This window comes from Massilia sp. 9096 (assembly GCF_000745265.1).
Classification (GTDB): Bacteria; Pseudomonadota; Gammaproteobacteria; order Burkholderiales; family Burkholderiaceae_D; genus Telluria.
In genome coordinates, this window is record NZ_JQNN01000001.1 from 1485289 (window position 1) to 1946661 (window position 461373).

The 461373-nt window shown below is 67.1% G+C and carries 359 protein-coding genes, 3 rRNA genes and 8 pseudogenes (2 of these 370 cut by a window edge); 171 read left to right on the plus strand and 199 right to left on the minus strand.

Annotation, left to right across the window (positions count from 1 at the left end; translation table 11 throughout):
* From FA90_RS06470 to FA90_RS06510, 9 genes are all read left to right on the plus strand, one after another.
* Positions 1-1302, plus strand: the 3' portion of a protein-coding gene (locus tag FA90_RS06470) for a hypothetical protein (RefSeq protein ID WP_156116611.1). It extends 492 nt beyond the left edge of the window; the window shows 1302 of its 1794 coding nt (coding positions 493-1794); its start codon lies off the left edge, out of view; its stop codon occupies positions 1300-1302.
* A gap of 663 nt (positions 1303-1965) precedes the next feature.
* Positions 1966-4428 carry a YecA family protein gene (locus FA90_RS26235; protein ID WP_036167105.1) on the plus strand — a complete coding sequence of 821 codons (2463 nt, stop codon included), beginning with the start codon at positions 1966-1968 and terminating at the stop codon, positions 4426-4428.
* Between the two features lie 84 nt (positions 4429-4512).
* Entirely contained in the window at positions 4513-5778 is a 1266-nt protein-coding gene (locus FA90_RS06480; RefSeq protein ID WP_036167107.1) for a hypothetical protein, read from the plus strand.
* A gap of 50 nt (positions 5779-5828) precedes the next feature.
* The gene (locus tag FA90_RS06485) at positions 5829-7184 is read left to right on the plus strand and encodes a hypothetical protein (protein WP_036167109.1); all 1356 of its coding nucleotides are present in this window, start codon (positions 5829-5831) and stop codon (positions 7182-7184) included.
* A gap of 231 nt (positions 7185-7415) precedes the next feature.
* Positions 7416-8594 carry a hypothetical protein gene (locus FA90_RS06490; protein WP_036167113.1) on the plus strand — a complete coding sequence of 393 codons (1179 nt, stop codon included), beginning with the start codon at positions 7416-7418 and terminating at the stop codon, positions 8592-8594.
* Between the two features lie 388 nt (positions 8595-8982).
* Positions 8983-9645 carry a hypothetical protein gene (locus FA90_RS06495; RefSeq protein WP_156116612.1) on the plus strand — a complete coding sequence of 221 codons (663 nt, stop codon included), beginning with the start codon at positions 8983-8985 and terminating at the stop codon, positions 9643-9645.
* Positions 9646-9649: 4 nt separating this feature from the next.
* Complete coding sequence (locus FA90_RS06500) at positions 9650-11623, plus strand: hypothetical protein (RefSeq protein WP_156116613.1); 1974 nt, start codon at positions 9650-9652, stop codon at positions 11621-11623.
* A gap of 2 nt (positions 11624-11625) precedes the next feature.
* Positions 11626-12612, plus strand: a complete 987-nt coding sequence (locus FA90_RS06505) for an ATP-binding protein (RefSeq protein WP_239700563.1) — start codon at positions 11626-11628, stop codon at positions 12610-12612.
* A gap of 18 nt (positions 12613-12630) precedes the next feature.
* The gene (locus FA90_RS06510) at positions 12631-14088 is read left to right on the plus strand and encodes a hypothetical protein (protein WP_036167120.1); all 1458 of its coding nucleotides are present in this window, start codon (positions 12631-12633) and stop codon (positions 14086-14088) included.
* On the opposite strand, the gene FA90_RS25525 is transcribed toward FA90_RS06510, so the two are convergent.
* Positions 14069-15019: a site-specific integrase gene (locus tag FA90_RS25525; protein ID WP_081933692.1), complete on the minus strand. Its 951-nt coding sequence runs from the start codon at positions 15017-15019 to the stop codon at positions 14069-14071. The genes FA90_RS06510 and FA90_RS25525 overlap by 20 nt on opposite strands.
* 198 nt (positions 15020-15217) lie before the next feature.
* Here FA90_RS25525 and FA90_RS06520 point away from each other — a divergent pair, with 198 nt between their 5' ends.
* A complete protein-coding gene (locus FA90_RS06520) occupies positions 15218-16255 on the plus strand; it encodes a DNA-binding protein (RefSeq protein ID WP_197065253.1) in 1038 nt (345 codons plus the stop codon).
* A gap of 351 nt (positions 16256-16606) precedes the next feature.
* On the opposite strand, the gene FA90_RS06525 is transcribed toward FA90_RS06520, so the two are convergent.
* Positions 16607-17779, minus strand: a complete 1173-nt coding sequence (locus tag FA90_RS06525) for a tyrosine-type recombinase/integrase (RefSeq protein WP_036167124.1) — start codon at positions 17777-17779, stop codon at positions 16607-16609.
* A 562-nt stretch (positions 17780-18341) separates the two neighbouring features.
* Between FA90_RS06525 and FA90_RS06530 the strand changes: the two genes are divergently transcribed.
* Both FA90_RS06530 and FA90_RS06535 read left to right on the plus strand, forming a co-directional pair.
* Positions 18342-18620, plus strand: a complete 279-nt coding sequence (locus tag FA90_RS06530; protein ID WP_036167125.1) for a hypothetical protein — start codon at positions 18342-18344, stop codon at positions 18618-18620.
* 155 nt (positions 18621-18775) lie between these two features.
* On the plus strand, positions 18776-19150 hold the full coding sequence (locus FA90_RS06535; protein ID WP_051971510.1) for a hypothetical protein: 375 nt from the start codon (positions 18776-18778) through the stop codon (positions 19148-19150).
* Between the two features lie 112 nt (positions 19151-19262).
* Here the strand turns inward: FA90_RS06535 and FA90_RS06540 are convergent, their stop codons facing one another.
* The 4 genes from FA90_RS06540 to FA90_RS06555 all read right to left on the minus strand — a co-directional run bounded on the left by FA90_RS06540 (position 19263) and on the right by FA90_RS06555 (position 22306).
* Positions 19263-19598 (minus strand): four-helix bundle copper-binding protein, encoded by a 336-nt coding sequence (locus FA90_RS06540; RefSeq protein ID WP_036174468.1) that lies wholly within the window; start codon positions 19596-19598, stop codon positions 19263-19265.
* Positions 19599-19707: 109 nt separating this feature from the next.
* A complete protein-coding gene (locus tag FA90_RS06545; protein WP_036167129.1) occupies positions 19708-21021 on the minus strand; it encodes an amidohydrolase family protein in 1314 nt (437 codons plus the stop codon).
* Positions 21018-21671, minus strand: coding sequence for a nicotinamide riboside transporter PnuC (gene pnuC, locus FA90_RS06550; RefSeq protein WP_051971511.1), 654 nt, complete (start codon positions 21669-21671; stop codon positions 21018-21020). The genes FA90_RS06545 and pnuC overlap by 4 nt, the downstream gene beginning before the upstream one ends.
* 137 nt (positions 21672-21808) lie before the next feature.
* Positions 21809-22306, minus strand: coding sequence for a pyridoxamine 5'-phosphate oxidase family protein (locus FA90_RS06555; RefSeq protein WP_036167131.1), 498 nt, complete (start codon positions 22304-22306; stop codon positions 21809-21811).
* A gap of 409 nt (positions 22307-22715) precedes the next feature.
* Between FA90_RS06555 and FA90_RS06560 the strand changes: the two genes are divergently transcribed.
* From FA90_RS06560 to FA90_RS06585, 6 genes are all read left to right on the plus strand, one after another.
* Positions 22716-23942, plus strand: a complete 1227-nt coding sequence (locus tag FA90_RS06560; RefSeq protein ID WP_051972120.1) for a glycosyltransferase — start codon at positions 22716-22718, stop codon at positions 23940-23942.
* A gap of 31 nt (positions 23943-23973) precedes the next feature.
* Entirely contained in the window at positions 23974-25185 is a 1212-nt protein-coding gene (locus FA90_RS06565) for a glycosyltransferase family 4 protein (RefSeq protein ID WP_036167133.1), read from the plus strand.
* Positions 25186-25282: 97 nt separating this feature from the next.
* Positions 25283-26914, plus strand: coding sequence for an L-aspartate oxidase (nadB, locus tag FA90_RS06570; RefSeq protein ID WP_036167135.1), 1632 nt, complete (start codon positions 25283-25285; stop codon positions 26912-26914).
* A gap of 24 nt (positions 26915-26938) precedes the next feature.
* On the plus strand, positions 26939-27847 hold the full coding sequence (locus FA90_RS06575) for a DMT family transporter (RefSeq protein WP_036167138.1): 909 nt from the start codon (positions 26939-26941) through the stop codon (positions 27845-27847).
* A 96-nt stretch (positions 27848-27943) separates the two neighbouring features.
* Positions 27944-28864, plus strand: a complete 921-nt coding sequence (locus FA90_RS06580; protein ID WP_036167141.1) for an NAD-dependent protein deacetylase — start codon at positions 27944-27946, stop codon at positions 28862-28864.
* Positions 28861-29892, plus strand: a complete 1032-nt coding sequence (locus FA90_RS06585; protein WP_036167144.1) for an alpha/beta fold hydrolase — start codon at positions 28861-28863, stop codon at positions 29890-29892. Before FA90_RS06580 ends, FA90_RS06585 begins: the two co-directional genes overlap by 4 nt.
* A 120-nt stretch (positions 29893-30012) precedes the next feature.
* Here FA90_RS06585 and nadC read toward each other — a convergent pair whose 3' ends face one another.
* The 8 genes from nadC to queE form a co-directional block, all read right to left on the minus strand.
* Positions 30013-30888, minus strand: coding sequence for a carboxylating nicotinate-nucleotide diphosphorylase (gene nadC / locus FA90_RS06590; RefSeq protein WP_036167147.1), 876 nt, complete (start codon positions 30886-30888; stop codon positions 30013-30015).
* A complete protein-coding gene (gene nadA, locus FA90_RS06595; protein WP_036167150.1) occupies positions 30885-32021 on the minus strand; it encodes a quinolinate synthase NadA in 1137 nt (378 codons plus the stop codon). Before nadA ends, nadC begins: the two co-directional genes overlap by 4 nt.
* A gap of 88 nt (positions 32022-32109) precedes the next feature.
* Entirely contained in the window at positions 32110-33711 is a 1602-nt protein-coding gene (locus tag FA90_RS06600; RefSeq protein WP_081933694.1) for an ABC-F family ATPase, read from the minus strand.
* A gap of 115 nt (positions 33712-33826) precedes the next feature.
* Entirely contained in the window at positions 33827-34756 is a 930-nt protein-coding gene (locus tag FA90_RS06605; RefSeq protein ID WP_239700564.1) for an LD-carboxypeptidase, read from the minus strand.
* Positions 34753-35679, minus strand: coding sequence for an alpha/beta fold hydrolase (locus FA90_RS06610; RefSeq protein WP_036167156.1), 927 nt, complete (start codon positions 35677-35679; stop codon positions 34753-34755). Before FA90_RS06610 ends, FA90_RS06605 begins: the two co-directional genes overlap by 4 nt.
* 67 nt (positions 35680-35746) lie before the next feature.
* A complete protein-coding gene (gene tadA / locus FA90_RS06615) occupies positions 35747-36316 on the minus strand; it encodes a tRNA adenosine(34) deaminase TadA (RefSeq protein ID WP_081933695.1) in 570 nt (189 codons plus the stop codon).
* Positions 36309-36755, minus strand: a complete 447-nt coding sequence (gene queD / locus FA90_RS06620) for a 6-carboxytetrahydropterin synthase QueD (RefSeq protein WP_036167159.1) — start codon at positions 36753-36755, stop codon at positions 36309-36311. The genes tadA and queD overlap by 8 nt, the downstream gene beginning before the upstream one ends.
* A 4-nt stretch (positions 36756-36759) precedes the next feature.
* Positions 36760-37395, minus strand: coding sequence for a 7-carboxy-7-deazaguanine synthase (queE, locus tag FA90_RS06625; protein ID WP_036167162.1), 636 nt, complete (start codon positions 37393-37395; stop codon positions 36760-36762).
* Between the two features lie 208 nt (positions 37396-37603).
* Here queE and FA90_RS06630 point away from each other — a divergent pair, with 208 nt between their 5' ends.
* Together FA90_RS06630 and FA90_RS06635 are read left to right on the plus strand one after the other, a co-directional pair.
* Positions 37604-38104, plus strand: a complete 501-nt coding sequence (locus FA90_RS06630; RefSeq protein ID WP_156116614.1) for a hypothetical protein — start codon at positions 37604-37606, stop codon at positions 38102-38104.
* Between the two features lie 140 nt (positions 38105-38244).
* A complete protein-coding gene (locus FA90_RS06635; protein WP_373994594.1) occupies positions 38245-39228 on the plus strand; it encodes a diguanylate cyclase in 984 nt (327 codons plus the stop codon).
* Between the two features lie 36 nt (positions 39229-39264).
* On the opposite strand, the gene FA90_RS06640 is transcribed toward FA90_RS06635, so the two are convergent.
* The 5 genes from FA90_RS06640 to FA90_RS06665 all read right to left on the minus strand — a co-directional run bounded on the left by FA90_RS06640 (position 39265) and on the right by FA90_RS06665 (position 43971).
* Positions 39265-40245 carry an IS1595 family transposase gene (locus FA90_RS06640; RefSeq protein ID WP_081933696.1) on the minus strand — a complete coding sequence of 327 codons (981 nt, stop codon included), beginning with the start codon at positions 40243-40245 and terminating at the stop codon, positions 39265-39267.
* A 147-nt stretch (positions 40246-40392) separates the two neighbouring features.
* Positions 40393-42135: a DUF2382 domain-containing protein gene (locus tag FA90_RS27175; protein WP_239700565.1), complete on the minus strand. Its 1743-nt coding sequence runs from the start codon at positions 42133-42135 to the stop codon at positions 40393-40395.
* A 2-nt stretch (positions 42136-42137) separates the two neighbouring features.
* Positions 42138-42575, minus strand: coding sequence for a DUF2382 domain-containing protein (locus tag FA90_RS06655; RefSeq protein WP_036167173.1), 438 nt, complete (start codon positions 42573-42575; stop codon positions 42138-42140).
* Positions 42576-42813: 238 nt separating this feature from the next.
* Entirely contained in the window at positions 42814-43086 is a 273-nt protein-coding gene (locus FA90_RS06660) for a hypothetical protein (protein ID WP_036167177.1), read from the minus strand.
* 12 nt (positions 43087-43098) lie between these two features.
* Entirely contained in the window at positions 43099-43971 is an 873-nt protein-coding gene (locus tag FA90_RS06665) for a DNA/RNA non-specific endonuclease (RefSeq protein WP_239700566.1), read from the minus strand.
* A gap of 179 nt (positions 43972-44150) precedes the next feature.
* Here FA90_RS06665 and FA90_RS06670 point away from each other — a divergent pair, with 179 nt between their 5' ends.
* The 4 genes from FA90_RS06670 to FA90_RS06685 all read left to right on the plus strand — a co-directional run bounded on the left by FA90_RS06670 (position 44151) and on the right by FA90_RS06685 (position 45511).
* On the plus strand, positions 44151-44543 hold the full coding sequence (locus FA90_RS06670) for a hypothetical protein (RefSeq protein WP_036167180.1): 393 nt from the start codon (positions 44151-44153) through the stop codon (positions 44541-44543).
* Positions 44543-44806 (plus strand): DUF5985 family protein, encoded by a 264-nt coding sequence (locus tag FA90_RS06675; protein ID WP_156116615.1) that lies wholly within the window; start codon positions 44543-44545, stop codon positions 44804-44806. The genes FA90_RS06670 and FA90_RS06675 overlap by 1 nt, the downstream gene beginning before the upstream one ends.
* Positions 44807-44817: 11 nt before the next feature.
* Complete coding sequence (locus tag FA90_RS06680) at positions 44818-45069, plus strand: DUF5985 family protein (RefSeq protein WP_036174505.1); 252 nt, start codon at positions 44818-44820, stop codon at positions 45067-45069.
* Between the two features lie 103 nt (positions 45070-45172).
* Positions 45173-45511, plus strand: coding sequence for a hypothetical protein (locus tag FA90_RS06685; protein WP_036167185.1), 339 nt, complete (start codon positions 45173-45175; stop codon positions 45509-45511).
* Between the two features lie 16 nt (positions 45512-45527).
* Here FA90_RS06685 and FA90_RS06690 read toward each other — a convergent pair whose 3' ends face one another.
* The 3 genes from FA90_RS06690 to FA90_RS24865 form a co-directional block, all read right to left on the minus strand.
* Positions 45528-46382: a phytanoyl-CoA dioxygenase family protein gene (locus FA90_RS06690; RefSeq protein WP_036167188.1), complete on the minus strand. Its 855-nt coding sequence runs from the start codon at positions 46380-46382 to the stop codon at positions 45528-45530.
* Positions 46383-46498: 116 nt separating this feature from the next.
* Positions 46499-46924: an NUDIX hydrolase gene (locus FA90_RS06695; RefSeq protein WP_051971514.1), complete on the minus strand. Its 426-nt coding sequence runs from the start codon at positions 46922-46924 to the stop codon at positions 46499-46501.
* Positions 46925-46942: 18 nt separating this feature from the next.
* Positions 46943-51055, minus strand: coding sequence for a PAS domain S-box protein (locus FA90_RS24865; RefSeq protein ID WP_156116616.1), 4113 nt, complete (start codon positions 51053-51055; stop codon positions 46943-46945).
* A gap of 148 nt (positions 51056-51203) precedes the next feature.
* Between FA90_RS24865 and FA90_RS06705 the strand changes: the two genes are divergently transcribed.
* From FA90_RS06705 to glf, 3 genes and pseudogenes are all read left to right on the plus strand, one after another.
* On the plus strand, positions 51204-52352 hold the full coding sequence (locus tag FA90_RS06705) for a mechanosensitive ion channel family protein (RefSeq protein ID WP_081933697.1): 1149 nt from the start codon (positions 51204-51206) through the stop codon (positions 52350-52352).
* Positions 52353-52540: 188 nt separating this feature from the next.
* Positions 52541-52927 (plus strand): annotated as a pseudogene (locus FA90_RS06710) (KGG domain-containing protein); the annotation flags it as partial.
* Between the two features lie 581 nt (positions 52928-53508).
* Complete coding sequence (gene glf, locus FA90_RS06715) at positions 53509-54663, plus strand: UDP-galactopyranose mutase (protein ID WP_036167191.1); 1155 nt, start codon at positions 53509-53511, stop codon at positions 54661-54663.
* A gap of 54 nt (positions 54664-54717) precedes the next feature.
* Here the strand turns inward: glf and FA90_RS06720 are convergent, their stop codons facing one another.
* Positions 54718-55452, minus strand: coding sequence for an SDR family oxidoreductase (locus tag FA90_RS06720; protein WP_036167195.1), 735 nt, complete (start codon positions 55450-55452; stop codon positions 54718-54720).
* On the opposite strand from FA90_RS06720, the gene FA90_RS06725 reads away from it, so the two are divergent.
* On the plus strand, positions 55451-56077 hold the full coding sequence (locus tag FA90_RS06725) for a TetR/AcrR family transcriptional regulator (protein ID WP_036167198.1): 627 nt from the start codon (positions 55451-55453) through the stop codon (positions 56075-56077). The two genes, FA90_RS06720 and FA90_RS06725, sit on opposite strands and share 2 nt — an antisense overlap.
* A 112-nt stretch (positions 56078-56189) precedes the next feature.
* On the opposite strand, the gene FA90_RS06730 is transcribed toward FA90_RS06725, so the two are convergent.
* The 11 genes from FA90_RS06730 to uxaC all read right to left on the minus strand — a co-directional run bounded on the left by FA90_RS06730 (position 56190) and on the right by uxaC (position 72007).
* Positions 56190-57443, minus strand: coding sequence for a glycosyltransferase (locus FA90_RS06730; protein WP_036167201.1), 1254 nt, complete (start codon positions 57441-57443; stop codon positions 56190-56192).
* A 316-nt stretch (positions 57444-57759) separates the two neighbouring features.
* On the minus strand, positions 57760-58968 hold the full coding sequence (locus tag FA90_RS06735) for a DUF2863 family protein (protein WP_036167204.1): 1209 nt from the start codon (positions 58966-58968) through the stop codon (positions 57760-57762).
* Between the two features lie 144 nt (positions 58969-59112).
* Positions 59113-60717: a methyl-accepting chemotaxis protein gene (locus FA90_RS06740; RefSeq protein WP_081933698.1), complete on the minus strand. Its 1605-nt coding sequence runs from the start codon at positions 60715-60717 to the stop codon at positions 59113-59115.
* Positions 60718-60858: 141 nt separating this feature from the next.
* The gene (locus FA90_RS06745) at positions 60859-61566 is read right to left on the minus strand and encodes a GntR family transcriptional regulator (protein ID WP_239700568.1); all 708 of its coding nucleotides are present in this window, start codon (positions 61564-61566) and stop codon (positions 60859-60861) included.
* 34 nt (positions 61567-61600) lie between these two features.
* Positions 61601-62566, minus strand: a complete 966-nt coding sequence (locus tag FA90_RS06750; protein WP_036167206.1) for a sugar kinase — start codon at positions 62564-62566, stop codon at positions 61601-61603.
* An 87-nt stretch (positions 62567-62653) separates the two neighbouring features.
* Positions 62654-64741 carry a glycoside hydrolase family 28 protein gene (locus tag FA90_RS06755; protein ID WP_373994632.1) on the minus strand — a complete coding sequence of 696 codons (2088 nt, stop codon included), beginning with the start codon at positions 64739-64741 and terminating at the stop codon, positions 62654-62656.
* A gap of 93 nt (positions 64742-64834) precedes the next feature.
* Positions 64835-66121, minus strand: a complete 1287-nt coding sequence (locus FA90_RS06760) for a porin (protein ID WP_051971517.1) — start codon at positions 66119-66121, stop codon at positions 64835-64837.
* A 43-nt stretch (positions 66122-66164) separates the two neighbouring features.
* Positions 66165-67463: an MFS transporter gene (locus tag FA90_RS06765; protein WP_036167211.1), complete on the minus strand. Its 1299-nt coding sequence runs from the start codon at positions 67461-67463 to the stop codon at positions 66165-66167.
* Between the two features lie 103 nt (positions 67464-67566).
* Complete coding sequence (locus tag FA90_RS06770) at positions 67567-69012, minus strand: tagaturonate reductase (RefSeq protein ID WP_239700569.1); 1446 nt, start codon at positions 69010-69012, stop codon at positions 67567-67569.
* Positions 69012-70610, minus strand: coding sequence for a UxaA family hydrolase (locus FA90_RS06775; protein ID WP_036167214.1), 1599 nt, complete (start codon positions 70608-70610; stop codon positions 69012-69014). The genes FA90_RS06770 and FA90_RS06775 overlap by 1 nt, the downstream gene beginning before the upstream one ends.
* A 2-nt stretch (positions 70611-70612) precedes the next feature.
* Positions 70613-72007 carry a glucuronate isomerase gene (gene uxaC, locus FA90_RS06780; RefSeq protein ID WP_036167216.1) on the minus strand — a complete coding sequence of 465 codons (1395 nt, stop codon included), beginning with the start codon at positions 72005-72007 and terminating at the stop codon, positions 70613-70615.
* Between the two features lie 342 nt (positions 72008-72349).
* Here uxaC and FA90_RS06785 point away from each other — a divergent pair, with 342 nt between their 5' ends.
* Positions 72350-73642: an NCS2 family permease gene (locus tag FA90_RS06785; protein ID WP_036167219.1), complete on the plus strand. Its 1293-nt coding sequence runs from the start codon at positions 72350-72352 to the stop codon at positions 73640-73642.
* A gap of 13 nt (positions 73643-73655) precedes the next feature.
* Here FA90_RS06785 and FA90_RS24870 read toward each other — a convergent pair whose 3' ends face one another.
* Both FA90_RS24870 and FA90_RS06795 read right to left on the minus strand, forming a co-directional pair.
* Positions 73656-76328 (minus strand): EAL domain-containing protein, encoded by a 2673-nt coding sequence (locus FA90_RS24870; RefSeq protein ID WP_051971518.1) that lies wholly within the window; start codon positions 76326-76328, stop codon positions 73656-73658.
* A gap of 400 nt (positions 76329-76728) precedes the next feature.
* Positions 76729-77361, minus strand: a complete 633-nt coding sequence (locus tag FA90_RS06795) for a response regulator transcription factor (RefSeq protein WP_036167222.1) — start codon at positions 77359-77361, stop codon at positions 76729-76731.
* A 292-nt stretch (positions 77362-77653) separates the two neighbouring features.
* On the opposite strand from FA90_RS06795, the gene FA90_RS06800 reads away from it, so the two are divergent.
* Positions 77654-78466: a YdiY family protein gene (locus tag FA90_RS06800; RefSeq protein ID WP_307170836.1), complete on the plus strand. Its 813-nt coding sequence runs from the start codon at positions 77654-77656 to the stop codon at positions 78464-78466.
* A gap of 57 nt (positions 78467-78523) precedes the next feature.
* Here FA90_RS06800 and FA90_RS06805 read toward each other — a convergent pair whose 3' ends face one another.
* The 4 genes from FA90_RS06805 to FA90_RS06820 form a co-directional block, all read right to left on the minus strand.
* Positions 78524-79027: a hypothetical protein gene (locus FA90_RS06805; RefSeq protein ID WP_156116617.1), complete on the minus strand. Its 504-nt coding sequence runs from the start codon at positions 79025-79027 to the stop codon at positions 78524-78526.
* Positions 79028-79107: 80 nt separating this feature from the next.
* The gene (locus FA90_RS06810) at positions 79108-79542 is read right to left on the minus strand and encodes a GFA family protein (protein WP_051971520.1); all 435 of its coding nucleotides are present in this window, start codon (positions 79540-79542) and stop codon (positions 79108-79110) included.
* Between the two features lie 11 nt (positions 79543-79553).
* Positions 79554-80858, minus strand: coding sequence for an MFS transporter (locus tag FA90_RS06815; RefSeq protein WP_036167225.1), 1305 nt, complete (start codon positions 80856-80858; stop codon positions 79554-79556).
* Positions 80855-81178, minus strand: coding sequence for a thioredoxin family protein (locus FA90_RS06820; protein ID WP_036167228.1), 324 nt, complete (start codon positions 81176-81178; stop codon positions 80855-80857). Before FA90_RS06820 ends, FA90_RS06815 begins: the two co-directional genes overlap by 4 nt.
* Before the next feature lie 317 nt (positions 81179-81495).
* Here FA90_RS06820 and FA90_RS06825 point away from each other — a divergent pair, with 317 nt between their 5' ends.
* From FA90_RS06825 to FA90_RS06835, 3 genes are all read left to right on the plus strand, one after another.
* Positions 81496-81681 (plus strand): DUF3606 domain-containing protein, encoded by a 186-nt coding sequence (locus FA90_RS06825; protein WP_036167230.1) that lies wholly within the window; start codon positions 81496-81498, stop codon positions 81679-81681.
* Positions 81682-81882: 201 nt separating this feature from the next.
* Positions 81883-83046: a mechanosensitive ion channel family protein gene (locus tag FA90_RS06830; protein ID WP_051971521.1), complete on the plus strand. Its 1164-nt coding sequence runs from the start codon at positions 81883-81885 to the stop codon at positions 83044-83046.
* A gap of 122 nt (positions 83047-83168) precedes the next feature.
* Positions 83169-84035 (plus strand): SDR family oxidoreductase, encoded by an 867-nt coding sequence (locus tag FA90_RS06835; RefSeq protein ID WP_036174547.1) that lies wholly within the window; start codon positions 83169-83171, stop codon positions 84033-84035.
* A gap of 85 nt (positions 84036-84120) precedes the next feature.
* Here the strand turns inward: FA90_RS06835 and FA90_RS06840 are convergent, their stop codons facing one another.
* From FA90_RS06840 to FA90_RS06850, 3 genes are all read right to left on the minus strand, one after another.
* On the minus strand, positions 84121-86541 hold the full coding sequence (locus FA90_RS06840; RefSeq protein ID WP_051971522.1) for a penicillin-binding protein 1A: 2421 nt from the start codon (positions 86539-86541) through the stop codon (positions 84121-84123).
* Between the two features lie 76 nt (positions 86542-86617).
* Positions 86618-89407, minus strand: a complete 2790-nt coding sequence (locus tag FA90_RS06845) for an EAL domain-containing protein (RefSeq protein ID WP_036167232.1) — start codon at positions 89405-89407, stop codon at positions 86618-86620.
* A 59-nt stretch (positions 89408-89466) separates the two neighbouring features.
* Positions 89467-90816, minus strand: coding sequence for a chloride channel protein (locus tag FA90_RS06850; protein ID WP_036167234.1), 1350 nt, complete (start codon positions 90814-90816; stop codon positions 89467-89469).
* 83 nt (positions 90817-90899) lie between these two features.
* On the opposite strand from FA90_RS06850, the gene FA90_RS06855 reads away from it, so the two are divergent.
* Positions 90900-91409: a MarR family winged helix-turn-helix transcriptional regulator gene (locus FA90_RS06855; RefSeq protein WP_036167236.1), complete on the plus strand. Its 510-nt coding sequence runs from the start codon at positions 90900-90902 to the stop codon at positions 91407-91409.
* Between the two features lie 177 nt (positions 91410-91586).
* On the opposite strand, the gene FA90_RS06860 is transcribed toward FA90_RS06855, so the two are convergent.
* Complete coding sequence (locus FA90_RS06860) at positions 91587-93056, minus strand: metallophosphoesterase (RefSeq protein WP_081933702.1); 1470 nt, start codon at positions 93054-93056, stop codon at positions 91587-91589.
* Positions 93057-93244: 188 nt separating this feature from the next.
* On the opposite strand from FA90_RS06860, the gene FA90_RS06865 reads away from it, so the two are divergent.
* A complete protein-coding gene (locus FA90_RS06865) occupies positions 93245-95644 on the plus strand; it encodes a TonB-dependent siderophore receptor (RefSeq protein ID WP_036167239.1) in 2400 nt (799 codons plus the stop codon).
* A 143-nt stretch (positions 95645-95787) separates the two neighbouring features.
* Here FA90_RS06865 and FA90_RS25535 read toward each other — a convergent pair.
* The 3 genes and pseudogenes from FA90_RS25535 to FA90_RS06880 form a co-directional block, all read right to left on the minus strand.
* Positions 95788-95973: pseudogene (locus FA90_RS25535) on the minus strand (catalase); the annotation flags it as partial.
* 52 nt (positions 95974-96025) lie between these two features.
* Complete coding sequence (locus FA90_RS06875) at positions 96026-96499, minus strand: hypothetical protein (protein ID WP_036167246.1); 474 nt, start codon at positions 96497-96499, stop codon at positions 96026-96028.
* Between the two features lie 46 nt (positions 96500-96545).
* Positions 96546-97124, minus strand: a complete 579-nt coding sequence (locus tag FA90_RS06880; RefSeq protein ID WP_051971523.1) for a response regulator transcription factor — start codon at positions 97122-97124, stop codon at positions 96546-96548.
* 144 nt (positions 97125-97268) lie between these two features.
* Between FA90_RS06880 and FA90_RS06885 the strand changes: the two genes are divergently transcribed.
* Positions 97269-98228 carry a hypothetical protein gene (locus FA90_RS06885; RefSeq protein WP_051971524.1) on the plus strand — a complete coding sequence of 320 codons (960 nt, stop codon included), beginning with the start codon at positions 97269-97271 and terminating at the stop codon, positions 98226-98228.
* A 75-nt stretch (positions 98229-98303) separates the two neighbouring features.
* Here FA90_RS06885 and FA90_RS06890 read toward each other — a convergent pair whose 3' ends face one another.
* The 6 genes from FA90_RS06890 to cyoA are packed head-to-tail and all read right to left on the minus strand — an operon-like array spanning position 98304 to position 104525.
* Entirely contained in the window at positions 98304-99653 is a 1350-nt protein-coding gene (locus FA90_RS06890; protein WP_036167248.1) for an ATP-binding protein, read from the minus strand.
* On the minus strand, positions 99625-100443 hold the full coding sequence (locus FA90_RS06895) for an SURF1 family protein (protein WP_036167251.1): 819 nt from the start codon (positions 100441-100443) through the stop codon (positions 99625-99627). Before FA90_RS06895 ends, FA90_RS06890 begins: the two co-directional genes overlap by 29 nt.
* 12 nt (positions 100444-100455) lie before the next feature.
* The gene (gene cyoD, locus FA90_RS06900; protein ID WP_036167255.1) at positions 100456-100872 is read right to left on the minus strand and encodes a cytochrome o ubiquinol oxidase subunit IV; all 417 of its coding nucleotides are present in this window, start codon (positions 100870-100872) and stop codon (positions 100456-100458) included.
* Positions 100869-101510, minus strand: coding sequence for a cytochrome o ubiquinol oxidase subunit III (cyoC, locus tag FA90_RS06905; protein ID WP_036167258.1), 642 nt, complete (start codon positions 101508-101510; stop codon positions 100869-100871). The genes cyoD and cyoC overlap by 4 nt, the downstream gene beginning before the upstream one ends.
* The gene (gene cyoB / locus FA90_RS06910) at positions 101503-103506 is read right to left on the minus strand and encodes a cytochrome o ubiquinol oxidase subunit I (protein ID WP_036167262.1); all 2004 of its coding nucleotides are present in this window, start codon (positions 103504-103506) and stop codon (positions 101503-101505) included. The genes cyoC and cyoB overlap by 8 nt, the downstream gene beginning before the upstream one ends.
* A gap of 2 nt (positions 103507-103508) precedes the next feature.
* On the minus strand, positions 103509-104525 hold the full coding sequence (gene cyoA, locus FA90_RS06915; RefSeq protein WP_036167278.1) for a ubiquinol oxidase subunit II: 1017 nt from the start codon (positions 104523-104525) through the stop codon (positions 103509-103511).
* 166 nt (positions 104526-104691) lie between these two features.
* Here cyoA and FA90_RS06920 point away from each other — a divergent pair, with 166 nt between their 5' ends.
* Entirely contained in the window at positions 104692-106038 is a 1347-nt protein-coding gene (locus tag FA90_RS06920) for an MFS transporter (RefSeq protein ID WP_036167280.1), read from the plus strand.
* Between the two features lie 105 nt (positions 106039-106143).
* Here the strand turns inward: FA90_RS06920 and FA90_RS06925 are convergent, their stop codons facing one another.
* The gene (locus FA90_RS06925) at positions 106144-108699 is read right to left on the minus strand and encodes an ATP-binding protein (RefSeq protein ID WP_051971525.1); all 2556 of its coding nucleotides are present in this window, start codon (positions 108697-108699) and stop codon (positions 106144-106146) included.
* Positions 108700-108882: 183 nt separating this feature from the next.
* Between FA90_RS06925 and FA90_RS06930 the strand changes: the two genes are divergently transcribed.
* Positions 108883-109308, plus strand: coding sequence for a response regulator (locus tag FA90_RS06930; protein ID WP_197065254.1), 426 nt, complete (start codon positions 108883-108885; stop codon positions 109306-109308).
* 660 nt (positions 109309-109968) lie between these two features.
* Here FA90_RS06930 and FA90_RS06935 read toward each other — a convergent pair.
* Positions 109969-110916, minus strand: coding sequence for a manganese catalase family protein (locus FA90_RS06935; protein ID WP_081933704.1), 948 nt, complete (start codon positions 110914-110916; stop codon positions 109969-109971).
* A 414-nt stretch (positions 110917-111330) separates the two neighbouring features.
* Between FA90_RS06935 and FA90_RS06940 the strand changes: the two genes are divergently transcribed.
* Entirely contained in the window at positions 111331-111912 is a 582-nt protein-coding gene (locus FA90_RS06940; protein WP_036167286.1) for a hemerythrin domain-containing protein, read from the plus strand.
* Positions 111913-111927: 15 nt separating this feature from the next.
* On the opposite strand, the gene FA90_RS06945 is transcribed toward FA90_RS06940, so the two are convergent.
* The 5 genes from FA90_RS06945 to FA90_RS06965 form a co-directional block, all read right to left on the minus strand.
* Positions 111928-112683 carry an LrgB family protein gene (locus FA90_RS06945; protein WP_036167289.1) on the minus strand — a complete coding sequence of 252 codons (756 nt, stop codon included), beginning with the start codon at positions 112681-112683 and terminating at the stop codon, positions 111928-111930.
* The gene (locus tag FA90_RS06950) at positions 112676-113041 is read right to left on the minus strand and encodes a CidA/LrgA family protein (protein WP_036167292.1); all 366 of its coding nucleotides are present in this window, start codon (positions 113039-113041) and stop codon (positions 112676-112678) included. The genes FA90_RS06945 and FA90_RS06950 overlap by 8 nt, the downstream gene beginning before the upstream one ends.
* A gap of 72 nt (positions 113042-113113) precedes the next feature.
* On the minus strand, positions 113114-113941 hold the full coding sequence (locus FA90_RS24875) for a TorF family putative porin (protein WP_051971526.1): 828 nt from the start codon (positions 113939-113941) through the stop codon (positions 113114-113116).
* Positions 113942-114225: 284 nt separating this feature from the next.
* Positions 114226-115317 (minus strand): 4-hydroxyphenylpyruvate dioxygenase, encoded by a 1092-nt coding sequence (gene hppD / locus FA90_RS06960; RefSeq protein WP_036167295.1) that lies wholly within the window; start codon positions 115315-115317, stop codon positions 114226-114228.
* Between the two features lie 54 nt (positions 115318-115371).
* Positions 115372-116280: a LysR family transcriptional regulator gene (locus FA90_RS06965; protein ID WP_036167298.1), complete on the minus strand. Its 909-nt coding sequence runs from the start codon at positions 116278-116280 to the stop codon at positions 115372-115374.
* 139 nt (positions 116281-116419) lie between these two features.
* On the opposite strand from FA90_RS06965, the gene hmgA reads away from it, so the two are divergent.
* The 3 genes from hmgA to FA90_RS06980 all read left to right on the plus strand — a co-directional run bounded on the left by hmgA (position 116420) and on the right by FA90_RS06980 (position 119924).
* A complete protein-coding gene (hmgA, locus tag FA90_RS06970) occupies positions 116420-117700 on the plus strand; it encodes a homogentisate 1,2-dioxygenase (RefSeq protein WP_051971527.1) in 1281 nt (426 codons plus the stop codon).
* A 74-nt stretch (positions 117701-117774) separates the two neighbouring features.
* The gene (locus tag FA90_RS06975) at positions 117775-119109 is read left to right on the plus strand and encodes a hemolysin family protein (RefSeq protein WP_036167304.1); all 1335 of its coding nucleotides are present in this window, start codon (positions 117775-117777) and stop codon (positions 119107-119109) included.
* 20 nt (positions 119110-119129) lie between these two features.
* On the plus strand, positions 119130-119924 hold the full coding sequence (locus tag FA90_RS06980; RefSeq protein WP_051971528.1) for an OBAP family protein: 795 nt from the start codon (positions 119130-119132) through the stop codon (positions 119922-119924).
* 52 nt (positions 119925-119976) lie between these two features.
* Here the strand turns inward: FA90_RS06980 and FA90_RS06985 are convergent, their stop codons facing one another.
* A complete protein-coding gene (locus tag FA90_RS06985) occupies positions 119977-122430 on the minus strand; it encodes an outer membrane beta-barrel family protein (protein WP_036167307.1) in 2454 nt (817 codons plus the stop codon).
* A gap of 186 nt (positions 122431-122616) precedes the next feature.
* Between FA90_RS06985 and FA90_RS06990 the strand changes: the two genes are divergently transcribed.
* Positions 122617-123966 (plus strand): amino acid permease, encoded by a 1350-nt coding sequence (locus tag FA90_RS06990; protein ID WP_036174577.1) that lies wholly within the window; start codon positions 122617-122619, stop codon positions 123964-123966.
* Positions 123967-123986: 20 nt separating this feature from the next.
* Here FA90_RS06990 and FA90_RS06995 read toward each other — a convergent pair whose 3' ends face one another.
* A complete protein-coding gene (locus FA90_RS06995; protein ID WP_036167309.1) occupies positions 123987-124556 on the minus strand; it encodes a flavin reductase family protein in 570 nt (189 codons plus the stop codon).
* A 139-nt stretch (positions 124557-124695) separates the two neighbouring features.
* Between FA90_RS06995 and FA90_RS07000 the strand changes: the two genes are divergently transcribed.
* Both FA90_RS07000 and FA90_RS07005 read left to right on the plus strand, forming a co-directional pair.
* Positions 124696-124962, plus strand: a complete 267-nt coding sequence (locus FA90_RS07000) for a cupin domain-containing protein (RefSeq protein ID WP_036167312.1) — start codon at positions 124696-124698, stop codon at positions 124960-124962.
* 95 nt (positions 124963-125057) lie between these two features.
* Complete coding sequence (locus tag FA90_RS07005) at positions 125058-125447, plus strand: cupin domain-containing protein (RefSeq protein WP_036167315.1); 390 nt, start codon at positions 125058-125060, stop codon at positions 125445-125447.
* 64 nt (positions 125448-125511) lie between these two features.
* Here the strand turns inward: FA90_RS07005 and FA90_RS07010 are convergent, their stop codons facing one another.
* Positions 125512-126957 (minus strand): hypothetical protein, encoded by a 1446-nt coding sequence (locus FA90_RS07010; protein WP_036167318.1) that lies wholly within the window; start codon positions 126955-126957, stop codon positions 125512-125514.
* A gap of 186 nt (positions 126958-127143) precedes the next feature.
* Here FA90_RS07010 and xth point away from each other — a divergent pair, with 186 nt between their 5' ends.
* Positions 127144-127935 carry an exodeoxyribonuclease III gene (xth, locus tag FA90_RS07015; RefSeq protein WP_036167321.1) on the plus strand — a complete coding sequence of 264 codons (792 nt, stop codon included), beginning with the start codon at positions 127144-127146 and terminating at the stop codon, positions 127933-127935.
* A gap of 28 nt (positions 127936-127963) precedes the next feature.
* On the opposite strand, the gene FA90_RS07020 is transcribed toward xth, so the two are convergent.
* Together FA90_RS07020 and FA90_RS07025 are read right to left on the minus strand one after the other, a co-directional pair.
* On the minus strand, positions 127964-128485 hold the full coding sequence (locus FA90_RS07020) for a PEP-CTERM sorting domain-containing protein (protein WP_036167324.1): 522 nt from the start codon (positions 128483-128485) through the stop codon (positions 127964-127966).
* Positions 128486-128627: 142 nt separating this feature from the next.
* Entirely contained in the window at positions 128628-129248 is a 621-nt protein-coding gene (locus FA90_RS07025) for a TetR/AcrR family transcriptional regulator (protein WP_036167327.1), read from the minus strand.
* 79 nt (positions 129249-129327) lie between these two features.
* On the opposite strand from FA90_RS07025, the gene FA90_RS07030 reads away from it, so the two are divergent.
* Genes FA90_RS07030 through FA90_RS07045 form a run of 4 tightly spaced genes read left to right on the plus strand, consistent with a single transcriptional unit; the run spans position 129328 to position 133020 of the window.
* Positions 129328-130800: an NAD(P)/FAD-dependent oxidoreductase gene (locus tag FA90_RS07030; protein WP_036167330.1), complete on the plus strand. Its 1473-nt coding sequence runs from the start codon at positions 129328-129330 to the stop codon at positions 130798-130800.
* Positions 130797-131606: an SDR family oxidoreductase gene (locus FA90_RS07035; protein ID WP_036167333.1), complete on the plus strand. Its 810-nt coding sequence runs from the start codon at positions 130797-130799 to the stop codon at positions 131604-131606. Before FA90_RS07030 ends, FA90_RS07035 begins: the two co-directional genes overlap by 4 nt.
* A complete protein-coding gene (locus FA90_RS07040) occupies positions 131603-132598 on the plus strand; it encodes an alpha/beta fold hydrolase (RefSeq protein ID WP_051971529.1) in 996 nt (331 codons plus the stop codon). The genes FA90_RS07035 and FA90_RS07040 overlap by 4 nt, the downstream gene beginning before the upstream one ends.
* Positions 132599-132612: 14 nt before the next feature.
* Positions 132613-133020, plus strand: a complete 408-nt coding sequence (locus FA90_RS07045; RefSeq protein ID WP_081933708.1) for a DUF423 domain-containing protein — start codon at positions 132613-132615, stop codon at positions 133018-133020.
* A 75-nt stretch (positions 133021-133095) separates the two neighbouring features.
* Here the strand turns inward: FA90_RS07045 and FA90_RS07050 are convergent, their stop codons facing one another.
* A complete protein-coding gene (locus FA90_RS07050; protein ID WP_036167336.1) occupies positions 133096-136350 on the minus strand; it encodes a PAS domain S-box protein in 3255 nt (1084 codons plus the stop codon).
* A 410-nt stretch (positions 136351-136760) separates the two neighbouring features.
* Here FA90_RS07050 and FA90_RS07055 point away from each other — a divergent pair, with 410 nt between their 5' ends.
* From FA90_RS07055 to lpdA, 4 genes are all read left to right on the plus strand, one after another.
* The gene (locus FA90_RS07055) at positions 136761-137993 is read left to right on the plus strand and encodes a 3-methyl-2-oxobutanoate dehydrogenase (2-methylpropanoyl-transferring) subunit alpha (protein ID WP_036167339.1); all 1233 of its coding nucleotides are present in this window, start codon (positions 136761-136763) and stop codon (positions 137991-137993) included.
* 79 nt (positions 137994-138072) lie between these two features.
* Positions 138073-139077, plus strand: coding sequence for an alpha-ketoacid dehydrogenase subunit beta (locus FA90_RS07060; RefSeq protein ID WP_036167342.1), 1005 nt, complete (start codon positions 138073-138075; stop codon positions 139075-139077).
* 3 nt (positions 139078-139080) lie between these two features.
* The gene (locus tag FA90_RS07065) at positions 139081-140493 is read left to right on the plus strand and encodes a dihydrolipoamide acetyltransferase family protein (protein WP_036167345.1); all 1413 of its coding nucleotides are present in this window, start codon (positions 139081-139083) and stop codon (positions 140491-140493) included.
* Between the two features lie 10 nt (positions 140494-140503).
* A complete protein-coding gene (gene lpdA / locus FA90_RS07070) occupies positions 140504-141910 on the plus strand; it encodes a dihydrolipoyl dehydrogenase (protein WP_036167348.1) in 1407 nt (468 codons plus the stop codon).
* Positions 141911-142043: 133 nt separating this feature from the next.
* Here the strand turns inward: lpdA and FA90_RS07075 are convergent, their stop codons facing one another.
* Together FA90_RS07075 and FA90_RS07080 are read right to left on the minus strand one after the other, a co-directional pair.
* Positions 142044-142490, minus strand: a complete 447-nt coding sequence (locus FA90_RS07075; protein ID WP_036167351.1) for a hypothetical protein — start codon at positions 142488-142490, stop codon at positions 142044-142046.
* 105 nt (positions 142491-142595) lie between these two features.
* Positions 142596-143000, minus strand: a complete 405-nt coding sequence (locus FA90_RS07080) for a hypothetical protein (RefSeq protein ID WP_036167353.1) — start codon at positions 142998-143000, stop codon at positions 142596-142598.
* A gap of 208 nt (positions 143001-143208) precedes the next feature.
* Here FA90_RS07080 and FA90_RS07085 point away from each other — a divergent pair, with 208 nt between their 5' ends.
* The 3 genes from FA90_RS07085 (at position 143209) to FA90_RS07095 (ending at position 147636) form a co-directional block, all read left to right on the plus strand.
* Entirely contained in the window at positions 143209-143850 is a 642-nt protein-coding gene (locus tag FA90_RS07085) for an NAD(P)H-dependent oxidoreductase (RefSeq protein WP_036167357.1), read from the plus strand.
* A complete protein-coding gene (gene kefC / locus FA90_RS07090; RefSeq protein ID WP_036174587.1) occupies positions 143840-145645 on the plus strand; it encodes a glutathione-regulated potassium-efflux system protein KefC in 1806 nt (601 codons plus the stop codon). The genes FA90_RS07085 and kefC overlap by 11 nt, the downstream gene beginning before the upstream one ends.
* A 176-nt stretch (positions 145646-145821) precedes the next feature.
* Complete coding sequence (locus tag FA90_RS07095) at positions 145822-147636, plus strand: M61 family metallopeptidase (RefSeq protein ID WP_036167360.1); 1815 nt, start codon at positions 145822-145824, stop codon at positions 147634-147636.
* Between the two features lie 35 nt (positions 147637-147671).
* Here FA90_RS07095 and FA90_RS07100 read toward each other — a convergent pair whose 3' ends face one another.
* From FA90_RS07100 to FA90_RS07110, 3 genes are all read right to left on the minus strand, one after another.
* A complete protein-coding gene (locus FA90_RS07100) occupies positions 147672-148649 on the minus strand; it encodes a glycoside hydrolase family 43 protein (protein WP_036167363.1) in 978 nt (325 codons plus the stop codon).
* Between the two features lie 89 nt (positions 148650-148738).
* Positions 148739-151582, minus strand: coding sequence for a TonB-dependent receptor (locus tag FA90_RS07105; protein ID WP_036167366.1), 2844 nt, complete (start codon positions 151580-151582; stop codon positions 148739-148741).
* Positions 151583-151712: 130 nt separating this feature from the next.
* A complete protein-coding gene (locus FA90_RS07110) occupies positions 151713-152846 on the minus strand; it encodes a LacI family DNA-binding transcriptional regulator (protein WP_239700571.1) in 1134 nt (377 codons plus the stop codon).
* Between the two features lie 86 nt (positions 152847-152932).
* Here FA90_RS07110 and FA90_RS07115 point away from each other — a divergent pair, with 86 nt between their 5' ends.
* Complete coding sequence (locus tag FA90_RS07115; RefSeq protein ID WP_036167369.1) at positions 152933-153634, plus strand: YjjG family noncanonical pyrimidine nucleotidase; 702 nt, start codon at positions 152933-152935, stop codon at positions 153632-153634.
* Here the strand turns inward: FA90_RS07115 and FA90_RS07120 are convergent, their stop codons facing one another.
* From FA90_RS07120 to FA90_RS07145, 6 genes are read right to left on the minus strand one after another with little or no spacing between them, the layout of a single operon-like run.
* The gene (locus FA90_RS07120; RefSeq protein ID WP_036167372.1) at positions 153635-154840 is read right to left on the minus strand and encodes an ABC transporter ATP-binding protein; all 1206 of its coding nucleotides are present in this window, start codon (positions 154838-154840) and stop codon (positions 153635-153637) included.
* Positions 154841-154862: 22 nt separating this feature from the next.
* Complete coding sequence (locus FA90_RS07125) at positions 154863-155708, minus strand: carbohydrate ABC transporter permease (RefSeq protein WP_051971530.1); 846 nt, start codon at positions 155706-155708, stop codon at positions 154863-154865.
* Positions 155705-156625, minus strand: coding sequence for a carbohydrate ABC transporter permease (locus tag FA90_RS07130; RefSeq protein ID WP_239700573.1), 921 nt, complete (start codon positions 156623-156625; stop codon positions 155705-155707). The genes FA90_RS07125 and FA90_RS07130 overlap by 4 nt, the downstream gene beginning before the upstream one ends.
* A 15-nt stretch (positions 156626-156640) precedes the next feature.
* Positions 156641-157942, minus strand: coding sequence for an extracellular solute-binding protein (locus FA90_RS07135; protein WP_036167376.1), 1302 nt, complete (start codon positions 157940-157942; stop codon positions 156641-156643).
* A gap of 51 nt (positions 157943-157993) precedes the next feature.
* Entirely contained in the window at positions 157994-159964 is a 1971-nt protein-coding gene (locus FA90_RS07140) for a glycoside hydrolase family 2 protein (protein ID WP_239700575.1), read from the minus strand.
* A gap of 31 nt (positions 159965-159995) precedes the next feature.
* Positions 159996-161855, minus strand: a complete 1860-nt coding sequence (locus FA90_RS07145) for a family 43 glycosylhydrolase (protein ID WP_081933709.1) — start codon at positions 161853-161855, stop codon at positions 159996-159998.
* 173 nt (positions 161856-162028) lie between these two features.
* Between FA90_RS07145 and FA90_RS07150 the strand changes: the two genes are divergently transcribed.
* From FA90_RS07150 to merP, 4 genes are all read left to right on the plus strand, one after another.
* Positions 162029-162580: a TlpA disulfide reductase family protein gene (locus tag FA90_RS07150; RefSeq protein ID WP_081933710.1), complete on the plus strand. Its 552-nt coding sequence runs from the start codon at positions 162029-162031 to the stop codon at positions 162578-162580.
* A 75-nt stretch (positions 162581-162655) separates the two neighbouring features.
* Positions 162656-163789, plus strand: coding sequence for a transglutaminase family protein (locus FA90_RS07155; RefSeq protein WP_036167379.1), 1134 nt, complete (start codon positions 162656-162658; stop codon positions 163787-163789).
* Between the two features lie 13 nt (positions 163790-163802).
* Positions 163803-164213: a mercuric transporter MerT family protein gene (locus FA90_RS07160; RefSeq protein ID WP_051971534.1), complete on the plus strand. Its 411-nt coding sequence runs from the start codon at positions 163803-163805 to the stop codon at positions 164211-164213.
* Positions 164214-164250: 37 nt separating this feature from the next.
* Positions 164251-164541 (plus strand): mercury resistance system periplasmic binding protein MerP, encoded by a 291-nt coding sequence (gene merP, locus FA90_RS07165; RefSeq protein ID WP_036167382.1) that lies wholly within the window; start codon positions 164251-164253, stop codon positions 164539-164541.
* A 27-nt stretch (positions 164542-164568) separates the two neighbouring features.
* Here the strand turns inward: merP and FA90_RS07170 are convergent, their stop codons facing one another.
* A complete protein-coding gene (locus FA90_RS07170; protein ID WP_239700577.1) occupies positions 164569-165750 on the minus strand; it encodes a serine hydrolase in 1182 nt (393 codons plus the stop codon).
* 106 nt (positions 165751-165856) lie between these two features.
* The gene (locus tag FA90_RS07175) at positions 165857-166681 is read right to left on the minus strand and encodes a family 16 glycosylhydrolase (protein WP_036167385.1); all 825 of its coding nucleotides are present in this window, start codon (positions 166679-166681) and stop codon (positions 165857-165859) included.
* A gap of 390 nt (positions 166682-167071) precedes the next feature.
* Here FA90_RS07175 and FA90_RS07180 point away from each other — a divergent pair, with 390 nt between their 5' ends.
* From FA90_RS07180 to FA90_RS07195, 4 genes are all read left to right on the plus strand, one after another.
* On the plus strand, positions 167072-170047 hold the full coding sequence (locus FA90_RS07180) for a TonB-dependent receptor (protein WP_036167388.1): 2976 nt from the start codon (positions 167072-167074) through the stop codon (positions 170045-170047).
* 274 nt (positions 170048-170321) lie between these two features.
* Positions 170322-171080: a SapC family protein gene (locus FA90_RS07185; protein WP_051971535.1), complete on the plus strand. Its 759-nt coding sequence runs from the start codon at positions 170322-170324 to the stop codon at positions 171078-171080.
* The gene (locus FA90_RS07190) at positions 171077-172105 is read left to right on the plus strand and encodes a cupin-like domain-containing protein (protein ID WP_081933711.1); all 1029 of its coding nucleotides are present in this window, start codon (positions 171077-171079) and stop codon (positions 172103-172105) included. The genes FA90_RS07185 and FA90_RS07190 overlap by 4 nt, the downstream gene beginning before the upstream one ends.
* A gap of 11 nt (positions 172106-172116) precedes the next feature.
* The gene (locus FA90_RS07195; protein WP_036167391.1) at positions 172117-173607 is read left to right on the plus strand and encodes a tryptophan halogenase family protein; all 1491 of its coding nucleotides are present in this window, start codon (positions 172117-172119) and stop codon (positions 173605-173607) included.
* A gap of 13 nt (positions 173608-173620) precedes the next feature.
* Here FA90_RS07195 and FA90_RS07200 read toward each other — a convergent pair whose 3' ends face one another.
* The 9 genes from FA90_RS07200 to FA90_RS07240 form a co-directional block, all read right to left on the minus strand.
* On the minus strand, positions 173621-174034 hold the full coding sequence (locus tag FA90_RS07200; protein ID WP_036167394.1) for a secondary thiamine-phosphate synthase enzyme YjbQ: 414 nt from the start codon (positions 174032-174034) through the stop codon (positions 173621-173623).
* A gap of 4 nt (positions 174035-174038) precedes the next feature.
* Positions 174039-174605 carry a manganese efflux pump MntP gene (mntP, locus tag FA90_RS07205; RefSeq protein WP_036167397.1) on the minus strand — a complete coding sequence of 189 codons (567 nt, stop codon included), beginning with the start codon at positions 174603-174605 and terminating at the stop codon, positions 174039-174041.
* A gap of 268 nt (positions 174606-174873) precedes the next feature.
* On the minus strand, positions 174874-177435 hold the full coding sequence (locus FA90_RS07210) for a glycoside hydrolase family 3 N-terminal domain-containing protein (RefSeq protein ID WP_036167400.1): 2562 nt from the start codon (positions 177433-177435) through the stop codon (positions 174874-174876).
* Between the two features lie 178 nt (positions 177436-177613).
* A complete protein-coding gene (locus FA90_RS07215) occupies positions 177614-179035 on the minus strand; it encodes a GH1 family beta-glucosidase (protein ID WP_081934062.1) in 1422 nt (473 codons plus the stop codon).
* 111 nt (positions 179036-179146) lie between these two features.
* Entirely contained in the window at positions 179147-180175 is a 1029-nt protein-coding gene (locus tag FA90_RS07220) for a LacI family DNA-binding transcriptional regulator (RefSeq protein WP_036167403.1), read from the minus strand.
* A 147-nt stretch (positions 180176-180322) separates the two neighbouring features.
* Positions 180323-181420 carry an ABC transporter ATP-binding protein gene (locus FA90_RS07225; RefSeq protein WP_051971536.1) on the minus strand — a complete coding sequence of 366 codons (1098 nt, stop codon included), beginning with the start codon at positions 181418-181420 and terminating at the stop codon, positions 180323-180325.
* Positions 181421-181430: 10 nt separating this feature from the next.
* Entirely contained in the window at positions 181431-182423 is a 993-nt protein-coding gene (locus tag FA90_RS07230; protein WP_081933712.1) for a carbohydrate ABC transporter permease, read from the minus strand.
* Positions 182420-183253: a carbohydrate ABC transporter permease gene (locus tag FA90_RS07235; protein ID WP_051972129.1), complete on the minus strand. Its 834-nt coding sequence runs from the start codon at positions 183251-183253 to the stop codon at positions 182420-182422. Before FA90_RS07235 ends, FA90_RS07230 begins: the two co-directional genes overlap by 4 nt.
* Positions 183254-183347: 94 nt before the next feature.
* Positions 183348-184589, minus strand: a complete 1242-nt coding sequence (locus FA90_RS07240; RefSeq protein WP_036167405.1) for an ABC transporter substrate-binding protein — start codon at positions 184587-184589, stop codon at positions 183348-183350.
* 204 nt (positions 184590-184793) lie between these two features.
* Between FA90_RS07240 and FA90_RS07245 the strand changes: the two genes are divergently transcribed.
* Positions 184794-185999: a cation:proton antiporter gene (locus FA90_RS07245; RefSeq protein WP_036167408.1), complete on the plus strand. Its 1206-nt coding sequence runs from the start codon at positions 184794-184796 to the stop codon at positions 185997-185999.
* On the opposite strand, the gene kdpE is transcribed toward FA90_RS07245, so the two are convergent.
* On the minus strand, positions 185996-186691 hold the full coding sequence (gene kdpE / locus FA90_RS07250) for a two-component system response regulator KdpE (RefSeq protein WP_036167411.1): 696 nt from the start codon (positions 186689-186691) through the stop codon (positions 185996-185998). The two genes, FA90_RS07245 and kdpE, sit on opposite strands and share 4 nt — an antisense overlap.
* Positions 186688-188736 (minus strand): ATP-binding protein, encoded by a 2049-nt coding sequence (locus tag FA90_RS07255; protein WP_156116620.1) that lies wholly within the window; start codon positions 188734-188736, stop codon positions 186688-186690. Before FA90_RS07255 ends, kdpE begins: the two co-directional genes overlap by 4 nt.
* A 178-nt stretch (positions 188737-188914) precedes the next feature.
* On the opposite strand from FA90_RS07255, the gene FA90_RS07260 reads away from it, so the two are divergent.
* Positions 188915-190867 carry an APC family permease gene (locus FA90_RS07260; RefSeq protein WP_036167414.1) on the plus strand — a complete coding sequence of 651 codons (1953 nt, stop codon included), beginning with the start codon at positions 188915-188917 and terminating at the stop codon, positions 190865-190867.
* Positions 190868-191022: 155 nt separating this feature from the next.
* Entirely contained in the window at positions 191023-192834 is a 1812-nt protein-coding gene (locus FA90_RS07265) for an ATP-binding protein (RefSeq protein ID WP_051971538.1), read from the plus strand.
* A gap of 16 nt (positions 192835-192850) precedes the next feature.
* Here the strand turns inward: FA90_RS07265 and FA90_RS07270 are convergent, their stop codons facing one another.
* The gene (locus tag FA90_RS07270) at positions 192851-193879 is read right to left on the minus strand and encodes a LacI family DNA-binding transcriptional regulator (protein ID WP_036167417.1); all 1029 of its coding nucleotides are present in this window, start codon (positions 193877-193879) and stop codon (positions 192851-192853) included.
* Between the two features lie 200 nt (positions 193880-194079).
* On the opposite strand from FA90_RS07270, the gene FA90_RS07275 reads away from it, so the two are divergent.
* The 3 genes from FA90_RS07275 to FA90_RS07285 all read left to right on the plus strand — a co-directional run bounded on the left by FA90_RS07275 (position 194080) and on the right by FA90_RS07285 (position 196167).
* Complete coding sequence (locus tag FA90_RS07275; protein WP_036167420.1) at positions 194080-194520, plus strand: hypothetical protein; 441 nt, start codon at positions 194080-194082, stop codon at positions 194518-194520.
* Positions 194521-194655: 135 nt separating this feature from the next.
* Positions 194656-195414, plus strand: a complete 759-nt coding sequence (locus FA90_RS07280; protein WP_036167423.1) for an EAL domain-containing protein — start codon at positions 194656-194658, stop codon at positions 195412-195414.
* A 123-nt stretch (positions 195415-195537) separates the two neighbouring features.
* Complete coding sequence (locus FA90_RS07285; RefSeq protein WP_051971539.1) at positions 195538-196167, plus strand: TetR/AcrR family transcriptional regulator; 630 nt, start codon at positions 195538-195540, stop codon at positions 196165-196167.
* A gap of 121 nt (positions 196168-196288) precedes the next feature.
* Here FA90_RS07285 and FA90_RS07290 read toward each other — a convergent pair whose 3' ends face one another.
* A complete protein-coding gene (locus tag FA90_RS07290; protein WP_036167425.1) occupies positions 196289-197428 on the minus strand; it encodes a branched-chain amino acid ABC transporter substrate-binding protein in 1140 nt (379 codons plus the stop codon).
* A 252-nt stretch (positions 197429-197680) separates the two neighbouring features.
* Between FA90_RS07290 and FA90_RS07295 the strand changes: the two genes are divergently transcribed.
* Both FA90_RS07295 and FA90_RS07300 read left to right on the plus strand, forming a co-directional pair.
* Positions 197681-198118: a universal stress protein gene (locus FA90_RS07295; protein ID WP_036167428.1), complete on the plus strand. Its 438-nt coding sequence runs from the start codon at positions 197681-197683 to the stop codon at positions 198116-198118.
* A gap of 27 nt (positions 198119-198145) precedes the next feature.
* The gene (locus FA90_RS07300; RefSeq protein ID WP_036167431.1) at positions 198146-198583 is read left to right on the plus strand and encodes a universal stress protein; all 438 of its coding nucleotides are present in this window, start codon (positions 198146-198148) and stop codon (positions 198581-198583) included.
* Positions 198584-198621: 38 nt separating this feature from the next.
* Here FA90_RS07300 and FA90_RS07305 read toward each other — a convergent pair whose 3' ends face one another.
* From FA90_RS07305 to FA90_RS07310, 3 genes are read right to left on the minus strand one after another with little or no spacing between them, the layout of a single operon-like run.
* Positions 198622-198927, minus strand: a complete 306-nt coding sequence (locus FA90_RS07305; protein WP_036167433.1) for a putative quinol monooxygenase — start codon at positions 198925-198927, stop codon at positions 198622-198624.
* A gap of 52 nt (positions 198928-198979) precedes the next feature.
* Positions 198980-199117, minus strand: coding sequence for a hypothetical protein (locus FA90_RS27185; protein ID WP_239700579.1), 138 nt, complete (start codon positions 199115-199117; stop codon positions 198980-198982).
* A 23-nt stretch (positions 199118-199140) separates the two neighbouring features.
* Entirely contained in the window at positions 199141-199569 is a 429-nt protein-coding gene (locus FA90_RS07310) for an NAD(P)H-dependent oxidoreductase (protein WP_239700581.1), read from the minus strand.
* Between the two features lie 363 nt (positions 199570-199932).
* On the opposite strand from FA90_RS07310, the gene FA90_RS07320 reads away from it, so the two are divergent.
* Together FA90_RS07320 and FA90_RS07325 are read left to right on the plus strand one after the other, a co-directional pair.
* Entirely contained in the window at positions 199933-200217 is a 285-nt protein-coding gene (locus tag FA90_RS07320) for a hypothetical protein (protein WP_156116622.1), read from the plus strand.
* Positions 200218-200639: 422 nt separating this feature from the next.
* Positions 200640-201344 carry a DUF3108 domain-containing protein gene (locus FA90_RS07325; protein ID WP_036167438.1) on the plus strand — a complete coding sequence of 235 codons (705 nt, stop codon included), beginning with the start codon at positions 200640-200642 and terminating at the stop codon, positions 201342-201344.
* A gap of 65 nt (positions 201345-201409) precedes the next feature.
* On the opposite strand, the gene FA90_RS07330 is transcribed toward FA90_RS07325, so the two are convergent.
* From FA90_RS07330 to FA90_RS07355, 6 genes are read right to left on the minus strand one after another with little or no spacing between them, the layout of a single operon-like run.
* Complete coding sequence (locus FA90_RS07330; protein WP_036167441.1) at positions 201410-206152, minus strand: pilus assembly protein; 4743 nt, start codon at positions 206150-206152, stop codon at positions 201410-201412.
* 13 nt (positions 206153-206165) lie between these two features.
* The gene (locus FA90_RS07335; RefSeq protein WP_051972130.1) at positions 206166-206768 is read right to left on the minus strand and encodes a pilus assembly PilX N-terminal domain-containing protein; all 603 of its coding nucleotides are present in this window, start codon (positions 206766-206768) and stop codon (positions 206166-206168) included.
* On the minus strand, positions 206768-207931 hold the full coding sequence (locus tag FA90_RS07340; protein ID WP_036167446.1) for a PilW family protein: 1164 nt from the start codon (positions 207929-207931) through the stop codon (positions 206768-206770). Before FA90_RS07340 ends, FA90_RS07335 begins: the two co-directional genes overlap by 1 nt.
* Positions 207928-208353: a prepilin-type N-terminal cleavage/methylation domain-containing protein gene (locus FA90_RS07345; RefSeq protein ID WP_036167449.1), complete on the minus strand. Its 426-nt coding sequence runs from the start codon at positions 208351-208353 to the stop codon at positions 207928-207930. Before FA90_RS07345 ends, FA90_RS07340 begins: the two co-directional genes overlap by 4 nt.
* Positions 208350-208976: a prepilin-type N-terminal cleavage/methylation domain-containing protein gene (locus tag FA90_RS07350; protein WP_156116623.1), complete on the minus strand. Its 627-nt coding sequence runs from the start codon at positions 208974-208976 to the stop codon at positions 208350-208352. The genes FA90_RS07345 and FA90_RS07350 overlap by 4 nt, the downstream gene beginning before the upstream one ends.
* Complete coding sequence (locus FA90_RS07355; RefSeq protein ID WP_036167455.1) at positions 208964-209410, minus strand: type IV pilin protein; 447 nt, start codon at positions 209408-209410, stop codon at positions 208964-208966. Before FA90_RS07355 ends, FA90_RS07350 begins: the two co-directional genes overlap by 13 nt.
* 298 nt (positions 209411-209708) lie before the next feature.
* On the opposite strand from FA90_RS07355, the gene FA90_RS07360 reads away from it, so the two are divergent.
* A complete protein-coding gene (locus tag FA90_RS07360; protein WP_036167458.1) occupies positions 209709-212048 on the plus strand; it encodes a GH92 family glycosyl hydrolase in 2340 nt (779 codons plus the stop codon).
* Positions 212048-214393 (plus strand): GH92 family glycosyl hydrolase, encoded by a 2346-nt coding sequence (locus tag FA90_RS07365; RefSeq protein ID WP_051971540.1) that lies wholly within the window; start codon positions 212048-212050, stop codon positions 214391-214393. The genes FA90_RS07360 and FA90_RS07365 overlap by 1 nt, the downstream gene beginning before the upstream one ends.
* Before the next feature lie 51 nt (positions 214394-214444).
* Here FA90_RS07365 and FA90_RS07370 read toward each other — a convergent pair whose 3' ends face one another.
* Entirely contained in the window at positions 214445-214807 is a 363-nt protein-coding gene (locus tag FA90_RS07370; protein WP_156116624.1) for a hypothetical protein, read from the minus strand.
* A 133-nt stretch (positions 214808-214940) separates the two neighbouring features.
* Between FA90_RS07370 and FA90_RS07375 the strand changes: the two genes are divergently transcribed.
* Complete coding sequence (locus FA90_RS07375) at positions 214941-215573, plus strand: ATP-binding cassette domain-containing protein (RefSeq protein ID WP_197065255.1); 633 nt, start codon at positions 214941-214943, stop codon at positions 215571-215573.
* Positions 215570-216385, plus strand: coding sequence for an iron export ABC transporter permease subunit FetB (fetB, locus tag FA90_RS07380; protein WP_036167480.1), 816 nt, complete (start codon positions 215570-215572; stop codon positions 216383-216385). The genes FA90_RS07375 and fetB overlap by 4 nt, the downstream gene beginning before the upstream one ends.
* 55 nt (positions 216386-216440) lie before the next feature.
* On the opposite strand, the gene FA90_RS07385 is transcribed toward fetB, so the two are convergent.
* Positions 216441-217436 carry an aldo/keto reductase gene (locus tag FA90_RS07385; protein WP_373994595.1) on the minus strand — a complete coding sequence of 332 codons (996 nt, stop codon included), beginning with the start codon at positions 217434-217436 and terminating at the stop codon, positions 216441-216443.
* A gap of 94 nt (positions 217437-217530) precedes the next feature.
* On the opposite strand from FA90_RS07385, the gene FA90_RS27650 reads away from it, so the two are divergent.
* Positions 217531-217857, plus strand: coding sequence for a DUF817 family protein (locus FA90_RS27650; RefSeq protein WP_373994633.1), 327 nt, complete (start codon positions 217531-217533; stop codon positions 217855-217857).
* Here the strand turns inward: FA90_RS27650 and FA90_RS26245 are convergent.
* Entirely contained in the window at positions 217829-217987 is a 159-nt protein-coding gene (locus tag FA90_RS26245; RefSeq protein WP_156116626.1) for a hypothetical protein, read from the minus strand. The two genes, FA90_RS27650 and FA90_RS26245, sit on opposite strands and share 29 nt — an antisense overlap.
* A 247-nt stretch (positions 217988-218234) precedes the next feature.
* The gene (locus FA90_RS27190) at positions 218235-219530 is read right to left on the minus strand and encodes a nuclear transport factor 2 family protein (protein ID WP_239700582.1); all 1296 of its coding nucleotides are present in this window, start codon (positions 219528-219530) and stop codon (positions 218235-218237) included.
* Positions 219531-219844: 314 nt separating this feature from the next.
* On the opposite strand from FA90_RS27190, the gene FA90_RS07400 reads away from it, so the two are divergent.
* The gene (locus FA90_RS07400; protein ID WP_036167486.1) at positions 219845-220405 is read left to right on the plus strand and encodes a hypothetical protein; all 561 of its coding nucleotides are present in this window, start codon (positions 219845-219847) and stop codon (positions 220403-220405) included.
* A 19-nt stretch (positions 220406-220424) separates the two neighbouring features.
* Here FA90_RS07400 and FA90_RS07405 read toward each other — a convergent pair whose 3' ends face one another.
* A complete protein-coding gene (locus FA90_RS07405) occupies positions 220425-220817 on the minus strand; it encodes a helix-turn-helix domain-containing protein (protein WP_036167489.1) in 393 nt (130 codons plus the stop codon).
* Positions 220818-220927: 110 nt separating this feature from the next.
* Here FA90_RS07405 and FA90_RS07410 point away from each other — a divergent pair, with 110 nt between their 5' ends.
* Positions 220928-221653 carry an SDR family NAD(P)-dependent oxidoreductase gene (locus FA90_RS07410; protein WP_036167492.1) on the plus strand — a complete coding sequence of 242 codons (726 nt, stop codon included), beginning with the start codon at positions 220928-220930 and terminating at the stop codon, positions 221651-221653.
* 15 nt (positions 221654-221668) lie between these two features.
* Here the strand turns inward: FA90_RS07410 and FA90_RS07415 are convergent.
* Positions 221669-221866, minus strand: a pseudogene (locus tag FA90_RS07415) (LysR family transcriptional regulator); the annotation flags it as partial.
* Between the two features lie 138 nt (positions 221867-222004).
* Between FA90_RS07415 and FA90_RS07420 the strand changes: the two are divergent.
* Positions 222005-222439 carry a hypothetical protein gene (locus FA90_RS07420; protein ID WP_239700584.1) on the plus strand — a complete coding sequence of 145 codons (435 nt, stop codon included), beginning with the start codon at positions 222005-222007 and terminating at the stop codon, positions 222437-222439.
* A gap of 216 nt (positions 222440-222655) precedes the next feature.
* Here FA90_RS07420 and FA90_RS07425 read toward each other — a convergent pair whose 3' ends face one another.
* The 4 genes from FA90_RS07425 to paoA all read right to left on the minus strand — a co-directional run bounded on the left by FA90_RS07425 (position 222656) and on the right by paoA (position 229761).
* The gene (locus FA90_RS07425) at positions 222656-225757 is read right to left on the minus strand and encodes a PAS domain-containing protein (RefSeq protein WP_051971542.1); all 3102 of its coding nucleotides are present in this window, start codon (positions 225755-225757) and stop codon (positions 222656-222658) included.
* A 127-nt stretch (positions 225758-225884) separates the two neighbouring features.
* Positions 225885-228089 carry an aldehyde oxidoreductase molybdenum-binding subunit PaoC gene (gene paoC, locus FA90_RS07430; protein WP_036167497.1) on the minus strand — a complete coding sequence of 735 codons (2205 nt, stop codon included), beginning with the start codon at positions 228087-228089 and terminating at the stop codon, positions 225885-225887.
* Between the two features lie 11 nt (positions 228090-228100).
* Positions 228101-229081, minus strand: a complete 981-nt coding sequence (locus FA90_RS07435) for a xanthine dehydrogenase family protein subunit M (RefSeq protein WP_036167500.1) — start codon at positions 229079-229081, stop codon at positions 228101-228103.
* Positions 229078-229761, minus strand: coding sequence for an aldehyde dehydrogenase iron-sulfur subunit PaoA (gene paoA, locus FA90_RS07440; protein WP_036167502.1), 684 nt, complete (start codon positions 229759-229761; stop codon positions 229078-229080). Before paoA ends, FA90_RS07435 begins: the two co-directional genes overlap by 4 nt.
* A gap of 212 nt (positions 229762-229973) precedes the next feature.
* Between paoA and FA90_RS24880 the strand changes: the two genes are divergently transcribed.
* The 6 genes from FA90_RS24880 to FA90_RS07470 all read left to right on the plus strand — a co-directional run bounded on the left by FA90_RS24880 (position 229974) and on the right by FA90_RS07470 (position 236615).
* A complete protein-coding gene (locus FA90_RS24880) occupies positions 229974-230408 on the plus strand; it encodes a hypothetical protein (RefSeq protein ID WP_156116627.1) in 435 nt (144 codons plus the stop codon).
* Positions 230409-230465: 57 nt separating this feature from the next.
* Positions 230466-231239 carry a DUF2145 domain-containing protein gene (locus FA90_RS07450; RefSeq protein WP_051971544.1) on the plus strand — a complete coding sequence of 258 codons (774 nt, stop codon included), beginning with the start codon at positions 230466-230468 and terminating at the stop codon, positions 231237-231239.
* A 142-nt stretch (positions 231240-231381) separates the two neighbouring features.
* On the plus strand, positions 231382-232104 hold the full coding sequence (locus FA90_RS07455) for a TetR/AcrR family transcriptional regulator (protein WP_051971545.1): 723 nt from the start codon (positions 231382-231384) through the stop codon (positions 232102-232104).
* A 2-nt stretch (positions 232105-232106) separates the two neighbouring features.
* Positions 232107-233474 (plus strand): HlyD family secretion protein, encoded by a 1368-nt coding sequence (locus tag FA90_RS07460; protein WP_081933716.1) that lies wholly within the window; start codon positions 232107-232109, stop codon positions 233472-233474.
* The gene (locus FA90_RS07465) at positions 233474-235033 is read left to right on the plus strand and encodes an MDR family MFS transporter (RefSeq protein WP_036167506.1); all 1560 of its coding nucleotides are present in this window, start codon (positions 233474-233476) and stop codon (positions 235031-235033) included. Before FA90_RS07460 ends, FA90_RS07465 begins: the two co-directional genes overlap by 1 nt.
* Before the next feature lie 10 nt (positions 235034-235043).
* Entirely contained in the window at positions 235044-236615 is a 1572-nt protein-coding gene (locus FA90_RS07470; RefSeq protein ID WP_051971546.1) for an efflux transporter outer membrane subunit, read from the plus strand.
* Positions 236616-236642: 27 nt separating this feature from the next.
* Here the strand turns inward: FA90_RS07470 and FA90_RS07475 are convergent, their stop codons facing one another.
* Positions 236643-237995 carry a hypothetical protein gene (locus tag FA90_RS07475; RefSeq protein ID WP_036167509.1) on the minus strand — a complete coding sequence of 451 codons (1353 nt, stop codon included), beginning with the start codon at positions 237993-237995 and terminating at the stop codon, positions 236643-236645.
* Complete coding sequence (locus tag FA90_RS07480) at positions 237992-238243, minus strand: hypothetical protein (protein ID WP_036167512.1); 252 nt, start codon at positions 238241-238243, stop codon at positions 237992-237994. Before FA90_RS07480 ends, FA90_RS07475 begins: the two co-directional genes overlap by 4 nt.
* 226 nt (positions 238244-238469) lie before the next feature.
* Between FA90_RS07480 and FA90_RS07485 the strand changes: the two genes are divergently transcribed.
* Positions 238470-239438 carry a hypothetical protein gene (locus FA90_RS07485; RefSeq protein ID WP_156116628.1) on the plus strand — a complete coding sequence of 323 codons (969 nt, stop codon included), beginning with the start codon at positions 238470-238472 and terminating at the stop codon, positions 239436-239438.
* Here FA90_RS07485 and FA90_RS07490 read toward each other — a convergent pair.
* The 3 genes from FA90_RS07490 to FA90_RS07500 are packed head-to-tail and all read right to left on the minus strand — an operon-like array spanning position 239435 to position 243551.
* Positions 239435-241732 carry a molybdopterin cofactor-binding domain-containing protein gene (locus tag FA90_RS07490; RefSeq protein ID WP_036167518.1) on the minus strand — a complete coding sequence of 766 codons (2298 nt, stop codon included), beginning with the start codon at positions 241730-241732 and terminating at the stop codon, positions 239435-239437. The two genes, FA90_RS07485 and FA90_RS07490, sit on opposite strands and share 4 nt — an antisense overlap.
* Entirely contained in the window at positions 241729-242214 is a 486-nt protein-coding gene (locus FA90_RS07495; protein ID WP_036167521.1) for a (2Fe-2S)-binding protein, read from the minus strand. The genes FA90_RS07490 and FA90_RS07495 overlap by 4 nt, the downstream gene beginning before the upstream one ends.
* Positions 242211-243551 (minus strand): cytochrome c, encoded by a 1341-nt coding sequence (locus tag FA90_RS07500; protein WP_051971547.1) that lies wholly within the window; start codon positions 243549-243551, stop codon positions 242211-242213. The genes FA90_RS07495 and FA90_RS07500 overlap by 4 nt, the downstream gene beginning before the upstream one ends.
* A gap of 171 nt (positions 243552-243722) precedes the next feature.
* On the opposite strand from FA90_RS07500, the gene FA90_RS07505 reads away from it, so the two are divergent.
* The 4 genes from FA90_RS07505 (at position 243723) to FA90_RS07520 (ending at position 249916) form a co-directional block, all read left to right on the plus strand.
* Positions 243723-245708 (plus strand): CocE/NonD family hydrolase, encoded by a 1986-nt coding sequence (locus FA90_RS07505; protein ID WP_036167524.1) that lies wholly within the window; start codon positions 243723-243725, stop codon positions 245706-245708.
* 25 nt (positions 245709-245733) lie between these two features.
* Positions 245734-246648 carry a S9 family peptidase gene (locus FA90_RS07510; RefSeq protein WP_036167527.1) on the plus strand — a complete coding sequence of 305 codons (915 nt, stop codon included), beginning with the start codon at positions 245734-245736 and terminating at the stop codon, positions 246646-246648.
* Positions 246649-246827: 179 nt separating this feature from the next.
* Positions 246828-248483 carry a diguanylate cyclase gene (locus FA90_RS07515; protein WP_036167528.1) on the plus strand — a complete coding sequence of 552 codons (1656 nt, stop codon included), beginning with the start codon at positions 246828-246830 and terminating at the stop codon, positions 248481-248483.
* A 71-nt stretch (positions 248484-248554) separates the two neighbouring features.
* Positions 248555-249916, plus strand: coding sequence for an amidohydrolase (locus tag FA90_RS07520; protein WP_036167533.1), 1362 nt, complete (start codon positions 248555-248557; stop codon positions 249914-249916).
* Between the two features lie 33 nt (positions 249917-249949).
* Here the strand turns inward: FA90_RS07520 and FA90_RS07525 are convergent, their stop codons facing one another.
* From FA90_RS07525 to FA90_RS07545, 5 genes are all read right to left on the minus strand, one after another.
* Positions 249950-250309, minus strand: coding sequence for a DUF5710 domain-containing protein (locus FA90_RS07525; RefSeq protein ID WP_036167535.1), 360 nt, complete (start codon positions 250307-250309; stop codon positions 249950-249952).
* On the minus strand, positions 250306-252873 hold the full coding sequence (locus FA90_RS07530; RefSeq protein ID WP_051971548.1) for a response regulator: 2568 nt from the start codon (positions 252871-252873) through the stop codon (positions 250306-250308). Before FA90_RS07530 ends, FA90_RS07525 begins: the two co-directional genes overlap by 4 nt.
* A gap of 105 nt (positions 252874-252978) precedes the next feature.
* A complete protein-coding gene (locus FA90_RS27655; protein WP_036167537.1) occupies positions 252979-253158 on the minus strand; it encodes a hypothetical protein in 180 nt (59 codons plus the stop codon).
* A gap of 23 nt (positions 253159-253181) precedes the next feature.
* Positions 253182-254093 carry a TauD/TfdA family dioxygenase gene (locus tag FA90_RS07540; protein WP_051971549.1) on the minus strand — a complete coding sequence of 304 codons (912 nt, stop codon included), beginning with the start codon at positions 254091-254093 and terminating at the stop codon, positions 253182-253184.
* A gap of 141 nt (positions 254094-254234) precedes the next feature.
* Complete coding sequence (locus tag FA90_RS07545) at positions 254235-255248, minus strand: polysaccharide deacetylase family protein (protein WP_197065256.1); 1014 nt, start codon at positions 255246-255248, stop codon at positions 254235-254237.
* A 235-nt stretch (positions 255249-255483) separates the two neighbouring features.
* On the opposite strand from FA90_RS07545, the gene FA90_RS07550 reads away from it, so the two are divergent.
* The 3 genes from FA90_RS07550 (at position 255484) to FA90_RS07560 (ending at position 260590) form a co-directional block, all read left to right on the plus strand.
* Positions 255484-257310, plus strand: coding sequence for a glycoside hydrolase family 9 protein (locus FA90_RS07550; protein ID WP_081933717.1), 1827 nt, complete (start codon positions 255484-255486; stop codon positions 257308-257310).
* 98 nt (positions 257311-257408) lie between these two features.
* A complete protein-coding gene (locus FA90_RS07555; RefSeq protein ID WP_036167544.1) occupies positions 257409-258881 on the plus strand; it encodes a carboxylesterase/lipase family protein in 1473 nt (490 codons plus the stop codon).
* Between the two features lie 182 nt (positions 258882-259063).
* Positions 259064-260590 (plus strand): tryptophan halogenase family protein, encoded by a 1527-nt coding sequence (locus tag FA90_RS07560; RefSeq protein ID WP_036167546.1) that lies wholly within the window; start codon positions 259064-259066, stop codon positions 260588-260590.
* A gap of 22 nt (positions 260591-260612) precedes the next feature.
* Here FA90_RS07560 and FA90_RS07565 read toward each other — a convergent pair whose 3' ends face one another.
* The 7 genes from FA90_RS07565 to FA90_RS07595 are packed head-to-tail and all read right to left on the minus strand — an operon-like array spanning position 260613 to position 273801.
* Positions 260613-261566: an alpha/beta hydrolase gene (locus FA90_RS07565; RefSeq protein WP_156116629.1), complete on the minus strand. Its 954-nt coding sequence runs from the start codon at positions 261564-261566 to the stop codon at positions 260613-260615.
* Between the two features lie 37 nt (positions 261567-261603).
* Positions 261604-263844 (minus strand): TonB-dependent siderophore receptor, encoded by a 2241-nt coding sequence (locus FA90_RS07570; RefSeq protein WP_051971551.1) that lies wholly within the window; start codon positions 263842-263844, stop codon positions 261604-261606.
* 4 nt (positions 263845-263848) lie between these two features.
* Positions 263849-264946: an SGNH/GDSL hydrolase family protein gene (locus tag FA90_RS07575; RefSeq protein ID WP_081933719.1), complete on the minus strand. Its 1098-nt coding sequence runs from the start codon at positions 264944-264946 to the stop codon at positions 263849-263851.
* Positions 264943-266103 carry a glycosyl hydrolase gene (locus tag FA90_RS07580; protein ID WP_051971552.1) on the minus strand — a complete coding sequence of 387 codons (1161 nt, stop codon included), beginning with the start codon at positions 266101-266103 and terminating at the stop codon, positions 264943-264945. The genes FA90_RS07575 and FA90_RS07580 overlap by 4 nt, the downstream gene beginning before the upstream one ends.
* Positions 266104-266115: 12 nt before the next feature.
* Entirely contained in the window at positions 266116-269163 is a 3048-nt protein-coding gene (locus FA90_RS07585) for a TonB-dependent receptor (protein ID WP_036167549.1), read from the minus strand.
* A gap of 52 nt (positions 269164-269215) precedes the next feature.
* Positions 269216-271597, minus strand: a complete 2382-nt coding sequence (locus FA90_RS07590; RefSeq protein ID WP_051971553.1) for a glycoside hydrolase N-terminal domain-containing protein — start codon at positions 271595-271597, stop codon at positions 269216-269218.
* Positions 271594-273801 (minus strand): xyloglucanase, encoded by a 2208-nt coding sequence (locus FA90_RS07595; RefSeq protein ID WP_051971554.1) that lies wholly within the window; start codon positions 273799-273801, stop codon positions 271594-271596. The genes FA90_RS07590 and FA90_RS07595 overlap by 4 nt, the downstream gene beginning before the upstream one ends.
* 584 nt (positions 273802-274385) lie before the next feature.
* Between FA90_RS07595 and FA90_RS07600 the strand changes: the two genes are divergently transcribed.
* On the plus strand, positions 274386-277424 hold the full coding sequence (locus FA90_RS07600) for a TonB-dependent receptor (RefSeq protein WP_036167563.1): 3039 nt from the start codon (positions 274386-274388) through the stop codon (positions 277422-277424).
* Between the two features lie 95 nt (positions 277425-277519).
* Complete coding sequence (locus FA90_RS07605; protein WP_036167572.1) at positions 277520-279100, plus strand: aldehyde dehydrogenase (NADP(+)); 1581 nt, start codon at positions 277520-277522, stop codon at positions 279098-279100.
* A 102-nt stretch (positions 279101-279202) separates the two neighbouring features.
* Here the strand turns inward: FA90_RS07605 and FA90_RS07610 are convergent, their stop codons facing one another.
* From FA90_RS07610 to FA90_RS07635, 6 genes are all read right to left on the minus strand, one after another.
* Positions 279203-280984: an IlvD/Edd family dehydratase gene (locus FA90_RS07610; RefSeq protein ID WP_036167575.1), complete on the minus strand. Its 1782-nt coding sequence runs from the start codon at positions 280982-280984 to the stop codon at positions 279203-279205.
* Positions 280985-280993: 9 nt separating this feature from the next.
* Positions 280994-281881: an SMP-30/gluconolactonase/LRE family protein gene (locus FA90_RS07615; RefSeq protein WP_036174698.1), complete on the minus strand. Its 888-nt coding sequence runs from the start codon at positions 281879-281881 to the stop codon at positions 280994-280996.
* 11 nt (positions 281882-281892) lie between these two features.
* Positions 281893-282687 (minus strand): SDR family NAD(P)-dependent oxidoreductase, encoded by a 795-nt coding sequence (locus tag FA90_RS27200; protein WP_036167576.1) that lies wholly within the window; start codon positions 282685-282687, stop codon positions 281893-281895.
* An 18-nt stretch (positions 282688-282705) separates the two neighbouring features.
* Positions 282706-283881, minus strand: a complete 1176-nt coding sequence (locus FA90_RS27205; protein WP_036167578.1) for a fumarylacetoacetate hydrolase family protein — start codon at positions 283879-283881, stop codon at positions 282706-282708.
* A 20-nt stretch (positions 283882-283901) separates the two neighbouring features.
* Positions 283902-286316 carry a glycoside hydrolase family 3 N-terminal domain-containing protein gene (locus tag FA90_RS07630; protein WP_036167580.1) on the minus strand — a complete coding sequence of 805 codons (2415 nt, stop codon included), beginning with the start codon at positions 286314-286316 and terminating at the stop codon, positions 283902-283904.
* A gap of 478 nt (positions 286317-286794) precedes the next feature.
* The gene (locus FA90_RS07635) at positions 286795-287904 is read right to left on the minus strand and encodes a LacI family DNA-binding transcriptional regulator (RefSeq protein ID WP_051971555.1); all 1110 of its coding nucleotides are present in this window, start codon (positions 287902-287904) and stop codon (positions 286795-286797) included.
* Positions 287905-288120: 216 nt separating this feature from the next.
* Here FA90_RS07635 and FA90_RS07640 point away from each other — a divergent pair, with 216 nt between their 5' ends.
* Together FA90_RS07640 and FA90_RS07645 are read left to right on the plus strand one after the other, a co-directional pair.
* Entirely contained in the window at positions 288121-290412 is a 2292-nt protein-coding gene (locus tag FA90_RS07640) for an alpha-glucuronidase family glycosyl hydrolase (RefSeq protein ID WP_239700586.1), read from the plus strand.
* A 69-nt stretch (positions 290413-290481) separates the two neighbouring features.
* Positions 290482-291621 (plus strand): endo-1,4-beta-xylanase, encoded by a 1140-nt coding sequence (locus FA90_RS07645; RefSeq protein ID WP_036167581.1) that lies wholly within the window; start codon positions 290482-290484, stop codon positions 291619-291621.
* 75 nt (positions 291622-291696) lie between these two features.
* Here FA90_RS07645 and FA90_RS07650 read toward each other — a convergent pair whose 3' ends face one another.
* Together FA90_RS07650 and FA90_RS07655 are read right to left on the minus strand one after the other, a co-directional pair.
* A complete protein-coding gene (locus FA90_RS07650) occupies positions 291697-294642 on the minus strand; it encodes a glycosyl hydrolase 115 family protein (protein WP_239700588.1) in 2946 nt (981 codons plus the stop codon).
* A gap of 15 nt (positions 294643-294657) precedes the next feature.
* The gene (locus FA90_RS07655; RefSeq protein ID WP_051971556.1) at positions 294658-295950 is read right to left on the minus strand and encodes an SGNH/GDSL hydrolase family protein; all 1293 of its coding nucleotides are present in this window, start codon (positions 295948-295950) and stop codon (positions 294658-294660) included.
* 144 nt (positions 295951-296094) lie between these two features.
* Here FA90_RS07655 and FA90_RS07660 point away from each other — a divergent pair, with 144 nt between their 5' ends.
* Positions 296095-297462, plus strand: a complete 1368-nt coding sequence (locus tag FA90_RS07660; protein WP_036167585.1) for an enolase C-terminal domain-like protein — start codon at positions 296095-296097, stop codon at positions 297460-297462.
* A 57-nt stretch (positions 297463-297519) separates the two neighbouring features.
* Here the strand turns inward: FA90_RS07660 and FA90_RS07665 are convergent, their stop codons facing one another.
* Positions 297520-298479: a chemotaxis protein gene (locus FA90_RS07665; RefSeq protein WP_036167588.1), complete on the minus strand. Its 960-nt coding sequence runs from the start codon at positions 298477-298479 to the stop codon at positions 297520-297522.
* Between the two features lie 251 nt (positions 298480-298730).
* Between FA90_RS07665 and FA90_RS07670 the strand changes: the two genes are divergently transcribed.
* Positions 298731-300125, plus strand: a complete 1395-nt coding sequence (locus tag FA90_RS07670) for a cyanophycinase (protein WP_239700589.1) — start codon at positions 298731-298733, stop codon at positions 300123-300125.
* Here FA90_RS07670 and FA90_RS07675 read toward each other — a convergent pair.
* Entirely contained in the window at positions 300091-300576 is a 486-nt protein-coding gene (locus FA90_RS07675; protein WP_036167591.1) for an Lrp/AsnC ligand binding domain-containing protein, read from the minus strand. The two genes, FA90_RS07670 and FA90_RS07675, sit on opposite strands and share 35 nt — an antisense overlap.
* A 114-nt stretch (positions 300577-300690) precedes the next feature.
* Here FA90_RS07675 and FA90_RS07680 point away from each other — a divergent pair, with 114 nt between their 5' ends.
* The 4 genes from FA90_RS07680 to FA90_RS07695 all read left to right on the plus strand — a co-directional run bounded on the left by FA90_RS07680 (position 300691) and on the right by FA90_RS07695 (position 304845).
* On the plus strand, positions 300691-301983 hold the full coding sequence (locus FA90_RS07680) for a D-amino acid dehydrogenase (RefSeq protein ID WP_036174716.1): 1293 nt from the start codon (positions 300691-300693) through the stop codon (positions 301981-301983).
* Positions 301980-303107 (plus strand): alanine racemase, encoded by a 1128-nt coding sequence (gene alr / locus FA90_RS07685; protein ID WP_239700590.1) that lies wholly within the window; start codon positions 301980-301982, stop codon positions 303105-303107. The genes FA90_RS07680 and alr overlap by 4 nt, the downstream gene beginning before the upstream one ends.
* Before the next feature lie 293 nt (positions 303108-303400).
* Positions 303401-304492 carry a sensor domain-containing diguanylate cyclase gene (locus FA90_RS07690; protein WP_051971557.1) on the plus strand — a complete coding sequence of 364 codons (1092 nt, stop codon included), beginning with the start codon at positions 303401-303403 and terminating at the stop codon, positions 304490-304492.
* The gene (locus tag FA90_RS07695; protein ID WP_036167598.1) at positions 304489-304845 is read left to right on the plus strand and encodes a translation initiation factor Sui1; all 357 of its coding nucleotides are present in this window, start codon (positions 304489-304491) and stop codon (positions 304843-304845) included. Before FA90_RS07690 ends, FA90_RS07695 begins: the two co-directional genes overlap by 4 nt.
* Before the next feature lie 113 nt (positions 304846-304958).
* On the opposite strand, the gene FA90_RS07700 is transcribed toward FA90_RS07695, so the two are convergent.
* The 4 genes from FA90_RS07700 to FA90_RS07715 all read right to left on the minus strand — a co-directional run bounded on the left by FA90_RS07700 (position 304959) and on the right by FA90_RS07715 (position 312931).
* The gene (locus FA90_RS07700; RefSeq protein WP_036167601.1) at positions 304959-306128 is read right to left on the minus strand and encodes an efflux RND transporter periplasmic adaptor subunit; all 1170 of its coding nucleotides are present in this window, start codon (positions 306126-306128) and stop codon (positions 304959-304961) included.
* On the minus strand, positions 306118-309315 hold the full coding sequence (locus FA90_RS07705; protein WP_197065363.1) for an efflux RND transporter permease subunit: 3198 nt from the start codon (positions 309313-309315) through the stop codon (positions 306118-306120). Before FA90_RS07705 ends, FA90_RS07700 begins: the two co-directional genes overlap by 11 nt.
* A 316-nt stretch (positions 309316-309631) precedes the next feature.
* Positions 309632-312088 carry a DNA polymerase II gene (locus FA90_RS07710; RefSeq protein WP_051971558.1) on the minus strand — a complete coding sequence of 819 codons (2457 nt, stop codon included), beginning with the start codon at positions 312086-312088 and terminating at the stop codon, positions 309632-309634.
* Between the two features lie 15 nt (positions 312089-312103).
* Positions 312104-312931, minus strand: coding sequence for a ferritin-like domain-containing protein (locus FA90_RS07715; RefSeq protein WP_036167607.1), 828 nt, complete (start codon positions 312929-312931; stop codon positions 312104-312106).
* 139 nt (positions 312932-313070) lie between these two features.
* Here FA90_RS07715 and FA90_RS07720 point away from each other — a divergent pair, with 139 nt between their 5' ends.
* Entirely contained in the window at positions 313071-313691 is a 621-nt protein-coding gene (locus tag FA90_RS07720; protein ID WP_036167610.1) for a flavin reductase family protein, read from the plus strand.
* A gap of 83 nt (positions 313692-313774) precedes the next feature.
* Here the strand turns inward: FA90_RS07720 and FA90_RS24885 are convergent, their stop codons facing one another.
* Positions 313775-314722: a hypothetical protein gene (locus FA90_RS24885; RefSeq protein WP_156116630.1), complete on the minus strand. Its 948-nt coding sequence runs from the start codon at positions 314720-314722 to the stop codon at positions 313775-313777.
* A 356-nt stretch (positions 314723-315078) separates the two neighbouring features.
* Here FA90_RS24885 and FA90_RS07730 point away from each other — a divergent pair, with 356 nt between their 5' ends.
* The 4 genes from FA90_RS07730 (at position 315079) to FA90_RS07745 (ending at position 323287) form a co-directional block, all read left to right on the plus strand.
* On the plus strand, positions 315079-316791 hold the full coding sequence (locus FA90_RS07730; protein WP_036167613.1) for a sodium/solute symporter: 1713 nt from the start codon (positions 315079-315081) through the stop codon (positions 316789-316791).
* A gap of 177 nt (positions 316792-316968) precedes the next feature.
* Positions 316969-319371: a glycoside hydrolase family 31 protein gene (locus tag FA90_RS07735; RefSeq protein WP_081933721.1), complete on the plus strand. Its 2403-nt coding sequence runs from the start codon at positions 316969-316971 to the stop codon at positions 319369-319371.
* Positions 319371-321032 (plus strand): DUF5597 domain-containing protein, encoded by a 1662-nt coding sequence (locus FA90_RS07740; RefSeq protein ID WP_051971560.1) that lies wholly within the window; start codon positions 319371-319373, stop codon positions 321030-321032. Before FA90_RS07735 ends, FA90_RS07740 begins: the two co-directional genes overlap by 1 nt.
* Positions 321033-321076: 44 nt before the next feature.
* The gene (locus tag FA90_RS07745) at positions 321077-323287 is read left to right on the plus strand and encodes a beta-glucosidase (RefSeq protein ID WP_036167616.1); all 2211 of its coding nucleotides are present in this window, start codon (positions 321077-321079) and stop codon (positions 323285-323287) included.
* A 116-nt stretch (positions 323288-323403) separates the two neighbouring features.
* On the opposite strand, the gene FA90_RS26900 is transcribed toward FA90_RS07745, so the two are convergent.
* From FA90_RS26900 to FA90_RS26255, 4 genes are all read right to left on the minus strand, one after another.
* Positions 323404-324507, minus strand: a complete 1104-nt coding sequence (locus FA90_RS26900; protein WP_051971561.1) for a sigma-70 family RNA polymerase sigma factor — start codon at positions 324505-324507, stop codon at positions 323404-323406.
* A gap of 35 nt (positions 324508-324542) precedes the next feature.
* A complete protein-coding gene (locus FA90_RS07755; protein ID WP_036167619.1) occupies positions 324543-325283 on the minus strand; it encodes a sulfite exporter TauE/SafE family protein in 741 nt (246 codons plus the stop codon).
* A gap of 196 nt (positions 325284-325479) precedes the next feature.
* On the minus strand, positions 325480-327894 hold the full coding sequence (locus tag FA90_RS07760; protein ID WP_036167622.1) for a DUF6600 domain-containing protein: 2415 nt from the start codon (positions 327892-327894) through the stop codon (positions 325480-325482).
* A 104-nt stretch (positions 327895-327998) separates the two neighbouring features.
* On the minus strand, positions 327999-328163 hold the full coding sequence (locus FA90_RS26255; protein WP_156116631.1) for a hypothetical protein: 165 nt from the start codon (positions 328161-328163) through the stop codon (positions 327999-328001).
* Between the two features lie 213 nt (positions 328164-328376).
* Between FA90_RS26255 and zwf the strand changes: the two genes are divergently transcribed.
* Positions 328377-329852: a glucose-6-phosphate dehydrogenase gene (zwf, locus tag FA90_RS07765; protein WP_036174737.1), complete on the plus strand. Its 1476-nt coding sequence runs from the start codon at positions 328377-328379 to the stop codon at positions 329850-329852.
* Between the two features lie 83 nt (positions 329853-329935).
* On the opposite strand, the pseudogene FA90_RS27500 reads toward zwf, so the two are convergent.
* The 5 genes and pseudogenes from FA90_RS27500 to FA90_RS07780 all read right to left on the minus strand — a co-directional run.
* Positions 329936-330217, minus strand: a pseudogene (locus FA90_RS27500) (aspartyl/asparaginyl beta-hydroxylase domain-containing protein); the annotation flags it as partial.
* A gap of 46 nt (positions 330218-330263) precedes the next feature.
* Positions 330264-331832 (minus strand): vanadium-dependent haloperoxidase, encoded by a 1569-nt coding sequence (locus tag FA90_RS07770; protein ID WP_051971562.1) that lies wholly within the window; start codon positions 331830-331832, stop codon positions 330264-330266.
* Positions 331833-332018: 186 nt separating this feature from the next.
* On the minus strand, positions 332019-332393 hold the full coding sequence (locus FA90_RS26905; protein ID WP_239700993.1) for an HdeD family acid-resistance protein: 375 nt from the start codon (positions 332391-332393) through the stop codon (positions 332019-332021).
* Positions 332393-332614: a DUF308 domain-containing protein gene (locus FA90_RS26910; protein WP_051971564.1), complete on the minus strand. Its 222-nt coding sequence runs from the start codon at positions 332612-332614 to the stop codon at positions 332393-332395. The genes FA90_RS26905 and FA90_RS26910 overlap by 1 nt, the downstream gene beginning before the upstream one ends.
* Positions 332615-332678: 64 nt before the next feature.
* The gene (locus FA90_RS07780; protein ID WP_036167623.1) at positions 332679-333080 is read right to left on the minus strand and encodes a DUF2784 domain-containing protein; all 402 of its coding nucleotides are present in this window, start codon (positions 333078-333080) and stop codon (positions 332679-332681) included.
* A gap of 364 nt (positions 333081-333444) precedes the next feature.
* Here FA90_RS07780 and FA90_RS07785 point away from each other — a divergent pair, with 364 nt between their 5' ends.
* From FA90_RS07785 to FA90_RS07830, 10 genes are all read left to right on the plus strand, one after another.
* Complete coding sequence (locus FA90_RS07785; RefSeq protein WP_051971565.1) at positions 333445-334605, plus strand: alpha/beta hydrolase; 1161 nt, start codon at positions 333445-333447, stop codon at positions 334603-334605.
* A gap of 95 nt (positions 334606-334700) precedes the next feature.
* On the plus strand, positions 334701-335504 hold the full coding sequence (locus tag FA90_RS07790) for an alpha/beta fold hydrolase (RefSeq protein WP_036167627.1): 804 nt from the start codon (positions 334701-334703) through the stop codon (positions 335502-335504).
* A 194-nt stretch (positions 335505-335698) separates the two neighbouring features.
* Positions 335699-337078 carry an MFS transporter gene (locus FA90_RS07795; protein ID WP_051971566.1) on the plus strand — a complete coding sequence of 460 codons (1380 nt, stop codon included), beginning with the start codon at positions 335699-335701 and terminating at the stop codon, positions 337076-337078.
* Between the two features lie 219 nt (positions 337079-337297).
* Complete coding sequence (locus tag FA90_RS07800) at positions 337298-340444, plus strand: molybdopterin cofactor-binding domain-containing protein (protein ID WP_275041309.1); 3147 nt, start codon at positions 337298-337300, stop codon at positions 340442-340444.
* Positions 340441-341271, plus strand: coding sequence for a xanthine dehydrogenase family protein subunit M (locus FA90_RS07805; protein ID WP_036167634.1), 831 nt, complete (start codon positions 340441-340443; stop codon positions 341269-341271). The genes FA90_RS07800 and FA90_RS07805 overlap by 4 nt, the downstream gene beginning before the upstream one ends.
* Complete coding sequence (locus tag FA90_RS07810) at positions 341268-341846, plus strand: (2Fe-2S)-binding protein (RefSeq protein WP_036167638.1); 579 nt, start codon at positions 341268-341270, stop codon at positions 341844-341846. Before FA90_RS07805 ends, FA90_RS07810 begins: the two co-directional genes overlap by 4 nt.
* 165 nt (positions 341847-342011) lie before the next feature.
* On the plus strand, positions 342012-343535 hold the full coding sequence (locus FA90_RS07815) for an AMP-binding protein (RefSeq protein ID WP_036167641.1): 1524 nt from the start codon (positions 342012-342014) through the stop codon (positions 343533-343535).
* A 17-nt stretch (positions 343536-343552) separates the two neighbouring features.
* Complete coding sequence (locus FA90_RS07820; RefSeq protein ID WP_373994596.1) at positions 343553-345001, plus strand: UbiD family decarboxylase; 1449 nt, start codon at positions 343553-343555, stop codon at positions 344999-345001.
* A complete protein-coding gene (locus tag FA90_RS07825) occupies positions 344998-345639 on the plus strand; it encodes a UbiX family flavin prenyltransferase (RefSeq protein WP_036167648.1) in 642 nt (213 codons plus the stop codon). Before FA90_RS07820 ends, FA90_RS07825 begins: the two co-directional genes overlap by 4 nt.
* A 36-nt stretch (positions 345640-345675) precedes the next feature.
* Positions 345676-346482, plus strand: a complete 807-nt coding sequence (locus tag FA90_RS07830; RefSeq protein WP_036174748.1) for an enoyl-CoA hydratase/isomerase family protein — start codon at positions 345676-345678, stop codon at positions 346480-346482.
* Positions 346483-346489: 7 nt separating this feature from the next.
* On the opposite strand, the gene FA90_RS07835 is transcribed toward FA90_RS07830, so the two are convergent.
* The 3 genes from FA90_RS07835 to FA90_RS27505 are packed head-to-tail and all read right to left on the minus strand — an operon-like array spanning position 346490 to position 350100.
* Positions 346490-347458: a LysR family transcriptional regulator gene (locus FA90_RS07835; protein ID WP_036167650.1), complete on the minus strand. Its 969-nt coding sequence runs from the start codon at positions 347456-347458 to the stop codon at positions 346490-346492.
* Between the two features lie 40 nt (positions 347459-347498).
* Positions 347499-348407, minus strand: a complete 909-nt coding sequence (locus tag FA90_RS07840; RefSeq protein ID WP_036167651.1) for a CPBP family intramembrane glutamic endopeptidase — start codon at positions 348405-348407, stop codon at positions 347499-347501.
* A 28-nt stretch (positions 348408-348435) separates the two neighbouring features.
* On the minus strand, positions 348436-350100 hold the full coding sequence (locus tag FA90_RS27505) for a methyl-accepting chemotaxis protein (protein WP_036167653.1): 1665 nt from the start codon (positions 350098-350100) through the stop codon (positions 348436-348438).
* A 287-nt stretch (positions 350101-350387) separates the two neighbouring features.
* Here FA90_RS27505 and FA90_RS07850 point away from each other — a divergent pair, with 287 nt between their 5' ends.
* Positions 350388-352595, plus strand: a complete 2208-nt coding sequence (locus FA90_RS07850; protein WP_036167655.1) for an NADP-dependent malic enzyme — start codon at positions 350388-350390, stop codon at positions 352593-352595.
* Between the two features lie 142 nt (positions 352596-352737).
* Here FA90_RS07850 and FA90_RS07855 read toward each other — a convergent pair whose 3' ends face one another.
* Positions 352738-353757 (minus strand): YeiH family protein, encoded by a 1020-nt coding sequence (locus FA90_RS07855; protein ID WP_036167657.1) that lies wholly within the window; start codon positions 353755-353757, stop codon positions 352738-352740.
* 114 nt (positions 353758-353871) lie between these two features.
* Between FA90_RS07855 and FA90_RS07860 the strand changes: the two genes are divergently transcribed.
* The gene (locus tag FA90_RS07860; RefSeq protein WP_036167659.1) at positions 353872-354774 is read left to right on the plus strand and encodes a LysR family transcriptional regulator; all 903 of its coding nucleotides are present in this window, start codon (positions 353872-353874) and stop codon (positions 354772-354774) included.
* Between the two features lie 67 nt (positions 354775-354841).
* Here FA90_RS07860 and ilvD read toward each other — a convergent pair whose 3' ends face one another.
* On the minus strand, positions 354842-356716 hold the full coding sequence (ilvD, locus tag FA90_RS07865; protein WP_036167661.1) for a dihydroxy-acid dehydratase: 1875 nt from the start codon (positions 356714-356716) through the stop codon (positions 354842-354844).
* A 219-nt stretch (positions 356717-356935) separates the two neighbouring features.
* Here ilvD and FA90_RS07870 point away from each other — a divergent pair, with 219 nt between their 5' ends.
* Positions 356936-358303: a nucleobase:cation symporter-2 family protein gene (locus tag FA90_RS07870; RefSeq protein WP_156116855.1), complete on the plus strand. Its 1368-nt coding sequence runs from the start codon at positions 356936-356938 to the stop codon at positions 358301-358303.
* 22 nt (positions 358304-358325) lie between these two features.
* Here FA90_RS07870 and FA90_RS07875 read toward each other — a convergent pair whose 3' ends face one another.
* Complete coding sequence (locus tag FA90_RS07875) at positions 358326-358907, minus strand: LptA/OstA family protein (RefSeq protein ID WP_036167663.1); 582 nt, start codon at positions 358905-358907, stop codon at positions 358326-358328.
* Positions 358908-359284: 377 nt separating this feature from the next.
* Between FA90_RS07875 and FA90_RS07880 the strand changes: the two genes are divergently transcribed.
* The 5 genes from FA90_RS07880 to FA90_RS07900 all read left to right on the plus strand — a co-directional run bounded on the left by FA90_RS07880 (position 359285) and on the right by FA90_RS07900 (position 365419).
* A complete protein-coding gene (locus FA90_RS07880; RefSeq protein WP_156116632.1) occupies positions 359285-360388 on the plus strand; it encodes a hypothetical protein in 1104 nt (367 codons plus the stop codon).
* Complete coding sequence (locus FA90_RS07885; protein WP_081933725.1) at positions 360381-361613, plus strand: cation:proton antiporter; 1233 nt, start codon at positions 360381-360383, stop codon at positions 361611-361613. The genes FA90_RS07880 and FA90_RS07885 overlap by 8 nt, the downstream gene beginning before the upstream one ends.
* Entirely contained in the window at positions 361610-362815 is a 1206-nt protein-coding gene (locus tag FA90_RS07890; RefSeq protein ID WP_051971567.1) for a YbdK family carboxylate-amine ligase, read from the plus strand. Before FA90_RS07885 ends, FA90_RS07890 begins: the two co-directional genes overlap by 4 nt.
* A 72-nt stretch (positions 362816-362887) precedes the next feature.
* Complete coding sequence (locus FA90_RS07895; protein ID WP_051971568.1) at positions 362888-363610, plus strand: trimeric intracellular cation channel family protein; 723 nt, start codon at positions 362888-362890, stop codon at positions 363608-363610.
* Between the two features lie 225 nt (positions 363611-363835).
* Positions 363836-365419, plus strand: a complete 1584-nt coding sequence (locus FA90_RS07900; protein WP_036167669.1) for a carboxylesterase/lipase family protein — start codon at positions 363836-363838, stop codon at positions 365417-365419.
* A gap of 397 nt (positions 365420-365816) precedes the next feature.
* On the opposite strand, the gene FA90_RS07905 is transcribed toward FA90_RS07900, so the two are convergent.
* The 3 genes and pseudogenes from FA90_RS07905 to FA90_RS07915 form a co-directional block, all read right to left on the minus strand.
* Complete coding sequence (locus FA90_RS07905) at positions 365817-366866, minus strand: NAD(P)-dependent alcohol dehydrogenase (RefSeq protein ID WP_036167671.1); 1050 nt, start codon at positions 366864-366866, stop codon at positions 365817-365819.
* A gap of 101 nt (positions 366867-366967) precedes the next feature.
* Positions 366968-367381, minus strand: a complete 414-nt coding sequence (locus FA90_RS07910; protein ID WP_036167673.1) for a cupin domain-containing protein — start codon at positions 367379-367381, stop codon at positions 366968-366970.
* A gap of 202 nt (positions 367382-367583) precedes the next feature.
* Positions 367584-367991, minus strand: a pseudogene (locus tag FA90_RS07915) (LysR family transcriptional regulator); the annotation flags it as partial.
* Positions 367992-368202: 211 nt separating this feature from the next.
* Here FA90_RS07915 and FA90_RS07920 point away from each other — a divergent pair.
* Entirely contained in the window at positions 368203-369240 is a 1038-nt protein-coding gene (locus FA90_RS07920) for a hypothetical protein (protein ID WP_036167675.1), read from the plus strand.
* Positions 369241-369266: 26 nt separating this feature from the next.
* Here FA90_RS07920 and hpnA read toward each other — a convergent pair whose 3' ends face one another.
* Entirely contained in the window at positions 369267-370277 is a 1011-nt protein-coding gene (gene hpnA / locus FA90_RS07925; RefSeq protein ID WP_036167678.1) for a hopanoid-associated sugar epimerase, read from the minus strand.
* A gap of 116 nt (positions 370278-370393) precedes the next feature.
* Between hpnA and ispH the strand changes: the two genes are divergently transcribed.
* From ispH to FA90_RS07955, 6 genes are read left to right on the plus strand one after another with little or no spacing between them, the layout of a single operon-like run.
* Positions 370394-371326, plus strand: coding sequence for a 4-hydroxy-3-methylbut-2-enyl diphosphate reductase (gene ispH / locus FA90_RS07930; protein WP_036167686.1), 933 nt, complete (start codon positions 370394-370396; stop codon positions 371324-371326).
* A 26-nt stretch (positions 371327-371352) separates the two neighbouring features.
* Complete coding sequence (hpnH, locus tag FA90_RS07935) at positions 371353-372516, plus strand: adenosyl-hopene transferase HpnH (protein WP_036167689.1); 1164 nt, start codon at positions 371353-371355, stop codon at positions 372514-372516.
* A gap of 30 nt (positions 372517-372546) precedes the next feature.
* Entirely contained in the window at positions 372547-373722 is a 1176-nt protein-coding gene (gene hpnI / locus FA90_RS07940; protein ID WP_051971570.1) for a bacteriohopanetetrol glucosamine biosynthesis glycosyltransferase HpnI, read from the plus strand.
* 18 nt (positions 373723-373740) lie between these two features.
* Positions 373741-375174, plus strand: coding sequence for a hopanoid biosynthesis associated radical SAM protein HpnJ (gene hpnJ / locus FA90_RS07945; RefSeq protein WP_036167691.1), 1434 nt, complete (start codon positions 373741-373743; stop codon positions 375172-375174).
* Complete coding sequence (hpnK, locus tag FA90_RS07950; RefSeq protein ID WP_036167694.1) at positions 375171-376001, plus strand: hopanoid biosynthesis-associated protein HpnK; 831 nt, start codon at positions 375171-375173, stop codon at positions 375999-376001. The genes hpnJ and hpnK overlap by 4 nt, the downstream gene beginning before the upstream one ends.
* A gap of 38 nt (positions 376002-376039) precedes the next feature.
* Positions 376040-377083 (plus strand): lysylphosphatidylglycerol synthase domain-containing protein, encoded by a 1044-nt coding sequence (locus FA90_RS07955; protein ID WP_036167697.1) that lies wholly within the window; start codon positions 376040-376042, stop codon positions 377081-377083.
* A 24-nt stretch (positions 377084-377107) separates the two neighbouring features.
* Here the strand turns inward: FA90_RS07955 and FA90_RS07960 are convergent, their stop codons facing one another.
* Positions 377108-377761 (minus strand): phospholipid-binding protein MlaC, encoded by a 654-nt coding sequence (locus FA90_RS07960; RefSeq protein ID WP_239700591.1) that lies wholly within the window; start codon positions 377759-377761, stop codon positions 377108-377110.
* 203 nt (positions 377762-377964) lie between these two features.
* On the opposite strand from FA90_RS07960, the gene FA90_RS07965 reads away from it, so the two are divergent.
* Positions 377965-380604 carry an MMPL family transporter gene (locus tag FA90_RS07965; RefSeq protein WP_036167709.1) on the plus strand — a complete coding sequence of 880 codons (2640 nt, stop codon included), beginning with the start codon at positions 377965-377967 and terminating at the stop codon, positions 380602-380604.
* Positions 380605-380629: 25 nt separating this feature from the next.
* Entirely contained in the window at positions 380630-381469 is an 840-nt protein-coding gene (locus FA90_RS07970) for a VacJ family lipoprotein (RefSeq protein ID WP_051971571.1), read from the plus strand.
* 65 nt (positions 381470-381534) lie between these two features.
* On the opposite strand, the gene FA90_RS07975 is transcribed toward FA90_RS07970, so the two are convergent.
* From FA90_RS07975 to hpnD, 3 genes are read right to left on the minus strand one after another with little or no spacing between them, the layout of a single operon-like run.
* On the minus strand, positions 381535-382254 hold the full coding sequence (locus FA90_RS07975) for a phosphorylase (RefSeq protein WP_051971572.1): 720 nt from the start codon (positions 382252-382254) through the stop codon (positions 381535-381537).
* A complete protein-coding gene (shc, locus tag FA90_RS07980) occupies positions 382251-384239 on the minus strand; it encodes a squalene--hopene cyclase (protein ID WP_373994597.1) in 1989 nt (662 codons plus the stop codon). Before shc ends, FA90_RS07975 begins: the two co-directional genes overlap by 4 nt.
* 60 nt (positions 384240-384299) lie before the next feature.
* Positions 384300-385172 carry a presqualene diphosphate synthase HpnD gene (gene hpnD, locus FA90_RS07985; protein ID WP_051972138.1) on the minus strand — a complete coding sequence of 291 codons (873 nt, stop codon included), beginning with the start codon at positions 385170-385172 and terminating at the stop codon, positions 384300-384302.
* A 350-nt stretch (positions 385173-385522) separates the two neighbouring features.
* Here hpnD and FA90_RS07990 point away from each other — a divergent pair, with 350 nt between their 5' ends.
* The gene (locus tag FA90_RS07990) at positions 385523-386158 is read left to right on the plus strand and encodes an SAM-dependent methyltransferase (protein WP_036167713.1); all 636 of its coding nucleotides are present in this window, start codon (positions 385523-385525) and stop codon (positions 386156-386158) included.
* A 42-nt stretch (positions 386159-386200) separates the two neighbouring features.
* Here the strand turns inward: FA90_RS07990 and FA90_RS07995 are convergent, their stop codons facing one another.
* The gene (locus FA90_RS07995) at positions 386201-387928 is read right to left on the minus strand and encodes a carboxylesterase/lipase family protein (protein WP_197065259.1); all 1728 of its coding nucleotides are present in this window, start codon (positions 387926-387928) and stop codon (positions 386201-386203) included.
* Between the two features lie 755 nt (positions 387929-388683).
* On the opposite strand from FA90_RS07995, the gene FA90_RS08000 reads away from it, so the two are divergent.
* Positions 388684-389514, plus strand: coding sequence for an alpha/beta fold hydrolase (locus FA90_RS08000; protein ID WP_036174778.1), 831 nt, complete (start codon positions 388684-388686; stop codon positions 389512-389514).
* Here the strand turns inward: FA90_RS08000 and FA90_RS08005 are convergent.
* Positions 389504-390895, minus strand: coding sequence for a sugar MFS transporter (locus FA90_RS08005; protein WP_081933729.1), 1392 nt, complete (start codon positions 390893-390895; stop codon positions 389504-389506). The genes FA90_RS08000 and FA90_RS08005 overlap by 11 nt on opposite strands.
* Before the next feature lie 182 nt (positions 390896-391077).
* Here FA90_RS08005 and FA90_RS25550 point away from each other — a divergent pair, with 182 nt between their 5' ends.
* Positions 391078-392226 (plus strand): IS5 family transposase, encoded by a 1149-nt coding sequence (locus tag FA90_RS25550; RefSeq protein WP_081934066.1) that lies wholly within the window; start codon positions 391078-391080, stop codon positions 392224-392226.
* A gap of 121 nt (positions 392227-392347) precedes the next feature.
* Here the strand turns inward: FA90_RS25550 and FA90_RS27660 are convergent.
* Positions 392348-392461, minus strand: a pseudogene (locus FA90_RS27660) (LysR family transcriptional regulator); the annotation flags it as partial.
* A gap of 7 nt (positions 392462-392468) precedes the next feature.
* On the opposite strand from FA90_RS27660, the pseudogene FA90_RS27665 reads away from it, so the two are divergent.
* The 4 genes and pseudogenes from FA90_RS27665 to FA90_RS08030 all read left to right on the plus strand — a co-directional run.
* Positions 392469-392618, plus strand: a pseudogene (locus FA90_RS27665) (malonate transporter subunit MadM); the annotation flags it as partial.
* Positions 392619-392665: 47 nt separating this feature from the next.
* Complete coding sequence (locus tag FA90_RS08020) at positions 392666-393355, plus strand: malonate decarboxylase holo-ACP synthase (RefSeq protein ID WP_036167720.1); 690 nt, start codon at positions 392666-392668, stop codon at positions 393353-393355.
* Positions 393352-394287, plus strand: a complete 936-nt coding sequence (gene mdcH, locus FA90_RS08025) for a malonate decarboxylase subunit epsilon (RefSeq protein ID WP_036167726.1) — start codon at positions 393352-393354, stop codon at positions 394285-394287. The genes FA90_RS08020 and mdcH overlap by 4 nt, the downstream gene beginning before the upstream one ends.
* Positions 394288-394323: 36 nt before the next feature.
* Complete coding sequence (locus FA90_RS08030) at positions 394324-395001, plus strand: alpha/beta hydrolase (protein ID WP_036167735.1); 678 nt, start codon at positions 394324-394326, stop codon at positions 394999-395001.
* Positions 395002-395008: 7 nt separating this feature from the next.
* Here the strand turns inward: FA90_RS08030 and FA90_RS08035 are convergent, their stop codons facing one another.
* Together FA90_RS08035 and FA90_RS08040 are read right to left on the minus strand one after the other, a co-directional pair.
* Positions 395009-397588 (minus strand): prolyl oligopeptidase family serine peptidase, encoded by a 2580-nt coding sequence (locus FA90_RS08035; RefSeq protein ID WP_036174784.1) that lies wholly within the window; start codon positions 397586-397588, stop codon positions 395009-395011.
* Between the two features lie 226 nt (positions 397589-397814).
* Positions 397815-398741 carry a carbon-nitrogen hydrolase family protein gene (locus FA90_RS08040; protein ID WP_036167738.1) on the minus strand — a complete coding sequence of 309 codons (927 nt, stop codon included), beginning with the start codon at positions 398739-398741 and terminating at the stop codon, positions 397815-397817.
* A gap of 274 nt (positions 398742-399015) precedes the next feature.
* Between FA90_RS08040 and FA90_RS08045 the strand changes: the two genes are divergently transcribed.
* From FA90_RS08045 to FA90_RS08060, 5 genes are all read left to right on the plus strand, one after another.
* The gene (locus tag FA90_RS08045) at positions 399016-401694 is read left to right on the plus strand and encodes a type VI secretion system Vgr family protein (RefSeq protein WP_051971574.1); all 2679 of its coding nucleotides are present in this window, start codon (positions 399016-399018) and stop codon (positions 401692-401694) included.
* Positions 401691-402515 carry a DUF4123 domain-containing protein gene (locus FA90_RS08050; protein WP_081933730.1) on the plus strand — a complete coding sequence of 275 codons (825 nt, stop codon included), beginning with the start codon at positions 401691-401693 and terminating at the stop codon, positions 402513-402515. The genes FA90_RS08045 and FA90_RS08050 overlap by 4 nt, the downstream gene beginning before the upstream one ends.
* Positions 402516-402621: 106 nt before the next feature.
* On the plus strand, positions 402622-403212 hold the full coding sequence (locus FA90_RS25555; protein ID WP_081933731.1) for a DUF3304 domain-containing protein: 591 nt from the start codon (positions 402622-402624) through the stop codon (positions 403210-403212).
* Between the two features lie 206 nt (positions 403213-403418).
* Positions 403419-404888: a DUF2235 domain-containing protein gene (locus FA90_RS25560; protein ID WP_373994598.1), complete on the plus strand. Its 1470-nt coding sequence runs from the start codon at positions 403419-403421 to the stop codon at positions 404886-404888.
* A gap of 18 nt (positions 404889-404906) precedes the next feature.
* The gene (locus FA90_RS08060) at positions 404907-405164 is read left to right on the plus strand and encodes a PAAR domain-containing protein (protein ID WP_036167747.1); all 258 of its coding nucleotides are present in this window, start codon (positions 404907-404909) and stop codon (positions 405162-405164) included.
* Between the two features lie 145 nt (positions 405165-405309).
* Here the strand turns inward: FA90_RS08060 and FA90_RS08065 are convergent, their stop codons facing one another.
* The 8 genes from FA90_RS08065 to FA90_RS08105 all read right to left on the minus strand — a co-directional run bounded on the left by FA90_RS08065 (position 405310) and on the right by FA90_RS08105 (position 415747).
* Positions 405310-405735, minus strand: a complete 426-nt coding sequence (locus FA90_RS08065) for a response regulator (protein WP_051971575.1) — start codon at positions 405733-405735, stop codon at positions 405310-405312.
* A 529-nt stretch (positions 405736-406264) separates the two neighbouring features.
* The gene (locus tag FA90_RS08075) at positions 406265-407332 is read right to left on the minus strand and encodes a porin (protein WP_036167753.1); all 1068 of its coding nucleotides are present in this window, start codon (positions 407330-407332) and stop codon (positions 406265-406267) included.
* 384 nt (positions 407333-407716) lie between these two features.
* Positions 407717-407829 (minus strand): 5S ribosomal RNA (gene rrf, locus FA90_RS08080).
* Positions 407830-407945: 116 nt separating this feature from the next.
* A 23S ribosomal RNA gene (locus FA90_RS08085) occupies positions 407946-410819 on the minus strand.
* A 270-nt stretch (positions 410820-411089) separates the two neighbouring features.
* Positions 411090-412618 (minus strand): 16S ribosomal RNA (locus FA90_RS08090).
* Together the 16S, 23S and 5S rRNA genes form the textbook arrangement of a ribosomal RNA operon.
* Before the next feature lie 593 nt (positions 412619-413211).
* Positions 413212-414414 carry a 3-oxoadipyl-CoA thiolase gene (gene pcaF / locus FA90_RS08095; RefSeq protein WP_036174793.1) on the minus strand — a complete coding sequence of 401 codons (1203 nt, stop codon included), beginning with the start codon at positions 414412-414414 and terminating at the stop codon, positions 413212-413214.
* An 11-nt stretch (positions 414415-414425) separates the two neighbouring features.
* Entirely contained in the window at positions 414426-415082 is a 657-nt protein-coding gene (locus FA90_RS08100; RefSeq protein ID WP_036167756.1) for a CoA transferase subunit B, read from the minus strand.
* Entirely contained in the window at positions 415079-415747 is a 669-nt protein-coding gene (locus FA90_RS08105; protein ID WP_036167759.1) for a 3-oxoacid CoA-transferase subunit A, read from the minus strand. The genes FA90_RS08100 and FA90_RS08105 overlap by 4 nt, the downstream gene beginning before the upstream one ends.
* Positions 415748-415867: 120 nt before the next feature.
* Between FA90_RS08105 and FA90_RS08110 the strand changes: the two genes are divergently transcribed.
* On the plus strand, positions 415868-416680 hold the full coding sequence (locus tag FA90_RS08110; RefSeq protein ID WP_036167762.1) for an IclR family transcriptional regulator C-terminal domain-containing protein: 813 nt from the start codon (positions 415868-415870) through the stop codon (positions 416678-416680).
* A gap of 63 nt (positions 416681-416743) precedes the next feature.
* On the opposite strand, the gene FA90_RS08115 is transcribed toward FA90_RS08110, so the two are convergent.
* Positions 416744-417043 carry an antibiotic biosynthesis monooxygenase gene (locus FA90_RS08115; RefSeq protein ID WP_036167765.1) on the minus strand — a complete coding sequence of 100 codons (300 nt, stop codon included), beginning with the start codon at positions 417041-417043 and terminating at the stop codon, positions 416744-416746.
* Between the two features lie 198 nt (positions 417044-417241).
* Between FA90_RS08115 and FA90_RS08120 the strand changes: the two genes are divergently transcribed.
* A complete protein-coding gene (locus FA90_RS08120; RefSeq protein ID WP_036167767.1) occupies positions 417242-417745 on the plus strand; it encodes a MarR family winged helix-turn-helix transcriptional regulator in 504 nt (167 codons plus the stop codon).
* A gap of 12 nt (positions 417746-417757) precedes the next feature.
* Here the strand turns inward: FA90_RS08120 and lldD are convergent, their stop codons facing one another.
* From lldD to FA90_RS08145, 5 genes are read right to left on the minus strand one after another with little or no spacing between them, the layout of a single operon-like run.
* Positions 417758-418891: an FMN-dependent L-lactate dehydrogenase LldD gene (gene lldD, locus FA90_RS08125; RefSeq protein ID WP_036167769.1), complete on the minus strand. Its 1134-nt coding sequence runs from the start codon at positions 418889-418891 to the stop codon at positions 417758-417760.
* Positions 418888-420114 carry a glycolate oxidase subunit GlcF gene (gene glcF, locus FA90_RS08130; RefSeq protein WP_036167771.1) on the minus strand — a complete coding sequence of 409 codons (1227 nt, stop codon included), beginning with the start codon at positions 420112-420114 and terminating at the stop codon, positions 418888-418890. Before glcF ends, lldD begins: the two co-directional genes overlap by 4 nt.
* A gap of 2 nt (positions 420115-420116) precedes the next feature.
* Complete coding sequence (gene glcE / locus FA90_RS08135) at positions 420117-421187, minus strand: glycolate oxidase subunit GlcE (RefSeq protein WP_036167773.1); 1071 nt, start codon at positions 421185-421187, stop codon at positions 420117-420119.
* A gap of 1 nt (position 421188) precedes the next feature.
* Positions 421189-422688, minus strand: coding sequence for an FAD-linked oxidase C-terminal domain-containing protein (locus tag FA90_RS08140; protein WP_036167775.1), 1500 nt, complete (start codon positions 422686-422688; stop codon positions 421189-421191).
* A 22-nt stretch (positions 422689-422710) separates the two neighbouring features.
* Entirely contained in the window at positions 422711-424372 is a 1662-nt protein-coding gene (locus tag FA90_RS08145; protein ID WP_036167776.1) for an L-lactate permease, read from the minus strand.
* A gap of 205 nt (positions 424373-424577) precedes the next feature.
* On the opposite strand from FA90_RS08145, the gene FA90_RS08150 reads away from it, so the two are divergent.
* Complete coding sequence (locus FA90_RS08150) at positions 424578-425300, plus strand: FadR/GntR family transcriptional regulator (RefSeq protein WP_036167778.1); 723 nt, start codon at positions 424578-424580, stop codon at positions 425298-425300.
* A gap of 582 nt (positions 425301-425882) precedes the next feature.
* Complete coding sequence (gene ftsZ / locus FA90_RS08155; protein WP_081933734.1) at positions 425883-426953, plus strand: cell division protein FtsZ; 1071 nt, start codon at positions 425883-425885, stop codon at positions 426951-426953.
* Between the two features lie 73 nt (positions 426954-427026).
* Here ftsZ and FA90_RS08160 read toward each other — a convergent pair whose 3' ends face one another.
* A complete protein-coding gene (locus FA90_RS08160) occupies positions 427027-429225 on the minus strand; it encodes an OsmC domain/YcaO domain-containing protein (protein ID WP_036167781.1) in 2199 nt (732 codons plus the stop codon).
* Positions 429226-429404: 179 nt separating this feature from the next.
* Here FA90_RS08160 and FA90_RS08165 point away from each other — a divergent pair, with 179 nt between their 5' ends.
* The 3 genes from FA90_RS08165 to FA90_RS08175 all read left to right on the plus strand — a co-directional run bounded on the left by FA90_RS08165 (position 429405) and on the right by FA90_RS08175 (position 432824).
* Positions 429405-430796: an ethanolamine ammonia-lyase subunit EutB gene (locus tag FA90_RS08165; protein ID WP_036167783.1), complete on the plus strand. Its 1392-nt coding sequence runs from the start codon at positions 429405-429407 to the stop codon at positions 430794-430796.
* Between the two features lie 24 nt (positions 430797-430820).
* Entirely contained in the window at positions 430821-431642 is an 822-nt protein-coding gene (gene eutC, locus FA90_RS08170; protein WP_036167785.1) for an ethanolamine ammonia-lyase subunit EutC, read from the plus strand.
* Positions 431643-431747: 105 nt separating this feature from the next.
* Positions 431748-432824: a putative zinc-binding metallopeptidase gene (locus tag FA90_RS08175; protein WP_036167788.1), complete on the plus strand. Its 1077-nt coding sequence runs from the start codon at positions 431748-431750 to the stop codon at positions 432822-432824.
* A gap of 108 nt (positions 432825-432932) precedes the next feature.
* On the opposite strand, the gene FA90_RS08180 is transcribed toward FA90_RS08175, so the two are convergent.
* Both FA90_RS08180 and FA90_RS08185 read right to left on the minus strand, forming a co-directional pair.
* Entirely contained in the window at positions 432933-433970 is a 1038-nt protein-coding gene (locus tag FA90_RS08180; protein WP_036167790.1) for an alpha-E domain-containing protein, read from the minus strand.
* 1 nt (position 433971) lies between these two features.
* The gene (locus tag FA90_RS08185; protein ID WP_036167792.1) at positions 433972-435384 is read right to left on the minus strand and encodes a circularly permuted type 2 ATP-grasp protein; all 1413 of its coding nucleotides are present in this window, start codon (positions 435382-435384) and stop codon (positions 433972-433974) included.
* Between the two features lie 185 nt (positions 435385-435569).
* Here FA90_RS08185 and FA90_RS08190 point away from each other — a divergent pair, with 185 nt between their 5' ends.
* The 3 genes from FA90_RS08190 to FA90_RS08200 are packed head-to-tail and all read left to right on the plus strand — an operon-like array spanning position 435570 to position 442478.
* Entirely contained in the window at positions 435570-438908 is a 3339-nt protein-coding gene (locus FA90_RS08190) for a DUF2126 domain-containing protein (RefSeq protein ID WP_036167795.1), read from the plus strand.
* A gap of 34 nt (positions 438909-438942) precedes the next feature.
* Positions 438943-441543 carry a circularly permuted type 2 ATP-grasp protein gene (locus FA90_RS08195; RefSeq protein WP_036167798.1) on the plus strand — a complete coding sequence of 867 codons (2601 nt, stop codon included), beginning with the start codon at positions 438943-438945 and terminating at the stop codon, positions 441541-441543.
* A complete protein-coding gene (locus tag FA90_RS08200) occupies positions 441540-442478 on the plus strand; it encodes a transglutaminase family protein (RefSeq protein WP_051971577.1) in 939 nt (312 codons plus the stop codon). The genes FA90_RS08195 and FA90_RS08200 overlap by 4 nt, the downstream gene beginning before the upstream one ends.
* A gap of 3 nt (positions 442479-442481) precedes the next feature.
* Here FA90_RS08200 and FA90_RS08205 read toward each other — a convergent pair whose 3' ends face one another.
* The 3 genes from FA90_RS08205 to FA90_RS08215 all read right to left on the minus strand — a co-directional run bounded on the left by FA90_RS08205 (position 442482) and on the right by FA90_RS08215 (position 445326).
* Positions 442482-443327 carry an SHOCT domain-containing protein gene (locus FA90_RS08205; protein WP_036167800.1) on the minus strand — a complete coding sequence of 282 codons (846 nt, stop codon included), beginning with the start codon at positions 443325-443327 and terminating at the stop codon, positions 442482-442484.
* Positions 443328-443363: 36 nt separating this feature from the next.
* Positions 443364-444080, minus strand: a complete 717-nt coding sequence (locus tag FA90_RS08210; protein ID WP_036167805.1) for a dienelactone hydrolase family protein — start codon at positions 444078-444080, stop codon at positions 443364-443366.
* A gap of 373 nt (positions 444081-444453) precedes the next feature.
* Complete coding sequence (locus FA90_RS08215; RefSeq protein WP_036167807.1) at positions 444454-445326, minus strand: hypothetical protein; 873 nt, start codon at positions 445324-445326, stop codon at positions 444454-444456.
* A gap of 189 nt (positions 445327-445515) precedes the next feature.
* Here FA90_RS08215 and FA90_RS26260 point away from each other — a divergent pair, with 189 nt between their 5' ends.
* The gene (locus tag FA90_RS26260; protein WP_156116633.1) at positions 445516-445938 is read left to right on the plus strand and encodes a hypothetical protein; all 423 of its coding nucleotides are present in this window, start codon (positions 445516-445518) and stop codon (positions 445936-445938) included.
* A 280-nt stretch (positions 445939-446218) separates the two neighbouring features.
* Here FA90_RS26260 and FA90_RS08225 read toward each other — a convergent pair whose 3' ends face one another.
* Entirely contained in the window at positions 446219-446587 is a 369-nt protein-coding gene (locus tag FA90_RS08225; RefSeq protein WP_036167812.1) for a hypothetical protein, read from the minus strand.
* Between the two features lie 299 nt (positions 446588-446886).
* On the opposite strand from FA90_RS08225, the gene FA90_RS08230 reads away from it, so the two are divergent.
* From FA90_RS08230 to FA90_RS08250, 5 genes are all read left to right on the plus strand, one after another.
* On the plus strand, positions 446887-447597 hold the full coding sequence (locus FA90_RS08230; protein WP_036167815.1) for an ABC transporter ATP-binding protein: 711 nt from the start codon (positions 446887-446889) through the stop codon (positions 447595-447597).
* Positions 447598-447650: 53 nt separating this feature from the next.
* On the plus strand, positions 447651-449054 hold the full coding sequence (locus tag FA90_RS08235; RefSeq protein ID WP_036174802.1) for an FtsX-like permease family protein: 1404 nt from the start codon (positions 447651-447653) through the stop codon (positions 449052-449054).
* An 87-nt stretch (positions 449055-449141) separates the two neighbouring features.
* Positions 449142-449924, plus strand: coding sequence for an outer membrane lipoprotein-sorting protein (locus FA90_RS08240; protein WP_036167818.1), 783 nt, complete (start codon positions 449142-449144; stop codon positions 449922-449924).
* Complete coding sequence (locus FA90_RS08245) at positions 449921-451192, plus strand: hypothetical protein (RefSeq protein ID WP_036167820.1); 1272 nt, start codon at positions 449921-449923, stop codon at positions 451190-451192. The genes FA90_RS08240 and FA90_RS08245 overlap by 4 nt, the downstream gene beginning before the upstream one ends.
* A 515-nt stretch (positions 451193-451707) precedes the next feature.
* On the plus strand, positions 451708-452688 hold the full coding sequence (locus FA90_RS08250; RefSeq protein WP_036174805.1) for an SMP-30/gluconolactonase/LRE family protein: 981 nt from the start codon (positions 451708-451710) through the stop codon (positions 452686-452688).
* Here FA90_RS08250 and FA90_RS08255 read toward each other — a convergent pair.
* The 5 genes from FA90_RS08255 to FA90_RS08275 form a co-directional block, all read right to left on the minus strand.
* Positions 452645-453490: a VOC family protein gene (locus FA90_RS08255; RefSeq protein WP_051971578.1), complete on the minus strand. Its 846-nt coding sequence runs from the start codon at positions 453488-453490 to the stop codon at positions 452645-452647. The two genes, FA90_RS08250 and FA90_RS08255, sit on opposite strands and share 44 nt — an antisense overlap.
* Positions 453475-453933, minus strand: a complete 459-nt coding sequence (locus FA90_RS08260) for a cupin domain-containing protein (RefSeq protein WP_036167823.1) — start codon at positions 453931-453933, stop codon at positions 453475-453477. Before FA90_RS08260 ends, FA90_RS08255 begins: the two co-directional genes overlap by 16 nt.
* On the minus strand, positions 453930-454394 hold the full coding sequence (locus tag FA90_RS08265) for a DoxX family protein (protein WP_036167826.1): 465 nt from the start codon (positions 454392-454394) through the stop codon (positions 453930-453932). Before FA90_RS08265 ends, FA90_RS08260 begins: the two co-directional genes overlap by 4 nt.
* Positions 454391-455953: a GMC oxidoreductase gene (locus tag FA90_RS08270; protein WP_036167829.1), complete on the minus strand. Its 1563-nt coding sequence runs from the start codon at positions 455951-455953 to the stop codon at positions 454391-454393. Before FA90_RS08270 ends, FA90_RS08265 begins: the two co-directional genes overlap by 4 nt.
* Positions 455954-456420: 467 nt before the next feature.
* Positions 456421-457728 carry a family 1 glycosylhydrolase gene (locus tag FA90_RS08275; RefSeq protein ID WP_081933735.1) on the minus strand — a complete coding sequence of 436 codons (1308 nt, stop codon included), beginning with the start codon at positions 457726-457728 and terminating at the stop codon, positions 456421-456423.
* A 359-nt stretch (positions 457729-458087) separates the two neighbouring features.
* Between FA90_RS08275 and FA90_RS26265 the strand changes: the two genes are divergently transcribed.
* Positions 458088-458384: a hypothetical protein gene (locus tag FA90_RS26265; RefSeq protein ID WP_156116634.1), complete on the plus strand. Its 297-nt coding sequence runs from the start codon at positions 458088-458090 to the stop codon at positions 458382-458384.
* 164 nt (positions 458385-458548) lie between these two features.
* On the opposite strand, the pseudogene FA90_RS08280 reads toward FA90_RS26265, so the two are convergent.
* A pseudogene (locus tag FA90_RS08280) lies at positions 458549-458922 on the minus strand (response regulator).
* 449 nt (positions 458923-459371) lie between these two features.
* On the opposite strand from FA90_RS08280, the gene FA90_RS08285 reads away from it, so the two are divergent.
* Positions 459372-460496, plus strand: coding sequence for a sensor histidine kinase KdpD (locus tag FA90_RS08285; RefSeq protein ID WP_036167835.1), 1125 nt, complete (start codon positions 459372-459374; stop codon positions 460494-460496).
* 668 nt (positions 460497-461164) lie between these two features.
* On the opposite strand, the gene guaA is transcribed toward FA90_RS08285, so the two are convergent.
* Positions 461165-461373 carry the end of a glutamine-hydrolyzing GMP synthase gene (guaA, locus tag FA90_RS08290; protein WP_036167838.1) on the minus strand. Its footprint extends 1402 nt past the window's final position, so only the last 209 of its 1611 coding nucleotides appear in the window; its start codon lies off the right edge, out of view — the gene reads right to left on this strand; its stop codon occupies positions 461165-461167.

The window sequence follows — 461373 nt, forward strand, 5'->3', positions numbered from 1 at the left end:
ATTCGTCTGTATTGGTTCGGGCATCATTGGAGCTTTCACAGCAATATTGCCGACATCATGCTACGGGCGACGGTGCACTCGGCCTTATGCGCGAATGGCGCATCGTTAGAGCAGGGCGTTCGCGCGCGTCACCCAGCGTTCGTCGATTTTGTCGAGAATACACTCGACAAAACCATTTCATTTCATGGCGATTTCGTGAATATGATTTACTCCGTCGACAAGGCCCTCTACACTCGGCTGGCGCGACGGACGGAACTGATCTGCTATCTGTATCTCATGAGTTATGCCGAATTCCAGAATCTAAAGGTTCCGGATGTCATCGCCGGCAACCACGCCGCCTTACCGCAGGAATATCCTGTCACATCCGTCTACGCGGCCGGCTTCCTGCACAGCGAACTGGACGAACTCTTCGACGAGTCCGAGAGGGCTCGCGAGGGCGAAGCGCTCATCGTTCGATCCGGCCCAGGCACACTTCGCATGGGCATGCTGGGCCTGAAGTATGGCTTGATTTCGTCCTTGAATCCCATGCTCGCCAAGATGACAAAACGCGGCGACTGGTTCGACAAAAAATACATACCAGCATACCTAAACAAGCGGGTGGGTACGGCGCGCTATCGGTATGGGCAGGAGGTCACAGCGAAATCGGAGAAGGAAGGAAAGTATGACATCGACTTAATCGTTACCGATGAAACCCTTGACCGGCTCTACTTTTGTCAGATCAAGCACCGGGTTGCAAGTTTACTGCCATACTTCCGTGATGAGCTCGACGAATATGCAAAAAACAAGCAGCTCAATAAGGCCGTAGATCAGCTACTCGGTAGCAGGGCGCAGTTCGGTGATCCAGTTTTCTTAGAAAAGATACGCGCATCCCTGAAAAAGTCTGGAGTTTCATCTACGTTCTTAGCAAAGGTCGACCAGCGGTTTCTTGAGGAAAACACAGGATTTATCGTTATTCATACGATTGAAAACCTCGATTTTGCGTTGAAAAATGGGGTGGCATTCTATGAATGGAATACCTTCCGCAATCTGTTGCGTGGCAAGCTCACCCGTTATTCGAAGGAGAAGATTGAAATCATGAATCTCGATCTTGACGGTCTGGCTCTTGATGATCCGAATCGGCTGTCAAGCGTACTGATGGAACTGGTCGGGAAACAGGACAATGATAATCCGATGCATCCGGGGCGCCAACTGCTATTTGCAATGAATAGCTATCTAACCGTGAAGGAGAAATGGAGCATGACCGTTGGTGAGCGCCGGATCTTCGACGTCAATGGAGCGGAGCTGACGTTTCCAATCCTGTAGGTGGAGATGAGGCTACCTAGCGCTCGGACGTGAAGGTTTGTGTTGATAGCGATCCACAAGTATTTGCGGCGATCGAGGCCGAGGAGGATGGTCAGAAAGCAAGCGTGAGCGACGCCGTCCTGGCCTTGGTAACCCAGCTTGCGGGTCAGCTTCGGCGTGAAGCCTCCACCGAGGTCGAGGTGGTGCCCGAGCGAATGGCTGGAAGGAGCAAAAGCTGCGCTCACCTCGGAGGAACGCTTGGGGAAGCTGAACAAGGCAATGTTCGGCGGCGAGAGACCTGGGAAACCAGACGCCAAAGTTGCCGAAGTGGATTAACCGGCAGCTGCGAAATAAAGATCATCGCGTGATTGCTCTCGGAAGTGAAGTTGTTAGTGACGTGTACCTCCATCTTATAGGAGAGGCGCCGATTTAGCGGGTTTCATAGAACAGATTTACTTCTGGAATCCGCAAGTAAAACTGTAACATGAACGTCAGTGGAACCAAATTTGTTGCTTCGACTCGCTGCACGTTCTAGATCACGTGGCTAAAGGCAAAAAGCAAACGTACGTCTGGTTCAAGTCGAGCAATAATGTACTTGGTAGTTTCCGCCAGAAGTTGACAATTTGGCGTAATATCCCATCATTAATTCCGCCGAGCTGGCGGCAACGAGCCATTGGGCGGGATATGAAGAAACCGAAACGCCTTAGGAACACTCGCAAGAAGAAAGTAGCTCCGGACGAGTTCTTCGAACACGGCCCCATTTCGATGGCACGGTTTGGTAACCTGACCGTGGGCCAGTCGCACTGGAAGCCGGACGAGTTCAAGGAGTACCACAAGCGCTTGGCAGAGGCTTATCCCAAGATAGTTAGCGAGATCGAAGAACTTATCGAGGAGGCAACGGTTCTCGTTTCTGCTACGAAACCCCTCTCGTTGCTGCACCGAGCGTGGTGGCAGCGTGCGGCGGCCTACGTTGAGATAAATAGCGAAGTCGAAGTGGAGGCCGAGCACGCACACACGCAGCGGATGATCGACTATGTGCAGAGCCTCATTGCCGCAACACCTCCTGCGGAGAATCAGGAGGATGCGGACGAAGAAACTTGGCAAAGACTGAGCAGGGTAGTATCGACAATATTCGAAAAGCTTAACCCGTGGTTTTTCATTAGCGAAAGCGCTCACCGTAAGGCTACTCTCCCCGAAATCAACGAGGCGATTGAGGAATTCCGCTTTCGCGCACAGATCATCTGGTGCAATGTCTCCGGTGCCGAATACCAAGTTCATAGCATCCCGGCGCTCCGGGAGCTCCTTGTTCCCCAAGGCGAAAACATAAAGAAGGCGTACGGTTTAGACGGAAATCAATTGTGCGACGAGCTCGCGAAGATCTGGCACTCGCTCACGATGGGAATAGGTGAAGCGTTTGAAGCGATGGAGGAGTTCCGGCGCGAATCACTTAATGCCCTCGAGGCTGATATTCAGGCCGGTATCGACAGTGAGGGAGCGTTTACTGAGCGGCTGGGCAGGACCGTTGTTCGACATGGCCTCGCCGAGAAACGTGATGCCGCTTTTGGAAAATTCCTCGGCCTAGATCTCTTCGACCTGAAAAAAATAACCAATCTCCCCATCGAACTGCTCAATGACTTTGCTTGGTCGCCTGGACAGGAAACGGATTTCCTCAGCCCTGGAGACTTCAAGGGTTGGCCGCTGCGGATATGGCCCACGTTTAAGCGGCCTTTCCTGAAAGTCGCAAAAAGGTACTACTGCTTTGACCAGACCGTTCTGTTCGATCACTTCTTCCGGCAGCTCGAGAAACGCGTCTACAAAGTTGACGAAGCAACAAAGGCATGGATTGCGACGCGGAAGGACGTTACCGAACGTCTGCCCTTTGAACACTTGGCTAGGATTCTCCCAAAGGCAACGCAGTTCCAGGAGATCTACTACCCACTTCCAGAAGACGGCAAGAAGACCAAAACGTATGAAACCGATGGAATCATCATTTACGATGACCATCTCTTCGTCATCGAAGTCAAATCCGGAGCGTTCACCTATACGGACCCGACCACGGATTTCAAGGCGCACCTGAAGTCGCTCGAAGCACTACTAGCAGACCCCGCAAAACAGGGAAGCAGGTTTCTGAAGTATCTGCGCGGATCTGAAGAGGTGCCCATTTTTGACAAGCACGGGAAAGAAGTCGTTCGAATCCGCAACGAGGACTATCGCCAGGTTACGTTGTGCGCTATTACGCTCGATCAATTCACTGAAATTGCGGCTCAGACCCAGCGGGTTAGCGAAATCGGAGTAGCGCTCGGAACTGAACCGCTATGGGCACTGTCTCTCGGGGACTTACGTGTATATGCCGACATATTCTCCAACCCGTTGGAGTTCCTGCATTTTATCGAACAGCGAAAGGAAGCTTTTGCATCCTCAAAAGTGCAACTGGACGACGAGATCGATCACCTCGGGCTATACCTGAAGCACAACCACTACGTTACGCATCTCGAGGACGCCATGCGCGCCCCGAAAGCGCGCATCCACGCTCTTGGGTACCGGCAGAAGATCGACGAATTCTACAGCGAGCGGTTACGCGACCCGTCTGCCCTATCGCCCCTTCGGCAGGAAATGCCACCGCTCATGGCAAAGGTCTTGGACCTCTTGGCACTATCTGGAAAGCCAGGTAGGTCCGCGATCGCTGCCTATATCCTAGACCTTGGAGGATACTGGCGCACGGATATCTTTAATCACGTCCAGCGGGAAGTTGAGCGGGCGTCCGATTCCCGGCCGGGTCCGTGTTCCTCTCATGGGGACGTACGACTGACGGTAGCCCCTTGGAGTGATCGCTGGGGCGCTCCTCTGTCCAAGGAGATGCTGGAGCACGTGAAGGCAGTGATGCTCCTTCATGGCGAAATCGACAGGCACCTCTTGGAGTTGACGTTCGATGCGGAAGGGGAACTTTATGCCGTAGAGTGGAGGTTAGTGAGGCAGTCCGATATATCTCTACTTGAACGTCCAAGGCTCGCCCAAATGGCCGAATTGCTGCGTGAGAGGCGGCTCAGCCGGCGAACGGCATCCGGGGCACGTGTTGGAAGGAACGAGCAATGCCCTTGCGGAAGCGGGAAGAAATTTAAGAAGTGCTGTATCGAACGAGCAGCGTAATCAGCGATGACCATACCCGTCGTTCATGCATCAAATGTGCCGCTATTGAAAGCGCACCGAAACATATCTCCTGAGCTCCCATCTATGAAATTTGAACAAATTTATGCGAAAGTCGATGACCAATACTTCAACTCCGGAGATTTTAACGGACTTCCGGTCAGGGCGCTTGCGGAGCACTTCGACATAGACTCTCCCGAGTTCCGCGACCATGTGAGAGAGGCAATCGAATCGGACGTCATCACTGCCCGCGTTGGGGGAAATCCGCATATCCTAGCTTTCTCATCGATGCTGAAGGACGATGTGCTTAAAGCGTTCGATAACGTGACGAGTATCGCTGGAGTTTGTCTCTATCCACATGCGAATCGGCTAAAGTTCTCACCGAGGCTCACGTCGTACAGCGACCGCCCATATGATTTGGAATTGGCTCGCGGCAATGGGCAACTCGATTTTCGCACCTTCGACCTGGCAGTACTGGAACAGTACCGCAACGACCCACGCTACTCTTACGAGACCGACTTTATCCATGGTCAGATCTGCATCGAGGACGATTATTACGAGTCCTCCGGGGTTCCCGAACACGACCAGATCCTCCTGCAGACCTTCGGGTTCGCGTACGATGACGACCTGAACAGATACGTCGCAGTGTACCTGCGCTACCTTTCCGACTTGAGTCCGGAACATCAAAGGATCTGGGCCGCGAAAGAGGTAAAAGGCGACATAAGACTGCATCCTGACTATTTTGAAAGCACCATTAATGGGTCTTGGGGAACTCGTCTCTCTATCTTCGAAGCATTCGTAATGGAGCTCGAAGTCGTAAATGGGATGAGCAGGCTCATGGGAAAACCGGAACTATTCAGAAACACTTTCAGAGAAAGCCGTCCAGCAAAGTTCGGATTCCTGCTCCGGCCGACTGCCGCCGAGTTCAACGACTTCGTTCTGCTTCTAGATAAGATGATGTCGGAGAATTTGAACAAGGATTTTTTCAAGGGAGACCTTGATCTCGAGACAGAAACCCCACGCGACGACGGGAAAATTATCGTGCAGCCGAAGGGTACCGTGACATTACTCTCCGAATGGTTCGCGAAGAAATTCTGCGCAGCGGACAACACTCCCGTGCTAACGATGGTGGCGGCGTTTAAGGAAGTTCGTAAGCTGCGCCAGCGACCCGCCCATGTCCACAAAATGGATGGGTTTGACCAGGCGTACTTTAAGACACAACGGGAACTAATCATCAAGTCGTACGACGCAGTTCGGACTATCAGACAGGCGTTTGCTAACCATCCCGGCGTGAAAAGAAGTCCACCGAAATTCAGCGAGCAGCTATTCAACGGCGAAATCTGGGACATCTAGCCTCAAAAGCGTCCCTATAATCTCACGGACCTCCTAAGCTAAATACGCTCATGCTACCGACACTGACAATCCGTCCGATTAGTGAATTCGACATTGATGAAATAATCCAGACCGCTGGTGGAATCCGAGCACATGAGGACGCGCATCGGAGAGCAAGAAAAGGGGCTGACTACCGGCTTAAAGAAGCCGTCATCGAACTAAAGATACTTGAAGAGGACGGCCTTTCGAAGCCAGAGCGCCAGGCAAAACTAGCGGCTCTATTCCATACGGTTGCGCCTGATCGTCCAGTCATCGTCCTAGATAAAAACAAGCTTCCAGAATCACTCCATCGCGACTACAACCGTATCTTAGAAGGTCCAATAAAGACAGCGGTATCGAAAGCGCGCGTCCAGCTCGCCCAATCGAGGGAGGAGCTCGATGGAACGAATGCTTCCATATTGATGATCATCAACAACGGTTACACCGCACTTCGCCACGAAGAGCTAATGGCCATGGCCGCGAATAGGATTCGGAACGACACAGCCGAAATTGACGGGCTCGTAGTGGGAGGATGCTATTACTATAGCGACGGATTTGATTCGTTCTACATATGGCCTCTCGAATATGTACCAATTAACGTATCGAAACCTTTTGATTTCGAAGCGCTTCGCGCTGCGTGGTACTCGTTTTCAGAGCGGTTCATGACCCAACTAATGCAGTCGCCAGCCGGAAGAGCTGCGACTAGAGGGCCAGTGATCGACCAGCAGTTCGACGTCGGGGGCACCACCTTCGTCATGCCAACGCCACGAATGGGTGAGCAGTCGAGCCTTTATTACCGAGGACGTCCTCGGCAAAACTCGTCTGGAATCGAAACGTGCCCTGAAGTGGCAAGAGTTCAAGCCGAGATAGACCAGAACGATTGGTTGAAATTTCAGAATGTCCTAAATAACCTTGCCGGGCAGACGTACCAACAATGGCGGCTGAGCCTTGCAGACAAATCTAAGGTCGGGAGCAACCTGCAGCCCGTCATCACAATGCCGGTAAGGTTCGAAGATTGGAGGGTTTGGTTAGAAAGGAAGAAGGTCGCCGCTTCGACGCAATCAATCCATGTTTTCGCTACCGACCTTTTCGAGCAAGCAGTAAGGGATACGATGGAACGTTCGATCGAATGGCACGAAAAACGGATACTTCCTGCTCGCTACGTCCTCTTGATAACGGAGGAAATTGGTCAGGATAAGGCTAATGACGTATCGCGAATTGGGATTGCATGGTCGAGCGTAAATGATGAGCAGCCGCAGATTTTTCCACTGCTGGAGGACGCTCGCATTTTCTTTGAACATGCGCTTGCGCTCGCTTCAGCATACGCTATCCGCGAACGCATCGACTACGTGGTTTGGCACAAAAACTTGGAGTACGGCTGGTATTGACCTTGATGACCGAACGTATGAACGCGGCATGCGTTTCGGCACCCTGCTCAGCCGCTAATGTTCGGAAGTAGTCCATCGCGAAGTCTCAGCAGTCAGATGGCTTCTGTATTGTTGGCTGCGCTGCTGCGCTGCTTCGCTTTCGTAGCGCTCGTACGGTTATTGGACTGGCAGCTCATGGGGGTTACGTAGCGAAGCATAGAATGAAGAACAGCGGAAGCAAGAGTGAAAAACATGGCGAAGACCCTAGAGCAAAAAGTACTTTCTTGCGCAGTAGATCAATGGAACAAGTCCCACGCTGGTATCACTAGCATTAATATAGCGAGGCGAATCCGATCATCTAACGTCAAGGTTATGGCGGCCATGATTGCCTTGGAGGCTGCAGGAAAATGCAGTCTGAACAAGAATGTAGAGTTTTTTACTGTGAGCGTTGGAAAGCGTGGAATGAAGTTCGCCAAGAAGGCGACGATTGCCCACGTAATCTTTCCCAACAAGGAAATACTGACCGACTATTTCTACAGCTCTGGCTTGGCACGCCAAGGCTTATCGGTATATGTTGAACGACTTCACAAGGGCGCACATCAATATGCACTGGTGTACTTCTCTGAAGAAGTGCTTGCGAAGTACCTTGATCGGCCAGAGTTTTACGATGTTGAAGATTCCCTCTCAGGCGGATCGATCCGCTCCAACACTGATGATGATACCAAACAAATCTACGTAAGGCATGGACGGCGCCAGCTCGCAAATGGAAGAAGTGCGGTCGTGGCCCCATACAAGGACCTCGCTAACTTGGACGCCGCGCAACAGCGCTATTGGCATGGCTTTGAAATTGTTGAACCTGATATTGTCGCCCCTGACCAAAATTATTCCAACTACATACAGAGGACTTTTGACGGTGCTTTCGTAGACTACGAAAATCCGCTGGGGAACTTCATGGAAGCGGTGAAGTATGTCAATAGTCACCTGGGTGGCCTAGCCCTGTTTAGGAATACCAGCAACCCCCACTTAAGAATTCCCGTGGAGAACACTGAGAAGACGTTTTACGATGCATGTAGCGAGCTCTTCAAAATAATCGGTCCTGATAGCCTTATCGTCTCTACCATCAAGAAGATACTGGTCGACGACTTTGGAACTGCAGAAGCTGAGTTCATCCATAAAAAATCTGGTAGAGCCCTAAGCCCATTCCAGCAGCTACAACTACTTGAGACAAAAGCTGGGATAGAGCCAAAGGCGACAACGTCCATTGACGAAGTGAAGCACCTCCGCGTGAGAGCCGACCATGCGATTGTGGAACCAATGTCCTCGGATACCAATTTTGTCGAGGAGTTCTACGCCTTGTGCAATAACGTCGGCTATGCGCTGATGTTCTTAGCTATAAGACTGGAAGCGGCAAGAGCGAAGGTAAAATCCTGAGCAGTGTCATCATGCGTTTCGACGGCGGACCCGACAGTGCTATCTACAAAGCGGTACTTAACGATGTCTCGAATCACAACTACGTGTTTTTAAGATGGTTCTTTGATGGAGTCCTTAGCTCTGGAAACAGACGTCAAGCACCCGTTTAAGATTTGTTTGTGCTGTTGACACGGACGTCAAGCATGAGCGCGGATACAGAGCCTTGAGCGTTTTTAGGCGTGGGAATGGACCGCGATCGCGCGAACTCGAGAGTCGTTACATCCTGCACGTGTCTCGTGCACTCACACGTCCGCCACCTGCCGTTTTTTCGGAAGTAAAACTGGTACTCCGCTCCGGCATGGACTAATTTGATGTCTTTGGTGTCGAACTTGTCTCGTGGGAGAGGACCATGCCGAGAACCCCGACCTTGCCTTCGCGACAGCGCGCCCGCGTGCTCGATACGTATCGCAGTCGCGGTCACCGGAACAGCAATCTGTGGCTCGTGTACAGCGTCAAGCAGGATCAGGACATCCTCCTCCATTCGGACCGAAGTCTGGTGCACTGGCTTGCTTTCCTCGAGACCGATCCGTCGGTGCGTGGGTTCCGCCCCATTACCGATGAGCTGGTTGCCCAACTGGGGGCCGGTCCCACAGGGGCGACGATCCTGGAGCGACGAGACCGGCAGCTCGAAGTGCATCTTGTCGCAGGTAGGCGCCGCGAGGTGACGACTGTTGAGACTGGTGTTGGCCCTGCAAAGGTCCGCGTCATTACGGCTGACGAACTTCAGGCGCATTCGCGGGTCGCACTCCGTTGGCTAAAGGCCATCGGTTACGCCGGCCTATCACGCTTCAGTGATCTAACACCGGTACTTAACCAGCTCATCCCATCCTTGGAGCGGCGCCGGAGCGGCAAGGTCAACGACTTGTTCGAGGACCTGCAGGGCTTTGATCGAGCGGCAGTGTATGCGGCCTTGGTAAAAGCGGCCATTCACGGAAGCGTCGAACTCGACCTGACGTCGCATGGGTTATGCGGTGCCAGCGGCTGGAAAAGAAAAGTACTGCAGGCGCGGTGACAACATGGGTACGCGCCAGGAAGTCATCAAGGATTCTTTACCCATCGATCTATGGCCTTCCGTCCTGGATGCCGAGTTTGATGATGAGCGACGTGAGCAATTCAGAGCGCAGTCTGAAGCCATGCGCCTGTATTTCTCCTTTGTGCCCGTAGGCGAAATCGAACAACGTACCGGGGTAAGCCAGACCTCCCTGCCGAGGCTTGCCAAGCGATGCCTCAAGTTGGCAGACGACGGACGAATCCACGGATTTCGAGCGTGCATTCCGTACCTTCGAACGGGGCAGTATTCCCGAACAACCGAATTGCCCCATGCTCCGCCTGGTGAGCGCGCGGGCATGGCAGGCGCATTAGGCCTCGTTTTGAAGCGATTCCCGGATATCGAGCAGCTGCTCGGCAAATACACGAAAAATGAGGCAAAGCGCCTAGCCGTGCCAGAACACAAACTGCGGCCATGCGACCTACACCGGGTTTTCCTACGCTGCCTGGCGGACAAAGGTGTTGGTCCGACCGAATGGCCTTTCACGACGAAGTACCGAGGCCTGCGCTCCATTCAACAATTCATGAAAGAGACCCTCGACCGTAATTTCGCACGGACTACGATTGCACGGGAAGATAGTGTGGCCCGTGCCCACCTTAGTGTCGGAACCGGCATTTTTTCCCTGTTGAACTTCGAAGAGCCCTACGACGCCGTCGAAATCGACGCCTACAAAATGGAGGCGCACGTGACGGTGGCGTTTCGTACACCGGAAGGGCTCGAAACCGATTTGCGGCTGGACCGCCTAAATCTCATCGCCGTCGTCGACAGGTTCAGCAGTGCTGTGTTGGCCTATACCGTCGTGTACCGTCCCGAGGTCAACGCGGATGACATCCTGAAAGTGATCCGCGATGCGGCCAACGGAACCTGGGCGCCGATGGACCTGACCATACCGGACCTGCGCTACCCGAAGGGCGGCGGCTTGCCCAGCGGCGTGATCGAGGGGGCGCAGGGCGCGTTCTGGAGCGCGACTCTATTCGACGGGGCACTGGCGCATTTATCGTCCGCCGTACATGCGCGTGCGCGCGCCGCACTGGGTTTCGCCATCAATTGGGGGCCTGTGGCCCATTTTGAACGCAGACCGAACGTAGAGCGAACCTTCAATCAGATTGCCCGAACACTCTTCAAGCGCTTACCGTCGACGACCGGGGCAAGCCCCCAGAGCGGCCGGGCTGACGAAGCCGAGCGCAAAGCCGTCGAACACCGCGTCCGAGCGGCCGAGGTGGAGCAGCTGCTCGATGTCGCGTTTGCCCAGCATAATGCGACCCCGTCGGAAGGCCTGTCGCAACTGACGCCACTGGAAGCAATCAGGTATTTTGTCGATCGGCCCGAACGCTTCGAGTTTCGTAAGCGGCCTGCAGGTACCCCTGCGGAAGCGGGGTTCAAGCAATATGAATCGGCGGTGGTACGCGGTGACCGTAAGGCCGGGCGGCGGCCCTATATCCAGGTCGACCGTGTTCATTACACTAATCCCGTGCTGGCGACATCCGGGCATCTGATCGGTACGCGCCTGTTGCTGGAAGTCGATGAAGACGATATGCGGCAGGTGAGGGCGTATCTGGCGAACGGTGCCGAACTGGGTTTCCTCAAAGCGCACGGGAAATGGGGTGTGACCAAGCACAGCCGGCGCACGCGCAAGGCAATCAACAGCCTCATCACGAAGCGGCTAATCACGGTCACCACTTTCGACGATCCCATGCAGGTCTACATGCGCCATCTCGCGACGCAGAAGGGAAAGCGCAGCTCGTCCGGGCCGCGGCCGAAGCAGGCGACCGAAATTGTCCGGCTCAAGAAGGAAGTGGGTGTCAATGCGCAGTCCATTCAGGCACCGCCGCCTGTGCCCGAACCTGTTAGTCCGCCGCGTCGTGTCATCGATGAAATGCGTGGCCGTCTGCTATCGGAGGCGCCGTCCGAGTTCTTCACGAAAGTCAAGAACAGGAGATAGCCATGCCTAGCCGGACCGGCCCAGCAAGCAAACCGTTATTCAGCGCGGATATGCGCGAAAAAACGCTGGGAAGCCATCCCGTCAGGGGTGGCGACTACACATTGCCGACCCCCATGATGCAACGGACCTACGCCCTGGTGCGCGAACAGGTCTGGGCACGCAGGACCGGGACCGTTTTCTATGCATCGCCGCGTATGGGCAAGACACGTTGCGCGATCGCGATTCGCGACTTGCTACGCCAAGAGTTTCCAAATGTCTATGTGACCTTGCTCAGCACTCGCCCGAGCCCGCGCCCGTCGACTTCGCACATGCTCCGGCTCATTTTGGAAGCCGAGTCGCATGTGCTGTCGCGGCGCCCGGATGCGGACTTATTGTTCGGAAATGCAGTGGCCGATATCCGGGTCAAGGCGGCGCGCATCGGCGCCAAGCAGTATGTGCTGTTGATCGATGAAATGCATCTGCTCAACGATGTCGATCTCCAGCAACTGGTGTGCTTCCACAACCAGCTCGAGCTGCAGGATCTCCGGATGACAGCCATTTCCTTCGCCCAGCCGGAAATCCTGCACCGGCGCACCAGCCTTTTGGCCAATAATGCGCGCCAGATCATCGCGCGCTTCCTTAGCGACACCCTCCAGTTTGACGGCTGTGCCAGCGAGGGCGACTTCGGTAGCTTGTTGCGATCGTACGACCTTGCCTCGGAATACCCGGAGGGATCGGGTATCACGTACACGCAATTCTTCTTTCCGATCGCGTACTTGGCCGGTTTTCGTCTAGAGAACTATCGGGCATCCATGTGGGAAGCGCTGCATCGCGCGGCAGGGAGCATCGCCGCGCAGGGCGTACCGATGGAACATATCTGCCTGACGATCGAGGAGCTGCTGCTCTCGCTGAGGCGCCAGGACAGCCCGGACTTCGTCCTGAGTAATGAAGAAATCGATGCAGCCGTCGCGGCATCGAAGTTGAGATCGTTCAGCGACGTGCTGAGTTGAGTTCGACACGAGGATCGTATGGCCAGACGACCGGGCGCTCAGCGGCTGACATGGAATCCCGATCTGCAGTTTCCCTTCGAGTCAGGCTGGTCGCTGTTCCAGAAAGTCAAGGTGCTCAACAACCTACGGGACCACGAGCTGGTCGAACTCATTGCGCGCGAGCCGGTGCCGTTAAGGAAAGGTCGCCTTCGTGACTGCGCGGACAGCAGCTGGATCGATTTCAACCGCTTCAGCGAATTGCTTGAGGTACCGGCGTTGGAGCTTAAGAACGGCTTCTGGGACCAACTCGGCATTGCAGTCGCACGGCCGCGAGAATACGAGCTGCGGCACTGCAAAATGTGCTGGGAGATGCATCGCTATCACTGTGTATTATTCGACCTAGCCTGGCTGAAGCGCTGTCCCTGGCACGACTTCACTATCGGTGGTCCTGGCGGGATGTCTCCCGCGACCTCGGGCACCCGGGCAGCACGAGGGGAGCAGCTTGCTGTACCCTTTAATGAGCTACTATCGACCGCACCAATGGCGATGCTAAATCGAAACCGGCTAATCGGGTATGTGCTGGAGTACCTGGAATGGTGGTGGGCGGTGCAGGCAGCCGTGCCAGAGGCGGACGCACTGCTGTCAAGCCTTGTCAGCACAGTGCTCATTTCGGAACGATGGCCTGAGACTTTACGGTGGCAGGCTGGGTTCGCAAATGCGCTCGCACCAACCCGCTACAACTCGTGGATACTAAAAGATGTTGTCCCGGCTTGGTGCCGCTACGCGCGGGTAACGGACGCGGGCCGCAGGAACGGAGCGCTCAACGACAAATACAACATTCGCGATGGAACCGGCTGCTGTTACCGCGCGATCCGCAGGCATATCTTTCGACGCTATATGCGCCAGCATCGGGTTTGCCTCAAAAGACTCGCCAAGCTCAGCCGTGAGGATTGTCTTTCGCTTTCCGCGGATGGTATCTGCGCAACTTGCCTTGCCTATACCGTCTGGCGGATGTCGATTGAGCAGGTTATTGCGGTCGAGGGTGTATTCCTCCCTCGGCGAACAAACTACGAAATCCGGCTAACCGAACCGTGGGCCTCTAACCCGTCCGACGACCGCGCCAGGCTGAGCTTCACCTACATGCAGTTCTTTGGCATTTGGTCCGCCATCGCCGACCGGACTCCTGGCGACTCTTTCACTGTCGGGTTGCAGGAGACCATCTCGTCTCCGCAGATCCTGTTCACCCGGGACGCAAATCAGCCGGCTAACGCGCCACTGCGCAAGATTCACTGCATTTATCCGGCGGGTGAAGCGATGGCGGTAAAAGCCGGGCGGCCATGCAAGGCACCGTGGACCCTGCGCCCGACAGAGCACGCGTGCCTCTTGCGAAGCCAGGCATGGCTTAGTTCCGTCAAACCGCTACCAAAAACAATGTTCGAACTGTATGCGGAAAGCGGCCCGGAGGCCGTCGAAACCATCAGACGCCTGTGGCTATAGCCGGGGTTTGCGCGGCACGCATTTGCGCGAACGGATCGGCGACGTCCAGATATCGCATGGCAGAGTGGGCATCTTGCCAGCCGACGTATTCCATCAGCGTTTTCAAGTCCCAGCCACTCGACGTCGCCCAGTTCGCAAAGCCTCGACGTAACGAATGCCCGCTGTACTGGTGCGCGAACGCGATGCCTGCACTATGAAACAGGGTTCTCAGAACCGGAACCAAACTGTTGATATGCAACCCCGCTTCGCTGACGTTTCCCCATCGATCTACCGCACGGAAGACTGGGCCATCGGTAATCCCTGCCAGTGCAATCCAGGCTAAATAGGCCTCGACCGGGCAAAGGGTGCGCAGCGCGGGGGCCTTGAACGTCTTGCCGCGGGATTCCCGATCGCTTTTTGATTGGGAAAGGAAGCAGGTCATCCCTTGCCCAGAGACTGCGTTGACATGCTCAACCCGCAGGCGTGCGAGCTCGTCACCGCGAAAACCACGCCAGAAACCGAGCAGCAGGAGGGCGCGGTCGCGCGTATAGCGCAGCCGTTCCGGTTTGCGGCCAACAAGCGCGGCGGCCGCAATCGCTTCGTCGAGCCAATGCGCGATCTGGGCGATTTGTTCCAGTTGGATTGGCCGTGCTTGCTTCTGCTGTGCAGGATGCAAAGCGCGGATCCCCTTCAAAACCTTGCGGACTATCTGAGCTTTAGTAGGATCTGAAAACCCGTGAGCATGATGCCAGTCAGCGAGCGCCGACAGCCGTTGCTGCAGCGTGCTGACCGACAGCGTTTCGGCGTGCTCGGCGAGATAGCGTGCAACGGTATCCGGGCTCGCTGGCAATAGGCCGCCCCATTCGGTCTCGAAGTGCTGCAAGGCAGATCGGTAGCTGCGCCGTGTGTTTTCACGTATAGCGGCGCGGGCGTAGGTATCGACAGTGCCCATGAACCAAAGTCCTCAAGATTTGCCGGCAGGAGGAAAGTGTACCGGTCACCTGCCATTTTAGGCCTGAAAGACATGCTCACACGAGATAATTCTTAATTATCCCATGTCGTCTTTTGGGCCTAAATGAGCACAAAGGCAACCGAGGTTAGTATGTACTACGTTAGTATGTAATTTAGTATGTTATTTCGGAGGTACGTGATGGCTCGCTCAGGTGTGTATTTTTCAGATGTCAAACGCGCACGTGACGAGGTGATCGCTCAGGGCCGACACCCATCAATCGACGCGGTCCGGGCTGCGTTGGGCAATACAGGGTCCAAGACGACGATCCACAAATACCTGCGCGAAATCGAGGTCGAGGAGGGCGGCGCGACACAGGCTGTCAGTGATGCCATCATCGCCCTGGCGACGCAGCTGGCAGAACAGCTGAAACGGGAGGCTACGGCTGAGCTCGACGAGGTGCGGGCGCGGATGGACGATCAGCGCGCCGCTGACGAACGTGCCCGGGCTGAACTGGAAGCACAGCTCGGCGAGGCGCGACGGGCTGTCAACGATGTCTCGCGGCGCCTTGAAGCGCGCGAGCAGGACCTTGCGACCGTCCAAAACCAGCTCGGCGCCGAGAAGATCGCGCGGCATACCGCGGAGCAGCGCGTGCTTGATCTGAATGGTAGGCTGGCCGACGCCGAACGGCACCAAGCGTCGCTGGAAGAAAAGCACAAACATGCGCGGGACGCCTTGGAACATTATCGTACGGCGGCCAAGGAACAACGCGAACAGGAGCAACGCCGGCATGAGCACCAAGTCCATGGGCTACAAACGGAACTGAAGCAGGCGCAGCTTGCGTTTTCGCTCAAGCAGGAAGAGTTGACGCGATTGAACAAGGAGGCGGCCGCGCTCGCGACCGAACTCGGTTCGGTCAAGCAGGCTCTGCATCTTGAACGTGAAGCCAGCCGCAACCAAGCGAAGAAGGTCGAGCAGCTGCAGGCCGTCGAGGCGCGGGCTGCCGTGCTCGAGGCACAACTGGTCGACAGCAGGACGCGGTTGGCTGAGGCTGGGGAAACGGCCGCGCGCGCGGACATCGCGTTCGACGAATTGCGGCGGCAAATCTCCGCGCTCGAAGTGGAACTGTCTGCGGCGAAAAGTGCAATCGCGTTGGAAGAACGCTTGGCGAAGCTGGACAAAGCAGTGTTTGGTGGTGAGCCGACCAGCAGGCTGAACGCGCAGTCGGGAAGCGAGTGACGATGGCAGTGCGGTTGGCGATCGGCGCGCCGTCCAGGTTCGGATTGCTGGACGGGGCTGACGGCCGCTGGCGCAGTTGAAGATCGACACCAGATCATCTAAGCTGAACGACGCGTCGCCCGACGCATTTCCCGGAAGCGGTTAGAAGCAAATTTGTGAGACAGATGCGGACAGCGGCATCTAACAGTTTTACTTCCAAAGATCTAACAGCTTTGCTTCCGAGAGCTAAGGCAGAAAAAATGCACGCACGCGGCCGGAACACCCTCGCGCTCACACTTCGCATAATCTATATTATGTCAAATGCGATATTCGTAACGCACCCTCGCAGGGGCGTAAGCGTTCAAAGAACCGTCAAAGAATGCTCTTCCCGTTCGCCGACCGGATGATCTCGTCGTGCCGCTCGTTGTCGGTTTTATGCAGGTACGCCGCCGTGGTCGCGATGTTCGCGTGCCCTGCGGTGTCCTGCAAAGTTTTCAGCTGCACCCCGTTGTTCGCATGGTTGGTCAACATGCTGTGGCGCAGCCAGTGGGCCGACGCGTGACGCAGGCTGGCGGCGGTATCCTGGTCGCCTCTGGCGTCGGCGACGCGCGCGGCGTCGGCGAACACCGCCTTGATCGCTTCCGATGCCGCTTCGTCGGTGATGCGCGCCAGTTCGTGCGAACGGCTCGACAGCACCAGCGGCGTGCGGTCGGTGCGGCTGGTCTGCGGCAGCAGCTCGAAAGCCTGACGGTAGGCCTGGTATGCGGCGAGCATGTCGGGCGGGACCGGGAGGCGGCGCGGCTTGTTGCCTTTGCCGAGCACGTCCAGCCACCAGCGTCCATTGCCTTCGGTGTAGATCGAACCCATCGATGCGCTGACGATCTCGTTCAGGCGCGCGCCGGTATGGGCGAAAGCGACCAGCAGGAAGCGGTCGCGCGCGCGGCGCCGCAACGCCGCCGGCGTGTCGGCCGGGCGCGCACTGACGGTGTCCAGCGCGAGCGCGATCGCGCCTTGCGTCAGGTAGCGCGTGATGCGGCTGCTCGAGGCTGCCCGCACGTTGCGCACCAGCGCGCCAGGGTTGCGGCGCAAGTAGCCGGTCTGTTCGGCGAAGCCCATCAGCCCCTTGACGGCGATCATCGCCTGGCGCCGACTGGCGTCCGACAACGGCCCGGTGAATGGCCGGTAGCGCGCGTCGCTGCGCGGCCATTTGGTCGTCGAGACCCACTCAGGCGGTGGATTCTTGAGGAATTCCTTGTAGGCGTTGAGGTCCGCGACGTTCAGCTGCGCCAGCGTCTTCCTGGCTTCTTCGCGGCACCAGGTCAGGAAGCGGTACAGCTCCTTTTGCGAATTCTGGATCGATTTCGCGCTCAGCTCCCCGTGGGCGATGAATTCGCGCGCCAGGTCGATATCGGTGGTGGCTTCGGTGATCGCATCGTCGGCGACGCGGTACATCTTGACGTGCAGGCGGCTGCTCTCGCCGCGCGGGTGACCGGCGAACTCTTCTGCCGATGACGGACCGAGGTCGAGTGGAATAAACTGTGGCATGGACGGGTGAAAGGGCTGTATCTATGTACAGTATAGCATTTCACGCGTTCGGTTACTGTACTCGACAATATATTTGGTAATGTCGAGTTAAAGTTTTGGTGGCGGTCGTGTGGGTGCGGCTTCGAGCACATTGCATTCGTCTTTCAGCTGTCGTCTCTTTCCACCGGATTTCCGCGATCCGGCCATCGCCGCAATCTTCTCCAGCACGGCGCCACGCCAAAGGGCCGCGTCGCCCTTGGACGATAATTCCGGGGCAACGCCGCTGTTCTCGCCTCCCGGCAGCAAGACCACGCGCCGCCCCACATCCCTGTCGGTTGCCGATGCCGCCCTTACAGCCAGCCGTCCGGATTCCTTGGACAATGCGCGCCGCGTCGCCGCAACGTCCTCAGCTGCCTTGCCCCTGCTGCGCGAACCGACCGATAGCTGCGCCGGCAACCCTCCGTCACGGGCTGCGCCTTGCCGCAGACGAGCGCCCTGCCCGCGCGCACGCTTGAACCGTGTTTGCACCCTTCGCTGACGTACGGGACAATGAACCCGACGGCATCGAACGAGAGGAGCATCCATGAACATGACGGTGAACAACACGACGTCCGACACGACCCGCGTGATGCTGGTCGGCGAAATGCAGGACGGTACTTTCAAGGCCAAGGTGATGGCCGAGACCGACGTCCCCTACACGCCTTACTGGGAGCATCTGGTTGAGCAGCGCATGATCTACCTGCAGCCCGATCCCGACCAGCTCCAGGCGATCGTGAAGGCGCTCAACGAGCGTCGCTTGACGCTCGACCAGCTGCAGGACTTCGGCGGCGCGGGCGGCGGCCAGTCCGAACTGCCGGTCTGAGCGCGCCCTAGGGCGCTGCGTGAATGGGGCGGGAGCGGCGGCCGGCTGGGCCGCCCTCCTACACTGGCGTGCTGCGTGCGCCGATTGCCGCGCGCCCGCACCACGCGCATCATCGGGTCTCAAGCACGCTATCTATGCAAATCGGAGAACAGCACATGAGCACACAACAAGGCAGCCAGGACCAGGCCTCGACCACGCTCGGCGTCGGCGGCGCCACCAGCGGCGAAGCCGGGTCCACTTTGACCCACGAGACGATGGCGGAAACCGGCGGCAGCGGCGGCGCACAGCAGACCTTGCCCAAGGACCTCGAGGTGGCGCCGCGCGCGCCGGCCCCGGCCCCGTCGGCGGGCGATGCGATTGCCGGCAGCACGGCCGCCGCGCCCGAGGGCGCGGGTCTCGACGCCACCGCGATCGGGCGCGGCTACCAGGACACGCGCAGCGCGCAGGCCGGCCCGCAGCCGACCGGCCTGGGCACCCCTGAAACCGGCGCGAACCAGGACGAAAGCGACCTGGCGCCGCCGCGACCTTAAGCGTCGCTCAAGGGCTGCACACGGCGGCTGCACACGGCGGCTGCGCTCTGCAGGCGCCGAGTTTTCACGCGTGCGCGTGACGTGTCCGCCCACGCCGCTCGCGTGGCGCCGCTCAGGCAGCCTGCGCCATCTGACGGCACGCCTCGGCGCAGCGCCGGCAGGCTTGCGCGCATTCCTGGCAATGGTCCATCTGGTGCTGGCCGCACTCCGCGGCGCAGGCATCGCAGACGGTTGCGCACAGGCGGCAGAGTTCGGCGGCGAAATCGCTGCCGCGCGCCATGAAGGCGGCGGCGTCACGGCAGATCGCCGCGCAATCCATGTCGAGCGCAATACAGCGCACCATCATGTTGACGTCGTCTTCCTGCAGGCAGGCAGTCGAGCAGTTGTCGCAGGCGGTTGCGCAGGCCTGGCAGGCCTCGATACATGCTTCGTAGTCGTCGCGGGGCATCCTGTCCTCCATCGTGATTTGTTCAAGATGAAGCAGGTTAGCACACAAGCATTTGTGCAAATGGACGATACGGCCAGGCAAGCAGGCCTGGCCTCGTCCAAGTCGGCGCTCAGCGGGCGGCCGGCTGCCCCTTGATCACCGCCCCACCCTTCATCACGAACTTCACGTGGGTCAGTTCGCCCGGATCGGCGAGCGGGTCGCCGTTCACGGCGATGATGTCGGCATATTTGCCCGGCTGGAGCGAACCGACGCGGTCCTGCCAGCCGAGCAGGTCGGCGCCGCCGACGGTGGCGGCCTGGATCGCCTGCATCGGCGTCATGCCGAACTTGACCATATAATAGAACTGCTTCGCGTTATCGCCGTGCGGGTAGACGCCGGCGTCGGTGCCGAAGGCCATCTTCACCCCGGCGCGCCAGGCTTTCTGGAAGTTTTCGCGCTGGACGCGGCCGATATGGCGCTCCTTCTCGAGCGACTCGGGCAGCATGCCGGCCTTGGCGCCTTCCTGCAGGATGAAGTCGTCGTTGTAGATGTCCATCACCAGGTAGGTGCCGTGCTGCTTGGCCAGCTTGATGCCTTCGTCGTCGATCAGGCTGGCGTGCTCGACCGAGTCGACCCCGGCGATGATGGCGTCGCGGATGCTGGTCGCGCCGTGCGCGTGCGCGGCCACGCGGCGGCCCAGCTTGTGCGCTTCGTCGACGATCGCCTTCATTTCTTCCAGCGTCAGCTGCTCGGCGCCCGGCTCGTCGCCTTTCGAGAGCACGCCGCCGGAGGCGCAGATCTTGATCACGTCGGCGCCGAACTTGACCATCTCGCGCGCCTTGGTGCGGCCCTGCCACGGGCCGTCGGCGACGCCGCCTTCTTGATAGTGAAAGTCGTGCGGCAGCAGGTTGTTGTCGCAGTGGCCGCCCTGGATCCCGATCGGGTAGCCGGACACGCGCATGCGCGGGCCTTCGACTTCGCCGTCGTTGATCGCGTCCCGTAGCGCCACGTCGCCGAAGCCGCTGGCGCCGACATTGCGCACGGTGGTAAAGCCCGCTTCCAGCGTGCGCCGCGCCGACTGCACGCCGAACATGGCGGCGCGGATGTCGGACACGCCGAGCGAACGGTAGCCGCTCATGTACGGGTCGTCGGTCAGGTGGGTATGGGCGTCGATCAGGCCGGGCAGCACGGTCGAGCGCGACAGGTCGATCGTCTCGGCCCCGGCCGGCACGTTGACGGCGCCGCTCGCGCCGACAGCGACGATGCGTTCGCCCTCGATCAGGATGGTCTGGTCGGTCAGCACCTTGCCGGCCACGACATCGACCAGGCGGCCGGCGTGGACGGCGACGACGTGCCTGGGCGTCGGCTCGGGCGTGGTCTGGGCGCCGGCGTGGGCCGCGATGGACAGGGCGGCAACCAGGGCCGCGATCGGTTTCTTGTTCATGCGTGAGAGCTTTCGGTGTGCTTGGGGGAAGACGGTGATGCGAGGTTCAGTGCCGCGAGGCGGCGCCAGTTGCGCCAGGCATGGATAGCGTTGATCCAGAAGCCGGCGTACAGCAGCGAAGTCAGGTGCAGGCCGCGGCTGTAATACAGCGGCACGCAGATGGTGTTCACCAGCAGCCAGAACGCCCAGTTCTCGACGCGGCGCTGCATCATCAGGATCTGGCCGATGATACTGAACACGAGCACGGTCGAATCGAAGAACGGCGCGTAGGCCTGGGTATGAAAATGCAGCATCGCCCCGTAGGCCGCGGTGGCGACGATACCGGCCGGGACGGTCCAGGCCAGCTGGGCGGGGGTGACGTGGCGGATCGGCAGCGGTTTGCCATGGTCGCCGCGCAGCCACTTCCACCAGCCGTAGACGCCGCTGGCGACGAAAAACAGCTGCAGCACGACGTCGGCGTACAGGTGGCTGCCGGCGAACACGACCGCGAACAGGGCGGTGCCGACGATGCCGGTCCACCAGGTGTGGATGTTGTTGCGGCCGGCCAGCACGATGTTAATCGCGGTGAAGGCGTTGGCCGCGAGTTCCAGCGGCGACGTATGGACCAGCTCGGACAGGACCGCGGCCGCCCACGCCTGCAGGCCGCTCATCGCGCCCGGCCCTGCCCTTCGACACCCATCGCCGCTCCTCTTGAAAGAAGCGTGTACTCTACCGAGCCGATGCGGTTATTGCAAGAGAGAAAAGTCCCCTGCGATCGGCTGCGGTCCGCTGCGGCCGGGTTGCCGCCTTACAGCTTGAGCGTGCCGTGCTCGTTGTTCACGTCGGGCGTGGTGCCGGTCATCGCGGCCTTGGCCATCGCGAACATGCGCACCATCTTGTTGTCGTTCGAATCCCAGTACTCGGCCGAGTGCGGATCGACGCGGATCAGCACGGCATGCTCGTCTTCCGGGCCGGCGGGGAACCAGGCCTGGGCGCCGGTATTCCACATCTTGCGGATCAGTTCGCGGTCGACGACGCGCTCGGCCGTGCCGGCCACCGAGACGTAATGCTGGTCTTCCGGCTTGGCGAAGGCCAGGTTGACCTGCGGGCGGTGTGCGATGCAATCCCACAGCGAGGTCTGGGTCGAGGTGAAGAACCAGATGCCGCCATCGTCGTCGATGTGCTCCTGGGTCATCGGTTGGCTCAGCAGGTGGCCGTGGGCATCCTGCCAGGTAAACATCGGGAAGCGGGTTCCCTTGATCTTTGCGCTCAGTTCGGCGATATCGTTCGGATTACGGTTTGGCATGGCGTGTCCTCATTCGATTGGAGTCGCAATCGTAGCGCCGCGCGCGCCGTCCGGTCGGTGCGGCGGCGAACGCACGGGCGGCCTCGGGTGCGTGGACATGGATATTGGACAGCTGGTTCGTCGCAGCAGGATGCGTCCAAAGGTTTTTTGAGACCCATCAACGGTCCAGCAAGCGCGAAAAAGCCGTCGATGCGTGCGACCTATAATCGTGCTCGTGCGCCAGATTGGGGCGCTGGAGTATCGACGCCGGCGCCAACTTCGGCGCCAACCAGCATGGAGCAGCCTGCATGGAGCAGCCCGTCATGATCCGCCTCGAAACCCGTGCCCTGCACCTTCGTGCGTGCTGCCCTGCGTCCCGCTTTGCGCATCGTCGCGCCTCCTGTCCGCGGTGTTGCGCGGATGCCTGGACATGAGCGCACCCTCACCCGCCGGCGCCCCGGTGCAGGATGGCGAGCGCCCCCTGCTCGTCGTCCACCTCGTCGAAAAACTGGCCTCGGCCGAGACCGAAAACGGCTTGCTCAGCCTGATCCGTCACCTGCCTGCCGAGCGCTACCGCCATGCTATCGTCTGCCTGCACGACGCCGGCGACTACCAGGCCGGGCTGCGCGAGCATGGCGTCGAGGTCATCAACATCCACAAGCGTCCGGACTCCTGCGATCCACTGCACCACGTCCGCCTGTACCGCGTGCTGCGGCGCTTGCAGCCGGACCTGATCCACACCCGTAACCGCTCCGGCCTGCTGGCCCAGGTGGTGGCGACGCTCGCCGGCGTGCACCGGCGCGTGCATGCCGAACACGGCCGTGAACTGTCGGGCCATGGCGCGCGCGGCCTGCGCGGGCGCCTCCTGTGCCGCCTGCTGTGTCCCCTGATCGACCACTTCATCGCCGTCAGCAGCGACCTCGAGCATTGGCTGGTCGAATCGATCGGCGCCGAGCCGGCGCGCGTATCGCAAATCGCGAACGGCGTCGACAGCGTGCAGTTCCACCCGCGCCTTGGTCCTGCCGCCGCGATCGGGCCGCCCGGCTTCATGCAGGACAATGTCTTCGTGCTGGGCAGCGTCGGCCACATGGACGGTGACGGCAGCCAGATCACGCTGGTCGAAGCCTTCCTGCGCCTGATCGCCTCGCCGCACCCCGCCCATGCGCGCCTGCGCTTGCTGATCGTCGGCGACGGTCCCGAGCGCGCCGAATGCCTGGCGATGCTGCAGCGTGGCGGCGCCGCGGAGCGGGCGTGGCTGCCGGGCGCGCGCGCCGACGTGCCGCAGCTGATGCGGGCGATGGACTTGTTCGTCCAGCCCGCGCGCGTCGACAACCGCTCCAACGCGATCCTGGAGGCGATGGCGAGCGGCTTGCCGGTGGTGGCCACCGCCGTCGGCGGCCACACCGAGCTGGTGCATCCGGGCTTTACCGGCATCCTGGTGCCGCCGGACTCGGCCGACCTGCTGGCCGCGGCCATCGCCGACTATTGCCGCATTCCCGCCATCGCCGCGCGCCATGGCGCCCGCGCGCGCGGCCAGGTGATCGCGCGCCACAGCATGCCGGCGATGGCGCGCGACTATCTCGCCGTGTATGACGCGGTGACGCGCAGCGAGGACGCCGACGCCGTGCTTGGCGGGCACGGGCACTCGACCGGGTAGCGGCCGGCGTCGCCGCCTCGCTCATCGCCCTATGCGCGTTCTCCACCTGTTCGACCATGCGGCACGGCGCCGCAACGATTACCGCCGGCGCTCGCTCGCCCTGCTCGGCCAATTGCGTACCCAGGGCGTGCAGACCGTGCAGCTGACGGCGGCGCCGGCCGACAGGCAGGCCGAGGTCGAGCCGGGCGTGGCGCATTGGCCGCAGGAGCATGACGGCCACGTCTGGCACTTCTACCGGACCGGGCCGCCGTTGCACACTTGTCGCCGGATCGGTGCGCTGGCGAATTCGCTGATTCCAGCCCTGAGTCCGGCGTTGGCGCTGGGCACGCTGGCCTGGCGCCTGCGTCAGGTGACGCGGCTGACGCGCCCCGACCTGATCCACGTGCATACGCCGACACGCCATGCGCTGGCCGCCCTGCCGGCCGCGCGCCTCCTACGCTTGCCGCTGGTGGTCGACGCCCAGCGCCATGCGCCCGATGCCGGCGCGGTCGAACGCTGGGCGCTATGCCGCGCCGACGCCCTCGCCGCCGGCAGCGCCGGGCAGCGCGCGTCGCTGCGCGCCCAGGGCTTGTGCGCCGGGCGCATCGCCGTGATCCCGCCGGCGCCGGACCTGGCGCCGGCGTGCGCGCAGGTGCGCGCACCCGCAGGGCTCGAAGGCGCGCCGCTGATCGTCTACGCCGGCCGTCTGCGGCGCGAGGATGGGTTCGACTTGCTGCTGGCGGTGCTGCCGGCGCTGCGGCGGCGCTTTCCCGCGCTGCGCCTGCTGGTGGCCGGCGGCGGGCGGGCGGACGAAGCGCGCGAGGACGACCTGTTCGAGCGCCTGCACGCGCCCGGCCTGCGCGGGCACGTCGCCGTCACCGGCGCGCTGGCGTGCCGGCGCGCCGCCGATCTGCTGCCGCGCGCCGACATCGCCGTGTTCCCGGCGCTGCCGGGGCCGCATGCGCTGCTGCCTTCGCGCCACCTGCTCAACGCCATGGCCCAGGGCTGTGCCATCGTCGCCTCCGACATCGCATGCCATCGCGACCTGCTGGTGCATGGCCACAATGGCATTCTGTTCAGCGCCGGCAGCGGCGTCTGCCTGCTCGACGCGCTGGTGCGCCTGCTCGGCGAACCGTGGCGCCGGCCGCCGCTCGGCCAGGCGGCCGTCGATTTCGTGGCCAGTCAGCGCAGCTGGGAAGCCACGGCGGCGCGCTACCGCCGCCTGTACGAGGCCGTGTTGGCGGCTGCAGGCCGGCGCCGCTGAAGCACGGCGGTGCGCAAGGAGCCGCCCCAGCCTGACGCGCGCTGTCAAATGGTCTATAGTGATGCCTCTTTGAAAAACACGGTTAAACCCAACTGCGATGAAATTCGACGTAGCTATCGTGGGCAGCGGCCTGGCAGGCCTCTCGGTCGCCCTGCACCTGGCGCAAACGCGCAAGGTCGCCATCATTTCGAAACGTGAACTGCTGGATGGCGCCAGCAACTGGGCCCAGGGCGGCATCGCCGCCGTGCTCGATTCCGGCGACACCCACGACCAGCACGTCGCCGACACCCTGGTCGCCGGCGCGGGACTGTGCGACGAGGCGGCCACGCGCACCATCGTCGAGCACGGCCGCGAAGCGATCGAATGGCTGATCGAGCAAGGCGTGCCTTTCACACGCGACGACAGCGCGGAACTGGGTTTCCACCTGACCCGTGAAGGCGGCCACAGCCAGCGCCGCATCATCCACGCGGCCGACGCCACCGGCCACGCGGTCCAGGTCACGCTCGAACAGAAGGTGCGCGCCCATCCGAACATCACGCTGTTCGAGCACCATTGCGCAATCGACGTGATCACCTCCGACAAGCTGACGCCCACCGGCGTTCACGGCGGCGCGCCCAGCCTGGTCGGACAACCGCGCTGCCACGGCATCTACGTGCAGGATGAGCAGAGCGGCAAGGTGCTCACTTTCGAAGCCGAGCACACCGTGCTGGCTACCGGCGGCGCCGGCAAGGTGTATTTATATACGACCAATCCCGACACCTCGACCGGCGACGGCATCGCGATGGCCTGGCGCGCCGGTTGCCGCGTGTCGAACATGGAATTCATCCAGTTCCACCCGACCTGCCTGTATCACCCGTATGCGAAATCGTTCCTGATCTCGGAAGCGGTGCGCGGCGAAGGCGGCCTGCTCAAGCTTCCGCCGGAAGCCGGTACGGCCGGCGGCACCCGCTTCATGCCGGCCCACGACGAACGCGGCGAACTGGCCCCGCGCGACGTCGTGGCGCGCGCCATCGACTTCGAGATGAAAAAGCGCGGCCTCGACTACGTGCACCTGGATATCTCGCACCAGAGCCCGGCATTCATCAAGGAGCACTTCCCGACCATCTACGCGCGCTGCCTCGAGTTCGGCATCGACATCACCCGGGAGCCGATCCCGGTCGTGCCGGCCGTGCACTTTACCTGCGGCGGCGTGGTCACCGACCTGGCCGGGCGCACCGACATCCCCGGCCTGTACGCGGTCGGCGAGACGGCCTATACCGGCCTGCACGGCGCCAACCGCCTGGCCAGCAACTCGCTGCTCGAGTGCCTGGTGGTCGGGCGCGCCTGCGCCCAGCAGATCGCGGCCTCGCCGCGGGTCGATTCGCCGCGCCTGCCGGCCTGGGACGAGAGCCGCGTCACCAACGCCGACGAGGAAGTCGTCATCGCCCACAACTGGGACGAGCTGCGCCGCTTCATGTGGAATTACGTCGGCATCGTGCGCACCACCAAGCGCCTCGAGCGCGCCAAGCACCGCATCAAGCTGCTTAAAGAAGAGATCGACGAGTATTACCGCAACTTCCGCGTCACCAACGACTTGCTGGAGCTGCGCAACCTGGTCGAAGTGGCCGAGCTGATCGTGCGCAGCGCGCTGTCGCGCCGCGAAAGCCGCGGCCTGCATTATTCGCGCGACTACCCGGACACCTTGCCCAAGGCGCTGCCGAGCGTGCTGACCCCGCGCCGGCGTAACTGAGCCGGGCTCGCCGGGTCCGCATCGATGACGCAAAAGCTCACGCCATCCACGATCGTCCTGCTCACCGTTCCGCCGCTGCTGTGGGCCGGCAACGCCGTGGTCGGCCGCCTGGTGCGCGAGGCGGTGCCGCCGATGACGCTCAACCTGCTGCGCTGGGCGATCGCCCTGGGGGTGTTGCTGCCGCTCGCCTGGAGCACGTTCCGGGCCCCGGGCGCGCTCGCGGGCGTACGCGCGCGCTGGCCGCGCTATCTGCTGCTCGGCCTGCTCGGCATCGGCATGTACAACTCGCTGCAATACCTGGCGCTGCGCACCTCGACCCCGATCAACGTGACCCTGGTCGCTTCCGGCGTGCCGGTGTGGATGATGCTGGTCGGGCGCATCGTGTACGGCGTCGCGGTGCGGCCCTGGCAGGTGGCCGGCGCGGTGCTGTCGATCGCCGGCGTGCTGGTGGTGCTGTGCCGCGGCGACGCTGCCGGCCTGCTGGCGCTGCGCCTGGTGGCCGGCGACCTGTTCATGATCCTGGCGACGATTGCCTGGTCCTTCTACAGCTGGATGCTGCTGCAGCCGAAGGACGAGCCGGCGCTGCGCGCCAACTGGGCAGCCTTCCTGGCCGTGCAGGTGGCCTTTGGCATCCTGTGGTCGGGGGCGTTCAGCGGGGTCGAGTGGACGCTGTGCGCGCATCCGATCGCGTGGAGCGGCATGCTGCTGGCGGCGCTGTGTTTCGTGGGCCTCGGCCCGGCGGTGCTGGCCTACGCGATGTGGGGCGCCGGCATCCGCCGCGGCGGTCCCGGCCTAGGCGCCTTCTTCATGAACTTGACACCGCTGTTCGCGGCCTTGCTCTCGTCCGCCTTCCTGGGGGAGCCGCCGCATGCCTACCACGCGCTTGCCTTCGGCCTGATCGTGGCCGGGATCGTGGTCTCGAGCCGGCGCTGAACCCTGGTACCGGTCCGGACGGGCCTGGAAACGCGCCTTTCGCCCCAGCGGTAAAATGGTAGCATTTCACGGAAAACCAAAAGGCGGAGAACGGCGATGGCCGAAGCATTCACGATCCACGACCCCATCCACGGCGTCATCCACGACCATGCGGCGCGGCTGGCCGAGTTCCTCGACAACTATCCGCGTGCGCTGGTACTGACCGGGGCCGGGCTGTCGACCGCGTCCGGCATCCCCGATTACCGCGACCGCGACGGCACGCGGCGCGGCAAGCCGCCGATCCACGGCCCCGACTTTCGCAAACACGAATACGTGCGCCGGCGCTACTGGGCGCGCAGCATGATCGGCTGGCCGGTGCTGTCGCGCGCGCGCCCGAACCCGGGCCACCTGGCCATCGCCGCGCTCGAGCGGCTCGGGAACATTGGCTCGGTGCTGACCCAAAACGTCGACGGCCTGCATGGCCAGGCCGGCAGCCACAGCGTGCTCGAGCTGCACGGCAATATCCATACGGTCGTGTGCCTCGAATGCTCGGCGCTGTTCCCGCGCGCCTTCATCCAGGGCCAGCTCGGGGACATGAACCCGCACATGCTGCACACGGAAGCGACCCCGCTGCCGGACGGCGACGCCTCGGTCGAGCCGGCCGAGCTGGCCGACTTCCGCCTGCCCTGGTGCACCTGTTGCGGCGGCACGCTGATGCCGAACGTGGTCTTTTTCGGCGACAACGTCCCACCCGCGCGCACCGCGATCGCCCTCGACCAGATGGAGCGCGCCGACGCCTTGCTGGTGGTCGGCTCCTCGCTGATGGTGTACTCGGGCTTTCGCTTCGCGCGCATGGCCCAGGCGAGCGGCAAGAAGATCGCTGCGATCAACCTGGGGCGGACGCGCGCCGACGACCTGCTCGACATCAAGATCGAAGAATCGAGCGAACAATTGCTCCCACTCGTGGCCGCGCTCCTCGAACAGCGCCGTCCTGATACAGTCAGACCATCCATTCAACTCGACGGGGGAACACTGTGAGCAATTCGAAGATCAAGGGCTGGCAAGCCGGCGCGCTGGCGGCCGGGCTCGGCCTGGCGGCCTCATTCCTGTACGTGCGCGCGAAAACCAAGGAGGCGGAAGCCGATAACCCGCCGCCTGGCCGCTTCGTGACCGTCGACGGCGTGCGCCTGCACTACGTCGAGCGTGGCCAGGGCCCGGTGCTGGTGCTGATCCACGGTAATGGCGTGTACGGCAGCGACTTCGAAGCCAGCGGCCTGCTCGAGCGCGCGGCCGAGCATTACCGCGTGATCGTGTTCGACCGCCCCGGCTTCGGCTACAGCGAGCGCCCACGTGCGCGCCTGTGGACGCCGCAAGCCCAGGCGCGCCTGCTGCACCATGCGCTGCAGCAGATCGGCGTCGACAGCGCGATCGTGCTCGGCCATTCGATCGGCACGCTGGTGGCGCTGTCGATGGCGCTCGACGTGCCCGGTTTCGTGCGCGGCCTCGTGCTGCTGTCCGGCTATTACTATCCGAGCTTGCGGCCGGACGTGCCGCTGTTCGCGCTGCCCGCGCTGCCGCTGATCGGCGACCTGATGCGGTACACGGTATCGCCGATCAGCGCGCGCATGCTGTGGCGTCCGCTCACCAAGGCGATGTTCGCGCCGCTGCCGGTGCCGGAACGCTTCCGCGAGCTGCCGGTGTGGATGATGCTGCGGCCCAAGCAGGTGCGCGCGGCGTCGGCCGACAACACGCTGATGATTCCGGCCGCGCTGGCGCTGTCCAAGCGCTACGGTGAGCTGAAGGTGCCGGTCGTGATTGTCAGCGGGACGCAGGACCGGGTGGTCGACCCAGGCCACAACAGCGAGCGGCTGAACGAAAGGCTGCAAAACGGTGCGAGCGGCAGCGAACTGCGCCTGCAGCCGGGCGTGGGGCACATGACGCATTACGCCCATCCTGAACAGGTGCTGGAGGCGATCGAAGACATCGCCGGGCGCGCGGGGGCGCCGGTGAGTTTGCGCGATCCACAAGCGGAGGCGCGGGCAAGGGCGAGCGAGAGCGGCACCTGAAGATTTGGGTGACGCGTCACGGAAAATTGGCGTGACGTCTTGCGAAAACAGAGGCGTCGCCGAAAATAAAAACGCCGCGCGGCCCCTACGGGCGGCGCGGCGCTTTCGGAATACCCGGGTTCAGCCCACGATCCGCAACGAGTAATCCGTCGCCTTGACGTCCTTGGTCAGGCTGCCGATCGAGATCCGGTCCACGCCGGTCTCGGCGATCGCGCGCACGGTCTGCATGTTGATGCCGCCCGAGGCTTCCAGCAGCGCGCGGCCGGCGTTGGTGCGTACCGCGTCACGCATCATCTGCAGGTCGAAGTTGTCCAGCAGGATCGACACCGCGCCGGCTTGCAAGGCTTCTTCCAGCTCGGCGATCGACTCGACCTCGACCTGGATCGACACGCCGGCCTCGAGCGCCATCGCGGCTTTGACGGCCGGCGTGATGCCGCCCGCCGCCGCGATGTGGTTTTCCTTGATCAGGATGCCGTCGTACAGCGCCATGCGCTGGTTGGCGCCGCCGCCCACGCGCACCGCATACTTTTGCGCCTGGCGCAGGCCCGGCAGCGTCTTGCGCGTGTCGAGAATCTTCGCATTGGTGCCTTTCACCACGTCGACGTAGACGCGGGTGGCGCTCGCCACGCCCGACAGCAGCTGCAGGAAATTCAGCGCGCCGCGCTCGGCGGTGAGCAGCGAACGCGGCGAACCGCTGATCGTGCAGACGACGGAATCGGCCGCCATCAGGTCGCCCTCGGCGTACTTCCAGTCGATCTCGATGTCCTGGTCGACAGCCAGCATCACGCCCTCGAACCACGGCGCGCCGCACAGCACGGCCTGCTCGCGCACGATCACGCGCGCCTGCGCGCGCGGCGCGACCGGGACCAGCTTGCCGGTCAGGTCGCCGCTGCCGACGTCTTCCAGCAGCGCGGCCAGGATGTTTTGTTCGAAAGCCCTCTGCAGCGTCTCGTCGACCGCGCCCTCGGCGGCGAATGGGTTGTGCAAACTGCTCATGCCGGCCCCACGCCCGAGAACAGCCTGGCTTCCTGCTCCAGTGCGCCGCTCGGCAGCGCCCTGGCTTTTTTCGCGGCCGCGAAATTGAGCATGCGGTCGATCGCGCGCTTGGCCTGCCTGCCGACTTCCGGGTCGACGTGGATCTGGTTGGCGCCCGTTTCGAGCACCTCGGCCAGGTTCTGCAAGCCGTTCATCGCCATCCACGGGCAGTGCGCGCAGCTCTTGCAGGTGGCGCTGTTGCCGGCGGTCGGCGCTTCGATGAAGTGCTTGCCCGGCGCGGCCATGCGCATCTTGTGCAGAATGCCGTTGTCGGTGGCGACGATGAAGTGTGTCGCCGAACTGTTGCGCGCGGCGTCGATCAGCTGGGTGGTCGAGCCGACCACGTCGGCCTGGGCCACGACCGCAGCCGGGGATTCAGGGTGCACCAGGACTTTGGCATCCGGGTACTCGGCGCGCAGCAGGTCCAGTTCGATGCCCTTGAACTCGTCGTGCACCAGGCAGGAACCCTGCCACAGCAGCATGTCGGCGCCGGTCTGCTTTTGAATGTAGGCGCCCAGGTGGCGGTCCGGCGCCCACAGGATCTTTTTACCCTGCTCGTGCAGGTGCTTGACGATGTCCAGGCCGATCGACGAGGTCACCATCCAGTCGGCGCGCGCCTTGACCGCCGCCGAGGTATTGGCGTACACGACCACGGTGCGGTCCGGGTGCTGATCGCAGAAAGCGGCGAACTCGTCGGCCGGGCAGCCCAGGTCGAGCGAACAGGTCGCGTCCAGGTCCGGCATCAGGATCGTCTTTTCCGGGCTCAGGATCTTGGCGGTCTCGCCCATGAAGCGCACGCCGGCCACGACCAGCGTCGTCGATGCACAGTCGCGTCCGAAACGCGCCATTTCCAGCGAGTCGGAGACGCAGCCGCCGGTTTCCTCGGCCAGGTCCTGCAGGTCGGCGTCGACGTAGTAATGCGCCACCAGCGTCGCGTTCTTTTCCTTCAGCAGGCGCTTGATGCGCTCTTTCAGCGCGGTCTTCTCTGCGACCTCGAGCGGCGACGGCGTGCGTGCCCAGGCTTCGGCGGTCGAGCAGACGCCGCCCACCGGGCGGTCGTATTCGAAAGTCTTGATCGGTACGATGTCGTTCATGGATGAACCTTATTTATCGTTTTCGTCACAATAAATCAGATGTAAGGGAGGCACGCCGTGCCTGCCTTTTACGTTCGCGTCACGAATATTAATTCAGACCCTGGCTCTTCAGGTAATCCTCGTAATTGCCCCGGAAGTCGACCACGCCGTCTTCCTTGACTTCGAGGATGCGCGTGGCCAGCGAGGACACGAATTCGCGGTCGTGCGAGACGAAGATCAAGGTGCCGGCATATTTATCCAGCGCCACGTTGAGCGATTCGATCGATTCCATGTCCATGTGGTTGGTCGGCTCGTCCATCAGCAGCACGTTGTGGCGGCCCAGCATCAGCTTGCCGTACATCATGCGGCCCTTTTCGCCGCCGGACAGCACGCGCACCGACTTCTTGACTTCGTCGCCGCCGAACAGCAGGCGGCCCAGGATCGAACGCACGGCCTGGTCGTCGTCGCCTTCCTTGGTCCACTGGCCCATCCAGTCGGTCAGGTTGGCGTCGGTGGCGAATTCCTCGGTCGGATCCTGCGGCATGTAGCCCGGGTTGGCGTTCTCGGCCCACTTGACGCGGCCGGTGTCGGCGTCCATGCCGCTGATCGGCTGGCTGCCGATGCAGCGCAGCAGCGTGGTTTTACCGGCACCGTTGGCGCCGATGATGGCGATGCGCTCGCCGGCTTCGACCATGATCGAGAAGTTCTTGAACAGGGTCCGGTCGTACGATTTGCTCAGGCCCTCGGTCTCGACGGCAAGGCGGTGCAGCTTCTTCTCGCCCTCGAAGCGCACGAACGGATAGGCGCGCGAGGACGGCTTGAATTCCTCGATCTTGATCTTGTCGATCTGCTTGGCGCGCGAGGTCGCCTGGCGTGCCTTGGACTTGTTGGCCGAGAAGCGGCGCACGAATTCCTGCAGTTCGGCGACCTTTTCCTTGGCCTTGGCATTGTTGGCCAGCTGCTGGTTGCGCGCCTGGGTCGACGCTTCCATGTAGTCGTCGTAGTTGCCCGGATAGACCTTCAGCGTGCCATAGTCCATGTCGGCGACGTGGGAGCAGACCGAGTTCAGGAAGTGGCGGTCGTGCGAGATGATGATCATCGTCGAGTTGCGCTGGTTCAGCATGTCGCCCAGCCAGGAGATCGTGTGGATGTCCAGGTTGTTGGTCGGCTCGTCCAGCAGCAGGATGTCCGGATCCGAGAACAGCGCCTGCGCCAGCAGCACGCGCAGCTTCCAGCCCGGCGCCACGGCGCTCATCAGGCCCTGGTGCAGATCGGTGCCGATGCCCAGGCCGAGCAGCAGCTCGCCGGCGCGCGCTTCTGCCGAGTAGCCGTCGTACTCGGCGACCTTGCCTTCGAGCTCGGCCGCTTTCATGTAGTCTTCGTCGGTCGCTTCCGGGTTGGCGTAGATCGCATCGCGCTCGCGGATCGCGTCCCACAGCTCGGTGTGGCCCATCATGACCACGTCCAGCACGCGCACGTCTTCGTAGGCGAACTGGTCCTGGCGCAGCTTGCCGAGACGCTCGCCCGGATCGAGCGAGACGTTGCCGCCGGACGGCTCGAGGTCGCCGCCCAGGATCTTCATGAACGTCGACTTGCCGCAGCCGTTGGCGCCGATCAGGCCGTAACGGTTGCCGTCGCCGAATTTGACGGAAATGTTTTCGAACAGCGGCTTCGCGCCGAACTGCATCGTGATGTTGGCTGTACTAAGCACAGGATGACCCTCGGATGATATTGCGATTAACCGTCTATTTTACCATCCGATCGGGCCGGCTACAGCGGCGCCTCGTTCCGCTTTCGCGATGACGCTTCTTGCGCCCCGACCGCGATCAGGCGATGCGTACGGTCGGGTAGTCCGACAGCGTCATGCGCCAGGCATCGCCGTCCGACACCAGGCGCGCCTGCGCACCGAACGGGATCGTCACGTGGCGCGCGATGTGGCCGAACTCCAGGCCGGTCAGCACCGGGCACGGCAGCGTCGCGCGCAGGTAGGCCAGCATCTCGTCGAAGTTGTAGCCGTTGTCGTTCGGCCCCAGCCGGTAGCCGGAAAAATCGCCCAGCACGACGGCGCGCTGGCGCTGCAGCACGCCGCCCTGCATCAGCTGCAGCATCATGCGCTCGACCCGGAACGGGTGTTCGGCGATGTCTTCCAGGTACAGAATGCCGCCGTCGATGCGCGGAAAATAGTCGGTGCCCATCAGCGACACGACCATCGCCAGGTTGCCGCCCCAGGCGGTGCCGGATACGTCGAGCGCCGGGTTGCCCGTGCCCCGCCCTTCGAGCGTGTGGGTAGGGCCGGCCAGGCAGTGCAGGAAATCCTCGAGCGTGAAATCGACCGGATCGCGCACGCCGATGTCGCTGACGAACATCGGGCCGGCATAGCTCAGGGCGCCGGCCTTCGCGTACAGGGCCATGTGCAAGGCCGTCACATCCGAAAAACCCACGAAGATCTTGCCGCTGGCCGCCATTTTCTCGTAATCGAGGTGCGGCAGCAGGCGCGTCATGCCGTAGGCGCCGCGGATCGCCATCACCACCTGCACGTCGGGGTCGTCCGTGGCTGCGTTCAGCCGGGCCAGGCGGACTTCGTCGGTGGCGCCAAAGCGCTGGTGGCGGGCGTCATGGTCGTAGTAGTTGCGGACCAGGATGCCGCGGGGTTCGAGGCGGGCGATGCCGCGCGGGATGGCTTCGGGTTCGGGCGCGTAACTGCCGGGCGCGACCAGGGCGATACCAAGGCGCTTGACGATGTGTTGGGGAATCACTGTTTGACGAAAAGCCGCGGTGTGGAGTCGGGCGTCATCTTACCGTGGGCATGGGTGTCGATCAAGGCGAGCAGGCGCTCGTTCAGCTGGGTCGGCAAATCGTGGCCCATGCCTTCGATTACCTCCAGGCGCGCGTTGGGAATGGCGTTGGCGGTGTCGATGCCGCAGGCCAGCGGCAGCATCGGGTCGGCCGCGCCGTGGATCACCAGCGTCGGCGCGACGATGGTGCGCAGCTGGCCGGCGCGGTCGCCGCAGGCGGTGATCGCCAGCAGCTGGCGTGCGGCGCCGCTGGGGTTCCTGTTACGCCGCAGCGCGCGCGCGACCCGCCGCCGCAGCTGCTTTTCCGGCGTCGGATAGGCCGGGCTGGCGATGGTCTGCAGCAGCCGCACCGCATGCTCGACGACGGCGTCGAGGTCTCCGGCCGACTTGGGGCGGCGCAGCATGGCGTGCCGCACCGCCGGCGTCGGGCCCGGCAGGCCGCGCCGGCCGCTGCTCGACATGATCGACGTCAGGCTCAGCACCCGCGACGGGTATTTGGCCGCGAGCAGCTGTGCGATCATGCCGCCCATCGACACGCCGACCACGTGCGCGCGCGCGACGCCGAGCGCGGACAGCACGCCGACGGCGTCGTCGGCCATGTCCTGCAGGCTGTAGGGCGGGCGCAGCGGCAGGTGCAGCTTCGATTTGAGCCAGGCCAGCGGCAGGCTGGGGGTGCCGGCATGTTCGAACTTGGTGGACAAGCCGCAGTCGCGGTTGTCGAAGCGGATCACGTAGAAGCCGAGCTCGACCAGGCCTTCGACGAACTCGTCGGGCCAGGCGGTCAATTGCTGGCCGACGCCGGCAATCAGCAGCAGTGGCGCGGCTTTCGGATCGCCCGCGGTATCGAAGGCGATCCGGATGCCGTTGGCATTCAGACTCGGCATGGCGCGTGCCCGTTGTGTGATCGATATGGCATGAAAACAGAATACCATTTTCGACCGAATATGGGGGCTACGGCAGGTCTGGCGTGCGCACCGGGTTGCGGGCGGCCGCGCGGCGTTCCGCGAAGAAGGCCTTGAGCATCGCCGAGGCGTCGCCGGCCAGCACGCCGCCGACCACTTCGGTGTGGTGGTTCAGTTGCTCGAGCGCGAACAGGTCGAGCACCGAGCCGCACACGCCGGTCTTGGGGTCGAGCGCGGCGTACACCACACGCGCCAGGCGGGCGTGCATCATCGCGCCGGAACACATGGCGCATGGCTCCAGCGTCACGTACAGTTCGCAGCCCGGCAGGCGGTAATTGCCGAGCTTGTCGGCGGCGGCGCGCAGCGCGACGATTTCGGCGTGCGCCGTCGGATCATGCCGTCCGATCGGCTGGTTGAAACCGGTGGCGATGACTTCGCCGTCCTTGACCACCACCGCGCCGACCGGCACCTCGCCGGCCGCCCAGGCCTTGCGCGCTTCCTGCAGGGCCAGGCCCATGTAGGTCGCATCGGCCGCGGACGGCTGCGCATCGAAGCCGGCCGGGAGGTCGGTCGGCGTGGGCAGGTCGGGCAGCCGAGGCAGCTCTGGCGACTCAGGCATCGGTGATTTCGGCCCAGCAGTTCGGGGTCTCGTGCAAGACCAGCTTTTGCAGGCGCAGGCCGGTGCCGAAGCGATCGGTGTAGGCGGCCTTGAGGATGTTCCAGGCAACCTGGGCCAGGTTCTCGACCGTCGGGATGCGGTCGATCACGACGGTCTTGTGGCCCGGCAGGCTGGACAGAAAGTCCTTGACCGCGGCGTCCTGCTCGTACACCAGGAAGGCGTGGTCCCAGACGTCGACCAGGTGCTCTTTGGCCAGCGCCTTGATGTCGGAAAAGTCCATGATCATGCCGTTGTCGGAGTTGCCCTCGACGTCGATCACGGCCCCGGTCAGCGTGATTTCCAGCGTGTAACGGTGGCCGTGCAGGTTGCGGCACTGGCTCTTGTGGTCGGGAATGCGGTGGCCGGCGTCGAATTCGAGTTTGCGGGTAATGGTCAGCATAGGTTCAGGGAATTTGCAGGAGTTTGTGGGTCTGGAGGCTCAGCTTCCACTTCGGGTTGCTGCGGCAGGTGTCGATCGCCAGTTTCGTGTTGAAGTCGGCCAGCGGACCGTCCATCGGCTGTACGAAGAAATTCTCGAAGTCGAGGTGCTCGTAAGCGCCCAGGTCCTGTCCCACCTGCGGAATCACGACCTTGATTTCATTGCCCTTTTCAACCACCAGCGTCGAGCCCATCTTGGGGCTGACGCAGATCCAGTCGACGCCGCTCGGGACCGGCAGCGTGCCGTTGGTTTCGATCGCGATGGTGAAGCCGCGCGCGTGCATGGCGTCGATCAGGGCCGCGTCCAGCTGCAACAGCGGTTCACCGCCGGTGAACACGACGTATTTGCTGGCGGTATAGCGGCTCGGCCACAGGCCGTCGATTTCCGCCGCCAGGGCGGCGGCGTCCTTGAACTTCCCGCCGCGCTCGCCATCGGTGCCGACGAAGTCGGTGTCGCAGAACTGGCACACGGCGCTGGCACGGTCGCTCTCGCGTCCGGTCCACAGGTTGCAGCCCGAAAAGCGGCAAAACACGGCCGGCCGGCCTGCATGCGCGCCTTCGCCCTGCAAGGTATAGAAGATTTCTTTAATGCTGTAAGTCACGATAAAAGTCGGTTAAGCCTGTCGTCAACCTTCCATTATAGCGTGGCCCGCTCCAGATGATGTGGAACCGCCGCTAACTCACTATTGTCAGGCCTAAACGGGGACGACTGCCCTAACTTTGCGTCGGTTGAGGTTGAGCAAAATAATTCCGCTCAGAAAGCCGTAACGTTGTGCAGGATTCTTCCTAATCATCGTCGGAAGGTGTGCAATGAAAAGCGCGATCTCGAGAACTTTGCTGTTGCTGTGCGCTACCCTGCTGCTGGCCGGCGGCTGGCGCCTGGCCTGCGGCGACGCCTGGGATGGCTGGCCGCGCCGCCTGACCAGCGCCGCCATGCTGGCGGGCGGTCTCGCGGCGGCATGTGCCTTCTCGTTCCGGCGCGTGCGCAGCGAAGACCGCCTCGCGCGGCTCGAAGCCCAGCTGTGCTGCGAGCAAGGCGCGCGCAGCCGTGCCGACGAATCACTGGCCGAGGCCGACCTGCTGCTGGAGCGGCTGACCATTCGCCGCCCCGACAATCTCGACGGGGACAAGGTCGCGCCCGAAGCCAGGCTCGACGTGCAGCTGGCCCAGGTGCAGGCCGAGCTGGCGCAACTGCAACAACTGGCCGCACTCGATGGCGCTTGCAGCGCACGCCTCGACCGCGCGCGCGCCCGCCTCGAGCAGGTCACCCGCATCGTCCGCAGCGCAGCGCGCAGCGTCGAGCCAGGCTAAGTGCGGTTGTGGCAGGCACGTCGGCCGGGAGACGAGCGGCTGTTCCGGCTTGCTCAAAATCAATAGCTCTGCATTGTCGCTGGAGCACAATCGGTTCTTGTCAGCAATCAAACGCTTATTGACAGACCGAAGGACGGCACATGACAGGCACTACGACACTTCAGCGGCTGATGGACGCCACCGGCGCCCATCCCGATCGCGTGTTCGCGCACCAGCTGATGGAAACGCTGGCCATCCCCGTGTTCGTGCTCGATATCAGCTCGCATGTGATCATCTGGAATCGCGCCTGCGAACGCCTGACCGGCGTCACTGCCGAGGAGATGATCGGCACGCAGAGCCACTGGCGCTGCTTTTTCGACGAGCAGCGCCCTACCCTGGCCGACCTGCTGCTCCAGGGCCGCGACGCCGAGGTCCTGCAGCTGCACCCGCGCCAGGGCGGCGCCAACCATTTGTCGGCCGAGGGCTGGTGCGACATGCCGCGCGTCGGCCGCCGGCGCTACCTGGCGGCCGACGCCAGCCCGATCTACGACGAGCGCGGGCGCCTGGCCGCGGTCGTCCAGACGCTGCGCGACATGACCGACGAAAAGCTGGCGCAGGCCGCGCTCGAACAACTCGCCACGCGCGACGGCCTGACTGGCCTGGCCAACCGCCGCTGCTTCGACGATACCCTGCACGCCGAATGGGCGCGCGCTTTGCGCCAGCACCAGCCGCTGTCGCTGCTGATGGTCGATGTCGACAACTTCAAGGCCTACAACGACGCCCACGGCCACATCGGCGGCGACGAGTGCCTCAAGCGCATCGCCACCGCCGTGTCGAGCGAGATGCGCGCCAACGACCTGGTTGCGCGCTATGGCGGCGAAGAGTTCGCGGTGATCCTGCCGAACCAGTCGCTCAAGGGCGCCGCCAGCGTCGCCGAGCGCATCCGCACCCGCGTCGAGCAGCTGCAGGTGCCGACCCGGCTCGCGCCGGGCCAGCATGTCACGGTCTCGATCGGTGCAGCCACCGCGATCGCGGCACCCGACAATAGCGCGAGCGAGCTGGTCGCGATCGCCGATGCGGCGCTGTATCGGGCCAAGCACATGGGGCGCAATCGCATCAGCCTGCCGCTGGGCGACCCGGGCTGAGTGCCCCAGTCGCGCGAAAAAAAGGCTGTGTTCGCGTTAAGTCGACGTTTGCACCTGCCTCGACTGAGCTTGACGTACCGCAGCACACAGCCATTGCGCTGGTGTCTCCAATTCGTGTGCATCGAGTAACCGCTGCCAGCCGGAATAGTTCGCCAGGTAACGGCTGGCGACACCCTTGAAGCGCATCAGCCAGCTTTTGAAACGGCTGTGCCAGCCATTGACGTTCTGGAGATGGATCGCGCCGCGTGCACGCCGGCCCGCGCGCAGGTTGACGGGCGCGTGCGTGATCCCGGTCTCGGCGGCGAAGCGGGCATACGCCGCTGCACTGTCGCTGATCAAGAGCACGTCTGGAGAAAGCACGGGTGTCAGGCGCGAGCGCAATTGTGCTGCCGTCACGGGACCGCGGCCGGTATGAAAGTCCAGCGTAAGCCCACTGCGATCGCGCACCACCAGCAGGCAGTCGTGCTCGCGGTTGATGCCGCGCCGGCTGGCCGCGCCGCCGCGTCGCCGGGGCGGACGCGTCAACTGGCGCGCGCCCTTTTGCGATTCGAGGCGATAGGTCTCGTCGGCTTCGACGATCGCCGACAACGTCGACGGCCGATGGCGCCCGGCGCCCGGTCCGAACCGGTGGCGCCAGCGAAAACTCGTGGTTCGGTGCACGCCGGTGTCGCGCGCGGCCTGGCGTACGGTACGCGACTCGAGCATGCACTGAAGATAGGGCAGCCAGCGTTCGCGCTTGCGCAGCCGCGCCAGCGGTGTGCCGGTCAGGGCATTGAAAGAGCGGGCACAGCCGAGGCAGCGAAACCGTTGCAAGCCGCTGGCGCGGCCGCAGCGGTGCAGCCGCATACCGCTGCAATGCGGACAGGGCCGGCCTGCCGCGGCCGCTTCGACCAGCGCCAGGCACTCGGACGGGTCGCGGATGCCGGCGATCCAGGCGCGCAATTGCGCCAGCTCGCTGCTGGACAATGTTGCGCCAGAAAGCAGGGTGAACAATTCGCTGAAGGTGGGCCTTTGCATCGTCACTCCCGATGGGCTAACTCGACAATGCGTAAGACTTCGGCAACGCCGTTTGGTTCACTTAACTAACGCGAACACAGCCAAAAAAAACGCCGGCGCTGGGCCGGCGTTTTTCATTGCGGCGAAGCCGCTTCAGCTGCAATCAGCTCAGGACGTGACGCGATCCCAGCCGTGGCGCACGGCGGACTTCATCTTGTCCCAGGTCGAGGCGCCGGCACTGCCCGGATAACGGGTGTCCCAGTCGCTGCGCAGGTCGGACTCGACGTCGTCCCAGTTGCGGCCCTGGTACTTGCTGCGCGCTTCGTTGCCGTACTTGTAGGCCGGCTCGTAGTCGTTGTACGTGTCGCCGCTGGCGCCATAGGTGCTGTTCCAGTGGTTGCGGTAGGCGCTGTCGCTGTCGTCCATGTCAGGGGTGATCTTGTCCCAGCCATGGCGCACGGCGGCCTTGAATTTCTCCCAGGTCGAGGCGCCGCTGCTGCCGTAGCGGGTGTCCCAATCGCTGCGCAGGTCGGACTCGACGTCGTCCCAGTTGCGGCCCTGGTATTTGCTGCGCGCTTCGTTGCCGTAGCGGTAAGCCGGCGCGTAGTCGTCGTAGTTGCCGCCCTGGCTGGCGTAGTTCGATTGCCAGTCGCTGCGGAAGGCGCTGTCGTCGCCGGCCAGGTTCTCGATCTGCACGTCGGTGCGGCGCACGGTGTCGTGGATCTGCTGCTCGCGGTTGCTGACTTCCTTGCCGACGATGACCTCCTCGACCACGCGGGCCGATTTCTGCACCACGGCTTCCTCGGCGGTCTCGCGCAGCTCGATCGACTGTTCCTTGAAGGCAGTGGCGTCGGTCGTGCTGATCGGCTGGTTGACCGGGCGGCGTTCGACGTTCACGTGCTCTTCGCGCAGGTTCACGCTTTCGTTGACCGGGGTCTCGATCACGCGCGAGAACACGCGCACGCCGCCGCGCTGGACTTCACGCTTGCCGACTTTCAGTTCTTCCTGCACGACCGGGATCGCGGTGGTGTCGCGCTGCTGGTTGCCCAGCTGCGTGCCCGATTGCGCGCTCGATTGCAGATTCTGGCTCGACTGGATGGTGCCGCCCAGCGAGGCGTCGTTCGAGCCCGGCAGCGAGGCCGTGCCCTGCAGCATCGAGTCGCTCTGGCTCAGCGAGCCGCCCTGCGAGGTCTGGCGCGAATCGGACAGGCCCGAGTTCAGCGACGAGCTCTGGGTGCCGCTCAGCACGTTGCCGCCGATGGCGCTGTCGAGCGAGCCGCCGGCTTGCATGTTGCCGCCCATCGGCTCCTGGTAGGTCTGGCCTTCCGGCACCGGATCGTTCAGGTTCTGGGTGGCGAAGAAGTTGCGGTCGCCGTCGGCGCCGCCTTGCAGCGCGCCCGGCTGGGTGTTCTGCATCGAGCCGGCGCTGGAGCCCAGCGAACCCGACTGCATCGATTGCGCACCGCCCAGGCTGCTGCCCGCGGTCGCGCCGGCGGCCAGCATGCCGGCGTCGAGCGAGGCTGCGGAACCGGTGAGGTCGTGGCGCTCGTCGATGTCGACCGGGCCGAAGCGTTCGATGACGTCGGCGGCGCGCTCGACTTCCGGCTCGGACTGGGCGGTGACGGTCAGCACGTGGTGGCCGCGCGAGACGACGTCCGAGTAGCGCGAAGCGTGCTCGTCATTGTCGGAGCCGAACAGGCCGGTGAAGAAATGCTTGATGGACGCGCCGATGCCTTCGTCCTGCGTGCCGTCGGCCTGCGTGGTCGAGCCGGTCAGGCTGCTGGTCTGGCCGGTCGGGTCGGCGCTGGAGACGTTGACGTCGCTGCGCGAGAAGCCGGAGCCGAGCAGCTCGTCCATGGCGTTCTGGGCGTCGCTTCGGTTGTCGAAAACCGCTACTAGGGTATGTTGCATGATCAATCCTCCAATGATGTTGATGGGGCGTCGCCGGCCTCGTCGAAGCGCTCCACGCTGACCTGCTCCGTTTTGAGCAGAATCGTGTCGGCGTGGTGCTCCTCGCGCCGGATTCTGGTGATGCGGACTTCCTCCTTGATGCGCAGGCGGCGTTCGACCACCAGCACTTCCTCAAGGACCGGTACCACCAGGGTGTCACCTTCGTAGCGCGTGGCGGGCGCCTGGTCCAGGGCGACGATACGGTCGACGGGGACGTGGCTGACCTGCAGCTCGTCATGCGTCAAGGTTTCGTCGATCTGGTAGGGGTGCTCGGCGACAATCTTGTGGATGCGGACGCCGCGGCCTGTGTCGACGATCCGTTTATCGACCTGCGCTTCCTCCTGGTACACGGGCACCCGGATCGGTTCCTGTGCGGTTGGTTGCGTTGGGTCAATTGACACGGTTCATCTCCTTGAAGTCACGGCGCTAGAGCAACCGAGATTACTCCAAAGTGCTTGCAATGCGCGCACTATTGACGTTTTGAAATAGTTGAGTAAACACGAGCGCGTGCATGCCTTCCCCGAATCCGAAAATCAGGCGAAAGTCACGTAAAAACAGGGATTTGCGTGAAGCGGCGCACCGACCGTGTAACGGAACAGCGGCACCGCGGGGCCGGTCGGGCGACCGGCCTGGAGAGGTTCAGGCGAAGGGATTGTTGACGGTCTCGACGCTGGGCGGGGGCAGCTGCGCGGGCAGGTCCGGACGCGCTTCCAGGCTGGCCACCACCCGGCCGAGCAAGTCATGCAGCAGGCGCGCCGCCGCCAGGCCCTGGTGGTCGGCGGTCAGGTCGACGTCGCCGGAGATGGTAATGCGGTCGAGCCGGTTTTCCAGCATCAGGCGGCCGACCTGGAGCACGTCGGATTCGTTGGCGAACGGCGCGAAACCGGACTGCGCAGGCTTTTCATTGGACATGGTCCCTCCTCTTTATCGGTTGTTGGCGCGCACCTGGGGCAAGTCGAGCACGCGTTCCTTGTCCTGCTCGGATAATGCCGGCAGCAAATTGATGCCGATGATACGTTCGAGTTCCGGGATCGGCACCACGTTGGCCTTGGCGTCGGCCGTGTTCTCGACGAACCAGGCGGCGCCGGCCTGCCGGCGCGGATCCCACACCAGCTTGTAAAGATGGGTCGGCACCAGCACCTTGCCGACCCGCTTGACCTCGCTGCCGAGGAAGGCCGGACCGGTCACGACGTACAGCTCGCCGTCGCGCTTGGCGAGCTTGCGCACCGCGCCTTCGATCGCCGCCCACAGGTGCCGGTTGTTCTCGCCGTCCTGGGGCACCATGTTGGCCAGGCTGAAGCTGTCGTACTGGCTGTCGCGGTCCGGCATGTCGCCGTTGGGCGCCATGTGACCGCGGTCGAAGCCGCTGCGCGCGTAATCGGCCAGCTCGGCGCGCTCGCCGGCCGGCAGGCGCGTCTCCGGATGGAACGAATTCTCGCGCGAGAGCTGCTGGGCGGCCGCGACGTTGGCCGCCTCGAGGTGCTCGGCCGACCACAGCGGCGTGTGCGTGATCCCGGAATGCATCACGGTGAATACGTTGAAGCACAGTTCGCGCGTGTCCGCGGCCAGCTTCTGGTTGGTAAATTGCGGCGCGTCGCCGCCGACGAAATGGTCGCCGCATGACTGTTTTTCGGGCGCCCCCTGGGGTGCCGCCTGGCTCGATGCGGCGACCGCGGGCGCGTGCGCGCGCACGTGGCGCCCGGGCGCGGCGTCGCGATGACAGCCGCCGAGCGCGACCAGCGCCGCCAGCAGCAATGGGGTGAACAGCGGGCGGACTTGGGATTTCAGGAACATCATTTCAGGGTGAACAATTCGATCAAATCAAACTACGCGTCATTGTAGTCGACGCAAGCTTGATCATACGCATGAGCTATGTCTGTAGAGTGTGCGCACGATACCGCTGATCATTTCTGCTCAGAATGCTATAAAATGCACGTCTCAAAAAGACAAGTGCATTCGAGCAAATACATCTGGCGATGGCAAACACCCCCATCCCCGAGGACCTGAGACGCTTCATACTCACGAGTATTCCGTCGGTCCCCTTTCTGGAAGCGCTGCTGCTGATGCGCGCCGACCTGAACCAGGCCTGGCGCGGCGATACGCTGGCGGCGCGCCTGTACGTGCGCGAAAAGACCGCCGAGTCGCTGCTGCACGAGCTGTGCACGGCCGGCATGGCCGAGCGCTACGACGCTCCCGGCGCGCCGGCCTACCGCTACCGCCCCGAGAGCGCGCTGCTGCGCGCGCGCGTCGACGGCCTGGCCGGCCTGTATGCAAGCCACCTCGTTGAAGTTACACTCGTCATCCATTCCACCCTCGACCGCAAGGCCCAGCAGTTCGCTGACGCCTTCAAATGGCGAAAGGACGCCTAGTGGCCTTCACGATCTATAGTCTCTGCACCCTGACCTCGCTGGCCTGCACCTGGCTGCTGTTCGCCAGCTACCGGCGCACCCGCGTCAAGCTGCTGTTCTGGAGCGCCCTGTCGTTCGCGGCCATGACGGTCAACAATCTGTTCCTGGTCCTCGACAAGATCGTGTTCCCCGGTCCGGAAATCGACCTGCTGCCGGTGCGCCTGTGGGCGGCGCTGGTGTCGACGCTGCTGCTGCTGTTCGGCCTGATCTACGCGAAGGAGTGACGGTGAACGACATGCTGACCGGCGCGATCGCCATGGCCTCCGCGGTGATCGCCGTGTTCTTCCTGCGCTTCTGGCGCAATACCGGCGACCGCTTCTTCCTCTGGTTTGCGCTCTCGTTCGGCATCGAAGGCGCGCACCGCGTGGTTTCGGCGCTGGCCTACCAGGACAACGAGGCGACGCCGCTGCACTACCTGATCCGCCTGCTCGCCTATGGCCTGATCCTGTGGGCAATCCTGGAAAAGAACCTGCCGCGCGGGCGCTGAACCGCGCCCTGTTTCGCGCCCGGTTGCCGGTAGCGTGCGCCCGCTGCGCTCCCGCCTGCGCCATAATCGATCCGAACCTACGACGCATTCAAAGGAGATCGACATGGCCAGCAACCAGCAACCAGACCAGAACCAGCAATCCACGCGCCAGGGCGACGATAGCCTGTCCGGCACCATCCAGACCGGCAGCCAGGGCGGCGCGCAGGGGGGCACCCAGGGCGGCTCCGAGCAGCGTTCCGAAGGCCTGCTCCCGGCCGACGGCGAAAGCGACGGCCGCTTCGACGTGGCCGAGGAAGTCAGCCTCGACCAGCAATCGGACAAGATGCGCCACGTCGGGCAGGCCCCGAACGTGAGCGCGGACGAGGCCGGCGCGGTGGACGACGACCCCGACGCCGCTGCCGACGACGTGCTGCCCGACCCCGGCAAGCAGTCGGACGGCTGAGCGGACGGCCGAACCCTTACATCGTGATGCCCATGCGCAGGCCCTCGATCGTGTGGGCCTGCTCGATGTCTTCGAGCGCCGGCACGATGCGGCAGCTCAGGTGCTTGCGCACCTCTTCCGGCAAGCCATCCCAGTAGGCTTGCGTCACCTGCAGGTCGTGCTTGTCGGCGTTGCGCCCGTCCGGGGCATCGACGCCGAGCACGAACACCGGGCGCGACTGGGTCGAGCGGTTGGCGGTGCCGCGGTGGATCGTCAGCGCCGAACGCGCCGAGATGTCGCCGACCTTGGGCAGCTTGCGCTGGGCGCGCGCCTCGTAGCGCGGATACAGCGACTTGTCCGGGAACATCAGGTCGCCGCCGGCCAGGTCGTCCCACTGGGTCCCCGGTGCGATCTCGAACGGGCCGATTTCCTCGGTCACGTCGACGGTGGTGATGTTGAAGGCCAGGGAATTCAGGCGCCGCCCGACCAGCGTTTCCGGCGGCGAGGGGAAATCGCGGTGCCAGGGCTGGTGCAACGCGCCCGGGAACGGGATGTCGAAGCCCGCCTCCACCACCTTGTAATCCGGTCCGAGCACGCTGCGGCACACCGCCGTCACCCACGGATGCGTGACGATGTCGACGAAGCCGCGCAGGCGTTCCGGGTGGACCTCGACGTAATAACGGTTCGGCCCGCGCTCGAGCGCGCCCGCCGGACGCGCGCGCGCTTCGGCGAACAGCTTCTCGATGTCGTCCTTGAGTTGCCCCACCCACTCGGGGCTGAAGGCGCCCTTGCAGGCGATGATGCCGTCTCCGTACAGGCCGCCCATGATGGGGGCGACGTCGTGGTCGGCGCCGGCTTGGGCGCTGGCTGGTGATGGTTGGCTGGCGTTCATGGCGGTCTCCTCCGGCTTGCGCTGCAGGTTTTGCAGCGACGATGTCGGGCTATCCTAACGGCAAAGCGGCGCGCGCGGCGCGCGCACGGTTGGCCGATTTGGCGCTTGGCGCCTGGCTACCAATCCAGGCCGAGCAGGCGCTCGGCCATGCGCGGCCAGCACAAGCGCGCGAGCTCCGCGCGCGTTGCCCAGCGAAAGCCATCCATTTCGGGCGTCGGCTTGCCGGTGACGTGATGCGGGAAGTAACTGGTGCAGACCAGGTGGCCGAGGTCCGGCAGCGTGTCGCCGACGTCGACCTTGTACAGGTGCAGCGCCTTGTCGCGCCGATAGTCGAAGCGGCCGAGCTCCTCGAAGCGGTCGGCGCCGAAAGCCAGTCCGCTTTCCTCGCGCAGCTCGCGCACCGCGGCCTGCAGTTCGGACTCGCCGGGGTCCTGCATGCCTTTCGGGATGTCCCATTTGGCCGTGCCGGTGACGTGGCACAGCAGCAGTCGGTGGTCCTTGTCCACCACCAGGGTGCCGCACGAGACGGCCATTTTGCTCATCGTTGCAAGGTCCTTTTATCAAGGCAGCGCGCGCGCCGCCGCGCCCAGCGCCTGCTCGAGCGCCTCCAGGCTGACCGGCTTGGTCAGGTGCTGGTCGAAGCCTGCTTCCTGCGACTGCTCCAGGTCGCTCTGTCCACCCCAGCCGGTCAGCGCGATCAGCACGGTGCGCGGCAAGGCGTCGCCGGCGCGGATCGCACGCGCCACGTCGTAGCCGCTCATGCCCGGCAGGCCGATATCGAGCAGCACCAGGTCGGGTTTCAATTCCTGCGCCATGCGCAAGCCCTGCGGGCCGTCGTGCGCCACGCGCGCGCTGTGGCCGAGGATTTCCAGCAGCGCGACCAGGCTGTCGGCGGCGTCCAGGTTGTCGTCCACGACCAGCACGCGCAGGCGCGCCGTCGCGCCCGCCGGTTGCGTTGCCGCGCCCTCGCGCATGCGCGCGTGCGGCGTGCCCGGGCGCAGCGGCAGGCGCAGCGTGAACGTGCTGCCGTGCCCGGGTCCGCCGCTGAAGGCGCTCACGCGCCCGCCGTGCAGCTCGACCAGGCGGCGCACCAGCGACAGGCCGATGCCAAGGCCGCCCTGCGCGCGGTCCAGGCTGCCGCGCACCTGGGTGAACATCTCGAACACCGAGCCGATCGCGTCCTGGGGGATGCCGATGCCGTTGTCGGCGACCGAGATCACGGCATGGCCGTCCTCGCGCCAGCTCGACACCGTGATGCGCCCGCCGCGCGGCGTGTACTTGGCGGCGTTGTTGAGCAGGTTCGACAGCACCTGCACCATGCGCGTGGTGTCCGCTTCGAGTTCCATCGGCTCCGGATCGAGTTCGACGTCGAGCCGGTGCCCGTGGCTTTCGATCAGCGCCGCGCTGGTCTCGAGCGCCGTGTTGACGATCGCCGCGACCGACACCGTCTCCTTCTTCAATTCGATCTTGCCGCGTGTGATGCGGGCGATGTCGAGCAGATCGTCGACCAGGTGGATCAGGTGGCCGAGCTGGCGGTCCATCATCGCGTGCACGCGCGCCTGGGCGGCCGCGTTCGCGCTTTTGCCCTCGGCGCCGGCGCCCGACGTCATGCGCAGCAGGTCCAGGCCGGTGCGGATCGGCGCCAACGGGTTGCGCAGCTCGTGCGCCAGCGTGGCCAGGAATTCGCTCTTGCGGTGGTCGGCCTCGGACAGGTCGGCGGCGACCCGGCGCAGCTCGTCCTCGGCGCGCTTCTGGAAGGTGATGTCGCGCGTGATGGTGGCCAAGCCGATCGTGTGGCCGTCCGCGCCGCGCACCGCGAAACCCTTGAAATACACCGGGATCGGCCCGTCGCCCTCGCGCTCGCCGGTGCGCGCCAGGCGCAGCTCGCCCTCCCACGCAGCCGCCGGGCCGGCCAGCGCGGCCAGCACCTGGTCGCGCACGTAGGGCCGGTCTTCGCGCGGGAAGAAGTCGATCATGCGCCAGGCCGAGATGTCGGCCTCGGCCTCCACCCCCGCCATGCGCCGTCCGGCCGGATTGAGGTACATGCCGCCGGCGTCCGGCGTGAAGATGCCGATGAAGTCGGACGACTGCTCGGCCACCGCGGCCAGGCGGCGGATGCGCTCCTCGTCGCGGCGGCGCTTGGTCTCGTCGCGGAAGTACAGCGCCATGCCGGCGCCATCGGCGCCGTCGAAGCCCGTGGATTCGGTCGGGAAGGCGTTCAGTTCGAACCAGCGCCCCTGGCTGTTGTCGTAGGCCTCGATCCGGCTGGCGGCGCGGTGCGCGGCGGCATCGCGCAGTCGCTGTTCGTGCGGGCCGCCACGCAGCTCCGGGAACAGGTCCCAGAAGGCGCCCCCGACCAGGTCCTCGCGCCGCCGCCGCGTGACGCTTTCGGCGGCGCCGTTGGCATAGGTGATGCGCCAGTCGCGGTCGAGCGCCAGGAAGCCTTCGCTCATGCCTTCCAGGATCGCGCGCGAGCGGTGCTCGGCGGCCTGGCGCTCGGCCGCCTCGTGGCGCTGGCCGATCACCAGCGATGCGGTATTGGCCAGCAGCGCCATCGCCGCCTGTTCGCGCGCGCCCGGCAGGCGCGCTTCGCGGTAGTACAGCGTGAAGGCGCCGAGCACCTGGCCCGACGGCGCCAGGATCGGCAGCGCACGCGCGGCATCCAGCCCATGCGCGCGCATCGGCTCGCGCATGGCGCCCCACTGCGTCTCGTCGCCGAGTCCGACGCTGCTGACCGGCGCCGCGCTCCAGGCGGCGCAGCCGGCCGGACCGGCGTCCGCGCCGATCGGCGGCGCGTCGGCGGCGGCCACGAACGACGCCGGCAGCGAGGGCGCGGCGGCGTGGCGCAGGTGTCCGTCCTGGACCAGCTGGACCGAAGCGAGCGCGCCGGCGCCGCCGGTGTCCTCGGCGGTGTGGGCCAGCACGTCGAGTACGTCGCCCAGCGGCGCATCGGTCACCGCCAGCTCGAGCGCGCTGCGCTGGCCGACCGCGAGCAGGTTGGCGCGCGTGCGTTCGGTGACGTCGATGCCGTGCACCAGCACGCCCGAAACCGCGCCGTCGGGCTCGCGCACGGCCAGGCAGACCAGGTCGAGGAAGTGTTCTTCCAGCGGCGCGCCATCGGCCGAACGCAGCAGCATGCGCAGGTTGCGGCCCTCGAATGCCTCGCCGCTGGCGGCCACCTTGTCCAGCATGTCGACGAAGCCCTGGCCTTCCAGCTCGGGCATGGCGTCGCGCAGCTTGCGCCCGGCCAGCGCGCGCCCGCCGGCCAGCTCCTGGTAGCGCTGGTTGGCCAGCTCGATCGCATGCTCGGGACCGCGCATCACGCACATGAAGGCCGGCGTCCGGTGGAAGATGTCGCGCATGCGCCCGTTGGCGGCCTGCAGCTGGCCGACCAGCCGTTCGCGCTCGGCCGCGGCCTGGCGCCACGCGGTGGTGTCGGTGAAGGTCAGCACGGCGCCGGCGGTTTCCCCCGCGATCACCATCGGGTACACCGAATACGCCACCGGCAGCATGCTGCCGTCGCGCCGCACGAACAAATCGTCGTCGGCGCGCAGCGCCTGGCCGTCGCGTACCGCGCGCAGGATCGGGCACTCGTCGTCGCCGTCGTGTTCGCCGTCGTGTTCGTCGCCATGCTCGTCGCCGCGCTCGCCGGCGGGTGGATGGCGGTGGATCACGTCGTGCAAGGTGCGCCCTTCGAGTTCGTCGGCGCGGTAGCCGAGCAAGGCGGCTCCGGCGGGATTGAGGAAAGTGCAGCGGCCTTCCCGGTCGAGCCCGAAGATGCCTTCGCCGGACGAGGCCAGCAGCAGCGAAAAGCGGTCGTGGCTCTCGCCCAGGCGGCGTTCGCTGCGCGCCAGCTCCTCGCGCGCCAGCTTTTCGGCGGTGGCGTCGCGCAGGATCTTGGCGAAGCCGCGCAGCGTGCCGCCTTCGTCGCGCAGCGGCACCGTCACGCCTTCGGCGAAAAAGCGCTTGCCGTCCCTGCGGATGTGCCAGCGCAGATCTTCGGCGCGGCCTTCCTCGAGCGCGCGCCGGGCTTCGAGCTCGGGCTGGCCGTCGGCGCGGTCTTCGGGCGTGAACAGGATGTCCACGCTCTGTCCGCGCGCCTGCGCGGCGCTCCAGCCGGTGATCGCTGCGGCGCCGCCTTCCCATTCGGTGATGCGGCGCGTGACGTCGGTGCCGATGAAGGCGTAGTCGCGGATGTTATCCAGGATCAGGCGCAGGCGTTCGTCGCGCGAGCGCAGCGCCGCCCGGTGGCGCTCGGCCTGGATCCGCGCCAGCTCGGCGCGCTGGCGGTACAGCTCGATGAAGACCGACACCTTGGCGCGCAGCACGGTCGGATTGAACGGCTTGATCATGTAGTCGACCGCGCCGAGCGCGTACGCTTCCTCGACCGGAAAGTCGTCGCCGTCGCCCGCGGTCAGGAAAATGATCGGCACGCCCTGGGTGCGCGGGTGTTCGCGGATCAGGCGCGCCAGCTCGAAGCCGTTCATGGTCGGCATGCGCACGTCCAGCAGCACCACCGCGAAGTCGTGCGCCAGCACCTCGCGCAGCGCCGCTTCGCCCGAGCTCACCGAGACCGGCGCCACGTCCAGGTTGGCCAGGATGGCTTCGAGCACCGCCAGATTCGCGGGCTGATCGTCGACGAGGAGGATCTGGGTGGTCGGGTCGGAAGCCATCAGGCGGTGCGACGCCGCGAAATGCGGCAAGAGTCGATGTAAATAATGCAATGTATGCTTGACACTGATGAAAGTCAATTGTGCGCGCCCTGGCGCTGCCCACCCCCCACACTACGGGTTGGTTCATGCACAGTAGCTGGAGTTATCGATGACGTTTCCCTTCCTGGCCCGGCTCCCCGAGCTACCCGAGTTGCCCGACCATTTGCGCCAGCTGTCCATTCTCCACACCCGCCCGGAAGACCTGGCGCTGGCGGTGATGGTGACGATCCTCGCGACGGTGCTGATGTATTCGGCGCGCGCGTATGTCGTGCGCCGCGTCGAGCGCCTCGACAAACGCCGCCCCAGCCGCATCGACCACCTGGCGACGACCATGCTGTCGCGCACCTACGTGGTCTTCATCGTCGCCTTTGCGCTGTACTTCGGCAGCACCTTTCTCGAGCTCACGCGGCGCCAGGAGCTGTTCGTCAACCGCATCGGCCTGGCGGCCCTGCTGCTGCAGCTGGCGATCTGGGGCGATACCGGCCTGCGCGCCTGGCGCGACCAGTACCGTTTCGGCGGGGATGGCGGGCGCCTGGCCTCGAGCAGCGTGCTGTGCTTCATCTCGCGCCTGGCGCTGTGGGTGATCGTCACGCTGATGCTGCTGGATAACTTCGGCATCAACATCACGACACTGGTGGCCAGCCTGGGCGTGGGCGGCGTGGCGGTGGCGCTGGCGACCCAGAACATCCTCGGCGACCTGTTTGCCTCGCTTTCGATCATGCTCGACAAGCCGTTCGAGGTCGGCGACTTCATCATCGTCGGCGAAGTGCTGGGGGCGGTCGAGCACATCGGCCTGAAAACCACCCGCGTGCGCGGGCTGGGCGGTGAACAGGTGGTGTTTTCCAACGGCGACCTGTTGAAAAGCCGCATCCACAACCACAAGCGCATGCAGACCCGGCGTGTCGCCTTCATCCTGCGCATCGCCTACGGCACGCCCGAGGAACAGCTGTGCCGCATTCCGCGCCTGATCCGCGAGATCATCACGGCCAAGCCCAACGTCGACTTCGAGCGCGCGCACTTCATGACGTGGGGCGAGTGGTCGCTCGACTTCGAGGTCGTGTATCACTTCCGCAGCCCGGATTACATCCTGCACATGGATGCCCAGCAGGACATCTTCCTGGAGATCTATCGCCGCTTCGAGCAGGAAGGCCTTCAGTTCGCCCATCCGATGTCGATCGTGCGCCTGGCCGAGCAGGACCGCGCGACGCTGGGCCAGGGCGGACGCGGCGCGCGCCCGGCGGCGCCGCCCTTGCATTGAGATTGCAATCAAAAGTCACCCGAAAAGATTGACGGACTCTTCCTACAGGACCAGCCTGAGCTGTCCTATTTCATGCACGCTGCATAAGGCCTACCATGGCTTCACCTCTTCCCGATCGGTCGTCGACGACACCCATCCGGCAGGGGAACACCGACTTCAACCCGGTTTGACCTTCAAGGAGAATGATCATGGCATCGAACAATCAGCAAGGCGGAAACAAGGGTAACAACCAGAGCGGCGATACCAGCAACCGCGGTTTCGCATCGATGGACCCGGACAAGCAGCGCGAAATCGCCGCCGCCGGCGGCCGTGCAGCCCACGCTTCGGGCAATGCGCATGAATTCAATTCGGAAGAAGCGCGCCGCGCCGGCGCCGAAGGCGGCCGCGCCGCCCACGCTTCGGGCAACGCCCACGAGTTCGACTCGGAAGAAGCACGCCGTGCCGGCTCGATGAGCCACAAGAACGATGGCAACAACCAGTCGCAGGGCGGCGGCAATCAGCAAAGCGGCGACAGCACCCGCGGCGGCTCGCCGGAGCAGCACGCCAAGGCCGGCTCGCAGAGCCACAAGAACGACGGCAACAACCAGTCCGAAGCCGGCGGCAACCAGCAGAGCGGTAACAGCACCCGCGGCGGCTCGCCGGAGCAGCACGCCAAGGCCGGCTCGCAGAGCCACAAGAACGACAACAAGCGTTGATCGGCGCCTGATACGTGGCGCCCGGTGCGTGATCCGGGCGCCGACGATCCGCAGTGTTCCGGATCAAAACCGCTGGCTTCGGCCGGCGGTTTTGTTTTTGTGACGCGTCACACGGACAGTGATTTCTGCGCTGTTCGCCGACTGTGCCACTTTCGTGACAGTTGGTGAACAAGCCGGCTTGACCCCCGCGCGTCAATTGTGCGGTGCCGGAAGGGTGTTCAATGATATATTTTTGGCACGATTTGAATCGTCACGCCCCGCGCCATGACACAGTGCCATGCGCGGTGCATGTTTGGTGGCCAGTACCCAGTTCACATCCGGCTGTATGTCCAGCCGCGGGTAGCGCCGGTTCACGACAGGTGCTGCACTGCAGCACCTGGCCGGCAACGCGGTGACAGTTCCGTACCAAACACGTTCTACGGGCGCAGAAGAACAGATAACTCAACAGTTAGGATAAGCAGATGAAAAAAAATATCGCCATTGTTGGCGCTGGATTTTCGGGAGCCGTCATTGCTAACCAGCTTGCCAAGGCAGGCTACACCGTCGAGGTGTTCGAATCGCGCGAGCACGTGGCCGGCAACTGCCATTCCGAGCGCGATCCCGAGACCGGAGTCATGCTCCACGTCTATGGTCCCCATATCTTCCATACGGACAATGAGCGAGCCTGGGAATTCGTCAACCGCTACATGGAATTCATGCCGTACGTGAACCGCGTCAAGGCGATCACCAACAATCGCGTGTACACCCTGCCGATCAACCTGCTGACCATCAACAACTTCTTCGGCAAGACCTTCCGCCCGGCCGAGGCGCAAGCCTTCATGGCCGAGCTGGGCGACAAGTCGATCGAAAACCCGACCACCTTCGAAGAGCAGGCGCTGCGCTTCGTCGGCCGCGAACTGTACGAAGCCTTCTTCAAGACCTACACGATCAAGCAGTGGGGCCTGCAGCCGAGCGAACTGCCGGCGTCGATCCTGAAGCGCCTGCCGGTGCGTTTCAACTACGACGACAACTACTTCAACCACAAGTACCAGGGCATGCCGAAGGATGGCTACACCGTGCTGGTCGAGCGCATCCTGGACGTGCCGGGCGTCACCGTGCACCTGAACACCCGCTTCGATCCGGCCACCAAGGGCGACTACGAGCACGTGTTCTACAGCGGCCCGATCGACGCCTGGTTCGGCCACCAGCAGGGTCGCCTGCCCTACCGCACGCTGGACTTCGAAGTCTTCCGCGACAAGGGCGACTACCAGGGCAACGCCGTGGTCAACTACTGCGACAACGCCGAGCCCTTCACCCGCATCACCGAGCACAAGCACTTCTCGCCGTGGGAACAGCACGAAGGCACGATCATGTACAAGGAGTACAGCCGCCAGTGCGAAGAGAAGGACCTGCCGTACTACCCGATCCGCCAGGCGCGCGAAAAGGCCCAGCTCGAGCAGTACGTGAAGCTGGCGCAGGAAGAGCCGAACGTCACCTTCGTCGGACGCCTGGGCACCTACCGCTACCTGGACATGGACGTCACCATCAACGAAGCGCTGATCACGTCCGACAAGTTCCTGGCCGGCGCCAAGGAAGGCACGCGCATGGGTGCGTTTGCGATCGATCCGCTGGCTTGATGCGCCTTGGCCGGCCACCGCGCCGGCCAATTCCCGCCTTCTTCTTCCCCTTCTCTACCATGGCATCGCGCCGCCCGGCTCCACGAAGCGGCCCGACACCACTCGCTCCTCCCCCAACAGCGCGTACGCGACCGGCAGGCGGGCGCCTTCCTCCGGCGTCATGAAGCCATTGTGGCCGGTCAGATCGGTCTTCACATACCCGGGGCTGACTGAATTCACGGCGATCCGCGTGCCGCGCAGTTCCTGTGCGAGCTGCACGGTGAGCATGTTCAGCGCCGCCTTCGAGGCGTTGTAACCGATCAGGCGCGCGTCGTAGTACGCCGAGTCGGGATCGCCGTTCACCGTAAGCGAACCCAGCGAGCTGGACAGGTTGACGATGCGCGCCGCCGGTGCGCGCCGCAACAAGGGCAGCATGGCCTGGGTGACGGCGAGCGTACCGAGGAAGTTCGTGTCCATGATCCGGCGCACGGCCTCGAGCGCAGCCATGCCGGGCGGGCCGTCGGCCGCATCGACGATGCCGGCGTTGTTGACCAGGATGTCGAGGCGGCCGTGACGTGTCCCGACGTGTGCCGCCGCGCGGGCGACGCCGGCGTGGTCGTCGAGGTCGATCTGGACCGGTTCGGCCGTGAGATCCCGCGCCGCCAGCGCCTCGACCGTCGAGACCGCTTTCGCGCGATCGCGTGCGCCGACGATCACATGCGCGCCGGCTTGCGCCAACTGGCGCGCGATCTCGAAGCCGATACCCTTGTTGGCGCCTGTGGCGAGCGCGATGCGTTGTTGGTCATGCATGAAGGTTCCTTTCGCCGTGGATGGGGTGGCCCGCTCGCGGGTCACGATCGACGCGATTTTCGAGGCCACTATTCAGGTTTTGCTGGCCGAAGGGCTGCCGCGCCTGACCACCACGCGGGTGGCCGAGCGCGCCGGCGTGTCGGTCGGCACCATGTATCAGTATTTTCCGCACAAGCAGGCACTGGTCTATGCGCTGAACGAGCGCTATCTGCTGGCGCTGGCGGAGCGCGTGGAAGCCGCCTGTCGCGCGCAACACGGGGCGCCGGTGCAGCGCATGGTCGAGGCACTCGTAACGACCTACTGGGAGGCCAAGAGCGAGCGTCCGGAGGTGACCCGTGTCCTCTACCAGGCAGTCGCGGAACTGGACAACCGGGCCTTGATCGAGGCATTCGGCCGGCGGGTCGACGCGGCAAGTGCAGCGATGCTGTCGAGCGCGGCGGACGCGGCGTTCGACGACCTGGAGAGCGTCAGCCTGACGCTGCTGTCCACGGTCTTCGGAACCGTCCGCAACGTGTTCGAGCGCGAATTGCCGCCGGTACAGGCTAACCGGGTCATGGGCCAGCTGGTCCTGATGTGCCTTGCCTATCTCGATGCCCTCAAGCTCAGGCCGGCCGCTGCCGGATGAATCGGGACGTATTCGTGCTCGGCCGGCAAAAAAAATCCGCCGCGCATCGCTGCGGGCGGATTTTCGTTCGCGTCACGCTAATGCGGACGCTGCTTGATGGCTGGGTTCCGGCTTATTCGGCCGCTTGCGCCTTGACTGGCTCGTCGTCCAGCTCGGCTGCCTGGGTGCGGGCCTGGGCGGCCTTTTGCGCGGTCGGCAGCGTCGCGACGTTGTCGGCGCTCGCGCCTTCGACCGGCTCTTCCATCGCGGCCAGCAGCTTCTCGAACTTGTAGCCCGGCGCCGTGGTCTGGATCAGGTGGTGCATCTGGGCCGCGGTCTTGTCCCACGACGTCTGGGCGACGACGGCGCGCATGCGCTCGGCCAGGTCGGCCTTCTGCGCATCGGTCAGGGTCAGCATGCGGTCGCAGGCGGCGATGAACGCCTGCGGGCCTTCGGCGATCTCGACGACGTCGCTGTACGGCACCTTGACGTCGGTGATCGGGGTGCTGACCGACGGCAGCTCGGCTGCCATGTACTCCAGCACCTTGGTCGGGCTGATGAACTTGGTCGACTCGTTCAGCGCGAACGGCAGCAGGCAGACGTCCCAACCAGCCAGGAACTTCGGCAGGTCGTTATAGCCGCGCTGGCCCATGTAGTGGATGTTGGCGCCTTGCGGCAGGTGGGCCGGGTCGATCTTGACCACCGGGCCGACCAGCACGATCTGCCAGTCCGGACGGGCGGCCGCCATTTCGCGGATCATTTCGGTGTCGAAGCGCTCGTCGATCACGCCGTAGAAGCCCAGGCGCGGATGCGGGATGTGTTCCTGGTCCGGGTGGCTGTTCGAGTGGTCGCGCGCTTGCTGGAAGTGCTTGGCGTCGACGCTGCTCGAGAAGCAGTGGGCGTTCGCGTGGCGTTCCTTCTTGCTGTTGTACAGGCTCGGGCCGCCGGTGAAGCACAGGTCGGCGATGTTCAGCAGTGCGCTCTCGCGCTGCACCAGCTGTTTCGGCGGGTTCTTGAATGCGGCCAGCTCGTCCATGCAGTCGTAGATCACCAGCGACGGCTGGAAGCTTTGCAGCAGCGGCAGCGCCATCGGGGTGTAGAACCAGACGACCGGCTTCTCGCCTTGCGGCACCAGGTCGGTCAGCAGGGTCTGCAGGGTCGGCAGCTGGTCGTCGTGGAAGCCGTGGGCGTGGATCGCCGTGTGCGGCTGGCAGATCGTGATGTTCGGTGCGACTTCCGTTTTCTTCAGATACGCCTGCCCTTCACTGTACACCGGTTCCTCGATGATGAGGATGTTGTAGTGTTCCGCCAGGCGCGTCATCAGGTGCTGGGGGCGCTGAAATACGAAATCCCAGCGCAGGTGGCAAAACACGATAAGGGTTGGCATATTCTTTCCTTTCGCCTTCGAGGCGTTCTCGTTGATCTGGATTGCAGCCGGCTCGGTCGATCGCTGCCGCCTCAAACGGGGCGTCTAAAAGCCTGCCGGACCAGACAATCCTAACATGCAAATTTCCCAATATTTTTGTTGACAAATTAAAATATTTATAACGAGAAACGATTTACATGAGGAACAAACTGCTCTTCCCAGGGAACGCCTCGGCCTACCCATCCGGCGTAGGTTGGGTCCTACATATAATCAGGAAAAAACACTACGAAAACTCATCATGCGCGCCCACGCGGACATGGGTGCGCGAGCCCCTGAGTCAGTCGTTCAGGTAAGGCTCGGCGCCTTCCGGCTCGCCGTGCGCGTCGAACCCGCTCGCCACCAGCACGCCGTCCAGGCCGGCGGTGCCGAGCGCATCGCACAGGTCATCCAGCTCGGTTTCCAGGTCGGCCGCCAGGTCGAACGGCTTGTCCACCGTGGCCAGCGGCGCGCCGCCGTCGAGCGGATAGAAGTTGATACGCAGCACTGCATGGCCGCCGACATCGAGCGGCGCGACGACCGCTTTCAGGCGATCCGGTTCGCGGTCGAGCTCATCGATGCGGCCGTTGACTTCGGACAGCGTGGCCAGCATCGCCAGCTCCGACAGCGCCTGGTCCTTGGCCCCGTAGAACAGGTCTTGATACAGGAAATTGATCTCGAGATTGGCCGGATGCGACGACAGGCAGCGCGACAGCAGCGGTGCGATGCTGCCGGCCCACATGCGGTAGCGCGCCATGCGGCCTTCGAAATAGGCGTCGGCCGCAGCTTCGTCCTTCGGGACGCGGTAGAAGGGATCGTCGGTATGCTTGAGAGAAAAGCCGACCAGGAAACGCAGCTCCATCGCCTGGTCTTCGGGTTCGTAGTCGCCGTCCTGCCACGGCCGCATGCTCGCTTCGATGGCAGGCGCCGCCGTCAGCTTTTTCGAGCGCATCGAGGCGGCGGCTTCGCGCAGCATCTCCTGCAAGCCGCTGTAGTGGATGCGGTCGATCGAATCGAGGTCGTACAGGTGGCGCACCAGGTTGACGCGGGTGTCGGCGCTGGCCAGGCCGGCCTGGCGCAGGCTTTCGCCGAGCTCTTCGAAGGCGGCATCGTCGGCGAACACTTCGTCGGGCTTGAGGCCGCCGGTGCTGTGCACGAACAGCGGGATCATGAAGCAGTCGATCTCGGCGTCGGCTTCGCCCTCGATGCGCACCTGCAGCGTCGCCGCTTCTTCCTCGATCTTGTCGCGCAGGTAGCGGCAGGCGTCGGGGTCGGTGAAGCGCGCGATGTCGATCGCGCCGTACAGCGCCTCGTCGTGCTTGCGGCGCAGCGCGCGCCGCACCAGGGTCAGCACGTCCTGTTCGCGTGCGGCCAGCGTGGGCGGGTCGAGGTCTTCGCGTTCGGTGATCTCGAGCGCGAGATCGACCAGGTTCTGGGCCAGGCCCTCGTGGTCGGCCTCCGCCGCCTGTTGTGCGGATTTGCGGGGGGCGGGGCGCTTGTTTTTCGGCATGGCGGACTTCGTAAGGAATGAACAAGCCGCAATGTTAGCAAATCGACGGCGACAGCTCGATTGTCCCAGAACCCTGGCTGGTGCAGCGTTCGTTTACCCGGTGCACGTCCGGACGGGGCGGCCGCCTGCGCCGCCCCGGAGGGCTCAAGCCGCCAGCTGCAGCTGCGGCTCGCGCGCCGCGCCCGCGCGCGCCGGCGTGTGCGCGTTGCGCGCGACGCCGTCCAGCTGGAATTGCGCCACCAGCTGGGCCAGTTCGGCCGCCAACTCGCGCAGCGACTGGGCGCTGGCCGCCGCCTCCTCGACCAGCGCGGCGTTCTGCTGGGTCACGTCGTCCATGCCGATGATCGCTTGGTTGACCTGGTCGATGCCCTGGGTCTGCTCGCCGCCGGCGCTCGAGATCTCGCCGATGATCACGCTGACCTCGCGGATCTCGTTGACGATCCCCGCCATCGCCGCGCCGGCCTGGTCGACCAGGCGGCTGCCGTTGCCGACTTCGGTCACCGAGGCGCCGATCAGGGCCTTGATCTCGCTTGCGGCGCTGGCCGAGCGCTGGGCCAGCGTGCGCACCTCGCCGGCCACGACCGCGAAGCCCCTGCCCTGCTCGCCGGCGCGCGCCGCTTCCACCGCGGCGTTCAAGGCCAGGATGTTGGTCTGGAAGGCGATGCCGTCGATCACGCCGATGATGTCGGCGATGCGCTTGGACGAGACTTCGATCGCCCCCATCGAACGCACCACGTCGGCCATCACGGCGCCGCCGCCCTCGGCGGTGCTCGACGCGCGTCGCGCCAGCGCGTCGGCGCGCTGGGCATGTTCGGCGTTCTGGCGCACGGTGCCGGTCAGTTCTTCCATCGCAGCGGCGGTTTGTTCGAGCGCGCTGGCCTGCGATTCGGTGCGGCCCGACAGGTCGAGGTTGCCGGCGGCGATCTGGTCCGACGCCTCGGCGATGGTCGCGGCGTGGTTACGGATGCGGCGCACGGTGCCGGCCAGTTCGTCCTGCATGCGCGCGATCGCGCCCAGCAGGCTGTCCTTATGCACGCCGTCCAGCGGGACCGGCTGCGACAGGTCCTTGCCGGCGATGCGGCGCGTGATCTCGGCCGCTTCCGCCGGGTCGGCGCCGAGCGCGCGGCCGATGCTGCGCACCAGTGCCCAGCCAAGACCGGCGATGGTGACCAGCGCGAGCGCGAACACCAGCATGAAGCGGGTGGCCGAGGCGTAGAACACGTCGTCGATGTCGTCGTTGAAGAAGCCCGTGCCGATCCACCAGCCCCAGGGCTGGAACGCGATCACGCCGTTCAGCTTGGGCACCAGGGCGCCGGTCTTCGGATGCTTGGCCTTGGTGGCCAGCAGCGCGACGCGCGACTTGGCCAGGGCTTCCTCGAAGGCGAGGCCGTCCGGGCGGCCGTCCATCGTCTCGCCCTGGGCCACCTTGCCGACGTTCTCGGCCTTCGGGTGCACCAGGTTCAGGCCGTTCGGCAGGCGTACCCAGAAATAGCTCTTGCCATCGTTGTTGAGCTGGGTAAGCGCCTCCTTGGCGGCGGCTTGCGCCTGCGCTTCGCTCAAGCGCCCTTGCTTCTGCTCGTCGTTGTAGTGGGCAACCAGGTGTTCGGCCTGGATCAGCATGTTGGTGATCTGCGCTTCGCGGTCGTCGAGCATGGCGCGATGCAGGGTGCTCAGGCCGAGCGTGCCCAGCGAAGCCAGTGCAACGACGGCGGCGCCGACGAGAAGGAGGAGACGGGTCGAAACTTTCATGAATGATGACGGCTCAGGTAGTGAATCGTTGGTCATCGTACGGCGGACGGATCAGCGGTCAGCCGGCGGACGGCCGTGCATGAGGCGCGTCCGGACGCACGGGAGAATATATATTGACGTGAAGCAATTCTACCGTACGCTTCAATCATCGAGGTGGGAAATGAAGAAATCCGGGCGCAACTTGCGTGTTATTTCCAACACGGGCATCACGTGATCGAGGTGTTCGCGCATTGCGCCGGCCGCGCGGGCCGGATCCCGGGCCTCGATCGCCGCCACCACCGCCCGGTGTTCTTCGAGCACGCCGGCCATGCGGCCGGCCAAAGGCAGGGTCAGCTGGCGGTAGCGGTCCATCTGCGTCTTGGCCTGCTGGATGATCGGCCACACGCCGGGGCAGCCGGACATCGAGGCCAGGGCCGCGTGGAACTGCTCGTCGGTGCGGTGGAACGCGTGGAAGTCGCTGGCGGCGATCGCCACCGCCTGCTCCTGCAGGATCGCGTGCAGGCGCACGGCGTCCTCGGGCGTGGCGCGCGTCGCGGCCTTCTCGATGATCGCCAGCTCGAGCGCGTGGCGCACCAGGTTGGCTTCTTCGAGCGCGTCGAGCGGGATGCGGGCGACGAACGTGCCCGAGCGCGGAATCACCTCGATCAGGCCTTCGTCGGCCAGGCGCTGCACGGCTTCGTGCACCGGCGTGCGGCTGGTGCCGAATTCCTCGGCGATGTCACGCTCGACCACGCGCGTGCCGGGCAGCATGTCCATGCCGACGATGCGCTGGCGCAGCGCCAGGTAGACGCGGCGCGCGGCGCTCAGGCTGTTTTCGGTGACGGATTGAGGGGGTGTCGGCGTATTCATGGACGAAAGTGTAACGAAACTTGGCGCTTTCGTGTCAAGGCCTCGATGCCGCGGGCAACAACTGCGCCGGCATGAACTCGCGCCCGATGATCGCGCCGCGGCGGCGGATCACGGCGCCGGCCAGCAGGTGGCCATCGCGCGCGGCCGCGGCCGGATCCTTGCCCGCCAGGCGCGCCGCCATGTAGGCCGCGCCGAACGAGTCGCCGGCGGCGGTGGTGTCGACCACGTCGTCGACCCTTGCCGGCGCGATCTCGTGCAGCGCGCCTTCGGCCCACACGACCGCCGGCTCGGCGCCGCATTTGACCACCACTTCCCTCACCCCTTGCGCGCGCGTGCGCTCGACCGCGGCCTGCGCCGTGTGCTCGCCATAGAGCGCCTGCTCGTCGTCCAGCGTCAGCAGGGCGATGTCGGTGTGGGCCAGCACGCGGCCGTAGACCGCGCGCGCCAGGTCGGCGCTTTCCCACAGGCGCGGCCGGTAGTTGTTGTCGAACACCACGCTGCCGCCGCCGGCGCGGCACTCGGCCAGCGCGGCGATCAGCCGCTCCCGGTCGGACGGCGCCAGGATCGCCAGGCTGATGCCGGACAGGTAGACCATGCGCGCGCGCGCCAGTTGCAGCAGCACCTGGCCGGCCGCGGGCGCGTCGAGCCAGTGCCTGGCGGCTGAATCGCGGCGCCAGTAATGGAAGCGCCGCTCGCCCGACGGTTCGGTCTCGATCATGTAGATGCCCGGCAGGCGGTCGGGCAGGCGCTGCACGCAGGCCGTATCGATGCCTTCGCGTTCCCAGCTGGCCAGCATCTCGGCCGACATGCCGTCCGCGCCGAGGCCGGTGACGTAGGCCACGCGCGCGCGCGCCGGGTCGAGCAGGCGCGCCATGTAGACCGCGGCGTTGAGCGTGTCGCCGCCGAAGCGGTAATCCATGGCGCCATCGAGGCCGGGGCTGCGCTGCAGCTCGATCATGCATTCGCCGATCGCGTAGACCGTCTGTGGTTGGGATTGCATCGATTTTCCTTTGTGTTTCGCGAATTTTATCCGTAAAAAAGCCCCGCCGCCGGTGGGCAGACGGGGCTTTCGATTGCGGCTCGGGGATCAGTGATTCGAATCCCAGGTCGAACCGAAGTAGTTGGAAGCGCCGATGGCCGGGAAGTCGACATAGGCCTTCGAGCAGTCCACCACCTTGGACGGGTCGACCGCCTTGGTCGGGGTGCCGGTGATCACGTTGCGGTTGTTCGCGTCGGCGATCAGCGGCAGGTTCACGCCCTTGATCGTCAGGTTGGCGTCCGAGGTGAACAGGTTGATGCTGTCCGGCGAATCCGCCACCACGTTATTCATGGTCATCACCAGCGGGTACTGCGGGTTGCCGAAGCCGCCGCTATTGGCCTGGAAGCCCTGCAGTTTGACGCCCGACGAGCCCTGGATGCGCACGTTGTTCAGCGTGATGTCGTGGAAGTTCGGGAACAGCGGACCCGCAGCCGGAAGGGCCTTGGTGCTGTAGTACGGCGTGAACAGCAGTGCGTTGGAGGCGTTCTCGATGCAGATGTTGTTGTAGAAAACATTGCTGACTTCGCCGCCGCGCGCATAGTCCGACTTGATGCGCAGGCCTTCTTCCGAGTCGCGGAACGAGTTGTCGTACACCTGGACGTTCGTCACGCCGGCATTGGTCTCCGAACCGACCGAGATGCCGTGGCCCCAGTAGATGTGGTTGTGGGCGATCACGATGCCGTACTTGCGGTCGGCGCGGACGTCGCGGTTGCCGTCGATGCCAGGCAGGCCGGAACCGGCCGGGCTCGGGTTGCTGCTGCCCTTGAGCGCGATGTCGTCGTCGCCGGTCGACACGTAGTTATAGGCGAACACGAAGTTCTTCAGGTAGCCGTCGAAGGCGATCTTCTGTGCCGACGTGGTGGTCGAGCCGGTGGCGAGCGCCACCGAGGTCGGCTTGGAAGCCGAACCCGGGTCGAAGGCGTCGGTGTTCTTGACGTTGTCTTCGTTGTACACGGCGCCGGTGTACAGCGGGTTACCGTTGCCGGCCGGGTTGGCGAACGCCGCCAGCGACGGGGTCTGCACCTTCACGCCCCACACGGTCAGGCCATCGACGCCGCTCGGCACCACGTGGAAATTGGTGCTGTTGTTGAGCGTGATGCGGTACAGAGTCAGGTTCTTCGCGTAGTTGAACACCATCATGCGGAAGTTCGACTGCGAACCGTAGCCGGTGGTGCCGTTCTGGACCATGTTGCCCAGGTAGGCCAGGTCCCACCACGTCATGTTGCGCGACGAGGACTTCGAGTCGACCACGGTGCCGCCGTTGTCGCAGGCGGTGCCGTCGGCGGCCTGGGTGCCCTTGGCGTAGTTGACGTAGGTGTTCGAGCAGGTCATGTCGACCTTCATCAGCGGGTACAGCTTGTTGCTGGTGACGATCTCGGCATAGCCGCGGCTGTCGATGCGGCCGTCGCCCATCACGGCCGAATTGACCATGTTGTTACCGTTGATCAGCGCCGAGCAGTTCGACGACGAACCCGCCTTGGTGGCCGACACCGCGGTATTGCCGCAGTAAGGGCCGGCCGGGTTCGGCGAGAACGCGGTCACGTCGCGTGTCGCGTACATGGTCACGCCCTTGTCGATCCACAGGGTCACGCCCGACGGCAGCGTCAGCGGGCCGGTGATGAAGCCATTGCCCGGGCCTTGCGAGTTGACCACCAGGCGCACCGCGAACTTCGATGCCTTGTACTGCGGCTTGGCCAGTTCCTCGCCCGACACGCCGGCGATGTTGACGTTCGGCTTGGCGGCAGCGGTCTGGCTCGCCACCGCGCTGGCATCGGCGGCGGCGATCTTGGCGCCGACTTCGGCATCGACCGACGCGCCGCAGGCGTCCAGCGCGGCCTGGATGCGGGCCTGGTCAGGGTTGATCATGGTCTTGTCGACCGCGACGCCGACGCCCGACTTGGACGGATCGGCTTCCGGCGGCAGCGAGCCGTCCGGGCGGCTGACCAGGTTGTTCGACGCTTGCAGGGTCGCGCACACCTGGGTGTCGTTCGGCAGGGTCGGTTCCGGCGGCAGGTCCGGGTCGTACGAGGTGGTGCCGACCTGGTAGACCGAGCCGGCAGTGTAGGCGACCGCGGCTTGCGGCGAACCGCCGCCGCCGCCACCGCAGGCTGCCAGCGCGGCGGCGATCGCCGCCATCGGCAGGACCAGGCGGACGTCTTTCGCGACGCCGGCCAGTTTCTGAATCTGTTTACTCATGGATTGCTTCTCCGGGTGTCTCTTCTGGTTGTATTAGAAGCGTGCGATCAAGCCGATACCGAAGGCGCGCGGGCTGTCGCCCGGCGCCAGGTAGGCGTCGCTCTTGCCGATGTCGTTGCTGTAAATCGGCGCCTGGCCCAGGTTCACGCTCTGCTGGGCGCGGTTGCGGATCTTGGTGTAGTAGACGTACGGGCTGAGGTAGCGGTTCAGGTTGAAGATCGCACCGATCGAGTACTGGGTCGCACCGAAGTCGCCGTTGTTGGCGAAGGTGGTGTTCTTCAGGTCGTACAGCTTGCCGTAGGACGCCATCACGGTCGCGCGGCCGAAGTCTTGCGCGATCGAGGCCATGGCCGCGTTCTGCTTCATGGTGCCGTAGGTCGAGCCGGCATAGAAGCTGCCGGCGCTCGGCACGGCCACGTCTTCGTAGCCGTAGCGGCCCTGCTCGAAGCCCAGGCCGATGGTGGTGTGGGTCGGCAGCTTGTAGACGCCCACGACCTTCGCGAAGTCGGTCTTGGCGCCGGCGACTTCGCCGGTGCGGAAGCCGAAGCCCTGGGTCAGCATGTCGGTGTTGACGCCGGTGCTGTTCTGGCGGTCGTAGCCGACGCCCAGCGACAGCGGGCCCCAGGTGTACTTGGCGGCCACCGACCAGCGTGCGCGGTTGGTGTTGCTGTCCTGGGTCTCGTCGAAGCCGTAGGAAGCGCCGACCTGCAGGCCGTAATACACCGGCGACAGGTAGTGCGCCGAATTCTTGTAGCGTGCTTCGCCGCGCGAGAACACGCTGTCGGCATTGCCCGACATCTGGGCCGAGGTGTTGTTCCACACGTCCAGGCCGCGCACGGTCAGGCCGAGGTTGCCGCCCAGCTCACCGCCCGAGCCGATCAGGCTGCGGTACACCGAGTCGTTGTTACCGATGACAAAGGTACCGAACTTGGCGCTTTCGATACCGACGTAGCTGTTGCGCGAGCTCAGCGTCTGCGACTGGCCGCGGGTGTTCACGCCGCCTTCGTCGAAGTTGTTGAGTGCGCCCTCGAGCTGCCACACGCCCTTGATGTCATCGGTGACGCCGATGTTGCCGCGAAAGCCGATACGCGAGTTGCCGTCGGAGACACGGCCGCGGGTGCTGTACGGCGTGGCGCCGCCGGTCGCCTGCACCGACTCGATCTGGCCATTCAGGAAGCCGTAGATCTGGGTGTCCACCTTCATGTTGGCGAGCTCGCCGAGGGTGGTCGAATTGGTCGTCTCCGCCTGTGCGGCGCTCGTCAGGAAAGCCAGCGCAGCCGCTGCCAGGATGGTCTTCCTGCTAGTGATGGAATACGTCATTGGAAGGTCTCTTTTTTTAACAAATAAAGCAGAAAATGCCTGCTCAGGACTGCGCCGCCGCTGCGGACGGAGCAACGTTCAAGGGTGGACGGGGTCCGCTATCGCGCACCAATATCCACACCACGACTGCCGCCAGCACGTCGAACACGGCCAGCACGACGAACATCGGGCTATAGCCCACGTGCGTGACCAGGACGCCGAACAGCAGAGTGAACAGCGTCGCGCCCAGGTAGCCGGACATGCCGGCAAGACCGGTCGCGGTCGCCACTTCGTTCTTGCCGAACACGTCGGACGTGATGGCGTACAGCGCCCCGGAGAGAGTCTGGTGCGCAAAGCCGCCGATGCACAGGAGGAAGATCGCGGTGTAGGGGCTGGCCACCAGGCCAATGCACCCTGGGGCGATCATACACAGCGAACCGAACGTCATGACATACTTTCTGGAACTAAATAGTGTTACGCGGAAATGCTTGTGGACAAAAGGCGACAGATAGCCGCCCAGCACGCAGCCGATGTCCGCCGCCAGGAACGGCAGCCATGCAAAAGCAGCAATTTCTTTCAGGTCCATGTGGCGCTCGGTCGCCATGTACAGCGGGATCCAGGCGTTGAAGGTCTGCCAGGCCGGCTCGGACAGGAAGCGCGGCACCGCGATCGACCAGAAATTCTGGCTGCGCACGATCTCGCGCCAGGGCGCCTTGGCGGCGCCGTCCTGGTGCTTGGCTTCCTGGCCGGCCAGGATGTAGCTGCGCTCGGCCTCGCTCAGGCGCTTCTGGTCGCGCGGGTGCTTGTAGAACAACGTCCAGCACAGCGTCCAGACGATGCCGATCGCGCCCACGACCACGAACGACCACTGCCAGCCGGCGTGCAGGATGCACCACACCACCAGCGGCGGCGCGCACAGGGCGCCGATCGAGGACCCGATGTTGAACCAGCCGATCGCCACCGAGCGTTCGCGCGCCGGGAACCATTCGGTCGTGGCCTTGATGCCGGCCGGGATACCGGCCGCCTCGGTCAGGCCCAGCATGCCGCGGAAGAACGCCATGCTCTGCCAGCCCTTCGCGAAGGCGGCGCAGGCGCAGGCCAGCGACCAGGCCAGCGCAAACACGGCGGAGCCCATCTTGGTGCCGATCGCATCCAGCACGAAGCCGGCCACCGGCTGCATCAGGGCGTAGCAGACCTGCCACGCCACCACCACGTACGAGTACTCCTTGGTGGACATGTTCAGGTCGGCCATCATGGTCGGCGCGGCGACCGACAGGGTGTTGCGCGCCAGGTAGTTGACGATCAGGCCGAGCGTCACCAGCCCGACCATCCACCAGCGCATGCCTTTCATTTTGCCGTTCATAATTCAGCCTCCAAGGTTGCTTGCGCGGACACGCCTGCGCGCGCCCGTCCGGGCCGTTGGGCGCGGATGCGCCGCCGGCCTCTATCGATGTTGCGTTGCGTATCTAGCCGAGCGCCGCGCGCATCCCCTGCGTGCGGATCCGCTCCAGGTCGGCGCCGACGGCATCGGCCAGGCCGGCGACCGCGTTCAGGTCCCTGCCCCACAGCGCCGTGTGGCCGAGCCAGCCGGACACCAGCTCGGCCAGGGTCCAGGCGCCGGCGTCGACCCTGGCCCAGCCCTGCCGGAACCAGGCCAGCGTGGCCGGATCGTCGGCCAGCGGGATGACGTCGCCGCGGTACAGGGCCATGGTCGCGGCCAGGGCCAGGACCAGGCGCCGCGGCAGCTCGCCGCCGTGGCGTTCGGTGTAGCGCAACAGTTGCGGCAGCACGCGCGCGGCGAACTTGCTCCAGCTGTTGAGCGCGATCGAGGCCAGCTTGTGGTGGATCGCCGGGTTGCGAAAGCGCCGCAGCACGTCGGCCGCGAAGGCTTCCAGCTCGCCGCGGTCCATGTCGAGCGCGGGGATGATCTCGTCGTCGATCGCGCTGCGCAGGAAACCGCCCACCTGCACATCCTCGACCGACTCGCGCACCGCTTCCAGGCCGGCCAGCAGTGCGACCGGCACCAGCGTGGTGTGGCCGCCGTTGAGGATGCCGACCTTGCGCTTCTTGTACGGGGTGATGTCGTCGACCAGCTCGACGTTCAGGCCGCTGCCCGCCAGTTTCAGTTCGTCGCCGACCCAGGCCGGGCCCTGGATCACGAACAGATGGTAGTACTCGGCCGCGACCAGGAAGGGGTCGAGGTAGCCCAGGTCGGCCCGGATCTCGGCTTCGTCGCCGGCCGGATAGCCGGTGACGATGCGGTCGACCAGCGTCGAGCAGAAGGTATTGGCCTCGTCGATCCAGCGCGCGAAGCCGGCGTCGAGCCGCCACAGCGAGGCGAAGTGCAGCACCGCGCCCTTGAGCGCCGGGCCGTTCTGGTCGATCAGCTCGCACGGCAGCAGCACCAGCCCCTTGTCGCGCGCGCCCTCGAAGGCGCGATAGCGCTGGAACAGGAACCGGGTCAGCTTGGCCGGGAAGCTGCTCGGCGGCGCATCCTCGAAGCGGTCGGTGTCATTCGTCGCGATGCCGGCTTCCGTGGTGTTCGAGACCACGAAACGCAGGTCCGGAGCCACCGCCAGCGCGAGGTAGTCGGCATACATCGTGTTCGGATCGAGCTCGCGCTGTACGCATTCGACGGTGCGGTAGTCCTTGACCGCATGCCCGGCTTGGTCCAGGCCGCGCACCAGCACGGTGAACAGGCCGTCCTGCTCGTCCAGCAGCGCGGCCTTGCCGCCGCCGCGCGGGCGCACGATGACCACGCCGGCATCCAGGCCGGTGCGCTCGTTGAGCAGGTCGACCTGCCAGTCGAAGAAGCCGCGCATGAAGTTGCCCTGGCCGAACTGGAGGATCTTGATCGGCAGCGCGAACGGGCTGCTTCGTTTCAGTGCATGCATGTCGGTCACGGTGCTCATCACAGCGAAATGTCGCGCTTCCAGAAAATGAAGTCGTACTGCTGCAGGCGGTCGGCCTTGCATTTGTACTTGCCGCCGGCGGTGGCGACGACCATGTCGAGCAGGCCGCGCGCGACTTCCGGCAGCGGCTTGCCTTCGACGATCGGGCCGCAGTCGTAGTCGATCATGTCGGCCAGCTTGGCCGCGACGCGGCTGTTCGACGAGATCTTCAGCACCGGCACGATCGGGTTGCCGGTCGGCGTGCCCAGGCCGGTCGAGAACAGCACCACGTTCGCGCCCGAGGCGACGATGCCGGTGACCGACTCGACGTCGCCGCCCGGGGTGCACAGCAGTGCCAGGCCGGGCTTGTCGGTCTGCTCGCCGTAGTCCAGCACTGAGACGATCGGCGAGGTGCCGCCCTTCTTGGCGGCACCGGCCGACTTCATCGCGTCCGTGATCAGGCCGTCGCGGATGTTGCCCGGGCTCGGGTTGTCGGCGAAGTGGGTGCCGACCGCCAGCGCGCGCTGCTCGAAGTCGCGCATCATGCCCAGGAAGCGGCGCTTGTCGTCGTCCTCGACGCAGCGCTCGATCAGGTTGGCCTCGACGCCGCACAGTTCCGGGAACTCGGCCAGGATCGACGAGCCGCCCAGGGCCACGACCATGTCCGAGACGTAGCCCATGGCCGGGTTGGCCGAGATGCCCGAGAATCCGTCCGAACCGCCGCACTTCACCCCGATCTTCAGGTGCGACAGCGGCACCGGCCGGCGTTGCACCTTGTTGGCGTCCTTCAGGTGCGCCAGCGTGTCCTGCAGGACCGCCTTCATCATCTTGTCTTCGCTGTCCCACTGCTGCTGTTCATAGATCAGCACGGGTTTGTCGAAGTTCGGGTTCTGCTTGGCCAGCGCGTCCTTGAACATGCCGATCTGGGCGTTCTGGCAGCCCAGCGAGAACACGGTGATGCCTGCCACGTTCGGGTGGTCGGCATAGGCCGACAGCACCTTGCACAGCGAGCGCGCATCGGCGCGGGTGCCGCCGCAGCCGCCGTTGTGGGTGATCACGCGGACGCCGTCCAGGTTCGGGAACGGACGCACCACCGGTTTGGGCGCCTCCATGTCCTCGCCCAGCAGCTGGAAGGTCAGCGACGCCAGGTCGTCGCTGGCGTAGCCGAGCGGACGCTCGAGCGCGTTGCGCAGATGCTCGACGTTGCGGTTCTCGCAGAACACCAGCGGGAAAATCAGCCAGTAGTTGGCGGTGCCGACGCGGCCGTCGGCGCGCACCACGCCCTCGAAAGTGGCGCCCTGCAGGTCTGCCACCGCCGGCGGGGTCCAGGTGTACGGTGCCGATTCGCCGATCTCGACCTCGGCCGCATGGTGCGCCAGGTTCTCGGTGGTGACCGCTTCGCCCTTCCGGATCGGGCGCGTGGCCTTGCCGACCGGGACGCCGTACATGCTCATCACTTCGCCCTCGGCGAAGGCGCGGCGGGCCAGCTTGTGCTTGGTCTTGACAGGTGTGGAGACCAGGATGTTCTCGTCGTTCCAGGTGACGACGTCGCCCGGGTTCAGGTCGGCCAGGGCGACCAGCATGCTGTCGTCCGGATGGATGCAGATTACGCGTTGCATGATCAGAGCTTGAAGTAGTTCTTGGCGTTGTCGTAGCAGATGCCGCGCACGACCGTGGCCAGGGCCTCGAAGTCGTTCGGGTACTCGCCGCCCTCGACCCATTCGCCGAGCTGGCGGCACACCAGGCGGCGGAAGTAGTCGTGGCGCGGGTAGGACGCGAAGCTGCGCGAATCGGTCACCATGCCGACGAACACGCCCAGCACCGAATGGTTGGCGAAGGCCAGGATCTGGCTCAGGTTGCCGAGCTTGTGGTCGTTGAACCACCAGGCCGGACCGAACTGCACCTTGCCGGCGACGCTGCCGTCCTGGAAGTTGCCGATCATGGTCGACAGCACTTCGTTCATGGCCGGGTTCAGGTTGAACAGCATCGTCTTGGGCAGCTGGTCGTCGGCATCCAGCGCCGACAGCAGGGCCACCAGGCCGTTCGAGGTCGTCATGTCGGAGATCGAATCGTAGCCGGTGTCCGGGCCCAGGGTCTCGAGCATGCGCTGGTTGTTGTTGCGCATCGCGCCGATGTGGAAGCACATGGTCCAGTCGTAACGGGCATACACCTTGCCGACCGATTCCAGCAGGCCGCGCAGGTACTGGGCCTGCTCGAGATCGGAGAGCAGCTCGCCGGCCATGCGCTTGGCGAAGAAGGCTTCCAGCTGCTCGGCGCTCGCCGCCACGGTCGGCAGCGTGATGTCGATCGCGTGGTCGGAGATGCGGCCGCCGCGCTCGTGGAAGTAGCCGACGCGGTTGGCCAGGGCGCTCATGAGCGCAGCGAACGAGTCGATCTTCACGCCCGAGACGTCGGCCAGGCGCGCCACGTACTCGACGAAGCCCGGGTTATTGATGCGCATCGCCTTGTCCGGGCGGTAGGCCGGCAGCACGCGCGTCTTCAGTTCCGACTTGGCGATCTCCGCGTGCTGCAGCAGGTCGTCGGCCGGGTCGTCGGTGGTGCAGGCGATTTCGACCTTCGCCTGCTCCAGGAAGGTCCAGGTGTCCATCGCGGCCAGCTTGGCGTTGGCCTGCTCCCAGATCGCGTCGGCGTTCTTTTCGTTGATGATCAGGTCGATGCCGAACAGGCGGCGCAGCTCCAGGTGGCTCCAGTGGTAGATCGGATTGCCGATCGCCAGCGGCAGCACGCGGCAGAACGCGTCGAACTTCTCGCGGTCCGAGCGCTCGCCGGTGCAGAACTCTTCCGGCACGCCGGCGGTGCGCATCAGGCGCCATTTGTAGTGGTCGCCGCCCAGCCACAGCTCGGCGATGTTGCGGAACTTCTTGCGCCCGGCGATTTCGCCCTGCTGCAGGTGCGAGTGGTAATCGATCACGGGCAGCTCGGCCGCCACCTCGTGGTACAGCTTCTTGGCGACGTCGGTGGTGAGAAGGAAATCCTGGTCCATGAAGGCGGTCATGCTCGTTTTGCTCCTTGTGTGTGGCCGGCCAAGCCCAGCGGTTAGCCTGATATATCAGGATGGTATGCCTAATATATTAGTTCTGCAAGGAGTTTTTCCGCTTGTCACGCTGGGCTGTTGCTAGATATCACGCAAACGCAACTCGGCCATAAGCGCGCGCATCCTGGCCAAAAGAAAAGCGAAGCGGGCCACGCCAAACGGGACCGTGTCCGTGCCTGGAAGACCGGTAGGACCGCCGCCGGCACTGGCGCCCTTCCTATGGGCGCGGTCCCGGCGCCGGATGCCGCATGGGGCGCGCGGTGTTATTCTTCAGGCATCGACCATGACGTTCACGGAGTCCCGATGTTTGACGAGCTGTTTCAATTACGCGAAAGCGGGACCGACGTCCGCACCGAAATGCTGGCCGGGCTGACGACCTTCCTGACCATGGCTTACATCATCTTCGTGAATCCGCAGATCCTGGGCGACGCCGGCATGCCGAAGGAAGCCGTGTTCGTCGCCACCTGCCTGGTGGCCGCGCTGGGCAGCGCGGTCATGGGGCTGTACGCCAACTATCCGATCGCGATGGCGCCGGGCATGGGGCTGAACGCTTACTTCGCCTACGCCGTCGTGCTGGGGATGAAGCTGCCGTGGCAGGCGGCGCTGGGGGCGGTGTTCGTGTCGGGCTGCCTGTTCATCCTGGCCTCGCTGTTCGGCCTGCGCGCGATGATCGTCGACGGCATCCCGCGCTCGCTGCGGGTGGCCATCACGGTCGGCCTGGGGATGTTCCTGGCCCTGATCGCGCTGAAGAACGCCGGCATCGTGGTCGCCAGCGAGCCGACCCTGGTCAAGGCCGGGGACCTGCACCAGCCGGGCGCGATCCTGGCCATCGTCGGCTTCCTGCTGATCGTGACGCTCGACCGCCTGCGCGTGCGCGGCGCGATCCTGATCGGCATCGTGGCCGTCACGGTGCTCGGCTTCTTCTTCGGCGGGAACCAGTTCCACGGCCTGGTCTCGAGCCCGCCCTCGCTGGCCCCGACCTTCATGCAGCTGGACGTCAAGAGCGCGCTGGCGGTCGGGATCCTCAACGTGGTGCTGGTGTTCTTCCTGGTCGAGCTGTTCGACGCCACCGGGACGCTGATGGGCGTGGCCGGGCGCGCCGGCCTGCTGGTCGAAGGGAAAATGGACCGCTTGAACCGCGCCTTGCTGGCCGACAGCGGCGCGATCGTCGCCGGCAGCCTGCTCGGCACCTCGAGCACCACCGCCTACGTCGAGAGCGCAGCCGGGGTGCAGGCCGGCGGGCGCACCGGTTTGACCGCACTGACGGTGGCCGTGCTGTTCCTGGCCTGCCTGTTCATCGCGCCGCTGGCCGGCGTGGTGCCGCCCTACGCCACCGCGCCGGCGCTGCTGTTCGTCGCCTGCCTGATGCTGCGCGACCTCGGCGAGATCGAATGGGACGACACCACCGAGGCGGTTCCGGCCGCGATCACCGCGCTGGTGATCCCGTTCACCTACTCGATCGCCGAGGGCATCGCCTTCGGTTTCATCACCTACGCGGCGCTCAAGCTCACCACCGGGCGCGCGCGCGAGGTCAAGCCGGTGATCTGGGTGATCGCGGCGCTGTTCACGTTCAAGTTCATCTACGTCGGCAGCTGAGCGGCGGCCGGCTTCAAGAGGCCGTCCTCGGGCCGCGCTGGCCCAAAGGCCCGTCCACCAGCAGCCGCGCGAACGCCTCGGCCGGCACGGGTGGACTGAACAGATAGCCCTGCACCAGGTCGCAGCCCAGGCTGGCGAGCAGTTCGAGCTGCCCGGCGCATTCGACGCCTTCGGCCACCACCGTCAGGCGCAGCCCGTGCGCCATCGCCACCACCGCGCGCGAGATCGCCAGGTCGTCGCCGTCGTTGAGGATGTCGCGCACGAACGACTGGTCGAGCTTGAGCTTGTCGACCGGGAAGCGCTTCAGGTAGTTCAGGTTCGAATAGCCGGTTCCGAAGTCGTCGATCGCCAGGTGCACGCCCATCGCCTTCAGTTGCGCCAGCAGCTCGCAGCTACGGCCGGCGTCGGCCATCGACGCGGTCTCGGTCAGCTCCAGCTCGATCAGGCCCGGGTCGATCCCGCACTCGTCCAGGATACGCCGCAGCGCCCCCACGATCTGCTCCGAGAACTGGAGCGCCGACAGGTTCACCGAGATCGGCACCAGCGGCAAGCCGGCTTCCTGCCAGTCGCGCAGCTGGGCGCAGGCGCGCGCCAGCACCCATTCGCCGAGCGGCATGATCAGGCCGGATTCCTCGGCCAGCGCGATGAAGGTCCCCGGCGCGATCAGGCCGCGCTCCGGGTGTTGCCAGCGCACCAGCGCTTCGGCGCCGACGATGCGTCCGCTGTTCAGGTCGACCTGCGGCTGGTAATACAGGACCAGTTCGCCGCGTTCGATCGCGCGCCGCAGCGCCGTCTCCAGGCGGAAGCGATCGTTTGCGTCGCGGTTCAGTTCGGGCCGGTAAAAGGCGTAGCGCTGGTCGACGCTCTCGAACGTCAGGCGCAGGGCTGCCTCGGCGCCGCGCACCAGGCTTTCGAAGTCGGGGCCGTCGTTGGGGTAGATCGCGATGCCGATGCTGGGATCGAGGTGCAGCTCCTCGCCGTCGTACAGGTAAGGCGCGCCCAGGGCGGCCAGCATGCGCCGCGCCAGCTGGCCGAGCTCGTCGCCGTCGCGGCGCAGCGCCGCCAGCGCGAACGCGTCTTCGGAAAAGCGCCCGACCGCATCGCTGCCGCCCTGCTCGCGCAGGCGCTGGGCGGCCTGCTGCAGCACCGACTGCTCGGCCAGCGGTCCGAGCGCCTCGCGGATCAGGGGCATGCGGCCGAAGCGCAGCAGCATGAAGCCGAGCACCACGCCATCCGGCCGCGCCGGCGCCTCGATCCGGGCCTGAACCTGGCTTTCCATCTGGCGCACGCGGTCGCGCAGCAGCAGGCGGTTCGGCAGGCCGGTGAGCGCGTCGAACTGGCTCATGTAGCGCACCCGCTCCTCGGCGCCGCGCAATTCGGTGACGTCGATGCCGGTGCCCAGCAGGTATTCGACGCTGCCGTCGGCGTGCGTCAGGGCCGTGTTGGTCCACATGATCGTGCGCAAGCGGCCATCGCGCGTGCGCCATTGGCCATGCAGCTGGGGCGGCACGCGGCCGGCGCGCAGGGCGTCGAACACGGCGCGCACGGCATGGCCTTCGTCGCCCTCCTCGTCAGCTTCGGCAGCGCCGCCCAGCAGCACCTCCCAGGCTGGCCGGCCGATCGCCTCGCAGGCAGGCCAGCCGAGCGACTCTTCGCAGGCCCTGTTGAACATCACGATGCGGCCGTCCGGATCGGCCAGCAGTACCAGCGCCCCGGCGGTGTCGACCACGGCCGACAGCCGGTTTTTCTCCGAGCGCAGCGCCTCGGTGCGCTCGACGACCAAGGCTTCGAGGCGCGCCGTCATGCCCACGCGCGCGAGCGCGGCCGCGACCTGGGCCGCGATGCCGTCGAGCAGGCGGCTATGCTCGGGCGCCAGCGCCGCCGTGCCGGCCGGCGCCACGTGCAGCATGCCGACCCGCCGTCCGCCGGCCTGCAGCGGCAGACACAGGTTGCCGTTCGCGCCGCAGTGGGTGCAATCCGGGCAGCCTGGCCCGGGCGCCAGGCCCTGGCCCGCCACCAGCCGCAGCGCACCGTCGGGCCGGGCGCCGGACAGGGCGGCGCCGCGCAGCGCCGGCAGTTCCAGCAGGTGGGCGACCACGGCTTGCGCCACCGCGGCTTCGCTGGCGGCCACGTTCAGCGCGCCGGCCACCCGGCCCAGCAGATCGAGCGTACCGACCATGCGCCGCAGGCCGTCCTGCTGAGCAGCCAGCTCGGCATTCGCGCGCACCACCGCGTCATGGGTCGAGACCAGCAGGTCGAGAACCTGGCGCCGCTGGGCCGGCATGAATTCGAGCGCGCCTGCCGGCACCCCGCGCGCACGTTCGTCGAGCATGCGCCGTACGCGCTCGCGCAATTGCTGCGGATCGTAGGGCTTGGACAGGAAGCCGTCGGCGCCCGCCTCGAGCGCGCGCACGATGTCTTCCAGCGTGCTCAAGGTGGTGAGCAGCATCACCGGCAAGGCGGCGGCGCCGGGTTCCGCCTTCAGCGTGCGGCACAGTGTGTAGCCGTCCATGCCCGGCATCGCCACGTCGCTGATCACCAGGTCGGGACGGCGCACGCGCACCGCGTCCAGCGCACGCAAGCCGTCCGGGGCGACGCGGGTGCGCCAGAGCGGCTCGCCCGCGAGCAGCCGCACCAAGTGCTGGGCCTGGGTGGGACTGTCCTCGACCACGAGAATGTCAAGCATGCCCGGCACAACTGTTCTGTCACGATTCGTTGTCATTGTCATGAGGCGTCGGTGCGGCCGGCAAGGCCGCGCCCTCGCGCTGGCTCCATGGATGCGTTACGGCCGTTGCAGCGCGCTCGCCGGCCGATTTCATGCTTCCATCATAGCCAGGATGAGCACTTTGACAGCATTGCGCCGATACCGGATTGTGGCGCATTTGTATGTACGCACGCTACTGCCGCGCCCGCCGACTTAACGAAATCATGACCCGGAACGGGGCACGCCCATACAGATTTGACGAATGTATCGAGCAACCATGCGGTTTTCACTGCCCCGATATTGACCCGGTCTCACAAAAACGTCATAGATTTAATGACGCTAAGAAATTTACATTGTTGGCAAAAGTCAACATCGTGGCATGTCAGCGCGCCAACCCGTGCTGAACCGCGTAACGGATCAGCGCCGCGTTCGAAGCAAGCCCCATCTTGCGGAAGATGCGGCTGCGGTAAGTGTTGACCGAGCTGACGCTGATCCCGAGCTCGGCCGCAACCTGCTTGATCTGCAAGCCGGCGCCGATCAGCGCGACGATTTCCTGTTCGCGCGGTGTCAGGCTGTGATGGGCCAGGTGGCGCACGTTGCCGGCCGCGCCGTGGGCGAGGATGGCGCTGGTGCGCGGACTGAGCCAGGTTTCGCCGCGCGCCGCGGTGCGTATCGCGTCGACCAGTTCGGATGCGGCCACGCCTTTGGGCACGTAGCCAAAGGCGCCGGCGCGCAGCGACGCCGCCGCGTAGCGCTGCTCCGGGTGCATGCTGAGCATGACGACGCGCAGCGCCGGGAAATGGTAGCGCAATGCGGCCAGGCCATCGAGGCCATCGGCGTCCGGCAGGCTGATGTCGAGCACCGCCACATCCGGGCGCACTTGCGCGATCAAGGCCAGGGCCTGGTTGAGGTCTGCTGCTTCGCCGACGATTTTTAGGTCGGCGTTGGGCCTGACGATTTTCTTGATGCCTTCACGGATCAATTCGTGATCGTCGGCGATGACTAACCGGATCAAACTAATCCTCTCATACATTCATGCCGGTATGTCCGGCAAAGGGCGCATTCTAGTCATGCCTCCCCCACCATTGCAAACGTAATGAATTGGGAATTAACAATTACATTATCTAGACAACTTGCCCCGAATTCGTAAATTTACGTGAGGGAAGGCTGCGCCAACGGAGTTTGGGCTACAATGGCGCCTCCGCCGGATCGGATCGCCAGTCGGGTCGTCGATGGCAGGCGGATCATCCATGAACGACAGGCTGTCCCTCGCCATCATGCGACAGACGGCAGCCGTACAGATGCCTATGAAATCTCTGATGTTTTGCGCGGCGCTCGCCGCTGCCGGCGTCGCCCGCGCGGCCCATGCGGGCGACGCCGAGGACGTCCTCGACAACGCGCCGCAATCCTCTTACTTCACGCAAGCCCCGAAGGTCGCCGTGCCCGAAGGCAGCAGCTGGTACACCTCGGCCGAATTGGGCGCGATCTCGACCACCGGCAACACCACCGGCACCTCGGTAACGGGCAAGATCGACGCGCGCCAGGAACTGCTCGACTGGAGCAACGAGTACATCTTCAGCGGCTATTTCAAGCAGGACGACGTCATCAACGCCGACGGCAGCCATACCAATACCCGTTCGGCGGAGCGCTACTCGGTGTCGGCCAAGGCGGCCTACAAGCTGCTCGAGGATGGCAAGCGCGCTTTCCTGCTCGGCTCGCACGTGGCCGACAAGTTCGGCGCCTACACGCGCTACTCGACGCTGGCGATCGGCTACGGCACCCAGCTGCTCAAGCGCGAGGACAAGACGCTCGACGTCGAAGTCGGTCCTGGTTACTTCCACGGCGAGAACGCGGCCGGCGGCGAGGAATCGGGCATGACGGTGCACGGTGCGGCCCAGCTGCGCTGGCGTGTCAGCCCTTCGGCCCAGTTCGCCCAGACCGTCAACGTCGAACGCGGCACGTCGAACATGCACACGGTCGCCGAGACCTCGCTGAGCACCAAGATCAACGGGACGATGCAGATGAAGGCGGCCTTCAGCGCGCGCAACGACACCAATGTCCCGGTCGACAAGAAAAACACCGACACCCAGACCTCGCTGACCCTGGTCTATTCCTTCTGAGCGCCGGTGCGGCAGCCGCAGCGGATCGCCTGCGGCGCCTGCTACTTCGGGTGATTTTTACTTCAGCAGCACGCGGCCGCTCAGCTTGATCGTGCCCTGGCCGGTGCCCATGTCCTCGCCGCCGGTCAGGTCGCCGCCGCCGCTCGCCTTGGCGTAACGGCCGGTGCCGCCGGTGACCTGGAAAGTGGCGTTGCTGAACACGAAATTGGCGCCGACGCCGGTCGGGACGAACTGGCCGCTGTAGTCCGCGAACACCAGCTCGCCGGTCAGCGTGGTGATGATGAAGTGGCCCTGGCTGAAGGTATAGCCGCTGCCGTTCGGGGTGATGCAGTCGCTCGACAGGAAGCCCACTTTACCGAACAAATTGCTGTCGCCGAAGCCTGCGATGGTGCCGCCGAAGTTGGACGGGCAGCGCGCCATCGGTCCCGGGATCTCCTGTAGCACGCCCGACAGGGTGAAGTCCTGGTAGGACGACCCGTTCTTGCTGACGCCGGCGGAAGCGCACAGGGCGACAGACATCAACAGGGAACCGGCAGCGAGGCGCAGCAAAGATTGTGACATGGACCACTCCGAAACGTTTAGGGGTGCCCATGATAACGATTTGAAACTTGCGACCGCGCACGACTGCGCGAGTGTGGTTTTTAGTTGACGCGCGCACCCGGATAGGCCGGCCAGTCGTCCGCCAGATGCAGCCAGCGCAGGCGCGACGCGGCCTGGGTATGGTCGAGCGGCGCGGCCTGCTCCGGGTCGTCCAGGCTGCAGGTGGTGATGTCGACTTCGCCGGGAAAACCGGCGTGGCGATACACCAGTTGCGTGCCGCAGTCGCGGCAGAACGCGCGCTCGACAGGCAGGCTGGAGCGGCGCCAGCGCGGCCGCCCGCGCACCCAGCGCAGCGCGTCCGCATGGACGCTGAACCAGGCCACCGCGGGCGCCCCGGTGGCGCGCCTGCAGTCCTTGCAATGGCACAGCGTACGGTGAAACGGCTCGCCGTGCGCCTCGTAGCGCACGGCGCCGCAGGCGCAGCCGCCGGTCAGTGCCCCACCCTCTTGCACAGCTTGCGAATCACCCTGCGCCATATGCCGCCCTCCTAGCGAAGCGCGGCGCGCGGCGCAGGCGCCGGCACGCGCGTGAACAACAGCGCCACCAGGCTGACGAGCGCAGCTGCACCCAGATAGTAGCCGACGTACTGCAGCCCGTGGTGGGTCGCCAGCCAGGTCGCCGCGTACGGCGCCAACGACGCGCCGAGGATGCCGGCCAGGTTGAAGGTCAGCGAAGCGCCGGTGTAGCGCACCTCGGCCGGGAACATCTCGGACAGCAGCGTGCCCAGCGGTCCGTACGTCATGCCGATCAGGCATTGGCCCAGGACCAGGAACAGCGTCACCATGGCGAGGCTGCCCGAGCCGAACATCGGTCCGAACAGGAAGCCGAACACGATCATCGCCGCCGATACCGCGATCATCGCGAAACGCGCGCCGCGCCGGTCGCCCAGGATCGCCGCCAGAGGGATCGTCAGGCCAAAGAACACGATCGCCAGCAGCTGCAGCAGCAGGAAGGTCTGGCGCGAGTAATGCAGCGCGGTCGTGCCCCAGGACAGCGCGAACACCGTCATCAGGTAGAAGATCACGAAGGTCGCGGTCGCGCCCAGCGTGCCGAGCACCAGTGCGCGCGGATGGGAGCGCAGGACCGCGGCCACCGGCAGCTTGACCCGCTCGTTGCGGTCCAGCACCGCCTGGAACGCCGGCGTCTCGGTGATTTTCAGACGCACGTACAGGCCGACCGCGACCAGCAGCGCGCTGGCCAGGAAAGGAATGCGCCAGCCGTAGCGGAAGAAGTCGGCGTCGCTCATCGCCTGCGACAGCACCAGGAAGGTCGAGCCGGACAGGAAGAAGCCGAGCGGCGCGCCCAGCTGCGGGAACATCCCGTACCAGGCCCGCTTGCCCGGCGGCGCGTTTTCGGTGGCGAGCAGCACCGCCCCGCCCCACTCGCCGCCCAGGCCCAGGCCCTGGCCGAAGCGGCACAGCGCCAGCAGCAGCGGCGCCGCGGTGCCGATCGAGGCGTAGGTCGGCAGCATGCCGATCACCACCGTCGACACGCCCATGGTGAGCAAGGCGGCCACCAGCGTGGCCTTGCGTCCGACACGGTCGCCGAAGTGGCCGAACACGGCCGAACCGACCGGCCGCGCGAAGAACGCGATGGCGAAGGTCGCCAGCGACTGCAGCGTGCTGGCTGCCGGGTCCCCGGCCGGGAAGAACAGCTTGGGGAACACCAGCACCGCGGCGGTGGCGTAGATATAGAAGTCGAAGAATTCGATGGTGGTGCCGATCAGGCTCGCGAACAGCACCGTGGACGGGCGGTTCAGCGCTTGCGGGATCTGGGTGTCGAGCGAACTCATGCGGCGCCAGCCCCCTGCAGCGCCTGGTCCAGCTCGGACGTGTCGCCCGGGCGCACCACGCGGGCGATCTCCTGCCCGTCCTTGAGCACCACCACGGTCGGCCACAGCTTGACGCGGAACGAGCGTCCGAGAGGACGGCCCGGACCATCCTCGACCTTGACATGGCGTACGTTCGGGTACGGCGCGAGTGCGCTCTCGATGATGCCCTGGGCGGCGTTGCAGTAGCCGCACCAGTTGGTGCCGAAGTCGAGGGCGACCACTCCCGGCAGCGCGTCGACGGCGGTGCGCTCGGGTTGGGCGGTGTCGTAGGGTTGGGTCATGGTGTGCGCTCCTTGTCTTATTGTTGGTGATGCTAGCGTACCCGAAAAGGCGGCGGGCGGCATCCCCAGCCTTGTACGCCGGTCCGGCGCCGGCCCTTGGGCTGGTGGCGGGTTTTGTGTTGTGGTTGTTTTCATATCGGTTAGTTGCAAAAGATGTATAGAGCTGATAGTACTCCGAAGACTATCGACGCAAGCGAAGATCGGCCCATTCCATGGGAAGCACTGCGGTATCAAAGCGATGTATACGTTCGTGAACGAACAGAACGGCATTTGACCCGGTGCGAGACTGGCCTCGAAACATTGAAAAGGAGATCACCATGTCAGACGATCTGCACAACCGCGGCCCTCAGGACCGCTCGCGCATCAGCCTCAGCGAAAAGTGGGAAGTCCAGTATTGGACGAAGGAACTCGGCGTCACCAAGGAAGAGCTGGAGCAGGCCGTGCACGCGGCCGGCAACAGCGCCAACGCGGTACGCCAGCACCTGGGCGTGACGAAGCACTGATCGCCGTTCCCCGCCCGCCCTGTTCCTGACCGCGCGTCCGGTGACAGGGCGGCACGCTGCCGCTGCCACGCTGCGGTACAGCGCCGCAACGACCTGCGCCTCGCCCGAGGCCCTCCTGCCTGGCACGCGCAGGCAGTCCCGCCCCATCCGTTCCCGCCGACGCGCCCCAGGCCCGGCCCAAGCTTACCCGAAAGGAGCCCAATGACTATCCGCGGCTATTTCTCGAACCTCGACATCACCTGGATCAATGCGGCTGTCGCCCTCGGCGCGGCGGTCATCGCCTTCCTCGCCTTGCATGGCGCCGTGGCCCTGTTCCGGCGCCGCCTGAACAAACTCGACGACGCGCGCGCCCACAAACCGATCGTCGAGGTGCTGCGCCACACGCTGGCGCGCACCAGCAACCTGGCGATACTCGCCACCTCCATCCTGATCGGCGTCTCGCTGCTCGACCTGCCGGCGCCGTGGCACGATCGCATCGGCCACCTCTGGTTCATCACGCTCGGCGTGCAGATCGCCATCTACCTGCACCGCGCGATCGCGGTCACGGCGCGGCGCTACTTCCAGGTCCATGGCAAAGGCCTGGAAGACAACCAGGTCACGGTGGCGCACACGCTGGTGATCTGGGCGCTGCAATGGAGCGTCTGGACCATCTTCCTGCTGTCGATGCTGTCCAACCTGGGCATCAACGTCTCGACTTTCGTGGCCAGCCTGGGCATCGGCGGCGTGGCGGTGGCCCTGGCCGTGCAGAACATCCTGGGCGACTTGTTTGCCTCGCTCTCGATCGCGACCGACAAGCCGTTCGAGGTCGGCGATGCGATCTCGGTACCGGAATTTTCCGGCACCATCGAGCACGTCGGCCTGAAGACCACGCGCGTGCGCGCGCTCTCGGGCGAACAGATCGTGATCGCCAACGCCGAACTGCTCAAGAAGGTCGTGCACAACTTCAAGCGCCAGAGCACGCGCAGGGTCCAGTACACGCTTCGCGTCAACCCGACCACCGCGCCCGAGCTGGCCACGCAGATTCCCGAGCGCGTGGCGGCCATCATCACGGCCAAGGACAAGGTCAAGCTGGACCACGTCAACCTGACCACCATGGACCAGAGCTACCTCGAGTACGACATCGTCTACAACCTGACCGATCCGAACTACAGCCTGTTCCTGTCGACCCAGCAGGCGGTGCTGCTGGAAACCATGGCGCTGCTGCGCGAACTGGGTGTCTCGAGCTCGCCGCGGGCGCAGGAATTCCTGGTGCGCGATCCGGGCGCCGCGGGGTCGGGCGCGGGCCCGAACGCGGTCAACGACCCGCGCCACGGCGATCGCGACAACAGCGGAGAAGCCCAGCCGCAGACCCGCCCCGTGCGCTGACAATGATGCGGGGCGGCACGCGCGCGCCGCCGCGCCCAAGGCCCGCCTAGAATCGGACCACGCAACAGACTACGAACCGAACCACAACGCCGCGCCCTGCGCGGACTTCAATGGAGGTGAACATGCTCGACAAAGACGCGCAACTGAACCAGCAACAGCAACAGCAACCGATCGCGCCGCCGGGCCTCGAATCGGAAATGACGCCGAAACCCGACCACGGCGAAACCAGCTACGTCGGCCACGGCCGCCTGAACGGCAAGGCCACGATCATCACCGGCGCCGACAGCGGCATCGGGCGCGCGGTCGCGATCGCGTTCGCGCGCGAAGGCGCCGATGTCCTGATCGCCTACCTGAACGAACACGACGACGCCAAGGAAACCGCGCGCCTGGTCGAGGAAGCCGGCCGCAAGGCGGTGCTGGTCCCGGGCGACATCGCCGAGCCGGCCCAGTGCCGCGCCATCGTCGACCAGGCCATGCAGGCCTTCGGCAAGATCGACGTGCTGGTCAATAACGCGGCGTTCCAGATGACCCACGAATCGATCGAGGACATCCCGGACGAGGAATGGGACCACACCTTCGACGTCAACATCGGCGCCATGTTCCGCATCTGCAAGGCGGCGATCCCGCACATGAAGGCCGGCGGCTCGATCATCAACACCACCTCGATCAACTCGGACAACCCCAAGCCGACGCTGCTGGCGTATGCCGCCACCAAGGGTGCGATCGCCAACTTCACGGCCGGCCTGGCCCAGCTGCTGGGCGAGAAAGGCATCCGCGTGAACTCGGTGGCGCCGGGCCCGATCTGGACTCCGCTGATCCCGTCGACCATGCCGCCCGAGCAGTTCAGGGAATTCGGCAAGCAGACCCCGCTGGGCCGCCCTGGCCAGCCGGTCGAACTGGCCCCGGCCTACGTGCTGCTGGCCTCGGACGAAGCCAGCTACATCTCCGGCGCCCGGCTGCCGGTCACCGGCGGCACGCCGATCCTGTAAGCGCTGCAACCTCGCAAGGCGGCGCCGCTGCGGTGGCCGCCATCGGCGCGCAGCCCTTGCGCAATCCCCTTCCGCATTTCCTTCGCTAGGCGTCGTTCGGCAGCTGCTGCGCGTTGCCCGCCGGCGGCCCCGGCGGCGGCTGGTCCGGCGCCGGCGCCGCGTCCGGATCGTGCCCCTGGCCGGGCGGCGGCCCCTGCGGGCTGTCGGCCGGCGCACCGCCCTCTTCCTGCATGTCACCGCCCTCTTCGATGTCCTCCTCGGGCGCCGGCGGCGGCGCGGCCACCGGCTTGTGGTAGCCCGGGAACGCCGCATCCTTGTCGATCTTGCCGCTGCCCAGCACGTCCTTGAAGAAGTCGCCGACCAGCAGGATCGCGCTGTGGCCGCCCTGGCCCCAGTAGTTCGAACGCATCGTCACGCGATTGTCGTTGAAGCCCACCCAGGAGCCGGCCACCAGGTTCGGGTGCATCATGATGAACCAGGCGTCGGCGTTGTTCTGGGTGGTGCCGGTCTTGCCGGCCACGTCCCCCTGGATCCCGAAGCGGTAGCGGATCGCGGTGCCGGTGCCGCGGTTGATCACACCGCGCATCATGTCCAGCAGCGTCTCGGCGGTCTCCTGCGGCAGCGCGCGTTCCGGCTTTTGCGAGCCGAAATCGGCGATCACCTTGCCTTCGCGGTCGCTGATGCGGCGCACGAACACCGGGCGGCGGTATTCGCCGCCGGAAGCGATGGTGGTGTAGGCGCTGACCATTTCCAGCAGGGTGACCGGGCTCGAACCCAGGCCGATCGACGGCACCGCCTGCAGGCGGCTCTGGCGTACGCCCATGTCGCGCGCCAGCTTGACGATCGGCGCCACGCCGACGTCGCGGATCACCTGGGCGGTGATGGTGTTCTTCGAATAGATCAAGCCGTTGCGCATCGGGATCATGCCGCCGCTGGTGCCGCTCATGTCGGTCGGCCGCCACACGGTGCCGTCGGGGAAGCGCAGCGTGCGCGCGGCGTCGAGGTAGGGGTGGTCCGGCGCGATGCCGGCCTGCAGCGCGGCGGCGTAGACGATCGGCTTGAAGGTCGATCCCGGCTGGCGCGTGGCCTGGGCCACGTGGTCGAACTGCTCGCGCTGGAAGTTGCGGCTGCCGACCCAGGCGCGGATCTCGCCGTTGGTCGGGTCCATCGCGACGAAGCCCGCCTCCAGGTGCGACTTTGCCGCCTTCAGCTGGCGCATGAAGTCGCGGTCGCGCATCAGCGCCTTGAGCGCCGCCGCGGGCTTCTCGCCGCCGTCGATTGCCCGCTTGTACTCGCCCGACTCGCGCACGAACTGCTCCAGCAGGTCCTGGTGCGAGGCCCAGAAGTACTCGAACGGCGTGACGCCGGCGCGCATCGCCATGTAGGTGTCGGTCTGGCTGGCGTTGATCGGCCACGGGTGCGCCCAGTCGACGTCGGCGATCGCCTGCAGCGCGTTGGCCTGCCGCTCCACCGAGGCCAGCGCCGACTGCTGCAGGTCGTAGTCGAGCGTGGTCTGCACCACCAGGCCGTCCTGGGCCAGGTCGACGTCGTTCTTGGCGGCCCAATCGACCAGCCACTTGCGCACGTAGGCGGTGAAGTGGTCGTCCTTGCCGGTGCGTTCCTGCTGGCGCGTGAAATGCACGCCCAGGCGCCGCCCAGCCAGCTGGCGGTAGCGCGCTTCGCTGAACACGCCGGCCTTGAGCATCTGGCCGAGCACCACGTTGCGCCGCGCCAGCGAACGCGCGGGGTTGGTGACCGGGTTGTAGTAGGCGGTGCCCTTGAGCATGCCGACCAGGGTCGCCGCTTCGGTCTCGGACAGCTGGCTGGCCGACTTGTCGAAGTAGGTGCGCGCGGCCATCTCGATGCCGTAGGTGTTGTACAGGAAGGGCACCGTGTTCAGGTAGGCTTCGAGGATTTCCGGCTTGCTGTAGGTGTTCTCGATCTTGAAGGCGGTGATCAGTTCCTTGAGCTTGCGGTTGACGTTGCGCGCGCTGCCGATCTCGGAGGGGAACATGTTGCGCGCCAGCTGCTGGGTGATGGTCGAGCCGCCCTGGGCGTCGCCGTGCAAGTTGGCCAGCACCGCCCCGCCGATGCGCGTGAAGTCGACCCCGTGGTGCTCGTAGAAGCGCCGGTCCTCGGTCGCGATCAGGGCATTGATGACGTTGGGCGACACCTGTGACAGCGACACCTTTTCCTGCAGCCCCTGCTCGAAGCTGGCCAGCTCGCGCCCGTCGCTCGACAGGACCACGGTCGGACGCGCCACGCGCGCCTGCTTGACGTCCGAGATCTTCGGCGTCAGCGGAAACAGGATCGCGACATAGATGGAGAACAGCGCGATGAGCAGCAGGAGCAGCCCGGCGGACACCAGCAGCACGCGCTGCAGCGGGGAGCGGCGCAACAGCTCGCCCCTTGCGCGCGCATACTCGGCGCGCGCACGCGCACCCGCGCGGTCGAGCAAGCGCCGCTCGCGTCCATCCCACTCGTTGCGATCCTGATGGTCATCCACAATCGGTTCCCGTTCTATGACACTCGATGTTAACAATGGCGCAAGTATAGCCGAGCGCGCGCGCCGGCACGGTACGCTAGCGCGCCGCCTCCATGTGCGGGCGCACCGGCTGGCCGCTGCGCAGCATCGCCTCGATTTCGCGCTGCGGCGCGGCGCGCGCGTACACGTGCCCCTGCACTTCGTCGCAGCCGCGCCGCTTGAGGTAGTCGAGCTGCTCCTCGGTCTCGACGCCCTCGGCGATCACGCGCATGCGCAGCCCGCGCGCCAGTTCGATGATCGCCGCGACCAGCGCCGCCCCGTCCTCGCTGGCGGGCAGGTCGCGCACGAAGGAACGGTCGATCTTGAGCACGTCGACCGGGAAGCGGCGCAGGTAGGCCAGGCTCGAGTAGCCGGTGCCGAAATCGTCGATCGAGAGCTGCACGCCCATGTCCTTGAGCTCGATCATCGTCCGGATCGCCCCCTCGATGTCGGACATCACCAGGCTTTCGGTGATCTCGATCTCGAGCGAGCCGGCCGCCAGCCCGGTGTCTTCCAGCACGCGTGCGATCTCGCGCACCAGGTTCGGTTCGGCGAACTGGCGCGCCGACAGGTTCACGGCGATCCGCAGCGGACCGTAGCCGGCATGCTGCCAGGCGCGGTTCTGGCGGCATGCCGTGCGCAGCACCCAGGCGCCGATCGGGACGATCAGGCCGGTTTCCTCGGCCAGCTGGATGAAGCGGTCCGGGTAGATCAGGCCCAGGCTCGGATGGCGCCAGCGGATCAGCGCTTCCAGCCCGACCACCAGGCCGGTCCCCAGTTCGACCTGCGGCTGGTAGTACAGTTCGAACTCGTCCTGCAGCAGCGCGCTGCGCAAGGCCCCTTCCAGCGCCAGCCGGTCGCGCGCGCGCTCGTTCATGGTCGGCGTATAGAACTGCACCGTGTTGCGGCCCAGCTCCTTGGCGCGGTACATCGCCACTTCCGCGTGCTGGATCAGGGTGGCGGCGTCGGCGCCGTCGTTCGGGTAGGCGGCCAGGCCGGCGCTGCCGGTCAGCACCAGCGACTGCCCGGCCAGCTCGAGCGGATGCGCCAGCGCCTCCAGCACGGCGCGCACGGTGTCGGCCGCCTCGCCCTCGCCGGCGCGCCCGGGCAGTACCAGCACGAACTCGTCGCCGCCGGTGCGCGCGACGGTGTCGCTGCGCCCGACCGCCGCGCTGATGCGCAGCGCCGCGGCTTTCAGCAGCGCGTCGCCGGCGCCGTGGCCGAGCGTGTCGTTGACGAACTTGAAGTGGTCCAGGTCGATAGCCGCCACCCACACCTGGCCGCGCCCGCCGGCGAAATTGATGGCGCTGTCGATCCGGTCGTGCAGCAGCGCGCGGTTGGCCAGCCCGGTCAGCGTGTCGAAGCGGGCCTTGGCCTCGAGCTCGAGTTCGTAGCGCTTGGCCAGGGTGACGTCGTACTGGGTCATCACGAAGTGGGTGGTGTGGCCCTCGGGGTCCTTGACCGGGGCGATGTAGACCTCGGCGAACAGGTCGCGCCGGTCGCGGTGGCGCAGGCGCATGCTGGCATGGCCCTCGCGCCGCTCGCGGATCGCGGCGCGCAGCTCGGCCACCGCGACCTGGTCCGGCTCCTTCTCGCCCAGCTCGATCAGGCGCTTGCCGACCGCCTCGGCCGCCGTGAAACCGCGCATGCGCTCGAAGGCCGGGTTGACGTGCACGATCGGGTAGCCGGGCCGGCGCGCGTCGACCAGGATCACGGCGTTGGCGCTGGCGTCGATCGCGCGCCGGTACAGGCGCAGCTCGAGCAGCGCCGCCTTCAGGTCGGCGGTGCGGCGCCCGACCAGCGCTTCCACCCGCTGGCCGCGCACCACGCGGGCGCGTATCCACAGCGCCAGCACCAGGCTCAGCAGGCTGCCCAGCGCCAGCGTCATCAGCGGCGCGGCGCCACCGCCGGCCAGATCGGTCGAGCGCCCCGCCATGCGCAGCTCCCAGGTCTGGCCGGCAAAGGCCAGGCGTCGCGTAGCCCTGAACACCGGGTCGCCCAGCCAGCCGTGCCAGGCCGGGGTGCTACGCTCGTCCAGGCGGTCGATGCGGTACACGCGGCGCGGGCCCTGCTCCGTCGGCCCGAGCAGCTCGACCGCCATGCCGGGCCGCCCGACCAGGTTGGCGCCGGCCAGGTTGCGCTCGGCCAGGTTGGCGGCATCGAGCACCACCGAGACGTCCCCGGCCGGCAGGCCGCGCCGCAGCACCGGCATGGTCAGCACCACGCCCAGGCGCCCCGGGTCCTGCAGCAGCGGCAGCAGCACGGTCGAGGCCGGGCGGCCGCTCGCGAGCGAGCGCAGGAAAGTGCGCGCCTGGACCGGGTAGGACAAGGCGTCGTAGCCGAGCACGTCGGCGTTGGCGAGCAGCGGTTCGATGTAGTCGACCACCAGGTAGCGCGCGCGGCGCGCGGCGCGAACGAGATGGGCGCCCTGGCGCTCGCGGATCGTGTAGCCGGGCGCCAAGCGCGCACGCGCGCGCTCTAAGGCGGCGCGATCCCGGTCCTCGACCAGGCGGTGGAACACCACGGCTTGCAGGTAGGGGTAATTCTGCAGCAAGGGCCGCGCGAAGCGGGCGAAGTCGTCGCGGCCGACTTCCTGGCCATTGAACGCCAGGAACAGCGCGTGGTTGGCGGCCAGCGCGTCGAGCGCCTCGGTGAAGCCGCGCTGGATCGCCGCGACCCGCGTCTCGCCGCGTTGCAGGAACTCGGAACGGGCGCGCTCCTGCTCGGCGTTGCGCACCCCGAACGCGAGCGCAACGCTGAGCCCCACCCCGCCCAGCAGCGCCAGGGCTGCAGCGATTTCGGGTGGCCGCGGACGCAGGCGGCCGAGGCGCGCGATCCATGGTTGCATGCCACATGGTAGCAGACCTGCGCGCCCATAAATACAGGCGCGCGGACAGCGGCGCCGCTTCAGTCGTGCGGCGGCGGCTCGGGCTCGGCCTTGGATTGCGGGATGCGCGCCAGCTGCAGGCGCGCCAGGGTCGGGTACAGCGGCGGGCTGATCGCGCGCGACACACCGAACGAGACCAGTGCGCACGCCATCAGGCTGAGCACCATCGCATGCCCGTCGACCATTTCCATCACGATGATGAAGGCGGTCAGCGGGGCCTGGGTCGCGGCGGCCAGGAAGCCGACCATGCCGAGCGCGATCAGCGCCGGCACCTGGGCGTGGTACAGCGCCAGCGCGACGTCGTTGCCGATCGCCGCGCCAATCGCCAGCGACGGTGCGAAGATGCCGGCCGGGACGCCCGACCAGGTCGTGATCCAGGTGGCGATGAATTTGAACAGCGCGTAGGCGGCCGGCATCGTCGCCGTGCCCTCGACCATGTTGCGCGTCGACGCATAGCCGGAGCCGAAGGTGGCGCCGCCGGTTACCAGCCCGATCGCCGCCACCGCCAGGCCGCAGCCGGCCGCGAACAGCACCGGACGGCGCGCGCGCAAACGGTTCAAACGCTCCGGTCCGCCCGAGAGCGACGCGATCAGCAGGCGCGAGAACAATCCGCCCGCGCCGCCGGCCAGCACCGCGAGCAGCAGGCCGGGCAGCAGCAGCTGCAGGCCGATGTCGGCCGCGTGGATCACGCCGAAGTAAGCGCCGTTGCCGTGCGCCGACACCGCCACCAGGCCGCCCAGCACGATGGCCGCGATGATCAGGCCGCTCGAGCGCTGCTCCGGCGCGCGCGCCAGTTCCTCGATCGCGAACATGACCCCGCCCAGCGGGGTGTTGAAGGCCGCCGCGATGCCGGCCGCGCCGCCCGCCACCAGCAGGCCATGCACGCCGACCGCCGGACCGGTCTTGCCGCCGCCCGGCATCAGGCGGCGTGCCTGCAGCATCACGCCGGCGGCGATCTGCACCGACGGCCCTTCGCGTCCGAGCGACAGCCCGCCGAGCAGGCCGCCGGCGGTCAGCACGATCTTGGCCAGCGACAGCTTGAGCGACACGAACAGCCCGCGCTCGCCCTCGCCCACACGGCGCTCGAGGGTCGCCATCACCTGCGGGATGCCGGAGCCGGCCGCGCCCGGGGCCCAGCGGCGCGTGCACCACACCACCAGCGCGGTGCACAGCGGCGTCCACAGCAGCGGCGCCCAGCTCGCCGCCTGGCGCAACTGGTTGAAATATCCGTCGGCCTGCTCGGCCAGCCAGGTGAAGCCGACCACGATCCAGCCGGCGCCAACCGCCAGCGCCACCACGGCGATGCGTCCGGCCCACAGGCGCCAATCGGCCAGCAGATTGTTTCGGGTCGGTTCCGGGTCGAGATGCATAATGGCCTTCTAGAGGTGCAGTTTCATTTTATTCTGAGGGCGCCGCCGTGCCCTGAGCGGCTGTTTTCCGATATCATCCCGGCATGTCATCATCTTCATCAAATTACAAGTCCGACGACGCAGGCGAAGCGCTTGCGCCACCCGCCAACCGCGTCCTGCGCCAGTTCCGCGTGGTCTTCAATTCGGTCAAGACCCACTTCCGCCAGGTCGAGCGTGAAGCCGGCGTCGGCGGCGCCCAGCTGTGGGCGCTGTCGGTGATCGAGCGGCGCCCCGGCATCGGCGTCACCGAACTGGCGCGCGAACTCGACATCCACCAGTCGACCGCCAGCAACCTGCTCAAGAGCCTGGTCGAACGCGGCCTGGTGGCGACCAGCCGCGAAGGCATGGACCGCCGCAGCGTCGCCCTGCGCATCCAGCCGGCCGGCGCCGACGTGCTGCGCAGCGCGCCGATGCCGTTCACCGGCGTGCTGCCGGACGCCCTGTCCAGCCTGGACCCGGCCACCCTCGACCGGCTCGAAAAGGACCTGGCCAAGCTGATCGCCCTGCTGGCCGCAGACGAGGAAAGCGCCAAGCTGCCGCTGTCGCAGATCTGAACGCGGCGCCCCCGTTTTGACCCGCATTTTCGCGTCCTGAAAAAAATACTCCCGGACATACCGGGAGTAAAGTGAAACAAATCCTCATCGCTGATCGCGGGGGCTGGCAGCAGCCCCGCTCACGCAATCATTGTGCCACTGCCCTGCTTTTTAAGCAAGAGCATTTGCTCAAATATATCAATGGCCGACCTGGGCCACGGCGCAGTGCGAACGGCGACCTTCGAGCGTGCAGGTGTTCATGGTCGCGCCCTTGCGGTCATGAATGATCACTGTCCAGCTGTCCGCTCCGGTGCGCTCCATCGTCATGAAGCCGAAGCCGTCGATCCATGAACTCATCGACGCGACCTCGGCGCCCGGGGCCGGCTGCGTGCCGGGCGGGACCGAAGCCGGCAAGGGCACGATGTCCTCGGCGGTGCCGGCGAAACCGGCCACGAACTGGCTCGGGAAGTCCTGCACGAAGCTGAGCTGCTCCTGCAGGTGCACGTGGCCCGACAGCAGCACCTCGACGTTGGACGGCAGCAGGCGCGGGGTCTTCGCGCCGAACACCTGCAGCAGGCCGGCGTCGCCGCCGAACAGGCGGATCTGCCCAGTCTTTGCGTTGCGCTCGGCGCCGAAGGCATACAGCGGATGGTGGTCGACCGCGATGTTGTGCTCGCTGCGGCGCGCCAGCTCGGCGATGCGCTCCCAGGTCTGCGTGTAGCGGCGAATGCGCACGTCGCCCGGCTTGAAGCCGTGGTAATCGGTGTTGGCGCTGTCGAACACGATCAGTTGCACCCCGCCGCCCAGCGGCACCGCGTACGGGTCGGTGTAGTCGGCCGTGTCGTCGTTTTCCGGCAGGTCGCAGCTGCGTTCCTCGGTATACGGCGTCGGGTCGAGGAAGCGCTGCCAGCCCTGGCCGCCGCGCGTGCAGGTTTCGTGGTTGCCGCGCGCGAACACCCAGGGCGCCGCCGCCAGCAGCGTGCGCGCCGGGGCGAAGAAGTCGGCGTTCCAGGCATCCCAGCCATAGCCGAACGGGCTGCCGGCGCAGCCGGGGTGGTCGGCCGGGCACGGGTCTTCGCGGTAGTGGTAGTCGCCGACGTGGATCACCAGGTCGGGCTTCCAGGCGGCGGCGCTGGCCGCCACGGTCGAGAACGGAAACGCCTGCGGGTCGTTGCAGGCCTGGAAGTCCTTGCCTTTCAGACGGCAACCGGTGTCGCCGACCACGACGATGCGCTTGTAATCGGCCTTCGGCAGCGGCAGCACCCGCCCGGCGATGCTGGCGCGGCGGGTCGCGGCGGGAATCGGCAGCTCGCACGACAGCACGGGATTCGACGCCGGCGTCGCACGCGGCTTGCCGTCGGGACCCGGCGCCAGCGGACGCAGCGGAATCGGCGCGAACGGCGCGCGCACCTGCATCGGCACGCTGCCCCCGTCCAGCTCGATCGACGGGCAGACCGGGGCGACCGTCAGCGCGCGCGCTACCGGGGCGCCGTCCGGGCCGATCATCACGAAGGCCGATGCCAGCGGCGAGTCGGGCGACGATGCCGGCGCACCCGTCAGCCCGGCGCAGCCGGCCAGCAGCGCAGCAAATGCACCCGCGGCGGCACGGCCCAGACGCCGCCGCCAGACGGTCTCGACCTTGCATAAAGGTATGGTATTCGAGGACATGCAGGCTCCGAGGTAAAGTGCGGACTTTACCACATGGTCGATATTGCAACGCGGCATTTATCCTCCATGGGTATAAGCATAGGCGTATTTGTTATTGGCTTGAAAATTTTCAGTCTGTTAAGCTTGCGCCCCCGTCCGGCCGCTCCACGCCGCCGAACCCGAGATTGAACCAACACAGAAAGAACAATATGAGCTTCAAACATCATCGCTCCAACCCGGCGCGCGCCATGCTGGTGTTGTCCCTCATCGGCGCCGCCGTTGCGGCCGCGATGCCAAGCGCCTACGCCCAGCAAGGCATGCAGGGCCAGCCGGCGCCGCAAGCCGCGGCCGACGAACCGCAGACCGTGGTCGTCACCGGCACCCGCTCCCTGAACCGCCGCAGCCTCGATTCCGAGTCGCCCGTGGACGTGATCAGCGGCCGCGAGCTGCAGAGCACCGGCTCGAACGAGCTCTCCACCGTGCTGGGGCGCCTGCTGCCCTCGCTGAACTTCCCGCGCCCGACCGGCGCCGACGCCAGCTCGGCGGTCCGCCCGGCCCAGCTGCGCGGCCTCTCGCCCGACCAGGTGCTGGTGCTGGTCAACGGCAAGCGCCGCCACACCTCGGCCGTGGTCAACGTCAACGGCACCTCGGGGCGCGGCTCGGCCCCGGTCGACCTGAACGCGATCCCGCTGGCGGCGATCGACCACATCGAGGTGCTGCGCGATGGCGCCGCCGCCCAGTACGGCTCGGACGCGATCGCCGGCGTGATCAACATCATCCTCAAGAAGGGGCCGGACGGCGGCGACGTCGAAGCGACCTACGGCAGCTACGACAAGGGCGACGGCCAGCAAAAGACCGTGCGCGGTTCGGCCGGTGTGCGCCTCGGCGACGCCGGCTGGATGCGTGTCGCGGTCGACGCCTCGAACCAGGACTTCACCAACCGCGCCGGCATCGACACCCGCGTGGGCCGCATCACCCAGCGCTACGGCGACCCGGACAGCAAACCACGCAGCCTGTTCCTGAACGGCCAGTACGACATCAACGACAACGTCCAGTGGTACGCCTTCGGCAACTACGGCAAGCGCACGACGTCGGACGCCGCGACCTTCCGCGCCGCCAACGCGCGCGCGCCGCAATACCCGCAGGGTTTCCTGCCGCTGGAAGACAGCTCGTCGAAAGACACGGCGCTGGTGACCGGCCTGCGCGGCGAATGGAACCAATGGCGCTGGGACGCCAGCCTGAACTACGGCCGCAACCGCTTCGAGCTGAACGTCGACGACAGCGCCAACTATGACCTGGGCGCGGCCAGCCAGTCCGGCTTCTACGCCGGCCAGCTGACCTCGACCCAGGAGCTGGCCAACCTCGACATCGCGCGCGACATCCCGGTGTCGTGGATGAGCGGTCCGCTGACCGTGGCCTTCGGCGCCGAGGCGCGCTATGAATCGTACGAGATCGGCGCGGGCGAACCGAATTCCTACTTCGGCGGCGGCGCCCAGGGCTATTCGGGCTTCCGTCCCGAGAACGCCGGCAAGAACAGCCGCCACAACCAGTCGCTGTACGTGAACCTGGAAGGCGACATCACCAAGCAGCTGTCCGGCTCGCTGGCCGCGCGCCAGGAGCACTACAGCGACTTCGGCAACACCACCTCGGGCAAGGCCTCGCTGCGCTACGCGTTCACGCCTGAATTCGCGCTGCGCGGCACCTACTCGAACGGCTTCCGCGCGCCGTCGCTGGCGCAGGAGTTCTACACCATCACCACCACCAACCAGTTGCTGGTGAACGGCACGCAGCAGCTGGTGCAGACCGGCACTTTCCCGGTCAACAGCCCGGCCGCGCGCCTGCTCGGCGCCCAGCCGCTGAAACCCGAGAAAGCGCGCAACCTGTCGCTCGGCGCCCAGTGGCAGCCGACGCGCAACTGGACCACCTCGGTCGACGTGTACCGCATCGACATCGACGACCGCGTGGTGTTCTCGTCCAACCTGCAGCTGAACAACAAGCCGGCCCTGGTCAGCGCCCTGGCCGCGCAGAACGTGCTGGTCGGCGCCGCGCGCTACTTCACCAACGCCGTCGACACCCGCACCAAGGGCGTGGACGTGGTCAGCACCTACCGCCTGAACCTGCCGCAAGGCGCGCGCAGCGACCTGACCCTGGCCTACAACCACAACGACAACGAAGTGCGCCACGTGGCCGACAACCCGGCGCTGCTGGCCGCCCAGGGCCTGACCCTGGTCGACCGCCAGACCGTCAACCGCCTGACGGTCGGTTCGCCGCGCGACAAGCTGAGCCTGTCGGCCGACACCACCTGGGGCAAGTGGAACGGCCGCGTGACCGCGACCCGCTACGGCAGCTTCACGGTGCCGCAGAACGACCCGACCCTGGACCAGACCTACGATCCGGCCTGGACGCTCGACCTGGCGGCGAACGTACGCGTGACCCAGGCCTGGCGCGTGACGCTGGGCATCGACAACGCCACCAACCGCTATCCGGCCCAGGTGCGCTCGCCGGGCACCACCAACTTCAACGTCTACGGCACCGAGCCGTACAGCGTCTGGACGCCGTATGGTTTCAACGGCCGCTTCTACTACGCCAAGGTGGGCTACTCCTGGTAATCCGCAAGCGCGGGTTGCATTCGAACGGCAGTGTGCGCCAACGGCCCGCTGCCGTTTTTTTACACGCGCGGCGGATTGGTCTCGCGCGCATGCACCTTGTGCCGCGCCAGCGCCGCCTTGAAGGTCGCCAGCGCCGCCGCAGCGATGTTGTTGCCCACCAGGTCCCAGTTGCCTTCGTCCGTACAGAACTTGACGGCAAAGCCGCGCACGTCGCGCGCCGTGTCGGCCGAGCCGCGCGCGTGCACGACGCGCCCGGGGATGCGCTCGTGGTCAAAGTGCATGATCTTTTCGCGCAGGATGAAGTCTTCCAGCGCGGTCGGTCCGTTGAGGCGCTACAAAGGAAGCGAACGCCGCGCTCGCGGCCGCCCGGCCGGGACGGGATCAGGAGTGGTCATGGAAATAGAAGTGAGTGACGCGCTGTTCGTCGGCATCGTACCAGCCGTCGAAGAAGCAGGCGGGGCCGTCGGCGACCACCACAGGCTGCTCGACCAGGTCCCGCTCGGTCATGAACATGGTCCGGCAGTACCCCGAGACCAGCACGATGCGATGGCGGTACTGGACCACGCCCCGATATCCGATCCGGTAATTGTCCAGCGGGCGCCGGGCCTTCTGTCCGATCAGCGCGCGCATCCGCTCGACGACGTCGGGCGTGACTTCCCATGCGCTGGAACGCACCGCATACCAGCCGGGCGCCGCCTCGTTCGGGCGCAAGGGGCCGTCGTACGGCGGCGGTTCGGGGATCGGTTGCGGATGAACGAAGCCGGGTGGGAATGCCTGGGCGAGCACCACATGGGGAAGCGGCGCGCACGACAGCGCCGACAGGAGCGCGAACAGAATATGGGCGCGTGGACGCATGCGTGGCAAGGATGGGTTGGCGAATGCGCCGTCAAGCATCGCAGCCCTATTTGACCCGCTGTTTCTCAAGCTTGCGCGCCAGCGTGCGCCGGTGCATGCCCAGCCGCCGCGCCGCTTCGGAGATATTGAAATCGGTCTCGGCCAGCACCGCGTGGATGTGCTCCCACTCGAGCGTCTTGACCGAGGTGGTGCGGTTGGTCAATTCGAGGTCGGTATTGCCGGCCACGTGGCCGAAGGCGGCTTCGATGTCGTCGGTGTTGGACGGCTTGGCCAGGTACTGGCAGGCGCCCAGCTTGATCGCCTCGACCGCCGTGCCGATGCTGGCAAAGCCGGTCAGGACCACGATCTGCATCTCCGGGTCGTGCTGGTGCAGCAGCTGGACGCAGGCCAGGCCCGAACTGTTGCCCTTGAGTTTCAAGTCGACCACGGCGTAGCCGGGGCTGTGCGCCTTGAGCAGCTCGACAGCCTCGTCCAGGCCGGGCGCCTGCAGCACCGTGTAGCCGCGCCGTTCGAACGAGCGGCCGAGCGTGCGCGCGAAGGCGTCGTCGTCCTCGACGATCAGCAGCAGGCGTTCTTCGTCGTGGTCGTCGTGGTCGCCGTGGGAAAGATCTTCGTTATCGGACATCTCTGACTCTGCATTTCCTATCCTGACATTATCGCCGATTGCGCGAAGCCGTTGGCCGCCACTTGTCAGGCGCAGAGCAATTTGTCTTTGCGACAATGTTTCTATACACTCATCCTTGACCGCCACCAGCACAAGGATGCACCGATGAATCCCATCAAGCTGTTGTTGTCTCTCACGCTGCTCTGCGCCTCCGCCCTCGCCAGCGCCGGCCCACAGAGCGTCGATCCGCTGCTCGCCGAGATCGACGCCCACGAGGCGCAGCGCTTCGCGCGCCTGATGGAGAACGGCGCCGTGCCGGACGCGGCGGCGCTGCAACGCGGCTACCTGGACGGCGCCGGCGCCGGCATCAGGATCTTCACCCCGATGCGCATCGTCGACGCCAAGAAACTGGCGAAAGCGGTGGCCGCCGCGCCCGAGACCTACCGCTATGCGATCCGGAACTGCCTGCCGCGCCTGCCTGCGCTGCGCAGCGACCTGCGCGCGATCTACCTCGGCTTCGCCGGCCTGCTGCCCGAGCGGCCGCTCCCGTTGATCGAAGTCGTGTTCGGGGCTGGGAATTCGGGCGGCACCGCCGACGTCGGCGAACAGGTGATCGGCCTGGAAGTCGTGTGCCCGCCCGGTACGACGGTCGAGCAGTTCCGCACCAGCATGCGCGGCTTTTTCGCCCACGAGACCGTGCACACCTGGCAGGACGACGAAACCCCGGAAGCGCTGGCCGACCCGCTGCTCGGCGCAGCCTTGCGTGAAGGCGTCGCCGACTACCTCGCCGCTCTGGTCACCGGCGAGATCCCGCGCTTGGACCGCGACGCGTGGGCGCGCGGACGCGAGGCCTGGCTGTGGCAGGAATTCGAGCGCGACCGCCAGGCCATGCTGGCCGAGCCGGACAGCGTCAGGCATCCGATGGACAGCAAGCGCTTCCGGCGCTGGTTCGCCAATTGCCACGGCAACTCGGGCGACTGGCCGTGCGAGGCCGGTTATTGGGTAGGGATGCGCATCGCCGAAGCCCACGTGGCGAATGCAAAGGACAAGCATGCGGCGATCCGCGAACTGATCCTGCTGCGCGATCCACGCGCGATCCTGAAGGCGAGCGGCTACAAAGGCTGAGCAGCGGGGCCGACAAATGAGGCCTGAGAAGCGAGGCCTGAGAAGCGAGGCCCGAAAAGCGAGGCGGAGCAGCGCTCAGCCGCGCGCCAGCGCGATCGCCGACAGCGGCAGGCGCAGGCGCACCTCGGCGCCGCCCTCGGGCCGGTTGCTGGCCGCCACCGCGCCGCCCAGCGTGCGCGCCACGTTCACCACCAGGAACAGCCCGAGGCCGCCGCCCGCCCTGCCCTTGCTCGACTGGTAAGGCTTGCCGAAGCTGGCCAGCATGGCCGGGGCGAAGCCGGGGCCGCGGTCGCGCACGCACAAGAGCAGCGTATCGTCCTCGACCACGGCTTCGAGGCCGACCCAGGCGGGCGAGGCTTCGAGCGCGTTGTCCAGCACGTTGTCGATCATCTGGCGCAGCGCCTCGTCGAACGCCACCGGCAAGTCCTGCTCGATGCGGTTGAGGTATTCGAAGGCCTGCACCGGCCGGGTATCCTGCCAATCCTCGACCAGGTCGTCGAGAAAGCCGCGGATGGTGGTCGGCGCCGCCGATTCGCCACGCGCTTCGCCGGCCGACAGCAGGATGCCGCTGACGATCGACTTGCAGCGCTTGAGCTGGGTCTGCATCTCTTCCAGCTCTTCCAGCAATTCCGGGTCGCCGCGGAAGGCCGGCATGCGCTTCCAGTCGCCGAGGATCACCGAGACGGTGGCCAGCGGCGTGCCCAGCTCGTGCGCGGCGCCCGAGGCCAGCAGGCCCATGCGCACGATGTGCTCTTCCTCGGCCGCGCGCTGGCGCAGGTCGGCCAGCTGGGCCGCCTTGCCGCGCAGCGTAGTGCTGATGCGCGAGATGAACACCACCAGCAGCGCCGCATTCAGGATGAAGCAGATCAGCATGCCCTGCACGTACAGGCTGCCGATGCCGCGCGCGTGGTCGAACGGCAGCGCCAGCGGCTTGGCGAACGCCGCCAGGCCGGCCAGGCAGGCCAGCGTGATGGCGACGATGGTCCAGGTCGACCAGGCTTCCAGCAGCACCGCCGACAGGATCACCTGCAGCAGGTAGAGGAAGGCGAAGGGATTGGTCATGCCGCCCGACAGGTAGAGCTGCATGGTCAGGCTGGCGACGTCGACCAGCAGCGCCAGGAACAGTTCGTTGTTGGTGACCGGGCGGTGTTCGTGCCAGCGCAGGTGGCTGGCGACGTTGAAGGCGATCAGGCAGGCCAGTACCTCGAGCATCTGCACCAGCGGCAGGCGCACGTCGAACACCAGGATGGCTCCGGCGATGGTGGTGATCTGGCCGATCACGGCGATCCAGCGCAGCTCGATCAGCTGCAGCATGTTCTTGTGGCCGGCGACGTATTCGACGTCGGCCTCGAGCGCGGTGGTGCGCGGGGTCGCGGCCGCGCCGGGCGCGGCCTCGCTATTGTTCAGTTCGATCGTATCGCTCATCGTTTCCCTTGCCCGGGCGGCCACGCACGATCCACCAGAACGCGCCGGCCACCATCAAGGCCAGAGCATACCAAGTGATCGCATACACGAGGTGGCTGTTGTGGAAGGAAACGACGGTCAGGCCGCCTTGCGGCTGGTCGGGCGAACCTGGTGGGTTCTGCCCGGCGCCGGCGTCGACGAAAAACGGCGCCGCCTGAGGGATGTTGCGGGCCGCCTTGATGGCGGCGACGTCGCGCGAGTACCAGCGGTTTTCTTGCGGGACGTTGGTGCGCATGAGCGGGCCATGCTCGCTGGTGCGCAGCAGGCCGCTTACGCTCGCGCCCGCCTGCCCACGCGCACGCGCGCATGGGTCCGCGTCCGCGCGCATGGGCGCATAACGCGTCGGCGCGCCCAGCTCGGCCGGGATGAAGCCGCGGTTGACGAGGACGATATTGCCATCGAGCAGACACATCGGCGTAAGCAGCCAATAGCCGCTGCCGGCTTCGGTGAGCGCCTGGACGGGGGTGGTGAGATCGTAGAGATAGACGCCGGACAGCAGGATGCGCCGGTATTCGTCGGATTCGGAGGTGATTGCACGCCAGTGCGACGCCGCGGGGGGCGCCGCCGGAGCGGCTTTCAGTCGCGCGTCGACACGCGCGATGAGGTCCAGTTTCCATTGCAGGCGATATACCTGCCATGTCCCCAGACCCGCGAACAACACGATCAGCAGCAGCGCCAGGGCTGCCAGGAACGGGCTGACGCCCTTGCGCCGGGATGCGTCCGGCGCTGCCGCTCGATCGTCTACTGCCATTTACTGCCGCACTTATTGCATGTCGTGCATGCCGTGCACGGACCCGCCATCGTTGCTCATGTTCGGCATCATGTTGGCATTCATGTGGTACATGACCCAGATCGAGCCGGTCAGCACGATGAACAGCAGGATGATGGTCAACAGCATGGCCATCATGTTCCAGCCGCCTTCCGACTTCGAGTTCATGTGCAGGAAGTAGATCATGTGCACGACGAACTGCACGGCGGCGAAGCCGATGATGACGAACTTGGTCGTGCCCGGCGCGAGCTGGTGGGTCATCACCAGCCAGAACGGGATCGCGGTCAGGATCACCGACAGCACGAAGCCGATCATGTAATCCTTCATGCTGCCGTGGGCTTCCAGGTGGTCGTCGTGGTCGATGTGGCCGTGACCGTGATCGTGGCCGTGTGCGTGGTGTTGGGCGCTCATGGCAGGACTCCCATCAGGTAGACAAAGGTGAACACGCCGATCCAGATCACGTCCAGGAAGTGCCAGAACATCGACAGGCAGGCCAGGCGGCGGTAGTTGGCGCCGGTGACGCCGTGCTTGCCGACCTGGACCATCAGGGTGACCAGCCACACGATACCGAAGGTCACGTGCAGGCCGTGGGTGCCGACCAGCGAGAAGAACGCGGTCAGGAAGCCCGAACGCCACGGACCGTTGCCCTCGAGGATCAGGTTGTGGAATTCCTGCAGCTCCAGGAACAGGAAGCACAGGCCGAAGATGCCGGTGACAGCCAGCCACAGCTGCGTGCCGCCGACGCTCTTCTTCTGCGCGGCCAGCATCGCGAAGCCGTAGGTGATCGACGAAAACAGCAGGAACGCGGTGTTCAGCGCGACGGTCGGCAGTTCGAACACTTCCGCGCCCGACGGACCGCCTGCGTAGTTGCGGCCCAGGACGGCATAGGTCGCGAACAGGCAGGCGAAGATGAGGCAGTCGCTCATCAGGTAGATCCAGAAACCGAGCAGCGTGCCGTTTTCCGGGTGGTGTTCAACCGCGTAGTAACGCTGGCTGATGTCAGCGCTCGCGGCGCTGACGGGGATGGTGGTGGCTTTAATCTCAGACATGGGCTTCGAGCATCCGGGTGCGAGCTTCTTCCGTGCGGGCGACTTCTTCCGCCGGGATGTAGTAATCGCGTTTGTAATCAAAGGTGTGGTAGATGGCGACGGCGATCATCGCGACGAACGACACGCCGACCAGCGCCCACATGTGCCAGATGATGCCGAACGCCATAATGGCGGAGATCGCAGGGATCACCGGACCGGCCCAGGTGTTCTTCGGCATGTGAATCGGCACGTAGCCTTGCAGCGGACGCTGGTAGCCGGCCTTCTTCATGTCGGCGTAGGCGTCGTTGTCATGCACGACCGGGGTGAACGCGAAGTTGTAGTCCGGCGGCGGCGACGAGGTGGCCCACTCCAGGGTACGGCCGCCCCACGGGTCGCCGGTCACGTCGGCCAGTTCCTTGCGCTTCCAGATCGAGTAGCCGATCTGGATGACCTGGCAGGCGATACCGGCGGCGATCATCAGGGTGCCGAACAGCGAGACGCGGAACAGCCAGTGGATCGACGGGTCGTCGAAGTGGCTCATGCGGCGGGTCACGCCCATGAAGCCCAGGATATACGGCGGGATGAAGGCGAACCAGAAGCCGATCGCCCACAGCCAGAACGAGCGCACGCCCCAGGTACGGTCCAGCTTGAAGCCGAACATCTTCGGCCACCAGTAGTTCAGGCCGGCAAACAGGCCGAACAGCACGCCGCCGATGATGACGTTGTGGAAGTGGGCGATCAGGAACAGCGAGTTGTGCAGCACGAAGTCGGCTGGCGGGACCGCCAGCATCACGCCGGTCATGCCGCCGATGATGAAGGTGATCATGAAGGCGACGGTCCACATCATCGGCAGTTCGTAGCGGATGCGGCCCTTGTACATCGTGAACAGCCAGTTGAAGATCTTGGCGCCGGTCGGGATCGAGATGATCATCGTGGTGATGCCGAAGAACGAGTTCACGCTCGCGCCCGAACCCATCGTGAAGAAGTGGTGCAGCCACACGAGGTAGGACAGGACCATGATCACGACGGTCGCGTAGACCATCGAGGTGTAGCCGAACAGGCGCTTCGAGCAAAACACGCCGACGACTTCCGAGTAGATGCCGAACGCCGGCAGGATCAGGATGTACACCTCCGGGTGGCCCCAGATCCAGATAAGGTTGACGTACATCATCGAGTTGCCGCCCAGCTCATTGGTGAAGAAGTGGGTGTCGAACAGACGGTCCAGGCCCAGCATGGCCAGGGTGGCGGTCAGGATCGGGAAAGCCATCACGATCAGGATGTTGGTGCACAGCGCGGTCCAGGTGAACACCGGCATCTTCATCAGGTCCATGCCCGGGGCGCGCATCTTGATGATGGTCACGACCAGGTTCACGCCCGACAGCAAGGTGCCGACACCCGCCACCTGCAGCGACCATATGTAATAGTCGACGCCGACGTCCGGACTGGCCAGGATGCCCGACAGCGGCGGGTACGCCAGCCAGCCGGTGCGTGCGAATTCACCGACGAACAGCGACGCCATCACCAGCAGCGCGCCGAAGGTGGTCATCCAGAACGAGAAGTTGTTCAGGAACGGGAACGCGACGTCGCGCGCACCGATCTGCAGCGGCACCACGTAGTTCATGAAGCCCGTCACCAGCGGCATCGCCACGAAGAAGATCATGATCACGCCGTGGGCGGTGAAGACCTGGTCGTAGTGGTGCGGCGGCAGGAAGCCGTGCGAATCGCCGAACGAGAACGCTTGCTGCGTACGCATCATGAGCGCGTCGGCGAAGCCGCGCAGGAACATGATACCGCCCAGCACCATGTACATGATGCCGATTTTCTTGTGGTCGATGCTGGTGAACCACTCTTTCCAGAGATAGCCCCACAGACGGTATTTGGTGAGCAGGCCGAGGACAACGAGTCCCCCCACCGCCACCATCGCAAAGGTTGCGAGCAGGATCGGCTCATGGAGGGGAATCGCTTCCCAGCTGAGCCGGCCGAAGATCAACTTCGTCAGGTCTAATTGGTCGTGCATGGTTACTTCTTCACAGGTTTGTTAGGCTGGGCGCAGACTTCGCCGCCCGCTTGCGCCAGACGCGTCGCCGCCGCTTGCTGAGGCTTGGACATCATCGCCATTTCGCTCGCGCGCTTGGCGTCGTCGTTCATCATCTTGTCCTGGCACACCACGCCGTCCGCGACGCAGCGGTTCAGGATGCGGTGATACAGGTCGCCGTCGACGGCCGCATAGCGGTGCACCGGCTCCTTGATGCTCGGCTTCTCGAGGGTCAGGTAATTGGCGCGGTCGAGATTGCCGCCGGCCGACTTGATCGACTGGACCCAGCCGTCGAAGTCACCCTGGTTCACGCCGCGGTACGAGAAGCGCATGTCCGAATAACCCGCGCCGCTGTAGTTCGACGAGAAACCGACCGACTGCACCGGCTGGTTCTGCACGGCGTTGAGCGTCGTGTCCATGCCCGGCATCGCGTACACCATGCCCGCCAGTTCCGGCACGTAGAAGGCGTTCATCACCGAGGTGGCGCTGATCTTGAAGCGCACCGGGACGCCGGTCGGCACCACCAGTTCGTTCACGGTCGCGATGCCCTGCTCCGGATAGATGAACAGCCACTTCCAGTCCATCGCCACGGCCTGCACCACCAGCGGCTTGGTCGAGGCGGCGATCGGGTGGTTCTCGTCGATGCGGTCGAGCGGACGGTAGGGGTCGAGCTTGTGGGTGTAGATCCAGGTGACCAGGCCGAGCACGATCACGATCAGGAGCGGCGCGCCCCAGATGACCAGTTCGAGCTTGGTGGAGTGATCCCAGTCGGGTTCGTACGCAGCCTCGGTGTTGCTGGCGCGGTATTTGAAAGCGAACCAGACGATCAGGAGAAACACTGGAACGATGATCAACAACATCAGGATCACCGAGACGATGACCAGATGCGCTTCTTGTCGAGCGATGTCGCCGGACGCGTTGAATACCACGGTGTTGCAGCCGGCAAGCAGCGACAACAGCGGGGCAAAAGCGAGTCCTCGGCTTAGGGTTTTAGGAATCATGCTTGTGTTGTACGTTACATGGGAAAGATAACATGCTACTGTAACGCCAACGGTGCACGGTTGGCGATTGGACGTTTTGTCTCACCCTGACCCAAAAAATGGTTTGCGGCGAGACAGTCCAGAGGGGCGTGCCAGCGGGCGGCCGATTGACCTTAGGAGACCTACTATGCAGAGCACGACCACGACGTACGGCGACGCAGGCGCCGCTCCCATTACCGCCCCGCACTCCGGGGCGCGCAACATCAACGCCCGCGACGGCAATATCGCCCCCAGCGAAATCGCGGTCGGCGTGGTCATCGGCCGCACCTCCGAGTACTTCGACTTCTTCGTCTACGCCATTGCCTCGTGCGTGGTGTTTCCCGCGGTGTTCTTCCCGTTCGCCGACCGTCTCGACGGCACGCTGTATTCCTTCGCGATCTTTTCCCTCGCCTACATCTCGCGCCCAATCGCCACACTGGTGTTCATGGCGATCCAGCGCCACTACAGCCGCGAAGTCAAGCTGACCATCGCCCTGTTCCTGATGGGCGCATCCACCGTCGCCATCTCGATGCTGCCGACCTATGCGCGCTGGGGCGACTGGGCCATCATCGCGCTGGCCATCCTGCGCCTCGGCCAGGGCGCGGCGCTGGGCGGCTCGTGGGACGGCCTGCCCTCGCTGCTGGCCCTGAACGCACCGGAACACAAGCGCGGCTGGTATGCGATGCTCGGCCAGCTCGGCGCCCCGACCGGCTTCATCATCGCCGCCGGCATCTTCTATTACCTGCTGTCCGAACTGTCGCAGGACGACTTCCTGGTCTGGGGCTGGCGCTATCCGTTCTACGTCGCCTTCGCGATCAACGTGGTGGCGCTGTTCGCGCGCCTGCGCCTGGTGTCGACGCCCGACTACACCCACCTGCTCGACGAGCACGAACTGGAGCCGGCCCCCGCGCTCGAAGTCACGCGCAACCAGGGCGTCACCATCGTCATCGGCGCGCTGGCCGCGCTGGCCAGCTATGCCCTGTTCCACCTGGTGACGGTGTTCCCGCTGTCCTGGATCCAGCTGTACGACACCCGTTCGGTAGCCGGCTTCCTGGGTGTACAGATGATGGGCGCGGGCCTGGCGGTGGTCGGCGTGATCGCGTCCGGCCTCATCGCCGACCGCTTTGGCCGCCGCAACACGCTCGGCACCGTGGCGATCCTGATCGCGCTGTTCGCCGGCTTCATACCGACCCTGATGGACGGCGGCCAGGCCGGCCAGAACACCTTCATCCTGGTCGGCTTCCTGCTGCTCGGCCTGTCGTACGGCCAGGCGGCCGGCGCGGTCACCTCGAACTTCCAGCCGATGTACCGCTACACCGGCGCCGCCCTGACCTCGGACCTGGCCTGGCTGGTCGGCGCCGCGTTCGCGCCGCTGGTCGCGCTCGGCCTGGCCGCCAACTTCGGCCTCGGCTACGTCAGCCTGTACCTGCTCTCCGGCGCGCTGGGCACGCTGGCGGCACTGAGCATCAACCGCGCGCTCGACATACGCAACTGAGTCGCACCGGAGGCGCAACCGGGCCGCACCGCGGCCCAACCCGGCCTGCCATGGAATCACAGAGCTTACGCCCCGGTCACCGCCGGGGCGTTTTTTTTGCCCGGGTCAGGCGCGTGCGCGGGCCCCGATCAATTCCATCAGCGAGTGCAGGTCGACCGGCTTGGTGAGATGGAAATCGAAGCCGGCGGCGCTCGACTTGACGCGGTCTTCGTCGGTGCCCCAGCCGGTGACGGCCACCAGCACCGCCTCGCGCCCGGCCGGCAGCGCGCGCAGGCGGCGCGCCACCTCGTAGCCGTTCAGGCCCGGCATGCCGATGTCGAGGAAGGCGATGTCGGGCGCGAACCAGGCCGCCGCCTCCAGCGCCATCAGGCCGTTGACGGCCGCTTGCACCGTGTGGCCCTCCATCTCCAGCACCTCGCGCAGCAGCTCGAGCGCGTCCTGGTTGTCGTCGGCCAGCAGGATGCGCAGTCTGCGCGCGCCCGCGCCGCCCGGCCCGGGCACGGCGCCGTCCTCGCCTGCACGCCCGTGCGCGGCCACCGGCAGCTCGACCACGAAACGGCTGCCCTGCCCCGGGCCGGCGCTGTCGGCGCTGACCGAGCCGCCGTGACGCTCGGTCATCTGGCGCACCAGGTGCAGGCCGATGCCGAGACCGCCCGCTTCCTGCTCCGGGTGGCGCCCGACCTGGGTGAACATGTCGAAGATGCGCGGCAGCGATTCGGCCGGGATCCCGATGCCCGAATCGATCACGCCGATGCGCACTCGCTCGCCGCGCACCGGGTCGGCCACCTTGCGCACCTCGAGCCGGATGCGGCCGCCCTCCATCGTGTACTTGGCGGCGTTGGTCAGCAGGTTGCCGACCACCTGGGCCAGCCGGGTCGGGTCGGCGAACAGATGGGTGTTCTCGTCGTGCAGCTCGAGCTGGAAGTCGTGGCGCTTGGCTTCGATCGCCGGCAGCGTCATCTCGACCGCGCGCAGGATGACGTCCTTGAGCACCACGTCGGCTTTTTTCAGTTCCACCTTGCCGCTGTTGATGCGCGCCAGGTCGAGCAAGTCGTCGACCAGGTTGACCAGGTGGCTCACCTGGCGCTCCATCATCGGGCGCACCTTGGCCAGCACGCTCGGTTTGTCGGCGCCGATGCGCAACAGGTCCAGGCCGGTGCGCACCGGCGCCAGGGGGTTGCGCAGCTCGTGCGCCAGCGTCGCCAGGAATTCCGACTGGCGCCGGTTGGCGTCGGCCAGGTCGTCGGCCAGGCGCTGCAGCGTGTCGCTGCGCTGGCGCTCCTCGGTGACGTCGCGCAGGAACACGGCGACGTTGAAGTGGGCCGGGTCGCCGATGCGCGCCGCGTACACGTCCAGCCAGCGACCCAGGTTGGCGCTGTGCTGCACCACGCGCACCGGCAGGCCGATGCGCGCGACGCGGCCATAGATGCGCGACCAGCGGATGTCGTGCTCGCCCACCAGTTCGCGGATGCGCTTGCCTGCCGCGTTGTGCAGGCCGGTGTGCTGGGCAAACGCCGGGTTGGTCTCGAGGATGCGGTGGTCAATGGGTTCGCCGCGCTCGTCGAAGATCATCTGGATGACGCAAAAGCCGACGTCGACCGCGTTCAGCACGGTACGGTAGCGCTGCTCGCCCTGCAGCCGCGCCGATTCGCTCGAGCGCAGCTGGCGCTCGGTCTCGGCCTGGCGCGTCACGTCGAGCACCACGCCGGAGACGCGCACCGGCGCGCCGTCGTCGCCGCACTCCAGGCGGCCGCGCACGTTCACGGTCACCTCGCTGCCGTCCGGACGGCGGACCCGGTGTACCACTTGCAGCGCTTCACCGCGGGTCACGGTCGCATCCAGGCTGGCGCGTACGTGCGCCGCATCGTCCGGATGCACCGGATCGATATAGGCCGCGACCGGTGCGCCGGCGCGCGCCAGCTCTTCCGGGATGCCGTACAGGCGCGCGACGTTGTCGTCGGCCAGCACGCGGCCCGAGTCCAGCTCCCAGCTCCAGGTGCCGACGTCGCCGGCCTCGAGGATCGCTTCCAGGCGCCGCCGCCAGTCGCGCGCGGCGACATCGGCCGTGCGCCGGCCCTGCAGCTGCAGGTCGGACGCACGCTCCTGCAGCTGGGCCTGGGCGCCGGCCAGTGCGTCGCGCAGGGCGGCCGCCTCGCGCTCGGACGCCAGCAATTCGAGGCGCGCCGCGCCCTGGCCGGCCAATGTGCGCAAGGCGAAGCGCCAGGCCGCGTCCACGTTCCGGGCCGGCGCCGGGGCGTCCACCCCGATCTCGCCGGCGTCATCGAACACTGCCAGCACGCCGCGCACGGGCCCGCCCGCGTGCGCCAGCGGCGCGCAGACGCACCAGGGTTCGCCGGCTTGGGCCGTGACAACGCCCTCGGACACGCCCTCGCCCGTACGCGCGAGCGCGAGCAGGCGGTCCAACGACTGAGCTTCGACGGCGGCTGCCGCTGCATCGCCGACGCCATGCGGCGCCGGCCACCAGCGCCGACCGAGCCGGCCGAGGTCGACCATGGCGCGCGGCACGGCCAGCACCTGTACGGCCAGGCGCAGCAGCTCGTCCAGGGCGTTTTCAGTATGAATGTCAAGGCAAGCGCGGGCCGGACCGTTGCCGGTGTCGCCTGCGCCGGCCCCTGCCGGGAATAGCGCGTCAATCCGCATCGTAGTCGTGCAATGGATTTTTCATCGATTCAAGACTGTAACATAGTGCTTTTTCTATGCCGATGGAATTTGTCACGGTTATCGCGACACCCCGGGGGCATGCACTTGCCGGAATGGTTTTGTTACAACTGGCCGCTTGAAATCTGTTGTCTGGACGTCATCACGGTTTCAGGAGGACACAATATGAAATGCGCACTGCTAGTGGACCATGACCCGTTCAACCGCTACAACACATCCGGATTGCTCAAGACCTTCGGCTATGTCGTTGCGGCCACCGACAATGCCCAGACCGCGCTGCACACTGCGCAGACGGTACGCGTCGACGTCGTCCTGACTGACACCGCCTTCAATACGCACGACCGGCGTTCCTTCATCGGGGAGCTCGGGCGCCTGGCGCCGTCGGCGGCGGTCGTCCTGATGACCGAAGTCAGGGCCGGGATTCCGATCTACCACGACGGCTGCAGCGCGGTGCTGACCAAACCGGTCGGCGCGCGCGCATTGCGGCGCGTGCTTGAATTCGGCATCGACGGACTGGGTGCGCTGCCGGCCCACCCGGTCTGGGACCACGAGCGCCGGCGCCTGGCCGACCGCCGCCACCGTGCGCGCTGAGCGCAGTCCGATTCCATCGTCCGCGGTGGGACGGGTTGCGCCAGCGCCCTGCCGCGCGCGACCGCCAAACGAAAGGCTGTGTTCGCGTTAAGTCGACGTTTTAGCCTACCTTGACTGAGCTTGACGTACCGCAGCACACAGCCATTGCGCAGGTGTCTCCAACTCATGTGCATCGAGTAACCGCTGCCACCCAGAATAGTTCGCCAGGTAGCGACTGGCGACACCTTTGAAGCGCATCAGCCAGCTTTTGAAACGGCTGTGCCAGCCATTGACGTTCTTCAGATGAATCGCGCCGCGTGCACGCCGGCCCGCGCGCAGGCTGACGGGCGCGTGGGTGATCCCGGTCTCTGCGGCGAAGCGGGCATACGAAAACTCGTGGTTCGGTGCACACCGGTGTCGCGCGCGGCCTGGCGTACCGTACGCGACTCGAGCATGCACTGAAGATAGGGCAGCCAGCGGTCGCGCTTGCGCAGCCGCGCCAGCGGCGTGCCGCATCGTCACTTCCGATGGGCTAACTCGACAATGCGTAAGACTTCGGCAACGCCGTTTGGTTCACTGAACTAACGCGAACACAGCCAAACGAAAAACGCCGCATGACCTTGGGCCACGCGGCGCTGCATCGGCGCCCGCGGCTTGCGCCACGAGCCTCAATTCAATACATCAGTGCTTGGTCGCACCGATCGTCGACGGGGACGGGATCGCGCCCGGTGGCACGGTGGCGCCATCGTCGGTGGTCTGGTTGCCCATGCCCAGCTCTGCGCCGGTGGTCGGGTCGCTGTTCGGGTCGGACATGGTGCGCTGGGCCATGGCCTTGAGCAGGTCGATGTCCTTGGCCGGCAGGGCGACTTCGGCTTCACCGCTGCCGCCATCGACCGCCATTTGCTTGTCGCGGTCGCTGACGAATTCCCACTGCTCGCCCTGGTTCCACGGACCGCGCATCTCGCCCGGGCCCTGCGACATGTTCATGTACACGTTCGAGAAACGCGGGTCGCCTGGCATTTTGCCCGGAGGGAAGTTCGGCGAAATCGAATACAGCGCCTTTTCGAAGGACTTCTGGTGCGCCACTTCGCGCGTCATCAGGAAGCCCAGCGCTTCTTTCACGCCCGGGTCGTCGGTCAGCGCGATCAGGCGCTCGTAGACGATCTTGGCGCGCGCCTCGGCGGCGATGTTCGAGCGCAGGTCGGCGGTCGGCTCGCCGATGGTGTCGATGTAGGCGGCAGTCCAGGGCACGCCGGCCGAGTTCACCAGCGGCGAACCGGCGCCGTACAGCACCTGGGTCACGTGGCTGTCATTGCCCGCGCCGCTGATCTTGCGATACATCTCGGCTTCGCTGTCGACCGCTTCCGACAGCTCGCCCTTGGCGCCCTTGTTGAGCATGGCGACGATGTGGCCGATCACTTCGAGGTGGCTGAGCTCCTCGGTCGCGATGTCCATCAGCATGTCCTTGCGGCCCGGATCGTCTTCGCTCACGGCCTGGGTGAAGTAGCGCATGGCGGCAGCGAGTTCGCCTTGCGGACCACCGAATTGTTCCAGCATCAGGTTGGCCAGACCCGGGTTCGGCTCGCTGACGCGCACCGTATATTGCAGACGCTTGTTGTGTGCAAACATTACGTTTCCTCCGATTTGGGTTTGGCGCACCGGGACGCGTCCTGCGTCGCCGATACACACATGAACCGCTGTTGCTGCGGCTGTTCGACTTCATGATGGCAGGACGGCAGCGACGAGTAATCAGAAGCTTCGCCGTGTCCTTGTAGGACATTGGACGACAACCTGTTGAGCAAACGCAGTAACTAAGATTTACCAGCGACTACAAGTGCCCGAGGTCATGAACTTTGCCACCGCCTCGGTCAGGCAGCACGATCCGCACCGAGTTCACCATCGGCTCCGAACGCCATGAGGTCGACGGCCTTATCGCTCGGCCGTCTGGGGGATCGACTGACAAGCGCCCGGGACGCCCTCCTACGTTCCACCCCTGGCGCTGGAACTAGCATCGATATCTAACCAACAACGAAGGAGAAGAAGATGTTTTCTCTCAAAAAGCTCAGCCCGTCGATCACCGACATGATCCGCTTCGACCACTCGCACGTCATGGTGACGTTCCACCAGTACACCCGCGACAAGCGCCCGAGCGTCAAGAAAGCCCTGGCCGAGACGATCTGCGACGCGCTGGAAATCCACGCCACGCTGGAAGAAGAGATTTTCTATCCGGTGATGCGCCCGAAAGCGCACGACCAGAAAGTGATGGAAAAGAGCGAGCCAGAGCACGACGACATGCGCCGCGTGATCAGCGAGATCCGCCGCAGCGACCCGAAATCGTCGCACTACGACGACCTGGTGTTCGAGCTGATGCGCGACGTCCAGCACCACGTGGCCGACGAGGAAACCGTGCTGTTGCCGGAAGCCGAGCAGATGCTGAGCAAGGACCGCCTGTCGGAACTGGGCGCGCAGATGACCAAGCGCCGCATGGAACTGATCACGCCGAAGGCCGGCAAGCTGGCCGCCAACCATGCGATCGGTTTCTCGGGCAGCACCGCGGCGATCGTGGTCGGCGTGGCAAGCGCCCTGTTCGCGGCCAAGGCCTTGGGCAGCAAGAAGACTGCTTGATGATCGCAGCCTGGGTCAGCGCCCCATCCAGCCCAGGATCAGCGGCACCAGCCACGGCGCGATCAGCGCCGTGAGCACGCCGTTCAAACCCATGCCCAGGCCGGCGTAGGCGCCCATCTCGGCGCTGACCTGGAATGCGCGCGCGGTGCCGACGCCGTGCGCGGCCACGCCCAGGGCGAGGCCGCGCGCCGCATGCGATTCGACGCGCAAAGCGTTGAGCAGGAATTTCGCCGTGATCGACCCGAAGATGCCGGTGACGATCACCAGCACCGCGGTCAGCGCGGGCACCCCGCCCAGGTGTTCCGAGATCGCCATCGCGATCGGCGTGGTGGCCGACTTGGGCGCCACGGTGCGCGCCAGCTGCGGCGAGGCGCCCAGCAGCAGCGCAACCCCGACCGCCGACACGATCGCCATCACGCAGCCGCTCACCAAGGCGCACAGCAGCGGGAACAGGTGTCGGCGCAGGCGCGGCACCTGGCGCGCGAGCGGCACGGCCAGCGCCACCGTCGCCGGGCCGAGCAGGAAGTGCACGAACTGGGCCCCCGAGAAATAGCGCTGGTAGGACATCCCGCTGGCCAGCAGCACCACGCTTACGATGGCGATCGCGATCAGCACCGGGTTGGCCAGTGGCGACATCCTGGCCTTGGCGTACACCCATTGCGCGAACACGTAGGCGCACAGCGTCAGCGTCAGGCCCAACAGCGGCGACGCCGCCAGGTAGACCCAGAAATGGCCCAGTCCGGAAAGCCCCAGTGCGGAAAAGTTAGGCATCGCCCTGCTCCCGCGCCGGCTTGTCCGACTTCGACAGCGCCTGCATCACGACACCGGTGACCGCCATCGTGGCCAGCGTGCTGACTACCACCGCGGCCACGATCGCCAGCCACTGGCCGTGGCCGGAACTGGCCGCCGCGATCACGCCCACGCCGGCCGGCACGTACAGCAGCGACAGATGGCGCAGCAATTCGTTGGCGCCGGCTTCGATCACCTCGTGCAGGCGCGGGAACGCGACCAGCGCCGCCAGCAGCACCAGCATGCCGGCCACCGGGCCCGGCACCGGCAGCCCGGACAGGAACACGATGCCTTCGCCAAGGCATTGGAACAGCAACAAGAGCGCAAACGCGAGCAGCAAAATCCTTCTCCTTCCCGAAAAACCCTCGGCAGGATAACAGGATCGCGCCGTTCCGGCAGACTCGGGCGCGGCTTAAAAAGTGCGCGCGGCGCTCAGCACCAGCGCGCGGCGGCCGGCGCTGAGGAAGGCCGGCCGGGCATCCTGGCCGGCGCCGGGCGGCGCGATGCGGTCGGAGGAACCGGCTGCGCCATAGGCACGGGTGTAATTCAGCGCGACCTGCCAGCCGCCCTCGAGCTTGCGGTTCAGGCCGGCCTTCAGATCGCGCCAGTCGAACATGCCGCTGCCGCTGCCGGCCACGCGCCCGTCGCCGGCGTGCAGCGCCAGACTCATCGCGTGACCGAGGTCGCGCCGCATGCCGAGGTCGAGGTAGCTGCTGCCGCGCGCGCCGGGCACGCCGAAAAAGTCGTGCGACAGCGTGGTGTTGTAGCGCGCGCTGAGCGGCCCGTAGCGCAAGCCGGTCGACAGTTCGGCGTAGTCGTAGCCGGCCCCGGTCGGCGCACGGCGCTCGCCCGGATAGCTGACATAGCTGAAGGTGGCGTCGAGGTCGACGTCGCCGAACGCGCGGCGGTAGCCGGCGTGGGTGCGCACCGCCACCAGGCCGTTGTCGACCAGGCCGCGGTTGGCGCGCGCGCTGCTCACGCCGACCGTCAAGCCGCCGGCGCGGATGAAGTCGAGCGCGGCCAGCACGGCCGGGCCGTCCTGGCGCACGCCGTGCGCGACGGTTTGCGCGGCGAAGCTGCCGGCGCCGGTCTGCTCGAACGGCGTGACGGTCGAGGTGAACGTGTCGGCGCTGAAGCTGTCCGCGGTAAAGCTTTCGTGAGCGGCGCCGTCGGCGGCATGCGCCAGCGTGCAGCCGGTGATGAGCAGCAAGGCCACGAATGGCCGGATTGCGGGGGTCATGGGAGTGAGCGTAGAGACTGAATAGATTCCGTACGGAAATTCTACGGTCTTTACCTCACCAATCGCGCACTTTCGGTCACAAAATGCTGGCCGCATCGCGTATATGCGGCGTGCATGCGACATCTGCGCGCCGTCACGATAGCAAGCTGTCCAGCTTCCTTGTCTGGCTGACACGCCGGCACGAGCGCCTTGAAAACAAACGGATTTCCAACTTGCCAAAACCGAGCGGCGGGCGCCGCGCCAGGCTGCGGCGCCACGCCCGCCGGCGTAACCGGCGGTTTCGATCAGGCCGCCGTCTTGAGCGCCCCGCGCCGCAGCTGGTCGCGTTCCATCGATTCGAACAGCGCTTTGAAATTGCCCTCGCCGAAGCCCTCGTCGCCCTTGCGCTGGATGAACTCGAAGAACACCGGGCCCAGCTGGTTTTCCGAAAAGATCTGCAGCAGCAGGCGTTTCGAATCGCCTTCGACCTTGCCGTCCACCAGCAGCCCGCGCGCCTGCAGTTGGCCGATGTCCTCGCCATGGCCGGGCAGGCGGCCTTCCAGCATCTCGTAATAGGTCACCGGGGGCGCGCTCATCAACGGGATGCCGGCGGCGCGCAGGCCGTCGACGGTCGCGAAGATGTCATCGGTCAGCAGTGCGATGTGCTGGATGCCTTCGCCGTTGAATTTCAACAGGAATTCCTCGATCTGGCCGCCGCCGCTTTGCGATTCCTCATTGAGCGGAATGCGGATCTTGCCGTCCGGCGCGGTCATCGCCTTCGAGGTCAGGCCGGTGTATTCGCCCTGGATGTCGAAATAGCGGATCTCGCGGAAGTTGAACAGTTTTTCGTAGAAGCCGGCCCAGTAGCTCATGCGGCCGCGGTAGACGTTGTGGGTCAGGTGGTCGATGATGCTCAAGCCGTGGCCCTTGGGCTTGCGCTCGACGCCGTCGACCCACTCGAAGTCGATGTCATAGATCGACTTGCCGACGTTCTCGCCCTCGTCGAAGCGGTCGATCAAGTACAGCGGCGCGCCGCCGATGCCCTTGATGGCCGGCAGGCGCAACTCCATCGGACCGGTCGGGATGTCCAGCGGGATCGCGCCCAGCTCGAGCGCGCGCGCGTAGGCCTTGTGGGCATCGCGCACGCGGAAGGCCATGCCGCAGGCCGAGGCGCCGTGCTCCTGGGCGAAGTAGGCCGCGGCGCTTTTCGGCTCGTTGTTGACGATGAAGTTGATCTCGCCCTGGCGGTACAGCGCCACGTCCTTCGAGCGGTGCACGGCGACCCGGGTAAAGCCCAGATTCTCGAAGATCGGCTCGAGCACGCCCGGGGTCGGCGAAGCGAATTCGACGAACTCGAAGCCCATCAGGCCCATCGGATTCTCAAACAGGTCAGCCATTGTCTTGTTTCCTCTATGTCTATGATTATTCTTCTTCGCCAGCCTAGCTCGTGACTACTCGGCGAAGACCTCCGCAATCAGCCCGCGCAGCCACTGGATGCCGGGATCGTGGTTGAAGCGCCGGTGCCAGAAGGCGTTGGTCTGCAGGGTCGGCAGCTGCAAGGGCGGCTCGATCCACTCCAGCCCGAACGGCCCGGCCGCGCTCTCGGCCAGCTTTTGCGGTACCGTCACCACCAGTTCGGAAGTGGCGACGATGTAGGGCACCGCGGTGAAATGCGGCACCCGATACCTGCCCTGCGCCTGCGCCCCCACCCCGGCCTTGGCCAACAGGGTGTTGATGCGGTCGTACGGGCTCTGCGCCGCGTCGACGATCAGGTGCGTCGCCGCGGCGAAGCGCGCCAGGTCGACCGTCCCGCGCCCGAGCGGATGGCCCTTGCGGAACATCGTCACGAAGCGCTGGCGGAACAGCTGGCGCTGGTACAACGCTTCCGACACGTCCTCGAACGCCCCGATGGCCATGTCGACCCGGCCGGTTTCCATGTCGTCCTTCAGCGTCGCGCCGTTCACACGGCTGGACGCGAGCTCCACGTTCGGCGCCAGCGCGCGGCAGCGCTCGATCAGCGTCGGCATGAAGTACACCTCGCCGACGTCGGTCATGGCCAGCGTGAAGCGGCGCGTGCTGGTGCCCGCCTCGAAACGGCTGCGCTGGCTCAGCGCCAGCGCGACCTGGGCCAGCGCCGCGCCGATCGGCTCGGCCATCTGCTGCGCCAGCGGCGTGGGTTGCATGCCGTGCGAGGTGCGCACGAAAAGCTCGTCGCCGAAAGTCTTGCGCAGGCGCGCCAGCGCATTGCTCACCGCCGATTGCGTCAGTCCCAGGCGGCGTGCCGCGTTGGATATCTGGCGCTCCCGGTACACTTCCTGAAACACGGACAGCAGATTGAGGTCGATGCTAGAGGGTTCCATCGTGCCTTCGATAGTGTTATTGATGTGCCAAATAGTCTACATTTTTCTATTCAGCTCGTAAAACTGCGCACGCTCCTCTACAGTGACAAAAAGCACGCAGGAGACTCTCTTGAACGCCATTGACACAAAGACCGATTACATGAGCGGCTTCGGCAACGAATTCGCCACCGAAGCACTGCCCGGCGCCCTGCCCGCGCACCGCAATTCGCCGCAGCGCGTCGCCTACGGCCTGTATGCCGAGCAACTGTCCGGCACCGCCTTCAGCGCCCCGCGCGGCCAGAACCGCCGCTCCTGGCTGTACCGGATCCGCCCGGCGGCCCAGCACGGCGCCTTTACCCGCATCGACAACGGCCGCTTGGCCAGCGACTTCGAGCACGGCGCGCCCTCGCCCAACCAGATGCGCTGGAGCCCGCTGCCGCTGCCCGATGCCCCCACTGACTTCGTCGACGGCCTGGTCACGATGGCCGGCAATGGCGCGAGCGCGGCCATGAGCGGCTGCGCGATCCACCTGTACGCGGCCAACCAGTCGATGCATGGACGCTATTTTTATTCGGGCGATGGCGAACTCCTGATCGTGCCGCAACAAGGGCGCCTGGCGCTCGCCACCGAGTTCGGCCTGCTCGAGGTCGAACCGCAGGAAATCGCGGTGATCCCGCGCGGCGTGCGCTTCGCGGTGACGCTGCCGGACGGCGAGGCGCGCGGCTACGTCTGCGAGAACTTCGGCGCGCTGCTGCGCCTGCCGGACCTGGGCCCGATCGGCAGCAACGGCCTGGCCAACCCGCGCGACTTCCTCACGCCCGTGGCGCGCTACGAAGACCTGGACGGCGACTTCGAGCTGGTGGCCAAGTTCGGCGGCAACCTGTGGCGCGCCGACATTGGCCACTCGCCGCTCGACGTGGTGGCCTGGCACGGCAACTACGCGCCCTACAAATACGACCTGCGCCACTTCAACACGATCGGCTCGGTCAGCTACGACCATCCCGACCCGTCGATCTTCCTGGTGCTGCACGCCCCGTCCGATACGCCGGGCGTGGACACGCTCGACTTCGTCATCTTCCCGCCGCGCTGGCTGGCCGGCGAGGACACCTTCCGTCCGCCCTGGTTCCACCGCAACGTCGCCAGCGAGTTCATGGGCCTGATCCACGGCGCCTACGACGCCAAGGCCGAGGGCTTCGTGCCCGGCGGGGCCAGCCTGCACAACTGCATGAGCGGCCACGGCCCGGACGCCGCGACGTTCGACAAGGCCAGCAGCGCCGACACCAGCCGCCCGCACAGGGTCACGGACACGATGGCCTTCATGTTCGAAACGCGCAATCCGATCGTCGCCACCGGGCAAGCCTCGAACTCGCCGCAGCTGCAAGCCAATTACCAGGATTGCTGGGCCGGCATCCAGCACCGCTTCGATCCCGCGAAACGATGAGCCCAGCCGTGCGCGCGTAAGGACGGTGGTCATGCGATGATCAGGCCGACAACCTTGGAACCCGCCCCGATCGCATGGCCGACATCATCATCATCTTCGCCCTCATCCTGCTCAACGGGGTGTTTTCGCTGTCCGAGCTGGCCGTCGTCTCTGCCAAGCACCTGCGTCTCGAACGCATGGCCCAGCAGGGCCGGCGCGGCGCGCGCACCGCCATCGGACTGGCGGACGATCCCAGCCGTTTCCTCTCCACGGTGCAGGTCGGGATCACGCTGATCGGCATCTTCAACGGCGCCTTCGGCGAAGCCTCGCTGGTGGCGAAACTCACGCCGCAGCTGGCCGGCATGGGCGTGCCGGATGCGTACGCGCGCCCGGTCGCCCTGGCGATCGTCGTGGTGGCCATCACCTTCGTCTCGATCGTGGTGGGCGAGCTTGTTCCCAAGCGTATCGCCATCCTGTATCCCGAACAGCTGGCGGCGATGGTCTCGCGCCCGATGAAGACGCTGTCCCGCCTGATGCATCCGTTCGTGTGGCTGCTGTCCAAGACCACCGACTTCATCATGCGCGTGCTCGGCATGCGCCATCGGAAGGAGGAAGTCGCGACCGAGGACGAAGTCACCGGCATGATCAAGGAAAGCACCGAGGCCGGCGTGTTCGAAAAGGGCGAGTACGACATCGCCGCGCGCGCGCTGCGCCTGGACGACTGGCATTTGCGCGCGCTGATGACCCCGCGCATCGACCTCGAATTCGTCGACCTCGACCAGCCGCTGGCGGCCAACCTGGAGCGCATCGCCGCGTCGCCCTACAGCCGCTTCCCGGTCTACCGCGGCGACCGCGCACAGGTCCTGGGCGTGGTGCGCGCGCGCAACCTGTTCGGCCAGGCGATCCGCTGCAAGTCGCTCGAGAAGATCGACATCGAGCAAGCCATCGAGCCGATCCTTTACGTGCCGGAATCGGTCAGCGCCATCGACCTGCTCGAGCAGCTCAAGCAGCACCGCGCCGAGCTGGCGATGATCGTCGACGAATACGGCGACATCCAGGGCATGGTCACGCTGACCGACGTCATGGGCGCGCTGGTCGGAGAAGTCTCGGACGGCGACGACGGCGAGCACGAGGACGCGGTCAAGCGCGACGACGGCAGCTGGTTCGTCGACGGTGGCATGGTGCTCGAGCGCTTCCGCGAGCTGACCGAGACCCACACCGCCTTCCCCGACGAGGACAGCGCGGCCTATCATACGCTGGCCGGCTTCGTGCTGTACCAGCTCGGCTACATCCCGAAAGCCGGCGAAACGCTCGACTGGGACGGCTGGCGCTTCGAGGTGGCCGACATGGACGGCAACCGCATCGACCGCCTGCTGGCCACGCCGCTGCCACGCGCACCGGACGCCGAGCTGGACCCGGACCAGGACTGACACGATTCAAGGAGAACCCCATGCGCACCAGCATCGCCCTCGCCATCGGCGCGGTTTTCGGCGCCACCTGCGTGGCCGCGGCCTTGGCCTTTGCCCAGCAAGGCAAGCCGCAGGTCACCCCGCCCGGCCAGGACAAGACCGCCGTCACGCGCGCGCTCGAAGCGGGCGCCATGGTCATGCAGGGCAACGCGCCGCTGCACGGCTTCGACATCTACCTGGACGGCTTCCACTCGATGAAGGAACATCCCGACCAGCAGATGGAAGCGCACCACTTCTGCCGCCAGGTCAACGAAGACATGGCCCAGTGCGCGCTATTCGACGGCAACACCGCCAACGCCAACCTCGACGGCATCGAATACATCATCTCGGAAAAGCTGTTCGCCACGCTGCCGGCGAACGAGCGCCAGTACTGGCACCCGCACAACGGCGAGATCCTGAGCGGCCAGCTGATCGCCCCGGGCATCCCGCAGGCGGCCGAGCACGAGCTGATGAAAAAGAAGATGAACAGCTACGGCAAGACCTGGCACGTGTGGAACACCAACATGAATGGCAAGCGCGGCGACGCCCTGCCGCTCGGCCCGGCGATGCTGGCCTGGTCGTTCAGCCGCGATGGCGAGCTGATGCCGCAACTGCAGGACGCGCGCGACACGCGCACCAAGATCAGTACGGCCGAGCGGCGCAAGGATCGCGCCGACCTGCGCCAGCTGGCCAGGCCGCAGGCGGGCGTGGATGATTTGAAAGGCAAGTACGGCAGGCCGACCACCGACATTCCGGGCGTCGTCGACGTGAAAGCGGCCGGGGCTGCCGGCCGCTGAGGTCGAGGCGTCGTCACGGCGCAGGCCGGGACGACGCCGTCATGGGCCGGGATTACATGCCCGGTCCGCCACCGCCGCCGCCGCCGCCACCCCAACCGCCGCCGCCGGGACCGAAGCCGCCGGCGCCATCGCCGCCCGGCCCGCCCGGCCCGCCGGGGCCGCCGCGGAACATGCCGCGCCCCGCGCCGTTGCGCAGCCGGTCGTCGCCGGTGACGCCGCCCCAGGTGTAGCGCAGGCCGATCGACACCAGGCGCGGCTGGCTGACCGTCAGGTTGTGCAGGTTCAGCACCTCGTTGTCCACGAAGGTCTCGGAATTGCCGGTGTGGAAGACATTGCTCACGTTCAGGTTCAGCGACAGGCGCGGCGTCACCCGGTGCAGCCAGGTGAAATTGGTCATCGTGGTCGCGCCGGTCGTGCCCTGGCCGGTCAGGCCGGCGCCGGTGTGATTCACGTTCAGCTGGAACGAATCCATGCCGAGCTGGTAGGCCAGGCGCAGCTTGGCGTTTTCCTTGTGGTTCTTCTGCTCCTGACCCGACATGTCGTTCGCCAGGCTCGACAGGCGCAAGCGCTTCTCGTTGAGGATGGTCGCGCCCAGGTTGGCCGAGAGGCCCGGGATGAACAGCTTGCGCACGTTGAAGTTCAGGTCGACCCCGACCTGGTCGTTGGCGCCATAGTTCAACGGTGAGGTCACGATCACGTTCGGGTCGGTCGCGAGCGCATAGTTCAGGTTGCTGACCACCGGCGACTCGCGCCGCTTGAACAGGGTAAAACTGCTGTCGACGCCGAAGAAGCGGTCGCGATACGCCAGCTCGACCAGGTCGTTGCTCACCGGCTGCAGCTGCGGATTGCCCTGGCGCGCCGAAAAATCGCTCAGGTAGACCAGGTTGGGGTTCAGGTCGCGCTCGTTGGGACGCTGCACGCGGCGGCTGGCGCGCAGCTGCAGCATGCCGCCGTCTTTCAGGTCGCGCGTCGCGTAAAAACTCGGCAGCCAGTTGGTGTAATAGTACTTGTCGGTCTCGTTCAACAGCGGCTGGTGGACGTTCAGCTCGGTGTACTCGCCGCGCAGGCCGCCCTGGATGCTCAGGTTGTCGAACAGCTTGGCGCTGAGGATGCCGTAGATCGCCGCGTTCTTGTCGTCCGAGTCGAAATTGCTGATGCGGCTGGGCAGCGGCAGGTATTCGCCGGTGAGCGGGTCTTCGGCCAGGTAATTGGTCGGGTTGTCGTTCCGGCTGTCGGCGTACTTGGCGCCGGCCTTCATGTGCCAGCTGCTCCACAGGTTGCGCTCGTAGTCCAGCGAGATGTCGAGGATGCGGTTGCGCGAATCGGTCGAGCGGACACTGTTGGCGGTGTACGGCGTCGGCTGCAGGCGGTAATCGTACAGCACGGTCTGGTCCGAGCTGCTGTCCTGCCCGGTGTAGCGCAGGTCGAACTTCAAGTCTTCGCCCGGGACGCCGCTCTTGTGGTCGTACGAGGCGCCCACGCCGAAACTGTCGGCCGGCCGGGTCGAATGGGAATAGCTGGTGTAGTCGGCGATCGGGTCCATCGCGCCGCCAAAGCGCTGGGTCGAGCGGACGCTGTCGACGTCGTTGTGGCTCTTCGAATAGCTGACCGAGGCGCCGACCTGGTCGCGCTCGCCGAGGTTGTAGGTGAACGTCGACGCGGCATTCAAGCCCTGCTGCTTCGTATGCGAGTTGCCGCTCGAGTCCTGGGCGGAGGTGGGGGCGCCGGTGGCCGGATCGAGGTCCTGGCGCTGCTGCTCGTTGTAGCTGTCGCGCACGCTGTTGCGCACGCCGATGTTGCCGCTGATTGAGTACGGCCCTTCCGCGTGTTCGCCGTTCAGGAAGCCGGTGTAGCGCCCTTCGGTTCCCTTGTTGACGCTCATGTTCGCGCGCGAACCGGGCTTGCGGTTGCGCTTGAGGACCAGGTTGATGATCGGCCCGCTGCCGCCTTCGTTGCCGAACTCGGCGCCCGGGACGTTGATCACCTCGATCGATTCGATCGCCTCGGCCGGGAAGGAGTTGAGCGCGTCGCCGCGGTTCTGGCCCTGGAACTGGGCGTCGCGCTTGCCGTTGACCATGATCTGCACATTCGAATTGCCACGCAGCTGGACGTTGCCGTCCTGGTCGACCGAGACCGAGGGCACGTTGTTCAGGATGTCGGACGCGGAGGCGTTGCTGACGCTGATGTCGTTCTTGGTCTCGTAGACGTCGCGGTCGACCTTGTTGGTCGGGCGCGTGGCGACGACTTCGACGGTGGCGACGTCGTCCGCCCCCTTGCTGGTGGCGCCGCTGCCGGCGGGCGCCCGGGCGGCGGTGGTCGCGCCGGCCTGTGCGGCCGCGCCCGAGGCCGGCGCCGTGGTCTGGGCCAGCAGCGGCTGGGTGACGAAACAGCCCAGCAGCAGCGCGGGCAGCAGTTTGAGCGCCAGCCTGTCGCCGGCCTTGGCGCGGGCCTCAGGGGTGGCGGTGGGAATGGTCGAGCTTGTTACGTGACGTCCTTGCAAGCGCATTGTAAATATTGTTTTGTTAGTGAACAGACACTGGTCGTGGCGAAATCGTTTCAAATGGTACAGCCAGTCGCATGTTTCTTGGGTAACAAGGGTGTAAATAAAAGTAAAGTCAGCCATTTGCGCCCGCCGCACGTCGTATCGATTAAAATCGATAACATTTTCCCACTGAAACACATCCATATGGACATGGCGCACGACCAGCAACGCCTGCACCGCGGCCTCAAGAGCCGCCACATCCAGCTGATCGCCCTGGGCGGCGCGATCGGCACCGGCCTGTTCCTCGGCGTGGCCGAGACCGTGCACATCGCCGGGCCCTCGGTCATCCTCGGCTATGCGATCGCGGGCTTGATCGCCTTCCTGATCATGCGCCAGCTGAGCGAGATGATGGTCGACGAACCGGTGGCCGGCTCGTTCGGCCATTTCGCCGATAAATATTGCGGCCGCTTCGCCGGCTTCGTCGCCGGCTGGAACTACTGGGTGCTGTACGTGCTGGTCAGCATGGCCGAGCTGTCTGCGGTCGGCATCTACGTCCAGTACTGGTGGCCGGCGATCCCGACCTGGGTCTCGGCGCTGGGCTGCTTCCTGCTCGCCAACGGCATCAGCCTGATCAACGTGCGCGCGTTCGGCGAGTCCGAGTTCTGGTTCGCGGTGATCAAGGTGGCGGCGATCGTGGCGATGATCGTGTTCGGCGTGTTCCTGCTGGCCACCGGCGGCGCCGGTCCGCAGGCGGGCGTGGCCAACCTGTGGTCGCACGGCGGCTTCTTCGCGCACGGCATCAAGGGCCTGGTGATGTCGATGGCGGTGATCATGTTCTCGTTCGGCGGCCTGGAAGTGATCGGCATCACCGCGGCCGAGGCGGCCGACCCGGCCAAATCGATCCCGCGCGCGACCAACCAGGCGCTGTGGCGCATCCTGGTATTCTACGTCGGCTCGCTGGCAGTGCTGCTGTCGCTGTACCCGTGGGACCAGATCGTGCCCGGCGCCAGCCCGTTCGTGCTGATTTTCAAGGCGCTGGACGCCAACGTGGTCGCGCACGTGCTGAACCTGGTCGTTCTTACCGCCGCGGTGTCGGTCTACAACAGCTGCGTGTACTCGAACAGCCGCATGCTGTACGGCCTGGCCGTGCAGGGCCATGCGCCGCGCGCGCTGCTGAAGGTGAACGAGCGCGGCGTGCCCTTGACCTCGCTGGGCGTGTCGGCGGTCGCCACCGCGCTGTGCGTCGGCGTCAATTACGCGCTGCCGGGCAAGGCATTGGGCCTCTTGATGGGCCTGGCCGTGGCCGGCATGCTGATCAACTGGGCGATGATCAGCTGGAGCCACCTGCGCTTTCGCGCCGCCAAGCGCAGCGCCGGCGAAACGACTGCGTTTCCGAGCCCGTTCCATCCGCTCACCAACTGGCTGTGCCTGGCGTATTTGGCCGGCATCGTTGCGATCATGTATGCCAATCCGGACCTGCGCGTGTCGGTGTGGATGATTCCGGCGTGGCTGGCGCTGCTGGCGGTCGGCTATCGGGTGTTGGGCAAGCCGGATCTGTGAGCGGCCTGGACGTGGCGCCGTCAGCGCACGCCTTCGATCTCGAACGCCTCGCCGGTCTCGAAGAAATGGCCGCCGGCGACGTAGTGGATGCTGCGCTGGCCGCCCTGTTCCGGCTTCCAGTGGCCATCCTCGAACGCGCCCGGATCGGCCCAGGCGGCGACCACCTCGCCCAGGAACAGGTCATACGCTTGCTGGATCTGCGGCTCGGGGATCAGGCGGCACTCGAGCCAGGCGACGCAGCCTTCGATCAGCGGCGCCTTGACGACGCTGCCGGGCACGTGCCCCACACCGAAGGCCGCGAACTTGTCGACCTCGCGCCCGGACGCCCCGCCGACGTCCAGCGTCATGCGCGCCAGCGCGCGCGTGGGCACATTCAGCACGAACTCGCCGGACGCTTCCACCAGCTCGCGCGTGAACGTGCTCTTGTCGATCACGACGGCGACTTTCGGCGGCGCGAAGTCGAGCGGCATCGACCAGGCCGCGGACATCACGTTGATGCGCCCGCCGGCGGCGCTGCTGACCATCACGGTCGGGCCATGATTGAGCAGGCGATAGGATTTGGCCAGGTCGACAGGGACGCGTTGGGACATCGTGTTTCCTTTCTTGCAAAAGCGGGTGCGGGTGCGGGTGCGGACAGAAGATGCCGATTATCCATGCTGCGCGGCGATCGCGTCGGACGGGTGCTACACTTGGGCGCATCGATCACATGGACAGACACCCGCATACAGCATGGAACGCCAAGCATTCGTCGATCAACTGAAGGCCGACGGCTACGCCGACCCGGTCCTGATCGAGCGCGAGCCCAACGGCCGCCTCGACGACCATTCGCATCCCTTCGAAGCCAGGGCCCTGATCCTGGAAGGCGAGATCCGCATCCACGCCGGCGGCGAGATCAAGATCTACCGCCCCGGCGACGTGTTCCACCTGCGCCGCGACGAGCCGCACCGCGAGACCTACGGTCCGGACGGCGTGCTCTACCTGTCCGGACGGCGCTGAAGCGGCGCGCGCGCCGGTCTTATACAATGTACACGTGAGCCGGGCGGCATCGGCCGCCGGGGCACCGCAACAACGCAAACCATTGGAGAAACGACATGTCGGGTTACAGCATCAACCTCGAACAAAAAACGCTCGCCGGTAACAATTTCCGTGAAGTGCTCTACACGACGCCGCGCAGCCAACTGGTCATCATGACCCTGCAGCCGGGCGAAGAGATCGGCACCGAGCACCACACCGGCCACGACCAGTTCATCCGCGTGGAAGCCGGCCAGGGTGTGGCCATCCTCGACGGCGAGAAGCATGCACTGGAAGACGGCGTCGCGGTCATCATCCCGGCCGGCACCGAGCACAACGTGATCAACACCTCGGACAGCGAGCCGATGCGCCTGTACACGCTGTACACGCCGCCGGAGCACCCGGAAGGTACCGTGCACGCCACCAAGGCCGAGGCCGACGAGTACGAGAAGCACCACCACGAGGAGTGATCCTCTGCCGGGGCGCGCCATCGACCCTGGCCGCGTCCGCGACGGCTTGCCTGGACCGCTTGCCTCAACCGCGGCAGGCCAGGCCGAAGCGCGTCATCACGCAGTCGCGCCGCAGGCATTGCCGTTCGTCATAGCCGAGGGCGCGGCATTGCATCAGCGTTTCTTCCCTGCGGCGCCTCGAGCCGGCTTCGGCGCCGGTGCCGGCGCGGCTCGCAGGTGCGGCCGGGCTGGACGTCGCCGCCGGGCGTCGCCTGACGGCGCGCTCGACCGGGCCGATCGCTTCCGATGCGGCCGCGCTCGCTGACGGCGCCACGTCCGCCTCGGCTGGCGCGGGGGTCGTCGAGTCGACCTCTGCCGCACCGGCAGCGACGCGAGCCGCTCCGGACGACGGCGTAGCCTGGCGCGTCGGCGCTGCGTCCGGCACGCTGGCGGCAGCCGGCCTGGCGTTGTCCACCGGCGCAACTGCGTCCACTTCCCCAGCCGCCCCCGCCTGCGAGCGCGCGCCCGCTTGCTCACCCGCACCTGGCTGCGCATGCCCGGCTGCCTGCGCAGCTGCACCTGTCTGCGCACCTGCACCGGCCTGCGCCCCTGCACCTGCCTGCGCACCGCCACCTGCGTTCGCGCGCGCGAGCGGCGCATTACGTGCCGGCGCGCTGGTGCCGGCCACTACCGTCAGCGCCCCATCCACACGGCGATCCTGAACCACCCACCAGGCGGCGCCAGCGAGCAGCGCCAGCAATGCCACTGCCGCAGCGCCGCCCAGGGCGCGGCGTATCCAGCGCCGACGCCGCTCGCCGCGGGCGTCGCGTTCCTCGTCGGCGCGCAGGCGCTCACTGAGCCAGGCCGGCAGCTCGTCCGGGGCGACTGCCGCTTCGGACGCGGCCGGGGCGCCGGGCCGCGCCGCATCGGCTTGCGCAGCAGCACTGAAAAGCGCCGCATCGGCACGGGCGGCAGGCGGCTGCGCCGGCGCCGTCGCGGCGGGAATCGGGCTCTGCTGTGGCGTCGACGGCACCGTTCGGTCGGCCTGCATCGGCGCTGCGTCGCGCGGCGGCTGGCCTGGCGCTGCCGGCGCGTCGGGCGTGGGCTCACCGCGCGGCTCGGAAGGCGCCGCGCCGGCGGCGGCGGGCCGCTGCGCTTGCGCCGGCGACGACGGCTGTGGCTGTGGCTGAGGCTGCGCTCGAGCTTGCACCCGGGGCGGGGGCACAGGCTGTAGTTGCGCTTGCTTAGTCGGCGCAGGCGCGGGCTGTGCTTGCGCCCGCTGCTGTGCTTGCGCGGGCGGCTGGACCCCGCCCGCGCTCCCCGCCGCCGCGCGCTGGTGCGAGCGGGCGGCATCGAACTGCGCCGTATCGGTGGCGCGCTGCAGCAGCAAGTCCGCGACTGCGCGCCGGCGCGGCGCGTCCGTCTGTGCCGACCGGGCGATAGCCGCCGGCCGTGCAGCAGCAGCCGCGGCCGCGGCCAGGTCCGGCGCCGAGCCGCTTTCCGCGAAATCCTGGAGCAATTGGGTTTTCATCCTGCTGCGCAGTCTACCGGATCGCACGGCGCGCCGCAGCGCGTTCCGTGCGTAAGCGCAACGCTCAGCCGTAAGCGATGCCCGGCCGGCGCCCGATCGCCGCGGCATTGGCGCGCGTGTGGCAACCGAACCATTCTGCCGTCACAATAGCGGCAAAGACAACATTCTCAAGAGATCGGAGCCCCCATGCGCATCGCCACCTTCAACATCAACGGCATCGGCGCCCGCCTGCCCGCCCTGCTCGAATGGCTAGCCGAAACCAGGCCCGACGTCGCCTGCCTGCAGGAGCTCAAGGCGCCCCAGGAAAAATTTCCTGAGATGGAGATCCGCGCCGCCGGCTACACACCCCTCTGGCACGGGCAGAAAAGCTGGAACGGCGTGGCGATCCTCACGCGCACCGACAGCGTCGGCGAGCCGCAGGAGCTGCAGCGCGGCCTGCCCGGCGACCCCGAGGACGAGCAGAGCCGCTATCTCGAAGCCGCCGTCAACGGCGTGCTGGTCGCCTGCCTGTATCTCCCCAACGGCAACCCGGCGCCGGGTCCCAAGTTCGACTACAAGCTGAAATGGTTCGCGCGCCTGCACGCGCGCGCACAGGAACTGATCGATTCGGGCGCGCCGGTGGTGATGTGCGGCGACTACAACGTGATCCCGACCGATCTCGACGTCTACAAGCCCGAGCGCTGGGTCGACGACGCCCTGTTCCGCCCCGAGTCGCGCGCGGCCTTCCACAAACTGATCGAACAGGGCTGGCTCGATGCCTTGCGCGCCACGCACCCGGACGAGGTGATCTACACGTTCTGGGATTACTTCCGCAACGCCTACGGCCGCAATGCCGGCATCCGCATCGACCACCTCCTGCTCAGCCCGGCGCTGGCGCCGCATTTGCAGTCGTCCGGCGTCGACCGCGAGGTGCGCGGGCGCGAAAAGCCGAGCGACCACGCACCGACCTGGATCGAACTGGACTGGCCGGCCCAGTGAGGGCCTCGCGCCGCCCCGGCGCCGCCGCTCAGCGCTTGCGGCGGCGCACGACGGCCGCGGCGCCCAGCCCCAGCCCCAGCAGCGCGACGCTGGCCGGCTCGGGCACGGCGCCGACCTGCGCGCTGATAACCCGGTCGATGTCCGATACGCCGGCGTAATAGGTCTGCAATTGCGGAGAAAGATTGATGACCAGCGAATCGGCGGGGTAATCCCAGCTCACGCCAAGATAGTAGCGGTAGCCGGTGTCGAACGAACCGTCCAGCAGCCAGTCGTTACGCACGCCGGCGATGTTGGTCGTGTTCCCGCCCGGGACTTGCACAGTCGCTTTCCAGACCCAGCCGAGGTGGTCATTGCCGTAGGCGTCACCGGAAAGCATGCCGTTCACGCCCAGCAACTCGGCGTAGCCATCGGCGAAGGTCAGGTCGCCGTCGAAGGTCGCGCCGGACTGCATGGTCTCGTGCAGGTGCGCGATCACGCTCGCGGACGCGCTCGTGCAGGCGAGCGCCGCGGCGCTCAGGGTCAACAGGGGCAGGATGCGGGACAGTTTCATGGGACGCCTCATCGAAAAGTGATGCGTTCCATAAAGCAATTAGCATGCCTAAAGGAAAGTATTGATTGGAATCAATATCTTGAGGCGAAGCGCACGACGCTCGCCTGCGCCACTGTAAGGAATCTCGACGGGCCGCAGCGCATCAACGCGGCACCAGCAGCACGCCGCCCAAGCGCATGGCCGCTTCGGTGACGACGTCGATGGCGGGGGTGTAGTCGTCCTCGATCCAGCGCAAAGCGATGTGCATGACGCCGCCGACCAGTCCAGCCAGCAGCAGCGGATCGGTCTTCGCGCCCTCGGCCCCGAGGATCTGGCCGACCTGGTCGCCGATCGAGCGCAGCGACGCGTCGAAGGCCTTGTCGACCGCGCGGCTGACCCCGCGGATCTCGACCAGGAACACGCGCGCGGAACGCGGATCGCGCTGCAGCGCCGCGAAATAAGTCGTCAGCATGGCGCGGCCGCGCGCGTCGTGGTTGGCGCCGGCGGCTTCCGCCGCGGCCACCATCTCGCCGTGCACGGCGGACGTCACCGCGTTGTAGGAGGCGAGCAGCAACTCCTCGCTGTTGGCGAAGGATTCGTAGAAATAGCGTTCGGTCAGGCCGGCGGCTTCGCACACGGCCTTGACGGTGGCCTGACGGTAGCCGCGTTCGCCATACACGGCGATCGCTGCGGCGATCAATTGGTTGCGCCGTTGCGCGCGCCGTTCGTCCTGCGGCACGCCGCGATAGGGACGCGGCTGGACGGGAGGGGTATCTGGAGGCATCCCTCTGTTTTCGCACAAATTGTTGCCCGAAGATTTGTGACAATGTACAGTGTCAACCACAAGAACACTACGAGACACCATGCAAGACCTTTCCCGGCCCGAGATACTGGATGTGCTGATCGTCGGCGCCGGCCTGTCCGGCATCGGCGCCGCCTGGCATCTGCAGCGGCGCTGCCCCGGCAAGACCTACGCCATCCTGGAAGCGCGCGCCGCCATCGGCGGCACCTGGGACCTGTTCCGCTATCCCGGCGTGCGTTCGGACTCCGACATGTACACGCTCGGCTACGGCTTCCAGCCCTGGACGGCCGGCAAGGCGATCGCCGACGGCCCTTCGATCCGCGACTACATCGCCGAGACCGCGCGCAGGAGCGGCATCGACCGCCACATCCGCTTCGGGCACAAGGTCACGGGCGCGCACTGGTCGAGCCAGGACGCCTGCTGGACGATCGAGGTGGACCACGCCGGTACGCTCGAGGTCATCCGCGCGCGCTTTCTCAGCATGTGCAGCGGCTACTACAGCTACGACGAAGCCCACCGCCCGCAATTCGACGGCGAAGACGCGTTCCGCGGACGCATCGTGCAACCGCAGTTCTGGCCGCAGGACCTCGACTACGCCGGCAAGCGCGTGGTGGTGGTCGGCAGCGGCGCCACCGCGGTCACGCTGGTGCCGGCGATGGCCCGGCAGGCGGCGCACGTCACGATGCTGCAGCGCTCGCCGACCTACGTGGTCAGCCGGCCGTCCGAGTATCGCTTCGCGCGCCGCCTGCGCCGCTGGTTCCCGCCGCGCGTCGCGTACGCGCTGACGCGCTGGCGCGTGATCGTCGAGAGCATGCTGCTGTACCGGGTGGCGCGCAGCAAGCCGGCGCTGGCGAAGGAAAAGATCGTCGCCATGGCGCGCCGCCAGCTGGGCCGCGACTACGACGTCGCCACCCACTTCACGCCGGACTACGACCCGTGGGACCAGCGCGTGTGCGTGGTCCCGGACGGCGACCTGTTCAAGGCCATCCGCAAGGGCCAGGCCTCGGTCGTCACCGACCACGTCGAGCGCTTCACCGAGACCGGCATCCGCCTGCGCTCGGGCCAGGAACTGGCGGCCGACGTGGTGGTGCTGGCCACCGGCCTGAAGATCAGGGTGCTGGGCGGGGTCGCGATCACGGTCGACGGCAAGCCCTTCCACGCCAACGATTCGATGTCGTACAAGGGCATGATGCTCAGCGGCTTGCCGAACTGCGTGATGACCTTCGGCTACACCAACGCCTCGTGGACGCTCAAGGCCGACCTCACCGCCGGCTACGTGTGCCGGCTGCTGCGCTACATGGACCGCAAGGGCCTGGCGATCGCCGTGCCGCGGCGCGAGACCGATGTCACGCCGGAACCGTTCCTGAGCTTCAGCTCGGGCTACGTGCAGCGCGCCAGGAACGTGTTGCCGCAGCAGGGTTCGCGCCGGCCATGGCAGGTCTACCAGAACTATTTCCAGGACATGTTCACGATCCGCTACGGCCGCATCGCCGACGGCGTCATGCACTTCGGCAGAAAAGGAGTCTTGCCTTGAATTTGAAGAATCGGGTCGCCGTGATCACCGGCGCCGGCAGCGGCATCGGCCGCGCCACCGCCTATGCGCTGGCCAAGCGCGGCTGCCACCTGGCGCTGGCCGACATCGACGACGCCTCGGCCAAGGCCAGCGCCGTGGGCGCGCGCGAGTTCGGCGTGCGCGCCAGCAGCCACCGCCTCGACGTCGCCGACCGCGCCGCGGCGGCCGCGCTGCCGCAGGCGGTGCTGCAAGCGCATGGCCGGGTCGACCTGCTGATCAACAACGCCGGCGTGGCGCTGGGCGGCACCTTCGAGCAGGTCGGCGAACAGGATTTCGACTGGCTCATGGAAATCAATTTCGGCGGCGTGGTGCGCATGACGCGCGCCTTCCTGCCGCACCTGCACGACAGCGACGACGCCCGCATCGTCAACGTCTCGAGCATCTACGGCATCATCACGCCGCCCGGCCAGGCCGCCTACTCGGCCAGCAAGTTCGCGGTGCGCGGCTTTTCCAACGTGCTGCGCCACGAGCTCGAAGGCAGCAGGGTCGCGGTCTCGGTGGTGCATCCGGGCGGGGTCGCCACGTCGATCGCCAGGAACGCGCGCGTGCCCGCCGGCGCCCCGGTCGAGGAGGTCGAGCGCGGCCGCAAGGTGATGCAAACGCTGCTGCGCATGCCGCCCGAGCAGGCCGGCGAGATCATCGTGCGCGGCATCGAGAAGCGCCGCGCGCGCATTCTGGTTGGCAGCGACGCCAAGGCCGCGGCCTTGCTCGAGCGCCTGGCCCCGGTCGGCTACTGGAACCTGCTGAAGAAGGTGATCAAGCGATGAGTCCATTTGCGATCACCCTGCTGTCGATCGCCGGCGTGGTGCTGGCCGTCGCGCTGATGCTTGCGCTGTTCACCGCCTGGACCGCGCGCAAGATCGAAGCGGCGCTGCCGCCCAAGGGCCGCTGGATCGAAGCCGGGATCTCGCGCCTGCACGTGCGCGAGGCGGGCCCCGAGGGCGCCCCGCCGATCGTCATGATCCACGGCCTGGCCGGACAATCCTCGCACTTCACCTACGGCGTGGTCCCGCGCCTGAAGGAACGGTTTCGCACGGTGGCGCTTGACCGGCCCGGCGCCGGCTACTCGCCGCGCGACCCCAAGGCGCCGGCCGACCTGCGCGTGCAGGCCGACGCCATCGCCGCGCTGATCGGCCAGCTCGGACTGGGGCGGCCGCTGGTGGTCGGCCACTCGCTGGGCGGCGCGATCGCGCTGGCGCTCGCGCTGGACCACCCGGACAAGGTCGCCGGCCTGGCCCTGCTCGCGCCGCTGACCCACACGCAGGACGCGCCCCCGGACGTGTTCAAGGGCTTGTCGATCCGGTCGCCGCTGCTGCGCCGCCTGGTCGCGTGGACGCTGATGGTGCCCTCGTCGATCAGGAACAGCAAGGCGACGCTGGCCCAGGTGTTCGGCCCGGACCCGGTGCCGAACGATTTCGCCACGCGCGGCGGCGGCCTGCTCGGCTTGCGCCCCAAGGCCTTCATCGGCGCCTCGCGCGACCTGCAGGCGCTGCCGGACTATCTGCCGCAGCAGCAGGCCCGCTACGCAAGCTTGAGCGTCCCGCTGCGCGTGCTGTACGGCCGCGGCGACCGCATTCTCGATTGGCGCAACAACGGCCAGGCCCTGGTCGACAAGCTACCCGGCGCCACCTTGACGCTGATCGAAGGCGGCCACATGCTGCCGGTGACGCATCCGCAGCAGTGCGCCGATTTCATCGAGGAAGCCGCGCGCGCCTGCGCCGGCGCGATGCAAGGCGTGCCGCGCGCGGCGGCGCGCTGAGCTACACTGCGGGCATGAACGATGTCCCCGAACTGAGCACGAACCTCGGCGCCCTGGTCCGCTTCCTGATCGGCGCCGGCGCCGTCTCGGCCTTGATCGGCGTGGCGCTAGGTGCGTTCGGGGCGCACGGCTTGAAAAAGCGCCTGACGCCGGACATGCTGGCCGTGTTCGAGATCGGCGTGCGCTACCAGCTCTACCACGCCCTCGCCCTGGTGGCGCTCGGGGCCGCCCTGCCGCATCTGGCGCCGGCGCCGATGCGCTGGGCCGGCATCCTGTTGGTGGCCGGCACCGTGGTGTTTTCCGGGTCCCTGTACGTGCTGGCGCTGTCCGGCCGGCGCTGGCTGGGCGCGGTCACGCCGTTCGGCGGGCTGGCCTTGCTGGCCGGCTGGGCCTGCGTCATCCGGGCCGCCGCCGGCGCGTGACAGCTGGTGTAGGCTTGGCCAAGAACCCCTTCGACGACAGCACCTGCAAGTGCGACCGGCGCCGCGAGTAGCGCTTCAGACGGCCGAAAGCGGCGCCGCCAGCACGTTCATCAGCGAGGCCAGGTTGTAGGGCTTGCGCAGCACCACCGCATCCGGCCAGTTGTTGACTTCCCCTTTGCCGGTCGCGAACACGATGCGGATGCCCGGCGCCAGCGTGCGCGCCTGGGCGGCCAGCAGGTCGCCGGACATGCCGGGCAGCTGGACATCGGTGATCAGGATGTCGGACGCCTTCGAGATCAGCTCGAGCGCGCTTTCGGCGTCTTGCGCTTCCTGCACCTGGTGCCCGAGGTGGCGCAGCAGCGCAGCGGTGCTGTCGCGGATCTCGTCCTCGTCCTCGACCAGCACGATGCGCAAGCCGCCCGATGCGGGCGCGTCGTGACGCGGCGCAGCCGGCCCGTTCGCACCGAGCGCGCCGCCCGAGGCCGCACTGGCCGCCAGCGCGGCGCGGTTGCGTCCGTTGGCGATCACCTGGCGGATGCGCCGCGCCAGGCTCTCGCGCGTGTACGGCTTGCCCAGCAATTCCACGCCCGGGTCGAGCCGGCCGCCGTGCACGATCGCGTTTTCGGTGTAGCCCGAGGTGAACAACACGGCCAGGTTGGGCAGGCGCTCGCGCGCCATGCGCGCCAGGTCGGGGCTCCTGAGCGTGCCCGGCATGACCACATCCGTGAACAGCACGTCGATCGGCACGCCCGATTCGACCACGGCCAGCGCGCTGGCGGCGTCGGCGGCCTTGAGCACGCGGTAGCCCAGGTCGGTCAGCATCTCGACCACGGTGATGCGCACCGCTTCGTCGTCCTCGGCCACCAGGATGGTCTCGCTGCCGCCGACCGCCGCCTGCTGCTCGACCGGCCCCAGCACCTCCTCGAGCGCCGTGGTGCGCGGCAGGTAGAGCTTGACCGTGGTGCCCTGGCCCGGCTCGCTGTAGATCTTGACGTGGCCGCCCGACTGCTTGACGAAACCGTACACCATCGACAGGCCCAGGCCGGTGCCCTTGCCTTCCTCCTTGGTCGAGAAGAACGGCTCGAAGGCCTGGCGCAGCACTTCGGGCGCCATGCCGGCGCCGGTGTCGGTCACGGCCAGCATCACGTACTGGCCCGCGGCGACGTCGGCGTGGCTGCGGCAGTACATGTCGTCCAGCACCGCGTTGTTGGCTTCGATCGTCAGGCGGCCGGCGCGGTCCTCGTTCGCGCCCATCGCGTCGCGCGCGTTGATGGCCAGGTTCAGCACCGCGTTCTCCAGCTGGGCGACGTCGATCGCGGTGTTCCACAGCCCGCCGGAAATCACCAGCTCGATCTCGATCTCTTCGCCCAGGGCGCGCCGCAGCATGTCTTCCATGTGCTGGACAACGCGGCTGATCTTGACCACCTTCGGCTCGAGCGGCTGGCGGCGGCCGAAGGCGAGCAGGTAGCTGGCCAGCTTGGCGCCCTTTTCGACCGCCGAGCGCGCGTTGGCGATCCAGCGCGGCGTCTCGGCGCCGGCGTCGTTCATCTCCATCAGCTGCAGGTTGCCGGAGATGACCTGCAGCAGGTTGTTGAAGTCGTGCGCCACGCCGCCGGTCAGCTTGCCGATGGTCTCCATCTTCTGCGACTGTTGCAGCGCCAGTTCGGTGCGGCGGATCTGCTCGGCCTGTTCGCGGTCGGCGGTGATGTCGCGCCCGATCGCGTAGATGCAGTCGGCGTCCGGCGCGGCCGACCACGACAGCAGGCACCAGCTGCCGTCCTTGCGGCGGTAGCGGTTCTCGAACTTGTAGACGTAATGGCCTTCGCCCAGCGAGGCCATGTTGGCCAGTGTGGCGGCCTGGTCGTCGGGGTGCACCAGCTGCAGGAAGTTCTTGCCGACGATGTCGTGCTCGGACCAGCCCAGCAGCGCGCCGAAGGCCGGGCTGACCGCTTCCACCGTGCCGTCGAAGCCGCCGACCAGCATGATGTCCTTGGACAGGCGCCACATGCGGTCGCGCTCGGCCGTGCGCTTGGCGACCTGGTGCTCCAGGCCGGCGTTCAAGGCTTCCAGGCGGCGCGTCGTGGTCTTCTGGTCTTCGATGTCGGTGTTGGTGCCGACCCAGCGCGCCGGCTCGCCATCGTCGCCGCGCAGCGCCAGCGCGCGCGCGATGTGCCAGCGGTAGGCGCCGTCGGCCGCGCGCAGGCGGAACTCGGCGTCGAAGGCATTGCCGGACGCGACCGCAATGGCCCAGCGCGTGGTGGTCGCGGCCAGGTCGTCCGGGTGCAGCGCCGCGGTCCAGGCGGTACCGGCCAGGCGCGCGTGATCCAGGCCGGTGTAGGCGTAGACGTGCTCGTTGAACCAGTCGAGCTTGCCGTCCGGGGCGGCGGTCCAGACCTGGTGCGGCATCGCCTGGGCGAAGGTGCGGAACTTCGCTTCGCTCTCGCGCAGGCCGGCCTCCGCATGCACGCGCCCGGTGACGTCGCTGCCCTGCATGAAGATGCCGAGCACGCCGCCGTCGGCGCCACGCAGCGGCTGGCAGACCACGTCGAGATAGTGCAGCTGGCGCATGCCGTCCGGCTGCGCCAGCCAGACCGGGCGCGCGCTGGCTGCATACGCCTTGCCGGTCAGGTAGACCTCGTCGAGGATCGCGACCAGGCCCTGCGGCACGGTCTCGGGCATCGCCTCGCGCACCGGCAGGCCGATCAGCGCGCGCCCGGCGGCCAGCCGGACCCAGGCCGGATTGGCCGTCTGGAACAGGTGGTCCGGGCCGGACAGCATCGCCATGAAGCCGGGCGCCTGTTCGAACATCGCCTGCATGCGGCCATATTCGCCATTCAGGCGCTGCTCGGCGCGCACCTTGGCGCTGGTCTCGATCACGATCGAGATCACGCCGACCACCGCGCCGTCGGCGTCGACGATCGGCGAGTAGTCGAGGTTCATCCACACCTGTTCGGGCTTGCCGCTGCGATGCAGGGTCAATTCGTGGTCGCGGTAGGACAAGGTCCCGCCGGCCAGGCCGACGTTCATCACGTTGGCGTTGAACGCGGCGATCTCGGGCCAGCCTTCGCACACGCGCGAGCCCAGCAGCGCCGGATGGCGCGCGCCGGCGAAGCGGGAATACGCGTCGTTGTAGATCATGACGCCGTGCGCGCCCCACAGCGTGACGATCGGCACCGGCGAACGCAGGATCAGCTCGACCGTCGTGCGCAGCACCGCCGGCCAGGCCGCGATCGGCCCGAGCGCCGTGGCCGACCAGTCATGGCGATCGATGATCCCGCCGAGTAACCCGCCGCCCGTACCGAACGTCCTGACCGCCGCTTGCATCGTCATCTTGTGGCCTTTCTTCCTTACTCAACACTTACCAAACACGTACAAAGTCGGCGATTGTACCCATTAACAAGTTTCTGGGGAACACGATTGCTGATCGAGAAGATAACGGCGTCACGCCTGAGCCGGCCGATACGTCCGCCACCCGCCGATTCCCGCACGCACCGGCATTTTCGTACCGCACAGGCGGGGTTTCGCCCGCGCGAGGGGTGCGCACGCTTGCCCAAATCGGTGCGCGCACGCTGCGCCGCATGCTACCGTCGCAGGCAGTGGCAGTGGGCGTGTCCGCTATCCGCGGGCCGTTTTCATGCTGCTGCGCAGCACCGAAATAGTTCCAGAAGCGCCCCGCGCGCGCTTCTCCGGGAATTATGATGTGCTCTGCCGCACACACCTTACAAAGGGGAAAGCGTTTTATGAGCCAGAGTCAACCTCTCTCGCTGCACGTCCCGGAGCCTACCGGCCGCCCGGGTTGCAAGACGGATTTTTCGTACCTCCAGATGAGCCCGGCCGGAGCGGTGCGCCGGCCGCCGGTCGACGTCAGCTACCAGGAAACCGCCGATCTCGCCTCGAGCCTGATCCGCGTCCTCGACGACGACGGCAATGCCGTCGGCGAATGGAACCCCCAGCTCGACCGCGAGACCTTGCGCTTCGGCCTGCGCACCATGATGAAGACGCGCATCTTCGACGCGCGCATGGTGCTGGCGCAGCGCCAGCGCAAGATGTCCTTCTACATGACCTCACTCGGCGAGGAAGCCATCGGCACCGCGCACGCACTGGCCTTGCAAGCCGGCGACATGTGCTTCCCGACCTACCGCCAGCAAAGCCTGCTGATGGCGCGCGAGTATCCGATGGTCGACATGGTCTGCCAGCTGCTGTCCAACGAGCGCGACCCGATGCGCGGGCGCCAGCTGCCGGTGATGTACTCGGTCAAGGACTACGGCTTCTTCTCGATCTCGGGCAACCTCGCCACCCAGATCCCGCAGGCGGTCGGCTGGGCCATGGCCTCGGCGATCAAGGGCGACACCAGGATCGCTTCCGGCTGGATCGGCGACGGCGCCACCGCCGAGTCCGACTTCCACACCGGCCTGACCTTCGCCCACGTCTACCGCGCCCCGGTGATCTTCAACGTGGTCAACAACCAGTGGGCCATCTCGACCTTCCAGGCCATCGCCGGCGGCGAGAGCGTCACCTTCGCCGCGCGCGGGGTGGGCGCCGGCATCGCGTCGCTGCGGGTCGACGGCAACGATTTCCTGGCCGTGTACGCGGCGTCGTGCTGGGCCGCCGAGCGCGCGCGCAGCAACCTCGGCCCGACGCTGATCGAGTGGGTGACCTACCGCGCCGGCCCGCACTCGACCTCGGACGATCCCTCGCGCTACCGCCCGGCCGACGAATGGACCTATTTCCCGCTGGGCGACCCGATCGGCCGCCTGCGCCGCCACCTCACCCAGCTGGGCTGGTGGTCCGACGCCGAGCACGAGGCCGTGCAGGCCGAACTCGAAGCCGAGGTGCTGGCCGCGCAGAAAGAAGCCGAACAATACGGTTCGCTGCTGGACGGCCGGGTGCCGAGCGCGGCGTCGATGTTCGAGGACGTCTACAAAGAGATGCCAGAACACCTACGCCGCCAACGCCAACAACTGGGGGTTTGAAGTGATGCGAGACATAGACAAGGCAGCCGCAGTCCAGGAGACGCCGGCTGAACAAGAAACGGCAGCCAAAAGCAGCCCGATGACCATGATCCAGGCGCTGCGTTCGGCCATGGACGTGATGATGGACCGCGACGACAATGTCGTGGTGTATGGCCAGGACGTCGGCTATTTCGGCGGCGTGTTCCGCGTCACCGACGGCCTGCAGGCCAAGTACGGCAAGCAGCGCGCGTTCGACGCGCCGATCTCCGAAGGCGGCATCGTCGGCACCGCGGTCGGCATGGCCGCCTACGGGCTGCGTCCGGTGGTCGAGATCCAGTTCGCCGATTATTTCTACCCGGCGACCGACCAGATCGTCTCGGAAGCGGCGCGCCTGCGCTACCGCTCGGCCGGCGACTTCACCGCGCCGCTGACGATCCGCATGCCTTGCGGCGGCGGCATCTACGGCGGCCAGACCCACAGCCAGAGTCCGGAAGCCTTCTTCACCCACGTGTGCGGCGTGCGCACCGTGATGCCGTCCAACCCCTACGACGCCAAGGGCTTGCTGATCGCCTCGATCGAGAACGACGACCCGGTCGTGTTCCTGGAACCGAAGCGCCTGTACAACGGCCCGTTCGACGGCCACCACGACCGCCCGGTCGTGGCCTGGTCCAAGCACGAACTCGGCAACGTGCCCGAGGGTTACTACACCGTCCCGCTGGACAAGGCCGCCGTGTTCCGCCCGGGCTCGGACCTGACCGTGCTCGCCTACGGCACCATGGTCTGGGTGTCGCAGGCGGCGGCCGAGGAAACCGGTATCGACGCCGAGATCATCGACCTGCGCACGCTCTGGCCGCTCGACCTCGACACCATCGTCGAATCGGTCAAGAAGACCGGCCGCTGCGTGGTCGTGCACGAGGCGACGCGCACCAGCGGCTTCGGCGCCGAACTGGCGGCGCTGGTGCAGGAACACTGCTTCTATCACCTCGAAGCCCCGATCGAACGTGTCACCGGCTGGGACACGCCCTACCCGCATGCGCAGGAATGGGCGTACTTCCCCGGACCGGACCGCGTCGGCGCGGCATTCAAACGAGCGATGGAGGCATAAACGATGGGAATTCACGTCATCAAGATGCCGGACCTGGGCGAAGGCATCGCGGAAGTCGAAGTGGTCGCCTGGCGCGTCAAGCCGGGCGATGCGATCAAGGAAGACCAGGTGCTGGCCGACGTCATGACCGACAAGGCCACCGTCGAGATTCCGTCGCCGGTGCACGGCACCGTGCTGGCGCTGGGCGGCGACGTCGGGCAGTCGCTGGCCGTGGGCGCCGAGCTGATCCGCCTGGAAGTGGAAGGCGCCGGCAATGCCGCGGGCGCCAGCGTGGCCGCTCCGGCGGGCGCCAAGGCCGAAGCGAAGGGGGAAATCCGGGTCAGCACGGCCGACTACGAGCCGGCCGACCTCCCGCACGGGCCGGTCGAAGCGCCGCGCCACATCGTCGCGCCTGAGCGTGCGGCGCAGGCGGGACCTGCATCCCCGCCAGCACCGGCACCGGCGCGCGAACCAGCCAGGCCGCCCGCGCGCCCCTACGTGCAAGGCGGCGCGGCTGCGGCAGGTTCGCCCGCACGCGCCCTCGCGCGCGCGCAGGGCGAGGCCCCGCTGGCCGCCCCGGCCGTGCGCAAGCGCGCCTGGGACATGGGCATCGAGCTGCAATTCGTGGCCGCCAGCGGCCCGGCCGGCCGCGTCACGCATGCCGACCTCGACGCGTTTGTCGCCGGGCAGCGCCACGGCCACGCGGCCGCCGGCGCCGACGAGCGCTACGCCGCGCTGGAAGGCGAACAGGCCGTGCCCCTGATCGGCCTACGCCGCAAGATCGCCGAGAAGATGCAGATGGCCAAGCGCCAGATTCCGCACTTCACCTACGTCGAGGAAGTCGACGTCACCGAACTGGAAGCGCTGCGCACGCAACTGAACGCGCGCTACGGCGACGAACGCCCGCGCCTGACCCTGCTGCCGCTGCTGATGCGGGCGCTGGTGCTGGCCGTGCGCAAGTTCCCCGAGGTGAACGCGCGCTACGACGACCAGGCCAACATCGTGACGCGCTACAACCCGGTCCACATCGGCATCGCGACCCAGACCGACGCCGGCCTGATGGTGCCGGTGGTGCGCAACGCCGAGGCGCGCGATCCCTGGGCCAGCGCCCAGGAAATCGTGCGCCTGGCCGACGCCGCCCGCACCGGCAAGGCCGTGCGCGACGAGCTGTCCGGCTCGACGATCACGATCACCAGCCTGGGGCCGTTGGGCGGCATCGTCACCACGCCGGTGATTAACCATCCGGAAGTGGCGATCGTCGGCGTGAACCGCATCCTAGAGCGTCCGGTCGTCAAGAACGGCGGCCTGGTGCCGCGCAAGCTGATGAACCTGTCGTCCTCGTTCGACCACCGCGTGATCGACGGCATGGTCGCGGCCGAGTTCATCCAGACCATCCGCGGCTACCTGGAAACCCCGGCCACGCTGTTCATCGAATAAGGGTGTTGGAATGACTGTGCAAAACGAGACAACGACCCTGCTGGTGATCGGCGGCGGGCCGGGCGGCTACGTCGCCGCGATCCGCGCCGGCCAGCTAGGCATCCCGACCATCCTGGTCGATGCCGGCCAGCTGGGCGGCACTTGCCTGAACATCGGCTGTATCCCGTCCAAGGCGCTGATCCATGCGGCCGAGGAATTCCACAAAGCCGGCGCCCACGCGGACGGCAGCTCGCCGCTGGGCATCCGCGCCGGCAAGCCGGAAATCGACCTGGCTAAGACCGTCGGCTGGAAGGATGGCGTGGTCAAGCGCCTGACCGGCGGCGTCGGCGCGCTGCTCAAGAAAAACGGCGTCAAGTCCGTCAACGGCTGGGCGCGCATCCTGGATGGCAAGACCGTGGAAGTCAGCGGCGCCGACGGCGATACGACCCGCATCCGCTGCGAACACCTGCTGCTGGCGAGCGGCTCGGAAGCGGTCGAGCTGCCTTTCTTGCCGTTCGGCGGCGAGGTGGTGTCGAGCACCGAGGCGCTGTCGCCCGCCACCCTGCCCGAGCACCTGGTGGTGGTCGGCGCGGGCTACATCGGCCTGGAGCTGGGCACCGCCTACCGCAAGCTGGGTGCGCGCGTCACCGTGGTCGAAATGGCGGGCCGCGTGCTGCCGGCCTACGACGACGAGCTGGCGCGCCCGGTCGCGGCCAGCCTCAAGCGCCTTGGCATCGACGTGCACCTCGAATCGAGCGTGCTCGGCATGAGAGAAGACGGCAAGTCGGTGCGCGTCAAGAATGGCGGCGGCGAAGAGCTCGCCATCGCCGCGGACCGGGTGCTGGTCGCGGTCGGACGGCGTCCGCGCACGTCCGGCTTCGGCCTGGACAGCCTGCTGCTCGACATGAACGGGCGCGCCGTCCGCATCGACAACCAGTGCCGCACCTCGATGCGCAACGTGTGGGCCATCGGCGACCTGACCGGCGAGCCGATGCTGGCCCACCGTGCGATGGCGCAGGGTGAGATGGTGGCCGAGATCATCGCCGGCAAACGGCGCCACTTCACGCCGGCGGCGATTCCCGCCGTGTGCTTCACCGATCCGGAAGTCGTGGTGGTGGGGCTGACGCCGGCGGAAGCGGCGCGCCAGGGCCTGGACTGCATCAGCGCCAGCTTCCCGTTCGCCGCCAACGGCCGGGCGATGACGATCGAGGGCACGGATGGCTTCGTGCGCGTGGTCGCGCGCAAGGACAACCACCTGATCGTCGGCTGGCAGGCGGTCGGGGCGGCGGTATCGGAACTGTCCACCGCGTTCGTGCAATCGATCGAGATGGGGGCACAGCTGGAGGACGTGGGCGGCACCATCCATGCCCACCCGACCCTGGGCGAGGCGGTGCAGGAAGCGGCGCTGCGCGCAATGGGGCACGCGCTGCATATCTGAGCGCGTCGATCCATGCGCGTGAATCCATGCGTGTGAATCGGGCCGCGCCGGTATTAAGGCCGCGTCCGACGCGGCATCGGCCGGCGCCGCTATAGCGGTAGCTGTAGCTCGAGCTGCCGCAGCGATGTCATCGTCAACGCTTCGCGCCGCCGTCGTCCTGGCCGCGTTGCAGGTGGCCCATCTCCTCGCCCGGCATCACGCCCTGGCGCGGGGTCTGGCCGGCGCCGGACTGAGCCGATTGGGCGTTGGCAGCCTCGGCCGACTGCGCGTTGCCTTCGGTAGCGACCGCGCTGTGGCCCCAGTCGTTGTGCTGGCTGCCCGCCACGCCGCCGATATTGCCGCCTGCCACGCCCGGCTGGGCCGATTGCTGCTGGCTCTGCTGGCCGGACTGCAGCTCCGGCTGCAGGTCCGACTGCGCGCTCGCGCCGCCGACGGCGCTGCTGCGGCCCCAGTCGTTGTGCTGGCTGCCGGGATTGCCGCCGATATTGCCGGCATAGTTGTCCGTCCCCGCCGCACCCGGATCTTCCTGGTTGACGTGGTTGAGTGTCTGCTTCTGCTTGCCGTCGTTCTGATCTGCCATGCTGACCTCCTGAATTCAAACGCCGTGCCGGCGCGCGCGTACACCCGTGCGTACGCGCCCACCGAGCGCGGCCCGGCGCCGTCAACGGGCGCTGGACACGAATGATTATTTCTGCATGCGCTGGCCGCCGGACTCCGGCGCGCTCGCGCCGCCGTCGCCGGCGCTGGAACCCATCGCATCCTGGCTGCCGCCCGGCTGGGTTTCGCCTTCCGACTGGCGGTTGCCTGCATTACCGGTGGCCAGGCTGCCGATTCCGCCCAGACCGGTCTGCAGTTCGCCGGCTTCCTCGCTCGGGGCGAAACCCTCCTGGCCGACCTCGTCGCCCGGCGCAGGGCTCAACAGGTCGTCGGTGCGGGTCGCGCGCTGCACGTTGCCGCCATCGCTGGCGCCCATGCTGCCGACGTCGCCGGTACTGCCCGTGCCGTAGGTGCCGGCGCTGGTGCTGCCGTCCTTGGTCACCTGGTCGTAGTTGCGGCCTTTCGCATCCTTGCCTTCGCTTTGCATCGACATGCTGGTCTCCTCGATTTTGCAATGATTCTCATCATAGCAACGGGGCTGCGCGCGGCAATCGGCGCGTGCCCGTCAGTCTTGTAGGACATATCGGGCGCGGCATTGCCAAGCCAACACAAAAAGCGGACCGTGCCGGCCGTGCCGTCGGGGCGCGCGCCGATGTGCTATAACGACATTGCGAGATAGTCAACATAAGAACCGCCAACCGATGCCAACCGACGACACCCCGCACGTGATCGTGCTCTACGCCCATCCCGCGCCGCAGCGCTCCCCCCTGATGCGCGCCCTGGCCAGCGCCGCCGCCGAGCTGCCCGGGGTGCTGGTGCGCGACCTGTACGAGCTCTACCCCGACTTCGACGTCGACGGCCCGGCCGAACGCGCACTGCTCGAGGGGGCACGCCTGGCCGTGTTCCTGCATCCGATCCGCTGGTACGGCATGCCCTCGCTGATGAAGGAATGGATGGAGGTGGTGCTGCTGCCCGGCTGGGCCTACGGACGACACGGCGAGCACGGCGGCAACGGCGACGGCCCCGGTCCGGACGCCGGCGGGGAGCCGGACAGCGCGCCTGCCGCGGCCCTGCAGGGCAAGGGCTACTGGCTGGTCACGACCACCGGCAGCGGCCCGCAGGCCTACCGCCCGGGCGGCCTGCACGGACGCGCCTTCGCCGACTTCCTGCCGCCGTTCGAACAGGCCGCCGCGCTGTGCGGCATGGACTGGATCGAGCCGCTCGTGATCCACGGCGCGGCCGGCGTCGATCAGGCGGCGATCGACACCCACGTGGCCGAATTGCGGCGCCGCCTGCTGGCCCATGCCGCCGCACCTGTCGAGGGAAACGCGCATGGAAGATAAGCTGCTGCTCAACGCCCTGGTCTACCTCGGCGCCGCGGTGCTGGTGGTGCCGTTCGCCAAGCGGCTCGGCATGGGCACCGTGCTCGGCTACCTAGTGGCCGGCATCCTGATCGGCCCCTACGGCTTCAAGCTGATCGGTGGAGTCGAGGATACCTACAACTTCGCCGAATTCGGCGTGGTGCTGCTGCTGTTCCTGATCGGCCTGGAGCTCGACCCCGATCGCCTGTGGGCGCTGCGCCGCCCGATCTTCGGCTGGGGCGGGGCCCAGGTGGTCGGCGTGGCGGCGGTGCTGTGGGCGGCCGCGCTGGCGGTCGGCATCGACTGGAAGGTCGGCCTGATCGCCGGGCTCGGGCTGTCGATGTCCTCGACCGCGATCGCGCTCGCCTCGCTGCAGGAGCGCAACCTGATGCCGACCCCGGCCGGCCAGGCCGGCTTCGCGATCCTGCTGTTCCAGGACATGGCGGCGATCCCGATGATCGCCATCGTGCCGCTGCTGGGGGTGGCCGACCATGCCAGTGCGGGCAACCCGTGGCTGGCCGGCGCCAAGATCGTCGCCGTACTGGCCGGGCTGGTGCTGGCCGGACGCTTCGTGCTCAACCCGCTGCTGCGCGTCATCGCCCGGACCGACACGCGCGAGATCTTCACCGCGTTCGCGCTGCTGCTGGTGATCGCGATCGCCCTCCTGATGCAGTGGATCGGCCTGTCCATGGCGCTCGGCGCCTTCATCGCCGGCGTGCTGCTGGCCGATTCCGAATACCGCCACGCGCTCGAGACCGACCTCGAGCCGTTCAAGGGCCTGTTGCTCGGGCTGTTCTTCATCGCGGTCGGCATGTCGGTCGATTTTTCCGTATTCCTGGCCAATCCGCTGCTGATCCTGGGCCTGGTCGCCGGCTTCCAGGTGCTCAAGATCGGCGTGCTGTACGCCTTGTCGCGCGGCCTGAACATGGCGCGCGGTCAGCACCTGCAGTTCGCGCTGCTGCTGTCGCAGGGCGGCGAATTCGCCTTCGTGGTGTTCGGCGCCGCCGCCACCGCGCGCGTGTTCTCGCCGCAGGTGGCGGCGATCCTGGTGGTCGTGGTCGCGCTGTCGATGGTGGTCACGCCACTGGTGATGATGGCCTACGACCGCATCGCGGCCAGGCGCGAACGAGACGGCAGCCAACCCGAACCGGACGCGATCGAGCCGAACGAAGACCACGTGATCATCGCCGGCTTCGGGCGCTTCGGCCAGATCGTCGGCCGTTACCTGAATTCGAACGGCGTGCGTCTGACCGTGCTCGACCACGATCCCGACCAGGTCGAGGTGCTGCGCCGCTTCGGCTTCAAGGTGTTCTACGGCGACGCCACCCGCGCCGACCTGCTGCGCGCCGCCGGCGCCGACAAGGCGCGCGCCTTCGTGCTGGCGATCGACAACATCGAGGACAGCCTGAAGCTGGCGGATTTCTTGCGCCAGGACTTCCCCAAGCTGCCGATTTTCGCGCGCGCGCGCAACGTCACCCACTATTACCAGCTGCTCGACCGGGGCGTGCAGGTGATCGAGCGCGAGACCTTCGAGTCGGCGCTGCGGCTGGGGCGCGGCGTGATGAGCGCCGGCCTGGGCCACAGCGCCTTCCGCGCGCGCCAGTCGGCCCAGCGCTTCCGCCGCGCCAACCTCGGGCTGATCATGCAGCTCTACCCCTACTACAAGGACCGGGACACCTTCGTCTCGATGTCGCGGCGCGGTCGCGAGCAGCTGCAGGAACAGATCGCGCGCGAGCGCGAGGCCGGCGACGGCGAGGAAGCGCGAGATTGGGACTGAGCCGCGCCGCCGGCTGGACGGGTCGGCGCAGGTGTACGGGCCGGCCGCATAAAACGACTTGAATGCGTGATCGATGATCGTTGGCGCTCGGCACGGCCCGCGCCCGGTCGCCTGGTCTTTACTGTTGTCGGGTTATCACGTACCCTTCGGCAATTCGACCGCCACTCACGACCGACATGAAAAGAGCCCTCCTCGCCACCGCCTTCACCTTGACCCTCGGCGCCGCCCATGCCGACGTCGGCTACCAGCTGCGCATCACGGACGCCGCCCATCACCTGGCCGAGGTCAGCGCGACCTTCCCCGCCGCCGCCGGCACGACGCTGGACGTGCAGATGCCGAACTGGCGCACCGGGCGCTACCAGATGCTCAACCTGGCCAATGGCGTACGCCAGTTCAAGGCGGTCAACCAGGACGGCCAGGCGCTGCCGGTGACGAAGCTCGACAAGGGCACCTGGCGCGTCCAGACCCATGCGGGCGACCGGGTCACGGTCAGCTACGAGCTGTACGCAAACGTGCTGGGCGAGCGCACCCGCCACATCGACGACACCCACGCCTACCTCGACGCGTCCGGCGTGTTCGTCTACACCGATGCCGCGCGCGCCCAGCCGGTCACGGTCAAGCTGGACGTGCCGGCCGGCTGGCAGTCGCGCTCCGGCATGGACAGCGGCAACTGCGCGCACTGCTTCGTCGCGCCGAACTACGACGTGTTGATCGACTCGCCGATCGAGACCGGCATCCACGAATTCCACACCAGCCAGGTCGACGGCAAGCAGATCGACGTGGCGATCTGGGGCCGCGGCAACTACGACAGCAAGCAGATGGTGCAGGACCTCGGCAAGATCGTCGCCCAGGCCGGCAAGCTGTTCGGCGGCAAGTACCCGTTCCAGCAGCGCTACCTGTTCATCGTGCACGCGACCGACGGCGCCGGCGGCGCAACCGAACACATCAACTCCACCGTGATCCAGGTCCCGCGCTGGCGCTTCCACGAGCACAAGGATTACCTGCGCTTCCTGAACACCGCCGCGCACGAGTTCTTCCACACCTGGAACGTCAAGGCCTATCGCCCCAAGGAGATGGTGCCCTACCGCTTCCAGGTCGAGAACTACAACCCGCTGCTGTGGATGGCCGAGGGCAATACCTCCTACTTTGCCGAACTGATCACGCTGCGCGCCGGCCTGGAAAAGCGCGATGAATTCCTCGAGAACACCGCCAAGGCGCTCGACGACTACCGCCACACGCCGGGGCGCTTCCAGCAAAGCGCGAGCGAATCGAGCTTCGACGAGTGGATCGCCGGCGGCGATCCCGACCGCGCGCGCAACGCCTCGGTCAACATCTACGGCAAAGGGCAGATGCTCGGCCTGGCGATGGACTTGACGCTGCGCCAGCAGACCCACGGCGCCAAGGGCCTGGAAGACGTGCACCGCATCCTGTACGCCCAGCATTCGGTGGCGCAAGGCGGCTACGACCCGGCCGATATCCGCGCCGCGCTGAAACAGGTCAGCGGCCAGGACTGGAGCGGCTGGTGGGCGCAGTACGTCGACGGCACCGCCGAGATTCCGTTCGACGCCCTGCTCGCGGACGCAGGACTGCAGGCGCTGGTCGACGTGCCGAAGGACGCCGACGACAAGCAGGAATGGTGGGCCGGCTGGCGTGTGCGCGAGGGCAGCGACCCGGCGCTCGTGACCGAGGTCGAACGCGACAGCCCGGCGTGGAAGGCCGGCATCGTCCCGGGCGACACGCTGCTGGCAGTGAACGGCATCCGCGTCTCGGCCAAGGATTTGTCCGATCGCATGTCCTTCATCGGCAATGCGCCGTTCAAAGTGCACCTGTTTCGCCGCGACGAACTGATGGAGCTGCCGGTCACGCCGATCCAGCAGCCGAAAGGCAAGTTCAAGCTGAAAGCGTCGGACAAGCCCGGCGCGGCGCAAAAGACGGTGAATGCCGCCTGGCTGGGGCTGCCGTGGCCGAAGGACGAACCGGCCAAGAAGTGATCACCCATGGGCGCGCACCGCGCCCATGATCCGATTCAGCCCGCAGTGGGCGCCGCGGAGGGTGCCGCTTCCTCGCTCCAGGTCGGCCCCACCGTCACCGGCCGCGCGCCGATCCAGTCCATCTTGTCGATGCACATGCGGCGCGTGGTGTGCTCGGGGTCCCAGGCGTGGTACACGATCCAGGTCTCCTTGCCGTCCGGCGAGACCGTGAACGAGTTGTGCCCCGGGCCGACCAATTGGCCCGAGCTTGGGGTGCGCATCAGCAGCGCCTCGTGGCCGCCCTCCGGCCTGCGGTACGGCCCCATCGGATGGGTGGCGACGACGTAGCTGACGCCGTAATTCTCGCGCTCCCAGGCCCCGCCGCTGTAGAAGCAGTAGTACTTGCCGTCGTGGATCTGCACCGCCGCGCCCTCGACCGTGTGCCAGTCGTAGACCTTGCCGTACATCGGCCGGCCCTTGCGGAACACGTGCCAGTCGTGGTGCGGCCGCACCACCGTGAGCGGCTGGCCGGCCAGCGTGGTCATATCGACCAGCTTGTCGACCACGATGCCGGTGCCGATGCGGTGGTCGTCCGACAGCTCGAGGAAATCGACGCAGTAGAACAGGTACCACTGGCCGTCGGCGTCGCGGAAGGGATGGGCGTCGATCGAGAACGGCTGGTCCGGCACCAGGATCTTGCCGGCGTCGACGAACGGGCCTTCCGGGCGTTCGGCGACCGCCACGCGCAGCTTCTGATCGACGCCTTCGGGCGCCGAGCCGGACGAAAAATACATGTAGAAGCGGCCCTCGTGGAACGCCACCTCCGGCGCCCAGTAGTATTCGTGGCCGTTGTCGTCGAGCGCATGGCCGGCCGGTTCCCAGCTGACCAGATCGGTCGAGCGCAGCACCGGGATCTGGCGCCCGTCCGCCCCGCCCGGCGCCGTGCCGTAGGCGTAGTAGACGCCCTCGTGTTTCAGCACGAACGGGTCGGCCATGGTGTCCGGATAGACCGGGTTCTGATACGTCTTGTTCATCGATGTCCTTGTGAAAAACCTCGCACGCGCGCGTGATGTGGAGGCATGATGCGCGCGCAGGTGCGAGGCGATACTAGATCATTACACCCTTACAGGGAGAAGCGCAGTCCCAGGCCATAAGTCGTGGGGTTGTAGCGCACGTCGCGCGGTTCGTACGGGCCCAGTTCGCTCTCGAACTTCTGGTGCGTCAGGTTGATCGCATCGAGCTGCAGCGAGATCTTCGGCGTGATCGCATACGAGACGCTGAGGTCGACGAAGGTGGTCGCCTTGACCGTGCGGTCCTGGCCGAAGCGCGGCTCGGCGATCTGCTCGACGTAGTCGCCGCGGTGGGTCGCGGTCAGGCGCCCGGTGATGCCGTTGCCCTCGTACAGCAGCGCGAAGTTGTAGTTCTGCTTGGCGACGTTGGTCAGCGCCGTCGTCATGTAGGTGTTGCTGGTCGGGCTGGTGAGGGTCTGGTTCTCGCCATCGATCCAGGTGTAGTTGAACTGCGCGCCGAAATTGCTCCACGGTCCCGGCAGGAAGTCGAAGAACTTCTGGATGCCGAGCTCGGCGCCTTTGAGCCTGCCCGAGCCCGAGTTCTGCGGGCGCGTCACGCGGTAGCTCTGGCCGTCGATGGTTTCGGTCGTCTCCATGTTTTGCAGGTAGCCGTCGATGTTGCGGTTGAACAGCGCGATCTGGGCGTAGCCGTTCTTGGGGAAGTAGTACTCGAGCGTGGCGTCGATGTTCTTCGAGCTGGTCGGGCGCAGGTCGGCATTGCCGGCCGAGCCGGTGCCGGGCGCGTTGACCGTCGCCGGCGACAGCGACAGCGCCGGGTTCAGCGACGCGAAGTCCGGGCGGGTGATGGTCTTGCCGGCCGAGAGGTGCGACTGCAGGCGCTCGGTCCAGCCGAAGATCAGCGAGGCGCTCGGCAGCACGTTGTTTTCCGACGACGAGGTGTCGATCGGGCTGATCACGTCGCCGATGCGGCTGTTGCCGCGCAGCGTGCGGTTGACGTGCACGTAGCGCACGCCGGCGGTGCCGGACACGTCGACGCTGCTGACCTGGGTCTTGAAGCGCGCCGCCAGGTACAGCGTGTTGGTCTGCTCGGACTCTTCGAAGGCGCGGGTCGGGTCTTCCGGCAGGCGGCCCAGTGGCGCGCCGTACAGGGCGCGCACGGTGTCGGCCTGGTCGATCAGGTAGTCGCGCGACGGCGTGACCCACGGGCCGCCGAGGCGGTCCAGGCCCGGCACCAGGGTATCGAACGACGAGCCGAACGCCGCCGTCGGGCTCGGTCGCGTGCCGGCGAAATCGTTGTTGCCCTGGGCGCTGTGGGCGCTGGCGCGGTGCTGCGAGAAGCGCAGGCCGGCATCGATGCCCTCGAAGAAGCCGTCGCCGAGGCGGTACGACGTGTCGCCGCGCCACTGCACCTGCTCGCCCTTGGTGACGGTCCAGTTCTGCGACAGGCCGCGCAGCACGAACTGGTTCGGGTCGCGCAGCGGCGCGGCGCTGGTCGGCGTGGTGACGCTGTTGTAGCCGCCATGGCCGTCGGCGCCATAGGTGTAGATGTCGGCGCTGGCGCCCGGCACCTGCTGGTCGACGATCACGGTGTCGTTCACGAACGTCGACTTGACCCAGGCCAGGTTCGAGCTGGCCTTCCAGCGGCCTTCACGGTAGTTCAGGCCCTGGCTCAGGAAGTGGGTGACCGTGTGCTCCTTTTGCGCCTGGGTGCTGGTCGCGACGTAGGGATCCCAGTCGTAGGGCCCGCCGAACTGCGCGGCCGGATGGTTGGCCGACAGGATCGGGCAGATCACCCCTTCCGGCGTATTGCAGTAGCTGCCGGTCGGCGCCAGCTTGACGTTGTTGATGGTCGGCGTCCAGGTCGAGTTGGCGATCATGTAGTCGACCGCGTTGCGCCCGCGGTAGCCGGTGCCGAGGTACTGGACGTCGGCCACCAGGGTCGGATTGACCTTCCACTGGAAGGCGCCGTGCAGGCTGCCGCGGTCGCGGTCGCCGGCGTTGTAGATGCCGCCGACGTTGGGGAATTCGCCCAGCACGTCGCCCGGGTTGAGCGGCCCCACCGGCGTGTTCAGGTTGCGCAGGCCGACGCCGGTGTTCGGGTTGACCGAATACACGTTGGTGGGACGGTCGTCCCACTGCACCGGATAGCCCCAGTGCTCGCGGTTGAAGGCGACGTCGACCAGCGCGCCGATCTCGCCGTAGCTGGTGTTCCAGCGGTTGCTGAGCGAGAAGCCGCCGCCCGGGTTGTTCTTGTCGTCGGTGGCGGACGAGCCGTTGACGGTCTGGCGCCGGTCTTCGACGAAGCCCGAGGCGTTGAAGCCTTTCAGGTCGAACGGCATGCGCAGGCGCACGTCGACGCCGCCGGCGATGCCGCCTTCGAGCTGGTTCGGGGTGGCGGTCTTGTACACGTCCAGGCCGCCGATCGACTGGACCGGCAAGTCCTGGTAGGACAGGCGCCGGCCGTTGCCGGTGAAGTACTCCATGCCGTTGAGCGTGGTGACCACGTCCGGCAGGCCGCGGATGATGACCGAACTGGTCTCGCCGCGGTCGCGCTGGACCTGCACGCCGGCGATGCGCTGCAGCGCGTCGCCAGCGGCGCGGTCGGGGAACTTGCCGATGTCTTCGGCGTTGATCGAATCGACCACCTGCATCGAGTTGCGCTTGATCGCCTCGGCGCTGCGGATGCTGCTGCGCAGGCCGGTGACGGTGATTTGTTGAATCTGGCCGGGCTGGGTCGGGGCCGCCGGGCTGACGGCGGCGTTCGCGGCCTCGGCGTCGGCGTTGGCGCGTGCGTTCTGGCTTTCGTTGGCGCCGGCCCCGGCGCCGCGATCGGATGCCTGGGCCGCGCCGCCGTTGGCGTCCTGGGCGAACGCCGGCGCTTGCGCGCACAGGATCACGATCGCGGCGCATACCGGACGCAGGTGGATGGTTCTCATGCTGGTCTCCTGATGTGGTTGCCGGCTGCCCGGCAATATTAGTAATAATTTTTATCAGGATGCTAAAGGGAACCCGGCCGGGACGGCGCGCACTTGAGCCTGTTTGTATCGGAAAGACAACAGACCCGTTTTACAATCGTATGCGCGGCGGCGCGACGGAGTCCCGTGTGACCAGCGGGCAGTCCATTTCGAGATGAACGATGTCGGGCTGGCGCCCGTGCGCGTCGGCATGGCTGCCGCGCGCGCGGCCGATCAGCGTCTCCGCGGCCCAGCGGCCCATGTCGTAGTTCGGCAGCAGCACGGTGCTCAAAGGAGGATGCGTGTAGCGCGCGACGTCCTGGTCGTCGTAGCCGACGATCGACAGGTCGCGCGGCACGCTCAGCTTGCGCTCGCGCGCCGCGTCGAGCGCCCCGATCGCCATCAGGTCGTTGGCGCAGAACAGCGCGGTGGGCGCATCGGGCAGCGCCAGCAGGTCGAGCGCCAGGCGGTAGCCGTCGCTGACCTGCCAGTCGCCTTCGCGCACCAGCGCCGCGTCGAAGGCGATGCCGGCGCTCGCGAGCGCTTCGCGGTAGCCCTTCAGGCGCAGGCCGGCCGCTTCCAGCCAGCCTTCGCCGTTGATGAAGCCGATGCGCCGGTGGCCGGTCGCGATCAGGTGCAGCGTCGCCGCGTAGCCGCCGGCCAGTTCGTCGGGCACCACCGAAGGATGGCGGCCGCCATGGCCTGCGCCATGCGCTGGGCCATGCGCTGCGCCGTGGGCACGCTCGTGGCCGCGTTCGTGACAATTCAGCAGCACGGTCGGCAGCGCCGCCCGCGTCAGGACCGGCGGCAGGCGCGCCGCGCGCGTGAAGATGGTCGCGTAGATCACGCCCAGCAGCGCCGGGTGGTCGAGCATGCGCGCCAGCGTCGCCGCCTCCAGCTCGGGATCGCTGCGGGTGGCAAATACCGCGACAAGGCAATCCTGGTCCCAGGCCGCGTCCTTGGCGCCGTCGATGGTCTGCATCGCGTGCGGGCTGGTGGTCAGTTCGTCGGTCAGGTACAGGATCAGGTTGCGGCTCTCGCGCGCCGCGTGCGCGTGGCGCTCGAGCGGGTAGCCGAGCTCGCGCGCGATGCGCAGCACCGCCTCGCGCGTCGCCCTGGACACCTTGGCCCCGCTCATGTGATTGATCACCAGCGACACCGTCGACTGCGACACGCCGGCCAGCTTGGCGATGTCGGTCATGGTGGCGCGGCGCGGGCGGGTCGGCTTGCTCGTCTGCTCACTCATGCGCTCAACATTATCAGATTTTGGCGCACGGCGGCCGTGCTATGATCGACGCCTGCACCGCCCGCTCCATATCCACTTTCTCATCCATGAAACACCGCCTGTTCCTGTTCGACCTCGACGACACCCTGCTCGACTTCAAGGCGTCCGAAGCCCTTTCCTTCGCGCGCACGCTGGCCGCGCTCGGGGTGCGCGACGGCGTCGACGATCTGTTCGCACGCTACCAGCCGATCAACCTGGCGCTGTGGCGCGCGCTCGAAGCCGGGACGGTGAGCAAGGACGCGCTCAAGGTCGAGCGCTTCCGCCGCACCTTCGAGGAAGCCGGCCTGGACCTCGACCCGGTGCGCGCCAGCAGCCTGTACCTGGATGCGCTGGCCGACAGCGTGGTGCTGGTCGACGGCGCGCCGGCGCTGGTCGAGACGCTGGCCGGCATCGGCGAGGTCGGCATCATCACCAACGGCATCGAGGCGATCCAGCACCGGCGCATCGCCAGCGCCGGCCTGGACGCGCACGTGAGTTTCGTGGCGACCTCGGAAGCCTGCGGCCACGCCAAGCCGGACCGCCGCTTCTTCGACTACACGGTGGCGATGGCGCGCGCGTTCAGCCACCAGGAAACCGTCATTGTCGGCGACCGCCTGGACGCCGACATCCTCGGCGCCAACCGCTTCGGCATCGACAGCGTCTGGTTCAATCCGGGCCAGCTGGCCAACGACTCGCAGGCGCTGCCCGACCATGAAGTCGACCACCTCGACCAGGTCGTGCCGACGCTGCGCGCCGCGGCAAAGAGCTGATCAGGCGGCCGGCACTGCCGCGGGCGCGTGCGCCCCGGGCAGCGCCTTGCCCGCTTCGTCGAACAGATAGGCCTGGCGCGGGTCGAACGTCAGGCGCACTTCGCTGCCCAGCGCCGGCAAGCCGAAGCCGCCATGGCTGCCGTGGATCTTGACCGACACCATCTCGTCCACGCCCGCCACCTGCACGTAGGCCAGCGCCACGTCGCCCAGGTATTCGACCAGGTTCAGCGTGCCGGGGATGCCTTCGCGCCGCCCTTCCTTGCGCCGCTCGCGTCCGGGGCTCGAGCCCGGCTCGGCGCTGAGTTCCAGGCGCGGATCGATTGTGCCCACGTGCGCCAGGCGCAGGTGCTCGGGGCGCACGCCCAGCGTCACGCCGGCTCCCACCTGCATGCGCCCGGCGTCGGCCGCCACCTCGACCGTGGCGCCGGAGGGCAGGCGCACGCTGGCCAGGTGCTCGCGCTCGCCGACCAGGCCGGCTTTCAGGAAATTCATGCGCGGCGAACCCAGGAAGCTGGCCACGAACAGGTTGGCCGGGCGCTCGTACAGCTCGAGCGGCGTGCCGGTCTGTTCGATGTGGCCGCCGTTGAACACGACGATCTTCTGCCCCAGCGTCATCGCCTCGACCTGGTCGTGCGTCACGTAGATCATGGTCGCGCCCAGTTCCCGGTGCAGGCGCGCCAGCTCGACCCGGGTCTGGGCGCGCAGCGCGGCGTCCAGGTTCGACAGCGGCTCGTCGAACAGGAACACCTCGGGTTTGCGCACGATCGCGCGGCCGATCGCCACGCGCTGGCGCTGGCCGCCGGACAGCGCCTTGGGCTTGCGCTCGAGCAGGTGGCCGATCTGCAGGATCTCGGCGGCGCGCGCCACGCGTTCCTGGATCTCGGCTTTGGGCACCTTGGCCAGCTTGAGCGCGAAGCCCATGTTTTCCGCCACCGTCATGTGCGGGTACAGCGCATAGCTCTGGAACACCATCGCGATGCCGCGCTGGGCCGGCTCGATGCCGTTGCTGACCACGCCGCCCAGTTCGAGCGTGCCGTCGCTGATGTCTTCCAGACCCGCGATCATGCGCAGCAGCGTCGACTTGCCGCAGCCCGAAGGGCCGACGAAGACCACGAACTGGCCGTCCTCGATGTCCAGGTCGACGCCCTTGATGACCGGGTTGTCGCCGTATTGTTTGCGGATGCCGCGCAGCCGTACCGATGCCATTCTCTCTCCTATTCTTGTTCGCTTAACCCTTCAGACCGCTCGCGGCGAGGAAGCCTTGGGTGACTTTTCTCTGGAACAGCGCGTATGCCAGGGCGACCGGGAACGCGCCCAGCAGCGCCGCCGCCATCAGCTGGGCGTAGCGCACGCCGAAGGCGTCGTAGGTCTGGGTCAGGCCGAGCGGGATCGTCATCATCTCGTTGGACGTGACGATGATGAACGGCCACAGGAAGTTGTTCCAGGCCGCGATGAAGGTCACGATCGCCATCGCCCAGACGATGTTGCCGGAAATCGGCAGGTAGACGCTCCACAGCACGCGCAGCGGGCCGGCGCCGTCCATCACCGCGGCTTCGCGAAAGTCGGCCGGGATCTCGTCGAAGAACCCCTTGAACACGTAGATGACGACCGGCGAGACCACCTGCGGCAGCACGATGCCGGCATAGGTGTTGATCAGGCCGAGCTGGTTCATGGTGCGAAACAGCGGCACCAGCAGCGCCTCGAACGGCAGCAGGAAGGCCAGCATGGCGACGCCGAACAGCAGGTTGCGGCCGCGGAAACGCAGCTGCGAAAACGCGTAGGCCGCGCCCAAGCTGATCGCCATCGTCACGACCGTCACCCCGAGCGCCACGACGAAGCTGTTCAACAGCCAGCGCAGCACATTGCCGGCGCCGAGCGTCTTGGCGTAGGCGTCCAGGGTCCAGGTCTGGGGCAGCCAGTGGAATTCGTTCGAGACGGTCTCCAGTTCCGGTCGCAGCGAGGTCGACAGCGCCCACAGCAACGGAAAGGCCCACAGCAGCGCCAGCGCCACGGCGGCCACCGTACCGACCACGCTCCAGCCGATATGGCGTCGCGCATTTATCTTCGAGCTCATGCGTCCCTCCGCGCCATCCATTTGACGACAAGCGCCTGCAGCAGCGACAGCAGCAGCACGATCGCGACGAAGGCCATCGCGATCGCGGCCGCGTAGCCGGCGTCGCTCTGGGTAAACGCGGTCTCGTACATGTAGTGCAGCGTGACGCGCGTGGTGTTGAACGGCCCGCCGCTGGTCAGGATGTAGGTCTGGCCGAACACCTTCAGCGACGCGATCAGCTGCAGGATGAAGGCGGTGGTCGCGACGGGACGCAGCGCCGGCCAGGTGATCGCCCGGAACAGCGTGAAGCCGCGCGCCCCGTCCAGCGCGGCCGCCTCGTACAGGTCTTGCGGAATGTTGCGCAGGCCCGCCAGGAACAGCAGCAGGTTGAAGCCGACCGTCCACCAGACCGTGCCGATCGCCACCGCCGGCAGCGCCCAGGTCGGGTCGGCCAGCCAGGGCCGCTGCCCGCCGACCAGGTGGTTGACCACGCCGGACGAAGGCTGCAGCATCCAGTCGGCGATCAACGTCATCACCGAGATCGGCAGCACGAAGGGCAGGAAGAACACGCCCTGCAGCCAGGCCTGGGCGCGGACGAAGTGGTTGACCAGCATGGCCATGATGAGGCCGAGCGCGGTCAGCGGGATCACCGTCATCAGCGCGAACATGAAGGTGTTGGCCACCGAATCCCAGAACGACGGGTCGTTCAGCAGCAGGTGGTAGTTGTCCAGGCCGACGAAGGCGTTGGTGCGGGTCAGGCTGCTGTCGGTCAGGCTCAGGTACAGCGTCTCGAAGGCCGGCACCGCGAAGAACAGCACGAAGGCGATCAGGAATGGCGCCAGCAGCATCAGCGCCGGCAAGCCCTCGCGCGTGCTCGAGGGCGCCGCCGTGCGCGCGGGCGCGGGCGCGGGTGGATTCATGGTCAGGTCATTGGGCATCCAGGTCTCCGGTGGCTAGTAGCGCGGCGGCGGCTTGCGGATCAGGCGCCGGCTTTCGCTCTCGAAGCGCGCCACCGCCTGGGCCGGGGTCATGTAGCCGTACAGCGCGGCCGGCAGGAATTTCGAGGCGATCGCTTCGAGCGGACCGGCCGCACCCATGTACCAGCCGTCCGGGTCGTAGACGACGTTGTTGGCGACGGCGGCGTACTGGGCATTGGGCTGCAGCGCCAGGAATTGCGGCGATTCGGCCACCGGACGGTAGGCCGGGATGTGGCCACCCTCGGCCCAGCCGAGCGAATGGCGGCTGACGTACGCCACGAAGCGCAGGATCGCCCTCACCTTCTCGGGCGGCATCGGGTGCTCGTTGTTGGCGGGAATGGCGAAGCTGTGCGAATCGGCCCAGGTGCTGGCGTTGGCATACATCTGCGGCAGCGGCACGATGCCGTATTCGAAGCCGAGCGTGCCGGCTTTCGAGGCGCGCACCAGTTCCGGCACTTCCCACACGCCGTTGAGCATGAAGACGGCATTGCCGCCCATGAACTGGCTGGTCGAGGCCGGGTAGTCGAGGCCGACCTGGGCATAGCCCCGGCGGAACCAGTCGCCGATGCGCTCGAGCGTGGCGACGCCGGCCGGGCCGTAGGTGAACCGGCCGTTGCGGATGATGGTCAGGTTCTGCTGGGCCAGCATGGCCAGCCACAGGCGCCAGATCGCGTACGAGCTCTGGCTGCTCTCCATGGTCAGGCCGTGCTGGCCGGTGCGTTCGGTGGCGGCGCGGAAGGCGTCGGTCAGCGCCGCCACGCCCTCGATCGGCTTGAGCTTGCCGTCCGGGCCGAGCAGGCCGGCGCGTCCCGCCAGCGTCTTGTTGTAGTACAGGACCAGCGGGTGCACGTCGAGCGGCACGGCGTAGTTCACGCCCCCGTAGCGCGACTTGGCCCACTGGCGCGGCAGGTAATCCTCGCCGCGTAGCCCGACCTGCGCCAGCTCGGCCGGTTGAATGGGCCGCAGCACGCCGCCGCCGGCCAGGTTCGGCAGGCGCGACAAGTGGACGGTGGCCAGGTCCGGCCCGGCGCCGACCACGGAGGCCGTGATCAGCTTGGTGTAAAACGGCTCGCCCCACTTGAGCGTCGTGCTCACCACCCGCACCTCGCGCTGGCTGGCGTTGAAGTCGTCGACCAGCGCGCGCATGCGCGCACCGTCGCCGCCCGAAAGCAGCGTCCACATCCTGACTTCGACCTGCGCCCCGGCCGGCGCCGCCCAGGTGGTCCCGAGCGCCGCCAGCAGCGCGACGGCGGCGGCGAGGAATCCTCGTCGCGCCATCCTGTCTCCTGACTTTATGTCTTTATAGTTTGTCGGCGCCGCCCCGCACGGCTAGGCCGTCGCCGCGGCCGGATCGTCCGGTTCGGGATCCTGGCCCGGCTGCGGCGGGTGGCGCTCGTTCGGATAGGGTAACACTTCCGCCGTTTCGCCGACGCGCGTCCATTCTATCGGGAAATCCGGGCCGCGCCGCGCGCGCCAGCGGGCCTCGTGCCCGAGCGGGTCGAGGTTCCAGTCCCAGCGCAAGGCGTCGGGTCCGCGCGTGGCGATCGCGATCGCCTCGACCGGCGCCTTGGGCACGCGGTTCTCGTCGAGCAGGCCGTTCTTTTCCAGGAAGGTGTCGGTCAGCTGCGTGTAGCAAAAGCCCGACAGCGGCCGGCAGCGGTGCACCGCGGACATCAGCACCTGGTAGCGCGCCAGCAGCTCGCGCCCGTCCTTGGCGACCGAATAGCCCCAGCCGGCCGGCGGCTTCTCGAATCCGTTGGCGTCCGCCCCTGCGCTGGGAATGCAGGCGATGCCGCCGAACTCGGACAGGAACAGCGGTTTGCCGCGCCCGTCGAAGCCGTCGATCACGATGCGGCGCCGGTCCGGCTGCACGTGCTCGAGCGTGTACGCCATCGCCTCGCGGCTGCCGTAGCGCTCGATCAGCACGGCCGGGTCGGCCGCGTAGTCGTGCACGCTCACCACGTCGCCGCACGGCATCTCCCAGCCGTCGTTGCCGATCACCGGCCGGGTGCCGTCCAGCGCGCGCGTCAGGTGGTACAAGGCTTTCACGAAGTCGACCTGGCGCCGGTCGTTGCCCAGTTCCGGCACGCCCCACGATTCGTTGGTCGGCACCCAGGCCACGACGCAGGGATGCGAGATGTCGCGCTCGACCAGTTCCTTCCACTCTTCCATCACGCCGTGCACGGTGGCGCTGGAAAAGCCGTAGGCCGAGGGCATCTCGCCCCACACGCACAGGCCCAGCACGTCGCACCAGTAGAGCCAGCGCGGGTCTTCGGACTTCTGGTGCTTGCGCGCGCCGTTGAAGCCGAGCCTCTTGATCAGCAGCACGTCCTGGCGCAACTGGTCGCTGGACGCCACCATCAGGCTGTCCGGCCAGTAGCCCTGGTCGAGCACCATGCGCAGGTAATATGGACGGCTGTTGAGCGTGAAGCGGTCGCCGTCGATGCCGACGGTGCGCAGCGCGGTGTAGCTCTGCACCGCGTCGAGCAGGTTGCCCTCGGCATCGCGGATTTCGACTTCGCACTCGATCAGCTGCGGGCTCTCGGGGCTCCACAGCCACTGGCTGCGCGCATCGTCGATGCCGGGATCGGGCAGCTGGAAGATGCGCTGCAGGCGCGTTCCGGTCAGCAGGCAGCGGTCGGCCACCAGCAGGCGTGCGCCCATGCGCAGCGTGACGTTGGCGATGCCGCCCTCGGGCACGTGGGCGATGTCGGCGTCCAGGCCGATCTGCCAGGCGGCGACGTCGGCGCGCCAGCGCAGCTGCCGCACGTGGCTGCGCGCGACCTTCTCGATCCAGACGGTGCGCCAGATGCCGCTGGTGCGCGGGTACCAGATCTTGTGCGGCTCGGGCTCCCAGTCCATCTTCCCGCGCGGCTTGTGCATGTCGAGCGGATCATCCTCGGCCTGGACCACGATCACCAGGCTCGAACCGTCCAGGTAGCGCGTGACGTCGATGCTGAAGGGGCTGTGGCCGCCGCGGTGCTCGAAGGCGTAGTGGCCGTTGATCCAGACCCGCGCGCGGTAGTTGACGGCGCCGAAGTGCAGCATCAGGCGCTCGTCGCGCCCCGGGTTCATCGCCGGGTCGAGCTGCACCAGGCGGCGGTACCAGACGCGCCGGCGGTAGCCGGTGTCGTGCAGGCCGCTGGCGCGCGCCTCGGGCGGGTACGGCACGATGATGGTGCGATCGAACGTCACCTCGAACGGGTCGACGTGCTGCGCCGCGTCGTCCAGCATCGCTTGCCAGGGGCCGTCCAGGCTGCGCCAGGCGGCGCGCCGTAATTGAGGGCGGGGATATTCCACGTTCACGCTCCTAGGTTCCATAAGGTCTCCGTCAGCGCGACAGGCTCTGCACGCTGACCCGCACGAAGGTGGCGCGGTGTCCCGCGCCGCCCATCGCGACCAGGCCGAGACGCGCTTGCCGGCCGAGGCGGTGCGTCCAGGTGCCGCCGCCGACCCAGGTGCGTCCATCCTGGCTCGAATAAGCGGTATAACGCTCATCCCCCCCGGTCCGGTGCACATCCAGGCGCAACCATGTGGTTTTTCCGGGCGTGCCGACCACGGTATTGCCGTAGCGCGGGTAGCCGGGGTCGACCGGGGCCAATTCTTTCGCGAACTCGACCTGGCGCAGGCCGTTCTTGGCCACCTCGATCAATTTGACATAGTTATCGTCGTCGCGCATCACCACGAACCCCGCTTGAACCGGTTTGTTGCAGCAGCCGAGCGGCGCGTCCAGCTCCACTTCCGCCTCGATGCGTACATCGCCGGCCGGCAGCGCGGTCTGGAGCACGCTGGCGTCGTTGCGGTCGACGTACAGGTCGCCGTCTTCGGTCGGCAGCGACAAGCCGGCGCCGCCCAGTTCGAAGCCGCCCTTGGCGCGCGGGCGCAGCCAGCTCCAGCGCGGGTCCAGGGCCGGGCCGTGGAAATCGTCGCTCCATGCCGGGGCCGGGCGCCAGGCCAGCACCTCGAGCGCGCGCGGGTGCGCCGCGTGGGCGCCGGCCTGGGTCAACGGCGCGTCCAGGTCGGTGTCGCTGGGGGCGCCGGCGGCGACCGGCCAGCCGTCGACCCAGTCGATCCGGTCGAGCATCGCCAGGCGCCGCGTCAGCTTGTCGGGCGCGCTGAAGAAAGGCTCATTGGTGTCGACCGCGTGGAAGATCGTCCACCACTGGCCGGCGCCGTCCTGGAACACCGTGTTGTGGCCGGCGCCGACCCAGCGGTTGCCGTTTTGCAGCAGCACCGGGGTGCCGCCGGCGCGGCCGTTGCCCATGTCGTTGCCTTCGCGGTCCAGGAAAGGCCCCAGCGGCGAGCGCGAACGGCCGACGTAGACCGCGTAACCGGTCAGCGGCCCGTTGCAGCAGTCGGTGGCGGAGGCGAACAGGTACCACCAATCGTCGTGCTTGATCACCTCGGCGCCTTCGTAGCGGCCGTTGGCGCCGACCCGGCGCGCCCCGCTCCCGGCCTTGAAGCCGTCGCCGCTCAGGGGCTGCACCCAGATGCCGCCGCCGTAACTGCCGTAGTACAGATACTTCTGGCTGCCGTCGACGATCACCTTGGGGTCGAAGGTCCAGTGGAAATCGCAGCCCGGGCCGGCCTGGCGCGGACCGAGCACCGGCTGCGCCTGGGCGGTCCAGGGGCCGGCCGGGTTGTCGGCGGTGGCCACGCCGATCGCGCTGTCGTGCTCGCAGCCCTTGACCGGGCTGTGTTCGTCGGCCACGTCAACCACAGTGAAGTAGAGGTAATAGCGCCCGTTCAGGTATTCCGGCTCGGGCGCCCACAGGCCCGAAGTCGGCGCCGCCAGCCCGGCCGGACGGTCGGTGAAGGCATCGGCGACGAAGTTCCAGTGCACCAGGTCGGTCGAGCGGTAGATCGGGATCATGCGGAAGTGCCAGCCGCCGTCCTTGCCGTGTTCGCGTTTGCTGACCGGGTCGCTGGTGCAGTACAGGTACCAGGTCGGCACCTTGGCGCGCGGGTCGCGCAGCACCGCCGGGTCGGCGCAGTTCTGGGCCAGTTCGCCGTCGGCCAGGCGCAGCGGCAACGGGTTGTGGTAGGTGGCGCCGGCAGCGGGCGCCGGCGCGCTCGCGGGCGGATGCGCGGCGGGCGCGCCCGCTTGCGCGCGCGCGAGGCTGGCGAGCGCGCAGGCGCCGAAGGCCAGCGCCAGCAACGCCGCGGCCGGGGCGGATCGGAACGACGACATCGAAGGTCTCCTTTGGTGTTATAAGGCGAGCTTACCGCAAGCGAGCCCGGCTTGCCTGCACGAATCGCTCGCCGCCTCGCCCAACCCCGGTGGCTTCGAAGGATCGGCCTGCGCCGAAGCCGGCGCTCTGATATCATGGCGATCGTTTTCAAACGCGCCCGCCAGATCCCTTCATGCCTACCTGCTCTCGCCGCCTTCGGATGACGCACCGCGCTCCAGTTGCCGCCGGCCTGATCGCGGCCGCGCTGGCGGGCGCCGCGCCTGCGCGCGCCGCCGAGCCGGCGCTGCGCCCGTGGCCGGCGGCCCAGGCCACGCCGCCGCTGGCGCTGGCCGGCCTGGATGGCCAGGACTGGGACCTGGCGCGCCTGCGCGGCAAGGTCGTGGTGGTCAACTTCTGGGCCAGCTGGTGCGAACCGTGCGTGCACGAACTGCCGGTGCTGGGCGCGCTGGCTGGCGAGCCGCAATTCAAGGACCGCGTGGCGGTGGTCGGCGTGAACTACAAGGAGCCGCTCGACAGCATCGAACGCTTCACCGCCGCCCATCCGATCCCCTACCCTGTGCTGCGCGACCGGACCGGCGACACGTTCAAGCGCTGGACGCTGGGCGTGATGCCGACCACCATCCTGGTCGACCGCCAGGGCCGCGCACGCTGGCGCAGCGCCGGCGAGATCGGCGCCGACGACACGCGCATCAAGCGCGCGATCGCGGCCCTGCTGGCCGAGTAAACGGAGCGTCTCTTGCGCTGCCGCCGCCGTACCCCCATATACAACATAGCCAACCAATAACAAAGGACGACCACGATGCACGATTCCAAAGCTCTCCAGCGCCGCACGCTTCTGAAATGCGCCGGCGCCCTGGCCCTGGCCGGCGCCCTGCCGCGCCTCGCCTTCGCCCAGGCCGCGCAGTCTTCGGACCAGCCGGCCGAGAAGCATTTCGCCCCGCAGCCGGGCGAGTGGAAGAGCTTTGAAGTCACCACCCGCGTCGACCTGCAGCACGCCAGCGGCCCATCGACGATCTGGGTGCCGCTTCCCGTGATCGACACCGACTGGCAGCGCACGCTGTCGAACAACTGGTCGGGCAACGCCGCCAAGATGAGCGTCGGCAGCGATCCGCACTACGGCGCGCAGTTCCTGGTCGCCGAATTCGACGGCAGCGCTGCGCCGCACCTGGAAGTGGTCTCGCGCGTGCAGACGCGCAACCGCAAGGCCGACTGGAAGAAACCGGTGGGCGGCGCCGAAACACCCGAGGACCTGCGCGTGTTCCTGCAGCCGACCGACCTGCTGCCGCTCGACGGCCTGGTCAGGAAGACCGCGCTGCAGATCACCTCGGGCGCCAAGACCGACGAAGCAAAAGTCCAGCGCATCTACGACTGGATCGTGCTGAACACCTTCCGCGAGCCGAAAGTGCGCGGCTGCGGCACCGGCGACATCAAGACCATGCTGGAAACCGGTAACTTCGGCGGCAAGTGCGCCGACCTGAACGGCCTGTTCGTCGGCCTGTGCCGCGCCTCCGGCGTGCCGGCGCGCGACGTCTACGGCATCCGCATCGCCCCGGACGAATTCGGCTACAAGGCGCTGAGCGGCAAGCCGGCCGCCCTGCAGGGCGCGCAGCATTGCCGCTCCGAGGTCTACCTGAAGCGCCACGGCTGGGTCGCGATGGACCCGGCCGACGTCGCCAAGGTGATGCGCGAAGAAACCGCCAACTGGATCAAGGATCCGGACGCGCCGCTGGTCGCCCCGGTGAAGCAGGCGCTGTTCGGCGGCTGGGAAGGCAACTGGATGGGCTACAACTTCGCCCACGACGTGCGCCTGCCGGGCTTCACCCAGGGCAAGGTCGGCTTCCTGATGTACCCGCAGGCCCAGAACAAGAGCGAGGTCTACGACTCGCTCGACCCGGCCAACTTCAAGTACACGATCACCTCGCGTGCCATCTGAGGCGGCGCCAAGCATGTCTTCCTGCGCCGGCACCAAACCCTCCGACCCCGCCCTCCGGCGCGCACGCAACCCGGGCGCGCCCGGCGAGCGCAAGCTCGGCGGCCTGATCGCCCTGGCCGTGCTGTCCTCCCTGCTGGCCTCGACCTGCTGCGTGCTGCCGCTGGTGCTGGTGCTGGTCGGGGTGACCGGCGCCTGGATGGCCCACCTCCAGGCCGTCAAGCCGTTTGCGCCGTACGCGATCGCCCTGACCGTCGCCCTGCTGGGCTGGGCCGGCTACCTGGTGCTGCGTCCCGCGCGCGCCTGTGACCGCGCGGACGGCGCCTGCGCCACCACCCGGCCGATCATGCGCCGCGTGTGGCTGGGCAGCGCGCTGTTCATCGCACTGCTGCTCGGTTTTCCGCTGATCGCGCCGCTATTCTACTGATATCATCTGCAGTACGTCATACCACGAGGCCATCGCCATGAAAAACATTCTCACCGCCCTTGCCTTCACCGCCCTGCTGGGCGCCGCGCCGTTCGCCGCCGCCAAGCAGCAGACCGTGTCCCTCAACGTGCCGACCATGGATTGCGCCACCTGCCCGATCACCATCAAGGCGGCGTTATCGAAGGTACCCGGCGTGTCGAAGGTGAAGGTCAGCTACGAGAAGCGCGAAGCCGTGATCGTCTACGACGACGCGCACGCCACTGTGGCCGACCTGAAAAAGGCGACCGAGGACGTCGGTTATCCGGCGATGCTCAAGAGCCCGCAATAAGCTTCGGGCTTAGCCTCACACCGAGCCTCACCACTCGTACACCCACGACCACGGCATGTCGAGCTGGCCCAGCGCCAGCCGGGTCAGCTCCGGGTAGATGCGCTCGGCGCGCACGTCGTTCGACATGAACACCACGCAGCGCTGGTCCTTGTCCAGGCACAGCACCAGGTTGCCGGAAAAGTCGTCGTGGCCGGCGCGGAACCAGGCCGGTCCGCCGCGCTCCTCGAAGCTCACCACACCCAGCCCTGCCGCGAGCTTTTGCGGCCATGTCGCTTGAGCGCCATCGAGCGCGGGGAACTCACGCTTTGACACGATCGGCAGCCAGCCCTTGACCATCTGCGCGCGCATCGACGGGCTGAGCCCATCGCCGCGCACGATGCCGGCCCACAGGCGCGCCTGGTCGCCGACCGTGGTGTCCATCGAATTGGCGGCGCGCACCCGGAAGCGCCGCTCGTGCGCCTGCACGCTGCCGTCAAAACCGTAGCCGTCGGCCAGGTTGGCGGCGAAATCGGCGCGCCAGCGCATGCCGCTGTGGGTCATCTTGAAACGCTCGAACACCCGGTGCTGCATCTCCAGGCCGACGTCCAGCCCGAGCCCGCGCTCGACCACCAGCTGCAGCAGGTTGACGCCCTCGCTCGAATAGGCGTAGCGCGCGCCTGGCTCGAAATGAATGCGCAGCGCCCCGCCCGACTCGTAGGCGCGGTGGTCGGCGAAACCGGCGGCGTGCTCGAGCAGCATGCGCGGCGTGATGCGGCGCCAGCGCGGATCGTCGGCCAGGTCGGCGTAGTCGAACGGACGCTCGCGGTAGGCCGGCAGGGGCTGCGGCAGGATCTTGTCGATCGGCGCGTCGAGGTCGAGCCGGCCCTCGTCGGCCAGCTGCAGCACCATGTAGGCAAACGCGGCGCTGCTCAAGGCGGCGGCGTGCACCACCGAGTCTTCCTGCAGCGGCAACCCCAGCTCGCTGCTGCGGGTGCCGAAGGCGCGAATGCGGCCGACCTTGCCATGCTCGATCACGGCCATGCTGAAACCCTGCACGCCTTCGCGCCGCATCACACGCTGGACTTCGTCGTCGTTCAGCGTGCGCGCCGGCCGCTGCGGCGCTGCGCAGCCGGCCAGCACCAGCGCCGCAGCCGACAGCGCCGTCAGCGCCGCGCGCCTCGGGGTGTGCTTCAAAACCGGGTTCAGCGCACCGCGCGCCGCTTGCATCATGGGGCCTCCAGCGAACCCGGCCGCGCCGGGGTCCGCCATGATGCCATCGGTGCGCGCCGGCGGCAATCGGCGCACGCCCGCGCACTGCCGCGCCGGTGCGCCCGCCTTACCTGGCCTGCTTGTACACCCGCACGTAATCGACCAGCATCTGCTGCGGATAGACAGTGGCCGCGTCCGGGTTGCCCGGCCAGCCGCCGCCCACGGCCAGGTTCAGGATCACGAAGAACGGATGCTCGAACACCCAGTCGCCCTTGACCAGGTCGGGCCGCGCCGTGTGGTACAGGATGCCGTCACGGTACCAGCGCACCTCGCCCGGTTCCCATTCGACCGCATAGACGTGGAAATCGTCGGCGTAGATGCCGTGCTCGAGCTTCTGCGGCGCGCCGAAGCCGTTTTCGCCCGAATACCCGGGGCCATGCATGGTGCCGTGGATCAGGTCCGGCTCGCGGCCGATGTTTTCCATGATGTCGATCTCGCCGCAGCGCGGCCATCCGGCCTCCTTGACGTTGGCGCCGAGCAGCCAGAACGCCGGCCACACGCCCTGCCCGCGCGGGAATTTGATGCGCGCCTCGTAACGGCCGTGGGTGCGCTCCATCTTGCCCTGGGTCTTGATGCGCGCCGAGGTGTAATGGCGCCCGCCGTAGTCTTCCTTGCGCGCCTCGATCACCAGCATGCCACCGTCGACGCGCACGTTTTCCGGACGTCCCGTGTAGAACTCGAGCTCCTGGTTGCCCCAGCCGTTGCCACCGGTCTCCTCGACCCATTTGCCGTGGTCGAGCGCGTGGCCGTCGAATTCGTCGCTCCAGTCCAGCACCCAGCCGGGCGGCGCGGTCACCGGGCCTGGCACGTTCGTCTGCGACGTCGCCTGGGCTTGGGCGCCGGCCAGGGTGCAGGCGGCCAGCAAGGCCGCAACGGTGTGCTTCAATTTCATGTCGTCTCCTGTTGTCATCGTGTTCGCGGCATCCGCTCGAGCCGCCGGAACGCCTCGCGTTTGGAAACGTTCCCCATTCCTGCGCCAGTGTCCGCTGATGAGCGGGTCGTGTCAAACGGGCATCATTGTGTCAGCCACACGAGCGCGCGGGCGCACGCGTGCGTGCCGCTTGCCAGGCACGCGGACGGCGCAGCGCTGGCGCGTGTTGCTTTCCCCGACAAAATGCGGCGCATCCGTCTGCGCACGACAACATATTCCGTTGACAATCTTTTTTTCTGAACATAAGATTCGCTGAGTTCCATGGAAACGTTTCCATGCGATCAGCAGCACGACCCGGAACAGCGACACGCGGTGCGGCAGCGCGACAGAGAGAACAACAGAGGAGACCCCATGCATTACCCCAAGGCAAACAAAAAGCTGATCACCCTGGCGGTGGCGAGCGCCTTCTCGGCGTTCGTACCGGCCTGGGCGCAAGACCAGAACCCGAACACCAACCCGATCAACGCCAACGGCCCGGACAGCGCGCCGGTCCAGCAGGTCGTGGTGAGCGGCATCCGCCAGTCGCTGGCCTCGTCGCTGAACCTGAAGCGCAATTCGGACGGTATCGTCGACGGCATCGTCGCCGAAGACATCGGCAAGTTCCCGGACACCAACCTGGCCGAGTCGCTGCAACGCATCTCGGGCGTGTCGATCGACCGCACCAACGGCGAAGGCCAGCGCGTGACGGTGCGCGGCATCGGTCCCGACTTCAACATGGTGCTGCTCAACGGCCGCCAGATGCCGACCTCGAACCTGGGCGACCTGAACGGCCGCGCCTTCGACTTCTCGAACCTGGCCTCGGAAGCGATCTCGCAGCTGCAGGTGTATAAAACCAGCCGGGCCGAGACCCCGACCGGCGGCATCGGCGCGACCATCAACGTGATGACCGCGCGCCCGTTCGACCACATGGGCACCTGGTCGAGCATCGGCATCAAGGCGATGGACGACACCTCGCACAACAACCTGCCGAAGGACGACAAGGCCGGCAGCTCGTGGACGCCGGAATTCTCGGGCATCTACTCGACCACGTCGAAAGACGGCATGTGGGGCATCGGCGCCAGCTTCAGCTACCAGAAGCGCAACTCGGGCTTCGCCCAGGCCGCCGTCTCGAACGGCTGGAAAGGTCCGTACAAGGCCGGCGACACCAGCACCTACGGCACCCTCAACGGCCCGGGTCCGGTCGTGAACGGCCCGACCGGCAACACGATCTACGAAGTGCCGCAGAACCTGAACTACGGCTTCACCGGCATCCAGCGCCAGCGCGCCAACGGCCAGCTGGTGCTGCAGTTCGCGCCGACCAAGGACATCACCAGCACCCTCGACTACACCTACGCCGAGAACAAGCTGCAGACCCGGCACAACGACGTCTCGGCCTGGTTCAACTTCGGCCCGTCGAGCTCGACCTGGACCAACGGCCCGGTCGCGGCGCCGCTGGTCTACACCGAGCAGCTCCCGGCCGGCAACTCGGACATCGCGATGGGCGCGGCCGACTACGCCACCAAGACCAAGCTCAAGTCGATCGGCTTCAACACCACCTGGCGCGTGAACGGCGACCTGAAACTGACGTTCGACGGCCACCACTCGACCTCGGAATCGATGGCCGACAGCCCGTTCGGCTCGAGCAACGACATCGGCACCGCCAGCTTCAGCCGCGGCACGACCACCGCCGACTTCAACCAGGCCTTCCCGGTGCTGTCGATCCAGGGCGCCAACTTCGTCGGCGCGCCGCAGCAGGTCACCGGCTCGACCTTCCAGGAAGGCTACATGAAGGGCCAGGTCGACCAGGCCCAGCTCAGCGGCCGCCTGCGCATGCTGGAGTCGTCCAACCTGATCTTCGGCGGCGGCATCGTCAACGACAAGAACCGCTCGGCCTTCTCGAACAACCAGCGCGACTCGTGGGGCGGCGCCTCGAAGCCGTCCGACTACCCGAGCAGCCTGTGGCACCCGGCAACCGTGCGCGGCTACTTCGACCAGATCGCCGGCAACAACAACCCGAACCTGTTCAACAATTTCTACACCTTCAACTTCGGCCAGGTGCGCGACGTCGTGGCCCAGGCCACCGGCTTGCCGCAGCTGTACATGCCGAAGGCGCCGGGGGTGTGGGACACCGACCAGCGCACCACCGAGAAGACCAAGGACCTCTACCTCCAGCTCAACACCGACTGGGAGAACTTCCGCTTCCCGATGCACACCTCGATCGGCGTGCGCTACGAGAAGACCGACGTCACCTCGAGCGCGCAGGTGGCCTCGGCGACCGGCATCACGATGGTCTCGGCCAACGAGTTCAGCGTGACCCAGGGCCCGGCGACCTTCACCACCCTGAACGGCAGCTACAACAACGTGCTGCCCTCGCTCGACTGGGACATGGACGTGCGCCCGGACATGAAGGTACGCGCCAGCTACGGCGAAACCATCGGCCGTCCGCGCTACGACCAGATCGCCGGCGGCCAGGTGCTCAACACCCTGTACCGCGTCGACGGCGGCACCGGCAACCAGGGCAACCCGGCCCTGAAGCCGGTCAAGTCGAAGAACTTCGACCTGTCCTGGGAGTGGTACTACGCCAAGCAGAGCTTCTTCTCGGTCAACGCGTTCTACAAGGACCTGGACAACTACGCCGGCCAGTCGCAGTTCGACGCCACCCCGTTCGGCCTGCACACCCCGGTCGGCGGCGCGCTGTGGACCGAGGCGGCCAATTCGGGCTGCGGCAGCGACACCGCCTGCATCCGCCAGTACATCTTCACCCAGCACCCGACCGCGCCGGGCGTGACGGTAACGGGAGTCGCCAACGGCAACGTCGTGCAGGGCAATATCGTCGGCCAGCCGAGCGATCCGATCGCGCACTTCCGCATCACCTCGTACGCCAACCAGAAGAAGGCCAGCCTGAACGGCCTGGAACTGAACCTGCAGCACATGTTCGCCGACACCGGCTTCGGCATCTCGGCCAACTACACCTACGTGCACTCGGGCCTGCGCTACGATAACGCCAGCACGACCGAACAGTTCGCCCTGATCGGCCTGTCGAACTCGTACAACGTGGTCGGCATCTACGAGAACGACAAGCTGAACGTGCGTGCCGCCTACAACTGGCGCGGCGAGTTCCTGTCCTCGACCTTCGACGGCTCGGGCCCGAACCCCAACTACGTCGAGCCCTATGGCCAGCTCGACCTGTCGGTTGGCTACAACCTGACGCCGAAGCTGAGCCTGCAACTGGAGGCGATCAACCTGACCAACGAGACCACCCGCGTCCACGGCCGCAACTACTCGCAGGTGCTGTACGCCACCCAGACCGGTCCGCGCTACATGCTGGGCGCGCACTACAAGTTCTAAGCCGCCCGTAGCCACAACCGGCACGACGACGCCGTCTGATGTTCGCCACAAGGTCCCCGGGACCGTGTGGCGGGCGCCAGGCGGCGTATTTTTTTCGCAAAAAAACTTGCTTCGAATACAGCATTTTGCGGTAGACTGATTCAGGCTATAGACACAAGATTCGTGATGACATCCCCCATCGAACACATCGCCGTGGCCGGCGGCCGCGCCGGCTGGACGTCCCCCTGACGCACCGCATCCATCATCCATAACGACAACCAAGCACGGAGACACCATGCCCAACCACGCCATCCTCAACAACGTCCAGCACAAGCACCTGCGCGTGATCACCGAACGCGGCCCGCAATGGGGCGACGCCTTGATGTCGGCGCTGACCTTTCCGGCTGAATTTCGCGACCTGCAGGCCTGCTACCCGATCGTCTTCGCCCAGAACGACGCCGGCGGCTACGACGCGCTGGCGCTGTTCGGCTTCGAGCAAGGCGAGAACCTGTTCCTCGGCCCCCACGGCTGGGACGCGCCGGTGATTCCCCTCACGGTCCAGCGCCAGCCCTTCATGATCGGGCGCGGCGACGGCGAGGAACTGAGCGTGCACATCGACATGGACAGCCCGCGCATCCGCGACGGCGCGCAACATGGCGAGCTCGAGGGCGAAGCGCTGTTCCTGTCGTATGGCGGCACCAGCGAATACCTGGAGCATGCGGTCTCTATGCTGCGCACGATCCACGACGGCGTCCAGGCCGCGCGCAGCTTCACCACCGCGCTGCAGGAACTCGAGCTGTTGGAGCCCTTCGTGTTCGACGTCCAGCTCGACACCGGCGCGCACCACCGCCTGGCGGGCTTTCATGCGATCAACGAGGACCGCCTGGCGGCGTTGAGCGCGGACCAGCTGGCCGGCCTGCACCGCGCCGGCTGGCTGCAGCCGGTGTACATGTCGGTGGCGTCGCTGTCGCAGTTCCGCGAGCTGGTGGCGCGCAAGAACCGCAGCCAGGCGGCCGATCCGTTCGCGATCCTCGAAGGCGCCGCCGGAGCATGAACGTGAGCAGCGAGGGGACGACAAGCCTCACGCGCGTGCGCGAGATCGCGGTCGAGAGAGGCGCGATTCCCGAGGAGATGCTGCGCGCCACCCGGCCCTTCGTGGTGCGCGGCCTGGCCGCCGACTGGCCGCTGGTGCGCGCCGGGCGCGAATCGCTTGAGGCGGCCGAGGCCTACCTGCGCCGCTTTTACCGCGGCGCCCCGGTGCGCGCGATGCTCGGCCCGCCCGAGATCGAAGGCCGCTTCTTCTACAACGCCGACCTGAGCGGCTTCAACTACCACAACATCCAGGCGCGCCTGACCGAGGTGCTGGACCAGCTGGCGATCCAGCGCACGCGTACGCGCCAGGGCGCGATCTACGTCGGCTCGACCTCGATCGACGGCGCGCTGCCCGGCCTGCGCGCGGAGAATCCGATCGACCTGGGCGCGCGCGACCCGCTGGCCAGCATCTGGATCGGCAACCGCACGCGCATCGCCGCCCATTACGACCTGCCCGACAACGTCGCGGTGGCCGCGGTCGGCGCGCGCCGCTTCACCTTGTTCCCGCCCGAGCAGCTGCACAACCTGTACGTCGGGCCGCTCGACTTCAATCCGGCCGGCCAGGCGATCAGCCTGGTCGACCACGCCAACCCGGACCTGGAACGCTTCCCGCGCTACGTCGAAGCCTTGCGCCACGCCGAAGTGGCCGAGCTCGAGGCCGGCGACGCCATCTTCATCCCGTCGATGTGGTGGCACGCGGTGGAGGCGCTGGCCCCGTTCAACGTGCTGGTGAATTACTGGTGGCGCCAGTCGCCGGCGTGGATGGACTCGCCGACCAATGCGCTGATGCTGGCCCTGCTGACGATGCGCGAGCTGCCCGAAGCCCAGCGCGCCGCCTGGCAGGAGATCTTCCGCCACTACATCTTCGAGCCCGACGAAGCCAGCCTGGCGCACCTGCCGCAGAACGCGCGCTACGCGCTGGCGCCCTTGAACGCGCAGGGCGCGCACGTGCTGCGCGGCCAGCTGCTCAAGCGGCTCGATAAATAAGAGGAGACCACATGGACCCGACCCAACAAGTACGCCGCATCGTGATCGCCGGCGGCGGCACCGCCGGTTGGATGGCGGCCGCCGCGCTGGCGCGCTCGCTCGGCAAGACGCACGACATCAAGCTGGTCGAATCCGACGAGATCGGCACCGTCGGCGTGGGCGAAGCGACCATTCCCAGCCTGGTCAACTTCCACCGCCTGCTCGGCATCGACGAGCGCGAATTCATGGCCGCGACCTCGGCCACGTTCAAGCTGGGCATCAGCTTCGAGAGCTGGCGCGAGCGCGGCATGGACTACATCCACTCGTTCGGCATGACCGGCACCGACCACTGGACCGCCGGCTTCCAGCACTTCTGGATGAAGGGCCGCGAGCGCGGCCTGGCCAGCGACTACGGCGACTACTGCCTCGAGCACCTGGCCGCGCGCGAAAACCGCTTCGGCCACCTGAAGGACGACAGCCTGGGCTACGCCTACCACCTGGACGCGAGCGCCTACGCGCGCTACCTGCGCCGCTTTGCCGAGCACTTCGGCGCCCAGCGCATCGAAGCGAAGATCGCCACCGTCGACAAGCACGCCGACGGCTCCGGCGTGGCGGCGCTGGTGCTGGACTCCGGCACGCGCATCGAGGGCGACCTGTTCATCGACTGCACCGGTTTCCGTTCGCTGCTGCTGGGCGGGGCGATGGGCATCGAGTACGAGGACTGGTCGGAATGGCTGTTCAACGACGGCGCGTTTGCCGTGCAGACCAACAGCGTCGGCCCGGCCGTGCCCTACACCCGCTCGATCGCGCACGACTGGGGCTGGCAATGGGGCATCCCGCTGCAGCACCGGGTCGGCAACGGCGTCGTGTTCGCCAGCCGCTACGTCGACCCGGACGCCGCGCGCGCGGCGCTGCTGGCCAACATCGAGGGCGAGGCGCTCACCGAACCGCGCCTGATCCGCTTCACGCCGGGCCAGCGCAAGCGGCTCTGGGCCGGCAACGTGGTCGGGCTCGGCCTGGCCAGCGGCTTCCTGGAGCCGATCGAGTCGACCAGCATCCACCTGATCCAGCGCGGCATCGTGCGCCTGCTGCAGACCTTCCCCTCGGCCGGCATCGCCCAGTCCGACGTCGACGAGTACAACGCCCAGGCGGCCGAGGACATCGCCACCATCCGCGACTTCATCATCCTGCACTACAAGGTCACCGACCGGCGCGACACGCCATACTGGCAGGACGCGGCGACGATGGAGGTGCCGGCCTCGCTGCGCCACCGCATCGAGCTGTTCCGCGAGACCGGGCGCGTGTTCCGCCAGCAGAACGAGCTGTTCGCCGAGAACTCGTGGATCCAGGTGATGCTCGGCCAGGGCATCCTGCCGCAGCGCCACCACCCGAGCGCCGACCTGATGGGCGACGCCGAGCTGCGCGGCTTCCTGGACGGCATCCGCGAGCGCGTGCGGCGCACCGCCGCGCTGATGCCGGCGCATGGCGAATACGTGCGGCGCTGGGCGCCGGCCAAGGCCTAGGGCTCGACCCGGCTCAGCCGATCACCGTCACCACCACCCGGCGCCGCTGCGGCGCCGCCCGGTGCTCCCACAGGAAGATGCCCTGCCAGGTGCCCAGCAGCAGCCGTCCGGCGCCGACCGGCACCGCGAGGCCGGTATCGGTCAGCACGCTGCGCACGTGGGCCGACATGTCGTCCGGTCCCTCCATGTCGTGGCGGTAGGCCGGGTCGCCGTCCGGCGCCAGGCGCGCCATGACGGTCTCGAGGTCGCGCCGCACGTCGGCGTCGGCGTTCTCGGTGATGGTCAGCGAGCAGCTGGTGTGCTGGACAAAAACGTGGGCCAGCCCGCACCCCACGCCGGATGCGGCCACCACGCGCGCGACGTCGGCGCCGATGTCGCGCGTGCCGCGCCCGGCGGTGCGCAATTCGAGGATCTCTTGATAGGCCATGTGATCAGTTCGCACTCAGGTGTTCGTACAGGATCATACAGCCGATCGCGATCAGCACCAGTCCGCCCAGCAGCTCCGCGCGCCGCCCCGCGATCGCACCCAGGCCGCGCCCGACCATCACGCCCAGCGTCACCATCATGAAGGTCGTCAAGCCGATCGCGCCCGCGGTGAGGCCGATGTCGGCGTCCACGAAGGCCAGCCCGACGCCGATCGCCAGCGCATCCAGGCTGGTCGCCACCCCGGTGGCGACCAGCAGCCAGAAGCCGTGGCGCGCCGGCTTGTGCTCGGGTTCCGCGTCGTTCGACAGGCCGGCGCGCACCATGCGCAGCCCGAGCAGCCCGAGCAGCACGAACACGATCCAGTGGTCCCAGGCGGCGACATGGCGCGCCGCGACGTGGCCGAGCGTCCAGCCGACCAGCGGCGTGAAGCCTTCGATGACGCCGAAGATGACGCCGGTGCGCAGCGCCTCGCGCAGCTGCGGTCGGCGCAGCGCGGCGCCCTTGCCGACCGCGACGGCAAACGCATCGGTGGACATGGCGAGCGCCAGCGCGGCGGTAGCGAACAGGTTCATGGGATTCCGCAGTCGGGCGATGACGGAAGGCATGCCGGCGCGGCCCGATCGAACGCGCGGACATACCCAAGGTCTTGCCAACCATGGCGGCTGCCCGCACCACGCCGGCGGCGCCGGCGAGCATGTTGACGCGGGCGCTGCCCAGGGACGGACGCGTTCCCGGACAGCAGGCTACTCCCCACTGGGAGCCCCATGTTAGCGCAGTGCGAATAAAAAGCCCAGCGGCGCACGATCCACCGCTGGGAAGAGGGAGACAATCAGGGCCGGCTCAGCGCAGGTCCTCGCAGCGCAACGCGTCCGCTTCGTGCGCGGCGCCACCGACCACGTCGACGTTGCCGAAGGCGGCGGCAAAGGCGCCGCTGCTGGCGATGCTGAACGGCGTATCGACGCGCGCCAGGTCGACCCCGTGCGCCGTGAAGCAGGCCAGCGGCACGCTCACCACCTGGCGGCCCTTGCCGGCGAGGCGCTTGAACACGGCGGTAAGGTCGAGCGGCCGGCCGCAGGCGGCGGTGTTTGCAGGAGCGGCGCCGCACAGCATGGCCAGCGTCACCTTGCCGGCCGGCGCCGTCTCGACGCGGGTCTCGAAGCGCAGCGCGCCCGCGTCGGCGGCTTGCCGCGGCAGATTCAAGGGGGCGGCGCCGTGGGCCTCGAAGCTGCCCGGACCGGTCCAGGTCACCAGCTTGGCATCCTGCTGGGTCGTGATCTGCGCGGTGGCGACCTTAATGCCGGGGAGTTCAGTGGCGACGTTCAGGTCGGCGCCCAGGAGCTGGCTGCGCCCCTTGCTGCGCAGTTGCAACGGGAAGCTGGTGCGGTCCGCCTGGCCATACAGCGGGAACACGTTCGAGGCCACGCAGCCGCCCGCCGGGTAGCTGGCGTCCAGCTGGCCCAGGTGCGAGCGCGTCCCCTTGTTCAAGCCGTAGCCGTAGGCGAACAGCGGCGCGTAGCCGGCGTCGCCCAGGTTCAGCGGCGTCTGGCACACCGACTTCGGCCAGGAATACGGCAGCTTGCCGCCGAAGTCGTAGTTCGGGCCCTGGCCCGCGACCAGCAGGTCCGATACGCCCTTGCCTTCGCTGCCCGGCAGCCAGGCCGCGATGAAGGTGTCCGACAGGTTGAGCAGGTCGTTGACCCACAGCGGACGGCCCGACAGCAGCACGGTCACCACCGGCCTGCCCTTGCCGGCCACCCTCTTCAGGACGGCCAGGTCTTCCGGATAGCGGCTGCTGTGGCGCAGCGTCCCGGCCGGGCCGATGTCGCCATCGCCTTCCGCGTACGGCGCTTCGCCGAGCACGGCGACCACGACGTCGAACCGGCCCGGGTCGACCCCGCGCGCATCCGCGGCATACGTGACGTTGGCGCCGCCGGCGGCCTGGCGCAAGCCGCTCAGGATGGTGTCGGCGTTGAGATAGTCGGCATTGGTGTTGGCGGTGCCTTGCCAGGTCAGCGACCAGCCGCCGGCCTGGCTGGCCATGCTGTCGGCCGCCTTGCCGACCACCAGGATCTTCTTGCCGGCGCCGATCGGCAGCGCGGGGCCTTCGTTCTTGAGCAGCACCAGCGACTCGCGTACCGCGCGCCGCGCCAGCGCGCGCGCTTGCAGCGCCTCGTCCTTGCCGGCGTAGCGGTTGGCGGACGGCCCTTTCTCGAACAAGCCGGCGCGCAGCTTCACGCGCAGGATGCGCGACACGGCGTCGTCGATGCGCGCCATCGGAATCCGGTTCGCCTGAACGTCGGCGATGGTGTTGGCGATGAAGGCCTTCCAGTCTTCCGGCGCCATGATCATGTCCATGCCGGCGTTGATCGAAGCCGCGCAGCTGTCGTTGCGGCAGCCCGGCACTTCGCCGATACCGTTCCAGTCGCTGACCACGAAGCCGTCGAACGCCATTTTTTCCTTGAGCACCTCGGTCAGCATGGTGCGGCTGCCGTGCATCTTGCCGTAGTCATGGCCGCCGGCGACGTCGTTCCAGCTGTTGAACGAGGCCATCACGGTCTGGGCGCCGGCGTCCAATGCGCCGATGTAGCCCTGGGCGTGGATCGCGATCATCTGCGCCCGGGTCGCTTCGCTGACGCCGGTGTTCTTGCCGCCCGCAGTGCCGCCGTCGGCCATGAAGTGCTTGGCGGTGGCGATCACGTTGGCGTCGTCCTTGAACTTTCCCTGCAAGCCTGCTACGAACGGCCCGGCATAGCTGCGCACCAGGGCCGGGTCTTCCGAGAAGCCCTCGTAGGTGCGGCCCCAGCGGTCGTCGCGCACCACGGCCAGCGTCGGCGCGAAGGCCCAGGCGATGCCGGTGGCGCGCATGGCGCGGGCGGTGGCGGCGCCGATCTCCTCGACGAGTCGCGGGTCGCGCGCCGCGCCGAGGCCGATGTTGTGCGGGAACAGCGTGGCGCCGTAGGCATTATTGTGGCCGTGGACCGCGTCGGTGCCCCACATCACCGGCACCTTGACCGCCATGTCCGTGGCCATCGAGGCGTCGTAGAAGCGCTGCGACAGCGCCAGCCAGTCGGCGGCGCGCGCGTGCTTGTCGTTGTTCGGCCAGCTGCCGCCGCCGTTCAGGATCGAGCCGATGTAATAACGGCGCACGTCGTCGGGCGTGACCGACTTGATCTCGGCCTGGGTCATCTGGCCGACCTTCTGGGCCAGCGTCATCCCCTTGAGGATCGCCGCCACGCGCGCCTCGAGCGCGGGGTCGCGTGCGATCGCGCTGTGGGTTTGCGGCCAGTCGGCCGCCTGGGATTGTGCCTGGGATTGCCGCTCGGATTGCGCAGCGGCGGCGGCGCAAGCCAGGCTAAAGGCGCCGGCCACGGCCAGCGCGGCCAATCGCTTGGAAGGGGTCATGCAAGTCTCCACATCTTGTCGTCGTCGGCTCGTGGCCTAGATCGCGCTGTCCGGCATCCTCATTGGAAACGATTCCAACGCGTCGGTACATAGTGAAGGCAAATGTGCCGACTGTCAACAGCCGTGTTTAACCTTTGCCGTACGCGCGCCGCTTGGGCGCGTGCTGGGGCCGCCCGGGTCACTCCTCGCCGTGGAGGAAGGCGCGATACCAGCGCGCGCTGTCCTTGAGCCGGCGCTGCTGGGTCGCATAATCGACGTGGACCAGGCCGAAGCGGCGCAGGTAGCCCTCGGCCCACTCGAAGTTGTCGAGCAGGCTCCAGGCGAAGTAGCCCTTGACCGGCACCCCGGCGCGCACCGTGTCGCGCAGCGCGCCCAGGTGGCGCTGCAGGTAGGCGCGGCGCTCGCCGTCGTGGATGGCGCCGTCGGGCTCGAGCGCGTCGTCGTAGCAGGAGCCGTTCTCGGTCAGGTAGATCGGGCCGGGGCGGTACTCGTCCTCGATGCGCCGCAGCAGTTCGGTCAAGCCTTCGGGCGCCACTTCCCAGCCCATCGCCGTGGTCTGCACATCCGCGCCTGGAGGCAGCACGCGCGCGCCGAGCGGGCCGTGGCCGGGCGCGTGCGCGACGGTCTCGGGAAAGTAGTAATTCACGCCGAGGAAATCGGTCGGCGCGGCGATGGCATCGAGGTCGCCCTCGAGAATGACGGGTGCGGCCGGCCCGACCGCGCTCACGGTCTGCGCCGGATAGCCGCGCCCGTACAGGGGGTCCATGAACCAGCGAAAGCGCAGGCCGTCGTGGCGCAGCAGCGCGGCGCGGTCCTCGGGCGAATCGCTCGCCGCGCGCACCGGATGCAGGCTGAGCGCGATGCCGACTTTCGCATCGGGCACGTTGGCGCGGATCACCGGCACCGCCTTGCCGTGCGAGAGCAGCACGTGGTGGCACACCTGCAGCGCGGTCTTGAAATCGCTCAGGCCCGGCGCATGCCAGCCCTCGTGGTGGCCGATCATGGCGGTGCACCACGGTTCGTTCTGCGTGATCCAGTGCTTGACGCGGTCGCCCAGGCGCCGCGTGACGGCGTCGGCCAGTTCGACGAAGGCGTCCACCGTGGCGCGCTCGTTCCAGCCGCCGCGCTCCTGCAGCCATTGCGGCAAGTCCCAGTGGTACAGCGTGGCCCAGGGCTGCAAGCCGCGCTCGAGCATGCCGTCGACCAGGCGGTCGTAGAACCCCAGCCCCTTGTCGTTCGGCGCCGCGTCCACGCCATCGAAGATGCGCGGCCAGGCGATCGAGAAGCGGTAGGCGTTCAGACCGAGGCTGCGCGCGATGTCCAGGTCTTGCGGCCAGCGGTGGTAATGGTCGCACGCCACCGCCCCGCTCGAGCCGTCGCGGATCTTGCCGGGCGTGGCGGCGAAGCGGTCCCAGATCGACTCGACCCGGCCATCCTCGTGCGCCGCGCCTTCGATCTGGTAGGACGAGGTGGCGCAGCCCCACAGGAAATCGTCGGCGAAGTCGGATCGGCGCGGCGCGGCGTCATCGGCCGGTGCAGCGGCGCCGGCGGGGGCGGCGCTGCCGGGGTTTAAGCTGAGGGGGCTGGCGGATTGGGTCATGATGGTCGTCAGTCTCGTGGGTTCGTGGTCGATCGTAACTTTGGTTGGAAAGCTTTCCATAGCGGCTTCAAAAAAAAGCCGCGGCGCGGCATGACCGGCATGCACGCGTGTTCATGCCGCCTTGCGCCGCTTGCCGGACGCGCGCGCGAGCGAGGCGCGCATCGTCAGGCTGACCGGGAAGTCGCGCATCACCGGGCGACGCAGGTCGTAGCACAGGTTGAGCAGCGCGTTGATCGCGTTCTGCGTCATCTCGCGCCAGGGCATGTGTACCGAGGTCAGGCGCGGTGCCGAGAACGCGGCGCTCGGGGTGTCGTCGTAGCCCAGCACCGACAAGTCGTGCGGCACGCGCACGCCGGCTTCCTGGAAGTAGGACAGCGCGCCCACCGCCATCTCGTCGTTGGCGCAGAACAGCGCCGTGCAATCGAAACCGGAGTCGAGCAGCTGCTTGGCGCAGGCCCAGCCGCCGCCCGGCGAGAAGTCGCTCTCGACGCGCCACACCTGCCCGGGTCCGATGCCTTGTTCCTCGAGCTCGCTCATGAAGCCGGCGATGCGCTCGAGGTTGTCGGCCAGCTGGTGCGGGCCTTCGATCACGGCGATCCGGCGGTGCTCGTGGCCGAGCAGCGCGCGCGCCGCCAGCCGCCCGCCCAGCTCGTGGTCGAGCTTGAAGCACTGGTCGGGGATCGAGTCGAGCATGTGGTTCAGCGCGACCAGCTGGCCGCCCTTGGCGCCCAGCGCCGCCACGTCCTCGTCGCGCAGCGCCCCGCTCATCACCAGCAAGCCGTCGCAGCCGCGTTCGATCAGGAATTCGACGCCCTCGATCGCCTGGCGCCGCTCGTCGCCCAGGCCGGCGCCGAACGCGACCACCATGTGCAGGCCGGCGGTGCGCAGTTCGGCATCCATGATCGACAGGATCGGCGTATAGAACGTGCCGGCAAGGACCGGGATGTAGATGCCGATCATGCGGCTAGAGCCCGAGAGCAGCGTGCGCGCCGCGTGCGACGGCTTGAAGCCCAGCTCGTCGATGGCCTGCTTCACGCGCGCCAGCGTCGCCGGCGACACCGAGCCGCGGCCGCTGACCACGCGCGATGCCGTTCCCAGGCCGACGCCGGCCAGCTTCGCTACGTCCTTGATAGTCGCCACAGGCAGATCCTCAACTCTTCCAGATTCACTCGACACCCGACGCCGGGCATTCGAAACGCGAAGCATACCGCAAGCGCGCCGCCCGTTGTCGATTCCCTACATCGTTTTACATCGGCGCCAGGTCCAGGCGCGTGCCACGCGCGAACGTCACAGGCGCACCCCGCCGGCCGGGTCGAACAGCGAGACCCTGGCCGGGTCGATCGCGAAGCGGACCTGCTGGCCGCGCGCGAACACGCGGCCGTCGTGCTCGAGCGCGCCCAGGGTCTGGGCGCCGCAGCGCAGCCAGACGACCTGGTGGTTGCCCATCGGCTCGACCAGGCTGACCTCGCCCTTCAAAGGCCACTGCGGCCCGGTCCCGATCGTCACGTGCTCGGGCCGCACGCCCAGGACCGCGCGGCGCGTGTGCTGGTCGGGCGCGCAGCAGCCCGGGGCCGGCAGCAGCGAAAGGCCGTCGGCCACGAAGCGTCCCCACCCATCCAGTTCGCCCTCGACGAATCCCATCGGCGGTGCACCGAGGAAGCCGGCCACGAAGCGGTTCGCCGGGCGCGCATACACCTCGGCCGGCGTGCCGACCTGCTGGATGCGGCCCTTTTCCATCACCACGATGCGGCTGGCCAGCGTCATCGCCTCGACCTGGTCGTGGGTCACATAGATCATGGTCGAACCGAGCGTCTGGTGCAACAGCTTGAGTTCGCGCCGCAGCTCGGCGCGCAGCTTGGCGTCCAGGTTCGAGAGCGGCTCGTCGAACAGCAGCACGCGCGCCTGGCGCACCAGCGCGCGCCCGATCGCCACGCGCTGGCGCTGGCCGCCCGAGAGCTGCGCCGGCTTGCGCGCCAGCAGGCTGTCCAGCTGCAGCAGCGCCGCCGCCTCGCGCACGCGCCGCTGCACCTCCTGCCTGGGTGTGCCGGCGATCTTCAAGCCGAACGACATGTTGGCCTCGACGGTCATGGTCGGGTACAGCGCGTACGACTGGAACACCATGCCGATGCCGCGCTCGCTCGGCTCGGCCCAGGTCATGTCGCGCCCGCCGATCTCGATCGCGCCCGAGCGCGCCTCGACCAGGCCGGCGATGCTGTGCAGCAGGGTCGACTTGCCGCAGCCCGAAGGGCCGAGCAGCACCAGGAACTCGCCCGGCTCGACCTGCAGGTCGAGGTCGCGGATGATGCTGCGCCCGCCCAGCTCGATGTTCAGTTTGCTCAGGTTCAGGCTGGGCAGGTTCGCCGCCTGCGGATGCGGGTGGGCCATCGTTCCTCCTTCAGCCTTTGACCGCGCCGGCCGCGATGCCGCGCACGAACCAGCGGCCGGACACGAAATACAGGGTCAGCGGCACCAGCGCGGTGAGGATGGTGGCCGCCATGTCGACGTTGTAGGCGCGCGTGCCGGTGGTGGTGGTGACCACGTTGTTCAACTGCGCCGTCATCGGCAGGTGCTCGCGCCCGGCAAAGGTCAGGCCGAGGATGTAGTCGTTCCACACGCCGGTGACCTGCATGATGGCGGCCACCACCACGATCGGCAGCGACATCGGCAGCATCACGTAGAAGAAGATGCGCCAGAAACCGCCGCCGTCGATGCGCGCCGCCTGGAACAGCTCCTGCGGCACGTTGCAGTAGTAATTGCGGAACAGCAGCGTCATCACCGGCATGCCGAATACAAGGTGCACCACCACGATGGCCGGCAGCGAGCCGAAGATGCCGGCCAGCGCCAGCACCCGCACCAGCGGATAGATCATGACCTGCACCGGGACGAAGGCGCCGGCCATCAGCACCCCGAACAGGACGTTGGCGTAGCGCGGCCGCCAGAACGACAGCGCATAGCCGTTGACCGCCCCCAGCAGGATGGTCAGCACGGTGCTGGGCACGGCGATCGCCACCGAGTTCCAGAAACCCGTGCGCAGGCCGTCGCAGGCGGCGCCGGTGCAGACGCCGCTCCAGGCCTGGCGCCACGGCTCGAACGTGACGGCGTGCGGCAGCGCGAAGACGCCGCCGGCGCGGATCTCCTCCATCGGCTTGAACGAGGCGGCGATCATCACGTACAGCGGCAGCAGGAAGAACAGCGCCGCGCCGATCAGGAAGGCGTACACGCCGATGCGCGCGGGCGTGAGGCGCTTGCGGCGCGCACGCGCGCGCGCAGGAGCAGCGGCCGGGGTGGCCGGGGCGGCGGCTGGCGTGGCGACGGCGGCGGTGGCTGCGACGCTATCGACGGCAGGCGCCGGCGCGGCGACGGGACGCGCGCCCGTGAAGTGATTCATGCAGCCTCCCGGTGACGCTGCGCGTAGGCGCGCGCATACGCATACGGCGCCAGCAGCGCCAGCACCGGCAACAGCAGCACCACCGCGCCGGCCGAGGCCAGCCCGACGTTCGAGCGCAGGAACAGGTGGTCCATGATGAACTTGGCCGGCACCTCGCTGGCGATGCCCGGTCCGCCCTGGGTCATGGCGACCACGGCGTCGAACAGCTTGGCCACGGCGGTGGCCAGCAGCAGCAGCACGGTGGCGATCGTCGGCCACAGCATCGGCAGCACGATCTGCAGGTAGACGCGCCAGGCCGGGATGCCGTCCAGGCGCGCCGCCTTCCAGATCTCGGGGTCGATGCCGCGCAGCCCGGCCAGCACCAGCGCCATCACCAGGCCCGCGGCTTGCCAGACGGTGGCGATGACGACGCAATGGATCGCCATGTCCTGCGAGACGATCCAGTCGAAATGGACGTTCCAGCCGAGCGCGCGCAACGCCGCCTCGATGCCGTCGCCGGGGGTGAGCAGCCATTGCCAGACCACGCCGGTGGCGATGAAGGACATCGCGTACGGGTACAGGAAGATCGTGCGCAGCAGGCCTTCGCCCATCACCTGCTGGTCGATGAAGACCGCCAGCAGGCAGCCGAGCACCAGGCTGGCGGCGACGAACAGCAGCCCGTACACGGCCAGGTTGTGCAGCGACAGCAGCCAGCGCTCGTTGTCGAACAGGCGCTGGTACTGGGCCAGGCCGATGAAGTGCCCGGACGGGAAGGTGCGCGAGCTGGTCAGCGAGATGCGCAGCGTCCACAGCGCTGCGCCGAGGTAGCCGACGATGGCCACCAGCGCCATCGGCAGCAGGGCCAGCTGCGGCGACACGCGCGGCGGGATGCGTGGAAAAATCCGCCGGCTCGGCAAGCGTGGAAGAGAGAACACGGCGCCTCCTTCAATAACGCAGCGCCGAGGCGATGCTCTTTTGCGCGCGCTCGACCGGCATGTTGGTGTTCCAGTAGGCGGTCAGGACGTCCTGCAGCGCGCCATTCTGGTCCGGAGTCAGGTAGACCTCGCTCACGCCGAGCGGCCGGTTCGGGTCGCGCAGGATCGCCATGCCCTTTTGCGCGCACGGGTCCAGGCTCGAGACGTCGGCGTCGAGGCGCACCGGGATCGAACCCTTGAGGCGGCTGAAGGCCAGCTGGACGCCGGGCCGCGCCACCGTCTCGGCCAGCAGGCGCTGGGCGCGCAGCGTCGAGGCGTCGTCGGTCTTCGGGAACACGAACACGTCGCCCTGGATCAGGTAGGGGCTGGCGTCGTTCAGGCCGGCCATGCAGCCGTAGTCGCGCCCCGGTTTCAAGCCGGCCGCGGTGAACTCGCCCTTGGCCCAGTCGCCCATGATCTGCACGCCGGCACGGCCCTGGATCACCAAGGCGGTGGCGTCGTTCCAGTTGCGCCCCGGCGAGGCCGGATCGACGTAGGCCTGCAGGCGCTTGAAGGCCAGCAGCACGCGCCGGAACGCAGGCGAGGCGATCGCGGCCTGGTCGCGGTCGCGGATCACGCGCAGGTACAGCTCGCGACCGCCGAGGTTGGCCAGCACCATCGAAAAGGTCAGGCTGTCCTGCCAGGCCTGGCCGCCGTAGGCCAGCGGGACCAGGCCGGCTGCCTTGAGCTTGTCGAGGTCGGCGAACAATTCGTCCATCGACCGCGGCTCGCGCGCGATGCCGGCGCGGGCGAACGCCGGCTTCGAATACCACAGCCAGGTCTGCATGTGGATGTTGATCGGCGCGGCGTACCAGTGGCCGCGCATCTTGATCACGCCGACGATCGGTTTCGGCAGCAGCCGGTCCCACCCATCGCGCCGCGCGACCTCGTCGACGGTGCCGAGCAGGTCTTCGTCGATGATGTCGACGAACTGCTTGGAAGTGTTGAACTGGGCCGCGGTGGGCGGATTGCCGCCGATGATGCGGTTGACCGTGACCGCGCGCGACTGGTCGCCGCCGGCGATCGCGGTGTCGACCCAGACCCCGCCGGCGCCGCGGTAGGCTTGCGCGACCTCGCGCACGGCGGCCGATTCGCCGCCCGACGTCCACCAATGGATCACCTCGGCCGTCGGCTGCGCCTGGGCGCTGGCGTGGCCGCCGATGGCGAACGCGCACAGACCCGCGCCGAACAGCCGCCTGACTGCTGCGTGCATCCCGTCTCCCTTCGAAAGCCTGTTTGCGGCTTCCTTTTATAATCCGCCGCGTTTCGTTGGAAACGTTACCGGCAGTTGCGACCGACTATAGTCCGCCTGCAATTTAGTGTCAAACAGAAAATTTACCACCATTTTACGATTGAAAATGGGCAAAATGGCGCCGCGGAATACCAAGTCGTCGCCATAACAACACACGAGACCACGATGGGCACCACCGAAATCTTCCTGCTTGCCATGCTGATCATCCTGACCCTGCCGTGGCTGGTCTGGCGCCTCGGCGGCATCGATTACTACGCGCCGCTGGTGGTCGTGCAGATCATCGCCGGGGTGCTGCTCGGCCCCGGCATCCTCGGACGCGCCTATCCGGAGTACTACCGTTTCGTGTTCAATCCGCAGGTGACCGGGGCGCTGAACGGCATCGCCTGGTGGTCGATCATGATCTTCGTGATGATCGCCGGGGTCGAGCTGGACCTGAAGCAGGCCTGGGCGCACCGGCGCGAGAGCCTGGTCACGGCCTCGCTGGCGCTGGGCACCCCGCTGGCCTGCGGCTGCGCCGCCGCGCTGGCGATGCTCGGCGTGATCGAGGGGGCCTGGAAAGGCGGCCATGCCGCCGACTGGCAGTTCGTGCTGGGCGTCGGCATGTCGTGCGCCGTGACCGCGCTGCCGATCCTGATCCTGCTGATGGAAAAGCTCGAGATCCTGCGCGCCCCGATCGGCCAGCGCATCCTGCGCTACGCCAGCCTCGACGACGTGGCGATCTGGGGCGTGCTGGCGCTGATCCTGCTCGACTGGACCCGGGTCGGGCGCCAGCTCGGCTTCCTGCTCGGCTTCGCCGTGGCGGCCTGGCTGGCCCGGAAGATGATGGCGCGCCTCGATGAACGCGACCGCTGGCCGGCGGCGCTGATCTGGCTGGCCGCCTGCGCGTTCGGGGCCGACTGGTCCGGCCTGCACTTCATGGTCGGCGCCTTCCTGGCCGGGGTGGTGATGGATGCGCACTGGTTCGACCGGGCCAGGATGGACGGCCTGCGCCACAACCTGCTGCTCACGCTGATGCCGGTGTATTTCCTCAGCACCGGCCTGCGCACCGGCTGGGAGGGCGGCGGCGCCGCCGTGTTCCTGGCCGCCGGCCTGCTGCTGGCGGCGTCGGTCGCCGGCAAGCTGGGCGGGGTGCACCTGGCCGGGCGCATCCTCGGCTGGGGACCGGGCGAAGCCTCGGTGATCGGCTGGCTGCTGCAGACCAAGGCGCTGATCATGATCATCTTCTCCAACATCCTGCTCGACAAGGGCATCATCACCAGCGCCACCTTCACCGCGCTGCTCCTGATGGCGATCGCCAGCACGATGCTGACCACGCCGGTGGTGGCGCCCAAGTTGCGCCGGGTGCTGCAGCTGGTGGGCAAAGCCGGCTAGGCCTGCAGGCGGTAACCGACCGCGGTCTCGGTGAGCAGATGGCGCGGCTGCGCCGGATCGTCTTCCAGCTTCTGGCGCAGGTGCCCCATGTAGATGCGCACGTAGTGGCCGTTGTCGCCGTTGGACGGCCCCCACACCTCGCGCAGCAGTTGCGGCGCGGTCACGACCCGCCCCATGTTCGCCAGCAGCACGCTCAAGAGCTTGTACTCGGTCGGCGTCAGGTGCACCGGCTGGCCTTCGCGCAGCACCTGGCGCTTGTGCAGGTCGACCTCGACCTTCCCGAACGCCACTTTCGAGGACGCCTCGCCGATCCCCTTGTGCTGGCGCCGCAGCGCCGCGCGCACGCGCGCCAGCAGTTCGCCGATGCCGAACGGCTTGGTCAGGTAGTCGTCGGCGCCGGCGTCCAGGGCGGCGATCTTGTCGCCCTCGTCGATGCGCGCCGACAGCACGATGATCGGCACCGGGCTCCAGCTGCGCACGTCGCGGATCAGCGTGATGCCGTCGCCGTCGGGCAGGCCGAGGTCGAGGATGATCAGGTCGGGCGTGCGCGTGCCGGCGTCGATCAGGCCGCGCCTGAGCGTCTCGGACTGGTGCACTTGCCAGCCCTCGCCTTCCAGCGCCATGCGCACGAAACGGCGGATCTGCGGTTCGTCCTCGACGATCAATGCTACCGGAGAGGTGTCGTTGTTCATTGTTCCTGTGTCTGTGATACGGGATGATTGGCCTGCGCCTCGCCGTCGAGGACGGCCTCCTCGGCGCCCGGCAGCGCCGGCGGCTCGCCCAGCGGCAGGCCGAGCTCGAAGCAGGCGCCGCCCTGCGGCCGGTTGAAGGCGCGCATGCGCCCGCCGTGCGCCTCGACGATGGCGCGGCAGATCGCCAGGCCCAGGCCGACGCCGGCGATGGGCGACTCCTGCTGGCCGCGCACGAATTTTTCGAACAGCGCGTCCTCGCGCCCCGGCGGCAGACCGGGACCGTCGTCGCACACGCGCAAGAGCAGCATGCCGCCGGCCGGTTCCAGCCCGGCCTCGACCTCGATGCAGGCGCCGGCCTGCGTGTACTTGGCGGCGTTCTCGAGCAGGTTGCACAGCACCCGTTCGAGCAGCGCCGCGTCGAAGCGCACCAGCGGCAGGCCGGGCGCGATGCGCGTGCGCACCGTGCGCGCGCCCAGCTGCCAGCGGCACACGCGCACCGCGGCGCCGACCGCTTCCTCGACCAACTGCCATTGCAGGTTCAGCTTGACGCCGCCGCTCTGGATGCGCGCCATGTCGAGCAGGTTGGCGACCAGGGTGACCATGCGGCGCGCCTCGTCGCGCACGGCGGTGGCCAGCTCCATCTGCGCTTCGGCCAGGGGCGGCCTGGACAGTGTGAGCGATTCGGACAGCCCGACCAGGCCGGTCAGCGGCGTACGCAAGTCGTGCGACAGCGCCGCCAGCAGCGAATTGCGCAAGCGCTCGCCTTCCATGCTCACGAGCGCATCCTGGGCCACGTCGACGTAATGCACGCGCTCGAGCGCGATCGCGGCCAGCGCGGCGAAGGCGTCGAGCAGCTCGCGCTGTTCCGGCACCAGCAGCGTGCGCGGCTCGGCGACGCGGATCGCCAGCACGCCGCGGGTGCGCATCGGCGCACGCAGCGGCAGATACACGAAGCCGTTGTTGGGCAGCGTCGCCGTGCCCGCCCCGGCCGCTTCCAGGTGCTCGAACGCCCACTGGGCGGCCGCCATGTCCATCACGGTCAGCGGCACGCCCTCGGGCCAGGCCAGGCGGTTGTCGATCCCGGGCAGCAGGATCAGCGCGCGTCCACCGAAGCTGCGCTCGACGAATTTGCGCGTGATCTCGAACACCTGCTCGAGCTGCAGCGCCACCGACAGCGCACGCGCGAACTCGTACAGCGCGCGCGTGCGCGCCTCGCGTGCGATCGCGGCCTCGGCCTGCTCGCGCAGGCTGGTGGTCAGGCGCGCCGTGATCCAGCCGACCGCCAGCATCACCGCCAGCGCCACCGCATATTTGAATTCGCTCAGGTCGTAGGCGCGGCGCGGCACCGCCAGCACCAGCGCGCCGAAGCCCGCCAGGGTCGCGGCGATCGCGGGTCCGCGCCCGAGCCGGATCGCGACCAGCACCACGCACAGCAGGAACAGCATGGCGACGTTGGCGGCGTCCAGTACCGGCAGCAGCGGCAACGCGACCAGGGCCGTGCCCAGGCTGGCGGCCAGCGCCGCCAGGTAGCGCCGCGGCTGCGCCGGGGCGGCGTCCGCGTTCACGCGCGCGTGCGCGCGTGCGTGGCCGTCCGCACTATCCATCGTGCGCCCATGGTCCGCCGGGGCCGCGACCTCGACGATATCGAGTTGCGGCGCCAGCCGCGCCAGGCGCCGCGCCATCGGCTCCCGCCATGGCGACGGCAGGCGTACGCCGCGCGCGAGCACCACGGTGGCGCAGGCGTGGCGGCGCGCGTAGCTGGCAATGACGGCCGCCGGCTCGTCGCCGTCCAGCACCGAGGTGACCGCGCCGAGCGCCTGCGCCTGGCGCAGCTGTTCGAGCGCCGCCAGGCGCGCCGCTTCGCCGAGCGCGCGCGAACGTGGGCTCTCGACCAGCACCGCGTGCCAGGGCGCGCCGGCCAGGGTCGCCAGCCGCGCCGCGGCGGCCACGACGCGCTGCGCGCCCGCGCCATGGCCGACGCAGGCGAGCAGCGCGGCGCCATCGCGGATGACGGTGTCGGGCTGGGTCGGAGTGCGCTCATGCATGCCGCGATGGTAAGCCATCGGGCGTAAAGGCGGTATAAAAAGATGGCGGCGGCGCGCATCGATGCAGGGCTGCCGCGGCGCGAATTTACACGGCGTTTACACGGCCCTGTCCAGGATTTACGACAATTTTCAGCGCCCTCTTCCATCATGGCCGCCTGTTCCACTACGCCTCGCACCCATGATCACGCAGATTCGCACCGCCCTGCTCGGCCGGCCACTCGACCCGCTCGAACACGAAACCCGCCACAGCCTGACCCTGGTCGCCTTCCTGGCCTGGGTCGGCCTCGGCGCCGATGGTCTGTCTTCCTCGGCCTACGGCCCCGAGGAAGCCTTCAAGGCCCTCGGCGGCCACGCCCACTTCGGCCTGTACCTGGCGCTGGCGACCGCCGCCACCGTCTTCATCATCGCGTTCGCCTACAACCAGGTGATCGAGCTGTTCCCGACCGGCGGCGGCGGCTACCGTATCGCCAGCGTGCTGATCGGGCCGCACGCCGGCCTGGTGTCGGGCGCGGCGCTGATCGTCGACTACGTGCTGACGGTGTCGATCTCGATCGCCGGCGGCGTCGACGCGCTGTTCTCGATGCTGCCGCTCGGCGCGCAGCACTTCAAGCTGGCCACCGAGATGGCGCTGGTCGTGCTGCTGCTGTGGCTGAACCTGCGCGGGGCCAAGGAATCGATCCGCGTGCTGCTGCCGGTGTTCCTCGGCTTCGTGGCCACCCATGCGCTGCTGATCGTCTACGGCATCGCCGCCCACGCCCATGCCCTGCCGGCGCTGTTCCCGGCCACGATGAGCGAAACCACCGCCCTGGCCCACGACAGCGGCTGGGTATTCACGCTGGCCCTGCTGCTGAAAGCCTATTCGATGGGCGGCGGCACCTATACCGGCATCGAGGCGGTGTCGAACAACGTCAATGCGCTGGCCGAGCCGCGCGTGCGCACCGGGCGCGTGACCATGCTGTACATGGCGGTCAGCCTGGCCTTCACGGCCGGCGGCATCATCTTCCTGTACCTGCTGTGGAACGCGGCTCCCGTGGCGGGCCAGACCCTGAACGCGGTGGCGTTCCGGGCGATCCTGGCGCACGCCGGACTGTCCGGCACCGCCCTGGCGGTCGCGCTGGGCGCCACGCTGCTGTTCGAAGCCGGCCTGCTGCTGGTGGCCGCCAACACCGGTTTCCTGGGCGGCCCGGCGGTGCTGGCCAACATGGCCCAGGATTCATGGGTGCCGCACCAGTTCCGCTACCTGTCGAACCGCCTGGTGACCCAGAACGGCGTGCTCTTGATGGGCGTCGCGGCCGGCGCCATGCTGCTGGCCTGCGGCGGCCAGGTCGACCTGCTGGTGGTCCTGTACAGCATCAACGTGTTCCTGACCTTCAGCCTGTCGCTGCTCGGCCTGTGCCGCTACTGGCTGGGCCACCGCGAGCAGCAGGGCTGGCTGCGCCGCCTGCTCCTCTCGAGCCTCGGCCTGCTGGTTACCGCAAGCATCCTGTGCGTGACCGTCGTCGAGAAGTTCCTGCAAGGCGGCTGGGTCACGCTGCTGCTAACCGGCGTGGTGGTGGCCCTGTGCCTGCTGGTGCGCGCGCATTATGCGCACACGCGCGCGCGCATCGCCGAGGTCGACGCGGTGTTCGCGCAGCAGCCGCCGGGCGATTGCACCGACACGCCGGCGCTCGATCCGAGCCGGCCGACCGCCGTGTTCATCGTCGGCAGCTCGCGCGGCGGCGGCCTGCACGCGCTGTTGTGGGTGCAGCGCATGTTCCCCGGCCACTTCCGCAACGTGGTGTTCATCAGCGCGCGCACGGTCGACGCCCAGGCCTATGGCGGCGATGGCGAGATCGAGCGCCTGCGCGCCAGCGCCACGGCGACGCTGGACGGCTTCGTCGCCTTCTGCCGCAGCCATGGCATCCCGGCGGCCTCGCGCCTGGCCTTCGGCACCGATGCGATCGAAACGCTCACCGGGATGTGCCGCGATTTGAGCAACGAGTATCCGAACGCCGTGTTCTTCACCAGCCGCCTGGTGTTCAGCCGCGACAACCTGCTCACGCGCCTGCTGCACAACCAGGCCGCGCTGGCGATCCAGCGGCGGCTGCACTTCGACGGGCTGCAGATGGTGATCTTGCCGATGAAAGTCTGACGCGGGCCCGGGCGCCGGCGACGGTGGCGGCCGCGCAGGGTGTCGAAGCGGCGATGCACGTTGCCCAGCGGGAACCACTACAAGTACAATGGACGCCTCCCGGCCTTTGCGCCGCCGCCCTCACCGTCCGCCATGCCCGCACCAGCGCCATCCCGATGAAAGCCCGCACCACCCTGATCCTGATGGCGGTGGCGATCCTGGTGCCGGCGGCGCTGATCATGGCGGCCGGCCTGCACATGCTGCTGCAGTGGGAACGCGAGTCGCGCCTGCGCGGCGTCGAGGAAGCCGCGCGCGCCACCGCGCTGCTGGTCGACCGCGAGATCGCCGTGGCCGACGCCTCGCTGCGCGGCATCGTCAATTCCGAAGCGCTGGCGCACGGCGACTTCGCCCGGCTGCACCGCGAGGCGCGCACCATGAACCAGGGTTCGCTGAGCTGGACGCTGCTCTCCAACGAAGCGGGCGAGCCGCTGTTCAATACACTGGCGCCGTTCGGCAGCGCGCTGCCGCACCGCCGCTCGACCTGGGCGCTTCAGACCTTCGCCTCGGGGCGCACCCACGTCTCGGGCTACTTCATCGGCAACCTGACGCGGCGCGGCCAGATCTCGGTCGACGTCCCGGTGACGCTGCCCGATGCGCGCCGCTACGTGGTCAGCCAGCTGTTCGACGCGCGCTACTTCCAGCGTACCTTCGACACGGGTTCGATCGGCCCGGACTGGATCGTCACGATCTTCGACGCCAACGGGGTCTCTCTGGCGCGCAACCTGAGCGCCGCCGATTACGTCGGCAAGCCGGTGCGCGGACCGCTGTATGCGGCCGCGCGCGCGCACGAAGCCGGCCGCCTGCGCCTGGCCACGCGCGACGGCGTCGACGTCTACAGCGTGTACCGGCGCGCGCCCCTGAGCGGCTGGACGGTTGCGATCGGGGTGCCGGTCGACGAGATCGAAGCGCCGGCGCGCACCGCCACGCTGTTCGCGGCGCTGTCGATGCTGGCCCTGATGGGCCTGGCCATCGGCATCGCCGTGTTCCTGGCCAAGCGCCTGTCGTTCGGGCTGGGCCAGGCCCAGGACGCGGCGCGCCTGCTGGGCGCCGGCGCACCCGCGGACCCGATGCCGCCGGCGCGCCCGAGCGGCGTGCGCGAGATCGACGGCCTGCTGGCCGACCTGGCCCGCAGCAGCGAGGCGCTCTCGCGCGAGCGCGACGCGCGCGAACGCCTCGAGCGCGAACGCGCAGGCCTTCTGCAGGCCGAACAGGCCGCGCGCCGCCTGGCCGAAGCCCAGAGCCAGGCCAAGGACCAGTTCCTGGCGATGCTGGGGCACGAGCTGCGCAATCCGCTGGCGGCGATCGCCGGGGCGCTGGCGGTGACCGACATGGCGGCGGCCAGGCCCGAGCTGCTCGCGCACGCACGCGAAATCAGCCGGCGCCAGCTGCGCCACCTGACCCGCATCGTCGACGACCTGCTGGACATGCGCCGCATCGTGTCCGGCAAGGTGGTGCTGGACAAGCGTCGGCTGGACGCCGGCGCCCTGCTGCGCCAGTGCGTGGCGGCCAGGACCGTGGTCGACGCCGGCGCCCACGCCTGGCAGGTCGACGTTCCCGAGCTGGCGCCGCTGCACGTGCAGGCCGACGAGACGCGCCTGGGCCAGATCTTCGACAACCTGCTGCACAACGCGATCAAGTACACGCCGCAAGGCGGCGCGATCAAGGTGCGCGCCTGGCGCGAGGTCGAGGCGGTGGTGATCGAGATCGCCGACACCGGTGTCGGCATCGCCGCCGAGACGCTGCCGCAGATTTTCGAACCGCTGGTGCAGGGGCCGACCGGGATCGACCGCGCCCAGGGCGGCCTCGGCCTCGGCCTGGCGCTGGTACGCGAACTGAGCGCCCTGCACGGCGGCAGCGTGGCGGCCCACAGCGACGGTCCGGGGCAAGGCTGCGTGTTCACGCTGCGCCTGCCGCCGGCGGCGGCCTGACATCGCGCTACCCGGTTCAGGTACTTTCGCGCGCGCGCAGCGTGAAGCCGAGATCGATGCGGCGCTGCGCCGGCGCGCGCCCCTCGATCGCCTGCAGCAGCAGCGAGGCGGACTCGAAGCCGATGCGGTAGCGCGGGGTCTCGACCGTCGTCAGCGACGGCACCATCCAGGCCGAGGCCGACAGGTCGTTGAAGCCGGCCACCGCCAGCTGGCGCGGAATCGCGATGCCCTGGCGCTGGCAGTGGAACACCGCGCCGTAGGCCAGGTCGTCGTTACAGCAGAACACGGCGTCGCAGTCGGGGATGCGTTCGAGCACCTGGCGCGTCAGCTCGGCGCCGAGCGCGATGGTCGAGCGCTCCGGCACCATCAGCTCGAGGCGCGCGTCGAACAGGCCGGCGGCGCGCATCGCCTCGCGATAACCGTCGGCGCGGCGCAGCGTGCGCTCGTCGAGCTGGGCGGCGATGAAGGCGATGCGCCGGTAGCCGCGCCCGAGCAGGTGCTCGGTCATCGCCATGCCGGCGGCATCCTGCGAAAAGCCGACCGACATGCGCGCCGTGTCGTCGGCCAGGTCCATCATCGACACGATCGGCACGCGCGAGCCGGCCAGCGTGCGCTCCACCGCCTCGCTGTGGTTCAGGTTCGAGAGCAGGATGCCGTCCGGGTTCGACTGCATGTAGATGCCCAGCAGCTTTTCCTCCTCGGCTTCGGAATACAGCGTATTGCCGATCAGGAGCTGGTACTGGCTGGCTTCGATCGCGTCGTGGATGCCGTCGAGTAACTCGCTGAACACGGCGTTCGACAGCGACGGCACCAGCACCGCGATCACCCGCGACTGGGACGACGCCAGCGCCCGCGCCGCCCGGTTCGGCACGTAGCCGAGCTGCACGACCGCCTGTTCGACCCGGGTGCGGGTGCCCTCCGACACCAGTTGCGGCTGGCTCAGCGCACGCGACGCCGTCATCGTGGATACCCCGGCGAGCACCGCCACTTCCTCGAGGGTGGTGCGTCCGGTCCCCCTTGCTTTTCCTGCGCTGGAACGAGTCATTGTTTTTGTCTTTTTCGTTGCTGGCTTGAAATCGAGCCGAACCGGGATTGCGCCATGGATCGGACGGATTGTCAATATATTAGCGTTTCTTCCATCCGGCAATTCCGTACGCGCGGTCCTACAGCACCCTGCAGGATCGTCCGATTGCCGATCGCGGCCAAGGGCCTACCATGTGAATTTCTGAATGAGCCAAGGAGACGATGATGCCAAGCAATCAGGAATACAAGGGCAAGGGCATGAAGGGCCGCAACTATGACGAGCTGAGCGGCGTCGGCACCAGCAGCGCCGGGGTCGACGGCACTACCGGCAACCTCGACGATGGCGGCCGCGACGGTGGCGTCGGCACGCCCGACATGGCCGACTCCGGCAACCTGCAGCAACAGGTCGGCCAGCCGGGCGGCACCCCGGCGCAGGGCGACTCGGTGCGCAGCCAAGGCCACCGCCAGGGCGACGGCCAGCAGCAGCAGCAGCCGCAGCCGGGCGGGGAAGGCGGCTCGCAGCAGGGCCAGCAGGACGGCCAGAGCGAGCAGGCCGACGCGCTGCGCGGCGGCCAGGGCGACCGCCAGCTGGGCGAGCGCCAGTCCAGCCAGGACGAAGTCGGCACTGCCCGTCCGCGCAACGATCCGACGCCGAACGGCTGAATCCGGCCGAGGCGGTTCTGACGATGTTGTAGGTCCGCATCATTGGCCTAGGCGTTGCCCGTCGGAACGATATAATGCATCGTGCATAAAGCGTCCCGCCTCCCTGCGGGGCGCGCTTCGTTCCGACCGGACCCCATGAGCAACAGCCCGTCGCCCCGCATCGCCGCCGATATCGGCGAACCCCACCACGCCTGCACCCTGCTGCGCCAGTCGCGCGCGCGTCTCGACGCCATGCTCGAGACGATCGGGGACGCGTTTTTCGCGCTCGACCACGATTGGCGCATCACCTACGCCAACCGCAAGGCCGCCGCTTTCGTCGGCCTGGACCTCGAGGCGAGCCTGGGCCGTGGGCTGCTCGAGGAGTTCGGCCGGCCGATCCGGGTGTCGGTGAACGTTTCGGCGCGCCAGCTGTGCCAGGGCGGCCTCGTCGGCGAGGTGCGCGCCGCGCTCGAGGCGACCGGCCTGGCGCCGGCTTGCCTCGAGCTGGAGCTGACCGAAAGCGCGCTGATCGAAAACGTCGAGCGCGCCGCCGCCATGCTGGGCGAATTAACCGCGCTCGGCATCAAGCTTGCGCTGGACGACTTCGGCACCGGCTACTCGGGCCTGGCCTACCTGCGCCGCCTACCGATCGACGTGCTCAAGCTCGACCGCTCCTTCGTGCTGGGCGACGACGGCCGCATCGGCGCCTTCGATTTCATCAAGGCCTTCGTCGACATGGCGCATGCACTGCGCATGGCCGTGGTGGCCGAGGGGGTCGAGACCCGGGCCGTGCTCGAGTTTCTGCGCGCCGCCAATTGCGACGAAGTGCAGGGTTACCTGCTGGCGCGTCCGATGCCGCCCGATAAGCTGCGCGCCTTACTTGCCCAGAGTGTTAGTCTGTCGTCAATTTCGTGACGCGCGAGCGCGGAAGGGCACGGTTATACTCGCCGCATAACATTGTGCGCAAGGTAAAGGTTTGACCTGCCTGGCCACGCGCCTCAGCGCCCGCACGGCGCGATGACAACGACAAGCAAGGCCATGAGAATCAGCAAGGAAAAGGCTGCAGAAAACCGTAGCGCCCTGATCAGGGCTGCCAGCAAGCTGTTTCGCGAGCGCGGCATCGACGGTGTCGGTGTCGCCGAGATCAGCAAGGAAGCCGGGCTGACCCACGGCGCCCTCTACGCCCACTTCAAATCCAAGGAAGAGCTGGCGCTCGAAGCGCTGTCGTACGGCTTCGAGCAGACGCAGGCGCGCATGTTCGCCAGCACCGTCGACGGCATGCCGGACCTGGCCGCCTATCTCGACTACTACCTGTCCATCGAGGACCGCAACGACTACGCCGCACGCTGCCCGATGTCGGCCGCGGCCAGCGAGATCGGCCGCCAGGACCGCGCCCTCAGCGTGCGCTTCACCGAGGGCTATATGGTGATGGTGCGCGCGTTCGAGCGCCAGATCGCGGCCAACCAGCCCGGCACCGATGCGCTGACGCGCGCGATGGTGGTGGTGGCGACCATGATCGGCAGCGTTTCGGTGGCGCGCGGCGTGGCCAAGGCGAATCCGGCGCTGTCCGAGCAGATGCTCAAGGCGGCGCGCCAGATGCTCGACGAGATCATGTTCGCCGGCGACCAGGCCGCGCCGTGCGGCGAGATCGCGTCCGACGCGAGCTGAGCCCGGGCTCGGCCGGGGATGAAAAGCGGTCGATAAACACGTGGTCGAAAAAAAGGCCGGCATCCACGGATGCCGGCCTTTTTTTCGCATGGGCCGCCGCAGGGCGGGCGACGGCGCGGGTTTACTTGGTCACCGCGATCGGCGTGCGGTGGCCGCCCTTGAACGTGTACAGCGTGATCACGCCATCGCGGATGTCGCCGTGGGCGTCGAAGGCGATGCTGCCGGTCACGCCCTTGTACTGGGTTTTGGCCAGCAGCGGCAGGTACTTGGCCGGATTGCTCGAGCCGGCCTTGTTCATCGCCTCGGCGATCACCATCACCGCGTCGTACGAATACGGCGCGATGATCTGCACGTCGATCCCGAAGCGCTTGCGGTAGGCCGCGCGGAAGTTGTCCAGCGCCGCCTTGCCGGCATCCTCGACGCCGCCGGCCTCGGCGCAGACGACCTGGCCGTCGGTCATGGTGCCGCCCGACAGCTTGAAGATCTCGTCCGAGCAGATGCCGTCGCCGCCCATCATGCGCACCTTGATGCCGAGCTGCTTCATCTGGCGCAGCATCGGACCGGCCACCGCATTCATGCCGCCGAAAAACACCAGGTCGGGGTTGGCCGCGCGCACGCGCGTCAGGATCGCCGAGAAGTCGGTCGCGCGGTAGTCGGTGAATTCCTTGGCCACCACGCTCGCGCCCTGCTGGCGCAGGCCGTTGGCGAACTCGGTGGCCAGGCCCTGGCCATAGGCGGTGCGGTCGTCGATGACGGCGACGCGCTTGACGTTCAGGCTCTTGACCGCGTAGCGGCCCAGCGCGCGGCCGAGCTGGATGTCGTTGGCGACCACGCGGAAGGCGGTGGCGAAACCCTGGCGCGTGTATTGCGGGCTGGTCGCCGACGGCGAGATCTGCGGGATGCCGGCGTCGCTGTAGATCTTCGAGGCGGGAATGGTGGTGCCCGAGCCTTCATGGCCGATCACGCCGTTGACCCGGGCGTCGACCAACTTTTGCGCCACCGCGGTGGCCTGCTTGGGGTCGCTGGCGTCGTCTTCGCCGATCAGCTGCCAGGTGACCTTCTTGCCGCCGATCGTCGCGCCGCGCGCGTTGAGCGCTTCGATCGCCATGCGCGCGCCATTCTCGCTGTCCTTGCCAAAGTAGGCGACCGGGCCGCTCATGTCGGCGGCATGGCCGATCCTGACCACTTCCTGAGCCGTGGCCGGCGCACTCGCAACGCCGGCGAACGCCAGGCCAATCCACAGCAAACCGTGCTTCTTCATTCCATCCTCATCTAATTCGGTGATTCTTTATGCCAAAAACGTTAGATTACCGTGGTTCGATGTAACTAACAAGTATTGCCGGGCGACCGCCGGTTTCGGGCGCGATGCGATGTTGCCCAGCCGCCGCCCGCATGACCGCTCGGCTTGGCGACGCGCTCGCGCGCGTGGATGCGTTTGATATATCTCAATCGATAGGCTCTGCATTTCCGCGATCATGTCATGCGTGGAGCATGGCAAACAGCCGGAGGCAGCATGTACAAACGCATCTTATTGCCGACCGACGGGTCCGCGGCATCGCAGCGCGCGATCCTGGCCGGCGTCGCCTTCGCCCGCGAGATCGGCGCCGACGTCGTCGGCCTGCACGTCACGCCCGCCTTCCATGTGCTCACCGCGAACAGCGCGATGCTGCAGGACACGCCCGAGCAATACGCCGCCGTCAGCGCCGCGCACGCGCGCAAGGTGCTCGCCGATGTCGAACGCGCCGCGGTCGATGCCGGCGTAGCTTGCCGGCTCGAGCATGCCGTCTCGGACGATGTCTACGACGCCATCATCGAGACCGCAAGCCGGCTCGATTGCGACCTGATCGCCATGGCCTCGCACGGGCGGCGCGGCCTGCGCGGACTGCTGCTGGGCAGCGAGACACAGAAGGTGCTGGTGCACAGCGCGATTCCGGTGCTGGTACAGCGCTGAGCCAGGTCGCGGCGGCACGGGCAGACGATGTACCGGCGCATCCTGGTGCCGACCGACGGGACCGAGCTGTGCAGCCTGGCGCTCGATACCGCGCTCGAGCTCGCCCGAATCGGCGGCGGCGCAATCGTCGGGTTGCATGCCTGTCCGCTGGACGACCCGGCCACACCGCCGGCTGGCACGGTCGACCCGGCGCTGGCGGCCTGGTGTCACGAGCGCGAGCAGCAGGCCCGCGACGCACTCGCTTACGTGCGCCGCCGCGCCGACGACGCCGGGGTCCCGTGCGAAACGGTGCTGGCGGCCGAAGCCGCGCCGTTCGAGGCGATCGAACGGATCGCCCGCGAACACGGCTGCGACCTCGTGGTCATGGCCGCACACGCGCGCCGCGGCCTGCGCGCGCGGCTGCTCGGCGGCGAGACCGAAAAACTGCTCGCGCACGGCACCGTGCCGCTTTTGATCGTGCGCTGACGACGTGCTGAAGATGGGCCGGCGATGCCCTCAACCGCTCAGCGCTTGGGCGTGCTCAGCATATCCAGCAACTGCATGTCGACCGGATCGGCCAACAGGGCCGGCGCGGCCTCGGCGAATTCGCGCATGTAGGGCATCTGCAGATGCTGGTCGAGCGCGCTGCGGCCGGTCCAGTATTCGACCATCACGAAGGTGGCCGGGTCGGACTGTCGCTGGTTGAGATCGTAGCTGATGCAACCGGTCTCGGTGCGGGTGTAGCCGACCAGGGTCGTGAGATAGTTCTTGAGTTCGGCTTCCTTGCCGGGCTTGGCGCGCAGGGTGGCGATAACGGTCAAAATGGCCATGCTGATCCTTGAAAGGTCAAAAGCGCGAGTGTAGTCGATTTTGCAATCGGCGTCAGACGGCGCGCCGGCCGAGTGCCTGCAGGCGGCGGCGCCAGCGCGTCACCTGCTCGGCGCTCATGCTGGTCGCGCTGCCGACCACGGTCGAGCGTACCCGCGTGGCGCCGGCTATGCCGAGTATGTGGCGGCGCATCGGCTTCAGGCTGTAGGCGCCGCTCAGCCAGCGGTAGGCCAGCGGTAGGCCAGGCCCGGCATGCCGGTGCTGATCACCAGGCGCGCGCTGCGTCCTTGCAGCAGCCGGGTCGGGACCGGCTTGCCGTCCACCATCGTGACGAACATGCGGGGCCGCGCCACCTGTTCCAGGAAGCCTTCGAGCATGGCCGGCATGTCGCCCAGCCAGAGCGGATAGACGAACACCAGGTGGTCGGCGCGCCGGATCGACTCCTGGGCCGCGCACAGCTGCGGCGGCAGCGTGCCGTGTTCCCACTCGGCGCGGCTGGACAGCAGTGGAAAGCGCAGGTGCGCCGGTTCGATCAGCTCGACGTCGTGCCCCGCCGCGCGCGCGCCCTCGGCATACGCCTGGACCAGCGCGTGGCACAGATGATAGCGCTGGCGATCGGGATGGCCCTGGACGACCAGGACCATCGGTACCCCTAAACGTTGAAGTGACGCTGAGCGTAGCTGGGATCGCAAATCGGTTATCGATTGGAATCAATACTTTCCTGCAGACGAATGCTACAGAGACCCGCACAATGTCCGAACTCTTTGGACCCAGGCCGGTCAATCATCGGCGCAGTCCACCGCGCCCGCAACCGGAGCCCCCGCTTGAAAGCCGAACACGTCCACAGCCGCACCCCACGCACCGTCTGCGCCGCGCTGTGCCATGCCGGGCGCAGCCTGTGCAACCGGCTCTAGCGCATGGCCGCTTTGCCGGACGACGCGTTCTGCCAGGATTTCGCCAACGTCGTCGCGGCGGTCTAGGCCGGGTTCCGCCACGAGGAACTCGTCATGGAAATGCTGGGCTACGATCACTTGCGCGAGCAGCGCGCGGAAAACGCCGTGATCCTGCGCGCCCTGCACCGGGCCATGCCCGCGGTCGACGGCGGCGACTGCGCGCTGGGCCGGCAACTGGTGGCGGCATTGCGCGACGTGCTCGACCTGCACCGCCTGAGCGCCGACCTGGCGCTCGCGTTCGGCGCAACCGCAGCCGGCGCGCGCGCCGTCACGCGCGTACGCGGGCGCGCCGCGCGCGCAACCCAGCACGTGGCCGCGCGGCCCCGGCCGCTGCATTAGCGCGCGCCACGCCAGCCGCACGGGACGCCGGCACGGGCCGTCCTCGCCATGCGGCAGGCTCGGCGCTACACTAGCGCCATGAGAATAGCCGTTGCGCCCCGCCATCGCCGCCTCGTCGCGCTGTGCGGATTATCCGCCGCCATCCACCTGCTGCTGCTCGACCTTGCCGCGAGGCCTCGCGCCGACGGCCGCTCGGCCGGTGTCGGGCCGAGCGCGCCCCTGGTCGTACGGCTGGCCGCCCCGCCCTCCCCGGCGCCGGCCGCGTCCGCGCCGTCCGCACCGGCGCCACCGGTCCCCGCGCCGGCCGTACAGGCCACGGCCAGAGCGGCGCCTGCGCCCTCGCCCGTACCGGCGCCCGCCGCCTCCGCGCTCGCTGCGCCAGCGTCGGCACCCGCCCTTCCGCGCCCGCTGCGCCCCCGACCGTGCCCGCCGCTGCGCCCGGCGGCGAACCGGGCGCCCAGCCGCTGCCGTTCGATACGCTGTCACTGCGGCCCCACTACCAGATCGCGCCGCCCGGCTCGCTGCGACTGGTGTACCAGGTCAGCGCCGGCGCAACGCCGGGCTCTTCCGGGCAGGCCGCCTACCTCGACTGGCGCTCCGACGGCAGCAGCTACACGCTGGACATGGATGGAGTGCTGGGGCGCCACTCGAGCAGCGGCATCATCGGCGACGATGGCATCGTCCCGCAACGGGCGCGCGAACAGCAGGGCGATCGCACGCTGGACACGACCTTCGACCCGCTCAGGCGGCGGGTCACGCTGGCCGACGGCGCCGAGGCCGTGGCGCAGCCCGGCACGCTCGACGACGCCATGGTGTGGGTCTGGCTGGCGAGCGTCGCCGCCGCCGCCGCGAATCAGCTGGGCAGCGGCATCGGCGTGACCGTCGCCGACGCCCGCGGCGTGCATCCGCTGCGCCTGGACGTGGTCGGCGAGGAAGACGTGGAAACCGGCCTGGGCCGTATCAAGAGCTGGCACCTGGCCCAGGTTGCGCCGCCCGGCGAGACGCGCCTGGACGCCTGGCTGGCGCCGGCGCAAGACTGGCTGCCGGTCCAGCTGCGGATCACGCGTCCGGACGGCAGCGTGGCGACCCAGGTCCTGCAGCGGCGCGATGCCGCAGGTGCACGCTGACGCGCCGCGCGCTTCGCCCGAGGTGCGACCTCGGCCGCTACCTCAGCCGCTACCTCAGCCGCTACTCATTCGCCGACCTGGCGCCAGCCGGCGCGGTGCGGTGCGCTCAACGATGCGGGTGTCACGCCGGTGGTGATGGTGCTGCCGTCGGCGGTCGTGGTGATCATCTTCAGCGCGCCGGACGGCAGGCGCACGATGATGTAGCCCACCGCCGCCGACGTGTTCGACAGCGTGTAGCCGGCGCCGCTGCCCGCGCTGCCGCTGTTCACCGCGACCGGCGCGGCGGTGCAGACGTTCAGCTGGTAGACGTTGCTGGTGCCGCCCACCGCGCAATTGGACGACGACGACGGCACGTTCGTCACCACGTTCAGCGTGCCCGCGACCACCTTCGGGTCCAGGTTGACGCGTTCGCCGCTGTTCTGGTCGAGGTCGAAGAACCAGCCGAGCTGGGTGCCCAGGTTCACCGTCGCGCCGCCGATCGTGTAGCTGTCGGTGCCGGCGCTGGTGACCTTGGTCAGCTGGCGGTCCGCCATCTTGCCCACGGCGCGCCAGTCGCTGGCCGAAATGCCGGCGCCGGTGTCCTTGAGCACGTACACGGCCTGCTTCGACGTGTCGGACAAGTCGGGCAAGTCGAGCATGCGTCCGGTGCCGAACACCACGAATTTCTGTGCGCTCACGCTGCTGACCTGCTGGGCGTCGGTGGTCGTGACCGCGCACATGGTGACCTCGGGCCGGCTGGTGATCGGCTGGGTCGAACCCGCCGCGCCCATCAGGACCGGCGCGGGCGCCGCGCCCGGCTTGCTGAAGTCGAAGCGCCACATGTTGCCCAGGTTGTCGCCACCGTATACATACGTCACTTGCGGATCGCTGCTCGGGTTGGCCGTGATGGCGGTGATCTTCGCCAAGCCGCTCGGCGTGCCGGTATCGCCGACGGCGGTGCCGGTGCCGGTGGTCGCCAGCACCTGGCCGCTGGCGACATCGACCACGTACAGGTAGCCATGGCCGTCGCCGCTGTTGACGTTGTCGCCGCCGGGCACGTTGTTGTAGCCGGAGCTGAGGAACACCACCCAGTGCGAGGTGCCGGCGCCGTCTTTCCAGGTGCCGAACTGGGGATTCCCGAACGACAGGCCCAGATTCGGCAGCAGGCTGGCGCCGCTGCACACGTCGGGGTCGGCGCAGATTTCCCACAGCCCGGCGGGATTCTCGGGATCGGTCACGTCGACCGCGTAATAACCGCGTCCGCCGCCGTTCAGGCCGGCCACCAGGACCGAGCGCCACACGCCGTTGATCTTGACGTCGCCGATCTCGGGCGAACCGTCAGCGGTGAACTGGTGGTTGGTGGCATACGTCGTGCCGGCCTGCAGGTACAGTTTCTTCATCGTGATGCGCGGCGCGTAAGCCCAGGCCTCGCTGCCGTCGCCGGCGTCGAAGGCGTGCAGCATGCCGTCGTTGGCCGCGACGAACACGTAGGGCTTGCGGTCGGCGTTGTTGGCCCGGAAGGTCGCATAGTCGGGGTCGGCGTAGGCCTTGCGCGGTTCGCGCTGGTAGGCCGGCTTGGCGGAGGCGACGTCGCCGAGCACGATCGGCAGGGCCGCGGCGTTGCCGGTCGGCGTGTTCATCGTGTAGGCGCGCAGGCGCACGCCGTCCGCGTACTGCTGCTGGCCGCGCAGCCAGTTGACGATGTTGGCGCCGCTGTCGACGATCGCGCGGTCGCCCGCCGACAGGCTGGCGCACTGGGCCAGGGCGCTGCACTTGCTGCTGAACCAGGCTTTCTCTGTGTCCGACATCTCGGCATACAGGAAATTCTTGAATTTCCGTGGAGTGGAGGTGTCCAGCATGTAGATCGTGCGCCCGTCGGCGCCGCTGGCGTCGGTGGCGACCAGCGCGCCCAGCGTGGTCGACGAACTCCAGCTGATCGCATTGCCGACGATGCCGGTCGTGGGATCGATCTTGCGGTCGGTGATCTCGCCGTACCAGCGCACCGTCGTGAAGGTGGCCGAGAAGATGTCGTTGTCTTCGAGGGAGATGTTCGGCGTCGAAGTCGCGGCGGCGGCGGCGGCGCCCAGGCGCACCTGGATGTTCGACAGCGCGGTGTTCAGTCCGCTGACCACGGCCGCCGGATCGGATGCCGAGAAGTATTTGCCATGACCGTTGATGGCCGAATGCCACAGGTCGTCCACGCGCGCCTGCACCGACGCGCCGCCCTGGGAATTGCCGGTGGCGGGGTCCGGCCAGACATACGGTCCGTCGTTGTTCCACGGGCAGCCGCTGGTCGCGCCGGTCACCAGGCGATAGAAGTCGCCCCCGGTCTGCGGTGCGGTGTCGTAGTTCGGCTCGTAGTTCATCAGGCCGTCCACGCCCAGGCCGAGCGCATAGGTGTTCATGTGCAGGTGGGTGTTCTCCCCGCTCTGCGCCGGCACCAGTCCCTGACTAGCGAGGCTGTCGATGCCGACACGCAGCGATGACACGCCGGTGCCCGAGCCGCCGTTGTACCAGTACAGCGCGACGTCGGCCAGCGAGGACGGGTTTTCGGGGCGCGGATCGACGCAGCCCGAGGCCTTGCTGCAGAAGCGGGCGAGGTTTTCGCTGTTGTCGTTGTCCGGCACCGTCGAGACGGCGTTGCCGTTCCAGTAGCCGTCGGTGGTGATCAGCGTGAAATTCTGCTGGCAGGGATACTGCACCACCTCCGAGCCGGCGGCCTGCTGGTACTTGCCCTGGTTGGCGTACATCTGGCCGACCGCGTTCAAGGCGACGCGCATCGGCGTCGAGCCTGTGGTCGACATGCGGTACAGCGTGTTGTACCAATTGGTGCGTACGCTGCCGGTGAACTGGGCCGGCACCGTCATCAGGTTCTGCGTTCCGGTGTCGGCCGCGTTCGAGAGCGACACGATGCCGACGTTGTAATTCGAGGTCAGCGGCTGGAACGCCTGGCCCACGGCCGTCTTCATCATCTGGTTGCGCGTGCGGTAGTAGGCGTACCAGTTGGCGAAGTTGGTCATCTCCTCGTCGTAGGTGCAGGCCGCCACCGCCGCGCAATCGGTGCGGGTGGGTGCTTTCGGATAGCTCGTCACGCCGGGCACGATGTCGACGCGGGTGAAGATCGCTGCGCCGCCGCCCAGCGCCACCGTCTGGACCGGGATCGAATCGCTCTTGGCGAGCGCGCCGGCAACGCTGCTGGTGCCTTTCAGGACGATCGAGCCGCTGGTCGCGTTCGCCAGCTTGCCGATCAATACGGACTGGCCGGCGCTGACGTTGGCGTAGTTGAGCAGGCACACGGTGGTCGTGGGCGAGGTCACGTTCTTGCAGGCGTTGGTCACGCTGCTGCCGCCGATATAGGCTTTGATGTCGCCGCCCGTGCCGATCGCGTTGACGATCGCCTGCGCGACCTGGGCGCTGCTGTTCGACTTCGCGAAGGTGACGGTGGACGGCAATGTCTCGACGCTACCGAGCTTCAGGCTGCTCAGCGACATCAGCGTATTCGTGTTGTAGGTCGAACCGGTTACTCCGACCAGCGCCGTCGCGGGCTGCACCGGGCTGATGACGATGCCCGGCGTATCGGCCGACAGGGCCCAGCCGCTCTGCGACCCGTCCTGCAGCATCTTGCATTGGGTTTTCGCGGTCGTGCCGGCGGCGCAGGCAAGCGGAATCACCGCGACCACGTTGTTGGCGCTCAGCGTGAAGCCATACGTCGCCAGGCAAGCGGGCACGTAGCTGGCATTGCTGCCGCTGGGGGCGTTCACGCAGGCCGTGTACTGGTTCGTCAACCCCGACTTGGCGATGATCCGGTACGCCAGATCGGTGGCTTCGGTCTGCTGCAGGGCCGCGCTGGTCGTGCCCGACGACGCCACCGCCGCCGCGCTGGTGATGACGGTCGCGTTGCCGGACGAATCGCTCACGCTGACGCTCGCCACCGACAGCGAGTTGCTGCTGCTGGAGGCCCCGACCGTGAGGGTGCCGTAGGCTTGCAGCGCCGACTGGCCGGCATTCGAAAAGCGCGGGTAGATGTACTGGCCGTCGACATACTTGGCCTGGCACTTGCCGTCGAGCTTGGCCGTATCGCACCAGCGCACCTTGGCCGGCTCCGGGTAGCCGGCCGGGGCCGGGGCGTTGACGGCCGTGGTCTTGCAGCTGGTCAGGCTCTTGTCGACGCAGTACTCGCCGACGTTGATGCGGAAGTAGTAGGGGTTGGACCCGATCGCCACCGGCGACTTCAGGGTCGCCGGATTGGTCGACGTATCGTAGTAGATCTTGAAGGTGGCGTCCGGATAGGCGTAGGTGGCCTTGTTGCGCGCCGTGCAATTGGTCCCCTTGTTGTCCGAGCACCACAACCAGTCGGGGAAGCCGCTCACCAGGTTGATGGTGGAACCGTTGGCCTGGTTGCCGAGCATGTCGGTCATATTGATCCCGAAGCCGTCGACGGCGACCTTGCTCCAGGTGGTGGTATTGGCGCGGTTCTGCGAAGGATACGAGGTGCCGTCGGCGTACACCGGCGGCGTGTAGCGGATCGCCGGATTGTAGTACTGCTTGTTGAAGTCGGGGCTGTTGAACGGCGGTTCGCCCGCATAGCAGACACGCTGCCCGTCGGCCAGCGACGCGCCCGAGCGACAGGTGGTCTGTCCGCCGCCCACATAGTCCGGCGTGTACGACCAGGCCATCGAGCCGGAATTATCGTACAGCAGCATCATGTTGGGCCGCACGTTGCCGGTGCCGGTAATGTTCAGCAGCGGCACCTGGGCGATGCCGGTCACGCCGGCCGAGGCCGTGCAGGCCAGCATCAGCAGGACGAGAAAGCCAAGAATCTTTTTCATAGTCGGGCGGGGATCACACCCCGATCAGCACAATCATTTGGTTGACGACATTGCCGCCGCGCGCGCCGTGGATGCGCGCGGTGATCACGTAGTGCACTTGCGGCGAATCGGCGAATTGCGGCGCGTCCGCGGCCAGGCTGGCGCCGAGCGGGACCGAGTTGCCAAGCTGCGCGGTGTTGGCCGAGGTCATCATGCAGCTGTTGCCCTTGTCGTCGTAGCGCAGTTCCTGGGCGCACATGCGGTGGATGACGAAATCGACCTGGTTCTTGTCCGGGTCGGCGGGATCGGTCACGGTGATCGCGTTGTTCCAGAAGGCCGCGTCGCGCACGCCGCGCGTGGTGTCCAGCTTGGCTTCGTAGCCATGCGGCGCGTCGCTGCTGTTGAGCGCGCCCTTGTTGCCGGCGGCCGTGGTGCTGAGGTACTGGAAGCCCACATGCAAGCCATAATCGACCGCGCGCGCCATGGTGGCGTTGTAGGCCAGGTTACCGGTACTCAGCTCGCTCGAGTGCGTGGCGCGCAGCATGTAGATACCGGTGATCATCATCACCAGCAGGATGATGAGCATCACCGGCAGCGCCATGCCGGCCTGGCGCAGGGTCGTGGTCGAACGCGCCATCACGGCCTCCATCCAAAGTTGCGCAGCGGGACGATGGTCTCGAACACGCGGTAGCGGTAGCAGCGCCAGTCGACGCTGTTGCCGGCGACAGCGACGTTGACAGTCACCGGGATCGCGGCCGCGTTGCCGCTGGCGGAAGCGAACACGACCGGCAAGGCGGTGGTCGCGGTGCAGACGCCGCCGCTGCCGGCTATTTCCGGCGCCTTGCTGCGCGCGACCACGGCGATGCGCACCGCGGCGATGCGCGCATAATCGCCGGCGGTGCCGACCACGCTGTCGCCGTCCGCGCTGATCATGCTGGACGACCATTGGGTGACGCTCATCCCGCTGGCCGGCGTGAACGCCGCTCCGGCACGCGTGTCGAAGCCGTACTGGGCCTTGATCGAGACGATGTTGTCGGCCACCGAAGCCGGCGTTTGCCCGCTGCCGGGTACGTCGGTGGCGCTGAGCTTGAGCACGCCGGTGTCGACCGACCATGTGTGAAAGCCCAACGAGCTGGACGGGCCGAGATCGAACACCCGGGTCGCGCCGGCAGGGGCAGCGATGCCCAGCTGGCCGCTGTTGAACGGATAGTCTGCGCCCGTGTCGAACTGCACGGACTTGGTCGGCAGCAGGTTCGGGTCCACCGAAAGCTGCGCCAGCGCGCACTGCCCACCCGACTGCTCCGGGGCGACCACGATCACGTCGCCCTTGCCGAAGCCGAACGGTACCCGGTCGATGGAAAGGCTGGTGGCGCCCGCATAGGTGTCGACGGTGCGCACGCTGCCGGTGCCGCCCATCGAGCTGCCGGCATAGAACGAGATCCGGTCCGGGTCCTGGCCGTTCGATTCGATGATCACCGGCGCCAGCGGATGCACGGTGGCGCTCCCGCGCAATGCCGTCGCCAGCGTATAGCCGGCGCCGGCGCTCAGGACGGTGTCGCAGCCGGTCAGGATCGGGTCATTCAGGCCAAACCCGGCCTGGCCGGCGTCGCGGCTCATCGAGAACAGCGCCACCATGCCGTTCTGCATGGCGTCGGAACCGCCGACCTCGGCGCGCTGCGCCTGCTCTGAACCGGACATCAGGCGCACCGCGAACAGCAGCGCGATCAGGCCGATCACGATGCTGACCAGGAGTTCGACCAGCGAGAATCCGCGCCGGCGCAAGGCGGAACGTGTCTTCATGTCGATTGTGCGATGTAGGCCGAGACGCGGTGGCTGGCCGGCGCAGTGCCCGCCTTGCGCGTCCAGCCGATGGTGATCACGACCTGCATGCCGTTGGTGTTCGCGGCAGGGGCGACCGTCACGGCGATCTTCGCGTTGGGGATATGCGAGCGGGTCTCGTTATACCAGGGCAGCAGGCGCGCGCCCGGCGTCGCGCCGGCCGCCAGCGCGTAGGAGGTCAAATTGGCCTGGTCGGTCGTCATCAAACCGACCAGCTTTTCGGCCGCCATGGTCGCTTCGGCGCGCAGGCCGGCGTCGGCCAGCGCCGTGTACGAGCGCGCCTGCATGCCGATCGTGCCGAGCAGGCCGAGCGCGAGGATGACGATCGCCACCATGGCCTCGACCAGCGCGATGCCGTGCTGCGGACGGGGCGCGCGCATCATGGACACCTGCGCGGGTTGGCGCCGCTCGCGGCCGGATCGCAGCGGCTGGCCACGCCGGCCAGCGTCATGCCGACCGCCGTCGGGGCGAACGCCGCGCTGTGCGCCGCCGGCGCCAGCGTGATGCGGTTGATCTGGGGCGAGACCGTGGTGTCGATCCAGCCGAGCGGCGTGAAGTACGCGCTGGTCTCGCCGGCCGGGTCGATGCTCACTTTGACGGCGCCGGCGGCGGGCAGCGCTGCGCCGCCGCGCGCCACCGACGTGACCGGACGCCCGAACGGATCCTTGACCGCCGTGGTGGCCGTGGACCAGGCGCCATTGCTGTCGTCGCAGCGCGTCTGCGAGGTCGAGAAGCACACATCCACCTGCCACTCCATCTGGCCGCTGGTCGCGTTCTTGCTCAGCACGAAACGGCTGGCGCTGTTGTGCTCGATGGCCATGGTGCGCGCCAGCGCCAGCCCGTCCATGTAATAACCAGCCGCCGCCTGGGCGCGGCGCGCCAGCAGCCAGGTCGTCATGCTGGGGTAGCCGACTGCTGCCAGGATGCCGATGATCGCCATCACCACCGCCGCTTCGATCAGCGTAAAACCGGCCGCGCGCGCGCGCATGTGGCTCACTGGACGCACTGCCCGCCCTTCCGGTCGACCCAACAGCTGGCCGGGATCGCGCCATAGCCGGCCGGCGCGGCGGTGGTCGCACGCGTGCCGCCCTGGTCGATGGTGTAGGTAAACCCTGCAGTCGCGCCCCGGCCGGTGGCGACGATGGTGTAGGCCGAGTCGGTCGCGCCGGCGGCCAGCGTGAAGGTGAAATTGGCGCTGTCGGGCGGCAGGCGGCGCGGATGCGTGGCGTCGACCGTGTCCAGGCCGACGTAGGTATGGTTGTTATTCCAGTACTCCTCGGCCGTGGTCTGGGCCGCCCCCAAGGCCGAGAACGCCTCGACCAGGCGCGAGCGCGTCACATAGCCGCCGTAGGCCGGGACGGCCACCGCCGTCAGGATACCGATGATGGCTACCACGGCCAGCAGTTCGATCAGCGAGAAGCCGGCAACTTGCTGTTTCATTATGATCTGTCCTTCCACACATTCGGGCAAAAAAGATTTCCGCACGTCAATATTATCGCAAATCTTCAACTTTGGGTCATGAAAAAGCACCCGTGATCTTGCGCTGATCCAGGTTATGGCCTCAGCTGTTGCGTTAACGCGGCGCATTTTTCACAAGATTTCACGTTTGCCCATACGAAGTTGCCCATCCATTACTAAACAATGACGTGCGTTTGTGCTTCTATTGCCTAGAACAAAAGTTTCACGCTATGTTTCATGAAATGAATGAAAACCGGCGCGGCCGGTCCCCAGGAGATCCATGCGACATCCACTCAAGTTCAGCGCCGGCGCCCTGCTGGCCGCCCTCGTCTGCAGCAGCGCAGCCCATGCCCAGAGCGGCGCCGCCAAGGGCGCGCACACCGATAACGTCAACGTATTCGTCGGCACCGGCGGCGACGGCCATACCTTTCCCGGCGCCACGGTCCCGTTCGGCATGGTCCAGCTTAGCCCCGACACCCAGCAGCGCCACTTCAAGCAGGGCTATCCCTGGGCCGCCGGCTACCGCTACGAGGACGATTCGATCCTCGGCTTCACCCACACCCACTTTTCCGGCGCCGGCCACTCGGACCTGGGCGACATCCTCCTGATGCCGACCAGCGGCGAGCTCAAGCTCGAACCGGGCTACCCGGAGCGGTCGTTCTCCGGCTACCGCTCGCGCTTCTCGCACAAGGACGAGCATGCCGAGCCGGGCTACTACGCCGTGAAGCTGCTCGACAACGACGTCGACGTCGAACTGACCACGAGCGAGCGGGTCGGCCTGCACCGCTACCGCTTCAAGGCCGGCGCGACGCCGAAGGTGGTGCTCGACCTGCGCTCCTCGATCTACGACTGGAGCGGCAAGAACCTGTGGGCGCGCATGCGCCTGCGTGGGTCGGACACCATCACCGGCATGCGCGAGACGCGCGGTTGGGCCCCGGGCCGCCAGCTGTTCTTCGCGATCCGGTTCTCGCGCCCGATCAAGCGCCACCAGCTGCTCAACCGCGAGGAAGGCGTCGAATACAAGGGCTTCGCCGCCCCCGGCAAGACCGCCTTCGACAAGGCGCAGGTGGAAGGCAAGATGCTCGAGGCCGGCCTCGAATTCGACGGCGCCGACAACGCGCCGCTGCTGGTCAAGGTCGCGATCTCCGGCGTCAGCGAGGCGGGCGCACTGGCCAACCTGGCCGAGATGCCGGGCTGGGACTTCGACGCCGCGCGCGCGCACGCGCACGAGGCCTGGGAAAAGGCGCTGGGCGCGGTCGACGTCGACGCCCCGGCGCCGATGAAGCGCGAGGTCTACACCGCGCTGTACCACTCGATGATCTCGCCCAGCCTGTTCATGGACCTCGACGGCCAGTACCGCGGCCCCGACCACGAGGTGCACCTGGCCAAGGGCTTCCGCTTCCACTCGAGCTACTCGCTGTGGGACACCTACCGCGCGCTGCAGCCCTTGATGACCATCATCCAGCCCGAGCAGCGCAACGCCGACATCGTGCGCTCGCTGATCGAATCGCAGAAGGAAAGCCCGTGGGGCATTCTGCCGGTATGGCAGTTCGCCGGCATCGAGACCTGGTGCATGATCGGCTACCACGCGGTGCCTATCATCGCCGACGCCTATATGAAAGGCATCAAGGGCTTCGACGCCGACGAGGCGCTGCGCGCGATGACCGCCAGCGCGGAATACGGTCCCTACGGCGGGCTCGACTACTATATGAAGTTGGGTTACGTGCCGAGCGACCTCGAGCCCGAAGCCGCGTCCAAGACCGTCGAATACGCGTTCGATGACTGGACCATCGCGCGCATGGCCGAGAAGATGGGCCGCAAGGACGTGGCCGAGCGCTACTACAAGCGTTCGCTCAACTACCGCAACGTGTTCGACACCAAGACCGGCTTCGTGCGCGCGAAGAAGTCCGACGGTCAGTTCCGCGAACCGTTCGATCCGCTCGCGGCCAACTACGGCAGCGACTACACCGAAGGCAGCGCCTGGCAGTATTCGTGGTACTCGCCGCAGGACAACGCGGGCCTGATCAAGATGCTGGGCGGGGACGCCGGCCTGATCTCGAAGATCGACCAGGAGTTCGACGCCAAGGTGGATCCGGAAGTGTACGCCCACGTCGAGGACATCTCCGGCCTGATCGGCAACTACGCGCACGGCAACGAGCCCTCGCACCACGTGGCCTACCTGTACAACTTCGCCGGCGCGCCGTACAAGACCCAGGGCCGCCTGAACCAGATCGTCGCCAGCCAGTATGCCGACAAGCCGGACGGCCTGTCGGGCAACGACGACCTGGGCCAGATGTCGGCCTGGCTGGTGTTCACCTCGCTCGGCTTCTATCCGGTCGCCCCGGCCAGCAACGAGTACGTGATCGGCCGTCCCTTCGTCGAACGCGCCACGCTGAACCTGCCCAACGGCCACCATTTCACGGTGCGCGCCAGGAACTTCAGCCCCGACAACGGCTACGTCGGCAGCGTGACGCTCAACGGCAAGCCCTTGAGCCGCAGTTTCATCCGCCATCAGGAGATCATGGCCGGCGGCGAGCTGGTGTTCACCATGCAAGCCACGCCGAACACCAACTGGGGCAAGGCGCCGGCCGATCGTCCCTACACGCAGACGGCTTACTGATGCGCGCCGCCCTTCTCCTGTCGGCCGCCCTCGCGTGCGCGTGCGCGCATGCGCAGGCGCCGCTCGACCTGGTGAACCCGCTGATGGGCACGGATAGCAAGCCCGAGCTCTCGAACGGCAACACCTACCCGACCATCGCCGTCCCCTGGGGCATGAACTACTGGACGCCGCAGACCGGCAAGATCGGCAACGGCTGGGCCTACCAGTACTCGGCCGACAAGCTGCGCGGCTTCAAGCAGACGCACCAGCCGTCGCCGTGGATGAACGACTACGGCCAGTTTTCGATTATGCCGGTCACCGGCAAGAAGCGCTTCACGGAGGACGCACGCGCCAGCTGGTACTCGCACAAGGCCGAGGTCGCGCGCCCCGACTACTACAAGGTCTACCTGGCCGACAGTGACGTCACCACCGAACTCACGGCCAGCGAGCGCGCGGCCCAGTTCCGCTTCACCTTCCCCAAAAGCGACCAATCCTGGGTCGTGATCGACGCCTATGACCGCGGCTCCTACGTCAAGGTGCTGCCGGGACGCCGGCGCGTGGTCGGCTATTCGACCCGCTACGCGCGCGGACCGCTGCCGAAGAACTTCAAGAACTGGTTCGTGGTGGAGTTCGACAAGCCACTGGCCAGCGCCGAGCTGTTCGACGGCGACAGCATCGTCGAGGGCAACGCGGTCGGCCAAGGCATCGATGCCGGCCACGAACTGCTGGCCGGGCACATGGGCGCCATCGTCGGCTTCGCCACCGCGGCGGGCGAGCAGGTGCACATGCGCGTGGCCTCATCCTTCATCAGTCTCGAGCAGGCCGAGCGCAACCTCGATCGCGAGATCGGCAAGGACGATTTCGAGGCCACCCGCGCCAAGGCGGCCAAGCGCTGGAACGATACCCTGGGCCGCGTCGAAGTTGCCGGCGGCAAGATGGATGCCATGCTGGACCAGCGGCGCACCTTCTATTCGAGCCTGTACCGCATGGTGCTGTTCCCGAACAAGCTGTACGAGCTCGACGCCGACGGCAAGCCGGTCCACTGGAGTCCATACAACGGCCAGACGCTGCCCGGCACGATGTTCGCGGGGACCGGTTTCTGGGACACCTTCCGCGCGCTGTACCCGTTCCTGAACCTGATGTACCCGTCGATCAACCGCGAGATGCAGGAAGGCCTGGTCAACGACTTCAAGGAAGGCGGCTGGCTGCCCGAGTGGTCCAGCCCCGGCTATGCCAACGTCATGATCGGGAATAACTCAGCCTCGGTCGTCGCCGAAGCCTACCTGAAAGGCTTGCGCGGCTACGACGTCGACACGCTGTGGCAGGCGCTGGTGCACGGGGCGAATCACGCCGGGCCGATGGAAGCGGTCGGGCGCGCCGGGGTCGACTATTACAATACGCTGGGCTACGTGCCGTATGACGCCGGCATCAACGAGAGCGCTGCGCGCACGCTGGAATACGCGTACGACGACTTCGCGATCTACCAGCTCGGCAAGGCGCTGAACCGGCCGGCGGCGGAGATCGAACCGTATGCGCGCCGCGCGCTGAATTACCAGAACCTGTTCGATCCGTCGACGGGTCTGATGCGCGGCAAGAACAAGGATGGCAGTTTCCAGAAGCCGTTCAACCCGTTCAAGTGGGGCGACGCCTTCACCGAAGGGAACAGCTGGCACTACACCTGGGCCGTGTTCCACGACGTCGCCGGCCTGATGCGGCTGATGGGCGGGCGCAAGGCCTTCGAGGACAAGCTCGACACCGTGTTCACGCTGCCGCCGACGTTCGACGAGAGCTATTACGGCGAGGTGATCCACGAGATCCGCGAGATGCAGATCGCCGGCATGGGCCAGTACGCGCACGGCAACCAGCCGATCCAGCACATGATCTACCTGTACGACTGGGCCGGCGCGCCGTGGAAGGCGCAGTACTGGACGCGCGAAGTGATGAACCGCCTGTACCGAGCGACCCCGGACGGCTATTGCGGCGACGAAGACAATGGCCAGACCTCGGCCTGGTACGTGTTCTCGGCGCTGGGCTTTTATCCGGTCACGCCCGCCGTCGGCCAGTACGCGCTGGGCGCCCCGTTGTTCCCGCTGGCGCGCCTGCACCTCGAAAACGGCCGCACGGTCGACATCCGTGCGCCCGGCGTGAGCGACGCGCGCCGCTACGTCGACCGCCTGCGGGTCGATGGCGCGGCGCTGGATCGCAACTGGATCGGCCACGATGCATTGCTGCGCGGCGCCAAGCTGGAGTTCGACATGGCAGACAAGCCAAACACGAAACGCGGCACCCTCGAGTCGAGTACGCCGTATTCGTTCTCGCTCGATCCGCAGGCGCCGGGCTTCGTGCGCGCGACCGCCAGCCACTGAGTCGGCCTGCCGGGAACGCCCCCGGCAGGCGGCGCGCGCCCTGAGGGCAACTCAGGAGGCCTGGCGCGTGCGCGCGTGGCCCTTGCCGGGCCGCACCCGCATCGGCGCACGCGCCGCCTGGTTGCGCACCTGGGTCAGCTCGCCGTCGAACGGCCGCATGTCCGGATCGATTTCGAGCGGCGCCGGCGCGCCCTGGCCGCCGTCGAGGAAGCGGGCGACGGCGAGCTTGACGATGGAGCGGTTGCTCAGCTCGGCCTGCAGCCTGAGCTTGCGGTTGAAATAAAGGTAGGTGCTCGTCATGCCCTCGGGCGTGCTGATCTCGACCTTTTTCGGCAACGAAAAGCCGTAGCGGCCGGTGGCCCACAGCGTCACGAGACAGAGCCCGATGCCGGGCGCCATGAAAGTGAAGTTCATGGTCTGCATCCTATCCCCCAGCCGCACTGTGTACGCGTCGAATTTGTTTCATGGCGTTACGGCTGGAATATTCGTTTCCCTACCTCAAAGACAACCCTTATCATGTCGCCATCTTTGATTTGGGAGATTTGATTTGACACAAGCTTTCCGCTTGAGCGCGCGCCAACTCGCCTCGAGTTTTGCCGGGCCTTTCGACTTCGACGTCGAAGCCGGCGCCTGCATCGTGATCCAGGGCTCGTCCGGCGCCGGAAAAAGCGTGCTGCTGCGCATGCTCGCCGACCTCGACCCGCACAGCGGCCAGGCCCTGCTCGACGGCCAGCCGGCCCAGGCGATGACCGCCCCGGCCTGGCGCGCGCGCGTGCTCTACCAGGCCGCCGAGCCGGCCTGGTGGGAAGCCAGCCCGGGCGCCCACTTCGACGGCGCCCAGCTGGAATGGGCGTCGAACCAGCTGGCGGCGCTCGGCCTGCGCCCCGACATCCTCGACGACGAGCTCCAGCACCTGTCGACCGGCGAACGCCAGCGCCTGGCCCTGCTGCGCTCGCTGGCGCGCAAACCGCAGGTGCTGCTGCTGGACGAGCCGACCGCCGCGCTCGATCCCGATGGCGTGGCGCGGGTCGAAGCGATGCTGGCCGCCTGCCGCGCCGAGGGTCTGACGATCATCATGGTGAGCCACTCGCCCGAACAGGCGCGGCGCATCGCCACCCGCGTCTGGCGCGTGGAAGGCGGCAAGCTGGCCGACGTCACCGGACACGGGGAGGGGGCATGAACGGCACCGTGCATCTGGGCGCGTTCGACCTCGCGACCGCCGCCTTCCTCATCCTGCTCGACGCCGGCATCTCGTTCGCATTGCGCCTGGGCGTGCATCGCCAGGTGCTGGTCGCGGCACTGCGCATGGTGGTGCAGCTGCTGATCGTCGGCGTGGTACTGCGCCTGGTGTTCGCGGGCGGCTCGCCGCTGGCGACGCTGGCCGTGGTGGTCTTCATGATCGGCGCGGCCGCCAATGAAGTCGCGCTGCGGCCCAAGCAGCGCCTGGCCGGCTTCGGCAACCACCGCATCGCCGCCGCGGTGGTGAGCGCGGCCGGCATCGCGACCGTGATCCTGGCCCTGTTGACGGCGATCCGTCCCGATCCATGGTATGCGCCGCGCTACGCAATCCCGCTGATGGGCATCGTGCTGGGCGCGGTGCTCAACGGCGCCAGCATCGCGCTCGACGGGGTGCTCGACGGCGTGGTGCGCGAACGCACCCGCATCGAGGCGCGCCTGGCGCTGGGCGCGCCGCTGCGCGAAGCGCTCGGCCCGGTGCTGCGCGAGGCCGTGCGGCGCGGGATGATCCCGATCGTCAACCAGATGTCGGCGGCCGGCATCATCACCCTGCCCGGCATCATGACCGGCCAGCTGCTGGCCGGGATGGACCCGATGCAGGCGGTGAAGTACCAGATCCTGCTGATGTTCCTGCTGGCTGGCGCCAGCGGGATGGCTGCGGTGGGCGCCGCGCTGTTCGCGGCGCGCTCGGTCAGCGACCCGCGCCAGCGCCTTCGCGTGGACCGGCTGCGGCCGGCCAAGCCGCGCAAGAAGTAATGATTCAAGGGCGAGCAGCCGGGCCCCGCCTCATCGGCGCGGCCCGGCGCACGCGTCACACGAAGCCGGCCACCGCGTGCGGCACGTACGGCGCTTCCAGGCGTGCGATTTCCTCGCCCGTCAGCTTGACCGACAGCGCCGCCACCGCGTCTTCCAGGTGCGACACCTTGGAAGCGCCGACGATCGGCCCGGTCACGCCGGCCTTCTGGACCACCCAGGCCAGCGCCACCTGCGCGCGCGGGATGCCGCGCGCCTCGGCCACCGCCTTGACCGCTTCGGCCACGCGGCGGTCGGCGTCCTCGGTGGCGGCGTACAGTTTGCGCTGGTAGTCGTCGGTCTCGGTGCGCGGGGTCTCGGCGTCCCAGTCGCGCGTCAGCCGCCCGCGCGCGAGCGGGCTCCACGGAATCACGGCGATACCCTGGTCGCGGCACAGCGGCAGCATCTCGCGCTCTTCCTCGCGGTACAGCAGGTTCAGGTGGTTCTGCATGCTCGCAAAGCGCGTCCAGCCGTGCAGGTCGGCCAGGTAGAGCGCCTGCGCGAACTGCCAGGCATGCATCGACGAGGCACCGATGTAGCGCACCTTGCCGGCCTTGACCACGTCGTGCAGCGCTTCGAGCGTCTCTTCGATCGGGGTCTCGTAATCGAAGCGGTGGATCTGGTACAGGTCGATGTAGTCGGTGCCCAGGCGGCGCAGGCTGGCGTCGACTTCGGTCATGATCGCCTTGCGCGACAGGCCGACGCGGTTCGGGCCGCTGCCCATGCGGTTGTAGACCTTGGTGGCGATCACGATCTCTTCGCGCTTCGCATATTCCTTGAGGGCGCGGCCGACGATCTCCTCGCTGGTGCCGTCGGAATACATGTTGGCCGTGTCGAAGAAGTTAATCCCGAGTTCGACCGCGCGCCGGATGATCGGGCGGCTCGCCTCTTCGTCCAAGGTCCAGGGGTGGGTGCCGCGCTCGGGCACGCCGAAGGTCATGCAGCCCAGCACCAGCGGCGACACCTGCAGGCCCGTATTGCCGAAACGTTTGTATTGCATCGTCCTTACTCCCATCGATTGGCATCGACACGCTCTCCAGTGGTGTCGAAACGGCCACCTTAGCAGATATCTTCCGGAGATGCCGGACGGCGCGCTTGTCTGCAAGCGTATGGAAGAGCGGGCGTCGGGCGCTGCGCGCCGGAGTCTGGCGGCGTGCGCGCCGGGATGGGCTGCGCGCACCGGGGTGTATGTTCGCCCGCTGGAGAGCGAGCGCAGCATGGTGCTGTCGCCGGGTTTCGTGCTGATCGGGTTGTTCATCGGGAAGGCTAGGAACCTGGGCCCGTTCCGGGGTCTGTCGCCTTATCCGAACCGGCTGGGCGCGCGGTCGGCGGTACACGTCGGCAAGCGGAGCACCTGGTCCCTACCCATCGCGCTGAGGTTCCGGAGCGTCGCCCACCTGAAACACGTCAAAGCGGGGATCCACCTGTCGCCGTGACGGTGGCCTTGGCCAGGGCCAGCGCGACCGGCAAGGCGCACAGCACGATCATCACACCGATGCGCACGCGGCGCGCATTCTTCTTGTGATGCGCCAGACGGGAAAGACGGAATCCTGCTTCGTTATTCATGGCAACCCTTTCATGCGATATGAATGAATCAAATGATAATACGGAAGCCCGCCATGGCCGCGCCACGTAGGCGCGCGAGGCAAGTTTGTGCAATCCGGAAACTTCAGGTTACACCGGGAACAATCCGAACGCCATGCGCGCACACGATGAAATCGTATTTATATTGAAACCGTCTGATTTTGGCCACGCGTTGTGCATGAACACGTGCGCTCGTCAGCCGCTCTCAGCGACTGCCTCAGCTGCTGCCTCAGCTACGGTCGACGATCCTGGCGATGCGGCCGTCCGCAAAGCCGAACGCCGAGCACCGGTTCATCTCGAGCAAGAGGCCCGCCGCCGGGCCGCCGGGAATGTCGTGCGCCGGCCGGCCACGCCAGGCGATCGCCACGATCAGTCTGCCGTCGACGCGCTCGACGCCGGTGATGCGCTGCTCGCGTTCGGCGAACATCGCCTTGCCCTGCTCGGCCAGGGTGCGAAAGGCGTCGATGCCGTCGCTCGCCACCGTCAGCCGGCCGCCGGCATGGTTCTCGAAACGCACGTCGGGATGCAGCGTGGCCAGCATGGCGTCGACATCGAAGGCGTTGTAGGCGGCGATGTAGCGCTGCACCAGTTCAAGCTCGCCGGCCTCGGCGAGCGTCACGACGATCGCGGTGGCGTCGTCCATGCCCTTGACCGAGGTCTGCGCGGTATCGCGACCGGCCTCGAAGCGGCGCAGCTCGGCCAGCAAGGCGTCCGGGCCGGCCGTTGCGCAGGCACGCACCAGGCCGGCGTCGTCGTACAGCGCGTACGGATCGACCAGGCGATAGTAGCCGTCGCTCATCGCCAGCAGCCGGGCGCCGATCGCGGCCTGCGCATCCAGGCGCAGGACGGTGCGGCGCGCGGCGAACGGCCCGTGCGGCGCCAGGCACAGGACCGCGGGCGCGGCCGAGCCCATCTGCTCCTCGCGGCGCGCGCGCAGCATCGGCGTGAGCGCCGCAAAGCGCTGGGCGGCATCCAGCACGCCCTCGGCGACCATGCCGGCGACCGCTTGCTGCAGCTGGTGTTCGTAGGCGTTATCAAAGACGTCGAGGTCGTGCACTGCGCCGTCGCGCGCGCCGAGCAGCAGCTTGCAGTCGCCCAGGCACCAGCTCTCGAACGTCGCGCCGCCGTCGGCCTCCGGCCGGATGCGCACCCAGCTCAACGCGGCGATCGGCCAGGCGTACAAGGGCACGTCCTGGCCCTGCGTCGCCCTGTCCCAGGCTTCGCGCACGCGCGCGAGCGCGCGCTCGACGCAGGCGGCCTGCACCTCGCCCTCGAGGGGCGCGGACGCGATCACGTCACCGAACGCATCGGCGAAACGCTGCACCAACCAGGCCGGGTCGCCGTCGACCGGATCGACGTGGTCGCGCTCGGCCAGCGAGGTCGCGCCATCCAGCAGCAGCACGTCGATCACGCCGCATGGCTCTTCGCCGGGTGCGCCGCCGGGGCGCGGGCCGTGCTCGAACACGCGCGCGAGGTCGTCGTTGCGGCGGCCGTTGCCGCTGGAAGTCACCGTGTGCCAGGCCATGCCCATCCCCTTTTGTTGTACGTTCGGCATCACTATACGCGATGTCGCGCCCGAAGAGCAGGCTGTCAGGCCGGGATATCGCTGGGCTGCTCGGTTGTTCGGTTGCTTGTAGCAGGCCGGTCTGACCGGCGCCGACGATCAATACCTCGGCCGTGTCCATACCGCCTCCCCGCCTGTCGATTCCGGTGTAAGCCACGCTCGCGCCAGGCCGAACGCCCGCGCGCACGCCAGCGAAACAATACGTTACGCGGGGACCGGTAGAATGCAACGGACGTGGTCGGCGTCACTTTCGTCAATACTCACCGGAGAACACTTTGAAAATCGCATGCATCGCCTGGGGTTCGCTGATCTGGAACCCCGGCCCCTTGAAGCTGGCCTCGGCATGGCGCCCGGACGGCCCGCCCATGCCGCTCGAGTTCGTGCGCGACAGCGACGACAGCGACGAACTGGCGCTGGTCATGCACCCGCCGGCGCCGCTGGTGCCGAGCTACTGGGCGCTGCTGGACACGGACGACATCGACGAAGCGCGCGAGATGCTGCGCCAGCGCGAAAAGATCCGCCCCGAATACCCGCAGTGGGTCGGCAGCCTGCCCAACCCGCACGGCCTGGAGCAGGAGCGCGTGGCGGCCTGGATGCGCACCAAGGAACTCGACGGCGCCGTCTGGACGTCGATCACGGCCAAGTTCGCCGGCGTCGGCGAGCGCTCGCCGAGCCCGCACGAGGCGGTCGCCTTCCTGGACAGCCTGTCCGGCCAGCAGCGCGAAAACGCCGAAAAATACATCCGCCAGATCCCACCCGAGATCCGCACGCTGTACCGCACGCTGTTCGAGGAAAAACTGGGTTGGACGCCGACCCCGGCGCCGTCCCAGGGCTGACGACACCTGCCGGCCTGACTCAGCTGCCGGCCTCCGCTCCCGCAAGCGCTTCCTCGGCATCGGCCGCGGCCTGCGCGTGCGCGAGCGCGGGGCCGTGCTGTCTGGCCCACTCGATCAGCGCGACGAACGGCTCCTGCAGCGTGCGCCCGAGCGGCGTGATCGAGTACTCCACCGCCACCGGCTTCAGGCTGACCACGTGGCGATTCACCAGTCCATTGCGCTCGAGGCGGCGCAGCGCCTCGGCCAAGGCCTTGTGGGTGATCGGATCGAGACTGCGCTTGATGGCGTTGAAACGCGACGGCCGCGAGCACAACACCGCCAGGATCAGGACCGACCATTTGTTGGCGATCTGTTCCAGCACGGGGCGCGTGCCGTTGATTTGCGCGAGTACGGATTCGAGTTCGGCGCTCATGCCGGTTTCCTTCCCTATATCTAGGCTATACCAGGTGCGTAATTGACACCAAATATACGAGATATATCATGTGGCGTCCATTCACCGCAGCATCCACTGAAGGAGTCAGCATGAAACTCGAAGGAAAAACCGCACTGGTCACCGGCGGGAACAGCGGCATCGGCCTGGCGATCGCACGCCGCTTCGCGCAGGCAGGCGCACGCGTCTTCATCGCCGGGCGCGACCAGGCCCGGCTCGATGCGGCCGTCGCCTCGATCGGCGAACGGGCCGAGGCGATCCGCGCCGACGTCACCGACAGCGCCGAGCTCGACGCACTGTTCGAACAGCTGCGGGCGCGCTGCGCCACGCTCGACATCCTGGTCACCTCGTCCGGCGTGTCCGAGCCGGCGACCCTGGAACAGACCACCGAGGCGCATTTTGACAAGATCTTCGACCTGAACGTGCGCGCGATGGTCTTCACGGTCCAGCGCGCGGTGCGCCAGATGGGCTCCGGCGGGGCGATCGTGCTGGTCGGCTCGGTCGCCAGCTCGATGGGCAATCCGGGCTATGCCGCCTATTCGGCGACCAAGGCCGCGGTACGTTCGTACACGCGCAGCTGGACCGGCGAGCTGGCCGGCCGTGGCATCCGCGTCAACACGCTCAGCCCCGGTCCGACCAATACGCCGATGTTCGACCAGGTCAGCGACGCATACCGCCAGGCGATCGAGGCGCGCATTCCGTTCAAGCGGATGGCGCAGGCCGACGAGATCGCCGATGCGGCACTGTTCCTGGCCAGCCCGGACAGCCGCTATGTCGGCGGCGCCGACCTGGTGGTGGACGGCGGCCTGCTGGCCTGAGCGCCAGGGCGCCGTTCAGCCGCGCCCGCCCGCGTGCGCGCGCAAGCCCTCGGCGAGCGCATCGAACACCACGCGGCAAGCGCGGCTGGCGCGCAGGTCTTCGTGCATCGCGATCCAGGTCTCGAAGCCGGGCGCGAACGCGTCCGGCAGCACCGGCACCAGGCCGTCGCGCTGTGCCAGCGCCAGCTGACAGGCGCGGATGCCGGCACCTGCCAGCTGGCGCTGGCCGCGCATGCTTGTCGCCACGCGACGAGGATGCCTTGTTACGGTTTGGCACAAATTCGTAACGTGCGTACGTACGACACGGTATAGCATGAGCTCGTGCTAAATAATCAACAACAGGAGTTCAACATGCAAACCTTCAAGACCACCAAGACCACCGTCAGCCTGTCCGCCCTGATGCTGTCCGTCGCCATGCTGGCCGCCGGCTGCCACAAGACCGACGAGAACGCCACTGCCGGCATGGGCCCGGCCCAGAGCGCCGGCAAGGCGCTCGACGATGCCGGCGCGAATGCGGCCCAGGCCACCCGCGAAGGCGCGGCCAAGACCGAAGCCGCGGCTGAACACGCCGGCGACAAGGCCCAGGACGCCGCTCAGCGCGCAGGCGACAACATGCAAGCCGCTGCCGAGCAGTCCAAGGAAGCCGCCAAGGATGCCGGCGCCAACGTCAAGGCCGAGGCGCATGAAGCTGGCCAGAACATCAAGGAAGGCGCCGCCAACGCGACCGACGCCGCCGGCCGCGGTCTGGAAAAGGCTGGCCAGAAGATGCAGGACGCGTCGAAGTAAGACGCGTCAGGCAGCCGGCCGGTCCGCCGGCTGCAGCAGGGAACGCAAGCCCTCGCACGCACGGGTCACGCCCGTGCGCGCGAGGGCTTTTGTCATCCGCGCTCCGATGCGTGCGCTCGTGCCAGCCGCGCCCGGGTGATGCGGCGCATGGTGGCTCCAACGGCCGTAAAAACCGCCAGCTTGGCGGCATTGCACGCCCGGCAAACTATCGAGAATTCACGCTGCGCCCTGCGCCACCTGGTGCAACAGCTCGAGCATGTCGGCCGCCTGCACCGGCTTGACGAAGTGGCGCGCGAAGCCAGCCGCCTCGGCGCGTTCGCGGTCCTGTGGCTGACCATAGCCGCTGAGCGCCACCATCGGCACGCGCGCCAGGCCCGGCAGTACGCGCAGGCGCCGCGCCAGCTCGTAGCCGTCGCACTCGGGCAGGCCGATGTCGAGCACGCACAGGTCGGGCCGGCGTATCTGCACCGCCGCCAGTGCGGCGCTCGGGGTGTGCGACAAGGACACGCGGTGCCCGAGGGCCTCGAGGTACAGCGCCAGCAGCTGGGCGGCGTCGACGTTGTCGTCCACGATCAGCACCTCCAGCACCTTCAGCGGCGTTGCCGGGGTCTCGGCCACACCGGCGCCGGGCGCCGGCGCAGGCGCTGAATCAAGAACCGGCAGCGTCACCGTGAAGCGGCTGCCCTGCCCGCTCCCGGCGCTCTCGGCGCGCACGCTGCCCTCGTGCAGCTCGACCAGGCTCTTGACCAGCGCCAGGCCGATGCCCAGGCCGCCCTGCGAGCGGTCGCTGCTGCGCTCGCCCTGCGCGAACAGCTCGAACGCGCTGGCCAACAGTTCCGGCGACATGCCGATGCCGTCGTCGCCGACGCTCACGGCGACCCGCCCGCCGGGCAGCTGCGCCGCGTGCACGCTGATGCTGCCGCCCTGCGGGGTGTACTTGGCGGCGTTGCCGATCAGGTTGGCGAAGATCTGTACCAGGCGCTTGCGGTCACCGCTCACCAGCAGCCCGGCGTCCGCCAGCGCCAGCTCGAAGCGGTGGCGCTTGGCTTCGACCAGCGGGCGCACCTGCTCGACCGCTTCGGCGACCGCGCCGCCAAGCAGCACCGGTTCGCGTTCGAGCGCGACCAGCCCGCGCGTGACGCGCGAGACGTCGAGCAGGTCGTCGATCAGGCCGGTCATGTGGCGCGCCTGGCGCCCGATGACCGCGGTCACCTGGCGCACGCGGTTCTCGTCCGGCCGCCCGAGGCCGAGGAAGTCGGCGGCTGCCGTGATCGGCGCGAGCGGGTTGCGCAGCTCGTGCGCCAGCATCGCCAGGAACTCGTCCTTGCGGCGGTCGGCTTCGCGCAGCGCGTTCTCGGCTTCGCGCTGGTCGGTGACGTCGGTGTTGGTGCCGAACCAGCGCACGATCGCGCCGGCTTCGTCGCGGATCGGCACCGCGCGCGTCAGGAACCAGCGGTAAGCGCCGTCGCGCCCGCGCAGCGGGAAAGTGTCTTCCCACACCACGCCGCGGCGCACGTGGTCGAGGTAGCCGGCGGCGGCGCGTTCCAGGTGCTGCGGATGGTGCGCCTCGCGCCAGTCCCAGTCCCTGGCCGCCGCCGGCCCGGCCGGCATGCCGATGTACTCGATCCAGCGGTTGTTGTACCAGGTGCGCGTGCCGTCCGGATCGGCCATCCAGGCCAGCTGCGGGATGTTGTCGGCCAGTGCACGGAAACGCGTCTCGCTTTCCTGCAGCGCCTTCTGGGCGTCGCGGATCGGCGAAATGTCGATCACGACCGCCAGCCCTTCGCCGCCGGCCGCATCGACCGTCACGGAACCCATCTGCACGCTGGCGCGGCTGCCGTCGCGGCGCCAGTACTCCTTGATGAAATTGTCCATGCGGCCGAAGCGCCGCAACTGCTCCATCGCCCGCGCGGTGGCGTCGCGCCATTCCGGCGGGGTCAGGTTGCGCGAATGGAGCAGGCCGGCGTCCAGGTCGGCGCGGGTGTAGCCGATGATGTCGAGGAACGCCTGGTTGGCGTCGACGATCGCGCCGTCGGTCCGGTAGCGCATCATGCCGACCACGTTCGAGGCTTCCAGGCGCCGGAAGCGCGCCTCGGCCTCGACCAGGGCTTCCTCGGCGGCCTTCTGGCGGCTGACGTCGAGCACCACGCCCGGCAGCCAGGCCGGCGCGCCGGCCGCGTCGAAAGTCACCTTGCCGCGCGCCAGCACGTGGCGCCAGGGACCGTAGGCGGCGGCGTCCACGCCCTGGCGGCGCAGGCGGTAGCTGCATTCGTAGCCGTCGCCGCGTGCCACCGCGCGGTCGATGCAGGCGCGGGTCGCGGCCAGGTCGACGGGGTGGATCGCCGCCAGGTAGGCCGCGAGCGAGCCGCCGGCCGCGTCGCGCTCCGACACCGCGAACATCGCCGCCAGGTTCGGATCGGCGTACACGCGGTCGCGCTGCAGGTCGTAGGTCCAGGCGCCGATGTCGGCGGCCACCAGCGCCGCCTCCTGGCGCAGGCGCGCCTGCAGCAAGTCTTCCTCGGCCATCTTCTGCGCATGGATGTCGGTGCAGGTGCCCACCCAGCGCACGATGCGCCCGGCCGCGTCACGCACCGGCAGCGCGCGTCCCAGCACCCAGCGGTATTCGCCGCTGCGATGGCGCAGCCGGTATTCGATCTCGTACGGTTCGCCGCTCGAGAGCGAATGGCGCCAGCGCGCCCAGGCCGCGTCGCGGTCGTCCGGGTGGAACATGCCGTTCCAACGCTCGCCGTCGGTCTCGCCTTCAATCATGCCGGTGAAGTCGTACCAGCCTTGGTTGTAGTAGTCGTGGTAGCCGTCGGGCAGTGTCGACCACACCATCTGCGGCATGCTGTCGGCCACCGCGCGCAAGGCCGCGGCGCCGTCGACCGACACCTGCAAGGTCCCGCTGACGCCGCAGAGACGGCCGTCCAGCGCGCGCACGCCCTGGCCGGTCAGCGTCACGCCATCCGCCAGCAAGGCCTCGCGCACGGGCGCGCCCGCGAACGCGCGGCGCGCGCATGCGCCCAGGCCCGCCAGCACAGGCGCAGGTTCGTCCGGCGCGAGCGCCGCCCCCAGCGCGCGCGGATGGGCGTCGCCCAGCAGCGCGGCGCAGGCGTCGTTGTAGAACAGGACGAGGTCGGGACCCCAGGCCAGGAAGGCGGGTGCGGCGGCGTCGAAGGTCGCGCGCAGCGCATGGTGCAGCGCGTCGGGCCAGCCGGCGGCGGCGCCGAGTACACTGCCGGTCCAGTCGCGTGCATGCACGCGGGATTCGGTATCGCCGGCCACGAAGAGCGCCGGCCCGTCGGGTTGATCGCTCATGTCGGGGGTGGGCAAGCGCGGCCGCAGCCGCGCGATCCCGACATTGTAGTACTTTACGGAAAAACACGCCGGCGCAGGCACCGGCGCACACATGGGCGCGCCGGTCGCACTGCGTCAGACGCCTGCATCAGGCGTACTGCGGCATGCCCGGCAGCAGCTTGTCGAGCGTGACCGGATAGTCGCGCACGCGCACGCCGGTGGCGTTGTAGATCGCGTTCGCCACCGCCGCCGCCACGCCGCAGATGCCCAGCTCGCCGACGCCCTTGGCCTTCATCGGCGAGGACATCGGGTCGTCGCCGTCGAGGAAGATAACGTCCTGGTGCGGGATGTCGAGGTGCACCGGCACTTCGTACAGCGCCAGGTCGTGGTTGGCGAAGTAGCCGATGCGCTTGTCGACCACCAGCTCTTCCATCAGCGCCGCGCCCACGCCCATCGTCATCGCGCCGATCACCTGGCTGCGCGCCGACTTCGGGTTCAGGATCCGGCCCGACGAGCATACCGCCAGCATGCGCCGCACGCGCACTTCGGCGGTGGCGGCGTCGACCGCCACCTCGACGAAGTGGGCGCCGAAGGTCGACTGCTGGAACTTCTTGTCGAGGTCGCCGTACTCCATCGTGTCCTCGCCGACCACGACGTCGTCACGCGCGGCCTGGGCCAGCGGCACCGACTTGCCGCCCGCGCGCACGCTGCCGTCGACGAACTGGGCGTTGGTCGCATCCAGCCCCAGCTTGCCGGCGATGTTCTCGCGCAGCTTGACGCAGGCCGCGTACACGCCGGCGGTCGAGCTGTTGCCGCCCCACTGGCCACCCGATCCGGCCGACACCGGGAAATCCGAGTCGCCCAGGCGCACGTTGACCTTGGCCAGCGGCACGCCCAGCATCTCGGCCGCGGTCTGGGCGATGATGGTGTAGCTGCCGGTGCCGATATCGGTCATGTCGGTTTCGACCGTGACGGTGCCGTCGCGCTCGAGGCGCACGCGCGCCGCCGACTTCATGTTCATGTTGTTGCGGAAGGCGCCCGCCACGCCGTAGCCGATCAGCCAGCGGCCCTCGCGCACCTGGCCCGGCTTCGGATTGCGCTTGTTCCAGCCGAACTTGTCGGCGCCGATCTTGAGCGTGTCGACGAAGCGGCGCTGCGAGAACTTGCGGCCCGGTTTTTCCGGATCGGTCGAGGTGTCGTTCACGATGCGCAGCGTGACCGGGTCCATCTTGAGCTTTTCGGCCAGCTCGTCCATCGCGATCTCGAGCGCCATCAGGCCCGGGGCCTCGCCCGGGGCGCGCATCGCGTTGCCCTCGGGGAGGTCGAGCACGGCCAGGCGCATCTGGGTGAAGCGGTTGGCGCCGGCGTAGAACAGGCGGGTCTGGTTGACCGCGGTCTCGGGCTGGCCGTCCGGCAGGTCGCCCGACCAGCTTTCGTGGGCGATCGCCTGGATGCGGCCCTCGCGCGTGGCGCCGATGCGGACGCGCTGGATCGTGGCCGGGCGGTGCGTCGTGTTGTTCATCATCAGCGCGCGCTGCAGCGTCACCTTGACCGGACGGCCGGCCGCGCGCGCGCCCAGCGCCGCCATCACCGCTTCCGAGCGCAGGAACAGCTTGCCGCCGAAGCCGCCGCCGATGTAGGGCGAGATCATGCGCACGTTGTCCTCGGGGATGCCGAGCGTCTTGGCCAGGTCCTTCTTGCCCCAGTTGATCATCTGGTTCGAGGTGTACAGCGTCAGCTTGTCGCCTTCCCAGATCGCCAGCGAGGCATGCGGCTCCATCATCGCGTGGGTCTGGTCGGGCGTCTTGTAGGTCGCGTCCAGCTTGACCGGGGCGCTGGCGAAAGCGCCTTCGAAGTCGCCGATCGCGGTCTTGGGCTTGTCCTTTTCCTTGCCGGCGGGGCCGGCCGCGTTCATCGCCGCGTCCAGGTCGTACACGCCGTTGCGCTTGTCGTAGTCGACCTTGACCAGCGCGGCCGCGGCGCGCGCCTGCTCGAAGGTTTCGGCCACGACCACGGCCACGGCCTGGTGGTAGTGCTCGACCTTGGGTCCGGCCAGCAGCCGCGCCGTGTTCTTGTCGCCCTTGCCGATCTTGCCGGCGTTCTCGTACGTGACGATGGCCAGCACACCCGGCGCTTTTTTGGCGGCGGCGGTGTCGATGCGCTTGATGGTGCCGGACGCGATGCTGGCGCCGACGATGTAGCCGACCGCCGCGTTGGGGGCGGCCTTGTGCTGCTCGTAGGCGTAGGTGGCGGTGCCGGTGGTTTTATAGGGACCGTCGATGCGGTCGGTGGGATGGCCGACGACCTTCAGCTGGTCGATCGGATTGGTGCCGGCAGGCGTATCGAATTTCATCTGTTATCTCCTCAAGCCCGCTTGGATGGGTTGCCTTGCTTGGCTTGCTTTGCTTCACTCAGCACGGCGTCGATGGTCCGCTGCACCAGCGGGACCTTGAAACCGTTGTCGTTGGTGGTGCGGGCGTCGGCCAGCAGAACCGCCGTGACGGCCTTGCCGCCGTTGGGCAGCTGGGCGTCGGCGGCCGCGATGCGCCATGGCCGGTGCGCCACGCCGCCCAGGGCCACGCGGCCGGTGCCGTCCGGCTGCACCACCGCCGCGACCGAGATCAGGGCGAACGCGTACGACGAGCGGTCGCGTACCTTGTGATAGAAGTGCTTGCCGCCCAGGGGCTTCGGCAACGTGACCGCGGTGATCAGTTCACCGGGCTGCAGGTTGTTCTCGATGTGCGGGGTGTTGCCCGGCAGGCGATAGAAATCGGCGATCGGGATCACGCGCGCCGCGCCGTTGGGCGACACCGTCTCCACTTGCGCATCCAGCAGCATCATGGCCACCGCCATGTCGCTCGGATGGGTGGCGATGCACTTCTCGCTGATGCCGACGATGCCGAGCGGGCGCGTGTAGCCGCCGATCGCCGAGCAGCCGCTGCCCGGCAGGCGCTTGTTGCAGGCCTGGTTGGTGTCGTAGAAGTACGGGCAGCGCGTGCGCTGCAGCAGGTTGCCGGCGGTGGTCGCCTTGTTGCGCAGCTGGCCCGAGGCGCCGCCCAGCAGCGCGCGCGACAGCACGCCGTAGTCGCGCCGCACGCGCGGGTCGGCCGCCAGGTCCGTGTTGCGCACCAGGGCGCCGACGCGCAGGCCGCCGTCCTGCGTCGGCTCGATCTTGTCCAGGCCCAGACCGTTCACGTCGACCAGGTGCGGCGGCGTCTCGATCTCCAGCTTCATCAGGTCGAGCAGGTTGGTGCCGCCGGCGATGAAGCGGCTGCCCGGGTGCTGCGCGGCAGCCTGCGCCGCTTCGGCCGGGGTCTTGGCGCGTTGATAAGTGAAGGCCTTCATGCCTTGGCTCCTTTCACATGGCCACCGGCGACTTCGTTGATCGCCTCCATGATGTTCGAATAGGCGCCGCAGCGGCAGATGTTGCCGCTCATGCGCTCGCGCAGCTCGTCGATCGACAGCAGCGGCTTGGCCGTCAGGTCGCCGGTCACGTAGCTCGGGATGCCCTTGGCGATCTCGTCCAGCACCGCAACCGACGAGCAGATCTGGCCCGGGGTGCAGTAGCCGCACTGGTAGCCGTCGTGCTTGACGAAGGCCGCCTGCATCGGGTGCAGGTGGCCCGGCTGGCCCAGGCCTTCGATCGTGGTCACCTCGGCGCCGTCGTGCATGACCGCCAGCGACAGGCAGGAATTGATGCGGCGGCCGTCGACGATCACGGTGCAGGCGCCGCACTGGCCCTGGTCGCAGCCTTTCTTGGTGCCGGTCAGCTGCAGGTGCTCGCGCAGCGCGTCGAGCAGCGTGGTGCGGGTATCCAGGTTCATCTCGTGCGCCTGGCCGTTGACTTTCAGGGTCACTTTCGACGTTACCGGCGCCGGCGTGCTGGCGCTGTCGGCGCCCGCCACCATCGGCTGGTTGTTGACCTGCGCACCGGCACCGACCGGCAAGGCCGCCGTGCCGGCTGCCAGGGCGCCGGTGATCAGCACGTCGCGCCGGGTCTGGTTGATTGGGCTGGGGTTATCCATGAGTTCTCGTCCTTGGCAAATAGATCATCATCATATTCATCATATTAAGCGCTAACCGCCGGGGAGCCGAGCACGGTTGAAAACGCACCAGTATCGTGCGGCGCGCCCCGTGGTAGCGGGGCGCGCGACGTCATTACAAATCCCTGGAAATGGCGGCGGTGACGGTTCAATATCGTTCGCGTTCGATCGACAACCTTGACGGAGCCATGACCATGCCTACCACCCTGTTCCAACCACGCGCGCAAGCATTGAACGCCTGCGCCGGCGTATTTACGATCCTGCTGATGGTGGCGGCGCCGGCCCGCGCCGCCGATGCATCGACGCCATCGACCATGTCGGTCGACGCCTCCGCCATGGTGGTGACCGGCTCGCTGCTGTCGGTGGCCGCCGCCGGCAGCGCCGTGGTGGCCAGCGTGGAAGTGGTCGGCGACGGGATCGATCTGGTGCTCGACGCCGCCGGCCAGGCCAGCGTGGCCACGGTCAAGCTCTCGGCCGGCGCCGCGCGCGGCATCTCGCTCGCCGCCGGTACGACGCTGCAGGTGGCGGCGCTGTCGACCGGCACGGCGCTGGTCGCGAGCGGCCGGGTGATCGCTTTCATTCCCAACGCGGCAGGCAAGGCGCTGCTGCACCACGCGCGCGTGGACTGAGCCATGCACCCCATCTGCTCCGATCGTCGCGATCATTGGCTGGATAGGCTGAATGTCTTGCGCGCCCTGCTCCTGTGCGTCCTGCTCGCCGCCGCGCCGGCCCGCGCCGGCCAGGGCTGCGGCGATGACGCGCTGAGCGTCGACGCGGTGCGCCAGTCGATGGCGCTGGCCCAGCGCAGCGCCGCCGCGCTCGAGGACAGCGGTGCGCGCGTGGCCCTGATCGCGCGCGCCGGCCAGGACCTGAGCAAATACCAGGTCGAGTATTCGCACATGGCAATCGCGGTGCGCGACCACCCGGCCGGGCGCTGGCGCGTCGTACATGAACTCAACGAATGCGGCAGCGACCGCTCGGCGCTGTTCGTCGAAGGCCTGGGCAATTTTTTCCTGACCGACCTGTACCGCTACCGCGCCCAGATCGTGATCCCCGGTCCGGCGCTGCAGGAGCGCCTGCTGCAGCGCATGACCCCCTCGGCCGAGCGCCGCCTGCACGAGCCGCACTACAACATGCTGTCTTATGTTTACTCGACCCGCTACCAGAACTCGAACCAGTGGCTGCTCGAGATGCTGGCCGCCGCCAGCGCGGCGCCCGGCCAGGTCGAGACACGGCGCGAAGCCCAGGCCTGGCTGCAGGGCATCGGCTACCGCCCGCGCACGGTCGAGGTCGGTGCGCTGGAGCGCCTGGGCGCGCGCATGTTCCGCGCCAACGTCGCCTTCGACGACCACCCGTTCGCGCGGCGCATGGCCGGCCACATCGACACGGTGACGGTCGACGCCGTGCTGCGGCTGGTCCAGCGGCTCGACCCGCAGGCCAGGGTGCTGGTGCTCGACTAGCAGCACGCGCAAGGCCCACGGCCGAGCACATCTGAGGCACGCTCATCAGGTCGTCCGTGCGGCTGCGCACGCACGATTGAAAAAATCAGCGCTGCGGCGAGATGTGTACGATTGTTTTCATTTTAAACAGTCGTTTAAGTAAATGGCCGCTGGGAATCATTCGCCGACCGCGTCAGCGCTCGACCTGGAGCATCCGTCCCATCCGCGCAAGCTGCGCGCGCATGGCGTGCAGGCGCGCGAGCGTATCCTGCTCGGGGCGCTGCGCCTGTTCGTGGCGCGCGGCTACGCCAGCACGCCGGTGCGCGACATCGCCCACGATGCCGGCGTCAATATCGCGGCCATCGCCTACTACTTCGGCGACAAGGCCGGGCTGTACCGCGCCGCCCTGTACGAGCCGATGCAGGGTGAAGATGCCGCCCCTGCCTTCGACGCGCCCGGCCCGGACCTGCGCGCGGCCCTGGCGCGCTACCTGCGCCATTGCCTGCAGCCCCTCAGCCAGGGCGAAGCCAGCCTGCTGAGCGTGCGCCTGCGCTTTCGCGAAGCAGTCGAGCCGACCGGCATGCTGGACCACGAACGCGCCAGCAAGGCCGAGCTGCACCGGCGCCTGGTCGCGCTGCTGGCGCGTCACGCCGGGGTCCAGCCCGACCCCGAGCTCGAAGCGCTCGCCTTCTCGATTTTCGCACTGGTCGCCTACCCCTACTTCGGGCGCGACCGCGTCAAAGCCGCCTGCCCCGCCCTGTTCGACGCGCCCGACGCGCTCGAGTCCTGGGTCGGCCGGCTGGCCGATTATGCCCATGCCATGGCGGCCGCCGATGCGCGCCGCCGCACCCCTTCCACCATCCAACGACACGACCAGGAAAGCTAGCGATGAGCGACCCGTCAAGCGAACAACAAGACCAGGACCAGGACAAGAAGCCTGCCGCCAAAGACAAGGACAAGGACAAGGACAAGGACGCCGACCAGAAGGGCCAGGACGGCAAGAAGGACGACGACAAGAAGGACGACGACAAGAAGGACGATGGTCCCTCGCCCGAGAAGAAGCGCAAGGTGCGCATCATCCTGATCGCGGTCGCCGCCGTGCTGGCGCTGATCGGCCTGGCCTTCTTCATCTGGCATGAGTTGGTGGGCAAGTACCACGAATCGACCGACGACGCCTATATCCAGGCCGATGCCGTCACGATCGCACCCAAGGTCGGCGGTTACGTCGAGGAAGTGCTGGTCAGCGAGAACCAGGACGTGCAGCAGGGCCAGCCGCTGGTGCGCATCGATCCGCGCGACTACCGCGCCCAGACCGAGCAGTTCGAGGCCCAGATCGCGATCGCCAAGGCCAACGCCGACACGGTGCGCGCCCAGATCGCCGAGCAGGAGTCGGCGGTGGCCGAGGCGCGCGCCCAGCTGGCCGCGGCCCAGGCCAACGCCAGCTACGCCGCCGGCGAGGCGCAGCGCTACGCGCCGCTGGTGGCGATCGGCGCCGAAACCGCCGAGCAGCTGGCGACCCGGCGCAACCAGGCCAAGCAGAGCGCGGATCAGGTCAAGACCGCGCGCGCCGCGCTGGCCAGCGCCGAGAAACGCATCAACACCTTGCACGCCCAGGTGCGCCAGGCCGAAGCCCAGGGCGGCACCGCCGCCGCGCAGCTGAAGGCGGCCGAAGTCAACCTGCAGTCGACCACGCTCACCGCCAGCATCGCCGGACGCATCGGCGACTCCACCGTGCGCGTCGGCCAGTTCGTGCAGCCGGGCGCGCGGCTGATGACGCTGGTGCCGGTCGGCCGCCTGTACATCGAAGCCAACTTCAAGGAAACCCAGATCGGCCTGATGCGGGTCGGCCAGCCGGCCCAGATCAAGGTCGACGCCCTGCCCGGCGCGAAGCTGCGCGGCCACGTCCAGAGCGTGGCGCCCGGCACCGGCGCCCAGTTCTCGCTGCTGCCGCCGCAGAACGCGACCGGCAACTTCACCAAGATCGTCCAGCGCGTGCCGGTGCGCATCGCCCTGGAAGCCGATCCGGACGTGCGCGCGATCCTGGTGCCGGGCCTGTCGGTCAAGGTCGAGGTCGAGACCAAGGCCGCCAAGGACGCCGTCGACGACCTGAAGGACCGCCAGAAGGACGAGTCCAAGCAGATCAAGAAGGGCGGCGAGCAGCAGCAGAAGGACCAGGAAAACCGCCAGCCGGATGCCCAGCAGCGCCAGCAGATCGAGCAGCAGCGCGCCCGCCGGCAAGCCCAGGGAGGCCAGTGATGGCCGGCGCGGCATCCCAGGCAAAAGGGGGCGGCGGCGAGCGCGCCGACATGACCGCCTGGCTGGCGGTCGCCGCCGGCACGCTGGGCGCGCTGATGGCCACGCTCGACATCTCGATCGTCAACTCTTCGCTGCCCACCATCCAGGGCGAGATCGGCGCTTCCGGCACGGAAGGCACCTGGATCTCGACCGGCTACCTGGTCGCCGAGATCATCATGATCCCGCTGTCCGGCTGGCTCGAGCGCGTGTTCGGGCTGCGCACCTTCCTGCTGGCCGTGGCTGCGCTGTTCACCGCGTTCTCGGTGCTGTGCGGCCTGTCGACCACGCTCGCCATCATGATCGTCGGCCGCCTCGGCCAGGGCATCACCGGCGGCGCGCTGATCCCGACCGCGCAGACCATCATCGCCACGCGCCTGCCGCGCAGCCAGCAGCCGATCGGCACCGCGATGTTCGGCGCCACCGCGATCCTGGGGCCGGTGATCGGCCCGCTGATCGGCGGCTGGCTCACCGAGCATTTAAGCTGGCACTATGCCTTCTTCATCAACGTGCCGATCTGCGCCGGCCTGATCACGCTGATCCTGATCGGCCTGAAGCACGAGGAATCGCACATCGACCAGCTGGCGGAAGCCGACTGGTTCGGCATCGTCGGCCTGGCGGCCTTCCTGGGCGGTTTGACCGTGGTGCTGGAAGAAGGCCAGCGCGACCAGTGGTTCGCCTCGCCGATGATCACGACGCTGAGCGTGGTCTCGCTGATCGGTTTCTTCCTGATGATGACCGGCCAGCTCACCGCCAAGCGGCCGGTGATCCGGCTGCGATTGCTGATCGACCGCCAGTTCGGCAGCGTGGTGGTGATGGGCATGGTGGTGGGCATGGTCATCTACGGCACCTCGTACACGATCCCGCAATACCTGGTCGCGATCGACGACTACAACGCGCTGCAATCCGGCATCATCGTCTCGCTCTCGGGCATCCCGGCGCTGATGATCATGGCGCTGGTGCCGATCCTGATCCGGGTGGTCGACATCCGCCTGGCGGTCGGCTTCGGCCTGGCGATGCTGGCCGTCTCGGCGTGGATGGAAAGTTCCATGAGCTCGCAGTCGTCCGGCGGCGACTTCGTGGTCTCGCAATTGATGCGCGGGGTCGGCACGGTGTTCGCGATGATCTTCCTGAACCAGGCCGCGATCCAGTCGGTCGGCCCGGACCATGCAAGCGACGCCGCCGGCCTGTTCAACGCGGCACGCAATCTGGGCGGCTCGCTGGCGCTGGCCGCGATCTCGGTGGTGCAGGACCAGCGCCTGTGGTTCCACAGCCGCCGCCTGGAAGAAACGCTGCACGCCAACAGCGAAGGCGTACAGGCCTACCTGGGCGGCCAGGCACAGGCGCTGGGCGGCATGGCGCAGGCGCTGCGAGCGCTGTCCGGCACCCTGCAGAAGGAAGCGCTGACCATGACCTACAACGACCTGTTCTGGCTGCTCGCGGTCAGCATCGGCTGCGCGCTCCCGCTGGTGCTGTTCCTGCGCCCGCTGGACACGAACACCAAGCCGGCCGCCGGCGGCTGAGGAAACCAACATGACACGACCCAACACCCGACCCCTCCTGCTGTGCGCGCTCGTGGCCGCCGCCCTTGCCGGCTGCACCACGGTCGGCAAGAACTACGCCGGCGCGCCCGCCGCGCCGCAGTCGCAGGGCGGCGCTTTTGCCCGCGCCGGCGACGCCGCCCTGCCCGGCCAGACCGTCTCCCAGACTCCGTCCAACTGGTGGAGCGCGCTGAACGACCCCGAGCTGGACAGCCTGGAACAGCGCGCGCTGCACGCCAACCCGAGCCTGGACCGCGCGCGCGCGCGCCTGCGCCAGGCGCGCGCGGCGCTGCGCGAGGAAAGCGCCAACAACCTGCCCAACGGCAGCGCCAACGCGACCGCGGCGCATGTCCGCTTCCCCAAGAACAGTCCCTTGTCGGGCGGATCGTCGTCGCAAGCGTCCGGCGCCCAGTCCGGTGAAGCCGGCGCCGCAGCCGGGGGCGCCGGCGGCGCGGGCGGCGGCTTGCAGTTGCCGTCTTCGCTGAACCTGTACAACGTCGGCTTCGACGCCACCTGGGAGATCGACCTGTTCGGCGGCACCCGGCGCGCGGTGGAAGCGGCGCGCGCCTCGGCGCAAGCGGCCGAAGCCGGCATCGCCGACGCCCAGGTCAGCCTGGCCGCCGAGGTGGCGCTGGCCTACACCAACCTGCGAAGCGCGCAGCAGCGCCTGGCGCTGTCGGAGGGTGCGGTTATTCGCCAGCAGCGCATGGTCGACCTGACCGCGGCGCGGGCCGAGCGCGGCACCGCGTCGCAGCTCGACCTGACCCGCATCCAGGCGCAGCTCGAATCGACGCGCGCCGACCGCGAGCCGCTGCTGGCGCAAGTCGACATCTACCGCGACGAGCTGGCCACGCTGATCGGCCTGGCGCCGGGCGCGCTCGACGCCGAACTCGATCGGAAGCCGCAGGCCGGATCGAGCGACGCCGGCGCCGTCCCGCTGCCGCCCAACCAGGTCGCCACCGGCGACCCGGCAGCGTTGCTGCGCCGCCGCCCCGACATCCGCGCCGCCGAGCGTCAGCTGGCCGCCAGCAACGCGCGCATCGGCCAGGCCGAGGCGGCCAAGTTCCCGCGCTTGACGCTGCTGGGCGTGATCGGTATCGGCGGCACCCGGCCGTCCGACCTGACCCACCTGGACAACTTCTCGGCGATCGGCGCGCCGCAGCTGAGCTGGAACGTGCTCGACTTCGGCCGCAACGCCGCGCGCGTCGAGCAAGCCGAAGGCGCGCGCGACGAAGCCGACGCCCAGTACCGCCAAGCCGTGCTGCAGGCGCTGCGCGACGCCGAGGATTCACTGGCGCGCTTCCGCCAGGGACGCGTCACGGTCGCCACCGCCGCGCGCGCCAAGGCGCTGGCCGACAAGGCGACCTACCTGATGCAGGCACGCCAGCAGGCCGGCACCGCCACGCTGATCGACGTGCTCGACACCGAGCGCCAGCAGATCGCGGCCGAGCAGAACCTGGCGCAGGCGCAGGCGGCGCTGACCAGCGGCTTCATCGGGCTGCAAAAGGCGCTGGGGCTGGGGTGGGAAGACGCAGGCGCCGGGGCGGCGCCGGGCGCGCCCTGAGCCATGCCCGGCGAGCGCGCGAGCGGGTCAGCTGCCCGACGCGCCAGGCTCGGGGCGGCCGCCCGACGCGGGTGCGATCGGCGCGGTCGAAGAGCAGTCCCATCCATCAGGCGGCAGTGACTTTTCACGGTTGGCCGCCGTGATTTCGCTCGACGGCCGAACCGCCAGGCGCGGGTAAGCCCCCTTGTCGAGCTTCATGCCGGATTCTCGCGGCAGCGACAGCCGGCTCGACCCGACCCGGCTCGCTTTTTGCGTCATCATCCAGACCGAAAAGCGTACGGCGTCTGCGTAATCCACGAAGGCAAGCGCGCGGTTGCCAAATTCGCTGTCCAGATCGACGGCGAAGCCCGGCTGGTTGTTCTCGATCGCAAAGATGCCCCAGCGCGGCACGGCCAGGTCGCGCGCCGCGACGACGACCGCGTTTTGCCTCCTGCACACCCCGTGTTCGTAGGCGACAGTCTGGTTATACTCGGCGTATTCATTGGATTTGGTGAGCACGCGCCGGATCACATACTCGAAGCTCAAGTTCGCCTTCAAATCTTTCGGCTTCAAATACGACAGGTTGTCGATCGTGAGGGACGCAGCTTCGGGCGCCAGCGTGTTCCCGCCCTTGCTGATCTCGACGCTGGTGGCGACCATGTCCGTATCGAGATCATTGGCGGCATTTTCGGCCCGCGCGGTAACGCCAATATTGATCAAGGTATTGCCGGACAAATCGATCCCTCTCTCCGCTTCGCGGTAAATATCGAGGGTGGCGTCGTCAAGATTGGTCGTGACGTTCTCGAAGCGCGACGTTACGAGACCGCTCTCCGCCAATGTCGTCTGGCGACCGGCACTCGCCTTGCCGGTCGTGCTTGCGCTGCCCCCGCCGTCGATGTCGAGTCCGACCGTATTTACCTTGGTCAGGGAAAAATTCTCGATATCGATAGCGCTATATTCCGTTTCCGTGCCCGTGTAACCCGAGAACTCGAAGTTCAAGGGCTCGACCCGCAGCCGGAAGTTGACGAAGCGGTCGGCGGGCCGATAATCGCCCGGTGCGACCGTCAGGACGATCGTGCGCTTTGCCACCGTCCTGTCGCTGGCGAACTTGTCGGGCTCGGCGCCGAGCGCTTTCTTCAATGCCCTGATCGCGTCTTCCCCTGGATTCTGGAGTTCGAGGCGCAGCCCGGCCCTGGCAAGCGCACCGTCCAGCGCGGAGGACGCGGCGCCACCGGTCTTCGAACCCTGTGCTGTCGAACTGACGTGCACGATCGGAGTTCGGTACGGGCCAGCGAATGCCGGCTCGTTGGCCGAACGGCGTCCGTATTCGACGGTCGGCGAACAGCCGGCGCTCGACAACACGCCAATCAACACCACGATGGGCAACACGCCGGCTTTCATGATCGCTCCGCAAGCGCGTCGATCCGGCACACGTGGGCCGGCACCGGTTGGCCATTGATGGTCGAGACCAGCAGGATCGGATCGAGCTGGGTGATATCGAAACTCGACTTGTAGAGCTTGGAATATGCGCCGTAGGGGTCGTAGCTCTGCGTTCCTTCCACGGAACCGGCATCCGGCCCGCTGCTGACCAGTCGAATCGCACGCGCAAATTCCAGATCGTCATCGATGACGACCGCGTAAATGGTCATGTGCTCTCCACCTTGTCCAAGCTCGCCGATACGGCTCCGGATTCAGGTGAATATTGCACCTGAATCGATTCAGCGTAAAGACCATTTTGAACGACTATCAAGGATGGTATCGACAGCCAGGTCAACCGCGGGTAATGTGCCTGCAATGCACTGGCCGGCATCACGATAGCCGACGCGGCGCGATCGTAAACTGATCGGAAACTGCTCACTTGCACGGGGATGCGCCATGCGAAGCCTGTTCACATTGTTTCTCGTTTTGACCGTACTGACCGCGACCGCCGCGCCGGCACAATCCGCGCCGGGCTCGAACACGGCAACGACGCTGAACGGCACCCTGGTCGGCGCCCAAAGCGGTCGATCCTTCACGGTGCGCCCCTTCGGATCGGACGCCGATACGCTACTCAGGCCGGCCGACGGCGCGGTCCTCGCCATGCTGGGCAAGGCGGCGCCGGGCGACGCGTTGACGCTGAAGGTCGACGATACCGCCTCACCGGGCCTCGTCACCGCCGTGATCGCGGTCCAGAGCCAGCGCGGCTACGTCGCCGCCGGGCTGTATCTCGTTACGGCGGCCGTCATCCTGCTGGCGTTCGGCCTGCTCGCCACCAAGGGCCGTGTGCAAGCCCTGGTCATCGGCGCCGACAAGCGCTACAGCATGTCGAAATTCCAGATGGCGGCCTGGTTCTTCGTGCTGTTCATGGTGTATATCGCCAGCATCCTCGTGCTCTTGTCCTGCGGATGGGTGGACCATATCGGCAGGATCGAAATTCCCCAGAACCTGGTGATCCTGTCCGGCCTGAGCGCATTGACCTTCGGCGCGGCCAAAGCCATCACGGTGAGCAAGGTCGAAGATGCGAAAGCGAATGCGGTGGCGCCACGCGACACCGCCACGGCGCCCACCCTGGCGGCCGCGCGCAAGGTCGTCGGCCTGAAAGTCGATAACGACAGCCGGCCGCGTTTTCGCGACATGGTCCAGGATGACGAAGGCTGTGTCGATCTCGGCAACAGCCAGGCCCTGTTCATCACCTTGCTTGCCATCGTGCTTTACGTGGTGGCGGCCTTTCCCTTCCTGGCGCAGTTCACGGTGTCGGACCGGATGACGCTGCCCGACGTCGACACCACCCTGCTGTCCTTGTTCGGGCTGGGGCAAGGCGCCTATCTGCTCAAGAAAGTCGCCGCCACGGCCGGGAAAGGCTAGCGACCGTCCCGGATGCGCGCCCGATCCAGCGGCAGGTCACGCAAGCGCAAGCCGCAGGCATCGTAAACCGCATTGGCGATCGCCGCCGCCGTCGGTCCCTGCGAGGCTTCGCCGGTGCCGAGGAAGGGCTGGCCCGGGCGGTCGATCAGGTGCACCTCGAGCGTGCGCGGCACCTGGTTGAAGCGCAGGATCGGGTAGCCGGCCCAGTCGCGGCTGAGGATCTGCTTGTCGTCGAAGCGCACCTTTTCCAGCAGCGTCCAGCTGGACGACTGGATCACGCCGCCCTCGATCTGGTTGCGCACGCCGTCCGGGTTGACGATCTCGCCGCAATCGACCGCGACGGTCGCGCGCACGATGCGCACCAGGCCCGTTTCCCGCGTCAGCTCCACCTCGACCGCCATCGCGCAATACGCCGCCAGGTTCTTGTAGCGGGCAAAGGCGAAGCCGCGTCCGCGCGGCAAACCGGGGCCGGTGGGACGCTGCCACTGGTCCCAGCCGAAGCGGTCCCTGGCCTCGCGCACCACGTCGAGCGCGCGCGCATCCTGCAGGTGCGCCAGGCGGAACGCGACCGGATCGAGGCCGCCCGAGTGCGCCAGCTCGTCCATGAAGCTCTCGATCGAGAACACGTTGCCGTAGGCTCCGAGCGAGCGCAGCGCCGAGGTGCGCAGCGGCGCGTCGGGCTGGAAGTGGCTGACGATGTGGCCGCTCTTGATCGGCCCTTGCAGGATGTAGTACGGGATGCCGTTGCGGTCGCCCGCGCCTTCCGGTTGCGGCGCCGGTTTCGCCGGCGGCGGCATGAAGGGCTTGGCCAGGTGGTTGGCGGCGAGCAGGTTGCCGGCCTTGCCGGGGCGCGTGTTGTGCGGCGGACTCCAGACGTGGTACTGCCAGTCGACGATCTTGCCGCCGGCGTCCAGGCTGGCCTGCACGCTGGTCACCATCGGCGAGCCGAACGGTTCCCAGCCATGTTCGTCCTCGCGCATCCACTGCACGCGCACCGGGCGGCCCGGGTAGGCGCGCGCCAGCAGCGCGGCGTCGGCGGCGACGTCGTCGGCGGCGTTGTGGCCGTAGCAGCCGGAACCCTCGGTGTGGATACAGTGGATCGTGTCCTTGCCGGCGCCCAGCAGTTCGGCCAGCGCGTCACGCAACGGGTACACGCCCTGGCTGTGGGTCCAGACCGTGTACTGGCCGTCCATCAGCTGCGCCACCGCGCACGAGGGGCCGATCGAGCCGTGCAGCTGGAGCGGGCGGCTGTACGACGCGCGCAGCGTCTTGGCGATGGCGGCGTTGGCGCCGGCGCCGTCGTAGATGGTCGAGTCCTGCGACGGCAGCGTACGCACCAGCGCCGCCGCGTCGCCATCCGCGCGCAGGGTCGAAGGCGTGTTCCAGCGCGCCGCGCGCGCCAGCACCGTCGCCGCCTTGATCGCGCGGTATTCGCCGTCGGCGATCACGGCCAGGAAGCGGCCGTCGACCACCACCTTGAGCACGCCCGGCAGCGCCTGCACCGCCGCCGTATCGACGCCCTGCAGCTGGGCGCCCGGCGTGGGCGGACGCACCACGCGGCCGTGCACCATGGTCGGCAGGCGCAGGTCCTGCACATAGGCCGGGCCGCCGCTGACCTTGGCGGGAATGTCGACGCGCGCCAGGTTCTTGCCGGCGATCGTGTGGGTGGCCGGGTCGCGCGGCAGCGCCTTGCCGTCGGCGCGCAGGTGCAGGTCGTGGCCGACCAGCAGCTCGCCGTAGCTGGCCCGGCGGCCGTCCGGCGTGATGACGACGCCCTGGTCGAGCTTCAGGTTGCCCTGGTCGACCGTGAAACGCTGCGCGGCCAGGCCGAGCAGCACCGTGCGCACCTGGGCCGCGGCGTAGCGCAGCGCGGTGCCGCTGTCCTGCATCGAGTGGCTGCCGGCGGTGTAGCCCTCGTCCGGCGTGCGCGCGGTGTCCGCCGTCACCAGCGTGAGCCGGCCCGGCGTCACCTGCAGCTCTTCGGCCGCGACCTGCAGCAGCGCGGTCTTGATGCCCTGCCCCAGCTCGGCCTTGCCGGTGAAGATCGTGATCCGGTTGTCGGCGTCGATGCGGATCCAGGCGTCCAGCCAGGGTTCCTTGTCCAGGCTGCCGGGCAGCTTGCCGCTCTTGTCGCCGCCCGCGGCCGCACCGTCGATGCCGCTCTCGCTGCCATTGCCCTGGCTCGATTGCCCGCCCTGCTGCGGCCACACCGGACCGAGCGCGAACAGCACCGTCAGCGAGCCGGCTGCGCCCAGCAGGCGCCGGCGTTTCGGATTGCTAGGCTGGCCCGTCATGCTTTCGCTCCCGGCCCGGCATGCATCGCGTCGGCCGCGCGCCGCACCGCGCGCAGGATGCGCATATGGGTGCCGCAGCGGCACAGGTTGGGCATCATGTGCTCGCGGATCTGGTCGTCGGTGGGCGCGGCGGTGTGCTCGACCAGCTCGGTGGCGCGCATGATCATGCCGGCGATGCAGTAGCCGCATTGCGCCGCCTGTTCTTCGATGAAGGCGCGCTGCAGCACACCCGGCGCATCCGCCGTGCCGAGGCCTTCGACGGTGCGCACGGCGCGCGTACCGACCAGCGACACCGGCACCAGGCAGGACATCACTGCGGCATCGTCGAGCATCACGGTGCAGGCGCCGCATTGGCCCAGCCCGCAGCCGAACTTGGCGCCGTTCATCTGCAGGTCGTTACGCAGCACGTACAGCAACGGGGTGTCGGGATCGGTGTCGACCGCGTGCGGCTTGCCGTTCACGCGCAAATTGAATGTGGTCATGGCTGCTTGGCTTTCCGGACACTGTCCTCGATATGGTCCCACGGGTCCTTGCCGGCGCCGTAGCGGCGCAGGTAGGCGGCCAGCGCGGCGGTCTGCTGGTCGGTCAGGATCGCGCCGAATGCCGGCATCCAGCGCGCCGGTTCGCCGTTCGGCGGCTGGATGCCGTCGTGGACGATGTGGATCAGGCTGCGCGGGTCGGGGTCGTACAGCGCCACCGCCTTTTGCAGCGGCAGCGCGGCGCCCGAGCTTTCCGAGCGGCCCAGCGCATGGCAGCGCGCGCAGGCGTTTTCATACACCGCATGGCCCTCGCGCATGCGCGCGTCGGCTTCGATCGCGTCCGGGGCCGGCAGGTTGCCGGCGGTGCGGGCGCGCGGCGCATCGTGCGGCGCCTTTTCCATGTATGAGTGGACCCAGGTCGCCAGCGCCGTCACGTCGCGCTGGTCGGCAAAGCGCAGGTTCTCGACCACCGACTGCATCGGGCCACCGGCCGCGGCGTGATCAAGCGCGATGCCGGTGCGCAGATAGCTTGCCAGCTGCTCGGCCGTCCACGGCAGCGGCGACGGCGAATGCTGGTTCAGCGCCGGCACATACCAGCCCTCGGCCTCGCCGCCATCCAGGTAGCGCTTGGTGTCGGTGCCGCCCAGCTTGGTGCGCGGGGTGTGGCAGGCGCCGCAGTGGGCCACCGCGTCGGCCAGGTAGGCGCCGCGGTTCCATTCGGCGCTCTGGTGCACGTCGGGCGCCCAGGCGTCGTCCTTCTTCAGGTACAGCACGTTCCAGAACGCCACCAGCGGCCGGAAGCCGAACGGGAAGTTCAGGCTGTTGCCGTGCGCCGGCGCATCGAGTGCGGGCCGGGTCATCAGGTAGGCGTACAGCGCGTGCACGTCTTCCTGCTTCATGTGGGTGTAGTAATCGTAGGGGAAGGCCGGATACAGCAGGTGGCCGTCGCGCGAGACGCCCTCGCGCAGCGCGCGCGCGAAGGCCTGTTCGCTCCAGGCGCCGATGCCGGTGCGCGCGTCCGGCGTGATGTTGGTGCTGTAGACGGTGCCGAACGGCGTCGCCAGCGCCAGGCCGCCGGCGTAAGGACGCGAGGGATCGACCGTGTGGCAGGCGGCGCAGCTGCCCAGCGCCGCGAGCTGGCGGCCATGCTCGACGGTGGCGGCGTCGAAGGCCTGCGCCGCGGCCCGGCCCTGGGGCGCCGGCTGGGGTTCGAGGGCGGGACGCCACATGATCGCGCAGCCGGCCAGCGCCAGCAGGATCAGCGCGCCCAGCACCACCCAGCGCAGGCGATGCGCGCCATGACGGCGGGGATGGTGCGGCGGTCGAGGGTCGTGGTCCATGAGGGCTCCGTGTTGATCTGTCAATGGTGGCGGCCACGAGCAACCGGGTCTGTTCGCCAGGACACAGAGCGCTCGACGCGCGCCAAGCCTTCCATTTTGTAATGAACAAATGGCAAATCCTTTCCTGTCGGATTTATACTGGCAGTTTTGCCGCTTCGAAGGATTGTCCCGATGATTCGTCCCGCCCTGTCCCTGATGGCCGCGCTCGTCGCCCTGGCCTGTGCCCAACCGGCCGCGTTCGCCGCCGACGCCAACGGCGCCGCCGCAAGCGCCGCTTCAAACGCCGAGCCGCATGCCGACGCCAAGCCGGACCTGCGCGCGCGCTACACCAAGTACGAGTACCGCATCCCGATGCGCGACGGCACCCGCCTGTTCACCGTGGTGTACGTACCGAAGGACGCTTCGAAGACCTATCCCTTCCTGGTCAACCGCACGCCCTACAGCGCCGGCGTGCAGGCCGAGGGCGAGCTGCACTACGGCGAGGACTGGTTCCCGGCGCAGATCGGGCCGTCGAAGGAATTCGAGGACGCCGGCTACATCTTCGTGAAGCAGGACGTGCGCGGGCGCTACATGTCCGAGGGCAAATGGGTCGAGATGACGCCGCACGTGAACCCGCAGCGCGGCGCCGGCGAAGGCCAGGAAAGCGCCGACATGTACGACACCATGGAGTGGCTGCTCAAGCACGTCCCCAACAACAACGGCAAGGCCGGCATCTACGGCATCAGCTACCCGGGCTTCTACACCTCGGCCAGCATCATCGACTCGCACCCGTCGATCAAGGCGGCCTCGCCCCAGGCGCCGGTGACCGATCTATATATGGGCGACGACTCCTACCATGGCGGCGCCTTCATGCTGGCGGCGAACTTCGGCTTCTACGCCTCGTTCACCGAGCAGCAGAACCCGACGCCGCTGCCCAAGACCTGGGGCGAGTTCGACTACGGCGCCGCCAACGCCTACGACTTCTTCCTCGAGAAGCTGACCATGTCGAACATCCTGGCCACGCTCACGCCGCAGCAGCGCGCGCTGCTGGCGCCGACCATCGAGCACGACACCTACGACGAATTCTGGAAGATCCGCGCGATCGCCCCGCACCTGAAAGGCGTCAAGGCGGCGGTGCTGAGCGTCGGCGGCTGGTTCGATGCGGAAGACCCGCAAGGTCCGTTCACGACCTACGATGCGGTCAAGCGCTACAACAAGGGCAACTACAACGGCCTGGTGATCGGTCCATGGGTGCACGGCGGCTGGGCGCGCTACGACGGCAGGAAGCTGGGCGACGTCTCGTTCGACAGCGCCACCGGCGCCTACTTCCGCAGCCACATCCAGTTCCCCTTCTTCGAGGAGCACCTGAAGGGCGTCAAGCCCGCCGACAAATTGGCCGAGGTGACGGTGTTCGAGACCGGCTCCAACGTCTGGCGCCAGTACGGCACCTGGCCGCCGGTGCAGGCCAAGCCGCGCACGCTGTACTTCGGCGCGCACGGGACGCTGGGCTGGCAGCAGCCGGCGGCGAACGCGAGCGGCGCCGGCTACGACGAATACGTCGCCGACCCGCACAAGCCGGTGCCCTACGTCGCCTACCCGACCACCGACGTGCCGCAGGAGTACATGGTCTCGGACCAGCGCTTCGCCGCCACGCGCCCGGACGTGCTGGTCTACCAGACCCCGGTGCTGGAAGAGGACGTGACCCTCGCGGGCCCGGTCAATCCGAAGCTGTTCGTCTCCACCAGCGGCACCGACGCCGACTGGGTGGTCAAGCTGATCGACGTGTATCCGCCAGCCTACCCGGGCGGCGAGCGGCCCGCGCGCGGCAGCGACGTCGCCACGCCCGCGTCGACCATGGCCGGCTACCAGATGCTGGTGCGCGGCAATCCGATGCGCGGCAAGTTCCGCCACGGCTTCGAGCAGCCCGAGGCCTTCACCCCCGGCAAGGTCGAGCAGGTCGACTACTACCTCGGCCAGGTCAACCACACCTTCCGCCGCGGCCACCGCATCATGGTCCAGGTGCAGAGTTCGTGGTTCCCGCTGGTCGACCTGAACCCGCAGACCTTCACCCACATCCCGACCGCCAAGCCGGAAGATTTCAAGGCCGCGACCCAGCGCGTGTATCACGCCGCGGCGACGCCGTCCGGGCTGCAGGTGCTGGCGCTGCCGTCGCATTGATACCGCCAACGACACAGGAGAACCCATGCGCACACGCTTCCTCTTTTCGCTCGGCCTGTGCCTCGCCGCCGGCCTGGCCCACGCCGCGCCGGCCACGACCCCGCGCGCCGTGATCGCCGACCCGGCGCCGGACCCGGCCCACCCGGCCGCCAACCGCGAGGTGCTGGTGATGAGCCACGGCGACGGCATGAACGCGCTGTTCATGCTGGCCGCCGGCGCCGGCCCGAAGCCAACCATGCTGCTGCTGCACGGCCTGCCCGGCAACGAGCAGAACCTCGACCTGGCCCAGGCCGCGCGCCGCGCCGGCTGGAACGTGCTGACCCTGCACTACCGCGGCAGCTGGGGCTCGCCCGGGCGCTTCAGCCTGGCCAATGCCGGCCAGGACGTCGATGCCGCGATGGCTTACCTAGGGCAGCCGGAGGTCCAGCGCACCTACCTGATCGACCCGGCGCGCATCGTCATCGCCGGCCACAGCATGGGCGGCTTCTTCGCGGCGCGCTACGCGGCCCGCCACGACGACGTTCTCGGCGCGATCCTGCTCGATCCGTGGAACGTCGGCGCCTCGGCCAAGAACCTGGTGGCCCATCCGGAACAGCGCCAGGACGCCATCGCCGCGATGGGCGAGGACTTCGGCAATGCGCTGGCCGGCACCGACGCCGCCGCGCTCACGGGCGAGGCCGAACGCCACGCGCGCGACTGGGACCTGGTCGACGACGCCCCGGCCCTGGCCGCCAAGCCGCTGCTGCTGGTCGGCGCCGAGCGCGGCAACGCGCGCCAGGTGGCGCCGCTGGCGGACGCGGTGCGCGCGCGCGGCGGCAAGCTGCTGCGCGCCCAGACCCTGGCCAGCGACCACGCGTTTTCCGACCGGCGCATCGCCTTGTCCAGCCTGGTGGTCGGGTGGCTGGATGGGCTGCGCGGACGCGCCGCCGCAGCCCGCTGAGTTCGTGCAAGCGCGTAACCTTTGTTGCAATCGTTGCGCGCTTCCGACAAATTTTGTTCAAAATCTTGTTGACAAGATCGTAGGGGCCGGCGAGCTCATCAATTTCATCATCTTCAATTGATTTCATAATATCGTTGAGGGAGAATGCGCGGTCTTCTTCCCGCCCAGTCTGCCTCCCGATGACCGAACGTATTGACCGTCACCTGAAGTGGCTCGGCGCCCTGATCCTGGCCATCGTCGCGGTCCTTGCCGCGCTGCCCTACCTGAGCAGCCGCGAGGCCGATGCGACGATGGCGGCGCTGTCCCAGGTGGCGGCGCGCGAGCGCACCTACGAGGAGCTGCTCGGCGCCCTGATCGACGCGGAAACCGGGCAGCGCGGCTTCATCGTCACCGGCGACCCGGCCTTCCTGGCCGACTACGACGCCGGCCTGGCCACGGTGGCGGCCAAGCTTCGCACCCTGCGCGCCGGCCCGACCGGCGGCGACGAAGGTGCGGCGCTGGAGCGCATCGCCGCCCTGACCGCGCGCAAGATGGCCGAGATGGCCGACACCATCGCACTGCGCCGCGCGCACGGATTCGAGGCCGCCGGACGCGCCGTCGCCGACCTGCGCGGCAAGCACGACATGGACAGCCTGCGCGCGCTGATCGGGCAGCGGGTCGCCGCGCTGGCCGCGCGCCGCGCGGCGCTGCGCCAGCGTACCCACGCGACACTGGCCGACAACAGCGTGCTGGGCATCATCGCCAGCCTGGTCAGCGGCGCGGTGGTGTTCCTGGCGCTGTTCGTGGCCGCGCGCCACCTGCGCGAGCGCGCCGAGGCGGCCGCGCAGGCGCGCGTGCGCAACCAGCGCCTCGAAGTGACGGCGCAGATGCTGCAGGCGCTCGACAGCCTGACCGCCAACGCCGAGCTGCCGGCGATCCTGCCGGTGTTCCTGGCGCGCCTGCTACCCGGCAGCGCCGGCGCCGTCTACCTGTACCGCAGTTCGCGCGACTTCCTGCAGCTGGCCGCGCTGTGGGGCGAGGCCGCGGACGCCGGCGCGGCCCACGACGAGCTGATCAACCCCGGCGAATGCTGGGGCCTGCGGTTCGGCGGCCCGCACCTCGCGCGCGGCGCGGACAGCCTGCGCTGTCCCCATGGGAGACATGCGGGGCCCGCCGCGGCAGGCGACGCCGGCCTCGAGCAGTTGTGCGTGCCGATGGTCTCGCAGGGCGAGGTGATCGGCCTGCTGGTCGTGCGGCGCCCGCGCGGCGCGGCGGAGATCGAGCAGACGGTCGCGGTGACGGTCGCCGAGCAGCTCGCGCTGGGGATCAGCAACATCAACCTGCGCGAGATGCTGCGGCGCCAATCGAGCGTCGACGAGTTGACCGGCCTGTACAACCGGCGCTACTTCGACGAAGCGGTCAAGCGCGAAGTGTTTCGCGCCGAGCGCAAGGGCGCGCCGTTCGCGCTGGTGATGGTCGACCTCGACCACTTCAAGCGCATGAACGACATGCACGGGCACGATGCCGGCGACCTGGCGCTGCAAGCGGCCGCGCGCTGCCTGCAGGACGGCATCCGGCGCAGCGACCTGGCCTGCCGCTACGGCGGCGAAGAAATGGCGCTGCTGCTGGTCGATTGCGACGCCCTGGCTGCGACCCGCTGCGCCGAAGCGATCCGTGCGGCCATCGCGGCGCTGTCGCTGGAACAGCGCAGCGCGCGCCTGCCCGGCTTGACCGCCTCGTTCGGCGTCGCGGCCTGGCCGGACCATGGCGCCACCCCCGAAGACTTGCTCAAGGCGGCCGACCGCGCGCTGTACGCGTCCAAGCATGCCGGACGCGACCGGGTGACGCTGGCCTGAGCCCGGGCTGGCGCCGTCAATACGGCTGTGCTAGCCTTGCCGGATCGTCCACCCGCCCACCAGGAACCCCCGTGCCGCCCCGAATCACTTCCTCGCTCGCTTTGGCGCTGGCCGCCTCGTTCGCGCTGCTGGCGCCCGCTTGCGCCCCGGCCGCCGCGCAGTCGCCCTCCGCCCCGGCCGCAAGCCCTGGCGTGCCGCTCAAGGGCGCGGTGTCGACCCGCGTCGACGCGATGTACCCATGGCTCGAGCCCATCTACAAGGACCTGCACGCGCATCCCGAGATCGCCTTCCAGGAAACGCGCAGCGCCGCGCGGCTGGCGGCCGAGATGCGCAAGCTCGGCTTCGAGGTGACCGAAAAAGTCGGGCGCACCGGCCTGGTCGCGCTGCTGCGCAACGGCGCCGGCCCGACCGTGCTGGTGCGCACCGAGCTGGACGGCCTGCCGATGGAGGAAAAGACCGGGCTGCCCTACGCCAGCCGCGCCCGCGCGCAGGGCGAAGCGGGCGACACCTTCGTGACCCACAGCTGCGGCCACGACGTGCACATGACGGCCTGGCTGGCCGCCGCGCGCACGCTGGCCGAGATGAAATCGCAGTGGCACGGCACGCTGATGTTCATCGCCCAGCCGGCCGAGGAAGTCGGCGGCGGCGCGCGCGCCATGCTCGAGGACGGCCTGTTCACGCGCTTTCCGAAGCCGGACTACGCCTTCGCCCTGCACTCCTGGCCGCTGGCCTACGGCACGATCGGCTTCAACAGCGGCGCGGTGTCGTCGAATTCGGACGGGCTGGAGATCGTGTTCAAGGGCCGCGGCGGCCACGGTTCGGCGCCCGACAAGGCGCTCGACCCGATCGCGATCGCGGCGCGCTTCATCGTCGACGTGCAGACCGTGGTCAGCCGCGAGAAGGACCCGAAGGAATTCGGGGTGGTGACGATCGGGGCGATCCAGGGCGGCACGGTCGGCAACATCATCCCGGACAGCGTACGCCTGCGCGGGACGATCCGCTCGTACAGCCCGGAGGTGCGCGCCAAGCTGCTGGACGGCGTACGGCGCGTGGCCAACGCCTCGGCGGCGATGGCCGGCGCGCCCGCGCCCGAGATCGCGCTCAAGGCCAACGGCGACGCCATCGTCAACGACGACGCGCTGGTGCGCCGCACCGAAGCGGTGTTCAAGGACGCGTTCGGCGCCGCCAACGCCCAGCGCATGCCGGCCATGACCGCCAGCGAGGATTTCTCGCTGTACGCCGAACAGGGGATACCGTCGATGTTCTTCTTCACCGGCGTGTACGACCCGCAGGCGGTGGCGGCCAGCGTGCGTCCGGGCGGCGCGCAGCTGCCGTTCAACCACTCGCCGTTCTACGCGCCGGTGCCGGAGCCGTCGATCAAGACGGCGGCCGAGGCGATGAGCCTGGCGGTGCTGAACGTGCTCGGACGCTAGCCCAGCGGGCGCGGGACTGTTGGGCGGCGGGCGCTAGCGCCTGGCGAGCGCCAGGCCCTGGATCACGGCGGCCAGGGCCGTGCGCGCCTCCAGCCAGCGGCTGCCGGCCAGCGCCTGCGCGCACTCGGCGCAGGGTTCGAACGGATTGCAGGCGTGCTCCAGCTCGACGTAGTGGGCGCCGACCACCAGCTTGGCGGCCGCGCTGTCGCTGCGCCCGGCGGATCCCCCCTTGGCCGGGCCGGCCTTGGCGCCGCTATCCTTGTCCAGCCATTTCTCGAAGGGCTCGAGCGGGGTGCCGGCCGGCACATACCACTTCTTGCGGCCCGGGTTCCAGCGGGCGCCGAGGGCGCGCGCTTCGTCTTTTTCTGCGTAGGGTACGTTCAGGAAGTTCATGCGCGCATTGTAGCAACCTGCTGCAGCAGGGCGCGCAAATCCTCCAGGCGGTATGGCTTGGGCACCACCCGGAAGCCACCCTGCAGCGCGTCGGCCGGGGGTGCGCCGTAACCCGAGGCGAACACCACGTCCACCTGCGGGTGCAGCGCGCGCGCGCGGCGCGCGAGGTCGACGCCGGACTGGCCGGCCAGGTCGATGTCGGTAAACAGCACATCGACCGGCTGCGCCGCCAGCACCGCCAGCGCATCCTCGACGCTGGCCGCGCCGTGCGCGTCCTGGCCGAGCGCCTCGAACAGGCGGCAGGCCATCTCGAGCAGGTCCTGGTTGTCTTCGGCGACCAGGATGCGCACCTTGTTCGCCTCGGGCTCGGCGTCCGGGGCCGGCGCCGCCGGCACGCTGCGGTTGGCCAGCAGGTGGCGAATCTTGCGCGCCAGCTGCTCGCGCCCGTAGGGCTTGGACAGCAGCTCGACGCCAGGATCGAGGCGCCCGCCGTGCACGATCGCATTCTGCGTATAGCCCGAGGTGAACAGCACCGCCAGCTTGGGCTGCAAGGCCTTGGCCTGGCGCGCCAGCTCGGGGCTGCGCAGCGTGCCCGGCATCACCACGTCGGTAAACAACAGGTCGATCGGCAGCCCGCTCTTGACGATGCCGAGCGCATCGGCGGCGTTGTCGGCCTTGAGCACCCGGTAGCCCAGGCTGCCCAGCAGCTCGACCACGGTGGCCTGCACCGCCGGATCGTCCTCGACCACCAGCACGGTCTCGCTGCCGCCCTCGATCTTGCCGCCCGCCAGGCGCGTCACGGTCGCCTCGCTCTCGAAGCTGCGCGGGAAGTACAGCTTGATCGTGGTCCCGTGCCCGACTTCGCTGTAGATCTTGAAGTGGCCGCCGGTCTGCTTGACGAAGCCGTAGGCCATCGACAGGCCCAGGCCGGTGCCGACGCCTTCCGGCTTGGTCGTGAAGAACGGTTCGCAGGCGCGCTCCATCACTTCGCGCGTCATGCCGCTGCCGGTGTCGGACACGGCGATCATCACATACTGGCCCGGCTTGATGTCGGGTTCGAACGAGACGTAGGCATCGTCCAGCATGGCGTTGCCGATCTCGATGGTCAGCTTGCCCTCGCCCGCCATCGCGTCGCGCGCGTTGATGGCCAGGTTCAGGATCACGTTTTCGAGCTGGTTGGGGTCGACCACGGTGTTCCACAGGCCGCCGCTCTTGACGGTCTCGATCGCGATCGTCTCGCCCAGCGCGCGGCGCAGCAGGTCGTCCATCTCGCCGACCACGCGCGCCGGATTGACCACCACCGGCTGCAGCGGCTGGCGCCGCGCGAACGCCAGCAACTGCGAGGACAGCTTGGCGCCGCGCGTGACCGCGTCCTGCGCCACCTGGAGCAAGGCCTGGGCGTCGCCGTCCGGCATGCGGCGCTGCAGCAGCTCGAGGTTGCCGCCCACCACCTGCAGGATATTGTTGAAGTCGTGCGCCACGCCGCCGGTCAGCTTGCCGATCGATTCCAGCTTTTGCGAGCGCTGCAGCGCGTCCTGGGCCGCGACCAGTTCCTGAGTACGCTCCTGCACCAGCGATTCGAGCTCGGTCTGGTGGCGCGCCAGTTCGTCCTGGGTCTGCTTCTGTTCGGTGACGTCGCTGCCCTGCACGAAGATGCCGATCACTTCCGAGGTCGGGTCGAGCACCGGCTGGTAGATGAAGTCGAGGTAGCGGCGCTGGAGCGGGCCGTCGCCGTCGACCTGCAGGTCGAGCGGCACGGCGCGGCCGATGAAGGGCTTGGCGGTGCGGTAGACGTCGTCCAGCAGTTCGAAGAAACCCTGGCCCTCTAGCTCGGGCAGCACCGCGCGCACCACCTTGCCGATCAGGTCGCGCCCGCCGATCAGGCGGCGGTAGGCGGCGTTGGCCAGCTCGTAGCTGTGCTCGGGTCCGCGCAGCACGCAGATGAAGCCGGGAGCCTGCTCGAACAGGCGCTGCAGGTGGGTCTTGTCGCCCTGCAGTTCGCCGGCAAGCTTGAGCGCCGCGTGCGCCTCGGCCAGCGCCTCGGTGCGCGCCGCCACCATGCGTTCGAGTTCCTCCTGCTTGCGCCGCAGCGCTTCCTCGGCGATCACGCGCTCGGTGACGTCGTTCCCCTGCGAGAACACGCCGACCACGGCGCCGCTCTCGTCGACGATCGGCTGGTAGACAAAGTCGATGTAGCGCAGCGCCGCCGGACCACCGCCCGCCGGCGTGATTTCCAGCGGCAGCGCGGTGCCGACGTAGGCCACGCCAGTCTGGAACACCCCGTCGAGCAATTCGAAGAAGCGCTGACCCGCCAGTTCCGGCAGCGCTTCGCGCACCGGCTTGCCGATGATGTCGCGATAGCCCGCCAGGCGATGGTGGGCGCCGTTCTGCAGCTCGTACACGTGCTGCGAGCCACGGAAGAAGGTGACGAAGCCGGGCGCCTGCTCGAACAGGCGCAGCAGCTCGCGGTAAGTGCGGCTGGCGCGGACCGGATCTTTGGTCGCGTCGGCGTAGACCGACAGGTCGGGATTGGCGGCCGGGGGGCTCGCGTTTTGTGGGTTCATCCGTGCAGGTTTTCGGTTATGGAAAGCCGCTGCAACAGAAGATGAGCGACCGGCAAGGTTAAATGTTACCGCGAACGCGTGTTACATTGCCAGTAGAGTATTGTATCAGCGCTGCATGCCCCCGCGCCCGACCGTGGCCCCTTCGATCGAGCGGAACACCAGGTGCTCGAACAGCGGGCCGATCACGATCACCGCCCCCAGGCCGGCGAACTCGTGGTCGTTGTCGCCGGAGATACGGCGGCCATGGCGGCCATGGCGGGTCAAGAACAGGGAGGACAGTCGCATGGGGCTTTCCGCGTCGGGTCGGGTCAGAACGGCGCGTCGCCTTCGATCGTGGTGCGGTACAGCTTGCGGCGCTGGTCGTCCGGCGTGCCGGCCGCAAGGTGCATCAGCGAGCGGTTGTCCCAGAACACCATGTCGTGGTCGCGCCAGGCGTGGCGGTAGACGTGGACCGGGCGGGTACTGTGCTCGAACAGCTCGGCCAGCAAGGCGCGGCTCTCGTCCTCCGGCAAGCCGACGATACGGGTGGTGAAATGCTCGCTCACGAACAGGGCCTTGCGGCCGGTTTCGGGGTGGGTGCGCACCACCGGGTGCACCACGGGTACGACCTCGTCGATCTGGGCCTGGGTCAGCTTGGGCCGCCACGGATTACGCGCGCGCAGTTCCTCGTAGCGCGCCAGGTAGTGGTGCTCGGCCTTCGCGCCCTCGATCGCGCGGCGCAGGTGGCCCGGGAGCGCATCGAGCGCGCTGTGCTGGTTGGCGAACAGCGTGTCGCCGCCGATGGCAGGCAGTTCCTGCGCGTGCAGCATCGAGCCCAGGCTCGGTGTTTCCTTGTACGAGAGGTCGGAGTGCCAGAAGTGGCCGGCGTCGCCCAGGCCGATCGGCTGGCCGTTCTCGCGGATGTTCGACACGATCAGCACCTCCGGTTCCTCGGGCAGCTGGAACTGCCGCAGCACGTGGATCTGCAGCGGCCCGAACCGGCGGCTGAAGGCCACCTGCTGCGACGGCGTGATGCGCTGGTCGCGGAACACCAGCAGGTGATGCTCGAGATGGGCGCGGTGCAGGCGTGCGAAGTCGTCGCTTGACACCGGCTTGCCCAGGTCGAGGCCGATCACCTCGGCGCCGAGCGGCGCGTCGAACCGGCGGATCTCGAAATGCTGGGCGGCACTCGGGCCGGCGTGATGGGTAGACAGCGAGAGGTCGTGCAGGACGGCGGACATGGGCGCGGACGAGTGAGTCAGGATGGACCCAGCTTATCCGCGCATGGTTGGAGCGACAACGAAGGTTTTCGCGCATCGTCATGCGCTTTTCGCGCTAGCCCGCTCCCGTACGTACGCGCGGGCTGGCGCGAGGACGATGACTCAACGGCACATGGCGTCGAGTTGGCCCACCTGCGGCACTTGCGGCAGGCCGCTCGTGTCGACGTGCTTTTCCGTCGCCGCGCGTTCCGGCAGCGTGCCGTTGGCCGCCTGCGGGCCGCCTTCGCGGTAGGCGGCATCGAGCTGCGCCTGGGCCAGCGTCACGTAATGCGCGCCGGCCGCGTCCAGCCTGGCCATCACCTCGGGCAGCGTGGCCGCGCTCCAGGCGCCCATGTGAGTCAGCAGCACTTCCGGGATCTGGCGTCCGTACACCGCCTGCGACAGCGCCTTCATGCGCGCGATCGCCGCGTCCACGCGGGTGAAATAGTCGCGCTTCATGGCGTCGATCGCGGCCGTGTCGTTTTTCGCCAGGCAGCGTGCGTAGGTCTCGGTGTAGGCCCAGTCGTCGAAGCTGACGCTGACGTCGGCGATGCGGTAGCCGCGCCCCTTCAGCCAGGCCTGGGCGGCGTCGTGGCGGCCGGGGTCGCCCGCGGCGCCGTTGCCGGCATCGAGGAAGGGATAGCGCAGCACACGCCAATCCGCGCCGGCCATGCGCGCCTGGATCGGCGGCTCGCCCTGCTTGACGTTGTCTTCCCAGGCTTGCAGCGAAGGCGCTTGCGACAGGCCGAGGTGGCTGTAGGTGTGGTTGCCGAGCGGGTAGCCGGCCTGGCGCCAGATGTCGAGCACCGGCTCGCTGCCCGGCGCATCCTTCAGGCGCAGCGCGTTGACGAAACCGTAGGCCTCGGGCACGCGGTGCGCCTTCAAGGTGGCGAGGTAGCTCTTGGCGATGGCGGGCCAGTTCATCCCCGGCGGCAGGCTGCCGTGGGCGCTCAGGTCGTCCACGGTGATGGCGATGTCGAAGCCGCGCCCGGCCGGGGCGGCGGATGCAATGGTCGAGCCGGGGCCGGGTTGCGCGGCGGCTTGGGCAGCCGCGGCGTTGGCCGACGCATTGGCCTCAGCATTAGCCGCAGCGGCGCCGGCGAGCAGCACAGCGCCCATGCAAATGCGTAGTTTCACGAAGTCTCCTCCTGATATTGTGGATGGTGCACCCTCGCAGCGCAACACGACAGGTCGATGTTTGCGCAAACATCGGGCTCAGGCATATTACTCCGTGATGCCTGGAAGTCAAGCTGCCGCGCGCACGCGCGGGAGCGCCAAACTGTTGACTACGATACACGCCCCGCGTAGCATGAAATCGATTACAACCGGCGACCTCGGGTGTGCCGGACCATAAATACAGACAGGAGACAGCATGAATTTCACTGCCCGCATCGACCGATCCGGCCGCGCCGCGCGCCACGCATCCGCACAGCCGACGCCCGACACTGGCCCCCGCGCCGCAAGCCGCCGCCCGCGTGGGCGCCGCGCGAGTCCGGTCCTCCTCGCCTGCCTGGCCCTGCTGGCGGGCGCGTCCGGCGCCGCCGGCGCGGCCGTCAAGCTGAACCAGCTCGGCTTCCTGCCGGCTTCGCAAAAGCTGGCGGTCGTGACCGATGCCGGCGCAGGCCAGGACAGCTTCGCGCTGGTCGACGCCGCCAGCGGCAAGACCGTGTTCGAAGGCCGCCTGGGCGCGCCGGGCACCTGGGACGCCTCGGGCGAGACCGTGCGCGTCGCCGACTTTTCCGCCCTGCGTACGCCCGGCAGCTACAAACTGCGCGTGAACGGCCAGCCTGAGTCGAAACCATTCCCGGTGGCCGCGGACGCCTACCGCGCGCTGGACGCCGCCGCCATCAAGGCTTACTACTACCAGCGCGCCAGCATCGCGATCGAGCCGCGCTACGCCGGCACCTGGGCGCGTCCGCTCGGGCACCCCGACAACCACGTGCTGGTGCACGAGTCGGCGGCATCGAAAGAGCGTCCGGCCGGCACCGTCATCTCCAGCCCGAAAGGCTGGTACGACGCCGGCGACTACAACAAGTACATCGTCAACTCCGGCATCAGCACCTACACGCTGCTGGCCGCCTACGAGCACTTCCCGCAGTTCTTCGACGCCCTGGCGCTGAACATCCCGGAATCGGGCAACGGCCTGCCCGACCTGCTCAACGAGGCGCTGTGGAACCTCGAATGGATGGCGACCATGCAGGACCCGAACGACGGCGGCGTCTACCACAAGCTGACCAACAAGCAGTTCGACGCCTTCATCATGCCGGACAAGGCGACCGGGCCGCGCTACGTGGTGCAAAAGAGCACCGCCGCCACGCTCGACTTCGCGGCCGTGATGGCGGTCGCCAGCCGCGTGCTGGCGCCGTTCGACAAGCAGGACCCGGGCCGCTCGAAACGCTACCTGGCGCAGGCCGAGAAAGCCTGGGCCTGGGCCGTGGCCCATCCGGACGCGGTCTACAAGCAGCCGGCAGACATCGGCACCGGCGACTACGGCGACAACAAGCTGGACGACGAGTTCTCCTGGGCCGCCACCGAGCTCCTGATCGCCACCGGCAAGGACGCCTACCGCGCGCGCGCGCTGGCCGCCGGCACGACGCGCGGCCTGGCGCCTGGCTGGGCCGACGTGCGCCAGCTCGGCTGGATCTCGCTGGTGCAGCAGCGCGAGCACCTTCCGAAGGGCGTCGACGCGGCCGATGCCAGGCGCCAGATCCTGGCCGCCGCCGACACGCTGCTGGCGCGCGCGCAAGCCTCGCCCTACCGCATCAGCATGGCCACCAGCGAATTCAACTGGGGCAGCAATTCGGGCATCCTGAACGAAGCGATGATGCTGGTGCAGGCCTACCGCCTGACCGGCCGCGCCGACTACCTGCAGGCGGCGCAGTCGGCGCTCGACTACGTCATGGGCCGCAACGGGCCGGGCCGCTCGTTCGTGACCGGCTTCGGCGCGCCGTCGCCGATGCACCCGCACCACCGGCCGTCGGAAGCGGACGGCATCGCCGCGCCGGTGCCGGGCTGGATGGTGGGCGGACCGAATCCGGGCCAGCAGGACCTGGCGGGCTGCAAGCTGCCCTACCCGTCCAAGCTGCCGGCGCTGTCCTACCTGGACGACGTGTGCAGCTACGCCAGCGGCGAGGTCGCGATCAACTGGAACGCGCCGCTAGTGTACGTGACCGCGGCCGTCCAGGCCCTGGTGCGCTGAGGTGGTCGACCCGAGCGCGTCCGCCGCAAGCCCCGGTTGACGCGCCCGGCACCGCTCAGTACCATCGACCACCCAATAAGACAATCAGGAGACACTGCATGACACGCACGTTCGCCCGCGGCCTGAGCATCGCCGCCGCCCTTTCGCTCGCCCTGCCCGCCGCGTTCGCGGCCGCCGCCGGCGCCGCCTCCAGCCCCGTGGTCGCCGTCGACGGCGGCAAGGTCCAGGGCGCGGTCGAGGATGGGGTGGCCAGCTGGAAGGGCATTCCGTTCGCCGCTGCGCCGGTCGGCCCGCTGCGCTGGCGCGCCCCGCAGCCGGCCGCCGCCTGGGACGGCGTGCGTGCAGCCACCGCCTATGCCAACGACTGCATGCAGCTGCCCTTCCCGAGCGACGCCGCGCCGCTCGGCACCCCGCCGTCCGAGGACTGCCTGTACCTGAACGTCTGGAAGCCCACCCACGCCAAGGCCAGGCTGCCGGTGCTGGCCTGGATCTACGGCGGCGGCTTCATCAACGGCGGCAGCTCGCCGCCGACCTATTCCGGCGCCAACCTGGCCAAGCAGGGCGTGCTGGTGGTCAGCTTCAACTACCGCCTCGGGCGCTTCGGCTTCTTCGCGCATCCGCAGCTGACCACGGCGGATGCCGACCACGGCCAGCTCGGCAACTATGGCCTGATGGACCAGATCGCGGCGCTGCAGTGGGTGCGCAAGAACATCGCGAAATTCGGCGGCGACCCGGCCAACGTCACCATCATCGGCGAGTCGGCCGGCGGCATGTCGGTGCACGCCCTGATGACGTCGCCGATGGCCGACGGCCTGTTCGCCAAGGCGGTGATCATGTCCGGCGGCGACGGCCGCACCAACAGCGCCACCCTGGCCGCGGTCGAGCAGGCCGGCGTCGCCTTCGGCGTCAAGAAAGGCATCGCGGCCGACGACCGCGAAGCGCTCGAGAAGCTGCGCGCGCTGCCGGCCGACGCCGTGGTCGACGGCATGAACCTGGCGTCGCGCCAGGGCGACAACCCGCCGACCTATGTCGGCCCGTTCGCCGACGGCCGCGTCGCGGTGCAGCCGCTGGACGTCTACCAGGCCGGCCGCATGAAAAAGATCCCGGTGATGGTCGGCGCCACCAGCGCCGACATCGGCGGCAAGACCGGCTTCATGGTGGGCGGCGCGCGCTCGGTCGCGGCCGTGCTGGCCGACCATGGCCTGCCGGTCTACGAATACCGCTTTTCCTACGTGGCCGACTCGCTGCGCCGGCCCAACGCCCAGGGCCAGACGCCGCAGGGCGCCGGGCACGCCAGCGACATCCCCTACTTCTTCGACACCACGGCGATCAAGTACGGCGACGCGGCAACCGCGCGCGACGTCGGGATGGGCCATGCCATCAGCGCCTACATCGCCAACTTCGCCAAGCGCGGCGACCCGAACGGCGCCAGGCTGCCGGCCTGGCCGCGCTACACGCGCGCGCAGGACGGCCTGATGGACTTTGCGATGGACGGCAAACCGCTGGCTGCCAAGGATCCGTGGGCGGCCGACATCGACGCGGCGCAGGCCGCGCAGGCGGCCAAGCCCTGAGCGGCTGCGAAGGCGCCTGAAGCGGCGCCTGAACCGGCACATGAGCGCGCGGCGCCTCGGCAACGCCTCGAGGCGCCGTTGTTAAGCGCAAACATTTTCGTTGCCGCGTCCGTCATTTGTGCCTACACTCCCGTAAAGACTTGACCGGCGCCGCACGAGCGCCCGACTTACGGGAGACAAGAATGACTGACACCGCGATCCGCCGCATCGTGATCGTCGGCGGCGGCACCGCGGGCTGGATGGCCGCCGCGCCGCTGGCCCAGCGCCTCGGCCGCCGCTGCCAGGTGAGCCTGATCGAATCGCCGGAGATCGGCACCATCGGCGTCGGCGAAGCCACGCTGCCGACGATCCGCTTCTACAACGATGCGCTCGGCCTCGACCCGGCCGACTTCGTGCGCAAGACCCAGGCCAGCTTCAAGCTCGGCATCGAGTTCAAGGACTGGGGCCACGTCGGCAACCGCTTCTTCCATGGCTTCGGCGACTTCGGCGTGCGCTTCGCCGGCCAGGCGCCGCACATGGCCTGGCTGCGACTGGCGCGCGAATTCGACCGCATGCCGGCGCTTGACGACTGGTCGATGGCGGCCGTCATGGCGCGCCAGAACCGCTTCCTGCCGCCGCATGGCGCCCAGCCCGGCGTCACCGACGCCTATTCCTACGGCTACCATTTCGACGCCGGCCTGTACGCCAACTACCTGCGCGACTACGCGATGGCGCGCGGGGCCAGCCGCATCGAGGGCACCATCACCGGCGTCGAGCAGCATCCCGAAACCGGCTTCGTCACCGCGGTCGTGCTGAACGACGGCCGCCGCGTCGAGGGCGAGCTGTTCGTCGACTGCTCGGGCTTTCGCGGCCTGCTGATCGAAGGAACGCTGCGGGCGGGCTACGAGGACTGGAGCGGCTGGCTGCCGTGCAACAGCGCGCTTGCGGTCCCGAGCGCGCGGGTGGAGCCGGTCACGCCCTACACGCGCTCGACCGCGCAAGGCGCCGGCTGGACCTGGCGCATCCCGCTGCAGCACCGCACCGGCAACGGCCACGTCTACAGCGACGCCTTCACCAGCGACCGCCAGGCGCGCGACGACCTGCTGGCCGGCCTGGACGGCGCGGCACTGGACGAACCGCGCCAGCTGCGCTTCGTCACCGGACGACGGCGCAAATCCTGGGTCAAGAACGTGGTCGCGCTGGGCCTGTCGGCCGGCTTCGTCGAACCGCTCGAGTCGACCAGCATCCACCTGATCGAGACCGGCGTGGGCAAGCTGATCGAATTGTTCCCGGACCGCGACTTCCGTCCCGAGCTGGCCGACGAATACAACCGCGTGATGGGCGGGCGCTACGAGTCCGTGCGCGACTTCATCGTCATGCACTACAAGCTCACGCAGCGCGACGACACCCCGTTCTGGCGCCATTGCGCGGCGATGCCGATTCCCGACTCGCTGGCGCACCAGATCGAACTGTTCCGCGAAACCGGACGCGTCACCATCCTCGACCCGGACGGCTTCGCCGAACCGTCGTTCGTGGCCATGCTGCTCGGCCTGGGCGTGGTCCCGAAGCGCTATTGCCCCTTCGTCGATGCACTCGACCTGCGCCAGCTGCACGGTCACTTCGCCGGCCTGCGCGAGATGATCGCGCGCGCGGCGGCGCAGGCGCCGGACCACGGCGCCTATCTCGCCGGCGCGGCCAAGGGTGTCAAGCCGCAGCGCGTGACGGCCTGAGTCCGCGCGCCGCGCCGGCGGCTCAGGCGGCCTCGGCCGCCATGGCGCGCGCCAGCCCGCTCGGGCCGGCCGGCTTGTGCGGCGCCCAGTACCAGATCAGGCCGCGCGCATAGGCCTCGCACTTGACCGTGGTGTGGTCCAGGCCCGGCATCACGCGCGTCTCCAGCGCCAGGCCCTCGTAGCGGCGCGCCGCCAGCTGGCGCTCGAACGCGGCGATCGGTTCACGGAAGGCCGGGTACTCCTCGGCGCCGTAGGCGATGAACATGCGCGTGGCCAGGCCCTTGTGGGTGCGCGCGTAAGCCTCGTCCAGGCGCGCCAGCAGCCCGCCGTCCCAGCCCGCGGCCGGGCTGAGCGCGATGTGGCCGGCGAAGAATCCCGGCGCCTGGTAAGCGGCCGTCACGGTGAACAAGCCGCCCAGCGAGCTGCCGCCCAGGATGCGGCCGCCGCTGGCGCCGCCGTAGTTGCGTTCGACCAGAGGCGCGGCTTCCTTGGTGATGAAGTCGAGGAAGGCGGCGCCCTTGCCGGAATCCGTGTCGGCGCCTTTGCCTTTTCCTCCGTTCGCGGCCGTGAACGTGTAGTCGCGCCGGCGCTCGAGGTCGTAGTTGCTGCCGTTCGGGTAGGACAGGCCGACCATGATGAACTCGGGCGCGAAGTTGTCGTACATGAGGTTGCCGTAGGTCGACGCGAGCAGCGGCGTGTCCCAGTAGCCGTCCAGGAAGTACAGCACCGGATAGGTCTTGCCGGGGGTCTTGCCATGACTGGACGGCAGCACCACGATCAGCTCGTGGCGCCGGCCGGTGTATTTCGAATCGATCGGCACGATCTGCGTATTCTCGATCACGAACTTGCGCGCACCCGCCTGCGCACCCGCCTGCGCACCTGCCTGCCCCTGCCCCTGCCCCTGCGCCTGCGCGCGCGCGGCCAGGCCGCCGGACAGGCCGAGCAGCGCCAGCCCCTGCATGAATCGACGTCTCATCTCCATCTCCTTGTCGTTGTGGTTGCTACGGTCGTGCTCAAAGCTTCATTTCGAGGTTCAGGCCGGTGCGCATCCAGCCGCGCTGCCAGCTCCACTGGCGCGAGGTGCCGGACGCATCGGCGTAGCTGCGCTCGGAATCGTTGTCCATGCCGAGGATGTTGGCCAGCGACAGGCGCAGCTGGAAGTGATCGTCCAGCTTCCACAGCGCATAGGCGTCGAGGTCCTTGCGGGTCTGCTGGCGCGTGCTCTGGGCGTCCGAGATGCGCACCCAGCCTCCCTGCTGGTAGGCCAGGCTCGCGCCCAGGCTAAGACGGTCCTTGCGGTAGTCGATGCCGAAGGTGGCCGATTCCGGGGTCTGGGCGTCGAGCCGGTTGTCCGGCCCCGGCACCGTCGACACCTCGGACCAGTTGCGCGTGACGCTGGCGCGCAGGTCGACGCCGTTCCCGGCATCGAACAGCAGCTTGAGCGGCAGCTTGAGTTCGGCCTGGAGCGAGCGCACGGTGGCGTCGCCGTCGTTGAACGGCTGGTAGAGCCAACGCCCGTCGGCATCCTGGTCGAGCCGGGTGCGGATGTAACTGCTGATGTCGCGGTGCGAGGCGCTCAAGGCCAGCAGCGCGCCCGGCGCCCAGAAGCTCTCGTAGGCCAGGTCGAGGCCGTTGGCCAGCTCGGGCTTGAGCGCCGGATTGCCGCCGGAATCCGGGGTGAAGCGCGTGTTCTCGATGGCGACGTAGCGGCGCGCGCTCAGCTGGTCGGTGCTGGGCGCCTTGAAGGTGCGCGTCAGGGCCAGACGCAGCTGCTGCTTGCCGCCCGGGAGCTTGTACAGGGTCTGGAGCACCGGGCTGAGCACGTGGTTGCGCGAAACCGTGTCGGCTTCCCCTGCGGTTTGACCCGAGGCGGCGCTGTCGGTCTGGATGCCTTCCCAACGTCCGCCCAGGTACATCGACCAGGCCGGCAGGATATTCCACTCGTCCTGCACATAGCCGGCCAGGCGCGTCACGTGCGGGTCGAACGCCTCCAGGATATCGCTGTCGGGCAGGCCGGTCTGGCGCTCGTGGCGCAGGCGCGTCTCGTCGTTGTCCTGGCGGCTGGCCTCGAAGCCGGTCCCGAGCGAGTGGCCCTCAAACAATGAGCGGCTGTATTTCGCGCGCGCGAACAGGCGGCTGTTGTGCTGCACGTCGTCCCAGTCGCGCGTGTATTCCTGGGTCGCGTCGATGTTGGTCTGATCATTGAACTGGTCGCTGCGGCTGCGGCTGCGCTCCCCGGATACGGTCACGTCCAGCTTGCCGCCGCCGATCTTGGCGACCCAGTTCGCTTCGCCGCGGACCATCCAGTGATTGTTGCTCGAGTGGTTGGCGCTGTCGATCCAGTCCGGGTCGCCGAAGCTGCCGAGCGTGACGTCGTTGTGCGAGGCGCCACGCCACGACGAGCTGTCGGCCTGCAGCCCCACCGACAAATTCAGCTCGTTGCTGTCGTCGACCTTCCACGACAGGCGCGGGAACAGCACCAGGCCGCGGTACGGACCTTCGCCGGCGTAGCGCGCGTCGCGCGCCTGGGTCAGCACCCCGTTCGGGTCCGTCATGCGGTCGGCGCTGGTCTGGGTGAATTCGCTGCTGCCGGCCCAGGCCGAGCCATTGAGGAAATACGACAGGCCGCCGACCCGCTCGCCGTAGGTGCCGCCCAGGTTGACGCCGCGGTTCTGCGGCGTGCGGTTGTAGGCGATGCGCGCGTCGCGCTGTGGCTTGACCACGAGTTTGCGCAGCACGATGTTGATGGTGCCGGCGATTGCCTGCATCGAGTACTCGGCGCTGGCCGCCTTGTCGATCTCGATGCGTTCGATCTGGTCGGGGGTCAGCGTGTCGAGCGAAAAGCCGGGCGGCGGCCGGTCGCCGTTGACCAGGATCTGGGTGTAGCCGGCGCCCAGGCCACGCATGCGCAGCGTGTTGCCGGTGACGGTCACGCCGGGGGCACGCTTGAGCACGTCGTAGATGTTGGTGTCGCCGTACTTGCGCACTTCTTCGGCGTCGATCACGGTCTTGCTGGCGGTGTCGTCGCGCCGTGCGTCGTAGCTGGCGGCGCCGCGCACCTGCACGGTCTGGATCGGCGCGGCCTCGACCGGCTTGGCGGCAACGGCCTTGGCGTCAGCCGGCTTGGCGTCAGCGGGCCTGACCGCCGGCGCCGTGTCGGCCGTCACCGTGGTCCCCGGCGCCGCGCTCTGCGCCAGGGCCAGCGCCGGCGCCAGCCAGGCCGCCAGCGCCAGCGGCATCGAACGCGGGGTCATCGCCTTACCACCCCATGCGTTCGCGGATGAAGGGCGTCAGCAGCGCGGCGTTGGCTTGCTGGTGCTTCACGCGCGGATGCTGGCCGTAGCCGGTGTAGGGAAAGAAGATGGTGTCGATGCGGGTGTCGCCGCCTTCGCGCAACTGCGCGACCGCGCTGCGGATGTAGCCCGGCCACGGCGAGCCCGGACGGGTGGCGTCCATGCTGCCCAGCGCGCACACGATGTAGGCCTTCGGGTAGAGCTGGCGGATGCGCGCGACGAAGGTGCGGTAAGCCTGGATGCGCGCGGCGTCGTCGGGCTCGGGCTGCATCTTGTGGTCGCGGCCGATCAGCCAGCTGTCGTTCTGGAACAGGTTGATCACGACGACGTCCGGGGTCCATTTGGAAAAGTCCCAGTGCGTGTCGTTGTCGCCGACCGCGCTGAGCTGGTCGTAAAAGTCCGGCATGGTGAACGGGAACCAGCTCATCATCACGCCGATGCCGCTCTGCGAGGTCATGTGCAGCTCGGCGTCGAGCGCGCGCGCGGTGATCGCGGCGTACGACATGTGGCTGTTCTTGTCGCGGGCGCGGTCGTCGGGGCCGGTGTCGGGCGACTCGTCGCCCATGCCGCTGGTGATCGAGTCACCGAACACTTCGATGCGGTGCTTCGGGCGCGGCAACGGTTCAAACAGCTTGCCGCCGTCGGCCAGTTCCAGGCCTTCGAACAGGGTCGAGCCTTCCGCGCCTTCGGTGCGCTTGGTGACCAGGAAGCGGTGCTTGCCCGGCGCCAGGTGCGCGGCTACCGGATAGGTCTTCAGGCCGCGCTCGAGCTGCAGCACGGTCGGATGCGCGTCGTCGCCGTCGATGAAGACGTTGAAGAAGTTCTTGCCCTCGTGGTCGTCGAACTTGAGCGCCAGCGAGGCACCGCTGAAGGTACCCGCGATGGCGCTCTCGGGCCAGCTGATCATCGGCGCGGCCGGCTGGGCGAAGTCGATGCGGCCGGTGTACTGCAGTTTCGGGTCGTCGGCTTTTACGCTGACGCTGGCCAGGGCCGGCGCAGCCAGGCAAGCGAGGGTGCAGGCCAGCGCCAGCGCATGCATCGATCGGGTCAGGGAAAATTTCATTCGTGGGCTTTCAGGAAAGCGGGCAGTTGGTCGAGGGTGATCACGTCCGGGTGCTTGAACACGGCGCGCTTGTGCTCGCTCGTATTGTAATACTCGCCGGACCAGAAATTGTCGGGTGCGGATACGCCGGCGCGGGCACGGCCGTCGTTCCAGGTCATGAACCAGAGCCAGCGCGCGTTTTCGCGCGCCATCTTGTCCGGGTCGGGAATGAAGCTGTTCTCGCTCATCGCCACGGGTTTCGGCGTGCCCGGTATCGCCCGCGCCTTGCGGAAGATGGCGGCTTGCGCGCCGTAGGTCTTGCGGTCGTTCTCGTCGTAGACGTCCCAGCCGACCACGTCGACCACGTCGTCACCCGGGTACCAGGCCGCGTCCTGGCCATTCCACACCCAGATCAGGTTGTGCAGGCCGTGCACGCGCACCAGGCGGTCGAACATGTGGCGGTACAGCTGCACGTAGGCCTTGCTGCCCGCCTCGCCGTCGCTGCGCTTCCTGCCCCACCAGAACCAGCCGTCGCCGCCGTTGCCGGCAGCTTCGTGCAGCGGGCGCCACAGCACGGTGACGCCGGCGTCCTGCAGGCGTCTCAGTTCGCCGGCGACCAGGTCGATACCGGCGTCGATCTGGGCGTAGGCCGGGTTTGCAGTGTCCAGGCGCCCATCCTTCATCGGGATCGTGAAGGCGGTGTTCTTGCCAGGGTCCTTCTCGCGCGCGTAGAAGTTGGCGCGGTTCGCATCCGGCGTGCCCAGCAGTGCCGGGTCGCGCCAGTGCCAGCAAAACGCGACCAGGCCGCCGCGCCGGGCCCAGGCGATGGCTTCGTCGACCTGGTGCAGGCCGCTGGCGCCATCCGAACCGGCGCCCTGCATGCCCGTGTTCATGAAGTCGAAGCCCATCAGGGCCGGCCAGCGGGAGGTAGCGTCGAACACGCGCTGGGCCATGTCGACCCGGTCATCCCAGGTCAGGTCCTGCTGGCCGGCGATGGTCTTCTTGCCCCAGGTGGCGAGCAGCCAGGCGTATTCGGCCCTGGTCCGGGCCGTGGCCTGGCCATCGGCCAGCCCCCGCGCCGGGGCCGCGCCCGCCCACCCGGGCGCGCACGCGAGGGCCGCCGCCAGCAGCGATGACGACAACGACGGCCACCGCGGCGCCGGGCGTGCGATGCGCATGCTCGGCCCCGGTTAGAACGAGTAGCGCAGCGAGGCCGTGTAGCGGCGGCCCGACACGATCACCTGGCGGGTCATCAGGCCGATCGACTGCTGCATCAGCTGGCGGTACTTGGCATTGGTCATGTTTTGCGCCTCCAGGCCGAGCGACATGTTCTGCGTGATGTTGTAGAACACCGAGCCGTCCAGCTGGCCATAGCTGTCGGCATAGGTCGGCAAGGCCCAGGCGATGGTCTGGTAAGAGGCCGCGCCCGGGGCGACGTAGCGGCCGTCGGTGCCGTTGGTGCCGTTGACGTTCACGTTCTGCAGCGACTTGGAGCGCCAGGCCCAGGCCATGCGTGCCGAGAACTTGCCCTGATCGTACAGCAGCGCCAGGTTGTAGGCGTTCTTCGACAGGCCTTGCAGCGGCAGGTTGCCGAAGGTGGCGCCGTTGGTGTCGCAGCCGTTCTGGTTCAGGTTCAGGTTGTCCGCGCCACCCGAGGTGCTGTTGCAGGAGGCCGAATTGACCGGGTGGTACAGCGACTGCGCACTGTCGACGTAGGTGTAGTTGGCCTGCACGCCGAAGCCCTTGGCCCAGTCGGGCAGCCACTTGTCGAAGTACTGCTGGTAAGCGATCTCCATGCCGCGCGCGTGGCCGCGTGCGCCGTTGACCGGACCGGTCACGGTGAAGTTGTACGGCGTGCCGTTGGTGCCGGCGATGTCGTAGCCGTAGGACTGGTTGATGATGATGTCCTTGAGCTGCTTGTTGAACACCGCCATCGTCAGCGAACCGGCCGGCGCGAAGTACCACTCGGCCGAGAGGTCGACCTGGCGCGACTGGATCGGGCGCAGGTTCGGGTTGCCGCTGCCGGTGCCGGTCAGGCCGACGTTGTTGACCACGACCGTGTGCGCATTCGCGTTGGTGGTCTGGTCGACGTTCTCGGACAGCGTCGCATAGCTCTGCAGCTGCGAGTAGTCAGGCTTGGAAATACCCATCGCGGCGGCGAAGCGGAACTGCAGCTTGTCGCTGTACTTCATGCGCAGGTTCAGGCTCGGCAACACGTTGTGGTAGTGGTTGTCCGAATCCTGGGGGGCCGAGAAGGCGGCGATGCTCGGGATCGCCGGGCCGGTCACGGTGTAGCCGGCGGCCGGCGGCGTGAAGGTCGGATTGAACACCGTGTAGCCGTGCGCGGTCAGCAGCGTCTGCACGTAGCGCACGCCGATATTGCCGTCGATCGGGTACTTCAGGTCGTCGAAGCCGAAGCGCAGCTGGGTGTAGAAGGCGGCGGTGCGCTCGGACAGGTCGTTGGTGCCCGCCGGGTCGGTGCCGAAGGTGGCCGGGGCCCAGGCCGGGCAGCTGGCATTCGGGCCGCCCGCCTGCTGGCACAGGATGTCATGGTACGAGTGCAGCGTCGCATAGCTGGACGGGTAGCCGGTGGCCAGCGAGGTGTTCGGGAACACCACGGCCGGCACCGGCGTGTTGTTGTTGAAGAAGTTGCTGAAGGTGTGGAGCTGGGTCTGGTTCGAGAAGCGCGGATCGCCCAGGTAGGCCAGCTGGCCGCCGGTGTCGGTCTGCCAAGTCTGGCTGATGGCCGCCCAGTTGTAGCTCGGGTTCGAGTTCATCGTGCTCGAATCGGCCTTGGTCAGGCGCACGCCGAAACGCAGGTCGCGCAGGACCGGATTGTCGAAGCTGAACTTGGCGTCGGTCTTCCACGCCCATTCGCCGGCGTGGCTGTCGTCGAAGTGTTCCTGGGTGAACGACCAGTAGTAATTGTTGGGATTGGCGAGGTAGCCTGTCTGGTACTGGTCGAAGGTCAGCTTGGGCACTGAACCGGTCAGGTCGACGTTCTCGTACGGCATCTGGACCGCGGTGGCGACCGTCGAGTCGAAGCTGTTGCTGCTCGCGCGCACGCGCTGCAGGTCGGTGTCGAACTGCCAGGCGCTGCTCGGGCGCCAGGTCAGGTGCCAGGAAATGTCGGTGGTGTCGGACTTGCGGTTGGCCGCGCGGGTGTCGGCGCCGAAGCCGATGCCCTTGTCGGCGGCGTCGGTCAGGGTGCCGGTCAGGAGCTGGCCGTTGGCGCCGTAGGTGCCGTTGGTGACGCCAAGGTTGTACGGGCTGGCGGCCGAGAAGATCGCCTGCTCGTCCCAGTTCATCTTGTACTTCGACTTGAAGTAGGTCAGCGAGGAGCTCAGGGTGGCGTCCTTCTTCCACTGCAGCGCGCCGTAGATGCCTTCGCGGGTGCGGTCGAAGTCGGTGGTGCGGTAGGCCGAGCCCTTCGGCACCCACACGGTGCTGCCCGGGGCGATGTCGGTGCGCGCATAGTAGGGTTCGACCTGGAAGGTGTCGGCGCGGTTTCTGCTTTGCGAGTAGGCGAAGTCGACCAGGGCGCCGATCTCGCCGTAGCCGGTCTTCCAGCGGTCCGAATACATGATCGAGCCGGAGGGCTGGCGCTTGCCCTTGATCAGCTCGCCGTACGTGTCCGAAATCGAGGCCGCGACCTTGCGCTCCTTGAAGTCGAACGGCATCGCCGTGCGCAGGTTGACCAGGCCGCCGATCGCGCCCTCGATCTGCTCGGCCGACGGGTTCTTGTAGATGTCGACGCCGGCCATCAGCTCAGGCGGGACGTCCTCGAAGTTGAGCGAACGGCCGCCGTTGGCCGAGAACGAGTCGCGGCCATTGAGTTCCGAGCGGGTGTAGGACAGGCCGCGGATGGTCACGCCCGAGCCTTCCACCGAGTAGTGCTCGGGGTCGCCCTTGGACATGGTGCGGTCGATGCTGACGCCGACCACGCGCTGCAGCACTTCGGTCACCGAACGGTCCGGCAGCTTGCCGATGTCGTCGGCGACGATCGAATCGACGATCTCGTCCGAATCGCGCTTGATCGATTGCGCCGAGTTCAGCGCGGCGCGCTGGCCGCTGACCACGACCACGTTGGTGGCCGCAGCCGGCACGGGTGCCTTGCCGGCGCCCTGGGTGCCGGCGCCGGCCGCGCCGCCGTCGGCCTGGGCCAGGGCGGCGCCGCTGGCCAGCAGCGCGATTTGTGCGGCGGCGATCGCGATCGCCGTTTTCTTCAGTTGTGACATCTTGTCTCCGTAGTAAATTGCACGCCCGCTGCGTCCATGCGGCGGGCTTCGTTCAGTGATTGGTAATCGAACTCGTTGTGGTGGAACCGGTACTCGTGAAACCGGTTCCGAAGCGGCGCAGATCCAGGCTCACGTCCTGCCCCGGCTTCATGTCCAGCACCTGCACCCCGGCGCCGTAGCGTACCCGTACCGGCCCCGCCGCGCTGACGCTGCGCAGCGTGGCGCTGGCCAGGCGCCCGTCCTTCCAGGCCATGTCGACTTCGACGCCGCCGCGCGCGCGCAAGCCTTTCACCGCGCCGTCCGGCCAGGCCGCCGGCAGCGCCGGCAGCAGGTGGATCTCGCCGGCCTGCGACTGCAGCAGCATCTCGGCGATGGCGGCGGTAGCGCCGAAATTGCCGTCGATCTGGAACGGCGGATGGGCGTCGAGCAGGTTCGGATAGATGCCGCCGGCATTGTTGGCTTCGGAGCCGGGACCGGCCTGCTCGGCCGCGCGTGCGCCCGGCGTGGCCAGCAGGCCGCGCAGCATGCGGTAGGCGTGCTCGCCGTCGAGCAGGCGCGCCCAGTACGCCATCTTCCAGGCCATGCCCCAGCCGGTGCCGGCATCGCCGCGCGCGGCCAGGGTGCGCTTGGCGGCGGCGGCCAGCGCAGGCGTGCGCACCGGCCCGATCTGGCGTCCCGGGAACAGGCCGAACAAATGCGAGACGTGGCGGTGCGTGTCCTGCGGCGTGTCGAGGACCGGATCGTGCTTTTCGTCGAGCCATTCGAGCAGCTGGCCCCAGCTGCCCACGCGCGGCGCGGCCAGGTGGTCGCGCATGGCGGCCAGCCGGCCGCGCAGGCCTGGATCGACGCCGAGAATGGCGGCCGCTTCCACCGTATTGTTGAACAGGTCCCAGACGATTTCCTGGTCGTAGGTGACGCCATCCTCGACCGGTCCATGCTCGGGCGACCAGCCCTGCGGCGCCACCAGGCGTCCGTCGGGCAGGCGCTTGAGGGTGTCCTGCCAGAAGGCGCAGGCCTCCTTCATCATCGGGTAGGCGACCTTGGCCAGGAAGGCGCGGTCGCGGGTGAAGGCGTAATGCTCCCAGAAGTGCAGCGCGTACCAGGCGTTGGCGGTCTTGTTCCACAGGTAGCCGCTGGCGCCGAAGGGGTTCGATTCGGTGCGCACGGTCCAGCCGCGTACCGCCGCGCCATCCGCCCGCTTGAATTCGCGCGCGGTGGCGCCGCGGTACACCGGCGCCATCCCGTCCACGAAATCGAACAGCGGCAGGGCCAGCTCGGACAGGTTGGTCACCTCGGCCGGCCAGTAATTCATCTGGATGTTGATGTTGGTGTGGTAGTCCGAGTTCCACGGCGGCGTGAGGCTGTTGTTCCACAGGCCCTGCAGGTTGGCCGGCAGCGGGCCGCGCGAGCTCGAGACCAGCAGGTAGCGCCCGTACTGGAACAGCAGCGCTTCCAGTTCCGGATCGCCCCCGCTTTGCGCGCGGTTCGCGGTATAGGCGGCGATGCGGGCGTCCGTGCTCATGGCGCGCCGCTCGGACGGCGCGGGGCCGAGGTCGAGTCCCACGCGGTCCATCAGCGCCGCCACGTCGCGCTCGTGCTCGCCCAGCAGCGCCGCGCCCGCATCCGCCTGCGCGCGCGCCGCGGCCGCGTCCACCTGCGCCTGCACGCGCGCGAGCGGGTTGGCGCCGTTGAAGCGGCGCGCCGCGTCGAGCACGTAACTGGTGCCCGCGCCGAGCACGATGGTCAGCGCATCGCAATTCGTAAAGCGCAGGCTGTCGCCGTCGACCTCGACCTTGCCGCCTTCGTTGACGACCTGGACTTCGCTGGCGTAGTCCGTCACGTTGCTGGTCGGCTGGCCGCCCGGCAGCGTGTAGCCGGCCAGCGTGCCGGCCGCCAGCAGGCGCTCGCCGCCGGCCGACAGATGCGCGCCGTGGCGGTCGGTCAGCCGAACCACGCCGCTGTACCGGCCCGGCCGGTCGGCGCGCAGGCGCAGCACGATGACGCCGGCCGGGTGGCTGGCCCAGCTCTCGCGCGTGAAGGTCACGCCGTCCTTGACGTAGCTGACCGTGTGCACGCCGTGTTCGATGTCGAGACTGCGGCGGTAAGCGCTGGCGCCCTGCGCATGGCCCGGCAGATCGACGAACAGGTCGCCGAACGGCTGGTAGGCGCCCATGTGGGTCTCGTCGCCGGTCCACAGCGTGATGTCGTTGAACTGCAGGTGCTCGCGTCCCGGCTGGCCGAACACCATCGCGCCGATGCGGCCGTTGCCGATCGGGAGCGCCTCGCGTTCCCAGCCGCCATCGTCGTCGCTGGCCGGACGGTCGTAATGCAGGGTCAGGTCGGGCGCCGCCGCGGCGTGGGCGCCGGCCGCCAGCAGCGCCGCCAGAGCGGCCGCCAGCAGCGGGCGAATCGGAGATGACGTACGCGGCATCATTGCGCCGGCCTCCCGTAGACGATGCCGCGCCCCGCCGTGCTCATGTAGACGACGCCGAAGCGGTTCATGTCGCCGACGATGAACTGGCCGTCGCCCGGTCCGCCGTACTGGTGGGCGTCGTCGTTGATGCGCTGCCAGGACGCCCCGGCGTCGATCGAGCGATAGACGCCGTGCAGGCCGGACGTGCCCGCCAGCGCGCCCCAGACGTACAGGGCCGGCGCGGCATGGCCCGGCGCCGCCTTGCCGAAGCCGACCGCGCCGCACCAGGAAAGGCCGTCCAGCCGGGCGAAGTGGGCGCCGCCGTCGGTCGAGCGCACCAGGCCGCCCTCCTTCAAGGCGACCCAGATGTCTCCGGCGCGCCCCGGCGCCAGGCGGATCAGGTTCGATCCTCCTGCCGGCAGCGCCGCGCGCGGCGCGAAGCTGGCGCCGCCGTCGCTGCTGGCCATCAGGTGCGCACCGTCGTAGGCGTAAAAGGCCTTGGGGTCGACCGGATCGGCCACCGGGCGCAGGCGCGCACCCGGCAGGCCGGCGACGCGGCTCCAGTGCGCACCGGCGTCGACCGAGCGCCACACGCCCTCCATGCCTTCGGGGCTGTGCAGGATCGTCGCGCCGTCGCTGGAGATCGCGACCTGGCCCTTCTTGCCGGCCGGGGCGGCCGTCGCCCGCCAGGTCGCGCCGCCATCGTCGGACAGCTGCATCCGATCGCCCACGCGCACCAGCCGGTTCGGCTGGGCGCCGGCGACGGCAAGGCCGGTCGTGGTGCCGATCTCGGGACGGTGGATCGGGCCGTAGCGCGCCGGGTCGAGATGGCGAAAGCCGTCGTAGTCGCCGATCGCCGACACCAGCGCCCCCCCCGGCAGGCTGGCCGCACCCAGCGGCACGGTCTCTTCCAGGCCGGCCACCGTGAAGCGCCAGACCGTGGGCGTGGCCTCGATGTCGGCCGCGCGGAACACGCCGTTGCCCGAGGTGACCCAGACCGCGCGCGCATCGCTCGGGTCGAACGCGACCGTGCTGGCCCAGTGGATCGCGTGACCCTGCAGCCAGTCGACCCCGCCATTGTCGCGCACGAAACCGCGCGCCACGACGTCAACCCAGCTGGCCCCGCCGTCGTGCGACACGAAGATGCGGTCACCCTTGGCGTCGCCCTGCGCCAGGTAGGTGCTGATGGTCGAGAGCACGAGGCGGCGCGGGTCCGACGGGTCGACCGCGATGCCGGAGAACGCGTGGGCGCCCCAGCCAGCCGGCGTGACCTCGGTCCAGGCGCCGTCGGCCAAGCGGTACTTCCAGACCTGGCCGCGATCCATCGGCTCGCTGCCGTCGCGGTTCGGATGGGGACCGGCGCCGTTGGCGTAGGTGATGAACAGGTTGCCGGCGCCGTCGAAGGCGGCGCGCTGGGGCATCAGCGCCGGCGCGCCCTTGACCGGCGCAAAGCTTCGCCCGCCGTCGTCGCTGCGGTACAGGTTCGAGCCGACGCTGCCGAAGCGCGAGACGCCTATCAGCAAGCGCCGCGCGCGCCCATCGGTGACGCTGGAGGGATCGGGCAGCACCAGGTCGATGCCGACGTCGTTCGGCGTGGTCGTGACGGCCAGGCCGGCGACGCGGCGCCAGGTGCGGGCGGCATCGTCGCTGACGAACAGGCCGTCGCGCCGGGTGCCGGCATAGACCCGCCGACCGTCGCCGGGATCGACCGCCAGGCGCTCCCCGTTCTGGCGGCCCATGCCGTTGCCGTGTGCCTTGAACTGCGCGCTGACGTCGACGCTGCTGAAAGTCTTGCCTGCATCGGTCGAGTGCAGGATCGCCGTGCGCCCGCCGTTCAGGTAGGCGATTCCGGCCATCAGGTAGATGTTCGCCGAGTCGTGCGGGTCGATCGCCAGGCTGTCGACGCCGAGCAGGCCGGTCTGCGCGTCGGACACCCAGTCGAGCAGTGGCACCCAGCGCCGCTGCTCGGCATCCAAGCGGTAGGCGCCGCCCACGTCGGTGCGCGCGTACGTGAGCGGGTGAGCGCCGCCGGACGGCAGCAGCGCGGCGACGAAGCCGCCGCCGCCGATCGCAACACTGTCCCAGACCATCGCGGGCACAGGCGCGGCGCCACAACATGGCGCTGCGCCCGCAGTGGCGGATGCGGCGGCAAATGTGGCGGCAGCGAATGCGGCAGCGGCGAAGGCGGCGGCAGCGACGGCGCGGCGCGCGAGGTGGATGGTCATGCGTCTCCCGATGATGGCGTGTGATCTGGGGTCACTTTTGCCGCCATCCTAGGCGATGCCCAGCCATGCACGCAAGCAAACATGTTCGCGCTAACACGAGTTGCGCGCAAGTTCAATAAACAAGCTCATGTTTAAGAAACACGGGCGCACCTTTGTTGTCCGGGTGCACCGCTGCGGGGTGTAGGGAAATCTGTCGGCTGGCTGATCGATAGGGGTAGATGCTAGCGTTGACCCATGGGGATGACGGTTGAGTTCGCTAACAGCGCAACACGACTCGGCAGCGCATCATGAAATCGTTTTCACAACAGCGCTCATATGCAATAATACTAAACGCTGCTTGTTCCACCACCACATAGGCTGGCGTGACGCGGACCGGGCAGCCCTATGTTTGATCGCCTAGGCCAGAAGTTGTCCAGACATCTGTTGTGCATAAACAAAACTTTCAGACTTGTAAGGAATTGTAGAAAGTTTTATGGTAGCGTACAACAACCAGTGTTAAGACGATCACTTTCACTGGGGTATCAGCAGTTCATAGAGTTAGCAGTTTATAAAAACACACATACCTTGATAATCGGGGGAGACGTATGAAGTTCCAAAGAACCGCAATCGCGGCCGCGGTTGCGCAAATCGCTGTCCTTTCCAGCAACGCAGCCTGGGCCCAGCAAACCGTCGATGCGGCGCAAACCGCCGGCGCTCCGCAAGCAAACGTCGTGGTCGTCAGCGGCCAGCGCGCCGCCCTGCAATCGGCACAGAAAATCAAGATGAACTCGGACGAGGTCGTCGACTCGATCGTCGCCGAAGACATCGGCAAACTGCCTGACCGTTCCATCACCGAAGTGCTCAGCCGCGTCGTCGGCGTGACCATGGACCGCAGCGCCCAGGGCGACCCGCAGCACCTGGCGGTCGAAGGTTCGGGCATCTCGATCCGCGGCCTGTCGTACGTTGCGTCGCAGCTGAACGGCCGCGAGTCGTTCTCCGCAGGCGGCGGACACAGCCTGAGTTTCTCCGACGTGCCGCCCGAGCTGATGGCCGGCGTCGACGTCTACAAGAACCCGTCCGCCGAAAACATCGAAGGCGGCATCTCGGGCCTGGTCAACCTGCGCACCGCGCTGCCGTTCGACTTCAAGGGCTTCAAGGGTTCGCTGACCGGTTCGGAAAGCTACTCGACCCTGCGCAAGGGCGCACCGGCGCCGAGCGGCTCGCTGCTGCTGTCGAACCGCTGGAACACCCAGTACGGCGAATTCGGCGCCCTGATCGACGTCGCCAAGTCCAAGACCAAGGTGCGCAACGACGAGATGTTCGTCGACCCGTACTATCCGCACGTCGGCGCCGGCCCGAACGGCACGGACCTGTATATCCCGAAGGGCGCCGAGTGGCGTTCGCAGGCGTATGACCGCGACCGCCGCGGCGACTACGCCGCCTTCCAGTGGCGTCCGACCAAGGACGTCACCGCCGCCCTGACCTACTTCCGCTCGCGCTACACCGAAGACTGGTCGGAAGAGGCGCTGCTGGGCCAGGAAACCAGCTGGTACGACATGCAGGTGGCCAACGGCGTGTTCAGCCCGACCGGCGCCTTCCTGGCCGGCACGATCAGCGATCCGAACAACGGCGGCATCAACTACAACACCGACCACCGCGTGTCGGACCGCCAGTCGAGCACCCAGGACTTCTCGCTGAACGTGCAATGGCGCGTGAACTCGGCCTGGACCGTCACCAACGACTTCCAGCGCGTGATGTCGCAGACCCATGCGCTCGATTCCGACGTCGCCACCGGCATCAAGCTGCCGAGCCAGACGCTCGACCTGCGCGGCGACCAGCCGACCTACACCTTCAGCCCGAGCGACATCGCGTACCTGGCCAATCCGCAGAATTACTACTGGGCCTACACGATGGAGCACCTGGACCGCCAGGAAGCCGACAGCAAGGCCTGGAAGACCGACGTCAAGTACTCGTTCGACAATCCGGTCCTGCGCGACATCCGTTTCGGCGTGCGCCTGCAGAACCTGAACGGCCTGAACCGCATGACCAACCCGAGCTACAACTGGCAGGGCATCACCCAGCCATGGAACGTCGGCAGCGGCAACGGCAACATCACGAGGCAGGCTTTCCTGGGCGACCCGCGCTTTTCGGGCGGCACCGAACTGGGCACCTTCCCGAACTTTTTCAACGGCGACGTGAAAGTGCCGGCAGCCGTGTTCCCGACCGATGCCGTGGCGCGTAACTACCCGAACAGCTACTCGACGCTGCACGGCTACTACCAGGCGCTGTGCGCCGTGCCGGGCACCTGCGCGGCATGGGTGCCGGCCGGCTTCGCCAACGACCCGGCCGCCGTCAACAAGCAGGACGAGAAGACGCGCGCCTTCTACACCCAGCTGCGCTTCGGCTTCGACGACTTGAAGTACCCGATCGACGGCAACATCGGCCTGCGCTACGTGAAGACCACGACCAATTCGTCGGGCTACACGGTGTTCACGCCGCCGTCGAACCTGCCGAGCGGCCCGAACGTCACCGGCGCGAATCTGGTTCCGATTTTCGGTGCGCTCGCTACGCCGATGGCCTACGAGACCAACTACCACAACTTCCTGCCCAGCCTGAACCTGCGCTTGAAGTACAACGACCAGCTGCAGTTCCGCTTCGCGGTGGCCAAGTCGATGTCGCGTCCTGACTTCAACCAGCTGCAGGCCTACACGACGCTGGCCGAAAGCGTGCGCAGCACCAGCACCGGCACCGGCACCAACACACAGACCAACGTCACCGGCGCCAACCTGACCGGCACCGGTACCGGCAACCCGCTGCTCAAGCCGACCACCGGTATCTCGGAAGACCTGACCGCGGAATGGTACTTCGCCAAGGCAGGCTCGCTGACCTTCGCCGTGTTCAACAAGAACCTGCACGACATCGTCGTCAACACGCTGTACAACTACAGCCTGAACGACACCGCCGGCCAGGCCCACAACTTCACGGTGACCGGCCCGGCCAACGGCGCGCACGGTTATGCGAACGGTATCGAGATCGCGTACCAGCAGTACTACGACTTCGTGCCCGACTGGCTGCGCGGCATCGGCACCCAGGCCAGCTTCACCCTGGTCAACAGCAAGCGCCAGCTGAACAACCCGGTCAGGAGCGCCTGGTGCACCGGCGGCGCCGCTGCCGACAACCTGAACCTGGCGATCAACGGTTGCGACACCAACATGCAATCGTTCGGCGACCTGCCGCTGCAGGGCCTGTCGCGCAAGACGGTCAACTTCGCGGTCATGTACGAGCGCGGTCCGATCCAGACCCGCCTGGCGTACAACTGGCGTTCGCGCTTCCTGCTGGGCGTGAACAACTTCGGCACCAACGGCACCGACGCCATCGACCTGAACCCGAACAGCCCGACCTTCCGCAACATTACTGCCAACAACGACCAGGCCTACGGCCTGCCTTTGTACCAGGAAGCCTACGGCCAGCTGGACGGTTCGATCTTCTACCAGTTCACGCCGAAGTTCCGCATCGGCCTGGAAGCCCAGAACCTGACCAACACGACGGTCAAGCAGACCATGGTGCAGCACGTCGGCAACCTGGGCCACGCCTGGTTCACGACCGGCCCGCGCTACACGGTTCAGGCATCCTACGACTTCTGATGTAGCCTCTCCGGCCGCGGACGGTTTTGCCGTCCGCGGCTTTTTCATTTGTGGCAAACTAAGCGCTTTCGCACCCTACGGATAAGGAAACCAACATGCAAATCAACGGCGAAATGATCATCGGCCGGCGCATCGTGCGCGGCAGCGCGGGCAACGTGCGCGCCTACGACCCGGCCAAGCACGCGACGCTCGAACCGGAGTTCGGCATAGCCACGGCCGACGACCTGGCCGCCGCCTGCGCGCTGGCCGGCGACGCCTTCGACGCCTACCGTAACCTGCCGCTCGAGCAGCGCGCACGCTTCCTCGAGACCATCGCCGATCGCATCATGGACATCGGCCCGCTGCTGCTGGAACGCGCCGGCCAGGAATCCGGCCTGCCGCCGGCGCGCCTGGAGGGCGAGCGTGGCCGCACCTGCAACCAGCTGCGCCTGTTCGCCAAGGTCGTGCGCGACGGCCACTTCCTGGAAGCGACCCTGGACTCCGCCCTGCCCCAGCGCACGCCCCCGCGCCCGGACCTGCGCATGCGCAAGATCGGCCTGGGCCCGGTCGCCGTGTTCGGCGCCTCCAACTTCCCGCTGGCCTTTTCCGTCGCCGGCGGCGATACCGCCTCGGCGCTGGCCGCCGGCTGCCCGGTCGTGGTGAAAGCCCACAACGCCCACCTGGGCACCTCGGAGCTGGTCGCCAAGGCGATCCGCCAGGCCGCCGAAGAATGCGGCATGCCGGAAGGCGTGTTCTCGATGGTGATCGGCGAAGGCTACCAGATCGGTCTGGACCTCGTGACCCACCCGGCCATCAAGGCGGTCGGCTTCACCGGCTCGCGCCAGGGCGGTCTCGCGCTCGTGAAAGCGGCCGCGGCGCGCAAGGAACCGATCCCGGTCTACGCCGAGATGAGCAGCATTAACCCGTTCTACCTGCTGCCGAACGCGCTCGCCGCCGGCGGCCAGAAGCTCGCCCAAGGCTTCGTCGATTCGCTGACGATGGGCGTGGGCCAGTTCTGCACCAACCCGGGCCTGGTCATCGCCCTGGCCGGCGAGCAGTTCGACGCGTTCCGCAGCGCCGCCGCGCAAGCGCTGGGCGTGAAACCGGCCGGCACCATGCTGACCGCCGGCATCCACCAGGCTTACTCGAGCGCGGTCTCGAAGCGTTCCGGCATCGCCGGCGTGCAGCTGGTCGGCCAGGGCAGTGCCGAAGGCCAGGGCTGCGCCGCCCAGGCCGCGCTGTACCAGACCGATGCCGCCACCTTCCTGGCCAACCCTGACCTGGAAGAAGAGATCTTCGGACCGGCCTCGCTGATGATCGCCTGCCGCGACGAAGCCGAGCTGCTGGCCGTGACCGAGCACGTCGAAGGCCAGCTGACCGCGACCCTCCACGCCACGCCTGAGGACCGCGCGGTCGCCGCCAAGCTGCTGCCGATCCTCGAGCGCAAGGCCGGCCGCATCCTGTTCAACGGCTTCCCGACCGGCGTCGAAGTGTCGTACGCGATGGTCCACGGCGGCCCGTTCCCGGCCACCTCGGACTCGCGCACCACCAGCGTCGGCGCGACCGCGATCGAGCGCTTCCTGCGCCCGGTGTGCTACCAGGACGTGCCGGCCGAGCTGCTGCCGGTCGAGCTGGGCGATGCCAACGAGCTGGGCCTGACCCGCCTGGTGGACGGCCAGCTGAAGACCGCTCAGTAAGCATCCCTGCCGCGCCGCGCGGCGCGGCAATAAAAAAGCCAGGCGATTCGCATCGCCTGGCTTTTTTTCATCGAAGCGCCCGCAAGCGCCCCGGACGCGCCGTCAGTGGTTATGCCGCGGCATGTCCTGGCCGACGTTGTGGTACTTGAGCGCCATCTCCATCACGGCGCCGGTGTGCAGCTGGCCGACGGTCGAGCGGTAGATCTCCTGCCATGGGGTCTGGTTCGGCGGGATCGGCGGCGGCGCATCCTTGCGGCGCTGGTCCAGCTCTTCATCCGACAGCAGCACGTTGCAGGCACCGGTATTCAGGTCGACGCGCACCACGTCGCCGGTGCGCAGCAGCGCCAGGTTGCCGCCGGCCGCGCTTTCCGGCGAAGCGTTCAGGATCGACGGGCTGTCCGAGGTGCCGGACTGGCGGCCGTCGCCCAGCGTCGGCAGCGCCGTGATGCCCTGCTTGATCAGCGCGTCGGGCGGTTGCATGTTCACGACCTCGGCCGAACCCGGCCAGCCGATCGGGCCCGAGCCGCGGATCACGAGCATGGTGCGCTCGTCGATGCCCAGCGCCGGATCGTTGATGCGGTGGTGGTAGTCGTCCGAGCCGTCGAACACGACGACCTTGCATTCGAAGGCGTTCTCGTTGCCCGGCTCCGACAGGTAGCGCTGGCGGAAGGCTTCCGAGATCACGCTGGTCTTCATGATCGCGAAGTCGAACAGGTTGCCCTTCAAGACCATGAAGCCGGCCTTTTCCTTGAGCGGCTGGTCGAATGGGCGGATCATCTCGCGGTCCCAGCTCTCCCTGCCGACCAGGTTCTCGGCCATGGTCGTGCCGGTGACGGTGGTGCGCCTGGAGCGCAGCAGGCCCTTTTGCTCGAGCTCCCACATGATGGCGGGGGTGCCGCCGGCGCGGTGGAAGCGCTCGCCCAGGTATTTGCCGGCCGGCTGCATGTTCAGCAGCAGCGGCACGTCGTAGCCGACCTCCATCCAGTCCTGCGGCGTGATCTCGACGCCGGCGTGGCGCGCCATCGCGACGATGTGCGGCTGGGCGTTGCTCGAGCCGCCGATCGCGGCGTTGACCACGATCGCGTCCAGGAAGGCGTCGCGGGTCAGGATCTGCGACGGACGCAGGTCCTCGAAGGCCATGCCGACGATGCGCTTGCCGGTTTCATAAGCCATCTGGCCGCGCTCGCGGTACGGGGCCGGAATCGCCGAGCAGCCGGTCAGCGACATGCCGAGCGCCTCGGCAACCGCGTTCATGGTCGACGCCGTGCCCATCGTGTTGCAGTGGCCGGAAGACGGCGCCGAGGCGGTGGCGATGTCGATGAACTTCTGTTCGTCGATCTCGCCGGCGGCCAGGCGGCGGCGGCCCTTCCAGATCGCCGCGCCCGAACCGACCAGCTCGCCCTCGAACCAGCCGTCCAGCATCGGACCGCCGGACAGCACGATGGCCGGGAGGTCGACCATGGCCGCGGCCATCAGCTGGGCCGGGGTGGTCTTGTCACAGCCGGTGGTCAGCACCACGGCGTCGATCGGGTAGCCGTGCAGGATCTCGACCAGGCCGAGAAAGGCCAGGTTGCGGTCCAGCGCGGCGGTCGGGCGGCGGCAGTTCTCGAAAATCGGGTGCAGCGGGAATTCCATCGGGATGCCGCCGGCGTCGCGGATGCCTTCGCGCACGCGCTTGGCCAGCTCAAGGTGGATGCGGTTGCACGGCGTCAGGTCGCTGCCGCTCTGGGCGATGCCGATGATCGGCTTGCCAGAGCGCAGCTCGTCCGGGGTGATCCCGTAGTTCATGAAGCGCTCGAGGTAGAGCGCGGTCATGTCGATGCGCTCCTGGTTGTCGAACCAGTCCTGGGACCGGAAGCGCCGTTTGGCTTTTTGATCAGTCATGCTCGTCTCTTAATCCTCTAACTTCAAGTGTCGCTGCGGCTGGCCTGCGACCTCCGCGCGGAAGGTGAACAGCGCGCCGGCCAGGGGTTGCGCCGCCAGTTCCTCGTTCGAGAGGCCCTTGCGCGCGCTGGTCGCATACACGGTGCGCAGGTCGGCGCCGCCGAAGGCCAGCTTGGTGATGTTCGCACAAGGGAAGCGCAGCTCGCCCACCTTGCGTCCCTGGGCGTCGAAGCGGTCGATGCGCCAGCCGCCAAAGGTCGCGACCCAAACGAAACCGTCGGCGTCGACCGCCATCCCGTCCGGATAGCCGCCGTCCTCGATGGTCGTGAACTGGCGCTTGTTCGATACATTGCCGTCGGCGTCCACGTCAAACGCGTAGACGCGCTTGTCCAGCGTATCGGTGTGGTACAGCGTCCGGCCATCCGGGCTGGTTGCCGGCCCGTTGGTGATGATATACCCATCGTCGGCGGTCGCGACGCGCGCGCCGTCGAACCGGTACAGTTTGCCGGTCGGGTGCTCTTCCGCGTCGTGCATCGAACCGAACCACAGGCGCCCGTCCGCGTCGACGAAACCGTCGTTGAAGCGGTTGCCGGTTTCGTCGGCCTCGACCTTGGCCAGGGGGACGAAGCTGCCGTCGGCTTCGATGAAGCGATACAGGCCATCCTCGAGCGAGCAGACCATGCCGCCGTCCTCCGTGGGCACGATGAAGCTGACCTGGCCCGGCGCGTCCCAGCTCTGGCGCTGGCCGCCGTCAGGGGCGCAGCGATGCACGCGGCGGCCTTTGATGTCGACGAACCAGACGCACTGGCGCGCCGCATCGAACAGCACGCCCTCGCCCAGCGTGGCGCCGACTTCCCACAGCGCCTGCGGGGCGCTGCCGATGGTCGGGGTGCTCATGCCGTCCCCGCTCATGCGCCGTACCAGCCGGCGTCGACGAAGTACTCGCGGCCGCTGCAGTGGCGCGCGTTGTTCGACGCCAGGAACAGCGCCAGCGCGGCCACGTCGTTCATCTGCACGCGCTCGGGGATGCACTGGCCGGCCAGGATGCGGGCTTCCTCTTCCGGGTTGTGCCACAGCTTCTTCTGGCGCGGGGTGACGACGGCGCCCGGGATCACGGTGTTGACGCGGATGCCGTCCTTGCCCAGTTCGCGCGCCATCGCGCGGGTCATGCCCTCGATCGCCGCCTTGGCCATCATGTACAGCGACAGCTGGGTGTGCGGCAGGTGCCAGGAGATCGAGCCGAAGTTCAGGATCGCGCCGTGGCCGCGCGCCTTCATCCCGGCGATGACGGCCTGCGAGCAGAAGTACATGTGGCGCAGGTTGACGTTCATGCGGCTTTCCCAGTATGCCGGGGTGACGTCGGCGATCTCGTGGCGGTCGTCGTTGGCCGCGTTGTTGAGCAGGATGTCGACGCCGCCGGACTCCTGTTCGATCTGGGCGAAGACGGCTTTGAGCTCGTCCAGGTTGGTCAGGTCGCACTTGATGAACTTCGGCGCCACTTTCGATCCGGCCAGTTCAGTCTCCAGCTCGCGCGAGGCTTGCTCGGCGATGTCGAGGAAGTAGACGCGCGCGCCCTGGCCTGCAAAGGCCGTGGTCAGTTCGCCGCCGATGCCGCTGCCGCCGCCGGTGATGACGACGGTCTTGCCGGCCAGGTCCGGAAAGGTCGCGTAGACGAACGCTTCTTGTTGGGTTTGTTCAGCCATGTCTCTCTCGTGTTTTGGTTATTTGGCGCCCAGCAGTCCGCGCTGGGCCAGGTTTGCGTACAGGGCGCGCACGCCGAAGGTCCAGGGCTCGATCTGGTCGCTGCGCTGGACGGTGTTGACCAGGGTGCCGATCGCCGGGGTCGAAATGCTGACGCGATCGCCGGCATGGTGGGTGAAGCCGCCGCCTTGCGCGTCGCGGTCCTTGATCGGCGAGAACATCGTGCCCAGGAAGAGCATGAAGCCGTCCGGGTACTGGTGGTGCTTGCCGCAGGTCTGGCGCACCAGGTCGAGCGGGTCGCGGCTGATCTCGCGCATGAAGCTGGCGCCGGCCAGCTCGAACTTGTCATCCACGCCTTCGATCAGCATGCGCACTTCGCACTCGCGCACGGTGTCGATGGTGAAGTCGCCGTCGAACAGGCGGATGAACGGGCCGATCGAGCACGAACCGTTGTTGTCCTTGGCCTTGCCCAGCAGGAGTGCGCTGCGGCCTTCGATGTCGCGCAGGTTGACGTCGTTGCCGAGCGTGGCGCCGACAGCTTCGGCGCGGCTGTTCACGGCCAGCACGATCTCCGGCTCCGGGTTGTTCCAGTGCGAGGCCGGGTGCAGGCCGACCGCGGCGCCGTGGCCGACCGAGGACATCGGCTGCGACTTGGTGAACACTTCGGCGTCCGGGCCGATGCCCACTTCCATGTACTGCGACCACAGGCCGCGCTTCGACAAGTCAGCTTTCAGGCGCATCGCCGCTTCGCCGCCCGGCTCGAGCTCGGACAGGTTGGTGCCGATGGTGGCCTGCAGGTCGGCACGCAGCGCCGACGCGCGCGCCGGGTCGCCCTTGGCCTGCTCTTCGATCACGCGTTCCAGCAGGCTGACCGCGAAGGTCACGCCGGCGGCCTTGATCGCCTGCAGGTCGCACGGGGCAAGCAGCTTGAGGCCATCCTGGCCGCCCTGGCCTTGTTGCGCGGCCGCGACCAGCGCAGCCGCATCGCCCAGGTCTTCGCCCTCGGCGCCGCGCACGATGTCCAGCAGGTCGCTGCGCTCGAGCAGGTCCGAGACGGTGGCGGCGTGGCGCGTGATGTCGACCAGGCGGCCTTTACGCACGGCCACCACGGCCGGGCCTTCGCTGCGCAAGACGCGCCCGACCAGCAGGGCGCGCTCCAGGTCCTGGGGCAACGCCGGAGTTTGATTCGTCGTCATGGGTTTCCTCGTGATTGAACTTATGCCACCGTCAGCGTAGCCTGTTTCAGGTCGACGCTGTTCGGACCGGCGAAAATGGTGAACGTCCCCGGCTCGACCACGCGCTGCATGTCGGCGTTGTAGAACCACAGGTCGGTCGGCTTGATGTCGAAGGTGACGGTGCGCTGCTCGCCCGGCTCGAGCGTCACGCGCTGGAAGCCCTTCAGCTCGAGCACGGCGCGGGTCACCGAGCTGACGTCGTCGCGGATGTACATCTGCACGACCTCGTCGCCGCGGCGGGCACCTAGGTTGCGCACGTCGACCTGCACGCGCGTCGTGCCGTTGGTCGCGATACTGGACTTTTCCAGGCGCGGCGCCGAGATCTCGAATCTGGTGTACGACAGGCCGTAACCGAACGGGAACAGCGGCGTGGTGACGTCATCGATGTAGCCGCGGCGGCTGCTTGGCTTGCGGTTGTAGAACATCGGCAGCTGGCCGACGTTGCGCGCGATCGTGACCGGCAGCTTGCCGCCCGGGTTGGCGCGGCCGAACAGCAGGTCGGCGATCGCGTGGCCGGTCTCCTGGCCCATGTACCAGCACTCCATCAGTGCATGGGCATTCTGGTTGAGGTAGTTGACGGACAGCGGACGGCCGTTCAGCAGCAGTACCACGGTCGGCTTGTTCAGCGCGAAAATCGCGCGCGCCAGGTCGTTCTGCTGGCCGATCAGGTCGAGCGAGCTGCGGTCGCCCAGGTGGTTGTCGGCCCAGGCTTCGCGCGCGGTCTGCTCGTTGTCGCCCAGGACCATGACGATGGTGTCGGCCCCCTTGGCCGCTTCCACGGCTTCGGCGATCAGGCGCTGGTTGACTTCCGGCTTGGTGAATTCGATCTTGTCCTGGCCCCAGACGTGGCCTTCGGTCAGGCGCACGCCTTCGGCATACGACAACTGGAAGCCCTGCGACCTGGCCTCTTCCTGCAAGCCTTCGAGCACCGAGACCACGTGGCGCGGCACGTCCGAATAGCCGCCGATCGGGGTGTCTTTCGCATGGGTGCCGACCAGCAGCATCTTGCCGACCTTGCGGCCGTCCAGCGGCAGCAGGTTCTGGTCGTTCTTGAGCAGCACGGCGGTGCGGCGCGCCGCTTCGCGCGCCAGCGCGATCGCTTCCGGCGTGGCGGTGCGGGCGTCGGCCTGGGCGGCGTCGGCGTACGGGTCTTCGAACAGGCCGGCTTCGAACTTCAGGCGCAGGATGCGGCGCACCACGGTGTCGATCTCTTTTTGCGAGATCTTGCCCTCGCGGACGAGCTCGGCCAGGAAGGCGAAACCGAGCGGGTCCGGGGTCTCGATGTCGACGCCGGCCTTGAGCGCGCGGTAGCCGGCTTCCTTGGGCGAGGCGACCAGGTGGTGGCGGGTCTGCATCTCGGCCACGGCCATGTAGTCAGACACGGTCACGCCCTTGAAACCCCACTCCTCGCGCAGGACCTTGGTCAGCAGCCAGCGGTTGGCGTGCGACGGGATGCCGTCGATCTCGTTATACGAGGGCATGACGGCCGCGATCTTGGTTTCCTTGATGATCTTCTCGAACGGCGGGAAGAAGTCTTCGCGCAGCGTGCGCTCGCCGACGTTGGCCGGGCCGATGTTGGTGCCCGACTCCGGCTGGCCGTGGCCGGTCATGTGCTTGAGGGTCGCGTAAACCTTGTCCTTGGCCAGCGGCAGGGTGTCGCCGGAGAAGCCCAGCACGGCCGCCTTGCCCATCACGCCGCACAGATGCGGGTCTTCGCCGTAGGTCTCTTCGATACGGCCCCAGCGCGGCTCGCGCGCCACGTCGACCACCGGCGCCAGCGCCAGGTTGGCCCCGCGCGCGCGCATCTCGCGCGCTGCGCTGGCGAACACCTTCTGCACCAGCTCAGGGTCGAAGGTCGAAGCCAGGCCGATCGCCTGCGGGAAGCTGGTGGACTCGCGCGCGACGTAGCCGTGCAGCGACTCCTCGTGCATGAACAGCGGGATGCCCAGGCGCGTGTTCTCCAGCGCCCACTTCTGCACCGCGTTGACGTATTCTGCGGTTTCGCGCGGGCCGCGGTGCTTGACTTCACCGCTGTCGCCGGCGGCGCTGGCCTTGCCCAGCTGGCGGTCCGATGGACGCGCGAACATGCCCATCCCGTTCGGGTAGGCCGCGCTGGCCTTGGCCGGCGAGAAGCTGGTGTCGTCGTTCTGGATGTCGCCCTTCTTGATCCACAGGCACTCCATCTGGGCGATCTTCTCGTCCAGCGTCATGCGGCGCAGCAGGTCCTCGACGCGCGCCTCGACCGGTGCGTTCGCGCGCTTGTAGACCGCGTTCTTCAAGTCGCCCGTGCTTTGTCCTGCAGCCTTGGCCGCGGCGGCCCCGGCCATGCCCGGCACCGCCGCCAGACCGGCGATGCTGCCCACCGATGCCAGAAATTCCCTGCGTTTGATAGCCATACTCTCGTCTCCACTGCTTGTTGTTTTGGATGTCGCCGGCGCCAGGCGCGCTGGCGGAGGTGTTGCCGATGCGGCCCGCCGTGCTAGTACGCCGGGCCGACGTGTTCGAGGATCGTGCCGGCCACGCGCGCGGCGCGGGCGCGGTCTGACCTGGAGGAAAGCGATGCGCAGCCACACGCAGGGCCGGTCCGTACGGACGGACTGCCGTTTCGATGCATGGCTTGTCTCCTATTTGTATTTTTGTGTCTGCTTTTGCAAGCGTTTGCGAACATCAGACTAACACGAATGTTACCGCAACCATTGAAGTCTAATAGGCAAGTTTTGGGGTGTCAATCAATTTCCAGCAGCGTGGAAAAGGAATGCAAATGTGCACACGGCATGCCCCCGCGAGGGGGACGGGCCGTGAAAAAAAGCACAGAAAGCGAAAGGGAAATTGACGCGGAATGTAACGGCAACACGGTCACGCTGCCGGCGCCGTTCAGCGCCCGGCGGTGGCCAGCAGCGGCAGCCGCGCCGAGGGCCGCATGCGCGGAGCGGCGTCCGACTGGCGGCGCACCAGCTCGAAGGCCATGCGCACCTGCTCGGGGTCGCCGGCGTCGCCATCGCGCTGGGCGCGCACGCGCCGCACCAGCGATTGCACGGCTTCGCGCGCCATCTCGGCGATCGGCTGGCGCACCGTGGTCAGCTCGGGCCAGATGGTGGTGGCCAGTGCAGTGTCGTCGAAGCCCGTGACGGTCAGGTCGCCCGGCACGTCCAGGCCGAGGCGGTGCGCGACGGCCACCGCGGCGGCGGCCATGTCGTCGTTGCTGCAGAAAATGGCGGTCGGGCGCTCGGGCAAGCCCAGCAGGTGCTCGGCGGCATCCAGGCCGGAGCGGTAGGTGAACATGCCCTGCACCACCAGTTCGGCCGCATCGTCGGCCTTTTTCTCGGCGATCGCGGCGCGGTAGCCGGCCAGGCGGCGCGCGCTGGCGGACTGGTTCGGATGGCCGACCACGAAGCCGATGCGCTGGTGGCCCAGCGCGATCAGGTGACGCGTCATCGCGTAGGCGGCGTCGAAGTCGTCGATGCTGACCGCGCCGACGCCGGGATCCGGCTGGCCGCAGGCGACCACCACGGCCGGGATGCCGGCCTCGCGCACGCACGCGAGCACGGCCTGGCTGTCGCACAGGGGGGGCGGCAGGATCACGCCGTCCAGGCCGTTGCCGATCAGGCGCCGCGCATGGTCCTGCTCATGCTCGCCGGCTTCGCATTTCTCGACGAACAGCTGGACATTGTTCAGGCCCGACTGGTTCAGCAGGCCGACCAGGAACTCGCTCAGGTAGGCGGCGCTGGGGTTGCTGTACAAGAATCCGACGCGGATCGGCTTGGAGCCGGCCAGGTTGCGCGCTTCCTGATTGGGCGTGTAGTTGAGCGCGGCGACCGCTTCGGCGACCTTGCGGCGCGTGCTCTCGCGCACCAGGCCCTTGCCGTTCATGACGCGCGACACGGTCATCGCCGACACGCCGGCCAGCTTGGCGACATCGGCCATCGTCGGCTGGCCGCGCCGTTCCACCTCGTCGTGGAGCGTTTCGACTTTGGCTGTTGACATGGCTGGCAAACCCCCGTGAACCTGTTGTTTGCGCAATCTTAGCACAGTTACATGATTGCAAGTGATCTAAGTCAAACTTCATACGCCACTGTGATAACAGAAGAAATCGGTTTCAGTGCGCAAGAGTTTGCGCTAACATTCTTTGGCCGGCTCGTAACGACAAGCACGCCGGCGTATCGACGACAACGATAACGACAACAAGACTTGGAGACCGATTTGCAGCGATCGTTCACGCGCCTGCATGCGCGCGCCTGCCTGGGGCGCGCCGCCGCGCGCCGCCGCGCCGGCTTTTTGCTCTGCCTTCTGTGCATGGTCCTGACCGGCATGTTCGCCGCCGCGCCTTCGCAGGCGGCGGACGAGGATGGCTACGACCTGTGGCTGCGCTACCGGCCGCTGCCGGCCGCGCAGCGCGGTCCCGTCGAGGTCTCCAGCCTAGTGACGCTGGCGCCCGACAGCCCGACCGTGCGCGCCGCCGTCGCCGAACTCCAGCGCGGCCTGCAGGGCATGCTCGGCCATGCGCCGGCCACCGCCTCCGGTGACGCCAACCTCCGTGCGGGCGGCCTGGTGCTGGCCCACGCCGGGGCGCTGCCGCCCGCGCTCGCCGCCGCCCTGCCCCCCGATGCGCGCGCGCGCCTGGCCACGCTGGGCCGCGACGGCTACCTGCTCGCACGCGTGCGCGCGGGCACGGGCGCCGGTGCGGGCCAGCTCACCCTGATCGCCGGCGGCGCCGGCACCGGCCTGCTGTACGGCAGCTTCGCCTTCCTGCGCGCGCTGCAGACCGGCCTTGCCGCCACGCTGGAGCGCGCCCCCGTCATCGAGACGCCGCGCCTGCCGCTGCGCATGCTGAACCACTGGGACAACCTGGACCGCACCGTCGAGCGCGGCTACGCCGGCGAATCGATCTGGAACTGGTGGGAGCTGCCCGCCATCGTCGACCCGCGCTACGTCGACTATGCGCGCGCCAACGCCTCGCTCGGCATCAACGGCACGGTGCTCGACAACGTCAACGCCAAGGCCGAGATCCTCAGCCCGGCCTACCTGGCCAAGGCGGCCGCCGTGGCCAAGGTGCTGCGCCCGTACGGCATGCGCGTGTATCTGGCGGTGCGCTGGTCGACGCCGCTCGAGCTGCACGAAACCCGCAGCGCCGATCCGCTCGACCCGGAAGTGGCCGCCTGGTGGCGCCGCAAGGCCGACGCGATCTACGCCGCCATCCCCGACTTCGGCGGCTTCCTGGTCAAGGCCAATTCCGAAGGCCAGCCGGGTCCGCAGGATTACGGGCGCGACCACGCCGACGGCGCCAACATGCTGGCGCGCGCGCTGGCGCCGCACGGCGGCGTGGTGATCTGGCGCGCCTTCGTCTATGCGCCGCCGGGCCAGGCCAAGGCGGCCGACGATCCCAAGGCGCACGACCGCGCCGCCCAGGCCTACGAGCAGTTCAAGCCGCTCGACGACCGGTTCGACGCCAACGTGATCGTACAGGTCAAGAACGGCCCGATCGACTTCCAGCCGCGCGAGCCGTTCTCGCCGCTGTTCGGCGCGATGCCGGCCACGCCGCTGATGATGGAGTTCCAGGTCACCAAGGAGTACCTGGGCTACGCCACCCACCTGGTGTATCTCGGCACCCTGTTCCAGGAGACGCTGCGGGCCGACACCCGCGCCGGCGGTCGGGCGATGCCGGTGGCGCGCACGCTGGAAGGGGCGCAGCAAGGCCGGGTCGGCGGCATCGCCGGCGTCGCCAACATCGGCGCCAGCCGCAACTGGACCGGCTCGACCTTCGACCAGGCCAACTGGTATGCCCTGGGCCGGCTGGCCTGGGACCCGATGCTGGACGCCGGCGCCATCGCGCGCGAGTGGGCCGCGCAGACCTTCGCGCCGGACGCGCGCATCGTCGAGCCGGTGGTGGCGATGATGATGGGCTCGCGCGAAGCCGCGGTCGACTACATGACGCCGCTCGGCCTGCACCACATGATGGGCACCGGCCACCATTACGGACCCGCGCCCTGGGTCGGCGACCTGGCCCGGGCCGACTGGAACCCGACCTATTATCACCGCGCCGCGCGCGACGGCATCGGCTTCGACCGCACTGCGAGCGGCAGCAACGCCGTGGCCCAATACGCGCCCGAGCTGGCGCGGCGCCTGCAGGATCCGGCGACCACGCCACCCGAGCTGCTGCTGTGGTTCCACCACCTGCCCTGGGACTACGCGATGCCATCCGGGCGCACGCTGTGGGCCGAGCTGGTCGCACACTACGACCACGGCGTCGCCCAGGTCGCGCACATGCAGGCGCAGTGGGATGCGTTGAAGCCCCTGATCGACGCGCGCCGCTGGGAAGATACGGCCCAGCGCCTGGCCCAGCAGCGCGAGGAAGCGCTGTGGTGGCGCGACGCCTGCATCGCCTATTTCAAGAGCGTGAACGGCCTGGCGCTGCCGCCCGGCACGCGCGCGCCGGCCCATCCGCTCGAGTATTACCAGGCGCTGCGTTTCCCGTACGCGCCCGGCCACGGGTGACCCTGCCCCCGGCGCATCCTTGAGCGCATCACCACCACGATAACAACGCTTCAACCACGGAGAACGAGAATGACCACACGACGCACCATGCTCGGCGCCCTCGTCGGCGCCGCCCTGCTGCCTACCGCCTTGCGCCCACTGCCGGCGTTTGCCGCCGGCGCGCCGGAACCGCTCAAGGACATCGCACGTCGCAAGGGCATGCGCTTCGGCACCGCGATCGGCTCCGGTCCTACCGAGTTCGGCAATCCGGCCTACCGCGCCCTGGTCGAACGCGAGTGCGGCCTGATCGTGGCCACGAACGAGATGAAATGGCAAGCCATCGAGCCGTCCAAAGGGCAGCTGCAGTTCAAGGCCGCCGACACGCTGCTCGCCTGGGCCAACGAACACGGTATCGCGATGCGCGGCCATAACCTGTTCTGGCAGCCAGAGAAGTGGCTGCCGCACTGGGTGGTGCAGGAGAAATTCGGCGCCAATGTGCGTCAGGGCGTGGAGCGCCTGATGCGCGAGCACGTACGCGCCGAGTGCGAGCACTTCGGCAAGGCGATCGCCAGCTGGGACGTCATGAACGAAGCGGTCGACCCGGCCGACGGCAAGCTGCGCCAGAACCCGTTGACGCGCCCGTTCGGCACCCCGGTCGAACAGATCGACCTCGCCTTCCGCCTGGCCAAGGAATATGCCCCGCACGCCCAGCTGGTCTACAACGACTACATGCGCGGCGACGAAGGCAGCGCCAAGCACCGCGCCGGCGTGCTGCAGCTGCTGGCCGACCTGAAAAAGCGCGGCACCCCGGTCGACGCACTCGGCCTGCAGAGCCACATCGGTTCCTGGGACGAGAGCCAGGACCGCGGCAAGGCCGACCTGCTCGAATGGCGCAAGTTCCTCGACGAAGTGAGCGGCATGGGTTACGACCTCCTGATCACGGAGCTCGACGTCAACGACCGCCGCCTGCCGGCCGACATCGCCAAGCGCGACGCCGGCGTGGCCGCCGCCTGCCGCGACTACCTCGACGTCTGCCTGTCCTTCCCGCGCCTGCGCGACGTCCTGGTGTGGGGCATGTCGGACGACATCAGCTGGCTGCAGACCTGGGACGAAGCGCCGCGCAAGGACGGCTTGCCGATGCGCCCCTGCCCGTACGACGCCAAGCTGCAAGCCAAGCCGATGCGCCAAGCGATCGCCGACGCCATCAACGCCGCGCCGGCGCGCGCTTGAGCCGGTCACCCGCGTCTGCCGTGCGGCGGGGCGGCCTCGTCCAGCCGGGCGCCTGAGCCGCGCGCCCTCGACGCGTCACGGCAGGCGCGGACTCTCCGGCGGCCCCAGGTAGCTCGGCTGCAGGCCGCCGGCGTCGATCACCAGGCGCTCCAGCACCAGGGCCGGGTCGAGCGCCCAGAACTTCAGGGTGTGGCGGCCCGCTCTCGCCACCGCATGCTCGCTGGTAAAGCGCGCCACGCCATCCGAGACGATCTTTTCCCAGTGCCCGTTCGAACCGTCCGCGTGCACGTCGACCACGACCGGGGCCGCATCGTCGATCGAGACCGCGTACCGGAAGCCCGGGCCGGGACGGAACTTGAGCGTCGGCGCCAGCGTCGCCTCGACCTTCAATTTGCCTGGCTCCGCCAGCCAGACCTCGTACTCGAGCCGCATCGCATCGGCCAACGTCGCCGGCGGCGCGGTCGAGGGCAGCGTCGTCATGCCCGACAGCGTGGCGCCGAAGCCGGGCACGCGCAGCCACGCGCGTCCCGCCGGCGCGAGCGCGCGCGCGTAGTGCTCGGCTTCGATGGCGACCACGCCGCCGGTCTCGACGAAGCCGTGTACATCATCGGTGCGCAGGCCCGCATGGCGCAGCGGCACCTCGACCACGGCGCTGGCGCCGTCGGCGCCGCTGACGGTCACGTGCGCCGATAGCGCGCCCGCCGGCACGCGCGCCCAATCGACGTCGACCGCGATGCGCTGCTCCAGCGCGACCGTCCCGCCGGCGGCGCCGAGCTTGACCCACGGCTGGTCGGCGCGCGCCGTGAAGCGCAGCGGCGCACGGCCACGGTTGAACACCTCGATGAAGCGCGGTCCCTTGGCCAGCGCTTCGAAAGCCGGCAAGGCCAGCGCCGGCGCTGCCGGGAAAACCGCTGTACCGCCCTCGACCGCCACCCCGAGTCCGGCCTGCGCCGGCAGATCGATCTCGCTCACCTGCGGCATCAGGTTGGTCGCGGGGTCCTTCCAGCTGGTATAGCCGATGTGGGTCTGGGCCATCATGTGCTTCCACTTGCCGCCCGCCGCCGCCTCGTACCGGCGCGCCAGCGCGGCGTCCTGCGCGAACAGCGCGCGCGCCTGCGCCGCCAGCGCGTTGGTGCCGGCCCGTCCCTGGGCCGCGTGCAGGCGGTTGCGCTGCACCGTCAGGTACAGCTGGTTGACCGTGTTGGCCGCGTCGACCGGATATTGCACCAGCTCGAAGAAGGCGTCGCGCTGCGCCGGCGGCAAGCGGGGCGCCAAGGCGCGCGCGCGCTCGGCCAGCGCCTGCCACTCGAGCCCGACGCGCTCGGCCTCGCGGTAGTGCTCGATGCTGAAGGTGCCCGGCTCGAGCTGCTCGGGCTTGCGCCGCCCGTTCAAGCGCGTGTAACCCTCGACCAGCGCCGCGATCTCGCCGGCGTGCGCCGCGCCGAAGTCGCGCGTCGCCCAGAGTCTCAGGTAGTCGGGCAGGCGCTCGGCCGGCCAGGCCTGCGGGTTCCAGGCATACGACAGGAAGAACTCGATCGGCACTTCCATCGGCTTGAGGTCGCCGACGTTGACGATCCACAGCCGGTCGGCGCCATAGCTCGCGGCCAGGTGCATCTGCTCCCAGACCTTGGGCAGCGGCGTCACGTTGATCCATTTATAGGAGCGCGGCCCGCCGACGTAATCGAAGTGGTAATAGATGCCGGCTCCGCCGGAGCGCTTGCGCTCTTCAGGCGTGGGCAGGCGGCGGATATTGCCCCAGTTGTCGTCGCACCAGAGCAGCAGCACGTCGTCGGGCACGCGCATGCCCTTCTCGTAGTAATCCTGGACTTCCTTGTACAGCGCCCACATCTGCGGCGCGCCGCCGGCCGGGCGCGAGGCCGGATTGGCCGTGGGCCTGGCGGTGTCGAGAGCGATCAGGGTGCGCTGGTCGGCCACGATCCGCTGCAGCAGGGCCACGTTGGATTCTTCGGACATCGGCTCGTCGCCGTCGCCGCGCATGCCGATCGTGATCACCTTTTCGAAGTCGTGGCTGCGCGCCAGGCCCTGCTGCCAGAACTCGCGCAGCACGGCCGCGTTCTTGCCGTAGTCCCACGGGCCCTTGCCGTACCTGGCCCATTCGGCATGCGCGCGCATCAGCGGCTCGTGGTGCGAGGTGCCGATGACGACACCCATCTCCTGGGCCAGGCGGCCGTTTTCCGCGTCATCATCATAAAAGGCGTTGCCCCACATCGCCGGCCACAGGTAATTGCCGCGCAGGCGCAGGATCAGCTCGAACACCTTTTCGTAGAAGCGGTGGTTGAAGCCCCCGAACGTGTCCTTGGCAAAGCCGGACAGCGCCGGCGCCTCGTCGTTCAGGAAGATGCCGCGGTACTGCACGACCGGCGCATCCTGCACGCGCGCATCGTTCGCAAGCGCCAGCACCTCGTGGTGCGCGGGCGGGACGTCGGCCCACCAGTGCCAGGGCGAGACGCCGATCTGCTCCGACAGCGTGTACATGCCATACACCGTGCCGCGCCGGTCGCTGCCGACAATCACCAGCGCCTGCGCCACCCCGGGCAACGGATTGCGCACCACCTGGATCAGGTAGCCTTCCCATTTGCCGCGCAGCGTCGACACGTCGATGCGGCCCTCGCGCGCGAGGCGGTCGATGAGCGGGCTGCTGCCCAGCGTGCCGACCAGCACCAGGTCGCCCTGGCCGGCCGCAGGCGTCGCGGCGGTCCCCGGCAGTTCCGACAGCAGCGCGGGCCGCGCGCCCGAGACCCGCTCGATATCGTCGCGCAGGCTGGCGGCGGCGTGCTTGACCGCCGGGTCCTCGGCGGCATCGACGAGCAGGCGCGCGGCGGCGCCGTTGCGCGCCAGCGTCACCGCGCCGGGGGCGAGGTCGAAGCGCACCACCGGGCGTTCGCCGAGGGCCAGGGCCGGTACGGCGGCCAGCGTGGAGCAGACGGCCAGCGCGGCGCATGCCAGCGCACGCCGCAACGGGACCTGGCGGCGCGCTCGCCGCAGCGGAAGGTGGCTCACTGTTGTCCTTCGCGGTCAGCGCGCGTACTTGCAGCGCATGAGCAGTTCGAGCGGCACCGCCTGCGCCATCGCCGCGTAGCCGGCCTTGTTCGGGTGCAGGCCGTCGTTGTCGTATTCCTTTTTCAGGTAGCTCGGCCGGGCCGGGTCGCGCAGCGCGGCGTCGAAGTCGGCCACGCCGTCGAACACGCCGGACTCGCGCACGAAGCGGTTGTAGGCCAGGCGGTCGGCTTCGTTCTCGGGGCCGGGCGCGTAATAGGCGCTGCCCGAATACGGCGTGATGGTGCCGCCGATCACGCACACGCCGCGCGCGTGCGCCTGGGCGACCAGCTGGCGCTGCGCCTGTTCCATGTCGGGCACCAGCTGCGCGCGATACGCGGGGGTGTCTTCCTTGTTCCGATGCGGGATGCCGAAGTCGTTCACGCCGATCATCACGATCGCATGGCTCACGCCGGCGCGATCGAGCACGTCGCGCTCGAACCGCGACACCATGTTCGGCCCCAGGCCGTCGCGCAGCAGGCGTCCGCCGCCGATGCCGGCATTGACCACGCCGACCTCGCCCATGCCCTGCGTGCGCAGGCGCGTGGCGAGGCCGTCGGTCCAGCGCGTGTTGGTGTCGGTCGCGACGCCGTAGCCGTCGGTGATCGAGTCGCCGATCGCCACCACCGCGCGCGCCGGTGGCGCGGCCTGCACGTCGACTTCGGCGATCTGGTACCAGCGCGAGAACGTCGCCGCGCCCGGCAGGTCGGCGTCCATCACGTGCCGGCCCGCGGCCACGTAGCTGGTCGCGCGCGAACCGGGATGGCTGGTCTGGCGCGAGGGCTCGCTCGGGAAGTGCAGCGACAGCGCCAGGTCGGCGCCGGCCGGCACCGCCAGGTCGACCGGATCGCTCAGGTACTCGGCGCCGCCCGGGATGGTGACGCTGGCGCTGCCCCCGAAACGCAAGGGCCGCAAGCTGCCCGGGTCGAGCGCGGCGCTGCCCGGGCCTTTCGAGACGGCGATGCTGGCCGCATCGATCACCAGCGGCGTCACGCCCATCGCATTGCTCAGCTTGACCCGCACCCGGCCGCCCGCGGTCGACACCCGCACCACCTGGCGCAGCGTGGCGTCGCGCCACTGGGCCGGGGCCAGCTCCTCCTGGGCGCCGGGCACCATCTGCGCGGCGCCCCAGGTGGCCACCCAGTGTTCGCCGGCGCCGCCGCCGCCCGAAGGGGAAGCAGCCGTGCTGGCGCAACCGGACAGGGAAAGGGCCGCCAGTGCGGTCGCCAGGGCGGCCGCCAGCGCGCTCGCTGGTATCGAGGTACGCGTCATCTTGTCTCCGTTATGGTGGTGTGCGGAACGATTTGACGACAGCGCCCGCTTCCCGCACACTCGTTATGTTTGCGCAATCATTCTAATTTATAAAAATATTAAGGGCAATCGCGCGATCGCCGCGTAGCCCGATGGAGATAAACGATGCATACGATACAAGCCGGCGCCAGCCCCACCGTCACCCAGATGCAGGTGATTCCGGTGGCTGGCCGCGACAGCATGCTGCTCAACCTGTGCGGCGCGCACGCGCCCTACTTCACCCGCATCCTGGTGCTGCTCACGGACAGCGCCGGCCACGTGGGCATGGGCGAGGTGCCCGGCTCGAACGGCATCCTGCTGGCGCTGCAAAAGCTGGTCCCGCTGGTCGAAGGCAGCGAGGTGGCGCGCTACAACCGCACCCTGAACGCCCTGCGCGGCGCCATCGCCGGCGCCAGCCACCAGGTGACCTCCAGCGCCGAAGCGGCGGTGATGAAGCAGCCGCACGAGATCAACCTGCGCCTGGAAAACGTGATCACGGCGGTGGAGGCCGCCCTGCTCGACCTGCTCGGCCAGCATCTCGGCGTGCCGGTGTGCGAACTGCTGGGCAGCGGCCAGCAGCGCGGCCACGTGCCCATGCTGGCCTACCTGTTCTACGTCGGCGACCGGCGCCGCACCGAGCTGCCCTATCCGACCGGCGACAAGGGCGACGGCTGGTACCGCGTGCGCAACGAGGAGGCGCTGACCCCGGAGCAGATCGCCGACCTGGCCGCCGCCAGCGTCGACCGGTACGGCTTCAAGGACTTCAAGCTCAAGGGCGGCGTGATGCGCGCCGAAGACGAGATCGAAGCGGTGGCCGCGATCAAGCGCCGCTTCCCGCAGGCGCGCGCGACGATCGACCCGAACGGCGCCTGGTCGCTGGCGCAGGCGATCGCGGCCTGCCGCGGCAAGGGCGACATCCTGGCCTATGCGGAAGATCCGTGCGGTCCGGAGGACGGCTATTCGGGCCGCGAGATCATGGCCGAGTTCAAGCGCGCCACCGGCATCCGCACCGCCACCAACATGGTCGCCACCGACTGGCGCCAGATGGCCCACTCGCACATGCTGGGCGCGGTCGACATCCCGCTGGCCGACCCGCACTTCTGGACCATGCAGGGCTCGGTGCGCCTGGCCCAGCTGTGCCACGACTGGGGCCTGACCTGGGGTTCGCACTCGAACAACCACTTCGACGTCTCGCTGGCGATGTTCACCCACGCGGCCGCGGCGGCGCCGGGCGAGATCACGGCGATCGACACGCACTGGATCTGGCAGGAAGGCCAGGAACGGCTGACGCGCGAGCCGCTGCAGATCGTGGGTGGCCAGGTGGCGGTGCCGGACCGTCCGGGCCTGGGCATCGAGCCCGACATGGAGAGAATCATGCGCGCCCACGCGCTGTACCGGCAGGTGGGCGCCAACGCGCGCGACGATGCGATGGCGATGCGCTGCCTGTTCCCGAACTGGAAGTACGATCCGAAGAAGCCGAGCTACGCGCGTTGAAGACAGGATGTCGCTCCGCCCTGCGCCGCAGCGACAGGGCCGGAGCGCTGAAACGGATTACTGCTTGAGGATGCCGCGCAGGGTGCGCGACAGATCCTCGGCCGAGAACTTGGCCACGTACGCGTCGGCGCGCACGTTCTTGACGTGTTCCTCGTTGGTCGTGCCCGACAGCGAGGAGTGGATCACCACCGGCAGCTGGCCGAAGCGGCTGCTCGACTTGATGTTGCGGGTCAGCGTGAAGCCGTCCATCTCGGGCATCTCGAGGTCGGTCAGCACCAGGGCGACCTTGTCGTAGACCGACTTGCCTTCGGCTTCGGCGCCGGCCGCGATCGCGTTCAGGTGGTCCCAGGCTTCCTTGCCGCTCTTGGTCATCACGAACGGCAGGCCCATCGCCTCCAGGCCGCGCTCGATCAGGGATCGTGCGACCACCGAGTCGTCGGCGGCCAGGATCGTCGTGCCTTCCTTCAGCCTGATCTTGCTGCCGACCGCCTGGGCGATGTTGGCGTCCTCGGCCTCCGGGTTCAGGTCGCGCAGGATGGTCTCGACGTCCAGCACCTGGGCCAGGCGCGACGGCTGGTCGCCCTCGGCCGGCAGGCGCGCGATGCTGGTCACCATGCCGCTGCCGGCGCTGTGCTCGGCCGACATCACCTGGCTCCAGTCCAGGCGCACGATTTCCTCGACGCTCTCGACCGCGAAGGCCTGGGTGGTGCGCGCGAATTCCGTCACCAGCATGATGTTCAGGCCGGTCGCGGGCGTGACCCCGGCGATCGACGGCAGGTCCAGCACCTGGATGATCTGGCCGCGCAGGTTGACCACGCCGAGCACGTGTTCGGGCGCACCGGCCACCTTGGTGATGGCCGGCATGGCGACGATCTCGCGGATCTTGAATACGTTGATGCCAAACAGCTCGCTCTGGGCCCCTGCCGCGTCGCCGCCGAGGCGGAACAGCAGCAGCTCGAATTTATTGGTGCCGGTCAGGTTGCTGCGTTCTTCGACTTCCTGTTGTACGGATTTCATGGCTATTCCATTGGTTTAATTCCTGTGGGAAATTTTAGACGGGAAGTTTGCGAATGTGTACGTACTTGTGTCGGGCGAATGAAGTTTTTCTGCAAATCAATCAAAAAAACGACAAAACTGAAACCTGCATTGGGAGGGAACGCTATCAAACCGCCGAAATCGACGTCAAATTGCGTGCCGGCGACATTGCCATTCAAGTAAGATTGGCGGCGATGCGCGCACCCGCGCGCGTAACCACGCAGGAGCCCTTCATGCTGGACACGAAGACGATCGCGGCGCGCCTGCGCAAACTGGCGCCGGCCCCGGCTTCCCTGCTGACGCCGCTGTTGGCGACACTGGTGGCGCTGATGCTGATGCTGAGCAGCATGGCCCAGGCCGCGCCGGCGCAAGCCGCCGAGCCGCCGCGCGGCGCGCTGGTGATCGCCGGCGGCGCCCTGCGCGCCGACAACGTCCAGGTCTGGCAAAAGATCGTCGAGCTGGCCGGCGGCGCCGGTGCGCGCATCGCCGTGTTCCCGACCGCGGCCGGCGATCCGCAGCGCTCCGGCCAGTTCGCCGCCGACACCCTGACGCGCTACGGCGCGCAAGCCTTCGTGGTGCCGCTGGCGCCGCGCCTGGCCGGCTCCGACGTCCGGCGCGCCGCAGACGATCCGGCGCTCGCCGCCCAGGTGGCGGCCAGCGGCGGCGCGTTTTTCGTCGGCGGCGACCAGGGCCGCATCACGGCGGCGCTGCGCCGGCCGGACGGCAGCGACAGCGCGGTCTTGCGCGCCTTGTGGAGCATGTACCGGCGCGGCGGCGTGATCGCCGGGACCAGCGCCGGCGCCGCGATCATGAGCTCGACGATGTTTTTCGAGGGCCGCGCACCGCTGCCGACGCTGTTCGACGGCGTGCGCGAGGGCCATGAAATCGCCCCCGGCCTGGGCTTCATCGGCGAGCGGGTGTTCGTCGACCAGCACCTGCTGGTGCGCGGGCGCTTTGCGCGCATGCTGCCGGCGATGCTGGCCAAGGGCTACCGGATCGGCCTGGGCATCGACGAGAACACCGCGGCGGTGGTCAAGGGACAGCGCGCGGTCGAGATCATCGGCTACAAGGGCGCGATCCTGCTCGAACTGGCCCGGGCGGCCACGGATGGCGCCGGGCCCGGCTTCAAGCTGCGCGACGCGCGCATCAGTTACCTCGACAGCGGCGACAAGGTCGACCTGGGCGACTTGGGCGATCCTGCGGAACTGCGCCTGACTCCCGGCCCCGATAAAGAAAAGGTCGACCCCGCCGGGCCGGAATACCGCGGCCCGCTGTTTTCCAGCGACGTGTTCGGCAACACCAGCGTGGTGGACCTGCTGTGGAAGCTGTGCGACAGCGACCAACCCAGCGCGACCGGCATTGCCTTCGGCGCGCCCGGCACGGCGCTGGCCGGGCGCGGCTTCGAGTTCGAGTTCACGCGCGCGCCCGACAGTGCCGGCTACGCCTCCAATCGTTCCGAGAGCTACTCGGTGCACCGCATGCGCATGGACGTGCGCCCGATCCGCGTCGGCCAGCCGGGCCAGCCGCTGTACCGCGTCGAGGGCGCGCAGACCCAGGGCCAGGCCGCGGCGCCGGCCGCAGCCTCCGACAAGCTCAGCGCGCGATCGACAGCGCCAGCGTCTCCTTGACCTCTTCCATCACCACGTAGCTCTTGGACTGGCCGGCGTCGGCCACGTGCAGGATCTCGCCCAGCAGGCGCCGGTATTCGGACATTTCCGTGATGCGCGCCTTGATCAGGTAATCGAAGTCGCCCGACACCAGGTGGCATTCCAGCACCTCGGGAATGCCGAGCATGGCGCGGCGGAAGCGCTCGAAATCCTTTTCGGACTTCTGCTTGAGCGTGATCTCGACGAACACCAGCACCTGCAGGCCGAGCGACTGCGGGTTCACGCGCGCGTGGTAACCTGCGATCACGCCGTCGCGCTCCATGCGCTTGACGCGCTCGATGCAGGGCGTCAGCGACAGGCCGACCTGCTCGGCCAGGTCCTTCATGACGATGCGGCCGTCCTGCTGCAGGATGGACAGGATGTGCAGGTCGATGCGGTCCAGCACCCGGGTCGATTCTTTTTGTACGCGCATGCGCGTGTCTCCGGAAATGTTTCTGAAAATCGATGCAATAACCGGAACCATTATTGCCCGCCCCACTATATCATGGCAATCTTTCCTGAACCTTCATCCATCTTCGAAAACAACATGCGTGTCATCGTGCTCGGAAGCGGCGTGGTCGGCGTGACCACCGCGTATTATTTGGCCAAGGCCGGCCATGAGGTTACCGTGATCGACCGGCAGAGCGGCCCGGCCCTCGAGACGAGCTTCGCCAACGCGGGCCAGATCTCGCCGGGCTATGCCTCGCCCTGGGCCGCCCCGGGCATCCCGTTCAAGGCCTTCAAGTGGCTGTTCCAGCGCCACGCGCCGCTGGCGATCCAGCCGGACGGTACGCTGTTCCAGCTTCAGTGGATGTGGGAGATGTACCGCAACTGCGACGCGTCGCGCTACGCCGTCAACAAGGAGCGCATGGTACGGCTGGCCGAGTACAGCCGCGATTGCATGCGCGCGCTGCGCCAGGCCAGCGGCATCGAGTACGAAGGCCGCCAGAGCGGCACGCTGCAGCTGTTCCGCACCCAGGCCCAGTTCGACGGCGCCGCCAAGGACATCGAGGTGCTGAAACAGGCTGGCGTGGCGTTCGAAGTCCTGAGCCGCGACGAGCTGGCCAAGGCCGAGCCGGCGCTGGCCAACGTGCGCGACAAGCTGGTCGGCGGCCTGCGCCTGCCGAACGACGAGACCGGCGACTGCAACCTGTTCACCACGCGCCTGGCGCAAATGGCGCAGGAGATGGGCGTGCGCTTCGTGTTCGACACCAGCATCGAATCGCTCGACATCCAGGACGGCGAAGTGGTCGCCGTGCGCACCAGCCGCGGCAACTTCGCCGGCGAGCGCTACGTGCTGGCGCTGGGCAGCTACTCGCGCTTCCTGTTGAAGGACCAGTTCCGCGTGCCGGTGTATCCGCTCAAGGGCTACTCGCTGACCGTGCCGATCGTCGATGGTGCGAAAGCGCCGGTGTCGACCATCCTCGACGAGACCTACAAGATCGCCGTGACCCGCTTCGAGGACCGCATCCGCGTCGGCGGCATGGCCGAGATCGCAGGCTACAGCACCGAATTGAAAGCCGCGCGGCGCGAGACGCTCGAGCTGGTCGTGAACGACCTGTTCCCCGGCGGAGGGGACCTCGAACGCGCCAGCTTCTGGACCGGCCTGCGCCCGATGACCCCGGACAGCACGCCGATCGTCGGCGCCACACCGCTGGCCAACCTGTACCTGAACACCGGCCACGGCACGCTGGGCTGGACCATGGCCGCCGGTTCGGCCAGCGTGATCGCCGACCTGGTCAGCGGCAAAACGCCGGCGATTCCCGCCGACGACCTGGCCGTGTTCCGCTACGCCGGCACGCCGCAGCCGGCGCACCGGCCGGCGCTGGCGCAGGCATGAGCCACATGGACGCGGATCTGCAAGCCGCCAGCCGCGCCGGGGCGATCCTGACGGTCGACCTGGACGCGGTCGGCGCCAACTACCGCCTGCTGTCGGCGCGCGCCGGCGGCGCCGTGTGCGCCGGCGTGATGAAAGCCGACGCCTACGGCCTGGGAATGGCCCAGGTCGCGCCCGCGCTCGCGCGCGCGGGCTGCCACGTGTTTTTCGTCGCCCACCTCGACGAGGGCATCCGCCTGCGTACGCTGGTGCCGCAAGACAGCACGATCTACGTCCTGCACGGCGCCATGCCGGGCGCCGCGTGGGATTGCGTGGCGCACGGCTTGACGCCGGTGCTGAACGACCCGGGCCAGGTGGCCGAATGGCAGGCCTGTGCGCGCCGCGCGGGCCGTACGCTGGCGGCCGCGCTGCAGGTCGATACCGGGATGTCGCGCATGGGCATGGCGCCGGCGGACTTCGACCGGCTGTGCGCCGAGCCGTCGCGGCTGGACGGCATCCGCCTGGTGCTCCTGATGAGCCACCTGGCCTGCGCCGACGAGCCCGAGCATCCGCTCAACGAGCTGCAGCGCGAACGCTTCGCCGCGGCGCGCGCGCGCTTCCCGAACGTGCCGGGCAGCCTGGCCAATTCCTCGGCCATCTTCCTCGGCCCCGGCTACCACCACGGCCTGGTGCGCCCGGGCGCGGCGCTGTACGGCATCAACCCGCATCCGGGCCGGCCCAATCCTCTGGCGCAGCCGGTATCGCTGCAGGCGCGCATCGTGCAGGTGCGCGAAGTGCAGGCCGGCGACGCCGTCGGCTATGGCGCGCGCTTCATCGCCGCCGAGCCGACCCGCATCGCCACACTCTCGATCGGCTACGCCGACGGCTGGCTGCGCGCGCTCACCAACCGCGGCCACGCCTGGATCGACGGCGTGCGCGTGCCCTTCGCCGGCACCGTGTCGATGGACAGCATCACGCTCGACGTCGGCGCGATCGACCCCGCGCGCCTGGCGCCGGGCACGCCGGTCGAGCTGCTCGGGCCCAACCAGCAGGTCGACGACGTCGCGCGGGATGCCGGCACCATCGGCTACGAAGTGCTGACGCGCCTGGGCGGACGCTTCGAGCGGCGCTATCTGGCGCGCGACTGAGTCACCCCATGCAAAGGGCCTGATTCGCAGGCCCTTTTTTATGCCCGGCGTCCAGCGCCTGGTGTCAGAGGCTGCGACGGCACCGTCGCCGGCCTGGACGCGCACGCATGCCATCAGCGCGACTCATTGCCGAATTTGAGCGAGCGCCTGCACAAATGTTGTTCCAACCCCGATCATTCGTTACTTTTCAGCATTATTTTCAAAATTCAGGCATGATTACGTACTTATAGGAAATATTTAATTTGAGCATCTTATTTCTCCGAAGATCCTCGCTCGAATCTCCAGCAGTACTCATGTCACGAACAACCCAGACCATCTCCCTCGCCAAGCGCTTCTACGTCCCACGCACCATCGGGCTGAGCCTGGGCTTCCCGGCGGTGTTCGTCTCCCTGCCGGGTCCCCATGCGCCGCCGTCGATGCTCGCGCTACTGGTCCTGTATTGCTTCGCGTGGCCGCACCTGGCCTACCAGCTGGCGCGCAGGAATTCGCGCCCGGTCAGTGTCGAGCGCCGTAACATGCTGGTCGACACCTTTGCGGCGGGATTTTTCGCCGGCGCCATCGGCTTCAACCCCATCCCGTCGGCCGCGATCGTCACGATGCCCTGCATGAACAACATGGCGATGGGCGGGCCGCGCTTCATGATGGCCGGGGTGCTGGCCAGCGCATCGGGCGGCGCGCTGGCTTACGCGCTGTTTCGCACGCCCTTCGACATCGCCATGGGCACGCTCCAGGTCGCCGCGTGCACGCCTTTGCTGGTCTTGTACCCACTGTCGCTCGGCTACGTGTGCTATCTGGGCGCGGTCAAGCTCCAGCGCCAGAAGCAGCAGCTGAGCGAAATGAGCCGCACCGACTACCTCACCGGCCTGGCCAACCGCGCGGCGCTCAACGACATCCTCGACACCTCGTTCAGCGCGCCCAACGCGAGCCTCGAGAACAGCGTGATCGCCCTGATCGACGCCGACGGCTTCAAGCGGATCAACGACCGCTACGGCCACATCGCCGGCGACCGCGCCCTGCAGAAGATCTCTGACATCATGCGCGCCTGCGTGCGCAAGCAGGACACGGTCGGACGCTACGGCGGCGACGAGTTCTGCGTCATCCTGCGCGACGTGACGACGGCCGAAGCCGCCGCCGTCCTCGAACGCATGCGCGCGCTCGCACAGCAGAGCATCGACGAGGACGGCGGCGAACAGCGCTCGACCCTGAGCATCGGCGCCGCGATGTACAGCGCCGCCGCCCTCAACGGCGCCATGTGGATCCAGCGCGCCGACGAGGCCATGTATGATGCCAAGCGCGCCGGGCGCAACAAGGTGGTATTCGCCGCTTGGTCGGCCGCTGGCCGGCCATCCGAGCGGCCGCTTCGACATCCTGGATACACGACATGAAACCAAGTTCCAACAGCGGACTCGTCTATTCCACCGACGGCGGCCGCATGTGCCCCGACTGCCGGCTCGCGCTGGCAAGCTGCGCCTGCAACGCCAGGACCGCGGTGCTGGGCGACGGCAAGGTGCGCGTCTCGCTGCAGACCAAGGGCCGCGGCGGCAAGGCCGTCACGCTGGTGAAAGGCGTGGCGCTCGACGCTGCCGCCCTGGGCGTGCTGGGCAAGCAGCTGCGCAGCGCCTGCGGTTCGGGCGGCACCGTCAAGGATGGCGTGATCGAGGTGCAGGGCGACCATTGCGAACTTATCCTGGCGACACTGGCCAGATACGGCATCGACGCCAGGCGCACCGGCGGCTGAACGCGCGTCCTCCCTTTGCAAACGAAAATGCCTGGCCGAAGCCAGGCATTTTTTTATCTTCCGCAGGCCTACGCGCGCAGGCGCACGAACCTGCGCGCGCGCGCGCGGGCGCGTCAGCCGGCCTTTTTCGCCGCCGCAGCGGCCGGCGCGGCCTGCGCCACGCGCACCGCATCGCCGTCGGCCAGGCCGTCCGGCGGGCTGTCGATGATGCGGTCGCTGCGCGTCACGCCGGCCAGCTGCACCACGCTGCCGAGGTCGCGCGCGATGGTCACGCTGCGCAGGCGGGCATGGTTGTCGGCGTCGAGCGTCGCGACCTGCACGCCGTTCTTGCCGACGATCAGGGCGCCCGGCGGCACCGTCACCGCGCCGACGTCGACCGGCAGGTCGAAGCGCACGTTGGCGAACGCGCCCGGCAGCAGGTCACCGTTCGGGTTCTCGACCACCAGCTGTACCTGCATCGCGCCGGAACCGGAGGCGATCGCCTGCGACTGCGCGGTCACCTTGGCCTTGTAGGTCTGGCCCGGGCGCTCCGGCACGCTCAAGGTGGCCACGCTGCCCGGCTTGATCAGGGCGACCTGGCGCTGCGGCACGTTCACGTACACGCGCAGCTGGTGCAGGTCGGACACCACGAACAGCTCGCTGCCGGTGGCGCCGCCGACGTTGACCAGCGCGCCGACGTCGGTGTTGCGCTCGGTGACCACGCCGTCGAACGGCGCCACCAGGCGCGTGTAGCGCTTCAGCGCCTGCTCACGGTCGACGTTGGCCTGCAGCGACTGCGCGGTGGCGCGCTTGGACAGATAGTCGCCCTGCTTCTCGTCGGCCTCCTGCTTGGAGACCGCCTGCTGGCCGATCAGCGATTGCCAGCGCTTGGCGGTACTCTCGGACAAGGTCAGGTTGCTCCTGGCGACCGCCAGGTTGGCCTGGGCCGCGGCCAGGTCCTGGTCCAGGTCCGGCGTGTCGATCACGGCCAGCACCTGCCCGGCCTTGACCTTGGCGCCGATGTCGACGTTCCACTTTTCCAGGTAGCCGCTGACGCGGGCGTAGATCGGCGCGCGCGACCAGGCTTCGATGCGCGCCGGCAGGTCGAGCGGCGCGCCCGGAATGTCGTGCACGTTGACCAGGTTGACGGTCGGGACCGAGCGCTCGGTCGCGCTCTGCTTGAGCTGTTCGGCTTGCGAATGGCGCGTCGCCAGGCCGCCGGCGACCACCGCGCAGGCGGCGACCAGGGCGGTGACGCCGATCACGAGCGGACGCTTGTTTGCTTTGTTGGCATTAGTGGGCATGGACGGGAACTCCGGGTTGGGGTTTGGGCAGGTCGGTCGCTTTGCGCTTGTCGCGCGCGTGGACCATGCTGAAGACGACGGGAACGAATACCAGGGTGGCGATGGTCGAGAAGATCAGGCCGCCGATCACGGCGCGGCCCAGCGGGGCGTTCTGCTCGCCGCCCTCGCCCAGGCCGAGCGCCATCGGCAGCATGCCGATGATCATGGCCAGCGCGGTCATCAGGACCGGACGGAAGCGCACGAAACCGGCTTCCAGCGCGGCGGCGTGGGCGTCGCCCAGCTCGGCCAGGCGCTCGCGCGCGAAGCTGATGACCAGCACCGAGTTCGCGGTCGCCACGCCCATGCACATGATGGCCCCGGTCAGGGCCGGCACCGACAGCGTGGTGTGGGTCGCGAACAGCATCCAGACGATGCCCGCCAGCGCGGCCGGCAGCGCCGACACGATCACCGCCGGGTCGAGCCACGATTGGAAGTTGACCACGATGAGCAGGTAGATCAGGCCGACCGCGCCGAGCAGGCCGAACATCAGGCCGCTGAACGCGCGTTCCATCGTGCTGACCTGGCCCAGCATCTGCACGGTGGCGCCCTTCGGCGCTTCCGCCTTGGTGTCGGCGATCGCCTTGCGGATGTCGGCGGCGACCGCGCCCAGGTCGCGGCCCTGGGTGGCGGCCTGGATCTGCACCATCGGCGCCACGTCGTACTGGCTGACGATCGCGGGCGAGTTGTCGCGCGTGATCCTGGCCACCGCGCCCAGCGTGGCCGAGGCGCCGCTGCCGTTGCCGACCGGGAGGTTGGACAACGCGGACAGCGAATCGAGGGTCGGCTGCGGGGTCTGCATCACGATCGGGTAGCTCACGCCGTTCTGCGGGTTGAGCCAGTAGGTCGGGGCAACCTGGCTGCTGCCGGCCAGGTTGACCACCAGGCTGTTGGTGACGTCCTTGGCGGTCAGACCGAGCAGGCCGGCCTGGGTGCGGTCGATGTCGACGTTGAACTGCGGCGCACGCCGGGACTGCTGGATGCGCACGTCGGCCACGCCCGGGATCGCACGGATGCGCTTCATCAGCTTGTTGGCGTAGGCGTAGTTGCCGTCGACGTCGCGGCCGCGCACTTGCACGTCGATCGGCGCCGGCGAACCGAAGTTCAGGATCTGGCTGACGATGTCGGCCGGCGGGAACGAGAAGGTCGTGTCCGGGAATTCGCGTGGCAACACCTCGCGCAGCCTGGCCACGTACTCGGCGGTCGGCTTGTGCTCTTCGCCCAGCGCGATCTGGAAGTCGCCGTCCTGCGAACCCATGGTGCCGGTGTTGTTGTAGGTGAGGTTGATCGAGGACGCCGGCAGGCCGATGTTGTCGACCATGGTCACGATGTTCTCGCTCGGGATCACGCGGCGGATGGCCTGGTCGATCCGGGCGAAGCGCTGCGCGGTTTCCTCGGCGCGGGTGCCGACCGGCACGCGCGCGTGGATCAGCACCTGGCCCGAATCGACCGCCGGAAAGAAGTTACTGCCCAGGAAAGGCACCAGCGCGAACGAGGCGAACACCACGACCAGGAAGCCCAGCACGAAGCCCTTGCGGTTGCCCAGCGCGCCCTGCAGGATGTTGCGGTAGCGCGCGCGGATGGCTTCGAAGCGCGCCTCGAAGCCGCGCTGGAAGCGCACCAGCGGGTTGCGCGACGGCGCGGGGTGGCCATGCTCGCCATGCGCCTCGTGCGCCTTGAGCAGGTAGTTGGCCATGGTCGGCACCAGGGTACGCGACAGGATGAACGAGCAGACCAGCGCGAAGATCACGGCCTTGGCCATCGGCACGAACAGGAAGCCGGCCACGCCCTGCAGGAAGAACATCGGGATGAACACGATGCAGATGCACAACAGCGACACCAGCGCCGGGGTCACGATCTGCTGGGCGCCGTCCAGGATCGCCGGTTCGACCGCCTTGCCCTGCTCCAGGTGCCAGTTGATGTTTTCGATGGTGACGGTGGCGTCGTCGACCAGGATGCCGACCGCCAGCGCGAGGCCGCCCAGCGTCATCAGGTTGAGCGTCTCTCCGAGTGCGGACAGCGCGATGATCGACCCGAGGATCGACAGCGGGATCGAGACCGCGATGATCACGGTCGAGCGCCAGCTGCCCAGGAACAGCAGGATCATGACGCTGGTGAGGCAGGCCGCGATCGCGCCCTCGGTCGCCACGCCCTTGACGGCGGCGCGCACGAACACCGACTGGTCGTTGATCGGCACGACCTTCAGGGCTTCCGGCAGGCCGGGCTTGAGGGAATCGAGCTTGGCGCGCACGCCGTCGACGATCGCCAGGGTCGAGGCCTGGCCGTTCTTCAGCACCGACATCAGCACCGAGCGGCCGCCGTCGACGTGGACGATGTTGGTCTGCGGCGCATTGCCGTCGTGGACGTCGGCGACGTCGCTCATATAAATGGTGGTGCCGTTCACCACCTTGATCGGCAGCCGGCCCAGGTCTTCGATGGCCGAGGGCGCGCTGTTCAGGTTGATCGTGTATTCGAGGCTGCCGATCTTCTGGGTGCCGACCGGGGTCAGCACGTTCTGCGCCGCCAGCGCGTTGGCGATGTCCTGCGCCGACAGGCCGCGCGCCTGCAGTGCGTCCGGCTTGACGTCGATCTGGACCTGGCGCTGCTTGCCGCCGTACGGCAGCGGGATCGCGGCGCCCGCGACCGTCACCAGCGGCGTGCGCACGGTGTTCAGGCCGAGGTCGTACAGCTGCTGCTCCGACAGGCCCTTGCCCGACAGCGCCAGCTGCAGGATCGGCACCGTGGCGGCATTGTAGTTCAGGATCAGCGGCGGGGTCACGCCGGCCGGCATCTGCTTGAGCAGCGCCTGCGACACCGCCGTCACCTGCGCGTTCGCGACCGCGATGTCCACGCCCGGCTGGAAGAAGATCTTCACGATCGAGATGCCGGGATAGGTGTTCGCTTCGATATGCTCGATGTCGTTGACCGTCGTGGTCAGGCTGCGCTGGTACAGCGTCGAGATGCGCCCGGCCATCTGGTCCGGCGGCAGGCCGGTGTACTGGAAGGCGACGGCGATCACCGGCATCTTAATGTCGGGGAAGATGTCGGTGGGCGTGCGCATCGCTGCGAGCGGCCCGATGATGAGGAGCGCGAGCGCCAGCACCACGAAGGTGTAAGGCCGCCGCAGCGCGGTGTGGACAAGTCCTAGCAACATTGTGAAACTCCGGACGATGGGTGAATGCAGTCTGCAGAGGCTTTACGAGCAATTGCGGCCAACTTCGCGTAATTACGCCCGAATTGCACTCAAGCCCTCATGCAAACCCGGTAATATGGGGCAAAATCGAATTCCTGACTAGGGGCTCGGGACGCCAAAACCCCGACATTTTGCACGCTGCCGTGAATTTCTGCTGGCGGTGCGCCGGTTTTGGCACGGAGGTAATGACGATGGTGACATCGGCTCGGCGCGATGCCACACAACGTACACAGTTCGTTACGAAAGCGTCGTCAAAACAATGACTTAGCACTGACTAGAAGAGCGCGCCCTGGGGGCTGGTGAGACGTGCGAAATCGTCGCCGAGGAAGGTCAAGATGGCGTCGGCCACCGGTTCGAGCTGGCGCGTCAGGTAGTGCTCGTAGTCGATCCCGGCGCGCGCCGAATGCGGCATTGATTCGATCGCGTCCAGCGGTTCCGGTCCGGACAGCAGCATCACGTAACGGATCCAGCCGCCGTTGCGGTACTGGGCCGGGCGGCCCTGGCGCAGGTGGAATTCGTCGGCGATGCGCGCCGCGCGCACGTGCGGCGGCACGTTGCGGTCGTATTCGGCCAGCGGCCGGCGCACGCGCTTGCGGTAGACCAGCTGGTCGTCGAGTTCGCCGGCCAGCAGGCGCGCCACGGTGTCGCGCACGTAATCCTCGTAGGGCTGGTTGCGGAAGATCCGTTCATACAGGCCTTGCTGGAAGCGCTGCGCCAGCGGGGTCCAGTCGGTGCGCACCGACTCCAGGCCCTTGTAGACCATCTCCTCGCTCAGCTTGCCGTCCTTGTCTTCATGGCGCACCAGGCCGGCGTAGCGCTTCTTGCTGCCCTCCTCCGAACCGCGCACGGTCGGCATCAGGAAGCGTGCAAAGTGCACGTCGTATTCCAGCTCCAGCGCCGAATCGAGTCCGAGTTCTTCCTTCAGGTGCGTGCGCCACCAGCCGTTGACCCGGTCGACCAGGTCCTGGCCGATGCGGCGCGCGTCCAGTTCGCCATGGGCGCGCCCGAGCCACACGAAGATCGAGTCGGTATCGCCGTAGATCACGCCGTAGCCCTGCTCCTCGATCATCGCGCGCGTGCGCTGCAGGATGTCGTGGCCGCGCATCGTGATCGACGAGGCCAGGCGCGGGTCGAAGAAGCGGCAGGCCGGGGTGCCGAGCACGCCGTAGAACGCGTTCATGATGATCTTGAGCGCCTGGGACAGCGGCGCATTCTTCTCGACCTTGGCCGCCTCGCGCCCGGCCCAGACGCGCGTGACGATGCCGGGCAGGCAGTTTTTGCTGCGCGAGAAGCGCGCGCCGCGGTAGCCGGGCACGGTATCCTGCGCGCGCCCCTGCTGCGCCTCGCGCAGGCCCTCGACCAGGCCGACCGGGTCGATCAGGAAGGTGCGGATGATCGACGGGTACAGGCTTTTATAGTCCAGCACCAGCACCGAGTCGTACAGGCCGGAGCGCGAATCCATCACGAAGCCGCCCGGGCTGTCGCCGCCCGCGACGTCGCCGATGTTGGGCGCCACCAGGCCCTGGCGATGCATCAGCGGCATGTACAGGTGTTCGAACGCCGCCACCGAACCGCCGCTGCGGTCGGCCGCCAGGCCGGTCACGCTGGCGCGCTCGAGCAGGAAGGGAAACAGGCCGGCCTTGTCGAAGATGCGCGTGACCAGCTCGCAGTCCTTGAGGTTGTAGCGCGCCAGCTGCGGCTTGTCCTCCTCGAACATGCGGTCGATCTCGGCCATGCGGTCGTAGGGGTTGCCGATCTCCTTGCCTTCGCCGAGCAGCGTCTGCGCGACATTCTCCAGGCTGAAGGACGGAAAATTCCAGGTGGCCGTCTGCAGCGCCTCGATGCCGTCGATGACCAGGCGCCCGGCGATGCCCCACAGGTAGCGCGCGCCGCCCGAGTTTTGTCCCCCTCGCTCGCGCCACTCGATCGCCGAGCCGTCGCGCCCCAGCCGCAAGGGCCGGTTGTGGCGGTCGGCATGCTCCTGCAACACGCGCAGGTCGAAGTTAACGACGCTCCAGCCGATGATCACGTCCGGGTCGTGGCGCCGGAACCAGTCCTCCATCGCCTCCAGCAGCTCGAGGCGGGTGGCGCGGTACTCGAGCGCGAAGTCGACCTTCGCGCGGCTCTCGGGCGAACCGTTTTCCGGCCCCAGCATGTACACCACGCGCTGGCCGCAGCCTTCCAGCCCGATCGAGCGCAGCTCGCCCTGCATCGTCGTTTCGATGTCGAGCGAGACCGTGGAGAGCCTGGGCCGGTAGCCGTGGTCCGGCTTGAGCTGGCCGTTGACGAACAGCTGCGGGTCGCCCGGCGCCGGGGTGCCGGTGAACAGCACCGGGGCGGTGATGAAGCGCTCCATCAGGTAGCGGTCGGTCGGTCGGACGTCGGCCTCGAACACGTCGACGCCATGCTCGCGCAGGCGCTTTTCCAGCCGCATCAGGTGGCGATAACTCTTGCAGTACAGGCCCAGCACGGGCCGATGCTGGAAGTCGGCCAGCGCCAGTTCGCGCAGCTCGACGCCACGCTCGCGCGCGAGCAGGGTGTCCAGCGCGGCGCGCTGCTCGGCTGGCACGAAGGCGACGGCGCTGGTTGGCGCCAGGCGCACGCGGCATGGACCGTCCTCGGTGGCCAGCCAGAACTCGGCCTCGACGCCATCGTCGACGTCGCGCCAGTGGCGCGTCAGCAGGAAGCCTGTGCGCGGCCCGGGTGCGCGCTGCGGATCGTGGTCGTCCATGTCGGGATGATACGCTCAGGGAGACAGTGCGTCGGCGCGGTAGCGCGCCAGCTCGGCATCCAGGAACCCGGCCTGGCGCCGCGCTTCGACGTTGAACGGGCCCTTGAGCACCGGCGCCTTGTACTGCAGCGTGAGCGCATCGTAGGTCGACACCGGCTCCAGGCCGCGCAGCGCGCACAGGTGGAAATACCAGCGGTTGCCGATCTCCACGTGGCCCACCTCGTCGCGCAGCAGCACGTCGAGGATGGCGGCGGCGGCCGCGTCGCCGGCCTGGGCCAGCTTGGCGCGCAACGGCGGGATCGCGTCCAGGCCGCGCGCTTCCATCGTGCGCGGCACCAGGGCCATGCGCGCCAGCACGTCGCCGGCGGTCTTGGCGACCATCTCCCACAGGCTGTCGTGGCCGGGAAAATCGCCATAGGCGTGGCCCAGCGTGCCGAGGTGCCGATCGAGCAGATTGAAATGCAGCGCTTCCTCGCTGGCCACGCGCAGCCAGTCGGCGTAGTAGGCCTCCGGCATGGCGGGAAAGCGCCAGATCGCGTCCAGCGCCAGGTTGACGGCGTTGAACTCGATGTGGGCCAGCGCGTGGATCAGCATGGCGCGCCCTTCCACGGTGGCCATCGAGCGGCGCCCGAGCCGCTTGGGCGAGACCAGCTCCGGCCTGGCCGGGCGGCCGGGGATGGCGCCGGCCGGCGTCAGCAGCGCGGTCGGGTCGATGCGCGCGCGCGCCTGCGCCTGTGCGCGCGCGAGGGCGGCCACGCCGGCGCTCTTGGCGGCGGGGTCGGATTCGGTCAGGAGCTGCAGCGCCTCGGCGCGCAGATCCGGAAGTTGTGGCGGGTGCGCCATCGGCAAACCTGTGCTGCGTGAAAAACGCACAGTGTAGCAAAGCGCCCCGACGGCCGTGCGCCGGAGTTCGATGCCGCCGTCGCAAGCCTGCACGCGCGCGCGAGGAATGCTATCGTGCGCCCTGCACACAGGAGCCTTCATGAACGACACCGTCCATTTTTACGAACCCGGCCAGGGACACGGCCTGCCGCACGACCCGTTCAACGCCATCGTCGGCCCGCGCCCGATCGGCTGGATCGCCTCGAAAAGCGGGGCCGGGGTATTGAACCTCGCGCCCTACAGCTTCTTCAACGCCTTCAACTACATCCCGCCGATCATCGGCTTTTCCAGCATCGGCTGGAAGGACTCGGTGCGCAACATCGAGGAGACCGGGCAATTCGTGTGGAACCTGGCCACGCGCGACCTGGCCGAGCGCATGAACCAGACCTGCGCGGCGGTGCCGCCCGAGGTCGACGAGTTCCAGCTGGCCGGCCTGACGCCGGCCGCATCGCGCGTGGTGGACGTGCCGCGCGTGCTCGAGTCGCCGGTGGCGATGGAATGCCGCCTGACTCAGCTGATCCAGCTGCAGCGCGCCGGCGGCGCACAGGTGCCGAGCTGGCTGGTGCTGGGCGAGGTCGTCGGCGTGCACATCGACCGGCGCCTGCTCAAGGACGGCGTGTACGACACCGCCGCCGCCGGTCCGATCCTGCGCGGCGGCGGCCCGGCCGATTATTTCAGCATCGGACCGGAGCAGCTGTTCCGCATGTTCCGTCCGCAGTAAGGTCGCGCCGACGAGGACATGAAAAAACCCCGCCGCGGCGGGGTTGTGTCATGCCGGCGCACGGCGCACGCCCGTGGCAGCGATCAGCGCTGCACCGGCGGCGCGCTGCCGGCACCCTGCTGGCCCTGGCCCTGCGTGTCCGATTGGGTGGCGCCGGTGCCGGCGCCCATCGAGCGCGAGGTGGCGGTGCCGCTCATGCCCGACTGGCTGCCGTTGGTGTTGTTCGAGCCGGACTGGGTCGGACCCGAGATCGGCGCTCCGCTCTGGCCGGCGCGCGTGGCGCCCATGCCCGAGCTGCCGCTGGCGCCGGTCGACGAGGGCTGGCCGCTCAAGCCGCTGTTGACGCCGCCGTTCATGGCGCCGGTCGACGACTGGCTGCCGTTGCTGCTCGTCGCGCCCGATTGCTGAGCGCCCGACAGGGTCTGCGGCTGCTGGCCCATGCTACCGGTGGCGCCCATGCTGCCGCTGTTGCCCATCGATTGCGAGTTCATGCCCATCCCGCCCGACTGGCCGATGCTGGAGCTGGACTGGCCGATGCTGGTGGAGCCCGACTGCTGGGCGCCGGAAAGCGTTTGCGGAGCCGCATCCGAGCCGGAACCGGTGGCGCCGGACGCGCCCGAGCCGCCGTAGGCACCGCTGCCTGCGCTGCCGCTCGAGCCGATGCCCGAGGCGGTCTGTCCGCCCGCGCCGTCGACCGTGGTGGTCGAGACGATGCGCTCGCTCACTTCGGCCTGCGGGGCGTTGGCCACCAGCTGGCGGATGTTGCCGCTGTCACGCTTGTAATTGGCTTGCGCCTGCTTCAGGCAAGCCGCCTTGCCCGACTTCTGCTTGTTGCAGGCCGCGGTCTGGTCGGCATAGGCGGCGCTGAGTTCCTTCTTGAGGACGGCGGTGCGCTGGGCCTGGCTCGCATCGGCCTTGTACCAGCGGGCCGGATCGCCTTTATGCTGGGTCTGCGCGGCCGTCGCTGCGGTGCTGCCGGCGCACATGATGCAGGCCACTGCGACCATGCGCGATAGGGATAGCTGTTTCATGTCAACCTCCTGATATCGATGGGTAGGTGCGCCCGGGAGCGCTCTGGAGGGCGTTTGCGCGGCATGCGTACACACGACGTCTCCAGTGTTAGTGAAAGTCAGTATAGGCGCGCACGAATCGACCGGATGTGGTCTGACTAACAATATCGAGCAATTTCCGGCAGACTCTTCCTGGAATAATTTCGTAGCAAAAACAGAATACGAAATGGAAACAATCTGATATTTCAGATACTCTAGCGCCAACGGCTGTGTGCGCTAACACGGCCATGGGCGGTCCGGGGCTGGCAAGCCGCGCAGACCGGCATACAACAGCAGCCGCACCAGCGGCTTGCAATACGAGACAACGCTGCACGACCATGAACCTCTTTTCGTCCCTGGATTCCTTCGTCTTCCTGGTGTATTTCCTGGTGGTGGCCGGCTACGGCCTGTGGGTGTACCGCCGCAAGAACGTCGGGAGAAACCCGGCCGCCGCCGGCGCTTCGGCATCGCATGATTATTTTCTGGCGGAAGGCTCGCTGAGCTGGTGGGCCATCGGCGCATCGCTGATCGCATCCAATATTTCTGCCGAGCAGTTTATTGGCATGAGTGGGTCCGGCTACAAGATCGGCATGGCGATCGCCGTGTACGAGCTGATGTCGGCGGCCACGCTGGTGATCGTGGCCATCTTCTTCATGCCGGTCTACCTGAAGAACAAGATCTACACGATGCCGCAGTTCCTCGAGCAGCGCTACGGCAAGGCGGTGGCGACCACGATGGCGATCTTCTGGCTCGGCCTGTACGTGGTGGTCAACCTGACCTCGATCCTGTACCTGGGCGCGCTGGCGATCGGCAGCATCGCCGGCCTGGGCGTGCTGCCCTGCATGCTGTTCCTGGCGCTGTTCGCCGCGGTCATTACGCTGGGCGGCATGAAGGTGATCGGCTACACCGACGTGATCCAGGTCACCTGCCTGGTGATCGGCGGGCTGGTGACGACCTTCATCGCGCTCGAACTGGTGGCCAGGCTGGGCGGCGGCGGTGGCGCCCTGCATGGCGCGACGACGCTGTTCCACAGCGCGCGCGATCACTTCCAGATGGTGCTCCCGCGCGACAATCCGAACTACATGGACCTGCCCGGCCTGTCGACGCTGATCGGCGGCATGTGGATCGTCAACCTGAACTATTGGGGCTGCAACCAGTACATCACCCAGCGCGCCCTCGGCGCCGACCTGCCGACCGCGCGCAAGGGCCTGCTGTTCGCAGCCTTCCTGAAACTCCTGATGCCCGTGATCGTGGTCCTGCCCGGCATCGCCGCCTATGCGCTGGACAAGTCGGGCATGCTCGGCGACGCGATGCGCGCCGGCGGCGAGCTCAATCCCGACCGCGCCTACCCGACCCTGCTGGCGCTGCTGCCGTCCGGCCTGAAAGGCGTGGCGTTCGCGGCGCTCACCGCGGCGGTGGTCGCTTCGCTGGCCGGCAAAGCCAACAGCATCGCCACCATCTTCACGCTCGACATCTACAAGAAGCACTTCAAGCGCGACGCGAGCGAAGCGAGGATGGTCTGGATCGGCCGCCTGACCGTGGTCGTGGCGCTGGTGCTGGCGGTCGGGATCGCCCCGCTGATGGGCATCGACAAGAAAGGCGGTTTCCAGTACATCCAGGAATACACCGGCTTCGTTTCCCCGGGCATCCTGGCGATGTTCCTGCTCGGCTTCTTCTGGAAAAAGGCGACCGGCGCCGCCGCCATGTTCGCCACCGTCGGCGGGCTGGTGTTCTCGATCGTCCTGAAGTTCTTGCCGCAACTGATCGACCTGGGCTTCCTGGCGCCGATCGGCTTCGCGGTCAAAACGGGCGGCACGGGCGCCGGCGGCGTCTACGAGATTCCCTTCCTGGACCGCATGTTCATCGTGTTCTGGGTCGTCGTGGCCGGCATGGTCCTGATCAGCACCCTGGGCGCGCGCGCATCGGCGACAGCCGGGACAACCCGGGCGCTGCAGGTGGACCGCAAGCTGTTTCACGTCGACGGCGCGTTCGCCCTGGGCTCGGCGCTGGTATGCGTGCTGGTGGCGGCGATCTACGGCATGTGGTGGTAAGCACTTTCCTTGTCTCGCGACCCGCACTAAACACGCTAAAAAGTGTCGTAACGTCATGTTAGCGCTCAACATTGCTGTTAGAATATTTCTCAATGCTGAGCCAGGCCACGCGGCCGGCTTGCGCGACAACGACGACATGCCCGGCCCCGACCGGGACAGCGCATTTACGGAGACTGCATGACCGCCATCCAAGGCCGGGTACGCCCGGCATCGCCTTTTTATTCCTCTACCCGCGCCCCCCTGCGCATCGCCGTCGCTTCGGCACTGGCCGTCATGGCCGCCGGCACGGCGATGAGCGCGGCCGCCGCCCCGATCGCCACCCTGGACCGCAACGGCGCCTGGGTCTCGGTCGAGGCCTGGGGCCCGAACGTGATCCACGTGACCATCGCCGCCGACAAGGCCGAGGCACTGAAGGACGCCGGCTACGGCATCCTGGCAAAAGGCCAGGACAACGGCGGGTTCCGCCACACCGCCGGCCAGGACGGCGACACCTTCACCTCGAACGGCATGACCCTGCACGTGAACGCGGCGCCGCCGCCGCACGTGCCGAGCCAGGGCGAAAAATACTTCGCGCCGAGCCTGGCCCCGGTCGGGCTGCAGGTGAAGAACGCGCAAGGCCAGCAAGTGCTGAACATGACCGGCTGGGAGATGGCGCCGCACACGGTCGCGGGCGAGAAGACCTACCAGGTCGGCGCCAGCTTCACCGCCCCGGCGGACGAGCATTACTATGGCATGGGCCAGAACCAGGAGTCGCTCGGCGCGCTCGACCTGCGCAACCGCGTGATCGACTGCAGCCACTGGTACGAAGCCCCGGGCGGCGAAACCGTGTGCGTGCCGTTCATGGTCTCCTCGAAAGGCTACGGCATCGTCTGGGACAACCCGTCGAGCACGCGCTTTCGCGCCGCCGTCAACGGCAAGACCGCGTTCCAGTCGAGCGTCGGCGAACGGGTCAGCTTCTTCGTCATCACCGGCAAGAGCAGCGACGAGCTGTACGCCGGCTACGCGCGCCTGACCGGCAAGACGCCGCTCCCGCCCAAGGCCGCCTTCGGCCTGATCCAGTCGAAAGCGCGCTACGACAGCCAGGACGAAGTGCTGCGCGTGGCGAACACCTACCGCCAGAAGGGGTATCCGCTGGACGTGATGGTGGTGGACTGGTTCTACTGGACCCGCATGGGCCAGATGGACATCAACCCGGCCGAATTCCCCGATCCGGACGGCATGAACAAGAAGCTGCACGACATGGGCATGCGCTCGATCATCTCGATCTGGCCGCGCTTCGAAACGAGCGGGCGCTACTTCAACGAACTCGATACCAAGGGCTACCTGCTCAAGGACAAGGACGGCCGCACCGTCGATGGCCTGCCGTTCCGCGCCGACCGCACCGGCGGCCTGATCGACGCCACCAATCCTAAGGCACGCCAGTGGTACTGGGAAAAGGCGCGCGACAACATCCTGGCGCACGGCTTCGACTACCCATGGCTGGACGAGACCGAACCGGACCTGGTCCCGGATGGCTACTATTATTCGATCGGCTCGGGCGACCGCTACCACAACCTGTTCCCGCTGGTGCACGTCGAAGGCGTCGCGGACAACCTGCGCAGCTGGCGCAAGAACGAGCGCGTGCTGGTGCTGTCGCGCGCGGCCTACCTGGGTTCGCAGCGCACCGGCGCGCTGTTCTGGTCGTCGGACATCGACCCGACCTGGGAAGCGCTGACGCGCCAGATCCCGGCCGGCCTGAACATGACGGCGTCCGGCATCGCCCTGTGGGGCAACGACATCGGCGGCTGGCAGGGCCTGCCCCAGACCACGAACGCCACCAAGCCCCCGCTGCTCGATCCGTCCGGCGCGCGCGACGTGGTCGGCCAGAACAACGACTACCCCGAGCTGATGACGCGCTGGTTCGAGTACGGCACCTTCCTGCCGACGCTGCGCATCCACGGCGACCGCAAGCACACCGAGATCTGGGCCTTCGGCAAGCCGGCCGAGGACGTGATGGCGCGCTACGACCGCCTGCGCTACCAGCTGATCCCCTACATCTACAGCCAGGCCAAGTTCACCCACGACACCGGCGCCCCGTTCATGCGCGCGCTGTGGATGGACTTCCCGAACGATCCGAACGTGGCCGACATCGGCACCGAGTACATGTTCGGCCCGGCCTTCCTGGTCGCGCCGGTCACGCAGCAGGGCCAGACCTCGAAAGACGTCTACCTGCCGGCGGGCAGCGACTGGTACAACTTCTGGACCAACGAAAAGCTGGCCGGTGGCCAGTGGGTGAAGGTGGCCGCGCCGATCGAGCAGATCCCGGTGTTCGTCAAGGCCGGCTCGATCGTGCCGATGGGCGCCGACGTGCAGTCGACCGTCGGCAAGCAGGCGATCGCCCAGGTACTGGTCTATCCGGGCAAGGACGCCTCGTTCGACCTGTATGACGACGATGGCCACAGCTACGACTACGAGAAGGACAAGGGCACGAGCTCCACGCGCCTGCAGTGGAACGAAGCCTCCGGCAAGCTGAACGCCAGCGGCGGCGACAAGGCGCTGGGCGCGAACGCGGCCAAGCTGCTCAAAGTGGTCGGCCGCTGATGCTGCGCCCCGGTCTCTTCACGCGCGCGCTCGCGCTGGCGGCCGCGTGCGCCAGCGTGTGCGCGCAGGCGAGCGACATGCCGCGCATCGCCGAACAGAACGGCCATTACGCCCTGATGGTCGACGGCTCGCCCTACCTGATGCTGGCCGGCCAGGCCCAGAACTCGAGCAACTACCCGGCAGCGCTGCCCAAGGTCTGGGCCGCGCTGCGTGATGCCCACGCCAACACGCTCGAGATCCCGGTCGCCTGGGAACAGATCGAGCCGAAGGAAGGCAAGTTCGACTTCGGCTGGGTCGACACATTGGTCAAGCAGGCGCGCGAGAACAAGGTGCGTCTGGTGCTGCTGTGGTTCGGCACCTGGAAGAACACCGGTCCCGCCTACGCGCCGGAATGGGTCAAGCTTGACAACGCCCGCTTCCCGCGCATGGTCAACAAGGACGGCAAGCCGGACTGCTGCCTGTCGCCGTTCGGCGTGCAGACGCGCGAGGCCGACAAGCGTGCTTTTGTCGCCCTGATGACGCACCTGAAGCAGATCGACGGCGAGCGCCACACGGCGATCATGGTGCAGGTCGAGAACGAGGTCGGCAGCTACAAGCTGGCGCGCGACTACGCCCCCGCGGCCGAAGCGGCCTACCGCCAGCCGGTGCCGGCCGCCGTGCTGGCGCGCCAGCAGCCGCCCGCCGGCCGTCCGCGGCAGGGGTCCTGGCGGGAAGTCTACGGCGACTTCGCCGAGCAGTACTTCCACGCCTGGGCCATCGCCAGCTACATCGAAGACATCGCCAAGGCCGGCCGCGCCGTCTGCGACCTGCCGATGTACGTCAACAATGCCTTGCGCGACCCCGGCACGCCGGGACAGCCGGCCGCGCCGTTCAAGGACGACTTCGCCAGCGGCGGCCCGACCTTCGACGTGCTCGGCATCTACAAGGCGGCCGCGCCGCACATCGACTTCGTCGGCCCGGACATCTACATGCCCGAGTCGAACAAGGTCGCGGCCAACCTGGAGCGCTTCCAGCAGCCGGGCAACGCCCTGCTGGTGCCGGAGATGGGCAACGCGCCCGGCTATGCACGCTACGTCTGGCAGATCCTGGGGCGCGGCGCGATGGGTGTGGCGCCTTTCGGCATCGACTACGCGGATTACAGCAACTACCCGCTCGGCTCGCCCTACACCGACAAGCGCATGGTCGAACCGTTCGCCCAGGTGTACGCGGCGTTCGCGCCGATGCAGCGCCAGTGGGCGCGCTGGGCTTTCGAAGGACGCACCCACGGCGTGGCCGAGGGCGACGACCGCGCGCCGCAGACGCTGGCGCTGCAGGGATGGAAGGCCACCGTGAGCTTTCGCGAATTCCAGTTCGGCGAGCGCGAATGGCTGCACGACAAGAGCGACTATCCGCTCGGCACCGACAAGCCGAACGGCGGCCTGGCCCTGGCCCAGCTGGGGCCGGACGAATTCCTGGTGGTCGGCCAGCGCGCGCGCCTGAAGGTGAGCGGCGCCGGCGCCAACGCCGGCAAACCGAGCATGTGGGCGCGCGTCGAGGAAGGCCATTTCGAGCCCGACGGCCGCTGGGTCATGGAGCGCGTCTGGAACGGCGACCAGACCGACTACGGCCTGAACCTGCCGGCCACGCCGACCGTATTGAAGGTCCGCATGGGCACGTATTAGCACTTATTAAAACAGCCTGACAAAACAATCATGGAGAGAAGACGATGAAGACCCGATTCAAACCGACCCGCTGGGCGCTGGTGCTGGCCGCCGCGTTCGCAGCCCAGTTTTCCGCGCAGGCGGCGGACAATGCCGCCGCCTCGGCCAGCGCCGAAGCGCGCGCCGCCCAGCTGGTCAGCCAGATGACGCTGGACGAAAAGATCAACCTGGTGTTCGGCCACTTCGGCTCCGAGCAGAATGGCAAGCCGCCTGTCGCAGGCGTACGGCCGCAATCGGCCGGCTACCTGAAAGGCATCGACCGCCTGAAGATCACGCCGCAGTGGCAGACCGACGCCGGCATCGGCGTGGCCTCGCAGCCGGGCAAGAAGCCGCGCGAGCGCACCAGCCTGCCCTCGGGCATCGCCACCACCGCGACCTGGAACCCGGAACTGGGCTTCCAGGGCGGCGCCATGATCGGCAACGAAGCGCGCCTGTCGGGCTTCAACGTCATGCTGGCCGGCGGCACCAACCTGACGCGCGAGCCGCGCAACGGCCGCAACTTCGAATACGGCGGCGAAGACCCGCTGCTGGCCGGCGTGATGGTCGGCGAGCAGATGCGCGGCATCCAGTCGCAGCACGTGGTCTCGACCATGAAGCACTACGCCTTCAACGACCAGGAGACCGGCCGCAACATCCTCGACGCCCACATCGGCGAACAGGCCGGCCGCATGTCCGACCTGCTGGCCTTCGAGATCGCGATCGAGCGCGGCAAGCCGGGCTCCGTGATGTGCTCGTACAACCGCGTCAACGGCGACTTCTCGTGCGAGAACGACTGGGTGCTGAACAAGGTCCTGAAGGGCGAGTTCGGCTTCAAGGGCTACGTGATGTCGGACTGGGGCGGCACCCACTCGACCGTCAAGGCGGCCATGAACGGCCTGGACCAGCAGTCCGGCTACCCGTTCGACAAGTCCAACTACTTCGAAGGCGCGCTCAAGGAAGCCGTGCTGGACGGCCAGGTGCCGGTGGCGCGCCTGGACGACATGGCCAAGCGCGTGCTGTGGGGGCTCGCCTCCGTCGGCGCGCTGGACAATCCGGTCAACGACGAGCCGGGCAAGATCGACTACGCGGCGCACGCGCGCACCTCGCAGGCGGACGCCGAGGAAGGCATCGTGCTGCTGAAGAACCAGGGCGGCGTGCTGCCGCTGGCCCCGAACCTCAAGCGCATCGCCATCATCGGCGGCCACGCCGACAAGGGGGTGCTGTCGGGCGGCGGCTCGGCCCAGGTGTACCCGGTCGGCGGCCTGGCGGTGCCGAACGAAGGTCCGAAGGAGTGGCCGGGCCCGATGGTGTTCCTGCCGAACTCCCCGATGAAGGCGCTGGCCGCGCGCACCAAGGCCAGGATCACCTATGACGAGGGGCGCGACCCCGCCGCCGCCGCGCTCGCCGCGCAAGGCGCCGACGTGGTGCTGGTGTTCGCAACCCAGTGGACGTCGGAAGGCAAGGACGTGCCGAACCTGTCGCTGCCGAACAACCAGGACGCGCTGATCGCCGCCGTGGCCAAGGCCAACCCGCGCACCGTGGTCGTGCTCGAGACCGGCGGCCCGGTCACCATGCCGTGGGCCGACAGCGTCGCCGGCGTGGTCGAAGCGTGGTTCCCCGGCACCAACGGCGGCGAGGCGATCGCGCGCGTGCTCAGCGGCGAGATCGACGCCTCGGGCCGCCTGCCGGTGACCTTCCCGATGTCCGAAAGCCAGCTGCCGCGTCCCAAGCTGGACGGCGTCGGCCTGGCGCCGGAGACCCGCTTCGACGTCGATTACACGATCGAAGGCGCGGCCATCGGCTACAAGTGGTACGACCTGAAGAACATCAAGCCGCTGTTCGCTTTCGGCTCGGGCCTGTCGTACACCAGCTTCCAGTTCAACGGCCTCAAGGCCGAAGCGGCGGACGGCGCGCTGCGCGTCACCTTCAACGTCGCCAACAGCGGCCAGCGCCCCGGCAAGGCGGTGCCGCAGGTGTATGTGTCGAAGGTCGGCGGCGGCTGGGAAGCGCCCAAGCGCCTGGGCGGCTGGGACAAGCTGGCCCTGAAGGCCGGCGAGAGCCGCAGCAGCACGGTCACCATCGACCCGCGCACGCTGGCCGTGTACGACACCGCCTCGCACACCTGGAAGATCGCCGCCGGCGACTACCAGGTCACGCTCGCGACCGCGGCCGACGCGCCGGTCGCCAACGTCACGGTGCACCTGGCGGCGCGCGAGTTCAAGCCGGGTCCGCGCTGATCGCAGTGCGCTGACCGGGCCATACCGGGCATCTTCGTCCCATGGGGGGACTTTGTAAGGCGTCAACCGCGAGGTTGGCGCTTTTTTTTGACCGGGCGAGCCCCGTCAGCGCCCCGTCAGCGCGCCGGCGGCAGCGCGTCGAGGCGCGCGCGCAGAGCGTCAGGCACCGGCGCGTCGGGATGAAGCTCGCGAAAGGCCCGCCATGCGTCGCGCGCTTCGGCGTCGCGGTGCTGGTCGAGCAAGGCGCTGATGCGGGCCATGGCGCCGGCCGGGTCGCGTTCGTCGTAGGCAGGGACCGGTTTGCCGCCTTGATCGCCCGCCCCGGCTGAAGGCAGGCCGGCCGGCACGACGCCCAGCTGGAGCGCCAGCGTGACGCCGATCACCAGTACCGCCGCCACCGCCATCGGCACGCGCAGATGACCGAACGGGTTGGATGGGCGCGGCGCCTCCTCGTCGTCGGCGGCGCCGTCCGCATCGGCGGGTGGCGCACTTATCACGGAGTCGTGCACCACCCGGGCCGGATGGTCGAGCGCCGCGCGCGCCTGCGCGTGGATGCGCGCATCCAGGTCCGCCGGCGGCACGTGCTGCGGCAGGCCGCGCAGGATGGCGCCGGAACCGTTTCCCTGGTCGCCGCGGCCGTCGTCTCGTGTGCCGTCGCCACGCACGCTCATGTCCGGATCCGCCCCGATGGCATCGATGACTGACTGGGCGCGCAATTTGCCCAGCGCGTCGCGCAGCCGGGTCTCGACGCTGTCCAGCGGCGCGGCGCACAACAGCGCGAGCTCGTCGGGTCCCAGCCCGCTGAAGTGGCGCAGCATGAGGATGTCGCGCTCCTCGTCGGGCAGCGCGCGGATGGCCTGGCCCAGCCATACCGCACGCGGACACGGCTCGGCGGCGGACGCCACGTCGCGCGCCGCGCCGGCCATCGTTGCGAGCGGCGGCGCGGGGAGGTCGTGGCGCATCGCGTCGGCCAGGCGACTGCGCGCCACCTGATAGAGGAAGGTGCGGAACGAGGCGCTGGCGAGGTAGCGCCCGCGCGCCTGGTGCAGTGTGGCCCAGCAGTCCAGCACCACCTCGTCGATCCGGTCGCGGTGCGGTGAGCACCAGTCGATGAAACCGTACACGCCGCGGCTGTGGCGCCGGTACAGTTCCTCGAACGCGGCCAGGTCGCCCTCGCGGTAGCGCAGCGCCAGGTCTTCGTCGGAGAATGCGGTCAACATGCTTCCATCATAACACCGCGGTCGTTACAGTGCCCTCACAGCGGCTTGATGAACAGCCCGACCGTGAGCGCCACGCCGATGCACACGATCGCCACGCGCAGCGCCTTCTCGTTCACGCGCCGCAGCGCCAGCGTGCCGAGCAGGCCGCCAATCACGGCGCCGGCGGCCAGCACCAGCGCCTGGCGCCAGTGCAGTTCGGGCGACGTCACGAACAGGACCACGGCCGACGCGTTCATCACGCCGGCCAGCACGTTCTTGGTGCCGCCCGCATTGCGCGCCGACTGGCCGGCCAGCGTCAGCGCGGCCATCATCAGGATCCCGATGCCGCCGCCGAAATAGCCGCCATATACGCCGATCAGGAATTGCGCGAAGGCGGTCGCGCCCGGCCCGATGTGCAGCGCCCCTTCGGCACCGGGCTTGCGAAAGAACGAGCCCCAGGTGAACACCGCGGTCGCGAACAGCACCAGCCACGGCACCAGGCGCGCAAAGACGTCGGGCGAGGTATGCAGCAGCAGCAGGCCGCCGAGCGCCCCTCCGATCAGGCTGAGCACGAACAGCGCCCAGAACGGCACGCGTCCGGCGCCGGTGGCCAGCTTGCGCCCCGCGTAGCCGGCCGTGATCTGGCCGGGGAACAGCGCCACCGTCGAGGTGATGTTGGCCGCCAGCGGTGTCATGCCGGAGACGATCAATGCCGGCAGCGTCACGAACGAGCCGCCGCCGGCCAGCGTGTTCTGCACACCGGCCCAGAGGCCGGCCAGGAAGACCACCAGCAGCATCGTCATGACAGGGCTCCGTCGCTGAGGCGGAGGGCGGAACGGCGAGCGGCGTGCGGGGTCATGGCGCTGCGGCGCCTGGCCGCGCCGGTGTGTGAAAAGATGACCATCTTACACCGGCGCAGCGTCTGTTCGCGCGCACGCGCAGGGCGTGCCTGCACGTCGCGCCACGCAGGCGCGCGCGAGGCGCGATGACGTATCAGTGGCCGTGCTCATGGCCGTGCTCTCCGCCGCCGCCGCCCTGGTGCTGGGGTGGCGCGTCGTGGTGCTGTTGCTGGGGTGGCGCGTCGTGGTGCTGTTGCTGGGGTGGCGCGTCGTGGTGCTGCGGCGGCGGCGGTGCGTCGTGACGCTGCGGCTGCGGCGGCGGTGGCGGTGGCGCATCGTGATGCTGCTGCGGTGGTGCGTCGTGATGCTGCTGCGGTAGCGCGTCGCGGTGCTGCTGCTGCGCCGGCGTGTCGTGATGCTGCCGCTGCGGCGGCGCGTCGCGGTGCTGCGACGCCTCATGGCGCGGCTGGAACCCGGGCGCGGCGTCCCGATGCGGCTGCGGCGTGTCCCGGTGTGGCTGGAACGCCGGCGCCGGGTCATGGTGCGGCTGCGCCTGCGGGCGCTGCTGCGCCATCTCGCGCTGCGGCTGCGCATGCATCTCGGCGCGCGGTGCGGCGTGGGCTGCCTCGGCATCGTGCGGGCGCTCGGCCGGCATCGGCCGCAGCTGCGGCGCCCCGTGTGCTTCGCGCTGTGGCGTGCGTACCGCCTCGGCCTGCGCAGGCGCGCGCAGATGCATCGGCTGTTCGCGCTCGGGCGCGCCGTGCGGCATGGCGCCCTGCCCGGCCATGCGCTGGGCGTCGGCATGCGGCGCCCCGGGCGCCGCGCCTGCACCGGCCCAATGCTCGCGGCCGGCGCCGGGGCCGCGGCCCGGATACGGCGCGCCGGCCGGCGCCAGGGCTGGCGCCGCGCCGTCCGGTCCGTGTGCCGGCATGGCCGCCAGGCCGTGCTGAATCGGGCCCGTCCGGCCCGCGAATTGTCGAGCGCCGCTCCGTTGGCCGCCGAATGGCTGGCCGGCCGCACCATGCGCCGGTGGCACGCCCGGCCTGACGGCGCCCGCCGGCCGCAGCATGCGCACCGGCATCGTGACGCCCGGGCCGAAATCCGGCCGCCCGCCCGGCCCTGCGCCGCCGTGCGCCAAGCCTGGTCCGCCGGCGCGCGCAAAGGCCGGCGGCAGGCTGCGCGCCACCGCGAGGCGGCGCTGCGCCAGCTCGGGCGGTCGCTGGCGCGACAGCGCCGTGCCGATCCGGCTCTGCGGCAGCGGGCGCGCGCCCGGCGCCAGCGTCAGCGGCGCGTTCATCGCCACACGCGCGTCGAGCGCCCGGCCGAAGCGCGCCGCCGGACCGGCGCCGGCGAACTGCGCCGCCGGCATCGCCATCAGCGCGCCCGGCACGCCGCGGTTGGCGTAGCGGATGCGGTCCGGATGGTTCATAAAGCCGTCCAGGCCGCCGCGCCCGAATCCGGTATTGCTGATGTTGATGCGGGTGACGTAGGCCGGGCTGGCATGGTACGGCGGGCGGTAGGGCTCGTGCGGACCGAGCGGGAACCAGCCGACCCCGGGGCCGTCGCCGCGTCCGCCCAGCGCCACGGCCGCGCCGACGAAGGCCACCAGCGCCGGCGCGAACACGGGGCGCTCGCGCGCCGGCGCCGGCACCCAGGCCCAGCGGTTCTCCAGGTTGACCCAGCGGCCATAGTGCGAGACGGCATAGCCCCACGGCTGGTCGTCCACCCAGGTCCAGCCCCACGGATCGATCCAGGCCCAGTGGCCGCTCTGGTAAGGCGCCCAGTTCGACGCCACCCGGGTCGGCACCCACACGGTGCCGTAGTCCGGCACCACGCGCCAGGCGCCGTTGTCGTCCAGGTCTTCGTAGCCGACCACGTCGGCCGGCACGAAGCGCGCCGACTGGGCGCGGTCGAGGCGTGCGTCGCGCTCGAACGCCCAGCGGTCGAAATCGTCGTAGGGCTGGACCGGCGCGTTGCCGAGGTTCTGCAGGTCCTGTCCCGCGAAGCGGTAGCCCTGGTTCGGGCCGATGCTGTAGGCGTTGCCGTCGCCGTAGACGTCGCCGCCGCCGCGCAGCACGGCGACGTCGGTGCTGGCGCCGTCCGGACTGACCACGATGCGGTAGTCGCCCGGCGCGCGCGCGACGAAGGCCAGGTTGGGCGTGTCGATTTCGACCACGCTGTTCGGATCGACGCGGCGCACGTGCAGGTCGATACGACCCTGCGCCACCTGCAGCTGGGTCGCGCCTTCGTCGGCGGCCAGCACGCTGAGCAAGGTGCCGGCGTCCATGCGCGCGATGACCGGCCCGAACTGCGCTTCGTCACGCGCGCCGGCGTCGGTCCAGAGGCGGTCGCCGGCGACCAGCGGGCGGTTCAGCGGGGCCTGGGCCCAGGTGTCGGTGCCGCTCGGGGACATGCTGACCGGTCCGGCCAGCCAGGCGATGCGCCCGGCGCGCGCCGGCGGGTCTTGCGACGAGCCCTGGGCCAGTGCCGGCAAGGCGGTGGCGCCGAGGGCCAGCGCGACGCCGATGGCGAGCCGGCGCGGCCGCAGGGAAGTAAGGCGTGCTGTCATGATCGTGAACTCGAATATGGATGAGTTCACAATAACGCGCGATACGCTCGAGCTCGGTTCGGCAGCGCACCTTGTTGCACTAATTAAACTGCCGGGAAAGCGGCTCAGTCGTCGTCATCCCTGGCGAGGAACTCGCTGACCCACTCCTGCCAGCCGCAGCGAGGACAGCGGCTGCACAGGATGACGCCGAAAAAAGTCGCGCATCCGCAGGCGAGCACGGCCGCTTGCAACGCGATATTCGATTCGAGACCGTAGAAAAGGTTCAGCATGGCGTCTCCTTGATATCGTCGGGTTTGTATGTACTGTATTACAAGCGGCCCGAGGAAGCCAGCGGCGTACACTTGAGGGGCGTCGTCTACGCTACAATCTGGTTTCCAGGCAAGATCTCGGTGCACGCCGCTGCCACGATGCCCGGAATCGGTTAGTCTGTGCCGCTATCCCACGCGACTTTACAACCACTTTTAGCCAACAAGATGAGCAAGATGAGCGAAACGACCACTTCGACAGAGTTAGACAACGGCCTCCCCCTCGACATGATCATCTTTGGCGGGATGGGCGACCTGGCGATGCGCAAGCTGCTTCCGGCGCTGTATTCGGCGTTCCAGCACGGCACCCTGCCCGGCTCGACCCGTATCCTGTCCACCGGCCGCCAGGATTACACGCGCGACACCTACCTGGCCCACATCGAAGAGCACGTGCGCGGCTTCATCTCCAAGGACAACTTCGACGCCAGGTCATGGGACGGTTTCCTGCAGCTGCTGGTGTACGTCAAGCTGGACGTCCAGGCCGCCCCCGATTTCTCGGCGCTGGCCAAGGCCGCGCGCGCCGATGCCCAGCGCGTGTTCTACCTGTCGACCGCGCCGTCGCTGTTCACGACCATCTGCGACAAGCTGGCCGCCACCGGCCTGGTCGACGAGCACGCGCGCGTGGTGCTGGAAAAGCCGCTCGGCACCGACCTCGAGTCGGCGATCGCCATCAACGAGGACGTCGGCCGCCATTTCGCCGAATCGCAGATCTACCGCATCGACCATTACCTGGGCAAGGAAACCGTGCAGAACCTGATGGTGCTGCGCTTCGGTAACTCGATCCTGGAACCGCTGTGGCGCGCCCCGAACATTTCCAGCGTGCAGATCTCGGTGGCCGAGGAAGTCGGCGTCGGCAGCCGCGCCGGCTTCTACGACGGCGCCGGCGCGATGCGCGACATGGTCCAGAACCATCTGCTGCAGCTGCTGTGCATCGTGGCGATGGAGCCGCCGACCTCGCTCAACGCCGACGCGGTGCGCGACGAAAAACTCAAGGTGCTGCGCTCGCTGCGCCGCTTCAAGCTGGCCGACATCGCGCGCGACACCGTGCGCGGGCAGTACGTCCGCGGCGTCAGCGGCAACCAGGCCGTGCCCGGCTATCTCGAAGAAAAGAACGTCCCGCAGGACAGCAGCACCGAGACCTTCGTCGCCCTGCGCGCTTTCGTCGACACCTGGCGCTGGTCGAAGGTGCCGTTCTACCTGCGCACCGGCAAGCGCATGCAGCGCCGCTCGTCGAGGATCGTGATCGAGTTCGCCAACCCGCCGTTCCCGCTGTTCCACCAGCAAGGCGGCGCGGTCGCCAACCGCCTGGTCATCGAACTGCAGCCGGAAGAAGCGATCAAGCTGCAGCTGATGGCCAAGCAACCGGGCAGCGGCATGGAGATGCAACAGGTTGCGCTCAACCTCGACCTGCAATCGGCGTTCCAGCAGCGCCGCGCGGAAGCGTACGAACGGCTGCTGATCGACGTGGTGCGTGGCCGCCTGACCCACTTCATGCGTCGCGACGAGCTGGAAGCGGCCTGGGAATGGGCCGACCCGATCATCGACGGCTGGCAGCAGCTGGGCGAGAAGCCCCATCCGTACGCGGCCGGCACCTGGGGTCCGTCCGAGGCGTTCGCGCTGCTGGCGCGCGATGGCTTCAGCTGGTTCGAGTAAGCACGCTCACAGCCGCACCGGCAGTGACCGCTCGCGACAGCGCGCCCGCAATGCGGGTCGCTGCCGCACCCACGAGCGGCGCCCGGTGTGCGCAGTCCCGGGTGATAGCGCCGCCAGCCGGCGAAAGGGTCGCGGTGCGATTCGATTCGTCCACCCGCCGGCAGCTCGGCGAAGGTCGCGATCCTGATCGCCGGAATCGCCTGCAGCAGCGCGACCGTCTTCGGGCACAGCTGCATCAAGGTGTTGAGCGGGGCCAGCGCGGTCGAATGGTCAAACAACTGGCGCCAAGGGCGCAGCCGCACGGCGCCGCGCAGGTGCACGTACAGCGCCGAGGCGCCAAATACGATCAGCAGGCGCCACTTCATGGTGGCGTCCTTTACGGCGCGCGCGCATGCACGCACGCGCGCACGCTCAAGCCTGCCCCTGCCATAGTCCCTGGGCTCTGGCGAAGGCCTGGGCGCCGACCCGGCGTCCCATGCCCTGGCCGGCAAGGTTGGCGTTGTCGAAATGGATGCCGCCGTAGACGCGCGACACCCCCGATTGCGCCGACGCGGCGCTGAAAGTCGGCCACGACAGCGTCACGCCTCCGGCCGGCACGCCCGGCTCGACATGCATCGAACCCGGCGGCGCGGTGAAGCTGGCGCCGAACACATCGCTGCCGGTGAAGCGCGCGAGCACCTCGGCGGCGGCCGCGCTGAAGAGGCTGTGACCCGAGACGTGCTCCGGGAACGGCGGCGTCGGGAAGGTGGCCGGCTGGTAAGGCGTCCACTCCTGGCCCAGGATGGCGCGCAGGCCGCCGGCCGGTCCCAGCGTGCCGTAGCCGGTGATCGATTGGCCGTGCAAGGCATGGCGCACCGCCGTGATCGGGCGCGCGGAATCGTAGGCGCGCTTGGCGTCCCAGCCGGCGATGGCGGCGTCCGCCAGCGCGGCGCCCAGCGCGAAAAACAGTTTGACGTCGTCGTCGAGCGTATGGCGGTCGCGTTGCGAGATGGTCAGCGCAAAGCGCAGCCAGTGGCCGGGCGGCATGTCGGTGCCGGGCCCGTCGGCCCAGTATTCCGCACTGACTTTCTGCTCGTCGGAAAGCATCGCCTGCACCTCGACGATGTGGCGCGCCTGGGCCAGGTACTCGGACGTTCCGGGCGCGGCCGGCGGGCCGGGACGGAACTGCGCGGCCGAGCTCAGGGCGAACGGCCGCACCCAATCCCAGGCCGCGCCGACGAAGGCCTGTGTGCGCACCACGCCGGTGGCGTCGGTATAACTGAGCGGTTGCCAGTGCCCGGGCGCTGGAATCTGCGACAGCGGCGTCGGCGCGCCGACGATCAGCGGGGGATTGCCGGGCGCGTAGCCGGTGTAGTCGGCATAGGGCACGCCGCTGGGCGTCAGGTCGCCCAGCTGGTTGGCGCCGTCGTCGTGGCAGACGGCGATCTCGGCGCGCGCCGCGGCGCTGCCGATGGCGGCCGGCTGGCCGTCGCCGCCGCCTGCCGCCGGGTCGAGGCCGAGCGTGCGCATGTAGGCCTCGAACGCGGCTTTCTGGCCGGGGAACTGGTCGACCAGGGCCGTGTAGGCGGCGTAGCTGAGCGCAATGGCCTTGTTGGCCTCGGTGCGCTCGGCGTCCGGACGGCGGCCGGCCCCGCTGGCGGTGAGCGGCAACGCGACGGCGTCGTAGGCGCACCAGGCGTCATACATGCAGGTGGACAGGATCGCCAGCGAGCGCGCGGCCATCGGCGGACCGGGCCTGGCCGTACGGACCGCCTCCAATGCGGTCCCGATCCAGCCGGTCACGACCTTGCCTTCCCAGGGCCGGGCGACCGGGCCGGCGCCGGGCGTGGCGCCGCCACCGGGACCGGCGCCGCTCGGACTTCCGCCGGGGTCGGCGCCTGGCCCGCGGGCGCGGACGTCATCGCCGCTGCCTCCGCACGCGGCCAGGGCGCCGCCCAGGGCGCCCCCGGTTCCGATCTTCAAGAAGGTACGTCGTTTCATCGTGCTCCCCGCGGTCGTTGTGATGCGACCAGTATCCACGGAGAGCGCCACCGTTCCGACTGCGTGGTCGCATGGGGCCCGGCGCTTATTCAGGGCCTTGTCGGCAACGCGACAATTCGTCGTTCACGCGCGCATTTGCCGTGGAACGTTGGATTGGCGCCATATGCCAGCGCCACACCGACGGGCTCAGCGGGCCGGAGAGATGCGCCGCTCGCCCAGCACGCGCCGTTCCTGCACCGGCGCCGTCGCCTGCGCGCCCGTCTGCGCGCGTGCACCCGCGTGCGCGCGCGAGCGCACGCGCGCGGCCTGCATCAGCAGCAGCGCCCCGGTCACGCAGGCGTACAGGCTGACCATCCAGATCAGCGTCAGCACGCCGGCGAAGGGGTACAGGAACACGATCGCGCCGAACGCGATCGAGGCCGGGCCGGCCAGCACCAGCATCCATTCGCCTTCGATCGCGCGGCGCAACCGGATCGCGGCGACGAAGTCGAGCACGCCGATCACCAGCGCGTTGGCCGCCATGACCAGCACCAGCACCAGCGCGGTCAGGGCCGGCCGCATCACGGCCACCGCGCCGCGCCGGTGCTGACCAGCCCGAGCAGCATGACCAGCCACCGGTCGTCCCCGCTGCGCCGGTGGCGGACGGCGCCGACGACCGCGGCCGCGCCGCCGAGCAGCGCATAGGCCGCGAACAGGGCGATCAGCGTCAGCAGCGACAGGCCCGGCCAGGCCAGCGTCGGTACCCCGAACAGGATGCCGGCCGCGCCGCGCAGGGCCAGCACCCACCATGAGCGTATAAAGAAATTATCCTTGATCGACCCCGCTCTCCCATGAGGGCATACCGGCTTAGATGGGAAGGCGCGGCGGCGGTTCCGGCCGGGCGCGCGGTGTCGACCGCCCGCGCCACAGCCGGGCGTACAGGCCGGCGTTGAGCAGCAGCACGGCCACGCCCAGCGCCACCTGGACCGGCCGCGTCAGGCCGGCCGGATAGATGGCGGCGGCCACATAATGCTCGATGAAGCCGCCGCCATAGCCGGACTGGCCGGCCAGCGCGCGCAGCCGGTTTTCGAGCCAGGTCAGCGGGCAGACCGCCCCGACCGCCTCGATGCCGACGCCCCAGGCGGCCGCGGCCAGGTGCCACGGCAACAGGCGCGGACGGCGCGCAACCAGCAGCGCGCCGGCGATGACGAACAGGATGAAGCCGAGGTGCAGCAGGAGCACGGCGTCGGCGAGGCAGCGATAGCGCATCGTGTGTGCGGGAGAGAGGGATCGCGGCGGCGCGACGGATCGAGCCCAAGGGCGCAGCGCGCCGCCCACCCGATCCCGATCCGCCGGTCATCAGGAAGGAGACGGCATGATACCGCGATATGGAACCCGGAAGGATGGCGCCTGCAAGGTCGAGCCTGCGCCGGCGGCCTTGCCTGACTGCGGCTGGCCGGCGATGCGCGGCGCAGCCGGAAATGGCGCGAAGAAATAGCTTCACACCAAAGGCGGCGGCTCGGCCTGTCACGGGTTTAACGCCCCGCAAACCCAGGCCCGGTTCGATTGAAAGACGATTGGTGGCGGCGTCCGCTTGGCGTAGAGTGCAGTCTCCTAATGAGACGAGGATGCCATGTACGCAAGCGAATGGAACACCATGCAGTCGCTCGGGGTGGAGGCCCTGAAGAACATGGACCGCAGCCGCCAGGCGCGCGGCAAGATGCTCGACCGCGCCGGCTACGCGCCGCAGACCACGCCCTCGGCCGTGATCCACGCCGAGCCCGGCCTGAACGTGCTGCGCTTCGACGGCGCCGCCACCCATCCGGCCGGAAATGGCGCCGATGCCCCCGCCGTGCTGCTGGTGCCGGCGCCGATCAAGCGCGCCTACATCTGGGACCTCAGAGCGGAGGTCAGCGTGGTGCGCCGCTGGCTCGAGCGCGGCTACCGGGTCTACCAGGCCGAGTGGGCGCCGCTGGCCGACGCATCGATCGACCTGGGCCTGGCCGACTACGCCGACCGCCTGCTGCGCGCCGCGCGCGAGGCGGCCATGGCCGACAGCGGACAAGCGCGCACGGCCGTCGCCGGCCACTCGCTGGGCGGCATCCTGGCCGCGATCCACGGCTGCTTGTACCCGGACCAGGTGCGCGCCACGGTGCTGCTCGAGGCCCCGCTGCACTTCGAGCACCACGCCAACTGTTTTGCGCCGCTGGTACGGGCCGCGCCGGACGCACGCCGGATCGCAGCCAGCTTCGGCCAGGTGCCGGGCGTGTTCCTGAACATGATGAGCTCGATGGCCGAGCCGCACGCTTTCCAATACGAGCGCATCATGGACCGCTGGCTGTCGCTGGGCGACGCGCGCGCGCTCGCCACCCACATGCGGGTCGAGCGCTGGACCCACGACGAGTTCGCGCTGCCGGGCCGGCTGTTCACCGACATCGTCGAATCGCTGTACCGCAACGACGAGCTGATGCGGGGCACGCTCGTCGTCGATGGGCGCACGGTCGGGCCGCGCGCGCTGCGCACGCCGCTGGCCAGCGTGTACGACCCGCGCAGCAAGGTGATTCCGCCGCAAGCGTTGCTGCCGTTCCACGAAGCTGCGGCCAGCCCGGCCAAGCTGCTGCTCGAGTATGAAGGCGACGTCGGCGTCAACCTGCAGCACGTCGGCGTGCTGGTCGGACGCAGCGCCCATGCGCGCATCTGGCCCAGGATCTTCGACTGGCTGGATGCGCTCGACGATTCGCAGGGTGAGCAGGCCCGACCGGCGCACCTGGCCGCTCTGGAGCACCCGGCCTGAGCGCGGGTACGTCATCGTTCGATGGCCGCAAGTGCGCCGCCATCGGTTTTTCCGCGATGCTAGAATCCCCGCCAGCCCCACGATCGCCGACGCCCATGTCCAATGCCGCCCTGCCGCACCGCCCCGACTTCATCGACCTCGACTGGCGCGGCCGGCTGCTCCGCCTCGAGCTGGCCTGGGTCGGCGCGGCGGCGTCCAAGCATCCGATGGTGGTGTTCCTGCACGAGGGCCTGGGTTCGGTCGCGCTGTGGAAGGATTTTCCGGAACGGTTCTGCCGCACCCACGGCTTCACCGGCCTCGTGTTTTCGCGCTACGGCTACGGCCGCTCGAGCCCACGTCCGCTGGATGAGCCGCTGCCGCCCGACTTCATGGAACAGCAGGCCTGGGAAGTACTGCCGCTGCTGTTCAGCAAACTCGGCCTGGAGCGCCCATGGCTGCTCGGCCACAGCGACGGCGCCTCGATCGCCCTGCTGCACGCCACGCGCTTCAGCGAGCGCATCAGCGGCGCGGTCGTGATGGCGCCGCACGTGATGGTCGAGCCGATCTCGGTCGAGTCGATCGCAGCCGCGCGCGCTGCCTACGTCGAGGGCGCGCTACGCGAGCGGCTGGCGCGCTACCACGCTGACGTCGACTCGGCTTTCTGGGGCTGGAACACGATCTGGCTCGACCCGGCCTTTCGCGACTGGGACATGTGCGCGCTGCTGCCTTCGATCCGCGCGCCGGTGCTGGCGATCCAGGGCGAAGGCGACGAATACGGCACCTTGGACCAGGTCCATGCCATCGGCCGCCTGGTCCCGCACGCCGAGGTGCTGGTGCTGCCCGATTGCGGCCATTCGCCCTACCGCGACCAGCCCGGGCGCGTGATCGAAGCCGCGGGCGCCTTCATCCTCGCGCATTGAACGCGGCGGCACGAGCCGCCCGCACAGGAATGGGCAGGCCCGCAGCCTATCAAAGCTGCTGATATTACACATCAGAAGACATTATTAGGTCAGATAGGTGTTCCGCGTTACGCTTGGTAAAGGCCGGCCGAAGATCGCACGCTCCAGCAACAGACGATCCGGTTGGCGCCGACAACATCCACATGGAGACAACGATGGCTGTCACAAGCAACCCAACCGTGCTCGCCGCGCGCGAACACAATCGTCACGTGCTCAAAGCCGTGACCGCGTCCTGCGTCGGCTGGTCGCTCGACCTGTACGACCTGTTCATCCTGCTGTTCGTCGCCCCGGTGATCGGCAAGCTGTTTTTTCCCTCGACCCACCCGATGCTGTCGCTGGCGGCGGTCTACGCCTCGTTCGGCGTGACCTTGCTGATGCGTCCACTCGGCTCGGCCCTGTTCGGCGCCTTCGCAGACACCCATGGCCGCAAGCGCGCGATGATCATGGCGATGGTCGGCGTCGGCCTGTCCACCGCCGCCTTCGGCGCGCTGCCGACCGTCGACACCATCGGCCTTGCCGCGCCGGTCGTCTTCATCGTGCTCAAGCTGGTGCAGGGCGTGTTCGTCGGGGGCGTGGTCGCGGCCACCCATACCATCGGCACCGAGTCGGTGGCGGCGCGCTACCGCGGCGCCGTGTCGGGCCTGATCGGCGGCGGCGGCGCCGGCCTGGGGGCACTGATCGCCTCGCTGGCCTACTGGGCGATGTCCACGCTGTTCCCCGGGGACGCCTTCGAGGACTGGGGCTGGCGCTGCATGTTCTTCACCGGCATCATCAGCGCGGTGCTCGGCATTACCATCTTCAGCAACCTGGAAGAATCGCCGATGTTCAAGGAACTGCAGGAGAAAAAGGCGCGACTCAAAGCTGCCAACCCGGCTTCCAACTGCGTGCCGGCCGGCGCCGAGCCGGAAAATCCGGTACGCAGGCTGTTCTCGCGCGAATGGCGCGGCGTTCTGCTGGTGAATTTGCTGCTCTCGATCGGCGGCGGCAGCGGCTACTACCTGACCTCGGGCTTCCTGCCGACCTACCTCAAGGTCGTCAACCACACGCCGGCCCAGACCGCCGGCATCATCCTCATGTTGTCGAGCATTGGCGTGATCGCGGCGTCGGTCGGCAGCGGACACCTGAGCACCTTCATCGGGCGCAAGAAGACCTTCCTGATCATGGGCGTGCTGCGCCTGGTCGCCTTCCCGCTGCTGGTGCTGGCGATGCCGCACGCAGGCAGTATGTTCCAGCTGGCGCTGTACGTGATCCTGCTGGGCGCCCTGGGCAGCGCCGGCTATGCGCCGCTGCTGATCTTCCTGAACGAGCGCTTTCCGACCACGATCCGCGCCACCGGCACCGGCCTGTCGTGGAATATCGGCTTCGCCATCGGCGGCATGCTGCCGACCTTCGTCTCGCTGGCGTCGCCGCAGCCGACCGACCTGCCGCTGACGCTGGCGATCTTCCTGGCTGCGATCAGCGTGATTTTCCTGATCGGCGCACTGGTCGTGCCGGAGACGTTGGGCAAGCTCGACGCGCCGGCGAACGAAGCCTGAAGCGCTCGGGCTGCGCACATCGCCCCTCGCGACAATCCTGGTGACCGGGCGGTCCTCCCTGCCCGGCCATCGGCATTTTTTCAGCAAGCCCAGAAGTATCTCAGGATCTGATAGTACAGATCAGCAAACCCTATTGGCGCTGATGGTTTGCACTCCCTATACTGGATTCAAGAGGACGCAGCCAGCGTCCCCGCCCAACGAGGCCAGACAAGCATGGAAATGAAGATTCCTCAAACGCACGCCGATGGCGCCCGGGCCGGGGCGGGTCCGGAGACACCGTTTCTCGGCCGGCCGATGCAGCGCATCGAAGACGTGTCGCTCCTGACCGGCCGCGGCCAGTACGGCGACGACGTCGGCGTCAAGCCCGGCACCCTGCATGCCGCCATCGTGCGCTCGCCGCATGCCCACGCCCGCATTCGCGCCGTCGACAGCGGACGCGCCGAGGCAGCATCGGGCGTACGCGCCGTGCTGACGGGCGCCGACCTCGCGGCCTGGTCGAAACCCTTCGTGGTCGGCGTCAAGGCGCAGATGGAGATGTGGGCGCTGGCGCTGGACAAGGTGCGCTATGTGGGCGAACCGGTGGCGGTGGTGGTCGCCGACAGCCGCTACCTGGCCGAGGACGGGGCCGATCTCGTCACCGTCGACTACGAGCAGCTCGAGCCGGTCGCCGGCATCGACGACGCTGTCCGCGACGGCGCACCGGTGCTGCACGAAGCGGTCGGCAGCAACGTCGTGAGCGACCGCAGCTTCCGCTACGGCGACCCCGAGAGCGCCTTTGCCCAAGCCGACCGGACCGTCGGACTCACCGTGCGCTACCCGCGCAACTCGTGCACGCCGATCGAATGCGCGGTGGTGATCGCCGACTGGCTCGGCGAAGAGGAAGGCTACGACGTCGCCTCGAACTTCATGGGCCCGTTTTCGCTGCATACCGTGATGGCGCTGGCGCTGCGGGTACCCGGCCACAAGCTGCGCCACCGCTATTTTCGCGACTCGGGCGGCAGCTTCGGGGTCAAGCACGCTGTATTCCAGTATGCGGTGCTGATGTGCCTGGCCTCGCGCAAGGCCGGCGCGCCGGTCAAGTGGGCCGAAGACCGCCTCGAGCACCTGGCCGGCCTTACCTCCGCGACCAACCGATTGTCGACGATCCGCGCCGCCGTGCAGAACGACGGCCGCATCACCGCGCTCTCGTACGACCAGTTCGACGATTGCGGCGGCTACCTGCGCGCGCCCGAACCGGCCACCTTCTACCGCATGCATGGCGTGCTGACCGGCGCCTACGCGATCCCGAACCTGGCGGTGCGCAACCGCGTGGTCCTGACCAACAAGACCCCGGCCGGCCTGGTGCGCGGTTTCGGCGGCCCGCAGGTCTACATCGCGCTGGAACGCCTGATGCAGCGCATCGCGGTCGAACTGAACATCGAGCCGCTCGAAGTCTACCGCCGCAATTTCATCCCGGCCGACGCCTTCCCCTACCGCGCCGCCGCCGGCGCATTGATCGACTCGGGCAACTACCAGCGCGCGCTCGAGCTGCTGCACAGCGAAGGCGGCGCCGCAGAGCTCTACCGCCGGCGCGCGGCCGCGCGTGCGCAGGGGCGCCTGTACGGCATCGGTTTCGCCGCCATCGTCGAGCCCTCGATCTCGAACATGGGCTACATCACGACGGTGCTGCCGAAAGAAGCGCGCGCCAAGGCCGGCCCGAAGAACGGCGCCATCGCCTCGGCCACGGTCGGCATCGACCCGCTGGGCGGCATCAACGTGGTGATCGCCTCGGCGCCGGCCGGCCAGGGCCACCGCACCGTGTGCTCGCAAGTCGTGGCCGACGTGTTCGGCGTGCAGCCCGACCAGATCGCAGTGAATGTCGAATTCGACACCCAAAAGGATGCCTGGTCGGTGGCGGCCGGCAATTACTCGAGCCGCTTCGCCGGCGCGGTGGCCGGCACCCTGCATCTCGCCGCCGTGCAGCTGCGCGACAAGCTGGCCCGGATCGCCGCGCCGCAGCTGGATTGCGCGCCGGACGAGGTCGTGTTCAAGGGCGGCAAGGTGTTCGCCCCGAGCGATCCCGGGAAAAGCCTGCCGTTCCTGCGCATGGCCGCCAGCCCGCACTGGGCGCCGGCGCTGCTGCCCGAAGGCATGACGCCGGGCCTGCGCGAGACCGCGTTCTGGACCGCCGAGTCGCTGGGCGCGCCGGACGAGCAGGACCGCGTCAACACCTCGGCCGCCTATGGCTTCGCCTTCGACATGTGCGGCGTCGAGATCGACCGCGCCACCGGCCGCGTCACCATCGACAAGTACGTCACGACGCACGACGCCGGCAAGATCCTCAACCCGGCGCTGGCCGACGGCCAGATCCGCGGCGCCTTTGCCCAGGGCCTGGGCGCGGCGCTGATGGAAGAATTCCGCTACGGCGACGACGGCAGCTTCCAGTCCGGCACTTTTGCCGACTACCTGGTGCCGACCACCTGCGAGGTGCCCGAGCCGCACATCATCCACCTCGAGACGCCGAGTCCCTTTACGCCACTGGGCGCCAAGGGCCTGGGCGAAGGCAACAACATGAGCACCCCGCCCTGCATCGCCAACGCGGTGGCGGATGCGCTGGGCGTCAAGGATTTCACCTTGCCGCTGACGCCTTCCAAGGTGATGGACCTGATCGGTGCCGACGAGCCGCCCCCGTCCAGGTCGGCTGCGCTCGCGCCCGAGCCTGCGGCTGCCGCCGCAGTTTCCGGCACCGCGGCGCCGGCCGAGGTCGCGCCGTCCAAGGGCGGCAAGGCCCTGGCCGCGCGCGGCGCCGTCGTGCTCGACGCGCCGCCGCAAGCCGTGTTCGCCGTGCTGCTCGACCCGGACGCGCTGGTCGAGGTCATCCCGGGCTGCAATGCGCTCGAACCCAACGGCGAGAACCGCTACAAGGCCGATGTCACCGTCGGCGTGGGCCTGATCAAGGCGCGCTACCAGGCCGAGGTCGCGCTGTCCGAGCTCGATCCGCCGCGCAGCCTGCGCCTGGCCGGCGCCGGCCTGTCCGCGGTCGGCAGCGCGCGCGGCAGCGGCCTGGTGACGCTCGAGGCGCAAGGGCCGGGCACCCTGCTGCGCTACGACTACAGCGCCGAAGTTTCCGGCAAGGTCGCCGCGGTCGGCAGCCGCATGCTCGAAGGCGCGGCCAAGATCGTGCTGAACCAGCTGTTCGAACAGCTCGGCAAGACGGCCGCGGCGCGCAGCCACCCCGGCGGCGGCGACAAGATACGCGCCGGCGTCGAGATCGGCAACCTGGCCGACGGCGCCTCGGCGACGCACCCCGCACATGCAGCGCAGGCAGCGGTGCCCAAGCCCGGCCTGTGGCGCCGCCTGTTGGCGCTGATTGGAGTGAAATCATGAAACCGCAAGCCTTCGATTACGCACGCCCCGACAGCGCCGACGAAGCAGTCGGGCTGCTGGCCGACGGCGGCGACGACGCGCGCATCCTGGCCGGCGGCCAGTCGCTGATGGCGGTGCTGAACCTGCGCCTGGCCCAGCCCAGCGTGCTGATCGACATCTCGCGCGTGCCCGACCTGAACTATGTGAAGAACGACGGCAAGACGCTGGCGATCGGCGCCGCCGCGACCCAGGGCATGGTCGAATGGCGTGGCGAGCTGGCGCGCGAAGTGCCGCTGCTGGCCCAGGCCTTCCCGCACATCTCGCATTTCCAGATCCGCAACCGCGGCACCGTGTGCGGCTCGATCGCCCACGCCGACCCCAGCGCCGAGCTGCCGCTGGCGCTGCTGGCCCTGGGCGGCCAGGTGGTGCTGCGCAGCCGGCGCGGACGCCGCGTGGTCGAAGCCGACGACTTCTTCCAGGGCATGCTGATGACGGCGCGCGCCGCGGACGAGCTGGTCGAAGAGGTTCGCTACCCGCTGGCTCGATCCGGCGAACGGTACGCGTTCGAGGAGTTCTCGGGGCGTCACGGCGACTTCGCGGTCTGCGCCGTCGCGGCCGTGGTCAACCAGGACGGGATCCGGCTGGCGGTCGGCGGCGTGTCCGACCGGCCGCGCCTCAAGCGCTTCGGTGCGCTGGCGGCCGCCGACCTGGACGGCGCCATCAACGATTTCGCCTGGGAGCTGGACGCCAAGGATGACCATCATGCGTCCGCCAAATTCCGCCGCCAGCTGGTGCGCCACCTGGGCCGCACGGCAATCGAGCGCGCACGCGCGCAGGAGAGCAAATGAAGAACTATCGTAAAGGCCAGCCGATCCGCATCGCCCTGACCCTCAACGGCCAGCAGCGCAGCGGCGTGTGCGAATCGCGCACCCTGCTGTCCGACTTCCTGCGTCATGACCTGGGCGCGACCGGCACTCATGTCGGCTGCGAGCACGGCGTGTGCGGCGCCTGCACGGTGCGGATCGACGGCGTCGCCCAGCGCGCCTGCATGACGCTGGCGGTGCAGGTCGAGGACCGGCGCATCGACACGGTCGAGGGCCTGAACCGCGGTCAGGACCGCCTGTCGGACCTGCAGGAAGCGTTCCGCCGCAACCACGCGCTGCAATGCGGCTTTTGCACGGCCGGCATCCTGATGTCATGCGCCGACTACCTCGAGCGCAAGCCGGACCCGAGCGAGCTCGAAGTGCGCGAGATGCTGTCCGGCCATCTGTGCCGCTGCACCGGCTACACCAACATCGTCATGGCGGTGCTCGAGACCGCGGCCGCGCGCAACGGCCGGCCGGTGGGCGCTACGCCAGCCGCCGACAAGCCGGGTCAGGCCGGCGTCGGCATGCCTGAACAAGCAAAATTGGTAAACGCATAAATCATCAACTAACAGGGGCCTCCGAAAACCGTAGCGAGCGGCGGCAGTTTCGCTTGAGAAGCGCAGCCGTACTTACGGTACGGCCGGTCCGCCGCAGCGGAGCATCGCAAAGCGAAAATGCAACGCGCAGCAGGTTTTCGGACGCCCCGAAGAGGAGACCGTATCGTGCAGGACTTAGGACGCACCTTTTTACAGAGTGTCGAACGCAGCCCGAACGCGCTGGCCGTGGTCGATGGCGGCCAGCGCCTCACTTATGCCGAGTGGTACGAGCGCATCCAGCGCGTCGCCCACGGCCTTTCCACGCTCGGCTTAAGGCGCGGCGACCACCTTCTGGTCGTGCTGCAGAACCGCATCGAGATGGCGACGCTGCACTGGGCCTGCCAGTTCCTCGGGGTGATCGTCACGCCGCTGAACTGGCGCGCCAAGCCGGACGAAGTCGATTACTGCGCCGGCGACTCGGCGGCGAAAGCCGTCGTCTGCGAACCGGTCAGTGCGGCGGCGGTCGCCGAGAGCCACGTCGCCTCGCGCCTGACCCGGATCGGCGTGGGCGGCGCCGACGGCACCGTGCAGTACGCGCAGCTGCTGGAACAGGCGCCGCCGCAGCCGATCCTGCAGGCCGACAGCGAAGCGGTCTCGCTGATGCTGTACACCTCCGGCACCACCGGCAAGCCCAAGGGCGTGCCACGCCGCCACCGCGCCGAACGCGCCGCGGCCCTCGGCCACGTCGCCCAGAACCTGTACCGCCGCGGCGAACGCACGCTCGGCGTGATGCCGCTGTATCACACGATGGGCGTACGCTCACTGCTGGCGATGGTGCTGGTCGACGGCGTGTTCGTGTGCGTACCGAAGTTCGACTGCGCGGCGGCCTTCCGCCTGATCGAACAGGAGCGCCTGACCTGCCTGTACCTGGTACCGACGCTGTACCACGACATGCTGACCTGGCGCGCGAATAACCCCCTGACCAGGATCGCCAGCGTGACCAAGCTGGGGTTTGCCGGCGCGCCGATGCAGGACGGCCTGCTCAAGCGTCTGCAGGAGACCTTCCAGCCCGAGCTGTTCGTCAACCACTACGGCTCGTCCGAGGTGTTCACCTTCGCCTACGACCAGGACGCGACGCGCAAGGCCGGCAGCGCCGGCCGGGCCGGCATCAACACCCGCATCCGCGTGGTCGGCCTCGAAGCCGGCTCGCCCGACCAGGTCGTGGCCGCCGGAGAGGAAGGCCAGATCATCTGCGAGCTCGAAGGCGAGGAAGCCTTCGAATCCTACTGGAACCGCCCCGACGCCAACGCCAAATCGATCCGCGCGGGCTGGTACTTCACCGGCGACACCGGCTACGTCGACCTGGAGGGCGACCTGTTCGTCACCGGCCGCGTGGACGACATGATCATCAGCGGCGGCGAGAACATCTCGCCGGTCGACATCGAGTCGGTGCTGTCGCTGCATCCACTGGTCGACGAAGTCGCCGTGGCCGGCCTGAAGGACGAGCGCTGGGGCCAGAAGGTGGTCGCCTTCGTCAAGACGCGCGCCGAGGTCACCCCGGACCAGCTCAACGAACATATCAGACAATCCGGCCTGCTCGACTTCAAGCGCCCGCGCGAGTACGTGTTCGTGCGCGAGATCCCGAAGTCCCCGGTGGGGAAAATCCTGCGCCGCAAGCTGGTGGCCGGCGAATTCGAGGAAGCAAAATGAAAAGCGAGGACACCAACGTGAGCAAAGCCCGGGATCTGCGCCAATGGCTGGCCCATCTGGAGGCGACCGGCCGCCTTGCCGTGGCGCGCGAAGGCGTGGCGCTCGAGCACACGCTGGCAGCGATCGCCAAGCGCCTGGACGGGAGGCAGGCCGCCTTTTTCCCCAAGCCGGGCGGCCATGACGTCCCGGTGGTCTCGGGCTTCGTGTCGCGCCGCGCCTGGATCGCCGAGGCGATCGGCGTCGAGGAAGCCGGCCTGCTGGCGGCCTTTCGCGACGCCGCCGAGCATCCGCTGCCGTGGCGTGAGGTCGACGCCGCCGAGGCGCCGTGCCAGCAGGTCGTGATCGATGCAGGCATCGACCTGCACGCGCTGCTGCCGATCCCGACCCACAGCGAGCATGACAACGGCCCCTACATCACGGCCGGCCTGGTCATCGCGCGCAACCCGGCTACCGGCATACAGAACGTCTCGATCAACCGCATCCAGGCGCACGCCAAGGACCGCATGGCGATCCTGATGCTGCCGCGCCACCTGCTGGCGTTCTACAAGGCTGCGGAAAGCAAGGGCGAGGCGCTCGAAGTGGCGGTCGTCATCGGCGCCGACCCGCTGACGCTACTGGCCTCGCAGGCGATCACGCCGATCGACCACGACGAGCTGGAAATCGCCGGCGCCCTGCACGGCGCTCCGCTGCCGGTGGTGAAATGCCGCAGCAACGGCGTGCGCGTGCCCGCCAACGCCGAGATCGTGATCGAGGGCCGCATCCTGCCGACGGTGCGCGAACCCGAAGGGCCGTTCGGCGAGTTCCCGAAGTATTACAGCGCACAGGAGAACCGCGAGGTGATCCAGGTCGACGCCGTCACCACCCGCGCCAACCCGATTTACCACACCATCGTGCCGGCCGAGATGGAGCACCTGCTGCTCGGCTCGATCCCGCGCGAGGCGACCATGCTGGCCCACCTGCAGCGCAGCTTCCCCGGCGTGCTGGACGTGCACTTGTCGGTCGGCGGCGTCGGGCGTTATCACCTGTTCGTCAAGTTCAAGAAACTGCGCGAGGGCGAGCCGAAGAATGTGATCCTGGGCGCGTTCGGCGCGCACTACGACATCAAGCAGGTGATCGTGGTCGACGACGACGTCGACGTGCACGACCCGCAGCAGGTGGAGTGGGCGGTGGCGACCCGCTTCCAGGCCGACCGCGACCTGGTCGTCATCCAGGGCGCGCAAGGCTCGGTGCTGGACCCGTCGACCACGGTCGCGAACGGGACGTACGCCAGCGACGAGCCGGCGCCGCCGCACCTGCAGGGCATCGGCGCCAAGATGGGCCTGGACGCGACCCGGCCGGTGGTCTACCGCGGCCACGTGTTCACCAAGGTGCGCATCCCGGGCGAACGCGAATTCGACCCGGGCCGCGACCTGCAGGGCGGCGCGGCGGTCGACTGGGCCGCGGGCCGACTGAAGGCCAGGGCATGAGCGGCAGCGGTGACAGTGGCAAGCGGCGCCTGGTCGTGGCCATCACCGGCGCCAGCGGCGCGGTCTACGGCGTGCGCCTGCTGGAAGCGCTGCGTGCCTCCGGCGCGGTCGAGTCGCACCTGGTGATGTCGAGTTCCGGCGTGATGACCGCGCAGCAGGAACTCGACCTGCGCAGGAGCGACATCGAGGCGCTGGCCGACGTGGTCCACAACGTCCGCGATATCGGGGCGAGCATCGCCAGCGGCTCGTTCACGTCCGCCGGCATGGTGATCGCACCCTGCTCGATGAAGACGCTGGCGGGCGTCGCCAACGGCCTGGCCGACAACCTGGTTTCGCGCGCCGCCGACGTCGTGCTCAAGGAGCGCCGCCGCCTGGTGCTGCTGGCGCGCGAGACGCCGCTGAACCTGGCGCACCTGCGCAACATGACCGCTGTCACCGAGATGGGCGGGATCGTGTTCCCGCCGGTGCCCGCCTTTTATACGCGTCCGCAAAGCCTGGACGACATCGTCGATCACACGGTCGGGCGCCTGCTCGATCTGTTCGAACTGCCGGCCGACGGTCTGGTCAAGCGCTGGGAAGGCATGCCCTCGCGCGGCGGCCCGGCGCGCCCGGTCCCTCCGGTCGACGATGCGGAATGATTTCAAAGACACCTACGACAACCCATGGAGCACGACATGACTGAACTGAAACACCCGGCACAAGACCTGCCGCAATCGCTGACCAACTTCCGCGTCGAGGTCGACGCCGAGCGCGAGCGCGCCGACATCGTGCTGTCCAACGGCCAGTTCAACATCATCACGATGCCGCAGCGCGAGCAGCTGCGCCTGGTGTTCGAAGCGCTCGACGCCGACGAGCGCGTGCGCGTGATCGTGCTGCGCGCCGAAGGCGAACACTTCTCCAGCGGCGGCGACATCAAGGGCTTCCTCGAAGCCTCTCCGGAACACGTCTCCAAGCTGGCCTGGAACATCGCCGCCCCGGCGCGCTGCAGCAAGCCGGTGATCGCCGCCAACCGCGGCTTCTGCTTCGGCGTCGGCTTCGAGGTCTCGCTGGCCTGCGACTTCCGCATCGTCACCGAGACCACCCGTTACGCGCTGCCGGAACAGAAGCTGGGCCAGATCCCCGGTTCGGGCGGTTCGGCGCGCCTGCAGAAGATGGTCGGCATCACGCGCACCAAAGACATCGTGATGCGCTCGCGCCGCATTCCGGGCCAGCAGGCTTACGACTGGGGCGTGGCCACCGAATGCGTGCCGGACGCCGAACTGGAAGCGGCGACCGACCGCCTGGTCGACGAGCTGCGCGCGTTCTCGCCGCTGGCCCAGCGCACCGCCAAGAAGCTGTTGAACGACACCGAGGATTCGCCGCTGTCGATCGCGATCGAGCTCGAAGGCCACTGCTACAGCCGCCTGCGTTCGTCGAACGACTTCCGGGAAGGCGTCGAAGCCTTCCACGGCAAGCGCGCACCGAAGTTCGACGGCAGCTGATCCGCGTTCAGGCGCCCGCCGCGCCCTCGTCCGCACGCGTGGGCGCGGGTGGACCCCCGTCCCCCTGCGCAGCGGCGGGCGAGCGCAGCTGCATGTGCGTCGCCAGCATCGAAATGAACAGCCGCGCCGCCGGGCTCAAGGGCCGGCGCGGATGCGACACGCTGACCACTCGCCGCACCAGGCGCGGCGCGGTAATCGTGTGCGCGCGCAGCGTGCCGCTGCTGAGCTGGCGGTGCACCGCGACGCGCGGCACGATGGTCGCGACCTGCGCCTGCTCGACCAGCTTGACGGTCGCCACCAGCGAATCGATCTCGAACTTGGGCGACAGCTCGATGTTCTCGCTTTCGGCGAAGCTGTCGATGTTCGAGCGCAGGCCGTGCCCGCGCGTCGGCAGCACCAGGACCAGTCCAAGCGTCGACAGCTGGCGCAGGCTCAAGCCTTCCGGCACCGCGCCGCTCAGTGCCGGCCCGGTGATCAGGACCATCTCCTCGTCGATGATGTGCTCGACGTCCAGCGTCAGCGGGCGGCGCGGCTTGTTGACGATGGCGGCGTCGAGCTGACCGGCGGCGACGCGCTCGACCAGGGTGCTGGTGTAGCCGTCGGCGACGCTGACCTCGACTTCCGGGTATTTGTTCGAGAACTCGCTCAGGGTGTCGACCAGCACGCCTTCGGTGATCGAGGCGATCAGGCCGATGTTGACGTGGCCGCGGATCGCGCCCTCGCTGCTGCGCATCTGCGCGTAGGCGTTGGAAAAGTCGCGCATGATCGGCATGAACAGGCGGTACATCTGGCGTCCGGCCGCGGTCGGGACCATGCCCTGCTTGGTGCGTTCGAACAGGCGCTGGCCGACGTCGTCTTCGAGCTTACCGATCTGCATGCTCAGCGCCGGCTGCACGATGTTCAGGCGGTGCGCGGCGCGGGTGACCGTGCCTTCCTCGACTAGCGAGATGAAGTAGTGAATCTGGCGGAAATCCATCCGCCTATCTTAACCGAAAGCTGCGGCGGCGCGGGCGCGCTCAGGGCGCCAGGACCGGATACGTAAAGGCGAGGAAATGCGCCGCGTTGAGCGCGAAGTGGGTCAGGATCGCGCCTTCGATGCGGCGCGACACGAGGTAGGCCGCCGCGTAATGCAGCCCGGCCACGCCGGCCAGCACGACCAGCGCGGCGCCGCCGGCGGCATGCGCCAGGGCGAACAGCAGCGTCGAGGCCAGCAGCGCCGCCAGGCGTCCATGGCGCCAGCGCGACCAGCCCCGGGCCATGCGCTCGAGCAGGAAACCACGGAAGAACGCTTCCTCGGTCACGCAGGTAGACAGCAGGTTGACCGCCAGGAAGGCGGCGGAGACCGGGGTCCACTTCAGCTCCGGGCGCACGTAGCCCAGACCCCAGCCGATGCCCAGGACCACGACCAGCGTCGACAGCGTGACCGGCCACATGCGGCGCAGCATCGTAAGCCAGTGCCGGCCGCTGCCGATGCGGCGGCAGAACACGCCCATCAGCACGATGCCGGCCGCCGTCGTGTCGAAATTGGCGTGCAGCGTGAACGGCGGCGCACCGCGCGCGACCTGGACGCTGCTGGCCAGCACGGCGTTATGAAAGCCCGGGATGCGGTGCAGCGCGAACAAGAAGGCAGCGGCGCCCGTCAACACCAGCAGCAGCGGGCGCAGCCAGGCGCCGGTGGCGCCGCGCGCCGCCCGCGCCAGCACCACGTAGACGCCGATGGCCGCGAGCGCGCGCCAGTCCAGATAGCCGCAGGCCAGTCCGGCCAGACACGCCAGCGCCAGTCCCAGGCACCATGCCGGTACGCACCTGGCGCCGCTGCGGCCGAGCGCCGGCAACGGCAGCGCCGGCGCCCACAGCGACAGCACCGCCGCGGCCAGCGGGCCGTAGCTCAGCAGGAAACCGGCATTCGCTGCAGTCGGGTCCATGCGCCCTCTCCTTGGCCGGGGCGCGGCGTCAGAAGGCTTGCCACTCGGCGCTCGGCGCGGCGGGCGCCGCCGCCAGAGCAGCCGCAGCAGCCGCAGCCGCGGGTGCACGCACGCGCGCAGGCGCGGACGCATGCGCGGCGGCGCCCGCCTGCGCGCGCACGCGGAACGCGCCCACCGCGCGCCCGAGGCTGTCGGCTTCGTCGCGCAACGCCTGGGCCGCGCTCGCGGCTTCCTCGACCAGCGCGGCATTCTGCTGGGTCGCCTGGTCCATCTGGGCGATGGCCTGGTTGACCTGCTCGATGCCGGCGGTCTGTTCCTGGCTGGCGGCCATGATCTCGGCCATGATGCCGGTGACGCTGTTGACGCTCTGGACGATCTCGCCCATCGTCGCGCCGGCCTGGTCGACCAGCGCCGAGCCGTGCTGCACCTTCTGCACCGAGTCTTCGATCAGGCCCTTGATCTCCTTGGCGGCGGCGGCCGAGCGCTGCGCCAGGTTGCGCACCTCGCCCGCCACCACCGCGAAGCCGCGGCCCTGCTCGCCCGCGCGCGCCGCTTCCACGGCCGCGTTCAGCGCCAGGATGTTGGTCTGGAAGGCGATGCCGTCGATCACGCCGATGATGTCGGCGATGCGCGTCGCCGACGCGTTGATCGCGCCCATCGTGGCCACCACCTCGTTCACCACGGCGCCGCCCTTGCCCGCCACGTTCGAGGCCGACTGCGCCAGTGTGTTCGCCTGGCGTGCGTTGTCGGCGTTCTGCTTGACGGTCGAGGTCAGCTCGTCCATCGAGGACGCGGTCTGCTCCAGCGCCGCCGCCTGCTGCTCGGTACGCGACGCCAGGTCGAGGTTGCCGGCCGCGATCTCGCCGGAAGCGGTGGCGATCGTCTCGGTACCGGCGCGCACGCGCCCGACGATGCCGGCCAGGCCATCGTTCATGTGGGTCAGCGCGCGCATCAGGCGCCCGGTCTCGTCGTTGGCGGCGACCACGATGTCCTGGGTCAGGTCGCCGTCGGCCACGGCGTCGGCCACGCGCACCGCTTCCTCGAGCGGATTGACGATGCCGCGCACCAGCATCGCACCCACCACCAGCGCCAGCACCAGGCCCAGCCCCATGCCGGACAGGCACACCAGGCGCACGGTCTCGTAGGTCGACTGCGAGCGCGCGTCGGCGTCGGCCGCGTCGTCCAGCTGTTTCTGGATCAGTCCATTGATGGCGGCGCGCACCGGCTCGAACAATGCGTTCATCGGACCGTGCACGAGCGCGGTCGCACGCGCGGTGTCGCCCTGGCGCAGCGCGTCCACGGCCGGCTGCAGCGCCTGGTCGAGGAAGGCCGTGCGCGCCTGCTCGAAGCGCTGCGCCATGGCGCGCTCGGCGTCGTCCATATCGCTGCGGCTATAGGCTTGCCACTGAGCGCGGATCACGGCGGCGTTCTGCTCGATCTCGGCCAGCAATTTGGTGCGGCGCTCGGGCTCGGCGGTCAGGGCCTGGGCCACGGCCAGCTGGTTCAGGTTCAGCTTGCGCACGACCTGGTCGAGCTGGCCCATGGGCACCATGCCGTCGGCGTAGGTGGCGTGCATCTCGCGGTTGGCGTGGCCCAGGCTGAGCAGGCCGATCGCCGCACCGACGACCAGCTCGATGCCGAGCAGTGCGATCACGAAGATCAGGCGGGTGCGAATGGTGATGTTCTTGAACATGACGGTAACAGAAACAAGAGAAATGATTGAGCTGTAGAAACATCATATACCCATGCCAATAGTAGGGGAACATGTTTACAATGTTTGCGCAAACATGTCGCTGAGCAACAACGCATGGCGGGTACCGCCGTTCATGATCGCTTTGACACGCCTTCGCCCGGAGTCTGGTACAGTGACCGACCTGTCGACCGCAAACAAGCGGCGCGCCGTTGCGTCAACCCAGCGTCAAGACGCGCTGGCCGGCGGTGCGGTGCAGCAAAGAATTCAATAAATCGCAAGGAAAACACATGAGTACCGAAAGCAATCTCAACGAGGCCAAAGATACCCAGCTGCGCGCGGACGCGCTGGAATACCACCGCAGCCCGGTGCGCGGCAAGATCGAGGTCGTCGCGACCAAGCCGCTGTCGAACCAGCGCGACCTGTCGCTGGCGTATTCGCCCGGCGTGGCCTATGCGTGCGAAGAAATCGCGGCCGACCCGGCCATGGCGGCCGAATACACTTCGCGCGGCAACCTGGTCGCGGTGATCTCGAACGGCACCGCGGTGCTGGGCCTGGGCGACATCGGCCCGCTGGCGTCCAAGCCGGTCATGGAAGGCAAAGGCTGCCTGTTCAAGAAATTTGCCGGTGTCGACGTGTTCGACCTGGAGCTGGACGAGAAGGACCCGGACAAGCTGGTCGACGCCATCGCCATGCTCGAGCCGACCGTGGGCGGCATCAACCTCGAGGACATCAAGGCGCCGGAGTGCTTCTACATCGAGAAGAAGCTGCGCGAACGCATGAACATCCCGGTCTTCCACGACGACCAGCACGGCACCGCGATCATCTCCAGCGCCGCCCTGATCAATGCGCTGAAGGTGGTCGGCAAGGCCATCGGCGAGGTCAAGCTGGTCTGCTCGGGCGCCGGCGCCGCGGCGATCGCCTGCCTGGACATGATGGTCAGCCTGGGCGTGCAGCAAAAGAACATCTACGTGACCGACTCCAAGGGCGTGATCTGGCAGGGCCGCGAAGCCAACATGGAAGCCAACAAGGCGCGCTACGCGCAGGCGACCGATGCGCGCACGCTTGCCGACATCGTCAAGGATGCCGACGTGTTCCTGGGCTGCTCGACCGCCGGCGTGCTGAGCGGCGAGATGGTCAAGACCATGGCGCGCCAGCCGATCATCCTGGCGCTGGCCAATCCGGAACCGGAAATCCGTCCGGAAGTGGCCAAGGCCGCGCGCCCGGACGTGATCATCGCCACCGGCCGTTCGGATTACCCCAACCAGGTCAACAACGTCCTCTGTTTCCCGTACATCTTCCGCGGCGCGCTCGACTGCGGCGCGACCCGCATCACCGACGAGATGAAGCTGGCCTGCGTCAGCGCGATCGCCGAACTCGCCGAAGCCGAAGCCAACGACGCCGTGGCCGCCGCCTACGCCGGCCAGGACCTGACCTTCGGTCCCGACTACATCATCCCGAAACCGTTCGATCCGCGCCTGATCGCCGCGATCGCCCCGGCGGTGGCCGCCGCCGCCGAAGCCTCGGGCGTGGCCACCCGTCCGATCGCCGACATGGACGCCTACCGCGACAAGCTGGGCGAGATGATCTATCACACCAGCTTCTTCATGCGCCCGGTGTTCGCCAAGGCCAAGGCCAATCCCAAGCGCGTGGCCTACGCCGAAGGCAGCGACGGCCGTGTGCTGCGCGCGGTGCAGACCGTGGTCGACGAGGGCCTGGGCCATCCGCTCCTGATCGGCAAGGCTCAGGAAGTCGAACAGGCGATCCGCCAGAACGGCCTGCGCCTGAAGGCCGGCAGCGACTACACCCTGGTCGACGCCGAGAGCGATACCACGCTGCAGGGCGCGCGCATGCTCAAGTCGGGCGAAGTCGACGCCCTGATCTGCGGCATGAAGGGCAGCTACGACAGCCACCTGGTGCACGTCAAGAACGAGATCGGCACCGCCTCCGGCGAAGTACTGGCGGCGATGAACGCGCTGGTGCTCGACAAGATGACCCTGTTCATCACCGACACCTACGTCAACGACGCGCCCTCGGCCCAGGAACTGGCGACGATCACCAAGCTGGCCGCGAAAGAGATGCGCCACTTCGGCCTGGAGCCCAAGGCGGCGCTGCTGTCGCACTCGATCTTCGGCTCGTCCGAGCGTCCCTCGGCCCAGCGCATGCGCGACGCGCGCGCGCTGCTGGAAAAGGAAGCGCCGGACTTTCCGGTGATCGGCGAAATCCACGGCGACGCCGCGCTGTCCGAAGACATCCGCCGCGTCTACCAGGGCAAGCATGCGTTCGAGTCGTTCTCGGGCAATGCCAACCTGCTGGTGATGCCGTCGCTGGACGCCGCCAACATCACCTTCAACATCCTGAAGGTCTCGTCCGGCAAGGGCGTGACGGTCGGCCCGATCCTGCTGGGCGCGGCCAAGTCGGTGCACATCCTGAGCCCGAGCGCGACCGTGCGCCGCATCGTCAACATGACGGCGCTGGCAGTGGCAGAAGTGCGATAGGCACTTCTGCCAAAAGTGCGATAGGCACTTCTGCCAGAAGCGCGCCAGGTACTGCGGCAAAGGCTGCGGCAAGCGCCGCAAAAGCAAAAGGCACGCCCTCGGGCGTGCCTTTTTTTCGACTGCGCGAGCGTGCGGCTCGGCTTCACATGCCGAGCAGGCGGATCAATCCCAGGCTGATCGCACCCAGACAAACGAGCGAGGTCACCACCACGGCGGTCACCTTGGCGCCGGCGTGCAGGACGGCGCGAGCATCGACGCCCAGGCCCAGGGCCGCCATCGAGGTCACGGTCAGGATATCGGCCGCGCCGTGGGCCGGGACCAGCAGCACGTGTGGAATCCAGTCCAGCGTGCGCAGCCACAGTAGCAGCAGGAAGCCGACGATGAACCAGGGCACCAGATGTTTCAACGACAGCCGGTGCTGCGCGCCGTCCATGCCGCCGCGCTTGAAGATCGACAGTACCAGCACCACCGGTCCGAGCATCAGCACGCGCACCAGCTTGACCAGCGTGCCGATCTGGGCGCTGGTGGCGGACACCGCGCCGGTCGCGGCCAGCACCTGCGGCACCGCATACACGGTCAGGCCGGCGAACACGCCATACTCCACCTGGCTCAGCGACAGCACGCCCGCCAGCAGTGGCAAGCCCAGCACCACGCCGACACCGAGCACGGCGGTAAAAGCGATCGAGGCCGCCACGTCCTGGCCGTCTGCGTCGATCACCGGCGCCACCGCCGCGATCGCCGAGTTCCCGCAGATCGAATTGCCGCAGGCGATCAAGAGCGCCATCTTGTCGGTCAAACCGAAGCTGCGCCCGATCGCATAGCTCAGCACGATGGCGAGCGCGACCACCACGGCGATCCCGCCGATCAGGCCGGCGCCGTTTTGCAGCAGCGCGCCGGCGCTGACCGAGGCGCCCAGCAGCACCACCGCGATCTCCAGCAGCAGCTTGGCGCCGACCTGGATCCCGGCATCGAAGCGCGCCGCCAGCTCGTGGAAGGTGCGGATCGCGCTGCCCAGCAGGATCGCCAGCACCAGGCTCTCGAGCCAGGCGCGCCCGAAGAGGAGCATCTCCAGCCGCTCGAGCCCGTGCGCGGCCAGCGTCACGGCCGCGCATAGGACCAGCCCCGGCAGACTGGCAGCGGCGCTGTTGAAAAGCTTGTTCATGTTCCGTCCGTCCTTCTTCGTGTTTTGACGGAACGATTCTGTGCCGCACCCATCGTTCGGTCCATCTTATAATTTCGGATGGTTCGTTCGATTAACATGAACAAGGAGTGAGCGATGACGCTGGAACAGCTGAGGATTTTCGTGGCAGTGGCCGAGCGCCAGCACTTGACGCGAGCCGCGGCGGCGCTGTTCCTGACGCCGTCAGCGGTCAGCGCCGCGATCCGCAATCTCGAGGAGCGCTACGACCTGGCCCTGTTCAACCGGGTCGGGCGGCGCATCGAGCTGTCGGATGCGGGCCGCATTTTCCTGCTCGAAGCCAGGCGCACGCTGGCCAGCGTCCGCACGCTTGAAAACACGCTGGCCGAACTGGGCGGCCTGGGGCGCGGTTCGCTCGCGCTGCACGCCAGCCAGACCGTGTCGAGCTACTGGCTACCGCCGCTGCTGGTGCGCTTTCGCCAGGCCCACCCGGCGATCGAGCTGCGTATGGAAGTCGGGAACACCGAGCAGGTGTCGCACGCGGTGTTGAGCGGCGCCGCGGATCTCGGCTTCGTCGAGGGGGCGATCGGGGCCAGTGCGCTGGCGGTGGAGGCGGTGCAGGAAGACCGGATGGTGGTGGTGGTGGCGCCGGAGCATGCGTGGGCGGATGGGCGCGTCCTGGCGCCGGCCGACCTGCTCGGGACGCGCTGGATCCTGCGCGAAGCCGGATCGGGCACGCGCTCGGCGTTCGCGGCGGCGTTGACTGGCTTGGGGGTCGAGCCGGACGCGCTCGACGTCTCGCTCGAGCTGCCCTCGAACGAAGCGGTGCGCAGCGCGGTGATGGCCGGCCCGTTCGCGACCGCGATGTCGGCTCTGGTGGTGGCCGCGCCGCTGCGCGCCGGCATGCTGGCGCTGGCGAATGTCGCGCTGCCTTCGCGCGAGTTCAGCATGCTGCGCCACCCGGCGCGCCACCGCAGCCGCGCCGCGGCGGCGTTCGAAGCCCTCGCGCGCGCGGGTGCGCCTGCGGGTGCGGGTGCGTGACGCGCGTGGGCGCCAGGACTGCGCGCTTGATTCAGTGCCTGAGTGAGCGCCTGAGTCAGCGCCTGACTCAGCGCTTGAGCTGCGACAGGTCGCGCACCGCGCCGCGGTCGGCCGAGGTGGTCAGCGCGGCGTAGGCCTGCAGCGCCTGCGACACCACGCGCTGGCGCTTGGCCGGCTTCCACGCGGCCTCGCCCTTGGCTTCCATCGCCGCGCGCCGCTCGGCCATCGCGCCCGGCGCCACGCGCAGGTCGATGGTGCGGGCCGGGATGTCGATGTCGATCGTATCGCCCTCTTCCACCAGGCCGATCGCGCCGCCCTCGGCCGCTTCCGGCGAAGCGTGGCCGATCACCAGGCCCGAGGAGCCGCCCGAGAAGCGCCCATCGGTAAACAGCGCGCAGGCTTTGCCCAGGCCCTTGGACTTGATGTACGAGGTCGGGTACAGCATTTCCTGCATGCCGGGGCCGCCTTTCGGGCCCTCGTAGCGGATGATGACGACGTCGCCGGCCGCCACCTGGTCGCCCAGGATGGCCTCGACCGCCGCGTCCTGGCTCTCGAACACGCGCGCGCGTCCCGAGAATTTCAGGATGCTCTCGTCGACGCCGGCGGTCTTGACGATGCATCCCTTCTCGGCGATGTTCCCGTACAGGACCGCCAGGCCGCCGTCCTTCGAATAGGCATGCGCCAGGTCGCGGATGCAGCCCTCGGCACGGTCGAGGTCATTGTCGTCGAACCGCTCGGCCTGAGAAAACGCCACCTGGGTCGGCACGCCGCCCGGCGCCGCGCGAAACAGCTGGGCTACCTGCGCGTCGTTGCTCACCGCGATATCGTACTTGGCGATGGCATCGCCGAGCGTCTTGCTGTGCACGGTCGGGACCGAGGTGTCGAGCAGGCCGGCGCGCGCCAGTTCGCCCAGGATCGCCATGATGCCGCCGGCGCGGTGCACGTCTTCGATGTGGTATTTGTTGGTCATCGGCGCGACCTTGCACAGGCACGGCACGTGGCGCGAGATGCGGTCGATGTCCGCCATCGTGAATTCCACCTCGGCTTCGTGCGCGGCGGCCAGCAGGTGCAGCACGGTGTTGGTCGAACCGCCCATCGCCACGTCCAGCGTCATCGCGTTCTCGAACGCGGTGCGGGTCGCGATCGCGCGCGGCAGCAGCGAATGATCCTCGCCTTCGTAATGGCGCTTGGCCAGGTCGACGATGAGGCGGCCGGCGCGCAGGAACAGTTCCTTGCGGTCGGCGTGGGTGGCGACGATGGTGCCGTTACCCGGCAGCGACAGGCCGAGCGCCTCGGTCAGGCAATTCATCGAGTTGGCGGTGAACATGCCCGAGCACGACCCGCAGGTCGGACAGGCCGAGCGCTCGATCTCGGCCACGTCGGCGTCCGAGACGGTGTCGTCGCCGGCCTTGATCATGGCGTCCACCAGGTCGAGCTTGATGATCTTCTTGTCGGTGCTATTGCCCACGTTGACGGTCTTGACGACCTTGCCCGCTTCCATCGGTCCGCCCGAGACGAACACGACCGGGATGTTCAGGCGCATCGCGGCCATCAGCATGCCCGGGGTGATCTTGTCGCAATTGGAGATGCAGACCATGGCGTCGGCGCAGTGGGCGTTGACCATGTACTCGACCGAGTCGGCGATCAGGTCGCGCGACGGCAGCGAGTACAGCATGCCGCCGTGGCCCATGGCGATGCCGTCGTCGACCGCGATGGTGTTGAATTCCTTGGCGACGCCGCCGGCCGCCTCGATCTCGCGCGCGACCATCTGGCCCAGGTCCTTCAGGTGCACGTGGCCCGGCACGAACTGGGTGAAGGAATTGACCACGGCGACGATCGGCTTGTCGAAGTCGCCATCCTTCATGCCGGTGGCGCGCCATAGCGCGCGTGCGCCCGCCATGTTGCGGCCTTGGGTCGTGGTGCGGGAACGGTAGGTGGGCATGCAAGTCTCCTCTGAAGTCAACGACACGATGCCTGATGCAAGATTTACTGTCCAATCGTTTTTTCGGCTCCTGTGATTCGTTTTGGATATCAAAACCTGTGCTTTCCACCTGGACGTAAAAGGCGCCCGCGACAGGCGCCTGTACAATCGCGATTTTCGACCGGACCGACCATGACCCCGCACGCGCCGCCCCCTGACGCCGACCTGTCCTCCACCGCCATGTCCCTGGCCGCCCCGCCCTCGCGCGACCTGGTGCTCGGCCTCGAGGACCGCCCCGGCGCCGTGGTCGCGATGCTGGCCGCGCTGCAGCACCTGCTGGCGATCATCGTCCCGATCGTCACCCCCGGCCTGCTGATCTGCCAGGCGCTGGGCGTCCCGGCGCGCGACACCAACCTGATCGTCTCGATGTCGCTGGTGATCTCGGGCGTGGCCACCTTCGTGCAATGCCGCCGCTTCGGCCCGTTCGGCGCCGGCCTGCTGATCGTGCAAGGAACCAGCTTCAATTTCGTCGGACCGCTGATCGCCGGCGGCACCCTGATGCTCAAACAGGGCGTGCCGGTGCACGACGTGATGGCCGCGATCTTCGGCGTGGTGGTGGCCGGCGCCTTCGTCGAGATGGCGCTGTCGCGCATCCTGCCCTTCGTGCGGCGCCTGATCACGCCGCTGGTGACCGGCATCGTCGTACTGATGATCGGCCTCACGCTCATCAAGGTGGGCCTGGTCAGCATGGGCGGCGGCTACCCGGCGATGGCCAACGGCAGCTTCGCCAACGGCCAGAACCTGCTGTTGTCGGTCGTGGTGCTGGGCCTGATCGTCGTCATCAACCGCATGCCCTTCGCCTGGCTGCGCAGCAGCGCCATCGTGATCGCGCTGGCCGCCGGCTACGCGCTGGCCGCTTACCTGGGCCGGCTCGACTTTTCAGGCATGCACGCGGCGCCCTGGGTGCAGGCGCCGGTGCCGCTGCGCTTCGGCCTGGGCTTTTCCTGGCCGCTGTTCATTCCGCTGATCGTGATCTACCTGGTGACCTCGCTCGAAGCGATCGGCGACGTCACCGCCACCAGCAAGGTCTCGCGCGAACCGGTCGACGGGCCGGTGTGGATGGCGCGCATCAAGGGCGGCGTGCTGGTCAACGGCGCCAATTCACTGCTGGCCGGCCTGTTCAACACCTTCCCGAGTTCGATCTTCGCCCAGAACAACGGCGTGATCCAGCTGACCGGCATCGCCAGCCGCCGCGTCGGCATGTGGATCGCGCTGTTCCTGGTGCTGCTCGGCCTGTTCCCGAGCGTGGCCGGGGTGATCCAGGCGGTGCCCGACCCGGTGCTGGGCGGCGCGGCGATGGTGATGTTCGGCGCGGTCGCGGCGGCCGGCATCAACATCCTGGCGGGCGTGACGCTGGACCGGCGCGCCATGCTCATCATCGCGGTCTCGCTCGGGCTGGGGCTGGGGGTGGCGCAGGTGCCGGAATTCCTGGCGCACCTGCCGGCCGGACTGCGCACCGTGTTCGAGTCGGGCGTGGCGACCGGCGGGATCAGCGCGCTGGCGCTGAACTGGTTCTTGCCGGCCGCGCGGCATACGCAGGCCGACTGAGCACCGGCCGCGGGCGGCTGCGCTATCTGCCCGGCGCCGACGGCGCCGCGGCCATCGCCGAGCTCGGCAGCGCGCGGCGCGGTGCGAAGGTCATGCTGCCGCGGCCGTTCGACGGCCGGTCGCCGCCGACTGGATCGTTGCGCCCGACCAGCACCTCGCTGCGCTGGTCGTACGAGATGAAGGCGTCGTCCATCCGCTGCGTGACGTCCTGCCCCTCGAGCTGGCGGAGCGTCGCTTTCGAGAACAGCTTGACGACGTCGGTGCGCTCGTCGTACTCGATCCGTTCGGCCTGGCCGTCTGACCAGAGGTCGGGCCCGCCATCGCGTTTCACACGGAAGCTGGCGAACCCGCCCGGCGCCGCCGTCAGGATGAAGGTGCGGTAACCGTCCGCGGCCTCGTCGACCTCGGCCCGCTCGGCATCCAGGACCATGGTGCCGCGGGTGATGACGACGTGACCGGTCGCGATCGTCTTTTGCGCCGCCTTGTCGTAGCGGACGACGCCGAAGTCGGCATGGACCTGCTTGAGCGCGTCGGCGCGTTCCGCGTGCACGGCGAGCGGCAGCGACAGCAAGAAGGCGAAGGAAGTCAAGGCGAAAGGTTTCATCGGCGCTCGCTCGTGATGGAAAGGGATACCGCCATGTCGATCACTGCCCAGTCTACGCACAGAATGTCTTGAAGGCAAGTAACTGCCTGCTTGGCCGACCCGCTCTTGTTCCGCTGAAATATGCGTTTCAGGAAATCATATTTGTGCAAATGATTCATTTGGGCTATAGTTAAACCCGGGTGCTCGCACCGGCTTGCCCCCTCCCATCCAGTCCAGCCGCCGCCTTACCAGCGGCGCCGGTGCGGTACCCGCCTCCCGCCAAGGCCATCGTGCGCGCCGCTGCCGACTCGATGACCACACGCCCGCGCCAGCGGGTTCCGATCCATCTGCGTGCGGCCTTCCCTTTGCGGCGCCGCGCGCCCGGCGCTGGAGATCCCATGATTTCAACACAGTCCGTTCCCGTGACACGTCCGCACGCCGCCGCACTGCTGGCCGTGCTGTGCGGCGCGCTGCTGGCGGCGGCGTTCGACGCCCAGGCGGCGCCGCCCAGGCACCGCGCCGCCGCCAGGCCGGCCTTGCCGGCGCTGGCCGATTTCAATGCCCTGAGCGGCGCGCAAGCGCAAGCCTGCGGCGCGCCGTTCGATGCGCGCCTGGCGGCGCTGGGCCAGCCCGGCCTGCGTCAATGCGCCTGGAGCGGCCACGTCGAGATGGTCTATTGGCCGGCCTTGACACTGCCAGCGCGCGCCTGCCTGCCGCCCGGCGCGATCGCCTGGGAGCGCCTGGCCGCGACCACGCGCTCGCGCGTGCCGGCCTGGAACGCCGCCTGGAGCTCGCAGGCGCTGTTCAGCGAGGACGCCGGGTTCCAGCAGGCCTTTGCCCTATGGCGCACGGCGGACGGCGCCTGGTCCGCCGCGCTGTGGCGCTGGCAGCCGTCGGACAAGGCGGCGACGCGCGCCTGGCAAGAAAAGCATTGGAACGCCGTGCTTGCCACAGCCGGCGTGCATACCGCCGCCACGCCGGCGCCGTCGGTGCTGCAGCAGGCTTGGCTCGGCGCCACCGAGGGCAAGCCGCGCGTGATCGACGGCGAGACCTGGCGCTGGGTCGCGCAGGACGCCTGCCTGAGCCTGCAGACCACGGGTCTGGGCCAGGCGGCGCTGCACCTGCCCTGGTCGCGCGACGATGCGCGCCTGGAACAGCGCTCGGCGATGCAGGTGCAGCTGGCGCGCCGCATCCCGGACGCCGACTGGCTGGTGCCGTTCACACTGATCGATCCGGCCACGCCGGGCACGCGCAGCAGCGCCAAGTTCATCGCCGTCTGGCGCCAGGGCGCGGCCGTCGACGGCCAGCTGTGGATGCCGCAGCGCGAGGGCGGCGGCATGGTGCGCGCGCGCGTGACGAGCGCGCTGGCGGGCGGCGCAGGCGCGGATACGCGCAGTGATGCCCGCACTGAAAGCCGCAGTGACAACGTCAGGCGCCGCGCCGACCTGCTCGAGCGCGAGCTGACCACGCTCGCCCACGCCTGGGAGGCGCGCCATGACTGAAGACCTGACCACCCCCTTGTTCCTGCTGTCGCCGCTGGCGGTGCTCGGCGCCGGCCTGATGGTCGCGCTGGTGATCGGCTTGACGCTGCAACGCTTCCAGATCCCGAAACTGTACGGCGCGGTGATCGCCGGGCTGCTGCTCGGCGCGTCGGGTGCGGGCCTGATCGACCGCGCGCTGCTTGGCCAGTTCCAGGAGCTGATGAACGGCGCGGCCGCGCTGGTGCTGTTCGACGTCGGGCGCAAGATGGACCTGGGCTGGCTGCTGCGCAGCGGGCGCCAGGGCCGCAGCCTGCTGCTGGCGACGCTGGCGCGCGGGGCGGCCGCGGCCATCGTCCTGGGTGCATTCGGGCTGCCGTGGGGCGCGGCGGTGTTCATCGGCTCGATCCTGATCGCGGTGAACCCGGTGATCCTGAGCTCGATGATCGCCGACGAAAACGCCAGCGGCACCAGCACCTTCGCCAGCGCGAACATGGTCGGCGTGAGCAACCTGGTGGCGCTGCTGGCGCTGGGCATCACGCTGGCCTGGACGCGCAGCCACGGGGCCGACGCCGATGTCGGCAACGGCAGCGGTTTTGCCGCCGAACTGGTGCGCCAGGGCGGCAAGCTGGCGCTCGGCGCCGCCATCGCCGGCCTGTGCTACGCGCTGTATGCACTGGCCACCCGCCTGTGCAAGGTGCCGGCGACGATGCGCCCGGGGATGCTGCTGGCGGCGCTGTTGATCGACCTCGGCCTGTGCTCGGTCACCGCCTCGAGCGCCCTGCTGTCGCTGCTGCTGATGGGGGTCCTGCTGCGCAACGCCGAAAAGCGCGACAACGTGTTCCAGGCCCAGCTCGCGACCGCCCAGGACATCGGCTACGTGCTGCTGTTCCTGATGTCGGCGGCGCTGGTCGACCTGCCCCAGCTGCTGCTGGAGATGCGCCAGCCGCGCGTGCTGCTGGCGGCGCTCGCGGTGTTCCTGCTGCGCGTGGCCGCCACCCGCCTGGCGCTGTGGCCGGCCAGCGCCTGGGACGCGCGCAAGAAGCATGCGATGGCGCTGTCGATGTGTTCGCTGGTCAGCTATGGCGGCCTGGTGGTCGACAGCACGCTGAACGCCTACACCGGGCTGGACCCGACCTCCACCGCAGTGATGGGCGCGCTGCTCACCCTGAACGTCCTGCTGGCGCCCGGCCTGACCTGGCTCGGCCTGCGCCTGGCCGGAGAAACCTATCGAGGAGGATCGCAATGAGCGACCTGACCATTCCCGCGGCCGTGCAGAACGGGCAGAACGATGCGCAAGCCGCGGCCAATTCGGGCCAGGGGCCGGCCTACCTGCCCGACTTCAAGACGTCCACCCCCGGCACCATGGGCATCGAGCTCGAACTGATGGTGCTGGACCGCCTGACCTACGACCTGTTCCCGGCCGCGCCCGACATCCTGCGCCTGCTCGACAAGGAAGACAAGCCGTGGGTGCACACGCCCGAGATCACCACCTCGATGCTGGAAGTGGCGACCTCGATCCTGACCTCGTTCGACGCCGCGGCCGAGCAGCTCGAACACATCCGCCAGACCGTGCAGCGCGCCGCCTTCGAGGTCGGTGCCGCGATCTCGGGCGGCGGCGCGCACCCGTTCCAGAAGTGGCACGAGCAGCGCATCTACCCGAAGGAGCGCTACTTCGCCTCCGAGCGCAAGTACGGCTACCTGGCCAAGCTGTTCACGGTGTTCGGCATGCACGTGCACATCGGCGCAGGCAATGCCGACGAGGCCATGCGCCTGACCGCCTGGCTGACCCAGCGCGCCCCGCTGTTCATCGCCTTATCCAGCAACTCGCCGTGCTGGCAGGGCGAAGTCTCCGGCTTTTGCAGCTCGCGCAGCAACGTGGTCGGGGCTTTTCCGATGAGCGGCATCCTGCCGTTCGAGATCCGCACCTGGCAGGATTTCCGCGACCACTTCGACGCCCTTGCCGGGCACGGCATCGTCAACAGCATCAAGGACTTTTACTGGGACGTGCGCCCGAAACCCGAGTACGGCACCATCGAGCTGCGCGTGCTCGACACGCCGCTCAAGCCGGTGCACGCCGCCGCGCTGGCCTGCTACGCGCGCGAACTGGTGCTGGAATGGGTCGAACAGCCGGGCCGCTGGCCGGCCAACGGCAGCCGCGAGCTGTACGTCTGGAACCGCTTCAACGCCGCGCGCGACGGCGTCGAAGGCAGCTGGATCGACCCCGAGAGCGGCGCCACGATCGGCATCGTCGAGGCGGTGCGCGCCGACCTCGCGCGCCTGCGCGCGCGCACGCGCGACCCCGGTTTCGTGACCGCCTGCGGCGTGATCGAGACGCTGATGCGCGACGGCGGCCAGGCCGGCTGGCTGCGCGCGCATCTCGAGACCGGCGGCGGGATGAACGACCTGGCGCGCATGGCCGCCGAAATGTTCGAGCACGGCGCGCCCTGAGGCGGCGCGTATCCGGCAAGGCGGGCGCGGTGGTATCATGCCGCCCCCGCCCTTTCGACTCACCTATACAAGATGTTCCCCGCGCACCACTTCGGCCTCGACATCAACCTCAATCTGAGCGCCGCCCTCAAGACCCTGCTCCTGAGTCTCGACCTGGTCGGCACCTTCGTGTTCGCGCTGAGCGGCGCCGCCGCCGGGGCGCGCCGCCGGCTCGACATCTTCGGCGTGCTGGTGCTGTCGTTCGTGGCCGCCAACTCGGGCGGCATCCTGCGCGACGTCCTGATCGGCGCCACGCCCCCGAACGCGATCGGCGACTGGCGCTACCTGGCGGTGTCGCTGCTGGCCGGCGTGGCCGTGTTCTTCTGGAACCCGGTCATCGAACGGCTGCGCAACCCGGTGCAGATGTTCGACGCCGCCGGCCTGGCGCTGTTTTGCGTCGCCGGCGCGCAAAAGGCGCTCGTGTTCGGCCTGCAGCCGCTGTCGGCGGCGCTGCTGGGCATGTTGACCGGGATCGGCGGCGGCGTGGCGCGCGACGTGCTGCTGTCCGAGGTGCCGTCGGTGTTCCGCTCGGATATCTACGCGGTGGCGGCGCTGGCCGGCGCCACCGTGGTGGTGGCCGGCGACGCGCTCGGCCTGGCCTCGACACCGACCGCGCTCGCCGGCGCGGCGCTGTGCTTCGGCCTGCGGATGGCGGCGATCCGGCTCGGCTGGCACCTGCCGGTGGCGCGCACGCCGGGACAGAGCGGACCCGGGTCACGCCCGACCGGCAGCGGCGAGCATCGGGACGACCGCTGACGCCGGGACGGTTGCAGCGCCGACCAGGAAGCATGCCGCCGTCGGCAGGGATCGCGTGCCCCTGCCGCTTGTTGGCGGGGTTTGGGTTGGAAGCTTGTTCGATAGTCGGTTAGTTGCAGAATTCCGCTGAGCTATCGATCGTCGCCGTGCTCGTCGTTATCGGCGGTATCATCGACGGCAGAGCGCATCCCATGCGCCGCCCGCCATCATGACGACAGGAGACCCATGAACCGCTCGTACCCGCCCGCCATCCGCACGCTGTTCTTGCTCGCCCCTGCGCTCGCCCTGGCCACAGGCCCGGCCCACGCCCTGCAATTGCACCAGGGAGAAATCGACGGCCAGCGCAAGGGCGGCGTCACGCGCTACCTCGGGATACCCTACGCCGGCGCCCCGGTCGGCGAACACCGCTGGCGCGCGTCCCTGCCCGCGCCGTCCTGGTCCGGCACGCTGCACGCCGACCATTTCGCGGCCAACTGCCAGCAGGCGCCGGCGCCAAAAGCCTTTCGCGCCTGGACCAGCGAGTACCTGATCGAAGGCCCGATCAGCGAGGATTGCCTGTACCTGAACGTCTGGTCTCCGGCCGGCGGCGACGTCTCGGGCGCCAAGGTGGCCACCGCCCTGCCGGTGCTGGTCTGGATCCACGGCGGCGGCTTCACCAGTGGCGGCGCCACGGTCCCGGTCTACGACGGCCAGGCGCTGGCGGCCAAGGGCGTGGTCGCGGTCAGCATCAATTACCGGCTGGGCGTGTATGGTTTCCTGTCGCACGCGGCGCTGCGCGGCGAAAACCCGGAGCACGCGAGCGGCAACTACGGCCTGCTCGACCAGATCGCGGCGCTGCGCTGGGTGCGCGAGAACATCGCGGCCTTCGGCGGCGATCCGCAGCGCGTGACGCTCGCGGGCCAGTCGGCGGGGGCGGCCTCGGTGCACGACCTGATCGCCTCGCCACTGGCGCACGGGCTGTTCCAGCGCGCGATCGCCGAGAGCGGATCGGGCATGGGCGGCGCCCTGCAGGACGGCGACGCGTCGGATGCGGTCGGCGCGCGCTTGCTGGCCAAGGCCGGCGTCGCCGACGTCGCGGCGCTGCGCAAGCTGCCGGCCGCACAGCTCGATGCGGCGGCGGCGGGGCTGTCGTTCCGCCCCAACATCGACGGCCGCGTGTTGCCGGACCCCAGCTTCGAAGGACGCAACACCAACGACGTGCCGATGCTGACCGGCCTCACCGCTGACGAAGGCAGCTCGATGTCGCCGACCTACGGCCAGGCCACGCCGGCCTCGTTCGCGGCCGCTCTGGCGCAGCGCTACGGCGCCCTCGCGCCCGCGTTCGCGCGCGCCTACCCGGCCGCGTCCACCGAGCAGGCCGGCGCCAGCGCGAAGCAGCTGGTGCGCGACCGCGGCCTGGCGTCGACCTGGCAATGGGCGAAAACGCGCATGGCCACGAGCCCGCAGCCGATCTACCTGTATTACTTCACCCACGTCGAACCCGGCCCGGAGGCGCAGCGCTACGGCGCCTTCCACTCGTCCGAGATACCCTATGTGTTCGCCACGCTGGACCGGGCCGAGCGGCCGTTCAGCGCGCAGGACCGCGCGCTGTCGCGCACGATCGGGCAGTACTGGGTCAACTGGATCAGCAGCGGCGATCCGAACGGACCGGGCCTGCCGGCCTGGCCCCGCCTGCGCCCGGACGCAGCACGGATGCTGGAGATCGGCACGCACAGCCAGGCGCGTCCGATTTTGCCGCAGGAAAAGTTATCGCTGTTCGAGCGCACCATCGTCCAGGGTGGCCGGCTCGGCTTGTTCTCGCAGGATTGACGCGTTCCTTCCACTCGAAGCAAGCCCGCGGCAAGCGTAGGTGAGTTCCAGTTCAGATATTGTTCCAGATCGCAGCGCGACAACCCGCAGTGGCTAGAGTACGCGCACTCCCGCGCTGTCGCACCGTGCGGGAATGCCACCCGGGATCATCCGGGACGACTTCAGACCACGATCTTTTGGAGAAAACATGCTGCACGAACTGGCTGTACGAGCAAGCGAGCTGGCGGGGGGCGACCTCTGGGCCGAGATCTTCAAGTTCCTGGCCGCGCTGGCCAAGATCTTCCACTGGTAAGCGCCCGCCGCGAGGCCGCGAAAAAAGGCCCGGCGCCATTGCGGCGGCCGGGCCTTTTTCATGAAGCGAGATTCAACGCGCCATCAAGCCAGCATCATGCAGCCGTCAAGCCGCCAGCGACGCGTTGTCGATCACGAAGCGGTACTTGACGTCGCCCTTGAGCATGCGCTCGTAGGCTTCGTTGATTTCGTCGGCGCGGATCATCTCGATGTCGGCGACGATGTTGTGCTCGGCGCAGAAGTCCAGCATCTCCTGGGTTTCCGGGATCCCGCCGATCATCGAGCCGGCGATCGAACGGCGCTTGGTGATCAGGTTGAACACCTGCGGCGACGGGTGGGGCGTGGCCGGCGCGCCGACCAGCACCAGGGTACCGTCGCGCTTGAGCAGGTTCAGGAAAGCGTCCAGGTCGTGCGGCGCGGCGACGGTGTCGACGATCAGGTCCAGCGTCTTGGTCTTGGCGGCCATCGCGGCCGGGTCTTTCGAGACCACGACTTCGTGCGCGCCCAGCTCGATCGCATCCTGGCGCTTCGATTCCGAAGTGGTGAACGCGACCACGTGTGCGCCCATCGCGCGCGCCAGCTTGATGCCCATGTGACCCAGGCCGCCGATGCCGACCACGCCGACGGTCTTGCCCGGACCCGCGCCCCAGTGGCGCAGCGGCGAATAGGTGGTGATGCCGGCGCACAGCAGCGGCGCCACCGCGGCCAGGTGCTGTTCCTGGTGACCGACGCGCAGCACGAAGCGCTCGTGCACGACGATCTGCTGCGAGTAGCCGCCCAGCGTGTGGCCCGGCGCGTCCGGGGTCGGACCGTTGTAGGTGCCGACCATGTTGTCGCAGTAGTTTTCCAGGCCATCACCGCAATCGGCGCAATGCTGGCAGCTGTCGACCATGCAGCCGACGCCGACCAGGTCGCCGACCTTGTGGGTCTTGACGTGGTCGCCGACCACGCTCACGCGGCCGACGATCTCATGGCCGGGTACGCACGGGAACTGGGTGCCGGCCCATTCGGCGCGCACGGTGTGCAGGTCCGAGTGGCACACGCCGCAGAAGGCAATGTCGATCTGGACGTCGTGCGCACCGGGCGCACGGCGCGTGATATCGAGCGATTCGAGGGGCTTGTCGGCAGCGTAGGCGCCGTAGGCTTTGACGGTCATCGGTAAATTCCTTTCGTGTCGTTACATTGGCGTGGCTGGGCTGAGGTTCGCCAGCCGGACCGGCATGGTAACGGGATTTCACAATTCGCGCTGGGACGCGCTCAGTCATGCGCGCCCAGCGCGGACAGGTAGTCGGCGTCGGTCACTTTGTCGAGCCAGACTACGTTGACACCGTCCAGCGCTTCCTGCACCGCGATGTGGGTCATAGCGGTGGTCGAGGTGGCGCCGTGCCAGTGCTTGTGGCCCGGCGGGCACCAGACCACGTCGCCGGCGCGGATCTCGACCTTGGCCTCGCCCTCGCACTGGGTCCAGCCACAGCCGGCGCTGACGATCAGCGTCTGGCCGAGCGGATGCGTGTGCCAGGCCGAGCGCGCCCCCGGTTCGAAGGTCACGCTCGCGCACGACACGCGCGCGGGCGCGGGCGGCGCATTCAGCATGTCGATGCGCACGCTGCCGGTGAAGTATTGTTCGGGGCCTGGCATGGATGGCTGGCAGCCGACGCGTTTGAGAATCATGGCTTTTCCTTTCGGTTCGAAGACGGCGACTATACCGCCCGCCGGACGCGGCGAATAGCCGGCCCGCGCTCACTACCGACATGAGCCGGTTTCATGAACGTGGCTGACGCTCAGCCTTGCAGCTCAGCCTTGCCGCAGCGCCGCCAGCACCAGCGCGAACGCCGGCGAAGCCTGGCGCCGGCTCGGGTAGTACTGGTGGGCCGATGTCGATCATGCCGTACTCGATGTTGATCTCGACCTTCACCTCCGGATAGGCGGCCAGCGCCTTCGACAGGCGCGGCCACAGCACGGTGCCGGCGGCATGGTCGTGGGCGGTGATGCGGATGGTGCCGGCCGGCCTACCGCGCGCCGCGTCCAGCGCCGCCAGGCCGGCCTCGATGCCCTCGTAATGCGGCGCCAGCTCGGCGTACAGGCGCTCGCCGGCCTCGGTCGGCGCCACCCCGCGCGTCGTGCGCGCCAGCAGGCGCACCTCCAGCCTGGCTTCGAGCGCACGCATCGCATGGCTGAGCGCCGACTGCGACACCCCGAGCTGCGCCGCCGCGCGTGTAAAGCTGCGCTCGCGCGCGACCAGGATGAAGGCCTGCAGGCTGTTGAAGTCGGTGCGCGGCATGGCGGCCCTGTCAAAAAAGCGAGGCCGGTATTAAAGCATGGATGCGCTTGTAAACACGGCACCGCTTTCCACGCGCCAGTCTCTGATGCCTGGGAAACAGGGTTCCGGGAACGCCAAGACGCTGTCGCATCAAAACCGCGTAGCCGTACGACGCGAGGAAACAGACGCGTGTATCATCATTTCATTCGATGGCACTGCGCCAGGAGTCTGGATGGGCGAACACTTCAATGATGGTTTCGAGATCGAGCAACTGGTGCCCGGCTTCCGGCCGCCGCAGCAGGGCGCGGTGGTGGATCACGGCAGGTTCGACGATGCCGCCGTGGCGGCCGCCGACAAAGAGATGCGCCACTGGGTGAGCCAGGCCGCGGGTCCGCTCGCACCCGGCTCCGAGCAGCATCGCGCCGAGACTTGCCGCATGTTTCGTGAAACCTTCAACCCCTACCGGCCGGCCGTGCTCGACTGGCCGCAGCTCGAGCCGGCGGCGCTGGCGCGCATCGTCGCGCTGCCGATCTGGGACATCGCCGTGCAGACCGAAGGCAAGGCGCGGCTGCGCATGGCGGCGTATGCCGGCACGGTCGCCGTCCCCGACATGCGCGGCGCGCTGGCCCTGAACGCCTGGGAAGAGAACCGCCACAAGGAAGTGCTGTCGCGCATGGTCGCGGCCTACGGCATCCCGCTCGCGCCGGAAGCGCCCTATGCCTGGCCCAAGGACGCCGAATGGGCCTACCTGGTCACCGGCTACAGCGAATGCATCGACAGCTTCTTCGCCTTCGGCCTGTTCGAAGTCGCACGCCGCTCGGGCCTGTTCCCGCGCGAACTGGTCGACACCTTCGAGCCCGTCATGCAGGAAGAGTGCCGCCACATCCTGCTGTTCGCGAACTGGCTGGCCTGGCACCGCGCCAAGTTGTCCTGGTGGCGCCGCGTGCGCTTCGAAGCCAAGGTCGCGCGCGTGTGGGCCTTCCTGATCTGGGAACGCATCGGCCTGGCGCGCTCGATCGACGGCGACGGCGCGCCCAGCCAGCAGGACAACAACTTCACGCTCAACGGCGCCCAAGCGGTCACGCTCGAAGCGCCGACGATCCGCGAGCTCCTGAGCCTGTGCGTGGAAGAAAACGACCGCCGTTTTTCAGGCTACGACGCACGCCTGCAGCGCCCGACCACCGTGCCGGCGCTGGCGCGGCTGGCCTTGCGCCTGATGCCCGGCCGGGCCGCGCGCACGCCGGGCGACCAGGCGCAGCGCCCGAACTGAGCGAGCCGAGCATGCCTGTCCAACACTTACTTCAGGTAGCCGGCCTGGGCGAACCAGTCCAGTGCGCTGCGCAGCGCTTCGCGGTAGCCGCGCGGCCGGTAGCCCAGTTCGCGTTCGGCCTTGGCCGAGGTGAAGAACATGCGGTTGCGCGACATGCGCAGGCCGTCGACGGTCATGAAGGGTTCGCGCCCGTTGAAATGCGCCAGGGCTTGCGCCACGTGCGCCAGCGGAATCAGGGGCGCGACCGGCAGGCGCACGCGCGGCGCGCGGCGGCCGGCCAGCTGGGCAATCTCGCCGAGCAGCTCGCGCAGCATCAGGTTTTCGCCGCCCAGGATGTAGCGCTGCCCCACCCGTCCGCGGGCCAAAGCCAGCAGGTGGCCCCGGGCGACGTCGTCGACGTCGACCACGTTCAGGCCGGTCTCGACGAAGGCCGGCATGCGCCCGCACGCCGCCTCGACGATGATGCGTCCGGTCGGGGTCGGGCGCACGTCGTGGGCGCCGATCGGGGTGGACGGATTGACGATCACGGCCGGCAAGCCATCCTGCCCGATCATGCGCTCGACCAGGCGTTCGGCCACGATCTTGCTGCGCTTGTAGGCGCCGATCGCCTCCTCGGCCCGGGCCGGCTGGTCCTCGCTGGCGTTGACGGTGTCGGGGCCGACCTTGAGCGTGGCCACGCTGCTGGTGTAGACCACGCGCCGGGTACCGGCCGCGAGCGCCGCGCGCATCACCGCGCCCGCGCCTTCCAGGTTGTTGCGCACGATGTCCTCGGGGTCGCGCGCCCACAGGCGGTAGTCGGCCGCCACGTGCAGCAGCGACGCGCAGCCGGCCAGCGCGCGTTCGACCGCGGCTTCGTCGCGCATGTCGGCCTCGACGATCTCGGCGCCTTGCGCGCGCAGGGCGTCGACGTTGGCGCGCGGGCTGCTCGCGCGCACCAGCAGGCGCACGTCGTGGCCCTGCGCCAGCGCCGCACGCGCCACCGCGGAACCGATGAAGCCGGCCGCGCCGGTAATCAGGATCTTTTCTTGCAATGCCATGGGCACCTCCGTGGCGCGATTGTAAACGCAGCGGCTGAGATACGCCCCCACGGTACGTGCGCATCGAACCCGGCTGCGGTCCCATCATTGACCACCATCCACCACGGAGAACGACCATGAGAGTCGTCCTTGCCCAGCCGCGCGGCTTTTGCGCCGGCGTCGTCCGCGCCATCGAGATCGTCGAGCGCTCGCTCGAACGCCACGGCGCCCCGGTGTACGTACGCCACGAGATCGTCCACAACAAGCACGTGGTGCAGGGCCTGCGCGACCAGGGCGCGGTGTTCGTCGAGGAACTGGACCAGGTGCCGAACGACGCCGTGACGATCTTTTCCGCGCACGGCGTGTCGCGCACGGTCGAAGGCGACGCGCGCGCGCGCGGCCTGCACGTGCTGGACGCCACCTGCCCGCTGGTGGCCAAGGTCCACGTGCAGGGCCGCCAGTACGCCGCCAGCGGACGCACCGTGATCCTGATCGGCCACGCCGGCCACCCCGAGGTCGAAGGCACGATGGGCCAGATCGACGGCCGCGTGCTGCTGGTGCAGGACGAAGCCGGCGTCGCCGCGCTCGACCTGCCCGTGGATGCGCCGGTCGCCTACGTCACCCAGACCACGCTCAGCGTCGACGACACGCGCGGCATCATCGCCGCCCTGGAACGGCGCTTTTCCGACATCGTCGGCCCGGACGTGCGCGACATCTGCTACGCCACGCAAAACCGCCAGCGCGCGGTGCGCGAGCTGTGCAAGCAGGTCGACGTGCTGCTGATCGTCGGCGCGGCCAACAGCTCGAACTCGAACCGCCTGCGCGAGATCGGCGCCGAATGCGGCGTGCCGAGCTACCTGCTCGCCAGCGGCAACGAGTTTGATGCGTCCTGGGTGCTCGGCGCCGCCACGGTCGGCATCACGGCCGGCGCCTCGGCGCCCGAAGCGATGGTCGAGCACGTGATCAATGCATTGCGCCGCCTCGGCCCCGTCGACATCACGACGATGGACGGCCTGGTCGAGCGCGTCGAATTCCGCCTGCCGGCCGAGCTGGCCGGCATCCCCGCCTGACCCATTTCAAAAATCCTGGAGAACCCATGGCCATTCCCCTGCTCCAAAAGACCCTGGTCGGCGCCTACGTGATGCGCAAGCACCTGGCCGGCGAGAAGCGCTACCCGCTGGCGCTGATGCTCGAGCCGCTGTTCCGCTGCAACCTGGCGTGCTCGGGCTGCGGCAAGATCGACTACCCGACCGAGATCCTCGACCAGCGCCTGTCGATCGAAGAGTGCCTCGGCGCCGTCGACGAATGCGGCGCGCCGGTGGTCTCGATCGCCGGCGGCGAGCCGCTGCTGCACAAGGACATGCCGGCCATCGTCGAAGGCATCATCGAACGCAAGAAGTTCGTCTACCTGTGCACCAACGCCCTCCTGATGGAAAAGAAGCTCGACCAGTACAAGCCGAGCCCCTTCTTCGTCTGGTCGGTGCACCTGGATGGCGACGAAGAGACCCATGACCGCGCGGTCAGCCAGGCCGGCGTCTACAAGCGCGCCGTGGCCGCGATCCGCAAGGCCAAGGAAGCGGGCTTTCGCGTCAACATCAACTGCACGCTGTTCAACGACGCCAACGCCGAGCGCGTCGCCGGCTTCTTCGACACGGTCAAGGAGATGGGCGTGGACGGTATCACGGTGTCGCCGGGTTACGCCTACGAGCGCGCGCCGGAACAGGAACACTTCCTGAACCGCACCGCCACCAAGCAGCTGTTCCGCGACATCCTCAAGCGCGGCGAAGGCGGCAAGCGCTGGGCCTTCAGCCAGTCCAGCCTGTTCCTCGATTTCCTGGCCGGGAACCAGACCTACCACTGCACGCCCTGGGGCAACCCGGCGCGCACCGTGTTCGGCTGGCAGCGTCCGTGCTACCTGCTGGGCGAGGGCTATGCCCCGACCTTCAAGGCGCTGATGGAAGAAACCGACTGGGACGCCTACGGCACCGGCAAGTACGAGAAATGCGCCAACTGCATGGTCCACAGCGGCTACGAGGCCAGCGCCGTGATCGACACCATCTCCAGCCCGCTCAAGGCCGCCAAGGTCGCCCTGAAAGGCGTCGCGACCTCGGGTCCGATGGCGCCGGACATCGCGCTCGAAGGCCAGCGTCCGGCCCAGTACGTGCACTCGCGCCACGTGGCGATCAAGCTGGAAGAGATCCGCGGCCGGCGCGCCACCACGCCGGCGAGCGCGACGGCCAGCGCGGCCAAGCCGGGCTGACGCTTCCCCAACCAGCCAGGACACCAGAGGATGCCGCTCGCCTTCACCGTCGCCGGAACGCTGCTGACGACGCTCGCCACGCTGTACGGGCTGGCGGCGCTGCTGTGCCGTCCGCGCACGTGGACGCGCGCGGGCGCAGGCGCAAGTGCGGGCGCGCGCCCGGACCTTGCGCGGCAGCCGGTAACGGTCCTGAAGCCGCTGTGCGGATTCGAAGCGCGTCTCGAAGCCAACCTCGACACCCTGTGCCGCCAGACCCACCCGCACTACCAGATCGTGTTCGGCGTGCGCGCGGCGGACGATCCGGCCATCGCCGTGGTGCGGCGCCTGCAGGCGCGCTACCCGGCGGTGGACATGGAACTGGTGGTCGATCCGCGCGTCCATGGCGGCAACCTCAAGGTCAGCAACCTGATCAACATGATGGCGGCGGCGCGCCACCCCTGGCTGGTGCTGGCCGACAGCGACATCGCCGTCGATGCCGACTACCTGGAACGCGTCAGCGCGCCGCTCGCGGATCCTCAGGCCGGCATCGTCACCTGCCTGTACCGCGGCATTCCTGAAGGCGGCTTGTGGAGCCGCGTCGGCGCGCTGTTCATCGACACCTGGTTCGCGCCGTCGGTGGCGGTGGCCAGCCGCGGCGGCAGCAGCGAGTTCGGCTTCGGCGCGACGATCGCGCTGCGGCTGGACGCCTTGCGCGCCATCGGCGGCTTCGAGGTGCTGAAGGACCGGCTGGCCGACGATTTCTGGCTGGGCGAGCTCACCCGCCGGCAGGGCTTGCGCACCGTCCTGTCCGACGTCGTGGTCGGCACCGACGTCACCGAACAAAGTCTCCAAGCGCTGTGGCGGCGCGAGCGGCGCTGGATGCAGACGATCCGCTCGCTCAACGGCCCCGGCTATGCGTTCTGTTTCGTCACCTTCACACTGCCGATGCTCGTCCTCGGCCTGCTGCTGGCGCCCGCGTGGTGGAACGCGCTCGTCGGCGCGCTCGGCCTGGCGGCGCGCGTGCTGCTGCAACGGCGTGCGGCGCCCGGCATCGGCCTGTTGCTGGCGCCCCTGCGCGACGGCCTGCTGCTGCTCGAATGGCTCAGCGGCTTTGCCGGCGCCACCACGCGCTGGCGCGAGCATCGCCTGGCGGTCGACCGGCGCAGCGAATCGCACTCGACACCAAAACCCATACCCCAACCCGATCGTATCACTCAAAAAACCTGAACCAAGGCGGAGTCCAACATGAAGAAGACCCTGTTTCTGCAAGCGCCGTCATTCGACGGCTTCGACGGCGGCGCCGGTTCGCGCTACCAGGCCAAGCGCGAGATCAAATCGTTCTGGTACCCGACCTGGCTGGCCCAGCCGGCCGCGCTGGTGCCGGGCAGCCGCGTGCTCGACGCGCCGGCCGATGGCTTGACGATCGCGCAGACGCTCGACATCGCCAAGGACTACGAGCTGGTGATCATCCACACCAGCACGCCCTCGTTCCCGAGCGACGCCCGCTTCGCCGAGCTGGTCAAGGAGCGCAATCCCGCCGTCATGATCGGCATGGTCGGCGCCAAGGTGATGGTCGACCCGGGCCCGTCGCTGCAGGCCAGCGCCGCCATCGACTTCGTCGCGCGTGAAGAGTTCGACTACACCTGCCGCGACGTCGCCGAAGGCCAGAGCCTGTCCGACATCGCCGGCATCAGCTGGAAGGACGCGGACGGCAAGGTCAAGCACAACGCACCGCGCCCGATGATCGAGAACATGGACGAGCTGCCGTTCGTCTCGCCCGTGTACAAGCGCGACCTGAACATCAAGAACTACTTCATCGGCTACCTGAATTACCCGTACGTGTCGCTGTACACCGGGCGCGGCTGCCGTTCGCGCTGCAGCTTCTGCCTGTGGCCGCAGACCGTGGGCGGACACCGCTACCGCATCCGCTCGGCCGAGAGCGTGATCGAAGAAGTCAAGTGGATCAAGGAGAACATGCCGGAAGTGAAGGAGATCATGTTCGACGACGATACCTTCACCGACTTCCGCCCGCGCGCCGAGGAAATCGCGCGCGGCCTGGGCAAGCTCGGCGTGACCTGGTCGTGCAACGCCAAGGCCAACGTGCCGTATTCGACGCTGAAGATCATGAAGGACAACGGCCTGCGCCTGCTGCTGGTCGGTTACGAATCCGGCGACGACCAGATCCTCCTGAACATCAAGAAGGGCCTGCGCACCGACATCGCACGGCGCTTCGCGGAAGACTGCCGCAAGCTGGGTATCATGATCCACGGCACCTTCATCCTCGGCCTGCCGGGCGAAACGCAGGAGACCATCGCCAAGTCGATCGAGTTCGCCAAGGAGATCAATCCGCACACGATCCAGGTCTCGCTGGCTGCGCCCTACCCCGGCACCCGGCTGTACGACCAGGCGATCGAGAACGAGTGGATCCCGCCCAACAAGACGATCAACCTGGTCAGCGAGAGCGGCGTGCAGCTGGCCGCGCTGAACTACCCGCACCTGTCGAGCGAGGAGATGTTCCACGGCGTCGAGCGCTTCTACCGCAGCTTCTACTTCCGTCCTTCCAAGATCTGGGAGATCGTGCGCGAGATGATGAAGAGCTGGGACATGACCAAGCGCCGCCTGCGCGAAGGCGTCGAGTTCTTCCGCTTCCTGCGCGCGCACGGCGCCGAGCAGGCGTGACGGGTCCGGGACTGATCGTCACCGCCGACGACTTCGGCCTGCACGAAAGCGTCAACGCGGCGGTCGAGCGCGCCCACCGCGAAGGCATCCTGTCGGCCACCAGCCTGATGGTCGGCAGTCCCGCCGCGCAGGACGCCGCCGCCCGCGCGCGCGCCTGCCCCAGCCTGCGCGTCGGGCTGCACCTGGTGCTGGCCGACGGGGCGCCGACCCTGCCGCCGGAGCGGATTGCGGCCCTGGTCGACGCTTCCGGACGCTTCGGCTCCAACATGGCGCGCGACGGCGTGCGCTTCTTCTTCCTGCCGCACGTGCGGCGCCAGCTGGCCATGGAGATCCGCGCCCAGTTCGAGGCCTTCGCCGCCACCGGCCTGCCGCTGGACCACGTCAACGCCCACAAGCATTTCCATCTGCACCCGACCGTGCTGTCGCTGTTGCTGTCGATCGGGCGCGAATTCGGCCTGCGCGCGGTGCGCCTGCCGATGGAATCGACCGTCCCCGCCTGGCTGCGCCCGTGGATGCTGCTGCTGCGCGCGCGCCTGCGCGCCGCCGGCGTGGCCCACAACGATTACATCGTCGGCCTGCAGCTGTCCGGCCGCTTCGACGAGGACGCGCTGCTCGCTGCGCTGCAGGGCCTGCCTCCGCATGGCGTCGGCGAACTGTACCTGCACCCGGCGCTCGAATCGGGCGCCGCGATCGCGCCGTCGATGATGGGTTACCGCCATCGTGATGAATTCGCGGCCCTGGTCTCGCCTCGCGTCGCGCACGCGTGCGAGCGCCTGCGCGCGCAGGGCTACCGCTTCGGCGGCTTTTCCGACCTGCTGGCCGCATGAACACACGAGAATGAAAGCACGACGATGAAAGCGTCACGATGAAACGCCTGACGATCCTGGGCGTGATCGCCGGCCTGGCGCTGCTGGTCGCACTGGTCCTCTGGCAGGGCTGGCGCGACGTGCTGCGCGTGTTCGAGCACGCCGGCTGGCCGCTGCTGCTGCTGGTCCCGGCGCGCATCGTCACGCTGGCGATGGACACCTGGGCCTGGCGCATTTTGCTGGAACCGCTGCTGCAACCCCGGCCTGCGTCGACGCCGTCGACACCCGCGCGCGCCGGCCTCGGTTTCCTGCTGTGGGTGGCGCTGGTGCGCGAAGCCGTCAATCGCCTGCTGCCCGCGGCCGGCATCGGCGGCGAAGTGGCCGGCGTGCGCCTGGCGCGCACGCGCATTCCCGACACCGCCGGCGTCACCGCCAGCGTGATCGTCGAGGTGCTGTTGACGATCGGCGTGCTCTACCTGTTCTGCGGGCTGGGCGTGGTGCTGATGGCGCGCATCGCCGGCGGCGCCGACCAGGTCTGGGTGATCGCCGCCAGCCTGCTGTTGTCGCTGCCGCTGCCGGCCCTGGCGTGGTGGCTGCTGCGCGGCGGCCAGGCGTTCCAGCGCCTCGAGCGCTTCGCGCTGCGCGCGTTCGGCGAGAAGACGCTGGCGGCGCTGTCGATCGACGGATCGATGCAGGGCGCGGCGCTCGACAGCGCCATCGGCACCCTCATGAAGCAGCGCGCGCGCCTGCTGCGTGCGCTGGCCTGGCAACTGCTGTCCTACTTACTCGGCAGCTTCGAGACCTGGTACGCGCTGCGCCTGCTCGGCCATCCGGTCGATGCCGGGACGGCGGTGGCCATCGAAGCGCTCAGCCAGGCGGTGCGCCACGCCGGCTTCATGGTGCCGGCCGGCCTGGGCGTGCAGGAAGCGGCGGTGCTGCTGTTCGGGATGCTGGCCGGCGTGGGCGGCGAAGTCGCGCTGTCGCTGGCCCTGGTCAAGCGCATGCGCGAGATCGTGCTCGGCATCCCGGCCCTGCTGTCGTGGCAATGGTTCGAGGCGCGCGCGTGGCGCCGCGAACGGGCCGCCAGCGCGCAGCGCGTCTAGCGCAGCAGGCTGCCGCGCACGGCGTCACGGCGCCGCGTTGTGCGCCGCCAGGTACTTGATCAAGCCGTCGACGCCGCCGGAGGCCAGCTGGGCCGCGAACTGGCGGCGGTACACCTGGATCATCCAGGCGCCCATCATGTTGATGTCGTAGATGCGCCAGCCGGCCGCGCTCTTGCGCAGGCGGTAGTCGATCGGCATCGTGTCGCCGTCGGTCACCACGCTGGTGCGCACCACGGTGTCGGTGGCGTTTGCGGCAGGCGCGGCCGCGCCCGGGTATTTGAAGCTGGTGTTCTGCGCTTGCAGCTGGGTCAGCTGCAGCGCGTAGGTGCGCGCCAGCAGCGTCTGGAACTGCTTGAACAGGGCGTCGCGCTGGGCGGGCGTGGCCGAGGCCCAGGCGCTGCCGACCGCGTACTGCGTGGTCAGCCGGAAGTCGGTGGCAGGCAGGAAGTGCTGCTGCACCAGCTGGTAGGTGCGCTCGGGGTCGCCCGCGCGCGCACCGGCATCGCCCTTGATCGCGGCCATCACGCGATCGATCGTGGACTTGACCAGCTGCTCCGGCGCGCGGCTGTCGGCCGTCGCGCCCTGGGCCTGCTGTGCCTGCTGAGCCTGAGCTGCGGGTGCGAGACCCGCGCCCATCGGCCCGAGCAAGCCCAGCGACAACAAGATCGGCAATTTCATCGTAGACTCTCCGGATTGGCAGCCCGACAAGGCGCGGGTGCCCACAGTGTAGCCGAAAGCACGGCGACGGCGGCGTTTGCGCCTGCGCTCGCCCGCACCCGTGTCGGCACGCGCCGTGGAACCGGCCTATCGTGCGGTGCCGCATGGCGTTCTCGGTTCTAATGTCTTATCTCTTTGTTATTAACCGATTTGCGCTTCATCGCATGCTGACCAAGCTGATCGCCCGCATCGTCGACCTTTCCGCACGCCACGCTTGGACGGTCGTGGCCGCCTTCGTCCTTCTGGTGGCGGCCGCCTGCGTCTACGTCGCCAACCATTTCGCCATCACCACCGACGTCGGGCGCCTGATGGACCCCGGCGCGGCCTGGGCCAAGCGCGATGCGGCGATCGCCAAAGCCTTTCCGGAACGCGGCGACACCACGCTGGCCGTGGTGCGCGCCCCCGCGCCCGAGCTGGCGGCTGCGGCGGCGCGCGAACTGGCCGCGGCGCTGGAGCGCCAGCCGGCCCGCTTCCGTTCGGTCAGCCTGGGCGAAGGCGCCGAGTTCTTTCGCCGCAACGGTCTGCTCTACCTGGAACCAAAGCAATTGGCCGACATGACGGATGGCCTGCGCGACGCCCGGCCGCTGCTCAACGCCCTGGCCCACGATCCGTCGCTGCGCGGTCTGGCGAACCTGCTGTCGGTCTCGCTCGGCACGCCGCTGCAGACCGGCCAGCTCACGCTCGGCGGCATGGCCCCGCTGCTCGGGCGCAGCGCCGACGCGGTCGAAGGCGTGCTGGCCAACCGCCCCGCCGCGCTGTCCTGGCAGACCGTGATGGACGCCAGCCCCCCGGCGCAGTCGTTCGCCCTGGTCGAAGTCCGGCCGGTGCTCGACTTCAACGACCTGATGCCGGGCGCCGCCGCGGCCGATACGATCCGCGCCAGCGCGCGCGATCTGCGCCTGGCCGAGCGCTACGGCGCCAGCGTCGCGCTGACCGGGCCGATTCCCCTGTCCGACGACGAATTCGCCTCGCTGCAGGAAGGCTCGGCGTTCTCCGGCATCCTGGCGCTGGCGCTGGTGACGGCGCTGCTGTGGTACGCGCTACGCTCGGGCAAAATGATCGTCGCCGTGGCCTTGACGATGGCCGGCGGGCTGGCGCTGACCGCGGCGCTGGGTGTCTTGATGGTCGGCGCACTGAACCTGATCTCGATCGCGTTCGCGATCCTGTTCGTCGGCATCGGCATCGACTTCGGCATCCAGTTCGGCGTGCGCTTTCGCGAGCTGCACCACGCACAGACGACGCCGGCCGAGGCGCTGCACGCGGCCGGCCGCGCGATCGCCCTGCCGCTGACGCTGGCGGCAGTGGCCACCACCTTCGGCTTCTTCGCTTTCCTGCCGACCGCCTACCGCGGCGTCGCCGAGCTCGGGCTGATCGCCGGGGTCGGCATCCTGGTCGTGGCGCTGCCGTCCTGCCTGACCGTGCTGCCGGCGCTGATCCGCCTGTTCAACCCGCCGCCGAGCAAAGTCGCTCCCGGCTTTCCGCGCCTGGCCCCGCTCGACCGCGTGCTGCAGTCGCACCGCAAGCCGCTGCTGTTGGGCACGCTGGTGCTGGTCGCGGCCGGCCTGCCTTTGCTGCGCCACCTGAACTTCGACTTCAACCCGCTGCACCTGAAGGACCCGCGCAGCGAGTCGATGGTGGCCTTGACCGCGCTGTCGCGCAGCACCGACATCGGCCTGGACAACATCCAGGTGCTGGCGCCGACGCTGGCCCAGGCCCAGGCCACAGCCGCGCGCATCGAGCGTCTGCCCGAGGTGGCGCGCGTGGTGACGCTGGCCAGCATGGTGCCGGTTGGGCAGCCGGAAAAACTGCAGCGCATCGGCGCGCTGGCGACGGTGCTGGCCCCGGTGCTGGCGCAACAGCCGCTGGCGCCGGCGACCGATGCCGCGCGCGTCGCGTCGCTGCGCGCGGCGGCGATCGCGCTGCGCAACGCCGCGCTCGATCATCCCGGCGCGGGCGCCGGCCAGGCCACGCGCCTGAGCCAGGCCCTGGGCAAGCTCGCGCGCGCGGACGCGCCCACGCGCGAGCGCGCCGAACGCGCGATCGCCCAACCGCTGCGCCTGGCCCTCGGCACGCTGGCCCTGGCGCTGCAGGCCGCGCCGGTGACGCTGGACAGCCTGCCGCCGGAGATCAAGCGCAACTGGATCGCCGCCGATGGCCGGGCCCTGGTCGACGTCACCCCGCGCCGCGCCGATGCCGCTGCCAAGGCGCACGGCAGCGCCAGCGGCGAGCGCATCGGCGAAGACACGCGCCTGCGCCAGTTCGCCCGCGCGGTGCAGTCGGTGGCGCCGCAAGCGGCCGGCGGCCCGATCTCGGTGATGGGCGCGGCCGACCTGATCGTCGACGCCTTCATCCAGGCCGCGCTGCTGGCCGTGGCCACGATCACGCTGCTGTTGTGGATCACCTTCCGCCGCTTCGGCGACGTGCTGCTGACGATGGTGCCGCTGCTGGTGTCGGGCCTGGTCACGCTGGAAGCCAGCGTGCTGCTCGGGATCTCGCTGAACTTCGCCAACATCATCGCGCTGCCGCTGCTGCTCGGCGTCGGCGTCGCCTTCAAGATCTATTACGTGATGGCCTGGCGCAGCGGCGAAGCGGCCTTGCTCCAGCACGGGCTCACCGAAGCCATCGTCGTCAGCGCCGCCACCACCGGCACGGCCTTCGGCAGCCTGTGGCTGTCGCACCACCCGGGCACGGCCAGCATGGGCGAACTGCTGGTGCTGTCGCTGGTCTGCACGCTGATCGGCGCCGTGTTCTTCCAACCCATCCTGCTGGGCCGCCCACGCACGGCGCCGCCCGCCTCCCATTGAAACCACAACCATGACTGGACACCGCATGCAAGCCACACCACGCACCCTGCCGCCGGCCGGCCGCCTGCTCGCGGCCGCCGCCATCGCCGCCGCCGTCGCCCCGCTGAGCGGCTGCGCCACCGGACCGGAGCGCAACCCGGCCGACCCGCTCGAGCCGCTCAACCGCGCCACCTGGCGCTTCAACGACGCACTCGACCGCACCGTCGCCAAGCCGGTCGCACGCGGCTACAACAAGGTCGTGCCCTCGCCGATCCGCACCGGCGTCTCGAACTTCTTCTCTAACCTGGGCGACGTGACGGTCGCGTTCAACGATTTCGCCCAGGGGCGCTTCAAGGACGGCATGTCGGACGTGACCCGTTTCGCGGTCAACAGCACCTTCGGCGTGCTGGGCCTGTTCGACGTCGCGGGCAAGAGCGGCATCCAGAAACACGACCAGGACTTCGGCCTGACGCTGGGCCACTACGGCGTGCCGACCGGCCCCTACCTGGTGCTGCCGCTGTTCGGGCCGAGCACCTTCCGCGACGCCGCCGGCACCGGCGTCGACCAGTACATCGCACCGGCCAACCAGATGGACCCGGCCTGGCGCAACAGCCTTTGGGGCGTGAACTTCGTCAGCGCGCGCGCCCGCTACCTCGACGCCACCAACCTGCTCGAGCAGGCGGCGCTGGACAAATACCTGTTCGTGCGCGACGCCTGGCTGGCGCAGCGCCAGTCGAAACTCGACGAAGGCAAACAGCAGGATCTGCCGGATTACGATGCGGACCAGGGCGGCGGCTCGGGTGGCGCCTCCGGCGGCGGCGGCGGTGCGGGATCGGGTGCGAACGCCGGCGCGGGTCAGAGCGCACCGAACGCGCAAGGGAAATAAGCCGGCGCCGATCGCCGTGGCTGCGCCGCGCCGCGCCGCGCGCCACGGCGGGGTCGATCAACGCATCACCGGTCAGGCGGCGCCAGTGCCCCTTCGGCCAGCGCCCGCACGCGGCGCAGCGCCCGGCGCGCGTGCCAGGCATCGAGGGCCAGCGCGATCAGGGGAACGATCTCGCCCGGCGAGCGCGCCAGCGCGCGCAGCAGCGCCGCCAGGTCGGTGCCGCCGTCCTCGCGCATCGCGGCCACGGCGGCATCCGGCAGGCTGCGCCAGGCTGGATCGAGCACGACCCGCAGCGCCGCGAACGGCAAGCGGTGACGCTGCGCGGCCCGGGCCGCCGCATGCGACTCCATGTCGACCGCGAGCGCGCCGCCGTCGCGCCACAGGCGCGCCTTGGCGTCGTGCTGGGCCAGCGGCGCGTCCAGGCCGGCCAGCCATCCCTGGCGCGCCGAGGGCAGACAGGCGGCGAGCGCCTGGGTCCACGCGGCGTCGGCGCCGACACGACCGGACGCGCCGATCACGCCAGAGCCGACGACGCAGTCGCCCGGCCGCAAGCCGGGATCGAGTCCGCCCGCACAGCCAAAACTGAGGATGCCGGAAAACGCGCGCGCGCCTTGCGGCTGCGCCGCCACCAGCGCGTCGAGCCCGGCCAGCACGCGCCGCGGCCCCGGCCCGAGCACGGTGGCCACGCCCGGTCCGGCGGCGATCGCCGCTTCGAAATCCAGGCCGCACACGACGATCACGCGCGGCTCGTCGACACGCGCCCGGTCGGCGCCGCGCGTGCTCACATGCCGAAGCCGACCTTGCTGGTGCCGGCCGCGCGCAGGTTGCGGTAGCGCGCCAGCGCCCACAGGGGGAAGTAGCGCGCATAGCCGTGGTAGCGCAGGTAGAACACGCGCTCGAAGCCGGTCGCGGTGTGGTGCTCCTCGGTCCACAGGCCGTCGGCGCGCTGGTGCTCGAGCAGCCAGTTGACGCCGCGTTCGACCGCCGGATGATCGACCGCGCCGGCCGCCATCAGCGCCAGCAGCGCCCAGGCGGTCTGCGACGGCAGCGAGCGGAACGGCCGGTGGCCGTCGTAGTCGAGGCGGTAGCTGTCGGCGTCCTCGCCCCAGCCGCCGTCGTCGTTCTGGTGCGTGACCAGCCAGGCGACGGCGCGCGCCACCGCTTCGTGCCCGGTGTCCAAGCCGGTCGCGCCGAGCCCGCACAGCACGCTCCAGATGCCGTAGACATAATTCATGCCCCAGCGGCCGTACCAGGCGCCGCTCTTTTCCTGCTCGTCGAGCAGCCAGTGCAAGGCACGCGCCGCCGGCGACTTCGCCTGGGCGCAGGCGTCCGGGTCGAGCTGGACCAGCATCGACAGGCAGCGCGCCGAGACGTCGGCGGTGGGCGGATCGAGCAGCGCGCCGTGGTCGGCGAACGGGATGTTGTTCAGGTAGTGGTGGGTATTCTCGGGGTCGAACGCGCCCCAGCCGGCTTCGCGGCCCTTGCACTGCATGCCGATCACCCATTCCTTGGCGCGCGCGATCGCATCGGTATAGCGCGGCTCGGGCAGCAGCGCGTCGGCGCGGTGCATCGCCATCGCCACCACCGCGGTGTCGTCGACGTCCGGGTAGTGCGCGTTGGCGTACTGGAAAGCCCAGCCGCCGGGACGCAATCCAGGACGGCGGTGGGTCCAGTCGCCGTCCAGGTCGAGGATCTGCAGCGGGCGCAGCCACTCCAGGCCGCGCGTGGCGGCGTCGATCGCCTCGGGCGTGCCGACTTCGAGCAGCGCGTGGCTCATCAAGGCCGTATCCCATACCGGCGACAGGCACGGCTGGACGTAGGCTTCGTCGCCGCGGTCGACGATCAGCTTGTCGACCGAGCGGCGCGCGATCGTTGCGCCGGCGTCGTCGCGCGGCACGTTCATGGCGTCGAACATCGCCACCGCATTGACCATCGCCGGGAAGATGGCGCCGAGGCCGTCCTCGCCGTTCAGGCGCTCGCGCACGAAGGCTTCCGCGCGCGCGATCGCGCGCTGGCGCAGGCGCGCGGGAATGCGCGGCTCGAGCCTGCGCACCTGGCGCTCCATCGCGTTGAAGAACGAGAACCACAGGCGGCTCTGGTGTGGCGCGCGCGGCGTCGGGCCAAGCTGGCCGGGCGCACTCCGGAACAGTTCATCGATGCCGACCTGACGCGGATTGCGCGCACGCGGCTTGAGCGCCCCCAGCACCAGCAGCGGCGTGAGCACGGTGCGGGTCCAGTACGACACCTTCGACAGGTGGAACGGGAACCAGCCGGGCAGCAGCGTCATCTCGACCGGCATCACCGGCACGGCGGTCCAGGGCACGATGCCGTACAGCGCCAGCATGATGCGGGTGAAGACGTTGCTGCACTCGGCGCCGCCATTGGCCAGGATCGCCTCGCGCGCACGCACCATGTGCGGCGCGTCGGGCGCGTCGCCGATCATCTTCAGCGCGAAGTAGGCCTTGACGCTGGCGCTCGGATCGTAGGGGCCTTCGTGGTGCAGCGGCCAGCCGCCGTGCGTGCCCTGGGTGCGGCGCAGGTAGCGTCCGATCTTGGCTTCCAGCGCAGGGTCGGCGGGTTCGCCCAGGAAGTGCACCATCAGTACGTACTCGGCCGGAATGGTGGCGTCGGCTTCCAGCTCGTAGACCCAGTGCCCGTCGGGCTTCTGCTCGCGCAGCATCGTCTGCAGCGCCCGGTCGACGGCGCGCTGCAGCTTGCCCTGGCGCGTATCGGCCTGGGCCGCACCTGCACACGAAGTCCCTACTCCCATTGCACGGAACGCTGAATATCGCATCGCTGTCCTCGCTCTCCTCGACGTTATGTTGATGTGTTAGACGACGGCATGGCGCAGCAGGATGCCGACGCGCTCCAGCTTGCCGACCTTGACCGCGCGCCGCGGCGCCGCCCACCCGCGCGCGCGCAGGCGCGCCAGCAAGGCCTGGTACACCGCGCCCATGATGCGCGGCGTGCGTACGCTGGCGCGCGGCTGGCGCCGCATGACTCCGGCGGCCGCCTCGAAGTGGATTTGCGCCTGGTCGGCCAGCTGCACGCACACGCGCGGCAAGGCCGGATGCGCCGCGATCGCCGCCGCGCCGCGCGCCATCTCGGCGGCGCCGATGCCGGCGTCCTGCAGCAGCTCGCGAGGCAGGTAGGCGCGGCCGATGGCGGCGTCTTCGTCGATGTCGCGCAGGATGTTGGTCAATTGCAGCGCGCGCCCCAGATGGTGGGCCAGCAGCACGCCGTCGTCGAAGGGCATGCCGAACACCTTGACCGCCAGCCGGCCGACCGCGCTGGCCACGCGGTCGCAATACAGGTCGAGCGTCGCGTTCGAGGGCGCGCACACCGGATCGGCGTGCGCATCCATCAGCATGCCGTCGATGACGGCGTCGAAATCGTCGCGCGCCAGGCCGAAGCTGGCGATGTGGCGGCTCAGCGCCGCCAGGTGCGCGGGACCGCGCCCGGCGCAGCAGGCGTGCACGTCCTGGCGCCAGCGTTCCAGCGCCGCCCGCTTTTCGAGGGGCGATGCGCAGGACGGTCCATGCTGCGTGTCGCCGTCGGCGATGTCGTCGACGGCGCGGCAGAACGCGTAGATCTCGTACATGGCGCCGCGCTGGGCGGCCGGCAGGATACGCAGCGCCAGCTGGAAGGAGCTGCGCGGCGCCGGCGCGTCCGGCACCGCGGCGACGGGCAGGCCCGCGGCCATGGCCGTGTTGACCGCGTGGCCAGCCTGGTGTTCAGCGCGTACGGGCATCGCGGATTCCTGGCCAGGCACCTGACGCGATCATCGCTTGCAACGGGGTCATGCGTACTCCTGCATATCGGTAAGCTACGATCCGGGGTAAGCTGCGGTCCGGCAAGCGATGCTCGGCGGATGCGGCACATCGAAGTATTCTAGAACATCCTCGTCAATCGAGTCGGACGGATGTTATCGAACGTGTATCGAGGCTAGCGCAGGCCGGGTGTCATTACGCGTAGCGACAGGCATGCGGGCGGCCCCGGCTTCGGGTACGAGGCCTTGCTGTATCATGCGGCTCTCGAAAACAAGACCCGCATATGCTCATCATCACCATCAAACAAGGCAAGGAAAAAGGCCTGCTGTCCGGCGATCCGTGGATCTATCCTTCGGCCATCGACAACGTCCAGGGCCGGCCCCAGGAACGCAGCAAGCCCGGCACCACGGCGCTCGTGCAATCGTCGTCGCGCCAATTCCTGGCGCGCGCGGCCTACAACGCCAAGTCGCAGATCGCGGCGCGCGTCTGGACCTTCCGCGCGGACGAGGCGGTCGACCATGCCATGATCAAGCGCCGCGTGCATGCCGCGGTCGCGCGCTCCGCGCATGCGGTGCGCAGCGCCGACCCACAGGCCATGGTCGCGGTGATCGAAGGCGAAAAAGATGGCTTGCCGGGCCTGCTGGTGCACAGCTATGGCGGCGTCGCCGGTTACCTGATCTCCCAGTTCAACGCCGCCGGCGTCGACATGTGGCGCGTGACCATCGTCCAAGCGCTGCTGGCGGCGACCGGCTGCCCCAACGTGTTCGAACGCAGCGACGAGCTGGTGCGCAAGGGCGAAGGCTTGCCAGTCATCTGGCGCGCGCTGGCCGGCGAGGAACCGCCGCAGCGCCTGATGGTGCGCTCGGCGAACCGGCTGGCGCCGACCGATATCCGCACCGGATTCGTCTATCCGCGCTGAGCGGTCCGCCGGTGAAACATCACCGGGTGGGAGCGCATCGTCTCAGAACGTCACCACGCTCCAGGGCTTGACGCACTTGTGGTCGGCCTCGAACGTGCTTAATGCCTTGACCCCGCCGCCCGACGCCACGTCCAGTCCCAGCACCTGGTCCGGCCGCGTGAACGCCGGCCAGCTGGCGGCCACGTCGCCGCCCTTGTTCGGGTCGCCGGTGCGCGCGAAATTGGTCCAGTAGCGCGACATCGCCGCCTGCAGCCCGCGCCGCTCGTCGTTGCCGAGGTCGTGCAGGTTGTACAGGTACTGCAGGTCGTAGGAGTGCGCCGCGCCCTGCGGGAAACTGAGGTAGTACTTGCCGTTGGCGACGCCGACCGAGGGGATCGCGGTCCGGTCGCGGAATTCGTACATGTAGATGGGGGTGCCCTGCGACGCCACGCGCTGGACCGTGCGCAGCGCCGGGCACGAGAAGCCGAGGTCGGTCGCCAGCGCGCTCTCGGCAAGGCTCGGCTGGATCGCGGCGTTGGCGCCATAGCCGGCCAACGGATACCAGGTGGTGACCAGGTCGCTGGCGGCCACGCCGCTGCCCGCCGTCAGGCCGGCAATGACCGTCGGATATTGAGAGGCTGGCAGCGCGAAGCTGGTGTTGGCCGGGTCGAGGTTCGGCGGCGTTGCACGCTGGCGCGCAGCATCCTCGGCGATCGCGACATACAGCGCGTACTCGTCCCGGTTGCTGCCATCGATCATCGGCACCTTGATGTTCTCGCCGGCGGCGAAGGTCGCCTTGACCGATTTCGGCAGCACCTTGCCGTCCACCGACGGCACCGGGTTCGGCAGGGCCGCGTAGATCGCGGCGGCCAGCTGGTTGCGCACCACCGCGTCGGGCAAGTTGCGCAAGCAGGCCGCGCTCACGGCGCCGGCGTCGCAGGCGATGCCCGCGATGTTGGCCGCCTTCGCCGCCTTGATCGCATTGTCGACCACGTTCGTGCTGATCGTGGCCATCTGCGCGCCGCTGGGCTGGCGGTCGTTGCCGTAATTGCCGCTCTGGACGATCGCCTTCACGAACAGGCCTTTCGAGCCGGGCGAGGCCAGGTGGGTCATCACACTGAAGCCGCCCGCCGATTCGCCGAAGATGGTCACGTTGGTGCTGTCGCCGGCGAACCGGGCAATGTTGTCCTGCACCCAGTGCAGCGCCAGCTGCTGGTCCATGATGCCGTAGTTGCCGGCCGCCCCGTCCTGCGCCAGCGCCGGATGGGCCAGGAAGCCCATCGCGCCGAGGCGGTAGCCGACGTTGACGACGATGACGCCCTGGCTCACCAGCGGCGACGGATCGGCGTACTGCCCGGTGCCGCCGGTGACGAAGTTCCCGCCGTGGAAATTGACCATGACCGGGAACGGCCCCTGCCCGGCCGGCGCGTGCACGTCCAGGTAGAGGCAATCCTCGCTGTCGTTCGGCAAGCGGAACGGGCTGTTGCTGGTCTGCAGGCACGGCGAGGCCGATGCCGTCTTTTCCAGCCGCGCGCTCCAGGCCTGGGCCGGCACGGGCGCGGTCCAGCGCCGCGCGCCGGTCGGCGGCAGCGCGTACGGAATCGCGAAATAGCTGCGCATGCCGAGACGGTCGACGCCCTTGACGTCGCCGTTGGCGGTCTGGGCGACGTCGGGGGCGCGGGTCGGGTTGCCTTGCGAGTCGGCGCCACCGCAGGCGGCGAGCAGCGCCGTGCACGCGAATGCCAGGGACGCCGTCAAGCGGGCGGCGCAATGCGAGGACTGGGTGTTCACGGACCGACTCCTTCTGGATTGTCGAGAGCCGGACGCCGCGGCGTGACAAGCGCCCGATGCGCCCGGCGCAATGATTCGGAGTCAACACATTACCATTGCGAAACGATGACGTTCCAAAAATATCGTTCGCAACGATGCGCGCGGCGCGGCCCCGCCGCCGGTGTCGCTCGTTTGCCACGCGCGGCGCCCCGCCAACCCCGGCGCGCCGCGAAAAGGGTCATCGCCGCATGAGTTGCACGACTGCGCCGATGACTTGCAGCACCAGGACGGTCAGCCTGAGTCCGGTGCCAGCAGTGGCGCGGCGTCGGCGTCGGCCGCGTGTGCCGGCCCCTTGCGCTCGTCCTTCAGGTGCCGCGGCTTGCGGTGGAAGATGTTCGGCGTCTTCATGGTACCTTCCTTGAAAAAAGTGCAGCTATGCTGTTTGATCCCCGGACCTTGTCCGACGCCGGGAACTGCCCGGCGAGCTGCTTATCAGTATCGGGCGCACGCCAGGATGCCGACCTCTGCTGGCGCAGTGGCCACTGCATGAACCGTTGAAAGAAAGCCAAGTAGCGCGATCCGGTACCGCGCGCGCCACGGGTTACACCTTCCGCGACCCTCACCGGGGCCTCCGGCGGCCGGGCCATAACAATGGATAGTGTCCGACATCGGCGCGGATGGCTACGATGGCGGTGCCGGTACTGCAGGACGCCGGCGACAACCGTCGCCATGCCACCGGCATGGCGGCACCGTCACACACCAAAGGAGCAGCGCGCATGACTACCAATACCGTCAAGACCAAGGATGGCGTCGAGATTTTCTACAAGGACTGGGGCAGCGGCACGCCGATCGTGTTCTCGCACGGCTGGCCCCTGAGCTCGGACGACTGGGACGCCCAGATGATGTTCTTCCTCCAGCACGGCTTTCGCGTGATCGCCCACGACCGCCGCGGCCATGGCCGTTCGAGCCAGGTCGACGGCGGCCACGACATGGATCACTACGCCGACGACCTGGCCGCGGTGGTCCAGCACCTCGACCTGGAGGGCGCGATCCACGTCGGCCACTCGACCGGCGGCGGCGAGGTCGTGCGCTACCTGGCGCGCCACGGCGAAGCGCGCGCCTCCAAGGCCGTGCTGATCGCGGCGGTGCCGCCGCTGATGGTCAAGTCGGACTCGAACCCGGGCGGCTTGCCGAAGGACGTGTTCGACGGCATCCAGCAGCAGGTGGCGACCAACCGCGCCCAGTTCTACCGCGACCTGCCGGCCACCGCCTTCTACGGCTTCAACCGTCCGGGCGCAAAGGCGCAAGAAGGCCTGATCCAGAAATGGTGGCTGCAGGGCATGATGGGCAGCGTCAAGGCCCACTACGACGGCGTGGTCGCGTTCTCCCAGACCGACTTCACCGACGACCTCAAGAAGATCAACCTGCCGGTGCTGGTCCAGCACGGCGACGACGACCAGGTCGTGCCCTACGCCGACGCGGGCCCGCTATCGGCCAAGCTGCTCAAGCACGGCACGCTCAAGACCTACCACGGCTTCCCGCACGGGATGCCGACCACCCAGCACGAGGTCATCAACGCCGACATCCTCGCTTTCATCAAGGGTTGACGCTGCGCGGGCCGCCCCAGCTGCGCAGGCGGTGGCCCCAGCCGGCGTACCAGAAGATCGTCGCGTAGCACGGCAGCAGCAGCCAGTAGGCGCCCTGCGGATCGAGGGCGTCGGACAGGCGCCCGTACAGCAGCGGCATGACGGCGCCGCCGGAGATCGCCATGATCAGCAGCGCCGACCCCTGCGCGGTGTAGCGCCCCAGGCCGTGCAGCGCCAGCGGCCAGATCGCCGGCCACACCATCGCATTGGCCAGGCCGAGCAGCGCCAGGCACATCACGCTGTCCGGCACCGGCGGCGCCCCGCTCCACCCGACCAGCACGCGCGACAGCACTACGCCGTGCTGAGCCCCGAGCGTCACGCCGAGCGTGAGCAAGAGCCCGAGCAGCGCCGACAGCAGCAATGCCTGGTTCTGCGACAGCCAGCGCGGGATCGCGACCACGCCGACCAGGTAGCCGATCACCATGCACACCATCGTGTACGAGGTCAGCACGCCGAAATTGGCGACCTTCAGTTCCTGGCCGTACAGGCCGATGGTGTCGCCGGCGATGACTTCCACGCCGACGTAGGCGAACAGCGCCAGCGCCCCCAGCACCAGCTGCGGAAAGCGCAGCACGCCCGCGCGCGCGAGGCGGCCGCTGTCGGCATCGGCCGCTTCGGCTTCCGGCGCGATGTCGCGCAGCTTGGAAAAATGGATGAGCACCATGATCGCGAACAGCCCCGCCGCCATGCACAGGTACGGGAACACCAGGCGCTGCGCCAGCACGCTGCGCGCCGCAGCGCGCGCCGCTGGCGTCATCGCGCCCAGCCCGCCTTCGGAAAAGCGCTCGATCCCGGCCAGCATCAGCGAAGTGAACACCAGCGGCACGACGACCCCGGCGCCCTTGTTGAACAGGCCCATGATGCTGATGCGGGTGGCGGCGCTCTCGCGCGCGCCGAGGCGCACGATGTAGGGGTTGATCGCGGTCTGCATCAGCGTCATGCCGCTGGCCAGCGTGAACAGCGCGGCCAGGAACAGCGCGTACTGGCGGGTCTGCGCGGCCGGCACGAACAGCAAGGCGCCGGCGCCCATGATGGCGAGACCGAGCGTCATGCCATTCTTGTAGCCGATCCGGTTCAGCACCGCGGCCGACGGCAGCGCCATCAGCGTATAGGCGATGTAGAAGCTGGACGTCACCCACAGCGCCTCGAAGTTGTTCAGGTCGCAGACGATCTTCAGGAAGGGCACCAGCGAGCCGTTCAGCCAGGTCGCGAAGCCGAGGATGAAGAACATCAGCCCAAGGAACAGCATCCCGGCCACCACCGAGCCGGCCGGCGCGCCTGCGCTGTCGTCCGGGATCGGCGTGGGCGCTGCGGCCTGGCGGTTGCGGGACAGCGGTTGCATGGCGGCTCCTGGCGTCGTTCGACACGTTATCGAGCTGTCATGCTAGCAGTAAAGTTTCCGCAAGGCGACCATTCAATGACGACATTCTTTTGCACGACATTCGGTTGGAAATACCTTAGAGGGTGTAGACAAAATCAATAACGTAGCTGTGGCATGCTATCCCGATGTGGAAGGAGCATGCCATGGCAACGAAACATCCACTCGACGGTACTGAGCCCTCAAGCAACGTTGGCGGCAGGCCGCCGGCGTTGAAGCCTGAGCATATCGCGATTTTGCACGACATCGTGACGGAGCGCGCCCAAGCCAGTTTGCATGAAATCGCCGACGAGCTGCATCGCCGCTGTGGGTTACGCGTTTGCGATGCAACGATTCGACGCGTGCTGCGTGCGCAAGGCATCGTACGGCTCAAGCCAGCGCGCCGCGCGCATACGGAGCGAGCTGAGGGCGCCAAACGGTATGGCTACACGGCAGTGCACCGACGCAAGGATATTTCCCCATACAGCACCAATCTGACAGATGCCGAGTGGGAGCTGGTCGCTGATTTGTTCGAGCGATTACCAGGAAAACGAGGCACGCCTGTGCATTACAGCCGCCGCGATCTGGTAAATGCGTGCTCGTATGTACTGCGCACGGGTTGCGCCTGGCGGCTGTTACCCGAGACGTTTCCACCTTGGCAGGCGGTCTACAAGGCATTTTCGCGCTGGGTCGAAGCCGGCGTATTCGAGCAGATGCAGGACCGGCTGCGCGAACAATGGCGTGCACGAATGGGACGCGCGAGTACGCCGGCCGCAGCAGTGATCGATGCACAGTCCACTCGCGCGTCGCCACAAGGTGGCGAAAGCGGATTCGATGCAGGCAAGAAGGTCAAAGGACGAAAGCGCAATCTCGTCGTCGATACAATGGGGCTGCTCATCGCAGTCACGGTGACCGCCGCGAGCGTGCAGGACCGAGATGCTGCCGCAGCCGTGGTTGCGCAAGCGTGCGCCAAGAGCCCTCGGCTCGAAAAGCTTTACACCGACGGCGCGTACGGTGGGAAGTGCGCCCATGATATCGAGCAGGCGCATCATATTCGTGTCGAAGTCGTTCGTCGTCCAGGTAACAGCACGATCGGAACGCTGCACGATCCCAAGACGACATCTGAGCCAACTGCTGTTATCAACTCAGGATTCACGATCCTGCCCAAACGCTGGGTCGTTGAACGAACCCACGCTTGGACCGAACGCTGGCGCCGCACAGTGATGCATCACGACCGCAAACTCGCGGTATCAGCGGCTTGGGTTTGGCTGGCCGAGGCACGTATGCTACTCAGCAGGCTCGCTTATCAAGGTTGATTTCGTCCACACCCTGTTAAAGCGTCTAACAAAACCCGCAGGGCAAGGCGCATCGTCGAAGACAGTACGCTAGTACGGCGAGACGATGCAACGCAGCCATGGGTGCTTTTGTTAGGCGGTTTTAAGCGGCCAGGTCCTTGCCGCGCGCACCGCACATCCTGCACTCGGCGGCCAGCGCCAGCAAATTCGGGTCGCGCTCGCGCGAGCGCGAAATCAACAGCGTAATGGTCTGGCGCGAGGCCATCGGGGCGGGCGCCGTGACCTATATCGTCGGCCCGGTGACCGGGGCGGCGATCGGCGCCAGCTCGGAGCTGATGGCGTTGTCGATCGCCACCGGCCTGGTCAAGGCCATCATTGTCATGGTCGGCACGCCGATCGCGGCGCGCTTCCTGCTCCGGCCCTCGATGCTGTATTTCGCGACGCGCTCGCTGGTGGGCTGATGGACGGCGCTTTCCGCTTGCCGCGTCCGCACGACCTGCTGTTCCTGCGCCGGCACGACGCCTTCACGCCCTGGGCCGAAGGCGGCCTGCCGGACTGGCTGGACGCTGCATGGATGATGCAGGCGCCGCTGGTCGCGCGGCGGGCGCTCGCCGGTTCCGGCCGGGCGCCCGCCGGCGCGCGTGGGCTGGCGCGCAAGCAGCGCTGCGCCGGCGAGGTGGCGCTGGACGCGGTGGCGCGCCGGGTCACGCCGGAACAGCTGGCGGCTTCGCTCACGGCAGGCGCCGGCGCCGGCAGGATGGCGGAGGGGGCGAGCACCCTGCCCTGCATCGCCGTCCTGCTGGCGCTGGTCCCGCGCCTGTCCGGCCTCGGCCTGGACTGGGGCCCGGCCGGCGGCGTCGGCTTCTGGCTGGCCAGCGGCCTGCCGGTGCTGCGGCCGGGCAGCGATCTCGACCTGCTCGTGCGCGTCCCGCGCCCGCCCGCGCACGCAACGCTGATTGCCCTGGGGGCGCTGCAGGACGAGAGCGCCTGTCGCATCGACATCCAGCTCGACACCGGCGCCGGCGGCTTCGCGCTGAACGAGTACCAGCGTGAAAGCGCACGCGGCGGCAAGGTGCTGCTCAAGACCGCAACCGGACCGCTGCTGCTGGCCGATCCCTGGGACGCGCCGGCGACGCGCGCCGCCGCATGAGCGTCCTGTTCACCTTTCCCGGCCAGGGCGCGCAAAAGCCCGCCATGCTGCACGCGCTGCCCGATCATCCCGAGACGGCACGCGCGCTGGAGCAAGCATCGCAGGCGCTTGGGCGCGACGTCCTTGCGCTCGACACCGCGCAGGCGCTGCGCTCGACCGTCGCGGTGCAACTGTGCCTGCTGGTCGCCGGCGTGGCGATGGCGCGCGTGCTGGCGGCGCACGGGGCGAGTCCGCAGATGGTGGCCGGGCTGTCGATCGGCGCCTGGCCGGCGGCGGTCGTGGCCGGCGTGCTCGATTTCACCGACGCCGTGCGCCTGGTCGAGCTGCGCGGCCGCCTGATGGAAGAGGCCTACCCGTCCGGCTACGGCATGACGGCCATCGGCGGACTGACGCGCCGGCAGCTCGAAGCGCTGGTCGCGCGGGTGCATGCGCCAGCCAGCCCGGTCTACATCGCCAACCTGAATGCGCAGCGCCAGATCGTGGTCGCCGGTTCGGAAGCGGCGATGCAGGCCGTGGCCGCGCTCGCGCTTGAACACGGAGCGCAGCGCGCCGAGCGGCTGGCGGTCTCGGTGCCGTCGCACTGCGAACTGCTGGACGCGCAGGCGCGCACGCTGGCGGACGCGCTCGCGCAGGTCGCCCTCGCGCGCCCGCGCATCGGCTTCATCAGCAGCAGCCAGGCGCGCGCGCTGTTCGACGCGCGCCGCATCGGGGAAGACCTCGCGGCCAACATGGCGCGGCCGGTGCCGTGGGCCGGGACGGTGCGCCACGCCTGGGAACGCGGCGCCCGCCTGGCGATCGAGACGCCCACCGGCGCGGTGCTGACCAATCTGACCGCGCAGGAATGGCCGGAGGGGGTCGCGCTCAGCTGCGAGAGCGCGCGCCTCGATACCCTCGTGCTGGCGGTGCGGCGCGCGTGCGACGGCGCGGTTTGAGATAATGCGCTCTGCACATCTGCCTTGCGTATCCACATGAACGACACCCTGCTGCCGGCCACGCGCCGCACCCAGTTCGCCGGCCCGGCCGGCATCATCGACGCCTTCGTCGACGCTCCCCATGAGAATGTGCATGGGCCCACGCGCGGCATCGCCATCGTCGCCCACCCGCACCCGCTCGAAGGCGGCAACGCCCAGCACAAGATCCCGCTGGCGCTGGCGCGCCTGTTCCAGCGCCACGGCTGGCTGGCGGTGCGCCCGAACTTCCGCGGCGCCGGCGCCAGCGAAGGCGCGCACGACACCGGCATCGGCGAAACCGATGACCTTTTGGCCGTGATCGAGGCGCTGCGGCGCGACCATCCGGACGCCGCCCTGGCGCTGGCCGGCTTCTCGTTCGGCGCGTTCGTGCAGTCGCGCGTGGCGCGGCGCCTGCTCGATGCAGGCCAGACGCCGGCCTGCACGGTGCTGGTCGGCCTGCCCTCGGGCGCCGCGACCACCGGCCGCGTCTACGACACGCCGGCCGTGGCGCCCGATGCGCTGGTGATCCACGGCGAGGAAGATCCGATCGCGCCGCTGGCCAACGTGATGGCATGGGCGCGCCCGCAGCACCTGCCGGTCGTGGTCCTGCCGGGCGCGAACCACTTCCTGACCGGCTACCTGAATCCGTTCACGGCGATCGTCGAGCGCCACCTGGCCGGGCTGGCGCCGCTCTGACGGCGCCTCAGCGCGCGGCGGTGGCGGTCGTCCCGCGCGGCGGCGCGTTCTTGACGTACTTGTCGAACCAGCGCAGCATCTCGTACACCAGCTGCTCGTTCGACTCGCGCGCCGCGTACCAGTGCGGCTCGTGCGGCAACATCACCAGGCGCGTGGTGCCGCCGTTGCCGCGGATCGCTTCGAACAGCTTCTGCGATTGCAGCGGCGTCGTGCCCGGGTTGGCATCGTCGCCGCCGTGCACCAGCAGCAGCGGCGTCTTGAGCTTGTCGGCGTAGAAGAAGGTGGATGCCTTGGTGTAGACGTCCGGGGCTTCCCACACCGAGCGGCGTTCGCTCTGGAAGCCGAACGGCGTGAGCGACTTGTTGTACGAGCCGCTGGTGGCCGCGCCGGCGCGGAACAGGTCCGAGTGCGCCAGCAGGTTGGCGGTCATCAGCGCGCCGTGGCTGTGGCCGGTCACCCCGATGCGGTCGGGATCGGCCACGCCCAGGCGCACCGCTTCGTCGACCGCGGCCTTGGCGTTGGCGACCAGCTGCTCGGTGTAGGTGTCGTAGGCCTTGCGCGGGTCGCCGACGATCGGGAACGCCGCGCTGTCGATGATCGCGTAGCCCGCCAGCAGCAGGAGGCGGTACTGGCGCAGGCGCGTGAACGTCGCTTGCGAGCCGGTGGTCTGGCCGGCCTTGGAGGCATCGGCGTAATCGAGCGGATAGGCATTCAGGATGGCCGGCACGCGCGTGCCCTCCTTGTAGCCGGGCGGCGTGTACAGCGTGAACGAGAGCTCGATGCCGTCGGCGCGTTTATACTTCACCAGGCGCTTCTGGATCGCGCGCACCTGCGGGGTCGGGTCGGTCAGGTGGGTCAGCGCGACGCTGTTCGAGGCGTAAGCCGCTTCGCCGGCGGCGGCGCCAGGGGCCGCCGCGCCGATGCTGCGCACCAGCGCGTTCGGCGTCTCGCTGACCGACTGGTACCAGGTCAGCAGGCGCTTGCTGTCGTCGTTGGCGAAGCCGAGGAATTGCTCGTACGAGGCGCCGCTGCTGCGGAACAGGCGCTCCGACTTCTGCGTTGCGAGGTCGAGGCGGTCGAGGAAAGGCCGGTCGCCATCCGGGGAGGAACCGACGCCGGACATGAAGATCGTGTCGCCGTCCTGGCGGATCACCCAACCGCCGTCGGGCAGGATGCGGTGCACCGGACGGCCCGGGTTGGCGTAATGCTCGTCGCTCGACATGTCCCACAGCAGGCGGCGTGGGCTGCCGGCGGCGTCGACGTCGACCTGCCAGGTGCGCATCCAGTGGCGGTTGACGTCATAGTCGCTCAGCAGCGCCGTGCCGGGGCGCTCGCTCCAATCGAGGCCGGCGAAACGCTGCTCTGTGCGCGTGAGCTCGACCGGGGCGCCGCTGAAGGGCGCCTTCAGCAGCATCAGCTTGTCGCGCTGCGCCGCCTTGGCGTTCGGATCGCCGCCGTCGAGCGCTTCGGCCCAGACCAGCGTCGCCGGATCGGTCGGACGCCACATGAAGTCGCGCGGGCCGGTCGGCACGCCGTGTACCGGCACGCGGTCGGCGAGCGGGAGCGCCGCCAGCGCGCGCACGACCGGGTTGGCGCCGGCTTTTCCATCACCACGCGCATGCCGGCCCAGGTCCCACACGTCGACCTGCTTGGGGAAACGGTCGAAGGTCGTCACGTACGAGTACGGGGCGCGGATCTCGGTCACGAGCGCGTGGCGCCCGTCCGGCGCGACGCCGAGCGACTCGTACATGCCCGGCCGGCCGACCGGCGTGACCTTACCGCTGGCGGCGTCGACCAGCGCCAGTTGCGAGGTGCCGTAGAAGTCGAACAGCGCTTCGTCCTCGCGGTTGCGCAAGGTGTCGCGGTTCTCGTAGGTGCTGCTCTGCCCGGTCGCGCCGAGCGACTCCTGGATGCCGGGACCGTCGGCGCCCGGGGACGCCGCGGGCGGCGTCTTTTGCTCGGACACCAGCTTGACCAGCAGCGTCTTCTGGTCGGGCATCCACTGGAACTCGTCGCCGAACATCGGGTTCAGGCGCACGCCCGGCAGGCGGCGGATCGCGCCGCTGGCGGCGTCGCCGACCCACAGTTCGACCGCGCTGCTCGCCACGTTCTCGAATACGAAGCGGCGGCCGTCGGCGCTCCACACCGGGCGGCGCGGGCAGGCGCCCGGCGGCAGCTGGACCTTGGTCTGCCTGCCGTCGGCGACCTGCACCAGGTCGATCGCACCGACGCAGGGCGGGATGCCGTAGCCGCCCGAGGTGTCGTGCTGGCTGTGGTTGCCCGGCTCGATGCGCACGCCGGCCAGCCGCAGGAACGGCGTCGCCACCTTGGCGATCGACGGGTATTCGTCCATCGTGACCAGCATCAGCCGGTCGCGCGTCGGACTGAGCGACGGCGACGGCGGCGGCGGCGCGCGCATCACGTCCAGGATCGCCTTCGGCGGTTGGCTGTAGCCGCCGCCAGTGGCGGGGGCCGCGGCGGCATGGGCCGGGGTGGTACCGGCCGGCGCGGCGGCTCTCGATCCGGTGGCCGCGCCGAGGGCGAGCGCAGTGCTCACCAGGCCGGACAGCAAACGTTTTCCCTGCATGGACATTCTCCGTTCTGTCGACATCGTGGATGCACGGCGCGTGCCGATCCGCACATGAATACGAGGACATTGCCATAAAAATATTTCCATCGCAATACGAAAATGCCATGAAGCCGGACCGGCGACTTGCGTGGGCGCCCGATGAAGAAAAGCCCGGCAACGCGGGGCTTCATCGACGGTGATCGTGCTGGTGGCTGCGGTCACGGCCACCGGCGCCGGACGCGGCTCAGTCGGAGGTGAAACGCACCGTCTGGCGCGCGCGCTCGTCGACCGCCAGCGAGAACACGTCCGGCCGCGCATAGTGGCCGACCACGTCGAAGTCGTAGCGCGCACGCACCAGTTCGTCGGTGTCGATTTCGGCGACGACCAGACCGGTTTCGCCCACCAGCGGCCCGGCCAGCACCTCGCCAAGCGGCCCGACGATCAGGCTGCCGCCATTGATCAGCGGGCGCTGCGGGTCCCAGCCCGGCACGTCGACGCCGAGCGCGCTCGGCGATGGCTGCACCTGGCAGGCGCTGATCACGAAGCAGCGTCCCTCGTGCGCGATGTGGCGCATCGAGCATTGCCAGACGTCGCGCTCGTCGACGGTCGGTGCGCACCAGATCTCCACGCCCTTGGCATACATCGCGGTGCGCAGCAGCGGCATGTGGTTTTCCCAGCAGATCGCGGCGCCGGCCTTGCCCGCAGCGGTCGCGACCACCGGCAACGTCGAACCGTCGCCCTGCCCCCAGATCAGGCGCTCGGTCCCGGTCGGCATCAGCTTGCGGTGCTTGGCCACCAGGCCGGCCTGCGGATCGAAGAACAGCGCCGTGCAATACAGCGTGCTGCCGGCGCGCTCGATCACGCCGATCACGATCGACGCAGCGCAGCGTGCCGCCAGCCCGGCCAGCGCGTCGGTCTCCGGCCCCGGCACATCGATGGCGTTGGCGTGGTAGTCGGCAAAGGCCTGGCGTCCTCCGGGCAGGCGGTAGCCGAGCCGGGTGCCGAAGATCTCGCCCTTGGGATAGCCCCCCAGCAGGGCTTCGGGCATCACGACCAGGCTGGCGCCCGATGCGCGAATGCGTGCTTCGAAGCCGAGGATATGTTGCAGGGTGTCGGCTTTGCCGAGCGGGGATGCGCCGATTTGCAGGGCGGCGACGGTGGATTTGGGCAAGAGGACTCCGATCAGCTACGTTGAACTAAAGAGGTCGAGATCTTCGACACCGAAGATCGACAGCGCCTCATTGTCCTATGAAACCGGTCGGCATGTGCCTTCTCGTCTGGTCGATCGGACTCAGGACTATTCAAAAATTCCGACCGCCACAGGTTTGACTGTAGCAAGAACGCACGGTCCTAACTTAAATGGCAAGAGGCTTGCTGTGTCTCAATTTCAGACAGCGTCGGGATGTGAAAATGCACGCTTGTTCCCCTAGGAAACAGGAGGAGCCGTGCCGCTTGACAAAGAACTCAGCGATTTCATCCAGATTGAAAAGCGCCTGAATACCAGGAACCGCCCTATCCGGCTGCGACTCTTCCACCAAACTGAGCAGACCGACGATATCATCCTTCCTCAGGTTGTCAGCGGCATCGAATCCGTCTGTGGCGGGTTCGAATACAAAGTCAACTGCGTTGCGACCACCTATAGTTTGCCGTTGAAGTCGTTCATCGGCTTGCCTGCTTCACTCGAGTTCGTTAACGACCGGGGTCAAATCAGGACAGTCAACGGCCTGATAAAGCAAGCCAGTTGCGGCGAATCCGATGGCGCGATCTCGAGCTACCAGCTCGTCATCTGTGACGCGATGGCGGTCATGGAGCAACGCGTCAACACGCGCGTTTTTCGCAGGATGAGCTGGCCGCAAATCGTGGCCGTGCTACTGAAAGAATGGCCACAGATTAACGCAGCGCTTGCAGGCGTATTCGACTGTGAATTTGCGCCGGGCTTTCGGCTCGACAAATACCCGGAACGAGAACAAACAATCCAGTTTAATGAATCGGATGCCGCATTCATACGGCGCCTGTTGGCGCGTTCCGGGATCGCCTGGTTCTTCCGTCCTGGCCGAAACCGCGCCTGGGAAAACGAGAACAAATCCAGCGGGTCGACCGCCGCGCACACGCTCGTTTTGTTTGACGACGAAAGTAGTCTGAACAAGAACGCGGCGGGGATCGTTCGCTACCATCGCGACGACGCCACCGAACAGCGCGATTCAGTAACACGCTGGGGTTCCACCCGTACGTTGCGGGTTGGGAGCGCCAGCGTCTTTAGCTGGGACTACAAGCGTCCAGGCAGCGCGCCATGGATGTCCGTGGAAGTGCCGTCCAGGGCTGATCAAGGCCAGATCGGCAATCAGCTGGCCGGCGGGATACAGGAATTCATTGTCGAATCCCCTCATATCGCCAGCGACAACGAAGAACTGTATCGCTTTGGCCTGTTACGTATGCAAGGTAAGGAGCTCGATACCAAGCATTTCTTCGGTGAAGGAAGCGTGCGTGACTTCTGCGCAGGGGAGTACTTCACGATTGCAGAACATCCAGAGATCGACAGACACTCTCCGGCCGAACGCGATTTCGTCATCACGTCGATCCAACTCAAGGCGCGAAACAACCTTCCAAGGAGTCTTGAGGAACGTGGGCAACGGCTGTTCTCTTCCAACGAATGGCATGGCGCCTCCGGTCCGATCAACGACGACGCCAAGGGTAGCGCAACGGTGCCTTTTCAGATGCGGTTCGAGGCCGTACGTCGCACCGTTCCGATCGTTCCTCCACTGGATGCGCATACCAGCATGCGCGATCCAGGTTTGCAGATTGCGCTGGTAGTCGGGGGCGAAGACGATGTCGTCCATTGCGACGAGTATGGACGCGTCAAGATCCGTTTTCCTGCCACCCGGCCCACGGACCATCAGCACGCACGAGGTGCCGGCGCATCGGATACGGACATCGATTCTGCATGGGTCCGAGTCGCAACTGGCTGGGCTGGTAACGGCACGTCGCAATGTGGAACTCTGACTCTGCCCAGGGTCGGGACAGAAGTCCTGGTGGCCTTCCTGAATGGCGATCCGGACAAGCCAGTCATCATCAGCCAGCTCTTTAACGGGCGGGCGTTGCCACCCCCTCTGAGCAAACGCGCCAATCTGCCATCGACGCGCTTTCTGTCCGGCATGCGCAGTCAGGAAATTGGCGGATCAGGTGTAAACCAGCTTCGATTCGACGACACCCCGCATCAGATTAGCGCGCAACTTGCCAGCGACGACGGGTCCACGCAACTCAATCTTGGCTGGCTTACGCATCCGCGAGGCAACGACAGCCAACCCCGTGGTGAAGGAGCGGAACTTCGAAGCGACAAGTCTGTCGCGATTCGGGGCGGCAGAGGCGTGTTGATCACTGCCAGAGGCAGCGATCAGGCCAGCGGCAATCAGCTCGATCGAGCGGAACTGGTCAGCCTCGTTGACGGGCTGCGGGATATTGCTGACCAGCTTGCGAAGTTAGCTGAAACACATGCTAAAGACATCGCCAACGGGGCTCTAATGGCCCAGTTAGCCGAAAAGCTCAGGCATCTCGACGCCGGCACGAATGCCGCCAAAGGCAGCGGCAGTACCGGAGGCGCACCGATCGTTGCCATCAGTGGGCCCGCAGGCATCGTCATAGCGAGCGGGGAAAACCTCGTGCTCGGCGCCGAAAAGAGCGTAGACCTCATCACCGCTGTAGACACGAACTCGAGCGCTGGAGGCAGAACCTCCGTTCACGCGGCGCAGGGTATCAGCCATTTCGCCAATGACGGCGGCATCAAGCAAATTGCCGCCTGCGGCGACCTACGTTCTGAAGCGCAGGACGGCAACCTCGAGCTGCTGGCAAAGAAAGTAATGGAACTAATAAGCACGACGGACTGGATCAATATCAGGGCAAGACAAGGCGTGCGTATTTATGGCGGGGGCAGCGAACTGACGATCAGCGCGGACGGGATCATTGGAAAAACCGCCGGGAAAAGCCACGTCTATGCGGCTGACCACCAGACATTCGCCAAGCAAGCCCCGCAAACGCAATTCCCTGATGAATTAGCACACCACGATATCTGCATACCGTGCATGTTGGCCGCGGCACGCGCACACAGCCCGCTGGTGGAGGGAGAATGAACACTAATAATCCGGCTACGGCCGTCTATCTGTTGATCGACAACGGCCTGCTGGCTGAGGTATCGGCGAGTTACACCGAGTCTGACCCGCGCAGTCGCCCGACATGGCTGGTGCCAATCTATCCGGAACGCGCCCTGTCGGTCAGCCCGCTCCTGATCGATGTCGAAGCCGCGTACAAAGCCGGCGATCTCGACCAGGTCATGGGCTACGTGAACGCGCTCAAGCCGGCGCTGCACGTGTCGATCATCGAGACTGAGCTCACCCTTGAACAGATCGCGGCGCATCTGCTGCGATTCATTTTTATCCTGGATCCGGAGGGAAAGCAGTTCACGTTCAGGTATGCCGACTGCACGATCCTGGCTCTGCTCCCTTCGGTTCTCACGCCCGCGCAGTGGGGTTACATGGCGGGGCCAATGACGAGATGGCAGATTCACGACCGGACAGGAGAAGTTTTTCTACTGCCGTCGGCTGATTTAATTGCAAGTGAAGCGATACCGTTCCGTTTGGACAGCGAGCAGCTCGCCGCGCTTGACGAGGCGAGTGAACCTGATCACTACATCGCCAAAGTAAAAATGATGGGAAACCAAGGGCGTTTGCCGGGAAGTACGGCAGAGCAACACGCTTGGGCGCAAACGGCCCGCCAGCTCTGGCGTGCGGCCGGAAACAAAAACTCATTAGTTTTGATGGTTTTCACTGAGTTCGCACTAAGAACGCGCGGCAAGATTCTCTTGCAAGAAGCAACCGGAAACCTCCTATCAATAAACGAGTTGAATACGTTTAGTGCTGAATTGAATCAGCTATCCAAACAAATCATGGACTAGACCACGTCAAATACATAATTGACCAGGACGTCGAAGCAGCCGGACACCGCCGCGACTTTACTCTTCAAAAAAAAATCGCGAAAACCCGTAATCCATACGATATGACATGCGCATCCTAATCATTCTATTTCTGGCAGTCACGACCTTTGGAGTCTACTTGTTCTTCAATGAGTATATCAAAAAGGACAACGGCATCCCGGTTTCCGTAATCGGAGTTCACCACCTGGGCTCTGATTATTACATCGACAGCTTCTACGTCGACAAGTACTACGAAGGGAACATTGGCGAAGGCGGAGGCGGCAACGGAATGGTCTGTTGTCGAATGCTTCCTAGAAAATGGCATCCCGGCTTAATTGCAGATGTACGATGGGAAGTTCGTCATATCATAAGAAGCCCTATACCCGAAGTACCGGAAACAGCCGAGGTTGTCGGTGATTATCGGGCACAAGTGGCGGTGGAAGCGTACTTAGAGTCCGGCGATTTGTATGTTCATTTCTTTCCAGGAGGCCGGGCCCGGATTGTCGTGAGTGACTTTAGCGCTAGTGGGAAAGAACACCCGATTAAATGGGAGGATAAACAAGCAGGGCAAAAAGCTACCATCGGAATGAGTGTTAGCAGTCTATTTACCACAGAAGAACTCGCCGAGTTCAATCGTGAATTTGACCGTGACCGGGCTAAATATGGAGACTGGCGATGAGCCTTGCGAATATGCTTGTGACACCAACGCGTGTATCGCCTACTGCAGCCATCAAGCGGGTGATACCTTAGTACGAGTGCGATTTCAAAAAATGCCAGACCAATGTCAGTATTGGTTTATTCTTTGATGGCACAAATAACAACATGGACAGAGACTCCCGGAGTCTCGCGCACACCAATATTGCACGACTATATACCAACTACAATATGGACGCGAGTATCGGAATTTATAAACTTTACGTTCCAGGGGTTGGAACTAAATTCCCAGAGATCGGCGAGGATAGCGAAAGTCTGCTCGGCTCTGGATGCGCATTTGGCTGCGAAGGGCGCGTTATTTTCGGTTTGCTGGGCGTGTTTAACGCTATACATCATCGCTGCCACAACAAGTATCTACTTGAAAAGAATAGTATCCTCGCGTTATGCCGAAACAGTATGAGCGTAACCGATAGCAATGACCTTCAAGCCCTTAGCGAACTAGGCGCCACCAGTGGTCTGCTACAAGTAAAACTTGGAAGCAATAGCAGTCGACGAGAGTTCCTGACGCGGCAGGCCAGTTTTCTCGAAGCCAAGCTGGCAAGTGGAAAGCCTCATATAGTCGAGTGCTTCGTTGACGTTTTCGGTTTCTCGCGAGGTGCAGCACAAGCGCGGGTTTTCTGCAGTTGGCTGAATGAACTACTCGTCGGAGGCCGTCTAGCCGGCGTACCGATACGATTTCGCTTTCTGGGAATTTTCGACACTGTTGCATCTGCCGGGTTCTGGTCGGGAGGATCAGCCTTGATCAGGAACTCAACAGGTGGCCATGGCGCGTGGGCCAGTGCGGAGTCATTGCGCGTACCGGCTTCGGTTCTAAATTGCGTCCACATGGTCGCAATGCACGAGCTCAGACGGAACTTCCCCCTGGACGAAATCGGCGTCGGTGGAAAACTGCAACCGGGATGGGTCCAGCATGTGTATCCCGGTGCACACAGTGATGTTGGCGGTGGCTATCGGCCGGGCGAACTCGGCATCTCAATAGGTTCCGATTCCCTGAAACTTTCTCAAATTCCTCTGAATCACATGCTGGACTGCGCCGTAGCAGCCGGTGTGCCGGTGAGCCGCACTCGTTCGACGCCCGATCGTTATGATCCGTTCGCGATCCACTCGGACTTGGCCAAAGCGTACGACGCATTCATTTCAGACTCCACGTTGACTCCGCGTCCAGTATATGAATGGCTCCAGCCCTACCTGAACTGGCGTTGGGAGGTGCGCGACCGATTTCACGCGACGAATCAGGTCAAGAGAGCAAGCCAGCAGGAGAGAGAGATCTTGATCACGTTTAATAATAGCCTGGTGAGTGGCGCCGCCGCCATGCTGCGATCCTCTGGAATGGGCTTCTTACGGCGAGGATTCGCAGTCGCAACCGACTACCTTAATGTCGGGGCAAGAAACGACTTGCTTAAAACCTCGGTGTTGGAACCGGAAGCGCGCGACGTGCTTGCGCTGGCTCAGCGCGCCAAACCGGCGCCACCGTCGTTCGTCACGCTGTTTGACAATTATGTCCACGATTCACTCGCCGGATTCAATAAATCGAGTGTGGAATTGACAGGCTACTGGCGGTATCGACGAGTCTTTCTTGGTAACGATGAACACGTCCTGGCCGCGAACGAGAATGTGGACACGGAACGTAATCTTGCGTAATGAATTTGGAGAGCTGTCATGAAAGACCAACAAGGGCGCGGCATTATCCGCCTCGGCGACAAGACGACGCACGGTGGAAAAGTCATCTCGGCGGCCGACGATTATGTTGTGCTCGGCAAACCCGTCGCCGTCGAAGGTGACGCGACCTACTGTCCCAAATGTAAGGGCAGCTTCCCGATCCAGCCGAGTGGAAGCACCCGCAAACACCGCAATAAACAGGTCGCTTACGATCAGGACGCAACGGCCTGCGGCGCCAAACTCATTTCGTCGCTGTAATGGAGGCCGGACCATGCCGACGGATGCCGCTTCCTGTATCGCCCCATGGACTGCGAGACGATGGGTTGCATGCTCTGACCGCCCATGAAGACCGCTTCGACGGTCTATGGTAAGTCGGCTGGCGCGCACCCGCTGAGCCGCATCTCTAAGGCGCCGACGCAGCATCCGCGCTAGCCGACGCCAGCCCCGGATGCGCCCGCCTCCCCTCCTCCAGCGCCGCCAGCAATGCCTCCATCTGCACTGGTTTGGCCATGTGCACGTCGAAGCCGGCGCGCCGGGTCAGCTCGCGTGCCTCGGTGTCGTCCCAGGCGGTCAGGGCGATGAAATAAGCGTGCTCGAGCTTGCGCACCTGGCGCAGCGTAGGCGCGACCTGGTCGCCGGAAAAGCGCGGCATGCCCAGGTCGAGGATCACGATGTGGGGTTCGAAGGACAGCGCGGCGTCGAGCGCCATGTAGCCGTCGTAGGCGGTGCTGGTGACGTAGCCGTAGGTGGACAGCAGGTCGCTGAGCATGTCGGCTGCGTCGCGATGGTCGTCCACGACGAGGACGCGGGTAGGATGATCGGTTGCCATAGTAAATCGATAACTGAAGAGCGCGCGGTCGCGCCCGTTGGACGTATCGGCATGCTCTGGGCCGATGCGCGGCGGTCTCGAACGCTACCGCTGCCGATGCGGGACGAAAGCCGTCCCGTCGATTACGTACGATTGTAACACCATTTACGGCAAGCAATTTAACGTTGTTTGGCCGCAACAGCTGCAGGCCGCGCCGCCGACGATGTCCGGCCACACGCGCCTAGGGACCGGCTCAGCTCCCGGCTTGATCTGCAGGTTGTTCTCGACTTTCTGGACGCCGGTTGACTGCTCATTGAACGTCTCCACGAAGAGCCATCGCCTAGAGAACGCACGATGCGCTTCTTTGACTGTCAGATTGTGACTCTCGGGAACAGCCAGCATTGACGCGCCAGGGGCTCTTCGATGGTGGCGCCCGTGCAGTGCCCGTCGGTGCTACGGCCGCAAGCTGAACCTGCACCGGCCGCCCACCGTCTACGATGAGCGCCAATGAGTTCAGAGAGAGAGAACCGCAGCCGGGCCGCAGGCGCCTTCAGAAGGTCTGGCGGATACCCAGGTTATAGCCGGTGTTGCCGGTGCCTGCATCGGTGTTGTTGTCCACCGTGTAGCCCGCACCGTTCTTGTTGTTGATATGCGCGTAGGCCGCGTACAGGCCAGTGCGCTTCGACAACGCGTACAGGTAGCCGATGCCCCACTCGTTGGCGTCCTGGTTGAAGCTGGTACGGTCATCCTTGCGCTGTACCGAAAACATGAGGATGCCCGGGCCGACAGGTGCCTTGAAGCCGAGAATGTAGTCGCGGCCGTCGGTCGACGCGGTCGGCTTCACGCCGCCGTATGGGTTGTTCGCGTTATACAAAGGCGCGCTGTTGAAGCCCTTGTCGACCTCAAAGCCGGCATACACCTGGATGATCTTGAAGTCGTAGTTGCCGCCGATCAGGACGTTGCGGCCGATGTCGTGGTTCACACCGGTCGCCACCACGTCGGAATTTTTGGCGTTGTAGATCAGGCGCAGTGACAGCGGGCCCTGTGCGTAGCTCACGCCCGCACCGACCTGGCGCCCTGCGGAGATCTCGCTCTGTTCGCCCGCGCTGTAGAACAGATCGATGTTCACCCCTTGAACGGTTGGCGTCGTATAGGTCACGCTGTTGCTGGCGCGAACGTTGGCGCCGTTGTCAGGCAGCAGGTTCTTGGAGGTACCCGCATAGCCAGTGCCGAACGGATCGATCGCCTGGAGCAGCGCCATGTGGTAAGGCGTGTACTGACGTCCAAGCGCGAGCGATCCGGCCTTCGTCTTCAGACCGACGAAAGCCTGGCGATTGAAGAGGGTGTTGTTGGCGTCGAGTTCGCCGGTGTCGATCTTGGCGCCGTTTTCCAGCGTGAAGAAAGCTTGCATGCCGTCGCCCAGATCTTCGGTCCCACGAAAGCCGATACGCGAGGCCGAGGCTGCGCCGCTGCTCACCTTCGTAACATGGCCACCGCTGCCGCCGTTTTCTCCGACCAGCGCTGCATCGGCGATACCGTAAATGGTAACGGCAGATTGTGCCATCGCGGCATGGGTTGCGAGCGTGAGGACGGCGTAAGCCAGCAGATGTTTTTTCATTTGTTTCCTTATCAACTTATTAACTGCACAACGCAACGCATGCGTTCAACTCCACCCCGTGGAGTCAGTTCCTGCGTCGAAAACGGATTCTAGACGATATTTCCAAGCGGCAACAGATATTGACGATCGTCGAGGCCAACTGTGTTGTGTGACGTGAACAGTTTGCGCACGCCATCGTTAGCATCGTTCAATTGGTGGATTTTGACCACGCCTTTTCGATGGCGAGTGTGCCGAAGCGACGATCAGATGTACGTGTTCGAGGGGGAGTGAAGCGTCCTGTTGCGCCGTACGACCGATGCACGCGTCGATTTCAATGGCTTTTACGGCGCCATAAAAGCAAAAAGCCCGCCCAGTATCAACTGGACGGGCTTCTGCGAATAATTAGCCTGACGATAACCTACTTTCACACTGGTTGCAGCACTATCATCGGCGCAAAGTCGTTTCACGGTCCTGTTCGGGATGGGAAGGGGTGGTACCGACTTGCTATGGTCATCAGGCATGACTTGTACGGGCGTCGCGTTTGCGCTGGCTTGGCGCCGCCCTGAATCTGGAAGAAGTTGTTTTGTCTGTTGTATCGAACTGCTGAACTCGTTGGCATGACTGCCAAGGTTATAGGGACAAGCCGTACGGGCAATTAGTATCGGTTAGCTTAATGCATTACTGCACTTCCACACCCGACCTATCAACGTCCTGGTCTCGAACGACCCTTCAAGGAGCTCAAGGCTCCGGGAAATCTCATCTCAAGGCGAGTTTCCCGCTTAGATGCTTTCAGCGGTTATCTCTTCCGAACTTAGCTACCCGGCAATGCCACTGGCGTGACAACCGGTACACCAGAGGTTCGTCCACTCCGGTCCTCTCGTACTAGGAGCAGCCCCCTTCAAATTTCCAACGCCCACGGCAGATAGGGACCAAACTGTCTCACGACGTTTTAAACCCAGCTCACGTACCACTTTAAATGGCGAACAGCCATACCCTTGGGACCGGCTACAGCCCCAGGATGTGATGAGCCGACATCGAGGTGCCAAACTCCCCCGTCGATATGAACTCTTGGGAGGAATCAGCCTGTTATCCCCAGAGTACCTTTTATCCGTTGAGCGATGGCCCTTCCATACAGAACCACCGGATCACTATGTCCTACTTTCGTACCTGCTCGACTTGTCGGTCTCGCAGTTAAGCACGCTTATGCCATTGCACTATTAGCACGATGTCCGACCGTACCTAGCGTACCTTCGAACTCCTCCGTTACACTTTAGGAGGAGACCGCCCCAGTCAAACTGCCTACCATGCACTGTCCCCGATCCGGATTACGGACCAAGGTTAGAACCTCAAACGAACCAGGGTGGTATTTCAAGGTTGGCTCCACGAGAACTGGCGTCCCCGCTTCAAAGCCTCCCACCTATCCTACACAGATTGGTTCAAAGTCCAATGCAAAGCTACAGTAAAGGTTCATGGGGTCTTTCCGTCTAGCCGCGGGTAGATTGCATCATCACAAACATTTCAACTTCGCTGAGTCTCGGGAGGAGACAGTGTGGCCATCGTTACGCCATTCGTGCAGGTCGGAACTTACCCGACAAGGAATTTCGCTACCTTAGGACCGTTATAGTTACGGCCGCCGTTTACTGGGACTTCAATCAAGAGCTTGCACCCCATCATTTAATCTTCCAGCACCGGGCAGGCGTCACACCCTATACGTCCACTTTCGTGTTTGCAGAGTGCTGTGTTTTTATTAAACAGTCGCAGCCACCAGTTTATTGCAACCCTTTCGCCCTCACACAGTAAAGTGATCAAGCTACCGGGGCGTACCTTTTCCCGAAGTTACGGTACCAATTTGCCGAGTTCCTTCTCCCGAGTTCTCTCAAGCGCCTTAGAATACTCATCTCGCCCACCTGTGTCGGTTTGCGGTACGGTCTCGTATGACTGAAGCTTAGAGGCTTTTCTTGGAACCACTTCCGATTGCTTCGCAGCTTAAAGCCGCTCGTCTCGACCCCTTGAATCACGTGCCCGGATTTGCCTAAGCACCTTCTATGAGTCAAAAACCAACTATTCCAACAGTTGGACAACCTTCCGCGATCCGTCCCCCCATCGCATCATACGACGGTGCAGGAATATTAACCTGCTTCCCATCAGCTACGCATCTCTGCCTCGCCTTAGGGGCCGACTCACCCTGCTCCGATGAACGTTGAACAGGAAACCTTGGGCTTTCGGCGAGAGGGCTTTTCACCCTCTTTATCGCTACTCATGTCAGCATTCGCACTTCTGATACCTCCAGCATCCTTTACAAGACACCTTCGCAGGCTTACAGAACGCTCTCCTACCATATGCTTGCGCATATCCGCAGCTTCGGTGACTAGCTTAGCCCCGTTACATCTTCCGCGCAGGACGACTCGATCAGTGAGCTATTACGCTTTCTTTAAATGATGGCTGCTTCTAAGCCAACATCCTGACTGTTTTAGCCTTCCCACTTCGTTTTCCACTTAGCCAATCTTTGGGACCTTAGCTGGCGGTCTGGGTTGTTTCCCTCTTGACGCCGGACGTTAGCACCCGACGTCTGTCTCCCAAGCTCGCACTCATCGGTATTCGGAGTTTGCAATGGTTTGGTAAGTCGCAATGACCCCCTAGCCATAACAGTGCTCTACCCCCGATGGTGATACTTGAGGCACTACCTAAATAGTTTTCGGAGAGAACCAGCTATTTCCAGGTTTGTTTAGCCTTTCACCCCTACCCACAGCTCATCCCCTAATTTTTCAACATTAGTGGGTTCGGACCTCCAGGGCGTGTTACCGCACCTTCATCCTGGCCATGGGTAGATCACCTGGTTTCGGGTCTACACCCAGCGACTGTCGCCCTGTTCGGACTCGATTTCTCTACGGCTCCCCTACTTGGTTAACCTCGCCACTGAATGTAAGTCGCTGACCCATTATACAAAAGGTACGCCGTCACCCCACGAAGAGGCTCCGACTGTTTGTATGCACACGGTTTCAGGATCTATTTCACTCCCCTCCCGGGGTTCTTTTCGCCTTTCCCTCACGGTACTGGTTCACTATCGGTCGATTACGAGTATTTAGCCTTGGAGGATGGTCCCCCCATCTTCAGACAGGATTTCACGTGTCCCGCCCTACTTATCGTACGCTTAGTACCACCGTTTGAATTTCGTGTACGGGGCTATCACCCGCTATGGCCAGTGTTTCCAAACTGTTCCACTATTCAATCGACTATCACGTACAGGCTCATCCCATTTCGCTCGCCACTACTTTGGGAATCTCGGTTGATTTCTTTTCCTGCAGCTACTTAGATGTTTCAGTTCGCCGCGTTCGCTTCGCATGCCTATGTATTCAGCATGCGATGACCTAAAAGGCCGGGTTTCCCCATTCAGACATCTACGGATCAAAGCTCGTTTGCCAGCTCCCCGTAGCTTATCGCAGGCTACAACGTCTTTCATCGCCTGTAATCGCCAAGGCATCCACCATGTGCACTTATTCACTTGTCCCTATAACGTTGGCCTCTACATGAGTAATAGAGAACGTCATAGTTATCAAGTTCAGCTGTGTTGTTTGATACATACAGATTTTCTACCCTAAGTGTTCGTTACATCTTTCAATGTATTGAACGCTTAAAGAAAACTTTACTTCTTCCAGATTGTTAAAGAACGAGAACTACACTTATCTAAGCCACATCGGCTTACATAAGCACAGTTACAGTCAACAGCCGATAAGCGTAGGCGCTTGATGATTGAGCGTTAGCTCAGGTGCCACTCTAGAAAGGAGGTGATCCAGCCGCACCTTCCGATACGGCTACCTTGTTACGACTTCACCCCAGTCACGAATCCTACCGTGGTAAGCGCCCTCCTTGCGGTTAAGCTACCTACTTCTGGTAAAACCCGCTCCCATGGTGTGACGGGCGGTGTGTACAAGACCCGGGAACGTATTCACCGCGACATGCTGATCCGCGATTACTAGCGATTCCAACTTCACGCAGTCGAGTTGCAGACTGCGATCCGGACTACGATACACTTTCTGGGATTAGCTCCCCCTCGCGGGTTGGCGGCCCTCTGTATGTACCATTGTATGACGTGTGAAGCCCTACCCATAAGGGCCATGAGGACTTGACGTCATCCCCACCTTCCTCCGGTTTGTCACCGGCAGTCTCATTAGAGTGCCCTTTCGTAGCAACTAATGACAAGGGTTGCGCTCGTTGCGGGACTTAACCCAACATCTCACGACACGAGCTGACGACAGCCATGCAGCACCTGTGTTCAGGTTCCCTTTCGGGCACACCCGGATCTCTCCAGACTTCCTGACATGTCAAGGGTAGGTAAGGTTTTTCGCGTTGCATCGAATTAATCCACATCATCCACCGCTTGTGCGGGTCCCCGTCAATTCCTTTGAGTTTTAATCTTGCGACCGTACTCCCCAGGCGGTCTACTTCACGCGTTAGCTGCGTTACCAAGTCAATTAAGACCCGACAACTAGTAGACATCGTTTAGGGCGTGGACTACCAGGGTATCTAATCCTGTTTGCTCCCCACGCTTTCGTGCATGAGCGTCAGTCTTGACCCAGGGGGCTGCCTTCGCCATCGGTGTTCCTCCACATCTCTACGCATTTCACTGCTACACGTGGAATTCTACCCCCCTCTGCCAGACTCCAGCCTTGCAGTCTCCAACGCAATTCCCAGGTTAAGCCCGGGGATTTCACGTCAGACTTACAAAACCGCCTGCGCACGCTTTACGCCCAGTAATTCCGATTAACGCTTGCACCCTACGTATTACCGCGGCTGCTGGCACGTAGTTAGCCGGTGCTTATTCTTCAGGTACCGTCATTAGCCCAAGGTATTAACCCAGGCCGTTTCTTCCCTGACAAAAGAGCTTTACAACCCGAAGGCCTTCTTCACTCACGCGGCATTGCTGGATCAGGCTTGCGCCCATTGTCCAAAATTCCCCACTGCTGCCTCCCGTAGGAGTCTGGGCCGTGTCTCAGTCCCAGTGTGGCTGGTCGTCCTCTCAGACCAGCTACTGATCGTCGCCTTGGTGAGCCTTTACCTCACCAACTAGCTAATCAGATATCGGCCGCTCCAAAAGCATGAGGCCCGAAGGTCCCCCACTTTCATCCGTAGATCGTATGCGGTATTAGCGTAACTTTCGCTACGTTATCCCCCACTTCTGGGTACGTTCCGATATATTACTCACCCGTTCGCCACTCGCCGCCAGGTTGCCCCGCGCTGCCGTTCGACTTGCATGTGTAAAGCATGCCGCCAGCGTTCAATCTGAGCCAGGATCAAACTCTTCAGTTCAATCTCTGTTTGCGACACTTTCGTGTCATTCGCTATTGCTAGCGAAGTCGCTCACTCAAAATACTGACCGTCGCCTCATTGCTGAGACAACGTATTTCTTTTGCGTGAACATTTGATAATTTAAGTATTCAGCAGCCACTTACGCGGCTGCCGGCACCTCATCAAACGCCCACACTTATCGACTGTTTATTTTTAAAGAACCGTGTTCTGTACTGCCTTGCTGCGTTGTGCGAATCGTTTTGTTCGTCAGCAGCAGAGGAATGAGATTATGCAGTGTTTCGCGTTACTCGTCAACCCCTTCGTTTTCTGCAGTGCACTCGATCTTTTCGATCAGGCAAGTTTAACTCCTTGTTTCCGTTAAACTTTTCGTGCGCTGCAGAAGCAGGAGACGAACTATAGCAAATCATCACGCAACCATGCAAGGGGGCGAATCGAACGGCGACAAAAACGCCACGCTTTCTAAAGCAATCGTTCTCAGCAATTTCCAGCGACAACGAAATTCCCCCAACTCACTCAGAAATCTTTCAATTCAGGAAAGACAAAAGCAAAGCCTTGCGCGAACAGGCTTTGCTTACCCCTTCGTTTCCGCTCGATCAGACGCGCTCGATCGCCATCGCGATACCCTGCCCCACCCCGATGCACATCGTGCACAGCGCGTAACGCCCGCCGGTGCGCTCGAGCTGATAGGTCGCGGCTGTGACCAGGCGCGCACCGCTCATGCCGAGCGGGTGGCCGAGCGCAATGCCGCCGCCGTTCGGATTCACGCGCGGGTCGTCGTCCGCAATGCCGAGCATGCGCAGCACGGCCAGGGCCTGGGAAGCAAACGCTTCGTTCAGCTCGATGAGGTCGAACTGGTCGAGCGTCATGCCGGTCTGGCGCAACAGCTTTTGCACGGCCGGCGCCGGGCCGATGCCCATCACCCGTGGCGCGACGCCGGCGGTCGCCATGCCGATGATGCGGGCGCGCTTGGTCAAGCCATATTGAAACGCCGCTTCCTCGTTCGCCAGCAGCAGCGCGCAGGCGCCGTCGTTCACGCCGGAGGCATTGCCGGCCGTGACCGTGCCTTCCGCGTGCACCACCGGTTTGAGCTTGGCCAGGGCTTCCAGGCTGGTTTCACGCGGGTGCTCGTCCTGGCTGAACAGGATGTGGTCGCCTTTCTTCTGCGGAATCTCGACCGCCACGATCTCGTCGGCGAAGGTGCCGTCACGCTGGGCGCGCGCAGTTTTTTGCTGGCTGGCCAGCGCGAAACGGTCCTGGTCTTCGCGCGACACCTTGTAGTCGACCGCGACATTTTCGGCCGTCTCCGGCATCGAATCGGTGCCGTACAGGTGCTTCATCTGTTTGCTCGGGAAGCGCCAGCCGATCGTGGTGTCGTAGATGGTGGCGTTGCGCGAGAACGCCGATTCCGCCTTGCCCATCACGAACGGCGCGCGCGTCATCGACTCGACGCCGCCGGCGATCATCAGACGGGCTTCGCCGGCCTTGATGGCGCGCCCTGCGATGCCAATCGCGTCCATGCCCGAACCGCACAGGCGGTTGACCGTGGTGCCGGGCACGTCAAGCGGCAGGCCGGCCAGCAGCGACGCCATGTGCGCCACGTTGCGGTTGTCTTCGCCGGCCTGGTTGGCGCAGCCGTAGATCACGTCGTCGACGGCGCTCCAATCGACTTCCGGATTGCGGCGCATGAGTTCTCGGATCGGCAGCGCGCCGAGGTCGTCCGCGCGCACGTCCTTCAGGGCGCCGCCGTAGCGGCCGATCGGGGTCCGGATGGCGTCGACGATGAATGCGTCAGTCATGGTCATTCTCCTTACGATTGTTCTTGCGGCAGCAGGTCCGCCGCGGTGGCGGCCTGCAGCTCATCAAAAGTCAAGCCGGGGGCGATCTCGCGCACGCGCAGGCCCGCGGGCGTGACGTCGAGCACGGCCATGTCAGTATAGATGCGGCTCACGCACTTGACCCCGGTCAGCGGATAGGTGCACTGCTCGACGATCTTGCTCTCGCCAGTCTTGGTCTGGTGTTCCATCATCACGAACACCTGCTTGGCGCCGATCGCCAGGTCCATCGCGCCGCCCACGGCGGGAATCGCGTCCGGGGCGCCGGTATGCCAGTTGGCCAGGTCGCCGCTGCCGGACACCTGGAATGCGCCCAGTACGCAGATGTCCAGGTGGCCGCCGCGCATCATCGCGAACGAGTCGGCATGGTGGAAGTAGGCCCCGCCTTCGAGCAGCGTCACCGGCTGCTTGCCGGCGTTGATCAGGTCCGGGTCTTCCTCGCCGGGCGCGGGCGCCGGACCCATGCCGAGCACCCCGTTTTCGCTGTGCAGAAAAACTTCTTTGTCCGCCGGCAGGTAGTTGGCGACCTTGGTCGGCAGGCCGATGCCGAGGTTGACGTAGGCGCCCTCGGGAATGTCCTGGGCGACGCGCTCGGCCATCTGTTCGCGGGTGTAACGGTTAGCGCTGGTCATGCGGCTGTCTCCTTGACGACGCGTTGGACGAAGATGCCCGGGGTGACGATCGCCTCCGGGTCGAGTGCGCCGAGCGGCACGATCTCGGCCACCTGGGCGATCGTGGTCTTGGCGGCCGTCGCCATGATCGGGCCGAAGTTGCGCGCGGTCTTGCGGTATACCAGGTTACCCCAGCGGTCGCCGCGCAGCGCCTTGATCAGCGCGAAGTCGGCATGGATCGGGGTTTCGAACACATAATGCTTGCCGTCGATGACGCGCGTCTCCTTGCCTTCGGCCAGCAGGGTGCCGTAGCCGGTCGGGGAAAAGAAGCCGCCGATGCCGGCGCCGGCGGCGCGGATGCGCTCGGCGAGGTTGCCCTGCGGGATCAGCTCGAGTTCGATCTCGCCGGCCCGGTACAGCTTGTCGAAGTGCCAGGAATCGGCCTGGCGCGGGAACGAGCAGATGATCTTGCGCACGCGCCTGGCGGCGATCAGCGCGGCCAGGCCCGTGTCGCCATTGCCGGCATTGTTGTTGACGATGGTAAGTTCCTGTGCGCCCTGCGCCAGCAGCGCATCGATCAGCGCGGCGGGCATGCCGGCGTTGCCGAAGCCACCGATCATGATGGTGGCGCCGTCGGGAATGCCGGCCACCGCTGCCTCGAGCGATGCAAATGTCTTGTCGATCATGGTTTGACCTTTATCGTTATGCGGCAGAGGTTGTGCGATAATCGAACACCTAACCGTCTACCGCACAAAAAGTCTACGCCTGTGGCCCGCACGGGTCAAGCGGCACTAGAATATCCCCTTATGTCATCGACCAACGCCCCCGCTACCTCACGCAGCGTCGCCGAAGAAATCGACGCCCTCACCGATCCCGATTTCATGACCTCGTTCGCGCGCGGGCTGGCGGTGATCCGCGCCTTCGCCGATTCGCGCAAGCCGCAGACCATCGCCCAGATCAGCCAGCAGACCGGCATCCCGCGCGCGGCCGTGCGGCGCTGCCTGCACACGCTGCGCCAGCTCGGCTACGTCGACGCGGAATTGAACAACTTCAGCCTGCGTCCGAAGATCCTGACGCTGGGTTACTCGTATCTCTCGTCGACGCCGCTGACGATCGCCGCCCAGCCCTGCCTGAACGGCATCAGCAAGACGCTGGGCGAATCGAGCTCGCTGGCGGTGCTGGAAGAAGACCAGGTGCTGTACGTGGCGCGCGCCGCGACCTCGCGCGTGATGTCGGTGTCGCTGTCCGCCGGCAGCCGCCTGCCGGCCTACTGCACCTCGCTGGGCCGGGTGCTGCTGGCGCACCAGCCGGACGACGAACTGGAAGCTTATCTGGCGCGCACCGAGTTGCTGCCCAGGACGGAGCACACCATCACCGACAAGGCCAAGCTGCGCGCGGTGCTGGCGGGCGTACGGCGCGACGGCTACGCCGCCAACAACGAAGAGCTGGAACTGGGGCTGCGTTCGATCGCAGTGCCGGTGCGCGGTGCGTCCGGGCGGGTGCTGGCCGCGCTCAATGTCGGCGCCCAGGCGGTGCGGGTGCCGGCCGAACGCATGGTGGAGGAATTCCTGCCGGTGCTGCGCCAGGGCGCGCAGGAACTGGCGGTGCTGCTGCCGTGAGCGGCGCCGGCGGAACGCCGCCGCCATGGGGTCGGGGCTTGAATCGTCGTGCGGCAGGCGGGCTCAGAAGCCCTGGTAGACGCTCTCGAAATGGGTGACCACGGGCGCGCCGTCGAAGCAGTCGCCGACCAGCCGGCGCCATTCCTGGAAGTCGTCGCTGCCGCGGAAATGCACGTTGTGGTCTTCCAGCGTTTCCCACTGCACCAGCAGGCGATAGGCGCGCGGGTTCTCGACGCCGCGCTGGATCTGCATGCCCTTGCAGCCGCGTGCACGCTGGAACAGCGGCGTGGCCGCGCGCACGCCAGCCTCGAAGGTATCCTCCATGCCGGCCTTGACCAGGATTTCTGCGCTTTCAAGCACCATCTTGTTCCTCGCTATGTGATGTGGGAGCGCCGATTATGCCAGCGCCCGGATTTGCGCGTGTGGCCGTGTCCCTTGGCCTGCGCTGCACTTCGCTGGAACGGTGAAGCTCCGGCGAAACCGTGCGTCATGCCGGTCGAAGGACGAAGTAAACTGCGTTTCCGAATTTTCGATGATGCGACGCACCATCCCGACTCGACGATGTCCACCGAAAAAGAACCCACTGACGGGACCTCGATGCTCGATCTTTACGAGCACCCCGGCCATCTCTTGCGCCGGGCCCAGCAGATCTCGACCGCGCTGTTCTACGACGAAATCGGCAGCGACCTGACTCCGGTCCAGTACGCCATGCTCAATACGCTGGCGGCGCATCCGGGCATCGACCAGGTGTCGCTGTCGGGCCTGGTCGCGATCGACACTTCGACCGGCGCCACGGTCTGTGCGCGGCTCGAGGAAAAGCAGCTCATCGAACGCAAGGTGCTGCCGCACAACCGGCGCCAGCGCGCGCTGACGGTGACCGCGGCCGGCCAGCACCTGCTCGACGCACTCGGTCCCAACACGCAGCGCCTGCGCCAACGCCTGCTGGCGCCGCTCAGCGAAGAAGAACAGCTGCAATTCATGACGCTGCTGGGAAAACTGGTCCGCGAAAACAACGACCAGAGCCGGGTGCCGCAGACCGCCGTGGCGTCGGCGCAGCGCCGTTAGCGCCGCTCGGCCTTACGCCGCCAGCAGGTGCGGCCCGATCTCCGCGATCGTGCGCACCCCGGTCAACACCATATTGGTCCGGATATCCTTTTCCATGATGGCAAGCAGGCGCTCGACCCCGGCCTCGCCGCCGGTGGCCAGCGCGTAGACGAAGGCGCGCCCGATCAGCACGCCGTCGGCGCCCAGCGCCAGCATGCGGAACACGTCGGTGCCGGTGCGCACGCCGCCGTCGGCGAAGATGGTCAGCTTGCCCTTGACCGCCGCCGCGATCGCCGGCAGCGCGCGCGCGCTCGACAGCGCCCCGTCCAGCTGGCGCCCGCCGTGGTTCGAGACCACGATGCCGTCGGCGCCGAAGGCCACCGCATCGCGCGCATCGTCGGCGTCGATGATGCCCTTCAGGATCAGCTGACCCTGCCACTCGTCGCGGATCCACTGCAGGTCCTGCCAGCTGATGCCGGGATCGAAGTTCGAACCCAGCCAGCCGATATAGTCTTCCAGCCCGGTCGCGTGCCCCCGGTAGGCGGAGATGTTGCCCAGGTCGTGCGGCCGCCCGAACAGGCCGACCTCCCAGACCCAGCGCGGGTGCGTCAGCGCCTGCAGCATGCGCCGCAGCGGACCGTTCTTGCCGCTCATGCCGCTGTGGGCGTCGCGGTAGCGCGCGCCCGGCACCGGCATGTCGACCGTGAACGCGAGCGTGGTCGCGCCCAGCTCGCGCGCGCGGCGCATGACGTCGCGCATGAAGGCGCGGTCCTTGAGCACGTACAACTGGAACCAGATCGGGCGGCTGGCCTGGGCCGCCACCTCCGACAGCGGGCACACCGACACCGTCGACTGGATGAACGGGATGTTGCGCTTGCAGGCCGCGCGCGCCGCCTGCACTTCGCCGCGGCGCGCATACATACCGGCCAGGCCGATCGGCGCCAGCGCGATCGGCAGCGCATGCTGCTGGCCGAACCAGTGCGTCGACAGGTCGAGCTGTTCGGAACCGCGCAGCACGCGCTGGCGCAGCTTGATTGCCTGCAAATCGTCGACGTTGGCACGCAGTGTCTGCTCGGCGCCGGCGCCGCCGTCCAGGTAATGGAACAGGAACGGCGGCAGCTTGCGCCGCGCGGCCTCGCGAAAGTCGGTCGCGGACGAGATGATCATGCCAGCACCCGGTCGAGCAGTTCGATCCAGTGCTCCACCGGTGTAGCGGTGCCCGACTGCAGGTGGGTGATGCAGCCGACGTTGGCCGAGACGATGCGCTGCGCTCCGGTCGCCTCCAGCCTGGCCAGCTTGTCGTCGCGCAGGCGCGTCGCCATGGGTGCGTGCAGCACGGAATAGGTGCCGGCCGAGCCGCAGCACAGGTGGCTGTCGGCGCACAGCTCGACGTCGACGCCGGCGGCGCGCAGCAGCGCCTCGACCTTGCCGCGGATTTGCTGGCCGTGCTGGAGCGTACATGGCGGATGGTAGGCCACGCGCTCGCCGCTCTCGCGTCCGGCCAGTTTCTCGAGCAGGCGCGCCTCGAACTGCGGCAGCACTTCGCTGACATCCTTGGCCGCCTTCGATACCTGCGCGGCCTTGGCCGCATACGCCGGGTCGTCCTCCAGCAGGTGGCCGTACTCCTTGATCATGGCGCCACAGCCGGACGCATTGATCAGGATGGTGTCGACACCCTGCTCCAGGTAGGGCCACCAGGCGTCGATGTTGCGCCGCATGTCGTCGCGCCCGCCGTCGGCATCGTTCAGGTGCCAGCGGATCGCGCCGCAGCAGCCGGCGCGCCTGGCCGTCACGATCTGCACGCCGGCGGCGTCGAACACACGCGCCGTCGCCGCGTTGATGTTGGGCGACATCGAGGGCTGCACGCAGCCTTCCAGCATCAGCATCTTGCGCACGTGCCGGCGCCGAGGCCAGTCGCCGGCCGGGCGCGGCGCCGGCACCTTGTCCTTCAAGGCCTGCGGCAGCAGCGGGCGCAGCATCTGCCCGGTCTTCATCGCCGGCCCGAACAGCCACTTGCGCGGCAGGGTTTCCTTGAGCACGGTGCGCAGCAGGCGCTGGGCCGGCGGCCGCGGCACTTGCTGCTCGACCACGCGCCGGCCGATGTCGGCCAGGCGGGCGTACTGCACGCCCGACGGGCAAGTCGATTCGCAGTTGCGGCAAGTCAGGCAGCGGTCCAGGTGGACCTGGGTGGCGCGCGTGGCCGGCCTCCCCTCGAGCACCTGCTTGATCAGGTAGATGCGCCCGCGCGGGCCATCGAGCTCGTCGCCCAGCACCTGGTAGGTCGGGCAGGTAGCGGTACAGAAGCCGCAATGCACGCATTTGCGCAGGATGGCGTCGGCCTCGATGCCGTCGGGCGTGGTGCGGATGAAATCGGCGAGATTGGTTTGCACGGCTAGAACTCCTTGTACATGCGGCCGCGGTTGAACACCCCGGCCGGGTCGAACGCATCCTTGAGCTGCTTGTGAATCGTCTGCACCGCCGGCGCCAGCGGATGGAACACGCCGACGTCGCGCTGGCCGCCGCGGAACAGCGTCGCGTGGCCGCCAAGCGCCGCGGCCGCCGCACGGATCGCGTCCGGTTCGACATCGGTCACCAGCCAGCGCTGCGCGCCGCCCCACTCGACCAGCTGGCGGCCGGACAAGGCCAGCGGTGGCGCGCTCGACGGTAGCGACAGGCGCCACAAGCCGTTCGGGTGGCGCGCCGCCTCGGCAAAGAAGCCGTGTTCGTGCTCGCGCAGGTCGCACCACCAGGCCTCGGCCTCCTCGAACGCGTCGCCGCCGATGCGCATGCGCGCCGCGGCCACCGCCGAGCGCGCGCCCGACAGCCGCACGCTCAACACGCCATCGAGCCAGGCCGACGCCGAAATTGGCAGCGGCTGGCCGCCCCACTCGTTCAGGCGGCGCAGCGCGTCTTCCTGTGTCATGGCCTGGCGCAGGCTGAGTTCCGCGACCGGCTTGGGCAGCACCTTGAGCGAGGCCTCGGCGATCAGGCCGAACATGCCGAGCGACCCGGTGAGCAGGCGCGAGACGTCGTAGCCGGCGACGTTCTTCATCACCTTGCCGCCGAAGTGCAGCAGCTCGCCGTGGCCGTCGACCAGCACCGCGCCGAGCACGAAGTCGCGCACGCTGCCGGCGGCCTGGCGGCGCGGTCCGGACAGGCCGGCCGCCACCATCCCGCCCAGCGTCGCGCCGGGACCGAAGTGCGGCGGCTCGCAGGCCAGCATCTGGCCGTGGCGCTCCAGCTGCGCCTCGATCTCGGCCAGCGGCGTGCCGCAGCGCGCGCTGACCACCAGCTCGGTCGGCTCGTAGTCGGTGATGCCGGCGTACGCCCTGGTGTCGAGCAGCTCGCCCTCCAGGCGCTGGCCGTACCAGTCCTTGCTGCCGCCGCCGCGGATGCGCAGCGGCGCGCGCGCGGCCGAGGCTGCGGCGATCTGCGCGGAAAAGCGTTGTAGTGTCGTGTCCATATTAAAAACGCGGCAGGTTGGGAAATTTCATCTGGCCCTGGCGCACGTGCATGCGGCCGTACTCGGCGCAGCGGCGCAGCGTCGGGATCGCCTTGTCCGGGTTGAGGATGCCGGCCGGGTCGAACGCGCGCTTGACGGCGAAGAACATGTCCAGTTCCTCGCGCGAGAACTGCACGCACATCGAGTTGATCTTCTCGATGCCGACCCCGTGCTCGCCGGTGATCGTCCCGCCGACTTCGACGCACAGTTCGAGGACGTCGGCGCCGAACTGCTCGGCGCGGTGGAATTCGCCCGGGGCGTTGGCGTCGAACATGATCAAGGGATGCAGGTTGCCGTCGCCGGCATGGAACACGTTGGCGCAGCGCAGCGCGTACTTCTTTTCCATCTCCTCGATGCGCTGCAGGACGTGGGCCAGGTGCTTGCGCGGGATGGTGCCGTCCATGCAGTAGTAGTCCGGCGAGATGCGGCCCACCGCCGGGAACGCGTTCTTGCGGCCGGACCAGAAGCGCAGGCGCTCGGCCTCGTCGCCCGACACCGCGATGGCGGTCGCGCCGCAGGCACGCAGCACCTCGTCCATGCGCGCGATCTCTTCCTCGACTTCTTCGAGGATGCCGTCGGACTCGCACAGCAGCACCGCGGCGGCGCTGGTGTCGTAGCCGGCATGGACGAATTCCTCGGCCACCTGGGTCGACAGCCGGTCCATCATCTCCAGGCCGGCCGGGATGATGCCGGCCGCGATCACGCGCGCGACCGCGTCGCCGGCCTTCACGACGTCGTCGAACGAGGCCATCACGACGCGCGCCACGCGCGGCTTGGGCACCAGCTTGACCGTGACTTCGGTGACCACGCCGAGCATCCCTTCCGAGCCGATCACCACGGCCAGCAGGTCGAGCCCGGGCGCGTCCAGCGCCTCGCCGCCGAGTTCGACGATCTCGCCGCCGGTCGTCACCATGCGCACGCGCAGCACGTTGTGCACGGTCAGGCCGTATTTCAGGCAGTGCACGCCGCCCGAGTTCTCGGCGACGTTGCCGCCGATGGTGCAGGCGATCTGCGAGGACGGATCCGGCGCGTAGTACAGGCCGTGCGGTGCGGCCGCTTCCGAGATGGCCAGGTTGCGCACGCCCGGCTGGACCACGGCGATGCGGGCATGGGCATCGAGCCTGACGATCCGGTTCAGGCGCGCGGTCGACAGCACCACGCCGTCGGCGATCGGCATGGCGCCGCCGGACAGGCCGGTGCCGGCGCCGCGCGGCACGATCGGCAGGTTCAGCTCGCGGCAGACCCGGACCGCCGCGACGATCTGCGCTTCGTTCTCGGGCAAGAGGACGATCAGCGGCAGCTGGCGATAGGCGGCCAGGCCGTCGCATTCGTAGGCGCGGGTTTCCTCTTCGTTGGCGAGGATGGCGCGCTCGGGCAGCGCGGCGCGCAGGGCCGCCAGCGCTGCGGGCCGGCGCGCGCTGCGCAGCTCGGTCGCGCTGGAGGCGGAGGCGGGAGCGTTCATTTGCATTCTCCTTGAGTTTCCTTCAGTGAATCACCATCGATGTGAAAGGCCACACGTAGGCTTGCAGCGTCACCAGGATGCCGACCAGCGCGGCCAGGGCGAGCGAATGGAAGAACACGAAGCGCAGGATATCGCCTTCGTGGTTGACCCAGCGCGTGGCGGTGGAGGCGACGACGATCGACTGGGCGTCGATCATCTTGCCCATCACGCCGCCCGAGCTGTTGGCGGCGCCCATCAGGTTGATCGGCAGGCCGAGCTGCTGCGCGGCGACCCGCTGCATGCCGCCAAACAGCACGTTGGAAGCGGTGTCGGAACCGGTCATCGCCACGCCGAGCCAGCCCATGAGCGTGCCGAAGAAGGGATACAGCGCGCCGCTGTTGGCGAACGCCAGGCCGAGCGTGGTGTCGGAACCCGAGTAACGGGTGAGCGTACCCAGCGCCAGCATCAGCACGATCGTCAGCAGCGAAAACCGCACCAGCCACAGCGTACGGAAAAACGCTCGTACGATCTCGAGCGGACGGAACTTCATGAACAGCGCGCCGACGATGGCCGACAGCAGGATGGCGGTGCCGGTCGCCGACAGCAGGGTCAGGCTGTACACCGCGGCTTCCGGCGTGGCCTTGGACACCACCGGAGGCACCCGCAGGATCATGTTGTGCAAGTCGTCGAACGGGAACTTGGGCGCGAACAGGTGGTTCAGGAAGTCCTTCACCGGCGGCAGGCCCCAGATGAACACGAACACGGTCAGGATCACCCAGGGCGTCCAGGCGCGCAGCAGTTCGGCGCGCGAATAGCGTTGCAGCGGCTCGGGCGCGGCCTCGGCCCCGGCGCCGCTGTCATGGCCGCGCAGCGTGGTCGAGGTCCAGATCGTCTTCGGCTGCCACACGCGCAGGAACAGGATCAGGCAGGCCATCGAGACCAGGGCGGCCACGATGTCGACCAGTTCCGGACCGACGTAGTTCGACATCAGGTATTGCGGGACGGCGAACGACACCCCGGTCACCAGGATCGCCGGCCAGACTTCCCACATGCCCTTGCGTCCGGCGAAGGCCCAGACCAGCCAGAACGGCACCAGGATGCAGAACACGGTCAGCTGGCGGCCGATCACCGCGGTCAGCGGCAGCAGGTCGTAGCCGTGCACCTTGGCCAGCGTCAGCACCGGCGTGCCGAGCGCACCGAAGGCCACGGGCGCGGTGTTGGCGATCAGCGACAGGCCGGAGGCCGCCAGCGGCGAGAAGCCCAGGCCGATCAGCACGCCCGCGGTGACCGCCACCGGCGTGCCGAAACCCGCCGCGCCTTCGAAGAACGCACCGAAGCAGAACGCGATCAGCAGCAGCTGCAAGCGGCGGTCGCCGGTGATGCCGGACAGCGAAGCCTGCAGCACCTTGAAACTGCCGTTCTGTACGCACAGCTGCTGCAGGAAAATGATGTTCAGCACAATCCAGCCGATCGGCAACAGACCCGTGAAGCCGCCCAGCAGCGCCGCCTTGCCCGCCATCGCGGCCGGCATGCTGTACGCGAACACGGCCACGAACAGCGCCGCCACCAGGCCGAGGCCGGCGGCCACGTGGGCTTTGATGTGCAGGAAACCCAGCGCGACCAGCATCACCACCACCGGTACCGCGGCGAGCAGGCTCGATGTCAGCATGCTGCCGAATGGATCGTAAATCTGTTGCCATACCATGTGCGTCTCCTCTTTTTTATGGAACAAGTCTGTCGGCAGGCTTTGGAGGACGCGACCACTCGCCGGCGCACGGTGGGCCCGAAAAAGATGGCACGGGCGCGATGCGATGGCGGTCTCCGGTTTTATTTTTTATTTAAGTTTCCAGATATTTACGCTATTCTCGTGCGATGACAAACTGGTTGGGCCAGAGCACATGGAGATGCGAATGCCGAACAGCCAACAGCGCGGCCGGGTGGCGCAACTGATCCGCACACTGGAAGAGACACTGCTCGACGGCAGCGTGCCGGCCAACGGCCAGTTGGCGTCGGAGCGCGAACTGGCGCAGCGGTACGGGGTATCGCGCAACACGGTGCGCGAAGCGATCCAGCAGATGGAAGCGCGCGGCCTGATCCACATCAGGCCGCGCAGCGGCATCTTCGTGTCCGATCGCCTGCGCACCGGCGGCGCCACGCCCTCCCCCTGGGCGCAGCTGATGTCGAGCAGCCCGGCGCGGCGCGAGGACATGCTGGAGTTTCGCCGCGTGCTCGAGGGCGCCACCGCCTATTTCGCGGCACTGCGCCGCAGCGACGGCGACCGCGTGCGTATCCTGGATGCGATGGAAAGACTGGAGCATGCACGCCGGATCGGCGATGTCGCCAGCGAGTCGCGCATCGACGTCGAACTGCACGAAGCGATCGCGGTCGCCTCGGGCAACAGCATGTTCCTGCACTTGCACAACAGCATCACCAAGATGCTGCGCGAGCACATCATTCTGAACGTCGACGCCTTGCGCGAGATCGACCGCTCGCTGTCCGACCTGCTGCTGCTGCAACACCGCACGATCTGCGAAGCGATTTGCGAAGGCCGTCCGGAAGAGGCGCGCACGGCGATGCAAGCCCATATCGACTATCTGCGCAGCAAGCTTTCACGCGATGGCGAACCGGGCTGAACGCTGCGTCTGGTTCGGCCACATGGCCCACTTGCGACGGATTCACCATGCCCAGCGGCCGATGTGCAGGTTAGCGGCGCACGGCACAAGATAAGAGTCATGTGTTTGCTGAATCGCAGGCATCACGAACAACCATTGGACCGATCCGGCGCGCCACAGCATACTCAACCCGTCTCCTCTATTCTCCTCAAAAGGATAGATTCAACCCGCTCCCTGAGCGGGTTTTTTTTTGCCCACCCATATTCCATCTCATGTCGTCCAGCGGATCAGGCGCTCGATTGCACCGGACCGCCATCGATCTTTCCGCGATGCCGCCCGCATGCGTCAAGCCGGCTATAGCGTGCTATGTTTGGGCGAATGGCTCGCTGAGCCGGGCATGCGAAGCGCCGCACAGGCCATCTACTTTTGGTATGCAGGCTTTTGCGAGGATTGCACGCGTTATTACAATTGTTTGCGAATGTAACGTTTCTAACCTTTCGCGTGCGCATCTCAGCAAGTAATCTAAATGGCTAGGCACCAGCCATTGCTTGGTTCGGCAACGTCACGGCGAGCCGATCGCTATTTCTTCACACGGAGTCTTCCTTGTCCGAATCTAAAGTTCCCCAACCGGAGACGGTCATCAAAATCATCGGCGTGGGCGGCGCCGGCGGCAATGCCGTCAGCCATATGGCCTCCGCCGGACTGTCGTCCTTCGAATTCATGTGCGCCAATACCGACGCGCAGGCGCTGTCGAACACCGCGACCGAAAAACGCATCCAGCTCGGCGCCAGCGGTCTTGGCGCGGGCAGCGACCCGGTGGTCGGGCGCGAAGCCGCCATCTCCGAACGGACCGCGATCGCCGATGCGCTCAAGGGCGCCGACATGGTGTTCCTCACCGCCGGCATGGGCGGCGGCACCGGCACCGGCGCCGCGCCGGTGGTGGCCGAAGTCGCGCGCGAACTCGGCATCCTGACCGTCGGCGTGGTCTCCAAGCCATTCGCCTTCGAAGGCCCGCGCCGCATGCGCGTGGCGGAAGAAGGCATCGCCACGCTGGCGCGCTGCGTCGACTCGCTGGTCATCGTCCTGAACAGCCGCCTGGAAGAAGTCCTGGGCGAGGACGTCACGCAAAAGCAGGCCTTCGCCGCCGCCGACGAGGTGCTCTGCAAGGCGGTCACCGGCATCGCGGAAATCATCACCGTGCCCGGGATGGTCAACGTCGACTTCGAAGACGTGCGCACGGTGATGCGCCAGACCGGCATGGCGATGATGGGTTCGGCCCAGCACACCGGCGACGACCGCGCCGTCAAGGCGGCCGAAGAGGCCATCGCCTGTCCGCTGCTGGACGGCTCGAACCTGCGCGCCGCGCGCGGGGTGCTGGTCAACATCGCCGCCTCCGAAGACACGCTCAAACTGCGCGAAACCAAGGACGTGATGAACACGATCTGCACGCAGACCAGCGACGACGCCATCATCAAGTTCGGCGCGGTCTTCGACGAGTCGCTCGGCGACGCCATGCGCGTGACCGTGGTCGCCACCGGCTTGAACCGGCCCAGCGACTTCGCCGTCGGCCGACGCTCGCCGATGACGCGCCCGCTCACCCAGCCGCACTCGGTGCTGCGCCAGGGCGCGTCGCCGATGACGGTGCGGCCGGCGTCGCGCCAATCCGGTTCCTAGCGCGGCGCGCCAGCGCAAACAAAAGGCCGCCGATCGCGCGTGGCGATCGGCGGCCTCCAACCCTCTCCCGGTCTTACTTGGCCGAGCGCTTCGCGCGCGCCTTGTGCAGTTTGCGATAGCTGTCGAGCAGGCGCTCGTGGCGCTCCAGGCCTTCCAGCTTCACGCTGGTCGGCGTCAGACCGTAAAAGCGCACGCTGCCATCGACCGAACCGAGCACCGCATCCATGCGCGGATTGCCGAACATGCGGCGGAAATTGACGACGTAATCATCCAGCTCCAGCTCGTCGTCGAGCACCGCTTCCAGCACCGCATCCAAGGCCTGGTAGAACAGGCCGCGCTCGACGCTGTTGTCGTTGTATTGCAGGAAGGCGCCGACCAGTTCCTGCGCCTCTTCGAATTTCTGCAACGCCAAATTGATCAGCAGGCGCAACTCCAGCACCGTCAGCTGGCCCCATTCCGTGTTCTCGTCGAATTCGATGCCGATCAGCGTGGCGATGTCGGAGTATTCGTCCAGCTCATTGTTTTCCAGGCGCTCGAGCAAGCCTTCCAGCTGCGAGTCGTCCAGGCGGTGCAGGTTCAGGATATCTTCGCGGAACAGCAATGCCTTGTTGGTGTTGTCCCATACCAGGTCTTCGACCGGATAGATTTCCGAGTACCCCGGCACCAGCATGCGGCATGCGGTCGCGCCCAATTCATCGTGCACCGCGACGTACACTTCCTTGCCCAGTTCCGCCAGGATGCCGAGCAGCGTCGCGGCTTCCTGCGCATTCGAATCCTCGCCTTCGCCGGAGAAATCCCATTCGACGAAATCGTAATCCGATTTGGCGCTGAAGAATCGCCACGAGACGATGCCGCTCGAATCGATGAAATGCTCGACGAAGTTGTACGGCTCGGTCACCGCATTGCTTTCGAACGTAGGCCGCGGCAGGTCGTTCAAGCCCTCGAAACTGCGCCCCTGCAGCAATTCGGTCAGGCTGCGTTCCAGCGCCACCTCGAAACTCGGATGGGCGCCGAACGAGGCGAACACGCCGCCGGTGCGCGGATTCATCAGCGTCACGCACATCACCGGATACTCCCCGCCCAGCGAGGCATCCTTGACCAGCACCGGAAAGCCCTGCTCTTCCAGGCCCTGGATGCCGGCCACGATGCCCGGGTATTTGGCCAGCACTTCCTGCGGCACGTCGGGCAAGGCAAGCTCCCCTTCGAGGATTTCGCGCTTGACCGCGCGCTCGAAAATCTCGGACAGGCATTGCACCTGCGCTTCGGCCAGCGTGTTCCCGGCGCTCATGCCATTGCTGGCGTAGAGGTTTTCGATCAGGTTGGACGGGAAATACACGGTCTCGCCATCGGACTGGCGCGTATAGGGGAGCGACACGATGCCCCGCGTCGTATTGCCGGAGTTGGTGTCGAACAGGTGCGAGCCGCGCAGTTCGCCGTCCGGATCGTAGATGTCGAGGCAATACGCGTCGAGGATTTCCGGCGGAAGCGTATCGTCAGGGCCCGGCTGGAACCAGCGCTCGTTCGGATAATGGACGAAATCGGCGTTGGCGATCTCTTCGCCCCAATACGCGCCGGCATAGAAGTGGTTGTTGCTGATGCGTTCGATGTATTCGCCCAGGCTGGATGCCAGCGCACTTTCCTTGGTCGCACCCTTGCCGTTGGTGAAGCACATCGGCGAATGGGCATCGCGGATGTGCAGCGACCACACGTTCGGCACGATATTGCGCCACGACGCGATTTCGATCTTGATGCCCAGCTCGGCCAGCAGGCTCGACATGTTGGCGATGGTCTGCTCGAGCGGCAAGTCCTTGCCCGGAATATAAGTCGCGGCCGCGCCGGCCGGCTGCACGGTCAGCAGCGCTTGCGCATCGGCGTCGAGGTTCTCGACTTCTTCGATGACGAATTCGGGACCCTGCTGCACCACTTTTTTGACGGTGCAGCGCTCGATCGAGCGCAGGATGCCCTGGCGGTCCTTGTCCGAGATATCGGCCGGCAGCTCGACCTGGATCTTGAAGATCTGCTTGTAGCGGTTTTCCGGGTCGACGATATTATTTTGCGACAGCCTGATATTCTCGGTCGGGATATTGCGCGTATTACAATACAACTTCACGAAATAGGCCGCGCACAGCGCCGACGAGGCCAGGAAGTAGTCGAACGGGCCCGGCGCCGAGCCATCGCCCTTGTAGCGGATCGGCTGGTCGGCGATCACCGTGAAGTCGTCGAATTTCGCCTCGAGACGCAGCTTGTCGAGGAAGTTGACCTTGATTTCCATGGAGTGTTCTGAATGAATGCCTTATGTGTTGGGCGTCATTATCCGTGGTTTCAGGCGTGGGGGATAGAAGACATTGCGGCGCCGATCCGACGGTTCGATTCGTCGTGCACAACAATCGGGGAAACTGTGGCACGATTTCTCCGACCCACACTTCTTGCGCAGCCGGAGCGAATCTCGCCATGAGCCAGATCACCCATCTTGTCGGCCCCCGCACCTACACCTTCGCCGGCCTGCGCGAGCTGCTGGCCAAGGCCTCGCCCGCGCGCTCGGGCGACGACCTGGCCGGCGTGGCGGCAGGCAGTAGCGAGGAGCGTGTGGCGGCGCAGATGGCCCTGGCCGACCTGCCGCTCACGACCTTCCTGAACGAGGTCGTGGTGCCCTACGACTCGGACGAGGTGACGCGCCTGATCGTCGACGGCCACGATGCGGCGGCATTCGCGCCGATCCGCCACCTGACCGTCGGTGGTTTGCGCGACTGGCTGCTGGGCGACGAGGCGGACGACGTGGCCCTCGCGCGCGTTGCCCCGGGCCTCACGCCAGAGATGGCGGCCGCGGTATCGAAGATCATGCGCATCCAGGACCTGGTGCTGGTCGCGCGCAAGTGCCGCGTGGTCACGCGCTTTCGCAATACGATCGGCTTGCCCGGCACCCTGTCGACGCGGCTGCAGCCGAATCACCCGCTCGACGACCCCTCCGGCATCGCCGCCAGCCTGTTCGACGGCCTGATGTATGGCAGCGGCGACGCCGTCATCGGCATCAACCCGGCCACCGACAACGTGCCGCGGGTGGTGGAGCTGGTGCGCATGCTCGACGACGTCATCCGGCGCTACGCCATTCCAACCCAGTCCTGCGTGCTCACCCACGTCACCAACACCTTGGCCGCGATCGAACGGGGCGCGCCGGTCGACCTCGTGTTCCAGTCGATCGCCGGGACCCAGGCGGCCAACGCCAGCTTCGGCATCGACCTGGCGCTGCTGCTCGAGGCCCACGACGCCGCCCTCTCGCTGCGCCGCGGCACGCTGGGCGGGAACGTCATGTATTTCGAGACCGGCCAGGGCAGCGCGCTGTCGAGCAACGCCAACCATGGCCTCGACCAGCAGACCTGCGAAGCGCGTGCCTACGCGGTGGCGCGCGCCTTCAAGCCCTTGCTGGTCAATTCCGTTGTCGGCTTCATCGGCCCGGAATACCTGTACGACGGCAAGCAGATCATCCGCGCCGGCCTGGAAGACCACTTCTGCGCCAAGCTGCTCGGCCTGCCGATGGGCGTCGACGTGTGCTACACCAACCACGCCGAAGCGGACCAGGACGACATGGACGTGCTCTTGACGATGCTGGGCGCCGCCGGCTGCACCTTCGTCATGGGCGTGCCCGGCGCGGACGACATCATGCTCAACTACCAGACCACGTCCTTCCACGATGCCCTTTACGCCCGCCGCGCGCTCGGCTTGCGCCCGGCGCCGGAGTTCCACGCCTGGCTGCGCGACATGGGCATCTTCAGCGGCGACGAAGCGGCCACCCTGGGCCGCGCGCTGCCGGCCCCGTTCCAGCGTGCGCTGTCGCAGCTGCCCTGAAAAAGAGCCCATGCAGGAGAGCCGATGAAAGACATCAGCCCCGAAGCGCAGCCGGACCCCTGGCAGGGCTTGCGCCGCTTCACCAGCGCGCGCATCGGCCTCGGACACACCGGCATCAGCCAGCGCACGCACGACCAGCTCGCCTTCCAGCTGGCCCATGCGCGCGCGCGCGACGCCGTGCACGAGCCGCTCGACGCCGCGGCGCTGGCCGCGTCGCTGCAGCAGGCATGGCCGGGACTACCGGGCTTGCCGGCGCCGCTCGTGCTGCACAGCGCCGCGCCCGAGCGCAACGTTTATCTGCAGCGCCCGGATCTCGGGCGCCGGCTGGATGCGCCGTCGCGCGAGCGTCTCCGCGCCCTGCGCGGCGAACCCCTGTCCGTACGGCCTTGCGACCTGGCTGTCGTGCTCGTCGATGGCCTGTCCGGCCGCGCGGTCGCGCAACACGCCGCGCCCTTGCTGCAGGCCCTGCGGCCACGGCTGGATCCGGCGTGGACGCTGGCGCCCCTGTGCATCGTCGAGCAAGGCCGCGTCGCGGTCGGCGACGAGGTCGGCGAACTGCTGGGCGCCAGACTGGCGGTGGTCCTGATCGGCGAGCGGCCCGGCCTGAGTTCGCCCGACAGCATGGGGCTGTACATCACCTGGGCGCCGAGCGTGGGCCTGACCGACGAACGGCGCAACTGCATATCGAACGTCAGGCCGGCCGGGCTGGGCATCGAGGATGCGGCGCGCAAGCTGCATGTGCTGCTGGGCGAGGCGCACAGGCGCCAATTGACCGGCGTCCAGCTCAAGGACGAGGCCGACGGCGAGGAGGCGCTGGCGGGCGGAGGGCCGCGGTTTTTGCTGTGATGATCGCTGCGCAGCTGGGCGCATGAGGCGTTGTCTGACACGAGCGTAGCGCGCGTCGATTTACTGTTAGATTGTCATCACAACTTAACTCATTCTCGGTCTACCATGAAAACGTTTCACTGCGACAAGTGTTCACAGCAAATATTTTTCGAAAACACCCTCTGCTTCAATTGCCAGAGCACGCTGGGCTATCAGCCTGCGACGCGCAGCATCAACGCCTTCGAGGAAACCGACACCGGCCAATGGCGCAGCCTGCACCGCAACGACGCGGGCAAACTGTACAAAAAGTGCGGCAATTACGTCGAACATAACGTCTGCAACTGGATGCTGCCGGCGGACGACCCGCACGACCTGTGCGAGTCGTGCCAGCTGACGGTCGTGATTCCGGCGCTGACATCGGAAAAAAACCGGGTGCTCTGGGCGCGCCTGGAAGCGGCCAAGCGCCGTCTGCTGTTTTCGCTGGCGACGCTGAACCTGACCCCGGTATCGAAAGAGAAGGAACCCGAGACCGGGCTGGCGTTCCAGTTCCTCGAAGACGGCGGGCCGGACCAGCACGTCATGACCGGCCACGACAATGGCCTGATCACGCTGAACATCGCGGAAGCCGACCCGGCCGAGCGCGAACGCACGCGCGAACAGATGCATGAACGCTACCGCACGCTGCTGGGGCACTTCCGCCACGAGAGCGGCCACTACTATTTTGACCGGCTGGTCGCCGACAGCGAGTGGATCGACGGCTACCGCGCCCTGTTCGGCGACGAGCGCCAGGATTATGGCGAGTGCCTGAAGCGCCACTACAACGAAGGACCGCCGGCCGACTGGGATGCGCACTTCGTGAGCACCTACGCCAGTTCTCACCCGTGGGAAGACTGGGCCGAAACCTGGGCCCACTACCTGCACATGCTCGACACGCTCGAAACCGCGAACGCGTGCGGCTTGTCGCTGCATCCGGCCAAGGCGGACGAACCGGAGCTGGACCGTGTCATCCTGCCCACCAGGACAGATGCGTTCGACAGCATCACGCGGGAATGGTTCACCCTGACCTACGTGCTCAACAGCCTGAACCGCAGCATCGGCATGCCGGACTCCTACCCGTTCACGCTCAGCACCCCGGTACTGGAAAAGCTCGGATTCGTGCACAAGGTGGTGCGCGCCCAGATGAAGGCGCCTGCGGCAGCGTAAATGACTGCGCCGCACCCGGCCGGCGTGCCCGGCGGCAGTCGCGGCCGGGCGTGCTCACAGCGGCGCGGCCACGGCGCTGCGCACGCCCGCCTCCCGACCTCCGGTCGCTCAACCCGTCCGGGTCTGCGTCTGCGTCTGCGTCTGGCTCTGGGTTTGCGTCTGGGTTTGCGTCGGCGTCGGCGCCTCTTCCTCCTCGACTTCCGGCGCCACCGGCAGCAGGAAATCGTGCCCGATGCCGTTGCCCAGCTCCGCGATCGACGCCAGGAAGGTCGTCATGAACTCATGCAGGCCTTCGTCCAGGATGTCGCCGATCTGCGCCGACTGCAGTTTGCCGTACAGTTCCTCGGCCAGGCGTTGGGTGTTTTGCGACAGGTCGTTGCGCACTTCCTGCAGGTTGGCGACGACCGCGCACATGCAGGCCACCAGCGAACGCGGCATCTTCGGCTGCAGGATCAGCAGCTCGGCCACGCGCGTCGGGGTGATCGCGTCGCGGTAGACCTTGCGGTAGGTCTCGAACGCGGACACCGAACGCAACAGGGCGGCCAGGTAATAGAATTCGACCTGCTCATCGGCCTGGATCACGTCGGAGTCGAGGAACTTGAACTTCACGTGCAGGATGCGCGCCGTGTTGTCGGCCCGTTCGAGGAAGGTGCCGAGGCGGATGAAGTTGAAGGCCTCGTCCTGGAACATGGTGCCCAGCGTGACGCCGCGCGACATGTGCGAGCGGTACTTGACCCATTCGAGGAACTTGCCCGGGTGGTGTTCGAACATGCGGCTCTTGAGGTGTTGCTGCAGCGTCAGCCAGGTCGTGTTCTTGGTCTCCCAGACTTCGGTGGTCAGGTCGCCGCGCACGGCGCGCGCATTCTCGCGTGCGGCGCGCAGGCAGCTGGCGATCGACGAGGGATTGTCCGGGTCGCGCACCATGAAGTCGATCACTTCCTTCTGGGTCAGCGCGCCGTATTTGGCATCGAACTGCGACTGGAGCTCGGACACGCCCAGCATCGCGCGCCAGCCTTGCTGTTCGGCGAGCGTCGATTGCGGCATCAGCGAATACTGGACGCGCACGTCGAGCATGCGGGCCGTGTTCTCCGCCCGTTCGGTATAACGGGCCATCCAGTACAAATGATCTGCGGTACGGCTCAACATACTAACTCTCCAATATCCAGGTATCTTTGGTGCCGCCGCCCTGCGACGAGTTGACCACCAGCGAGCCTTCCTTCAGGGCCACGCGGGTCAGGCCGCCCGGGACCATCGACACGGTCTTGCCCGACAGGACGAACGGACGCAGGTCGATATGGCGCGGCGCGATGCCCGACTCGACGAAGGTGGGACAGGCCGACAGGGCCAGCGTGGGCTGGGCGATGTAGCCGTCCGGCTTGGCCAGCAGGCGCTCGCGGAAAGACGCGATCTCGGCCTGGGTCGACGCCGGCCCGATCAGCATGCCGTAGCCGCCGGCGCCGTGCACTTCCTTGACCACCAGCTCGGACAGGTTCGCCAGGGTGTAGTCGAGATCGTCTTTTTTCCGGCACTGGTAAGTCGGGACGTTGTTGAGGATCGGCTTTTCGCCGAGGTAGAACTCGATCATGTCGGGCACGAACGGATAGATCGATTTGTCGTCGGCCACGCCGGTGCCGATCGCATTGGCCACGCCGACCCTCCCCGCGCGCACGGCGTCGAGCAGGCCGGGCACGCCCAGCGTCGATTCGGGACGGAAGGCGCGCGGGTCGAGGTAATCGTCGTCGACGCGGCGATAGATGACATCCACGCGCTGCGGTCCGCGCGTACTGCGCATGTAGACGGTGTCGTCGCGTACGTACAGGTCCTGCCCCTGCACCAGGGTCACGCCCATCTGCTGCGCCAGGAAGGCATGCTCGAAGTAGGCCGAGTTGTACATTCCGGGCGTGAGCACGACCACGGTGGGGTCGTCGACGCCTTGCGGGGCCACGCTGCGCAAATTGTCGAGCAACAGGTCCGGGTAGTGGTCGACCGGCGCCACGCGGTTGCGCGCGAACAGGTCGGGGAACAGGCGCATCATCATCTTGCGGTTTTCCAGCATGTACGAGACACCGGACGGCACGCGCAGATTATCTTCGAGTACGTAGAACTCGCCTTCGCCGGCGCGCACGATATCGACCCCGGCGATGTGAGCGTAAATATCCGACGGAACCCTCACGCCCTGCATGGCGGGCCGGTATTGCGCATTGTTCAGCACCTGTTCGCGCGGGATGACACCGGCACGCAGGATTTCCTGGTCATGGTAGACGTCATGCAGGAAGCGGTTCAGCGCAGTGACGCGCTGGACCAGGCCGGCCTGCAGCCGGGTCCATTCGGCGGCATCGATCACGCGCGGAATGATGTCGAACGGGATCAGGCGCTCCTTGCCGGCGTTGTCGCCATACACGGCGAACGTGATCCCGACGCGCTGGAAGTTCAGCTCGGCTTCCGCCCTCTTCTGCTCGGTCACTTGCGGCGTCTGTTGCGCCAGCCACTCGGCAAACGCCTGGTAATGAGGCCGCACGGTCGCCGTGTTGGAATACATCTCGTCGTAAAAATTCGGCATCGTCTCCTCCTATGCCGGGATAGTAACAAGAAATGTGTCAAGATATGGTCCGAATGGCAACGCAATCGTGTCGCGGGTAATCGTGCCGAGATAACCGACATTCCACTCATATAATTTGGTGCATCGAACCAGGCCTGTCCCGTTTGCCCCACCTGATCGCGCCCACACCGAAAGGCACTCCCCGCATGGCTATCCGTATCGCACTCCATCACAAGACCAGTTACCGTTACGACCGCCAGGTCGCCCTGTCGCCGCATGAAGTCCGGCTGCGCCCGGCGCCCCACGCGCGTACGCCGATCCTGTCGTACTCGCTGACGGTGCAGCCGGAACAGCATTTCATCAACTGGCAGCAAGACCCTTACGGCAATTACATCGGGCGTTTCGTGTTTCCGGAAAAGTCGGACAAGCTCGAGTTCACGGTCGACCTGGTGGCGGACATGACCGTCATCAACCCTTTCGATTTCTTCATCGAGAGCTATGCCGACACCTTCCCGTTCGCCTATCCGGACGAACTGAGGACCGAACTGAGTCCCTACCTGCAGACCGACACGCCGGGCCCTTTGCTGGCCGAATGGGTGGCGGCGGTACGGCGCGAGCTGCTGGCGCATCCGATGTCGACGATCGACTTTCTGGTCGCGATCAACCAGCGTCTCCAGGGCAAGATCGGCTACCTGGTGCGGATGGAGCCGGGCGTGCAGACGCCGGAAGACACGCTGCTGAAATGTTCCGGCTCGTGCCGCGACAGCGGCTGGCTGTTGGTGCACGCGCTGCGCGAGCTGGGGCTGGCGGCGCGCTTCGTGTCCGGCTACCTGATCCAGCTGCGCGCCGACCAGCAGGCGCTCGACGGTCCCGCCGGCCCGGCCGAGGACTTCACCGACCTGCACGCGTGGACCGAGGTATTCATTCCCGGCGCCGGCTGGATCGGGCTGGACCCGACCTCGGGCATGCTGGCCGGCGAAGGCCACATTCCGCTCGCCTGCACGGCGATGCCCTCGTCGGCGGCGCCGGTGACGGGATTTACCGACAAGGCCGAGGTCGAATTCGTCCACGAGATGACGGTCACGCGCATCCACGAAGACCCGCGCGTGACCAAGCCGTACTCGGAAGCCGACTGGCAGGGCATCGAGCGCCTGGGCCGCCAGGTCGATGCCGACCTGCAGCGCCAGGACGTGCGCCTGACCCAGGGCGGCGAACCGACCTTCGTGTCGATCGACGACATGGACGGGGCGGAATGGAACACCGAGGCGCACGGCGAGAACAAGCGCGCGCTGGCGGGCAAGCTGATGCTCCGCCTGAAAGACCACTTTGCGCCGGGCGGACTGGTGCACTACGGCCAGGGCAAATGGTATCCGGGCGAGCCGCTGCCGCGTTGGGCGCTGAATATCTTCTGGCGCGCCGACGGCCAGCCGATGTGGGCCGATCCGACCCGGTTCTCCGATGAACACGTCGACGACGGCTATGGCGCCGACGAGGCGGCCCGCTTCGCCGCCGAACTGACCGCGACACTCGGCTTGGGCGCGCACAGCGCGATCCCCGCCTACGAGGACGTGCCGGTGCAGGCCAGGCACGAACAGGCGCTGCCGCCCAACCTGGACCCGTTGCGGGCCGACCTGAAGGCGCCCGAAGAGCGGCGCCGGCTGGCGCGCCTGCTCGAGCGCGGCCTGGGCCAGGTGGCCGGCTGGGTGCTGCCGCTGCAGCCGGTGCAGGACGGCCCGGCCGGCACCGGCTCGCAGAATTCGGGCTGGCAGACCTCGGCCTGGCCGCTGCGGCGCGAACACCTGTACCTGATCGAGGGCGACTCGCCGATCGGCTTGCGCCTGCCGCTCGGTTCGCTGCCGTGGGTGCAGCCGGAACAGCGCGATGGGGCGTTCGACGTCGACCCGTTCGCGCCGCGCGGCCCGTTGCCGGCCGCGGACCGGAGCCAGCGGCCGATCCCGGGCCTGGCGCCGGCCAAGCATGCGCAGCCGCCGGCCCTGCCGAGCGAACCGGGCGCGCGCGACGTCATCCATACCGCGCTGTGCGTCGAAGTGCGCGCCGGCCGCCTGTACGTCTTCATGCCGCCCTTGAAGCGCATCGAGGATTACCTGGCCCTGCTCGGCGCGGTCGAAGCGACCGCGGCCAAGCTGGACATGAAGCTGCGCATCGAAGGCTATGTGCCGCCGCGCGACGCGCGCGTCAAGCTGCTCAGCGTCACGCCCGACCCTGGCGTGATCGAAGTCAATATTCATCCGGCTGCAAGCTGGGACGAGCTGGTCGCCAACGTGACGACCCTGTACCAGGAGGCGCGCCTGACCCGCCTGGGCACCGAGAAATTCATGTTCGATGGCCGCCATACGGGCACCGGCGGCGGCAACCACGCCACCCTCGGCGGCGCCAGCGCCGAAGACAGCCCGATGCTGCGCCGGCCGGACCTGCTCAAGAGCCTGATCACTTACTGGCAGATCCATCCGGCCTTGTCCTACCTGTTTTCCGGCACCTTCGTCGGGCCGACCAGCCAGGCGCCACGGGTCGACGAAGCGCGCGACGACAACCTGTACGAACTGGCGATCGCGTTCCAGCAGATGGACCAGGTGCTGCCGACCCTGGCGCCGGGCGACAAGCCCTGGATGGTCGACCGCCTGCTGCGCAACCTGCTGGTCGACCTGACCGGCAATACGCACCGCGCCGAGTTTTCGATCGACAAGCTGTATTCGCCGGACGGGCCGACCGGGCGCCTGGGCCTGGTGGAATTCCGCGCCTTCGAAATGCCGCCGCATGAACGCATGAGCCTGTTGCAAATGCTGCTGTTGCGCGCCCTGGTCGCGCGCTTCTGGAACCGGCCTTGCCGGACCACTCTGGTGCACTGGGGCACCGCGCTGCATGATCGCTGGATGCTGCCGCACTTCGTCGCCCAGGATATCCGCGACGTCGCCAGGGACTTGCGCGCGGCCGGCTACGCGTTCGAAGATCACTGGTTCGAGCCGTTCATCGAATTCCGTTTCCCGCGCTTCGGCACCGTGGTCTACGAAGGCGTCGAAATGGAGCTGCGCCAGGCGATCGAGCCGTGGAACGTGCTCGGCGAGGAAGTCGGCGCCGGAGGCACCGCACGTTATGTCGATTCCTCGGTCGAACGGATGCAGCTGCGCGTGCGCGGGCTGACCGACGGCCGCCACGTCGTCGCCTGCAACGGGCGCATGCTGCCGCTGCACCCGACCGGCGTGCCGGGCGAATACGTGGCGGGCGTGCGCTTCCGCGCCTGGAGCCCCTGGTCGGCCCTGCACCCGACCATCAAGGTGCAGGCGCCGCTGGTGTTCGACCTGGTCGACACCTGGAACGGCCGCTCGATCGGTGGCTGCACTTACCATGTGGCGCATCCCGGCGGACGCAACGAAACGGGATCGCCGGTCAATGCGAATGCTGCCGAGGCACGCCGCGTGGCGCGTTTCTGGCCGCATGGCCACACGCCCGGCCCGATGACGGTGAACAAGGAAGAGCCCAATCCGCGTTTCCCGATGACGCTCGACTTGCGCTGGCAACCGGATTGACTTGGGCAGCCGTTTACGCCGTAAAATAGTTGCCATGCAGAATCCATACCTTGCCCAGTCATTGCTGGCTCAATACCACGCCGCACCGGACGGTTTCGACGAACTGCTCGATGCGGCGCGGTTGCCGCGCGCCCACTGGCGCGCGGTGCTCGACAGCCTGGAGCACGAAATGCCCGACCTCATGCGCCAGCGCATGGAGATGGTGCGGCACCAGGTGCTCGAAAACGGCGTGGCCTACAACGTGCTGGCGCAGGCCGAAGGCAGGCAACGTTCGTGGGAACTGAACGTGCTGCCGCTGATCCTGCCGCACGAGGAATGGAGCGGCATCGAGGCGGCCGTCATCCAGCGCGCTACCTTGCTCAACAAAATCCTCGCCGACGTCTACGGCGAGCAGGACCTGCTGCGCGACGGCCTGTTGCCGCCGGCGCTCATCCATGGCAACGCCGGCTTCCTGCGCCCGTGCCACGGCATGCGGCATTACGACGACGTCGCTCTGCATTTTTATGCGGTCGACCTGGCGCGCGCACCCGACGGCCGCTGGTGGGTCGTCGCCGACCGCACCCAGGGCCCGTCCGGCGCCGGCTATGCGCTGGAAAACCGCGCCATCATGACGCCCATCTTCCCCGACCTGCTGCGCGAACTGAAAGTGCAGTCGCCCGCCGGGTTCTTCCGCACCGTGCACGACAGCCTGGTGCGCTGGGGACGGCTGTGCGCGGCCGGGGGCGACGCCCCGAGCCCGCTGCGCGAAGGGGAAATGCCGCTGATCGTGATGTTGACCCCGGGCGCAGGCGCCGAGACCTACCACGAGCAGGCCTACCTGGCGCGTTATCTCGGCTTGCCGCTGGTCGAAGGCGACGACCTCACCGTGCGCAACGGCGTGGTCTACCTGAAGACACTGGACGGCCTGTTGCGCGTCCATGTGGTCCTGCGCCTGCTGGACGACGACGCATGCGATCCGCTGGAATTGCAAAACCGGCTCGATGGCGCCGTGCAGGGCGTGGCCGGACTGACCCACGCCGCCATGCGCGGCAACGTGGTGGTGGCCAACAGCCTCGGCTCGAACCTGATCGAATCGGGCGCCCTGCTCGGCTTCCTGCCGGCGCTGTCCAAGCGCCTGCTGGGCGAACCCCTGAAAATGCCTTCGGTCGCCACCTGGTGGTGCGGCGAGCCGTCGGCGCTGGAAGCGGTGATCGGCAACCTGGATCACTTGGTCATCAAGCCCAGCTTTGCCCATCTGCCGCAGTTTGCCGTGTTCGGCCAGGACCTGACCGTGGATGCGCGCGCGGCCCTGATCGCGGACCTGCGCGCCAACCCGAACAATTACATCGCCCAGGAGCGGGTGCGGCTGTCGCAGGCGCCGGTCTGGACCGACGGGACGACAACGGGGGCAGCGCCGGGCCTGAAGGCGCGCGCGGTCGGGCTGCGGGTGTTCGCCTGCGCCACCCCGAACGGCTACGTGGTCATGCCGGGCGGGCTGACCCGGGTCGCCACCGGGCCGGATGCGCGCGTGCTGACGATACAAAAGGGCGGCGCCAGCAAGGACACCTGGGTCCAGGCGCGCGCCGGGTCGCAGCAGCACCGCCTGCAAAAGCGCAGCATCCTGGGCCAGGACCTGGTGCGCGAAGACACCAGCCTGCCGAGCCGGGTGGCGGAAGACCTGCTGTGGTTCGGACGCTATACCGAGCGCTGCGACAATATCTGCCGCCTGCTGCGGGTCGCACTGAACATCCTGTTCAACGTGCGCTTCCACCAGCGCGGCGCGGAATGGCCGACGGTCGAGTCGCTGTGCATCTGGTTCGAGCTGCTTGCCGAAAAACCGCCGGCGGCCCTGGCCGCGGGCCAGGCCGCCAACGACGCCGGTGCGCCGCCGGCCGCCATTTTCACGGATGCCGAGATCGAGTCGGCCCTGCTGCTGGCGGTGGTGTCGCCCGCCGTTCCCGGCCTGGCCCGGCAGCAGCAGCAACTGCACCGGCTTGCCGGCCAGGTGCACGAACGCTTTTCGATCGACAATTGGCACGCATTGAGCCGCCTGGCCCAGCCCGCCACCCAGCTGGCGACGCCGCCGTCCCAGTCGGAAGTGATGACGATCCTCGACGACGCCGCCACCGCGCTGATGACACTGGCCGGATTCGCCCACGACGGGATGACGCGCGACCTCGGCTGGCGTTTCATGTTCATCGGGCGCCGCCTGGAGCGGCTGCAATTCCAGAGCGTCGCGCTGCAGCGCGCGCTCGCCATGGACGTGAACGGCAACCTCGACTGGCTGCTCGAACTGTCCGACAGTATCATCACCTACCGCGTGCGTTACCGCAGCCAGCCCGAGTGGCTGCCGGTGCTCGACCTGCTGCTGTGCGACGAGACCAATCCACGCTCGATCCTGTTCCAGCTCGACAGCATCCTGCGCACCCTGGCCAAGATCGCCAAGACCCACGGCCCCTGCGGCGAACATCTGCTGGCGCCATTGAGGGAAGAAGTGCTGGCGCTGCAGCCGGACATCGACCTGAACCACGGCAATGCCCGGCTGAGCGACCTGCTGCACCGGATCCAGCTCGCCAGCGCGGCCCTGTCGGAGCAGCTCGGCATGCAGTTTTTCAGCTATACCGACATCGGCCAGCAAAGGAACCGCACGTCATGAGCGATTTTGCGGGGAGCACGGACGTCTGCGCGCGCTATCGCGTCGTGCACGAAACGCGCTATCAATACCAGAGCACGGTCAGCCTGTCGCAGCAATACCTGCATCTGACGCCGCGCTCGTTCGCACATCAAGCCACCGAATCGCATCTGATCTGGCTCGATCCCGCCCTCCACGACAGCAAGGACGGCGTCGATTACTTCGGCAATCACACCCGCCATGTGTCGATCGCCCAGCCGCACGACAGCTTGCTGGTGCATGCGGAATCAACGGTCGCCCTGCGCCCGCGCCCGGACCTGGCGCAGATCGCCGGGACCCTGCCATGGGAAAGCGTGCGCGACATGATGGGCAAGGAAAAGAGCGCGGCCACGCTGGACGCCTGCCGCTACCTGTACGCCTCGCCCCATGTGACCCTGTTCCCCGAGCTCGAAGCGTACGCACGGCGCAGCTATACGCCGGCGCGGCCCCAGCTCGATGCCGCGTTTGATCTGACACAAAGGATCTTCGACGAGTTCGAATTCGACGCCAGGGCAACGGAGATTTCGACGCCGCTCGAGCAGGTGCTGCGCGGACGGCGCGGCGTCTGCCAGGATTTCGCACAGCTCATGATCGGCTGCCTGCGCAGCATCGGCCTGCCGGCGCGCTACGTGAGCGGGTACATCCTGACCCACCCGCCGCCGGGCAAGCCGCGCCTGGTCGGCGCCGATGCCTCGCATGCCTGGGTCTCGGTATATTGCCCGGCACTGGGCTGGGTCGACTTCGACCCGACCAATCGCTGCCTGGTGCACCATGAACACATCACGCTGGGCTGGGGCCGCGATTTCAGCGACGTCACCCCGATGCGCGGCATCGTGCTCGGCGGCGGCGCGCAGACGCTGTCGGTGCAGGTCACGGTGACGCCGCTGCCGTTGCCCGGCGCGCTGCCTGACCAGGCCTGAGCCCTACAGGCGCGCCAGCAACTCGGCCTTCTTGGCGTCAAACTCCGCTTCGGTCAGGATGTCGCGGCTGCGCAGTTCGGCGAGCTTGTCGATCGCGGCAAAGATGTCCATGCCGGCGGCGCTGGCCGTGCCGGCGTGTTGCGGCATCGCGGCCGACGGTGCCGGTCTCGATGGCGCCGTTGGCGCAACGCCGTCGACCGACACGACCGGCAAGCGTGCGACATCGATCAGGCCGCGCTGGCTGGTAAAGCTGAGCGAGCCGCCATGCGACTGCTGCTGTGAAAATCCGCCGATCTGGTGGTCCAGCGTATCGTAGATTGTGACCCGGCCGTTCACGTCGATGGCCAGGCGGCGCTCGCGCGCGAAATAGGCGTAGCGAACGCCGTTCTGCGCGCCCGCGCTGTTAGGCGAAGGCAAATCGGCGCCCCACCAGTTGCCGGTGCCGGCGTGCGCAGGCGCGATGAACAGACTTGCGCCGCCGGCGGGCGCCGCGTTCCCGCCGTAGTTTGCTCCGCCCGCATGGCTGTGCTGTTGCTGGCCGCCCTGGCTTTGCGACTGGAAGCTGCCGCTCCTGAGCAGGTCCGGCTGCCGCGCGACCAGTTGCGCGAGTTCAGTGCACAGCTTGCTGACGCTGGCTTTGAGACTGTTGTTGAACATGTCCGATACCATCGTCATGCCGCCACTCATCCATTGCCCCGAGCCGGCGAATTCCGGATGGTTGAACTGCGCCATCCTGCCGTTGCCGTCGATGACCGACTGCAGCATGCTCAGGACCGCATCCGTGCTGTAGCCGTAGCGCTTGGCGATATCCTCGATGATCTGCTGTCCGGCGGGAGAGAGCTGCTGCATGGTCGTTTTCCTGTCGTTAGATTCTTGCTTGCCGTCTCAGGCCGGTTTTTTCCACAAGGTGCGGCCGAAGAACGTCAGCGTACGATCCCACGCGGTCTGCGCCCAGGCCGGATCGTACTGGGTGCCGGCGATCCGGCCCGGGCCGACAGCCTGCTCGTTGGCGAAGGCGTGATGCGCCAGGTAGCGGTGCGGCTCGTAATCGACATGCGCGGCGGCCAGCTTCTTGTCGAGTTCGTCGATCGTCGCGATCGGGAAGAAAGCGTCCTGGGTGCCCCAGTGCGCCTGCAGCGGCGCGCTGATCTTGTTGGCGTCGATATAGTCGAGCGGCGGGCAGCCGTACCAGACCACGGCGGCCGACAGATCGGACAATTGCGACGCCGCCAGCAGCGTCAGCGCGCCGCCCATGCAAAAACCGGTCACGGCGACGGCCGGCGCACGCTCCTTCAGGTAGTCCACGGCGCCGCGAATGTCCTGGCTGACCGCATCGCCGAAGTTCAGGCTGTCCATCAGGTGATGGGCTTCCTCCTCTTCCACCGTCATCTTGCCGCGATACAGGTCGGGCACCAGGGCCAGGTAGCCGGCCTGGGCGAGACGGTCGGCGACGCCGCGGATCTGGTCGTTCAGTCCCCACCATTCCTGGATGACGACCACCGCAGGGGCGCCCTCGAGCTTGTCCGGTTGCGCCAGATAGCCTTGCACCTCCTGGCCATCCGGACGCTTGAAGGTGACCATCGATGATTGAGTCTGTTTCATGAGTTTGTCTGTCGAGTCGAAAGGGTTTTACCATTCTACTCGTCAGCGAAGCCGGGCGCGCCGGCGGCACCGTATCGCGTGCCGTGGTCAGCGCGCGGCGGCGCAGCCCTCCTCTCCTAGACCTACTTCGAGCACGCGCTCGAGCTCGAGCCCGGCACGATGCTCTGGTCGGTGTCGCCGCGCCGACGTCGCCCTGTCGATGACCGTGGACGTCTGGAACGGCGCTATTGCCAGCGCCGGCATCGGATCGGGCGCGTGGGTTCCTGGCAGGCTCACGCATCTGCTGATACCTGCACCAACTGAACAGCAGCCTTGATATGGCAACTGGAGACGCGCCAGTTATGTTCGATAAGCAGAATAATGCGTGAGCACTTTACGCACCGCTGAATCCGCGCGCCACGATGCCTTGAATCCAGGACGACAAGAGCTCCAGTGACTCCCGCGCCGTTGACAATTCCATATGACCATACCCGAACAAGAATCCGGTTGGATTCGACCCCGGCCCGGCCAGATCGGTCATTGGCTGGAAACGAACGCCATTCGCCTTCAATGCCTCTTGCAATGCGCAATCGATTCGGGCGGTCTGACCGCGCAGGACGACAAGCATGCCTGCGCCATTGCCCTGGAACGCAATATACCGGCTGCACGGCGCCAGCTGCTTCTGGATGAGCCGACGAATCGACAGGTAGTGACGCCGCGACCGCCGGATGTGACGGTCGAGTTCACCCGACCTCAACAGCGCTTCCATGATTTTCTGTGCCGGCCAGGAAGCGCGTTGATGGGCTTGACCTATCCGGAAAGCGATATTTCGCGCTATTTGCGGCGGCGCGACCGCAAAGCCGATGCGCAATGCCGGCGATGCCGCATTGGCAAATGTCCCGAGGAGCATCGTATTGTCTGGCGCCATGCTGTACAAGGTCGGGTAATCGCTGCCTTCGTAAGTGAATTCGCAACCGTAGTCATTCTCGAGAATCAGCGTGCCATGATGTTGCGCATGACTGATCAGCTGCTGGCGTCGTAATGCGGAAAGCCGTCCGCCTGCCGGATACCGATGGTTGGGCGTAACGTGTACCAACACCGGTTTTTTCTCGGCGCCGAATGCGCGGCCGACCATCAAACCCTCGCCGTCGACCGGCACATGGTCGAGATCCGCCCCGACCTTGAGGAGCGCTCGCCTCACCAAAACACCGAAGTCAGCACAGCCAAGCGCATCAGCAGATCTGCAGGTAATCCGGACCAGATACAAAAATCCGCATGCACACGACTAGAATGCGTCATTTCGCATGGGTCTGCTTTTTGTTCAACCGAGACTGTTTCGTCATACCGCCATCAATGGCCTTGTAGTCGCCCGCCTGCTTCCTAGACTGTCATTACCGTTTTGGCTTGGCCAACTTCGTGTCGAGCAAGACGCTAATTCCTGAAAGAAGGAGCGATCATGCGTACTCTCTACCTGGCAATTCCTGTCTGTTTAGTTCTGGCTGCGCCAAACGCCGGCGCCCAGTCGAAAGACTACCCTGCAACCGACAGTACTTCGCTGTTGACGGTCCAGGTTACAGCACCGCCTCAAGCGATTCACGTATCCGAGGACGAAACCATGCCGATCAGTGGCACGTACGCGATGTCCAACGGCTGGCGCATGCATGTGCAACCGGCACGCGATGGGATCGTGGCAAAGATCGACAAAGAGCGCCCGATGCGGCTTTTGGCTGTCTCTGCAGACAAGTACATGACGCGCGACGGCAACGTGGTGATGGAATTTAACCGCGGCAGAGACAGGGACGACATGATGATGAGCTACGTTCCGACCTCCAACCTGGCGGCAGTCGTCGTGATGACCGCAAACGTCGCTTCACGCTGAAGCAGCATAAGGACCGACCTGGTGTACGTCCGCAACCGAACCGCTGCGGACGTACCGGAAATTCAGATAGTCGTTCAAAACTCACGTCCCACGTGAAGAGGACGGCAGCATCGTCCCGGATCATGGACGTTCCGTTCTGGCAAAAGCGCCAACTCATCGCCACATTCTCCTGCCAGCCAAGCGCAATGACGTTCTCGAAGAGAGCGCCATTCCCGATGAACAAGCATTCCGCGCCTTCGGTGACCGTCTGCGCTTGCGCCTGGCGCACAGCTCACACACTTCAGGCAATCTTGCAGGGCACCTTGATCAGCTCATCTTCGGCAAACAGGGCGCACATGCGGTGAAAGCCGTCGGCGATGATCAAGCCTGAGCCATCGTTCTGGCGCACGAGCAAGATAGGGCCAAGCGCTTCGCCGTCGCGGATTTGCTGCTGCTGACGGTCCCAATCGAAGGCAGAGACTTCGGACATTGGCGTACGGGAGGCGCGCAAGATATCTTTGGCCTGGTATTCCGACATCGGCGCAGCGCGTAATTTACGCAATAGTTTGCGACACTTGTGGGGTTTGAACAGTAAGCTCAAATATCTTTCCGCCGAAACATAGTCGCTGTCGACGGGGCTGCTCAGCCAGTTGATTTTCGTTTCTTTCATGGTCCAGGCTCGGGAATCAGGCAATTTCGCAAAGGGGGTAGCGACATAATCAATTTACCCGAATGGCGCCCATGTGAGCGTTCTATGCCTGACGTGCGCCCATCTTCATCAGTCACCTACCAAGCATTGCCGGATGGTACACTGTATGGCGAGCTCAGCCCTGAGGCCCTGATCGACCGGATGTGCACATGGGTGAAGGTCGACCGCGTCTCTGGACCAGGCTCCTGCGATCCCTGCAAGCGTCGACCCACCCTCTACAGACCGCCTGTCCCAACCAAGCTTGAAAACCGATGAATTCAATGGAAACCAAGCCAGCAGTCGTCATTGAAAATCTCAACAAGACGTATCAGCTCGATAACTTCAAGGTAACTGGTCTGGTTGACGTGTCGATCCAGATTGCGGCGAACGCTTTTACAGTGCTCAGCGGCCCGTCGGGAAGCGGCAAGACCACGCTGCTCAACATGATCGGCTGTATCGATCGGCCGGACAGCGGCAGGCTCATGATTGCCGGACAGGACGTGAGCAAATTGTCCGACAATGCCCTGTCGGACTTCCGCGCAAGGCATATCGGGTTCATTTTCCAGACCTTCAATCTGTTGCCCGTGTTGTCCGCCTACGAGAACGTCGAATACCCGCTCATCATGGCGGGGATGCCGGCCGAACACCGGCGCGCGCGTGTCGACAAGTTGCTCGGTGCAGTCGGCTTGCTGGAGAAAGCGAGCCACCGGCCCAGCCAGCTGTCCGGTGGACAAAGGCAGCGGGTTGCGATAGCGCGAGCCCTGGCCCTGTCGCCCGCTCTCGTCCTGGCCGACGAGCCTACCGCCAATCTGGACAGCCAAACCGGCAACATGATCATCCACCTGATGCGCCGCATCCAGCGCAAGTACAAGGTGTCGTTCATCTTTTCGTCGCACGACCCGAAGGTCATCGATGCCGCCGACGGGGTGTTCAATATCTGCGACGGCCGCATTACCGGCTTCGAACGCGTGAAGAGACCGATCTCGGAATGAAACAGCTCCTGCCCCTCGCACTGCGCAACCTGATGCGCAACCACCAGCGCACGCTGACCACCTTGACCCTTGCATTGCGCAACCTGATGCGCAACCGCCAACGCTCGATGACGACCTTGCTGGCCATGGTGGTAGGCGTCGGCGCGATCCTGATCTTCGGCGGCTACAGTCGCGACATCACCAACGAGATGCAGACCGATTTCGTGCAGCGCAGCGGCCATCTGCAGATCCAGCGCAGCGGTTATTTCCTCTACGGCAGCGGGAATTCGGCTGCGTATGGCATCCCGGGTTACGAGAAACTGATCGCCGCATTGAAAAGCGATCCAGTCCTGAAGCAGATGGTGGTCGTCATCACGCCGACGCTGCAGCTCGGCGGCATTGCCGGGAATTTCAATGCCGGCGTGTCGCGCACGGTGCTGGTGCAGGGGATGGTTGCCCAGGACGAGGCGCAGCTGCGCAAATGGAACGATTATGGGCTGCCGCTGATCGCGCGCCCGCTGCCACTGAACGGCTCTGGCCCGGACTCGATCGTGATCGGCGAAGGTGTTGCGCGGGTACTACAGTTGTGTAAGGAACTGAAGGTGTCGAAGTGTGACGCGCAGCATCAAGCAGCCGACACGGCCGCCAATGGCGCGCCGCCCGCCGACGCGCCGCCCGATCTCGCGGCGTTGTCGGCGCTGGAAGCTCCGCCGGCGCGCATCAATAAAGGGACACAGATCGAGGTGCTGGCGACCAATGTGCATGGCGCGCCGAACGTCGGCAGTTTTACCGTCATCAAAGCCGAGCAACTGGGCGTCAAGGAGCTGGACGACGTGCATGTGGCGATGCATTTGCCGAGTGCCCAACGGCTCGTGTATGGGCGCGACGCGCCGCAGGTCACGGCCGTGCTCATTCAACTGCGGCATACGGACCAGATCCCGGCGGCGCGCGCGCGGATCCAGGAATTGCTGTCGAAGGATTTCAAAGGCGCCGACCTCGACATCCTGGATTTCGACACCCTCAATCCCTACTACGGCCAGACCAACCGCATGTTTTCCGCCCTCTTCGGCTTCGTGTTCGTCCTGATCGGTGCGATTGTCGTGTTCGTGGTCAGCAATACCATGAGCATGACGATTTACGAGCGTACGGTCGAAATCGGCACCTTGCGCGCGATAGGACAACGCCGCAGCGGTATCGAATCGCTCTTCATTACCGAAGGTGCATTACTGGGCATTATCGGGTCGGCGCTGGGGGTGTTGATCGCGCTGCTGATTTCCGGCGCTATCAATTTCAGCGGCCTGACCTGGATACCGCCGTCGCGCATCGATCCGGTTCCGCTGACGGTCCGGGTGTGGGGCGAGTGGCCGATGATTGCGCTTGCATTCTTCGGACTGACGGTGGTCGCCGCGTTGTCGGCCTGGGTGCCTGCAAGAAGCGCCGCGAAACAAGATATTGTCGACGCGTTGAGACACGTGTAGTCCCAAGTCGTATGTAAATTTCCGTAAGGTATTGTCGGTGCATTGAGACACGTGTAGTCTTCGGAAGTATGTAAATTTCCGTAAGGCATGGTTTCAATGTTCCGACAATTTATCATGACGGCATGCGCTCTGGCGCTGGCGGCAACGGCGCATGCCGCCGCCGATCCCAAGGCGCTGCTCGCTGCGAGCGACGCCATCCGCAATCCGACCAAATCGTTCGTTCTGACGACAACGCTGATCGAATACCGTGCCGGCAAGCAGACCGACAGCAACACCCTGGCCATCTATTCGAAGCCGGATCCCAACGGCGGCCAGTACCGCACGCTGGTGCGTTTCCTGGCGCCCGCGCGCGAGACCGGAAAACTGATGCTCAAGAACGGCAACGATCTGTGGTTTTATGATCCATCGAACCAGGCCAGCATTCGCATCTCGCCGGAACAGCGCCTGCTGGGGCAAGCCTCGAACGGCGACGTGGCGACGATCAACCTGGCGCGCGACTACAGTGCGAAGCTCACGGCTGAGGAAGACGTGACCGACGGCGACCGCCAGACCCGCCACACGAACCGGCTGGCGCTGGTCGCCACGGTGCCGGAGGGTGTCAATTATCACCACATCGACCTGTGGCTCGACGCCAAGGATGCACGACCCGTCAAGGCCAAGTTTTATTCGGACAGCGACCGCCTGCTGAAGACGGCCTACTACCGCCGTTACCGGAACGAGCTGGGCGTGGAACGTCCGACCGAAACCGTGATCATCGACGGCCTCGATCCGCAGTGGGTGACGGTGATGCGCTTCGACGCGTATGCCTGGCGCGACATTCCCGAAACCTGGCTGCAACGCGATTACCTGTCGCGTTTTCATCCAGAATGAGCGCGCGCCGGTTCCCGCGGCTGTCCATCGCCGCCGCTCTGATCTCCGGCATGATGTCCGGCTACGCCACCGCCCAGGACGACCTTGCGCTCTCTCTGGCGGATGCGACGCCCACCGCGCCGGTGGCAACCGCGCGTCCATGGAAGCTGAACGTCGAAGGCGGCAGCGAAACCTTGGAACGCTGGGACGGGACATCCGCCACGCGCTACCGCTATGCGCTGGATGGCGTGCTCAATTACGGTCTGATGCCGGACGTGCGCGCCGTCGTGGCTGCCCGTATCGAACGGAACGCCGAAACGCCATCGTCCGTTTACCGCACCACCTCGTACCTGAAGGAAGCCTACCTGAGCTGGCAGCCGAGCGCATCCCAGGTGTTCGATGCCGGCCGCATCAACCAGCGCTTCGGCGTCGCGACCGGATACAACCCGACCGACTTCTTCAAGTCGGGCTCGGTCGTCACCTCGAGCCCCGATCCAGTGAGCCGCCGCACCAACCGGCTGGGCAGCGTCATGGTGCAGGGACAACAGCTGTGGGATTCCGGCTCGGTGTCCCTGTTGCTGTCGCCCCGGCTGGCCACCCGCCGGGAGCCGGGCGATCCGGAAGCGGACGATGCGCTGAGCAAGACCAACAGCATCAACCGGTGGCTGCTGACGGGCAGCCAGCAGATCGGCGCGACGCTGCGCCCTCAGTGGCTGATCTACCGCGAAGAAGGCCACTCGCCGCAGTTCGGTTTCAACCTGAGCACCCTGCTGGGCAAGTCCGCCGTCGTGTATGGCGAATGGGCTGGCGGACGCGCGCCGTCCCTGTACTCGCTGGCCAATCACGAGGAACAGGATGTACGTTTCCGCTCGCGCAGCGCGGTCGGTGTCACCTATACCTGGCCGCTCGACATCACGACGACGTTCGAATGGCAGACGAACGGCGCCGGCGTGGCGAAAGGCGAAGACCAGGCCATGGCCGTGAGAAATCCGCTTGCCTGGGGAGATACCCTCAGGTGGTCCTACAACCTGCAGGATTCCGTCACGCGCCAGGCGTTCTTCACCTATCTCAGCGCGCACAATGTCGTGGTCCAAGGACTCGATCTGTCCGGATTCGTGCAAGCCGACATGGGCAACCAGGGCAGGCAAGGCTGGCTGGAACTCAGGAAGCGCTACGACAGCTTCAGCCTTTCCCTGCAGTGGCAACGGCAGCGTGGCGAAGCGTGGACACGCTTTGGCGCTTTGCCGGAGCGTAACAACGTGAAGCTGCTGGCCGATCTTTACTATTAAGCGGACGAATCGGGCGGCACATTCCCGCCCGATCGACCCATGCGATACTGCGGCGCCGCATTGTCCACGACGATGCGGCACAGCCAGTGCGGCGCGTGGTGCTTTCCTCCTTCAGTGAGGCGATTACGCCTCTGCAGCCTATTCCATTAACCGGCCGCATCCGCTTCGGATTCGACGCCATCCGTAGCGGCGAAATGCAGAAAGCCGGTACTCGTACGTCAGCAGCCGACCAGACCGGCCAACGGACAGGTTTCAACATCGACGTCGTGCCATGAATGCCTACCCGGAGAATCTGAGACAGGGACAGGGGTGATCTGTCCATACGGCTTTGCAGGCCGTTTTAGTCACTGTAGCACCACATCAGCTTGCCTGACCGCCGCGAATCGGTGGACCATGAGTCTGGTGTACGTAGTTTGAGCGATGCCGCACAGACGCGAAGCGCTATGGCGTTCACCGTTGCCTGGACGAGTCCGCGATACCCTTTCGTGCGATCGGGTCGTCATCAGGAAAAGAAGATGCCCAATCATTTCAACGACCTGCTTCCAACTCGGCGACTGCGTGCAGCCGCCCCGCCCCAGCCCATGGAAGGGTTCGGCAGCGTCCAGATCGACGACGCGCGGCTGGCCGAAGTGGTGTCGCCGACTGCTCGGCTCACAGCCCTTTACCAGGGAACGGTGCATGCGGAGGGGCCGGCCTGGCAAGGATCGCGTGGCCGCCTTGTTTGGTCGGACGTGCCCAACCGCCGCTTGCTGGGCTGGTATCCGGACGGGCATGTCGAAGTGTTGATCGATGGCACCTGGTTCATGAATGGCAACGCCGTGCAGGCTGACGGTACCCTCGTTCACTGCGAACACGGTCGGCGCTGTATCAGCCGCGGCGGCGACTATGACAATCCGCCCGAGCCGATGGTCACCCATTACCACGGCAAACGGCTCAACTCGCCGAACGACCTGGCGGTAGCGCCCGACGGCGCGATCTGGTTTACCGACCCCATGTTCGGCATCCTCATGCCGAACCAGGGGGCGCTGGCCGAACCGGAACTCGACCATTGCAGCGTCTACCGCTTCGCTCCGCAGAGCGGCGACCTGCGACGCATGGCTGACTTCGAGCAACCGAACGGCATCGCGTTTTCCGACGATGGCGCAACCCTCTATGTTTCCGACACGTCGCTTTCGCTGGGCGATGTGCCGGGTCAGCGCGCCGGCGCCAAGCACGAGATTGTCGCCTTCGATGTCGCGCAGGACGGCGCGCTCTCCAACCGACGCTTCTTCTGTCACACCGACCACGGCGCGCCCGACGGTTTTGCGGTCGACAGGCGGGGCTGGGTCTGGACCAGCGCCAGTGACGGCATCCACATCTGGTCGTCCGATCGCGTCAAACTGGGCTATATTCCGACCCCGACGGCAGTGGCGAACTGCACGTTCGGTGGAGAGGACGGACGCCGCTTGTTCATTACCGCGAAAGAGTTTCTGTTTGCAATCGATCTGCTCGGCTGAACTGGTGAAAGTGGCCGTCCGGGTCGCGCATCAGCGCGTCATGCGCCGAGCGCCAGACGATGCGGGTGGCGGCAATGTCATTGACCGCCAATTGCCCGGTATCGCTGACGCGGTCGCGATATCCCAGCAGTTCGATATGCGGTGGCGCTGTCGCCGGCTGCATCGGCACGATGTCGACCACGACACCGTCGATGCCATCGAGCGCTACCTGGGCTGGGCCCTGGTTGAGCATCGGCTCGCCTTCGACCATGCCGTGATGCGCATAGAAACGACGGCTGGCGGCAAGGTCGCCCACCGCGATGGCGCTATGGTCGATTCCCAGGATGCCGCTCCCTCGCCAGTCCGGATTGGCGCCAGGCGGAAATTGCGTGAACTCGAGCGGATGACCTTCAGGGTCGCGCAGCTTGACCGCGGTAACACCTCCAGAAGACTGCGGAAGCGCGACCGGCTGCTCGCGGCTGATCGGCATGGCGCCGGCGTCGCGGGCCCGATTCCACGCCATGTGCGCGTCGTCGGTGACGAGTGCGAAATGCTGGAAGATCCGGTCTGACGCGCTCCGCTCAGTCGGGTACGGACGTCCGGACAGGGCGTAGCAATCCAGGTCGACGCGGCTGGTGCCGAGCGACATTTCAATGCGCATGCCGGTGCCGGCGATGCCCAGCAGCGCCATTTCGGCCGTTGAGATCGGCAAGGGTTCGCCGACGTCGAAACCGATCGCGCGGTAAAACGCAGCGAGGCGAATCAGGTCCGCGGTGACTAGCCGAAAACCGGCGATGGCGCCAAACTTCAGATCAGATGACATGGCACACGCTCGGGAAGCACATGACACTGCACCGTCATCAAGCAACATGGTTCGTCGCCGACAGTGCCGGAGCGGTGGCCTTTCTTGCCACCGGTGTCGACGCAACCCTGGTCCTCGCCGAACGAAAACTCGCCAGGCCCCTGTTCGACACGCGTGCCGTCCATACTCTCGACCCACCAGCGACCGGACAGCACGACGATCCACTGCGGCGCCGGATTTTCGTGCCACTCGCCGATCCATCCGGCTGGCTGCACGGTAAAGACGACAGTGGCCTCGCCACGCGCCAACGCATTGATCCACTGAGGTGCAGAGTCACCGATGCCCTTCAGGCTGTAGTTGGTCAGCGCACAGCGCGTTTGGTGGCTTACGCCCCGTTCATCGACATACAGGTGCGAATAAGTGACCGAAGGCTTGGGCCCGGGATTGGAAGTTTGATTGCTCATGGATGTGACCGGTAAGGTTGGCTGGAAGCCAGCGGCGAATCGAGAAACGGCGCCAGTCCGCTGCCATCGGTGCCGACCACGATCAGCAAGAAGGCACCGGCAAGCGACAGATTCTTCATGAAGTCCCAAAACAAGGTACGGCCATGGCCGTCGGGATCGGCCCAGAAATCGCCCTGCGCCCAGAAGCGCTTGTAGAGAATGGCGGTCAACATGCAAAAGCCGGCGATGACGAATGCACAGGCACGGTCGGCCACGCCGGTCAGGACGCCAAGCGAGCAGCCCAGTTCGACGACCAGTCCAGCGAGGATAGCGCCGACACCCACTATCCGAGGCTTGAAGACTTCCTGCGCCTGCCGCACCGCATGGTCAAAGCCGAAGGTCTTGTCGATGACACTGGACGGCATAAATAGCGCCACCAACATCAGGCGGGCGACGAGTACGACCCCAGCCGCCGCCGTCACAAGCGCTCCCGGATGATGTCGGCGACCCGCAGCGCGTTGGCAATGATCGTCAGTGTCGGGTTCACGGCGCCAATCGAGGGGAAAAAGCTGGCGTCGGTCACATACAGGTTGTCGACCTCGTGGGCGCGGCATTCGAGGTTCAGGACCGACGTCGCCGGGTCGCTGCCAAAGCGGCACGTCCCGGCCTGGTGTGCCGTGCCGGACAGCGGGATATCCTTGCTCAGGTACAGCGTGCGCTCCAGCAAGACGGCCGGCTGGCCGATCGCCGACAGGGTTTCCTCGAGCTTGCGTTTCAGTCGCTCGAGCGCCTCGGGATTGGTTTTTACGTAGTCAAGATGGACCTTGCCGTCCTGGTAGTAGACGCGGTTCGCGGGGCGCGGCAGGTCTTCGGCTTGCAGCCAGAAATTCATGGAATGGCGCGCGATCTCGCCAAACGGCATGTCGGGCAGCCACTCCAGCCACTCCGGCAGCGCTTCGGCCTTGACCTGGTCGGCGTCGATACCCGCATTCATCTGGATCATGCCGAGCGGGTACTCCCAGTCGTCACTGCCAAAATAGAAGTCGCTCAGCGCCATGGTCTTCTGGAACACGGTGTCGTTGGGGTGGCGCGACACGGCCATCACGGCGCTCATTTCATGGCGCAGGTAATTGCGGCCGACCTGGTCGGAGCCGTTGGCGAGTCCATTCGGATGCTGCGGACTGGCCGAACGCAGGAGCAGCAGCGCGGAAGACAGCGCACCGCAGGCAACGACGACCACGTCGGCACTATACAGTTCCTGTCGTCCCTTGCGTTCCACATGAACGGCGTCGATACGTCGTCCGCTCGCATCGGTTCCCAGCTTTGTCACATAGGCGTTCGTCAGCAGCGTGACGTTTCTGTAGTCGGCCAGCATCGGATCGATGCACACGACCTGAGCATCGGCTTTGCCATTCAAAAGACATGGAAAGCCATCGAATTTGGAACACCGTATGCAGGTACTGGTGGGTGTCGCGAAACCATCTTCTTTTTGATCTAGCAGGATTCCCAGCGGCAGATGAAACGGCTTTAATCCTATGCCGGTCAGCTTGTCGCAAAACTCGGCCACGTGCGGTTCATGCTTGACCGCTGCATAGGGATAGGGCACAGCACTTGGCGGATCGAGCGGATCCTCGCCGCGCTGGCCATGAACGTGAAACAGTGCCTCGGCCGCATCGTAATACGGCGCGAAATCGGCATACTTCAGCGGCCAGGCAGGCGAGACGCCGCCGGCATGGATGACTTCCTCGAAATCGCGTTCGCGCAGCCTCAACAACGCCGAACCGTACACCTTGGAATTGCCGCCGACGCAATAATGCAGTTGCGGACTGAAGGTCTTGCCTTCCACGTTTGTCCAGGTCTCGTTCACCTGATATTTGCGTTCGACGAAGACGGCCTGGGAACTCCAGTTCGCCTCTTCGCGCGGCAGGTAGTCGCCGCGTTCGAGGATCAGGATGCGTTTGCCGGTGGGCGCCAGCGCGTGAGCGAGCGAAGCGCCGCCAGGCCCGCTACCAATAACAATCAGATCATAATGCTCAGTCAATCTCGTCCCCTCAACGGAAAATGTCCTTGTCTCTGCACTCTGCGTCATTCCTGGCCGGCCTGCGTATGAAACCTCGAGGGGATGGCCAAACGGTATCACAGTCCCCTGCAAACCGATCAGTGACGCGCCCCTTTCTGCCCGACCGCCCTGGCTGCGCTGAAAGCCCGCCGCCGGGAATTCAGACGCGCCAACCTGCCACCATCAACCAGCAGCGAAGTGCCCTGAACGACACGTGACGGCTCCGATACCGGGAACGGACCTGCGTCCGCAATATCTCGGGCCCGCCGACGTCACCCCGGTCGATCACCTCGATCCGGGCCCTCAGCGACGTCGCAGCGGCTGGTCGCAACACCGTCCGGGGCCCCCTCCTCCGCAGTTTCAGGCTTGCCGCCGCCGGACAATGGAAATGCCGATACCGCCCGCAGCGCCGGTGACGATTGCCACTTTGTTTTCCAAGGTCATGGGACTTACTCCGTATTCTGGGGGGCGGCAGCAGCAGCGGCTTCGCTGCCACCATCGGTTGCGGTCGGTGCCACCATGGGCACGGTGCATGGGTAGTCGTCCGGCAGCGCGACTGGCACTTGAAGGCATGCGCTCTGGGTCGGCAGCACCTTGCCCCAGGCCCGGATCAAGTCGCGGTAAGCCAGGCCGACGGGACGGATATTACGGTCCAGGTCGACCAAGCCGAGGGGGTTGACCCTGCCATTGTTTTCGCGCAGGGCCGTGTCCCAATCGACTTGATCCGTCAGCGAATACCATGTGAAACCAATCACCGGTACGCCACTGTTACGGATACTGAGTACGTTCGCCCATTCCTTGCGTAGCCAGCGCACCGCTTCGTCACCCGTTGGTCCCTGAGCGAGGTTGGTTTCCGTATGCATTACAGGCAGCCGATAGCGGTCAAAGTACTGCTGGGTGATGGTAGCGTAGCCGAATATTTCTCCAGAGGCCGATGTGCCACCGTCCACGCTCACATGATGTTCATTGGTTTGGTAGTAATCATTGCCCATGATGCAATGATGTTTGAGATTATTGTCGAGGAAAAAATGGTATTCCTCGCGCGTCATCCCGTTGTCCATCAGATACTCGTACATCTGGGAATCGACCCGACGCCCATAGTTGAGGTCGAGCGAAAGAAAACGCGTGGCGTTCTTGGTTTCGGCCATACCGATCGCTTCAGGGCTCTCGGCGTGAAAATACTCGCTCGATTCGCTTTGCACGAACAGGGCGTCAGGACGAACCGCCAGGATCTCACGCATCGCCACAATGTTTGCCTTGACGATGTACTTAAGCGCTGTCACGAACGTCCGATCAGTGGTCATCTGCTCGTTCCACCAGCCGTACAAGGCCGAAAAGATCGCACAAATCGACATTTCGTTGACCGGCGTGTAGAGCTGGACCCAGGGAAAACGCTTGGCAAACGCCCTTGCATAGCCTGCAAACAGCGCCGGAAAATCGGGGTTCTGAAAGTTGCCGATCCAGTCGGGTACGCCGAAATGGCATAGATCGACGATGACGACCATGTTTCGCCGACGCAGATCGCCGAGGGTCTCGTCGGCGAACGTCCAGTCGTATTGATTCGGTCCACGCCAAGTCAGGTGCAGAGGTGGTCCATAGCGCAATACCCGGATGCCAAGCTCTTGCACGAGATCGAAATCTTTCCGCCAATGTTTGTAGTGACCGCATTTCTCCATCTCATCGACGCGGATTTTCCCGTCACCGATGGTTGGAATGCTGTTCTCGATGCCAGTCGCAAACATGAATCCGGTGTACAAACCGCTCTCCTGCCGTTAATCGCAGGAACAGCATACCGGAGCACGGATGACCTCAACATTGCAAAAAGTCCATCTAGCACGGCAAGTGCAGCTGCGCTTGCGCTTGCGGGGCAGTAGAATGGATCCCTTGGCGCGCCGTCGCCTAAAGCCGGGTGTACAGCTGGCCTGTGAAGATCACTCGCCTTTCCGCTCACCGTAGCCCGCCGCGCTGGATGTCGTTGGAGATCGAGACCGATACGAGCTGCTGGGCGGCCTGGTGCGCGGCCCTATGAAGACCTACAGCTGGGTTGGAGGTGACGCCCGCACGACGTGATCGACGGTATCGCCGCGCCGCGCGAGTTTGGATTCGACACTCCACGATGAACGGTACCGAGGGCCTGGGTCCGATCGACAGCACAGGCAAAACCGGCGCGACAGTCAAGCGCGAAGCAGGTATTCGCGACATCTTTGGCCGCGCCATTGAATTCGGCCAGGACTGCAACCGCCGCGACCGCTGTTGGTCGAGGATCCGGTACGACCGCTCGCTGTCGGCGAGCACATGTACTCTCGCTTCGAATTTCGCCGTCGGCAAGAATACATGCCCAGGCCTGTCCATCCATGCCTGGATTCAAATGCGCAACGAAGCCTCGAATCAAGCTCGCTCGCGCATTGGTTGAATTAGAAACTGCAATCCCCTATCAAAGCGCCACGGCAACGGCAAAACCCGCAGTGGAATCGCTGCCAGGCTGCCGCGCACAAGGCGCTCTTCGATCGGCGCCAAACAGGCTTCCCGCCATCTGGCGAGCGAAATGCCAAGACAGGATCGTCGAACACGGTTCAGTCAGCTCAACTGCGCCTGAGCGATCAGATTCTCGAAGCGCGCGGGCTTGACCAAATGCGCGTCGAAGCCGCAAGCCGCCGTCCGCTCGCGTGAGGATTGATCGCCCCAAGCCGTCAGCGCGACGATTCGCGTCGCCGGGAACCACTCTGCCGGGCGCAACGCCGAGGCGACTTGATATCCGTCCATGCCCGGATACCCAAGTCGAGAAAAATAAGCTGGTGTTCAAAGGTTTGGGCCGTCTTGACGACCTCCTCGCCGCCATGGGCCACGGCGACCTCATAGCCTTGAAACGCCATCAACTCGGCGACCAAGTCCGCCGCGTCGACGTTGTCGTCGACGATCAGCACGCGACAGGCGGCGCAAAGTCGTTCCATTGTGAGAGTCTCCTAAAATGACGCTGGCAGACGCGCACGAGTTATGGCTGTAGCATACACCCAAACGCAAAAACTTTCATTTCCTCACGGAAAGCACATACGTGATGTTACGGATATGCCTTGTCTGAATTGAAAATCTGAGCAGATAACGCTCCTTACGCCGTGGCTGCGGTTGGCGCGCATACCGACTTTTTGATCAGATCAGAGAGGGAAACGCCTGGCTCTCGCCCCTACGCGGGGCCTCAGTTTCGGGTTTTGTTCACGCAGCGAGCCGCCAAAATTTAATGAATGTGAGGCTGATATCCACTTATCATAATCAGCTTTACGATCGACATGCTGGAGCACGGCATCCCGATATCAAATGGATGAATAATTGCAACCATTCATTTCAGACCCTACGCTAATGCTCATCAGCAAGTAGACTAGGCATAATGATGAGATCAAACCACATGATGCTGGCCACTGACCAAAATCCCGAAGAGCATGGGATCACTCCGCGAGCTCGGCAATTCCTTGCGCTCAGAGAACCCGTGATGGAGCGGTGGGAGCGGGAAGTCCGCGCGCGCGTCCAAGGCGCCGCTACTTTGCTTCGTCCGATACTGACCAACACCCTTCCCGCGTTCTTCGACAACATTGGCGAAGCGCTCAGCCCCGGGCATCCCCGAAGAAACGCCACCAGCTCCAATAACGCCGCGGCCGTCCATGGCGGCGAGCGGGCGCGGATGACCTCTTACGGCCCGGACCAAGTGGTTCATGAATACCAGATTCTGCGCGAGGCGATCACTGCCGAAGCGTCGGAGCGGTTGGATTTGAGCGCGAAGGAATGGGCGATCATCGAGCACTCTATCGACGCCGCGGTGCGCGAGGCGATCCGCGAATTCGCCTCCATCCAGGACGACTTGCGCCGCAAACTGGCCGGCGCGCTTTCGCATGACATGCGCACGCCCTTGGCCGTAATATTGAGCGGGGCCCAGTTGATCGGGCTGTCCAACGATCTACCGGCCAACAAGCAGTTTGCTGAAAAGGTCGAAGCCAACGCGCGCAGGCTCGAGGACATGATGTCCGAACTCTTGGACGCGTTGACTTCCAAAGCAAGCGACCAGTTGCCTTTGCAGCTTTCCGAGTTCGACATCGCCGAGTTGCTTACGGATGTGTCTAAAGCTTACGCCCGGCCCCACGAGGTCGAATTTTCGGTGATGGCGGATTCGACGCGCGGGTGGTGGTGCCGAAACACCCTTCGGCGCGCGCTGGAAAATCTGATCAACAACGCGCTGACGCATGGGGCGGGCCGCAAGATCGGGTTGGCGACGAGCCAGGTGCGAGGGCGCATGATGCTGTCGGTCCACAACGATGGGCAGGCGATTCCCAAGGAAAGGCAAAACGAGATCTTTGAATACGGGTCGCGCGGCGCGTGCGCGACCGCGCCGGGCTGGGGCCTGGGCCTTCCCTTCGTAAAGCGCGCCACGGAAAGCCATGGGGGAAGCATCGCGGTCGACAGCTCGGAACAGACCGGCACCACGTTCCTGATCGACATCCCGATCGATTGCCGCCCCTTCGTCAAAAACCCGGCCTGATCGTCAAAGCGCGCACGCTTGTCTGCCTCGCCGTTCCGCTGGTCCGCTAGCCCCGCGTCCCAACCCAATCGGCGTGATTGGTCGCCACGCTGATGGGCTTGCCGCATGCGCAATACGCTTACCCTTTAACCGCAGCCAGAATAATGTCGAGGGGCGAAGGCTTCGTGAAGAAAACATCGTAAAGGACCGCCCTTGCGCGGTCGCGCCAGCGATCCTCCGACGCGGTCCACACGATATGCAGTTGACGTACAGCCGGAAATGATTAGGGTGCGCGACAGCCAGATGGCTAAGCACGGCGTGCGCACTGAATCACCATGAGTTTGCTAGTCCCTTGGAAGCCGCAATGGACTTCCCCTATCCTCATAGGCTGCGGAACTCAGTTACGAACACCAGTGCGGAACCCCGATCTCTGAATACTTGAGGTGAGCGTGCGAGTTGATGCCATCCCGCAACTACAGGCCACCGCAAAGCCCGTTACCGCCATGCCAGAGTTTGCGCAGGCAAGCTGGCCTGGAACGTGAGCTTCAATAGCGACTGACCAGCATCGATCGGATCGAATGCCAAGCTTGAGCGGCCTTGAGGCTACCCTCGTTGGATCGCTTAGTTTTAGAAGGCTCGCCGAAGCGAGCCTTTTCCAATTACAGGACATGAATCTCCAAAAGGAAATCCTACTCCCACTCAATCGTCGCCGGCGGTTTCCCCGAAATATCATAAACAACGCGATTCAACCCGCGCACTTCGTTGATGATCCGGTTCGACACGCGTCCGAGCAGATCGTGCGGCAGGTGCGCCCAGTGCGCCGTCATGAAGTCCAGCGTCTGCACAGCGCGCAGCGCGACCACGTATTCGTAGGTGCGGCCGTCGCCCATCACGCCCA

Bases quoted from the DNA above. Each gene is read 5' to 3' on its own strand.
- FA90_RS26235 (WP_036167105.1), top strand. From the start codon at position 1,966: ATGAAGAAACCGAAACGCCTTAGGAACACTCGCAAGAAGAAAGTAGCT.
- FA90_RS06480 (WP_036167107.1), top strand. From the start codon at position 4,513: ATGAAATTTGAACAAATTTATGCGAAAGTCGATGACCAATACTTCAAC.
- FA90_RS06485 (WP_036167109.1), top strand. From the start codon at position 5,829: ATGCTACCGACACTGACAATCCGTCCGATTAGTGAATTCGACATTGAT.
- FA90_RS06490 (WP_036167113.1), top strand. From the start codon at position 7,416: ATGGCGAAGACCCTAGAGCAAAAAGTACTTTCTTGCGCAGTAGATCAA.
- FA90_RS06495 (WP_156116612.1), top strand. From the start codon at position 8,983: ATGCCGAGAACCCCGACCTTGCCTTCGCGACAGCGCGCCCGCGTGCTC.
- FA90_RS06500 (WP_156116613.1), top strand. From the start codon at position 9,650: ATGGGTACGCGCCAGGAAGTCATCAAGGATTCTTTACCCATCGATCTA.
- FA90_RS06505 (WP_239700563.1), top strand. From the start codon at position 11,626: ATGCCTAGCCGGACCGGCCCAGCAAGCAAACCGTTATTCAGCGCGGAT.
- FA90_RS06510 (WP_036167120.1), top strand. From the start codon at position 12,631: ATGGCCAGACGACCGGGCGCTCAGCGGCTGACATGGAATCCCGATCTG.
- FA90_RS25525 (WP_081933692.1), bottom strand. From the start codon at position 15,019: ATGGGCACTGTCGATACCTACGCCCGCGCCGCTATACGTGAAAACACA.
- FA90_RS06520 (WP_197065253.1), top strand. From the start codon at position 15,218: ATGGCTCGCTCAGGTGTGTATTTTTCAGATGTCAAACGCGCACGTGAC.
- FA90_RS06525 (WP_036167124.1), bottom strand. From the start codon at position 17,779: ATGCCACAGTTTATTCCACTCGACCTCGGTCCGTCATCGGCAGAAGAG.
- FA90_RS06530 (WP_036167125.1), top strand. From the start codon at position 18,342: ATGAACATGACGGTGAACAACACGACGTCCGACACGACCCGCGTGATG.
- FA90_RS06535 (WP_051971510.1), top strand. From the start codon at position 18,776: ATGAGCACACAACAAGGCAGCCAGGACCAGGCCTCGACCACGCTCGGC.
- FA90_RS06540 (WP_036174468.1), bottom strand. From the start codon at position 19,598: ATGCCCCGCGACGACTACGAAGCATGTATCGAGGCCTGCCAGGCCTGC.
- FA90_RS06545 (WP_036167129.1), bottom strand. From the start codon at position 21,021: ATGAACAAGAAACCGATCGCGGCCCTGGTTGCCGCCCTGTCCATCGCG.
- pnuC (WP_051971511.1), bottom strand. From the start codon at position 21,671: ATGAGCGGCCTGCAGGCGTGGGCGGCCGCGGTCCTGTCCGAGCTGGTC.
- FA90_RS06555 (WP_036167131.1), bottom strand. From the start codon at position 22,306: ATGCCAAACCGTAATCCGAACGATATCGCCGAACTGAGCGCAAAGATC.
- FA90_RS06560 (WP_051972120.1), top strand. From the start codon at position 22,716: ATGAGCGCACCCTCACCCGCCGGCGCCCCGGTGCAGGATGGCGAGCGC.
- FA90_RS06565 (WP_036167133.1), top strand. From the start codon at position 23,974: ATGCGCGTTCTCCACCTGTTCGACCATGCGGCACGGCGCCGCAACGAT.
- nadB (WP_036167135.1), top strand. From the start codon at position 25,283: ATGAAATTCGACGTAGCTATCGTGGGCAGCGGCCTGGCAGGCCTCTCG.
- FA90_RS06575 (WP_036167138.1), top strand. From the start codon at position 26,939: ATGACGCAAAAGCTCACGCCATCCACGATCGTCCTGCTCACCGTTCCG.
- FA90_RS06580 (WP_036167141.1), top strand. From the start codon at position 27,944: ATGGCCGAAGCATTCACGATCCACGACCCCATCCACGGCGTCATCCAC.
- nadC (WP_036167147.1), bottom strand. From the start codon at position 30,888: ATGAGCAGTTTGCACAACCCATTCGCCGCCGAGGGCGCGGTCGACGAG.
- nadA (WP_036167150.1), bottom strand. From the start codon at position 32,021: ATGAACGACATCGTACCGATCAAGACTTTCGAATACGACCGCCCGGTG.
- FA90_RS06610 (WP_036167156.1), bottom strand. From the start codon at position 35,679: ATGCCGAGTCTGAATGCCAACGGCATCCGGATCGCCTTCGATACCGCG.
- tadA (WP_081933695.1), bottom strand. From the start codon at position 36,316: ATGCCTGAGTCGCCAGAGCTGCCTCGGCTGCCCGACCTGCCCACGCCG.
- queD (WP_036167159.1), bottom strand. From the start codon at position 36,755: ATGCTGACCATTACCCGCAAACTCGAATTCGACGCCGGCCACCGCATT.
- FA90_RS06630 (WP_156116614.1), top strand. From the start codon at position 37,604: ATGAAAAGCGCGATCTCGAGAACTTTGCTGTTGCTGTGCGCTACCCTG.
- FA90_RS06635 (WP_373994594.1), top strand. From the start codon at position 38,245: ATGACAGGCACTACGACACTTCAGCGGCTGATGGACGCCACCGGCGCC.
- FA90_RS06640 (WP_081933696.1), bottom strand. From the start codon at position 40,245: ATGCAAAGGCCCACCTTCAGCGAATTGTTCACCCTGCTTTCTGGCGCA.
- FA90_RS27175 (WP_239700565.1), bottom strand. From the start codon at position 42,135: ATGCAACATACCCTAGTAGCGGTTTTCGACAACCGAAGCGACGCCCAG.
- FA90_RS06660 (WP_036167177.1), bottom strand. From the start codon at position 43,086: ATGTCCAATGAAAAGCCTGCGCAGTCCGGTTTCGCGCCGTTCGCCAAC.
- FA90_RS06665 (WP_239700566.1), bottom strand. From the start codon at position 43,971: ATGATGTTCCTGAAATCCCAAGTCCGCCCGCTGTTCACCCCATTGCTG.
- FA90_RS06670 (WP_036167180.1), top strand. From the start codon at position 44,151: ATGGCAAACACCCCCATCCCCGAGGACCTGAGACGCTTCATACTCACG.
- FA90_RS06680 (WP_036174505.1), top strand. From the start codon at position 44,818: ATGCTGACCGGCGCGATCGCCATGGCCTCCGCGGTGATCGCCGTGTTC.
- FA90_RS06685 (WP_036167185.1), top strand. From the start codon at position 45,173: ATGGCCAGCAACCAGCAACCAGACCAGAACCAGCAATCCACGCGCCAG.
- FA90_RS06690 (WP_036167188.1), bottom strand. From the start codon at position 46,382: ATGAACGCCAGCCAACCATCACCAGCCAGCGCCCAAGCCGGCGCCGAC.
- FA90_RS06695 (WP_051971514.1), bottom strand. From the start codon at position 46,924: ATGAGCAAAATGGCCGTCTCGTGCGGCACCCTGGTGGTGGACAAGGAC.
- FA90_RS24865 (WP_156116616.1), bottom strand. From the start codon at position 51,055: ATGGCTTCCGACCCGACCACCCAGATCCTCCTCGTCGACGATCAGCCC.
- FA90_RS06705 (WP_081933697.1), top strand. From the start codon at position 51,204: ATGACGTTTCCCTTCCTGGCCCGGCTCCCCGAGCTACCCGAGTTGCCC.
- glf (WP_036167191.1), top strand. From the start codon at position 53,509: ATGAAAAAAAATATCGCCATTGTTGGCGCTGGATTTTCGGGAGCCGTC.
- FA90_RS06725 (WP_036167198.1), top strand. From the start codon at position 55,451: ATGAAGGTTCCTTTCGCCGTGGATGGGGTGGCCCGCTCGCGGGTCACG.
- FA90_RS06720 (WP_036167195.1), bottom strand. From the start codon at position 55,452: ATGCATGACCAACAACGCATCGCGCTCGCCACAGGCGCCAACAAGGGT.
- FA90_RS06730 (WP_036167201.1), bottom strand. From the start codon at position 57,443: ATGCCAACCCTTATCGTGTTTTGCCACCTGCGCTGGGATTTCGTATTT.
- FA90_RS06735 (WP_036167204.1), bottom strand. From the start codon at position 58,968: ATGCCGAAAAACAAGCGCCCCGCCCCCCGCAAATCCGCACAACAGGCG.
- FA90_RS06740 (WP_081933698.1), bottom strand. From the start codon at position 60,717: ATGAAAGTTTCGACCCGTCTCCTCCTTCTCGTCGGCGCCGCCGTCGTT.
- FA90_RS06745 (WP_239700568.1), bottom strand. From the start codon at position 61,566: ATGAATACGCCGACACCCCCTCAATCCGTCACCGAAAACAGCCTGAGC.
- FA90_RS06750 (WP_036167206.1), bottom strand. From the start codon at position 62,566: ATGCAATCCCAACCACAGACGGTCTACGCGATCGGCGAATGCATGATC.
- FA90_RS06755 (WP_373994632.1), bottom strand. From the start codon at position 64,741: ATGGCGGCGATCGCCGCCGCGCTGGCAGCCTGCGGTGGCGGCGGCGGC.
- FA90_RS06760 (WP_051971517.1), bottom strand. From the start codon at position 66,121: ATGACGTATTCCATCACTAGCAGGAAGACCATCCTGGCAGCGGCTGCG.
- FA90_RS06765 (WP_036167211.1), bottom strand. From the start codon at position 67,463: ATGAACGGCAAAATGAAAGGCATGCGCTGGTGGATGGTCGGGCTGGTG.
- FA90_RS06770 (WP_239700569.1), bottom strand. From the start codon at position 69,012: ATGAGCACCGTGACCGACATGCATGCACTGAAACGAAGCAGCCCGTTC.
- FA90_RS06775 (WP_036167214.1), bottom strand. From the start codon at position 70,610: ATGCAACGCGTAATCTGCATCCATCCGGACGACAGCATGCTGGTCGCC.
- uxaC (WP_036167216.1), bottom strand. From the start codon at position 72,007: ATGACCGCCTTCATGGACCAGGATTTCCTTCTCACCACCGACGTCGCC.
- FA90_RS06785 (WP_036167219.1), top strand. From the start codon at position 72,350: ATGTTTGACGAGCTGTTTCAATTACGCGAAAGCGGGACCGACGTCCGC.
- FA90_RS24870 (WP_051971518.1), bottom strand. From the start codon at position 76,328: ATGCTTGACATTCTCGTGGTCGAGGACAGTCCCACCCAGGCCCAGCAC.
- FA90_RS06800 (WP_307170836.1), top strand. From the start codon at position 77,654: ATGAAATCTCTGATGTTTTGCGCGGCGCTCGCCGCTGCCGGCGTCGCC.
- FA90_RS06805 (WP_156116617.1), bottom strand. From the start codon at position 79,027: ATGTCACAATCTTTGCTGCGCCTCGCTGCCGGTTCCCTGTTGATGTCT.
- FA90_RS06810 (WP_051971520.1), bottom strand. From the start codon at position 79,542: ATGGCGCAGGGTGATTCGCAAGCTGTGCAAGAGGGTGGGGCACTGACC.
- FA90_RS06815 (WP_036167225.1), bottom strand. From the start codon at position 80,858: ATGAGTTCGCTCGACACCCAGATCCCGCAAGCGCTGAACCGCCCGTCC.
- FA90_RS06820 (WP_036167228.1), bottom strand. From the start codon at position 81,178: ATGACCCAACCCTACGACACCGCCCAACCCGAGCGCACCGCCGTCGAC.
- FA90_RS06825 (WP_036167230.1), top strand. From the start codon at position 81,496: ATGTCAGACGATCTGCACAACCGCGGCCCTCAGGACCGCTCGCGCATC.
- FA90_RS06830 (WP_051971521.1), top strand. From the start codon at position 81,883: ATGACTATCCGCGGCTATTTCTCGAACCTCGACATCACCTGGATCAAT.
- FA90_RS06835 (WP_036174547.1), top strand. From the start codon at position 83,169: ATGCTCGACAAAGACGCGCAACTGAACCAGCAACAGCAACAGCAACCG.
- FA90_RS06845 (WP_036167232.1), bottom strand. From the start codon at position 89,407: ATGCAACCATGGATCGCGCGCCTCGGCCGCCTGCGTCCGCGGCCACCC.
- FA90_RS06850 (WP_036167234.1), bottom strand. From the start codon at position 90,816: ATGCATCTCGACCCGGAACCGACCCGAAACAATCTGCTGGCCGATTGG.
- FA90_RS06855 (WP_036167236.1), top strand. From the start codon at position 90,900: ATGTCATCATCTTCATCAAATTACAAGTCCGACGACGCAGGCGAAGCG.
- FA90_RS06860 (WP_081933702.1), bottom strand. From the start codon at position 93,056: ATGTCCTCGAATACCATACCTTTATGCAAGGTCGAGACCGTCTGGCGG.
- FA90_RS06865 (WP_036167239.1), top strand. From the start codon at position 93,245: ATGAGCTTCAAACATCATCGCTCCAACCCGGCGCGCGCCATGCTGGTG.
- FA90_RS06875 (WP_036167246.1), bottom strand. From the start codon at position 96,499: ATGCGTCCACGCGCCCATATTCTGTTCGCGCTCCTGTCGGCGCTGTCG.
- FA90_RS06880 (WP_051971523.1), bottom strand. From the start codon at position 97,124: ATGTCCGATAACGAAGATCTTTCCCACGGCGACCACGACGACCACGAC.
- FA90_RS06885 (WP_051971524.1), top strand. From the start codon at position 97,269: ATGAATCCCATCAAGCTGTTGTTGTCTCTCACGCTGCTCTGCGCCTCC.
- FA90_RS06890 (WP_036167248.1), bottom strand. From the start codon at position 99,653: ATGAGCGATACGATCGAACTGAACAATAGCGAGGCCGCGCCCGGCGCG.
- FA90_RS06895 (WP_036167251.1), bottom strand. From the start codon at position 100,443: ATGGCAGTAGACGATCGAGCGGCAGCGCCGGACGCATCCCGGCGCAAG.
- cyoD (WP_036167255.1), bottom strand. From the start codon at position 100,872: ATGAGCGCCCAACACCACGCACACGGCCACGATCACGGTCACGGCCAC.
- cyoC (WP_036167258.1), bottom strand. From the start codon at position 101,510: ATGTCTGAGATTAAAGCCACCACCATCCCCGTCAGCGCCGCGAGCGCT.
- cyoB (WP_036167262.1), bottom strand. From the start codon at position 103,506: ATGCACGACCAATTAGACCTGACGAAGTTGATCTTCGGCCGGCTCAGC.
- cyoA (WP_036167278.1), bottom strand. From the start codon at position 104,525: ATGATTCCTAAAACCCTAAGCCGAGGACTCGCTTTTGCCCCGCTGTTG.
- FA90_RS06920 (WP_036167280.1), top strand. From the start codon at position 104,692: ATGCAGAGCACGACCACGACGTACGGCGACGCAGGCGCCGCTCCCATT.
- FA90_RS06925 (WP_051971525.1), bottom strand. From the start codon at position 108,699: ATGCGGATTGACGCGCTATTCCCGGCAGGGGCCGGCGCAGGCGACACC.
- FA90_RS06930 (WP_197065254.1), top strand. From the start codon at position 108,883: ATGAAATGCGCACTGCTAGTGGACCATGACCCGTTCAACCGCTACAAC.
- FA90_RS06935 (WP_081933704.1), bottom strand. From the start codon at position 110,916: ATGTTTGCACACAACAAGCGTCTGCAATATACGGTGCGCGTCAGCGAG.
- FA90_RS06940 (WP_036167286.1), top strand. From the start codon at position 111,331: ATGTTTTCTCTCAAAAAGCTCAGCCCGTCGATCACCGACATGATCCGC.
- FA90_RS06945 (WP_036167289.1), bottom strand. From the start codon at position 112,683: ATGCCTAACTTTTCCGCACTGGGGCTTTCCGGACTGGGCCATTTCTGG.
- FA90_RS24875 (WP_051971526.1), bottom strand. From the start codon at position 113,941: ATGACCCCCGCAATCCGGCCATTCGTGGCCTTGCTGCTCATCACCGGC.
- hppD (WP_036167295.1), bottom strand. From the start codon at position 115,317: ATGGCTGACCTGTTTGAGAATCCGATGGGCCTGATGGGCTTCGAGTTC.
- FA90_RS06965 (WP_036167298.1), bottom strand. From the start codon at position 116,280: ATGGAACCCTCTAGCATCGACCTCAATCTGCTGTCCGTGTTTCAGGAA.
- hmgA (WP_051971527.1), top strand. From the start codon at position 116,420: ATGAGCGGCTTCGGCAACGAATTCGCCACCGAAGCACTGCCCGGCGCC.
- FA90_RS06975 (WP_036167304.1), top strand. From the start codon at position 117,775: ATGGCCGACATCATCATCATCTTCGCCCTCATCCTGCTCAACGGGGTG.
- FA90_RS06980 (WP_051971528.1), top strand. From the start codon at position 119,130: ATGCGCACCAGCATCGCCCTCGCCATCGGCGCGGTTTTCGGCGCCACC.
- FA90_RS06985 (WP_036167307.1), bottom strand. From the start codon at position 122,430: ATGCGCTTGCAAGGACGTCACGTAACAAGCTCGACCATTCCCACCGCC.
- FA90_RS06990 (WP_036174577.1), top strand. From the start codon at position 122,617: ATGGCGCACGACCAGCAACGCCTGCACCGCGGCCTCAAGAGCCGCCAC.
- FA90_RS06995 (WP_036167309.1), bottom strand. From the start codon at position 124,556: ATGTCCCAACGCGTCCCTGTCGACCTGGCCAAATCCTATCGCCTGCTC.
- FA90_RS07000 (WP_036167312.1), top strand. From the start codon at position 124,696: ATGGAACGCCAAGCATTCGTCGATCAACTGAAGGCCGACGGCTACGCC.
- FA90_RS07005 (WP_036167315.1), top strand. From the start codon at position 125,058: ATGTCGGGTTACAGCATCAACCTCGAACAAAAAACGCTCGCCGGTAAC.
- FA90_RS07010 (WP_036167318.1), bottom strand. From the start codon at position 126,957: ATGAAAACCCAATTGCTCCAGGATTTCGCGGAAAGCGGCTCGGCGCCG.
- xth (WP_036167321.1), top strand. From the start codon at position 127,144: ATGCGCATCGCCACCTTCAACATCAACGGCATCGGCGCCCGCCTGCCC.
- FA90_RS07020 (WP_036167324.1), bottom strand. From the start codon at position 128,485: ATGAAACTGTCCCGCATCCTGCCCCTGTTGACCCTGAGCGCCGCGGCG.
- FA90_RS07025 (WP_036167327.1), bottom strand. From the start codon at position 129,248: ATGCCTCCAGATACCCCTCCCGTCCAGCCGCGTCCCTATCGCGGCGTG.
- FA90_RS07030 (WP_036167330.1), top strand. From the start codon at position 129,328: ATGCAAGACCTTTCCCGGCCCGAGATACTGGATGTGCTGATCGTCGGC.
- FA90_RS07040 (WP_051971529.1), top strand. From the start codon at position 131,603: ATGAGTCCATTTGCGATCACCCTGCTGTCGATCGCCGGCGTGGTGCTG.
- FA90_RS07045 (WP_081933708.1), top strand. From the start codon at position 132,613: ATGAACGATGTCCCCGAACTGAGCACGAACCTCGGCGCCCTGGTCCGC.
- FA90_RS07050 (WP_036167336.1), bottom strand. From the start codon at position 136,350: ATGACGATGCAAGCGGCGGTCAGGACGTTCGGTACGGGCGGCGGGTTA.
- FA90_RS07055 (WP_036167339.1), top strand. From the start codon at position 136,761: ATGAGCCAGAGTCAACCTCTCTCGCTGCACGTCCCGGAGCCTACCGGC.
- FA90_RS07060 (WP_036167342.1), top strand. From the start codon at position 138,073: ATGACCATGATCCAGGCGCTGCGTTCGGCCATGGACGTGATGATGGAC.
- FA90_RS07065 (WP_036167345.1), top strand. From the start codon at position 139,081: ATGGGAATTCACGTCATCAAGATGCCGGACCTGGGCGAAGGCATCGCG.
- lpdA (WP_036167348.1), top strand. From the start codon at position 140,504: ATGACTGTGCAAAACGAGACAACGACCCTGCTGGTGATCGGCGGCGGG.
- FA90_RS07075 (WP_036167351.1), bottom strand. From the start codon at position 142,490: ATGGCAGATCAGAACGACGGCAAGCAGAAGCAGACACTCAACCACGTC.
- FA90_RS07080 (WP_036167353.1), bottom strand. From the start codon at position 143,000: ATGTCGATGCAAAGCGAAGGCAAGGATGCGAAAGGCCGCAACTACGAC.
- FA90_RS07085 (WP_036167357.1), top strand. From the start codon at position 143,209: ATGCCAACCGACGACACCCCGCACGTGATCGTGCTCTACGCCCATCCC.
- kefC (WP_036174587.1), top strand. From the start codon at position 143,840: ATGGAAGATAAGCTGCTGCTCAACGCCCTGGTCTACCTCGGCGCCGCG.
- FA90_RS07095 (WP_036167360.1), top strand. From the start codon at position 145,822: ATGAAAAGAGCCCTCCTCGCCACCGCCTTCACCTTGACCCTCGGCGCC.
- FA90_RS07100 (WP_036167363.1), bottom strand. From the start codon at position 148,649: ATGAACAAGACGTATCAGAACCCGGTCTATCCGGACACCATGGCCGAC.
- FA90_RS07105 (WP_036167366.1), bottom strand. From the start codon at position 151,582: ATGAGAACCATCCACCTGCGTCCGGTATGCGCCGCGATCGTGATCCTG.
- FA90_RS07110 (WP_239700571.1), bottom strand. From the start codon at position 152,846: ATGAGTGAGCAGACGAGCAAGCCGACCCGCCCGCGCCGCGCCACCATG.
- FA90_RS07115 (WP_036167369.1), top strand. From the start codon at position 152,933: ATGAAACACCGCCTGTTCCTGTTCGACCTCGACGACACCCTGCTCGAC.
- FA90_RS07120 (WP_036167372.1), bottom strand. From the start codon at position 154,840: ATGGCATCGGTACGGCTGCGCGGCATCCGCAAACAATACGGCGACAAC.
- FA90_RS07125 (WP_051971530.1), bottom strand. From the start codon at position 155,708: ATGAGCTCGAAGATAAATGCGCGACGCCATATCGGCTGGAGCGTGGTC.
- FA90_RS07130 (WP_239700573.1), bottom strand. From the start codon at position 156,625: ATGCCCAATGACCTGACCATGAATCCACCCGCGCCCGCGCCCGCGCGC.
- FA90_RS07135 (WP_036167376.1), bottom strand. From the start codon at position 157,942: ATGGCGCGACGAGGATTCCTCGCCGCCGCCGTCGCGCTGCTGGCGGCG.
- FA90_RS07145 (WP_081933709.1), bottom strand. From the start codon at position 161,855: ATGTCGTCGTTCCGATCCGCCCCGGCCGCGGCGTTGCTGGCGCTGGCC.
- FA90_RS07150 (WP_081933710.1), top strand. From the start codon at position 162,029: ATGCCTACCTGCTCTCGCCGCCTTCGGATGACGCACCGCGCTCCAGTT.
- FA90_RS07155 (WP_036167379.1), top strand. From the start codon at position 162,656: ATGCACGATTCCAAAGCTCTCCAGCGCCGCACGCTTCTGAAATGCGCC.
- FA90_RS07160 (WP_051971534.1), top strand. From the start codon at position 163,803: ATGTCTTCCTGCGCCGGCACCAAACCCTCCGACCCCGCCCTCCGGCGC.
- merP (WP_036167382.1), top strand. From the start codon at position 164,251: ATGAAAAACATTCTCACCGCCCTTGCCTTCACCGCCCTGCTGGGCGCC.
- FA90_RS07170 (WP_239700577.1), bottom strand. From the start codon at position 165,750: ATGATGCAAGCGGCGCGCGGTGCGCTGAACCCGGTTTTGAAGCACACC.
- FA90_RS07175 (WP_036167385.1), bottom strand. From the start codon at position 166,681: ATGAAATTGAAGCACACCGTTGCGGCCTTGCTGGCCGCCTGCACCCTG.
- FA90_RS07180 (WP_036167388.1), top strand. From the start codon at position 167,072: ATGCATTACCCCAAGGCAAACAAAAAGCTGATCACCCTGGCGGTGGCG.
- FA90_RS07185 (WP_051971535.1), top strand. From the start codon at position 170,322: ATGCCCAACCACGCCATCCTCAACAACGTCCAGCACAAGCACCTGCGC.
- FA90_RS07190 (WP_081933711.1), top strand. From the start codon at position 171,077: ATGAACGTGAGCAGCGAGGGGACGACAAGCCTCACGCGCGTGCGCGAG.
- FA90_RS07195 (WP_036167391.1), top strand. From the start codon at position 172,117: ATGGACCCGACCCAACAAGTACGCCGCATCGTGATCGCCGGCGGCGGC.
- FA90_RS07200 (WP_036167394.1), bottom strand. From the start codon at position 174,034: ATGGCCTATCAAGAGATCCTCGAATTGCGCACCGCCGGGCGCGGCACG.
- mntP (WP_036167397.1), bottom strand. From the start codon at position 174,605: ATGAACCTGTTCGCTACCGCCGCGCTGGCGCTCGCCATGTCCACCGAT.
- FA90_RS07210 (WP_036167400.1), bottom strand. From the start codon at position 177,435: ATGACCCCTTCCAAGCGATTGGCCGCGCTGGCCGTGGCCGGCGCCTTT.
- FA90_RS07215 (WP_081934062.1), bottom strand. From the start codon at position 179,035: ATGACCCAATCCGCCAGCCCCCTCAGCTTAAACCCCGGCAGCGCCGCC.
- FA90_RS07225 (WP_051971536.1), bottom strand. From the start codon at position 181,420: ATGGCCCACCCGCATCCGCAGGCGGCGAACCTGCCCAGCCTGAACCTG.
- FA90_RS07230 (WP_081933712.1), bottom strand. From the start codon at position 182,423: ATGAATCACTTCACGGGCGCGCGTCCCGTCGCCGCGCCGGCGCCTGCC.
- FA90_RS07235 (WP_051972129.1), bottom strand. From the start codon at position 183,253: ATGGCGCTGGTGGCCATCGTCGGCTACCTCGGCGCAGCGCTGTGGACG.
- FA90_RS07240 (WP_036167405.1), bottom strand. From the start codon at position 184,589: ATGCACGCAGCAGTCAGGCGGCTGTTCGGCGCGGGTCTGTGCGCGTTC.
- FA90_RS07245 (WP_036167408.1), top strand. From the start codon at position 184,794: ATGGGCACCACCGAAATCTTCCTGCTTGCCATGCTGATCATCCTGACC.
- kdpE (WP_036167411.1), bottom strand. From the start codon at position 186,691: ATGAACAACGACACCTCTCCGGTAGCATTGATCGTCGAGGACGAACCG.
- FA90_RS07255 (WP_156116620.1), bottom strand. From the start codon at position 188,736: ATGCATGAGCGCACTCCGACCCAGCCCGACACCGTCATCCGCGATGGC.
- FA90_RS07260 (WP_036167414.1), top strand. From the start codon at position 188,915: ATGATCACGCAGATTCGCACCGCCCTGCTCGGCCGGCCACTCGACCCG.
- FA90_RS07265 (WP_051971538.1), top strand. From the start codon at position 191,023: ATGAAAGCCCGCACCACCCTGATCCTGATGGCGGTGGCGATCCTGGTG.
- FA90_RS07270 (WP_036167417.1), bottom strand. From the start codon at position 193,879: ATGACTCGTTCCAGCGCAGGAAAAGCAAGGGGGACCGGACGCACCACC.
- FA90_RS07275 (WP_036167420.1), top strand. From the start codon at position 194,080: ATGATGCCAAGCAATCAGGAATACAAGGGCAAGGGCATGAAGGGCCGC.
- FA90_RS07280 (WP_036167423.1), top strand. From the start codon at position 194,656: ATGAGCAACAGCCCGTCGCCCCGCATCGCCGCCGATATCGGCGAACCC.
- FA90_RS07285 (WP_051971539.1), top strand. From the start codon at position 195,538: ATGAGAATCAGCAAGGAAAAGGCTGCAGAAAACCGTAGCGCCCTGATC.
- FA90_RS07290 (WP_036167425.1), bottom strand. From the start codon at position 197,428: ATGAAGAAGCACGGTTTGCTGTGGATTGGCCTGGCGTTCGCCGGCGTT.
- FA90_RS07295 (WP_036167428.1), top strand. From the start codon at position 197,681: ATGTACAAACGCATCTTATTGCCGACCGACGGGTCCGCGGCATCGCAG.
- FA90_RS07300 (WP_036167431.1), top strand. From the start codon at position 198,146: ATGTACCGGCGCATCCTGGTGCCGACCGACGGGACCGAGCTGTGCAGC.
- FA90_RS07305 (WP_036167433.1), bottom strand. From the start codon at position 198,927: ATGGCCATTTTGACCGTTATCGCCACCCTGCGCGCCAAGCCCGGCAAG.
- FA90_RS27185 (WP_239700579.1), bottom strand. From the start codon at position 199,117: ATGCGCCGCCACATACTCGGCATAGCCGGCGCCACGCGGGTACGCTCG.
- FA90_RS07310 (WP_239700581.1), bottom strand. From the start codon at position 199,569: ATGGTCCTGGTCGTCCAGGGCCATCCCGATCGCCAGCGCTATCATCTG.
- FA90_RS07320 (WP_156116622.1), top strand. From the start codon at position 199,933: ATGGAAATGCTGGGCTACGATCACTTGCGCGAGCAGCGCGCGGAAAAC.
- FA90_RS07330 (WP_036167441.1), bottom strand. From the start codon at position 206,152: ATGAAAAAGATTCTTGGCTTTCTCGTCCTGCTGATGCTGGCCTGCACG.
- FA90_RS07335 (WP_051972130.1), bottom strand. From the start codon at position 206,768: ATGGCGCGTTCGACCACGACCCTGCGCCAGGCCGGCATGGCGCTGCCG.
- FA90_RS07340 (WP_036167446.1), bottom strand. From the start codon at position 207,931: ATGAAGACACGTTCCGCCTTGCGCCGGCGCGGATTCTCGCTGGTCGAA.
- FA90_RS07345 (WP_036167449.1), bottom strand. From the start codon at position 208,353: ATGATGCGCGCGCCCCGTCCGCAGCACGGCATCGCGCTGGTCGAGGCC.
- FA90_RS07355 (WP_036167455.1), bottom strand. From the start codon at position 209,410: ATGAAACAGCAAGTTGCCGGCTTCTCGCTGATCGAACTGCTGGCCGTG.
- FA90_RS07360 (WP_036167458.1), top strand. From the start codon at position 209,709: ATGCGACATCCACTCAAGTTCAGCGCCGGCGCCCTGCTGGCCGCCCTC.
- FA90_RS07365 (WP_051971540.1), top strand. From the start codon at position 212,048: ATGCGCGCCGCCCTTCTCCTGTCGGCCGCCCTCGCGTGCGCGTGCGCG.
- FA90_RS07370 (WP_156116624.1), bottom strand. From the start codon at position 214,807: ATGAACTTCACTTTCATGGCGCCCGGCATCGGGCTCTGTCTCGTGACG.
- fetB (WP_036167480.1), top strand. From the start codon at position 215,570: ATGAACGGCACCGTGCATCTGGGCGCGTTCGACCTCGCGACCGCCGCC.
- FA90_RS07385 (WP_373994595.1), bottom strand. From the start codon at position 217,436: ATGGGAGTAAGGACGATGCAATACAAACGTTTCGGCAATACGGGCCTG.
- FA90_RS27650 (WP_373994633.1), top strand. From the start codon at position 217,531: ATGGAAGAGCGGGCGTCGGGCGCTGCGCGCCGGAGTCTGGCGGCGTGC.
- FA90_RS26245 (WP_156116626.1), bottom strand. From the start codon at position 217,987: ATGAATAACGAAGCAGGATTCCGTCTTTCCCGTCTGGCGCATCACAAG.
- FA90_RS27190 (WP_239700582.1), bottom strand. From the start codon at position 219,530: ATGGCCTGGCACACGGTGACTTCCAGCGGCAACGGCCGCCGCAACGAC.
- FA90_RS07405 (WP_036167489.1), bottom strand. From the start codon at position 220,817: ATGAGCGCCGAACTCGAATCCGTACTCGCGCAAATCAACGGCACGCGC.
- FA90_RS07410 (WP_036167492.1), top strand. From the start codon at position 220,928: ATGAAACTCGAAGGAAAAACCGCACTGGTCACCGGCGGGAACAGCGGC.
- FA90_RS07420 (WP_239700584.1), top strand. From the start codon at position 222,005: ATGCAAACCTTCAAGACCACCAAGACCACCGTCAGCCTGTCCGCCCTG.
- FA90_RS07425 (WP_051971542.1), bottom strand. From the start codon at position 225,757: ATGAGCGATCAACCCGACGGGCCGGCGCTCTTCGTGGCCGGCGATACC.
- paoC (WP_036167497.1), bottom strand. From the start codon at position 228,089: ATGAAATTCGATACGCCTGCCGGCACCAATCCGATCGACCAGCTGAAG.
- FA90_RS07435 (WP_036167500.1), bottom strand. From the start codon at position 229,081: ATGAAGGCCTTCACTTATCAACGCGCCAAGACCCCGGCCGAAGCGGCG.
- paoA (WP_036167502.1), bottom strand. From the start codon at position 229,761: ATGGATAACCCCAGCCCAATCAACCAGACCCGGCGCGACGTGCTGATC.
- FA90_RS24880 (WP_156116627.1), top strand. From the start codon at position 229,974: ATGCCTACCACCCTGTTCCAACCACGCGCGCAAGCATTGAACGCCTGC.
- FA90_RS07455 (WP_051971545.1), top strand. From the start codon at position 231,382: ATGGCCGCTGGGAATCATTCGCCGACCGCGTCAGCGCTCGACCTGGAG.
- FA90_RS07460 (WP_081933716.1), top strand. From the start codon at position 232,107: ATGAGCGACCCGTCAAGCGAACAACAAGACCAGGACCAGGACAAGAAG.
- FA90_RS07465 (WP_036167506.1), top strand. From the start codon at position 233,474: ATGGCCGGCGCGGCATCCCAGGCAAAAGGGGGCGGCGGCGAGCGCGCC.
- FA90_RS07470 (WP_051971546.1), top strand. From the start codon at position 235,044: ATGACACGACCCAACACCCGACCCCTCCTGCTGTGCGCGCTCGTGGCC.
- FA90_RS07475 (WP_036167509.1), bottom strand. From the start codon at position 237,995: ATGAAAGCCGGCGTGTTGCCCATCGTGGTGTTGATTGGCGTGTTGTCG.
- FA90_RS07480 (WP_036167512.1), bottom strand. From the start codon at position 238,243: ATGACCATTTACGCGGTCGTCATCGATGACGATCTGGAATTTGCGCGT.
- FA90_RS07485 (WP_156116628.1), top strand. From the start codon at position 238,470: ATGCGAAGCCTGTTCACATTGTTTCTCGTTTTGACCGTACTGACCGCG.
- FA90_RS07490 (WP_036167518.1), bottom strand. From the start codon at position 241,732: ATGACGGGCCAGCCTAGCAATCCGAAACGCCGGCGCCTGCTGGGCGCA.
- FA90_RS07495 (WP_036167521.1), bottom strand. From the start codon at position 242,214: ATGACCACATTCAATTTGCGCGTGAACGGCAAGCCGCACGCGGTCGAC.
- FA90_RS07500 (WP_051971547.1), bottom strand. From the start codon at position 243,551: ATGGACCACGACCCTCGACCGCCGCACCATCCCCGCCGTCATGGCGCG.
- FA90_RS07505 (WP_036167524.1), top strand. From the start codon at position 243,723: ATGATTCGTCCCGCCCTGTCCCTGATGGCCGCGCTCGTCGCCCTGGCC.
- FA90_RS07510 (WP_036167527.1), top strand. From the start codon at position 245,734: ATGCGCACACGCTTCCTCTTTTCGCTCGGCCTGTGCCTCGCCGCCGGC.
- FA90_RS07515 (WP_036167528.1), top strand. From the start codon at position 246,828: ATGACCGAACGTATTGACCGTCACCTGAAGTGGCTCGGCGCCCTGATC.
- FA90_RS07525 (WP_036167535.1), bottom strand. From the start codon at position 250,309: ATGAACTTCCTGAACGTACCCTACGCAGAAAAAGACGAAGCGCGCGCC.
- FA90_RS07530 (WP_051971548.1), bottom strand. From the start codon at position 252,873: ATGAACCCACAAAACGCGAGCCCCCCGGCCGCCAATCCCGACCTGTCG.
- FA90_RS27655 (WP_036167537.1), bottom strand. From the start codon at position 253,158: ATGCGACTGTCCTCCCTGTTCTTGACCCGCCATGGCCGCCATGGCCGC.
- FA90_RS07540 (WP_051971549.1), bottom strand. From the start codon at position 254,093: ATGTCCGCCGTCCTGCACGACCTCTCGCTGTCTACCCATCACGCCGGC.
- FA90_RS07550 (WP_081933717.1), top strand. From the start codon at position 255,484: ATGAATTTCACTGCCCGCATCGACCGATCCGGCCGCGCCGCGCGCCAC.
- FA90_RS07555 (WP_036167544.1), top strand. From the start codon at position 257,409: ATGACACGCACGTTCGCCCGCGGCCTGAGCATCGCCGCCGCCCTTTCG.
- FA90_RS07560 (WP_036167546.1), top strand. From the start codon at position 259,064: ATGACTGACACCGCGATCCGCCGCATCGTGATCGTCGGCGGCGGCACC.
- FA90_RS07565 (WP_156116629.1), bottom strand. From the start codon at position 261,566: ATGAGACGTCGATTCATGCAGGGGCTGGCGCTGCTCGGCCTGTCCGGC.
- FA90_RS07570 (WP_051971551.1), bottom strand. From the start codon at position 263,844: ATGACCCCGCGTTCGATGCCGCTGGCGCTGGCGGCCTGGCTGGCGCCG.
- FA90_RS07575 (WP_081933719.1), bottom strand. From the start codon at position 264,946: ATGAAATTTTCCCTGACCCGATCGATGCATGCGCTGGCGCTGGCCTGC.
- FA90_RS07580 (WP_051971552.1), bottom strand. From the start codon at position 266,103: ATGCGCATCGCACGCCCGGCGCCGCGGTGGCCGTCGTTGTCGTCATCG.
- FA90_RS07585 (WP_036167549.1), bottom strand. From the start codon at position 269,163: ATGTCACAACTGAAGAAAACGGCGATCGCGATCGCCGCCGCACAAATC.
- FA90_RS07590 (WP_051971553.1), bottom strand. From the start codon at position 271,597: ATGATGCCGCGTACGTCATCTCCGATTCGCCCGCTGCTGGCGGCCGCT.
- FA90_RS07595 (WP_051971554.1), bottom strand. From the start codon at position 273,801: ATGACCATCCACCTCGCGCGCCGCGCCGTCGCTGCCGCCGCCTTCGCC.
- FA90_RS07600 (WP_036167563.1), top strand. From the start codon at position 274,386: ATGAAGTTCCAAAGAACCGCAATCGCGGCCGCGGTTGCGCAAATCGCT.
- FA90_RS07605 (WP_036167572.1), top strand. From the start codon at position 277,520: ATGCAAATCAACGGCGAAATGATCATCGGCCGGCGCATCGTGCGCGGC.
- FA90_RS07610 (WP_036167575.1), bottom strand. From the start codon at position 280,984: ATGACTGATCAAAAAGCCAAACGGCGCTTCCGGTCCCAGGACTGGTTC.
- FA90_RS07615 (WP_036174698.1), bottom strand. From the start codon at position 281,881: ATGAGCACCCCGACCATCGGCAGCGCCCCGCAGGCGCTGTGGGAAGTC.
- FA90_RS27200 (WP_036167576.1), bottom strand. From the start codon at position 282,687: ATGGCTGAACAAACCCAACAAGAAGCGTTCGTCTACGCGACCTTTCCG.
- FA90_RS27205 (WP_036167578.1), bottom strand. From the start codon at position 283,881: ATGACGACGAATCAAACTCCGGCGTTGCCCCAGGACCTGGAGCGCGCC.
- FA90_RS07630 (WP_036167580.1), bottom strand. From the start codon at position 286,316: ATGGCTATCAAACGCAGGGAATTTCTGGCATCGGTGGGCAGCATCGCC.
- FA90_RS07635 (WP_051971555.1), bottom strand. From the start codon at position 287,904: ATGTCAACAGCCAAAGTCGAAACGCTCCACGACGAGGTGGAACGGCGC.
- FA90_RS07645 (WP_036167581.1), top strand. From the start codon at position 290,482: ATGACCACACGACGCACCATGCTCGGCGCCCTCGTCGGCGCCGCCCTG.
- FA90_RS07655 (WP_051971556.1), bottom strand. From the start codon at position 295,950: ATGACGCGTACCTCGATACCAGCGAGCGCGCTGGCGGCCGCCCTGGCG.
- FA90_RS07660 (WP_036167585.1), top strand. From the start codon at position 296,095: ATGCATACGATACAAGCCGGCGCCAGCCCCACCGTCACCCAGATGCAG.
- FA90_RS07665 (WP_036167588.1), bottom strand. From the start codon at position 298,479: ATGAAATCCGTACAACAGGAAGTCGAAGAACGCAGCAACCTGACCGGC.
- FA90_RS07670 (WP_239700589.1), top strand. From the start codon at position 298,731: ATGCTGGACACGAAGACGATCGCGGCGCGCCTGCGCAAACTGGCGCCG.
- FA90_RS07675 (WP_036167591.1), bottom strand. From the start codon at position 300,576: ATGCGCGTACAAAAAGAATCGACCCGGGTGCTGGACCGCATCGACCTG.
- FA90_RS07680 (WP_036174716.1), top strand. From the start codon at position 300,691: ATGCGTGTCATCGTGCTCGGAAGCGGCGTGGTCGGCGTGACCACCGCG.
- alr (WP_239700590.1), top strand. From the start codon at position 301,980: ATGAGCCACATGGACGCGGATCTGCAAGCCGCCAGCCGCGCCGGGGCG.
- FA90_RS07690 (WP_051971557.1), top strand. From the start codon at position 303,401: ATGTCACGAACAACCCAGACCATCTCCCTCGCCAAGCGCTTCTACGTC.
- FA90_RS07695 (WP_036167598.1), top strand. From the start codon at position 304,489: ATGAAACCAAGTTCCAACAGCGGACTCGTCTATTCCACCGACGGCGGC.
- FA90_RS07700 (WP_036167601.1), bottom strand. From the start codon at position 306,128: ATGCCCACTAATGCCAACAAAGCAAACAAGCGTCCGCTCGTGATCGGC.
- FA90_RS07710 (WP_051971558.1), bottom strand. From the start codon at position 312,088: ATGGACGACCACGATCCGCAGCGCGCACCCGGGCCGCGCACAGGCTTC.
- FA90_RS07715 (WP_036167607.1), bottom strand. From the start codon at position 312,931: ATGGCGCACCCGCCACAACTTCCGGATCTGCGCGCCGAGGCGCTGCAG.
- FA90_RS07720 (WP_036167610.1), top strand. From the start codon at position 313,071: ATGAACGACACCGTCCATTTTTACGAACCCGGCCAGGGACACGGCCTG.
- FA90_RS24885 (WP_156116630.1), bottom strand. From the start codon at position 314,722: ATGAAACAGCTATCCCTATCGCGCATGGTCGCAGTGGCCTGCATCATG.
- FA90_RS07730 (WP_036167613.1), top strand. From the start codon at position 315,079: ATGAACCTCTTTTCGTCCCTGGATTCCTTCGTCTTCCTGGTGTATTTC.
- FA90_RS07735 (WP_081933721.1), top strand. From the start codon at position 316,969: ATGACCGCCATCCAAGGCCGGGTACGCCCGGCATCGCCTTTTTATTCC.
- FA90_RS07740 (WP_051971560.1), top strand. From the start codon at position 319,371: ATGCTGCGCCCCGGTCTCTTCACGCGCGCGCTCGCGCTGGCGGCCGCG.
- FA90_RS07745 (WP_036167616.1), top strand. From the start codon at position 321,077: ATGAAGACCCGATTCAAACCGACCCGCTGGGCGCTGGTGCTGGCCGCC.
- FA90_RS26900 (WP_051971561.1), bottom strand. From the start codon at position 324,507: ATGTTGACCGCATTCTCCGACGAAGACCTGGCGCTGCGCTACCGCGAG.
- FA90_RS07755 (WP_036167619.1), bottom strand. From the start codon at position 325,283: ATGCTGCTGGTGGTCTTCCTGGCCGGCCTCTGGGCCGGTGTGCAGAAC.
- FA90_RS07760 (WP_036167622.1), bottom strand. From the start codon at position 327,894: ATGACAGCACGCCTTACTTCCCTGCGGCCGCGCCGGCTCGCCATCGGC.
- FA90_RS26255 (WP_156116631.1), bottom strand. From the start codon at position 328,163: ATGCTGAACCTTTTCTACGGTCTCGAATCGAATATCGCGTTGCAAGCG.
- zwf (WP_036174737.1), top strand. From the start codon at position 328,377: ATGAGCGAAACGACCACTTCGACAGAGTTAGACAACGGCCTCCCCCTC.
- FA90_RS07770 (WP_051971562.1), bottom strand. From the start codon at position 331,832: ATGAAACGACGTACCTTCTTGAAGATCGGAACCGGGGGCGCCCTGGGC.
- FA90_RS26905 (WP_239700993.1), bottom strand. From the start codon at position 332,393: ATGCGGCCGGCCCTGACCGCGCTGGTGCTGGTGCTGGTCATGGCGGCC.
- FA90_RS07780 (WP_036167623.1), bottom strand. From the start codon at position 333,080: ATGCGCTATCGCTGCCTCGCCGACGCCGTGCTCCTGCTGCACCTCGGC.
- FA90_RS07785 (WP_051971565.1), top strand. From the start codon at position 333,445: ATGTACGCAAGCGAATGGAACACCATGCAGTCGCTCGGGGTGGAGGCC.
- FA90_RS07790 (WP_036167627.1), top strand. From the start codon at position 334,701: ATGTCCAATGCCGCCCTGCCGCACCGCCCCGACTTCATCGACCTCGAC.
- FA90_RS07795 (WP_051971566.1), top strand. From the start codon at position 335,699: ATGGCTGTCACAAGCAACCCAACCGTGCTCGCCGCGCGCGAACACAAT.
- FA90_RS07800 (WP_275041309.1), top strand. From the start codon at position 337,298: ATGAAGATTCCTCAAACGCACGCCGATGGCGCCCGGGCCGGGGCGGGT.
- FA90_RS07805 (WP_036167634.1), top strand. From the start codon at position 340,441: ATGAAACCGCAAGCCTTCGATTACGCACGCCCCGACAGCGCCGACGAA.
- FA90_RS07810 (WP_036167638.1), top strand. From the start codon at position 341,268: ATGAAGAACTATCGTAAAGGCCAGCCGATCCGCATCGCCCTGACCCTC.
- FA90_RS07825 (WP_036167648.1), top strand. From the start codon at position 344,998: ATGAGCGGCAGCGGTGACAGTGGCAAGCGGCGCCTGGTCGTGGCCATC.
- FA90_RS07830 (WP_036174748.1), top strand. From the start codon at position 345,676: ATGACTGAACTGAAACACCCGGCACAAGACCTGCCGCAATCGCTGACC.
- FA90_RS07835 (WP_036167650.1), bottom strand. From the start codon at position 347,458: ATGGATTTCCGCCAGATTCACTACTTCATCTCGCTAGTCGAGGAAGGC.
- FA90_RS07840 (WP_036167651.1), bottom strand. From the start codon at position 348,407: ATGGACCCGACTGCAGCGAATGCCGGTTTCCTGCTGAGCTACGGCCCG.
- FA90_RS27505 (WP_036167653.1), bottom strand. From the start codon at position 350,100: ATGTTCAAGAACATCACCATTCGCACCCGCCTGATCTTCGTGATCGCA.
- FA90_RS07850 (WP_036167655.1), top strand. From the start codon at position 350,388: ATGAGTACCGAAAGCAATCTCAACGAGGCCAAAGATACCCAGCTGCGC.
- FA90_RS07855 (WP_036167657.1), bottom strand. From the start codon at position 353,757: ATGAACAAGCTTTTCAACAGCGCCGCTGCCAGTCTGCCGGGGCTGGTC.
- FA90_RS07860 (WP_036167659.1), top strand. From the start codon at position 353,872: ATGACGCTGGAACAGCTGAGGATTTTCGTGGCAGTGGCCGAGCGCCAG.
- ilvD (WP_036167661.1), bottom strand. From the start codon at position 356,716: ATGCCCACCTACCGTTCCCGCACCACGACCCAAGGCCGCAACATGGCG.
- FA90_RS07870 (WP_156116855.1), top strand. From the start codon at position 356,936: ATGTCCCTGGCCGCCCCGCCCTCGCGCGACCTGGTGCTCGGCCTCGAG.
- FA90_RS07875 (WP_036167663.1), bottom strand. From the start codon at position 358,907: ATGAAACCTTTCGCCTTGACTTCCTTCGCCTTCTTGCTGTCGCTGCCG.
- FA90_RS07880 (WP_156116632.1), top strand. From the start codon at position 359,285: ATGATTTCAACACAGTCCGTTCCCGTGACACGTCCGCACGCCGCCGCA.
- FA90_RS07885 (WP_081933725.1), top strand. From the start codon at position 360,381: ATGACTGAAGACCTGACCACCCCCTTGTTCCTGCTGTCGCCGCTGGCG.
- FA90_RS07890 (WP_051971567.1), top strand. From the start codon at position 361,610: ATGAGCGACCTGACCATTCCCGCGGCCGTGCAGAACGGGCAGAACGAT.
- FA90_RS07895 (WP_051971568.1), top strand. From the start codon at position 362,888: ATGTTCCCCGCGCACCACTTCGGCCTCGACATCAACCTCAATCTGAGC.
- FA90_RS07900 (WP_036167669.1), top strand. From the start codon at position 363,836: ATGAACCGCTCGTACCCGCCCGCCATCCGCACGCTGTTCTTGCTCGCC.
- FA90_RS07905 (WP_036167671.1), bottom strand. From the start codon at position 366,866: ATGACCGTCAAAGCCTACGGCGCCTACGCTGCCGACAAGCCCCTCGAA.
- FA90_RS07910 (WP_036167673.1), bottom strand. From the start codon at position 367,381: ATGATTCTCAAACGCGTCGGCTGCCAGCCATCCATGCCAGGCCCCGAA.
- FA90_RS07920 (WP_036167675.1), top strand. From the start codon at position 368,203: ATGGGCGAACACTTCAATGATGGTTTCGAGATCGAGCAACTGGTGCCC.
- hpnA (WP_036167678.1), bottom strand. From the start codon at position 370,277: ATGGCATTGCAAGAAAAGATCCTGATTACCGGCGCGGCCGGCTTCATC.
- ispH (WP_036167686.1), top strand. From the start codon at position 370,394: ATGAGAGTCGTCCTTGCCCAGCCGCGCGGCTTTTGCGCCGGCGTCGTC.
- hpnH (WP_036167689.1), top strand. From the start codon at position 371,353: ATGGCCATTCCCCTGCTCCAAAAGACCCTGGTCGGCGCCTACGTGATG.
- hpnI (WP_051971570.1), top strand. From the start codon at position 372,547: ATGCCGCTCGCCTTCACCGTCGCCGGAACGCTGCTGACGACGCTCGCC.
- hpnJ (WP_036167691.1), top strand. From the start codon at position 373,741: ATGAAGAAGACCCTGTTTCTGCAAGCGCCGTCATTCGACGGCTTCGAC.
- FA90_RS07955 (WP_036167697.1), top strand. From the start codon at position 376,040: ATGAAACGCCTGACGATCCTGGGCGTGATCGCCGGCCTGGCGCTGCTG.
- FA90_RS07960 (WP_239700591.1), bottom strand. From the start codon at position 377,761: ATGAAATTGCCGATCTTGTTGTCGCTGGGCTTGCTCGGGCCGATGGGC.
- FA90_RS07965 (WP_036167709.1), top strand. From the start codon at position 377,965: ATGCTGACCAAGCTGATCGCCCGCATCGTCGACCTTTCCGCACGCCAC.
- FA90_RS07970 (WP_051971571.1), top strand. From the start codon at position 380,630: ATGCAAGCCACACCACGCACCCTGCCGCCGGCCGGCCGCCTGCTCGCG.
- shc (WP_373994597.1), bottom strand. From the start codon at position 384,239: ATGGGAGTAGGGACTTCGTGTGCAGGTGCGGCCCAGGCCGATACGCGC.
- hpnD (WP_051972138.1), bottom strand. From the start codon at position 385,172: ATGGCCGCGGGCCTGCCCGTCGCCGCGGTGCCGGACGCGCCGGCGCCG.
- FA90_RS07990 (WP_036167713.1), top strand. From the start codon at position 385,523: ATGCTCATCATCACCATCAAACAAGGCAAGGAAAAAGGCCTGCTGTCC.
- FA90_RS08000 (WP_036174778.1), top strand. From the start codon at position 388,684: ATGACTACCAATACCGTCAAGACCAAGGATGGCGTCGAGATTTTCTAC.
- FA90_RS08005 (WP_081933729.1), bottom strand. From the start codon at position 390,895: ATGCAACCGCTGTCCCGCAACCGCCAGGCCGCAGCGCCCACGCCGATC.
- FA90_RS25550 (WP_081934066.1), top strand. From the start codon at position 391,078: ATGGCAACGAAACATCCACTCGACGGTACTGAGCCCTCAAGCAACGTT.
- FA90_RS08020 (WP_036167720.1), top strand. From the start codon at position 392,666: ATGGACGGCGCTTTCCGCTTGCCGCGTCCGCACGACCTGCTGTTCCTG.
- mdcH (WP_036167726.1), top strand. From the start codon at position 393,352: ATGAGCGTCCTGTTCACCTTTCCCGGCCAGGGCGCGCAAAAGCCCGCC.
- FA90_RS08030 (WP_036167735.1), top strand. From the start codon at position 394,324: ATGAACGACACCCTGCTGCCGGCCACGCGCCGCACCCAGTTCGCCGGC.
- FA90_RS08035 (WP_036174784.1), bottom strand. From the start codon at position 397,588: ATGCAGGGAAAACGTTTGCTGTCCGGCCTGGTGAGCACTGCGCTCGCC.
- FA90_RS08050 (WP_081933730.1), top strand. From the start codon at position 401,691: ATGAACACTAATAATCCGGCTACGGCCGTCTATCTGTTGATCGACAAC.
- FA90_RS25555 (WP_081933731.1), top strand. From the start codon at position 402,622: ATGCGCATCCTAATCATTCTATTTCTGGCAGTCACGACCTTTGGAGTC.
- FA90_RS25560 (WP_373994598.1), top strand. From the start codon at position 403,419: ATGGACGCGAGTATCGGAATTTATAAACTTTACGTTCCAGGGGTTGGA.
- FA90_RS08060 (WP_036167747.1), top strand. From the start codon at position 404,907: ATGAAAGACCAACAAGGGCGCGGCATTATCCGCCTCGGCGACAAGACG.
- FA90_RS08065 (WP_051971575.1), bottom strand. From the start codon at position 405,735: ATGGCAACCGATCATCCTACCCGCGTCCTCGTCGTGGACGACCATCGC.
- FA90_RS08075 (WP_036167753.1), bottom strand. From the start codon at position 407,332: ATGAAAAAACATCTGCTGGCTTACGCCGTCCTCACGCTCGCAACCCAT.
- pcaF (WP_036174793.1), bottom strand. From the start codon at position 414,414: ATGACTGACGCATTCATCGTCGACGCCATCCGGACCCCGATCGGCCGC.
- FA90_RS08100 (WP_036167756.1), bottom strand. From the start codon at position 415,082: ATGACCAGCGCTAACCGTTACACCCGCGAACAGATGGCCGAGCGCGTC.
- FA90_RS08105 (WP_036167759.1), bottom strand. From the start codon at position 415,747: ATGATCGACAAGACATTTGCATCGCTCGAGGCAGCGGTGGCCGGCATT.
- FA90_RS08110 (WP_036167762.1), top strand. From the start codon at position 415,868: ATGTCATCGACCAACGCCCCCGCTACCTCACGCAGCGTCGCCGAAGAA.
- FA90_RS08115 (WP_036167765.1), bottom strand. From the start codon at position 417,043: ATGGTGCTTGAAAGCGCAGAAATCCTGGTCAAGGCCGGCATGGAGGAT.
- FA90_RS08120 (WP_036167767.1), top strand. From the start codon at position 417,242: ATGTCCACCGAAAAAGAACCCACTGACGGGACCTCGATGCTCGATCTT.
- lldD (WP_036167769.1), bottom strand. From the start codon at position 418,891: ATGATCATCTCGTCCGCGACCGACTTTCGCGAGGCCGCGCGGCGCAAG.
- glcE (WP_036167773.1), bottom strand. From the start codon at position 421,187: ATGGACACGACACTACAACGCTTTTCCGCGCAGATCGCCGCAGCCTCG.
- FA90_RS08140 (WP_036167775.1), bottom strand. From the start codon at position 422,688: ATGAACGCTCCCGCCTCCGCCTCCAGCGCGACCGAGCTGCGCAGCGCG.
- FA90_RS08145 (WP_036167776.1), bottom strand. From the start codon at position 424,372: ATGGTATGGCAACAGATTTACGATCCATTCGGCAGCATGCTGACATCG.
- FA90_RS08150 (WP_036167778.1), top strand. From the start codon at position 424,578: ATGCCGAACAGCCAACAGCGCGGCCGGGTGGCGCAACTGATCCGCACA.
- FA90_RS08160 (WP_036167781.1), bottom strand. From the start codon at position 429,225: ATGGAAATCAAGGTCAACTTCCTCGACAAGCTGCGTCTCGAGGCGAAA.
- FA90_RS08165 (WP_036167783.1), top strand. From the start codon at position 429,405: ATGAGCCAGATCACCCATCTTGTCGGCCCCCGCACCTACACCTTCGCC.
- eutC (WP_036167785.1), top strand. From the start codon at position 430,821: ATGAAAGACATCAGCCCCGAAGCGCAGCCGGACCCCTGGCAGGGCTTG.
- FA90_RS08175 (WP_036167788.1), top strand. From the start codon at position 431,748: ATGAAAACGTTTCACTGCGACAAGTGTTCACAGCAAATATTTTTCGAA.
- FA90_RS08180 (WP_036167790.1), bottom strand. From the start codon at position 433,970: ATGTTGAGCCGTACCGCAGATCATTTGTACTGGATGGCCCGTTATACC.
- FA90_RS08185 (WP_036167792.1), bottom strand. From the start codon at position 435,384: ATGCCGAATTTTTACGACGAGATGTATTCCAACACGGCGACCGTGCGG.
- FA90_RS08190 (WP_036167795.1), top strand. From the start codon at position 435,570: ATGGCTATCCGTATCGCACTCCATCACAAGACCAGTTACCGTTACGAC.
- FA90_RS08195 (WP_036167798.1), top strand. From the start codon at position 438,943: ATGCAGAATCCATACCTTGCCCAGTCATTGCTGGCTCAATACCACGCC.
- FA90_RS08200 (WP_051971577.1), top strand. From the start codon at position 441,540: ATGAGCGATTTTGCGGGGAGCACGGACGTCTGCGCGCGCTATCGCGTC.
- FA90_RS08205 (WP_036167800.1), bottom strand. From the start codon at position 443,327: ATGCAGCAGCTCTCTCCCGCCGGACAGCAGATCATCGAGGATATCGCC.
- FA90_RS08210 (WP_036167805.1), bottom strand. From the start codon at position 444,080: ATGAAACAGACTCAATCATCGATGGTCACCTTCAAGCGTCCGGATGGC.
- FA90_RS26260 (WP_156116633.1), top strand. From the start codon at position 445,516: ATGCGTACTCTCTACCTGGCAATTCCTGTCTGTTTAGTTCTGGCTGCG.
- FA90_RS08225 (WP_036167812.1), bottom strand. From the start codon at position 446,587: ATGAAAGAAACGAAAATCAACTGGCTGAGCAGCCCCGTCGACAGCGAC.
- FA90_RS08230 (WP_036167815.1), top strand. From the start codon at position 446,887: ATGGAAACCAAGCCAGCAGTCGTCATTGAAAATCTCAACAAGACGTAT.
- FA90_RS08240 (WP_036167818.1), top strand. From the start codon at position 449,142: ATGGTTTCAATGTTCCGACAATTTATCATGACGGCATGCGCTCTGGCG.
- FA90_RS08245 (WP_036167820.1), top strand. From the start codon at position 449,921: ATGAGCGCGCGCCGGTTCCCGCGGCTGTCCATCGCCGCCGCTCTGATC.
- FA90_RS08250 (WP_036174805.1), top strand. From the start codon at position 451,708: ATGCCCAATCATTTCAACGACCTGCTTCCAACTCGGCGACTGCGTGCA.
- FA90_RS08255 (WP_051971578.1), bottom strand. From the start codon at position 453,490: ATGTCATCTGATCTGAAGTTTGGCGCCATCGCCGGTTTTCGGCTAGTC.
- FA90_RS08260 (WP_036167823.1), bottom strand. From the start codon at position 453,933: ATGAGCAATCAAACTTCCAATCCCGGGCCCAAGCCTTCGGTCACTTAT.
- FA90_RS26265 (WP_156116634.1), top strand. From the start codon at position 458,088: ATGAACGGTACCGAGGGCCTGGGTCCGATCGACAGCACAGGCAAAACC.
- FA90_RS08285 (WP_036167835.1), top strand. From the start codon at position 459,372: ATGATGCTGGCCACTGACCAAAATCCCGAAGAGCATGGGATCACTCCG.